481 protein-coding genes and 14 pseudogenes (2 of these 495 only partly in view) are annotated in these 461,373 nt (G+C 40.1%); 401 read left to right on the top strand and 94 right to left on the bottom strand.

Features of this window, described 5'->3' with window-relative positions:
• The 25 genes from ABE28_RS08135 to ABE28_RS08255 all read left to right on the top strand — a co-directional run.
• On the top strand, nucleotides 1–506 hold the 3' end of the coding sequence (locus ABE28_RS08135; RefSeq protein WP_064461887.1) for a proline--tRNA ligase. 1,195 nt of this gene lie to the left of the window's left edge; the window shows 506 of its 1,701 coding nt (coding positions 1,196–1,701); its start codon lies off the left edge, out of view; its stop codon occupies nucleotides 504–506.
• 159 nt (nucleotides 507–665) lie between these two features.
• A complete protein-coding gene (locus ABE28_RS08140; protein ID WP_064461888.1) occupies nucleotides 666–4,988 on the top strand; it encodes a PolC-type DNA polymerase III in 4,323 nt (1,440 codons plus the stop codon).
• 192 nt (nucleotides 4,989–5,180) lie between these two features.
• Entirely contained in the window at nucleotides 5,181–5,654 is a 474-nt protein-coding gene (rimP, locus tag ABE28_RS08145) for a ribosome maturation factor RimP (RefSeq protein WP_064461889.1), read from the top strand.
• A 43-nt stretch (nucleotides 5,655–5,697) separates the two neighbouring features.
• Nucleotides 5,698–6,828, top strand: a complete 1,131-nt coding sequence (gene nusA / locus ABE28_RS08150) for a transcription termination factor NusA (RefSeq protein WP_064461890.1) — start codon at nucleotides 5,698–5,700, stop codon at nucleotides 6,826–6,828.
• 16 nt (nucleotides 6,829–6,844) lie between these two features.
• A complete protein-coding gene (rnpM, locus tag ABE28_RS08155) occupies nucleotides 6,845–7,120 on the top strand; it encodes an RNase P modulator RnpM (protein WP_064461891.1) in 276 nt (91 codons plus the stop codon).
• A gap of 5 nt (nucleotides 7,121–7,125) precedes the next feature.
• Nucleotides 7,126–7,431: a YlxQ family RNA-binding protein gene (locus tag ABE28_RS08160; protein WP_061144653.1), complete on the top strand. Its 306-nt coding sequence runs from the start codon at nucleotides 7,126–7,128 to the stop codon at nucleotides 7,429–7,431.
• A 19-nt stretch (nucleotides 7,432–7,450) separates the two neighbouring features.
• Nucleotides 7,451–9,607, top strand: a complete 2,157-nt coding sequence (infB, locus tag ABE28_RS08165; RefSeq protein ID WP_064461892.1) for a translation initiation factor IF-2 — start codon at nucleotides 7,451–7,453, stop codon at nucleotides 9,605–9,607.
• Nucleotides 9,604–9,885 carry a DUF503 domain-containing protein gene (locus ABE28_RS08170; RefSeq protein WP_064461893.1) on the top strand — a complete coding sequence of 94 codons (282 nt, stop codon included), beginning with the start codon at nucleotides 9,604–9,606 and terminating at the stop codon, nucleotides 9,883–9,885. Before infB ends, ABE28_RS08170 begins: the two co-directional genes overlap by 4 nt.
• Before the next feature lie 17 nt (nucleotides 9,886–9,902).
• Nucleotides 9,903–10,271 (top strand): 30S ribosome-binding factor RbfA, encoded by a 369-nt coding sequence (gene rbfA / locus ABE28_RS08175; RefSeq protein WP_064461894.1) that lies wholly within the window; start codon nucleotides 9,903–9,905, stop codon nucleotides 10,269–10,271.
• Nucleotides 10,272–10,363: 92 nt separating this feature from the next.
• Nucleotides 10,364–11,284, top strand: a complete 921-nt coding sequence (truB, locus tag ABE28_RS08180) for a tRNA pseudouridine(55) synthase TruB (RefSeq protein WP_064461895.1) — start codon at nucleotides 10,364–10,366, stop codon at nucleotides 11,282–11,284.
• 36 nt (nucleotides 11,285–11,320) lie between these two features.
• Nucleotides 11,321–12,271: a bifunctional riboflavin kinase/FAD synthetase gene (gene ribF / locus ABE28_RS08185; RefSeq protein WP_064461896.1), complete on the top strand. Its 951-nt coding sequence runs from the start codon at nucleotides 11,321–11,323 to the stop codon at nucleotides 12,269–12,271.
• Between the two features lie 146 nt (nucleotides 12,272–12,417).
• A complete protein-coding gene (gene rpsO / locus ABE28_RS08190; RefSeq protein WP_053345367.1) occupies nucleotides 12,418–12,687 on the top strand; it encodes a 30S ribosomal protein S15 in 270 nt (89 codons plus the stop codon).
• A 320-nt stretch (nucleotides 12,688–13,007) separates the two neighbouring features.
• On the top strand, nucleotides 13,008–15,125 hold the full coding sequence (gene pnp, locus ABE28_RS08195) for a polyribonucleotide nucleotidyltransferase (protein ID WP_064461897.1): 2,118 nt from the start codon (nucleotides 13,008–13,010) through the stop codon (nucleotides 15,123–15,125).
• A gap of 155 nt (nucleotides 15,126–15,280) precedes the next feature.
• Nucleotides 15,281–16,240 carry a polysaccharide deacetylase family protein gene (locus ABE28_RS08200; RefSeq protein ID WP_064461898.1) on the top strand — a complete coding sequence of 320 codons (960 nt, stop codon included), beginning with the start codon at nucleotides 15,281–15,283 and terminating at the stop codon, nucleotides 16,238–16,240.
• A gap of 45 nt (nucleotides 16,241–16,285) precedes the next feature.
• Nucleotides 16,286–17,512, top strand: coding sequence for a M16 family metallopeptidase (locus tag ABE28_RS08205; RefSeq protein WP_064461899.1), 1,227 nt, complete (start codon nucleotides 16,286–16,288; stop codon nucleotides 17,510–17,512).
• A gap of 172 nt (nucleotides 17,513–17,684) precedes the next feature.
• Nucleotides 17,685–17,951 (top strand): YlmC/YmxH family sporulation protein, encoded by a 267-nt coding sequence (locus ABE28_RS08210; protein WP_064461900.1) that lies wholly within the window; start codon nucleotides 17,685–17,687, stop codon nucleotides 17,949–17,951.
• 233 nt (nucleotides 17,952–18,184) lie between these two features.
• Nucleotides 18,185–19,087, top strand: a complete 903-nt coding sequence (gene dpaA, locus ABE28_RS08215; protein ID WP_064461901.1) for a dipicolinic acid synthetase subunit A — start codon at nucleotides 18,185–18,187, stop codon at nucleotides 19,085–19,087.
• Complete coding sequence (locus tag ABE28_RS08220) at nucleotides 19,084–19,686, top strand: dipicolinate synthase subunit B (protein ID WP_061144661.1); 603 nt, start codon at nucleotides 19,084–19,086, stop codon at nucleotides 19,684–19,686. Before dpaA ends, ABE28_RS08220 begins: the two co-directional genes overlap by 4 nt.
• A 215-nt stretch (nucleotides 19,687–19,901) precedes the next feature.
• Nucleotides 19,902–20,957, top strand: a complete 1,056-nt coding sequence (asd, locus tag ABE28_RS08225) for an aspartate-semialdehyde dehydrogenase (protein ID WP_064461902.1) — start codon at nucleotides 19,902–19,904, stop codon at nucleotides 20,955–20,957.
• A 101-nt stretch (nucleotides 20,958–21,058) separates the two neighbouring features.
• Nucleotides 21,059–22,285 carry an aspartate kinase gene (dapG, locus tag ABE28_RS08230; protein WP_064461903.1) on the top strand — a complete coding sequence of 409 codons (1,227 nt, stop codon included), beginning with the start codon at nucleotides 21,059–21,061 and terminating at the stop codon, nucleotides 22,283–22,285.
• A gap of 37 nt (nucleotides 22,286–22,322) precedes the next feature.
• Nucleotides 22,323–23,195 carry a 4-hydroxy-tetrahydrodipicolinate synthase gene (dapA, locus tag ABE28_RS08235; RefSeq protein WP_064461904.1) on the top strand — a complete coding sequence of 291 codons (873 nt, stop codon included), beginning with the start codon at nucleotides 22,323–22,325 and terminating at the stop codon, nucleotides 23,193–23,195.
• A 257-nt stretch (nucleotides 23,196–23,452) separates the two neighbouring features.
• The gene (locus ABE28_RS08240) at nucleotides 23,453–25,153 is read left to right on the top strand and encodes a ribonuclease J (protein WP_218971333.1); all 1,701 of its coding nucleotides are present in this window, start codon (nucleotides 23,453–23,455) and stop codon (nucleotides 25,151–25,153) included.
• Nucleotides 25,154–25,277: 124 nt separating this feature from the next.
• Nucleotides 25,278–26,027, top strand: a complete 750-nt coding sequence (locus tag ABE28_RS08245) for a ClpP family protease (protein WP_373921337.1) — start codon at nucleotides 25,278–25,280, stop codon at nucleotides 26,025–26,027.
• The gene (locus ABE28_RS08250; RefSeq protein ID WP_064461907.1) at nucleotides 26,024–26,254 is read left to right on the top strand and encodes a YlzJ-like family protein; all 231 of its coding nucleotides are present in this window, start codon (nucleotides 26,024–26,026) and stop codon (nucleotides 26,252–26,254) included. The genes ABE28_RS08245 and ABE28_RS08250 overlap by 4 nt, the downstream gene beginning before the upstream one ends.
• Before the next feature lie 230 nt (nucleotides 26,255–26,484).
• The gene (locus tag ABE28_RS08255) at nucleotides 26,485–28,818 is read left to right on the top strand and encodes a DNA translocase FtsK (RefSeq protein ID WP_373921322.1); all 2,334 of its coding nucleotides are present in this window, start codon (nucleotides 26,485–26,487) and stop codon (nucleotides 28,816–28,818) included.
• A 27-nt stretch (nucleotides 28,819–28,845) separates the two neighbouring features.
• Here ABE28_RS08255 and ABE28_RS08260 read toward each other — a convergent pair whose 3' ends face one another.
• Nucleotides 28,846–29,148 (bottom strand): DUF6509 family protein, encoded by a 303-nt coding sequence (locus ABE28_RS08260; RefSeq protein ID WP_306807332.1) that lies wholly within the window; start codon nucleotides 29,146–29,148, stop codon nucleotides 28,846–28,848.
• Nucleotides 29,149–29,457: 309 nt separating this feature from the next.
• On the opposite strand from ABE28_RS08260, the gene ABE28_RS08265 reads away from it, so the two are divergent.
• From ABE28_RS08265 to ABE28_RS08360, 20 genes are all read left to right on the top strand, one after another.
• Entirely contained in the window at nucleotides 29,458–30,183 is a 726-nt protein-coding gene (locus ABE28_RS08265) for a GntR family transcriptional regulator (RefSeq protein ID WP_064461910.1), read from the top strand.
• Nucleotides 30,184–30,331: 148 nt separating this feature from the next.
• Nucleotides 30,332–31,423, top strand: a complete 1,092-nt coding sequence (locus ABE28_RS08270; protein WP_064461911.1) for a BMP family lipoprotein — start codon at nucleotides 30,332–30,334, stop codon at nucleotides 31,421–31,423.
• Nucleotides 31,424–31,625: 202 nt separating this feature from the next.
• Nucleotides 31,626–33,161, top strand: a complete 1,536-nt coding sequence (locus tag ABE28_RS08275; RefSeq protein ID WP_064461912.1) for an ABC transporter ATP-binding protein — start codon at nucleotides 31,626–31,628, stop codon at nucleotides 33,159–33,161.
• Entirely contained in the window at nucleotides 33,154–34,197 is a 1,044-nt protein-coding gene (locus tag ABE28_RS08280) for an ABC transporter permease (protein WP_064461913.1), read from the top strand. The genes ABE28_RS08275 and ABE28_RS08280 overlap by 8 nt, the downstream gene beginning before the upstream one ends.
• Nucleotides 34,198–35,157 carry an ABC transporter permease gene (locus tag ABE28_RS08285; protein ID WP_156775707.1) on the top strand — a complete coding sequence of 320 codons (960 nt, stop codon included), beginning with the start codon at nucleotides 34,198–34,200 and terminating at the stop codon, nucleotides 35,155–35,157.
• A gap of 221 nt (nucleotides 35,158–35,378) precedes the next feature.
• On the top strand, nucleotides 35,379–36,659 hold the full coding sequence (yfmF, locus tag ABE28_RS08290) for an EF-P 5-aminopentanol modification-associated protein YfmF (protein ID WP_064461914.1): 1,281 nt from the start codon (nucleotides 35,379–35,381) through the stop codon (nucleotides 36,657–36,659).
• On the top strand, nucleotides 36,659–37,945 hold the full coding sequence (gene yfmH / locus ABE28_RS08295; RefSeq protein ID WP_064461915.1) for an EF-P 5-aminopentanol modification-associated protein YfmH: 1,287 nt from the start codon (nucleotides 36,659–36,661) through the stop codon (nucleotides 37,943–37,945). The genes yfmF and yfmH overlap by 1 nt, the downstream gene beginning before the upstream one ends.
• Before the next feature lie 23 nt (nucleotides 37,946–37,968).
• On the top strand, nucleotides 37,969–38,694 hold the full coding sequence (ymfI, locus tag ABE28_RS08300; RefSeq protein WP_064461916.1) for an elongation factor P 5-aminopentanone reductase: 726 nt from the start codon (nucleotides 37,969–37,971) through the stop codon (nucleotides 38,692–38,694).
• Nucleotides 38,695–38,773: 79 nt separating this feature from the next.
• Nucleotides 38,774–39,031, top strand: a complete 258-nt coding sequence (locus ABE28_RS08305) for a DUF3243 domain-containing protein (RefSeq protein ID WP_064461917.1) — start codon at nucleotides 38,774–38,776, stop codon at nucleotides 39,029–39,031.
• 236 nt (nucleotides 39,032–39,267) lie between these two features.
• Nucleotides 39,268–40,059, top strand: a complete 792-nt coding sequence (locus ABE28_RS08310; RefSeq protein WP_064461918.1) for a DUF3388 domain-containing protein — start codon at nucleotides 39,268–39,270, stop codon at nucleotides 40,057–40,059.
• Between the two features lie 8 nt (nucleotides 40,060–40,067).
• Nucleotides 40,068–40,985: a helix-turn-helix domain-containing protein gene (locus tag ABE28_RS08315; RefSeq protein WP_306807333.1), complete on the top strand. Its 918-nt coding sequence runs from the start codon at nucleotides 40,068–40,070 to the stop codon at nucleotides 40,983–40,985.
• A 188-nt stretch (nucleotides 40,986–41,173) separates the two neighbouring features.
• The gene (pgsA, locus tag ABE28_RS08320; protein WP_064461920.1) at nucleotides 41,174–41,758 is read left to right on the top strand and encodes a CDP-diacylglycerol--glycerol-3-phosphate 3-phosphatidyltransferase; all 585 of its coding nucleotides are present in this window, start codon (nucleotides 41,174–41,176) and stop codon (nucleotides 41,756–41,758) included.
• Nucleotides 41,759–41,781: 23 nt separating this feature from the next.
• Nucleotides 41,782–43,014 (top strand): competence/damage-inducible protein A, encoded by a 1,233-nt coding sequence (locus ABE28_RS08325; protein ID WP_064461921.1) that lies wholly within the window; start codon nucleotides 41,782–41,784, stop codon nucleotides 43,012–43,014.
• A 555-nt stretch (nucleotides 43,015–43,569) separates the two neighbouring features.
• The gene (recA, locus tag ABE28_RS08330) at nucleotides 43,570–44,613 is read left to right on the top strand and encodes a recombinase RecA (protein ID WP_064461922.1); all 1,044 of its coding nucleotides are present in this window, start codon (nucleotides 43,570–43,572) and stop codon (nucleotides 44,611–44,613) included.
• A 354-nt stretch (nucleotides 44,614–44,967) separates the two neighbouring features.
• A complete protein-coding gene (gene rny, locus ABE28_RS08335; protein WP_061144685.1) occupies nucleotides 44,968–46,527 on the top strand; it encodes a ribonuclease Y in 1,560 nt (519 codons plus the stop codon).
• A gap of 150 nt (nucleotides 46,528–46,677) precedes the next feature.
• Nucleotides 46,678–47,475, top strand: coding sequence for a TIGR00282 family metallophosphoesterase (locus ABE28_RS08340; RefSeq protein ID WP_064461923.1), 798 nt, complete (start codon nucleotides 46,678–46,680; stop codon nucleotides 47,473–47,475).
• 184 nt (nucleotides 47,476–47,659) lie between these two features.
• The gene (gene spoVS, locus ABE28_RS08345) at nucleotides 47,660–47,920 is read left to right on the top strand and encodes a stage V sporulation protein SpoVS (protein WP_029281188.1); all 261 of its coding nucleotides are present in this window, start codon (nucleotides 47,660–47,662) and stop codon (nucleotides 47,918–47,920) included.
• 95 nt (nucleotides 47,921–48,015) lie between these two features.
• Nucleotides 48,016–48,978, top strand: coding sequence for a dipeptidase (locus tag ABE28_RS08350; protein ID WP_064461924.1), 963 nt, complete (start codon nucleotides 48,016–48,018; stop codon nucleotides 48,976–48,978).
• A gap of 217 nt (nucleotides 48,979–49,195) precedes the next feature.
• Nucleotides 49,196–50,953, top strand: a complete 1,758-nt coding sequence (locus ABE28_RS08355; RefSeq protein WP_064461925.1) for a 2-oxoacid:acceptor oxidoreductase subunit alpha — start codon at nucleotides 49,196–49,198, stop codon at nucleotides 50,951–50,953.
• Nucleotides 50,940–51,806, top strand: coding sequence for a 2-oxoacid:ferredoxin oxidoreductase subunit beta (locus tag ABE28_RS08360; RefSeq protein ID WP_064461926.1), 867 nt, complete (start codon nucleotides 50,940–50,942; stop codon nucleotides 51,804–51,806). Before ABE28_RS08355 ends, ABE28_RS08360 begins: the two co-directional genes overlap by 14 nt.
• A 63-nt stretch (nucleotides 51,807–51,869) precedes the next feature.
• Here ABE28_RS08360 and ABE28_RS24905 read toward each other — a convergent pair whose 3' ends face one another.
• On the bottom strand, nucleotides 51,870–52,049 hold the full coding sequence (locus ABE28_RS24905; RefSeq protein WP_156775708.1) for a hypothetical protein: 180 nt from the start codon (nucleotides 52,047–52,049) through the stop codon (nucleotides 51,870–51,872).
• Nucleotides 52,050–52,394: 345 nt separating this feature from the next.
• On the opposite strand from ABE28_RS24905, the gene tdh reads away from it, so the two are divergent.
• The 16 genes from tdh to ABE28_RS08440 all read left to right on the top strand — a co-directional run bounded on the left by tdh (nucleotide 52,395) and on the right by ABE28_RS08440 (nucleotide 73,913).
• Nucleotides 52,395–53,438: an L-threonine 3-dehydrogenase gene (gene tdh / locus ABE28_RS08365; RefSeq protein WP_064461927.1), complete on the top strand. Its 1,044-nt coding sequence runs from the start codon at nucleotides 52,395–52,397 to the stop codon at nucleotides 53,436–53,438.
• A gap of 440 nt (nucleotides 53,439–53,878) precedes the next feature.
• Nucleotides 53,879–55,423, top strand: coding sequence for a tRNA (N6-isopentenyl adenosine(37)-C2)-methylthiotransferase MiaB (gene miaB / locus ABE28_RS08370; RefSeq protein WP_064461928.1), 1,545 nt, complete (start codon nucleotides 53,879–53,881; stop codon nucleotides 55,421–55,423).
• A gap of 1 nt (nucleotide 55,424) precedes the next feature.
• Nucleotides 55,425–55,853, top strand: coding sequence for a YlbF/YmcA family competence regulator (locus ABE28_RS08375; RefSeq protein ID WP_064461929.1), 429 nt, complete (start codon nucleotides 55,425–55,427; stop codon nucleotides 55,851–55,853).
• 213 nt (nucleotides 55,854–56,066) lie between these two features.
• Nucleotides 56,067–56,606 (top strand): outer spore coat protein CotE, encoded by a 540-nt coding sequence (locus ABE28_RS08380; RefSeq protein WP_061144692.1) that lies wholly within the window; start codon nucleotides 56,067–56,069, stop codon nucleotides 56,604–56,606.
• A gap of 211 nt (nucleotides 56,607–56,817) precedes the next feature.
• Nucleotides 56,818–59,439 carry a DNA mismatch repair protein MutS gene (gene mutS / locus ABE28_RS08385; protein WP_064461930.1) on the top strand — a complete coding sequence of 874 codons (2,622 nt, stop codon included), beginning with the start codon at nucleotides 56,818–56,820 and terminating at the stop codon, nucleotides 59,437–59,439.
• A 23-nt stretch (nucleotides 59,440–59,462) separates the two neighbouring features.
• Complete coding sequence (gene mutL, locus ABE28_RS08390) at nucleotides 59,463–61,415, top strand: DNA mismatch repair endonuclease MutL (RefSeq protein ID WP_064461931.1); 1,953 nt, start codon at nucleotides 59,463–59,465, stop codon at nucleotides 61,413–61,415.
• 444 nt (nucleotides 61,416–61,859) lie between these two features.
• A complete protein-coding gene (gene coaA, locus ABE28_RS08395) occupies nucleotides 61,860–62,783 on the top strand; it encodes a type I pantothenate kinase (RefSeq protein WP_064461953.1) in 924 nt (307 codons plus the stop codon).
• Between the two features lie 164 nt (nucleotides 62,784–62,947).
• The gene (locus ABE28_RS08400; protein WP_257390743.1) at nucleotides 62,948–63,700 is read left to right on the top strand and encodes a GyrI-like domain-containing protein; all 753 of its coding nucleotides are present in this window, start codon (nucleotides 62,948–62,950) and stop codon (nucleotides 63,698–63,700) included.
• A 364-nt stretch (nucleotides 63,701–64,064) separates the two neighbouring features.
• A complete protein-coding gene (locus tag ABE28_RS08405; protein ID WP_064461933.1) occupies nucleotides 64,065–65,252 on the top strand; it encodes a hypothetical protein in 1,188 nt (395 codons plus the stop codon).
• A 17-nt stretch (nucleotides 65,253–65,269) separates the two neighbouring features.
• Nucleotides 65,270–66,496, top strand: a complete 1,227-nt coding sequence (locus ABE28_RS08410) for a Zn-dependent hydrolase (protein ID WP_180319983.1) — start codon at nucleotides 65,270–65,272, stop codon at nucleotides 66,494–66,496.
• Nucleotides 66,497–66,498: 2 nt separating this feature from the next.
• Nucleotides 66,499–67,692 carry an amidohydrolase gene (locus ABE28_RS08415; RefSeq protein ID WP_064461935.1) on the top strand — a complete coding sequence of 398 codons (1,194 nt, stop codon included), beginning with the start codon at nucleotides 66,499–66,501 and terminating at the stop codon, nucleotides 67,690–67,692.
• Between the two features lie 645 nt (nucleotides 67,693–68,337).
• On the top strand, nucleotides 68,338–68,997 hold the full coding sequence (locus ABE28_RS08420) for a GntR family transcriptional regulator (RefSeq protein ID WP_064461936.1): 660 nt from the start codon (nucleotides 68,338–68,340) through the stop codon (nucleotides 68,995–68,997).
• A 489-nt stretch (nucleotides 68,998–69,486) separates the two neighbouring features.
• Nucleotides 69,487–70,773 carry a mandelate racemase/muconate lactonizing enzyme family protein gene (locus tag ABE28_RS08425; protein ID WP_083231993.1) on the top strand — a complete coding sequence of 429 codons (1,287 nt, stop codon included), beginning with the start codon at nucleotides 69,487–69,489 and terminating at the stop codon, nucleotides 70,771–70,773.
• Nucleotides 70,774–71,243: 470 nt separating this feature from the next.
• Nucleotides 71,244–72,608: an MFS transporter gene (locus tag ABE28_RS08430; protein WP_257390744.1), complete on the top strand. Its 1,365-nt coding sequence runs from the start codon at nucleotides 71,244–71,246 to the stop codon at nucleotides 72,606–72,608.
• A 102-nt stretch (nucleotides 72,609–72,710) separates the two neighbouring features.
• Nucleotides 72,711–73,367, top strand: coding sequence for an RraA family protein (locus ABE28_RS08435; protein ID WP_064461939.1), 657 nt, complete (start codon nucleotides 72,711–72,713; stop codon nucleotides 73,365–73,367).
• A 51-nt stretch (nucleotides 73,368–73,418) separates the two neighbouring features.
• On the top strand, nucleotides 73,419–73,913 hold the full coding sequence (locus ABE28_RS08440; protein WP_083232237.1) for an MFS transporter: 495 nt from the start codon (nucleotides 73,419–73,421) through the stop codon (nucleotides 73,911–73,913).
• Between the two features lie 184 nt (nucleotides 73,914–74,097).
• On the opposite strand, the gene ABE28_RS08445 is transcribed toward ABE28_RS08440, so the two are convergent.
• A complete protein-coding gene (locus ABE28_RS08445) occupies nucleotides 74,098–74,739 on the bottom strand; it encodes an FMN-dependent NADH-azoreductase (RefSeq protein WP_064461940.1) in 642 nt (213 codons plus the stop codon).
• Between the two features lie 207 nt (nucleotides 74,740–74,946).
• Between ABE28_RS08445 and ABE28_RS08450 the strand changes: the two genes are divergently transcribed.
• Complete coding sequence (locus tag ABE28_RS08450) at nucleotides 74,947–75,462, top strand: RrF2 family transcriptional regulator (protein WP_064461941.1); 516 nt, start codon at nucleotides 74,947–74,949, stop codon at nucleotides 75,460–75,462.
• A gap of 282 nt (nucleotides 75,463–75,744) precedes the next feature.
• Nucleotides 75,745–76,518, top strand: coding sequence for an SDR family oxidoreductase (locus ABE28_RS08455; protein ID WP_180319984.1), 774 nt, complete (start codon nucleotides 75,745–75,747; stop codon nucleotides 76,516–76,518).
• Nucleotides 76,519–76,698: 180 nt separating this feature from the next.
• On the opposite strand, the pseudogene ABE28_RS08460 reads toward ABE28_RS08455, so the two are convergent.
• From ABE28_RS08460 to ABE28_RS08465, 3 genes and pseudogenes are all read right to left on the bottom strand, one after another.
• A pseudogene (locus ABE28_RS08460) lies at nucleotides 76,699–78,037 on the bottom strand (IS1182 family transposase).
• A gap of 377 nt (nucleotides 78,038–78,414) precedes the next feature.
• Nucleotides 78,415–78,540 (bottom strand): annotated as a pseudogene (locus tag ABE28_RS26065) (butanediol dehydrogenase); the annotation flags it as partial.
• Between the two features lie 884 nt (nucleotides 78,541–79,424).
• Nucleotides 79,425–80,183 (bottom strand): IclR family transcriptional regulator, encoded by a 759-nt coding sequence (locus tag ABE28_RS08465; protein ID WP_064464547.1) that lies wholly within the window; start codon nucleotides 80,181–80,183, stop codon nucleotides 79,425–79,427.
• A gap of 276 nt (nucleotides 80,184–80,459) precedes the next feature.
• Here ABE28_RS08465 and ABE28_RS08470 point away from each other — a divergent pair, with 276 nt between their 5' ends.
• The 25 genes from ABE28_RS08470 (at nucleotide 80,460) to ABE28_RS08590 (ending at nucleotide 107,437) form a co-directional block, all read left to right on the top strand.
• Nucleotides 80,460–81,407: a fumarylacetoacetate hydrolase family protein gene (locus tag ABE28_RS08470; RefSeq protein ID WP_064464545.1), complete on the top strand. Its 948-nt coding sequence runs from the start codon at nucleotides 80,460–80,462 to the stop codon at nucleotides 81,405–81,407.
• A gap of 2 nt (nucleotides 81,408–81,409) precedes the next feature.
• On the top strand, nucleotides 81,410–81,901 hold the full coding sequence (locus ABE28_RS08475; RefSeq protein WP_064464563.1) for a DinB family protein: 492 nt from the start codon (nucleotides 81,410–81,412) through the stop codon (nucleotides 81,899–81,901).
• A 31-nt stretch (nucleotides 81,902–81,932) separates the two neighbouring features.
• Nucleotides 81,933–83,045, top strand: coding sequence for a cupin domain-containing protein (locus ABE28_RS08480; RefSeq protein ID WP_373921324.1), 1,113 nt, complete (start codon nucleotides 81,933–81,935; stop codon nucleotides 83,043–83,045).
• 126 nt (nucleotides 83,046–83,171) lie between these two features.
• Complete coding sequence (locus tag ABE28_RS08485) at nucleotides 83,172–84,380, top strand: FAD-dependent monooxygenase (protein ID WP_064464543.1); 1,209 nt, start codon at nucleotides 83,172–83,174, stop codon at nucleotides 84,378–84,380.
• Between the two features lie 743 nt (nucleotides 84,381–85,123).
• Nucleotides 85,124–86,164 carry a phosphotriesterase family protein gene (locus tag ABE28_RS08490; RefSeq protein ID WP_064464541.1) on the top strand — a complete coding sequence of 347 codons (1,041 nt, stop codon included), beginning with the start codon at nucleotides 85,124–85,126 and terminating at the stop codon, nucleotides 86,162–86,164.
• Nucleotides 86,165–86,184: 20 nt separating this feature from the next.
• Nucleotides 86,185–87,213: a phosphotriesterase family protein gene (locus ABE28_RS08495; RefSeq protein ID WP_083231995.1), complete on the top strand. Its 1,029-nt coding sequence runs from the start codon at nucleotides 86,185–86,187 to the stop codon at nucleotides 87,211–87,213.
• Nucleotides 87,214–87,290: 77 nt separating this feature from the next.
• Nucleotides 87,291–88,454: a thiolase domain-containing protein gene (locus ABE28_RS08500; RefSeq protein WP_064464539.1), complete on the top strand. Its 1,164-nt coding sequence runs from the start codon at nucleotides 87,291–87,293 to the stop codon at nucleotides 88,452–88,454.
• A gap of 3 nt (nucleotides 88,455–88,457) precedes the next feature.
• The gene (locus tag ABE28_RS08505; protein WP_064464537.1) at nucleotides 88,458–88,865 is read left to right on the top strand and encodes a Zn-ribbon domain-containing OB-fold protein; all 408 of its coding nucleotides are present in this window, start codon (nucleotides 88,458–88,460) and stop codon (nucleotides 88,863–88,865) included.
• A gap of 109 nt (nucleotides 88,866–88,974) precedes the next feature.
• Entirely contained in the window at nucleotides 88,975–90,705 is a 1,731-nt protein-coding gene (locus tag ABE28_RS08510) for a CocE/NonD family hydrolase (RefSeq protein WP_064464535.1), read from the top strand.
• A 79-nt stretch (nucleotides 90,706–90,784) separates the two neighbouring features.
• Nucleotides 90,785–91,735: an MBL fold metallo-hydrolase gene (locus tag ABE28_RS08515; RefSeq protein WP_064464533.1), complete on the top strand. Its 951-nt coding sequence runs from the start codon at nucleotides 90,785–90,787 to the stop codon at nucleotides 91,733–91,735.
• A 16-nt stretch (nucleotides 91,736–91,751) separates the two neighbouring features.
• On the top strand, nucleotides 91,752–92,447 hold the full coding sequence (locus tag ABE28_RS08520) for a 3-oxoacid CoA-transferase subunit A (RefSeq protein ID WP_064464531.1): 696 nt from the start codon (nucleotides 91,752–91,754) through the stop codon (nucleotides 92,445–92,447).
• On the top strand, nucleotides 92,440–93,129 hold the full coding sequence (locus ABE28_RS08525; RefSeq protein WP_064464529.1) for a 3-oxoacid CoA-transferase subunit B: 690 nt from the start codon (nucleotides 92,440–92,442) through the stop codon (nucleotides 93,127–93,129). The genes ABE28_RS08520 and ABE28_RS08525 overlap by 8 nt, the downstream gene beginning before the upstream one ends.
• Entirely contained in the window at nucleotides 93,129–93,875 is a 747-nt protein-coding gene (locus ABE28_RS08530) for a GntR family transcriptional regulator (RefSeq protein WP_064464527.1), read from the top strand. Before ABE28_RS08525 ends, ABE28_RS08530 begins: the two co-directional genes overlap by 1 nt.
• Before the next feature lie 170 nt (nucleotides 93,876–94,045).
• Nucleotides 94,046–95,440 (top strand): MFS transporter, encoded by a 1,395-nt coding sequence (locus ABE28_RS08535; RefSeq protein WP_156775709.1) that lies wholly within the window; start codon nucleotides 94,046–94,048, stop codon nucleotides 95,438–95,440.
• Complete coding sequence (locus ABE28_RS08540; RefSeq protein ID WP_064464523.1) at nucleotides 95,437–96,534, top strand: FAD-dependent oxidoreductase; 1,098 nt, start codon at nucleotides 95,437–95,439, stop codon at nucleotides 96,532–96,534. Before ABE28_RS08535 ends, ABE28_RS08540 begins: the two co-directional genes overlap by 4 nt.
• 126 nt (nucleotides 96,535–96,660) lie before the next feature.
• Nucleotides 96,661–97,557, top strand: a complete 897-nt coding sequence (locus ABE28_RS08545; protein WP_257390745.1) for an alpha/beta hydrolase — start codon at nucleotides 96,661–96,663, stop codon at nucleotides 97,555–97,557.
• 297 nt (nucleotides 97,558–97,854) lie between these two features.
• A complete protein-coding gene (locus ABE28_RS08550) occupies nucleotides 97,855–99,096 on the top strand; it encodes an MFS transporter (protein ID WP_083231997.1) in 1,242 nt (413 codons plus the stop codon).
• Nucleotides 99,097–99,315: 219 nt separating this feature from the next.
• On the top strand, nucleotides 99,316–100,272 hold the full coding sequence (locus ABE28_RS08555; RefSeq protein ID WP_083231998.1) for an MBL fold metallo-hydrolase: 957 nt from the start codon (nucleotides 99,316–99,318) through the stop codon (nucleotides 100,270–100,272).
• 639 nt (nucleotides 100,273–100,911) lie between these two features.
• Complete coding sequence (locus tag ABE28_RS08560) at nucleotides 100,912–101,865, top strand: DMT family transporter (protein WP_064464518.1); 954 nt, start codon at nucleotides 100,912–100,914, stop codon at nucleotides 101,863–101,865.
• Between the two features lie 455 nt (nucleotides 101,866–102,320).
• Nucleotides 102,321–103,508 (top strand): amidohydrolase, encoded by a 1,188-nt coding sequence (locus tag ABE28_RS08565; RefSeq protein WP_064464516.1) that lies wholly within the window; start codon nucleotides 102,321–102,323, stop codon nucleotides 103,506–103,508.
• 167 nt (nucleotides 103,509–103,675) lie between these two features.
• Nucleotides 103,676–104,275 carry a trimeric intracellular cation channel family protein gene (locus tag ABE28_RS08570; protein ID WP_064464557.1) on the top strand — a complete coding sequence of 200 codons (600 nt, stop codon included), beginning with the start codon at nucleotides 103,676–103,678 and terminating at the stop codon, nucleotides 104,273–104,275.
• Nucleotides 104,276–104,442: 167 nt separating this feature from the next.
• On the top strand, nucleotides 104,443–104,841 hold the full coding sequence (locus ABE28_RS08575; RefSeq protein WP_064464514.1) for a cytidine deaminase: 399 nt from the start codon (nucleotides 104,443–104,445) through the stop codon (nucleotides 104,839–104,841).
• 881 nt (nucleotides 104,842–105,722) lie between these two features.
• Nucleotides 105,723–106,121 carry a hypothetical protein gene (locus ABE28_RS08580; protein ID WP_064464512.1) on the top strand — a complete coding sequence of 133 codons (399 nt, stop codon included), beginning with the start codon at nucleotides 105,723–105,725 and terminating at the stop codon, nucleotides 106,119–106,121.
• 48 nt (nucleotides 106,122–106,169) lie between these two features.
• Nucleotides 106,170–106,628 (top strand): flavodoxin, encoded by a 459-nt coding sequence (locus ABE28_RS08585; RefSeq protein ID WP_064464510.1) that lies wholly within the window; start codon nucleotides 106,170–106,172, stop codon nucleotides 106,626–106,628.
• Nucleotides 106,629–106,666: 38 nt separating this feature from the next.
• On the top strand, nucleotides 106,667–107,437 hold the full coding sequence (locus ABE28_RS08590) for a hypothetical protein (RefSeq protein WP_064464508.1): 771 nt from the start codon (nucleotides 106,667–106,669) through the stop codon (nucleotides 107,435–107,437).
• 240 nt (nucleotides 107,438–107,677) lie between these two features.
• Here ABE28_RS08590 and vanY read toward each other — a convergent pair whose 3' ends face one another.
• The 5 genes from vanY to ABE28_RS08610 all read right to left on the bottom strand — a co-directional run bounded on the left by vanY (nucleotide 107,678) and on the right by ABE28_RS08610 (nucleotide 111,622).
• A complete protein-coding gene (gene vanY / locus ABE28_RS08595) occupies nucleotides 107,678–108,556 on the bottom strand; it encodes a VanY-A/VanY-F/VanY-M family D-Ala-D-Ala carboxypeptidase (protein WP_064464506.1) in 879 nt (292 codons plus the stop codon).
• An 83-nt stretch (nucleotides 108,557–108,639) separates the two neighbouring features.
• Nucleotides 108,640–109,764, bottom strand: coding sequence for a sensor histidine kinase (locus tag ABE28_RS08600; protein ID WP_064464555.1), 1,125 nt, complete (start codon nucleotides 109,762–109,764; stop codon nucleotides 108,640–108,642).
• Complete coding sequence (gene vanR, locus ABE28_RS08605; RefSeq protein WP_064464504.1) at nucleotides 109,757–110,452, bottom strand: vancomycin resistance response regulator transcription factor, VanR-F/VanR-M family; 696 nt, start codon at nucleotides 110,450–110,452, stop codon at nucleotides 109,757–109,759. Before vanR ends, ABE28_RS08600 begins: the two co-directional genes overlap by 8 nt.
• A 73-nt stretch (nucleotides 110,453–110,525) precedes the next feature.
• A complete protein-coding gene (locus ABE28_RS24910) occupies nucleotides 110,526–110,666 on the bottom strand; it encodes a hypothetical protein (protein ID WP_156775710.1) in 141 nt (46 codons plus the stop codon).
• 245 nt (nucleotides 110,667–110,911) lie between these two features.
• Nucleotides 110,912–111,622 carry a cupin domain-containing protein gene (locus tag ABE28_RS08610; protein WP_083231999.1) on the bottom strand — a complete coding sequence of 237 codons (711 nt, stop codon included), beginning with the start codon at nucleotides 111,620–111,622 and terminating at the stop codon, nucleotides 110,912–110,914.
• A 305-nt stretch (nucleotides 111,623–111,927) separates the two neighbouring features.
• On the opposite strand from ABE28_RS08610, the gene ABE28_RS08615 reads away from it, so the two are divergent.
• The gene (locus ABE28_RS08615) at nucleotides 111,928–113,820 is read left to right on the top strand and encodes an OPT family oligopeptide transporter (protein ID WP_064464501.1); all 1,893 of its coding nucleotides are present in this window, start codon (nucleotides 111,928–111,930) and stop codon (nucleotides 113,818–113,820) included.
• Nucleotides 113,810–114,178 (top strand): PqqD family protein, encoded by a 369-nt coding sequence (locus ABE28_RS08620; protein WP_083232000.1) that lies wholly within the window; start codon nucleotides 113,810–113,812, stop codon nucleotides 114,176–114,178. The genes ABE28_RS08615 and ABE28_RS08620 overlap by 11 nt, the downstream gene beginning before the upstream one ends.
• Before the next feature lie 485 nt (nucleotides 114,179–114,663).
• Here ABE28_RS08620 and ABE28_RS08625 read toward each other — a convergent pair whose 3' ends face one another.
• The gene (locus ABE28_RS08625; RefSeq protein WP_064464499.1) at nucleotides 114,664–116,685 is read right to left on the bottom strand and encodes a sigma 54-interacting transcriptional regulator; all 2,022 of its coding nucleotides are present in this window, start codon (nucleotides 116,683–116,685) and stop codon (nucleotides 114,664–114,666) included.
• 377 nt (nucleotides 116,686–117,062) lie between these two features.
• On the opposite strand from ABE28_RS08625, the gene ABE28_RS08630 reads away from it, so the two are divergent.
• The 6 genes and pseudogenes from ABE28_RS08630 (at nucleotide 117,063) to ABE28_RS08655 (ending at nucleotide 125,394) form a co-directional block, all read left to right on the top strand.
• Nucleotides 117,063–118,481: a YfcC family protein gene (locus tag ABE28_RS08630; RefSeq protein ID WP_064464497.1), complete on the top strand. Its 1,419-nt coding sequence runs from the start codon at nucleotides 117,063–117,065 to the stop codon at nucleotides 118,479–118,481.
• Nucleotides 118,482–118,521: 40 nt separating this feature from the next.
• Nucleotides 118,522–119,697, top strand: coding sequence for a beta-aspartyl-peptidase (iadA, locus tag ABE28_RS08635; protein WP_064464496.1), 1,176 nt, complete (start codon nucleotides 118,522–118,524; stop codon nucleotides 119,695–119,697).
• A gap of 23 nt (nucleotides 119,698–119,720) precedes the next feature.
• Nucleotides 119,721–120,746, top strand: a complete 1,026-nt coding sequence (locus ABE28_RS08640) for a cyanophycinase (protein WP_064464494.1) — start codon at nucleotides 119,721–119,723, stop codon at nucleotides 120,744–120,746.
• A gap of 16 nt (nucleotides 120,747–120,762) precedes the next feature.
• A complete protein-coding gene (locus ABE28_RS08645) occupies nucleotides 120,763–123,285 on the top strand; it encodes a cyanophycinase (protein WP_257390746.1) in 2,523 nt (840 codons plus the stop codon).
• A gap of 642 nt (nucleotides 123,286–123,927) precedes the next feature.
• Nucleotides 123,928–124,734 carry an SDR family NAD(P)-dependent oxidoreductase gene (locus ABE28_RS08650; protein WP_064464490.1) on the top strand — a complete coding sequence of 269 codons (807 nt, stop codon included), beginning with the start codon at nucleotides 123,928–123,930 and terminating at the stop codon, nucleotides 124,732–124,734.
• A 94-nt stretch (nucleotides 124,735–124,828) separates the two neighbouring features.
• Nucleotides 124,829–125,394: pseudogene (locus ABE28_RS08655) on the top strand (SAM-dependent methyltransferase).
• Nucleotides 125,395–125,487: 93 nt separating this feature from the next.
• Here ABE28_RS08655 and asnB read toward each other — a convergent pair.
• Together asnB and ABE28_RS08665 are read right to left on the bottom strand one after the other, a co-directional pair.
• A complete protein-coding gene (asnB, locus tag ABE28_RS08660) occupies nucleotides 125,488–127,377 on the bottom strand; it encodes an asparagine synthase (glutamine-hydrolyzing) (RefSeq protein ID WP_064464488.1) in 1,890 nt (629 codons plus the stop codon).
• 496 nt (nucleotides 127,378–127,873) lie between these two features.
• Nucleotides 127,874–128,590 carry a GntR family transcriptional regulator gene (locus ABE28_RS08665; protein ID WP_064464551.1) on the bottom strand — a complete coding sequence of 239 codons (717 nt, stop codon included), beginning with the start codon at nucleotides 128,588–128,590 and terminating at the stop codon, nucleotides 127,874–127,876.
• 286 nt (nucleotides 128,591–128,876) lie between these two features.
• Here ABE28_RS08665 and ABE28_RS08670 point away from each other — a divergent pair, with 286 nt between their 5' ends.
• The 5 genes from ABE28_RS08670 to chbG are packed head-to-tail and all read left to right on the top strand — an operon-like array spanning nucleotide 128,877 to nucleotide 132,971.
• A complete protein-coding gene (locus ABE28_RS08670; RefSeq protein WP_064464486.1) occupies nucleotides 128,877–129,185 on the top strand; it encodes a PTS sugar transporter subunit IIB in 309 nt (102 codons plus the stop codon).
• 4 nt (nucleotides 129,186–129,189) lie between these two features.
• Nucleotides 129,190–130,539 carry a PTS sugar transporter subunit IIC gene (locus ABE28_RS08675; RefSeq protein ID WP_064464484.1) on the top strand — a complete coding sequence of 450 codons (1,350 nt, stop codon included), beginning with the start codon at nucleotides 129,190–129,192 and terminating at the stop codon, nucleotides 130,537–130,539.
• Nucleotides 130,540–130,555: 16 nt separating this feature from the next.
• Nucleotides 130,556–130,903 (top strand): PTS sugar transporter subunit IIA, encoded by a 348-nt coding sequence (locus ABE28_RS08680; protein ID WP_064464549.1) that lies wholly within the window; start codon nucleotides 130,556–130,558, stop codon nucleotides 130,901–130,903.
• The gene (locus ABE28_RS08685) at nucleotides 130,900–132,243 is read left to right on the top strand and encodes a 6-phospho-beta-glucosidase (protein WP_064464482.1); all 1,344 of its coding nucleotides are present in this window, start codon (nucleotides 130,900–130,902) and stop codon (nucleotides 132,241–132,243) included. Before ABE28_RS08680 ends, ABE28_RS08685 begins: the two co-directional genes overlap by 4 nt.
• Nucleotides 132,240–132,971: a chitin disaccharide deacetylase gene (chbG, locus tag ABE28_RS08690; RefSeq protein ID WP_064464480.1), complete on the top strand. Its 732-nt coding sequence runs from the start codon at nucleotides 132,240–132,242 to the stop codon at nucleotides 132,969–132,971. The genes ABE28_RS08685 and chbG overlap by 4 nt, the downstream gene beginning before the upstream one ends.
• 78 nt (nucleotides 132,972–133,049) lie before the next feature.
• Here chbG and ABE28_RS08695 read toward each other — a convergent pair whose 3' ends face one another.
• Together ABE28_RS08695 and ABE28_RS08700 are read right to left on the bottom strand one after the other, a co-directional pair.
• Nucleotides 133,050–134,231 (bottom strand): NAD(P)/FAD-dependent oxidoreductase, encoded by a 1,182-nt coding sequence (locus ABE28_RS08695; protein ID WP_064462789.1) that lies wholly within the window; start codon nucleotides 134,229–134,231, stop codon nucleotides 133,050–133,052.
• A gap of 31 nt (nucleotides 134,232–134,262) precedes the next feature.
• A complete protein-coding gene (locus ABE28_RS08700) occupies nucleotides 134,263–134,706 on the bottom strand; it encodes a DUF1641 domain-containing protein (protein ID WP_069191705.1) in 444 nt (147 codons plus the stop codon).
• Between the two features lie 1,097 nt (nucleotides 134,707–135,803).
• Here ABE28_RS08700 and ABE28_RS08710 point away from each other — a divergent pair.
• The 6 genes from ABE28_RS08710 to spoVK all read left to right on the top strand — a co-directional run bounded on the left by ABE28_RS08710 (nucleotide 135,804) and on the right by spoVK (nucleotide 141,325).
• The gene (locus tag ABE28_RS08710) at nucleotides 135,804–136,259 is read left to right on the top strand and encodes an SMI1/KNR4 family protein (RefSeq protein ID WP_083232001.1); all 456 of its coding nucleotides are present in this window, start codon (nucleotides 135,804–135,806) and stop codon (nucleotides 136,257–136,259) included.
• Nucleotides 136,260–136,376: 117 nt separating this feature from the next.
• Nucleotides 136,377–136,520 (top strand): hypothetical protein, encoded by a 144-nt coding sequence (locus ABE28_RS24915; RefSeq protein WP_156775711.1) that lies wholly within the window; start codon nucleotides 136,377–136,379, stop codon nucleotides 136,518–136,520.
• 450 nt (nucleotides 136,521–136,970) lie between these two features.
• Nucleotides 136,971–138,293 carry a GHKL domain-containing protein gene (locus ABE28_RS08715; RefSeq protein ID WP_064465857.1) on the top strand — a complete coding sequence of 441 codons (1,323 nt, stop codon included), beginning with the start codon at nucleotides 136,971–136,973 and terminating at the stop codon, nucleotides 138,291–138,293.
• Nucleotides 138,294–138,754: 461 nt separating this feature from the next.
• Nucleotides 138,755–139,738, top strand: a complete 984-nt coding sequence (gene miaA, locus ABE28_RS08720) for a tRNA (adenosine(37)-N6)-dimethylallyltransferase MiaA (protein WP_083232002.1) — start codon at nucleotides 138,755–138,757, stop codon at nucleotides 139,736–139,738.
• A 3-nt stretch (nucleotides 139,739–139,741) separates the two neighbouring features.
• Entirely contained in the window at nucleotides 139,742–139,975 is a 234-nt protein-coding gene (gene hfq / locus ABE28_RS08725; protein WP_034313436.1) for an RNA chaperone Hfq, read from the top strand.
• A gap of 393 nt (nucleotides 139,976–140,368) precedes the next feature.
• The gene (gene spoVK / locus ABE28_RS08730) at nucleotides 140,369–141,325 is read left to right on the top strand and encodes a stage V sporulation protein K (protein WP_064465866.1); all 957 of its coding nucleotides are present in this window, start codon (nucleotides 140,369–140,371) and stop codon (nucleotides 141,323–141,325) included.
• 42 nt (nucleotides 141,326–141,367) lie between these two features.
• Here the strand turns inward: spoVK and ABE28_RS08735 are convergent, their stop codons facing one another.
• Nucleotides 141,368–141,976 carry a trimeric intracellular cation channel family protein gene (locus ABE28_RS08735; protein ID WP_064465856.1) on the bottom strand — a complete coding sequence of 203 codons (609 nt, stop codon included), beginning with the start codon at nucleotides 141,974–141,976 and terminating at the stop codon, nucleotides 141,368–141,370.
• A 167-nt stretch (nucleotides 141,977–142,143) separates the two neighbouring features.
• Between ABE28_RS08735 and hflX the strand changes: the two genes are divergently transcribed.
• From hflX to glnA, 4 genes are all read left to right on the top strand, one after another.
• Entirely contained in the window at nucleotides 142,144–143,397 is a 1,254-nt protein-coding gene (gene hflX, locus ABE28_RS08740; RefSeq protein ID WP_064465855.1) for a GTPase HflX, read from the top strand.
• A gap of 16 nt (nucleotides 143,398–143,413) precedes the next feature.
• A complete protein-coding gene (locus ABE28_RS08745) occupies nucleotides 143,414–144,682 on the top strand; it encodes a methionine gamma-lyase family protein (RefSeq protein ID WP_064465854.1) in 1,269 nt (422 codons plus the stop codon).
• Between the two features lie 183 nt (nucleotides 144,683–144,865).
• A complete protein-coding gene (locus ABE28_RS08750; RefSeq protein WP_064465853.1) occupies nucleotides 144,866–145,270 on the top strand; it encodes a MerR family transcriptional regulator in 405 nt (134 codons plus the stop codon).
• Between the two features lie 37 nt (nucleotides 145,271–145,307).
• The gene (gene glnA, locus ABE28_RS08755) at nucleotides 145,308–146,642 is read left to right on the top strand and encodes a type I glutamate--ammonia ligase (protein WP_064465852.1); all 1,335 of its coding nucleotides are present in this window, start codon (nucleotides 145,308–145,310) and stop codon (nucleotides 146,640–146,642) included.
• Nucleotides 146,643–146,746: 104 nt separating this feature from the next.
• On the opposite strand, the gene ABE28_RS08760 is transcribed toward glnA, so the two are convergent.
• The 3 genes from ABE28_RS08760 to ABE28_RS08770 all read right to left on the bottom strand — a co-directional run bounded on the left by ABE28_RS08760 (nucleotide 146,747) and on the right by ABE28_RS08770 (nucleotide 148,801).
• Nucleotides 146,747–147,898 carry a tyrosine-type recombinase/integrase gene (locus ABE28_RS08760; RefSeq protein WP_064465851.1) on the bottom strand — a complete coding sequence of 384 codons (1,152 nt, stop codon included), beginning with the start codon at nucleotides 147,896–147,898 and terminating at the stop codon, nucleotides 146,747–146,749.
• A 201-nt stretch (nucleotides 147,899–148,099) separates the two neighbouring features.
• A complete protein-coding gene (locus ABE28_RS08765; RefSeq protein WP_306807334.1) occupies nucleotides 148,100–148,321 on the bottom strand; it encodes a helix-turn-helix domain-containing protein in 222 nt (73 codons plus the stop codon).
• A 99-nt stretch (nucleotides 148,322–148,420) separates the two neighbouring features.
• Nucleotides 148,421–148,801, bottom strand: a complete 381-nt coding sequence (locus ABE28_RS08770; protein ID WP_064465849.1) for a helix-turn-helix domain-containing protein — start codon at nucleotides 148,799–148,801, stop codon at nucleotides 148,421–148,423.
• A 236-nt stretch (nucleotides 148,802–149,037) separates the two neighbouring features.
• Here ABE28_RS08770 and ABE28_RS08775 point away from each other — a divergent pair, with 236 nt between their 5' ends.
• The 11 genes from ABE28_RS08775 to ABE28_RS08820 all read left to right on the top strand — a co-directional run bounded on the left by ABE28_RS08775 (nucleotide 149,038) and on the right by ABE28_RS08820 (nucleotide 153,238).
• Complete coding sequence (locus tag ABE28_RS08775) at nucleotides 149,038–149,232, top strand: helix-turn-helix domain-containing protein (protein WP_064465848.1); 195 nt, start codon at nucleotides 149,038–149,040, stop codon at nucleotides 149,230–149,232.
• 1 nt (nucleotide 149,233) lies between these two features.
• Nucleotides 149,234–149,494, top strand: a complete 261-nt coding sequence (locus ABE28_RS08780) for a hypothetical protein (RefSeq protein ID WP_064465847.1) — start codon at nucleotides 149,234–149,236, stop codon at nucleotides 149,492–149,494.
• Between the two features lie 29 nt (nucleotides 149,495–149,523).
• On the top strand, nucleotides 149,524–149,895 hold the full coding sequence (locus tag ABE28_RS08785; protein WP_064465846.1) for a hypothetical protein: 372 nt from the start codon (nucleotides 149,524–149,526) through the stop codon (nucleotides 149,893–149,895).
• Between the two features lie 78 nt (nucleotides 149,896–149,973).
• A complete protein-coding gene (locus ABE28_RS08790; RefSeq protein WP_064465845.1) occupies nucleotides 149,974–150,174 on the top strand; it encodes a hypothetical protein in 201 nt (66 codons plus the stop codon).
• A gap of 45 nt (nucleotides 150,175–150,219) precedes the next feature.
• On the top strand, nucleotides 150,220–150,534 hold the full coding sequence (locus ABE28_RS08795; RefSeq protein WP_064465844.1) for a hypothetical protein: 315 nt from the start codon (nucleotides 150,220–150,222) through the stop codon (nucleotides 150,532–150,534).
• The gene (locus ABE28_RS08800; protein ID WP_064465843.1) at nucleotides 150,515–150,727 is read left to right on the top strand and encodes a hypothetical protein; all 213 of its coding nucleotides are present in this window, start codon (nucleotides 150,515–150,517) and stop codon (nucleotides 150,725–150,727) included. Before ABE28_RS08795 ends, ABE28_RS08800 begins: the two co-directional genes overlap by 20 nt.
• Before the next feature lie 77 nt (nucleotides 150,728–150,804).
• Nucleotides 150,805–151,638, top strand: a complete 834-nt coding sequence (locus tag ABE28_RS08805; RefSeq protein WP_064465842.1) for a hypothetical protein — start codon at nucleotides 150,805–150,807, stop codon at nucleotides 151,636–151,638.
• The gene (locus tag ABE28_RS08810; protein WP_257390748.1) at nucleotides 151,619–152,410 is read left to right on the top strand and encodes a PD-(D/E)XK nuclease-like domain-containing protein; all 792 of its coding nucleotides are present in this window, start codon (nucleotides 151,619–151,621) and stop codon (nucleotides 152,408–152,410) included. The genes ABE28_RS08805 and ABE28_RS08810 overlap by 20 nt, the downstream gene beginning before the upstream one ends.
• A 131-nt stretch (nucleotides 152,411–152,541) precedes the next feature.
• Nucleotides 152,542–152,736, top strand: coding sequence for a hypothetical protein (locus ABE28_RS08815; protein ID WP_064465841.1), 195 nt, complete (start codon nucleotides 152,542–152,544; stop codon nucleotides 152,734–152,736).
• Nucleotides 152,737–152,767: 31 nt separating this feature from the next.
• Nucleotides 152,768–152,944, top strand: coding sequence for a hypothetical protein (locus tag ABE28_RS24920; RefSeq protein WP_156775712.1), 177 nt, complete (start codon nucleotides 152,768–152,770; stop codon nucleotides 152,942–152,944).
• 66 nt (nucleotides 152,945–153,010) lie between these two features.
• Entirely contained in the window at nucleotides 153,011–153,238 is a 228-nt protein-coding gene (locus ABE28_RS08820; RefSeq protein ID WP_064465840.1) for a hypothetical protein, read from the top strand.
• Between the two features lie 41 nt (nucleotides 153,239–153,279).
• On the opposite strand, the gene ABE28_RS08825 is transcribed toward ABE28_RS08820, so the two are convergent.
• Complete coding sequence (locus tag ABE28_RS08825; RefSeq protein ID WP_064465839.1) at nucleotides 153,280–153,480, bottom strand: hypothetical protein; 201 nt, start codon at nucleotides 153,478–153,480, stop codon at nucleotides 153,280–153,282.
• 56 nt (nucleotides 153,481–153,536) lie between these two features.
• Nucleotides 153,537–153,749 (bottom strand): helix-turn-helix domain-containing protein, encoded by a 213-nt coding sequence (locus tag ABE28_RS08830; protein WP_064465838.1) that lies wholly within the window; start codon nucleotides 153,747–153,749, stop codon nucleotides 153,537–153,539.
• Between the two features lie 172 nt (nucleotides 153,750–153,921).
• Here ABE28_RS08830 and ABE28_RS08835 point away from each other — a divergent pair, with 172 nt between their 5' ends.
• The 21 genes from ABE28_RS08835 (at nucleotide 153,922) to ABE28_RS08915 (ending at nucleotide 163,994) form a co-directional block, all read left to right on the top strand.
• Nucleotides 153,922–154,143, top strand: a complete 222-nt coding sequence (locus tag ABE28_RS08835; protein WP_064465837.1) for a helix-turn-helix domain-containing protein — start codon at nucleotides 153,922–153,924, stop codon at nucleotides 154,141–154,143.
• A gap of 4 nt (nucleotides 154,144–154,147) precedes the next feature.
• Complete coding sequence (locus tag ABE28_RS08840) at nucleotides 154,148–155,200, top strand: phage antirepressor KilAC domain-containing protein (protein WP_064465836.1); 1,053 nt, start codon at nucleotides 154,148–154,150, stop codon at nucleotides 155,198–155,200.
• A gap of 126 nt (nucleotides 155,201–155,326) precedes the next feature.
• Nucleotides 155,327–156,142 (top strand): phage replisome organizer N-terminal domain-containing protein, encoded by an 816-nt coding sequence (locus ABE28_RS08845; RefSeq protein WP_064465835.1) that lies wholly within the window; start codon nucleotides 155,327–155,329, stop codon nucleotides 156,140–156,142.
• On the top strand, nucleotides 156,048–156,920 hold the full coding sequence (locus ABE28_RS08850) for a DnaA ATPase domain-containing protein (RefSeq protein ID WP_167353390.1): 873 nt from the start codon (nucleotides 156,048–156,050) through the stop codon (nucleotides 156,918–156,920). The genes ABE28_RS08845 and ABE28_RS08850 overlap by 95 nt, the downstream gene beginning before the upstream one ends.
• Before the next feature lie 13 nt (nucleotides 156,921–156,933).
• Nucleotides 156,934–157,092 carry an IDEAL domain-containing protein gene (locus ABE28_RS24420; protein WP_083232005.1) on the top strand — a complete coding sequence of 53 codons (159 nt, stop codon included), beginning with the start codon at nucleotides 156,934–156,936 and terminating at the stop codon, nucleotides 157,090–157,092.
• A gap of 8 nt (nucleotides 157,093–157,100) precedes the next feature.
• Entirely contained in the window at nucleotides 157,101–157,571 is a 471-nt protein-coding gene (locus ABE28_RS08855; RefSeq protein WP_064465834.1) for a YopX family protein, read from the top strand.
• Between the two features lie 137 nt (nucleotides 157,572–157,708).
• The gene (locus ABE28_RS08860) at nucleotides 157,709–157,978 is read left to right on the top strand and encodes a hypothetical protein (RefSeq protein WP_064465833.1); all 270 of its coding nucleotides are present in this window, start codon (nucleotides 157,709–157,711) and stop codon (nucleotides 157,976–157,978) included.
• Nucleotides 157,968–158,468, top strand: coding sequence for an HNH endonuclease signature motif containing protein (locus ABE28_RS08865; RefSeq protein ID WP_064465832.1), 501 nt, complete (start codon nucleotides 157,968–157,970; stop codon nucleotides 158,466–158,468). The genes ABE28_RS08860 and ABE28_RS08865 overlap by 11 nt, the downstream gene beginning before the upstream one ends.
• A 146-nt stretch (nucleotides 158,469–158,614) precedes the next feature.
• Complete coding sequence (locus tag ABE28_RS08870; RefSeq protein WP_083232006.1) at nucleotides 158,615–159,088, top strand: HNH endonuclease signature motif containing protein; 474 nt, start codon at nucleotides 158,615–158,617, stop codon at nucleotides 159,086–159,088.
• Entirely contained in the window at nucleotides 159,085–159,570 is a 486-nt protein-coding gene (ssb, locus tag ABE28_RS08875; RefSeq protein ID WP_064465831.1) for a single-stranded DNA-binding protein, read from the top strand. The genes ABE28_RS08870 and ssb overlap by 4 nt, the downstream gene beginning before the upstream one ends.
• Before the next feature lie 2 nt (nucleotides 159,571–159,572).
• Nucleotides 159,573–160,352, top strand: coding sequence for a hypothetical protein (locus ABE28_RS08880; RefSeq protein WP_064465830.1), 780 nt, complete (start codon nucleotides 159,573–159,575; stop codon nucleotides 160,350–160,352).
• 119 nt (nucleotides 160,353–160,471) lie between these two features.
• Nucleotides 160,472–160,972 carry a sigma-70 family RNA polymerase sigma factor gene (locus ABE28_RS08885; RefSeq protein ID WP_257390802.1) on the top strand — a complete coding sequence of 167 codons (501 nt, stop codon included), beginning with the start codon at nucleotides 160,472–160,474 and terminating at the stop codon, nucleotides 160,970–160,972.
• 2 nt (nucleotides 160,973–160,974) lie between these two features.
• The gene (locus tag ABE28_RS08890; RefSeq protein ID WP_064465828.1) at nucleotides 160,975–161,301 is read left to right on the top strand and encodes a nucleoside triphosphate pyrophosphohydrolase family protein; all 327 of its coding nucleotides are present in this window, start codon (nucleotides 160,975–160,977) and stop codon (nucleotides 161,299–161,301) included.
• Nucleotides 161,298–161,444: a BH0509 family protein gene (locus tag ABE28_RS24925; protein WP_156775713.1), complete on the top strand. Its 147-nt coding sequence runs from the start codon at nucleotides 161,298–161,300 to the stop codon at nucleotides 161,442–161,444. The genes ABE28_RS08890 and ABE28_RS24925 overlap by 4 nt, the downstream gene beginning before the upstream one ends.
• Nucleotides 161,425–161,856, top strand: coding sequence for a DUF1064 domain-containing protein (locus ABE28_RS08895; protein WP_064465827.1), 432 nt, complete (start codon nucleotides 161,425–161,427; stop codon nucleotides 161,854–161,856). The genes ABE28_RS24925 and ABE28_RS08895 overlap by 20 nt, the downstream gene beginning before the upstream one ends.
• A 2-nt stretch (nucleotides 161,857–161,858) precedes the next feature.
• Nucleotides 161,859–162,194 carry a hypothetical protein gene (locus tag ABE28_RS08900; protein WP_083232007.1) on the top strand — a complete coding sequence of 112 codons (336 nt, stop codon included), beginning with the start codon at nucleotides 161,859–161,861 and terminating at the stop codon, nucleotides 162,192–162,194.
• 218 nt (nucleotides 162,195–162,412) lie between these two features.
• Nucleotides 162,413–162,574: a hypothetical protein gene (locus tag ABE28_RS24930; RefSeq protein WP_156775714.1), complete on the top strand. Its 162-nt coding sequence runs from the start codon at nucleotides 162,413–162,415 to the stop codon at nucleotides 162,572–162,574.
• 46 nt (nucleotides 162,575–162,620) lie between these two features.
• Nucleotides 162,621–162,773 (top strand): hypothetical protein, encoded by a 153-nt coding sequence (locus tag ABE28_RS24935; protein ID WP_156775715.1) that lies wholly within the window; start codon nucleotides 162,621–162,623, stop codon nucleotides 162,771–162,773.
• A gap of 54 nt (nucleotides 162,774–162,827) precedes the next feature.
• Complete coding sequence (locus ABE28_RS08905; RefSeq protein ID WP_064465825.1) at nucleotides 162,828–163,064, top strand: hypothetical protein; 237 nt, start codon at nucleotides 162,828–162,830, stop codon at nucleotides 163,062–163,064.
• 35 nt (nucleotides 163,065–163,099) lie between these two features.
• Nucleotides 163,100–163,546, top strand: coding sequence for a DUF1492 domain-containing protein (locus ABE28_RS08910; protein ID WP_064465824.1), 447 nt, complete (start codon nucleotides 163,100–163,102; stop codon nucleotides 163,544–163,546).
• A 250-nt stretch (nucleotides 163,547–163,796) separates the two neighbouring features.
• Nucleotides 163,797–163,994: a hypothetical protein gene (locus ABE28_RS08915; protein WP_156775716.1), complete on the top strand. Its 198-nt coding sequence runs from the start codon at nucleotides 163,797–163,799 to the stop codon at nucleotides 163,992–163,994.
• A 215-nt stretch (nucleotides 163,995–164,209) separates the two neighbouring features.
• On the opposite strand, the gene ABE28_RS25685 is transcribed toward ABE28_RS08915, so the two are convergent.
• Nucleotides 164,210–164,401 carry a DUF8096 family protein gene (locus ABE28_RS25685; protein WP_257390750.1) on the bottom strand — a complete coding sequence of 64 codons (192 nt, stop codon included), beginning with the start codon at nucleotides 164,399–164,401 and terminating at the stop codon, nucleotides 164,210–164,212.
• Between the two features lie 60 nt (nucleotides 164,402–164,461).
• Between ABE28_RS25685 and ABE28_RS08920 the strand changes: the two genes are divergently transcribed.
• The 35 genes from ABE28_RS08920 to ABE28_RS09075 all read left to right on the top strand — a co-directional run bounded on the left by ABE28_RS08920 (nucleotide 164,462) and on the right by ABE28_RS09075 (nucleotide 188,131).
• Entirely contained in the window at nucleotides 164,462–164,896 is a 435-nt protein-coding gene (locus ABE28_RS08920; protein ID WP_064465822.1) for a terminase small subunit, read from the top strand.
• Nucleotides 164,880–166,154, top strand: coding sequence for a PBSX family phage terminase large subunit (locus ABE28_RS08925; RefSeq protein ID WP_064465821.1), 1,275 nt, complete (start codon nucleotides 164,880–164,882; stop codon nucleotides 166,152–166,154). The genes ABE28_RS08920 and ABE28_RS08925 overlap by 17 nt, the downstream gene beginning before the upstream one ends.
• An 11-nt stretch (nucleotides 166,155–166,165) precedes the next feature.
• Nucleotides 166,166–166,360, top strand: coding sequence for a hypothetical protein (locus tag ABE28_RS08930; RefSeq protein ID WP_064465820.1), 195 nt, complete (start codon nucleotides 166,166–166,168; stop codon nucleotides 166,358–166,360).
• 72 nt (nucleotides 166,361–166,432) lie between these two features.
• Complete coding sequence (locus tag ABE28_RS08935; protein WP_257390803.1) at nucleotides 166,433–167,776, top strand: phage portal protein; 1,344 nt, start codon at nucleotides 166,433–166,435, stop codon at nucleotides 167,774–167,776.
• Nucleotides 167,697–168,629: a phage minor head protein gene (locus tag ABE28_RS08940; protein WP_064465818.1), complete on the top strand. Its 933-nt coding sequence runs from the start codon at nucleotides 167,697–167,699 to the stop codon at nucleotides 168,627–168,629. Before ABE28_RS08935 ends, ABE28_RS08940 begins: the two co-directional genes overlap by 80 nt.
• A 240-nt stretch (nucleotides 168,630–168,869) precedes the next feature.
• Nucleotides 168,870–169,076, top strand: a complete 207-nt coding sequence (locus ABE28_RS08945) for a hypothetical protein (protein ID WP_064465817.1) — start codon at nucleotides 168,870–168,872, stop codon at nucleotides 169,074–169,076.
• Between the two features lie 104 nt (nucleotides 169,077–169,180).
• A complete protein-coding gene (locus tag ABE28_RS08950; protein ID WP_064465816.1) occupies nucleotides 169,181–169,780 on the top strand; it encodes a DUF4355 domain-containing protein in 600 nt (199 codons plus the stop codon).
• Between the two features lie 16 nt (nucleotides 169,781–169,796).
• Nucleotides 169,797–170,111 carry a hypothetical protein gene (locus ABE28_RS08955; protein WP_064465815.1) on the top strand — a complete coding sequence of 105 codons (315 nt, stop codon included), beginning with the start codon at nucleotides 169,797–169,799 and terminating at the stop codon, nucleotides 170,109–170,111.
• A gap of 25 nt (nucleotides 170,112–170,136) precedes the next feature.
• Nucleotides 170,137–171,159, top strand: a complete 1,023-nt coding sequence (locus tag ABE28_RS08960; protein ID WP_064465814.1) for a major capsid protein — start codon at nucleotides 170,137–170,139, stop codon at nucleotides 171,157–171,159.
• Nucleotides 171,160–171,183: 24 nt separating this feature from the next.
• Nucleotides 171,184–171,336: a hypothetical protein gene (locus tag ABE28_RS24940; protein WP_156775717.1), complete on the top strand. Its 153-nt coding sequence runs from the start codon at nucleotides 171,184–171,186 to the stop codon at nucleotides 171,334–171,336.
• Nucleotides 171,337–171,344: 8 nt separating this feature from the next.
• Nucleotides 171,345–171,722: a phage head-tail connector protein gene (locus ABE28_RS08965; RefSeq protein WP_064465813.1), complete on the top strand. Its 378-nt coding sequence runs from the start codon at nucleotides 171,345–171,347 to the stop codon at nucleotides 171,720–171,722.
• Entirely contained in the window at nucleotides 171,719–172,219 is a 501-nt protein-coding gene (locus ABE28_RS08970) for a hypothetical protein (protein ID WP_064465812.1), read from the top strand. Before ABE28_RS08965 ends, ABE28_RS08970 begins: the two co-directional genes overlap by 4 nt.
• The gene (locus ABE28_RS08975) at nucleotides 172,206–172,580 is read left to right on the top strand and encodes a hypothetical protein (protein WP_064465811.1); all 375 of its coding nucleotides are present in this window, start codon (nucleotides 172,206–172,208) and stop codon (nucleotides 172,578–172,580) included. The genes ABE28_RS08970 and ABE28_RS08975 overlap by 14 nt, the downstream gene beginning before the upstream one ends.
• On the top strand, nucleotides 172,573–173,031 hold the full coding sequence (locus ABE28_RS08980) for a phage neck terminator protein (RefSeq protein ID WP_083232010.1): 459 nt from the start codon (nucleotides 172,573–172,575) through the stop codon (nucleotides 173,029–173,031). The genes ABE28_RS08975 and ABE28_RS08980 overlap by 8 nt, the downstream gene beginning before the upstream one ends.
• A 3-nt stretch (nucleotides 173,032–173,034) precedes the next feature.
• Nucleotides 173,035–174,018, top strand: a complete 984-nt coding sequence (locus tag ABE28_RS08985; protein WP_064465810.1) for a DUF3383 family protein — start codon at nucleotides 173,035–173,037, stop codon at nucleotides 174,016–174,018.
• A gap of 17 nt (nucleotides 174,019–174,035) precedes the next feature.
• A complete protein-coding gene (locus ABE28_RS08990; RefSeq protein WP_064465809.1) occupies nucleotides 174,036–174,461 on the top strand; it encodes a phage structural protein in 426 nt (141 codons plus the stop codon).
• A gap of 39 nt (nucleotides 174,462–174,500) precedes the next feature.
• Nucleotides 174,501–174,818, top strand: a complete 318-nt coding sequence (locus tag ABE28_RS08995) for a hypothetical protein (RefSeq protein WP_257390752.1) — start codon at nucleotides 174,501–174,503, stop codon at nucleotides 174,816–174,818.
• A 49-nt stretch (nucleotides 174,819–174,867) separates the two neighbouring features.
• The gene (locus tag ABE28_RS24945) at nucleotides 174,868–175,023 is read left to right on the top strand and encodes a hypothetical protein (RefSeq protein ID WP_156775718.1); all 156 of its coding nucleotides are present in this window, start codon (nucleotides 174,868–174,870) and stop codon (nucleotides 175,021–175,023) included.
• Between the two features lie 4 nt (nucleotides 175,024–175,027).
• Entirely contained in the window at nucleotides 175,028–177,520 is a 2,493-nt protein-coding gene (locus ABE28_RS09000) for a phage tail protein (RefSeq protein ID WP_064465808.1), read from the top strand.
• A complete protein-coding gene (locus tag ABE28_RS09005; protein ID WP_064465807.1) occupies nucleotides 177,520–178,074 on the top strand; it encodes a LysM peptidoglycan-binding domain-containing protein in 555 nt (184 codons plus the stop codon). Before ABE28_RS09000 ends, ABE28_RS09005 begins: the two co-directional genes overlap by 1 nt.
• 8 nt (nucleotides 178,075–178,082) lie before the next feature.
• Nucleotides 178,083–178,430, top strand: a complete 348-nt coding sequence (locus ABE28_RS09010; protein ID WP_064465806.1) for a phage baseplate plug family protein — start codon at nucleotides 178,083–178,085, stop codon at nucleotides 178,428–178,430.
• On the top strand, nucleotides 178,408–179,238 hold the full coding sequence (locus ABE28_RS09015; protein WP_064465805.1) for a phage protein: 831 nt from the start codon (nucleotides 178,408–178,410) through the stop codon (nucleotides 179,236–179,238). Before ABE28_RS09010 ends, ABE28_RS09015 begins: the two co-directional genes overlap by 23 nt.
• 12 nt (nucleotides 179,239–179,250) lie before the next feature.
• Nucleotides 179,251–179,601 (top strand): hypothetical protein, encoded by a 351-nt coding sequence (locus ABE28_RS09020; RefSeq protein ID WP_064465804.1) that lies wholly within the window; start codon nucleotides 179,251–179,253, stop codon nucleotides 179,599–179,601.
• Complete coding sequence (locus ABE28_RS09025; protein WP_064465803.1) at nucleotides 179,598–179,954, top strand: contractile injection system sheath initiator; 357 nt, start codon at nucleotides 179,598–179,600, stop codon at nucleotides 179,952–179,954. The genes ABE28_RS09020 and ABE28_RS09025 overlap by 4 nt, the downstream gene beginning before the upstream one ends.
• Nucleotides 179,954–181,138, top strand: a complete 1,185-nt coding sequence (locus tag ABE28_RS09030; protein WP_064465802.1) for a baseplate J/gp47 family protein — start codon at nucleotides 179,954–179,956, stop codon at nucleotides 181,136–181,138. Before ABE28_RS09025 ends, ABE28_RS09030 begins: the two co-directional genes overlap by 1 nt.
• The gene (locus ABE28_RS09035) at nucleotides 181,135–181,776 is read left to right on the top strand and encodes a hypothetical protein (protein ID WP_064465801.1); all 642 of its coding nucleotides are present in this window, start codon (nucleotides 181,135–181,137) and stop codon (nucleotides 181,774–181,776) included. The genes ABE28_RS09030 and ABE28_RS09035 overlap by 4 nt, the downstream gene beginning before the upstream one ends.
• A 12-nt stretch (nucleotides 181,777–181,788) precedes the next feature.
• Nucleotides 181,789–182,565, top strand: a complete 777-nt coding sequence (locus tag ABE28_RS09040; protein WP_064465800.1) for a hypothetical protein — start codon at nucleotides 181,789–181,791, stop codon at nucleotides 182,563–182,565.
• A gap of 19 nt (nucleotides 182,566–182,584) precedes the next feature.
• Complete coding sequence (locus ABE28_RS09045) at nucleotides 182,585–182,938, top strand: hypothetical protein (protein WP_064465799.1); 354 nt, start codon at nucleotides 182,585–182,587, stop codon at nucleotides 182,936–182,938.
• Between the two features lie 2 nt (nucleotides 182,939–182,940).
• Nucleotides 182,941–183,048, top strand: a complete 108-nt coding sequence (locus ABE28_RS26070; protein WP_373921325.1) for a CD1375 family protein — start codon at nucleotides 182,941–182,943, stop codon at nucleotides 183,046–183,048.
• Between the two features lie 65 nt (nucleotides 183,049–183,113).
• Complete coding sequence (locus ABE28_RS09050) at nucleotides 183,114–185,474, top strand: SGNH/GDSL hydrolase family protein (RefSeq protein WP_064465798.1); 2,361 nt, start codon at nucleotides 183,114–183,116, stop codon at nucleotides 185,472–185,474.
• A 112-nt stretch (nucleotides 185,475–185,586) separates the two neighbouring features.
• Nucleotides 185,587–185,823, top strand: coding sequence for a hypothetical protein (locus tag ABE28_RS09055; protein WP_064465797.1), 237 nt, complete (start codon nucleotides 185,587–185,589; stop codon nucleotides 185,821–185,823).
• Between the two features lie 123 nt (nucleotides 185,824–185,946).
• Nucleotides 185,947–186,354 (top strand): hypothetical protein, encoded by a 408-nt coding sequence (locus ABE28_RS09060; protein WP_156775719.1) that lies wholly within the window; start codon nucleotides 185,947–185,949, stop codon nucleotides 186,352–186,354.
• Nucleotides 186,323–186,817, top strand: coding sequence for a hypothetical protein (locus tag ABE28_RS09065; protein ID WP_064465795.1), 495 nt, complete (start codon nucleotides 186,323–186,325; stop codon nucleotides 186,815–186,817). Before ABE28_RS09060 ends, ABE28_RS09065 begins: the two co-directional genes overlap by 32 nt.
• 14 nt (nucleotides 186,818–186,831) lie before the next feature.
• A complete protein-coding gene (locus tag ABE28_RS09070; RefSeq protein ID WP_064465794.1) occupies nucleotides 186,832–187,098 on the top strand; it encodes a phage holin in 267 nt (88 codons plus the stop codon).
• A gap of 55 nt (nucleotides 187,099–187,153) precedes the next feature.
• Nucleotides 187,154–188,131 (top strand): peptidoglycan-binding protein, encoded by a 978-nt coding sequence (locus ABE28_RS09075; RefSeq protein WP_064465793.1) that lies wholly within the window; start codon nucleotides 187,154–187,156, stop codon nucleotides 188,129–188,131.
• A 199-nt stretch (nucleotides 188,132–188,330) separates the two neighbouring features.
• Here ABE28_RS09075 and ABE28_RS24950 read toward each other — a convergent pair whose 3' ends face one another.
• From ABE28_RS24950 to ABE28_RS09095, 5 genes are all read right to left on the bottom strand, one after another.
• Nucleotides 188,331–188,498, bottom strand: a complete 168-nt coding sequence (locus tag ABE28_RS24950; RefSeq protein WP_156775720.1) for a hypothetical protein — start codon at nucleotides 188,496–188,498, stop codon at nucleotides 188,331–188,333.
• 11 nt (nucleotides 188,499–188,509) lie between these two features.
• Nucleotides 188,510–189,079 (bottom strand): hypothetical protein, encoded by a 570-nt coding sequence (locus ABE28_RS09080; protein ID WP_064465792.1) that lies wholly within the window; start codon nucleotides 189,077–189,079, stop codon nucleotides 188,510–188,512.
• Nucleotides 189,080–189,100: 21 nt separating this feature from the next.
• The gene (locus tag ABE28_RS25455; RefSeq protein ID WP_167353392.1) at nucleotides 189,101–189,277 is read right to left on the bottom strand and encodes a hypothetical protein; all 177 of its coding nucleotides are present in this window, start codon (nucleotides 189,275–189,277) and stop codon (nucleotides 189,101–189,103) included.
• Between the two features lie 71 nt (nucleotides 189,278–189,348).
• Nucleotides 189,349–189,987: a DUF4352 domain-containing protein gene (locus ABE28_RS09090; protein ID WP_064465790.1), complete on the bottom strand. Its 639-nt coding sequence runs from the start codon at nucleotides 189,985–189,987 to the stop codon at nucleotides 189,349–189,351.
• 61 nt (nucleotides 189,988–190,048) lie between these two features.
• Nucleotides 190,049–190,243: a helix-turn-helix transcriptional regulator gene (locus tag ABE28_RS09095; protein WP_064465789.1), complete on the bottom strand. Its 195-nt coding sequence runs from the start codon at nucleotides 190,241–190,243 to the stop codon at nucleotides 190,049–190,051.
• 144 nt (nucleotides 190,244–190,387) lie between these two features.
• Between ABE28_RS09095 and ABE28_RS09100 the strand changes: the two genes are divergently transcribed.
• From ABE28_RS09100 to ABE28_RS09115, 4 genes are all read left to right on the top strand, one after another.
• On the top strand, nucleotides 190,388–190,570 hold the full coding sequence (locus ABE28_RS09100; RefSeq protein WP_064465788.1) for a hypothetical protein: 183 nt from the start codon (nucleotides 190,388–190,390) through the stop codon (nucleotides 190,568–190,570).
• Between the two features lie 178 nt (nucleotides 190,571–190,748).
• Complete coding sequence (locus tag ABE28_RS09105; RefSeq protein ID WP_156775721.1) at nucleotides 190,749–190,988, top strand: hypothetical protein; 240 nt, start codon at nucleotides 190,749–190,751, stop codon at nucleotides 190,986–190,988.
• The gene (locus tag ABE28_RS09110; protein WP_064465786.1) at nucleotides 190,981–192,174 is read left to right on the top strand and encodes an FtsK/SpoIIIE domain-containing protein; all 1,194 of its coding nucleotides are present in this window, start codon (nucleotides 190,981–190,983) and stop codon (nucleotides 192,172–192,174) included. The genes ABE28_RS09105 and ABE28_RS09110 overlap by 8 nt, the downstream gene beginning before the upstream one ends.
• A gap of 145 nt (nucleotides 192,175–192,319) precedes the next feature.
• Nucleotides 192,320–192,730, top strand: coding sequence for a hypothetical protein (locus ABE28_RS09115; protein WP_156775722.1), 411 nt, complete (start codon nucleotides 192,320–192,322; stop codon nucleotides 192,728–192,730).
• Between the two features lie 313 nt (nucleotides 192,731–193,043).
• On the opposite strand, the gene ABE28_RS24425 is transcribed toward ABE28_RS09115, so the two are convergent.
• The gene (locus ABE28_RS24425) at nucleotides 193,044–193,373 is read right to left on the bottom strand and encodes a tyrosine-type recombinase/integrase (protein ID WP_167353393.1); all 330 of its coding nucleotides are present in this window, start codon (nucleotides 193,371–193,373) and stop codon (nucleotides 193,044–193,046) included.
• Nucleotides 193,374–193,438: 65 nt separating this feature from the next.
• Nucleotides 193,439–194,086 (bottom strand): tyrosine-type recombinase/integrase, encoded by a 648-nt coding sequence (locus ABE28_RS24430; RefSeq protein WP_083232013.1) that lies wholly within the window; start codon nucleotides 194,084–194,086, stop codon nucleotides 193,439–193,441.
• 42 nt (nucleotides 194,087–194,128) lie between these two features.
• On the opposite strand from ABE28_RS24430, the gene ABE28_RS09125 reads away from it, so the two are divergent.
• The 11 genes from ABE28_RS09125 to ABE28_RS09160 all read left to right on the top strand — a co-directional run bounded on the left by ABE28_RS09125 (nucleotide 194,129) and on the right by ABE28_RS09160 (nucleotide 199,015).
• The gene (locus tag ABE28_RS09125; protein ID WP_156775723.1) at nucleotides 194,129–194,641 is read left to right on the top strand and encodes a DnaD domain-containing protein; all 513 of its coding nucleotides are present in this window, start codon (nucleotides 194,129–194,131) and stop codon (nucleotides 194,639–194,641) included.
• A gap of 25 nt (nucleotides 194,642–194,666) precedes the next feature.
• On the top strand, nucleotides 194,667–195,395 hold the full coding sequence (locus ABE28_RS09130; RefSeq protein ID WP_064465783.1) for an ATP-binding protein: 729 nt from the start codon (nucleotides 194,667–194,669) through the stop codon (nucleotides 195,393–195,395).
• Entirely contained in the window at nucleotides 195,392–195,628 is a 237-nt protein-coding gene (locus ABE28_RS09135) for a hypothetical protein (protein WP_064465782.1), read from the top strand. Before ABE28_RS09130 ends, ABE28_RS09135 begins: the two co-directional genes overlap by 4 nt.
• Nucleotides 195,629–195,630: 2 nt before the next feature.
• Nucleotides 195,631–195,774: a DUF6011 domain-containing protein gene (locus ABE28_RS24955; RefSeq protein ID WP_156775724.1), complete on the top strand. Its 144-nt coding sequence runs from the start codon at nucleotides 195,631–195,633 to the stop codon at nucleotides 195,772–195,774.
• Nucleotides 195,774–196,115 carry a DUF1064 domain-containing protein gene (locus tag ABE28_RS09140; RefSeq protein WP_156775725.1) on the top strand — a complete coding sequence of 114 codons (342 nt, stop codon included), beginning with the start codon at nucleotides 195,774–195,776 and terminating at the stop codon, nucleotides 196,113–196,115. The genes ABE28_RS24955 and ABE28_RS09140 overlap by 1 nt, the downstream gene beginning before the upstream one ends.
• A gap of 595 nt (nucleotides 196,116–196,710) precedes the next feature.
• Complete coding sequence (locus tag ABE28_RS24960; RefSeq protein ID WP_156775726.1) at nucleotides 196,711–196,875, top strand: hypothetical protein; 165 nt, start codon at nucleotides 196,711–196,713, stop codon at nucleotides 196,873–196,875.
• A 79-nt stretch (nucleotides 196,876–196,954) separates the two neighbouring features.
• Nucleotides 196,955–197,191 (top strand): XtrA/YqaO family protein, encoded by a 237-nt coding sequence (locus ABE28_RS09145; RefSeq protein WP_064465781.1) that lies wholly within the window; start codon nucleotides 196,955–196,957, stop codon nucleotides 197,189–197,191.
• The gene (locus ABE28_RS09150) at nucleotides 197,172–197,951 is read left to right on the top strand and encodes a hypothetical protein (RefSeq protein WP_064465780.1); all 780 of its coding nucleotides are present in this window, start codon (nucleotides 197,172–197,174) and stop codon (nucleotides 197,949–197,951) included. The genes ABE28_RS09145 and ABE28_RS09150 overlap by 20 nt, the downstream gene beginning before the upstream one ends.
• 53 nt (nucleotides 197,952–198,004) lie before the next feature.
• Complete coding sequence (locus ABE28_RS25460) at nucleotides 198,005–198,145, top strand: hypothetical protein (protein ID WP_167353394.1); 141 nt, start codon at nucleotides 198,005–198,007, stop codon at nucleotides 198,143–198,145.
• A 15-nt stretch (nucleotides 198,146–198,160) separates the two neighbouring features.
• The gene (locus tag ABE28_RS09155) at nucleotides 198,161–198,655 is read left to right on the top strand and encodes a sigma-70 family RNA polymerase sigma factor (RefSeq protein ID WP_064465779.1); all 495 of its coding nucleotides are present in this window, start codon (nucleotides 198,161–198,163) and stop codon (nucleotides 198,653–198,655) included.
• Nucleotides 198,656–198,790: 135 nt separating this feature from the next.
• On the top strand, nucleotides 198,791–199,015 hold the full coding sequence (locus ABE28_RS09160) for a hypothetical protein (RefSeq protein WP_064465778.1): 225 nt from the start codon (nucleotides 198,791–198,793) through the stop codon (nucleotides 199,013–199,015).
• A 67-nt stretch (nucleotides 199,016–199,082) separates the two neighbouring features.
• Here ABE28_RS09160 and ABE28_RS09165 read toward each other — a convergent pair whose 3' ends face one another.
• On the bottom strand, nucleotides 199,083–199,325 hold the full coding sequence (locus ABE28_RS09165; RefSeq protein ID WP_064465777.1) for a hypothetical protein: 243 nt from the start codon (nucleotides 199,323–199,325) through the stop codon (nucleotides 199,083–199,085).
• A 145-nt stretch (nucleotides 199,326–199,470) separates the two neighbouring features.
• Between ABE28_RS09165 and ABE28_RS09170 the strand changes: the two genes are divergently transcribed.
• The 3 genes from ABE28_RS09170 to ABE28_RS09180 all read left to right on the top strand — a co-directional run bounded on the left by ABE28_RS09170 (nucleotide 199,471) and on the right by ABE28_RS09180 (nucleotide 201,331).
• Nucleotides 199,471–199,716, top strand: coding sequence for a YjcQ family protein (locus tag ABE28_RS09170; protein WP_064465776.1), 246 nt, complete (start codon nucleotides 199,471–199,473; stop codon nucleotides 199,714–199,716).
• A gap of 422 nt (nucleotides 199,717–200,138) precedes the next feature.
• On the top strand, nucleotides 200,139–200,705 hold the full coding sequence (locus ABE28_RS09175) for a hypothetical protein (protein ID WP_064465775.1): 567 nt from the start codon (nucleotides 200,139–200,141) through the stop codon (nucleotides 200,703–200,705).
• A 404-nt stretch (nucleotides 200,706–201,109) separates the two neighbouring features.
• A complete protein-coding gene (locus ABE28_RS09180) occupies nucleotides 201,110–201,331 on the top strand; it encodes a hypothetical protein (protein WP_064465774.1) in 222 nt (73 codons plus the stop codon).
• Between the two features lie 98 nt (nucleotides 201,332–201,429).
• Here the strand turns inward: ABE28_RS09180 and ABE28_RS24435 are convergent.
• Nucleotides 201,430–202,763, bottom strand: a protein-coding gene (locus ABE28_RS24435) for an IS3 family transposase (protein ID WP_156775727.1) whose coding sequence is annotated in 2 segments (ribosomal slippage) — nucleotides 201,430–202,391 and nucleotides 202,391–202,763 — 1,335 coding nt in all. Because the reading frame shifts where the segments join, the coding sequence is not laid out codon by codon here.
• 458 nt (nucleotides 202,764–203,221) lie between these two features.
• Here ABE28_RS24435 and ABE28_RS24965 point away from each other — a divergent pair.
• The 19 genes and pseudogenes from ABE28_RS24965 to ABE28_RS09280 all read left to right on the top strand — a co-directional run bounded on the left by ABE28_RS24965 (nucleotide 203,222) and on the right by ABE28_RS09280 (nucleotide 215,607).
• Nucleotides 203,222–203,509 carry a hypothetical protein gene (locus tag ABE28_RS24965; protein WP_064466351.1) on the top strand — a complete coding sequence of 96 codons (288 nt, stop codon included), beginning with the start codon at nucleotides 203,222–203,224 and terminating at the stop codon, nucleotides 203,507–203,509.
• A gap of 108 nt (nucleotides 203,510–203,617) precedes the next feature.
• The gene (locus ABE28_RS09200; RefSeq protein ID WP_064466350.1) at nucleotides 203,618–203,848 is read left to right on the top strand and encodes a hypothetical protein; all 231 of its coding nucleotides are present in this window, start codon (nucleotides 203,618–203,620) and stop codon (nucleotides 203,846–203,848) included.
• Between the two features lie 94 nt (nucleotides 203,849–203,942).
• Nucleotides 203,943–204,848 carry a DUF6731 family protein gene (locus tag ABE28_RS09205; RefSeq protein ID WP_064466349.1) on the top strand — a complete coding sequence of 302 codons (906 nt, stop codon included), beginning with the start codon at nucleotides 203,943–203,945 and terminating at the stop codon, nucleotides 204,846–204,848.
• A 1-nt stretch (nucleotide 204,849) separates the two neighbouring features.
• Entirely contained in the window at nucleotides 204,850–205,353 is a 504-nt protein-coding gene (locus tag ABE28_RS09210) for a hypothetical protein (protein WP_064466348.1), read from the top strand.
• Nucleotides 205,354–205,589: 236 nt separating this feature from the next.
• Entirely contained in the window at nucleotides 205,590–205,955 is a 366-nt protein-coding gene (locus tag ABE28_RS09215) for a hypothetical protein (RefSeq protein WP_064466347.1), read from the top strand.
• Nucleotides 205,952–206,368 carry an HNH endonuclease gene (locus ABE28_RS09220; RefSeq protein ID WP_069191707.1) on the top strand — a complete coding sequence of 139 codons (417 nt, stop codon included), beginning with the start codon at nucleotides 205,952–205,954 and terminating at the stop codon, nucleotides 206,366–206,368. The genes ABE28_RS09215 and ABE28_RS09220 overlap by 4 nt, the downstream gene beginning before the upstream one ends.
• Before the next feature lie 72 nt (nucleotides 206,369–206,440).
• The gene (locus ABE28_RS09225) at nucleotides 206,441–206,881 is read left to right on the top strand and encodes a P27 family phage terminase small subunit (RefSeq protein WP_064466346.1); all 441 of its coding nucleotides are present in this window, start codon (nucleotides 206,441–206,443) and stop codon (nucleotides 206,879–206,881) included.
• Nucleotides 206,878–208,608 (top strand): annotated as a pseudogene (locus ABE28_RS09230) (terminase large subunit). The gene ABE28_RS09225 and the pseudogene ABE28_RS09230 overlap by 4 nt, the downstream one beginning before the upstream one ends.
• A pseudogene (locus ABE28_RS09235) lies at nucleotides 208,605–209,813 on the top strand (phage portal protein). The pseudogenes ABE28_RS09230 and ABE28_RS09235 overlap by 4 nt, the downstream one beginning before the upstream one ends.
• Nucleotides 209,800–210,276: pseudogene (locus ABE28_RS09240) on the top strand (HK97 family phage prohead protease); the annotation flags it as partial. The pseudogenes ABE28_RS09235 and ABE28_RS09240, both read left to right, overlap by 14 nt.
• A gap of 368 nt (nucleotides 210,277–210,644) precedes the next feature.
• Nucleotides 210,645–211,001 (top strand): annotated as a pseudogene (locus ABE28_RS25940) (phage major capsid protein); the annotation flags it as partial.
• A gap of 98 nt (nucleotides 211,002–211,099) precedes the next feature.
• The gene (locus ABE28_RS25945) at nucleotides 211,100–212,080 is read left to right on the top strand and encodes a tail fiber domain-containing protein (protein ID WP_064466345.1); all 981 of its coding nucleotides are present in this window, start codon (nucleotides 211,100–211,102) and stop codon (nucleotides 212,078–212,080) included.
• 12 nt (nucleotides 212,081–212,092) lie between these two features.
• Entirely contained in the window at nucleotides 212,093–212,527 is a 435-nt protein-coding gene (locus tag ABE28_RS09250; RefSeq protein ID WP_064466344.1) for a hypothetical protein, read from the top strand.
• Nucleotides 212,521–212,742: a hypothetical protein gene (locus ABE28_RS09255; protein WP_064466343.1), complete on the top strand. Its 222-nt coding sequence runs from the start codon at nucleotides 212,521–212,523 to the stop codon at nucleotides 212,740–212,742. The genes ABE28_RS09250 and ABE28_RS09255 overlap by 7 nt, the downstream gene beginning before the upstream one ends.
• A gap of 12 nt (nucleotides 212,743–212,754) precedes the next feature.
• Nucleotides 212,755–213,069 carry a hypothetical protein gene (locus ABE28_RS25465; protein ID WP_167353372.1) on the top strand — a complete coding sequence of 105 codons (315 nt, stop codon included), beginning with the start codon at nucleotides 212,755–212,757 and terminating at the stop codon, nucleotides 213,067–213,069.
• On the top strand, nucleotides 213,062–213,307 hold the full coding sequence (locus ABE28_RS09265; protein WP_257390755.1) for an SPP1 phage holin family protein: 246 nt from the start codon (nucleotides 213,062–213,064) through the stop codon (nucleotides 213,305–213,307). The genes ABE28_RS25465 and ABE28_RS09265 overlap by 8 nt, the downstream gene beginning before the upstream one ends.
• Nucleotides 213,308–213,363: 56 nt before the next feature.
• Nucleotides 213,364–214,338: a peptidoglycan-binding protein gene (locus ABE28_RS09270; protein ID WP_064466342.1), complete on the top strand. Its 975-nt coding sequence runs from the start codon at nucleotides 213,364–213,366 to the stop codon at nucleotides 214,336–214,338.
• 298 nt (nucleotides 214,339–214,636) lie between these two features.
• Complete coding sequence (locus tag ABE28_RS09275) at nucleotides 214,637–215,350, top strand: hypothetical protein (protein ID WP_064466341.1); 714 nt, start codon at nucleotides 214,637–214,639, stop codon at nucleotides 215,348–215,350.
• Nucleotides 215,351–215,364: 14 nt separating this feature from the next.
• Nucleotides 215,365–215,607, top strand: coding sequence for a hypothetical protein (locus ABE28_RS09280; protein WP_064466340.1), 243 nt, complete (start codon nucleotides 215,365–215,367; stop codon nucleotides 215,605–215,607).
• A gap of 251 nt (nucleotides 215,608–215,858) precedes the next feature.
• On the opposite strand, the gene ABE28_RS09285 is transcribed toward ABE28_RS09280, so the two are convergent.
• Both ABE28_RS09285 and ABE28_RS09290 read right to left on the bottom strand, forming a co-directional pair.
• The gene (locus ABE28_RS09285; RefSeq protein ID WP_064466339.1) at nucleotides 215,859–216,077 is read right to left on the bottom strand and encodes a DUF3006 domain-containing protein; all 219 of its coding nucleotides are present in this window, start codon (nucleotides 216,075–216,077) and stop codon (nucleotides 215,859–215,861) included.
• Nucleotides 216,078–216,917, bottom strand: a complete 840-nt coding sequence (locus ABE28_RS09290; protein WP_064466338.1) for a ComEC/Rec2 family competence protein — start codon at nucleotides 216,915–216,917, stop codon at nucleotides 216,078–216,080.
• Nucleotides 216,918–217,193: 276 nt separating this feature from the next.
• Here ABE28_RS09290 and ABE28_RS09295 point away from each other — a divergent pair, with 276 nt between their 5' ends.
• Together ABE28_RS09295 and ABE28_RS09300 are read left to right on the top strand one after the other, a co-directional pair.
• Complete coding sequence (locus ABE28_RS09295) at nucleotides 217,194–217,652, top strand: hypothetical protein (protein ID WP_064466337.1); 459 nt, start codon at nucleotides 217,194–217,196, stop codon at nucleotides 217,650–217,652.
• Between the two features lie 62 nt (nucleotides 217,653–217,714).
• Complete coding sequence (locus ABE28_RS09300) at nucleotides 217,715–218,638, top strand: hypothetical protein (RefSeq protein WP_064466336.1); 924 nt, start codon at nucleotides 217,715–217,717, stop codon at nucleotides 218,636–218,638.
• 217 nt (nucleotides 218,639–218,855) lie between these two features.
• Here ABE28_RS09300 and ABE28_RS09305 read toward each other — a convergent pair whose 3' ends face one another.
• Complete coding sequence (locus ABE28_RS09305) at nucleotides 218,856–219,104, bottom strand: hypothetical protein (protein ID WP_064466335.1); 249 nt, start codon at nucleotides 219,102–219,104, stop codon at nucleotides 218,856–218,858.
• Nucleotides 219,105–220,040: 936 nt separating this feature from the next.
• On the opposite strand from ABE28_RS09305, the gene ABE28_RS09310 reads away from it, so the two are divergent.
• Together ABE28_RS09310 and ABE28_RS26075 are read left to right on the top strand one after the other, a co-directional pair.
• On the top strand, nucleotides 220,041–220,265 hold the full coding sequence (locus tag ABE28_RS09310; RefSeq protein WP_083232014.1) for a DnaB-like helicase C-terminal domain-containing protein: 225 nt from the start codon (nucleotides 220,041–220,043) through the stop codon (nucleotides 220,263–220,265).
• Nucleotides 220,266–220,603: 338 nt separating this feature from the next.
• A complete protein-coding gene (locus ABE28_RS26075; RefSeq protein ID WP_064466333.1) occupies nucleotides 220,604–220,816 on the top strand; it encodes a DnaB-like helicase C-terminal domain-containing protein in 213 nt (70 codons plus the stop codon).
• Between the two features lie 361 nt (nucleotides 220,817–221,177).
• Here the strand turns inward: ABE28_RS26075 and ABE28_RS09320 are convergent, their stop codons facing one another.
• The gene (locus ABE28_RS09320; RefSeq protein ID WP_064466332.1) at nucleotides 221,178–221,420 is read right to left on the bottom strand and encodes a hypothetical protein; all 243 of its coding nucleotides are present in this window, start codon (nucleotides 221,418–221,420) and stop codon (nucleotides 221,178–221,180) included.
• 85 nt (nucleotides 221,421–221,505) lie between these two features.
• Nucleotides 221,506–222,138: an HNH endonuclease family protein gene (locus ABE28_RS09325; protein WP_064466331.1), complete on the bottom strand. Its 633-nt coding sequence runs from the start codon at nucleotides 222,136–222,138 to the stop codon at nucleotides 221,506–221,508.
• 402 nt (nucleotides 222,139–222,540) lie between these two features.
• Between ABE28_RS09325 and ABE28_RS09330 the strand changes: the two genes are divergently transcribed.
• From ABE28_RS09330 to ABE28_RS09350, 3 genes are all read left to right on the top strand, one after another.
• Nucleotides 222,541–222,741 carry a hypothetical protein gene (locus tag ABE28_RS09330; protein ID WP_064466330.1) on the top strand — a complete coding sequence of 67 codons (201 nt, stop codon included), beginning with the start codon at nucleotides 222,541–222,543 and terminating at the stop codon, nucleotides 222,739–222,741.
• A gap of 741 nt (nucleotides 222,742–223,482) precedes the next feature.
• Nucleotides 223,483–223,713 (top strand): DNA-binding protein, encoded by a 231-nt coding sequence (locus tag ABE28_RS09345; protein ID WP_064466327.1) that lies wholly within the window; start codon nucleotides 223,483–223,485, stop codon nucleotides 223,711–223,713.
• Nucleotides 223,714–224,721: 1,008 nt separating this feature from the next.
• Nucleotides 224,722–224,961 (top strand): helix-turn-helix transcriptional regulator, encoded by a 240-nt coding sequence (locus tag ABE28_RS09350; protein WP_064466326.1) that lies wholly within the window; start codon nucleotides 224,722–224,724, stop codon nucleotides 224,959–224,961.
• Nucleotides 224,962–225,012: 51 nt separating this feature from the next.
• Here the strand turns inward: ABE28_RS09350 and ABE28_RS24445 are convergent.
• The 3 genes from ABE28_RS24445 to ABE28_RS24450 form a co-directional block, all read right to left on the bottom strand.
• A protein-coding gene (locus ABE28_RS24445; protein ID WP_156775728.1) for an IS3 family transposase occupies nucleotides 225,013–226,358 on the bottom strand; the annotation gives its coding sequence in 2 pieces (ribosomal slippage) (nucleotides 225,013–225,902 and nucleotides 225,902–226,358; 1,347 coding nt in all).
• 386 nt (nucleotides 226,359–226,744) lie between these two features.
• Nucleotides 226,745–227,158, bottom strand: coding sequence for a type II toxin-antitoxin system HicB family antitoxin (locus ABE28_RS09365; RefSeq protein ID WP_064466324.1), 414 nt, complete (start codon nucleotides 227,156–227,158; stop codon nucleotides 226,745–226,747).
• A gap of 32 nt (nucleotides 227,159–227,190) precedes the next feature.
• On the bottom strand, nucleotides 227,191–227,376 hold the full coding sequence (locus tag ABE28_RS24450; RefSeq protein ID WP_218971338.1) for a type II toxin-antitoxin system HicA family toxin: 186 nt from the start codon (nucleotides 227,374–227,376) through the stop codon (nucleotides 227,191–227,193).
• A gap of 178 nt (nucleotides 227,377–227,554) precedes the next feature.
• On the opposite strand from ABE28_RS24450, the gene ABE28_RS09370 reads away from it, so the two are divergent.
• Nucleotides 227,555–227,977: a hypothetical protein gene (locus ABE28_RS09370; RefSeq protein WP_064466323.1), complete on the top strand. Its 423-nt coding sequence runs from the start codon at nucleotides 227,555–227,557 to the stop codon at nucleotides 227,975–227,977.
• A gap of 583 nt (nucleotides 227,978–228,560) precedes the next feature.
• Here ABE28_RS09370 and ABE28_RS09375 read toward each other — a convergent pair.
• Nucleotides 228,561–229,022 (bottom strand): DUF5412 family protein, encoded by a 462-nt coding sequence (locus ABE28_RS09375; RefSeq protein WP_064466322.1) that lies wholly within the window; start codon nucleotides 229,020–229,022, stop codon nucleotides 228,561–228,563.
• Between the two features lie 672 nt (nucleotides 229,023–229,694).
• Between ABE28_RS09375 and ABE28_RS09385 the strand changes: the two genes are divergently transcribed.
• The 3 genes from ABE28_RS09385 (at nucleotide 229,695) to ABE28_RS09400 (ending at nucleotide 231,642) form a co-directional block, all read left to right on the top strand.
• On the top strand, nucleotides 229,695–230,003 hold the full coding sequence (locus ABE28_RS09385) for a hypothetical protein (protein ID WP_180319986.1): 309 nt from the start codon (nucleotides 229,695–229,697) through the stop codon (nucleotides 230,001–230,003).
• 520 nt (nucleotides 230,004–230,523) lie between these two features.
• A complete protein-coding gene (locus ABE28_RS09395) occupies nucleotides 230,524–230,838 on the top strand; it encodes an MTH1187 family thiamine-binding protein (RefSeq protein ID WP_064466319.1) in 315 nt (104 codons plus the stop codon).
• A 423-nt stretch (nucleotides 230,839–231,261) separates the two neighbouring features.
• Nucleotides 231,262–231,642: a hypothetical protein gene (locus tag ABE28_RS09400; protein ID WP_064466318.1), complete on the top strand. Its 381-nt coding sequence runs from the start codon at nucleotides 231,262–231,264 to the stop codon at nucleotides 231,640–231,642.
• 377 nt (nucleotides 231,643–232,019) lie between these two features.
• On the opposite strand, the gene ABE28_RS09405 is transcribed toward ABE28_RS09400, so the two are convergent.
• Nucleotides 232,020–232,328, bottom strand: coding sequence for a hypothetical protein (locus ABE28_RS09405; protein WP_064466317.1), 309 nt, complete (start codon nucleotides 232,326–232,328; stop codon nucleotides 232,020–232,022).
• Between the two features lie 317 nt (nucleotides 232,329–232,645).
• On the opposite strand from ABE28_RS09405, the gene ABE28_RS09410 reads away from it, so the two are divergent.
• The 7 genes from ABE28_RS09410 (at nucleotide 232,646) to ABE28_RS09440 (ending at nucleotide 238,122) form a co-directional block, all read left to right on the top strand.
• A complete protein-coding gene (locus ABE28_RS09410; RefSeq protein WP_064466316.1) occupies nucleotides 232,646–233,128 on the top strand; it encodes a DUF2975 domain-containing protein in 483 nt (160 codons plus the stop codon).
• A 10-nt stretch (nucleotides 233,129–233,138) separates the two neighbouring features.
• Entirely contained in the window at nucleotides 233,139–233,357 is a 219-nt protein-coding gene (locus tag ABE28_RS09415; protein ID WP_064466315.1) for a helix-turn-helix domain-containing protein, read from the top strand.
• A gap of 52 nt (nucleotides 233,358–233,409) precedes the next feature.
• Complete coding sequence (locus tag ABE28_RS09420; RefSeq protein WP_083232244.1) at nucleotides 233,410–234,198, top strand: DUF817 domain-containing protein; 789 nt, start codon at nucleotides 233,410–233,412, stop codon at nucleotides 234,196–234,198.
• Nucleotides 234,199–234,376: 178 nt separating this feature from the next.
• Nucleotides 234,377–235,252 (top strand): R2-like ligand-binding oxidase, encoded by an 876-nt coding sequence (locus tag ABE28_RS09425; protein ID WP_083232015.1) that lies wholly within the window; start codon nucleotides 234,377–234,379, stop codon nucleotides 235,250–235,252.
• Nucleotides 235,253–235,788: 536 nt separating this feature from the next.
• Entirely contained in the window at nucleotides 235,789–236,394 is a 606-nt protein-coding gene (locus ABE28_RS09430) for a class I SAM-dependent methyltransferase (protein WP_064466313.1), read from the top strand.
• Nucleotides 236,369–237,055, top strand: a complete 687-nt coding sequence (locus ABE28_RS09435; RefSeq protein ID WP_064466312.1) for a response regulator transcription factor — start codon at nucleotides 236,369–236,371, stop codon at nucleotides 237,053–237,055. Before ABE28_RS09430 ends, ABE28_RS09435 begins: the two co-directional genes overlap by 26 nt.
• Nucleotides 237,052–238,122 (top strand): HAMP domain-containing sensor histidine kinase, encoded by a 1,071-nt coding sequence (locus ABE28_RS09440; protein WP_064466311.1) that lies wholly within the window; start codon nucleotides 237,052–237,054, stop codon nucleotides 238,120–238,122. The genes ABE28_RS09435 and ABE28_RS09440 overlap by 4 nt, the downstream gene beginning before the upstream one ends.
• Before the next feature lie 170 nt (nucleotides 238,123–238,292).
• Here ABE28_RS09440 and ABE28_RS09450 read toward each other — a convergent pair whose 3' ends face one another.
• The 4 genes from ABE28_RS09450 to ABE28_RS09465 form a co-directional block, all read right to left on the bottom strand.
• Nucleotides 238,293–238,604: a hypothetical protein gene (locus ABE28_RS09450; RefSeq protein WP_064466309.1), complete on the bottom strand. Its 312-nt coding sequence runs from the start codon at nucleotides 238,602–238,604 to the stop codon at nucleotides 238,293–238,295.
• Between the two features lie 250 nt (nucleotides 238,605–238,854).
• The gene (locus ABE28_RS09455) at nucleotides 238,855–240,261 is read right to left on the bottom strand and encodes a M20 family metallopeptidase (protein WP_064466308.1); all 1,407 of its coding nucleotides are present in this window, start codon (nucleotides 240,259–240,261) and stop codon (nucleotides 238,855–238,857) included.
• 45 nt (nucleotides 240,262–240,306) lie between these two features.
• The gene (locus ABE28_RS09460; RefSeq protein WP_064466307.1) at nucleotides 240,307–241,566 is read right to left on the bottom strand and encodes an amidohydrolase; all 1,260 of its coding nucleotides are present in this window, start codon (nucleotides 241,564–241,566) and stop codon (nucleotides 240,307–240,309) included.
• A gap of 125 nt (nucleotides 241,567–241,691) precedes the next feature.
• A complete protein-coding gene (locus tag ABE28_RS09465; RefSeq protein WP_218971334.1) occupies nucleotides 241,692–243,236 on the bottom strand; it encodes an AbgT family transporter in 1,545 nt (514 codons plus the stop codon).
• A gap of 454 nt (nucleotides 243,237–243,690) precedes the next feature.
• Between ABE28_RS09465 and ABE28_RS09470 the strand changes: the two genes are divergently transcribed.
• Nucleotides 243,691–244,995, top strand: coding sequence for a helix-turn-helix domain-containing protein (locus ABE28_RS09470; protein WP_064466306.1), 1,305 nt, complete (start codon nucleotides 243,691–243,693; stop codon nucleotides 244,993–244,995).
• 365 nt (nucleotides 244,996–245,360) lie between these two features.
• Entirely contained in the window at nucleotides 245,361–245,708 is a 348-nt protein-coding gene (locus ABE28_RS09475; protein WP_064466305.1) for a hypothetical protein, read from the top strand.
• A gap of 147 nt (nucleotides 245,709–245,855) precedes the next feature.
• On the opposite strand, the gene ABE28_RS09480 is transcribed toward ABE28_RS09475, so the two are convergent.
• A complete protein-coding gene (locus ABE28_RS09480) occupies nucleotides 245,856–246,965 on the bottom strand; it encodes a GerAB/ArcD/ProY family transporter (RefSeq protein ID WP_064466304.1) in 1,110 nt (369 codons plus the stop codon).
• A gap of 342 nt (nucleotides 246,966–247,307) precedes the next feature.
• Entirely contained in the window at nucleotides 247,308–247,940 is a 633-nt protein-coding gene (locus ABE28_RS09485; protein ID WP_064466303.1) for a YczE/YyaS/YitT family protein, read from the bottom strand.
• Between the two features lie 339 nt (nucleotides 247,941–248,279).
• Here ABE28_RS09485 and ABE28_RS09490 point away from each other — a divergent pair, with 339 nt between their 5' ends.
• The 4 genes from ABE28_RS09490 (at nucleotide 248,280) to ABE28_RS09505 (ending at nucleotide 251,101) form a co-directional block, all read left to right on the top strand.
• Nucleotides 248,280–248,915 (top strand): GNAT family N-acetyltransferase, encoded by a 636-nt coding sequence (locus ABE28_RS09490; RefSeq protein ID WP_064466364.1) that lies wholly within the window; start codon nucleotides 248,280–248,282, stop codon nucleotides 248,913–248,915.
• A gap of 482 nt (nucleotides 248,916–249,397) precedes the next feature.
• A complete protein-coding gene (locus tag ABE28_RS09495) occupies nucleotides 249,398–250,072 on the top strand; it encodes an AzlC family ABC transporter permease (RefSeq protein ID WP_156775929.1) in 675 nt (224 codons plus the stop codon).
• Nucleotides 250,063–250,398, top strand: coding sequence for an AzlD domain-containing protein (locus ABE28_RS09500; protein ID WP_064466301.1), 336 nt, complete (start codon nucleotides 250,063–250,065; stop codon nucleotides 250,396–250,398). The genes ABE28_RS09495 and ABE28_RS09500 overlap by 10 nt, the downstream gene beginning before the upstream one ends.
• Nucleotides 250,399–250,657: 259 nt before the next feature.
• Nucleotides 250,658–251,101 (top strand): AEC family transporter, encoded by a 444-nt coding sequence (locus ABE28_RS09505; protein WP_064466300.1) that lies wholly within the window; start codon nucleotides 250,658–250,660, stop codon nucleotides 251,099–251,101.
• 172 nt (nucleotides 251,102–251,273) lie between these two features.
• On the opposite strand, the gene ABE28_RS25950 is transcribed toward ABE28_RS09505, so the two are convergent.
• Nucleotides 251,274–252,194, bottom strand: a complete 921-nt coding sequence (locus ABE28_RS25950; protein ID WP_064466363.1) for a methyl-accepting chemotaxis protein — start codon at nucleotides 252,192–252,194, stop codon at nucleotides 251,274–251,276.
• Nucleotides 252,195–252,597: 403 nt separating this feature from the next.
• On the opposite strand from ABE28_RS25950, the gene ABE28_RS09515 reads away from it, so the two are divergent.
• Together ABE28_RS09515 and ABE28_RS09520 are read left to right on the top strand one after the other, a co-directional pair.
• Nucleotides 252,598–253,077, top strand: a complete 480-nt coding sequence (locus ABE28_RS09515) for an RrF2 family transcriptional regulator (RefSeq protein ID WP_064466299.1) — start codon at nucleotides 252,598–252,600, stop codon at nucleotides 253,075–253,077.
• Nucleotides 253,078–253,119: 42 nt separating this feature from the next.
• On the top strand, nucleotides 253,120–253,503 hold the full coding sequence (locus ABE28_RS09520) for a nuclear transport factor 2 family protein (RefSeq protein ID WP_064466298.1): 384 nt from the start codon (nucleotides 253,120–253,122) through the stop codon (nucleotides 253,501–253,503).
• Nucleotides 253,504–253,652: 149 nt separating this feature from the next.
• Here the strand turns inward: ABE28_RS09520 and ABE28_RS09525 are convergent, their stop codons facing one another.
• Together ABE28_RS09525 and ABE28_RS09530 are read right to left on the bottom strand one after the other, a co-directional pair.
• A complete protein-coding gene (locus ABE28_RS09525; RefSeq protein WP_083232016.1) occupies nucleotides 253,653–254,090 on the bottom strand; it encodes a DUF2383 domain-containing protein in 438 nt (145 codons plus the stop codon).
• 328 nt (nucleotides 254,091–254,418) lie between these two features.
• Nucleotides 254,419–254,880, bottom strand: coding sequence for a general stress protein (locus ABE28_RS09530; RefSeq protein ID WP_064466297.1), 462 nt, complete (start codon nucleotides 254,878–254,880; stop codon nucleotides 254,419–254,421).
• A gap of 233 nt (nucleotides 254,881–255,113) precedes the next feature.
• Between ABE28_RS09530 and ABE28_RS09535 the strand changes: the two genes are divergently transcribed.
• The 6 genes from ABE28_RS09535 (at nucleotide 255,114) to ABE28_RS09565 (ending at nucleotide 262,603) form a co-directional block, all read left to right on the top strand.
• On the top strand, nucleotides 255,114–255,872 hold the full coding sequence (locus tag ABE28_RS09535; RefSeq protein WP_064466296.1) for a GH25 family lysozyme: 759 nt from the start codon (nucleotides 255,114–255,116) through the stop codon (nucleotides 255,870–255,872).
• 238 nt (nucleotides 255,873–256,110) lie between these two features.
• Nucleotides 256,111–256,860, top strand: coding sequence for a TerC family protein (locus ABE28_RS09540; protein ID WP_064466295.1), 750 nt, complete (start codon nucleotides 256,111–256,113; stop codon nucleotides 256,858–256,860).
• 552 nt (nucleotides 256,861–257,412) lie between these two features.
• Nucleotides 257,413–257,982: a hypothetical protein gene (locus ABE28_RS09550; protein WP_064466293.1), complete on the top strand. Its 570-nt coding sequence runs from the start codon at nucleotides 257,413–257,415 to the stop codon at nucleotides 257,980–257,982.
• A gap of 471 nt (nucleotides 257,983–258,453) precedes the next feature.
• On the top strand, nucleotides 258,454–259,851 hold the full coding sequence (locus tag ABE28_RS09555) for a phosphatidylinositol-specific phospholipase C (protein WP_064466292.1): 1,398 nt from the start codon (nucleotides 258,454–258,456) through the stop codon (nucleotides 259,849–259,851).
• Between the two features lie 611 nt (nucleotides 259,852–260,462).
• Nucleotides 260,463–261,899: an ABC transporter permease gene (locus tag ABE28_RS09560; RefSeq protein WP_064466291.1), complete on the top strand. Its 1,437-nt coding sequence runs from the start codon at nucleotides 260,463–260,465 to the stop codon at nucleotides 261,897–261,899.
• 11 nt (nucleotides 261,900–261,910) lie between these two features.
• Nucleotides 261,911–262,603, top strand: a complete 693-nt coding sequence (locus tag ABE28_RS09565) for an ABC transporter ATP-binding protein (RefSeq protein WP_064466290.1) — start codon at nucleotides 261,911–261,913, stop codon at nucleotides 262,601–262,603.
• Between the two features lie 205 nt (nucleotides 262,604–262,808).
• Here ABE28_RS09565 and ABE28_RS09570 read toward each other — a convergent pair whose 3' ends face one another.
• Nucleotides 262,809–264,248 (bottom strand): sensor histidine kinase, encoded by a 1,440-nt coding sequence (locus tag ABE28_RS09570; protein ID WP_218971339.1) that lies wholly within the window; start codon nucleotides 264,246–264,248, stop codon nucleotides 262,809–262,811.
• Between the two features lie 13 nt (nucleotides 264,249–264,261).
• The gene (locus ABE28_RS09575; protein WP_064466289.1) at nucleotides 264,262–264,927 is read right to left on the bottom strand and encodes a response regulator transcription factor; all 666 of its coding nucleotides are present in this window, start codon (nucleotides 264,925–264,927) and stop codon (nucleotides 264,262–264,264) included.
• A 405-nt stretch (nucleotides 264,928–265,332) separates the two neighbouring features.
• Between ABE28_RS09575 and ABE28_RS09580 the strand changes: the two genes are divergently transcribed.
• Genes ABE28_RS09580 through ABE28_RS09590 form a run of 3 tightly spaced genes read left to right on the top strand, consistent with a single transcriptional unit; the run spans nucleotide 265,333 to nucleotide 269,055 of the window.
• Complete coding sequence (locus ABE28_RS09580; RefSeq protein ID WP_064466288.1) at nucleotides 265,333–266,424, top strand: endospore germination permease; 1,092 nt, start codon at nucleotides 265,333–265,335, stop codon at nucleotides 266,422–266,424.
• A complete protein-coding gene (locus ABE28_RS09585) occupies nucleotides 266,408–267,916 on the top strand; it encodes a spore germination protein (RefSeq protein ID WP_064466287.1) in 1,509 nt (502 codons plus the stop codon). Before ABE28_RS09580 ends, ABE28_RS09585 begins: the two co-directional genes overlap by 17 nt.
• On the top strand, nucleotides 267,913–269,055 hold the full coding sequence (locus tag ABE28_RS09590) for a Ger(x)C family spore germination protein (RefSeq protein ID WP_083232018.1): 1,143 nt from the start codon (nucleotides 267,913–267,915) through the stop codon (nucleotides 269,053–269,055). The genes ABE28_RS09585 and ABE28_RS09590 overlap by 4 nt, the downstream gene beginning before the upstream one ends.
• Before the next feature lie 115 nt (nucleotides 269,056–269,170).
• Here the strand turns inward: ABE28_RS09590 and ABE28_RS09595 are convergent, their stop codons facing one another.
• Nucleotides 269,171–270,310 carry a LuxR C-terminal-related transcriptional regulator gene (locus tag ABE28_RS09595; protein ID WP_064466285.1) on the bottom strand — a complete coding sequence of 380 codons (1,140 nt, stop codon included), beginning with the start codon at nucleotides 270,308–270,310 and terminating at the stop codon, nucleotides 269,171–269,173.
• Between the two features lie 277 nt (nucleotides 270,311–270,587).
• Here ABE28_RS09595 and ABE28_RS09600 point away from each other — a divergent pair, with 277 nt between their 5' ends.
• The 6 genes from ABE28_RS09600 to ABE28_RS09625 all read left to right on the top strand — a co-directional run bounded on the left by ABE28_RS09600 (nucleotide 270,588) and on the right by ABE28_RS09625 (nucleotide 274,856).
• Nucleotides 270,588–271,343 carry an SDR family NAD(P)-dependent oxidoreductase gene (locus ABE28_RS09600; RefSeq protein ID WP_064466284.1) on the top strand — a complete coding sequence of 252 codons (756 nt, stop codon included), beginning with the start codon at nucleotides 270,588–270,590 and terminating at the stop codon, nucleotides 271,341–271,343.
• A 49-nt stretch (nucleotides 271,344–271,392) separates the two neighbouring features.
• Nucleotides 271,393–272,136, top strand: coding sequence for an SDR family NAD(P)-dependent oxidoreductase (locus ABE28_RS09605; protein ID WP_064466360.1), 744 nt, complete (start codon nucleotides 271,393–271,395; stop codon nucleotides 272,134–272,136).
• Between the two features lie 360 nt (nucleotides 272,137–272,496).
• The gene (locus ABE28_RS09610; protein ID WP_064466283.1) at nucleotides 272,497–272,991 is read left to right on the top strand and encodes a DinB family protein; all 495 of its coding nucleotides are present in this window, start codon (nucleotides 272,497–272,499) and stop codon (nucleotides 272,989–272,991) included.
• Between the two features lie 255 nt (nucleotides 272,992–273,246).
• Nucleotides 273,247–273,672, top strand: a complete 426-nt coding sequence (locus ABE28_RS09615) for a DMT family transporter (RefSeq protein WP_064466282.1) — start codon at nucleotides 273,247–273,249, stop codon at nucleotides 273,670–273,672.
• 66 nt (nucleotides 273,673–273,738) lie between these two features.
• Entirely contained in the window at nucleotides 273,739–274,383 is a 645-nt protein-coding gene (locus ABE28_RS09620; protein WP_257390806.1) for a Crp/Fnr family transcriptional regulator, read from the top strand.
• A gap of 17 nt (nucleotides 274,384–274,400) precedes the next feature.
• Nucleotides 274,401–274,856, top strand: coding sequence for a DMT family transporter (locus ABE28_RS09625; protein ID WP_064466280.1), 456 nt, complete (start codon nucleotides 274,401–274,403; stop codon nucleotides 274,854–274,856).
• A 75-nt stretch (nucleotides 274,857–274,931) separates the two neighbouring features.
• Here ABE28_RS09625 and ABE28_RS09630 read toward each other — a convergent pair whose 3' ends face one another.
• Nucleotides 274,932–275,699, bottom strand: coding sequence for an SDR family NAD(P)-dependent oxidoreductase (locus ABE28_RS09630; RefSeq protein ID WP_064466279.1), 768 nt, complete (start codon nucleotides 275,697–275,699; stop codon nucleotides 274,932–274,934).
• Between the two features lie 92 nt (nucleotides 275,700–275,791).
• On the opposite strand from ABE28_RS09630, the gene ABE28_RS09635 reads away from it, so the two are divergent.
• Nucleotides 275,792–276,166 (top strand): MerR family transcriptional regulator, encoded by a 375-nt coding sequence (locus ABE28_RS09635; RefSeq protein WP_064466278.1) that lies wholly within the window; start codon nucleotides 275,792–275,794, stop codon nucleotides 276,164–276,166.
• Between the two features lie 97 nt (nucleotides 276,167–276,263).
• Nucleotides 276,264–276,455: pseudogene (locus ABE28_RS24970) on the top strand (hypothetical protein); the annotation flags it as partial.
• A 45-nt stretch (nucleotides 276,456–276,500) separates the two neighbouring features.
• On the opposite strand, the gene ABE28_RS09640 reads toward ABE28_RS24970, so the two are convergent.
• Nucleotides 276,501–276,860: a DUF3888 domain-containing protein gene (locus tag ABE28_RS09640; protein ID WP_064466277.1), complete on the bottom strand. Its 360-nt coding sequence runs from the start codon at nucleotides 276,858–276,860 to the stop codon at nucleotides 276,501–276,503.
• 325 nt (nucleotides 276,861–277,185) lie between these two features.
• Nucleotides 277,186–277,665: a hypothetical protein gene (locus tag ABE28_RS09645; RefSeq protein WP_064466276.1), complete on the bottom strand. Its 480-nt coding sequence runs from the start codon at nucleotides 277,663–277,665 to the stop codon at nucleotides 277,186–277,188.
• 368 nt (nucleotides 277,666–278,033) lie between these two features.
• On the opposite strand from ABE28_RS09645, the gene gloA2 reads away from it, so the two are divergent.
• Together gloA2 and ABE28_RS25705 are read left to right on the top strand one after the other, a co-directional pair.
• Nucleotides 278,034–278,420: an SMU1112c/YaeR family gloxylase I-like metalloprotein gene (gene gloA2, locus ABE28_RS09650; RefSeq protein WP_064466275.1), complete on the top strand. Its 387-nt coding sequence runs from the start codon at nucleotides 278,034–278,036 to the stop codon at nucleotides 278,418–278,420.
• A 411-nt stretch (nucleotides 278,421–278,831) separates the two neighbouring features.
• Nucleotides 278,832–279,014, top strand: a complete 183-nt coding sequence (locus tag ABE28_RS25705) for a papain-like cysteine peptidase (protein ID WP_257390756.1) — start codon at nucleotides 278,832–278,834, stop codon at nucleotides 279,012–279,014.
• Nucleotides 279,015–279,498: 484 nt separating this feature from the next.
• Here ABE28_RS25705 and ABE28_RS09655 read toward each other — a convergent pair whose 3' ends face one another.
• Nucleotides 279,499–281,298, bottom strand: a complete 1,800-nt coding sequence (locus ABE28_RS09655) for a LamG-like jellyroll fold domain-containing protein (protein WP_083232020.1) — start codon at nucleotides 281,296–281,298, stop codon at nucleotides 279,499–279,501.
• Nucleotides 281,299–281,700: 402 nt separating this feature from the next.
• On the opposite strand from ABE28_RS09655, the gene ABE28_RS09660 reads away from it, so the two are divergent.
• Nucleotides 281,701–282,261, top strand: a complete 561-nt coding sequence (locus ABE28_RS09660) for a GNAT family N-acetyltransferase (RefSeq protein ID WP_064466274.1) — start codon at nucleotides 281,701–281,703, stop codon at nucleotides 282,259–282,261.
• A 70-nt stretch (nucleotides 282,262–282,331) separates the two neighbouring features.
• Here the strand turns inward: ABE28_RS09660 and ABE28_RS09665 are convergent, their stop codons facing one another.
• Entirely contained in the window at nucleotides 282,332–282,658 is a 327-nt protein-coding gene (locus tag ABE28_RS09665; RefSeq protein WP_064466273.1) for an antibiotic biosynthesis monooxygenase family protein, read from the bottom strand.
• A 245-nt stretch (nucleotides 282,659–282,903) separates the two neighbouring features.
• Between ABE28_RS09665 and ABE28_RS09670 the strand changes: the two genes are divergently transcribed.
• From ABE28_RS09670 to ABE28_RS24460, 4 genes are all read left to right on the top strand, one after another.
• Complete coding sequence (locus ABE28_RS09670; RefSeq protein WP_257390757.1) at nucleotides 282,904–283,704, top strand: nucleotidyltransferase domain-containing protein; 801 nt, start codon at nucleotides 282,904–282,906, stop codon at nucleotides 283,702–283,704.
• 82 nt (nucleotides 283,705–283,786) lie between these two features.
• Nucleotides 283,787–284,335 carry a dihydrofolate reductase family protein gene (locus tag ABE28_RS09675; RefSeq protein WP_064466271.1) on the top strand — a complete coding sequence of 183 codons (549 nt, stop codon included), beginning with the start codon at nucleotides 283,787–283,789 and terminating at the stop codon, nucleotides 284,333–284,335.
• A gap of 211 nt (nucleotides 284,336–284,546) precedes the next feature.
• Nucleotides 284,547–285,416, top strand: coding sequence for a cation diffusion facilitator family transporter (locus tag ABE28_RS09680; RefSeq protein ID WP_064466270.1), 870 nt, complete (start codon nucleotides 284,547–284,549; stop codon nucleotides 285,414–285,416).
• A gap of 210 nt (nucleotides 285,417–285,626) precedes the next feature.
• The gene (locus ABE28_RS24460; RefSeq protein ID WP_083232021.1) at nucleotides 285,627–285,893 is read left to right on the top strand and encodes a CotD family spore coat protein; all 267 of its coding nucleotides are present in this window, start codon (nucleotides 285,627–285,629) and stop codon (nucleotides 285,891–285,893) included.
• Between the two features lie 271 nt (nucleotides 285,894–286,164).
• On the opposite strand, the gene ABE28_RS09685 is transcribed toward ABE28_RS24460, so the two are convergent.
• Entirely contained in the window at nucleotides 286,165–286,500 is a 336-nt protein-coding gene (locus tag ABE28_RS09685; protein ID WP_064466269.1) for a potassium channel family protein, read from the bottom strand.
• A gap of 678 nt (nucleotides 286,501–287,178) precedes the next feature.
• Complete coding sequence (locus tag ABE28_RS09690) at nucleotides 287,179–287,721, bottom strand: TetR/AcrR family transcriptional regulator (RefSeq protein WP_064466268.1); 543 nt, start codon at nucleotides 287,719–287,721, stop codon at nucleotides 287,179–287,181.
• A 762-nt stretch (nucleotides 287,722–288,483) separates the two neighbouring features.
• On the opposite strand from ABE28_RS09690, the gene ABE28_RS09695 reads away from it, so the two are divergent.
• The 21 genes from ABE28_RS09695 (at nucleotide 288,484) to trxB (ending at nucleotide 311,443) form a co-directional block, all read left to right on the top strand.
• The gene (locus ABE28_RS09695; RefSeq protein WP_064466267.1) at nucleotides 288,484–289,995 is read left to right on the top strand and encodes an aldehyde dehydrogenase family protein; all 1,512 of its coding nucleotides are present in this window, start codon (nucleotides 288,484–288,486) and stop codon (nucleotides 289,993–289,995) included.
• Nucleotides 289,996–290,060: 65 nt separating this feature from the next.
• Nucleotides 290,061–291,296 carry a M24 family metallopeptidase gene (locus ABE28_RS09700; RefSeq protein WP_064466266.1) on the top strand — a complete coding sequence of 412 codons (1,236 nt, stop codon included), beginning with the start codon at nucleotides 290,061–290,063 and terminating at the stop codon, nucleotides 291,294–291,296.
• Nucleotides 291,293–293,362 (top strand): hydantoinase/oxoprolinase family protein, encoded by a 2,070-nt coding sequence (locus ABE28_RS09705; protein ID WP_064466265.1) that lies wholly within the window; start codon nucleotides 291,293–291,295, stop codon nucleotides 293,360–293,362. Before ABE28_RS09700 ends, ABE28_RS09705 begins: the two co-directional genes overlap by 4 nt.
• A complete protein-coding gene (locus ABE28_RS09710; RefSeq protein WP_083232022.1) occupies nucleotides 293,359–295,107 on the top strand; it encodes a hydantoinase B/oxoprolinase family protein in 1,749 nt (582 codons plus the stop codon). The genes ABE28_RS09705 and ABE28_RS09710 overlap by 4 nt, the downstream gene beginning before the upstream one ends.
• Before the next feature lie 126 nt (nucleotides 295,108–295,233).
• Entirely contained in the window at nucleotides 295,234–296,901 is a 1,668-nt protein-coding gene (locus ABE28_RS09715; protein WP_064466264.1) for an amino acid permease, read from the top strand.
• Between the two features lie 183 nt (nucleotides 296,902–297,084).
• Nucleotides 297,085–298,227 (top strand): saccharopine dehydrogenase family protein, encoded by a 1,143-nt coding sequence (locus ABE28_RS09720; protein WP_064466263.1) that lies wholly within the window; start codon nucleotides 297,085–297,087, stop codon nucleotides 298,225–298,227.
• Between the two features lie 86 nt (nucleotides 298,228–298,313).
• Nucleotides 298,314–298,472 (top strand): hypothetical protein, encoded by a 159-nt coding sequence (locus tag ABE28_RS25710; RefSeq protein WP_257390758.1) that lies wholly within the window; start codon nucleotides 298,314–298,316, stop codon nucleotides 298,470–298,472.
• Nucleotides 298,473–298,478: 6 nt separating this feature from the next.
• Nucleotides 298,479–298,853 carry a hypothetical protein gene (locus ABE28_RS24975; RefSeq protein ID WP_257390759.1) on the top strand — a complete coding sequence of 125 codons (375 nt, stop codon included), beginning with the start codon at nucleotides 298,479–298,481 and terminating at the stop codon, nucleotides 298,851–298,853.
• Nucleotides 298,854–299,097: 244 nt separating this feature from the next.
• The gene (locus ABE28_RS24980; protein ID WP_156775730.1) at nucleotides 299,098–299,451 is read left to right on the top strand and encodes an amino acid permease; all 354 of its coding nucleotides are present in this window, start codon (nucleotides 299,098–299,100) and stop codon (nucleotides 299,449–299,451) included.
• Nucleotides 299,452–300,032: 581 nt separating this feature from the next.
• Nucleotides 300,033–301,361 (top strand): PTS sugar transporter subunit IIC, encoded by a 1,329-nt coding sequence (locus ABE28_RS09730; RefSeq protein ID WP_064466262.1) that lies wholly within the window; start codon nucleotides 300,033–300,035, stop codon nucleotides 301,359–301,361.
• The gene (locus ABE28_RS09735) at nucleotides 301,354–301,632 is read left to right on the top strand and encodes a hypothetical protein (protein WP_064466261.1); all 279 of its coding nucleotides are present in this window, start codon (nucleotides 301,354–301,356) and stop codon (nucleotides 301,630–301,632) included. Before ABE28_RS09730 ends, ABE28_RS09735 begins: the two co-directional genes overlap by 8 nt.
• 8 nt (nucleotides 301,633–301,640) lie before the next feature.
• The gene (locus tag ABE28_RS09740; protein ID WP_064466260.1) at nucleotides 301,641–302,729 is read left to right on the top strand and encodes a DUF871 domain-containing protein; all 1,089 of its coding nucleotides are present in this window, start codon (nucleotides 301,641–301,643) and stop codon (nucleotides 302,727–302,729) included.
• Between the two features lie 12 nt (nucleotides 302,730–302,741).
• Nucleotides 302,742–303,047 carry a PTS sugar transporter subunit IIB gene (locus tag ABE28_RS09745; protein ID WP_064466259.1) on the top strand — a complete coding sequence of 102 codons (306 nt, stop codon included), beginning with the start codon at nucleotides 302,742–302,744 and terminating at the stop codon, nucleotides 303,045–303,047.
• A 29-nt stretch (nucleotides 303,048–303,076) separates the two neighbouring features.
• Nucleotides 303,077–303,406, top strand: a complete 330-nt coding sequence (locus ABE28_RS09750; RefSeq protein WP_064466258.1) for a PTS lactose/cellobiose transporter subunit IIA — start codon at nucleotides 303,077–303,079, stop codon at nucleotides 303,404–303,406.
• Nucleotides 303,407–304,048: 642 nt separating this feature from the next.
• Nucleotides 304,049–304,681, top strand: coding sequence for an FMN-dependent NADH-azoreductase (locus tag ABE28_RS09755; RefSeq protein ID WP_064466257.1), 633 nt, complete (start codon nucleotides 304,049–304,051; stop codon nucleotides 304,679–304,681).
• 138 nt (nucleotides 304,682–304,819) lie between these two features.
• Complete coding sequence (locus ABE28_RS09760) at nucleotides 304,820–305,446, top strand: YktB family protein (protein WP_064466256.1); 627 nt, start codon at nucleotides 304,820–304,822, stop codon at nucleotides 305,444–305,446.
• 525 nt (nucleotides 305,447–305,971) lie between these two features.
• Nucleotides 305,972–306,475, top strand: coding sequence for an RrF2 family transcriptional regulator (locus tag ABE28_RS09765; RefSeq protein WP_064466255.1), 504 nt, complete (start codon nucleotides 305,972–305,974; stop codon nucleotides 306,473–306,475).
• A gap of 558 nt (nucleotides 306,476–307,033) precedes the next feature.
• Nucleotides 307,034–308,146: a pyruvate dehydrogenase (acetyl-transferring) E1 component subunit alpha gene (gene pdhA / locus ABE28_RS09770; protein ID WP_064466254.1), complete on the top strand. Its 1,113-nt coding sequence runs from the start codon at nucleotides 307,034–307,036 to the stop codon at nucleotides 308,144–308,146.
• 3 nt (nucleotides 308,147–308,149) lie between these two features.
• Nucleotides 308,150–309,127 carry an alpha-ketoacid dehydrogenase subunit beta gene (locus tag ABE28_RS09775; protein WP_064466253.1) on the top strand — a complete coding sequence of 326 codons (978 nt, stop codon included), beginning with the start codon at nucleotides 308,150–308,152 and terminating at the stop codon, nucleotides 309,125–309,127.
• Between the two features lie 83 nt (nucleotides 309,128–309,210).
• Entirely contained in the window at nucleotides 309,211–310,389 is a 1,179-nt protein-coding gene (locus tag ABE28_RS09780) for an NAD(P)/FAD-dependent oxidoreductase (protein WP_064466252.1), read from the top strand.
• A gap of 100 nt (nucleotides 310,390–310,489) precedes the next feature.
• On the top strand, nucleotides 310,490–311,443 hold the full coding sequence (gene trxB, locus ABE28_RS09785; protein WP_064466251.1) for a thioredoxin-disulfide reductase: 954 nt from the start codon (nucleotides 310,490–310,492) through the stop codon (nucleotides 311,441–311,443).
• A 392-nt stretch (nucleotides 311,444–311,835) separates the two neighbouring features.
• Here the strand turns inward: trxB and ABE28_RS09790 are convergent, their stop codons facing one another.
• Complete coding sequence (locus ABE28_RS09790; RefSeq protein WP_064466250.1) at nucleotides 311,836–312,474, bottom strand: FMN-dependent NADH-azoreductase; 639 nt, start codon at nucleotides 312,472–312,474, stop codon at nucleotides 311,836–311,838.
• A gap of 64 nt (nucleotides 312,475–312,538) precedes the next feature.
• The gene (locus ABE28_RS09795) at nucleotides 312,539–313,180 is read right to left on the bottom strand and encodes an NAD(P)-dependent oxidoreductase (RefSeq protein ID WP_064466249.1); all 642 of its coding nucleotides are present in this window, start codon (nucleotides 313,178–313,180) and stop codon (nucleotides 312,539–312,541) included.
• 135 nt (nucleotides 313,181–313,315) lie between these two features.
• Here ABE28_RS09795 and ABE28_RS09800 point away from each other — a divergent pair, with 135 nt between their 5' ends.
• The 5 genes from ABE28_RS09800 (at nucleotide 313,316) to ABE28_RS09825 (ending at nucleotide 318,561) form a co-directional block, all read left to right on the top strand.
• Nucleotides 313,316–313,669 (top strand): winged helix-turn-helix transcriptional regulator, encoded by a 354-nt coding sequence (locus tag ABE28_RS09800; RefSeq protein ID WP_064466248.1) that lies wholly within the window; start codon nucleotides 313,316–313,318, stop codon nucleotides 313,667–313,669.
• A gap of 291 nt (nucleotides 313,670–313,960) precedes the next feature.
• Entirely contained in the window at nucleotides 313,961–315,301 is a 1,341-nt protein-coding gene (gene sftI / locus ABE28_RS09810) for a sulfoquinovose isomerase (RefSeq protein ID WP_064466246.1), read from the top strand.
• An 84-nt stretch (nucleotides 315,302–315,385) separates the two neighbouring features.
• Nucleotides 315,386–316,120 (top strand): GntR family transcriptional regulator, encoded by a 735-nt coding sequence (locus tag ABE28_RS09815; protein WP_064466245.1) that lies wholly within the window; start codon nucleotides 315,386–315,388, stop codon nucleotides 316,118–316,120.
• A gap of 27 nt (nucleotides 316,121–316,147) precedes the next feature.
• Nucleotides 316,148–317,581 (top strand): aldehyde dehydrogenase family protein, encoded by a 1,434-nt coding sequence (locus ABE28_RS09820; RefSeq protein ID WP_064466244.1) that lies wholly within the window; start codon nucleotides 316,148–316,150, stop codon nucleotides 317,579–317,581.
• Between the two features lie 77 nt (nucleotides 317,582–317,658).
• The gene (locus ABE28_RS09825; protein ID WP_064466243.1) at nucleotides 317,659–318,561 is read left to right on the top strand and encodes an AEC family transporter; all 903 of its coding nucleotides are present in this window, start codon (nucleotides 317,659–317,661) and stop codon (nucleotides 318,559–318,561) included.
• 559 nt (nucleotides 318,562–319,120) lie between these two features.
• Here ABE28_RS09825 and ABE28_RS09830 read toward each other — a convergent pair.
• Complete coding sequence (locus tag ABE28_RS09830) at nucleotides 319,121–320,353, bottom strand: Gfo/Idh/MocA family protein (protein WP_064466242.1); 1,233 nt, start codon at nucleotides 320,351–320,353, stop codon at nucleotides 319,121–319,123.
• A 523-nt stretch (nucleotides 320,354–320,876) separates the two neighbouring features.
• Here ABE28_RS09830 and ABE28_RS09835 point away from each other — a divergent pair.
• The 7 genes from ABE28_RS09835 to treR all read left to right on the top strand — a co-directional run bounded on the left by ABE28_RS09835 (nucleotide 320,877) and on the right by treR (nucleotide 329,619).
• Nucleotides 320,877–322,274, top strand: coding sequence for an MFS transporter (locus ABE28_RS09835; protein ID WP_064466241.1), 1,398 nt, complete (start codon nucleotides 320,877–320,879; stop codon nucleotides 322,272–322,274).
• Between the two features lie 224 nt (nucleotides 322,275–322,498).
• Nucleotides 322,499–323,179 (top strand): transaldolase family protein, encoded by a 681-nt coding sequence (locus tag ABE28_RS09840; protein ID WP_064466240.1) that lies wholly within the window; start codon nucleotides 322,499–322,501, stop codon nucleotides 323,177–323,179.
• A gap of 50 nt (nucleotides 323,180–323,229) precedes the next feature.
• Complete coding sequence (locus tag ABE28_RS09845; RefSeq protein WP_064466239.1) at nucleotides 323,230–323,928, top strand: DUF4867 family protein; 699 nt, start codon at nucleotides 323,230–323,232, stop codon at nucleotides 323,926–323,928.
• A gap of 411 nt (nucleotides 323,929–324,339) precedes the next feature.
• A complete protein-coding gene (locus ABE28_RS09855; RefSeq protein WP_064466237.1) occupies nucleotides 324,340–325,449 on the top strand; it encodes a DNA alkylation repair protein in 1,110 nt (369 codons plus the stop codon).
• 230 nt (nucleotides 325,450–325,679) lie between these two features.
• Nucleotides 325,680–327,131, top strand: a complete 1,452-nt coding sequence (treP, locus tag ABE28_RS09860) for a PTS system trehalose-specific EIIBC component (protein WP_064466236.1) — start codon at nucleotides 325,680–325,682, stop codon at nucleotides 327,129–327,131.
• Between the two features lie 79 nt (nucleotides 327,132–327,210).
• The gene (gene treC, locus ABE28_RS09865) at nucleotides 327,211–328,890 is read left to right on the top strand and encodes an alpha,alpha-phosphotrehalase (RefSeq protein ID WP_064466235.1); all 1,680 of its coding nucleotides are present in this window, start codon (nucleotides 327,211–327,213) and stop codon (nucleotides 328,888–328,890) included.
• A gap of 15 nt (nucleotides 328,891–328,905) precedes the next feature.
• The gene (gene treR, locus ABE28_RS09870) at nucleotides 328,906–329,619 is read left to right on the top strand and encodes a trehalose operon repressor (RefSeq protein ID WP_064466234.1); all 714 of its coding nucleotides are present in this window, start codon (nucleotides 328,906–328,908) and stop codon (nucleotides 329,617–329,619) included.
• A gap of 109 nt (nucleotides 329,620–329,728) precedes the next feature.
• Here the strand turns inward: treR and ABE28_RS09875 are convergent, their stop codons facing one another.
• Entirely contained in the window at nucleotides 329,729–330,076 is a 348-nt protein-coding gene (locus ABE28_RS09875) for a DMT family transporter (RefSeq protein ID WP_064466233.1), read from the bottom strand.
• Nucleotides 330,077–330,100: 24 nt separating this feature from the next.
• Nucleotides 330,101–330,430 carry a DMT family transporter gene (locus tag ABE28_RS09880; protein ID WP_083232024.1) on the bottom strand — a complete coding sequence of 110 codons (330 nt, stop codon included), beginning with the start codon at nucleotides 330,428–330,430 and terminating at the stop codon, nucleotides 330,101–330,103.
• A gap of 504 nt (nucleotides 330,431–330,934) precedes the next feature.
• Here ABE28_RS09880 and dnaN point away from each other — a divergent pair.
• A complete protein-coding gene (gene dnaN, locus ABE28_RS09885) occupies nucleotides 330,935–332,068 on the top strand; it encodes a DNA polymerase III subunit beta (RefSeq protein ID WP_064466356.1) in 1,134 nt (377 codons plus the stop codon).
• A 205-nt stretch (nucleotides 332,069–332,273) separates the two neighbouring features.
• On the opposite strand, the gene ABE28_RS09890 is transcribed toward dnaN, so the two are convergent.
• The 4 genes from ABE28_RS09890 to ABE28_RS09900 all read right to left on the bottom strand — a co-directional run bounded on the left by ABE28_RS09890 (nucleotide 332,274) and on the right by ABE28_RS09900 (nucleotide 335,479).
• On the bottom strand, nucleotides 332,274–332,780 hold the full coding sequence (locus ABE28_RS09890; RefSeq protein WP_064466232.1) for an AAA family ATPase: 507 nt from the start codon (nucleotides 332,778–332,780) through the stop codon (nucleotides 332,274–332,276).
• Nucleotides 332,781–332,998: 218 nt separating this feature from the next.
• Nucleotides 332,999–333,319, bottom strand: coding sequence for a CotD family spore coat protein (locus ABE28_RS24465; RefSeq protein ID WP_083232025.1), 321 nt, complete (start codon nucleotides 333,317–333,319; stop codon nucleotides 332,999–333,001).
• A 102-nt stretch (nucleotides 333,320–333,421) separates the two neighbouring features.
• Nucleotides 333,422–334,354, bottom strand: a complete 933-nt coding sequence (locus tag ABE28_RS09895) for a phosphotransferase family protein (RefSeq protein WP_064466231.1) — start codon at nucleotides 334,352–334,354, stop codon at nucleotides 333,422–333,424.
• 57 nt (nucleotides 334,355–334,411) lie between these two features.
• A complete protein-coding gene (locus ABE28_RS09900; protein ID WP_064466230.1) occupies nucleotides 334,412–335,479 on the bottom strand; it encodes an ATP-binding protein in 1,068 nt (355 codons plus the stop codon).
• 288 nt (nucleotides 335,480–335,767) lie between these two features.
• Between ABE28_RS09900 and ABE28_RS09905 the strand changes: the two genes are divergently transcribed.
• Complete coding sequence (locus ABE28_RS09905) at nucleotides 335,768–336,457, top strand: N-acetylmuramoyl-L-alanine amidase (RefSeq protein WP_064466229.1); 690 nt, start codon at nucleotides 335,768–335,770, stop codon at nucleotides 336,455–336,457.
• Between the two features lie 1,046 nt (nucleotides 336,458–337,503).
• Here ABE28_RS09905 and ABE28_RS09915 read toward each other — a convergent pair.
• Nucleotides 337,504–338,142: a LexA family protein gene (locus ABE28_RS09915; RefSeq protein ID WP_064466227.1), complete on the bottom strand. Its 639-nt coding sequence runs from the start codon at nucleotides 338,140–338,142 to the stop codon at nucleotides 337,504–337,506.
• 134 nt (nucleotides 338,143–338,276) lie between these two features.
• On the opposite strand from ABE28_RS09915, the gene ABE28_RS09920 reads away from it, so the two are divergent.
• The 3 genes from ABE28_RS09920 to ABE28_RS09930 all read left to right on the top strand — a co-directional run bounded on the left by ABE28_RS09920 (nucleotide 338,277) and on the right by ABE28_RS09930 (nucleotide 340,966).
• Nucleotides 338,277–338,501, top strand: a complete 225-nt coding sequence (locus ABE28_RS09920) for a helix-turn-helix transcriptional regulator (protein ID WP_064466226.1) — start codon at nucleotides 338,277–338,279, stop codon at nucleotides 338,499–338,501.
• Between the two features lie 135 nt (nucleotides 338,502–338,636).
• Entirely contained in the window at nucleotides 338,637–338,834 is a 198-nt protein-coding gene (locus tag ABE28_RS09925; RefSeq protein ID WP_064466225.1) for a hypothetical protein, read from the top strand.
• Nucleotides 338,835–339,430: 596 nt separating this feature from the next.
• Nucleotides 339,431–340,966, top strand: coding sequence for an esterase/lipase family protein (locus ABE28_RS09930; protein WP_373921338.1), 1,536 nt, complete (start codon nucleotides 339,431–339,433; stop codon nucleotides 340,964–340,966).
• A 161-nt stretch (nucleotides 340,967–341,127) separates the two neighbouring features.
• Here ABE28_RS09930 and ABE28_RS09935 read toward each other — a convergent pair whose 3' ends face one another.
• A complete protein-coding gene (locus ABE28_RS09935) occupies nucleotides 341,128–341,415 on the bottom strand; it encodes a hypothetical protein (RefSeq protein ID WP_064466223.1) in 288 nt (95 codons plus the stop codon).
• Between the two features lie 249 nt (nucleotides 341,416–341,664).
• On the opposite strand from ABE28_RS09935, the gene ABE28_RS09940 reads away from it, so the two are divergent.
• Nucleotides 341,665–342,279, top strand: coding sequence for a glucosaminidase domain-containing protein (locus ABE28_RS09940; RefSeq protein WP_064466222.1), 615 nt, complete (start codon nucleotides 341,665–341,667; stop codon nucleotides 342,277–342,279).
• A 182-nt stretch (nucleotides 342,280–342,461) separates the two neighbouring features.
• Here the strand turns inward: ABE28_RS09940 and lexA are convergent, their stop codons facing one another.
• Nucleotides 342,462–343,085 carry a transcriptional repressor LexA gene (lexA, locus tag ABE28_RS09945; RefSeq protein ID WP_061141706.1) on the bottom strand — a complete coding sequence of 208 codons (624 nt, stop codon included), beginning with the start codon at nucleotides 343,083–343,085 and terminating at the stop codon, nucleotides 342,462–342,464.
• 157 nt (nucleotides 343,086–343,242) lie between these two features.
• Here lexA and yneA point away from each other — a divergent pair, with 157 nt between their 5' ends.
• The 11 genes from yneA to ABE28_RS10000 all read left to right on the top strand — a co-directional run bounded on the left by yneA (nucleotide 343,243) and on the right by ABE28_RS10000 (nucleotide 351,678).
• Nucleotides 343,243–343,554, top strand: a complete 312-nt coding sequence (gene yneA, locus ABE28_RS09950; protein WP_064466221.1) for a cell division suppressor protein YneA — start codon at nucleotides 343,243–343,245, stop codon at nucleotides 343,552–343,554.
• A 12-nt stretch (nucleotides 343,555–343,566) separates the two neighbouring features.
• On the top strand, nucleotides 343,567–344,223 hold the full coding sequence (locus ABE28_RS09955; RefSeq protein ID WP_064466220.1) for a YneB family resolvase-like protein: 657 nt from the start codon (nucleotides 343,567–343,569) through the stop codon (nucleotides 344,221–344,223).
• Nucleotides 344,224–344,287: 64 nt separating this feature from the next.
• Complete coding sequence (locus ABE28_RS09960) at nucleotides 344,288–344,521, top strand: DUF896 domain-containing protein (protein WP_064466219.1); 234 nt, start codon at nucleotides 344,288–344,290, stop codon at nucleotides 344,519–344,521.
• Nucleotides 344,522–344,754: 233 nt separating this feature from the next.
• Entirely contained in the window at nucleotides 344,755–346,758 is a 2,004-nt protein-coding gene (gene tkt / locus ABE28_RS09965; RefSeq protein ID WP_064466218.1) for a transketolase, read from the top strand.
• A 264-nt stretch (nucleotides 346,759–347,022) separates the two neighbouring features.
• A complete protein-coding gene (sirA, locus tag ABE28_RS09970; RefSeq protein WP_064466217.1) occupies nucleotides 347,023–347,463 on the top strand; it encodes a sporulation inhibitor of replication protein SirA in 441 nt (146 codons plus the stop codon).
• 84 nt (nucleotides 347,464–347,547) lie between these two features.
• Complete coding sequence (locus ABE28_RS09975) at nucleotides 347,548–347,763, top strand: YneF family protein (RefSeq protein ID WP_034312934.1); 216 nt, start codon at nucleotides 347,548–347,550, stop codon at nucleotides 347,761–347,763.
• Nucleotides 347,764–348,117: 354 nt separating this feature from the next.
• Nucleotides 348,118–348,519 carry an RDD family protein gene (locus ABE28_RS09980; RefSeq protein WP_064466216.1) on the top strand — a complete coding sequence of 134 codons (402 nt, stop codon included), beginning with the start codon at nucleotides 348,118–348,120 and terminating at the stop codon, nucleotides 348,517–348,519.
• A 756-nt stretch (nucleotides 348,520–349,275) separates the two neighbouring features.
• Nucleotides 349,276–349,695, top strand: coding sequence for an RrF2 family transcriptional regulator (locus tag ABE28_RS09985; protein ID WP_064466215.1), 420 nt, complete (start codon nucleotides 349,276–349,278; stop codon nucleotides 349,693–349,695).
• An 86-nt stretch (nucleotides 349,696–349,781) separates the two neighbouring features.
• Nucleotides 349,782–350,168, top strand: a complete 387-nt coding sequence (locus ABE28_RS09990) for an IDEAL domain-containing protein (protein ID WP_064466214.1) — start codon at nucleotides 349,782–349,784, stop codon at nucleotides 350,166–350,168.
• Nucleotides 350,169–350,198: 30 nt separating this feature from the next.
• On the top strand, nucleotides 350,199–350,513 hold the full coding sequence (gene trxA, locus ABE28_RS09995; RefSeq protein ID WP_064466213.1) for a thioredoxin: 315 nt from the start codon (nucleotides 350,199–350,201) through the stop codon (nucleotides 350,511–350,513).
• Nucleotides 350,514–350,553: 40 nt separating this feature from the next.
• The gene (locus ABE28_RS10000; RefSeq protein WP_064466212.1) at nucleotides 350,554–351,678 is read left to right on the top strand and encodes an NADH-dependent flavin oxidoreductase; all 1,125 of its coding nucleotides are present in this window, start codon (nucleotides 350,554–350,556) and stop codon (nucleotides 351,676–351,678) included.
• 705 nt (nucleotides 351,679–352,383) lie between these two features.
• On the opposite strand, the gene ABE28_RS10005 is transcribed toward ABE28_RS10000, so the two are convergent.
• The 3 genes from ABE28_RS10005 to ABE28_RS10015 all read right to left on the bottom strand — a co-directional run bounded on the left by ABE28_RS10005 (nucleotide 352,384) and on the right by ABE28_RS10015 (nucleotide 354,256).
• Nucleotides 352,384–352,782 carry a DoxX family protein gene (locus ABE28_RS10005; protein WP_064466211.1) on the bottom strand — a complete coding sequence of 133 codons (399 nt, stop codon included), beginning with the start codon at nucleotides 352,780–352,782 and terminating at the stop codon, nucleotides 352,384–352,386.
• 261 nt (nucleotides 352,783–353,043) lie between these two features.
• Nucleotides 353,044–353,784 carry a polysaccharide deacetylase family protein gene (locus tag ABE28_RS10010; protein WP_064466355.1) on the bottom strand — a complete coding sequence of 247 codons (741 nt, stop codon included), beginning with the start codon at nucleotides 353,782–353,784 and terminating at the stop codon, nucleotides 353,044–353,046.
• 112 nt (nucleotides 353,785–353,896) lie between these two features.
• Nucleotides 353,897–354,256, bottom strand: coding sequence for a DUF4183 domain-containing protein (locus ABE28_RS10015; protein WP_083232027.1), 360 nt, complete (start codon nucleotides 354,254–354,256; stop codon nucleotides 353,897–353,899).
• Between the two features lie 128 nt (nucleotides 354,257–354,384).
• Between ABE28_RS10015 and ABE28_RS10020 the strand changes: the two genes are divergently transcribed.
• A complete protein-coding gene (locus tag ABE28_RS10020; protein ID WP_257390760.1) occupies nucleotides 354,385–354,774 on the top strand; it encodes a DUF4183 domain-containing protein in 390 nt (129 codons plus the stop codon).
• A gap of 156 nt (nucleotides 354,775–354,930) precedes the next feature.
• Here the strand turns inward: ABE28_RS10020 and ABE28_RS24470 are convergent, their stop codons facing one another.
• On the bottom strand, nucleotides 354,931–355,104 hold the full coding sequence (locus tag ABE28_RS24470; protein WP_083232028.1) for an aspartyl-phosphate phosphatase Spo0E family protein: 174 nt from the start codon (nucleotides 355,102–355,104) through the stop codon (nucleotides 354,931–354,933).
• Between the two features lie 253 nt (nucleotides 355,105–355,357).
• Between ABE28_RS24470 and ABE28_RS10025 the strand changes: the two genes are divergently transcribed.
• From ABE28_RS10025 to ABE28_RS10065, 9 genes are all read left to right on the top strand, one after another.
• A complete protein-coding gene (locus ABE28_RS10025) occupies nucleotides 355,358–356,065 on the top strand; it encodes a cytochrome c biogenesis CcdA family protein (RefSeq protein WP_064466209.1) in 708 nt (235 codons plus the stop codon).
• A 187-nt stretch (nucleotides 356,066–356,252) separates the two neighbouring features.
• Nucleotides 356,253–356,612, top strand: coding sequence for a response regulator (locus ABE28_RS10030; protein ID WP_064466208.1), 360 nt, complete (start codon nucleotides 356,253–356,255; stop codon nucleotides 356,610–356,612).
• A gap of 114 nt (nucleotides 356,613–356,726) precedes the next feature.
• Entirely contained in the window at nucleotides 356,727–357,188 is a 462-nt protein-coding gene (locus ABE28_RS10035; RefSeq protein ID WP_064466207.1) for a CcdC family protein, read from the top strand.
• A 237-nt stretch (nucleotides 357,189–357,425) separates the two neighbouring features.
• Nucleotides 357,426–358,481 (top strand): YeeE/YedE family protein, encoded by a 1,056-nt coding sequence (locus ABE28_RS10040; RefSeq protein WP_180319987.1) that lies wholly within the window; start codon nucleotides 357,426–357,428, stop codon nucleotides 358,479–358,481.
• Nucleotides 358,482–358,517: 36 nt separating this feature from the next.
• Nucleotides 358,518–358,745 carry a sulfurtransferase TusA family protein gene (locus ABE28_RS10045; protein WP_064466206.1) on the top strand — a complete coding sequence of 76 codons (228 nt, stop codon included), beginning with the start codon at nucleotides 358,518–358,520 and terminating at the stop codon, nucleotides 358,743–358,745.
• A 125-nt stretch (nucleotides 358,746–358,870) separates the two neighbouring features.
• The gene (locus ABE28_RS10050) at nucleotides 358,871–359,176 is read left to right on the top strand and encodes a DUF3219 family protein (RefSeq protein WP_064466205.1); all 306 of its coding nucleotides are present in this window, start codon (nucleotides 358,871–358,873) and stop codon (nucleotides 359,174–359,176) included.
• Between the two features lie 77 nt (nucleotides 359,177–359,253).
• Complete coding sequence (locus ABE28_RS10055; protein WP_064466204.1) at nucleotides 359,254–359,682, top strand: DUF2621 domain-containing protein; 429 nt, start codon at nucleotides 359,254–359,256, stop codon at nucleotides 359,680–359,682.
• A gap of 478 nt (nucleotides 359,683–360,160) precedes the next feature.
• Nucleotides 360,161–361,306, top strand: coding sequence for an exonuclease SbcCD subunit D (locus tag ABE28_RS10060; RefSeq protein ID WP_064466203.1), 1,146 nt, complete (start codon nucleotides 360,161–360,163; stop codon nucleotides 361,304–361,306).
• Nucleotides 361,303–364,434 carry an AAA family ATPase gene (locus ABE28_RS10065; RefSeq protein WP_064466202.1) on the top strand — a complete coding sequence of 1,044 codons (3,132 nt, stop codon included), beginning with the start codon at nucleotides 361,303–361,305 and terminating at the stop codon, nucleotides 364,432–364,434. Before ABE28_RS10060 ends, ABE28_RS10065 begins: the two co-directional genes overlap by 4 nt.
• A 73-nt stretch (nucleotides 364,435–364,507) precedes the next feature.
• Here the strand turns inward: ABE28_RS10065 and ABE28_RS10070 are convergent, their stop codons facing one another.
• Nucleotides 364,508–364,915 (bottom strand): Hsp20/alpha crystallin family protein, encoded by a 408-nt coding sequence (locus ABE28_RS10070; protein WP_064466201.1) that lies wholly within the window; start codon nucleotides 364,913–364,915, stop codon nucleotides 364,508–364,510.
• Between the two features lie 325 nt (nucleotides 364,916–365,240).
• Nucleotides 365,241–365,789: a GNAT family N-acetyltransferase gene (locus ABE28_RS10075; RefSeq protein WP_064466200.1), complete on the bottom strand. Its 549-nt coding sequence runs from the start codon at nucleotides 365,787–365,789 to the stop codon at nucleotides 365,241–365,243.
• A 343-nt stretch (nucleotides 365,790–366,132) separates the two neighbouring features.
• Between ABE28_RS10075 and ABE28_RS10080 the strand changes: the two genes are divergently transcribed.
• The 9 genes and pseudogenes from ABE28_RS10080 to ABE28_RS10110 all read left to right on the top strand — a co-directional run bounded on the left by ABE28_RS10080 (nucleotide 366,133) and on the right by ABE28_RS10110 (nucleotide 374,860).
• On the top strand, nucleotides 366,133–367,686 hold the full coding sequence (locus ABE28_RS10080; RefSeq protein ID WP_257390761.1) for a long-chain-fatty-acid--CoA ligase: 1,554 nt from the start codon (nucleotides 366,133–366,135) through the stop codon (nucleotides 367,684–367,686).
• A gap of 91 nt (nucleotides 367,687–367,777) precedes the next feature.
• Nucleotides 367,778–369,052, top strand: coding sequence for an MFS transporter (locus ABE28_RS10085; protein WP_064466198.1), 1,275 nt, complete (start codon nucleotides 367,778–367,780; stop codon nucleotides 369,050–369,052).
• A gap of 65 nt (nucleotides 369,053–369,117) precedes the next feature.
• Complete coding sequence (locus ABE28_RS10090; RefSeq protein WP_064466197.1) at nucleotides 369,118–370,290, top strand: thiolase family protein; 1,173 nt, start codon at nucleotides 369,118–369,120, stop codon at nucleotides 370,288–370,290.
• Between the two features lie 90 nt (nucleotides 370,291–370,380).
• Nucleotides 370,381–370,587 (top strand): acyl-CoA dehydrogenase family protein, encoded by a 207-nt coding sequence (locus ABE28_RS24985; RefSeq protein WP_167353396.1) that lies wholly within the window; start codon nucleotides 370,381–370,383, stop codon nucleotides 370,585–370,587.
• Nucleotides 370,584–370,958 carry an acyl-CoA dehydrogenase family protein gene (locus ABE28_RS24990; protein ID WP_156775734.1) on the top strand — a complete coding sequence of 125 codons (375 nt, stop codon included), beginning with the start codon at nucleotides 370,584–370,586 and terminating at the stop codon, nucleotides 370,956–370,958. Before ABE28_RS24985 ends, ABE28_RS24990 begins: the two co-directional genes overlap by 4 nt.
• 5 nt (nucleotides 370,959–370,963) lie before the next feature.
• Nucleotides 370,964–371,440: pseudogene (locus ABE28_RS24995) on the top strand (acyl-CoA dehydrogenase family protein).
• Between the two features lie 87 nt (nucleotides 371,441–371,527).
• Nucleotides 371,528–372,712, top strand: coding sequence for a thiolase family protein (locus ABE28_RS10100; RefSeq protein WP_064466196.1), 1,185 nt, complete (start codon nucleotides 371,528–371,530; stop codon nucleotides 372,710–372,712).
• A gap of 74 nt (nucleotides 372,713–372,786) precedes the next feature.
• A complete protein-coding gene (locus ABE28_RS10105; RefSeq protein ID WP_064466195.1) occupies nucleotides 372,787–373,191 on the top strand; it encodes a PaaI family thioesterase in 405 nt (134 codons plus the stop codon).
• A 73-nt stretch (nucleotides 373,192–373,264) separates the two neighbouring features.
• Nucleotides 373,265–374,860: a long-chain-fatty-acid--CoA ligase gene (locus ABE28_RS10110; RefSeq protein ID WP_064466194.1), complete on the top strand. Its 1,596-nt coding sequence runs from the start codon at nucleotides 373,265–373,267 to the stop codon at nucleotides 374,858–374,860.
• Between the two features lie 88 nt (nucleotides 374,861–374,948).
• Here the strand turns inward: ABE28_RS10110 and ABE28_RS10115 are convergent, their stop codons facing one another.
• Nucleotides 374,949–375,716, bottom strand: coding sequence for a hypothetical protein (locus ABE28_RS10115; RefSeq protein WP_064466193.1), 768 nt, complete (start codon nucleotides 375,714–375,716; stop codon nucleotides 374,949–374,951).
• Nucleotides 375,717–376,043: 327 nt separating this feature from the next.
• Here ABE28_RS10115 and ABE28_RS10120 point away from each other — a divergent pair, with 327 nt between their 5' ends.
• The 12 genes from ABE28_RS10120 (at nucleotide 376,044) to ABE28_RS10175 (ending at nucleotide 386,305) form a co-directional block, all read left to right on the top strand.
• Nucleotides 376,044–377,066 (top strand): LacI family DNA-binding transcriptional regulator, encoded by a 1,023-nt coding sequence (locus ABE28_RS10120; protein WP_064466192.1) that lies wholly within the window; start codon nucleotides 376,044–376,046, stop codon nucleotides 377,064–377,066.
• A 103-nt stretch (nucleotides 377,067–377,169) separates the two neighbouring features.
• Complete coding sequence (gene deoC, locus ABE28_RS10125) at nucleotides 377,170–377,835, top strand: deoxyribose-phosphate aldolase (RefSeq protein WP_064466191.1); 666 nt, start codon at nucleotides 377,170–377,172, stop codon at nucleotides 377,833–377,835.
• 54 nt (nucleotides 377,836–377,889) lie between these two features.
• On the top strand, nucleotides 377,890–379,236 hold the full coding sequence (fucP, locus tag ABE28_RS10130) for an L-fucose:H+ symporter permease (protein WP_064466190.1): 1,347 nt from the start codon (nucleotides 377,890–377,892) through the stop codon (nucleotides 379,234–379,236).
• 75 nt (nucleotides 379,237–379,311) lie between these two features.
• Complete coding sequence (locus ABE28_RS10135) at nucleotides 379,312–380,325, top strand: aldose 1-epimerase family protein (RefSeq protein ID WP_064466189.1); 1,014 nt, start codon at nucleotides 379,312–379,314, stop codon at nucleotides 380,323–380,325.
• 13 nt (nucleotides 380,326–380,338) lie between these two features.
• Entirely contained in the window at nucleotides 380,339–381,259 is a 921-nt protein-coding gene (gene rbsK, locus ABE28_RS10140; RefSeq protein WP_064466188.1) for a ribokinase, read from the top strand.
• 245 nt (nucleotides 381,260–381,504) lie between these two features.
• Nucleotides 381,505–382,077, top strand: coding sequence for a hypothetical protein (locus tag ABE28_RS10145; RefSeq protein ID WP_064466187.1), 573 nt, complete (start codon nucleotides 381,505–381,507; stop codon nucleotides 382,075–382,077).
• A 312-nt stretch (nucleotides 382,078–382,389) separates the two neighbouring features.
• Complete coding sequence (locus ABE28_RS10150; RefSeq protein WP_064466186.1) at nucleotides 382,390–382,869, top strand: DsrE/DsrF/DrsH-like family protein; 480 nt, start codon at nucleotides 382,390–382,392, stop codon at nucleotides 382,867–382,869.
• A gap of 138 nt (nucleotides 382,870–383,007) precedes the next feature.
• Nucleotides 383,008–383,304: a rhodanese-like domain-containing protein gene (locus tag ABE28_RS10155; protein WP_064466185.1), complete on the top strand. Its 297-nt coding sequence runs from the start codon at nucleotides 383,008–383,010 to the stop codon at nucleotides 383,302–383,304.
• A gap of 52 nt (nucleotides 383,305–383,356) precedes the next feature.
• Nucleotides 383,357–383,932 (top strand): sulfurtransferase TusA family protein, encoded by a 576-nt coding sequence (locus ABE28_RS10160; protein ID WP_064466184.1) that lies wholly within the window; start codon nucleotides 383,357–383,359, stop codon nucleotides 383,930–383,932.
• Between the two features lie 152 nt (nucleotides 383,933–384,084).
• Nucleotides 384,085–385,212, top strand: a complete 1,128-nt coding sequence (locus ABE28_RS10165) for an MBL fold metallo-hydrolase (RefSeq protein ID WP_064466183.1) — start codon at nucleotides 384,085–384,087, stop codon at nucleotides 385,210–385,212.
• Between the two features lie 33 nt (nucleotides 385,213–385,245).
• Nucleotides 385,246–385,473 (top strand): sulfurtransferase TusA family protein, encoded by a 228-nt coding sequence (locus ABE28_RS10170; RefSeq protein ID WP_064466182.1) that lies wholly within the window; start codon nucleotides 385,246–385,248, stop codon nucleotides 385,471–385,473.
• Between the two features lie 52 nt (nucleotides 385,474–385,525).
• Nucleotides 385,526–386,305 carry a sulfite exporter TauE/SafE family protein gene (locus ABE28_RS10175; protein ID WP_064466181.1) on the top strand — a complete coding sequence of 260 codons (780 nt, stop codon included), beginning with the start codon at nucleotides 385,526–385,528 and terminating at the stop codon, nucleotides 386,303–386,305.
• A gap of 156 nt (nucleotides 386,306–386,461) precedes the next feature.
• Here ABE28_RS10175 and ABE28_RS10180 read toward each other — a convergent pair whose 3' ends face one another.
• Nucleotides 386,462–387,016, bottom strand: a complete 555-nt coding sequence (locus tag ABE28_RS10180; RefSeq protein ID WP_064466180.1) for a helix-turn-helix domain-containing protein — start codon at nucleotides 387,014–387,016, stop codon at nucleotides 386,462–386,464.
• A gap of 110 nt (nucleotides 387,017–387,126) precedes the next feature.
• Here ABE28_RS10180 and ABE28_RS10185 point away from each other — a divergent pair, with 110 nt between their 5' ends.
• Nucleotides 387,127–387,711 carry a LysE family transporter gene (locus tag ABE28_RS10185; RefSeq protein ID WP_064466179.1) on the top strand — a complete coding sequence of 195 codons (585 nt, stop codon included), beginning with the start codon at nucleotides 387,127–387,129 and terminating at the stop codon, nucleotides 387,709–387,711.
• 83 nt (nucleotides 387,712–387,794) lie between these two features.
• Here ABE28_RS10185 and ABE28_RS10190 read toward each other — a convergent pair whose 3' ends face one another.
• From ABE28_RS10190 to ABE28_RS10210, 5 genes are all read right to left on the bottom strand, one after another.
• Nucleotides 387,795–388,469 (bottom strand): hypothetical protein, encoded by a 675-nt coding sequence (locus tag ABE28_RS10190; RefSeq protein WP_064466178.1) that lies wholly within the window; start codon nucleotides 388,467–388,469, stop codon nucleotides 387,795–387,797.
• A 273-nt stretch (nucleotides 388,470–388,742) separates the two neighbouring features.
• On the bottom strand, nucleotides 388,743–389,036 hold the full coding sequence (locus ABE28_RS10195; protein WP_064466177.1) for a putative quinol monooxygenase: 294 nt from the start codon (nucleotides 389,034–389,036) through the stop codon (nucleotides 388,743–388,745).
• Nucleotides 389,037–389,087: 51 nt separating this feature from the next.
• Nucleotides 389,088–389,726 (bottom strand): nitroreductase family protein, encoded by a 639-nt coding sequence (locus ABE28_RS10200; RefSeq protein ID WP_064466176.1) that lies wholly within the window; start codon nucleotides 389,724–389,726, stop codon nucleotides 389,088–389,090.
• Between the two features lie 49 nt (nucleotides 389,727–389,775).
• Nucleotides 389,776–390,162 carry a MarR family winged helix-turn-helix transcriptional regulator gene (locus tag ABE28_RS10205; RefSeq protein ID WP_064466352.1) on the bottom strand — a complete coding sequence of 129 codons (387 nt, stop codon included), beginning with the start codon at nucleotides 390,160–390,162 and terminating at the stop codon, nucleotides 389,776–389,778.
• Nucleotides 390,163–390,419: 257 nt separating this feature from the next.
• Complete coding sequence (locus tag ABE28_RS10210; RefSeq protein ID WP_064466175.1) at nucleotides 390,420–392,156, bottom strand: methyl-accepting chemotaxis protein; 1,737 nt, start codon at nucleotides 392,154–392,156, stop codon at nucleotides 390,420–390,422.
• Between the two features lie 561 nt (nucleotides 392,157–392,717).
• Here ABE28_RS10210 and ABE28_RS10215 point away from each other — a divergent pair.
• The 7 genes and pseudogenes from ABE28_RS10215 to ABE28_RS25715 all read left to right on the top strand — a co-directional run.
• Complete coding sequence (locus tag ABE28_RS10215) at nucleotides 392,718–393,617, top strand: ABC transporter ATP-binding protein (protein ID WP_064466174.1); 900 nt, start codon at nucleotides 392,718–392,720, stop codon at nucleotides 393,615–393,617.
• On the top strand, nucleotides 393,610–394,860 hold the full coding sequence (locus ABE28_RS10220) for an ABC transporter permease (protein WP_064466173.1): 1,251 nt from the start codon (nucleotides 393,610–393,612) through the stop codon (nucleotides 394,858–394,860). Before ABE28_RS10215 ends, ABE28_RS10220 begins: the two co-directional genes overlap by 8 nt.
• A 147-nt stretch (nucleotides 394,861–395,007) precedes the next feature.
• A complete protein-coding gene (locus tag ABE28_RS10225; protein WP_064466172.1) occupies nucleotides 395,008–395,313 on the top strand; it encodes a hypothetical protein in 306 nt (101 codons plus the stop codon).
• Between the two features lie 592 nt (nucleotides 395,314–395,905).
• Nucleotides 395,906–397,303, top strand: coding sequence for a right-handed parallel beta-helix repeat-containing protein (locus ABE28_RS10235; protein WP_064466170.1), 1,398 nt, complete (start codon nucleotides 395,906–395,908; stop codon nucleotides 397,301–397,303).
• A 265-nt stretch (nucleotides 397,304–397,568) separates the two neighbouring features.
• Entirely contained in the window at nucleotides 397,569–398,969 is a 1,401-nt protein-coding gene (locus ABE28_RS10240; RefSeq protein WP_064466169.1) for an MFS transporter, read from the top strand.
• Between the two features lie 307 nt (nucleotides 398,970–399,276).
• The gene (locus tag ABE28_RS10245; RefSeq protein WP_064466168.1) at nucleotides 399,277–399,738 is read left to right on the top strand and encodes a GNAT family N-acetyltransferase; all 462 of its coding nucleotides are present in this window, start codon (nucleotides 399,277–399,279) and stop codon (nucleotides 399,736–399,738) included.
• Nucleotides 399,739–399,838: 100 nt separating this feature from the next.
• A pseudogene (locus ABE28_RS25715) lies at nucleotides 399,839–399,983 on the top strand (PEP-utilizing enzyme); the annotation flags it as partial.
• A gap of 259 nt (nucleotides 399,984–400,242) precedes the next feature.
• On the opposite strand, the gene ABE28_RS25000 reads toward ABE28_RS25715, so the two are convergent.
• The gene (locus ABE28_RS25000) at nucleotides 400,243–400,524 is read right to left on the bottom strand and encodes a hypothetical protein (protein ID WP_156775735.1); all 282 of its coding nucleotides are present in this window, start codon (nucleotides 400,522–400,524) and stop codon (nucleotides 400,243–400,245) included.
• A gap of 341 nt (nucleotides 400,525–400,865) precedes the next feature.
• Between ABE28_RS25000 and ABE28_RS10255 the strand changes: the two genes are divergently transcribed.
• Both ABE28_RS10255 and ABE28_RS10260 read left to right on the top strand, forming a co-directional pair.
• Nucleotides 400,866–401,336: a MarR family winged helix-turn-helix transcriptional regulator gene (locus ABE28_RS10255; protein WP_064466166.1), complete on the top strand. Its 471-nt coding sequence runs from the start codon at nucleotides 400,866–400,868 to the stop codon at nucleotides 401,334–401,336.
• Nucleotides 401,337–401,489: 153 nt separating this feature from the next.
• A complete protein-coding gene (locus ABE28_RS10260) occupies nucleotides 401,490–402,725 on the top strand; it encodes an MFS transporter (RefSeq protein ID WP_064466165.1) in 1,236 nt (411 codons plus the stop codon).
• A gap of 543 nt (nucleotides 402,726–403,268) precedes the next feature.
• Here the strand turns inward: ABE28_RS10260 and ABE28_RS10265 are convergent.
• The 3 genes and pseudogenes from ABE28_RS10265 to ABE28_RS10275 all read right to left on the bottom strand — a co-directional run bounded on the left by ABE28_RS10265 (nucleotide 403,269) and on the right by ABE28_RS10275 (nucleotide 406,509).
• Nucleotides 403,269–403,457 (bottom strand): hypothetical protein, encoded by a 189-nt coding sequence (locus ABE28_RS10265; protein WP_156775736.1) that lies wholly within the window; start codon nucleotides 403,455–403,457, stop codon nucleotides 403,269–403,271.
• Between the two features lie 348 nt (nucleotides 403,458–403,805).
• Nucleotides 403,806–405,383 (bottom strand): histidine kinase N-terminal 7TM domain-containing diguanylate cyclase, encoded by a 1,578-nt coding sequence (locus ABE28_RS10270; RefSeq protein WP_064466163.1) that lies wholly within the window; start codon nucleotides 405,381–405,383, stop codon nucleotides 403,806–403,808.
• A 4-nt stretch (nucleotides 405,384–405,387) separates the two neighbouring features.
• Nucleotides 405,388–406,509: pseudogene (locus ABE28_RS10275) on the bottom strand (IS3 family transposase).
• 650 nt (nucleotides 406,510–407,159) lie between these two features.
• Here ABE28_RS10275 and ABE28_RS10285 point away from each other — a divergent pair.
• The 7 genes from ABE28_RS10285 (at nucleotide 407,160) to ABE28_RS10315 (ending at nucleotide 415,063) form a co-directional block, all read left to right on the top strand.
• Complete coding sequence (locus tag ABE28_RS10285; RefSeq protein ID WP_373921339.1) at nucleotides 407,160–408,434, top strand: glycoside hydrolase family 5 protein; 1,275 nt, start codon at nucleotides 407,160–407,162, stop codon at nucleotides 408,432–408,434.
• A gap of 84 nt (nucleotides 408,435–408,518) precedes the next feature.
• Nucleotides 408,519–409,166: a response regulator transcription factor gene (locus ABE28_RS10290; RefSeq protein WP_064465293.1), complete on the top strand. Its 648-nt coding sequence runs from the start codon at nucleotides 408,519–408,521 to the stop codon at nucleotides 409,164–409,166.
• Complete coding sequence (locus ABE28_RS10295) at nucleotides 409,150–410,541, top strand: sensor histidine kinase (RefSeq protein ID WP_064465292.1); 1,392 nt, start codon at nucleotides 409,150–409,152, stop codon at nucleotides 410,539–410,541. The genes ABE28_RS10290 and ABE28_RS10295 overlap by 17 nt, the downstream gene beginning before the upstream one ends.
• A 419-nt stretch (nucleotides 410,542–410,960) precedes the next feature.
• A complete protein-coding gene (locus ABE28_RS10300) occupies nucleotides 410,961–411,848 on the top strand; it encodes a glycoside hydrolase family 73 protein (RefSeq protein WP_167353397.1) in 888 nt (295 codons plus the stop codon).
• A gap of 182 nt (nucleotides 411,849–412,030) precedes the next feature.
• Nucleotides 412,031–412,348: a metal-sensitive transcriptional regulator gene (locus tag ABE28_RS10305; protein WP_257390809.1), complete on the top strand. Its 318-nt coding sequence runs from the start codon at nucleotides 412,031–412,033 to the stop codon at nucleotides 412,346–412,348.
• A gap of 16 nt (nucleotides 412,349–412,364) precedes the next feature.
• Nucleotides 412,365–412,571, top strand: a complete 207-nt coding sequence (gene copZ, locus ABE28_RS10310; RefSeq protein ID WP_064465290.1) for a copper chaperone CopZ — start codon at nucleotides 412,365–412,367, stop codon at nucleotides 412,569–412,571.
• A 77-nt stretch (nucleotides 412,572–412,648) separates the two neighbouring features.
• The gene (locus ABE28_RS10315; RefSeq protein WP_064465289.1) at nucleotides 412,649–415,063 is read left to right on the top strand and encodes a heavy metal translocating P-type ATPase; all 2,415 of its coding nucleotides are present in this window, start codon (nucleotides 412,649–412,651) and stop codon (nucleotides 415,061–415,063) included.
• A gap of 64 nt (nucleotides 415,064–415,127) precedes the next feature.
• Here the strand turns inward: ABE28_RS10315 and ABE28_RS10320 are convergent, their stop codons facing one another.
• The gene (locus ABE28_RS10320) at nucleotides 415,128–415,667 is read right to left on the bottom strand and encodes a helix-turn-helix domain-containing protein (protein WP_064465288.1); all 540 of its coding nucleotides are present in this window, start codon (nucleotides 415,665–415,667) and stop codon (nucleotides 415,128–415,130) included.
• 133 nt (nucleotides 415,668–415,800) lie between these two features.
• Here ABE28_RS10320 and ABE28_RS10325 point away from each other — a divergent pair, with 133 nt between their 5' ends.
• From ABE28_RS10325 to ABE28_RS26080, 9 genes and pseudogenes are all read left to right on the top strand, one after another.
• Nucleotides 415,801–416,040: a PLD nuclease N-terminal domain-containing protein gene (locus tag ABE28_RS10325; protein WP_064465287.1), complete on the top strand. Its 240-nt coding sequence runs from the start codon at nucleotides 415,801–415,803 to the stop codon at nucleotides 416,038–416,040.
• Complete coding sequence (locus tag ABE28_RS10330; protein WP_064465346.1) at nucleotides 416,037–416,942, top strand: ABC transporter ATP-binding protein; 906 nt, start codon at nucleotides 416,037–416,039, stop codon at nucleotides 416,940–416,942. Before ABE28_RS10325 ends, ABE28_RS10330 begins: the two co-directional genes overlap by 4 nt.
• Entirely contained in the window at nucleotides 416,939–417,727 is a 789-nt protein-coding gene (locus ABE28_RS10335; RefSeq protein ID WP_064465286.1) for an ABC transporter permease, read from the top strand. The genes ABE28_RS10330 and ABE28_RS10335 overlap by 4 nt, the downstream gene beginning before the upstream one ends.
• Before the next feature lie 324 nt (nucleotides 417,728–418,051).
• Complete coding sequence (locus ABE28_RS10340) at nucleotides 418,052–419,203, top strand: FtsW/RodA/SpoVE family cell cycle protein (protein ID WP_064465285.1); 1,152 nt, start codon at nucleotides 418,052–418,054, stop codon at nucleotides 419,201–419,203.
• 237 nt (nucleotides 419,204–419,440) lie between these two features.
• On the top strand, nucleotides 419,441–420,037 hold the full coding sequence (locus tag ABE28_RS10345; RefSeq protein ID WP_064465284.1) for a TetR/AcrR family transcriptional regulator: 597 nt from the start codon (nucleotides 419,441–419,443) through the stop codon (nucleotides 420,035–420,037).
• Nucleotides 420,038–420,173: 136 nt separating this feature from the next.
• On the top strand, nucleotides 420,174–421,178 hold the full coding sequence (locus ABE28_RS10350; RefSeq protein ID WP_373921326.1) for a DJ-1/PfpI family protein: 1,005 nt from the start codon (nucleotides 420,174–420,176) through the stop codon (nucleotides 421,176–421,178).
• Nucleotides 421,179–421,219: 41 nt separating this feature from the next.
• On the top strand, nucleotides 421,220–421,657 hold the full coding sequence (locus ABE28_RS10355) for a hypothetical protein (RefSeq protein WP_064465282.1): 438 nt from the start codon (nucleotides 421,220–421,222) through the stop codon (nucleotides 421,655–421,657).
• A gap of 17 nt (nucleotides 421,658–421,674) precedes the next feature.
• Complete coding sequence (locus ABE28_RS10360) at nucleotides 421,675–422,295, top strand: DUF2306 domain-containing protein (RefSeq protein ID WP_257390762.1); 621 nt, start codon at nucleotides 421,675–421,677, stop codon at nucleotides 422,293–422,295.
• A 191-nt stretch (nucleotides 422,296–422,486) separates the two neighbouring features.
• Nucleotides 422,487–422,567 (top strand): annotated as a pseudogene (locus ABE28_RS26080) (helix-turn-helix domain-containing protein); the annotation flags it as partial.
• Nucleotides 422,568–422,995: 428 nt separating this feature from the next.
• Here ABE28_RS26080 and ABE28_RS24475 read toward each other — a convergent pair.
• The gene (locus tag ABE28_RS24475) at nucleotides 422,996–423,163 is read right to left on the bottom strand and encodes an aspartyl-phosphate phosphatase Spo0E family protein (RefSeq protein ID WP_156775931.1); all 168 of its coding nucleotides are present in this window, start codon (nucleotides 423,161–423,163) and stop codon (nucleotides 422,996–422,998) included.
• Nucleotides 423,164–423,673: 510 nt separating this feature from the next.
• On the opposite strand from ABE28_RS24475, the gene ABE28_RS10365 reads away from it, so the two are divergent.
• The 29 genes and pseudogenes from ABE28_RS10365 (at nucleotide 423,674) to ABE28_RS10505 (ending at nucleotide 459,258) form a co-directional block, all read left to right on the top strand.
• Entirely contained in the window at nucleotides 423,674–425,398 is a 1,725-nt protein-coding gene (locus ABE28_RS10365; protein ID WP_156775932.1) for an alkaline phosphatase D family protein, read from the top strand.
• Between the two features lie 61 nt (nucleotides 425,399–425,459).
• A complete protein-coding gene (locus ABE28_RS10370; RefSeq protein ID WP_064465280.1) occupies nucleotides 425,460–425,660 on the top strand; it encodes a twin-arginine translocase TatA/TatE family subunit in 201 nt (66 codons plus the stop codon).
• Nucleotides 425,661–425,802: 142 nt separating this feature from the next.
• Nucleotides 425,803–426,513 (top strand): twin-arginine translocase subunit TatC, encoded by a 711-nt coding sequence (gene tatC / locus ABE28_RS10375; protein ID WP_373921340.1) that lies wholly within the window; start codon nucleotides 425,803–425,805, stop codon nucleotides 426,511–426,513.
• Nucleotides 426,514–426,916: 403 nt separating this feature from the next.
• Nucleotides 426,917–427,546, top strand: coding sequence for a YitT family protein (locus ABE28_RS10380; RefSeq protein WP_064465278.1), 630 nt, complete (start codon nucleotides 426,917–426,919; stop codon nucleotides 427,544–427,546).
• 354 nt (nucleotides 427,547–427,900) lie between these two features.
• Entirely contained in the window at nucleotides 427,901–429,313 is a 1,413-nt protein-coding gene (locus ABE28_RS10385; protein WP_064465277.1) for an amino acid permease, read from the top strand.
• Nucleotides 429,314–429,664: 351 nt separating this feature from the next.
• Nucleotides 429,665–430,483, top strand: a complete 819-nt coding sequence (gene phnX / locus ABE28_RS10390; protein ID WP_064465276.1) for a phosphonoacetaldehyde hydrolase — start codon at nucleotides 429,665–429,667, stop codon at nucleotides 430,481–430,483.
• Between the two features lie 149 nt (nucleotides 430,484–430,632).
• Nucleotides 430,633–432,396: a sulfoacetaldehyde acetyltransferase gene (gene xsc / locus ABE28_RS10395; protein ID WP_064465275.1), complete on the top strand. Its 1,764-nt coding sequence runs from the start codon at nucleotides 430,633–430,635 to the stop codon at nucleotides 432,394–432,396.
• 110 nt (nucleotides 432,397–432,506) lie between these two features.
• Nucleotides 432,507–433,865, top strand: coding sequence for an aminotransferase (locus tag ABE28_RS10400; protein ID WP_064465274.1), 1,359 nt, complete (start codon nucleotides 432,507–432,509; stop codon nucleotides 433,863–433,865).
• A 36-nt stretch (nucleotides 433,866–433,901) separates the two neighbouring features.
• Entirely contained in the window at nucleotides 433,902–434,753 is an 852-nt protein-coding gene (locus ABE28_RS10405) for a PIG-L family deacetylase (protein ID WP_083232032.1), read from the top strand.
• Between the two features lie 40 nt (nucleotides 434,754–434,793).
• Nucleotides 434,794–435,855, top strand: coding sequence for a YeiH family protein (locus tag ABE28_RS10410; protein ID WP_064465272.1), 1,062 nt, complete (start codon nucleotides 434,794–434,796; stop codon nucleotides 435,853–435,855).
• A gap of 253 nt (nucleotides 435,856–436,108) precedes the next feature.
• On the top strand, nucleotides 436,109–436,819 hold the full coding sequence (locus ABE28_RS10415) for a GntR family transcriptional regulator (protein WP_064465271.1): 711 nt from the start codon (nucleotides 436,109–436,111) through the stop codon (nucleotides 436,817–436,819).
• A gap of 181 nt (nucleotides 436,820–437,000) precedes the next feature.
• Nucleotides 437,001–437,756, top strand: a complete 756-nt coding sequence (locus ABE28_RS10420; RefSeq protein WP_064465344.1) for an SDR family NAD(P)-dependent oxidoreductase — start codon at nucleotides 437,001–437,003, stop codon at nucleotides 437,754–437,756.
• Between the two features lie 17 nt (nucleotides 437,757–437,773).
• Entirely contained in the window at nucleotides 437,774–438,199 is a 426-nt protein-coding gene (locus tag ABE28_RS10425) for a MarR family winged helix-turn-helix transcriptional regulator (protein WP_064465270.1), read from the top strand.
• A gap of 495 nt (nucleotides 438,200–438,694) precedes the next feature.
• Nucleotides 438,695–439,690: a thiamine pyrophosphate-dependent dehydrogenase E1 component subunit alpha gene (locus tag ABE28_RS10430; RefSeq protein WP_064465269.1), complete on the top strand. Its 996-nt coding sequence runs from the start codon at nucleotides 438,695–438,697 to the stop codon at nucleotides 439,688–439,690.
• 12 nt (nucleotides 439,691–439,702) lie between these two features.
• The gene (locus ABE28_RS10435) at nucleotides 439,703–440,686 is read left to right on the top strand and encodes an alpha-ketoacid dehydrogenase subunit beta (protein ID WP_064465268.1); all 984 of its coding nucleotides are present in this window, start codon (nucleotides 439,703–439,705) and stop codon (nucleotides 440,684–440,686) included.
• A 47-nt stretch (nucleotides 440,687–440,733) separates the two neighbouring features.
• Nucleotides 440,734–441,591: an aminoglycoside 6-adenylyltransferase gene (locus tag ABE28_RS10440; protein WP_064465343.1), complete on the top strand. Its 858-nt coding sequence runs from the start codon at nucleotides 440,734–440,736 to the stop codon at nucleotides 441,589–441,591.
• A 264-nt stretch (nucleotides 441,592–441,855) separates the two neighbouring features.
• A complete protein-coding gene (locus ABE28_RS10445; RefSeq protein WP_064465267.1) occupies nucleotides 441,856–442,833 on the top strand; it encodes a ring-cleaving dioxygenase in 978 nt (325 codons plus the stop codon).
• Between the two features lie 74 nt (nucleotides 442,834–442,907).
• A complete protein-coding gene (locus ABE28_RS10450; protein WP_064465266.1) occupies nucleotides 442,908–443,507 on the top strand; it encodes a nitroreductase family protein in 600 nt (199 codons plus the stop codon).
• 971 nt (nucleotides 443,508–444,478) lie between these two features.
• A complete protein-coding gene (locus ABE28_RS10455) occupies nucleotides 444,479–450,469 on the top strand; it encodes a DNRLRE domain-containing protein (protein WP_064465265.1) in 5,991 nt (1,996 codons plus the stop codon).
• Between the two features lie 68 nt (nucleotides 450,470–450,537).
• Nucleotides 450,538–451,116: an Imm64 family immunity protein gene (locus tag ABE28_RS10460; RefSeq protein ID WP_064465264.1), complete on the top strand. Its 579-nt coding sequence runs from the start codon at nucleotides 450,538–450,540 to the stop codon at nucleotides 451,114–451,116.
• 739 nt (nucleotides 451,117–451,855) lie between these two features.
• Nucleotides 451,856–451,987: pseudogene (locus ABE28_RS26085) on the top strand (group II intron reverse transcriptase/maturase); the annotation flags it as partial.
• A 30-nt stretch (nucleotides 451,988–452,017) separates the two neighbouring features.
• On the top strand, nucleotides 452,018–452,725 hold the full coding sequence (locus ABE28_RS10465; RefSeq protein ID WP_064465263.1) for a CPCC family cysteine-rich protein: 708 nt from the start codon (nucleotides 452,018–452,020) through the stop codon (nucleotides 452,723–452,725).
• 1,039 nt (nucleotides 452,726–453,764) lie between these two features.
• Nucleotides 453,765–454,175: pseudogene (locus ABE28_RS25955) on the top strand (barstar family protein).
• 330 nt (nucleotides 454,176–454,505) lie between these two features.
• Nucleotides 454,506–455,297 (top strand): PhzF family phenazine biosynthesis protein, encoded by a 792-nt coding sequence (locus ABE28_RS10480; protein WP_064465260.1) that lies wholly within the window; start codon nucleotides 454,506–454,508, stop codon nucleotides 455,295–455,297.
• A gap of 210 nt (nucleotides 455,298–455,507) precedes the next feature.
• Entirely contained in the window at nucleotides 455,508–456,101 is a 594-nt protein-coding gene (locus ABE28_RS10485; RefSeq protein ID WP_064465259.1) for a YdeI/OmpD-associated family protein, read from the top strand.
• A 109-nt stretch (nucleotides 456,102–456,210) separates the two neighbouring features.
• Complete coding sequence (locus ABE28_RS10490; protein WP_064465258.1) at nucleotides 456,211–456,690, top strand: GNAT family N-acetyltransferase; 480 nt, start codon at nucleotides 456,211–456,213, stop codon at nucleotides 456,688–456,690.
• Between the two features lie 451 nt (nucleotides 456,691–457,141).
• Nucleotides 457,142–457,684, top strand: a complete 543-nt coding sequence (locus ABE28_RS10495; protein WP_064465257.1) for a ribonuclease FAU-1 family protein — start codon at nucleotides 457,142–457,144, stop codon at nucleotides 457,682–457,684.
• Nucleotides 457,685–457,751: 67 nt separating this feature from the next.
• The gene (locus tag ABE28_RS10500) at nucleotides 457,752–458,378 is read left to right on the top strand and encodes an NUDIX hydrolase (protein WP_064465256.1); all 627 of its coding nucleotides are present in this window, start codon (nucleotides 457,752–457,754) and stop codon (nucleotides 458,376–458,378) included.
• 268 nt (nucleotides 458,379–458,646) lie between these two features.
• Nucleotides 458,647–459,258, top strand: a complete 612-nt coding sequence (locus ABE28_RS10505) for a Type 1 glutamine amidotransferase-like domain-containing protein (RefSeq protein WP_064465255.1) — start codon at nucleotides 458,647–458,649, stop codon at nucleotides 459,256–459,258.
• Nucleotides 459,259–459,514: 256 nt separating this feature from the next.
• Here the strand turns inward: ABE28_RS10505 and ABE28_RS10510 are convergent, their stop codons facing one another.
• On the bottom strand, nucleotides 459,515–460,072 hold the full coding sequence (locus tag ABE28_RS10510) for an MFS transporter (RefSeq protein WP_064465253.1): 558 nt from the start codon (nucleotides 460,070–460,072) through the stop codon (nucleotides 459,515–459,517).
• Nucleotides 460,069–461,373 carry the 3' portion of an FAD-binding oxidoreductase gene (locus ABE28_RS10515; RefSeq protein ID WP_064465252.1) on the bottom strand. Its footprint extends 126 nt past the window's final position, so only the last 1,305 of its 1,431 coding nucleotides appear in the window; its start codon lies beyond the right edge, outside the window; the stop codon is at nucleotides 460,069–460,071. Before ABE28_RS10515 ends, ABE28_RS10510 begins: the two co-directional genes overlap by 4 nt.

Below are 461,373 nucleotides of genomic sequence, written 5' to 3' on the forward strand. Positions count from 1 at the left end.
AAATTAAATTTGCCAAAGGGATCGAGGTAGGTCACGTATTCAAACTCGGAACTAAATATTCCGAAGCAATGAATGCAACATTCTTAGATGAGAACGGGCGGTCACAACCAATGATCATGGGTTGTTACGGAATTGGCGTTTCCCGCACACTTGCAGCCGCAGCTGAGCAATTCAACGATGAAAAAGGATTACTATGGCCAACGAATTTAGCGCCATACCAAGTTCATTTGATTCCAATTAATGTGAAGGATGAGGCACAGACTGCCCTTGCTGAGGATTTGTATTCCGATCTTAAAGCAAAAGGTATGGATGTTCTGATGGACGATCGTCAAGAGCGTGCAGGTGTGAAGTTTGCAGATTCTGACTTGATTGGTCTTCCTGTGAGGGTGACGGTCGGTAAAAAAGCATCCGAAGGAATCGTCGAAGTGAAAATCCGTAAAACGGGTGATGTTTTTGAAGTTGAAAAAACTGAACTGTCCCAAAAGCTTCAAGAAATATTGGGATGAATTTAAAAAGGGAAATCGGGCATCATTCAATTGGATGATGCCTTTCCTTTTCATGCATTTAGATAGTAGTGAATGCGCTGTGATATGATATAATAGCCTCTGACATCAGAGTGGAAAATGAATAATATCTTAAGAGATAGTAGATAGGGGAGAGAGGAAATGGATCAAAATCCAAATAGCGGTAGAGAGAGATTTCAACTCTTGCTCCAGCAAATGGACTTGATTGAGGATGCCTTTGTGAATTTTTTCATCGGGGCCGAAATCGATAAGCTCTCGATTGAGAGGGAGTCCAAAACATGGCATTTCGCCTTTAATATACCTGCATTGATACCATGCAGTGTTCATACAAGATTCGCTACACATCTAGCGACTACGTTTTCCCATATTGCCAAGGTGACATTCACCTTTAATGTGGCCAATCCGCAAGTGACGGAACAATTGATCAAAGAGTATTGGAAAAACTGCATTGGTGAGCTCGAAGGCATGTCTCCGGCTCTTTTGTCGCTTCTGAATGAACAAGTGCCTGCAGTCAATGGATATAAACTTATCGTGAGTGCCCGAAATGATACAGAGGCCAGTCAGCTGAAACGGAAATATGCCGGCATCATTTCGAATATATACCAAACATTTGGTTTTCCTCCGCTGACTCTTGAGGCGGAAGTGAAGGAAGCGGTAACGAATCCTGATTACCAGAAGTTTTTAGAGGATAAACAAAAAGAAGACGCGGAAAAAGGACTTGCTGCATTAGTGGAAATGCAGAAGAAGGAATCTGAAAAAGGAAGCGACGATGGCGCCTACGAAGGTCCTGTTAAAATTGGTTATACAATTAAAGAAGATGCAGACTTCCGCAGAATTGAACAAATTATCGATGAAGAGCGCAGGATTGCGATTGAAGGCTTCGTTTTTGATGCAGAGGTGCGTGAGCTTCGCAGCGGACGCAGTCTGTTGACATTTAAAGTTACCGATTATACGAGCTCGATATTGGTGAAAATGTTTTCGCGTGATAAAGAGGACGCTGCCATACTTGCCCGTGTGAAAAAGGGGATGTGGGTACGGGCACAAGGAAGCATCCAAAACGATACATTCGTCCGTGACCTGGTGATGATCGCAAATGATATCAATGAAATCTCCAAGCAAGGTCGCCAAGATAAGGCACCTGAAGGGGAAAAACGTGTGGAACTGCATATGCACACGCCGATGAGCCAGATGGATGCAGTGACACCTACCTCCGCACTTGTTGCACAAGCTGCAAAATGGGGGCATAAGGCTGTTGCCATTACGGATCATGCGGGTGCACAATCATTTCCTGAAGCTTATAGTGCTGGCAAAAAGAATGATATCAAAATTTTATATGGTGTTGAAGTGAATCTTGTGAATGATGGGGTGCCAATCGTTTATAATGAGGCGCATATATCTCTTACAGATGCCACATATGTTGTGTTTGACGTCGAGACGACAGGACTGTCGGCCGTATATGATACGATCATTGAATTTGCTGCAGTGAAAATTCATGACGGAGATATCATCGACCGATTTGAATCTTTTGCGAATCCGCACCACCCGTTATCAAATACGACGATAGAGTTGACGGGGATCACCGATGACCTTGTAGAAAATGCTCCAGAAGTCGGGGAAGTATTGCAAAAGTTCAAGGAGTGGGCAGGGGATGCGATCCTAGTTGCCCATAACGCAGCCTTTGATATGGGCTTTTTGAATATAGGCTATAAAAACATTGGGTATCCCAAGGCTTCCAACCCTGTACTGGATACGCTGGAGCTTGCCCGATTTCTATACCCGGAATTTAAGAATCACAGGTTAAATACATTGTGTAAAAAGTTCGATATCGATTTGACTCAACATCACAGGGCCATTTATGATGCCGAAGCAACAGGTTACCTTATGCTGAAGATGCTGAAGGACGCATTGGCAAAAGAGATTACCCATCATGATCAGCTAAATGACAACATGGGTAAAGGAAATGCTTATCAGCGTTCCCGTCCGTCGCATTGTACACTGATCGCGCAAACGCAGGCTGGACTTAAAAACCTATTTAAACTAATATCGATATCTCATATCGATTATTTTTATCGTGTGCCCCGGTTGCCGCGTTCACAACTTAAAAAGTATCGAGAAGGAATCCTGGTCGGTTCAGGATGCGATAAAGGGGAAGTTTTTGAAGGGATGATGCAGAAGGGTTTTGAGGAAGTCGTAGATATCGCCGAGTTTTACGACTATCTTGAAATTCATCCGAAAGAAGTTTATCAGCATTTGATTGAGCTGGAATTTGTCCGCGATGATAAATCATTAGAAACAATCATCTCGAATATCGTCAAGCTGGGTGAAAAATTGGATAAGCCTGTCGTGGCCACAGGGAACGTTCATTATTTGGAACCTAATGATAAAATTTACCGCAAAATCCTTGTGAATTCTCAAGGGGGAGCAAATCCTCTCAATCGTCATAAGCTGCCTGACGTGCATTTCCGCACAACCGATGAGATGCTGCGGGAATTCTCATTCCTAGGCTCCGAGAAGGCCAAAGAGGTCGTGGTGACGAATACGAATAAAATCGCTGACATGATTGAAGATATCAAGCCGATCAAGGACGAGCTGTATACACCTAAAATTGAAGGTGCAGAAGAAGAAATGCGTGAGATGAGTTATGGCATGGCGAAGAAGATTTATGGCGAAAACCTGCCGGAAATCGTGGAAGCCCGTCTTGAGAAAGAATTAAAAAGCATCATTGGCCATGGATTTGCCGTCATTTATTTAATTTCTCATAAACTAGTTAAAAAATCGTTGAATGACGGGTATCTCGTTGGTTCCAGGGGTTCTGTCGGCTCGTCCTTCGTTGCCACGATGACCGAAATTACAGAGGTAAACCCGCTTCCACCTCATTATGTCTGTCCGAAGTGCAAGAAATCCGAATTCTTCAATGACGGATCAGTAGGTTCCGGGTTTGACCTTAAAGATAAAGACTGTCCTGATTGCGGCATTCCTTATACGAAAGACGGGCATGACATCCCGTTTGAAACCTTCCTTGGATTCAAGGGGGATAAGGTTCCCGATATCGATTTGAATTTCTCCGGTGAATATCAGCCTAAGGCCCATAACTATACGAAGGTCTTATTCGGTGAGGAGTATGTATATCGTGCAGGAACGATTGGAACGGTAGCTGAAAAAACGGCTTATGGGTATGTAAAAGGATATTCCGCTGATAATAACATCCACATGCGCGGGGCTGAAACGGACCGCCTGGTTGCTGGGTGCACGGGTGTGAAACGGACAACGGGACAGCATCCAGGGGGAATCATCGTCGTTCCCGATTACATGGATATTTATGATTTCACACCAATCCAATTCCCTGCTGATGACAGGAATTCCGAATGGAAAACGACGCACTTCGATTTCCATTCCATCCATGATAATATTTTGAAACTCGATATACTCGGACATGATGATCCAACAGTAATCCGTATGCTCCAAGATTTGAGCGGAATCGATCCAAAGACCGTCCCGACGGATGATCCTGAAGTGATGAAAATTTTCAGCAGTACGGAATCTTTAGGAGTGACCGAAGACCAGATCATGTGTAAAACGGGTACACTTGGCATCCCCGAATTTGGGACGCGATTCGTGCGGCAGATGCTTGAAGATACAAAGCCTACAACGTTCTCCGAATTAGTCCAGATTTCGGGACTGTCACACGGTACGGATGTATGGTTGAGCAATGCACAGGAGCTGATTCACAACCGGATATGCACACTGAGTGAGGTTATTGGCTGCCGGGATGATATTATGGTTTATCTCATTTATCAAGGACTAGAACCTTCCCTTGCGTTCAAGATCATGGAATCGGTACGGAAAGGGAAAGGGCTATCTGAGGAATTCGAAGAGGAGATGCGCAAGAATGAAGTGCCGGAATGGTATATCGATTCATGTAAGAAAATAAAATACATGTTCCCGAAAGCCCATGCTGCTGCCTATGTGTTGATGGCTGTCCGGATAGCTTACTTTAAGGTGCATCTGCCATTATTATATTATGCAGCATACTTCACGGTGCGTGCCGACGACTTTGAAATAGATGCCATGACTAGAGGATCGCAAGCGATCAAAGGGAAAATGGAAGAAATCACCGTAAAGGGATTGGACGCTTCCACAAAGGAAAAGAATACATTGACCGTTCTTGAATTGGCTTTGGAAATGTGTGAACGCGGATATGCATTCGCGAAGGTGGATTTGTATAAGTCCAGTGCAGACCAATTCATAATTGAAGGAAACACTTTGATACCTCCTTTCAATTCGATACCTGGTCTAGGGACGAATGCTGCCATCAATATCGTCAACGCACGTCAGAATGGTGAATTCCTCTCGAAGGAAGATCTGCAGCAACGGGGGAAAGTCTCCAAGACCATTCTGGAATACCTTGATAAACAGGGTTGCCTCGAGTCGTTGCCTGAACAAAATCAATTATCCTTATTCTAAAGTGGGAATGAGTGCCAAAAAGGAAGAAACAGTCATGATATTTGCATAAATATCTTGATTATGGTATATTTTTATTGGAAATACTAAGAGGAACCAATGGCAAGAGTGGGGAAACCCACTCTTTCGTGTTGTATTGACCATTTATTTTGAATCCGAAACCAAGCGCATACAACGCACGTATGGAGGAAACAAATGAGTAAAAAGGTAACGGAAGTCGTAGAGGAATTAGCATTACCAATTCTTGAGGAATTGCAGCTTGAATTAGTTGAAGTGGAGTATGTGAAGGAAGGTAAAAGCTGGTTCCTTCGAGTTTACATTGATAAAGAAACAGGCGTAGATATTGATGATTGCGGAAATGTGAGTGAAAAACTCAGTGAAAAGCTTGATGAGGTTGATCCGATTCCCCAAAATTATTTTCTCGAAGTTTCATCACCCGGTGCTGAAAGGCCTCTGAAAAAAGAGAAGGATTTCCTTAATGCCATCGGTAAAAATGTTTACATAAAAACATACGAGCCCATTTTAGATGAAAAAGAATTCGAAGGAATCCTAACCAGTTACGATGGCAATGAAGTGACGCTGGAAGTCAGGATCAAGACACGTAAGAAAACAATTGTCATACCATTCGAAAAGGTTGCCAAAGCAAGATTGGCGATTACCTTCTCTTAAAGTCAAGTAAATCATTAATTAAATATCCGTAAGGGGGATCACCATGGGCAATGAGTTATTGGATGCTCTCTATATTTTAGAAAACGAAAAAGGAATTTCCAGGGAAGTTTTGATCGACGCGATTGAAGCTGCTCTTATATCGGCATATCGCCGTAACTTTAACCAAGCGCAAAATGTACGTATCGATTTGAATCTTGGTAAAGGAACGATGCGTGTATTTGCGAGAAAAGACGTTGTTGATGAAGTTTTCGATTCACGTCTGGAAATTTCTGTTGAAGAAGCAAGAGCGATCGATCCCAACTATCAGTTAGAGGATATTGTCGAAATGGAAGTTACGCCTAAGGATTTCGGCCGTATTGCTGCCCAAACTGCGAAACAAGTCGTCACTCAAAGGGTGCGTGAAGCAGAGCGAGGCATCATTTATGCCGAATTCATCGACCGCGAAGAAGATATCATGACTGGCATCGTACAGCGCCAGGATTCCCGCTTCATCTATGTAAGCTTAGGGAAAATCGAAGCATTGCTTCCCGTGAATGAGCAAATGCCGAACGAACAGTATAAACCACATGATCGGATTAAAGTTTTCATCACGAAAGTTGAGAAGACGTCGAAGGGCCCGCAAATTTTTGTATCCCGGTCACATCCTGGACTTTTAAAACGTTTATTCGAAATTGAAGTGCCTGAAATTTTTGATGGAACGGTGGAAATTAAATCAGTTGCCCGCGAAGCAGGCGACCGCTCGAAAATCTCCGTTCACTCCGATAATGAAGAGGTGGATCCTGTCGGTTCATGTGTCGGCCAAAAAGGACAGCGAGTTCAAGCCATCGTCAATGAATTAAAAGGTGAAAAGATCGATATCGTCAAATGGTCGGAAAATCCGGTCATTTTCGTTGCGAATGCTTTAAGTCCTTCAAAAGTGCTTGAAGTCATCGTAAAAGAAGAAGAAAAAGCGACGACTGTCATCGTTCCTGATTATCAACTATCCCTGGCAATTGGCAAGCGCGGACAAAATGCCCGTTTGGCTGCCAAACTTACTGGTTGGAAAATTGATATCAAGAGTGAAACGGAAGCTCGCGAAGCTGGGATCTATCCAGTGGAAGAACAGGAATTCCTTTTGAGCAGAGATAGTTATGTTAATGAAGAGGATGCAGATTTCGAAGAGGATAACGAGTAATCCAGAGGTGAAAAAGATGAATAGCCGAAAAAAAATCCCGATGCGTAAATGTGTGGCGACGGGCGAAATGAAGCCGAAGAAGGATCTCATCCGCATCGTTCGATCTAAAGAAGGGGAAGTCAGCCTTGATCCGACAGGAAAGAAGTCGGGAAGGGGAGCTTATTTGACTCTTGATCGGGATGTTATCGAGCTGGCCAAAAAGAAAAATGTGCTGGCTAATCACCTTAGTACCCAAATCGATTCTTCCCTTTATGAACAATTGCTTGAATTAGTGAATAAGGAGAAAAACTAAACATCATGACCCAACAACAACAATGGATGTCTCTATTAGGATTGGCCAATCGAGCACGCAAGCTAATTTCGGGTGAAGAATTAGTGGTTAAAGAGATTAGAAGCGGTAATGCCAAAGTTGTTATTTTATCCGCGGACGCTTCAAAAAACACTGAAAAAAAAATATCTGATAAGTGCGCATTTTATCAGGTTCCTTTAAAAAGAGTCGAAAGCAGGTCCATGCTCGGCCATGCGATAGGCAAGGATGCTAGAGTTGCCGTCGCAGTTCTGGATGAAGGTTTTGCACAAAAACTCCGAACGCTGCTCGATTAAATTTTACGGGGGTGAACGTATGACAAAATTGCGTGTATATGAATATGCAAAACAAAAGAACGTTTCAAGCAAGGATGTAATAAATAAACTTAAAGAAATGAATATAGAGGTAACAAACCATATGACAGCATTAGACGATTCAACTGTAAATAAATTAAACGATTCAATTAAACCTAAAAACGAAGATAAAAATCAAGCTGCTGAACCGAAAGCTAACGCTACCGTTGCAAAATACGAAGCGGAAGCGGATGAGAAAAGCACAGTAAATAAAGAAAAGCTTAAGAAAAAGCCACCAGTTAAACCAGTAGGTACGAAAAAACCGACAAGCCAGTTTAACCGCGGCAGAAATAACAAGAATAAAAATAACAAACAAAGACAACAAGCGCCTGCAGCCCCTGTTACAAAACGTAAAGAAAGGGAACTGCCAGAGAAAATTACGTTTTATGAATCTTTGACTGTTATGGAACTTGGTAAAAAGCTTCACCGTGAACCTTCTGAAATCATTAAAAAGCTCTTTATGCTTGGTGTGATGGCTACAATTAACCAAACATTGGATAAAGACGCAATTGAATTGATTTGTGCTGAGTATGGTGTAGTGGCTGAAGAGGAAATACGTGTCGACTTAACCGATCTTGAATCATTAGTGACTGAAGATGCTTCAGAAGATTTGATTGAACGTCCGGCTGTCGTAACGATCATGGGACACGTTGACCATGGTAAAACGACATTGCTTGATTCAATTCGCAACACTAAAGTTACAGAAGGCGAAGCAGGTGGAATCACGCAGCATATCGGTGCATATCAAGTCAAAGTAAACGACAAGAAAATCACGTTCCTTGATACTCCAGGACATGCTGCGTTTACAACAATGCGTGCCCGCGGTGCTCAGGTTACGGATATCACGATACTTGTCGTTGCAGCGGATGATGGGGTTATGCCTCAAACGGTTGAAGCGATCAACCATGCCAAAGCGGCTGAAGTTCCAATCATCGTCGCTGTCAATAAAATGGATAAGGAAGCGGCCAATCCAGACCGCGTTATGCAAGAATTGACTGAGCATGGCCTAGTTTCTGAAGCATGGGGCGGAGATACAATTTTCGTACCTATTTCAGCGAAAAAAGGCGAAGGCATCGATAGCTTGCTTGAAATGATTCTGCTTGTAAGTGAAGTGGAGGAGTATAAAGCGAATCCAACTCGTAAAGCAAATGGAACGGTCATCGAGGCACGTTTGGATAAAGGACGCGGATCTGTTGCGACATTACTTGTTCAAAACGGTACGTTGAAAGTCGGAGATCCAATCGTTATCGGTAATACGTTCGGACGTGTCCGTGCAATGGTTAATGATCTTGGCCGCCGTGTGAAGGATGCAGGTCCGTCCACACCGGTTGAAATCACCGGACTGAACGAAGTTCCACAAGCTGGCGATCGTTTCATCGTCTTTGAAGATGAGAAAACGGCACGTCAAGTCGGGGAAGTTCGTGCGCAAAGACAATTGGCTTCACAACGTAATGAAAAATCGCGTGTGACGCTTGATACATTGTTCGAGCAAATGAAAGAAGGGGAAATCAAAGAATTGAACATCATCTTGAAAGCGGATGTTCAAGGTTCTGCGGAAGCAGTTGCAGCCTCCCTGAATAAAATAGAAGTGGAAGGCGCTAAAGTGAAAATCATTCACACTGGCGTCGGGGCCATTACTGAATCGGATATTATCCTTGCCACAGCTTCCAACGCAATCGTCATCGGATTTAACGTTCGTCCTGACGTGAATGCGAAGCGTGCAGCTGAATCGGAAAATGTTGATGTTCGCCTACACCGCATCATCTATAAGGCGATCGAAGAGATCGAGTCAGCCATGAAAGGGATGCTTGACCCTGAATTCGAAGAAAAAATCATCGGTCAGGCTGAAGTCCGCACGACGTTCAAAGTATCTAAGGTCGGCACCATTGCCGGTTCATATGTTACTGAAGGAAAAATCACACGTGATAGCGGAATTCGCTTAATTCGTCAAGGTGTCGTCATTTTCGAAGGTGAAATCGATGCGCTGAAGCGTTTTAAAGATGACGTTAAAGAAGTGGCAACGAACTATGAGTGCGGGATCACCATTAAAAATTACAATGACCTTAAAGAAGGCGATGTAATTGAAGCATATGTAATGGAAGAGATCGAGCGTAAATGATCGTTGGCTCTGTCCAATGTGAATGCATCATCCATGACACCCATTCGTTGAAAGAAAAACGAGCCGTGTTGCAGCGAGTCATCACACGGCTTAAACAAAAGTTCAACATATCGGTAGCCGAAACAGACTTTCAGGATTTATGGCAGCGGACAAAGATTACGATCGTAACCGTAACATCCTCAAGGAAGGCTACTGAGAAGGAACTTCAGAATGCCCTTAAATTTCTAGATTCTTTTCCGGAACTAGAGCGAACAATAACAGATATAGACTGGCTTTAGGCTATCGAGGTGATATTATGAGCCTTCGTTCAAATCGTGTTGGCGAACAAATGAAAAAAGAGCTGAGTGAAATTATCGGCCGCAAAATAAAAGACCCGAGGATCGGATTTGTGACAGTGACGGATGTTGCTGTTACAGGAGATCTACAACAGGCAACAGTTTACATTTCCGTTCTGGGTGACCAGGAACAACGGGAAAAAACATTGCAAGGGCTAGCAAAGGCCAAAGGATTCATGCGTTCAGAAATTGGGCAAAGAATCCGCCTTCGTAAAACCCCTGAACTATTTTTCGAATTCGATGAATCGGTCGATTATGGCAATCGCATCGAGTCATTGATTTCCCAAATTAATTCAGAGGATAAACCGGCTGATAAAAACGAAGAATAAGCAAGCAGTAAAAAGGAGGCTGACTCAAAAAGTGCTTTGCACTTCTTGAAGTCGGCCTCTTTTTTTTGAAAATGAATGATGAGGTGACGGCCATGAACGGCATTCTTCCATTGTGGAAACCAAAGGGAATGACATCCCATGATTGTGTTTTTAAATTGAGAAAGATATTGAAAACAAAAAAGGTTGGGCATACAGGGACACTGGATCCTGATGTGACAGGGGTTTTACCCATTTGTATAGGCAGGGCAACGAAAATTGCCGAGTATTTAACAGAAGCAGGCAAGGCATACGAAGGAGAAGTGACTCTCGGTTTTTCCACGACAACCGAGGATGCAAGCGGTGAAAGAGTCGAGGAGCAAACGATTGGTGAAGTGATTCCTCGTGAACGGATACTGGAAGTGCTGGAATCACTGACAGGGAAAATCGAACAAACGCCGCCGATGTTTTCAGCTGTTAAGGTGAACGGGAAGAAATTATATGAATATGCCCGTGCTGGTATCGAGGTGGAGAGACCGACAAGAGAGGTTACCATTTACGAAATTACCCTTCTCGATGATCGCACCGAATTCATGGGAGAAACGATTTCTTTTCGCTTTCGGGTCAAGTGCAGCAAGGGTACGTATATCAGGACGCTTGCCGTCATGATGGGTGATAAGCTTGGCATACCTGCCCATATGTCAGACTTGACCAGGATTGAATCGGCAGGCTTCAAGCTAGATGACTGCTTTACGTTTGCTGAGGTGGAAGCATTCATGGAAACGGGACAAACGGATGTTTTTCTTTTGCCATTAGAGCGGGGATTATTTCATTTGCCCAAATTTAAGATTAATGATAAAGTAGCAAGGAAAGTACTTAACGGTGCGGTATTGGAGCAAACAGGGGATGTGACTGCCGAAAAAGGGGTGCCTTTTGTGATGGTAGATCCATCTGATAAGGCAATTGCCATTTATCAAGTACATCCGACAAAAGAAGGATTAATTAAACCTGTAAAAGTATTGGCACAAGAATCATAGACCGTTTTGCCGCCGTCGGAAAGAGGAGATTGAAAGGTGAAAGTGATTGCAATAGAGCATCCTCATCAGTTTAATTCGGATGATTTTCCTGAGCTTGTTATGGCGCTTGGTTTTTTTGATGGCATACATAAAGGCCATCAGATCGTTATACAAACCGCCAAGCGAAAAGCAGATGAAATGAACCTGAAGTCAGCCGTCATGACATTTGATCCGCATCCTTCTGCAGTGTTGGGAAAGAAAACGGAAAATATCCGCTATATAACCCCACTTGAAGATAAAGTGGCTATCATAGAGTCGATGGAGATAGATTATTTATTCATTATCCATTTCAGTAAGGAGTTCGCTTCGGTTTTGCCGGAACGGTTCGTTGATGACTACATTGCAGGGTTGAATGTCCGCCATGTAGTCGCAGGCTTTGATTATTCATACGGCCGCTATGGTCAAGGCTCGATGCAAGACCTGCCCGCTTACGCACAAGGAAGATTTTCACAGACGGTCGTTGCCAAGCAAACGCTCGAGGATGAAAAGGTTAGCTCCACGAGAATTAGAGAAACCCTCAGTAATGGTGATTTTACCGATTTTCATCATCTTGCAGGACGACGCTTCATAACGAAGGGGCATGTCGTTCATGGTGAGAAACGGGGCAGGAAGCTAGGATTTCCCACCGCTAATATCGAAGTTAGTGATGATTACATCTTCCCTGCTGCGGGCGTATATGCCGTCAGGATACAAATAAGCGACCAATGGTATCATGGAGTCTGCAATGTAGGTTATAAACCTACCTTTCATGAGGAAAAGCCTAAATATCCTACTGTGGAGGTCCATGCCTTGGATTTCTCAGGTGATATTTATGGAAGCCAGGTTTCAGTTGAATGGCATATTAGACTTCGAAGTGAGCAGAAGTTTTCCGGACTTGAAGCCTTGGTTGCCCAGATTGAAGCGGATAAGCGAAATGCAATCGCTTATTTTGCGGAGTTGGAAGCATAAAAGGTTATCAATAGACAGGACTTGCAATTTTATTGAAATGCATGTATTCTATTAAAGGTATGAAAATAACCATTGCTTGGCTAGTCGAGACTCCGACGCTGGCTCGGTAATAGGTGATTTTACAGAATTTTAGGAGGAATATTATTATGGCAATTACACAAGTACGCAAAAACGAACTAATCGCTGAGTTCAGAACTCACGATACTGACACTGGATCTCCAGAAGTGCAAATCGCAGTATTAACAGAAGAAATCAACAACTTGAATGGTCACTTACGCACTCATAAAAAAGACCACCATTCACGTCGCGGCCTTCTTAAAATGGTAGGTAAACGTCGTAATCTTTTAACTTACCTACGTAACAAAGACGTTACTCGTTACCGTACACTAATTAACAAATTAGGTCTACGTAGATAATTTTTTCAGGAAGGCGGGAAATTTCCCGCTTTTTTGATGTTAATCAAATGATTTGGACGTGTTCTACTTTAAGGCTGAGCCTTCGTCCTTGGGACTCGGCGTGAGCCGGGTCTTTTCCCATTTATAAATGATCAGGATATACATAATCAAATGAATGAAATTTTTATTCATTTTGCTGTTAATGCTTGTTTTTTTCGTGCATAATAGGAATAGTTTGGTTTTTACTTGAGTTCAGTTACTTTCACATATAAATGATTTAATCCAATAAAGGTTTAGGTAAACTAAGCCTCTAAGTGAAGATTCAGAGAGGGGTTTAATTAATGGGACAGGAAAAACATACGTATTCATTTGACTGGGCCGGCCGTAATGTTACGGTGGAAATAGGACAATTGGCCAAACAAGCCAACGGAGCAGTAATGGTCCGTTATGGAGAAACGGCTGTATTAAGTACAGCAACGGCTTCAAAGGAACCTAGAAATGTCGACTTCTTCCCTTTGACAGTCAACTATGAAGAAAGACTATATGCAGTCGGTAAAATCCCAGGAGGCTTCATCAAGCGTGAAGGCCGGCCGAGTGAGAGGGCGATCTTGGCAAGCCGGTTAATAGACCGTCCAATACGTCCGCTATTCGCTGATGGCTTCAGGAATGATGTTCAGATCATCAGCATGGTCATGAGTGTCGATCAAGATTGCTCTACGGAAATGGCAGCGATGCTTGGTTCATCCCTGGCGCTTTCCGTTTCCGATATTCCGTTCGAAGGTCCAATTGCAGGCGTGGTTGTGGGAAGGATCAATAATGAATTCATCATTAATCCCACTGTTGACCAATTGGCTAAAAGTGATATCAACTTAACGGTTGCCGGTACTAAAGATGCCATCAACATGGTTGAGGCCGGAGCGAATGAAGTACCTGAAGAAACGATGCTGGAAGCCATCATGTTTGGACATGATGAAATCAAGAAGGTCATTGCATTCCAAGAGAAAATCGTTGCTGAAATCGGCAAAGAGAAATTGCAGATCGCATTATATAAAGTGGATGCCGACTTAGAAGCGGAAGTGAAGGGCCATTGTGAAGCAGACTTGAACAAAGCAGTCCAAGTTCAGGAGAAACATGCTCGTGAAGATGCGATCAAAGAGGTAAAAGATCGTGTGTTGGCCAATTATGAAGAAGAAACAGATGAAGCTAAGCTAAAACAAATTAAAGAAATCCTGAATAAATTGGTTAAATCAGAAGTTCGCCGTTTAATCACGGAAGAAAAAGTACGTCCGGATGGCCGAAACCCTGATGAAATCAGACCATTATCTTCGGAAGTTACCATTTTGCCTCGTACACATGGTTCTGGATTGTTCACTCGTGGGCAAACCCAAGCGCTATCGATTTGTACATTGGGTGCACTAGGGGACGTGCAGATTTTGGACGGACTTGGTACAGAAGAGTCAAAACGTTTTATGCATCACTATAACTTCCCGCATTTCAGTGTCGGTGAAACGGGTCCGATCCGTGGGGCAGGCCGTCGGGAAATTGGACATGGTGCGCTTGGTGAAAGAGCGTTGGAACCAGTCATCCCTAATGACAAGGATTTCCCTTATACAATCAGGCTTGTGTCTGAAGTCCTTGAATCAAACGGGTCAACCTCACAGGCAAGTATCTGTGCAAGCACTTTGGCCATGATGGATGCTGGCGTACCATTGAAAGCTCCTGTCGCCGGTATAGCAATGGGACTTGTCAAAACTGGCGAGCACTATACGATTCTAACTGACATTCAAGGCATGGAAGATCATCTTGGAGATATGGACTTTAAAGTCGCTGGAACTTCAAAAGGTGTTACGGCATTGCAAATGGATATCAAGATCGAGGGCCTTTCAAAGGAAATCCTTGAAGAAGCATTGCTACAAGCGAAACATGGTCGGATGCATATTTTGGAATCCATGATGTCGACGATCAATCAACCGCGTGAGCAGTTGTCCAAATATGCTCCAAAAATCGTTACAATGTCCATTAATCCGGATAAAATCCGTGATGTCATTGGACCGAGCGGTAAACATATCAATAAAATCATTGAAGAAACTGGCGTGAAAATCGACATCGAGCAGGATGGAACGGTATTCATCTCATCAACAGATGAACCAATGATTCAAAAAGCGAAGAAAATCATTGAGGACATCGTACGTGAAGTCGTAGTGGGAGAACTTTATTTAGGTAAAGTGAAGCGGATTGAAAAATTCGGTGCTTTCGTTGAAATCTTCAATGGAAAAGACGGTTTAGTACATATTTCTGAACTGGCTGAAGAAAGAGTCGGAAAAGTGGAAGATGTCGTTTCACTCGGAGATGAGCTATTGGTGAAAGTAACGGAGATTGACAAGCAAGGAAGGGTCAACCTTTCCCGTAAAGCAGTCCTGAAAGAGCAAAAAGAGGCAGCCAATCCTTCTCAATCGTAATAGAAATAAATGATCCGGCATGCGATTCCCTGTGAATCTGCATGCTTTTTTAATGTAAGCAATGGTTCGATTACGCCGAAAATAGGATTAAAAGGATGACATGTTCTACCTTGTCCGTTTTCTTCATACATTTTGGTATGAAGGGGGCGTAAAAAATGAATAATAAATGGAAGCAGATAGTTGCGATAAGTGCCATTGCAGGTATATCATGGTTATTAGTGCAAAATCCATATACACAGCTTTATCTGACCCAATTAACGGATGATTCTGTTGCTTCAATGAAGCAAGAAGATGAACTTCTTTTGCAAATAAAGGATTCAACAAAAAAATATGAGGTGGCGCCTCAGGATGCACGAATCGATTCGGTTTGGAAAACCGTTCCTGCCTATAATGGTCTTAAGGTCAACATCAATGACTCATATAAAGCCATGAAGAAGGCGGGCGAGTTCAATGAGGATAAACTGGTGTTCGAGCAGGTTCCTGCGAATGTACATTTAAAGGATCTTGATCCCGCTCCGATTTACCGTGCCCATCCTGAAAAACCAGTGGTTTCATTTTTAATCAATGTCGCTTGGGGAAATGAGTACCTACAGGACATGCTGGCTGTATTGAAAAAAAATAACGTCAAGGCAACTTTCTTCCTTGAAGGTAATTGGACGAAGAAAAATCCGGAATTGGCCAAGATGATTAAGGATGGAGGTCATGAAATTGGCAATCACTCCTATTCACATCCCAATATGCAGAATATATCAGCACAGGCTACACGTGAAGAACTTCGAAAAACGAATGAAGTCATTGAAGCGGTGACAGGCTTGAAAATGAAATGGTTCGCCCCGCCTAGCGGCAGCTACCGGGACGAAACGGTGCAAATCGCGGATTCCTTTGGTATGGAGACCGTCATGTGGAGTGTCGATACGATCGACTGGCAAAAGCCAAGTCCTGAAGTACTTCAACAACGAGTGCTTTCCAAGATCCACCCGGGGGCATTCATCTTGATGCATCCTACGGAATCTACCGCAAAATCATTGGAAGCGCTAATTATAGAAATTAAAAAGAAAGACTTAGACGTCGTTACCGTTTCAGAAGCGGTGGATGAAAAGCGTATGACCCCATAATATTTGGGTTCGTTAGCAGCATAGAATGATTGGGAGGAATGTTAGTTGATTAAGAAATACACGTGTCAAAATGGAGTAAGAATCGTATTGGAAAATATTCCAACAGTACGCTCGGCAGCCATCGGAGTATGGATTAAAACCGGATCCCGAAACGAAACACCTGAGTTGAATGGAGTTTCACATTTTTTGGAGCACATGTTTTTCAAAGGGACAACAAAAAGGAATGCGCGTGAAATAGCCGAGTCGTTTGACAGTGTCGGCGGTCAGGTGAATGCGTTCACTTCAAAGGAATATACATGCTATTATGCAAAAGTAATGGATAACCATGCTAGCTATGCGCTAGAAATCCTTGCTGATATGTTCTTTAATTCAACCTTTGATGAGGAAGAGCTGAAAAAAGAAAAAAATGTCGTCTACGAAGAGATTAAAATGTATGAAGATACACCGGATGATATCGTCCATGACCTATTAAGCCAGGCCGTATATGAAAAACACCCGCTTGGATACCCAATCCTAGGTACGGAAGAGACGCTTGAAACATTCAATAGTGAGACATTAAAGAAATACGTCCATGATATGTATACACCTGATAAAGTGGTGATCTCGATTGCTGGGAATGTCGATGAAAAATTGATTTCTGAAGTGGAAAGCTACTTTGGTTCGTATCAAGGAGGGGAACACCGTCTCGAGTTGGTCAAGCCAGCTTTTCATGAAAATAAGATCACTCGTAAAAAAGAAACGGAACAAGCTCACCTTTGCCTGGGATACAAAGGATTGGAAATCGGCAATGAAAAAACATACAGCTTGATTACCTTGAACAATATTCTTTGGGGAAGCATGAGCAGCCGTCTATTCCAGGACGTAAGGGAGCAACGCGGCCTTGCTTATTCAGTCTACTCCTACCACTCCAGCTATCAAGATAGCGGTTTGGTGACAGTCTATGGGGGAACAGGCACAAGCCAACTAGAGAGCCTGTATGATACCATTCAGGAAACATTAGATACCTTAAAAAGGGATGGCATTACCGAAAAGGAATTGCGCAATAGTAAGGAGCAACTTAAAGGCAGCCTGATGCTTAGCCTTGAAAGCACGAATAGCCGCATGAGCCGCAACGGGAAAAATGAGCTCATGTTAGGGGAGCATCGTTCCCTAGATGATATCATCGTCAAGATTGATGAGGTGACTGAGGGGACCGTCAATGAATTGGCAAACCAAATTTTCACCGAGCACTCCTTGTCATTAGTGAGCCCACTGGAAAACTGGGACAAATAAATACCAAAAAAACCTGATCTTCCCCGAAAAGTGGAAGGTCAGGCTTTTTTTTGTACAAAACTATCCATATTTTAATGATGCAAGAGATATGAGCAATATTTGAGGAAAAGCCTTCTAAGTTTACCTTTTTCCGATATAGATTGATTATAAGGTGAAAAAGGGGGAGCTATAAGTGAGATTGAGTGAAATGAGCGGTAAGGAAATAGTCGATGTGAACAGGGCCGAACGATTAGGGATACTCGGACAAACGGACTTGGAAATAGACGAAACCGGCCAAATTACCACATTAATCATTCCGTCGGTCAAATGGTTCGGCCTTTTAAGGAATGGCAGTGAAATTCGCGTGCCGTGGGACCATATAAAAAAAATCGGGGCCGATATGGTCATCATTGATTTTCAGGAAGGAATTTCGAAGAATGGGGAGCATATGGACGGGTAATACATGGTTACGATTGATGCCCTCTTAGGCATGCTACTCATGAGTAAAAATCAAAAAACGCCTCAGCTGCCAATAGCTAAGGCGTTTTTTCTTTTCTTATCACCGTTTTTTAACCGAAAACATAAGATGGCAGGGTAACTAGGGAATGTCGCATAAACAAAAATTGCCTCTTGAGGGGCAAGTAACGGCGAGTAATGTTTAGGATCTTTTATATAAAGAAGGTGACGGTTTTAATGCTCACAGGTATGCAAATCGCTGTAATTGGTGGAGATGCGCGTCAGCTTGAAGTTGTCCGTAAACTGACGGAGCTTGATGCGAAGCTATTGTTAGTTGGTTTTGAACAGCTCGACCATGCTTTTACCGGAGCGGTTAAGGAGAAAATGGAAGATATAAATTTCAAGGAAATAGATTCAGTAATTCTGCCAGTCCGGGGCACGGATTCTGATGGAAAAGTGGAAACGATTTTTTCAAGTGAAGAGGTTGTCTTAACTGAAGAAATGATAAAGGATACCCCGGCACACTGCATTTTTTATGCAGGGATCAGCAATAATTATCTAGATGAAATATTTCAGAAGGCGGATCGTAAGCTTGTTCTTTTATTCGAACGTGATGATGTAGCCATTTATAATTCAATCCCGACTGTGGAGGGTGCAATCATGATGGCCATCCAGCATACCGATTTTACTATCCATGGGTCGAATGTAGCCGTTCTTGGTTTGGGGAGGGTCGGCATGAGTGTAGCCAGATCTTTTCATGCTCTAGGAGCAAAAGTGAAGGTAGGAGCAAGAAAAAGCGAAGATATCGCAAGAATCAGCGAAATGGCATTAACTCCTTTTCATTTAAATGATCTAGCTGCAGAGATGAAAAAAGTTGATATTTGTATCAATACGATTCCTTTTCCAATCATTACAGCGAACGTAATTGCAAATATGCCCGGTCATACATTAATCATCGACCTTGCTTCAAAACCAGGGGGGACGGATTTTCGTTATGCTGAAAAAAGGGGAATTAAGGCGCTGTTGGCACCGAGCTTACCGGGCATAGTAGCCCCGAAAACAGCTGGTCAGATATTGGCGAACGCTTTGGGAGTATTGATTTCTGATGAGTACATGAAAAGGAAGGGGAAAAAGATATGAGTCTCCAAGGGAAACGGATTGGTTTCGGACTGACAGGATCACATTGCACCTATGATGAAGTGTTTCCTGAAATAGAAAAGCTTGTGAATGAAGGGGCAGAGGTCATTCCAATCGTAACATCGACCGTGCAAAACACGGAAACACGTTTTGGTAAGGGTGATGATTGGGTTGAAAGAATTGAAAAATTGACGGGGAATCGTGTCGTTGATACAATCGTCAAAGCGGAGCCATTAGGGCCTAAATTGCCCCTTGATTGTATGGTTATCGCTCCTTTGACAGGTAACTCAATGAGCAAAATGGCTAATGCCCTTACCGATTCGCCCGTACTTATGGCTGCAAAAGCGACGATGAGGAACCACCGTCCGGTTGTAGTCGCGATATCAACGAACGATGCACTGGGGTTAAATGGTGTCAATCTCATGAGGCTGATGGCAGCAAAAGATATTTATTTCGTTCCGTATGGTCAGGATAATCCTATAGGGAAGCCTAGCTCGATGGTTGCCAGGATGAGCATGATAAGGGATACGATCATATCGGCACTGGAAAGGGAACAAATTCAACCAGTCATCGTCGAAAAGTTCAAGGATAGTTTGGACTGATTTAATGTTCTGATACGCTCCCGCTTGATATAATGACTGATTTTATGCATGACTTTTCCGTGTGGAAGGCCACGATGACACTACACTACCAGAATATTTTGTTAAAGTCCGACCCTTCGGAATGTTAATATGTTAAAATAAATGATATTCTGAGCAAGTAGAAGTAAACCCAACAAATAAACTAATTTTTAGAGATAGAAAAGGAGTCTGGACAAATGACTGAGACACAGGGATTGCATATTGCAGTTGTGGGAGCAACTGGAGCAGTGGGACAACAAATGATTTCAACACTCGAACAACGGAATTTACCGATCAAGAAAATCATCTTTTTATCATCGGCTCGTTCCGCAGGAACCAAACTTACGTTTAAGGGCGAAGAAATAGAAGTGCAGGAAGCAAAACCTGAAAGCTTTGAAGGCATCGATATCGCTTTATTCAGTGCTGGAGGCAGCGTGTCTAAGGAATTGGCTCCAGAGGCAGTGAAACGCGGAGCGATAGTGGTGGATAATACGAGCGCATTTCGCATGGATGAAAATGTCCCTCTAGTCGTGCCTGAAGTGAATGAAGCTGACTTGAAACAGCATAATGGAATCATTGCTAATCCAAATTGTTCAACGATCCAAATGGTCGTGGCATTAGAACCTATCCGCGAGACATATGGTTTATCGAAAATAGTGGTTTCCACCTATCAGGCCGTTTCGGGTGCTGGAGCTGCTGCAATTAATGAATTAAAAGAACAAGCACGCGACTTGCTTGATGATAAAGAAATAGAACCGAAAATTCTACCGGTTAAGGGTGACGAAAAGCATTATCAAATCGCATTTAATGTCATTCCTCAAATCGATAAATTCCAAGATAATGGGTACACATTTGAAGAAATGAAGATGATCAATGAAACAAAGAAAATCATGCATATGAATGACCTTCCGGTAGCGGCGACGTGTGTAAGGCTCCCTGTTGTAACAGGTCATTCGGAATCCGTTTATATTGAAGTGGAAAAAGAAGGGGTGTCAGCTCATCAAATCAAGGACTTGATGAAGACGGCTCCTGGAGTAGTGCTGGAGGATGAACCGAAACAACAAATCTATCCAACGCCCGCTTCTTCCGTTGGCAAGAATGACGTTTTCGTAGGTCGAATTCGCAAGGATTTGGATGAAGATAGAGGGTTCCATTTATGGGTGGTTTCCGATAATCTATTAAAGGGAGCAGCTTGGAATTCCGTTCAGATTGCTGAAAGCCTTTTGAAATTAGGTTTAGTCACCGTCAAGTAATAATTCATTCTTAAACATTAAAAAAAGTGATATCCAACAGAATAGAGAGTTTTTGTCAGCTTCCTGAAGCGGGAGGCTGGCTTATATTTGGGGTGTATATTATGAAAATCATAGTTCAGAAATACGGTGGGACTTCCGTTCGTGATGAGGAAAGCCGTTCATTTGCCAAAGGGCATATTGAAAAGGCAATCAAAGAAGGCTTTAAAGTCGTGGTTGTGGTTTCGGCGATGGGGAGAAAGGGCGATCCCTATGCAACGGACACTTTACTTTCCTTAGTTAATGGCTCAAAGGCAATCCTTTCGAAACGTGAACAGGATCTTCTTATGTCGGTGGGGGAAACGATTTCTTCCGTCGTATTTACCAACATGCTTTTAGAACACGGGATGGATGCCGTCGCATATACTGGAGCGCAGGCGGGATTCTTGACGAATACCGACTATTCAAGTGCGAAAATCATGGAAATGAAATGCGACCGTCTCATGAAAGAACTTGAAACGAAGGATGTTGTCGTCGTGGCAGGATTCCAGGGGGCGGCAAAAAATGGGGACATCACGACTATCGGCCGTGGTGGAAGTGATACTTCAGCTGCAGCATTAGGGGCGGCTTTGCAGGCGGAACGGGTAGATATATTCACGGATGTGGAAGGTATCATGACGGCTGACCCGCGCATTGCAGATCTTGCCCGTCCATTGTCAATCGTGTCTTATACGGAAGTTTGCAACATGGCCTATCAAGGCGCGAAGGTCATTCATCCGCGCGCTGTTGAAATCGCCATGCAGGCCAAGGTGCCGATCAGGATCAGGTCCACATACAGTGAAGGGTTGGGCACACTTGTTACAAGTGTGAATAAAGGAAGCCAGGGCAGTGATATTCGTGAGAGGCTCGTCACAGGAATTGCCCATGTGCCGAAAATCACGCAAATCAAGGTGCGCGCGAAAAAGGATCAATATAACTTACAAGCCGAGGTTTTCAAGGCAATGGCCAATGCCTCCATTTCCGTCGACTTCATTAATATTTATCCGAGCGGTGTCGTATATACCGTTTCAGAAGACATGACGGAACTTGCTCTTTCAATTTTGGCCGAGCTTGGTCATGAACCGGTCATTGAACGGAATTGCGCCAAAGTTTCCGTCGTGGGAGCGGGCATCAATGGAGTGCCAGGTGTTGCTGCGAAAATCGTCACGGCTCTTTCGGAAAAGGAAATTGCCATTCTTCAGTCGGCTGACAGCCATACGACCATATGGGTATTGGTCAAAGAAGAAGATTTGATAGAAGCTGTTAATTCACTTCACTACGCATTTCAACTGCATGAAAGCGAACACCAATAGCCCGAAATCCAAAAAAAGTTTTATAAAGAGGTGTTAGATGATGATATTTGGTAGAGTATCAACCGCAATGGTCACCCCTTTCGATAGTAAGGGAAATATCGATTTGCAAAAAACGACCAAATTGGTCAATTACTTAATAGCAAATGGAACCGATTCGCTTGTACTTTCGGGAACGACCGGGGAATCCCCGACTTTATCTTCGGAAGAGAAAATCGCTCTATTGCGACATGTTTCCAAGGTTGTGGAAAGAAGAGTGCCCGTCATCATGGGTACAGGTAGCAACAATACGTATGCTTCCATTGAATTGACAAAAAAAGCAGAACAAAATGGTGCCGACGCGATCATGCTTGTGGCTCCTTATTATAGTAGAACGAATCAAGAAGGTCTTTACCAACATTTCAAGGCAATCGCGGAGAGTACCACCCTGCCTGTAATGATCTATAATATTCCGGGGCGAGCATCAGTCAATATTGAACCGGAAACGATCATCCGCCTTTCATACATTCCTAACATATTAGCCGTGAAAGAAGCGAGTGGGGATTTGAACGCAATGACTGAGATCATCGCTGGAACGGATGATGATTTTGCGTTGTACAGCGGGGACGATGCATTAACTCTCCCTGTACTTGCGATAGGCGGCGTAGGTGTCGTTTCCGTTGCATCCCATATTGCTGGTAATGAGCTGCAGAAAATAGTCGCAGCATTCATCAGCGGGAACTTGAAAGAGGCAGCCAGGCTTCATCAGGAACTGTTGCCGCTTATTAAAGGCTTGTTTGCCGCACCAAGTCCGGCACCTATCAAAACAGCACTTCAGTTAAATGGAATTGATGTAGGATCCGTCAGGCTGCCGATCGTGCCTTTGACAGAGCAGGAACGACTTGCCTTAACTTCTGTATTGAATAATAAATAGTCATGAAACAAGCTGATCGTTGAAGATTGGCTTGTTTTTACATAAACATGCATCTGAATGGCAAATCACTTACCATAGAAGGATAAAGAATTGGCTGACTTACCCAGTTCAATTAAAACGAAATAGTATAATGGTGAATATATATTACATATCTGTATCGATTTTATAATTAAGAAACGGGAGAGAAAATAGCGCTGAAAATGGTAAGTGTTGTCATGTTTTTTGAACTTCGGTTATAATGAAAGCATTGGGAAATTATGAACGGGATTTTTAAGGAGGATATTCGATTGGGTAAAGATAAACATAATGGCATTAAAGTCATTTCTCTTGGAGGACAAGGGGAGCTAGGTAAAAACATGTACGTTATTGAAGTGAACGAGGACATCTATCTGCTTGATGCAGGTTTGATGCTTCCAGAAGAAGAAATGCTGGGAATCGATGCAGTTATTCCAGATATTTCTTATTTGATGGAAAATAAGGAAAGGGTGCAAGGGATATTCATTACCCACGGTCATGAAGACCATATGGGGGCGCTTGCATATGTATTGAAATATTTACCTGTTCCCGTTTATGGAACGAAGCTTACCCTGGCACTAATTAAAACGAAATTAAAAGAAGATGGCTTTAACGGAAGGGCGACGTTTACCGAAATCGATTCCGACTCCCTGTTAAGCTTCCCGCAAGCAGCCGTTTCTTTTTTCCGTACTAACCATAGTATTCCCGACTCTGTCGGAGTGGTGATCCACACGCGTGATGGAGCCATCGTATATACAGGGGATTTTAAATTCGATCAAGCGGCAACCGAGCTGTATAAACCGGAAATCGGGAAAATGGCTAGCATTGGGGAAGAAGGGGTCCTATGCTTGCTATCGGATAGCACGGGTGCCGAGAGGCCTGGTTATACGCCTTCAGAAGCGGTCGTTGCCAGGGATATAGCAGAAGCTTTCCTTGCGGCTTCGGGCAGGATCATCGTTGCTTGCTTCGCTTCGAATATCAATCGGATTCAACATGTTTTCAATGCAGCAGCGGCAAGTCGCAGGAAAGTGGCCGTTGTAGGGAAAAGCCTTCAGCGTGTATATGAAACAGCTTTGAATCTTGGTTACTTAAAGGTTGAAGAAGAACTGATCATCCCAATAAATGAAATTAGCCAGTATGACGACCGGGAAATTGTCGTATTATCTACAGGCCATCAAGGCGAACCGATCGCGGCGCTTCAAAAAATGGCGAAACAAACTCATAAGCAAGTAACGATTAAAAAAGGTGATACCGTATTAATCAGTGCTTCACCGCTGCAGGGTGGAGAACTGATCTTATCCAAAACAGTGGATTTGCTCTATAGGGTAGGCGCTGAAGTGGTATCCTCCAATAAATATAAGGTGCACGTAACGGGGCATGGAAGCCAGGAAGAATTGAAAATGATGATCAACCTGATGAACCCTAAATTCTTTATTCCGGTGCATGGAGAATACCGCCATTTATATGCTCATCAAAAAGTCGGAATTGCGGCGGGTATAAAACGGGAAAATATCGTCATTGCCGAAAAAGGTGATGTCATCGAACTTAAGGGCAATAAAATAGCCCTATCAGGCAAGGTCACTGCAGGAAATATCCTGATAGATGGCAGCGGTGTCGGCGATGTCGGCAATATCGTTCTCCGTGATCGCCGCTTGTTATCCCAAGATGGCATTTTGATTGTGGTCGTAAGCTTGAACCGTCAAGACAAAAGTATTGCTGCGGGGCCTGAAATCATTTCTAGGGGATTCGTATATGTTCGTGAATCAGAAAAAATGATGGCGGAAGCAACTGAAATCGTAAGTGAAATCGTCAAGAAAAATGGATCGCGCCAACCATTCGATTGGTCTACGCTGAAACAGGAGATGCGTGATGCCTTAAACCAATTCTTCTACGAAAAAACGAAACGTCGACCAATGATTTTGCCGATCATCATGGAATATTAAGTAAGTACCCCCTGATATAATGTCAGGGTTTTTTTTACTTTTATCCAACCTCTTATATCTTGGAGAATGAAGTCGAAGACTCGAGACATAATAAAGCTATAGGCTAAAAGAGAAAGGGGTTGGCATCGTGGATAATGCACCATTACCAAATGAAAATGAAGGCCGGCAGGAAGGAAAGAATTCAACTTTGATTGAAAAGATCCAGCAGCTGGGGGCAACGAATGTCCCGCAACTATCACAGGACTCGAAAATCCATTGTTTGACGATCATCGGGCAAATTGAAGGACATATGCAGCTGCCGCCTCAAAATAAAACGACTAAATATGAGCATGTTATCCCACAAATCGTGGCGATTGAACAAAACCCGAATATTGAGGGACTGCTTGTCATTTTAAATACTGTAGGAGGGGATGTTGAAGCAGGGCTGGCGATTGCGGAGATGCTTGCTTCCCTGTCCAAGCCTTCCGTTTCGATTGTACTTGGAGGGGGGCATTCGATCGGTGTGCCGATTGCCGTTTCCTGTGATCATTCCTATATAGCTGAAACTGCGACGATGACGATTCACCCGATTCGTTTGACAGGCCTTGTCATAGGCGTTCCGCAAACCTTTGAATATTTGGATAAAATGCAGGAAAGAGTCATCAAGTTCGTTACAAGGCACTCCAACGTTACGGAGGAAAGTTTCAGGGACTTAATGTTTGCCAAGGGAAATCTGACCCGTGATATCGGAACGAATGTCATTGGTGCAGAGGCTGTAGAAATCGGCATGATTGACGATGTCGGGGGAGTGGGTCAGGCCATGAAGAAACTGTATGGCTTCATGGAAGAAAGAAGACCAAGGATATCCGGTGATGAGGAGGGGCTTCTTCAATGACACTGTATACGATCGTCCCTGAAGATATCATTTTCCCCCATCACCATGAAAGGACGGCGAATTTGATTGAAATGATCTATAATGGTGTGCATGTCATGGTTGAACACGATGGCGGACGTTCATTCCGCATCGATCGAATCATGAGTACCGATCCTGCGGATTTTATGAACGCTAACATTCATCCGGGAGCTGTCATTAATGTGTTTGAGCAGATCAATGGCCAGTGAAAACGACTAACGGAAGCAATTATGATATACTTGATTGAAATCGGCAGCCATTTGGCTGCTTTATTCAATATCTGCACAAATGGAGCCTCTGAGTGAAAATGATACATATAACAAAGACAGGACCACCTTTTTTTGGTATAATTTATGAACGAACATTTGTTTTGTGAAGGGAATTCAAGATGTTATGTTGAATAGGAAAGTTAGAATAGTTTCATGAAGAATCAGGTGATATGATGGCAAAGAAGAAAAAAAGAAAAAACAAAAACACGGATAAATTAAAACTAACGCTTAAATATGAATTGAGTGGCTTGACATTGATAGGGTTGGCCGTCATTGCCATCGCCAAGCTTGGAGCTGTGGGGAATGGGATCGTTCTTTTAATTCGCTTCTTTATGGGGGAATGGTACATCCTTTTGTTGTTGGCAGCGATTGCAGCAGGGTTTTACTTGATGGTCAAGAGGGAGGTCCCGTTCCTGTTAAAACGGCAGTTCATCGGAATGTACTTTCTTGCTGCGAGCATGCTTCTTCTCAGTCATGTTACGCTGTTTAGCATGTTGGCAGATGGAGGGCCGTTCACGAAGCCCAGCGTCATTTCGAATACATGGGAATTATTCTGGAATGAAGTGACCGGAAAGACGAGTACGAGGGATTTGGGAGGCGGCATGATCGGAGCGATATTATTTGCGGCTTCTTATTTTTTATTTGATGAAGCCGGCTCGAAAATCGTATCCTTCCTTTTTATCGTCACTGGCATTGTCCTATTGACAGGGAAAACCTTGGGTGAAACACTGGGAAGGTTTTTCATCGGTCTCGGTGGATTTATCGCCAATCAATGGTCGGCATTCAGAGATGACATGAAAACGTGGAATGAAGAGAAAAAGGAAAAGAAAAAAAATCCGCAAAAAAGAAAGAAAAGTGAAAAGGATCCCGTGGCCGAAACCGATCAGCCCGTTCATCAAGAAGAAGAAACACCCCAGATGGCAACGGAGCGGATCATCTCCAGCTTTGCCGATAAAGCTTATAGCGAAGCCGAAACTGAACCATCATTCGTAGCGGAAGCTGCACCCCAAGCCTCCGAGGAGCAGGATGATGCCGTTTTGCCAATGAATTTCACTGAAGTGGAAAATAAAGAATATTTGCTGCCGCCGCTTTCGCTGTTATTGCAGCCTAAAAAAACGGATCAAAGCGGAGAATACCAATTGATTCATGAAAATGCAGCAAAACTTGAACGCACCTTCCATAGCTTTGGGGTGAAAGCCAGGGTCACGCAAGTCCATTTGGGACCAGCAGTGACCAAATATGAGGTTCATCCCGATGTAGGGGTGAAGGTAAGCAAAATCGTCAGCCTATCCGATGACTTAGCCTTAGCACTAGCTGCGAAGGACATACGTATCGAGGCTCCGATACCCGGTAAATCAGCTATTGGGATCGAGGTACCTAATTCGGAAGTGGCGATGGTATCTTTAAGGGAAGTTTTGGAGGCGAAAGAAGTTGATAAGCCTGACGCAAAATTGCAAATAGGTTTGGGGCGGAATATTTCTGGAGAAGCGGTGAAGGCTGAGCTCAATAAAATGCCCCATTTACTAGTGGCTGGGGCGACAGGTAGCGGTAAATCAGTCTGTATCAACGGCATAATCACGAGTATCCTGATGCGGGCAAAGCCCCATGAAGTGAAAATGATGATGATCGATCCAAAAATGGTGGAGCTTAATGTCTATAATGGCATTCCCCATTTACTTGCGCCAGTTGTGACGAATCCAAAGAAAGCGGCACAGGCCTTACAAAAGGTCGTCAGCGAAATGGAACGCCGTTATGAGCTATTTTCACATTCAGGTACACGTAATATTGAAGGCTATAACGACTATATTAATCGGTATAATATTGAAGAAGATGCCAAGCAGCCACTTTTGCCTTATATCGTGGTCATAGTCGATGAGCTGGCTGATCTAATGATGGTCGCCTCAAACGATGTAGAGGATGCCATCACACGACTTGCACAAATGGCACGGGCTGCAGGCATCCATTTAATCATTGCCACTCAGCGCCCTTCCGTCGATGTCATAACAGGGGTCATAAAAGCGAACATTCCATCTAGGATTGCTTTTAGCGTCTCTTCGATGACGGATTCAAGAACGATCCTGGACATGGGAGGGGCCGAAAAGCTTTTAGGCAGGGGAGATATGCTATTCTTGCCTGCGGGAGCTTCAAAGCCTGTACGGGTGCAAGGTGCGTTTCTGTCCGATCAAGAAGTGGAGGAAGTCGTCACATATGTCATTTCACAGCAAAAAGCCCAGTATAATGAAGAAATGATCCCGGATGAAATTACAGAGACCTCAACCGGTGAAGTCGACGACAATTTATACGATGATGCCGTGGCATTGATCATGGAAATGCAGACCGCATCGGTCTCCATGCTGCAGCGCCGCTTTAGAATTGGCTACACGCGGGCAGCAAGGCTGATCGATGAAATGGAAGCAAGGGGAATCGTCGGTCCATATGAAGGCAGTAAACCACGGAATGTATTGGTATCCAAAGATGAACAGGATGAAGCGCATTTATCATAAAAAAAAACCGGGCAGCTGCCCGGTTTTTTAATTATTCATTGCTTCGTCCAAATGCTTAAGACAGAAATCGGTAATCATCGCTTCCTCATCGTCCTCTAATTCGAATTCGAGTGCGCCCTCATTCCCTTTTTCAAAAATATCATATTTAATCAGTTTGCCTACTTGTTCTTCAACTACAAATAGCGCCCGGATATATAAACCATTTTCTGAAAAGAGTTCGTCTTCTTCCGGCACTTCGATATCCAAGAACAATTCGTACCTCTCACCGGATAAAATGCCGAATGGATCATTCAATTTTTCGATACTGTATTCCGTTATATTTAACATCATGTGTACATCCCTTCAAAGAAGATAATCCTATTATACAGGAAATCAACAACTTGAAAAGAAAGCTTGGTGCGTTCTGTTTGCATTTCAAAAATTTTTTTTAATCTGATTTAGGAGAATAATCGTGCAATTTCCGTTGAGTTTACTAGATTAAAAGACACAGAGGAGGGTAATTCCTCCTAAATTCTTTCTGCTAAATAGTAAAACACTATTTATTTATGTCAAAAAAAATGTTATATTATTTTCGATTAGTAGGAATGATTCAACATCAGAGGTCTGATGTCTTAAGAGAAATTAGCTGGGGGAAACTGTATGTCAATAAAATCAGATAGTCGACATCTATACTTGCAGGTCATTGATTACCTGAAGCAGGATATTGAAGCAGGAGTCTATCAGGAAAATGAAAAATTCCCTTCTGAATTCGATCTTGCCAAAAAACTGGGCGTTAGTAGGGCGACACTTCGAGAAGCGCTGCGAATTTTAGAAGAAGAAAACATCATCATTCGCCGTCATGGAGTTGGTACTTTTGTCAATCCAAAACCTCGTTTCACTTCAGGTATCGAGCAATTAAAAAGTGTCACTTCCATGATTGAAGAGGCAGGCATGAAACCTGGTACGATTTTTTTAAGCTTGACGGCCCAAGAACCGACGGAAGAGGATATACGCAGGTTTTCTTGCTCACCAAATGAGCGCATCATGATCATCGAACGTGTAAGGACAGCGAATGGAGAGCCAGTAATTTATTGTGTCGATAAAATCCCTGAATCAATACTATCAGAAAATTTCGACCGTAACGATGAGTCACTTTTCGATATATTGGAAAGGGATGCAAACCGTAAAATTACGTATGCCGTAGCAGAGATCGAGCCTATTGGATATCACGAGAAAGTTTCTCCTATCCTAAAATGCTCTCCAGAAGCAGCGCTACTCGTTTTAAAGCAGATGCATCTCGATGATTGGGACCAGCCTATCCTGTATTCCGTTAACTACTTTAAAGCCAATATGTTCAGTTTTCATGTTCTCCGTAAACGAGTGTAATCTTTACCCTTTACATGCGGAGGAATGCAAGCGCTTGTACAATAATACAAAGCATGTAAAAAAAATTAACGAGAAGTGAAAACGCAAACATAAATGACTTTTCAGAACATTCCTGCTCTACAAACTATGTACATTAGGGGGATAAAAATTGAAAAAGCGCAAATTAGGTCTAGCTCTATCACTTGTTCTTGCAGCTGGTACGCTATTGGGAGCATGTGGTAATTCAGAGAATGATGATAAAGAGTCTTCAAATGGAAAAGACAAGAAAGATAACTTCACAGTGGCGATGGTTACGGATACTGGCGGTGTGGACGATGAGTCATTCAACCAGTCAGCTTGGAAGGGAATTCAGGAATTCGGTAAGGAAAATGATTTAAAAAAAGGCAAGGAAGGGTTTAACTATCTTCAATCTAAATCCGATGCGGACTACGCCAAAAACTTGAATACGCTTGTTCGTGAAGATTACAAACTTATATATGGTATCGGTTTTCTTTTAGCAGAAGCTGTAGGGGAAGTGGCTGACCAACGTCCGGATTCACAATTTGCCATAGTTGATACAGTAGTAGATAAAAAGAATGTTGCCAGTATTAATTTCAAAGAGCAGCAAGGATCATTCCTTGTAGGTGTAATAGCTGGATTACAAACGAAAACGAATAAGGTTGGGTTTATCGGCGGAGTTGAATCCGAATTAATCAAGAAATTCGAAGTAGGCTTTAAGGCAGGGGTTTTATCTGTAAACCCGGATGCTAAAGTGGAAGTTAAATATGCCGGTGATTTCAATAAAGCAGACATCGGTAAATCAACTGCAGGCTCCATGTATGCTTCTGGCATTGATATCATTTATCACGCTGCTGGCGGAACTGGAAAAGGAGTATTTACTGAAGCTGTTGAGCAAAAACAGAAAGATCCTAAACGAGAAATCTATGTAATCGGTGTAGATAGCGACCAAGCTAAATTAGGAGCAGTTCCAGGAACTGATGATAACATCACGTTAACGTCTATGTTAAAACGTGTTGATGTTGCAGTTAAAGACCTTTCCGAGAAAGCAAAAGCAGGAAAATTCCCAGGTGGCGAAGTAATTGAGTACGGAATCGAGGAAAATGGTGTTGGTATTTCTGATACGAAAGATAACGTAACTGACGAATCTCTAAAAGCAGTCGAAGAATGGACAGAAAAAATTAAGTCAGGTGATTTCGTAGTTCCAGGTACGGATAAAGAATTCGAAAAACTTGGTTTATAAATCGTAATGCTTAACAAAGAATAGGGTGGCAGAATTGCACTCTATTCTTTCTTTTCTTCAAAAGTTTGGACCCTGTAAAAATATTGAATGAAAAACTATGATGAAATCGTAGTTTTTCATTTGGTTTTTTTAAAAAATCAATAGAGTAAGATCAGCTATTTATCAATAAAAAATTTACACTCATTTTAGGAGTTGATAATACGTGGAATATGTAATTGAGATGCTTAATATCCGTAAGGAATTTCCAGGCATCGTCGCAAATGATAACGTTACCCTTCAGGTGAAAAAAGGGGAGATTCACGCATTATTAGGTGAAAATGGCGCGGGTAAATCGACTTTGATGAATGTATTATTCGGTTTATATCAGCCAGAGCAGGGAGAAATTCGTGTGAATGGTAGCCCAGTCAAGATTACCAGCCCAAACATTGCCAATGATTTAGGGATTGGAATGGTTCATCAGCATTTTATGCTTGTTGACCCATTTACTGTTACGGAAAATATTATTTTAGGTAAAGAACCGTCGAAAGCGGGGAAAATCGATTTAAAAGAAGCGAGTGAGGAAGTTAGGAAACTATCAGAACAATATCAGCTTAGCGTCGATCCTTATGCGAAAATTGCTGATATCTCAATAGGGATGCAGCAGCGTGTCGAAATTTTGAAAACGCTATACCGCGGTGCCGAGATATTGATTTTCGACGAGCCAACCGCTGTATTGACTCCTCAAGAAATAAAGGAACTAATTTATATAATGAAGGCTCTCATCAAAGAAGGTAAATCCATCATTTTAATTACTCACAAGCTTAAGGAAATTATGGAGGTTTGTGATCGGGTAACGGTAATACGAAAAGGTCAAGGGATTGGTACAGTGAATGTTAATGAAACCAACCCTAATGAATTGGCAAGCTTAATGGTTGGCAGGGAGGTCCTTTTTAAAACGGAAAAATCGAAAGCATCTCCAACTGATGTTGTTCTGGAAGTTAGGGAACTGGAAGTTAAAGATTCTCGGGGAGTTTCCGCTGTTAGGAATTTGGATTTAACTGTCCGTGCTGGAGAAATTGTTGGAATTGCTGGTGTGGATGGCAATGGACAATCCGAATTAATTGAAGCATTGGCTGGTTTAAGGAAATCAACTACTGGTTCTATTAAGCTTAATGGAAAAGAAATCAGAAACCTTAAACCTAGGAAAATAACGGAAGCGGGCGTGGGACATATACCTGAGGACAGACATAAGCATGGATTGGTCCTTGATTACAGTGTTGGGGAAAATATTGTCTTGCAAACGTATTATCAAAAGCCTTTCTCTAAAGCTGGTATCTTGAATTCAAAGAAAATATTTGAAAAAGCTCGGACATTAATTAAAAGCTATGATGTCCGTACTCCAAGTGAATATACTCCAGCACGAGCGCTTTCTGGTGGTAATCAGCAAAAAGCAATCATAGGACGTGAGGTTGATAGGAATCCGGATTTATTGATCGCCGCGCAGCCAACACGAGGACTTGATGTGGGGGCAATAGAATTTATCCATAAACGCCTAATTGAACAGCGTGATGCAGGAAAAGCGGTACTGCTCATATCGTTTGAATTAGAAGAAATCATGAATGTCAGCGATAAAATTGCTGTTATATACGAAGGGGAAATTGTCGCCATCGTCGATCCGAAAGAAACTACGGAACAGGAACTTGGTCTTCTTATGGCTGGCAGTAAACGGACGGAAGCAGGTGGAAAACAACATGTCTAAGTATTTATCTAAATTAACCAGTCCGTTAATAGCAGTTATTCTTGGACTAGTGGTAGGGGCTATAATCATGTTAGCAAGTGGTTATGACCCTATTGCAGGCTATGGCTCCATGATTGGGGGCATTATTGGGGATTCATATTATGTAGGAGAATCGGTCAGGACAATCATTCCGTATATCCTTGCAGGTTTGGCGGTGGCCTTTGCTTTTCGTACCGGATTATTCAATATCGGTGTTGAGGGGCAATTAATTGTGGGCTGGTTGGCGGCAGTCTGGGTAGGAATTGCTTTTGATCTTCCAAGGATCGTCCATTTGCCATTAGCGATTTTAGCTGGGGCCGTTGCGGGCGCCTTATGGGCTTTTATTCCAGGTTATTTAAAAGCCAAATTCCGTGTACATGAAGTTATCGTATCCATCATGTTGAATTATACAGCTTTGTATGTAACGAATTATTTGATTCGAAATGTAATGACTGACAAGTTGGATAAAACGGAAAGAATCGCCGATACAGCATCACTGCGTTCTCCTTTCTTTGAAAGCATCACGGATTTTTCCCGGATGCATTGGGGAATAGTGGTAGCTATTATTTGCGTAATCATCATGTGGTTCATTCTTGAAAGAACGAAAACGGGCTTTGAACTTAAAGCGGTAGGTTTCAACCAGCATGCGTCCGAATATGCAGGTATGAGTGTTAATAAGAACATCATCCTTTCAATGGTGATTTCCGGTGCATTTGCAGGCCTTGCAGGTGCCATGGAAGGACTTGGGACATTTGGGTATGCTGCTGTCAAAGGTGGATTCACAGGTATGGGATTTGACGGAATTGCAGTAGCTCTACTTGGTGCGAATACAGCTATTGGAGTTGTTCTTGCTGCCTTATTATTTGGTGGATTGAAAGCAGGAGCCTTAAATATGCCACTGGAAACAGGGATACCGAGTGAAATCGTAGATATAGTCATCGCTTTGATTATTTTCTTCGTCGCTTCAAGTTATTTTATACGTTGGATTGCCGCTCGTTTTAAGAAAGGGGTGAAATAAGTGGATTTTTACCAAGTATTACAAATTATTATTCCATCAATGATTGCTCTAGCTGCTCCACTTATATTTACTTCACTTGGAGGGGTATTTTCTGAACGCGCAGGTGTCATAAATATTGGTTTGGAAGGATTAATGGTAATTGGTGCCTTTACCGGAATTGTTTTTAACTTGATGCTGGCAGATGTCTTTGGAGAATGGACTCCATGGCTGGCTGTCTTGGCAGCAATGATAGCCGGTTTATTATTTTCCATCCTCCATGCAGTGGCTTGCATTACCTTCAGGGCGGATCAAACGGTAAGTGGTGTCGCCATAAACCTTCTGGCAGTAGGTTTAACCATGTTTTTAGTGAAGTTGATTTTCGACAAAGGACAAACGGATAGAATCACTGAAACATTTCCTAGGATTGATGTTCCGCTTTTAAGTGACATTCCATTCATAGGCCCAATCTTTTTCGCAAATGGATATTATATCGTCTACATCGCCATTCTGATATCTTTTGTCGTTTGGTATGTCCTATACAAAACTCCATTTGGATTAAGAATTCGGGCAGTTGGAGAGCATCCTATGGCTGCTGATACAATGGGTGTCAATGTAACGAAAATCCGTTATGCAGCCGTCTTGTTATCAGGTGCTTTCGGCGGTATCGGCGGAGCGATTTATGCAACTATTTTTTCAAATGAATTCAATCACGCGACCATCAACGGTCAAGGGTTCATGGCCATTGCGGCGATGATTTTCGGTAAGTGGCATCCAATCGGTGCAATGGGGGCCGCGTTATTCTTTGGTTTGGCTCAAAGTTTGAGTATCGTAGGTTCGAGCCTTCCTTTTTTCAAGGATATACCATCAGTTTACCTTTTGATTGCTCCTTATGTTTTGACAATCATTGCCCTAACCGGATTCATTGGACGTGCAGATGCTCCAAAGGCATCCGGACAGCCATACATCAAAGGAAAAAGATAATTTATGCAACCGGTCAGTCATATGTGCTGACCGGTTTTTACGTAGGATAAAAGCAACCGGTCAGGACATGGCTGTTAAGACTAAGTGAAAACCGAAAAAAAGTAGCTGTTACTTGCATGATTTTTCCTTTCACATGTATATTTTAAGTAGATGTTTAAAAGGGTTCCTATCTACAAACAATAAGCTACTAAAGGTGATTTATATAATGAGGAGGATTATTCATGTCTATCGCTTCCGATACAATAATGGAAAAAAGCGGATACAGGCTTCATGTGGTCCGTACGGATAAATATAAAACGAATACGCTCGTGCTGAAGATGAAAGCGCCATTGACGAAAGAAAAAGTTACATATCGCGCGTTGGTGCCATATGTGTTACAGAGCAATACGAGTAAATATCCTACGACTCCTGAGCTTAGATCTTATCTTGATGAATTATACGGCGCGGGTTTTTATGTCGATGTCGCAAAAAAAGGAGAATATCAAATCGTTAGTTTCACCATCGATATCGTCAATGAAAAATTCCTTAGTGATTCAACGCCGCTTCTAGAAAAAGCTTTTGGGTTATTATCTGAGGTGATCTTTCATCCGAAAAAGAATGGCGAGGCCTTTGATCCTAAAACGGTGACCAATGAAATCCGTTCCTTGAAACAGCGACTTCAATCCATTTCCGATGATAAAATGCGCTATTCGGCTACAAGGCTTGTCGAGGAAATGTGCAAAACCGAACCATATGCCCTTGAAGCAAGCGGAAACCTAGAGGACTTGAAAACGATAACGCCGGAGTCCCTTTTCACTTATTATCAAAAAATGCTGGCTGAAGATGAGATCGATTTGTATGTGATCGGCGACATCAATGAATCGGAGGTCGAGGCTTTAGCTGACAAATATGTGACCTTAAAGGCTCGGGTACCGGTACGTCTGCCAAGGAATACGGACAAGGAAGTGGAGAAGGAAAAGGAAGTCATCGAAAACTCGGATGTAAAACAAGGGAAATTGAATATCGGCTACCGTACCCATATTGCCTATGGTGATCCGGATTATTATGCGCTGCAGCTGTTCAATGGGATTTTTGGCGGTTTTTCACATTCGAAACTATTCATTAATGTCAGGGAGAAAGCCAGCCTAGCGTATTATGCAGCTTCTAGGCTCGAAAGTCATAAAGGGCTATTGATGGTGATGGCGGGCATCGAAAATGCGAACTACAAGCAAGCACTTGAAATCATTCATGCGCAAATGAATGAAATGAAACAAGGAAACTTTTCCGAGGCAGAACTGGAACAGACGAAGGCCGTCGTAAGGAATCAGCTTCTGGAAACGATCGACGTTAGCAGGGGCCTCGTTGAAATTTTATACCATAATGTAATTTCCGGGCAGAATATTTCACTGGACGATTGGTTTGCTGAAACGGAACGGACGACGAAGGAAGAAATTGTTGCCGTTGGTCAGAAGATTCAGCTTGATACAATTTATTTCCTAACAGAAGCGGGGGTGCAAGAGTAATGGAGAAGATAGCGTTCACTCAATTGAAAGAAGAACTTTTTCATGAAAAAATGGACAATGGACTTGAAGTTTATATCCTTCCGAAAGCTGGTTTCAATAAATCCTTTGCGACGTTTACGACGAATTACGGTTCAGTGGATAATCATTTCAAGCCTTTGAATGAAACGGAATTTTCTAAGGTGCCTGATGGGATTGCCCATTTCCTTGAACATAAGCTTTTTGAAAAGGAAGATGGTGATGTTTTTCAGCAGTTCTCGAAGCAAGGGGCATCAGCAAATGCCTTCACTTCTTTTACCCGTACAGCTTATCTGTTTTCCAGTACGTCTGATTTCAATAAAAATCTGACCACCTTAATCGATTTTGTCCAAGATCCTTACTTTTCGGAGAAGACGGTAGAGAAGGAAAAAGGAATCATTGGCCAGGAAATCAATATGTATGATGATAATTCTGACTGGCGTCTATACTTCGGGACGATAGCCAACATGTATCATCATCATCCAGTTAAAATCGATATTGCCGGTACCGTGGCTTCGATTGCTGATATAACGAAAGATATGCTTTATGAATGCTATAACACGTTTTATCATCCGAGCAATATGCTTCTGTTTGTTGTAGGACCAGTTGACGTCGAGGGGACAATGAAGTTAATCCGCGATAATCAGGCTGACAAGGGTTACAGTGAACAGCCTGAGGTGGAGCGTAAATTTGCTGATGAGCCACACACGGTTTCCAAGAAAAAGGAAATCCTGAAAATGAATGTCCAAACTCCGAAGGTCATGCTTGGAATCAAGGCTATCGATGTTCATCAATCAGGTTTACAGCTTTTAAAAAGGGAGCTATCAACCAATATTTATTTGGAGATGCTCTTTGGCAAGAGTTCACCGTTGCATGAAGAACTGTATGGGGAGGGACTGATCGATCAAAGTTTCTCTTATGATTATACACAGGAGCAAGGCTTTGGGTTTGCTTTAATCGGCGGGGACAGTGCCAAGCCTGAAGAGTTGACGGAGTCATTATTTTCGATCCTGCAAAAATCCAAAACTGGATTCGGCTTGAATGAAGAAGGCCTGCAAAGGACAATAAAGAAAAAAATCGGATCGTTCCTTCGTTCGCTGAATTCACCGGAGTATATCGCTAATCAGTTCACCCGGTATGCATTCAATGATATGAACTTGTTCGATGTGGTATCGGTATTGGAACAACTAACGATTGAAGATATCAGGAAGGTCGCCGGGGATTTAATCGTCGATGAACGGATGACTGTCTGTCAGGTACTTCCTAAATAAATAATATTAAAGGGGGCTGGAATGTGGGGAAACGTTTTGCCCTTATAACTGGTGCCAGTGGAGGGATCGGCAGGGAAATCGCCATTAAGCTTGCCGAGGAGAATTACTCGCTTTATTTACATTATAACAGCAATGAAGATGCGATTATGGAACTGATTGAAGAACTGAAGCCTCATCAGGTAGAGCTCATTCCGATACAAGCGGATTTATCGACACCGGACGGGTACAAGATATTGGCTGAGAACATCTTTGCCCTTCATGCTATTGTCCTCAATAGCGGCAATAGCTATTATGGACTCATTTCTGACATGGATGATAAGGTTGTTAATGAAATGATTCAATTGCATGTAACGAGTCCTTTCCAATTAACGAAGGAATTGCTTCCAAAGTTGATGTACCAAGAACAGGCTGCCATTGTTGCTGTCACATCCATATGGGGGCAGACGGGGGCTTCTTGTGAAGTATTGTATTCCATGGTCAAGGGTGGTCAAAATGCTTTTATCAAAGCGTTGAGCAAGGAAGTGTCCCTTAATGGAATCCGGGTGAATGCGGTTGCCCCCGGCGCGATATCTACATCCATGCTTGAATCCTTCAGTGCTGATGATTTGGAAATCATCAAAGGCGATATCCCGATGGGCAGGATGGGGAACGCGAAAGAAGTAGCCGAGGCAGTGTTTTATTTACTATCCGACAAGTCATCTTATATCACTGGACAAATCCTAGGCGTAAATGGTGGATGGTACACATGATTTTTTTATCGCATGTATAATTTCCTCTGTTCCTTCACAAAATATCTATGTACTATTTTGAAGGAAAGGGTGACCATTCATGTCTGTACTGGACAATTGGGATCAATGGAAAAATTTTTTAGGCGACAGATTAAATCAAGGTGAGCAACAAGGGCTATCAGATGGTGCTGTTAATAACTTGGCTTTCGAAATCGGAGATTATCTAGCTAAGCAGGTTGAGCCCCAGAATGATCAAGAGAAAGTCCTTGCTGATCTTTGGTCAGTCGCTAGCGAACAAGAAAAACATGCCATGGCAAGCGTTATGGTCAAGTTAGTCGAGAACAACGGAACAAAGTAAACTATTCAAGCCAAAGGCCCTGTTATTATTAACAGGGCCTTTGGCTTGAGTATGACCGATAATTATCCTCGAATATAAAAATGAAGATTTTTATGGGGTTTTTCCTTTTAACTTCTCATGAAATGCTATATTATAGAAGCTAGACAATAATTAATGCGTACAGACCTTGAAATTTACGATGGTTAAGTTTTGCTCGAATGTCAGGGGAAAAGCTTCTAGGCTTAAGGAGTGTTATCGTGGAGAAAAAAGAATGGTATTTTGAATATGAAATTCAAGTCAACCGTCCGGGTTTATTAGGGGATATTTCATCCCTGCTGGGAATGCTGTCCATTAACATCATCACTATAAATGGTGTAGATGAAGGCAGACGCGGTTTACTTTTAAAAGCGGAAGATAGCCGTAATATAGAAAGATTCGAATCAATCCTCCATACGATGGATACGATAAAGGTCATTAAGCTTAGGGAACCTAAATTACGTGACCGATTAGCTGTCAGGCATGGCCGTTATATCCAGCGCGATGCGGATGAAAAGAACACCTTTAGGTTCGTTCGTGATGAGCTTGGCCTGCTTGTCGATTTCCTGGCCGAGCTATTTAAACAGGAAGGCCATAAACTAATCGGGATACGAGGCATGCCGCGTGTCGGAAAAACCGAATCGATCGTAGCCTCGAGTGTATGTGCAAACAAAAGATGGTTATTCGTGTCGTCAACCCTTTTAAAGCAGACTATTCGCAGTCAGCTTATCGAGGATGAATATAATAATGATAATTTGTTCATTTTAGACGGAATTGTTTCCACTCGCCGTGCAAATGAGCGGCATTGGCAGTTGATTCGTGAAATCATGAGGCTCGATGCGGTCAAAGTCATTGAACATCCGGATGTATTTGTCCAAAATACGGAATATACTCTCGAAGACTTTGATTATATTATTGAGTTGCGAAACAATCCAGACGAAGAAATAACATATGAAGTTGTCGACCAAAAAGACCAGTTTGCTGGGTCCGATTTTGGTTCCTTTGACTTTTAAAATGGCAGGTGTTTTATTTGACTGAGTTAGGTAATCGATTAAAGGAAGCTAGGGAAGCCAAAGGCCTTAGCCTCGAAGATTTACAGGAATTAACGAAGATTCAAAAGCGTTACCTTGTTGGCATTGAAGAAGGAAATTACAGTATGATGCCTGGGAAGTTCTATGTACGGGCATTCATCAAGCAATACTGTGAAGCGGTCGGTCTCGACTCAGAAGAGATTTTGGAACAATACAAGAGTGAGGTCCCTTCCGTCTATAGCGAGGAAATACCTGAACAGCTTTCCAGGGTCCAATCCCGGAAAACGATACCGGCAGGAGACTCCAAGGTTGTTGAAATGTTACCGAAGATATTGGCTGTCGTTTTGGTCATTGGTGCCGCCATCTTAATATACGTGCTGGTATCCAATTATATGAGTAAACCTGATAGTGCCGATAAAAAGGACGACAAACAGAGCGAATCGGTGGGCTACGGCAAGAGTGAAGAGTTCGACAAGGAAGAAAAGGATGCAAGCAAGAAACAGAATGAAGAAAAACAGCCAGCATCTTCCGATGAGAAGAAGGAAGATAACGATGATGCTAAAAAAGACGAAGACAAGAAAAAACAAAGCCTTGCCGTCATCAGTTCCAGCGGTAAAAATAGCACGTATGAATTGAAAGATACGGATACCTTTAAATTAATGGTGACATCCAAAGGCTCCCCTTGGGTTGGCATTAAAAATGGCGAAGGTAAACTACTTTACCAGGGCACCATCGACAAGGACAAGAGTGAGGAAATTGATTTCTCCAATGAAAAAGAAGCCGTCATAAATATAGGCAGGGCATATGAAACAGAAATTTTTGTGAATGATGAGAAGCTGGAGTATTCCATTTCACCGACTGAAGTGAATACGCAATTGGTTACGATACAATTTACGAAAGCCGAATAGTCATCTTATAGATGACTATTTTTTCTCTATATAATATTAAACCGGGTTTCGGCATATCCGGCATATAAGATTGGGTTTTGAGTTAAATTATACATATATGCATGAGATGGCCTTCGCCATTATCCTATTAGATCTATAACGCATTGCCTTGCCCCGAGGGGCTGGCGAAAACTTTGGAGGTAAATGTTTTGAATCTGCCTAATAAGATTACAGTAGCAAGAATTTGCTTAATACCAGTTTTTTTAATCATCATGCTCGTACCTTTTTCGTGGGGGACGCTGACATGGGGAGAACATAGCTTGCCGGTTGCACACCTAGCTGGAGCCATCCTCTTTATAATCGCTTCCACCACGGATTGGATCGATGGACATTTTGCAAGAAAATATAACATGATTACTGACCTAGGAAAATTTCTAGATCCTTTGGCTGATAAGCTTTTGGTTTCGGCTGCACTGATTGTTTTGGTTGATTTGGATTTGATGTACGGTCAATCTTGGATTGCCATCGTTATCATAAGCCGTGAGTTTGCCGTGACGGGATTGCGTTTAGTATTGGCCGGCACTGGGGAAGTCGTAGCAGCGAACCAGCTTGGGAAAATTAAAACGTGGGCGCAAATTGTCGCGATTTCGGCATTATTGCTGCATAACCTGCCATTTGCCCTCATTTCGCTTCCGTTTGCAAATATCGCTTTATGGATTGCATTAATTTTTACGATTTGGTCAGGATTGGATTATTTTGTGAAAAACAAACAAGTATTTGTTAATTCTAAGTAAAACGAATGGGTGGTCATGAAAAGATGGATGCAGAAATCATTGCAGTAGGCTCCGAGCTTCTTTTAGGACAAATCAATAACACTAATGGGAGATTCTTATCACAGCAGTTTGCCCAAATGGGAATCAATGTGTTTTACCATACTGTGGTTGGGGATAACGACCGTCGTTTGCAGCAAGCTATAGAGATTGCGGAATCAAGGGCGAACCTGATTGTCTTTACTGGTGGACTGGGTCCTACCAAGGATGATTTGACGAAGGAAACGATTGCTCGCCATATTGGCAAAAAGCTTGTATTTAACGATGAAGCTCTGCAATCCATCGAAGCTTACTTTCAAAAACGGGATCGGGCGATGACGGAAAATAACAAAAAGCAGGCCCTTGTTTTAGAAGGCAGTGAAGTGCTGGCAAACGATCATGGCATGGCACCGGGAATGGTTCTGTCCAAATCCGGGATTACATATATGCTTCTGCCCGGCCCGCCTAGTGAAATGGAGCCGATGTTTATAAGTTATGGCTATGAATCGATCATGAATAAACTGGATAAGCATGAACGGATCGAATCCAAAGTACTCCGATTCTTTGGTATTGGTGAAGCGGAATTGGAAACGGTGATAGATGATCTTCTGGTCAATCAAACGAACCCGACGATTGCCCCTCTTGCGGCCGAAGGAGAAGTGACGTTAAGGATCACTGCGAAGGACTCGTCCAAACAAAAATGCGAAGAGCTAATTTTAACCGCTGAAAAAGAAATTATGGACCGGGTCGGCAAGTTTTACTATGGAAATGATAATACTTCACTTATAAAGGAACTTGTAAAAGAATTGACGGTCCGCAAGCTTTCGATTGCTGTTGCGGAAAGCCTGACCGGCGGGATGTTTCAGGAACAGCTGACAACCATCCCGGGTGCCGGTAAGGTCTTTAAAGGCGGCATCGTCAGTTATACGAATGATGCGAAGTCGAATGTTCTCGGCGTGAGCGGCGGAATCATTTCCGAGCACGGTGTGGTGAGTGGTGAGTGTGCAAAGGAAATGGCTTCCAATGTCAGGGGAATGCACGATGCCGACGTAGGCATAAGCTTCACGGGTGTTGCAGGTCCGGATGAACAAGAAGATAAGCCTGTAGGCACTATATTCATTGGCATCTCGTATCGCGATGGAAACACGCACTTTAAAGAACTGAATCTATCAGGCAGCAGGGAGCAGAACCGCATTAGAAGTGTGAAATACGGCTGTCATTACTTGCTGAATGATTTGTGAATGTGGAAGCAGAGCTATTATAGTCCTGCTCAGTTTGTAGACAAAGGGGGTCCGGAATGAGAATTCGGGACCCCCTTTTGAATAGTCTAACCTTCTGTCGAAGATGAGAACGGGTTTGTATCTTTAATGCGTCGCTAAACCTTGAGTGGATCGGGTGTTCGAGATTCTTGCGGTAAATGCGGTGGTCACCAGATCGGATCCCTGCTGGCAGTCCACAACCGAGGAGACTACCGGATCCGTTACAATAAATTTGAGGAGTTTGCTTTCTAAAATAAAGGGAAAAAGAAAATAGTTAATTTCATGATTTTGCATTACTACGGATGAAGTGGAATGAAAATGAAGTTTCACTTAAGGTAAAACGCTTTTTTAAGAACAATATCCGAAAAGAAAAAAACGAATGAATGTTCGACTTTTTGCTTGGCAAAATAGAAAAAAGAGTATATAGTAAAGATAGGTTTTGAGACAGGATACAAAGATTTGTCTCGAAGATATTTGCTAACGTAAGAGCATCATTAATCGGACAGCCGATTATTTGAATATAGAGGAGGAAATTGAGTGAGTGATCGTCAAGCGGCTTTAGACATGGCTTTAAAACAAATTGAAAAGCAATTTGGTAAAGGTTCCATCATGAAACTTGGAGAACAGTCAGATCGTAGGATTTCAACGATTTCAAGTGGTTCATTGGCATTGGATGTAGCATTGGGAGTTGGCGGGTATCCAAGGGGACGGGTCATTGAGATATATGGACCTGAAAGCTCAGGTAAAACGACCGTTGCATTGCATGCCATTGCAGAAGTGCAAAAAACTGGCGGTACTGCAGCATTCATTGACGCCGAGCATGCTTTAGATCCTGCATATTCTCAAAAACTAGGTGTGAATATTGATGAATTGCTTCTTTCACAGCCCGATACAGGTGAACAAGCCTTGGAAATCGCTGAAGCGCTAGTTCGCAGTGGAGCGGTTGACATCATTGTCATTGACTCGGTTGCAGCTCTTGTTCCTAAAGCTGAAATCGAAGGAGAAATGGGAGATTCCCATATGGGTCTGCAAGCCCGGATGATGTCCCAGGCTCTAAGGAAGCTATCTGGTGCCATTAATAAATCAAATACCATCGCCATTTTCATTAACCAAGTTCGTGAAAAAATCGGTGTAATGTTCGGGAATCCGGAAACGACTCCAGGAGGCCGGGCATTGAAGTTCTATTCGACTGTGCGTCTGGAAGTGCGTCGTGCGGAACAATTAAAACAAGGCAATGAAATCGTCGGTAATAAAACTAAAATCAAAGTCGTGAAAAACAAGGTTGCACCGCCATTCCGTCAAGCGGAAGTTGATATTATGTATGGTCAAGGTATTTCGCAGGAAGGTGAAATCATTGATATGGGTGCAGAACTGGATATCGTCCTGAAAAGTGGTTCTTGGTATTCATACAATGAAGAACGTGTTGGACAAGGACGGGAAAACGCGAAGATGTTCTTGAAAGAAAATCAAGATATCGCTCTGGAGATTTCTCAGAAAATCAGGGATCATTATAATCTTGATGGAGAGCATGAGCTACCACCAGAGGAAGCGGAAGAGGAACATTTTGAATTGCTTGATTAATGGTAGGAAAAGGCCTAAGCTATTTGCTTAGGCCTTTTCCATAAATATTATGAAGTGGAAAGTGCGGAATTTTCAGCGAATTGAAAGGGTTGAAAACGGAATTGCCGTCTCCTTCCATGAAGAATGTAGCACTTTCCGGCGGTGAATATTTAAGAAAACTTGAATAATCATTGATACATAAGGGACAAACGCTTGACAATAAAAATTCTCAACTATACAATTAATATGTATATTTTACAATTTTTCAAACTAAAATTTTGAAAATTAAGTGCTGTATATTGAATTTATGTGCAATGTACTTGCCGACAGTTCAACATTTTATGTAAAAAGTTCATAGCAAGGGGAGGTGAAACGATGGAACCCATGACAATCATCTTCACTTTGCTTGGCCTAATCGTCGGTGCAGTTGTTGGCTATTTTATTCACAAATCAAAATTTGAGAGTAAAATAGCAGGGGCAAAGGGCTCTGCAGAACACATCCTTGAGGATGCAAAACGTGAAGCGGATGCACTTAAGAAAGAAGCCTTGTTGGAAGCAAAAGATGAAATTCATAAAATTCGTTCAGATTCTGATCGGGAATCCCGTGAAAGAAGGAATGAATTACAAAAACAAGAAAATCGGTTATTGCAAAGAGAAGAGAATCTGGACCGTAAGGACGATACGTTAGATAAACGTGAAAACCTTTTGGAGAAAAAAGAAGATTCTCTAAACCAAAGACAACAGCATATTGAAGAGATGGAAAGCAAAGTGGACGAAACGGTTCGTAAGCAGCAAACGGAGCTAGAACGAGTTTCAGGTTTAACTCGTGAAGAAGCTAAAGCAATCATCATAGACCGAATGGAAAACGAGCTTGCTCACGATGTAGCGCTTATGATTAAAGAAAGTGATACCCGTGCCAAAGAAGAAGCTGATAAAAAGGCAAAAGAAGTTCTTTCTCTTGCAATTCAGCGTTGTGCGGCTGATCATGTTGCAGAAACCACCGTTTCTGTAGTGAATCTTCCAAACGATGAAATGAAAGGACGGATAATTGGACGTGAAGGACGAAATATCCGGACGCTAGAAACGCTAACAGGTATAGACCTAATAATTGATGATACTCCTGAAGCTGTCATTTTATCTGGATTTGATCCGATTAGACGCGAAACGGCACGCTTGGCTCTTGAAAAACTTGTTCAGGACGGACGGATACATCCGGCTCGAATTGAAGAAATGGTTGACAAAGCAAGACGTGAGGTAGATGAACATATTCGTGAAATTGGTGAACAAACGACTTTCGAGGTTGGTGTTCACGGTCTCCATCCAGACCTTATCAAAATACTGGGTCGTTTGAAATTCCGTACAAGTTACGGACAAAACGTGCTTAAGCATTCAATTGAAGTGGCCCAGCTTTCAGGGTTGCTGGCCGCTGAGCTTGGAGAGGATGAAGTACTTGCCCGCCGTGCCGGTTTATTGCATGATATCGGGAAAGCGATCGATCATGAAGTGGAAGGCAGCCACGTTGAAATTGGCGTGGAATTGGCAACCAAGTATAAAGAGCATCCTACTGTCATTAACAGCATCGCTTCACATCATGGCGATACAGAGCCAACTTCCATCATTTCAGTGCTTGTTGCAGCCGCTGATGCATTATCAGCTGCAAGGCCTGGTGCCAGAAGTGAAACACTTGAAAATTACATTAGAAGACTTGAAAAGCTTGAGGAGATTTCCGAATCCTATGATGGAGTGGAAAAATCATTCGCGATTCAAGCCGGACGTGAAGTGCGGATTCTAGTGAAACCAGAGCAAATAGATGATCTTTCGGCCCATCGACTCGCACGTGATATCCGGAAACGGATTGAAGAAGAGCTTGATTACCCAGGTCATATAAAAGTCACGGTTATCCGTGAAACAAGAGCAGTCGAATACGCTAAATAAAGTGGGTTAAAGAAAGAGCGAAGAGGTGCAAACCTCTTCGTTTTTTCTTGTTTCTAACAGTATACGGCTCCGATATTCATCAGATATTATGTTACAATACAGACTTGATATTCTTATCATGAGAAATGTGAATGTAGAAAGGGTTTTACAATGAAACTTCTATTTATTGGAGATGTCGTAGGGGCTCTAGGTCGTGACATGGTCCAAGAATACCTTCCGAAATTAAAGGAGAAGCATAGGCCGCATATCACGGTCATCAATGGGGAAAATGCGGCAAGTGGTCGAGGGATTACGGAGAAGATTTACAGGAACTTTTTAGAGTGGGGCGCGCAGGCGGTGACGATGGGAAACCATACATGGGATAATCGCGATATTTTCAATTTCATTGAGGAAGCGAAATATCTCGTCCGTCCGGCAAACTTTCCAGAGGGTGCACCTGGAGAAGGAATGAAATTTTTAAAATTGAACCAGCTGGAAATTGCGGTCATCAATTTACAAGCTAGAACATTCATGTCGGATTTGGATTGTCCGTTCAAAAAAGCGGAGGAGCTTGTGACGATGGCGCAAAAAAGGACGCCGATCATCTTTGTTGATTTTCATGGTGAAGCAACAAGCGAAAAGCAGGCTATGGGCTGGTTCCTTGACGGCAAAGTTACAGCCGTTGTAGGTACGCATACACACGTTCAGACTGCCGATAACCGCATATTGCCTGCGGGCACTGCTTACATATCGGATGTGGGCATGACAGGGCCGTATGATGGTGTTCTTGGCATGGAAAGAGGCGCAGTGCTCCAGCGGTTCCTGACAAGCCTACCTGTTCGTTTCGAAGTGCCTAAGGAAGGCAGGACCCTATTAAGCGCGATCCTTCTGGAAATCGATGACAAATCGGGTGAGGCAAAGAAAATAGAGAGAATCCTCATCAACGAGGATCATCCCTTTTATCATTGATTAAATGAGATGGATGGTCAGTCAAATGCTGTCCATCCATTTTTTCATTCAATATCAATCTTGTCGGACAATCCCGGTTTTCTTTGTCATACAAGTTTTACTTGATGAATATAGTAGCAGTGGAAAGTGTTATAACCATTGAGCCTATGATCATAATCGGCAGGGAAGACAAGGAGGACTAGGAATGGAAATATTAAAGGTTTCAGCAAAATCTAATCCTAATTCTGTAGCAGGCGCACTAGCGGGAGTGCTCAGGGAAAGAGGGGCAGCCGAAATTCAAGCTATCGGTGCAGGTGCGTTAAATCAAGCCGTCAAGGCAGTAGCAATCGCAAGAGGATTCGTCGCACCTAGTGGAGTTGACTTGATTTGTATTCCTGCCTTTACAGATATACTTATTGATGGCGAAGAGAGAACGGCTATAAAATTAATCATTGAACCAAGATAACTTCATGAAGGAGTGTCCTGTTTGTCCATGGGCGAGCAGGCTCTTTTTTGTCCTGAAATGATGGTTCGCATTATAATGGAACATGTAAACATTAAATGAATGGGACAGGAAGGGGAATCACGTTGGCAATTTTTGACGCACATTGTGATGTGTTAATGAAGATGTTCATCGATCCGGAACTATCTTTTTTAAATAGTGATAAATTACATATAACCAAGCGGGGGTTATTGGATGAAGGGGGAAAAGTCCAATGTTTTGCGATATACATCCCTGAAAAAGTCCATCCGGATATGAGGTTCCAGGCAGCATTGGCGATGGTTGATATTTTTCATGAAAAGATTTTGGCCGAGCCGGAAATGAAATTCATAAAGTCGAAGTCTGACATTGAATCTCTTACAGAATCGGAAATCGGGGCAATGCTGTCTCTGGAGGGGTGCGATTGCATCGGGAACGATCTGCTGAAGCTGAAAACGCTCCTTCACCTTGGCGTTTCCTCTGTAGGGCTAACATGGAATCACGCGAACCTAGTAGCTGATGGGGCACTCGAAGCGAGAGGGGCGGGTTTGACGGAATTTGGAGAAGAGGTGGTGACCCTGCTAAATGAGAGAGCAATTTGGTGCGACGTATCTCATTTATCGGAAGCGGGGTTTTGGGACACCATAAAAAGGGCTGAATACCCCATCGCCTCCCATTCGAATGTCCATTCACTTTGTTCCCATCCGCGAAATTTAAAAGACAGTCAAATTAGAGCCCTTTTGCAAAAGAAGGGAGTGATAGGAATAACCTTTGTCCCGCAATTTTTATCTAATGGTGACTCCGCTTCGATAAAGGATATTTTGAAGCATATAGACCATGTATGCAGTCTAGGCGGTGAGAAGCAAATTGGTTTCGGTTCGGACTTTGATGGAATCGATCATATGGTCGACAATTTAACCTCATTTAAGGATTATCATATTTTGATCAATGAGTTGAATAAGTTTTATTCCAGTGAGTTTGTAAAAGGGCTTCTATTTGGTAATTTTGCACGTCACTTTCCTGTTAAAAAAGAAGGGTTTTAGAAGATTTTTAATTCGTACTATATAGATATGAATAAATATTCTGAAAATATAAACAATAGAATCAAAAAGGTTGCAATTTAATGGTTTAACCGATAGAATTGAAAGCGTTTAGTACACCTTTCCTAAATTAGAACGATTAATTATACATAATCGAATGTTCTGACGAGAGGTGCATTTAAATGCATTTATATACGAACGTTCTAAAGGAGTGTAAGACATGATCAATCAACTTTCATGGAAAGTTGGCGGACAACAAGGTGAAGGTATTGAAAGTACAGGAGAGATTTTCTGTATTGCCCTCAATCGCTTAGGATATTACTTGTATGGCTACCGTCATTTCTCGTCCCGAATAAAGGGTGGACACACGAATAACAAAATTCGTGTAAGTACTACGGAAACTCGTGCTATCTCTGATGATTTAGACATCTTAGTCGCTTTTGACCAAGAAACGATTGACGTCAATTATAAAGAATTACATGAGGGTGGCATCATAATCGCGGATGCAAAATTCAAACCTGTCTGCCCAGAAGATACAAAGGCAGAATTATATATTGTTCCATTTACGGAAATTGCAGCAGAACTAGGCACATCATTAATGAAAAACATGGTCGCCATCGGTGCGACATGTGCTGTCCTTGGAATGGAAATATCCGTATTCAATGATGTGGTAGATGAAATCTTCGGCCGTAAAGGCGAAGAAATCGTCAAGAAGAATATGGATGCCATTACTGCTGGGTACAAGGCAATGGAAGTCATGCTTGGAGAAAAACTGGGTGCAATGGAGCTGGAGAAGGCAGATGGACAAAAACGCTTGTTCATGATCGGTAACGATGCCATCGCTTTAGGCGCAGTTGCAGGGGGCTGCCGCTTCATGGCAGCCTATCCAATCACTCCGGCTTCGGAAATCATGGAGTACCTGATTAAAAAACTTCCGCAATTAGGCGGGACGGTCATTCAGACTGAAGATGAAATCGCGGCGGCTACAATGGCGATTGGAGCAAACTACGGCGGTGTTCGGGCCATTACGGCTTCGGCCGGTCCTGGCCTATCCTTGAAAATGGAAGCGATCGGTTTGGCGGGTATTACCGAAACACCGATTGTCATTGTCGATACGCAACGTGGAGGTCCATCTACAGGGCTTCCTACGAAACAGGAGCAATCCGATTTAATGGCCATGATTTATGGCACGCACGGTGAAATTCCTAAAATCGTCATGGCTCCAAGTACAGTTGAGGAAGCTTTTTATGATACGGCAGAAGCGTTCAACCTTGCCGAGGAATATCAATGCCCAGTCATCGTTTTATCGGATCTACAGCTTTCATTAGGTAAACAGACGGTACAGCCGCTTGATTACGGGAAAGTGGAGATAAGACGCGGGAAGTTGGTGGACACTGAAATTGAAGAGTCTGAAAACAAGGCATACTTCAAACGATATGAAGTTACGCAAGACGGCGTCTCACCTCGCGTCGTACCTGGCATGAAAAACGGTATCCACCATGTAACAGGTGTTGAGCATGATGAAACCGGAAGACCATCCGAGACCGCTTTGAATCGTAAGGCGCAAATGGATAAACGGATGCGCAAGCTGGATAACTTGACGACTACCTTCCAAACACCCGTTTACAAAAACACACCGCATGAAGAGGCGGATTTATTAATACTTGGGTTTAATTCCACACGCGGGACGATCGATGAAGCAATCGGCCGCTTGGAAACGGATGGCATGAAAGTCAACCATGCTCAAATTCGTTTGATTCACCCATTCCCTGCTGATGAAGTTCTTGCTTTAGTTCAATCGGCTAAGAAGGTAGTGGTTATCGAAAACAATGCGACTGGACAATTGGCTAATATCATCAAGATGAATGTCGGACATGTCAATAAAATTAAAAGTATCCTAAAATATGATGGCAATCCATTCCTCCCGCATGAAATTCACACACAATGCAAGGAGATGTTCGAATATGGCAACATTTAAAGAATTTCGTAATGATGTAAAACCTAACTGGTGTCCTGGCTGCGGGGATTTCTCCGTTCAGGCTGCCATGCAGCGTGCGGCGGCTAATGTAGGGTTGGAGCCAGAGAATTTGGCTGTCGTTTCCGGTATTGGCTGCTCAGGCCGTATATCCGGTTACATCAAGTCATATGGCTTCCATGGCATCCATGGCCGCTCGCTTCCAATCGCACAAGGAGTGAAAATGGCCAACCGTGAATTGACCGTAATCGCTTCTGGCGGTGACGGAGATGGCTTTGCCATTGGGATGGGCCATACCATCCATGCGATCCGCCGTAATATCGACATAACGTATATCGTCATGGATAACCAAATATATGGATTGACAAAGGGTCAAACTTCTCCGCGTTCAGCCGCTGGGTTCAAAACGAAGTCCACGCCGGAAGGATCGATTGAGCAGGCCGTTTCACCAATGGAATTGGCATTATCAGCCGGTGCCACCTTTGTTGCCCAAAGCTTTTCCACTGACCTGAAGGACTTGACGGCAATCATTGAAGCGGGAATCAAACATAAAGGTTTTTCCTTCATCAATGTGTTCTCTCCATGCGTGACATATAACAAGATCAATACGTATGATTGGTTTAAGCAGAACTTAACGAAATTGAATACGATTGAAGGATATGATTCTTCAAATAAAGAACAAGCCATGCAGACTTTGATGAAGCATGACAGTTTAGTGACAGGAATCATTTATCAAGATTCTTCACGGCCTTCGTACCAGGAATTAATTCCGGGATATGCTGAAGAAGCGCTGAATAAATCAGACCTGACACTGGATCAAGCACATTTCGATAAGCTTGTTACAGAATTCATGTAAAATATGAAAAGGGCTCACCCCTCAAGTTGGGGTGAGCCCTTTTTGTGTTCTATTGGAAAGCTGTTACAAGAAGGATTCATCATCCTCTAGGTTAAGCTTACCAAAAGTTACGATTACAGCCGCAGCCGAATGAGAAGAAATTGCAACGATTTCTTCTACAACAACAGTTGTTATTGTTATTGTTGTTGTTATTATTGTGATGGTGATGATGGTGGTGCTGCTCGCGGTTACAATCACGGTCATTATCGCGGTCCCGATCACGATCGTTGTCGCGTTTTTGACAACCTTTCACCGCACGACAAAAATCTTCTGCGATCCGATCGTTATTGTTGTTGTTATTATTATGGTGATTATTGTTACATGACATATAAGTCACTCCTTAGTTTTGTTTTTTGTTGTACAAGATATCTTATTCAAGAGCGGACAAGATGCTATAGAAACATGACCCATTTATTAAAAATGTACGTATGTCCCCAAAATCCAATAAAGGCAGGTGCAAAGGAGAGTATGGTATTTTTTAGTTTGGGATTTCATATATTTACTTATTAAGGACGGTGAAAGAGCAGCCCTACTTCAGGGGGAATGTACATGTTTAAAGGGAAAATGAAAGCGATTGTCAAACATCACCGCGGGTATGGGGCGGAAATGCAGGATGTGAACATTCCGGAATTTCGTGAGGACGAGGTTTTGATAAAAGTAAACATGGCTTCTATCTGCGGAACGGATATTCATATATACACTTGGGATAAATGGTCACAAGGAAGAGTGAAGCCGCCATATGTTTTCGGACATGAATTTTCTGGGGAAGTAGTGGAAATAGGATCAAATGTGGCCAATGTGTCAATTGGTGATTTTGTATCTGCAGAAACACATATCGTTTGCGGTGGATGCAGGCAATGTTTAACGGGACAGTTTCATGTTTGTAAACATACAACCATAATCGGTGTCGATACACACGGATGCTTTTCGGAGTACGTGGCGCTGCCGGCCAAAAATCTATGGAAAAATCCAATCGATATGCCCCCCGATATTGCTACAATCCAAGAGCCGATGGGGAATGCGGTCCATTCCGTGCTTGCTGGGGACGTACTTGGCAAAACGGTAGCCATCATTGGCTGTGGTCCGATTGGGCTTATGGCAGTTGCCGTGGCAAAGGCCGCGGGAGCAGACAAAGTGATCGCTCTCGATATAAATGATTATCGCCTACAGCTTGCAAAAAAGATGGGGGCTACACACCTCATCCAATCAAATAAGGAGGATCCTTTGGGAATCATCCAACGCCTTACAAATACGGACGGGGTGGATGTGGTTTGTGAAATGAGCGGCAATCCAGCAGCGATCGATCAAGGATTTAAGATGGCGACGAATGGCGGAAGGGTATCCATCCTAAGTTTGCCAGCGCAGCCCGTCACACTTAATATAACAGAGGATATTGTATTCAAGGGCCTTACTGTGCAAGGGATTACCGGCAGGAAAATGTTTTCAACCTGGCAGCAGGTGTCAAGCTTGCTTGGAAGCGGAAAGGTGGACTTAAGGCCGATGATTACGCACCGCTTCTCATTAAGCGACTTCGAGATGGGGTTCGATTTGATGATCAAAGGTCAAAGTGGCAAGGTACTCCTGATTCCTTAAAGAGATAATTGACTTGAACTCGCGAGTAAAAAGGCCAAATTGGCGAGAAAAGCGCTCAAACTCGCGAGTAAAAGGCCCGAATTGGCGAGAAAAGCGTAAACTCAAGAGTTCGATAGAGACAGCTTTGAAGGAATAGCGCGTTTTCCTCTAATATAATAAGAATTGGCTAAATTCGATGGGGAAGCTAAGGATCAATGGTGTACTTAAATGTTCCAAATATGTAAATGTGAAAAATTCCTTACAATTGCGTAGGACATGACAGAATGATTGTTTCTTGTTCTTAAAAGCTTTATACTAAGGTAATGTGGATATTTCACACTAAAAAACGAATCATTACTGGTAATTACCAAAAATGAAAGCTGCATAAAGCGTTAGTCACAAGATAGGTGTTTTAATAGTTGGTGATAGAATAAACTAACTATTTTGAAAGGAGAATGACCATGAACGAGAAACAACGATTAGAATCACAGCAAGTGAATGCTGAAAATCCAGCGGACAAAAAATCCGAAAAGGATTACAGTAAATACTTTCAAGCGGTTTATATTCCGCCTTCCTTAAAAGATGCGAAAAAACGCGGGAAGGAAGAAGTGGAATACCATGATGATTTTGCGATTCCAGAAGCATTCCGTGGAATGGGAGAAGGCAAAAAATTCTACATTCGTACATATGGCTGCCAAATGAATGAACATGACACGGAGGTTATGGCGGGTATCTTTACGGCACTTGGCTATCAGCCGACTGACACGGTGGATGATGCTAATGTCATTTTACTTAACACATGTGCGATCAGGGAAGGCGCAGAGAATAAAGTGTTTGGTGAATTGGGACATTTGAAATCATTGAAGCTGGAAAAGCCGGATTTATTGCTTGGCGTTTGCGGCTGTATGTCCCAGGAAGAATCAGTCGTAAAGCGAATTCTTGAAAAGCACCATTTTGTGGATATGATTTTCGGAACGCACAATATCCACCGCCTGCCGCAAATTCTTAATGAAGCTTATCTTTCCAAGGAAATGGTCATTGAGGTTTGGTCCAAAGAAGGGGATGTAATTGAAAACCTTCCGAAGATTCGGAAAGGTAAAACGAAGGCATGGGTCAATATCATGTATGGCTGTGACAAGTTTTGTACATATTGCATTGTGCCTTACACGAGAGGGAAGGAAAGAAGCCGCAGACCGGAAGATATCATCCAGGAAGTGCGTCATCTAGCCGCTCAGGGCTACAAAGAAATTACTTTACTAGGACAGAACGTCAATGCATATGGGAAAGATTTTACGGATATCGAATTTCGTTTCGGTGATTTAATGGATGAAATTCGCAAAATCGACATTCCGCGAATTCGGTTTACGACAAGTCATCCTCGTGACTTTGATGATCACTTGATTGAAGTTCTTGCTAAAGGCGGTAATCTTGTTGATCATATTCACCTTCCAGTTCAATCGGGAAGTACGGACACCTTAAAAATCATGGCTCGCAAATATACGCGAGAACAGTATTTTGAGCTAGTAAGGAAGATCAAGGAAGCCATCCCAAGTGCATCGTTAACGACTGATATCATTGTCGGCTATCCAAACGAAACGGAAGAGCACTTTGAAGAAACGATGTCTTTATACCGTGAAGTCGGTTTTGATGCAGCATATACTTACATTTATTCGCCACGTGAAGGGACACCGGCAGCTAAAATGCAGGATAACGTACCGATGGAAGTGAAAAAGGAGCGCCTGCAGCGCTTGAATGCCCTCGTTAATGAAACGTGCGCTTTGAAAATGAAAGAGTATGACGGGCAAGTTGTTGAAGTGCTAGTAGAGGGTGAAAGCAAGAAGAATGCGGAAGTATTAGCAGGTTATACAACGAAAAATAAGCTCGTGAACTTCAAAGGACCAAAATCTGCCATCGGTCAAATCGTGAAAGTGAAAATCACTGGAACGAAAACATGGTCACTAAATGGAGATATGGTTGAAGAAGCAGCGGCAATTGAGGTGGAATAAGATGACGAAATATACTAAAGATGACATTTTGACAAAAGCGGCGGAGCTTGCAGAAATGATCGCCAGCACGGAAGAAGTGGATTTCTTTAAACGGGCAGAAGCTCACATCAATGAAAACCAAAAAATCCGCGAAATGATTGCCAGTATAAAAAGCTTGCAAAAACAGGCGGTCAATTTCCAGCATTATGGCAAGGACAAGGCGTATAACCAAGTACAAGCCAAGATCGAAGCACTTGAAAATCAATTGGATGAGCTTCCGATCGTTCAGCAATTCAAACAATCACAAGTTGACGTGAATGATCTATTGCAAATGGTTTCGTCACAAGTATCGAATAAGGTGACGGACTTGATCATTGAAGCTACCGAAGGCGACATCCTTCGCGGCGAAACAGGTTCACAGGTACAAGCTGGCGGCGGAAGCTGTTCATGAATATCAAGAAGCCCTTCTGAAAAATAGAAGGGCTTTTTTAACACCCGGAAATCCTTATACAGCGCCCATTCGTGACACATATCCCAAAACATGCGCATAAAATAACCTAGGTTTAAAACATTACAGCAGTTTTCAAACAAAAAAAATTCTACGCACACTAGACTTTTACCACGCATAGGATGAATGGAAACTGTATGAGGAGGGTTCGCTAGCATGTCACAATATAGAGAGATAATCACTAAAGCGGTGGTGGCAAAGGGACGAAAATTCACAAAGTCCTCTCACACCATTTGCCCGGCTCATCATCCTTCTAGCATTCTAGGTTGTTGGATCATCAACCATAAATACGATGCAAAGAAAGTCGGCAAAAAGGTAGAAATTCACGGCAGCTACGAAATCAACGTTTGGTATTCCTATAACCATAATTCAAAAACGGAAGTTGTTACTGAAAAGGTGCAATATACCGACGTGATTTCGCTGAAATACCGTGATCCCGATTGCCTTGATGACCATGAAATCGTTGCAAAAGCTGTCCAACAGCCGAATTGTTTAGAAGCTTGCATCTCACCATGCGGACAAAAAATCATTGTCCATGTGGAAAGGGAATTCTTTGTGGAGGTCGTCGGCGAAACGAAAATCTGTGTCGCCGTTAGTCCAGATGGCCGATGTGAGGATGACTGGGGCTGTGATTTCGATGATGAGGAATTCGAAGATTTAGATCCGGATTTCCTAGATGAATTCGAAGACGAATAAAATATAGGCAGTAACTACCGGATGACACATTTCATCCGGTTTTATTTATTTTGAATGGGGTTGTGCTTTCCCTTGTTTGCTGGCAGGCGATTTTTTACTGGCTGACTGATTTTCCATGCAATTTCGAATACAGGCAATGTTGCTTTCTCGTATGTTATAATGGAGGATATGAATCAGAAAATAGATTATAGTTTGGAAAGGTTTTGAAGGAATGGCTGGATATACTCCGATGATACAGCAATATTTAAAAATTAAGGCAGAGTATCAAGATGCCTTTTTATTTTTTCGTTTAGGCGATTTTTATGAGATGTTTTTTGATGATGCACTGAATGCCTCGCAGGAGCTTGAAATCACATTGACGAGCCGGGAAGGTGGAAGTGAAGATAGGATTCCGATGTGTGGCATCCCATATCACTCGGCTGCTAACTATATTGATATTTTGATAGAAAAAGGGTTTAAGGTAGCCATATGTGAACAGACGGAAGACCCAAAACAAGCAAAGGGTGTAGTGCGCAGGGAAGTGGTCCAGCTGATTACACCGGGAACGAAAATGGATAGCAAAGGCCTTCGTGAAAAGGAAAACAATTATATTGCCACCATCACTTCATTTGCTGATGGTCAATTCGGATTCGGATACAATGATCTTTCAACAGGGGAAAATAAGGTAACTTTGATTGAGAGTTTCGAAGAAGTTCTCAATGAATTTGCGATCCTTGGTGCAAGCGAAGTGGTCATTGCAGATGATTTCGATGAAGAATGGAAAAAAAAGCTCCAAGAACGGGGAGCTGCGGCCTTATCTATCGAGAATAACCAAATCGAAAGCGAGTCGTTTCTTTCCCTACTGCAGCAATTGAAAGACCAAAAACAAGCTGTAACCTCCTCACGTTTATTGAATTATTTATATCGTACACAAAAGCGCAGTCTGGATCATTTACAGCCAGTGCTGGCTTATGAAACGTCACAATATATGAAAATTGATTATTATAGTAAACGGAACTTGGAATTGACCGAAACCATTCGTTCCAAAGGAAAGAAAGGTTCATTATTATGGCTGCTTGATGAGACGAAAACGGCGATGGGCGGAAGGATGCTGAAACAATGGATTGATAGGCCGCTCATTAACAAAAAACAGATCGAGCGGAGACAGAGCCTTGTTGAAACCTTGAAAAATCAATACTTCGAACGGCAGGATTTACGTGAACGCCTGAAGGAAGTCTACGACTTGGAGCGACTTGCCGGAAGGGTCGCCTTTGGTAATGTTAATGCAAGGGACCTGATTCAGTTGAAACGCTCCTTGCAGCAGGTTCCGATCATCCGTGAAATCGTCAAGTCGATGGCCTCCAATCACGACATATCGGTTCTTGCCGAGAAATTGGATCCGTGTGAAGAAGTGACCGATCTGCTGGAAACTGCATTGGTTGAGAATCCGCCATTGTCCGTCAAGGAAGGGAATATCATTCAGGATGGTTTCCATAAGGAGCTGGATACATACAGGGATGCCAGCCGTAACGGAAAAACGTGGATTGCTCAGCTTGAACGCCAAGAGCGCGAACGCACAGGAATCAAATCATTGAAAATTGGTTATAATCGTGTGTTTGGCTATTATATCGAAGTCACACGTGCCAACTTGCATTTGCTTGAAGAAGGGCGTTACGAACGGAAGCAAACGTTAACGAATGCTGAACGCTATATTACGCCTGAATTAAAAGAAAAGGAAGCTTTGATTTTACAAGCAGAAGAAAAAAGCATTGGTTTGGAATATGACTTATTTCTTAATCTGCGTGAAGAGGTCAAGAGCTATATCCCTCGTTTACAGGATCTAGCCAAAGGCGTCAGTGAACTGGATGTCTTGCAATGCTTTGCGACGATTAGTGAAGAACGTCATTATGTGAAGCCTGTCTTTTCGGATAGCCGGAGAATCGTTTTGAAGGAAGGACGTCATCCGGTAGTGGAAAAAGTGCTCCAATCACAGGAATATGTCCCCAATGACTGCATGATGGATGCTGAGCGGGAGCTGCTTCTGATAACAGGACCCAATATGTCAGGGAAAAGCACATATATGCGCCAGGTTGCACTGACATCAATATTGGCGCAAATTGGCTGCTTCGTGTCGGCAAGCATAGCGGAATTGCCTATTTTTGATAAAGTATTCACCCGGATTGGCGCGGCAGATGATTTGATTTCAGGTCAGAGCACATTCATGGTCGAGATGCTTGAAGCAAGAAATGCGATCATGAATGCAACAGAAAATAGCTTGATATTATTCGATGAGATCGGACGGGGTACATCCACATATGATGGGATGGCACTTGCTCAGGCCATCATTGAATATATACATGAAGAAATTGGGGCAAAGACCCTTTTTTCAACGCATTATCACGAATTGACTGTCCTGGCATCGGAATTGCCTAAGTTAAGTAATATACATGTCAGTGCAATTGAGCAAAACGGAAATGTCGTTTTCCTTCATAAAATTAAAGAAGGCCCGGCGGATAAAAGCTACGGAATCCATGTAGCCAAGCTAGCTGACTTACCAAAGCCTTTAATTGAGCGTGCGGCAGCGATTTTAACACATTTGGAAAAGGAAAATGGACAAGCAAAGGCCACGCCGGAACAGCCGGTTGAGCAGGTAAGAGCTGCTGCCGAAGAGGTTCCGGAATCGGCAGATGAGGCACAGCTTTCCTTCTTTGGCGAAGAAGCTCCTAAAGGAAAAGCGACTTCCTCACCTAAGGAAAAAAAGGTGTTGGATGATATTAAATCTCTTGATATTCTTGAAATGACGCCGCTAGAGGCGATGAATATCCTGTACAAACTACAGAAGAAGCTGAAATGAGAAAATAAAGCGAGGCGATGGAAATGGGAAAAATCATCCAGCTGGACGAGTCTTTATCAAATAAAATCGCAGCCGGCGAAGTTGTAGAACGCCCTGCCTCAGTCGTAAAGGAACTTGTTGAAAACGCCATTGATGCAAACAGCACCATCATTGAAATTGAATTGGTCGAGGCGGGACTTGGCTCGATTAGGATTGTGGACAATGGCGATGGGATATTGGCTGATGATGTAGAGGCAGCATTCAAACGTCACGCCACAAGTAAAATAAAAGATGAAAATGACTTATTCAGAATTCGAACCCTAGGTTTCCGCGGTGAAGCGATGCCTAGTATCGCTTCCGTTTCACGCTTCGAGATGAAGACGAGCACAGGAGATGGGGCAGGGACGCGCATCCTTCTCGAAGGGGGCTTGATTAGTGAACTTGAGGCTTCGTCGAGCCGTAAAGGAACGGATATCCTGGTTTCCGATTTATTTTACAATACACCTGCAAGATTGAAGTATATGAAAACCATTCATACGGAGCTTGGAAATATTACCGATGTCGCCAATAGGCTCGCCCTTTCGCACCCGGATGTTTCCATCCGCTTATCACACAATGAGAAGCGTATCCTGCATACGAATGGTAACGGTGATGTCAGGCAGGTGCTAGCGGCCATTTATGGTACGAATATCGCCAAAAAGATGATTCCGGTGCAAGCAAGCTCCCTGGACTTCACACTTTCCGGCTATATCGTGATGCCTGAGATCACCAGGGCTTCAAGGAATTATATTTCAACCATGATAAACGGCCGTTTCATCAAAAACTATGCACTTGTGAAGGCGATCCTCGATGGGTATCATACGCTGCTTCCTATTGGCCGCTTTCCGATTGCGTTATTGAATATTGAAATGGATCCGATCCTTGTCGACGTCAACGTCCATCCATCAAAAATGGAGGTAAGGCTCAGCAAGGAACAAGAATTGTACAGCTTAGTATCAGAAACGATTAAATCTGCTTTTAAAAAGCTTTCGCTCATCCCAAGCGGATATGCACCGCCTGCCCCTAAGCCGGAACAGGTTAAAAGTGAGCAAACTACGTTGGATTTGGACCATGTCGTGGAGAGCGGCAAGCGTGTTCTTGAAGAAGCGAAAAAAGAAGCGTCACTTTTGAAGGATACATTGATCCGTGAAAAGCAGGAACAAAAAAATCATGAGAATTTTATTGCAGGGTTTAATCTCGAACCAATCAAGGAACTGATCTATAGCAATGAGGATCAGCAGCAAATGGCGGACGTCTACATCCCGGTCTTGCCTGAGGGAGAAAGTAAACCATATTACGAATCGGCTGAAAAATATACCACCTACACAGTGGAGCAAGAGGCAGAAGAAGAAGAAGAAGAGGATGTACCGGCAAGCCGAGTCCCGCCGATGTATCCAATCGGGCAAATGCATGGAACGTATATTTTCGCCCAAAACGAAAATGGTTTATATATCATCGATCAGCATGCAGCCCAGGAACGGATCAAATACGAATATTTTAAAGAAAAAGTCGGACAAGTTGAAAATGAGCTCCAAGATATGCTCGTCCCGATCACACTTGAATTTTCAACAGACCAATGCATCCGGATCAATGAATATCGCCATGAGCTGGAAAAAGTCGGGGTCTATTTAGAAGAGTTTGGCTACAACGCCTATATTGTCAGGTCCCATCCGCAATGGTTCCCAAAAGGAATCGAACAGGAAATCCTGGAGGAAATGATCGAACAATTGCTGATGATGAAAAAGGTGGACATTAAAAAACTGCGCGAAGAAGCTGCCATCATGATGAGCTGCAAAGCCTCCATCAAGGCAAACCGCCACCTCCGCAATGATGAAATACAAGCACTGCTGGATGAACTAAGGCGGACGACCGATCCCTTCACATGCCCGCACGGAAGACCGATCATCATCTCCTATTCCATTTATGAAATGGAGAAAATGTTCAAAAGGGTCATGTAATTAAAAGCAATGGAAAACCGTTATGTAATGGGGTTTTCCATTGCTTTTTTTCGTTGTTTCTGGAGCTTTTATCTTTTGCGATTTATCTTTTTTTTCACCTGAATGGCTTATTAGGATTTTATCTCGGAGTTTCGCCGCCGAAGGTTGCCATATGAAAAATGTTCCTCATTACTACTGTTCTCCGCTCATAATGAGATTGAATAGCTTCATCAAGCGACCTTTGAGAAATCAGCATGAGGATGATTTCAATAAGTGAAGTATTTGAATCAAACTGGATATCCTTTCACTTATACCACTACTTTTTCATGGGTATATTTATGTAAGGCAAGCAAAAATGTAATAGTAAAGGAGAAGTCATTACTAAAAAAGTCGTGTTGTTTGGATATGGACATGGTAAATTTATATTACAAGAAATCAGGAAAGACCAATGAGGTAAATTCAGATATGAATATATTACAATCCCATACAGCATTAAATAGAGAAGAATGGGCTAAATTACGTAACAAAACACCGTTGTTGTTATCAAAAAATGAATTGGAGAATGTTAAAGGAACAAATGATATAATTTCTCTTCAAGAAGTGGAGGAGATTTACCTACCCTTATCACGTTTAATTAATCTAAAAGTGGAAGCATCTAGACAATGGAAGGCGGTAACCTGCTCATTTTTAGATGAAAAACCTAAAAAAGTCCCTTTTGTTATTGGTGTTGCAGGAAGTGTTGCAGTTGGGAAAAGCACCACTGCTAGAGTGTTGAGAACCCTTTTATCAAGGTGGGAAAGCCATAAAAAAGTGGATCTGGTTACAACAGACGGTTTCTTATACTCTACGGATACTTTAGAAAAAAAGGGACTGATGAGTAGAAAAGGTTTTCCAGAAAGCTATGACACCCAAAAATTAATCGATTTCATGGTTAGAGTGAAATCAGGAGTAGATAAAGTGGAAGCACCAGTATACTCTCATCTAACATATGACATAGTGCCCGACAAAGCTGAAATTATAAGAAATCCAGATATCCTTATTGTAGAGGGAATTAATGTTCTTCAAGTTAAAAATTCCAATCCTTTATTTGTAAGTGACTTTTTTGACTTTTCAATCTATCTTGACGCCGAAGAAAGTGATATAAAGCAATGGTATATCGAAAGGTTCTTTCTCCTTCAAAAGACAGCATTCGAGGATAAACAATCTTATTTTCATCGGTATAAAGATTTTTCTCAGAAAGAAGCAATGGAAAAAGCTACTGAAATATGGGCAGACATTAATGCTAAAAATTTAAAAGAAAATATACTGCCTACGATGAGAAGGGCTGATTTAATACTTAGAAAAAATCACGATCATGAAATTGAAAAAGTATATTTAAAGAAGTTCTAGCTGCCATTTGGCAGCTTTTTATGGTTTTTTTCAAATCCCGATTGGAGGTTGGTTTATCCTAAGCATATTCAATCCAATATTTTCAACCCTGTGACAGATAAGGCTTATGCTGTCCAAAAAAAGCAAAAAAACCACTTGTATTTTACCAACTCCTTCAGCTGCATTTGCGTTGCTTTCATGACGAATGTTACGTTAAAAAGTACTTAAAAGCATTAACTACGTACACTGCCGAGGAGGTTATAATAGTAGGAGATAACAAAAATATCAAACAGTGGAAGGGAAAGAAATTAATGAAATACGAGTGGAGAAAAAAAGAGAAGGAATTATATATTCCAAAGAGAAAGCCTGAACTTGTCACGATTCCGGAGCAATATTTTTTCTCGATAGGAGGAAAAGGAAATCCAAATGAGCAGGAATTCGCTGAAAAGATCGGTGTTCTTTATTCATTAGCTTATGCGGTGAGAATGATGCCGAAGCAGGGGGAAACTCCCGATGGGTATTTCGAATATACTGTATATCCATTAGAAGGTGTATGGGACCTAACAGAAGCGGGCAGGAAATTAAATACATTGGATAAGGAAGAATTATTATATACGATCATGATTAGACAGCCGGACTTTGTAACAAAAGAAGTAGTAGAGAGAGCGTTTGAACATGTAGAAAAAAAGAAACCTCATCCCTTTCTAAATGAAGCGAAGTTCGGTACATATGAAGATGGTTTAACTGTCCAGATGCTTCATGTCGGTCCATATGATGACGAACCCCAAAGCTTCCAACTCATGAAAGAATTCACCGAAAATAATAATCTGGAACGAATTTCATTACAACATAGAGAAATATATCTTTCTGATTTCAGGAAAGTTGAACCTGCAAAATTAAAAACTGTGTTGCGATATAAGGTTAAGGCGATTGAATGATTTGTTAACTACCCACATGTCATTGCTATCGAATTTATCGATGGAGGCGTGAGCTCTGAGTACCGGATATGTCATGTTTATAGACTGCAATAAAGGAGGCCAGATAAAATGGGTCTTTTTTTATTTGTTTAAATACACATTTTCATTCAGTCCCAAAATGATAAAAGAATAAAACTATTTTAATATTCCGTTTGTTTCAATTCATGTTAATGTATTGGATTGCATTTCTGTGATAAAACACTTACATTTCCTTTTATCTATGTATAATTACCTGAATATATAGAATTAACTTTTAATTTGTGTGATTCAGTGATATTATTTTATGAGAATTTTCAAACTATTCAACAGGAGGCGAAGCACTCATATGTCACAGATGTTGGCTTTGGTTATTGTAATTTTGATTTTATTTGTTGGAGACATAGTGGCGGTTCGAACTAAAGCCTGGATACCTTCCGTTTTTATTTCCGCGGTCCTATTTCTAGCTGGTTATTGGACATTTTTTCCACAGGATATCGTTTCGATCGCTGGTGTTCCGCCGGTAGTGGCAACCATGATGATGTACCTTTTGATCACGAATATGGGAACATTGCTTTCGATACGGGAATTGATGAATCAATGGAAAACGATTGTCATCTCCCTATCCGGGATTCTTGGTATTGTGGCGCTATTATTCGGAGTCGGCATATTTATCTTTGATTTGCAAACGGTGCTTGTCGCGATTCCTCCTTTAGTCGGCGGCATGGTATCTTCAATAATCATGTCGGAAGGAGCTGCAGATGCAGGTCTTACGAGTTTGTCCGTCTTTGCCATCGTTATTTATGTGATGCAAGGCTTTGCTGGCTATCCTTTGACATCCATTGTTTTGAAGAAAGAAGGCAAGAAGCTTCTTGGACAATATCGGAATGGGCAATTAACGGTAAAAAAGGGTGATCCGGCATCTGATGCGGGAGGCATGGCGGAACTCAAGCTGTTTAAAAAACTCCCTGAAAAATATAATACGGAATATTTCAAATTTTTCAGACTCGCGGTTGTGGCTTTTTTCGCTTATCTTGTTTCGGCTGGATTGGCTCCGATCGTATCCATTAATGCTTTTGTTCTTTGCTTGCTTTTTGGGGTTATCGCAAAAAGCATCGGTTTCCTGGAAAAACAGCCTTTGCAAAAAGCAAATGGGTTTGGATTTGCCATCATGGCCCTTATGCTTTTCGTTTTTGACGGATTGAAAAGTGCAACGCCAAGCATGATGATGGAAATCCTTTATCCACTTGTTGTTTGCATTACCTTAGCCGTGATTGGAATGTATATATTCTCTTTCGTTGCAGGGAAGTTATTAAAGGTCAGCAAAGAAATGGCCTTTGCAGTATCTTTAACGGCATTATATGGATTTCCAGCAGATTACATCATCACTAATGAAGTGGTCAATTCATTGACAAAAGATGAAAAAGAAAAAGAAGCATTGCTAAGCCATATGCTCCCGCCGATGCTTGTCGGTGGATTCATATCAGTCACTATTGTATCGGTCATTCTAGCAGGAATATTCGTGCAATTTTTGTAAGAAAGGAGGAGTTTCAGGTGAGACTTGTTGAACGTATAGAAAAGCAAATAAATGATTTGAGCAGATTTACAGCAACACCAGGAAAAGGGACTACCCGGCTAACGTATAGCAAGGAAGACTTGCTTACCCGGAATTATATTAAAGATAAAATGATGGAGTATGAATTAACGGTTCGGGAAGATGGCCTTGGGAATATTTTTGGAAAGCTTGCCGACACTGTGAAAGATGCTCCGAGCGTTCTGATCGGTTCACATTTTGATTCCGTCCCAAATGGCGGTGCGTATGACGGGCCAGCTGGCGTAATAGTCGCTCTTGAAGTGGCAGCCCTTTTTGCCGAAAATCGATTGAGACCTATATATCCATTGGAAATCGTTGCTCTCATTGAAGAAGAAGGTTCTCGTTTTGGCGGTGGGCTAATGGGGTCGAGAGGAATGGCTGGCTCGCTTAGTGAGGAAGATTTTAAAAGCTTGAAGGACGAAGATGGTATCACAACCATAGAAGCGATGTCGAAGATTGGACTGGATAGTTCGCTTCCGAAAAAGAGAGCAGCCAGGACTATAAAAACATTTCTCGAATTGCATATCGAGCAGGGCCCCATTCTTGAAGAGAAGAATATTCCCATTGGGGTCGTAGAAGCCATCGTTGGCATAACGCAACTGGAAGTAACGGTGGAAGGGAAGGCAGGACATGCAGGCACTACCCCGATGGATCGCCGTACAGATGCATTGGTTACGACCGCCAACATCATTTCCCGCTTACCGGACTTAGCAATTGAAGAGGGAGAAGGGACGGTCATCACGACGGGCCGCCTTCATGTTTTTCCAAATGGAGCCAACGTGATTCCCGATAAAGTGGTATTTTCAGTGGACATTCGATCTGGCAAGGAAGAACATATTTCCCGTGTCATCAAAAAAGTACATGAATTAATTGATTCCTATCAAGATCAGGGCTTCCAAACAAAAGCTGAACAGCTTTTATATATGCCGCCTAAAATCTTGAATGAAGAGATTGGAGCTTTGCTAAAAGAGAAATGTGCCGATTTAGGAATTCCATACTGCTCGATTAACAGCGGAGCAGGCCATGATGCGATGGTTTTTTCCGATGTGACTGATGTCGGCATGCTCTTTGTTCCAAGTAAAGCAGGATTAAGTCATTGTCCTGAGGAATATTCTGATGCACGTCATTTGGCAAATGGTGTGCAAATATTTTACGAAGTGGCCAAACGATTAACGGAGGTAGAATGAGGATGATCAATCAAGCAATAAAAGCAGCTATTCAAGAATACGGTGCAGAATTAACGGAAATACGCAGAAAACTTCATAGCGAACCGGAGTTATCTTGGGAGGAAGTAAAAACAACTGCATATGTTTGCGAATACCTTGAAAAATTAGGAATCACTTACCGTAAAACGGAACCAACAGGCGTTATTGCGGAAATTAAAGGTGGAAAATCAGGAAATACGGTAGCTTTAAGAGCGGATATGGATGCACTTTCCGTTGAACAGTTAAATAAAGCTTTGCCGTATGCTTCAAAAGAAGCGGGGAAAATGCATGCATGCGGCCATGATGCACACACAGCCATGCTGTTGGTTGCTGCGAAGGCCCTGAATGCAGTTAAAGAGGATTTACCTGGAAATGTCCGATTGATCTTTCAGCCAGCCGAAGAAGTGGCAGCAGGAGCAAAGGAATTGGTCAAACAAGGGGCAGTCGAAGGTGTCGATAATGTATTTGGCATTCATATTTGGTCGCAAATGCCAACAAGCAAGGTCGCCTGCACTCAAGGTCCTTCATTCGCTTCAGCAGACATCTTTACAGTAAAGTTTAAAGGCAGAGGTGGGCATGGAGCAATGCCGCAGGAATGTATCGATGCAACCATCGTTGCTTCTTCATTCGTCATGAATGTTCAGTCTGTCGTATCAAGGACGGTAGACCCACAACTTCCCGCTGTTTTGACTGTCGGTAAAATGGACGTTGGCACCCGATTCAATGTCATCGCAGAAAATGCCGTTATCGAAGGGACTGTCCGTTGCTTTGATCCGCAGATACGTGATCATATTGAAAAACAGCTTCAAATTTATGCTGAAAATGTTGCTAATATTTATGGGGCGGATGCGGAGGTTGAGTACTATCGAGGCACGCAAGCTGTCATCAATGATGAATCCAGTGCAAAGCTAGTGCAAAAAGTGGCAGGCGCTGCGTTCGGAGAAGACGTCTTATATAATGAAAAGCCCACAATGGGCGGGGAAGACTTTAGCTTCTATTTAGATGAAGTACCTGGAAGCTTCGCATTGGTTGGCGCAGGGAATGCCGAAAAAGATACGCAATGGGCCCACCATCACGGGAATTTCAATATCGATGAGGATGCGCTGGCTACAGGTGCAGAGCTTTATGCACAATATGCATGGGCATATCTGACTGAAGGAACTGAAAATATAGGCTAACGTGATGAATAGGATGAAAGAAAGAGGGCAGTTGATTGGCTGCCCTCTTTCTTTGTAGACAATCTCGATGAAAATTGAGTTTGTCTAAAATTTTTTTGTTTATGTGTTTTGGTTCTTAAAGATAGTGAAAGCGGCTCGACTGTAAAATCCCTCGATGCTTCAGTAAGAGAGGAAGAACACGTGGGATATCTTACACGGTAAAAAAACATACAGAAAAGATAAATCAACCCCTAACACAAAGCCCAAAAACTAGAAAAATAATAAAGGTAAAATATGTATTTAAAATTACACCTCGATAGAATATATTTAACATTGGTTTTCCTGAATATAGCTAAAAATTTGATTTTTAAATTTAAATTTCGCTATACTGATTTATAGTAGTTTTTTCATCATCATAAATTGAACGCTAAATGCTTTGCTTATTACGGGAGTACTTGCTGTATGTTATTATTGGTAAATATAAACTTAATATAGGAAAAAATTTAATTGTATGTGTAATTGTAACGGCCTTTTATAAAAGTACCGCTCTATTACCCTTTTGTGTTTCCGGTTACTAGAGCAATTGGCATCACTTTTCAATAAGAATGGAAACCAATGTGGAATTGAGGTATTAAACGTATAACGAAGGAGGAAAATTGAACAGAAATGGCAAAAGGATCATTAAAGGACGACGTAAGGCATGTATTGAGAGAAGACATAATTTCCAATAAACTCAAGCCAGGTCAAAGAATAGTAGAAACGGAAATAGCAAAGAACATGGGTATCAGTCAAGTTCCCGTCCGAGAAGCTTTAAGAGGCTTAGAGGAAGAAGGTCTTGTTAAGTCAATAAAATACAGAGGACCATTCGTAACCGAGATTAATGTGTCGGAGATGTATCATATATTTTTGCTGCGTTCAGAAGTTGAAGAAAATGCTTTATCGCATATATTACCGAACATAACCAAACGAAATATAGGCGAACTATACGATATTATAGATAAAATGGCATTAATAAATAAAATGGATAACTACTCTGCCCAGTCGGCTTTAGATTTAGAATTTCATTATACAATTATTAAATGGTCAAATATCGATATTTATAGGAGAATATGGAAAACTCTTGATGGACATATCCGGAGATTTATTATGTTCATGCATCCCATGATTGAAAATAAACAGAAAGAAGTTTATAATGATCACCTTAATCTTGTAAAAGTTTTAGAGTCTAAAAACATAGAGAAGGCAAGAACTGCCTTTAAAAATCATATCATGGAATATTTTCTTGAAAACAAGGAACTGATAGAACAAATATCTAATGATAAATGAAGGGGTGTCCCAAAGTAATCTTTGAGGACACCCCTTTTAATATTGCGCATAATAAATATTTTATTTCGGCAGAAGTGTACCTTCCCTTTAGGACTATGAAAATAGTAAATAAGTGAAATGAAGCCAGAGTTGTAAACCGATATTTAGTAAAATAGGCTTTTTTTTCGTCAAGGTTGATTGAAGCAACGCCCCCCTCCCCTTCCCAGGGAACATGAGTAATAACTAATTAAACAATATAAGTATGTACCCTAAAATTATATATAATTTTATATATTATATATAATTTGTTGACGAAAGTGTCCTTATTAAATATAATACTGTTAATAAAGTATAATATTGTTAATTATATATAACTTTATTGTCTTTCAAATATTGAAAAAGTGGAGGGGGGTATCCTTGAAGCTTCCATACGAGTAAAAAGCCCATCAACAAATGCCATCAGCTTATATTACCAATTTTCACGAATGAGTGTAGTTAAAAAGGAGAGATATGATGAAGATTATTGATGTTCGTACAGCTGTAGTAGAAGCTAACTTTGATTGGACTTATGTACGCGTTTACACTGATAAAGGTACATTTGGTACTGGCGAGTGTTTTTTTGCTCCTGGACTAACCAATATCATTGAAGATCTTAAACAAGTTATTATCGGGAAAGACCCACGCAATATCGAGCGCTTGTTCGTAGAGTTACAACATGCTACTTCTGGAGCAGGATCTATTGCCGGATTTGCCATTAATGCTATCACTGGTATTGAATCCGCGTTATGGGATTTGAAAGGAAAAGAGTTAGGTGTACCTATTTATCAATTATTAGGCGGAAAATACCGTGATAAAATCCGGATCTATTGCGACGCTCATGGTGGAGATGACCTTGAATCTTTGAATAATGTGTTACGACCGAGACAAACAAAATGGATGACAGAACTAGGAGTTCGAATGGAACATGAAAACCCTGATAACGCTATTCGTTTCTTTGGAAGTGATAATTTGGACAACTATACCCCGGAAGCCTATGCGAAACAAGCTCGTGAAACCGTTGCTAAAGGATTTAATGTAATGAAATTCGACGTTGATGTCCCATCAAAATTTACAATGGATGATTACAACCGTGCACTTCATAATATGGAGATTAAACAAATGGTTGGCTTTGTAGAAGCAATCCGCAAAGAAGTAGGTTGGGACATTGATATTGCAATCGACTGCCATTGGCGTTATAACCCAAATGATGCGTTGCGTTTAGCATGGGAATTAGAACCATACGGCTTATTGTGGCTAGAAGATCCAACTCCTCCAGAAAATTTAAAGGCACTGTGTCAAGTTACTAAAAATACGAAAACGCCTATAGCTAGTGGTGAAAACCTATATTTACGCCATGCTTTCCGTGAAGTGCTGGAATCCGGGGCAATGAACATCATAGCTCCTGATTTTCAAAAAGTCGGTGGAATTTGGGAAGCCAAAAGAATTTCAGATATGGCAGAAAATTACTTTGTCGGTGTTGTGCCACATAACATTGCCAGTCCCATCGGTACATTGGCCTCTGTTCACGTAGCTGCTGCAAGTTTAGGATTCATCGCCTTGGAGTATCATGCTGATAGTGTGCCATTCTGGAACGATTTACTTATGCATGAAGGAGAACCCCTTATTCAAAATGGTTATATCAAGGTTCCGGAAGGTCCGGGGCTTGGGTACGAATTAAATGAAATCGCTGCAAAGAAATACGCAAAAGAAGGAGAACTTTTCTTTGGCGAGGTCTTAGAGAAAGTTAAGAACAAATAAAAGAAAGGGGCTCAGAGTGAGTGGTTAAAAATACAAATTAGGTATTTTATCAAGAAATCCAATTTGTATCTACTTATGGAGGAAGAAGCATGTTTACATCAGATTGGCTGTGCGTATAAGTGGTGCTTTATCTCATTTGGGCTATTCTTTATCCATGTAACCAACTTATACTGTGCTACAGGTAGATAGGCATATGTTCTTAAAAGGTGAATTTACATTTATCAGAAGTGCTCACAAGGCAATTCCTGCATGACGTTGAGAAATTCAAATGTTTTTTTTTAGTACTTTTCTTTTTTCTTTTTCAGAAGCTTTTAACTGGATTCATGGTCATTTTATTTACTGCTGATGGAGTTTGGCTTGGGAACTGAGTTTACTTGAAGACGTTTCTGAAAGGGTGAGTTTGTTATGAATCGAGTGAATGGTAAAACGATATGGGAAATTAACTGTAAGTCAGATCAAAGGGTGAGATCATGATGGAGCCATTAAAAGATCAGAATCCAGATCAAAGTCAAAATCCTACTAGATTTAGATTTTTTATCCTGATATTACTTTTCTTGGCGACTGCCATCAACTATATGGATAGAGCTAATTTGTCAGTAGCAGGCTCAACCCTTCAAGAGGAACTTGGACTTACTTCATCACAATTGGGCTTTTTATTTTCTGCTTTCACTTGGGCATATGTATTTGCTCAAATCCCTGTCGGATGGTTGCTGGATCGTATAGGTCCACGGCGCCTTTATGGATGGGCAATCATTTTATGGAGCTTTTTCACATTGATGATGGGATTCAGTACCCATCAAATATTCACAACCACCACTGCTTCCTTCATGATGCTACTAATCTGTAGAATGCTGATTGGAATTGCGGAAGCACCTGGATATCCAAGTAACGCAAAAATAGCTACGCTATGGTTCCCTAATAATGAACGTGCACGAGCAACCAGTATATATTCTTCTGGACAATATATCGGATTGGCAATTTTCACACCTTTACTTAGTCTGATGGTAGCAAAAATAAACTGGGAATCTGTATTTTTTGTAACGGGTGCTGTAGGAATTATGTTCGGAGTTATTTGGCTCATGTTTTATAGAAACCCCCAAGAAAGCAAGCTTGTGAACAAAAGCGAACTAGACTATATTAAGGCGAATGGGGGGTACGACTCTGGGCATCAGCTAAATATTAGCCAAAAAATCACATTACAAGAGGTCATTTATGTTGTCAAGCAGAGAAGAGTATGGGGAATCTTCTTTGCTCAGTTTGCTGCTGCCTCCACGCTATATTTCTTTTTGACATGGTTTATTGTTTATCTAGAACAAGGGCTCCATCTACCGATAGCTAAAGCAGGATTCATTGCTTCATTGCCTTATTTAATGGCGATGGCGGGGGTATTATTTGGTGGTTTCCTAAGCGATAGCCTATTAAAAAAAGGGTTTTCTCTTACTGCTGCACGTAAAATACCAATTGTTTCAGGTTTAATCATATCATCGACCATTTGCTTGGCAAACTTTTTTGAAGGGACACCCATAATAGCGGTTATCATTCTGTCGATTGCCTTCTTTGCAAACGCTTACGCTAATATGGGCTGGGTCGCATTGGGGGATGTATTACCCAAAAAGATGGTGGGTACGGTGGGAGGGATTCTTAATGTCGCAGGAAATCTAGCAGGTATCATCAGTCCTATCATTTTTGGTACTTTACTAGATAAAACTCAAAGTTTTCATTGGGCAATGTATTACACTAGTGCAGTCGCGTTATTAGGTGGAATAAGTTTCCTTCTCATTATTGATAAACTAGAAGTGATTGATTTAAGTAAGGTGGAGCAAATTCGTAAATAAACAATGATAAATTTTTATGGAATCACTCCTACCGCTAACCAATATCTTGCGTTTTGTTTATAATGCAGCAAAAAAGATAATTAAAGGAGAGGTTGAATAAAAATGAACATTCAAGCGTATTTAAATGAACTACAGGAAAATCTATATACAGCAGTCATATCGGATATTTTAGATAGCCTTGGTTGGAAAAACCAAGCGCTTCCCCTCCATATTCGTCCTCTAGATCCGGATATGGTTATCTGCGGTTATGCTAAAACGGTTCAAGTGGCAGATGTATCACGTGAACCTGAAAAACCATATAAAAAACAAATCGAAGTACTTGACAGTATTCGACCAGGGGAAGTTTTCGTTGGTGATGTTGGCGGTTCAGAGCGTTCAGCATTTTTTGGTGAACTAATGTCGACAGCTACTAAAGTCGCTGGTGGTCGTGGAGCAGTCATTGATGGATTATGTCGTGATATAAAAAAAATTAAAGAGCTAGGATTTCCTGTATTCGCAAAAGGTATGAGACCAACGGATTCATATGCTCGTAATGAAGTAATCGATTATGACGTAACAATTAAAGTGGGAAACGTCATGATTGAGCCTGGAGATTTAATTTTTGGTGATATTGATGGCATTGTAGTAGTACCAAAGGCAATTGAAGAAGAGGTTGTTAATAAAGCTTTTGAAAAAGTTAAGGGCGAGAATATGGTTCGCGATCATATCTTGAAAGGTATGAAAGTATCTGAAGTTTTCGCAAAATTCGGTATTTTGTAAGTGGATCCTTTATAAACATTGAACAAGAATTATGAATTACTTATGATCGTCATGATAACATGCGTAATAGCATTTCCTATGCATGGGGTCTTCGGCGCATTGTCGGATAAAGTTGGCCGCCGTCCAATTTATATTTTTGGCGCTGTTTTCGCAGCAGTTTGTATCTTCCCTTTCTTTTACTTATTGGAAAGTGGCTCGTTCTATCTTATATTGTTGGGATATATTTTACTAATTAATATTGGACATAACTCCATAAATGCAGTGCAGCCATCTTTCTTTACCGAGTTATTTGGACCTAATGTCCGTTACAGTGGAGCTTCTATTGGTAGCCAGCTTGGAGCAATCGTTGCAGGAGGTTTTACACCATTCATCGCGAAAGCGCTTACCGCATATAACGGAGGTGATTGGAAGTTAGTTTCCATTTATGTTGTGATTGTTTCATTAGCATCGGCAGCAGCTGCTTACTTTGGGCCTGAAACATCACGCCATGATTTAAATGAAAACGTCAATCCTGGAAGTACAGTAGAAGATCGAGACATTTCTTAAATATTTAAGATGGCGCCTATCTATAAAAATTAACGACATTAATGAACAGAGCTTTAAAACAGGAAGAGAATTATTTAAACACAAGTTCAGTCATAATCAGAAGACTTCTTAAACGGAGCGCTATATTGTAACAAAGAAATGCCAACTCTGGATAAGCTGGCATTTCCTTTTTTCATAGTGATTCTTATTTAGCAGCCAGTCTAGAAGCAGCTTCTTCAGCTTCTTTATATGCTTCTTGCAATACTTCATGTGGTTCCAGTAAAGCAGTGCCTTGTGCCCTGATCATTTGATAATCTTCAATGCCAAGGAAATTGAACATGGACTTCAGATATTTATGGGAATATTCGATTTCTGTATACCAATCATCATTCGTATAGATGGATCCGCTTGCTTGGATAACAAGCATTCTTCGGCCGTCTTTTAACAGGCCAACCGAGCCGTTTTCCGTGTATTTAAACGTTTCACGTGCGATTAAAATATTATCCATATAATCTTTTAACTTTGATGGAATATTAAAGTTATGCAAAGGTAAAACGATGACATACGTATTTGCCCGTTTAAATTGTTGCAAGATTTCGGACATACGCTCTGTTACTTTTTGTTCTTGGCTGGTTAGCTCTTGTTCTTTTTGTTGTTTTTCCCATGCACTTAAAACCGTTTGATCTATCATAGGCACCACATCTTGGTAAAGATTGATCTGTTCGATTGTTTCGCTATCAGGAATTAATTGTTTGTATGCTTTTAAAAAATGATTAAAAACTTGAACACTATATGAAGAAGTGTCATCTACCTTCGGATGTGCATTTATAATAAGGGTTGTGTTCATTTGTATTTCTCCTTTGTGGTGTATTTCCATTTCGATTAAAGACAAAATTAATCGTCGATCGAATCGATCTTTAATATAAACGCAATAAAGATGTTTGTCAAATTTATTAATTTATCCACGTTAGGCATTTCGCCTATTTGACAAACACCCTGAATACTCCTAAGATACTAACTGATAACTCTTAAAACCAAAAGCAGGTGAGCGTTTATGAAATATAGTGTCGGGGTTGAATATGCTTTACATTGTCTTGTTTATTTGATCGATATTCCCTCAAAGGATAGTGTTGGAATTAAAGACTTGGCAGAATTCCAAGGTCTTTCGGAGACGTTCCTTTCAAAAGTTTTCGGTAAATTATCCAAAGCTGGAATCGTAAGTTCGATCTCTGGTGTAAAGGGAGGATATAGATTAGCTAAGTCACCTGAATATATTTCCTTTTGGGATGTGATAGAAGCTGTTGAAGGGGTAAAACCCATCTTTCAATGTAAAAATATAGTGAAGGATGGTCTGCTATATCGAGACAAGGACTGTCATTCCTGTGAATTCAGCAATTCTTCTTGTACAATTAACTTAGTGATGCTTGAGGCAGAAGAAAACATGCGTAATACTCTTCGTGATAAGACCATTGCCTGGTTAGATAAGGAGCTCGACCTTGTTTTACCTAAGAAAATAAGAACCGATACCCGGGAGTATTTCAAAAATAGAGCTCTAACTAAATTGCCTTGATATAATAGTTAGGGCTTTTTTTTGATTCCATATCTTATAAGTTCTCTGGAAGCTCTCCATGTAAAGGATATGTTATAATGAATTTCGTTTCCACCATGTATCAGGTAATATGAGACGTTCAACCAGGTTGCTTTTGCAGTAGAATCAAAGAAAAATAATTTGCCCGAGCTGATGGTGGGCAATACCGTTAATTGAATTTTAATGACGGAATATTCCGTTTAATGCAAGGGGAGATTTAAGGAACTCTGCGAATAAACTCACTTTTATCATGGAGGAAGAATCATGGGCCACTTAAAAGGGAAAATTGCGATCATTACGGGTGTAAGTCGACTGAAAGGGATAGGAGCTGCCATTTGTCAGGAGTTAGCTGAATCGGGGTATCATATATTTTTCACTTATTGGACGGAATATGATAAGGAAATGCCCTGGAGCATTGAAATGGATGAACCAATGAAATTAAAAGAAGAATTGCTCAAAAAGGGTATAAAGGTGTCATGTATGGAGTTGGATTTAACTCAATTTGATGCACCAAAACAGCTTATAGACCAAGTTTCCGAACGACTTGGTTATCCGGATATCTTGATTAATAACGCAGCATACTCGACTAACAACGATTTTTCCAATTTAACCGCCGAAGAATTGGATAAACATTATATGGTGAATGTACGTGCAACAACATTATTAAGCAGTAAATTCGCTCAAGGGTTTGATAAGAAATCGGGTGGAAGGATAGTCAACCTTACTTCTGGGCAGTTTCAAGGACCAATGCCAGGAGAATTGGCCTATGCAACAACAAAAGGGGCAGTAGACGCATTAACCATTACCTTGTCGGCTGAACTAGCCTCCCTGGGTATAACGGTTAATGCAGTAAATCCCGGACCAACCGATACGGGGTGGATGACAGAGGAAGTGAAAAATGAATTAAAACCGATGTTTCCTTTCGGGAGAATAGGAAAGCCAAGCGATATTGCAAAAACGATTAAATTTCTTGTAAGCGAGGAAGCAGACTGGATCACAGGTCAAATCATTCATTCAGAGGGCGGTTTCAGAAGGTGAGTTAAACTGTATTTTTTTCGATAAGTATAAAACCAGCCGCCATATGGCGGCCGCAGTTTGTAGACAAAAGGGGTTCGGAATTATAAATTCCGAACCCCTTTTTGAGATTCTCTTTGAATTGTGCCTATAGTGAAGAGATTCGGGCTCTACGAGCCTCCTATGTTAAACCATTTTTGGGATTTACCATGCCCAATTGGCCATCTTCTTTACATTCATGGCAGCGAAAGTAAGCATCGCTTGCATCGACAATTTTTTAAGTCCCCTTAAAGTAGTCCAACGCATTCCATGCTTTTCTTTTGCATCTGCGAATACACGCTCAATCGTTTCCTTGCGTTTCGCATAGATAGGTTTTACATCTTGATGATGACGCAGATGATCTGCTTCTTCCATATTTTCTTGCCAGATATGGCGTGTCACCACTTTTTGATGGTCTTTGCTTTCCGTACACTGTGATAAAAATGAGCATGTCTTACACTTGTGTTTGGGAGATTTATACTCGCGATATCCCTCTTTATTTGTTGTTGAGTACGTTAAAACCTCGCCCGATGGGCAAAGGTAACAGTCAAAATGTTCATCGTAAACATACTCATGTTTGCGGAAGAATCTTTCTTTTGTCCGTGGTCGTGTATAGGGTAAAGCTGGCGTGATTTCTTTGTTATAGGTAGCTTGTAATGGCCGGTGTTTCATAAGCGGCATCTGCCGCAACGGCTTCCGGTTTTCCAATATTCTCAATCACTTGATCAACAAGTGGCTCTAAAACTTGACTATCATGTGTATTTCCAGGCGATACAATCGTTCCTAATACGAACCCGTTGCGGTCTGCAGCTGCGTGGAATGAATAGGCAAACTGTTTTGTTCGTTCATCTTTCACATAGTAGCCACTCTCGGAATCCGTTGTACTTTCTTTTATTTCTTTCGTTTCGTTCTTATCAAATTTATCCGGTGGAAAAGGCTTCTTTCCATGGTTTTCACGGTCTTGATTGATTTCATCTTGAAGTCGTTTTTGATACGCACGTGTTTCTTTGCGAACGATTTTCTTTTCAAATTTCTTCTTATTCGCACTGGCTTTCACATGGGTGGAATCCACGAAAACATGTTCAGCACGTATTAACTTTTTATTGGCAGCTGTCATTAAGATGTGATAGAAAATCTGTTCAAACAGGTCTGTATCTTTAAAGCGCCGCTCATAATTTTTGCCAAAGGTAGAGAAGTGAGGGACTTTATCATGGAAACCATAGCCTAAGAACCAACGGTAAGCCATATTGGTTTCGACCTCTTCAATCGTTTTACGCATGGAACGAATACCGAAGGTATATTGAATGAATGCCAGCTTGACTAAAACAACGGGATCAATACTAGGGCGTCCTATCTCAGAATACATCTCTTTCACCAAGTCATAAATGAAAGTGAAGTCAATGGCAGCCTCCATTTTACGTACCAAATGGTTCGGTGGCACCAATTGATCTAACGTAATCATTTCAAGTTGATCTCGCTGAATAGAATCATGTTTAGAAAGCATCCTCATCACCTCACGTTTTGATCCTTCTATTTTAAAACAAAAATCCTTCTCGGTAAAAGGGTTCTATCTAAAGGGACAAACAAAGTTGATTGGAACGGAAGGTACGAGACTCCTGCGGGAAGTGCGAGTCACGGGAGACCCCACAGGCTGTAAAGCCGAGGAGACTCCCGGACCGCCCGCGGAAAGCGAGTGCCTGGAGAGGAAATCAACGGCCACATTGTTCAACTCATAAAAATAGACAAACTCGATTTTCATCGAGTTTGTCTACAGTCTGCAGCCGCCATATGGCGGCCGTTTTATGGTCCAGATAAAGCTTTTCACTAGAACCGTTCAGATTTCACTAGGATTTTCACCTGGTGTTTTCCTTGATTGAACGCTCAAATCCTTACATTGTCCAAAGCTATCTTTTTCGTTACTAATTTTTCGGCAGAAAAGTACCTTTTTTGAATTAAGGACAATACGGCCTGGAACACATTGCTATAGCCAATGATGCCCTTTACCGTTTATCTAACTCTACATAAAACGGTTGTAAGCTTAGAAAACTAGCGATCTTGATTTAGTTGGGGCATCCCTGTCTCCCTTGCTCAAGTTTTCTAGCTGCCGACTAAATACTTACCTCTCATTTTTAAAATGGTTTATAAAGTCTCCTTACTTACTGCATCTGTAAATAAACTGCATATTTTTCCTGTTTAGGTAAATGGCTTACAGCGGCCTGGCCACACTTTTGGGAATTATAGGAACGGCAGTAGCCATTTCTCTCACAATATGGTATATGAATTCTAGGTTAAAGAAAAGTATGGCAAAAGGAGAAACATTTGCTGATTTTGATGTTTCCGGTTTGGATGGGCCAGTGAAAAAAGATTTTCAAACCGATTTAATCAGGGCACTTTCCATATTATTGTAATTTTCCATTATTTTGATTGGCGGTTTTTTTAAAGTGGGTAATATTTTTATTATAGGAATGACCTGAGCGAATTTACTTGCACTAATAGCGGTAATTTTAGCAGCAGTCATCCTTTATTGATTTTAAGTGAGAACGTAACTGAAATGCTCAAGCAACACAAACCGAAATGAACATCCTTACGTTATGAATGATAGACTGCTGGTGGGAACGTCGCAAAACCTTTGGTGAAGAATGCCAAAGATTTTTTTATGTATAATCCACATGGATATGAATGAATAGTATACTTGAGCCGGGAAAATTGGTGGCTTCAGGTGACGAACTGTCTTTTAAGCTGAATATAAAAAAACAACTCTTACATGAAAATGATTGTATTCCTATAAAACTGAAATAAGGATGTCCAACATTCCTAATGGACATCCTATTATTTTCTTGGTAACGAACGGCAGGAAAAAAGAAAGCGTGTTTTTCTTTTTCCTGCTTTTTTTATTCTTCGGTATATCCGAAAACTTTTGAGATTTCCAAACAGCTTTTTCTTAAATATTGGCTCAAAGGATCTTCGCAATGATCAGGAATGCTTTCGGTGAATCCGACGGCAGTGATCGCTCCCAATAATTCCGAATTATAATTGAAAACCGGTATGGATATGGAGGAAACGGAAGGAACAAGAGGCTCCTTGGCAAACGCGATTTTGTTTCTGCGAATTACATGATACTCCTCCGTTTCTCTAAGAAGATCCCCCGTAACATTACGATCCTTTTCAATCCAATCCGCAGTCAATGAAGGATCCTGGAAAACAGTGAATACTTTCCCGGAAGAAGAGGATGGAGGCAAACGCGTACCTAGTTGGGCACCGATGTTCAAGTTTTGATTGGAATTCCATATTTTTGCCGTTGTGGGTCCATCGTAAGTCCAAACGGAGAAAAGGACCGTGCAGGAGGTATGGTGACTGATTTCCTGTAAGTATGGAGTGATTCGGCTTGTGATGTCCTCATTTCCTATGGCTGCCATTCCGTATTGAATCAGCTTGCTGCCAAGATGATACATACCAGTTGTCTTATCACGGTATAGCAGGTCAAGTTGCGTCAAAGTATTCAAATACTTATAGAGGTTACTTTTCGTTATTTCCGTCAATTCTTGAATATCCGAGAATCGTAAAGGCTTTCTTTGGGAAGCAAGTAAATCTATTATGCTCATTCCTATTTGTAATGATTGAATCGTCGAACCAGATTTTACGATTTCCATGAGTTAATCTCCTACCCAGTTTTGATTTTAAGACTAGTATATCAGAATCCTTGAAATTTTAATGAATGTAGCTAGCAAAAGGTATTAAGGTGTCGTATTCCGTTAATTCCCCAGCTGGGACAAAGGGATCCAATATGGGGTAGATGATATCATTTTTTTAATGATGACGATAATTCTTGACAATTTTCTGAAAAATAAGTTATTGTTTATATAAATAGTGAACTAAGTTATCTATTTATATAATAAACAAAATTTAGATTTAAAGGAGAAGTCAAAATGAAATTAGTAACTTTCAGTAATGAAGGATTTAAACGTATTGGGGCAATTTATCCGAATAATGAAATAGTGGACTTGAACTATGCATATCAAGCCTTGCTCGAGAGCGAGGGGAAACTTCGCGGTGAACAAATTGCCGAGGCGTATGTTCCAGCCACAATGGAAGCGTTCTTACAGGGAGGGAATGAAAGCCTTTCCATCGCCGTAAAGGCTGCAGATTATGCATTCCATAATCGAGACTCTTTCAAACATAAGTTGATCCATCAGGTTGAAGAAATTAAACTTGAGGCTCCTGTCCAAAAGCCAGGTAAGATCATTTGCGTCGGTCATAACTACCGTGAACACATTGCAGAAATGGGCCGCGAATTACCGCCATTCCCAGTAGTGTTCGCAAAGTTCGCCAATACTGTAATCGGTCCCCAGGATGACATTCCCTTCTTCCCCATTTCTGAACAGCTGGATTATGAAGCGGAATTCGCTTTTGTCGTCGGACAAAGGGCACGAAATGTTACACAAGAGGAGGCACTTGATTATGTAGCGGGATATACGATTGCCAATGATGTTACATATCGTGATATCCAACGCCGCACGCTTGAATGGCTACAAGGAAAAACGGTTGAAGGAAGTGCTCCGATGGGGCCTTGGCTAGTCACTTCCGATGAGCTGCCCGATCCATCGGGTCTAAATGTTCGATTGACTGTTAATGGGGAAGAACGACAAAAGACGAATACTGCCAACTTCGTATTCGACGTTAAATATTTAGTCGAATTCCTATCGAGCTTGATGACTCTTGAACCTGGCGATATCGTTCTCACAGGAACACCGGGCGGGGTAGGAGTTGCACGTGATCCTCAAGCATTCTTAAAAGACGGTGACGTAGTTAAAATCGAAATCGACAAAATAGGTTATCTTGAAAACCGCGTGAGTCGTGTTGAGGAGGGGAAATGATCATGACTTTTCAGAACATTGAAAAATCAATTGAATCAATTCAGCTATCAATAGACCATATTCTTGAGACAACCAAAAACCTTCCGGAAGAAACGGTCCGCTGCAACCCGACAGAAGATGAATGGTCCATCTTGCAGATACTTTCCCATTTAGCAGAAGCCATTCCATATTGGTTAGGTGAAGTGAAAACGGTCGTGTCGATGCCTGGTTCCAAATGGGGACGCGGATTGCAGGATCCGGCCCGATTGGCAGCCGTCACTGATACGGAACGGCTTTCTGTGGATGAGGTTAAAAAACAAGTGGAGGAGCTTAAAGGTAAAGTGGAGAGCGTGCTCGGGAAATTAGATCAAGAAACCCTATCTAAGGAATCGCCACACCGGAATTTCGCTAAATTCGGAAATAAACCCGTTTCATATATTGTGGACCATTTCATCGATGAACATGTTTCAGGACACTATGGGCAGATCCAGAGAAATCTTTCAAAAATCAAATGAAGATAGATAAAAAAAGAAAGCAGGGATTATTGTGGTTGAAAAACTAGAATACATGAATAGTGCAATCGTAAAAGATTTTACAAAGGATATCCAGCAGTATAATCTTGGTCCACTGTGGGAAGCGATTCCCGCTCTGATGGACCATGAACCTAAACCTCATGCCCATGCCTATTTATGGAAAGAAGAGCTTTTGACAAAAAAATTGTTGGAGGCTGCTGAAATCTTTACTCCCGATCGAGGGGGGGAGCGAAGGGCGATTTATTTTCAAAACCCAGGCTTAACTTATCGCAAACCATGGGGATGGGCTTCGACAACACAAACGCTTTATGCAGCGGTGCAATTATTGTTGCCAGGTGAAGTGGCTCCTTCCCACCGCCACTCACAAAGTGCCCTGCGATTCATAACGAACGGAGAGGGTGCCTACACCATCGTTCAAGGAGAAAGGATTTTCATGGAAGAAGGAGATTTCTTGATCACGCCTAAAAATTTATGGCATGGTCATGGCCATATCGGAGAAAAACCAATGATTTGGATGGATGCCCTAGATATTCCAACGATTTATTCCATAGGCGGCACATTTTTTGAACCATACCCCGATCGAATCGAAACGCCTAAACGTCCGGATAATTTTTCGGAACTGCGTTATCATGGCGGAATGGTACGTCCCGTATCCGATCGTTATTCACAAGTGGCTCCGCTTGCCAACTACAAGTGGGAAGGCACCAAAGCAGCAATTGAAGGATTGATGAATTTCGACCCTGATCCATATGAAGGTTTTGCCGTTGAATATATCAATCCTTCAAATGGGCAAACGGCCAATCCCACAATGGGGGCATGGATGCAAAAACTGCCAAAAGGATTTCATACTAAAGCACATCGCCATACCCATTCCACGATCTATCAGGTACATCAAGGTACAGGTTATACGGTCATTAATGGCGTCCGCTTCGATTGGTCTAAGGGAGATTATTTCGTCGTTCCGAATTGGGCTTGGCATGAACACGTTGCAGAAGTGGATTCTTATCTATTCTCGGTAAATGACCTTCCAATAATGGAGAGATTCGATTTGGAACAGGAGCAGGCATTTGATGCAAACAATGGATACCAAAAGGTTGAAAGTGAATTTAAGCCTGTATTGGTATAAAAGTGCTTCAAGATGATTGAAGGCATCCAGCTCAAGATGATTACGAGAGAATACTGATCAAAAGAAAGCGTTTACTACGTTCCAGTGTATAACTTTGCTATAGGCAACTATATTCGGGGGGAATAGATGATGAACAGAGAAAACAAACCATTCATCGTTATCGGTGGTGGAATAGGTGGATTGGCAACGGCTCTAGGTATAGCGGAAACAAAACAATATGTGAAAGTTTTGGAACAGGCACCTGAATTTGGGGAAATCGGTGCGGGGATTCAGCTGGCTGCAAACGCAACCAATGTTTTACAGCGTCTAGGTGTGATGGATAAAATCAACGAAATTGCAGTCTTTCCAAAAAGGCTGGTACTTATGGATGCCTTTTCAGGCAAGGAGCTTTCCGCTTTGGATTTAGGTGATGTTTATAAAGAAAGATATGGTGCGCCATACGTTGTTTTGCATCGTTCCGATTTGCATAAAGTACTAGCAGAAGCTTGTGAAAGCAACCCATTTATCGAGCTGGTAACTAACCAAACCATCATCGAAGCAGAGGAAAGTGATGGCGAGGTTACCGTTATTGCTTCAGATGGATCCCACCATTCAGGTACGGCCATCATCGGAGCGGATGGTTTATGGTCCAATGCACGTAAACTGTTTGTGGAAGATCAACCGGTCTGCTCGCAATATGTGGCCTATAGAGGAGCTATCCCGATGGAGGAGGTAACAAGCCATGGAGATCTGGATGATGTATATATGTGGATTGGGCCCAATCTTCATCTTGTTCAATATCCGGTTAGAAGGGGTGAACTGTACAACCAAGTAGTGGTCTTCAAAAGCTCCGAATACACAAAAGAAAACGAACATACAATCCACTGGGGTACACCTGAAGAAATGGATCGTATTTTTGCAGGAACTTGCGAGCTTGTTCAAAATGCAATTTCATTCATCCAACGTCAGCGTCGCTGGCCGATGTATGACCGACTACCGATTGATAATTGGACAAAAGGCAGGATTACGCTTATGGGTGATGCTGCACATCCGATGCTTCAATACTTGGCACAGGGTGCCTGCCAGGCTTTAGAGGATGCAGCCTATTTGACGGATATGCTGCACAAGCATGGGCAAGACATAGAACAAGCATTTGTGGAATATCAAAAAGAACGCATTCCTCGCACCGCGAATGTTCAGAACAGTGCAAGAATGTGGGGGGAAATCATCCACAATACGACCGATGCAGGCATTCTGCTTCGTGATACGATCCTATTAAGCCGCACGGATAAGGATTTCCAATTCATTGATGAATTCCATGGTTACAATAAAAAGGCACGTGAAAGCATCATCTGATTTGTTTCATTTCATATCTTGTTTGAAACCTTTGTACAAAACAATTTTGCCTATTTTCCTTATGGAAGATAGGCTTTTGGCCGTTAATCGTTCCATCCTTCCTGTATGGTACGACAAAAGAACAGGCCCGAAATTGTCCTTGATTTCGCTGCAAAAGAAAAAAGGTATATAGTAGATCTTTTATTGATAAAAAGAAGGTAGGATTAATATAACGATATTTAAGTATAGTAAAAGCATTAAGTAGACTATAAGGGATTAATTACCATTTAAGAAAAAAAGGTATGTTTAAAGAAAGGGGGATTCATTTATTAACCTCCATTTGATACACCTTTGTTAATAGCCAAATAATCATTGAAGTATAAAATTGAATTTAAATAGTGTATATCCCATTCTCTAAAACTAGAATTTTATTACTATAATATTAATTTAAAAATTATGTCTATACACTAATATCCATCAGCTTCACTATTTTTTCTTTTTATTCAGAAAAGTAAGATTGTTATTTGACTTTGGTATAACAATATTATAATATGTTTTTTAAGGAGTTAGAGGCTGCCATCTCACTGTTAAAGAAAGCGATTGCAATAAGAGCTTGCATGGAAAGACAAGCCTCTCCATCAATGTTTGTTGGAAGCGATAATCTTTGCTTCTATGAAATTATTGAACCAATCAGATCTAAATTTATTTCAAGATTGTCTTCTCCAGTTACACAGCACCTTTTATAAAATGAAGGAGGTTTAACAATGGCAGAAAATAGAGAACAAAAAAGTACAGGCATAGTTCGTACGGTACTTGGACCTGTTCCGGCTCAGGAACTAGGTGTTGTACTCATTCATGAATCACTTCTTTCTGTAACGCCCGGGGCAGAATATGCACCTGAAATTGATATGGATAAGAGTAAGATTTTTGATATTTTACAGCGTAAACTAATAGATTTCCGTCGTAATGGCGGAAGAACGATTGTAGATCATAGCGGTATGTTCCATGGCCGTGACGTGAAACTTTATGAAACACTTTCTAAGACGACAGGGGTACATATTGTAGCCTCAACAGGGTTAGGGCCAGAGGGAATGCTAAGTGGGTATTTTACTACTCCGCAAACTCATCCACCAACACCTTGGCCAGCAGAACAATTTGCTGGTTTGTTCATTAAAGAGGTAATTGAAGGTATTGTGGTACCACGTGTTGAACGGTCAGGTCCAGCAGGCATAGTAACGTCAATTGCAACTCAAAGCGGGATTGTGGAAATTGAAGAGAACCTTTTCCGCGGTTGTGCACAAACAGCTTTGGCAACAGGAGTACCTGTATCCTTGCAATATGGTGCAAATGCTCTAAATGACTTGGAAGTTGCATTAAGCGAAGGCATTGAAACGCACCGTGTCATAATCGGGGGACTAGACCGTCTAGATGCAGTGAAACGTAAAGAAGCATTCGCTATTGCTGAACGTGGCGCGTATGTTGCATTAGATCATGTTGGCTGGTCTACACCCGAAGGCTATATTAATGATATGGAGCGTGCTCGGTTAATTGCAGAACTATTCGAAAAAGGACTTGGTGAACGCGTCCTGATTTCTACGAACGCCGTTGGCTGTGCTAAAGGTCATGAAACAAAGGATATTGACTACAATTACCTACTGACAAAATTCGTGCCATTTCTGCATGAAGCAGGCATGTTGAATGAAGAAATTCGTATATTGTTAGAGGATAATCCACAACGCGTACTGGCTGGTGATGCCACCGCAGTTGTCAAAAAGGAAACTGCTGTGGGAGCAAAACAAAAATAAATGCGAGGAGTGAATAAATTATGGGTAAGGTAAATACGGTTCTAGGTCCGATAGCTTCAGAGGATTTAGGAATCACTGCAATGCATGAACATATTGGTTTTGGTCTTCCGGGATGTGACTTGGATACTCAGTGGTGGAAAAAACCTGAAGGAGCATTTGATGTTACCATTCGAAAGTTGCGACGCTTTCGTGAACACGGCGGTAAAACATTCGTTGATTGTACGGGGATCGGAAATGGGCGTGATGTTGAATATTTCCAAGTGCTTTCTCGCAGAACTGGTGTCAATATCGTTGCTGTTACAGGTTTTGTAGCAGGAGATTCAGCGTTGCCCTATTTCCGTAATAAAACAGTTGAGTATCTTGCCGATTTATTCATACATGAAATTACGGTAGGTATTGATGGAACAAGAGCAAAAGCTGGTGCAGTTAAAGTAGGTGTCAGCAGGGAAGGTCTAAGTGAACTGGATCAACGCATTTATCGGGCAGCTGCACGTGCTGCTGTGAAAACTGGTGTTCCTATCATTACACACTTATCAACAGAACCGGAGCTAGCCATTGACATTTTTGAATCGGAAGGATTACCTCTAAATCGTGTACTTATGGGACATGCAGATGTTGGTCAAGATGCCGATGAAGAGCGTGATAAAATGATTGCAAGCCGAGGCGGATATGTAGGTTTCGATACGATTGGTTATGACAAGGAGATGGAAGACGCGCCGTATTGGTCACGTCCTCGTCAAGAACGTGTTAATCATTTTCTTTCTTTCCTGGAAAAAGGTTTTCTGGAAAGGGCCGTCATTTCAGCCGATGCTAACTGCTGTGCTCTAGGCTGGCCAGGATTAAAGGGGCATTCTGTAAACTACCTATTTGAAGAATTCATCCCCGACCTTCGAAAAGCGGGCGTAGCTGAAGATGTATTTGACCAACTGTTAGTTCGTACTCCTGCAATTTTCCTTACGATGCAAGAACCTAATGGATCTTTTGGCAGTCCGATGGCCAATACGTCAGCAAACAACAATATAATAAACGTGCCTGTTATCGGAAAATGACCTTTTAGAAATAATGGCCGAACATAGTGTTTAAGTTAAAGTTTCTATTCAACAAGTCCAACAGGAGGTTAAGAAAGATGACCATTAAAGGAAGGGCCTATATTGCAGGCGCATTTGAACATCCAATACGCAAAGCTCCTGACATGTCTGTTTCTACCATACATGCTGAATGTGCTAGAGGCGCATTGGCTGACGCTGGACTTTCATTTGCAGATGTCGATGGCTATTTTTGTGCGGGTGACGCACCTGGAGGCGTTCAATCTATGGTTGATTATCTAGGTCTCGACGTCCGGCATGTAGATGGGACAGATACAGGTGGTTCTTCTTATATTGCTCACGTTTCACATGCCGCACAGGCAATAATATCAGGTGCATGTAATGTTGCCTTGATCACCATGGGAGGTCGACCCCGCTCAGAAGGCAGAAGCGGCGTTAAACAAAAGATGGTTGGAGCGAATGTTCCTGATTCACCTTTTGAATTTCCTTATGGTCCAACAGCTGTAAATGAGTATGCAATGGCCACAATGCGCCACATGTACGAATATGGTACAACGAGTGAACAGCTTGCATGGGTAAAAGTTGCGGCTTCACATCATGCCAGTTTCAACCCAGATGCACTGCTGCGTGATGTAGTAACGGTAGATGATGTGCTTTCTTCTCCGATGATTGCCGATCCATTGCATCGTTTGGATTGCTGTGTAGTTAGTGATGGTGGCGGTGCTATCGTAGTGGTGAGTCCTGAAATCGCCAAAAGTCTCAAACGCCCACTTATCCGAGTGATGGGAGCTGGAGAATCAATCAAGGGACTTTTGGGGGGCAAAGCAGACATAACTTATAGTGGTGGTGTTTGGTCTGGGGCAGCAGCTTTTGCGGAGGCTGGAGTAAAGCCACAAGATATTAAGTATGCCTCAATCTATGATAGCTTTACCATCACGGTGTTGATGCAGCTTGAGGATTTAGGTTTCTGCAATAAGGGCGAAGGCGGTAAGTTTGTTGCCGATGGGAACCTAATTTCTGGGGTTGGCAAACTCCCAATCAATACAGATGGTGGGGGGCTGAATAACAATCACCCATCGAGTCGGGGCGGTATGGTTAAACTGATAGAAGCTGTACGCCAACTCCGTGGAGAAGCACATCCAAAGGTCCAAGTAAGCAATTGTGATCTTGCATTGGTTCATGGTACTGGTGGCGGTCTCGCAAGTCGACATGGCAGTGCAACATTGATTTTGGAAAGGGTGTAGTTAATGGGGGCTTATGAATCAAGAAAGTTGGCAATCCCAGAAACTCATCCAGAACACGAAGAGTATTGGGAGGCAGCTGCAGAAGGAAATTTAATTCTTAAACACTGTGATTCTTGCGGTGAATATCATTATTATCCACGTGAGCTGTGCCCGTTTTGCAAAAGCGATAAAACGACATGGAAAGGAGCGAAAGGAACGGGAACCATTTACACATATAGTGTAATGCGAAAAGGGGGCCAATATGCGATCGCCTTTGTCACACTTGATGAAGGTCCAAGGATGATGACGAATATCGTCGACTGTGATCTGAATGGACTTCACATTGACCAACGGGTGAAAGTGGTATTCAAGCAAAGCGGCAATCAAGATAACCCTGGTCCGTTTGTACCGTGCTTCACTCCTATCCTCTAAGACTACAAAACGATAACTGGACCTTCATACTTAATTTAATTGCCTATAATTAACATGTTTAACGATTCAAAACATACTCGGAAGGACTTAGAAGAGGAGAGAAATTAAGATGATTATCACTAAGGATGCACGCATGCAAATGCGTGACGGAGTGCACATCTCTGCAGATATATACCGTCCAGAAAGCATAGGAAAAGTACCGGCTTTGCTGGCGCTTAGTCCATACGGAAAAGAATTGCAAGCGCAGGCGTTAACTTTACCTCCACAAGCGCGCCCAAGCCATCTTTGGAACGGAGCAATTGAAGCAGGGGATATTCGTGAAGTGGTATCACGAGGGTATGCCCATATTATTGCAGACGTTCGTGGTACAGGTGCCTCGGAAGGTCAGATGTGCGGTAACTATAACTCTGGCGGTCATGGTGATGGCAAAGACATTTATGACATCGTGGAATGGTTGGCAGAACAAGATTGGTGCGATGGCAACATTGGAATGATTGGAATTTCATACTTTGCATCTGTTCAAATTCTAGGTGCAGCAGAGCAACCGCCGCACTTAAAGGCGATCTTTGCAAACGGTGGTCACTTCGATCTTTATGAACTTTGTTATCATGGCGGAATCATGTGGCTAATGCCGCGTGCTTCTCGTGAAGGACGCGGGGGCGATAGCGGAAACGCATTCACTAACGTAGCGAGTAAGAGTTCAAAAGTATTCACTCAGGATGAGCTAGAACGAATGACGCAAGACCGCTTACGTGATCCGGATATTTCGCATTGGTCGGATTTCGTTCACCTGCTTCATTATCAAGACCGTCATGAATTATGGATGGATTATTTATTAAATCCACTAGATGGCGAGTTTTGGAAAGCTAATTCTGCTATAGAAGTAGCACATAAAATAACAATTCCAACTTACTTTCAAGCGAAATGGGGCCGTGGCTGGAACGTTGAAGGTACACTCGAATGCTTCGAAAAAGTATCTGGAATAAAGAAGCTTGATATTCAAGCGCTGCCTCCAATGCTGGAGCGTCCGTTCCACGAATGCCATGACGATATGTTCCGGTGGTATGATTACTGGTTAAAAGGAATTGATACAGGTATTATGGAGGAGCCGGCTGTACAGTTTTCAGTAGAAGGTTCTTACAAATGGCGCGGTGAAAACGAATGGCCATTGCCATTTGAAGAAAAGAAGCAGTTCTACTTACGTCCTCGTCATAAAATTAGCGACAAACCAGAGCCATTGACTTCTGAATATGCACATCCTGATGGCTTCTACCAAGCGCCATTAACAGTAACAACAATATCTGAAAAAATTAAATGGACTAGTGATAGATTCCAAGAACCAGTTGAAATGACAGGGACAGGTGCTTTATACGTACATGTGGAAATCGATACGGATGATACGAACTTTATCGCAAAGCTTTACGATGTAAGCCCAAGCGGAAAACGCACCATGATGACATCAGGCTATTTAAAAGCATCCCATCGGGAATTGGACGTGGCAAAATCGAAATTTGGCGAGCCATGGCACCCTCATGACCGAACGGTCCCAGTAGAACCTGGTGAAATTATCGAGTACGCGATTCGTTTATATCCATTCTCCTTCTTAATCAAGCCAGGTCATCGCATTGAATTGGAACTTGCCTGTAACGAACCGCTAGATGGGGAAGATGCAAAATTGTTGCCGCCGGATAGCTATCACTTACCCAGTGGTCGTGCAACAACGCATAAAATCTATCGAGATAATGACCACCATTCTCGTCTAGTATTGCCAGTCATTCCAAATGAGTTAAATGTTTTGAACAAGCCTAACAACGTACTGTATGGGAAAGCAAATAAGTAAAATAAGTGAAGCATTTGGCTGCTCCCCATTCCTAGCAAGAAGGGGGTGTGGTCACAATATGATTAGAGGAGTGAACAGCATGACTTCAGTACGCATTATTCCGATTGAATGCAAATTTGGTTCAACCTCTGCGTATGTCTATTATATCGACGCGCCTGAGCCAGCTCTTATCGATACTGGAATTGCCTCATCGGCTTCTTGTGAAATCGAAACAGTTCTTGCCGAGCATGGTTTACGGATCGAAGATATACGCTGGATTCTCCTTACCCACGGACATGTTGATCATTTAGGCGGTGCCAGCAAGATTTGGGAGAAAACCGGTGGCCGTGCAGAAGTTGTGATTTCAAAGAAGGAAGCCTATTTACTTCGTGATCGCGCAAAACACCTTACTGATTATACTGGGCTGCAAGGTAAATATTTGGACCATGAAATCCAGAAGAAGCATGCGGCGATTTTGATGAATGATATCGGAGGAGATTTGGAACCAACCTTAGAAGTCGTTGATGGCGATAAGATTTCACTAGGCGGTGAAGTTTCGATAACGGTAGTGGAAACGCCAGGACACTCTATCGGATCTGTGACTTTTGTCCTTGATGGATTGGAATGGGCGTTTGCAGCTGACGCTGTACAAATATACGGAGGGGCGCAGAGCGGCATTCCTACAATTGAACACCCTGCTTTATATCGAAAAAGTTTACAGCATCTTCTTGAGAATGTGCGTCCGAACCGCTTGTACTTAGGACATAAATTCCGGGACGGTAAAGGAAAGGTACTTAGTCCGCAAATTGACGAAGATGAGGTTACGGCTGTTCTTCAAGCGAGTCTTGAAATGGATGCGAAGTTAGCTCTTGTTGTCAGTCGGCATATGACAGAAAATGAAGCGTCCTATGACAATGTTGGCATATATGGACCATTCCGATCGATTGCGGCTGAATTGAACTATACAGGCAATCCAAATCATCTGCCTTGTGCTTTCTTTGTAACGCTTAATGGATATCAAGAAGAACTGATTGGTACTCATAATAAATGAAAGGAGGAATACCGAGATGATTCAAAAGAAGTACGAAAGTGCAGCTAAAGCTGTTGCTGATATGAAAGATGGAGCAACATTACTCGTTGGCGGGTTTGGCGGAAGCGGGCTGCCATCGCACCTTGTTAGTGCCCTTACGGAGCGAGGGGCGAATGACTTGACAGTCGTATCCAATAATATCGGCGCAGTCAGTGACGGTGTTGCTGCACTTATCAGCAATAACCAAGTGCGAAAGATAATTTGCTCTTTTCCTGTTGGGCCGCATGCCCACGAACTGATCCAGCGTATAGAAGAAGGGCGGATTGAATTAGAAATAGTTCCTCAAGGAACATTAGCGGAGCGTATCCGTGCCGGGGGAGCAGGTGTACCAGCTTTTTATACCCCAACGGCTGCTCACACAGAACTAGGAGAAGGCAAGGAAACGCGTATATTCAATGAGAGGTTACATCTCTTAGAGCATGCAATAAAAGGTGATTACGCTTTTATCAAGGCACAGCGGGCAGACCGCTGGGGTAATCTTGTTTATAATAAGACGCAGCGTAACTTCAATCCGGTAATGGCAACCGCTGCACGGATTACAATCGCTGAGGTAGATGAAATCGTGGAAGTTGGAGAAATAGATCCTGAAACAATCGTAACACCGAGCGTATACGTACATCGGTTAGTAAAACTAAAGGCGCAAAGTGAAGGGAGAGTTTTAGTGAATGAGTAATGAACAACTGGGGGTAGGATGGACAAAGATGGAGCTAGCTTCTCGAGTGGCGCTTGACCTGGAAGATGGATGGTTCGTTAATCTTGGCATCGGACTCCCGACTCTTGTCGCTGAAGTGATCCCTAAAGATCGGGAAATCATCCTTCATAGTGAAAATGGACTGCTGGGGCTAGGTCCAAAGCCAGAACCAGGTGAAGAGGATATGGACCTTGTGAATGCTGGTAAGGAACCTATTACATTAAAGCCTGGTGGCAGCTTCTTTTCACAATCAGAATCTTTTGCGATGATTCGCGGCGGACATCTTGATGCAGCGGTGCTTGGTGCATTCCAAGTTTCGATGTACGGTGATCTTGCCAGTTGGAAATTGCCTGATGCTACCCTTGGCCGTGTTGGCGGCGCCATGGATTTGACCGTTGGCAGTAAGCGTGTCTTTCTTTGTATGCAGCATACGAGTAAGGGAGTGCCGAAGATAGTGGAGGAATGTACTTACCCACTGACTGCATCACGATGTGTAAATCGTATCTATACAAACCTTGCGGTGATATACGTGACTGACGATGGCCTTGTCGTTCATGAACTCGCCCCAGGCGTTACGTTCGAATATCTACAGGCATGTACTGCTGCTCCGCTTAAGATTCGTGCGTCAAATAATGTGAAAGCTAATACTCTGGAGGTGCAGTAATGATAAAAAAATACACCATTGATCGCAGTTCATCGGTGCCCATTTATAAACAAATCAAGGAAATCCTCATTAAGGAACTTCAGGCAGCCGAAGGGGCAACTGGGCGACCGTTCAGTACAGAGCAGGAGCTGGTTCAACGTTTTCATGTAAGCCGTGCTCCTGTTCGTCAAGCATTGAAGGAACTTGCCAATGAGGGGTACGTTTACCGGGAGCGGGCGAAAGGAACCTTTCCTGTTCAGGCACTTCCCGTTCGTCCTCCAGGTCTCGAGTTAGGAGGATTGGTCGGCTTCCTTCGCGATCAAGGATTAGATTGTACTTCAAAAATATTAAGTGTGGATCATGTGTTACCCACAGAGAAGTTGTGCGTAATCCTTAATCTTGAGCCGAGTGATAAAGTCTTGAGGACTTCTCGTTTAATCTTGCTCAAAGGGAAACCGCTAGTATGGACACAGACGTATCTTGTAGTCGCGGAGGATTTCCTGCCAGATGCACTGGAACTCGAGGAGGCTGAAAGTGTTTTCGTGCTTCTTGAGAGAGAACAGGGCATTTACATCTCCCGGGGTGACCACCTGATTTGTGCGTCAGGAGCGAGTGGTATGGAAGCAGAGATATTAGGCATTAACAATGGCGACCCGACTCTTATAATCGAGACGAAGCTGTACTCAAGAAATGATCGCCTCATAGGCTGGAGAAGGGCAGTCCATATAGCTGACGATTATAAGTTTTCTTTCACAGTGAACCGGTAAGATATTTGGTGGGAACCACGAAAAAGTCAGGATGGCAGGAACAATCAATGAACCAATTTGTTTGAAAACGTGGGTAGGAAAGGGTGAGAATAAGCTTTCAGGCTGCGGACAAACTCCATGATTTAAAGGAGAGTTTTGGAGTTTGTCGATCTTTCTTGAAAAGGGAAGGCATGTTGTTATATGAATTGTTTGTACTTTATACGGCAGGGGGGGTTAGGGTGTCTCAAATAAACATTACCGACGTTGTGAATGAAGGAGAATTTAACCGCTTTCATTTAGGGATATTGATTTGCTGCTGCTTGATCATTACTTTTGATATGTTCGATCTTGTTATATATAGCTCTGTCTTACCTGTCCTGATGGAGGAATGGGCCATATCACCTGTACAAGCAGGTGCCATTGGAAGTTATGGCTTTCTTGGGATGATGTTGGGTGCTATATTCTTTGGAATTTTGGCTGACAGATTGGGAAGGAAAAATATCCTAATTCTATGCGTGTTTATATTTAGCATCTTTACGTTTTTATGTGCGTTTGCACATGGTCCATCCATATTTTCTGTTTTCCGGTTTGTTGCAGGAGTGGGGATAGGCGGTGTTTTACCGAATGTGATTGCTTTATTAACAGAATATGCACCGAAAAACAAGCAAAACATGATGGTCTCAATGGTGATGTGCTGCTTTTCCGTAGGCGGTATTTTGGCCGCCCTGATAGGGATCTACGTTATGCCTGTAATAGGTTGGCAAAGGGTATTTTGGGTAGGTGTGATACCTCTTATGCTTATTCCTTACATGGTCAAGCATTTTCATGATTCTCCCTCAATTCTTTTGATGAAAGGGAGAGTGGACGAACTTCGTTTAGTTCTTTCAAAGGTGAATAATAAGTTCTTGCTTTCCCAGGACATCGAGTTTGAAGCTATAATAAATGAAAAATCATCTGGCTCTCCTGTCTTGGGTTTGTTTAAAAACGATCGGGCATTAGGTACAGTGATGATATGGATTGCCTTTTTCATGTGTTTGTTAATGATCAATGGGTTAACTATTTGGCTCCCTAATTTGATGTTCAGTGCCGGCTATGCCCTTGGTTCCTCTTTAAGTTTTGTAATTGTGTTAAATATTGGGGCCATTATTGGAACGTTAATACTTGGTAGTCTTGCAGATAAATATGGGGTTAAAAATGTGCTCGTTCCGGTGTTTCTAATGGCGTCCATATGCTTGATGCTTCTTGGTCTTAAAAATAACATGTTCATATTATATGTGCTGGTTGCCATTACTGGCGCATGCACAATGGGGGCTCAAAACATTTCATATTCCTTTGTTTCTCACTATTATCCTCCATTAATGCGCTCGACTGCCGTTGGTCTTGCTTCTGGAATTGGAAGGATTGGCGGGATCATTGGTCCAACTTTCGGGGGAATCCTTGTATCTCTTAATTTATCAGTACAAATGAATTTCATTTCGTTTGCGATTCCAGGCATTGTTGCGGCCATTGCATTTTCATTTGTTCCTTTAAAATTTTCAACTCACAGAAAAAATAAAAGAAATGGCATAGGAGGGAAATATTTATGAAATCAAAATCGGGATTAAGGATTGCAATTATCGGAGCCGGCATAGGTGGTTCGTCAGCTGCAGTGGCACTAAAAGCGAAAGGAATTCGTGCAGACGTGTATGAGCAGGCACCTGCCTTAGGAGAGGTTGGTGCAGGTATCGGTATCCGTCCTCCAACCGTAAACTGCTTCAAAAAATGGGGTTTGTATGAGGATATTGAAAAATTAACTTCACGCAGTGACTTCATGGAAATCATAATGGGAGATGACCAAGTATTCATTAAAGAAGCATGGCCGGTGTTGACGGATGATAAATCCGAAGCGTACGCTCGTTTGATTCACCGGGCTGATTTACTGGATACATTAATCGCTCATATTCCAGCAGATCAACTTCATTTAAACCATTGTTTAACGGAAATGATTGATCACGGTGACCACGCGGAAGTGAAATTTGCCAATGGCAAAACAATTGAAGCGGATATCGTGGTAGCAGCGGATGGGATCCGTTCACCAATTCGGGCACAAGTTTTGGGTCAACATGATCCAGTATATTCTGGTTACCTAGCCCACCGTGTACTGGTTTCTAATGATGAAGTGCTTGGCATGTCTTCAGAAGAAAACATCTTACGTATTTTTGTAGACGGTAAGAATTCAGTTTATTTGTTGCCATTAGAACACCGTCAGCAAGTTTCTGTTGATATTACTGTTCCTGGAAAGTTCTCCTGGCGTCCAGAAATGACGAAAGAAGAAATCATGAAGAGTATTGAGGGCTTTGGACCTACCATTCAAAAAATCATTGAAAATATTAAATTGGAAGATATCGTAACACGTCCGTTATGTGATATTGAACCAATGACAACATGGAGCACTAAGTGTGTAACATTAATTGGGGATGCTGCTCACGCAATGCTTCACAACCAGGGCCAAGGGGCGAATATGGCCATCCAAGATGCGGATGTTTTAGCAGAAGAGATTGCTAAAGCGGAAACACCAGCAGAAGCATTGCAAAATTACGAAGAACAACGTAAACCGATTACGAAGCTCTATCAGAATTTGTCCCGACTGTTCCCAACTGATGAAGCGGAAACCGCATTCCCGGAAAAGGCGCATTTCTAAAAAATCGAAGGATAGAGTTAGTTGCTGAATTTACAGAATATTAAAATTATTTTTGGTTTTCATTAGTTATTGAAAAGGAATAAGGAGGTATCACAATTGCCTGTACATCCCGAAATAAAAAAGGTATTGAATTACATTCAGAAATCCGTTTCTAACCATAAAATCATTCCGGAAGAACATAGAACAGCGTTCAATGCACCTAGTTTACCTGTTGAAAAACGTGTCCAAGTCTATTGTATCGAAGAAAATTCGATTCCGAGTCCAGAAACAAATATACCGGTAAGAATTTATACACCCCATGAAAGCGATTCTTATCCGTTGATAATTTATTTCCACGGGGGCGCATTTTTCTCTGGGAATTTAGAAAGCCATGATGAGATCGTTCGCCAAATTTGTCAGGAATCCGGATGTAAAGTAATTTCTGTTGATTACCGGCTAGCTCCGGAGTACCCGTTTCCTGCTGCCTTAAATGATTGTTATCATGTCACAAAATGGGCCGCGGAACACAGGGATGAATTAAAATGGGACGGGCAGAATCTAGCCCTTGCAGGGGATAGTTCTGGTGGAAACCTAGTTGCTGCCGTATCTCTAATGGCCCGTGACAATCGCAATTTCACCATTACGAAACAAGTGTTGTATTATCCATCATTAGATCTTGACTTCAGTGAATTCCGTTATAAATCCTTAGTTGAAAATGGAAAGGGATATTTCGTAGAAAGCAATAAATTAGCAGAACTTAATTCCTTTTATCTAATGGGAAATGCAGATACGGATCATCCTTATGTTTCACCAATTCGAGAAGATAATTTAGATAATCTCCCTGCTGCACTTGTAATCACTGCAGAATATGATCCTTTCCGTGATGAAGGAGAACTATTTGCTGAGAAATTAAAAAAATGCGGTGTACATGTCGAAACAAAAAGGTATGAAGGTGCCACTCATGGTTTCTTAGGCAAATTTACGCACTTAGATGAATACAGCGACGTGTATAAACGTACAGCTGAATTTTTAAGATCGAAATAAGAAGCCTAAAACCTGTCACACCTTGAGATTGTCCCGTTCGCTACGATAGATTAACAGATTTTAATAGGAAGTGATTTCGCAACCTTATCCAAAAGTGTTGCGCTTGATCACTTCCGTTCTATGTAAACATTACAAATCACACATTATGACAACGATGTATTTGGTCAATTTATGGACCGCGCGTTTATGTCCAAAAGAATGGACAGCCTCGTTTAGCTTCGAAATTCAGATGGAACGCTAGCACCTTATATTAATAGCTTTAATAAAACATGTTTTTCAGGAAGGATGTTTTTATTAGTGGAAAAAAGAAAGTGTTGGAGCTATGAGAATAAATTAACCGCAATTTTCTTCTTCTCTATCGGGTTTGTCTTCTTTGATCGACTAGCTATTAATTATCTTATTCCATTCATGCAAGAAGATTTTAGCCTGACAAATACCCAAATCGGGATGCTTTCTTCAGCATTAGCGATTACATGGGCACTTTCCGGGCCGATCGTAGGTTATATCTCCGACAGGGTGAAAAGTAAGGTAGGTGTCTTAGCTTTTATGGTTCTGTTATTTTCATTTTTATCTTTAGCTCATGGATTGGCAGCAACCTTTGGAATTTTGATTATTTTACGCTTGCTTATGGGTATCGCCGAAGGACCGATTATCCCAATTTCTTCGTCCATATTATCAGTAGAATCTTCGCCAAAACGTCGAGGGTTCAACTTAGGTTTTACTGCGGGCACTTCATACGGAGTTTTCGGAGGTTTCTTGGCACCTCTGGTTATTGTTGCCTTGGCAAATGCAACTGATTGGCGAACCGCATTTTATTTAACGGTCATTCCAGGCATATTTATAGCATTTTTCATTTGGAAGGTTGTCAAGAATCCCCCAAAATATTCGGATACAGACATTACTACCGCGATTCCAAATGAAAAAATAAATATTAGACTAATATTGAAAAATCGGAATATCTGGCTTTGTGTTATTGTATCGTGCAGTTTTTGGATATTTCTTCTGCCTTTCTCCATTTATGCACCTCTTTACTTAATTCATGTGAAGCAGTTGTCGTTAAGTACAATGAGTATGGTAATGGCAGCCTTTGGTGCCGGAAATGCAATCTGGGGGTTTATCGTTCCAGCCATTTCAGATCGTATTGGTAGAAAACCGACATCTCTTATATTTGGGGTCCTAACCTTATTCGTTCCGCTTACACTAATGTACGTTGACAACGTAGTAGTAATATCCGTGTTGATCTTTGTTTTTGTTTCAGGGATTGGAACTTTAACCATGTTTACGACTACAATTCCGGCAGAAACGGTTCCAATCCAATATGCTGCAGCTACTATAGGATTTATTCTTGCAGCTACGGAAATCGTTGGCGGCGTTCTTAGTCCATTGTATAGCGGCATGGCTGGTGATGCTTGGGGTCTTACAGCTCCGCTTTGGATAAGCGCTGGAGGCGGACTCCTTGCTTTTGTTTTCTCACTATTCCTTAAAGAATCGGCACCTGTAAAGGTTAGGAGCAACAAGGAGATTGAAAGTGCTATATAAAACCCATCGTGAACTTAGATTTTCGTTTCAAGATCTCAACCGAATGGGAAATTCTTAATTATTTTTATCGAGTGAATGTGTTGAACATCGGAGGCGGTAAATCCAGCTTAAGACAATCTTCTTTTCCTCTTTACATTTGATTGTGATTGGAAATTCCGCAAAGCTTGCGTATGTGTATAAAGGCTGCTTTCAGGAAAACGGTATATTGGAGGGAGAGTATTGTTGAAAAAAAACAATATGGATGTATTTCCAATAATTGTTCCATTTTGCAATAAGCTGAAGAGCATCAACTTTTACTTAGTTAGATATCAAGATTCCTTAATATTAATTGATGCAGGGATGGACACTGAAGACTGCTGGCATTCCCTGCAAGAAATTCTGAAGGAAAATCATTATACATTGACTGATATTTCAGCGATATTATTAACCCATCATCATACAGACCATATTGGACTGGTCAATCGGATTGTGTCTGCCAATCCCATTCCCGTATATGCACATCCTCGCGCCATCCCTATACTGCAAAGAGACAGTGAATACATAAAAATGAGGGAAGAATTTTTCAGAAATCTGTACCGCCGAATGGGGTGCGGTAAATTCGGTGATCGACAAGTAATCGATTTACACAATCCAATTCTATTAACAGAAGATAAAAAAATCGAATGTGAAATTCAAGTGGCTCAAGACCTGCTGTTTGACTTTGATATATTGGATATCCCCGGACATGCTCCTGACCAGATTGCCTTTTATAATAGGAAGTGTAAATGGTTATTTTCAGGGGATTTATTAATTGCACATATGGACATCAATGCCTTCATTGAACCATATTTAGATGGAGTGCGTACAAATTCCTTGATCCAGCAAAAGCATTCATTGGAAAAGTGCATATCATTGAATGTGGAGTTCATCTTTTCAGGTCACGGTGATATCTTGCAAAATCCTGTAAATATATTAAAAGAAAGAATAATAGGGTTGGATGAAAAAGCTAAAATATACTTGAACATCATCAAATCGGGGATTTCAACTGGAAATGACATTGCCCGACTCCGTTTTAATGAAAGGTACGAAAAGCAGTTTTTCAATATTATGTCTGAAATTATTGGTTATCTCGATTATCTTGAAATACAAGGGGAAATTAATAAAGAAATGGAAAATGGAATTTGGCAGTATTATTAATGAGGATCAAATCCGTGTTGATAATGCGGTGCTTCTGATAAAAACGATCATCTTTCCTTAAAGATAATAACTGAACCCTATCTATTCTCTTTTATTAGATTGGAAACATACTTGATAGTAACTCCATAAGGATATTTATGCACATAATAATCGCGAATTGTTGAAAAGGTGATGGTTTGTTTCTTTATGGAATAAGCTGTCGTCTTTTTTATTTTTTTAAAAAGCAAATGACTTTAATTGTTGAAAGTTATTTGTAAGGGGGCAATAAATTCGCTGAGGTTCATTTTCAGAGCCATCCCAAGCAGTTCGTTCAATATGAGACTTCGATATGCAGAAATCCAACATTTCTCTCGTTGACTTTATGAATCTTTATTTGCAGTTTTCGAGTTTTATTTGCGCTACATGAAGACGAATAAACTCTTTTCCTGATGGTCACATTAACTATACATGAATAGGCGAGCATTATAAGGCGTAGAAGCGATAATTAACAAAAATATAGTCAGTTGGTCTGCTTAAGCTTTAGTAAACCAAAATGCAATCCGGTCGATAATTGAATGAAATCCTTCATCATAGAACAAAGCTGATTCCTCATTTTGCTTGCTTCAGGTGAAATGAATTTTTGAAAAAGAGGTTGAGCAAATGAATGTAAAAAGTATGAAAAAAGCTAGAATGGGTATCGGCCTAGGGGCAGGTTCAGCTGTTGCTTGGGGGATAGATACGGTGTTAATAGGCATTATTATTGCAAGCACACCATTTAAACAGTCGATCGTTCTTGCGCCAATAATAGCGGCATTCATGCATGACTTCTTCTCTGCGTTATGGATTTCCTTATTGATGATCATAAAAGGTGAATTCATTAGTGTATTGAAGTTACTTAAAACAAAAAGCGGTGCCATTTTAGTTATGGGAGCATTGTCTGGCGGACCTTTGGCCATGACCTTTTATTTTTTAGGTATTCAATATGTAGGAGTAACATATGCGGCGAGCATTTCTTCCATATTTCCCGGTATTGGTGCGGTGCTTGCTTTCACTTTTCTGAAGGAAAAAATGAACAGGAGAACCTGGTTTGGCATAATTTTAAGTATCATCGGAGTAATTATATTGGCCTATAGTCCGACGGAGTTGAACGTCGATAGTCATTTTTACATTGGAATATTGTTTTCATTGGGAGCTGCCATATTTTGGGGACTTGAAGGGGTGATCGGTGCTTGGGGGATGAAGGGAAAAGATGTCGTGCCTCTATATGCCATTAATATAAGGCAGATGACCTCTGCATTATGTTATGGGCTATTTATTGTGTCATTAATAGATGGTTATCCTTTAGTGTTTGAAGCTGCTTCATCTAAGATAGTATGGCTAATAGTGATAGCAGGCTTATTGGGAGCTGCTAATTATTCGTTATACTACATGTCAATTAACATAATCGGTGCTGCCAGAGGTCAATCTCTCAACAATACATATGTTTTTTGGGCAATTGTAACCGAAATTATATTTATAGGTGCCCCTATTAGCTTGCAATTCATTATAGGTGCATTAATAGTACTTATGGGTTCACTTATGGTTTCTGGAAGTGCAAAAGAGTCCAATCATTGATGTTTCAGGCAACTGGGTACAGATGGAGAACCTCCTTTCAACCAAAAAATATCAGGAAGAAACCACTTATAGAGCTAGGAAGCAGAAATCTTTATATAATATTGATGATACATAGTCCAATGAAGTGTTCAACCAACCTGATCGACCATACCCCTGACTGCCAGCAAACACCTATTTAATTGCGGGGCGGATTTAGGTGGACAATCCCGTTTTACCATTTAAATTACTGGCTGTCACAATCATAGTGCTGATTGTTTTCATTAAAATTGGAAAGGGTAAAGTTATCCCATGGATTGATTTTGCCGTATTTAATCAAAACATTTATCTTTATGGTGCCAGGAGATACCGTTAAAGAAACTATTGTTTCAAAAAAATCACCGGTAGGCACCAAGCGGTATCCAATTACAGAAGGTTTTCTCACATTAGTGAAGTTCAGTTGAAGGGAAGAAGAAATGATGAGAAATATATTAATGGAAATGTTAGAATCCCGTAAGGAAGAAATGATTGAAATTCGTAGATACCTGCACGAAAATCCTGAGCTATCATTTAAAGAAAAAAAGACAGCTCAATATATTAGTGATTTTTATAAAGGAAAAGACGTAGAAGTTCAATCGAATGTAGGGAATGGATACGGGATTGTCGTGACGATCAAGGGGGGAAAGCCCGGAAAAAAAATCGGACTACGAGCTGATTTTGATGCACTTCCAATCGTCGAAGAAACGGATGTACCCTTTAAGTCAAAAAATGAAGGAGTTATGCACGCGTGTGGCCATGATGCTCATACAGCCTATCTGTTAGTCTTAGCCGATTGCCTCATCCAATTAAAAGCTGATATTCCTGGTACAATAAAAATCATTCATCAGCATGCCGAAGAAGTTCCACCAGGTGGTGCAAAGAGTATTATAGAATCTGGCGTGCTTGACGATTTGGATAATATATTCGGCATCCATCTGCTGCCAATTGATTCGGCAGGAGTTGTTGGCTATCACGCAGGATATTCTTTTAACGGCAGAGCGTATATGAAACTAAAAGTGCAAGGTAGAGGTGGACATGGTTCCTCGCCACATCTAGCAAATGACGCCATTGTAGCTGGCGCTCATTTCGTAACAGCTGCCCAGACGATTATTAGCCGTCGATTAAGCCCTTTTGATATTGGTGTAATAACGATTGGCTCTTTTGACGGAAAAGGGACCTTCAATGTCATTAAAGATAGCGTGGAGCTTGAAGGGGATATCCGATATATGACGGTCGAAACGAAAGCGACGATTGAAAAAGAGGTAAAGCGCCTCGTAAAAGGACTTGAAGAAGAATTTGGGGTTACATGTGAGCTAACTTATACCAATGATTATCCACCTTTATATAATGATCCTGAAATGACAGAAAAGGTTGCTGGGTTTCTCAAGAATGCAAATGATAAAGATATTAAAGAAGTGAAGGAATTTCCAGCAATGCCGCCTTCTGAAGACTTTGCTTACTATGCAGAAAAATTCCCATCGTGCTTCTTTTACATTGCTTGTACACCTAAAGGAGTAACGAAACCTTATTTTAACCATCACCCTAAATTTGATATCGATGAGGATGCCTTGCTCGTGGCAGCAAAGGCAGTAGGATATGTTGTTTGCGGTTATTTTAAGTTAGATTAAGAGGAATATGGTACAGATATACAGAAGCTTCGGTTCGAAGGGGAGGCTGACTGCTTTGCACTAAAGGAAAGGAATTTCCTCGAGATTTTCCAGTGAATTCCCTCCGTTAGTCCGGTCATCATAGTGGAATAAGATTAACCGGTTAGCTATGGAAAGGAGGGGGAATGTTGACCTGGGACATTCTTAACATCATTGGTACAATCGCTTTCGCCATTAGTGGTGCTTTTATTGCAAGGGAAGAAGATTATGATCTGTTAGGAGTGTACGTTTTAGGGTTCACCACAGCATTTGGAGGTGGACTTGTTCGTAATCTACTGATAGGACTGCCCATTGAAAACATTTGGAAGCAAGAAAATATATTTGAAATTGCCTTTTTGGGGATTACCATCGTATTTTTCTTACCGAATATTTGGATCGGCCGTTTGAAAAAATGGGTGGTGTTTTTTGATGCCATAGGTTTAGCGGCATTCGCCATTCAAGGTGCAAACTATGCAGTATCGATTGAAGCTCCATTAATTGTGGTAATCATGGCGGCTACCATGACAGGAGCAGGTGGTGGGATGATACGAGATATATTTGCAGGGCGAAAACCCATGATTTTTCATTCCGAAATTTATGCATTATGGGCAGCTTTTGCTGGCATCGCCATTGGTCTGGGGGCAATTCGTGGACCGTATGCTACATTTTTCCTCTTGATCGTAATCGTTTTCTTAAGAATGATATCGGTCTATTTCAATTGGAATCTACCGCACAAACATACTAAATGATAATGAAAATCCCTTATAGGAAGGTCAACTGCGAAAAAAAAGAATATATCAATTTTGACTGTTGACAAACAATTCGCAAAAATATTATATTAGAAGTCCTGCCAACTAAATGTTGGTGTAAAGGGGACTGTGAAAGGTTCATTCTTATTTGAAAGAGGATGGATAAAATGAATAAAGAACGATTAATGGAAAGTGCACGGAACATGAAAGCTAAAGCATATGCACCTTATTCCAAATTTCCAGTAGGAGTAGCGTTATTACTAAAAGATGGTACTGTCATTAATGGAGTCAATGTGGAAAATGTTTCATTAGGTGCTACTAATTGTGCAGAGAGAACAGCCATTTTTACTGCAATAGCAAATGGGTATAAAAAAGGTGATTTCCAGGCTATAGCTGTTGCAGGTGATACGGTGGATTTTCTTCCACCTTGCAGTATTTGCAGACAAGTTTTAGCGGAATTTTGTTTACCTGAAATGCCTGTTTATTTAACTAATGAAAAGAGAGATATTTTAGAATTAACATTAAGGGAATTATTACCTTACGCATTCACGGACTTAGAGATGTAAATGCCTAAGGAATATAAATGTTATTAAAATGTAAGAGCCTGTTATGACAATTCTTTGTTCATTTCAGGCTCTTTTGGTTCGTTGACTTAACTTACGATAGAGAAGAAGCACTCCATAAAAAAACGTGCAATGCACTTCAAGCATGAACATACTCATTCTGCAGGAGCTGAGTATAGTTATGCAAAGACAGCATATGAATGGTACCCCAGGAACTTATTCCTTGCTCGGTAAAAAGCAGCAAGAGCGAAGAATGATATCATTCCTCCGTAACAAGCATGGATGCCTAACAATATGAATCCTGTAAAGCAACCTCTCCCCACAAGTAATCGATCCTTAACGAGTTTCTTCTATATAAAATGACAAATTCCAATATCCTAACATTCAAGGTAATCAATTATTTACTAATTCCATTTATGGACGCCAGATATATCCTTTCCATTAAGGTTTCCAATTCCACGAAGCTTTTCAGCCATTAATATTTGTAGCCCTTCAACTGTTTAATTTGATAAAACGCTCCCTTTAACTAAACTGCGACTGATGGATTTTTTTCAGAATTGAATAATGGGCATTTTCATTCAAACAAAATTGAAACGCCTAAAGTGAATACTTCGTAAGCAGCAGTTAGCGGCTATTTTTTCTTGAGAACGAATCGCGGACTGTAAAAGTTGGAAAAAGTATATTGACAATGATAATCATTATCATATAAAATGATAAATGAAATTGATAATCATTTTCAATTGTGTTTCTTGCCGAAAAAGAAATTTGAAATCAAAGGGAAGACAATATGGTTGGTTGAACAGTAATGGATCAGGAAGAAAAATTTTAAAAATAAAACAAAGAAAAATATCTAAAAAATGAATGTGAGTGGGGGAGTCATACCAATGGATAAAAATCATGTAATTTTAGAGCTATTCCAACATCAAGTAACCTGTTGCTGCCCGGGAGAAAAGCATCAGCATATGATAGAGTTCTTTCCAGGTGATGTATGGACAATTACGGATGAGCGGAAATATGTGGATTGCCTGGGATGGCACTTTTTAATTGTGGTGAACGAAGAGTATCAGTTTTTTATGCAAGTGGGGGAAATCGAGGAACTTTATTCCGAGGGCACTATTTGCTCCATCTTGGATTTGGATCTGAGAATTAACCATTTGGGCTATAAAATAAATGAAGCGCTTGATGCACATGATAGGGAGTCATTTCTTTCGTTTGCTGATGAATTGAGCAACATACAGGAAATAAAGAATAAAATGAACACGGAAGATGTGCATGCTTTTTAGATAGTTTACTACTTTTTGATAATAGCGTCGTTGGAAGGGGATCATAACATGTCTAAAATCATTATGATTTTTGCAAGTATGAGTGGAAATACAGAAGAAATGGCGGACTCCATTGCAGCAGGAATTAAGGAAAGCGGTGTGGACGTTGAAATGATAGATATAATGGATAGTCCTGAAGCTTCCATACTTGGAGAGTACGATGGAATCTTATTAGGTGCATATACGTGGGGAGATGGCGATTTACCGGATGATTTTTTAGACTTTTATGATGAAATGGAAGATGTAGATCTAACCGGAAAGAAAGCTGCAGTGTTTGGTTCTGGTGATACTTACTATACACATTATTGTGCAGCTGTAGATATTCTGGACGAAAAATTGCGGGAACGGGGTGCTGATATCGTCCTCGAGGGGTTAAAAGTGGAATTAACCCCAGAAGATGATGATATCAAAAAGTGCCAAGACTTCGGGAGGGAGTTCATTAAGAAAAGCTTCGTTTCTTCCCTATAGTATTAGACATCATATGAATAGAGGAGTGAAGGGGATTGATGGGGAAGGAATATCAGGTTTCGATTGCCACTTTGACGGATTACCATTTACAAGATTTTATAAGATGCCCTTATCAATTTTACTTTCATCATATAGAAGGAAAAAACACCACTCAACAAAATTGGAGAAAGATGGTTCAATTAGTGATTAATCAGGTTGTAAGTCGATATTATAAACTTCCCCCTGCAAACCAGACGGCCAAGAAGGTTATGGAGTTAATAGATGAGCATTCGAGAGTCATGGATGTACGTCAGTTTGATTCGAAAATTCATTATTATAGGGCTCTTGCCAAAATAACTGATTACTTAATCAAATTTTTAACATCTGGGAAAAACGAATATCCTCCTTTATTTTTATATGAAAAATTCAACATGGTTATTAGTGAGCTAGGAACCGACCTTTCCTTGATTCTTGACGTGGCAGAATGGTCAAGCAACTCATTCATCATCAAGAAATTTTTAGTCGATACTAATGAAGAAATGACCGTTTTGTTCATTCATATGATTTCGGTATTTTGTCAGAAGGCATTTGGTCGACTACCGGAAAGAATGGAGATAATCTCGCTTATGGACGGTAAAATGAAAACGTATATTCCAACCATGAATGATGTTTCTGACGGATTGGAGTACCTCAACATAATCAAGAGTCTTTTACAAAATCCCAAAGAATATTCGAAAACAGATTGCTTAACGGTTTGTAACAGCTGTTCTTATCGAGAAAGATGTAATGAAGGTATTCATATTAATCTTGAAAGTATTACTATTCAGTAATGGTTTTCAAGGTTGCGGCAAAGTTGTATCTTCCTTCTCATATCCGATATAAGCATGTAAGTTGAGTTTTTTTAAGCCCCAGTGATGAAAGGGGAGATAACTGACTTGAAACTAGGAAATTACATAATTTAGTAATGCGGATTATACCATTCAGGGATAATCCGCATTTTACGTTAAATAACGTAAAATATGACCGGAGCAATGAATATGGAAAAGGCTCTTTGCTGTATTTTTCATGGGTCATTCATATCCGGTTACAATTACTCCATCTATATTGTTGCCCGAGATATCATAATTGTTATTCTTTGGAACCTTAATAGTCATGTTTTCAGAAACGAAATAATAAGAAATCGTATATTTTATCCCATTAACAATTGCAGATGCCATCTTTTCTTTTTTTAGGTACTTTAAATATTCTTCCAACGCGAAATTTTTCTTATGCATTATCGCGCTGTGTGGTAAACCTACATAGCGAATATGCCATGGTTCATATTGAATTCCAGTAATATCGATCTTGTCTCTAGGATAGCGTAGAATAAAGCCATATTTCCAAGCATTTTTTTCTATCCATTTTCCTTCAGGTGCTTCACTCATCTTCATTTGGGAAGAGCCTACATCAAGTGATAAACCCAGATTGTGTTCACTATAGCCTGCTGGCAAGGCATAGTCAGGTCCCGCTTTCTGGTAGATTTCTCGTTGTTCATTAAGGTCCCGGTATCCACTATTAATCAAGAAATGGTGAACCCCGTCTTTTTCAGCAGCAGAAATCATCTTCAAAAATTCTTGGGCTACATTCTCTGATAACTTCATTTCGCTATCAAGGATTCCGTATCCCTTCGTTAATTCCTTGTGTCCAAATAAATCCAAGATATCGGACTTTACACTCTTTTGGTGAACGGGATATTCACTGTTGACCAAGAGTAGATTTCCCTGATAAATCTGTTCTTTGGAAATCTTTTTCTGTTGAGTGTTTTTAGGTATCCCTATATCAGCCAATTTGATTTTTTCATATTGATTATATTCTTGAATCTCAACTTTCCCTTGAAAAGTCGGTGCTATATAAGCTACCGCCAAACCTATACACAATGCAAAAAATAATAAAAACCCCATCTTCTTCAATTTAAGTTTCCTCCTTGATCTTACCTTCTTATAAGATAGGACAAACTTTTTAAAGAAAGAATGGGGTAATTCTTAAATTTTTCTTAAATTGTTTTTTTGTTTAGATCATTCAATACCATTTTTTGAGGCAAACGAACTTCGAATACTGTACGCTTAAAACTGCTTTCGGCAGTAATTGTCCCATCATGCTGCTCCACGATATTTTTGGCAATGAATAAGCCTAGACCAGTGCTATCCCCATGATGAGTTCGAGCTTTGTCACCTGTATAAAACATATCAAAGAGATGTGGCAGCTCATTTTGGGGGATGAGATCACCGTAATTCACAACTTGAACAACTAAATTCCCTGAATGTATGAAGCCATTAATATCCACAAACTGACCATCGCTTCCATAACGATTCGCATTGGTTAGAAGATTTTCAAACAAACGAGCTAAAAGCTCACCGTCGGCCACAATAAATAATTGATCGGGAATATTCATACGTGCAGTCAAATGATTTTTCTCAAAAACGGGAAATAATTCTTCCGTTAATTGATTGAGCAAATCAGTTAAATTAATTTGCTTCTTATTAACAGGAAGCATACCATAGTTCATTCTCGTTATTTCGAATAATTCATCTATAAGCCGTTCTAAACGCTGTGATTTGGTAAAGGCAATCGTTAAAAAATGTCTGATCTGCTCTTTAGTCAAGTTTTCATCTTTAAGCATTAAATCAATATAACCCAAAATAGATGTAAGTGGTGTACGCAGATCGTGTGCTAAATTTACGACCAGCTGATCCTTGCTGCTTTCAGAAAAATCTCCTCTTTCTATTGCTTCTTTCAACGTTTCACTTGCCAAGTTGATATCTTGGGCAATATCTTTGAATTCGTCATTTGATTTAATTTGAACTGTGTATGAGAAGTCTCCCCGAGCGAGAAAATGTATTCCGGTTGAAATTTCGTTGAAATAGGTCGAATAGCGCCGAGTAAGTAAATAAAAAAACAAAATCGATAGCGGGAGGAATAGTAGTAAAAAGAAGTTAATGTCGCCCATTCCATTCATCATTTGACGATAATAAGTCAGTCTGTCCCCAAACTGGACATAGGTATGATAATAAATTTGAAGTCCTTTAAAAATTAAATAGGTGATGATACCAGACAGAAGCATACTTAAACCAAATAACAACACCATCTTTGAACGAAAGCTGCGTACTACTTTAGCCATTGAATGCATATCCAACACCCCATACAGTTTTAATCCACTTATTCTGTTGTTTATTTTCTTCAAGTTTTTTTCGTAACGTACGGATATGGACCATAACGGTATTTCCACTTTCAAAATAAGCTTCGCCCCACACATTCTGGAAGATATTTTCCACGCTATACACCTTCTTCGGATGACTGGCTAATAAATATAAAATATCGAACTCTTTAGGGGTAAGTTCAATATTTTCACCATATAAATGAACTGTGCGCTGATCAGCAGAAATAATGAGACCACCAAATTCCAAGGTCTTTTTATGATTGGTTATAGGCTGATTTAACTTCGTGAAACGCCTCAACTGAGCATTTACACGAGCAACCAATTCCATGGGGATGAATGGTTTGGTCATATAATCATCTGCTCCAATAACAAGTCCGTGTACCTTATCGAAATCAGAGGTTTTAGCGCTCAAAAATATGATAGGCATATTATGCCCCTCGCGGATGTGACGGATTACTTCATATCCATCCATTTTCGGCATCATGATATCCAGTATCAGCAAATCAATCGTTTTTGTCTCGGTAACATGAAGGGCTTCTTGTCCATCAGACACTTTAATTACATGGTACCCCTCTTTTTCTAAAAGGATGGCAATTAAATCTGCAATTTCCTTCTCATCATCAGCCACTAAAATTGATATTCGTTTCATCCATTCCCACTCCTATAAAAAATTACAAACTAATTGATTCTTGTCATACGAAACGCTATAGCTCTGGGCCTCATTATGACTGATAATTTATGTAGGCTATATTATTATTATTTTCCATTATAGCTCCACCTACTTCAAGAACCTGGCCATTTTTCTCAACTGTTTCTAATACTATTGCTATCCAGCCGTTTAAGCAACCTTCAATTGCTCTCATTATTTCTCGCTTAACTGGTTATGGTGATTCTCGTTTTAGCAACGGAAGCTAGTTAAAAAGAAAAAAAGTACGCCGGTATGATTATATGAGCGTATAGGGAAAGAGTGGAAGGGGATTACGGAATGTGCGACTAAACGGAACATGTCCGAAGCAAGAGAGGGCGTTAATTATTCAGCCATGATTGCAACAAAAGTGATATGTAATGATAAGCGATGGAATGAAGTGACTCCATCGCTTTTTTGTTTTCAATAATAATAATATTGGGGGTTAGCTGGAATTTGATGGTTATATGCAGCAGGATAGACCTGGTTATCATATTGATTGATATATTGCGGATATTGCTGCTGCGGAAATTGCGATTGTTGTTGCTGGTGATGTTGTGGCTGTTGCTGTTGATGCTGCTGTGTTTCTTCTTCAGTACTTCTTTGGCAGTTGGCTGGTGGTCCGATGAATGTTGCCGGCTGTACGGGGGCAACTGCTTTTTTCCATTGGTTTTCATCCATGCAATAAGTGTGCGCCATAATATTTGCTGGTGTCAATTTCAAAATATCGGAACCAAGCACGACTTCAGGAGTTGGCGCATCAAAAATGGCCAGCAGATGTGTATTATCGGAATTAGCTACTTCATAATGCCACCAGCCTTGTGGAACGTTTGCGACTTGACCTTGCTTAAGCGGATAGTTTTGAATTTGTTTCGTGAAAGGATTTAGTAGCGAAACCGTTGCGGCACCAGAGATACAGTAAACGAGTTCAGCGGCATTTTGGTGATAATGCGGTTCTACGACATTGTTCCTGCTGAGGTAGATATCTAGTAAAGAAACATTTTCAAGCGTGTTTAGTTGTTTGATACCTACTACATTAATATAGTTTTGATCATCTTTTTTAAAGAGATTGCTATTATTGGCATCGAAAAAAAATTGCGTGGAGGGGGATGTATAATCCATATATGAAACCATGAAAGTATCATTCCTTTTCTAAAGACTTGATTCTGCAGGATATGTTCGTTGTCAATTAAATGTGCAAATGCCTAATCATTTTTTGTACCATTAACAAGAGTGATCATTTTAATGGGGATCGATCGTTTAAAAATATGGATGGAATTAAATAGTTTTATGTTGGATTTCTATAAACTGAAACTGTTAATCTGAATGTTTTGCATAATCGAAATTTTAATAAGCAGAATTTTCCCATTGCGTGTGTTTAAATTAGAGTGATATAATGTTTTTTATGATTTTAAAGTTAAACATAGGAAGTGGCTAAATTGTCGAACAATTCAAAAGAGAGTAAATTTGTCCCGTACGTTTCTGCATCTAAATCTTTACCGGAGTTGACTGTAACGGCAATAATCCTAGGGATTATTCTTGCAATCGTCTTCGGGGCAGCGAATGCGTACTTAGGACTGCTAATTGGTTTAACTGTCTCTGCTTCAATACCCGCGGCGGTAATCTCAATGGCTATTTTAAGAGGTGTTTTTCGCAGGGATTCCATATTAGAGAACAATATAGTGCAAACGATGACCACGGCTGGTGAGGCAATTGGTGCCGGTGCAGTATTTACCATACCGGCATTATTCATGTGGGATATGGACGTGAGTCAAGCATTCATCATTTTCGTTGTTTTAACCGGGGGATTCTTGGGGGTCTTCATGATGGTGCCCCTTCGTCAGCTCCTTATTGTAAGGGAACATGAAACATTACCTTATCCTGAAGGTACGGCATGTGCCGAAGTACTGAAATCGGGAGAAAAAGGCGGGACCAGCGCCAAGCTGATCGGCGCCGGTTTAATCATCGGCGGTGTGGTGAAAGGGCTTGGTGATGGATTTAAGCTTTTTAAAACGGAAGTTGAAACAGGAATCACAAATTTTAAAAATGCAGTCGTTGGTCTGGATGCCTTTCCTTCCCTTTTGGGTGTCGGGTATATCATTGGACCGCGTGTCGCAGGTCAAATGCTAGGTGGAGGACTGTTGGCCTGGGTCGTTCTTATTCCGGCAATCAGCTTTTTTGGCAGCAGTAATGGAACAGCCATTTTCCCTTCCGAGGTACCGATTGGTGAATTGGATGCATGGGGAATTTGGGATAATTATATTCGTTATATAGGAGCTGGTGCGGTTGCAACTGGCGGATTGATTACATTGATCAAAACCTTACCGATCCTTTTCAGTTCGGTGATTGATACCTTAAAAGGTGTTAAAGCCAATAAAGGACAGCTTAAGGCTGGTTCAATCCGAACCGAAAAAGACATTCCGGCTAAATACGTTTGGTTGGGTATAATCATCGTCATTATAATCATTGCATTCGCACCTATTACGGATGTCGGAATCATTGGAGCGGTTGCCATTGCCATTTTTGGATTCTTATTCGTGACCGTGGCTTCAAGGGTTGTCGGGATCGTCGGAAGTTCTTCTTCCCCTGTTTCTGGAATGACGATCGCTACACTATTGATTGTAGCGATTGTCTATAAAGCTACTGGTTTTACTGGTACCCAAGGAATGGTTGCCGCTTTAACTGTCGCTGCAATCATCTGTACCGCTCTTGCTGTTTCAGGTGATGTATCGCAAGATTTAAAAACAGGTTACATCGTGGGCGGAACTCCTTGGAAGCAACAAGTTGCGATGATGATCGGTGTTGTGGCGTCCGCTTCAGTCATCGGTTTTATCTTGGTGCTGATGGATAACGCCTATACGATGGGATCTGCAGAACTGCCTGCACCTAAAGCGGCTCTAATGAAAATTCTTGCTGAAGGAGTTCTTGGTGGAGACTTACCTTGGACGCTTATCTTTATCGGTGCAGCGATTGCCATCACATTGGAGTTTTTCGGTTTGAATTCATTAGTAGTGGCCGTAGGCATCTACTTGCCGGTTCATACTAGTGCGCCAATCATGATTGGTGGATTTATACGCTTCTTCATTGAATTCTTCTCGAAAACGAAAGAAGCACTTAAAGCACGCGTCGATAGAGGTGTATTGTTTGCATCTGGCTTGATAGCAGGTGAGTCATTGATAGGTGTGCTTATTGCCATCCTGATCGCTGCCGGTGTCCAAGTTCCGGCTGCAGCTAAATTGGCCAGCAATCTGCTGCCATTCCTACTATTCCTTGCTTTAGCTGGCTTGCTTTGGTACGTTTCCAGCAAAGGGAAAAAAGAAGATGCTTCGTAAACGCCAAAGAGAAAAGAGGAACCTGTTAACCATGGTTCCTCTTTTGGAAGGACGGGTCACCTTGGAGCAAGGATCTTCGGAAGCGACTTTTTTAGTCATCCAAAGAACCAACTTTGTGGAACGAATGACAATTCGTTTTTTAAAACAGCCTTCAGTTCGTAAAATCAAGCTCGATAAGTTTGGCGCATTTGCCGTTAATCAAATGGAGTATAAATGCAATGTCAATCAGATTTCTGAAGCGATGAGTGAACATTTCGGTGAGGAAGCGGAACCATCTTTGCCACGGTTGGTGAAATTCCTGGAAATCCTTGAGGTCCATGAATGGATTGTCTGGGATGAGGAAGAAGATAAAAGCTAAAGATTTTTTTGTTTGATATGATCTCCTTAAGGTAGACCGTGTAAAAAGGCCACAATCATTCGTGGATGCTACATACCTGCTTTAAGGGGATTTTTTATTATGTCTAAAAATCGGTGATGATTCCCATTATGACTGAAAGCCTTATACTGTGTATGACTGACATGCTTTGCACTGACAGGATATCAACAATCCTTCGCGGACAGTGAATCTCCTTTCCCGCAATATTTAGTTTAGATGAATACTTCACATTCTGAAAGTAATGAATGACTATAAGTAACCTCTTCATAATCGTTAATTGAATTCAACACTTTTTCGCTTTCATGCTAGAAACCGCAATCAAGGGGACGCTATGCAAGCTGTATTTTCTCCTGAAGCAATAGCAAGAGTCCATTTAATTAATAAAGTATGTTGGTGATGGTTCACGTCGCGTTTAATCATATATAGTCTAAGCAGACTCAAATAGATCGAGTCTGCTTTTCCACCTTCTAAAGTAAGGATTCTAAGTAGGATATTCCGACTTCCGTCATTCTTGTTCCGCCCCGGCCTTTACGTTTTATGATCAGTCCTTTTTGCTCAAGGTCTTCAAGTCTTCTTCTCACCTGCTGTGGGGACAAGAAGAGGCTTGCATGATGTTCTTTCGTTTTTGCTGAAATATATTCCCTGCTGGCTGCTTTTCCCGTTTCATTGCATTGCATAACGATCTCTAGAATCATTCGATGTTCGGATTGCTGCAGGGGATTTTGTGGCGGGGATTCTATATCTGCCGCTTGTTGAGCTTTCTGATACTGCGGCAAATCATCTTTGGTCAATACCGTTCCATTACACACTGTCAGCATATAATCCAGTGTGTTTTTAAGCTCGCGAATATTGCCGTCCCACTCAGCTCGGATTAACCTATCCATCAGTGATTGCTCCACTTTTATCCATTTTCCGTTCTTTGTTATGTAATGATGGATCAAAAGGGGAATGTCTTCTCTTCTCTGCCTAAGTGGTGGAATGAAGAGGTGAAGCACATTTAAACGGTAAAATAAATCGTTTCTGAACGTTTGTGCTTTCATTTGTTCCTCGATTTTTTTATTCGTTGCAGTAATGATGCGAATGTTAATTGGGATTATCTTCGAGCCGCCGATTCGTCTGATTTCCTTTTCCTGGATAACCCTTAATAATCGGGATTGCATCGATAAACTGATATCTCCTATTTCATCCAGGAAGATGGTGCCGTTATCGGCAAGCTCAAACAGCCCTTTTTTACCTCCGCGCTGACCTCCAGTAAATGATCCATCCTCATACCCGAATAATTCGCTCTCAAGCAGGCTTTCAGATAAGGCGCTGCAGTTTACGGGCAGAAAAGGTCCGTTTTTTCTATAGGAGTGCTTGTGAATGGCATGAGCAAACAATTCTTTGCCCGTTCCTGACTCACCTTGAATGAGGATGGGGTGTTCTGCTAATGCAAGCTTTTTTGCGATCTGTTTAAGTTCAATCATTTTAGGATTTTCACAGAAAATGTCATCAAAGCTATACTTCGCGTAAAAACCTGTCTCGCGATATTTGCGCTGTGCTGTTTTTTCGATTTCGGATGCCTGATGGACACTTTTAAAAACAGTAACGATAGATTGCTCCCCGATCATTGAATGACGGTATACGACGACCTCAACACCATGAATGCTAAAAAATTGACTCTCTTCCACACCATCCCGGATAAAATGAACCACTTCGTTTTGAAGGATTACCGTATCGATCGGACGGTTGATGATTACATCCGCCTGAACTTGAAATAGTGCTTCAAGTTTTTGATTAAACACGGTTACTTCACTCGTTTCATTGATGACCAGTATTCCGTCATCAATGGTATTAACGACATTTTGGATATGGTGATAGACTTCTTTTGTCTCTTGTTGGGATAAAAGCAATTTTTGCTGCAATTCAATAATGCTTCTAATGTATCTTTCTGAAATTTGCAGAGCCACATTTCCATCCAGCCTGCAATGATCAACAATTCTTAAAATTGTGGTCATATCCAAAAGCCTGACACCGATATCCAAAACCATTGGCAAATAGGTGGGGGCAAGTTCTACTTCACCTGGAGATACAGCCACATCAATATCATCATAATAAGCATGGTTTTTCTTGTAAGCTACGAAGCGAACATGATTGATGCCAAGTTGGTTAAGAGATTGTATGAGTTCCAATGTGACATTGTATTCATCATTAACAACAAGTACGTTAGCTCCAGCTGGAATTGTGAGAAGTTTATCCAAATGTTCATGATGGACGGTGCGTTGTCCCGTTATAAAGGTCACGGCATTCATATTCTTTAAATGACCGACTTCTTTTTTAAGAGATTCGGAGGAGAAGAGGATGACATCAGCTTCAAGACCGGCTGGAAGGCCCTCATCCACTGCATAGCTATCAATGTCCAGATAATCACCTAAAAGCTGTTGAAGTTGCTGATGCAGTGTGTGCCTTGTCTTCATTCCGCCTGTCAAAAGGATAAGTGAAGGTTTCATATGGGCCCTTACCTTTCTTTGGTTAAATTGGTTCTATTATAGCACAATATTTGAACCAATTTAGACCATTGAACCGTTAATATCGGCTATACTATCAGCTTATAGATTGGTATTTCTAAATTTTCTTATTTCTTACCTTGCTCCAAATGCAGTAATCATGAAAGTATACAAACGAGTATAATTCTGCACCTTTCCATCTCCATTACCCATTCCATTTATACGTCATTTAGATCCCCGTCCAGCAGTCGCCTTATTAGTTGGCATGTATTTTGCATTATTAGTATACAAATGTTTATTTCTCAAAAAAAGAAAAGGAGAACCATGGAAGAAGAGGGAAGTATCATTTACTAGTTGAATGAAAAAAGGGGAGAAGCTTTATGGCTCAAGTCGAAACAACCTATCAACCGGAAGGAAATAGGAAAAAAGAGCGTAAAATTAATGTATTCGCATTACTGCTGGGTGTTTTGGTCATCGCAACTTTATTAACGTATGTGTTGCCTGCAGGGGATTATGGGCGCGTGGAAGTTGACGGAAGGACCGAAATAGACCCAGGTACTTACAAAACTTCCGAACAAACACCGGTTAGCCCATTTGGAGCGGTTAAAGCACTTCATACTGGTATGGTTGAAGCAGCTAATATTATCTTTTTTGTTTTGATCATTGGGGGGTTCTTTGGTGTATTAACCGCCACTGGGACGATAAATGTATTGATTACGACGCTTGCAAAAAGACTTGCAACCCGAGAGAAGCTGCTCATTCCGGCCATGATGTTATTTTTCGCAATTGGCGGATCACTTATGGGGATGGCCGAGGAAACACTCGCTTATATCCCATTATTGATTCCATTGGCGCTTGCACTTGGTTTTGACGTTCTTACAGGGACAGCCATTGTTATTCTTGGGGCTTCCGCAGGCTTTACGACAGCGGTAATGAATCCGTTTACAGTCGGAATCGCTCAAGGTATCTCCGAATTGCCGATGTTTTCTGGCATGTCGTATCGTCTAGTACTTTTCGTGATTGTTTATGCAGTATCTGTAACATTCGTCTATCGTCATGCCATGAAAGTGAAAAAGGATCCATCAAGTGGATTTTATGGAAAGTACAGCAAAAAAGAAGCTGATGTGCTTCATAATTCAAAAGAGAAGCTTGAAACCAAACATAAGCTCATTCTAGGTGCGTTTTTACTGAATTATGTGGTCCTTGCTTTTGGAGTGATCAAATACCAATGGTATATTACTGAAATTGCAGCTCTTTTTGTAGTTTTGACAATTGTCATAGGAGTCATTGGCAGATTATCTACGGATAAGATTGCGAAATCGTTTGTAGACGGATCTTCGTTATTGATTGGTGGAGCCTTAATTATTGGTGTTTCCCGGGCAACTCTTGTTGTATTAAATGAAGGGCATATTATTGACCCGATGCTTCATGGGGTTTCCGATACGCTAAAGCATATTCCGGCCTTCTGGAGTGTAATCGGGATGTATAACTTCCAAGCTATTATCCATTTTATCCTTGCTTCGGGCAGTGGACATGCGATGCTGACGATGCCAATCATGACGCCGCTTGCGGATTTGCTTGATATTACTCGACAGACGGCAGTTCTTTCGTTTTCATTTGCTGATGGAATCGGGAATATTATTTTTCCGACTGCAGGCACGCTCATGGCAGGCCTCGCAATTGCCGGTATTCCATGGACAAAGTGGGCCAAATGGGTGCTTCCGCTTGTATTCATTCAATACCTCATTGGTTTAGCCGCCGTTGTCATCGCTCATTTAATGAATTACGGACCATTCTGATCGTGTTAAGAAACAGCTTAGAGCAATTGGAGGAAAAAAATTGATAACTTTAATTAAAAATGCAGAAGTGTATGAACCTCAATATCTTGGCCGGATGGATGTGCTGCTTGCGGGTGGCAAAATAGTCCATATCCAAGATGAAATTGATCTGGATAACGTATCCATTGATGTGAAAATAGTAGATGGATCGGGGAAAATCCTCGTGCCTGGTTTCATTGATGCCCATGTGCATTTAATCGGTGGCGGCGGCGAAGGTGGCTTTAGGACACGGACTCCGGAATTGAACTTAACGGATGCTACGATGGCAGGCATTACAACCGTGGTTGGAGTGCTGGGTACGGATGGAACAACAAGACGGATCGAAAGTCTGCTGGCAAAGGCCCATGCATTGGGAGAAGAGGGAATTACGGCGTACATTCACTCAGGCTCTTATCAGATTCCGGTGAAAACCTTAACGGGCAAAGTAGAAGAAGATTTGATATTCATTGAGAAAGTAATCGGTGTAGGCGAAATCGCCATATCCGACCATCGCTCTTCTGAACCGACGCTTAATGAGCTTGTGAAGATAGCGGCTTCAGCTCGTAATGGCAGTTTAATTACGGGAAAGGCAGGGATATTGGAAATACATGTAGGCGATGGTGATCGCAGGCTCCAGCTCCTTTTTGAGATTCTAGAAAAGACGGATATACCGATTCATCATTTTCACCCGACTCACATTAACCGAAATCAAGATTTATTCGCAGAGGGGATCCGTTATGCAGAAAAAGGGGGATATGTAGACTTAACGACAAGCACCACTCCTCAATTCCTGGAGGAAGGGGAAGTGAAATGCAGTAGCGGATTGAGACAGATGCTTGAGAGTGGGGTGCCCGTTACTCAGATTACTTTCTCCTCGGATGGACAGGCAAGTCTTCCTTATTTTAATCAAGACGGTGAGTTCGCAGGTCTGCAAGTTGGCAATGTTTCTTCTCTTTACAACGAGGTCCGTGACTCCGTATTGGATGAGGGCGTTCCGCTTGAATCAGCACTCCAGGTTATCACATCTAATCCGGCTCGTATATTGAAGCTGAAAAGCAAAGGTAAAATAGGGGTGGAAATGGATGCTGATCTCGTGATGCTTAATGAAGGAACGTTGACCATCGATACGGTCATCTCAAGAGGAAAAGTGATGGTAGAACAGGGTGTCCCTATTATTAAAGGGACATTTGAAAAATAAAAGAATGATAGGGAGCTGAAGGAATGAAACAGTTAATGAAGGTGTGTATGATGTTAGGTTTGTTTGCTTTTTATTGCCAAGGGAATTTTGCACATGCTGCGAGCGGTGACTATCAGTATAGCAGCTCAGGAAACACGGGAAATGTAACGACTGCCACATCTTATGGCATTAACTTAATGGGAGGAGGCACGGACGTCGATGAAGCGATGCTATGGATGGCCAAAAAAGCAAATTCAGGTGACTTTGTCGTCCTCCGGACTTCAGGATCCGACGGATATAACCAGTATCTTTACGATTTGGCACAGAGTAATAACGCAAAGCTTGATTCAGTCGAAACGATCGTGCTGAACAACAAATATGCTTCAAGTGACTCGTTTGTGTTAGATAAGGTGCGTAAGGCGGAAGCAGTCTTTTTTGCCGGAGGAGATCAATTCAATTATGTCGATTTCATAAAAAATACGGCACTTGAGGATGTACTTAATCAGCTTATTCAAAATAATGTTCCAATAGGTGGAACAAGTGCAGGGCTCGCAATTATGGGGCAATTTGTCTATGATGCAAAAAATGGTTCCGTCTATTCAGATGAAGCACTGGCAAATCCAAATAACCGCTATATGACGTTTTCAAGAGATTTCCTGAATAATCGCTATGTATCAAGTGCGATTACAGACACTCATTTCGAACAGAGGGACAGAATGGGAAGATTCATAGGGTTTATGGCGAGAAATGTATCAGACGGATGGACGAATCAGGCTAAAGGCATTGCTGTTAATGAACAAACAGCTCTGCTCATCGAACAGGACGGAACGGCTAAGGTTGTTGCCCAGCCAGGTGGCAGCAACCAATCCGTATATATGGCGAAAACAACGGCCGCCCCTACAAGCAGCTCAGGCAAGCCATTGACTATAAAAGATGTTCAGCTCGTCAAGTTGAAACCCGGAAATACGTTCAATCTTCAGACATGGACGAGCAGTAATGGCTATTCCTATAAACTATCTGCCCTGTCTGGTGTCTTAAGTTCAACAAGTGGTTCAATATATGGAAATTAAAATAGGAGGAGTAAAAGTGAAGAAGATCATTAATATGGCATTTATGGCCTTATTGCTTGCATCGGCCTGCTTTTTGCCTCCAGGAAAGGTCAGCGCTCACCATGATGACGAATTTAGAGGAAGTCTCGTTATTGCAGGAGGCTCATTAGGCAGCAGCAACAAGGATATCTATGAATCTTTTATTAAACTCGCCGGCGGAGCCGAAAAAGCGAAAATCGGCATTATTCCCGCTGCGAGCGGAAGTCTGAAATCCTCCAAGGAGTTTAGAGCAGATCTTGTGAAATATGGGGTGAACGAGAAGGAAATCGTGATTCTTCCGCTATCGGACCATGATTTCAGTGATACTGATTTTGATGAGAAATCGTGGAAGAACAATGTCCACAGTAAAGCGGTTGTAAGTCAGATCGAGGATCTTTCGGGTATCTGGTTTGTTGGAGGCGACCAACTTCGAATAACAAATACATTATATGATGCCAAGGGAAAGAGTACGTTGGCGCTTGATGCGATTTGGAACGTGTATAAAAAAGGAGCTGTCGTGGGCGGAACAAGTGCAGGCGCGGCAATTATGAGTGATGTCATGATTACCGGCGGTGATAGCTTAGGAGGGCTAAAAGGTAAATTCACCGGAAATTCCGAGTCTCCAAAAAACAAAGAGTATGAGCCCGTCCGTATTGACCGGGGGCTCGGGTTCTTTAAATATGGGATCATCGACCAGCATTTCGATGAAAGAGGGAGACTCGGGCGTTTGGTAGCAACGGCCATTAAATACGAAAAGCAAAAAAAGAAATATAATTCTTATGGAATTGATGAAGATACAGCGTTGATTGTCAACAATCAAGAAAAAACAGCTGAAATTGCAGGCAGGGGCGGAGTGACGGTTGTTGATTTAAGTAAAGCAAAAGAACACAAGGGGAAGATCAGTAATGTCTCCATCAGCCTCTTATCTCCTGGCGATAAGATGGATTTGACTGCTAAATCATTTACGATCCATTCAAATAAGAGTGCCACTAAAGGAAATGAGTACTATCAATTTAAACCTTTGGAAGCAACGGGTGTCCTGACTTCATATGGAAAACTCAAATCATATTTGTCATATTCGCTTGTTGATAATGCTTCAACTGAATCGGTAAAAAGCTATTTATATGATAGCAAGGGATCAGGCTATGCCTTAACCTTTAGTAAAACGGGAAACACAAATGGGTATTGGGGCTATCAAGATGGACAGAAAGATGATTATTCCATCACGAATGTGAAAATGGATGTTGCCCCTGCTTCTCTCCAATTTAAAAGAGACAAGCATGCTTTTAAAGACTATCAAGAAGCCAATTTTGAACTTCCTGAAAAAAAGGAGCGCGGTCGCATAGAAGGAAATTTGGTCATTGCAGGTGGAGCACTTGGTTCAAGCAACGAAGATGTGTACAAAAAGTTTATTGAGTTGGCCAAGGAAGGTTCTGATGCCAAAGTAGGCATCATTTCGGCTGCAAGCGGAAGCCTGAGCTCCTCATACGCCTTCAAAAACGATCTATTGAGGTATGGCTTGAAAGATGAAAATATCAAGATCCTACCGATTTCAACTCATGACTTTAAAGGAACTTCCGTGGATGAATCAAGTTGGAAGGAAAACAGAAATAGTGATCCTGTCGCTGCCGAAATAAAAAACCTTGATGCCATTTGGTTTGTGGGCGGAGATCAGACGTATATTACAGAAGCATTATTCAATCCAGATCAAACGGAATCAAAAGCATTAAAGGCGATTTGGGATATGTATAAAAATGGTGGTGTGTTAGGCGGAACAAGTGCAGGAGCAGCGATCATGAGCGATGTCATGCTTGCCGGCGGCGGCAGCTTGGAGACACTAACAAAAGGATTTACGAACACGTATAACGGAATGGAACAGCAAGAAGGTGGGCCGGGTTATTTGGAACGTGGGCTTGGCTTTTTCCAGTATGGGATAATTGACCAGCATTTCGATAATAAAGCAAGGCTCGGCAGACTTATAGCAACTGCACATGAAAAAGGCAATCATGGTCAGCTGTCATATGGAATTGATGAAGACACAGCAATGGTTGTCAATAATCTCAAGCAGAAGATCGAAGTAGTCGGGCGCGGAGGAGTAACCGTTATTGATTTATCCAAAGTTAGCACCAATCCTAAGATAAAAAGCGAATATAAAAATATTTTACTATCTACAATCGCACCAGGGGATAGTGTTGATTTCAAAACGAAAGAGATTCAAATAGATGAACATAAAACCCGTACAAAAGGAAATGAGTATAGTGATTTTGACGCCGCTCCTCATTCTGGTGTATTAACGGCTCATGGCACATTAAGTAAATTCCTTTCTTATCAACTTGTTGATAACAGCAGAGAGAAAGAAGTGAAAGCCTATTCTTTTGATAAAGGAAAAGGAGTGGAGCTTACATTCAGAAAGACAAAAGAAACGGATGGATTTTGGGGGTACAAAGACGGCAGCAAAGATGATTATTCAGTCGTTAATGTTGTTGTGGATATCACACCCATTACAGTAAAGAATGAATAAAGCATTTTGAACCGATTCAAACTTGCAGACACACCTCATCATGATTGGGTGTGTCTTTATCGTTTGTGAATATGGACGTGGGCAACCTTTTCCTGCTATATCCATTTTTCTGAAAAGGAGTCACCCATTTACAATTGGTCTACTCCTTTGCCCTCTGTGTATTTTCTTTAAGTATAAAAGATTAGCTCTTCAACCAACTATCTTAGTTCATTTTGAGAGCTCGTCATGTCCATTTGGTTCAGGGTTTTATGTATGTAACAAGTTTGCTTATTGAAGAATGGCTTCAAGCGGATGCTTATTTCACATCAATACTAAATGGTCGTACCCGTTTTTCTTTGCTAAAAAACCTTATTATTTCATATGAAAATCATAACTTGTACATGATTTTATTTAATCTTAGGTTGAATGAATTTCGCTAGTTTCGTAGTGCTGTTCGACAGAGAAAGCATATGGGAAAGCATGCACTGTAAAGGGACCTCACTGTATTTACTATAACCGCCGAATAACTCATTTTTAGGTATCTTTTCTATACGAAAGCTATTTATGCATGGTGTTTATACTATCGGTATAATATTTTGGACTTAAGTTATTTTTCCGTTATACTAATATTGCAGGATATACTAAAAAAAGCAGGTGGTTAGTATGGGAAGAGTACAAGGTAAAGTGGCATTAGTGACAGGTGGAGCTTCAGGCATCGGGTTATCGATATCCACATTAATGGCTAAAGAAGGCGCAAAAGTCGTAATTGCTGATTATAACGAAGCGGGAGCAAAAGAAGCGGCCGAAAATATTACAAGCCAAGGCGGAGAAGCCGTTGGGCTATTCTTGGATGCAGGGCAGGCTGATTCGATCCAAGCGGCTGTCGATTTTACGGTTGAAAAATATGGAACGATTACAGTACTGGTTAATAATGTAGGGTTGTCTAATTTGCAAAAAGATCTTGATGTTGTGAATCTGGATTTGGAAGAATGGGACAGGCTTATGGATGTGAATTTAAAAAGCGTGTTATTGGGAAGCAGATTTGCGATTCCCCATATGATCAAAGCCGGGGGAGGGTCCATAATCAATACGGCATCCATGGCTGGCTTTGCAGGTGACTCTGTGCGATCGGCATATGGGGCCTCCAAAGCCGGGGTGGTGAATTTGACGCGGTATATAGCTGCCCAGTACGGGAAAAATCATATACGTTGTAACGGAGTGGCACCTGGCCTTATTTTGACACCTGCGGCCAAAAATAATATGCCTCCGGCCGTGCTCGACATATTTGCCAAGTTCAACGCTTTGCCATACCATGGTGAAGCGGATGATATCGGTTATACCGTTCTATTCCTTGCATCCGATGAGTCCAAATTCATTACCGGACAAACCATACAAGTGGAGGGCGGTCACTACATGGCCAATCCAAGCATTTCGGATTTCGACGATTATGTGGCGAATCAGTCGAAATGAGCAAAATCATCAAACCCTGGATAAGCTTTTGCCTTATCCGGGGTTTTTAGGTAGAATGCCATTATCATAACAACTGTAAAGAAGGTGTATATCCTTGAAAGAAGCCGATCATGATGCATTGCTTAATATTAAAACAAAAGGCGAACAAGTAAAATTCAATGATTCCATGCATTATCACCGCTATGAGCCAACGCCATATAAAGCCCTAGAGCTTTTGTTCCGAGAATATGAACTCAATAGTCGTGATCGCCTTGTTGATTTTGGGTGTGGGAAAGGGCGAGCGTGGAGATGAACGAGCATTTTCACAAAGAAGCGATCGGGAATCTGAAAAGTTATCGGAAGAAGTGGAAGAATCACAATGGCAGCATAGAATTCAACTGCTGCTTGGCAGAGGAATATGCTATTGATTCAAGGGACAATCGATTTTATTTCTTTAATCCGTTTTCCATCCAGATTTTTATGAAGGTGATCAATAACATCCTGATTTCCTACGAAAATGAACCGCGCCAAATTGAACTTATTCTATATTATGGTTCACAGGATTATATTTTTTTCCTGGAAAATCAAACCTCCTTCGAGTTGAAACAAGAGGTGCCGTTACCGGGCATGACTGAAGCGAATCCATATGAGAAATTTGTCATTTATCAATTATCGAATTGATTCCTTGCTTTTTTACAAGAATATAAAAACACCCAAGCAAGTGGAATGCTTGGGTGCAAAAACGAGTAAACATGGCATTCGTACAGTGAATGCTTAATTTACAGCATATTGTAAGGACCTTTGTGGTTGAAGCTCATCTTGCTTTTCTACATATATTTGATGCCAAATCATGAAAGTTAAAATCGTCCATAGTTTTCGACTGTTATCCATTTTACCATTCACATGATTTTCAAGTAATTTCAAGATTTGCTGTTTGTTAAAAAGATAGTCTGTTTGGCTCTCATGGATCAGCTTCACTGACCAATCATATAATTCGTCCTTTAACCAATGTCTTATCGGAACTGGGAAGCCAAGCTTCTTTCTGCTCCATACATGTTCGGGTACGATTCCACGGGCAGCTTTTCGGAGCATGTATTTCGTCGTTCCATTTCTGACCTTTTGATCCATGCTCAGTTTTGATGCCGTGTCGAAAACACATGTATCCAGGAATGGAACTCTTACCTCTAAAGAATTTGCCATCGACATTTTATCAGCTTTCAGTAAAATATCACCTTTGAGCCATGTCTGAATATCAATGTTTTGCATTTGTGTAATCGGATCATAATCTAAAGAGTTTGAATAAATGGGACTGGTCACTTTTTCATTCTCTAAACCATTCAGATAATTCACCAGTAATCCTTTCTTCTCTTTCTCATCGAAGATATTTGCATTTCCGATATATCGATCCTCTAGTGCCGTAACACCGCGCTCAATGAAACTCTTTCCTTTTACGCCTTCCGGCAAAATGGAAGAAAGGGTCTTTAACACATTGTTAAGCGGCGATGGAATATAGGAAAACATACGCAGGGAATGCGGTTCCCGGTATATATTGTATCCGCCGAATAATTCATCTGCTCCTTCCCCGGACAAGGCGACCTTGACGTGCTTTTTAGCTTCCCGTGCGACGAAATATAGCGGGACGGCAGCAGGGTCGGCTAGAGGGTCATCCAGATGCCAAATAATCTTGGGAAGTTCGGCCAAAAATTCCTCTGGACTTATGATATAACTAATATTCTCTACATTTAAAGCGGCAGCCGTTTCCTGTGCAACGTTTATTTCACTATAACCATCTCTTTCAAAGCCCACTGAAAAAGTTTTTATTTTTGGATTAATCTGTTTGGCGATGGAGCAGATAAAAGATGAGTCAATGCCTCCTGAAAGGAATGATCCAACTGGAACATCACTTCTCATATGTACGTTCACCGAATCTATTAAAGTCTCCTGGATTTCTTTGGATACTTTTGAATCTTCCATATTGGAAGGATGAAATGTAGGCTGCCAAAACTTGGTGATATCCATTTTCTTACCAGGCTCTTTAGTGAAATAATGACCAGGCAATAGCTTTTTAATATTTTTGGATAAGGTGGATGGTTCGGGAACATATTGAAAACTGAGATAATGCTGTAGTGAATTCACATCCAGCTTCTCATCCATTGTCGTCAAGATGCTTTTTTTCTCCGAAGCAAAATATGTAACCTCATCTTGCTCACAGTAGAAAAACGGCTTGATTCCAAAGTGGTCTCTTGCTCCAAACAGCTTTTCCTCAATTTTATCCCATATGACAAAAGCGAACATCCCCCGCAGCTTTTGAACGGCATGCTCTTTTTGACTGCAATAAAGTGCCAGGATTACTTCCGTATCCGATTGCGTAGTGAACTCATATCCACTTTCAATCAGCTCTTTCCTCAATTCAATATGATTATAGATTTCACCATTGAAAATGATCCAATACCTTTCATTTTCATATGAAAGAGGTTGGTTGCCATTCTCTAAATCGATGATACTTAATCTTCTAAATCCAAAATTCACGAAATCATCAAAAAAATAACCTTCATCATCCGGACCTCTATGGGTGATGATCGTATTCATTTTTTTGATCGCGTCTTTCATATTTGAATTTATGGCTTTTGGATATTCTTGAATACATCCAACAAAACCGCACATAAAATCCACCTGCCTAAATAATTATAATAAAAAATGATTTCGTAGTGACTTTTCTCGAGAGTGAAATGAAATTAGGATAATCGAATCAGTCAACTAGCGTTAAATAGATAAAAGGTATCTAGATTACAAGGTTAGATTATTATTATAAATTTGTCAATTTTATTCATAAAATGAATTAAAATGTAATATGATGAATGGTTCAAGACCTTGTTGATGATGCAAAACATATAAATTGAAGGGGATCTGAGTGAATAGTCCTATGAAAAAACAAATTGTTGAGAAGAAGAATAAATCTTGGATAGCTAACAATGGAATGGTGTGAAGGAAAAGTTAGAGAGTTTTGTCCGTGGCTCTTTTAAATGGATATGGAACTTGAATGATAGGGGAAATTAGTAAAAGGGACGTCCAATAAGTCGTTATTCCGACTATTGGACGCCTTCTTGTTTTTTACTTATCCTTGGAACCAGTGTTTTGGAACAGCCCTTATATTTTTAATTCAATAGTTCCGTTCTATGATAAAGTGCGCACGATCGCCCCTGAAGAAGGTTTTGGAAAATTCAATGACTGAACCATCACTTTCGTATGTGTAGGTTTCCAAGGAAAAACAAGGTGATCCGTTTGGTACTTCCAATTTACCGGAAATGGAGTCGTCGGCAAGTGAAAATTCCAAATGCTCGACCGTTTTTTTCACTTTTAAATTGAATTGTTTTTCAAGTACTTCAAAGAGCGATTTCTCACATGCTTCAATATTCAACCCTGGAGTTTTATACCAAGGAAGATAGGCGATTTCATATTGAAGGGGGACATCGTTTACGTAGCGTATCCGCTCCAGTTTATTCACGGGATCTCCAATATTTTGCTTGAAAAGCTTGGCAAGGGTAGCGTTTGCTTCGATGACCTTTAGGCTGATGACCTTTGTGGAAGGATTTTTTCCTTGCATCGTGATTTGCTCGGAGAACTTTTCAACTGTACTTGATAGGAATTGCTTCACTTTATTTTCCGAAACGAAGGTTCCTTTCCCCTGAACACGATAGATGTAGCCCTCGACGGTCAATTGCTGTAAGGCCGTCCGTACTGTCGTCCTGCTTACACCGTATATTTTACAAAACTCTGCTTCAGTCGGTAATTTAGTATTCGTTTCATATTCGCCTTTCTTTATAAGATCGATGATCGATTCCTTAACTATGGAATGCAATGCCGCATCTTTATTCATGGTCTCCACAGTGATTCCTCCCATACTCATTCCAATATATACATATAGATTATCTCGGATAAGTTCAATAATCAACTGATAATCAAAAATTTGTTATAACAAATAAAAAATTGTGTTGATATTTTTTAAAATTGTAATTACAATGTATGTATGGAGGTAATAATACCCATTTCAAAAATACCGGTAGAGGAGAGGATAAAGCGAAAGGCTATCATTCATTAATAAATACAGTTTCATCCATGTTTAAAAAAACTGAATAATCAATCATTATAAAGGGGGTATATCAATGAATATCTTATTATGCTGTTCTGCGGGGATGTCTACTAGTTTATTAGTTACAAAGATGGAGGAAAGTGCGAGGAATCAAGGAGTCGATTGTCATATTTGGGCGGTTGGATCGACCGAAGTGAACAATGAAATGGATAAGGCCGATGTGATTCTTTTAGGACCACAAGTTAGATATCTCCTTTCCAAGTTACAGGAAGCTGTAAAAGAAAAAGGTATTCCTGTCGCAACCATCAATCCGATGTTCTATGGACTGTGTAATGGTGAAGAAGTGCTAAAACAAGCCACTACTTTAATTAAGGGAGAATAAGGATATGATGACTTTTATTGATAAGTATATTATGCCAGGAGCTGTAAAGGTAGGAAATAACCGGCATCTGCTTGCGATTCGTGACGCATTGATTGGAATGATAGCGATTACAATGATCGGATCATTTGCGGTCCTGTTCAATAATCTTGGGCAAGTCATCAAGCCTTATGGAAGAATGATGGAGGCCATTTTCGGTCCCGCATGGAATACGCTCGGCGGTGATATTTGGTTCGGGACCTTTGCATTCATGACGGTATTCGCCGTATTTGGCATTTCTTATAAACTAGCAAGATCTTACGGCGATGATGGCTTTGAAGCGATGTTGGTATCAGCGGCATGTTTCTTCTTGCTATTGCCTCAAATCGGTAATGTCACATTGACCATCGATGATAAGGCCGTTTCAGGCGGGGCTTGGGGATTCGTCAGCGTGAATTATTTTAATGCCACCGCCCTATTTACAGGTATAGTCGTTGCCTTAATTGCGACTGAAATATTCGTGAGGCTTTCACGGGTGAAATATTTAGTCATTAAGCTGCCGGATGGAGTTCCTCCAGCTGTAGCCAGGTCGTTTGCCAAGTTAATTCCTGGGATGGCCACAATCTTTGCCGCTGGCTTGTTCGGACTGCTATTTCGCAAAGCTACGGATGGGCAGGTGTTGAATGATTGGCTGAGCAAGGTAATCGTATCTCCCTTACAAAGTGCGGTAGACTCATTGCCATTCGCAATTTTATTAGTATTTCTTGTTCATTTATTATGGATGATTGGTTTGCACGGACCAAATATCCTTGGCGGAATAACGACTCCGCTTTTTGAAAGTTCGGGAGTGAAGAATATCGATTTGTATGCTAAAGGTGTCAAAGATCTGGACCAGTATGGTGTGTTGGCAGGCTCTTTCCTTGATGCATTCGTTTATTTAGGAGGGTCTGGGGCAACATTGGGGCTTATCATTGCCATGATCATTGCAGGACGAAAACGCTATAAACAGATGATTGCGCTCGGAGGGGCACCCGGGGTGTTCCAAATTAACGAACCGATTCTTTTCGGATTGCCAATCGTTTTGAATCCAATGTGGTTCATTCCTTTTGTTCTCGGTCCGGTAATTACAACCGTGATTTCTTATATTGCCGTAAGCAGCGGAATGGTTTTTCCAATCGTAGCCAAGATACCTTGGGTTACACCTCCGATCGTGGGAGGATTCCTGGCAACTGGAGGTCACGTATCTGGAGCTATATTGGCAGCAATCAATTTAGTCATTTCAACTGCGATTTATTTACCGTTTGTTTATGCCCAGGTGAAGATTGATACAAAAAATAAAACAGAGCTAACGAAAGATTCAGAAACGTTAAGCGTATAAGAAAGCAGTGATGAAAATGGAAAAAGAAGAATTATACCAGTTATCGTTTCAATTGATTTTATATAGCGGCAATGCGAGAAGCTTTGCAATGGAAGCGATGCAGGAAGCGAAAAAAAGAAACTTTGAATCTGCCCGTTCAAAAATTGCCGAGTCGGAATCCGAACTACTGCAAGCCCATAAATATCAAACGCAATTAATCCATGCTGAGGCAGGCGGGGACCACTTTGAACTTCCCATTCTCCTGGTCCATGCACAGGATCATCTCATGACAGCGATGACATTGAAGGATCTTGCGATTGAAATGATCGATCTACGCGAAGAATTCTCACATGCAGGTACTGTGAAGGAGGGAACTGCGGAATGAGCAAGGGATTGAAGATTGTTACAATAGGCGGAGGATCAAGCTATACTCCAGAGCTGATCGAAGGCTTCATTAAGTATCATGAGGAGCTTCCTGTAAGTGAAATTTGGCTAGTGGATATCGAAGCGGGTAAGGAAAAACTTGAAATCGTCGGGGATTTGGCAAGAAGGATGATAGAAAAGGCTGGGGTCAATATAGAAGTGCACCTGACATTAGATAGAAAGAAAGCGCTTAAAAATGCGGATTACGTCACGACACAGCTCCGGGTCGGCCAGCTTGCTGCTAGAGCTCTTGATGAGAAGATTCCTTTGAAGCACGGAGTCATCGGACAGGAGACAAACGGACCTGGCGGGCTTTTCAAAGCTTTTAGAACGATTCCCGTCATACTTGATATAGCGCGTGAGATGGAAGAGGTTTGTCCGGATGCTTGGCTGATCAACTTCACCAACCCTGCCGGAATGGTAACGGAAGCCGTTCTTCGTCACAGTAATATTACCAAAATCATTGGACTATGCAATGTCCCGATTGGCATGGAGCGAGGAGTGGCGGATTTAATGGGCGTGGAGCCATCAAGAGTCCGGATCGACTTTGCGGGGTTGAACCATATGGTTTACGGATTGGATGTATTCGTTGATGGGGAAAGTGTCAAGGATCAAATCATCAAACTGATTACAGATCCTGCAAAAGCCGTCACGATGAAGAATATCCATGCAATGGGATGGGAGCCGGAATTCCTAAAGGCGTTGAATCTGTTTCCATGTCCATACCATAATTACTATTATAAAACGGGAGATGTGCTTGCCCAGGAATTGAAGGATGCAGAAAATGGGGAAACGCGTGCTGAGGTTGTCCAAAGGCTTGAAGCAGAATTATTCGAGCTATATAAAGACAAGGACCTGGCGATCAAGCCGCCGCAGCTGGAAGAGCGTGGCGGAGCATACTACAGTGATGCTGCCGTAAGGTTAATTCGCTCGATGCATACCGATAAATGCGATATTCAAGCTGTCAATACCATCAACCAAGGTTCCATCGAAGGCATCCCGTATGAATCGGCCATTGAAACCAGCTGTGTAATAACGAAAGACGGTCCGAAGCCGATCAATGTCGGAAAGCTTCCAGTGGCTGTCAGGGGATTGATCCAGCAGATTAAATCATTCGAAAGAGTGGCCATCGAAGCTGCAGTCACAGGGAACTATGATACTGCATTGCTTGCCTTGACGATTAATCCGTTAGTTCCAAGTGATCGTGTTGCGAAACTTATTCTTGACGAAATGCTTGAAGCGCACAAAGACTATTTGCCTCAGTTTTTCGAGGAAAAGGAGTTGCAGGATAATTTATCATGAATGAAGTTCTAATAAATGCAGATGACTTCGGGTTAACTAAAGCGGTGAATTATGGAATTTTGGATAGCCACAAGTATGGAATTGTCAATTCGACGACGATTATGATGAATGCAAAAGCGACGGAGCATGCGATAGAAATCGCCAAGAAAACACCATCCTTGAGAGTGGGCATACACTTAGTGCTGACATGGGGGAAACCTTTGTTGAGCGACGTACCGAGCTTGGTTGATGAAACTGGAAACTTCAAGAAACAAGGAGTGGTATATGGCAATCCCGGTGATATCTCCTTGGCTGAGTTGGAGCGGGAGTGGTCGGCACAGATCGAAAGGTTCCTGGAATTCGGGCTCTTTCCAACTCATTTTGACAGTCATCATCATGTACATGGGATAAAAGCTTTTCTGCCGGTTATTCGAAGGCTGTCGGAGAAATACCGATTGCCGGTTCGTAATGCCGGGGAGCACTTTGCCGGGATTCAAACCGTTACAGATATCTTCCTGGATGACTTTTATGGAGATATGGTTGTTGAAGATTATTTTGAAAACTTAAAGGGAAGGGTAATCGATGGAGCAAGTGTGGAAATAATGACTCATCCGGCCTATCTGGATGAAGAATTATTTGCTGTTTCCTCTTATAACGATAAACGCTTAAGAGAAACGAGCATTTTGGTTAATGCTAAATTGCCAGAAGGATTTTTCCTTAGATTCAGCATCAATCAAGTTAAGATCTGAATGTATAAACGGTAATCCATTCCAAAAAGGACCATTCATTTAATGAATGGTCCTTTTCAATATCAAAGATTCTTTATTTTAATACGCCAAGCTATATAGTGCTTTGATGTGTGATAGGTAGCGGATATTACTTGCTTCCTTCATCAAAGTGGCTGGCAGGCCTTTCAGGGCTGTGTTGTTAGCTCCGACGGTTGCCACGGCATCCTTACGGCCAAGGCTCGCAAGTGTGCCTGAGTTTACAGGCGTGAATACTTCAAGCTTTTTGCCTTCGAACGCTGCATATAGGTTATAGCCGACAAGCTCACCCATTTGCCATGCGTTTTGTGCCGTTGGCGCGTATGGACGTCCGCCTTCTGGAGGGAAAGCAAGGGCGCTGTCACCGACAACGAATACGTCGTTATGTGATGTCGATTGCAGGTATTCATTAACCGCTGCTTTGCCGCGATCCACTTCAAGGCCTGATTCGCCTACGATAGGAAGAGCCGCAACCCCGCCTGTCCAAACAAGCGTATTGGCTGTGATCGTTTGGCCGTCCTTCAATTCGATTTGGTTGCCTTTTACACCCGTAACAGGAAGGCTTGTCAAGAATTCGACGCCTCGCGCTTGCAAGCTTGTCATGGCCCGGTCGATTAGGTGATCAGGCAATACAGGAAGGATTTTTGGACCAGCTTCGACAAGCTTGATTTTCAAATCCTTGTAGTCGACGCCGAATTTTTTGGCGATTTTAGGGAAATGATCGACGATTTCACCAATCAGTTCGACGCCAGTCAAGCCGCCGCCCCCGATGACGATGGTGGCATCGGCTTCATTTTTCGTTTGGGCATATTCACGAATGCGATCTTCGATATGCTTGTAAATTTGGTTCGCATCTTTCACCGATTTCAAGACCATGCTGTTTTCTTCCAGTCCTGGAATGCCGAAGAATCCAGTTTGGCTTCCTAAAGCGACAACAAGGGCATCGTAAGATAAAGTGGAACCGTTGGAAAGCTTCACTTCTTTTTTATCGACGGAGAAAGACTCCACTTTGGCAATGGCAAGGTCGATATCTTTTCCTTTGAAAAGCTTTTCCAAAGGAATCGAAACAGCTTGCTCGGAAATGGAACCGCCGGCAAGACGGTGCAATTCCGTGATGATTTGGTGTGTTGGAAATTGGTTCACCACGGTAACCTGCACTTGATCTTTCGTGTAATATTCACGTACGGACAACGCAGATAGCAACCCAGCGTATCCTGCACCTAAGATGACGATTTGTTTTGACATAGATAATCCCCGTCCTTACTGATTGAAAGTTTTATTTTAGGTTTTTACGTTCTGATGAAACTTCAAGGAATGCTTGTGCAAAACGGAAAAGCTTTTGTGCCTCCGGGTCCTTCATCATTCTTAACAGTCCAAAAAGACCGATTACATCATGATTCGCTTCTGCACGATCCTTCGCTTCGATTGCAGTAGCCGCAAGACCTTTCACGGAATCGACCACAGGTGTCGCGATTTCCGAAATGGCACTGACGGTATCGTTTTTCAGGACATCATCCGTTGCCACCGATTGGGCGAAATCATACGACTTTGTTAAAATATTCACTAACTCAGTCAGTTTTGGAAGCTGATCGACTAACGTAGTGAGGGATTCCTGAACCTCAGGCTTTAATAACTGATCAAGGATATCCAATTTTTCTTGATTTGCAGAAATATTAAGTGTTTCTTGTTCAGGTTTGGATTTTGTAATTACATCTACCATATCTGATTCCCCTTTTAGCTGAATTTATTTTTATTTATATAGTTTCCGTCGATACTACAATCATACGACTCTAATCTCTTAATTTCAAATGAATTTTACTTGATGTGGATATAATTTTAGCAAGGTAATTAGGTATGTGAGGATATATATGGAATTTACTTTCCTTTCTAAAGGAATTTGGAAGATATTCTCGTTACTATCCTTTTAGAAAGGGATTTCATAGGGGGTATTTTCAGAACATGATTAATACTGGATGTGGAATTTACAAATAATGGAGATGAAATAAATCTACTATTTATTATATTCATAGTGTACGCGCCTCAAGTACATTCATATCATGCGCTTGCACAGCTCTTTTGCAAAATGGAGCGTTAAAATTTGCCAATACGTTATTGGCTTATTTTTTTCTCAAATAGCATAAATAAAGGTAGCGGAATTGGAGATGATGCCCTTGGTAGAACACAGGATATTAAAGATTCGTGGGGGAATAATCGAAGTTTCTTCTAGCTATGGTGAAAAATATAGTAAGTGGAGTTGTACTGCAAAACTACTCAATAGTTCTATTGTATGGACAAGAATAAGGTTCGTGCAGAGACCGTTTCAATGAGCGGATTGTTAATTGCTTATGATGGCAATGAATTTTTATGAGATGGCGAGAATTCAAACAAATGGTTTGGAGCCCTCCATTGTTTATTTGCATGAATACGGAAGAAGGGAGATCGCACTTCAGGGGGAATGGTTATTCGTATTTTACAAGACTTGGATTGCATTCGCTTATTTTCATGCTTGTTTTTTATATCTTTATTGATGAAATGCTTATTCATTTCTCTTTTAATGGAAAGAAATCGCAACAAAATTGTAAAAAAATATCAGAAAAAAACTGAAAAAAATGGTAAAATTATGTTAGTATATTTTAAAAAAGTGGTATGTTTTAAATTCAAATGAATAATTTATTCTTCAAGGATCTCCAACGGAATAAGATCATTAGTTCTCCAGATAATGCGGGAACCACGTTCCAATGGTTTCGTTGAAAATGAATGAGGGAATCAGTCTGTCAGGTTGGAAGTTATGAAAATAAATGAAATGGAGATGGTAGAATGGTGAATATTACTGGATATGGAAAAGCGACACAAGCAGCAGTGAAGGGTTTTCAGGAATTTGTAGGTTTTGAAATTCCTGAAGATTACAAACAATTTCTCCTACAGTATAATGGCGGCACGACAGAGGTACAAAACAGCAAGTTTTATGTAGATACACTGGATACCCTCGTTTGCTTAAATATTCTCTATGGATTGGATCTTCAGGATAAAGGACTGGATTTACGGAAGTGGCATGAAGAAAAGAAAGAAGACTTACATAAGAATTGCATCATCATTGGTAATGATACGTGTGCAGGGAAGATCTTGCTGATAAATAACGAAGAGGAAAAGGGAGTTTACTTCTGGGATCAAGGTTGGTATTCGGATCCATCAAGCCAGGATGAAAATATATATAAAGTTGCAGAGAGTTTTCAATCTTTTATCGAGGGATTGAAAATCCCGGAAGAAATCTAAATTTATATGAATCCCCTTGATTGGCTCAGACCTTTCAAGGTTTTTTATTGTCATTTATAAGTAAAGTGAGTTTGATGCTATTTAAATGGATAGGATGGCAGGAGTCTTTGGCAACTCATGGGGGTGGAGAAGATGTGTGTGCAAGCAAGCAGTGATCATGGCTTGTTGAATGTTAATCTGCAGCATCAGGAGCGTGCTTGGGAAACAGACGGGCAGCAGTGGCGATTTATGTTCATTTTCGGGAAATATGAAATTGGTTAAAAGGTCCTATTGCCTTCCAATGATTAAATTTTTGGGGGAAGTATGCAGCCAAGAGGAGTAAAAAGGGCATATAATTAGCTGGAACGAAAAAATATTGTAATATTTTCATGTAAAGGGTAAAATTATATATTTGAAACGTAAGAAATGAAAATGACTTCTCTTCATTTTTTCCCTTTATATATAAAAATATAGTAAAATAATAATCATTTGGAAATAAAAAGTTTTATTGGGGATTTTTAATGAATCCGCGCAGCTTAGATTAGCAGATAAAAAGATATATAATCAAAAAAAGATATGGGTATATTGTTATTTATTTCATTAATTTTAGTGCGGTTTACCTGCTGTTAACGTGAGATGTGGATGTTCTTCTATTTGTTTTTCCCTTTATATAGTAAACTCAGAATAAGTTCGTTAACTTTTAACTGCTAGAGACGAGGTAAGTTTAATCCTATGAAAAATAAAAAGTTAAGGGCATTTCTTTATTTGACCATCCTTTTATTAATTGCTTTCATTCTTCTGAATATGTTTTCTACCTATTTAAGTATTAAAAATTCCGTTCAAAAATCGATTGCAAATCAAAACTTGGTAGCAGCCCGATCCATTGCCGATTCAATGGATGTAAAGGCTTATGAGCGCTTTCTTAATAACCAAGTAAAGAGCCCGGAATATAAGGATATTAAAGCTTACTTAGAGGATGCAAGAGAAAAAATCGGAGCTTTGTATGTTTATACCATCATGGTGGATAATCCGAAGGTGTCAAGAGCCATGATTACAGGCTTTTCTAAAGATCATAAAGGGGATTTTCCGATTGGAGGAGTGTGTACAGTGCCTCCAAAGCAGGTCCAACAGGCCTATCAAGGTAAGAGTTTTATTACCGGGATACTGGATGATCCGGAGTATGGGGATTATTTGACTGTCGGAGTGCCGATCGAAAATCAAGATGGCTCGATTATAGGCTTTTTAGGAATCGATGTAAGTGCTGATAATATAAACTCCATTAATGGAAAGGTATTAAGAAGCAGTATTGCCATCCTCGTTTATAATGGAGGATTTGTTATTATGCTGCTGGTCACCTTTTTTGTCGTTCAAAAATGGTATCAAAAAGAATTGACGCGTGAAGTTGGGGATACAGAGGATACTTATCAATCAGAATTCCAATCACTCATAGCTTCAGTCCGATCATTAAGGCATGATTTTTCCAATCATATTCAGGTGATACATGGTCTTCTTAAGTTGGAGGAGAATGATAAAGCACTCGATTATTTAACAGGTTTATCAAAAGAGGTACATTCAATCGGTTCGATGAAGCTGGATGTAACCCATCCGGGCTTATCCGTCCTGTTAGAGACAAAAAAGCTCTCGGCCCAGAATTATAACATCGATATTGAAATAGATGTTTCACCTAACTCGTTTAACAGGGTGAAAACGATCGATTTGATTAAGCTATTATCAAATGTCATTGATAATGCCATTGAAGCGACGGTTGAATTGCCTGAGCAGGAACGACGGATGAATATTGCCTGCAAAGCTGATGATGAAAAATATAGCTTTAGGGTCACGAACACCGGACCAATGATATCAGCATTCGATCAGGAAAATATTTTCATCAGCGGATTTTCAACCAAAAAGCCTCAAAAGGGCAAGGTGCGCGGTCAAGGATTATTCATCGTTAAAGACTTAATCAACAGATATGATGGAGAGATTCAGGTGCAATCCAATGAGAAGGAAACTTCAGTAACGATGATGATACCTGTTAATGGAAGACCGGTCTGATTGGGATAGAGTGCGGCGAAAACATTAAGCTGTAAAACCCGACTGGGCTTAAAAAGGATGATTTCGATTATCGCGGAATCATTCCTTTTATGTACTTCCTAATACAAAAACAAGCTATCCATCGAGAGTTCACCTTACAAGTACAATGGATGTTCACTGTACTGATGTAGTGTAATAGTTTATCTTTTTCATTATTTTAAATGGCCCTCCCTCAATTCCGCTTCGATAAAACCTTCTAAAATAAGTTGTATATATATTGCCATCGACATTTGGCTCCACCCTAATGGAACACTCCTCTTATCAAGCAACAACTTAAGATTGAGCGTGAGCAGATCTTTACATGATTTTCAGGTAAATGGGCTGAATAAAAAGGTCGTAAATGGAGATAATGGATGGATGTTTAGCTGCTTTCAACGAGATTATGTTAAGATAGGGAAAAAATCATATAAGGCAGTGAGAATGTGAAACAACAAAAAGGAAAGCTTCTCGTTATCATTGGACCGACTGCTGTTGGCAAGACAAAAATGAGCATTGAGATGGCAAAGTTATTTAATGGTGAAATTATCAGCGGTGATTCCATGCAGGTATACAAAGGCATGGATATAGGGACTGCAAAGATCAAGAGGGAAGAAATGGAGGGGATTCCCCATTATTTACTTGATATTAAGGAACCGGATGAACCTTTTAGCGCGGCTGAATTTCAGGAGCGTGCAAATGCTTGTATCGAGGATATCCAAAGCAGGGGGAAGCTGCCGATTATCGTTGGTGGAACAGGATTATACATACAATCGGTGATTCATGATTATCAGTTTTCAGAAGCCCCATCCGACCTTGAATATAGAGAGGGGTTGGAAATGCAAATAAGAGAGTCAGGAATCGATCCGGTTTTTGACCAATTACGCAAGGTTGACCCTGAAAGTGCGAATCGAATTCACCCTAATAATGTAAGGCGGGTGATCAGGGCACTTGAGATATTTCATTGCACAGGTAAAACGATGAGTGAGCAGCTGGATGACCAGCCTACTGAATTGAAATACGAGACGTGCATCATCGGCTTGTCGATGGAACGTGAGAAATTATATCAGCGGATCGATCAACGAGTTGAAGGAATGGTGGAAGAAGGGCTGATTCAAGAGGTGCAGTCATTTTATGATCAAGGTTTGAAGGATTGCCAATCCATCCAAGCTATAGGCTATAAAGAAATCTATGATTATTTTGATGGAAGGGTTTCAGTGGATGAAGCGGTCGAGACCCTAAAGCAAAACTCCCGTCGATATGCAAAAAGGCAATTGACTTGGTTTCGGAATAAAATGGATGTCATCTGGTTTAATATGACCGAACTCGATGGTTTTCCAAAAAAAATACATGAAATATCTGGATTTATAGCAGGAAAGCTTTTCAACGAAGGCGAATACATAAATTTAGAGAGAAAAGAGGAGGACTAATACATGAAACAATCAGTAAATATTCAAGATCAATTCCTTAACCAATTACGTAAAGACGGTACGTATGTAACGGTATTTCTATTGAATGGGTTCCAAATCAGGGGGCAAGTTAAAGGATTTGATAATTTTACCGTATTATTTGAATCGGAAGGCAAGCAGCAATTGGTTTATAAACATGCCATTTCTACATTCGCTCCACAACGTAATGTTCAGATTGATTACGAAGTGAAGGAATAATCATATATGAATGTGAAAAACAGGTTTCGCTTTAAGCGGCCTGTTTTTTTGTGCACTGCTCGTTTTTTCTAAGAATCGATAATTTTACGTGTTTGAATTGAATATATATCAAGGGACGGATTATTTTCCGGGAAACCGCAGGAATTGACAATTCCCTTATTTAATCGGTGGATTGAAAGGAAATTTGTCGAAATATAGTTGCGATGGAAGAATTCTGTCGTGATAAGGCGCCGTTGGGAAGACATGATGGCATTTTACACTGGAATATTCTCGATTCCCAAAGAAATAAGGGGATTTCCCGATGGGGGAAATTTGGGCATATGTCACATTGCCCGTTCCGATAAATTGGATGAAGTTGTGGCGTAAAGGGTCCAAGATGGAGAGGTGATTGCATTGGAACAACCGATCCGTATGAAAAATAACGGGCAAATCAATATCGTGTTTAATGCGGAAAATAGAAAAGCACTGCAAAAAGATCTGCCGATAAAAGAAATGTTGGAACAGGAAATACCCCACCAGCATGCCGCCTTGAGGGAAATCGAAGAGGAGCTGAAATCGCTGGTCGGGATGGAAGAAATGAAACGAATGATTAAAGAAATATATGCGTGGATCTACATCAACAAACAGCGAGAGTCGAAAGGGCTGAAAATTGGCCGTCAAGCGCTGCATATGATGTTCAAAGGAAATCCCGGGACAGGGAAAACAACGGTTGCACGTTTAATCGGGAAGTTATTTCAAAAGATGAATGTACTTTCAAAAGGGCACTTGATCGAAGCGGAGAGGGCGGATCTAGTTGGAGAATATATCGGTCATACTGCCCAAAAAACAAGGGATTTGATCAAGAAAGCGATTGGTGGGATCTTATTCATCGACGAGGCTTATTCCTTGGGCAGAGGCGGTGAAAAGGATTTTGGGAAAGAGGCCATCGATACGCTTGTTAAACATATGGAGGATCGCCAGCATGAATTCATTTTGATCCTTGCTGGGTATTCCCGGGAAATGGATTATTTCCTTAGTCTGAACCCAGGCCTTCATTCAAGGTTTCCGCTAGTTGTTGATTTTCCGGACTATACGATTGATCAGCTGATGGAAATAGCGGGTCGGATGCTGCAGGAACGTGAATATATCATGAATCGCGAGGCTGAAAGGAAATTAAAGGAACATTTAATCGTTTTGAGGTCATATCGCGGATCTATTTCATTTTCAAACGGCCGCTATATACGTAACGTGATTGAAAAGTCGATCAGGGCACAGGCGATGAGGCTTCTGCTTGAGGATTCCTTTGAAAAAACGGATTTATTGACCCTTACCTTCCAAGACTTGATTTTTGAAGATGACGAGAAGGATTGAATGACATAGGAAAGCCCGCGAAAAAAGGCGGGCTTTCCAAATTTATGTTTTCGGCACCCATTTTTTATTCGGAAGGTGCCAATTGTAGGTGTAAGAAAGGACTCGTAAAATGGTGATGATCGCAAAGAGCGTATATAGCTGCCATGCTTGCGATAATACACCGCTGCCTAAGGCCATGCCTGCAATGATGGCCCACACTGCGTAAATTTCTTTTCTGAAGACCAATGGTTTCCTGCCTGCCAATACGTCACGGACGATTCCTCCGCCGCAACCTGTTAATGCTGCTGATACAATGACGGCGCTTATTGGATGGTTTAATTCAACCGCATACATGGCCCCTTGGATTGCGAAGGCTGATAGTCCAATGGCGTCACTGAAATTCCCCCATCTGTCCCAGTGTTTGGATAGGATGGTAGGAAAAACAAAAACGATGGTGATGGAAAGTAAAGCAGTGATGAAATAAGAGCTTTGATCCCATAAGGTTGAAACGGGAACTCCTATCAGCAGGTTCCTGATTGCACCTCCGCCAAACGCGGTTATGATTCCTAAAATGTACACTCCTAAAATATCATACTCTTCTTCCATGGCAATGATGGTGCCGCTAATGGCAAATGCAACCGTACCTATGAAACTTAATACTTCCCATGTCATATGAATGTTCCCTCTATGTCTTTTCAATTTTGATGTTAAAGTCAAACTTGATTTTAGCATGTTATCGGAATTTTTAAAACGGGTAAAAGCTTTGTTCTCAGGAAAGTTTTATCTGTTGATTTTTTTTGTTATGATTAACTGAAATCTTATAGGAAGGTGGAGATGTTTTGGGAGAAACCATAAAGGAAAAGGCCGTATTGATAGGATGTCAAACAACAGAGGAAAATGAACGTTTCGAATATTCACTAGATGAATTGGCTTCATTGGCAAAGACGGCGAATGGTGAGGTATTGATTACCGTCACCCAAAAAAGGGTAAGCGTAGATCCGGCTACATATATAGGGAAAGGAAAAGTGGCGGAGCTCCGGAATCTCGAAGAAGAGCTGGAGCCGGATTTGTTCATTTTCAACGATGAACTATCCCCTAGTCAAATCCGAAACCTTTCCAAACAGCTAGAGGCAAGAATCATTGACCGGACACAGCTTATTCTCGATATATTTGCTCAACGGGCACGTTCAAGGGAAGGAAAGCTTCAAGTTGAACTGGCTCAGCTTCAATACCTGTTACCGCGTTTGGTTGGTCAGGGGACTGCGTTGTCCAGGCTTGGAGGCGGAATTGGCACGAGGGGGCCAGGAGAAACGAAACTGGAAAGCGACCGTCGCCATATCCGTGGAAAGATTGATGAGATCAAGCAACAATTAAGCGGAATTGTGAAGCATCGTGAACGTTATCGCGATAGAAGGAAAAAGAATAAAACCTTTCAGATTGCTCTTGTCGGCTATACGAATGCAGGTAAATCCACTTTGTTCAACCGTTTGACGGAAGCTGATTCCTACGAAGAGAACCAGTTATTCGCCACTCTTGATCCCATGACCAGGAAAGTGATCCTTCCGAGCGGCTTTACCGTGCTATTGACTGATACGGTTGGCTTTATCCAAGATTTGCCTACCTCTTTGATTGCTGCGTTCCGTTCGACGTTGGAGGAGGTGAAGGAAGCGGATCTATTGCTGCATGTGGTTGATTCCTCAAGCTCAGATTATTTTAACCATCAGAAAACGGTGCAGGATTTGCTAAATGACTTAGAAGTCCCTTCCATTCCACAGTTAACATTGTATAATAAGAAGGACATGACCCACGCTGATTTTGTAAGAACATCCAGCCGTGCTTCATTATTGGTCAGTGCCTTCGAACAATCGGATTTGAATCAAATCATGGAAGAAATTGAAAAGTACGTAATTGAAGAAATGGTCCCGTATAATGTTTTTCTCCCTTCGAGTGAGGGTAAACTATTATCACAGCTGAAAAATGAAACCATTTTGCGCACTCTCTCCTTTAATGAAGAATCGGAAAGATATGAATGCAAAGGTTTTTGTCTGGCTGATCATCCGTTGACCGGGCAGCTAGAGAAATATTCGTTTTAATAAAGGGGAATTATTGATGTATCAGCAGTTAACGAATGGAGAAATGTTGAAAAGCATTGCCAAAGAAGTGGAAGCGATGATTTCTCCATTGCATAAGCAAGTGGACGAACGAATTGAAGAGAATCAATTTCGTGTATTACAAAGTTATCAAGCACATAATGTAAGTGATTCGCATTTCATCCCTACGACTGGTTATGGATACGATGATATGGGACGCGATACGCTGGAATTGATATATGCAGAAGTATTTGGAGCTGAAGCGGGGCTGGTTCGTTCTCAAATCATTTCTGGCACACATGCCATTTCCACTGCCCTGTTCGGCATCCTGCGTCCAGGTGATGAATTATTATACATAACTGGAAAACCGTATGACACGTTGGAAGAGATTGTCGGCATTAGGGGAACCGGAATCGGTTCATTGCGCGACTTTCAAATAAGCTACAACTCCGTTCCCTTAGCGGAATCCGGACACGTTGATTTTGAAGCCGTCAAACAAGCCATTCAGCCGAATACGAAGATGATCGGAATCCAACGCTCCAAGGGATATGCGACACGCCCTTCGTTTACGATTGCTGAAATCAAGGAAATGATTTCGTTTGTAAAAGACATCAATCCAGGAATCGTTGTATTCGTGGACAATTGCTACGGTGAGTTTGTGGAAACACAGGAGCCTTGTCATGTAGGAGCGGATTTGATGGCGGGATCGCTGATCAAAAACCCTGGTGGGGGTATTGTGAAAACCGGTGGTTACATTGTTGGGAAAAAAGACTTGGTCGAGGCTTGCTCCTATCGATTGACATCCCCTGGGATAGGGGCTGAAGCAGGTGCATCGCTTTATAGCCTGCAGGAAATGTATCAAGGGTTCTTCCTGGCGCCGCACGTCGTTGGACAAGCTCTGAAAGGGGCCATGTTCACAGCCGCATTTTTAGAAAAAATCGGGATGAATACCTATCCGAAATGGGATGCAAAGCGCACCGATTTGATTCAATCCGTCCAATTTGATGATCGCGATAAAATGGTTGCTTTCTGTCAGGCAATCCAATATGCCTCACCAATCAATTCCCATGTGACGCCATATCCTGCTTATATGCCAGGTTACGAAGATGATGTCATCATGGCTGCGGGGACGTTTATCCAGGGTGCCAGCATCGAGCTTACCGCCGATGGTCCGACAAGGTCTCCATACGTTGCCTACGTACAAGGCGGATTGACTTATGCCCATGTGAAAATCGCTGTATTGACTGCAGTGAATGCATTAATGGATAAAAAACTAATTCAATTATAAATAGGGTTATCAGGAATCCAATAAGTTGGATTCCTATAAAAAGCAATAGTCATAATATTTGTGCAGTTTTAAAAATTGATTCAATTTTTGTTTAAATCATGTCATGAAATGTAACATCATCTTGACATGTTTAATAACATGGTATAAAATGAGATTAAGATAACCAAAAGGAGGATGCTGAGAATGAGCGGCAACAACATTCGGCGTTCGATGCCTCTTTTTTCCATCGGAATCGTCATGCAGCTAACTGAGTTGTCTGCACGCCAAATTCGGTATTATGAAGAGCATCAATTAATTACTCCTATGAGAACAGATGGAAATCGTCGCGTTTTCTCTTTGAATGACATCGATCGGCTGCTTGAAATCAAGGACTTGATCGAACAAGGAGTCAATCTGGCCGGCATCAAAAAGATTTTCACTGTAAAGGAACAGAATGTACCTAAGACACAAGATTTAGAACAAGCGGAAAAAATAAGACATGACCTTAGTGACGAGGAGCTTCGCAAGCTTCTGCGTGCCGAGCTTTTACAAGGAAGCAAGCACCGAACATCTCTTCGGCAAGGTGATATGTCCCGTTTTTTTCAATAAAAATATGAATATGAATGATTATTAGGGGGAATAAAAATTGGCAAAGTTCACACGTGAAGACATCACTCGTTTAGCGAAAGAAGAAAATGTTAAGTACATTCGATTACAGTTTACTGACATTTTAGGGACAATCAAAAATGTTGAAATCCCAGTCAGTCAATTGGAAAAAGCACTTGATAATAAAATGATGTTTGACGGATCTTCCATTGAAGGATTCGTACGTATCGAAGAATCGGATATGTATTTGTATCCTGACTTGAATACATGGGTCATCTTCCCTTGGACTTCCGAAAAAGGTAAAGTGGCACGCTTGATTTGTGACATTTACAATACCGATGGAACACCTTTCGATGGGGACCCGCGTGCCAACTTGAAACGTGTCCTTGCGGAAGCAAGGGAAATGGGCTTCACGGATTTCAACTTAGGGCCGGAACCGGAATTCTTCTTATTCAAACTGGACGCAAACGGAGAGCCTACTCTAGAGTTGAATGATAAAGGCGGATACTTTGACCTTGCTCCTACTGACTTAGGGGAAAACTGCCGTCGTGATATCGTGCTTGAGCTTGAAGAAATGGGATTTGAAATCGAAGCATCCCACCATGAAGTAGCTCCAGGACAACATGAAATCGATTTTAAATATGCCGATGCCATTTCAGCTTGTGATAACATCCAAACATTTAAATTGGTTGTTAAAACGATTGCCCGCAAACACGGCTTGCACGCAACATTCATGCCAAAACCATTATTCGGCGTTAACGGATCTGGAATGCACTGTAACGTATCCCTATTCAAAGGCAATGAAAACGCGTTTTACGATAAAACAGGCAAATTGGAGTTAAGCAAAACGGCTGAGCAATTTATCGCAGGAATCATCAAACATGCTCCAAGCTTTACAGCAGTTACGAACCCAACTGTTAACTCGTACAAACGTCTAGTGCCAGGCTACGAAGCACCTTGCTATGTTGCATGGTCTGCAAAAAACCGCAGCCCATTAATCCGTATCCCGGCTTCACGCGGAGTGAGCACTCGCGTTGAGGTACGCAGTGTCGATCCTGCAGCAAACCCATACTTGGCACTTGCCGTCCTGCTAAAAGCTGGTCTTGACGGAATCAAGAACGACCTGACTCCGCCAGCTCCAGTTGACCGCAATATCTATGTCATGAACAAAGAAGAACGTGAAGAAGTAGGTATCGTTGACCTGCCAGCCACTTTATATGCTGCATTGGAAACATTGAAAGCCGATCCAGTCATCAAAGATGCGTTAGGCGAACACTTGCTTGAACACTTCATCGAAGCAAAAGAAATCGAATGGGATATGTTCCGCACGCAAGTCCACCCATGGGAACGCGAACAATATATGTCCATGTATTAATATCTCAAACCCTTGGCACCTCTGGTGTCAGGGGTTTTTTGTTGTGGGGTAAAAAAGCAATAAATAGTATCAAGATGGGTTTCACCCCTTTTTTACCCCACAATTCATTTTAAAATGTCTTTTGTATAGTTTTCGAAATTATCCATAGTATCCTTTTCGATCTTCTTAGAAATATGAGCATATACATCGGCTGTGATTTGAGCGCTGCCGTGACCTAACCGTTCCTGAATATATTTCATTGTTGCTCCTGATTCGAGTAGTAAGACGGCGTGTGTATGTCTTAGACAATGTATGGGTATCTCAGGGATGTCTGTTCGTTTTAGTATTCTGGAAAATGCATTAAATAAAGAAGACTTAGGCATGAAATTCCCGTCGTTTCTGCAAAGTACTAAATTTAAATCATGGTTATATATATCGGCCAGAGCCAATTTGTTTTGGTTCTGGTATTTTTTATGGAAATGTAGATCATTTGCTAAAGTATTGCTGATAGTTATTGTCCTTCTTGAATGGTCTGTCTTAGGATCACCTAAAAGCTCGTCCTTGTTTTTGGCTGTGAAATCAAGAGTTTTTGTTATTGTCATCGTTTTCGCTTTAAGGTCAATATCGGTCCATTGAAGGGCGGCAGCTTCTCCTTTGCGTAATCCAGTCTCAATCAAGACTTTAAAGAAGATCCAATAGATGTATCCATATTTATAAGCTTCGGTTAAAAAAATCGGTATATCATCGGAATTCATGAACTTTATTTCATCTTTTTTTTCTTCCCCACGAATTATCGCTCCCTCGCAAGGGTTTTTTAGTATTTTCCCTAATTTAATGGCTCTTTCGAGTGCGCCATACATTGTTCCGTTAACAATTTCTATTGTTCTTTTACTATAATTTTCTTTAGCCATTTGATTTAAAAATTTCTGATACATAATTGGCTTTACGTCTTGTAAGGAAATGTTTTTGAAATAAGGGAGGATGTGTTTATTGATACTATATTTATGAAGATCTAGAGTGTTTTTTCTAATCGTTCCTTCCTTATATTCCTCTAACCACATTTCTAGAAAAGATCTTAAGGAAATAGGACCTTGCTCAATCCCTTCTGATAATCTTTGTTCCTCAGCTACAGCAGCTATTAAAGCTTCCTTAGAGGATGTAAAACCTCTCTTTGATTTTTCTTTCTTTTCTTGGGTAATTGGATCTCTATAGCGAATCCGGTATTCGTAGAAATACTTTTTATCAGCTTTGTTCTTATATTTTCTAATATGAGCCATGGAAATATCCTCCTATCTGCACTTGTAATAAACCGAACATAAGTTCCTATATTCCTATTATTATGATACAATAAAAGACATTATAAGACAAAATATACTTTATGGCACTAATTGGGAAGTGAAAATTGTTGTTAAATGTGTTAATAATTAACTACAATGATGACTTTTGGGTAGCGAGCAGACAATTTGTCCACCCTTTGCCTACTCCGTAAAAATCTCGTACAGATCTTCCATTTGACAGTTTAATTTTTTCGCAATATTCAGAGCAGCTTGATAAGACATAACGTGTGAATTGTTAGCATATCTAGAAATAGTTTGTTTTGTCATTCCAGTCTGTTCTGCAAGCTCTTGTTGTGTCATTTTGTTTACGGTCAAATGATATCGGAGTAGGCACTTACCTACTCTGTAAGTCACCATTACCATTCCTTTAGGAGTTGATGAAAATGTGCAAAGTTGAAATTAACATCTCCGCAATTATTTTAATTTTTCTCAATGAAACTAAAAAGGATGAAAAGAGAAAACCTAATGATCCATTGAACGGAGCGAACGTAAATAAGCAATAATTCCTTTCAATTCGCTTTCTGTTAATTCTTCGCCGTCTAATGTAATGTTATATTTTTCGCGAAGTTCATTTACAGGAAGCAAGTCCATTTCTTTTATGAAGTCTTTGTTTTGTTGTGTGTATAAACTATTAATGTTAATTTCATCATGCTTTTGAAAAAAGTATCCCTCTTGTACGCCGTAGTAATCTGCGGCTTTTAATATTAATTCTATGCTGGGTTTAGTTTTATCCTTTTCAACTCTTGAAAGATAACCTGGAGTAATATTAAGTGCTGCAGCAGCATCTTTTTGATCGACACCCTTCCGATTTCGAGCATCTAAAAAATTCTTTCCGAATTCCACCTGTATACACCACCTTCCATTGTTAATTTACTATATATATAAAGGTTGTTCAATTGTGTGTTATTTACCCATGAGTAAATTAAAGGCAAAAAATCCAAAAAAAATTTGATAATCAATTGACTAAATGGAAATTTAGTTATATTATTTACTCATAGGTAAATGATTGGTAAGAAAAAACAAAGCATTTGGTAAATTTCTTCTGATTTACCTATAAGTAAATTGAAAGGGTGAATTGATTGGAAAAAAATTTAGAATTACCTCCAGTACTTACTGCTAAAGATATTCAAATCTTCCTGAGTGTTAGTAAAGGTAAGGCTTATGAAATTTTTAAACTGAAGGATTTTCCTACTTTGGTTATTGGTGGTTCAAAGAGAGTTCTCAAGGATGATTTCTTGAATTGGATCGAGCAACAAAAAGGAAGGGTGAATTAATTTGTTAAATATCCAAGTCGACCAACAGGAAGTTAAGAAACTTTACCTTCAGAAGATAGAAGAGCGTATCAAAGAATTGGATAACGAATTAGTTTTTTGGGATGCAAATGAATTGAAGAGAAGGACTTGTATGTCTTGGAACACTATTCAGGAAAAATTCTTCTTTGACCTTAGATTTCCAAAACATAAAGTTGGAGGGAAATGGATTTTCCCAGCTGCAAAGACACAGAAATTCTTGCTTGAATGGTTGGATGAACAATAGAAAAAGTGTAATGAACTGGTGGTGGATAAATGCAAAACCGACTTTTTATCAGTGGTGATGTAGCTGTTATAGAAGTTTACCACAGATCCTCTAATAGAAATTTCTATGTGCTAATTGATTCTGAAGATATTGAATTAATTCACGAAAATGTTAAAAGCCTTTCTATCTATATTGATTTCCGTACTAACTATTGTTTGTATCGATCAATGGACAAAAAGACGAAAGGTTTACATCGATTAATTATGAACACTCCTTCTGATTTGGTTGTGGATCATATTGAACATAACGGATTAGATAATCGGAAGAGAAAATTGAGAAATGTTACTCGTAAAGCAAACAGCAATAACCGAATAACCGAACAAAGAAATCCATTGTTTGAAACGAAATTCAGATTTCTTTAACTGGTTAGAAAACAAAAAAGATGTGAGCTGACTTTTGCTGCATCAGTGTAGACACAAACTGTGAAGGAGGAGATGGGTATGAGAACAAAGGAAGAATGCCAAGAAATGCTTAAAGAGTGTATAGAAAAACGAGAGTTCTGGAGGGATAAGGTATGGGAGTGGGAGAAAAAGCAGTTAGAGTATCCCCACCAATTAGATGACTATGAGGGGCAACGAAATTCTTGGTCCCAACGTGTCAAGACATTGGAATACGTTTTGGGAATAAAGGATTACATTTAATTCTTAGTACGATTAAACTGCGAGATAAATAGGAGGAGAACAGATATGGATCCAAAAACAAAAGCAAAATTAATGGAAATGGTTTCAGAAGCCTTGGATAAACAAGCGTATGTAAGTATCCATTTTACTCAGTTTGAAAAAGCGAATGATTTTAAACCAGTGTTTAAAGAAGATGTCGAGGAAAAAGCGAAAAAAATCGCTGATATGTTGTCTGTGAGTGTAGGTGAATCTGTCTCAAATAGTTTCATGATTGATGCTGGTTATGATTGCGTCAACCTTTGCTTTAGTTACTTGCCAGAAGAAAAGAAATCCGAATACATGGAAGAGGATGTGTGGATGGATGAGTCTAAACTCGGATGACCAAATCTTCTACTTCCTGTGCTCCTGCCACGACGAAGGTTTTATCCCAGACTTCGATACATTATCCGATAAGTTTCCTGAAACCGATTGGGATGTGTTGCAGCAAGAGGTCAGAAGTTTTGCCAATATTCATGAAATGGATGGAATCAATGTTTTATGGAAAGGTGATTTACGCCTACCACAATATAAATAGGACAGCTCGGGACGGCCATCCCTTACTGCCCTGGTAAAAAACAATTTGAAATCAGTATACCACAAGGAGGAAAACGAATGAATAGCTTAACTAACCAATTTCAAGGCGGTCAAGACATGAGCCTTAATTCTCAAGCTGCACAAAGTCGTGAAATGGCTGAGGTTCAATCACAAATTTTCTTAGCTAAACAATTCCCGAGAAATGAATATCAAGCGGAAATTAAGATCTTGAATGCTTGTAAACGTAAGTCTTTAGCGGAAACAGCTCTTTACCAGTACCCAAGAGGGAGCATGACAGTTACGGGTCCATCTATCCGATTGGCTGAAACTATCGCTCAATATTGGGGGAATATCAATTTCGGCATAAAAGAGCTCGAACAAAAAAATGGTGAATCCACTGTTGTTGCTTATGCCTGGGATATGGAAACAAATACTCGCCAAGAAAAGGTGTTTCAAGTTAAACATGAGCGTTATGCAAAAGGGAAAATGACTAAACTTACTGATCCTAGAGATATCTATGAACTGGCTGCTAATAACGGGGCCAGGAGGCTGCGCGCTTGTATCCTAGGGGTTATTCCAGGGGACATCATTGATAACGCTGTTGCTCAGTGTAATCAAACCTTACAGAGCAGTTATGAAGAACCACTAAAAGATCGGGTAGTATCTGTGCTCAGGTACTTCCAAAAGGAATATGGAATCAATCAGGAAATGGTTGAAGCGAAATTGGGGCACAGCATGGAGTCCTTTACAGAACAGGATTATATAACGTTGAAAAGCATTAACCAATCCTTAAAAGACGGAATGGCCAAACGGGAAGATTTCTTTAAAATCATTCAGTCAAAAGAAGCTCCCAAAACTTCTTTAGAAGCACAATTCAAGGAGGGTGAAAAAGATGTTGCTAACCAAGGATAATTACTACTCTGTGGAGGCGGACCGTCACTATATGTCCGTTTCCCAATACAAAAAATTCATTCAATGTGAAGCTGCAGCAATGGCGAAGCTCACTGAGGAATATACAGAGCCAAAAAGTGAAGCGTTGTTATTCGGATCTTACGTTCATTCTTGGCTGGATGATTCACTTGAAGAATTCAAAGAGTCGAATCCAGATATTTTCAGTACCCGTGGAGCTTCCAAAGGGCAGTTAAAAGCCAATTACCAACTGGGTGATGAAATGATTCGGGTCCTAAAATCTGACCCATTCGTGATGATGGCCTTAGAAGGTGAAAAAGAGGTGATCATGACCGGTGAATTATTTGGGGCACCATGGAAAATCAGGATGGATGTTTATAATCCGCAGTATGGCCGTTTCGCTGATTTAAAGACCGTTAAAGGCATCTATGAGAAGTATTGGCACCAAGAGTATGGGTACTGCTCTTTCGTTGAAGCATACGGCTATATAACGCAAATGGCAGTATACACAGAGATTGAAAGCCAAAACCGAGAAGGTGACTGGTTAGAAAACTTCATTGTAGCTATTTCCAAACAAGATCCACCAGATAAAGCGGTTATCACTGTAGATCATGTCAGTTTGAATCTCGAACTAGAAGAAATACAAGCGAAAATGGAACGAATCAAGTCCGTTAAATACGACGGAGAACAGCCGGAAAGCTGCGGAAAGTGTGAGTATTGCCGTAAAAAGAAAATGGTAACCACTGTATTGGATTATAGAGAATTAATCGGATAGGGGGCCTAAGAGCCCTCTGAAAGGGAGGAAAACACATGCCAATAGTCGAGGCTTTCTTATTAGGAGCAGTTCTTTTCTTTGGTGGTTTATTTACCAGAACGGTATTGAAAGATAAAAGTGAGGTGTAATGAATGTCCAGAACGAATCCCTTGGAGTACGCAGTGTACAAAGGCGATGAATTCCTTTGCTTAGGGACTGCTAAAGAGTGTGCTACTTACTTAGGTGTAACCGTCCAAACCATTAGATTTATGGTGTCTCCCACCTATAGAAAGAGGACACAAAACTCAAAGGATCCATTGATAGCCATTAAAGTGGATGATGAATAGTAGACACAAACTGTGAAGGAGTGAAAATACGGTGAATAAGCAAAAATTCATAATAATCGATGTAACGGGTAGAACCCCAAAAGAAATCGAAGAACATATGAATAGACTTAATTCTATTGGATATAAGAGGGTCTTTCAAAGTGACATTCAATGGTATCAAGGTAAAGGAGATTGCGGTGTTATAACATTTGAATTAAAAGAAGACTAACGCACAGTACGAATAAACTGTCCGGAAACGAATTCTCGCGCGACATATTAGATAAGGGGGATAAAATTGGAAGCTATAAAAGCAATTGAAAAGCTGAATTGGATGAAGCAGGAACAAATAAATTTGGATCTTTGGTTAAGTGATTTGGAAATTAACAATAAGCCTGTAAATGGTGTTCATTGGAGAAGATTAAAAAAGACTATTGAGGTTTTTGAAGAAGATCTAATTGGGGAGATTCGTTCTTTAGAGTATAAGATTCACCAAAAACTTGGTGATATTGAAATAGACGTCTAATGTTCACCCCAACGTAATACGGCAACAAAAAAAGAGGATGCTCAGCATTCACTAAGCAACCTCTTTGCTTTCTTTTTCTCAAGTAATTCTTTGTACTTTAAACCGAAAAGGATAAGTTCTTCAAACGCTTGGGATCGATTATCTTTACGTTCATTAAAACGATAGTCTTCAACTTTTGAAAGAGTACTTTGATGAAGCGAAACAGTAGTGGTTGGTTTAGATGAATCTTTACGGATATGCATGTTATTTAGCTCCTTTATTTTTGGATGTACGTAATACGTTATTGCAATGGTTTTGCTTAATCGGATTCTTTTTCAAGGGTAAGCAGGTCGTCCACTTCGCAATTGAAGTAAGTACATAATCGAGCAATTACATCGAACGTGATTTGGATTGAAGTTTCATTATATAGTTTAGAAATTGATTTTCGGCTAAGGCCAGTGGCATCGGATACGTCTTGAATATTGACTCCTTTTTTCGCCATTAGGACTCTTAGGTTGTTTTTTACTACCATTTGGTATCACCTCATGTTTTATTATATCCAAAAGGTTTCAAAATACAACCTCTGGGACTCATTTTGTTAAAAATAATTTGAAATACCTAAAGAAAATTCAAAATAATTAATACCCATGGGTTGTAGTTAACACCCTTGGGTGGTATAATAAAAACAGAGAGGGGGGTTGAATATGTCGCAAGCTCCGTACATCGAGATAGACTTACATCGTGTAATGAGAGATCGGGAAATCAAGACGATTGAACAGCTCAAGGATATGACTGGTCTTTCACGTAAGGCGATATCACATGCCTTAAACAAAAAACAACATAGAATGCACACTGATACCATAGCTAAGCTTTGTGCAGCATTAGATTGTAGTGTAGGCGATTTATTAATTTTAAGGAAAGGGTGATTGAATGAATCAATTAGTTTTCAACGAGAATGGACAGGCCGTAACGGATAGCTTAACTATTGCGGAAGTATTTGGGAAAGAACACAAAAACATACTTAGAGATATAAGAGATTTAGAAATGAAGAGTACATCAGATTTTTTCATTAAAAACTTTAGAGAAGATTATTACATTAGTTATAGGAACAAAAAGTATCCAAAATTCGTATTAACTGAAGACGGATTGACATTTTTGACGCTTGGTTATAACAAAGAAAAATACATTGAAATTAAGGAAAATTATATCAAGACTTTGAAGAGGTCAATCTCGGAAAATGAGATAAGGACTAATATTGAAAAAAACGTTGAGCATATTAAAAGTGCTGAGGATATTTCTATAAAAGAGTATAAGAATCAAAGAGTAGTAACTTTCAAGGATGTCGATGAAGTTCACAGAAGGCCTTATGGAACAGCTAGTAGAAACTTCAAACAAAATAAAAAACACTTTATTGAAGGAAAGCACTTTTACAAAATAACTCGAGACGAAATTCGTCCAGAGTTCGGATTTGGAATAAATGCGCCTAATGGGATATTAATCACAGAATTCGGTTATCTCAAATTAGTGAAATCATTTACCGACGACCTGTCTTGGGAAGTTCAAGAAAAAATAGTTGAAGTCTATTTTAGAGAAAATCAAAAACAATTAGAACAAATAGTTAGTCTACCAACAAATTTCGCTGAAGCCCTACGTTTAGCGGCGGATCTCGAAGAAGAAAATGAGCGAAATAGACCTAAAGTTGAAGCTCACGACAAGTTCATCAGTGGGGAGAATTATCAGAAGGTTGGACAGGTTGCGAAGGTTTTGAATATCGGGAGGAACAAACTGTTTGTCTTCCTAAGAGAGAACAAAATATTAATGAGTGACAATACGCCTTACCAGCAATACATTGATCGTGGATATTTCGTAGTTAAAGAGAAACCTATAGAGATGGGCTCACAGGTAATAAATAAACCACAAACCTATGTAACAGCTAAGGGTGTTGATTATATATCTAAGCTTTTGGACAAAAAAATAGCCTGATGCGCCAACATCAGACCTGGTTTTAAATGTTTTTATAAGTTTATGCTCTTGTGGTCAATTATATACCATCTTTCAAAAGTTGGCTACAGGAGCGTACGTTCGAAATACACAGCAAGGAGTGTTTACATGGATGTTAAATGGATTAGGTTAAGCACTCATATGTTTGAAGATGAAAAGATAAAATTGATTGAATCGCTGCCAGAAGCAGACACGATCTTAATTATATGGGTGAAGCTCTTATCTCAAGCAGGTAAGACAAATGCGTCAGGATTTATTTATCTCAATGAGAACATTCCGTTCACAGATGAGATGATTGCGACTATCTTTAATCGTCCACTTGCGACAGTGAGATTAGCGTTAAATACTCTCAAACAGTTCGGAATGATTGAGATTTTAGACAATAATTTCATCAGTATTTGCAATTGGGAAAAGCATCAAAACGTTGCTGGGCTTGAGAAAATCAGAGAACAGACAAGGCAACGTGTGGCTAAACACCGAGAAGCAAAAAGTATCTCATCTTGTAACGTTACAGTAACAGAAAGTAACGCTCTAGAACTAGAACTAGAATTAGATATAGAACTAGATAAAGAAAAAGATAAAAAGAATAACCCTTACTCAAACGAGTTTGAGCAATTCTGGAATATCTATCCGAGGAAAGTGGATAAGAAGAAAGCCTTGAAATCGTTCAAGACAGCTTCCAAGATCCACTCTCTAGAAACTATATTGTCTGGTACACAAAAATATGCAAAGCAAGTCCAGAAAACGGACAAACAATATATCAAGCACCCAACGACTTTCTTAAACAACGATTCATTCATAGATGGATTTGAAGAAAGGAGCGAGCAGTTTGGACAAGATACAAGAAGTTTTAAGCAAGCTCCAAGAACGAACGGCAGGCAATACGACATCGAACCACCAGAATTCAACTACGAACAAAGATGAGTGTTCTGAATGTAACGGTATGGGCTTCGTAATGTACCTTAAAAACGGTTATGAGTTCGCAAGAGAGTGTAAGTGCCAAGAAGCTATTAAAATGCGAATACGGTACCAAAACGCGACAATTCCAGATGAGTACGAGGAATACACTTTCAAGAACTTTGAGAAGAGGGAAGATGTACACGATCTGATGGTAACTAAGATTGTGGAGTATTTAAAAAACTTCCCTAATCAACGACCGGAACCTACATGGAAAGATGGCAAACAAGAAAGATTTAAAGGCCCATCATTTGGATTCATTGCAACCTTTGGAGAACAGCGGATTAAAAATATAGGTGATCCTAACGCCAGGAACGATTTAAAACGGAAGCACAATAATTACGGGATTGGCAAAAGTCATTTAACGATAAGTGCAGCCAAGTTTTTACTAAAGAGTGGTTACAGAGTCCAGGTAGTGAGTGACCCGGTATTCATCCAAGATTTAATGACAGCTAAGTTTAACAACGATAAAGGGGAATCGTTCAATAACATCCTATCGAGTGTTACAGCTTATGCGGACTTCGTAATCTGGGACGATCTTGGGAAACTGAAATGGACGGAGCCAAGAGAAGATTTATATTATCAGATTTTCAATGAGTTATATAAACAGGGTAAGCCGGTTATTTTCAGCAGTAACGAAGATATTGAAACGTTATCGGATAAAATCGGACAAGCTGCAGCAAGCAGGCTAAAAGGTATGTGCAAAGGATTTCTATATCCGGTCGAAGGTAAGGACCAACGATAAGGGGGGAAGTAATATGCCATATTACAACGGATTCGGATTATATGATGAATCCCCATTAACCCCACCTAAGACAGACAAAGCAGATATTTTACACATGATTGACATGGCGATGGACACGAAAGATGAACAGTGGTTCGCGGAGCTAACGGAACGACTTAAAAATATGGAGTGAGGTGCGGTATGAGAGAAGTTAAATATCGGGCGTGGGATAACGTCGAGAACAAAATGTATTATCCAGGGGAAGAGGAAAACATTCACTTTTACTTCGATAGTTCGGGGATTGTAGCGGAAAGGTTTATTGAAGAAGAGGTATGCACGCCTGAAGGGGAACGTGGGATGTATGGGGGAACTGAAAAGCTTGAGCATCATAAATACATGCAATACACAGGATTAAAGGATAATGCGTCAGAAGAAGAACATCCAATGGAGATTTTCGAAAGTGACATCCTATTCGATCCTGTAAACGATGAATATTACATTGTTACTTGGGATGAAAGTTATGCAAATTTCTTTTTGAAAAACATTGATGACTCGCTTGGTAAACCAGATTATGATTTTGCTGAGTATGACACGGATGTATGCGACGGCTTGTATGTAGTAGGTAACATTCACGAAAATCCGGAATTGTTGTGTGATTCGAATGTGCGCTAATTGTAACGACCTAAAACACACCCATACAGAGGTAATAGCAGGGGTTTGGCAAGTAACCCCTTGCTCCTGCCTCCCTGATTGGGAAACGACGAGAAAACCGCAGCTGGAAAAAATCTTGAAGGAAGCGAGGGAGCGTTATGAGAGATACACAAAACAGAAGGATCAAGGATACGGAAGAGAAGTACATGTATCACAAGCGACATAACCTTTACATCATGCTTGAGGATGAAGATGTGGACTGGTATTGGGACGAAACAGAGGTACTTGAATTCGATCGGATGTTCAATGAGGGAGCAACGGTCCTGGAACTATCTCAGCACTTTTGCCGCCCTACCATTGAAATCGCTTTGATTACCATTGACCGAGATTTAAAAGGGCTGCTGGGAGTTGATCGGTATGCCAATTGAATTCCGTCCCGTGCCGAAGCCAGTTTCTAAGCCAAAGGAAAAGCCGCGGTATAAGGAGCGCAAGCCAAAGAAACGGAAGAAGCTTGAAACATTCAAAGGTCGAACAATTCCGCCAGCTAAGGTAAGGGGATCAATTAGCAAGAAGGAATATGGAAAAGTCATTGAGATATATGGTCATAATTGCGCTTATTGCTTTAGTTCTTATATTGAAATGCATCATATTCGGTTCCGATCGCAGCAAGGCAGAGGGACATACAGAAATTTAATTCCATTGTGCAAGGAGCACCACGGACTAGCACATAGAAATCGAGTATTCGCGGATCAACTTAGGAGAGAGCGGATACAAGCTTACGGAGAATGGTACTGGGCAGATAAATTTGACCTATGGAAACAAAACTTAATTCCTAACACCACTGATAAGGCATTTGAGGATTTCATGCTGAAAGAAGAGGTGAAGGCCCGTGAAGCGGTATGTACTAATCAAGACTGAAAAAGATATAGATGGAGCTCCGTTACAGGTGGTTCAGGTGCTGGATAGTAAACCAAACAGGGTGGACTTTATTATCTTCGATAGAAAATAGCATATAAAATCCCATTATCTATATTAGTCAATTCATGAGGGAGTGACAAGAGAACATGAGTTTCAAAAGGAAATTAATAGAGTTCGAGGTTGATGATAACGGATGTTTTATATGCACTTCTCACGCAAGGAGTAAAGGATACCCCTTAAGTTGGGTCGGCGGAAAGAAAGTCAGGTTATTGCGTTTCATATACGAACAAATGCATGGAGAAATCCCGGAAGGACATGTAATAAGACATAAATGTGATGTGCGTCCTTGCATAAATCCTGAACATCTTGAGACGGGAACTCCAAAACAAAATATGAACGATGCTATTGAAAGAGGTCGTATGAGACCACTTCTAGGAGAAAAAAATCTTAATTCAAAATTAACCACTGATCAAGTCAGAGAAATAAAGTTTTCTATAAAAAATAAATCCGATTCCAATTATGGATTAGCTAGAAAATATGGAGTAAGCGAAATGGCTATTAGGAAAATAAAAAAAGGCACTATGTGGGCACATGTGAAATTAGAGGAGGAAATTATATGATGAATCGCACAGTTTTAGTCGGAAGACTTACAAAAGATCCGGAATTACGCTATACACCAAATGGAGTACCAGTGGCTACTTTTACATTAGCTGTTAATCGTCCATTCAAAAATGCAGCCGGGGAACAAGAAGCTGATTTCATAAACGTGGTTGTGTGGAGAAAGCCGGCAGAGAACGCAGCCAACTATCTAAAGAAGGGCTCACTTGCTGGAGTAGATGGACGAGTTCAAACACGTAATTATGAGGGGCAAGACGGGAAAAGAATTTACGTGACGGAAGTTCTAGCTGAATCAGTACAGTTTTTAGAGCCTAGGAGCCAGAATACAGGCGGTAACAGCCAAGGTAATACAAATACATCCAGTAGTAACCAAAACCGCACACAGAGCAATTACACAAGGGTTGATGATGATCCATTTTCAGGTAGTGGCTCGATATCAATTAACGACGATGATCTTCCCTTCGCACCATGGACGGAGGCGTAAATATGAAATGGACAGACGAATCCATAACAATAGCTGTTTTTGAATTAAAGGACAAACTCGGAGTAGCTCGTATGCCAAGTAGTACAGAAATGAGAAATAATAAACAAACCGGATTAATGAGAGCCATTACTGTATCAGGTGGGATGGCACGTTGGTCTAATATTCTAGGTCTACCGATGAAAGAAAAAGAAAAGTTTTGGACGGATGAACGGATCGAAAAAGAAATAAGAAAAGCCATGGAATTGTTTGTGATAAATAGGATGCCTACAGCTAGTGAACTGACATCTATAGGCAGAAACGATTTGCACTGCGCTTTGAGTAAATCAGAATTGAAATACTCAGGTTGGGCTAAAAAACTTGGATTGGAAATGAAATATTCCGAAACGGTCAAAGGGAACAAGTACGAATTAATGATTAAAAATAGAATTGAGCAAATTTCAAATGATTTATTCGTTAAAGAAATGACCACAAGACATCCATATGACTTATTAATCAATGATTGTGTAAAGGTTGATGTAAAGGTAGCCTCACCTTACTTACTTAGAGGCGAAAGTATAGTTCACACATTTGGTATAAACAAAAAGTATGGAACTTGTGACATTTATATCTGTATAGCGCTGGATGAAAACGAAGAGATTGAAAGAACCTTTATTATCCCAGCATCACACTTACAGATCGTTACATTGTGTGTAGGTAAAGATAGTAAGTACAACAAGTACTTAGACAACTGGAATTTCCTTTATCAGTTTGTTCGTCAATATGAAAGGGCCATAAGCATATGAAAATACACTTGGCTACTGATACACAATTAGAAGAAATCACTAAACATGATCATGACTGCCCTCCCTCTCTTTTGGGAGAGGTAGTTGAGGAGATGTTAAATAGAAATCTATTCGACAGGATGATTACTCATTGTTGCAAAATGGTGTTCGGAAGTTTTAACCGAATGAAGGAATTACACAGCATGGAGTTAGAAGATTTTTTACAGATAGGGCGCACAGCTGTATTTAAGGCGGTCAAGATGTTCGAACCCGGGAAAGGGAAATCATTTTCTAGTTTTGTTCACATGTTTATTAAACAAAGAATTGTTGAGTGTATCAAGTTCTTGGAAAGAGATAGGCGAGATCAGCGTAATGAATTCAGGGATATTGAGACAGAGGATGGCTTAAATATGTTTTATTTCATGCCAAGCCAGACAAATGTCGAGAAGTTCGTCATTAACAAAATCATGATAGAGGATTTCCTGAATCAATTGACCGAACGGCAAAGGCAAGTGATGGAGTTATATCTTAAGGACCACAACTTCGAGGAAATCGCAGAAATGTTAGGGAGAAAAGGCAAAGGGCGATCTTTAAATAAGACCTATAACGATGCAATGAAAAAATTGAGAAAAGGGGCGTAAGTATGAATTTTAATGAATACCAACAATTATCTAAAAGGACAATGCCAGGGACACATGATGGGAAAGCATTAGCAAATTATGCATTAGGTCTTACGGGGGAAGCCGGGGAGTGTGCGGACATCATCAAGAAAGAAGTATTCCATGGCCACAGAAGGGATGCTCAAGCGATTAAAAAGGAACTGGGTGACGTATTACATTATTTGACTGGTTTAGCCACCATGTACGGATACACGCTGGAAGAAGTAGCGAATGCAAATATTGAAAAGCTGATGAAGCGTTATCCAAGTGGTTTTTCAAAAGAGGCAAGCATCAAGAGGATTGATGTATGAGTGATCAAGAACGTGCAACCATGATTGAATGGTTAGCCATGACAGGATATAGCAAACAGTATTACGAAAAAATGAGTGATAAAGAATTAGAGTTTTATTACCGTGAAATGCTGGAGGAAAACAATGGGGAAAATCAACAGTAAGAAAACAATCGTGGGCGGCATCGTATTTGACAGCCAAACAGAAGGACAATACTATCAGTACCTTACCAATGATCCTAATGTGAAACATATAGAGTTACAGCCTAAATACACCTTGTTAGAAGCTTTCAAGATAAGCTGCAGCAAATGCATCGGGGAGGGCAAAACGCCTTCTCCAAAGACTAACAGGATGATTAAATGCAGGACATGTGAAGGGACAGGCAAGAAAAGCCGGCAACCCTGGACCTATAAAGCTGATTTTAAAGTAACCTACATGAATGGTAATGAGGAAGTAATCGATGTGAAAGGCTTTGCTAACGAACGATTTCCACTGGTTAAGAAGATGTGGGAAAGAAAATACGGACAAGAGCTGATCGTGGTGAAGAAAGTAAAAGGTGGATGGAAAAGAGGTTGAGCGTGAAAACAATTGAGATGTCAGAAGTCGTTCAAGAAATGATGAACGTAAAAACCCGTATGGATGGATCAATTAAAGAAGCATACAAACAAGCAAAAGTTAAGGATGCAGCTGAACGAGAATATAGAAAGCAGTTAGCGAAAGAGATACTGAAGCTAAAATCAGAAGGGTATCAAGCCACATTGATTGGAGACATCGCAAGGGGGAATTGTGCAGACTTGAAATTCGAAAGAGATATAGCTAAAACACTTTACGATTGTGCAAAGGATTCAAAGGATGTATTGAAAGCTGAAGCAAGTATGCTGCAAACGATAGCGAAATTCCAAACTGATTTATAGGGTGCGTATCAATACGAGCTAAATAAAAAACCCCTAGGTGAGATATTTCAGTTCCTGGTAGACCGTCACCTAAGGGTTAATGCGAGCAGGCGTATACCTGACTAACCACAGTATAAAATGAATTTTTTTATAAATAAAGAGTTAACGAGTGAAACGGTTAAGTGAAGATATGGTGTTACTGAGTGGGCAAAAACTGTTCATTAAAAAGGGGTGGTTGAGTGAAGCAAACAAACGACATAGTGGATTTATGGATGAAGTTTTGTGAAGCAAACAATGCAACATTTATCGAAGGAGGACAAGGGATATACACCTTTAGAGATAAGGTAGGTAGAAAATGGTGGTACTTGTCGGAAAAACAGTTGAGAGAACTTTTTGATTAATATTATGTCGCAGTACGATTAAACAGTGAAGGAGGATGATGACATTATGAGTAAAAATTGCGGTATTAGATTTTGTCCACATTGCGGGATTACAACAGATAATGAGTTTTTAAATACTCCATTAGGAAATGGTGCTGAATGGGTGTGTAGCGGTTGTGAAAATCACGTGGAAGCTTACATTTTAGACGATGGAGAATAACAAACTGTCCGAACAAACAAGCACACACAAATAGTGCGGAATGGAGGGATATAATTGAATATAAAAACTTTTGAAGAGGCGAGTAATCTTAAAGTTTTGATTGAAGCAGAAGAAAGAAATATTAAAGGGTGGATGGAATTATTCAATTCCAATGAAGTGGCTCTTTCATCTGCTACAAAACCACAAAAAATGTTTTTAACGGGAGATAAAAAGGAGAAAGTTAAAGAGATTATCATTAGTGAAAACAAGAAAAGACTGGAGGAACACAGACAAAGATTCGAAAGCCTTTAATACGCCGTTTGAATAAACAGTGAAGGAGGAAACACATGAATCAACTATCCTTTTTAAACACATCCATCAGCAAAGAAGCCAAACGTCAGGCAGAGAAGCTAATGAGCCGGTATAAAGTACTGGATGCCCTTATCGAGAGTAGAAAGTTAGACTTGGAACCAAGGATGACACAAAACCCGGAACCAAGCGAGATCCAAAGAGGTAACCAGTTTTATAGCTCAGTAGAGAATACAGTAATGACTGAATTTGAGATTGAGGAATATGTAAGAACCAAAAGGAAACTAAGTTTAATTTATGACTCACTGAAACCAGAACAGCAAAAAATATGGGATCATCGGTATATCAATGGCAAATATGATACGGATGTACACTATGACTTAGATATTAGACGAAGGACGTATTACAGATTAAAAAGGGAAATGGTCGCGATAGTGGCTGAATCATTTGGATTTAATGAGAATAAAATTAGTGGCACTAAATAGCTACAAAAACGCACAACATTTCCAATATTGATGTAGTAAGATGATAGTATGGAAAATTAAACATACCCTAACGAAAGGGTCATGTTGGTGATAGTAAAGACGGCTGTTCCTTGCCAGGCAGCCGTTTTCTTATGTTCTTTGTAAACTAGGCATGCAGAATGGTTGGTAAGTCTTGTGCTTAGTTTAGAGTGAATATGCAGCAGGAGAATAGTCCCTTTTGTCGAAATTAGTAGACGAGGGGAGTGATAAAATGGATAATAACCAGGAATTAATTAAACTTATGCAAGTAATAACACAAATTGATGAAAACTTGATGGAAACAGTTAATTCTAGAAAAAAAGATGTTATTTCGCTTTATGCTATAGTAGATTTGCTTGTTGAAAAAGGGATATTAACTGAGGATGAAATCAATAAGAAAAGAAATGAACTAAGAAGAGAATTTGAATAAATTTGAGGGCATCCATTAATTTGGGTGCTTTTTTTATTGGGGTGAGAACAATGAATCCTGTTGAGAAGAAGAAACCAGTTAAGAAGGCAATACAGAAGAAATCTGAAAAGATGAGCCGGCGTGATTGGGAAGAGATTATGGGGATGAACAGAGATACCTTCTCAAGGAAACGTGGAGGATCAATCACAAGGAAATAAAAAAGACCCATCACAGGGTCAGATACTTTTCTTCATGCCGCAATGACGACATTCGCGTATATAAAGAAAGTCTTTAACGGAACTTTTGAATTGGGCATTATTGCAGTTATCGCATCGCCCACTCTTTATATCAGGGTAGTCATTATAATCATAAACGATGGATGTATCGTAGCTTTTGTTTTCTTCTTCAGACAAATTGTTCACCTTCATTATTGGATTTAACTTTATATATGATATCAGATAATCATTGAGGGAGGTAGGTGTGATGACATGAAACTAACAGAGAAGCAGAAACGATTCGCTGATTTTTATATTGAGACAGGGAACGGCGTGGATTCAGCAAGAAGAGCAGGATATAAAGGGAACAACTTAAACAAGATAGCGAGCGAGAACTTGACGAAACTAGACATACGTAAATATGTAGATGAACGGATTGCAGAGAAAGAAAGCAAACAGATAGCCAAACAGGATGAAGTCTTGACGTTCCTCACAAGTATTATGAGAGGCGAACAGAAAGAAGAAGTTTTGCGAGGCATTGGTGAAGGTGCTCAGACCATAGATGATATGGATGTAGGGGCGAAGGATAGGATTAAGGCTGCTGAACTTCTTGGTAAGCGTTACGCCATGTGGACTGACAAACAAGATATCGATGTAAAAGGTGTTGTGACATTTGTTGATGATATAGGTGATGAGGATGGAGCGTAAGCTATCTGAGTTTCTCCCGAAACACTTCTTTCCTGTATGGAGAGCAGCAAACAATCCTGATATTTTAAATATTGTCTGTAAGGGAGGCAGGGGTTCCGGTAAGTCATCGGATATTGCACATATAATCGTCCAATTACTTATGAGGCATGCCATTAACGGTGTGGGGATCAGGAAGATTGATAACACGATTGAGCTGTCTATATTTGAACAGATGAAATGGGCCATTAGTGAGCAGGGTGTAAGCCATCTATTTAAGGTCAATAAGTCACCAATGCGTATCACCTATATCCCAAGAGGGAATTACATGGTGTTTCGTGGTGCCCAGGAGCCGGAACGGATTAAGTCCTTAAAATCAGCCAACTTCCCATTTGCTTTAGCTTGGCTGGAAGAACTGGCGGAATTCAAAACTGAAGATGAAGTTACGGTCATCACCAACTCCCTTTTGCGTGGAGAATTGGAGGATGGTCTTTTTTATAAATTCTTTTACTCGTACAATCCTCCGAAGAGAAAACAATCTTGGGTGAATAAGAAGTATGAGACGCAATTTGTATCCAATAATACATTCGTGCATCATTCAACTTATATGGATAACCCGTTCATCTCGAAACAATTCATCGCGGAGGCTGAAGCTGCCAAAGAACGAAGTGAATTGAGGTATCGATGGGAGTATCTTGGTCATGCGATTGGTTCCGGTGTTGTTCCGTTTGATAACTTAGTGTTCCGTACCATTACTGACGAAGAATACAACTCTTTCGATAATATCAGGCAGGGTAATGACTTCGGTTATGGTCCAGATCCTTTATCTTTTGTACGTTGGCACTATGATAAGACACGTAATCGGATATACGCCATGGATGAGATATATGGACACAAAATCAGCAATAGGGACTTAGCATCAAGAATTAAGGAAAGAGGCTATGTGCGCCATAGAGTCATTGCTGACAGCGCGGAGCCTAAGAGTATTGATGAGTTGAGGGATTATGGCATAAAGATCATTGGAGCCAAGAAGGGGCCTGACTCTGTACAGTACGGTGAAGAATGGCTGGATGATTTAGAGGAGATTATCATTGATGTAAACAGAACCCCTAACACCGCAAGGGAATTTGAATCAGCAGATTATGCTACTGATAAGAATGGTGATCCTCTTCCGAGGTTGGAGGATAAGAACAATCATACGATCGATGCCACACGATATGCCTTTGAAGATGACATGAAGAAGACAGCTAAATTGGTTACTGGTAGAAGATTAACACGTTAAGGGGGAATGAGATGGAATTAGGGCAGAACTTCCTCTTGGTAGCTGACGGGCTGGAAATATCGGCTGATCATACAAGTGATGGATGGTATTGTTTGGAGTTAGTGAATGAAGATGATTTATTTTTTAAGGATTTAGGGGTCATAAAATTCGATGACCTAATCAATGAGGTATCTGAAGGTAAATATAAATTAATTAAAACGGTATAGAGATTGAGGTGAAAACACTTGGATTTTTCTTATGAGTTAGAACAGCTCGAACAAGGAATCAGGACTCCTGAATTGATACAGAAAATTATTAGCAAACACAAAGAACGTGCTGAGAAGATGAAACTGCTATATGAGAGATACAAAACAACCTCAGTCCCTATTTTCGATAGGACTCTGGATGACCCAATGGAAGTAAATAATCAAGTGAACAATGATTTTTTCTCGGAAATTATTGATACAAAGGTGGGTTACTTCGCTGGCTCGCCAGTAAGTTATCTAACAGAGAATGATGATTCAGGGGACGGAATCATAAAGGAATTTGGGGACAGGAACAGGCTGGCGGATTTAGATGCTGAGGCCACTAAGTTTGCTGCAATATGCGGGTATGGTGCCAGGTTCATTTACATTGATACTGATGGCAAGGAAAGAGCTGCTAATGTGAATCCTTGGGAAGCAATCTTGCTTGGTGAAAAGGGAATGGATGAGCCTGACTATGGACTCCGATATTACAAATCCTTTAATGAACAAGGCAAGGAGCAACTAAGGGTTGAACTATGTGAATCAGGATTAATCACTGAATATAGGGGATCAATCAGCGAACTAAAGGAATTCAAGAAAACCAATCAGCCTTTTTCCGTTTGTCAGATGTACGGAATCATGAATAACGAGGAGCTGCAGGGTGATGGTGAAAAGGTGCTTGCTCTTATCGATGCGTATGACCGTGCTATTTCAGATGTTAACAGTGAGATTGAAGCGTTTAGGTTGGCTTATATGGCCTTCTATGGGGTGGAGGCTCCGTCGCCAGAGGACGAACAATCATTTGCGAAGACTGGAACCTTTTACTTTAGGAATGATGGGCAAGGGGGCGGGCAGAAAGCCGAGTTCATCTCTAAAAGCCTTCAGGATACTGCCATAGAGAACCACTTAAATAGGCTTCACAATAACATTTACCGATTCTCTCAGACGCCTGATATGGCTGACGAGGCGTTTGCTGGTAATTCAAGTGGTGTTGCCATGAAGTTTAAAATACTTGCTCTGGAAAACAAGACAGCGGGCTTTGAACGTAAGTTTAAATCATCTGCCATCCGGATGTTCGAGATTCTGCAAAGTTCTTGGGCGAAGAGAAGTATTCAGATTGATCCATATACGATTGAGATGAAGTTCACTCGTACTTTCCCACTTGATTTGTTGTATGAGGCTCAGGCTAGTGCTCAGTTGAAAGGTTTGGTGAGTGAGGAAACGCGCTTAAGCCAATTATCATTTGTTGCCAATCCTGCGGAGGAAGTGACAGCCATGGAAGCAGAATCAGAACTGTACGACTTAGGCGGTGATGATGATGGACAAATGGGATCAACATCTTCAAGATCTACAGAAAAGGTTAAACAAGAAGGAAAAAAAGTTACTCAGGCAGATTAACAAAGAATACAAGGAAGTTTCTAAAGAACTAATCATGGCATTAACTGAAATGTACATGCGTTTAGAAAAGAATGGTGAGTTATCTTACTCGGATGCTGTCCGTTTCAATGACATCACCAGACTGAAACAGAATGTGGTGTATGAAATCACCGCATTAGTTGAGGTGAACAAGGAAAGAGTTCTAACTATTTTGGATGAAACATATTTTCTTTCCTATGCTTACATGAGCTATGTCATCGAAAAAGAGAGCTCAGCTATTTTGAAAGCTGTAACGCCTGATATGCCGAGGCTTCAACAACAATTATTTGATAATCCTATCCGCGGGTTAAAGCTGGAGCCGGCATTGGAACGTGATCGCAGGATGATTGTATCGGATATCAATAGAGCTATTGAAAGAGGCTTGATTGATGGGAAAACCTACGGTTCTATCGCGAAGAACATCCAAGAAGTATTTGAAAGCAGTTTTAAACGTGCTGTTAATATTGCGCATACAGAAACACATCGTGTTAGGGAACAGGCTACTCATGAGAGTGCTATGAATGCAGACAGGCAGGGCGTTAAGATGGTGAAGATATGGCGTAACATGGCTGATGAAAGGGTTAGGAAAAAGAAACAGGCCAACCATCGTTCTATGGAAGGTCAGACAAAGCCGGTGAGTGAGCCATATGAGTTAAAACCATCTGGTCAAACCGATTCCCCCGGTAACAGTAGGATAGCCTCACAGGACATACGCTGTCGGTGTTATTCCTCGCATAGGGTCAGTCATCTTGAAGGGGCAATACCTAAAAAACCTGTCATATCTGATTTTGACGGTTGGTTGATGGAAAGAACACCTGAATTAGTACCAATTTAAAAGGGGTGAAAGTGTGAAAACTTGACATGAATATACAAGATTTTATGCAAAGAAATAAATCGTGAAATCCAGTAAAATCAACAGAAAAATTTCTGTATATTTACTGTAAATTTTCACCATGAAAAAAGGTAGGTGTAACAAGGGTTTATAAAAGTATAAACTTCCTATTATGTCTATTATGTTAACTAGAATGTATAGGAAATGAATGCGATATACACATTTAAAAGGAGGTCAAAGAGCATGAAACTAACGCGAACCATGGGCCAATTATCCGAAGTTTTAGAAGGTCCCCCGGAGGAATTGGATGAATATCTTAAATTGGAGGATAAAAGAAATGAATTTCCGAAAGAAGTTTCGAAGGATGAAGTGGCATTAGGGTTAAGAAAAGAAATTGATAAAGTGTTTAAGCATTTAGATGATTCATTCAATAAACAAACGTTCTCTTAAATTTAATAATGTAATTGATAGGAGCCATTGGGGGTCCTTTTTTTATTTAATAAAACATTGCACTTGCTGGGCTTAGGAACTGTAAGGGCGATAGGAGGATACAAATGAATTTAGAGGATATCAGGTCATATTTAGTACAAAACAAAGACAATCAAGACGTTCGTGAGTTTGTGAATGGACTTAACCCGGTCACTATTGACAGAGTAAAGGACTTTGCAACTGTGAATGATGATGGTCGTAATTGGTTACAGAGTCAGAAGGATTCTTTTTTCAGTTCTAGTTTAGATACATGGAAGAAGAATAATCTGGATGAAGTTGTAATGGGCAAAGTGAAAGAATTATACCCAGAGGAAACAGAGGAACAAAAACGGATTCGTTTGCTCGAGCAAAAGCTTGAGGAAGCTGAAAAGAAAGAACAACGCGAGACATTGCGCAACAAAGCTTTGTCATTAGCTACCGAAAAGGAATTGCCTACCTCATTGGTTGATTTCTTCTTAGGTGAAGATGAGGAAAAGACAATCGCTAACCTTGCTAAGTTGGAAGATACGTTTAATCCATATATTGAATCTAAAGTTGAACAACGCTTTAAGGATACAGGACGTAAGTTCCAAAAAGGTTCTAATGGGGATAACAGCATCGCCACAGATATTGCTAAACAAAGAAATGAGCAACAACAAACATCACAAAATAATGCTTGGGGTTAAGAAAGGGGAATTTTAAATGCCGTATTATAAAAATCTAGGTCCATTTACTGAAATTAACTTTTTGGCATCAGCTAAATATCAAACATTCACTACACAAGTTAGTGATACGGGTGTGGTAGCAGATGCAAATGGAAGAAAAATCGTGAAGGCTGGTACAATCCTTCCTGCCAACGATGCAACAGCAGCGGGTATCTTGTTTAATGAAGTTGATGTAACGAACGGACCACAACCAGGATCTTTAATGGTCGAAGGATATGTCCATGAAGCACGTTTACCGGTTGCTCCAGCAGCTGCAGCAAAAACAGCACTTAAAGAAATCAAGTTCCGTTAAGGGATAAAGAAAAGGGGATAAAAATATGCCAACTATTGCAGAGCTTTTTAGTAAAAAGGAATTAATCACATACATGATGAACCGCCAGTATCCAACATTACTTGGGGAACAACTTTTCCCAGAAGTAAAAAGAGATACATTGGAATTTGACCAAATTAAAGGTGCGAGCCGTGTTCCTGTAATCGCAAGCGTTCATGCTTTCGATACTGAAGCAGAAATCGGCAGCCGCGAAGCAAGCAGACAAGCGCTAGAACTTGCTTACGTTAAAAGGAAGATGCAACTAAAGGAGAAGGATCTATACGCTCTACAACGTCCGCGTGACGCTAAAGAACAGCAGTATCTAACATCCCTTGTTTACAACGATATCGACCAAATGGCTGCAAGCTTACGGGCTAGAGCGGAAGCGATGAGGATGGAAGCCTTAGCTAAAGGTATTGTTACTCTTGAAGGAGAAAAGGGGAATCTTGGAATTGTTGATTACCAAGTGCCTTCAGCTAACAAGCAAGCGTTGTCAGGTACTTCGTTGTGGACTGATCCAACATCAGATCCTCTTAATGATATTCTGCGGTGGGGAACAACATTAAATGGTATGGGTACTCGCGCTTTAACATCGACTGCAGTGCTGCAAACATTGCTTCGTCATCCTAAAGTGCTGGGCGCAATCTATGGACAAAATTCCGGACGCGTCCTTTCCGTATCTGAATTTAATGCATGGATGCAACAACAAAACCTTCCTACGATTGCAACTTACGACCAAGTTTATCGTAAACAGCAAGCTAATGGGACTTATGTACAAAACCGTTATTTCCCTCTAAATTCATTCGTTATGTTTGGCAATGAAGCACTTGGAGAAACAATCTATGGACCGACTCCGGAGGAATTACGCTTAATCAATGATCCTAGCGTTGATACATCCAATATCGGGAATCTATACGCGATGGTTTATGAATCTGGCCTTGATCCTGTTGGAACTTGGAAAAAGGTTTCTGGCGTTTACCTGCCATCATTCCCTGCAGCTGATGAAGTGTTCCAAGCAACAGTTATTTAATTAATAAAGAGGAGGAATCGGTATATGGCAGCAGAAAAGAAAGATAAAATAATCAAAGTAAAGGTGAAAGAAATCCCTGTTCTCCATAATGGAGATGACTTTCAGCCAGGAAAAACATATGAGATCGAGGAAAAGCATTTTAATGAGAGCCTGTTTGAGAAAATAGAAAAAGAGTAGGTGTTGTTATGACACTATCAGAATTAAAACAACTCATGGGGATAGCGGCTGAGGATACAACTCAGGATGCTATCCTTTCTCTTTATCTGGAGTCAGCCCTAGATGATGCGAAAACATATGCAGATAAATTGGATTGGACGACTGGATCATTACCTGGTGCGATCAAGTTAGGGATAGTGAGATGGGCGGAATTAGCTCAAGTCCGAAAGGAACGTTCCGGCATACAAAGCGAAAGCATTGGCGGAATGAGTCAAACATTCTTAAATGGTTCCGGTGATGAGTATTTTTCGGAAGTTTATGATTTTTGGAAGCCATACCATACAGTTAACAATGGCTTGGTATTTCGTACTGCTAAACATCCAAAACCGAGAGTTGGCTATATATGAGGATTCGCATAAAGGATAAAAACCGTATACCTCAAGCCATTAAAAAGGTGGAAGATCTAAACGGCAGCAAGATAAACGCTGGTGTCCTTGGAGAGGGCGAACAGCAGATGATTGCTGGTGTGCATGAGTATGGTATTCAAATTAATGTAACGCCTAAAATGAGGGGCTTCTTGGCTTCTAAAGGGCTCCATCTTAAAAAGAGCACAACTCACATTACAATCCCTGAGCGTTCTTTTATTCGATCTGGTTGGGATGCTCACGAAAAGGAAGTTCTGGATAAATCCGATCAGATGATTCCGGACTTGATTGCCAAAGGATTATCTGTTGAAACCTTCTTAGAGGCATTAGGTCAAGAGTCTCGGGATTTGCTTAGAGACTATGCTAGGGATCTAAGGAATCCAGCAAACCACCCTTTCACCATTGATCAAAAAGGCTCGAGTAATCCATTAGTGGATAGTGGCGGTATGATTGGAGCGATTACGTATGAAATCCTTTAGGTTTCAATCACTAATCAAAAAATATACTGTCTTTTTCACCATTGAATATCCCGAAAATCAGAATGTCTCTATGAATCCTGAAGATTATGACAATCTAGGGAAATACATTGGCCCTGAAATTCCAGAAGGTCCACAGTCATCTAGTGGAGCTCTGATGCCTCCTAACGATAGACAGGTGTATAACAGTGGTGGAAGGATTACAACGTCTGACAGGATGCTATATTCATTAAATACGAACATCCCGGAAGGGAGTTTAATTCGTTACAAGGGCAAGAGTTATCAAGTGATGCCTCGTTCTAATTTCGAGGACTTTGCTGACTTCTCCCTATACGAATGCAAGGCGGTGGATACCATTGATTGATTATGAATCTATCGTAAAATCTGTTAATGCAGAGATCCGGAAGGAAACAAATTGCATACCTCGAGAACAAGAGGCTGTTACCAAACAACCTAAATATCCATTCTTCACATATTCCATCATCAGTCCGTATCTGAATGCCAAGGTGTTTAGGGATGGCAACTCACATATTGAGGAGGTAGAAATAGTCATTTCCATAACCTTTTACTCCTTAAAATCATTTGAGGTTATGTCATTGGCTCAGCGGTCAGCAACCATGCTGAAATCAACAGCAACCAGACAAATCCTTTATGATAAAGGGATAACCGTTGTGAGGATTGATGATTTAAATAAACGAGACAATTTCATAAGCATTGAAACAGAACGGAGAGCGGGCTTTGATTTGCGTATCCGTATTAGACATTCAGAAACAAAATCGTTTGATCACATTGAAACGATAACTATAGGGGGTTAGGATATGCCATTAACTGACGTTAAAGTAACGATTAATGTCGCAAGTCCCGCGCCTAAAATAGGGCTGGGGCGTCCTGTTATTTTTGTTCAAAAGACAGGGGCAGCAGATTACAAAGAATATTCAACTTTGTCTGCCTTGCAAGCGGATTACGCAGTAGGAACAGCGGTGGAAGCGAAAGCAGGAGCCATCTTTAAACAAGATAACCGGCCGGATAAAGTGGCGGTTGCTACGTATGCCACAGATATTAAAACATCTATGGCTCTTTTTTATGGCCGTGAATGGCATTTTGCACTTGTGGCAAATGACCTGGCAGCGGATCAACTTGCAGCGGCAACGTTCATGAATGATAAGGATTTTAAATTCTTGGCGGTTCAAGTTAATACGGATGCAAACCGTAAAGCGCTAAAAACCAAAAAACGTACTATTATTTTTGATCATACCATTGCTGGAGAACATTTAGATGCGGCAGCAGTTGGTGATTTAGGTTCACAAACAGTTGGATCGGTTACCTGGAAGTTTAAGAGCCTTAAAGGTATTACCGGTAGATACTTAAATGAAACAGAAATTAATACCATTGATGGAGATTTCGCCATTGCATATGTGGTTAAAGGCGGGCGCGGCCAATTATCAGAAGGCTGGTTTGCTGACGGATCTTACATCGATGATTTACATGGGCAGGATTGGATTAAGGCAGATATGGAAAATGAAATTTCCTACACGCTGGGGAATACTCCGAAAACTCCTTTTGACGCCAGAGGAATTGGTGCTATCGAGGCGGCCATGACTACTACATTGCAAAGAGGATTCAACAACGGAATCGTTGCCGTGTTAGAAGGCGGTCTACCTGATTATTCAGTCACTACCCTTCCGAGAGATCAAGTTGATATACAAGATCGGGCGTTACGTGTATATCGGGGAGGCTCCTTCGAATATGGCAGAAGCGGAGGCATCCATGAAGCAAGAGTTACAGGGGTTGTAAATATTTAATGACAGGAGGTAAAGGGATGTTAAAACTAGATTTGCAGTTTTTTGCTAATTCATACACGTTTGATGCTTCGCAGTCAAGCTGTGTAGTGGATGGAAGATTCATAAATGATTTCGCAGAAGGAGACGCGGTTAAATGGGAGAGGGAAGAGGATAACTTCGAGCCTAAAGTTGGTGTTACCGGGGCAGTTGGTATTACAAAGAAAAATAACAATATCGGGAGAATCACCCTTCTCATTATGCAAGGCTCGCCGGAGGTTACTTTCTTGAAGAGTTTGGCGAATTCTGGTAAACAGTTTCCGATATGGGTTAATACAGGTGGTGCTAATAGTGAGAAAATCGGCGGTTCGAATGCAATGGTGTTAAAAACCCCAGAAGGCTCCATTGCGGATGAAACGGGTGAAAGAGAATTTGAAGTAATGGTATTTGATTATACAGACGTTTAAGGGGACAGTTCGCTGTCCTTTTTTTAGGAGGTTTCTTAATTGAAAAAAGCAAGGCACAACTCAAATAAAAGGGAGATGTTATATATGGCAACAAAAGCAGGAAGTCAAAAAGAATTTATTGTTACTAATGAACAAGGGGAAGAAACAAAATACTTATTCCAACATCCAGGTGTTAAAGGCGGCGTGCAGCTTAGAGGACGCGCAAAAGATATGAATGGAAATTTAGACGAGGAAAAATACTACGGTGAATTAATGTCTAAGGTCATTGTTCAGCCTAAAGTGAATTGGGATTACTGGGAAGAAAATGAGGGGTTCCAAGAGGTGATGAAAGAAGCAAGTACATTTCTTATGGGCTAACTTTCCTAAAAACCCCTGGAAGGTCATTGTGGAGGAACCAGGGGAATGGATGCGTTGGCGATTAGTAATGGCTGAAGATTGCAATGTGAGTGTGACGGAAGCATTGGCAATGGATGATATCACGTTATCAATTGCCAATGCAGCACTCGACAAGATGATAAAGATAAAAAATGACGCGATGAAGACGAAAGGGAAAGGACGGTGAAAAGATGTCGGTACGTGAAACCCACATCCTGATTGATGTTATAGCAAATGCAGATCCATTGAAGGATATGAACAATGCGATCAATGACACAATCAGGCAAACAAAACAAATTGACGCCGATCCTTTCAGAGATTTAAACGATGAAATGCGTAGAGGGACGAAATATTCTCATAAGATGCGTGAAAGTTACTACGGTTTAACGGATGAATCCCGGCGAATGTTGCACGAAATGAAATACGGTTGGCAGAAAAACAATAAAGAATTCCTAAAACACAAAAATGACTTGATAAAGGCTAAGTATGGATATTTCGAACTTGCGAAAGCAAGCGGTGATTATAAAGGAACCACACAAGATTTAATGCGGGACGTACAGAGATTAGGAAAAATTCATAAAGATGCAACAGACAATATGATCAACAATAATAAAAGGGTTCTTCAAGGTATGTATCAACAAGCTGGAACCTTTATGAATATGACAACACAAGCAAAACGGATTAGTGAAAATTACGATAGAATGAACAATCCGTTACTTTTGGTAAATAAAAATTCATTAAGAGCGGCAGACGGTTTGAATCGGTTAGCTAACCGAGGAAACGCTGCCGTTTTAGCTTTATCCATGTTAGGACCAAACGCTGGGATTAAGAAGCTTAGAGATATGACCATGATGATTAATCAAGGGATGATCCGTATGACGCACGTTGCCATTGGTGCGGCTATATCTACCGGACTTTTAGCTTATGCATTAACCAAACTAGCATTTGGGGCCAAGCCTTCGGAGGTATTTCAAGAGCAAGCGGCAGCGTTGGCAGAATACCGGGATGCCGTTAAAAGTAGAACAACAGAAATTGCCGAAGCTTGGGGGATATTCGAAAACATCCAATTGACGAAGACAAGCGGCGGGCAACTTACCAAGAATTTGCAAGAACAAGTAAATGCAATGACTCAATGGAAGGACAACCTAGGGAAGATAACACAAGTGGCGGGCAAAGAATTTGCGGATTACTTATCTTCGCTAGGACCTACAGCAGCGGGTGAGGTAGCTGCTATTTCTAAAATGTCCGAACCAGAATTGACAAAATACGTTGATTTGTGGCGACAAAAAATGGGCCTATCTAAACAAGTGGCTGTTACAGAACTTGAAGGTTTAAAACTAGAGACGGATAAGAAAATAAAAGAACTTCAAAGCACATTAAAGCCTTTTGGATTAGCGTGGGAGCAATTAAAACAAACAGCTATTCAAGCCATTCAACCAATGGTTACAGCTTTCACAATGGTTATGGTCCCCATTATGAATTTCCTTAATGCGGTAGGACAATTAGTGATTAAGTTTAACGAATTGCATCCGGCGGCTGCGTTAGTTATTCAGGCAATATTGATGTTAATTCCAGTTCTAACCTTGCTGTTATCTCCGTTAGCGGCAGGTATTGGGTTGATTGCAGGATTTAAGGCGGCCCTAGCTTTTGTAGCACCTTTCATTATGCCGTTAATAACTGGATTGGCAGCAATGAGTTCGACCGTTTGGTTAGTCGCAGCTGCGTTAGTTGCAGCTACCGCCGGTATCATTTGGCTATGGAATAACGTTCAATGGTTCCGAGATGGGGTGACAGCAGCTTGGGAGTGGATTAAAACCAATACAATAGCAGCTTGGGCTATCATTTCCGCGTCTTTGCAACAGGCAATTTCAGCAATCTCTATATTTGTCTCTGCAAAACTAGCAGAGATTAAGGCGTTTTGGTCGGCGCATGGTACCGAAATTATGGCTGTAGTCAATGTATACATGAACATGGTGAGAGGTTATATTTCCGTTGGGATGGCCTTAATTAAAACGGTTTTCTCTGTTGGGTGGACGTTGATCACAAGTGTTATCCGTGTTGCCTGGGAACTTATTAAGTTAGTAATAAATAATTCAATTGCTGTTATTACCGGGCTTTTATCTGCAGCGATGGCAATTATCCAAGGTGATTGGGAAGGTGCATGGACAGCAATTAAGGGAACAGCAGAATCTATATGGCATAACATTGAAGCCTTTTTTGCCGCAATCGATTTAACATCCATCGGTAAAAATATTATTCAAGGTCTAATTAATGGTATTAGTTCAATGGCTGGAGCAGCATTGAGCGCCGCCAAAGGGGTAGCCGAAAGTATCAAGGGAGCTGTAACGGGAGCCTTAAATATCCATTCTCCTTCAAGAGTTATGTTTGAATACGGTGGATTCGTTACAGAAGGTTTAGGTCTTGGTATTGAAGACGGAAATGATTACGTTAAGAAAATGGCGTTAGAAATGACTGGAGGAGTAATTCCTAACGAAAATTATTCACCGGGAACGGCGTCAGGTAGCACTGTAAGCAATTCCAGGAGTTCTGTAACTCTAAGCCCTACCATTTACATTTCAGGAACTGGTGAAGACGGTAAGGGCATTAAAGATCAAGTGAAAGAGGTATTTGAAGAAATGTTCGACCACCTCAACTTTCTTTATGAACCAGAGGGGGAATATTGATGGCTAAGCTTGATAATGTTTCCTTGTTTATAGAAACTGAAAATGAAAATTACAAGGTAGATGTTACAGAATATGCCGTTGAGAAAGGGGAGCCGTTTACTGATCATGTTTCTAAACGGTCCCCAGAGTTTACTATAAGCGGATATATTCTTTCTTCTGACTATGAAACAAGTAAGAAGAAATTAATTTCCATAATGGAAAGCGGGAAAATCATAAAATATGTTGGGAAATTGAGTGCATCGAATGTAGTCATCACAAACATTAGTGGCAAGCGGACTTCCAATGTTCAAAATGGAATGGGAATCGATATTTCACTAAGGCGAATTCGAATCTCCACAACCTCTTGGAAAAAGAAGCCCACAAATAATAGCGGCAAGAAAAAGCCGGTAAGTAAGAAAAAGCCAGCTAACAAAAACAAATACCATGTAACAAGAAAAGGAGATACGTATTGGGGATTAAGTAGAAAATACGGATCATCCATCCCACAACTTAGAAAATGGAATAAGTACCCTGACCGCCGAATCCCCATTGGGGTGAAATTAAGAGTGAAGTAGGTGAATAGATGGATTATATTCCTATTGATAAAGAAAACCTTCCAGAAATGTTTGACATAGATTTAGCGGATGAGACGTTCAAGCTCAAATTTGCTTATAACGAAACCGGAGACTTTTTCACCGTAGATCTATTCCGCCCTACAGGAGAAGAAGAGGACGAAGAAATGATTATAGGTGAAAAAATGGTCCTGAATAAGCCTTTGTGGAGTGATATCACAGACTTATCTTTGCCTGCCCCTCAGTTAGTACCCATGGATTTATCAGGCATAGAAACACGCCTTACCTGGGACAATTTTGAGAAAACCGTATTTTTATATATTAATGATCAGGCAGATGATGAAGATGACCCTCTATAACTTTAAGCGCGTGATGAAAGTTAGCATCGGAAGAGCTACTTTCACGAATGAAGATCTCCATATCCGATTCGAAATTATTTTCGATGACGATATGAAACCGAATAAAAACAAAGTACAGTTGTTCAACTTATCCAAAAGTACCATCTCAACATTCAAGCAAGGCGATACATTAACTGTACAGGCTGGATATTCCAATGATGTGGGAGTATTGAGTGAGGGCAAAGTATACAGCATCAAAACAAGCTTCGATGGAGTAGACAAGATAACCACCATCTATTCCTCAGAGGGTGATGATTACACCAAAAAGAAGATAGACAGTAAGACAGCAGACAAAGGGAAAAAGGACTCCATAACCTTTAAGAAGAACAGCAAAGGCTCAACCATGATCAGAAGGATGCTGGATTTATTAGATATCAAATTAGGCGCCCCCATGAAGCTTAAGAACGATAAAGTTTACAAGAAGGGCTATACCATATCTAAACTGATTTACAACGACTTAGAGGATATTGTGAGGGATTGCGGCAGCATCATTTACCATCGCCGTGGAAAATTGGTCATTAGGCCATTGAAAGAAGGTACTGACGAGCGCTTTGTGTTAGAAGAAGCAAGCGGATTAATTGGAAGCCCATCAGTCTTTACAGAAAATAATAAAACCGGGTATTCGGTTAAATGTTTAATGCAACACAGAATTACCACATGCAGCATCATCGAGCTTAAATCCAAAACAGCTAATGGGAAGTATCGAGCTTTCAAAGGAAAACATGTAGCGGATAAAAATGACTTCTATACGGAGTTTTCATGTGAATAAGTGGGTGAATATATGAGCTCAGAATCTCTTTTTATAGAAAACTTAATCAAAAATATCATGCTTCAAATTCACACGAATTTACCTGCACGTGTAATTTCTTATGATGGTAGCACCAAGCCACCCGAAGCAGATATCGAAATATTATTTATGTCCAAAAGTAAAAGCGGTGAATTAAGCAAATATCCATTAGTTCAGTCGGTACCTTGTTTGCGTCATGTGGGGCCTTTAATTAAAGGAGATGTGATCCAGGTAGCGGTAGCAGAAAGGGCAATGGATGAATTGCAAAATGTTCCCTTTGATCCTGGCATGCGGCGGATGTTTAACCTAAATGACGCAGTTGTGATTGGGGTGTTTGATTTATGAAGTCATTCAAATTAGATGAAAAAGGAGATCTGATTTTACAAAATGGATCATTCATCATGATAGAAGGGGATGAAGAACTTGCACAACAAGCCCGCATCTCCATAAAAACAGAAAAAGGCGAATGGTTTTTAGATCCGGAAGAAGGGATGGATCGGGGCCCTCTTTTTTCAAAGTTTTTTAATGAAGCTGAAGCGAAAGATAATATTTTGGAATCTACGATGGGTACCAGTGAACCATTAAATTTTGAAAGTATTATTTTTAATCGGGATACAAGAAATAGAAAATTGACGGTTGATATCATTATGCGAAAGGAAGATGATGAAACGTTAGCGCTGGAAGGAGTTGAGTTTTAATGGCATGGGGCCTTTCCGAAAAAGGATTTAATCGTCCAAACCAAGCGGATTTAAAAGAGGAAATTGATCAAAGGCAAAAAGAATTGTTTGGCGAGGATGTAAACTTGTCTTACAAAAGCCCAAATGGTATTATCAGTGGTCTTTTATCTTGGGTGCTGGCAAAAGTGTGGGAACTTGGGGAGGCGATTTATCATAGCGGACATCCTTCCGAAGCGACGGATAAGAACCTGGATTATTTAACGAGCTACTTTTTAACTTCTCGGAATCCTGAACTTTCTGCAGAAGGTCAGGTAGACATAGTTGGAACACCAAATTTTGTTGTGGTTGCTGGAACAAGATACGAAAAAGAATCAGGTATTGAATATGCCGTTAAAGAAAATGTGACATTAAGTTCAATCGGAACCGGCACAGCAGAGGTTGTAAGTCTTACACCAGGGATAATTGGAAACGCATTACCTGGAGAAATTACCATTCAAAGCGAACCAAGTTCAAGTGTGGAATCGGTAACGAATTCGCAAGCCATTACAGGCGGACGAGAAAAAGAAACGGATGTTGAGTTAAGAAAAAGATTGTTAGATACGAACGGGATTAAAGGATACGCAACGCCTAACAGTATTGTTTCGGCCGTTCAGAACGTTTTAGGTGTTCGCGCTGCAAACGTTCATAATAACAACACAAATGCCACAGTTAACGGAACACCTCCTAACAGTTATCAAGTCTATGTATTAGGTGGAAATGGACAAGAAATTGCAGAAGCTATATTCGATAAGGGGCCAGCCGGTATTGAGCCTTATGGAACCTCATCTTTTCAAGTTAAGGATATAAGCGGCATTCCCCATAAAGTTTCCTATACACCCGCCAATACGGTTAACATATTTGCTAGCGTAGACTTGACAACTGATAATACTTTCCAAAGTACAAGTATTACAGAGGTTAAAGATACCATCGTTCGATTCGTTGGTGGGACGGCAAGTGACGGATCTATTTATACTGGGTTGAACATGGGGGATAAGGTTATTGTCCAACAACTAAACTTCGAAGTGATGCAAATTCAAGGGGTTAAAGATGTTGGAATAAAGATTGGTAAAACGGCTGGATCCTTAGCAACAAGTAATATCAATATTGCTACAAATGAAGTGGCTCAAACAAATGCAGCTAATATCTCGGTTGCGGTGACCATATGATTTCATTCATTGATACTTTTCGGAAATTAACGGATGTCTTTACCAAGAACCCTGATTCGTTGATTGGGAAATTTATATTGCTGATTACCGAGAAAACAAATGAGGTACGCTTAACTTTTGAAAAAATTGAATCTTGGCGTGATATTCAGCAAGCTAAAGGGACAACGCTTGATTTAATCGGTAAAGGCTGGGGGCAGGAGCGCGGAAACGTAAGTGACGAAGTGCTAAGGCTGCTCATAATGGCAAGAATCGCCCGTAATAACAGCAACGGAACATTTAATAACATGATAGAGGTATTAGCAAGAACGTTGAATACGAACCCCTCTACAATCAAAATGAGGGCTTTGTATGAGGTTGCGGAAGGAAAAAAGGCTGCAGCACTTAGGATAGAAGGTTTGCCAATCAAGGCATTAAATGATGCGGGCCTATCCACCCAACAATTTGCTTTTTTGGTGCAAAGGGTCGCACCAGCTGGTGTTAAAGTAGAAAGCATTAGTTTACAAGGGACGTTCAGAATGTCCCGCATTAAAAATCAAGTAGAGACGAGCGCTCAAGGTTTTGCACCTGTAGACCAAAGCAGAGGTGGCACACTAAGCGCTATTTACGAGCCTTCTGAGGAAAATGACTTACCAATTTAAGGAGGTATCTGAATGCCGTTTAATCAAGTATTACTTCCGGTATGGACCGCCGTTGGTTCAGCGCCACCGGAATCAAAGAAAAATATTGGATATCTTCCTGATGAGCACCCACCTGCGGACTGGTGGAATTGGCAAATGAATTTAACGTACCGCGCTTTGAAGGACTTACAAGATAACGCTGCGGACAAAACGCCCGTTACTACAACAACAAATGGTTTAATGAGTAAGGAAGATAAGATTAAGTTAAATGGAGTTTCGACAGGGGCGAATAATTATGTTCATCCTTCTACACATCCAGCAACTATGATTATTCAGGATATGAATAACAGGATGTTGACCGATGTTCAGATTCAGTATTTAAGCGAAAAAGCGGATACGACAACAGCAACGACAGCCAAAAACGGTTTAATGAGTAAAGAAGACAAAAAGTACTTAGAGGATTTAAAGAGTACACCATGGATCAATTTGACATTACAAAATGGGGTTAAGTCATACCAATCGAACCGAACACCACAATACAAAAAGATTGGGAACATTGTATATTTACGTGGCGCAGTCACAAATGTATTAGCGAATGGTACGATAATGGCAACTTTACCAATTGGATATAGACCTCTTGATATGACGCATAACTACGCACAAAACGGGAGTAATATATCTGGGCGATCAACAAATACAAGGATTTCCGTTACGACTGTTGGTGAAATTATTATGGATGGAGCGTCCGAGCTTTCCCAATACGAAGATGGTAAGTGGTTCCCTATTAACACAAGCTTTCCGGTTGATTAAATAGAAAAGGAGGATGGAAATGAAGTTAGCCTATAAGTATGATAAGAACACTTTGCAATATGTACCAGGCGGAGACATTCTATTGAATGACAATGACCCAATACCTAAATGGTACACAGACAACCCGCCAGTGACAACAGGTGGCCAGGGAATGTATAAACCCAAGTTCGTCAACGGGCTTTGGGAAGAAGCATCAGAAAACACAATCCCCATTCCTCCAGTCTTGCCGAAAACTGAAATGGAGATTTTGCAAGAAGATAACTTGGCATTGAAGATGGCAATTGCTGAAATGGCTGAAAAAATAGAAAGTGAGAAAATTGAAATGATGCTTGCGGTTGCTGAGTTAGCAGAATTAATCAAAGGCGGTGCTTGATTGTGGCAAAAATTTATTATGATTTAATCAAACTAAAATTAAGGAAAATAGAAAACGTCCCTTTAGCTTGGAAGCAGGCCACACAAGATATGTTGGACGCTGATAAATAGGCGAGGTTTTCAAGTCATCCTGTTATGGAGGCTTTTTTATTTTGTCTAAAAAAAGGAGTGAAAACATGAAGGATGTAAATGTTAATTTCCCGCCAACTGCTTCACCGAGTAGATCGGTAACTGCTGGTGATGTTGAATCACTGGTAACGCAAGTTAAGGCAGATGTCGAAGGCCAACTTAGTGCAGTTTCGGAACAATTGACTGGTGCGGTTAAAAAAGTTAATGGAGTTGCACCTGTAAACGGTAATGTATCTATTCCTATTCCAGAAGTGGATACAAGTAAATTGGCAACAAAAACTGAACTAGGTGATATAGCAACAATCCCTCAGGCAAACGTGGTGGCTGCCTTGAAGGATAAAGACGATAAAATCGCTGGAGTTACCGCACAGTTGGCCGATACTGCGACAAAAACAGAACTGTCTACATCTGTTGCTCCTAAAGCTGATAAAACTTACGTAGATACCGAGGTAGGAAAGAAATTAGACAAAACAGGTACTATTGCAATTAATCAAATTGATAAAAACAAAGGATTGATAGATGAAACGTATTTATCCGATACCTTAAAAGCGCAGATGGCAGGTACAACAGCAATTGGTCCAACTCCACCCAATAGAAGTATCACTCTTGCAAAGACTACATTCGCTAAGACAGGGAAAAACTTATTCAATAAAAATAAAGTTACCCCAGGATCTAGAGTTTCTAATACAACGGGCGAACTTGTTGCTGATGCTGCATTCGATTCGAGTGAACATATCCCAATATCCCCCAATACACAGTATGTAAAAGTAGGGGGTTACGCTTATGCGACATATACTTCAAATGGTGTTTTTATAAGTGGTGGATTGACTACCTCGTTTACAACTCCTGCCAATGCAGCAACAGTAAGATTTTCTACAACGCCAGCACTAGCGAATACTCAACAACTAGAATTAGGCACTGTACCCACAGCCTACGAAGCGTTTAAAGAAATGATTGAATCGAAGTATGTTGAGAAAACGCCAATAATGCTCTCGGATATACCACCATTGTCAGTAGGATCTCTTTCTTTTAGTAAATCAGGTAGCAATCTATTTAATAAAGATGATGTTGTTGCTAATAGTTATATTAGTGGAACAACAGGTGCAGTAACGGCTACTTCTGGATTTACTGCAGGTGGTTTTTTACCAATTTCACCAAATACATCATATATTATTAAGGTGCTTCGGCATATCGCTTATTATGATACGAATAAAACGTATATAAGTGGGGTATCAGGATCGCCTATATCAAATTATCAAGCAACAACTCCTGCAAATGCTGCTTATATGCGTTTTAGTTGGTATACCGGTGATGGCGCAACTGTTGATACTCAACAAGTGAATAAGGGAACTGAATTATTACCCTATGAGAATTTTGGGTTAAAGATAGCAAAGGAATATCTAGAATTACCTGGTCTTTCAGGTGAACCAGACCGCAAATCGATTTTACCTCCAAATATTTACGGAGTTGTAGGGAAGGAAGTTAATATTTATTTTCAAAACACTTTAACAGTTCCGCAAAACGATGTACAAATAGATGTTACGTGTTCAGTAGGTAGACAAGATGAACGTAAGTGGACTTGTACGCCTACTATAGCTGGAACATATCCCTTAACAATCACTGTATACCGAAACTTTAACCTGGTTAAGCAAGTAACAACTAACTTCATCGTAAAGGCTGCTACAGTTGGTGCAGGGAATAAAAAAGTACTTATTATCGGTGACAGTACTGTTAATGATGGAAGAATGACACAACGGCTATTAGATTTAACAGCAAGTGACCCTATGAAAGTTTCATTACTAGGCACCAGAGGGGCAACTTCTAATAAACATGAGGGGCGCGGTGGATGGACAGCCGCACAGTATAGGACGGGTGATTTGTATCTGGGGGTGGCTAACCCATTCTATAATTCTGCAGTTAGTGACTTTGATTTTAGTTACTACATGACGAACCAAGGATATGCTTCTTTAGATTATGTGGGAATTTGTTTAGGTATTAACGATACTTTTACGTACAATAATGATACTGATCTTCTAAATGCAATCCCAACAATTTTGGGTCATTTTGATGCAATGATTAACAAAATTAAAGTATATAGCTCTACAATTAAAGTGGGGATATTCGTCACGATACCACCAAATGAAAATCAAGATTCTTTTGGGTTGGCATACGGAAATGGTCAAACGCAATGGAGATATAAACGTAATAATGCATTGTGGATTGATGAAGTAATCAAGTACTTCAAAGGTAAAGAAGCGCAAGGAATTTATCTTATTCCTGATAATACTAATATTGATGCCAAAAATGGCTTTGACATTGACGCTAATGGCGGTGTGCATCCTAATGCCACGGGTTATAATCAACGTGGTGATACTTTGTATTACTGGCTTAAATCGTTTGAATCTTAATAATTAGTAGGAACAAACTGTGCGGTAACAAAATACTCTGAAGGTTAAAAATTTTTGATATCAGATATTAATGTATCAGTTATAATGATGGTAAACCATTGGAGGTGTTTAGGTGATTGAAGTATTTGTAGATCATTCTTATGAAGATGATTACCATTGTATATCTCAAATAAATGTTAATTTAGCAGAAGACGAAAACAAAAGGATTAATAAAATATTGTCCGAAAATAACGATTTTGGCGGTGCTATTTTTAACTCAGGTTTAGATGTAGAGTTATTTTTAAGCAATGCCCTAAACGTTGACCAAAATTGCATCAACATTGAGATCTTAGAAATTGATCTATTATAGTGAACAGCATATTTAAGTCGTCCCAAAGGGCGGCTTTTTTTTATGGATAAACATTATAGACAGAGATAAATAATTTCAAAGGGGGCCATGAATGTGCTAAAGCAGAGAGGGGAACCACCACTTATGAAAACGATGATCTGGCCATTCGAAATAGTAATGTCTTTTGTATCACTTGGTTGGGCATATGTCATGTTCAGACAAATCAATTTGTTTGAGGAGCAGTCTTCACGTTGGTTAGTATTAAATGCCACATTAGATGAGTGGGCCGTTGGGGTCATTACTCTTACACTAGCCTTGATTAAAATTTATGGTTTTGTTTTAAAAAGTAACAAATGGAGAAAAGTCGGACTAACGCTATCAGGTGTTTGGTGGAGTTTGATTTGCGTTGCGATTACTATGGGGGATGGATCCTTCAGTATTGGTACAGGTAGTGTAGCTTATGCTGGCTATGCTTTTTTGTGCTTCCTGACCAGTTCGTCAATTAAGGAGGGGGAGAAGGTTGACGATTCCCACGAACGAAGCGTTAGCTGAACAAAATAAGAATCAACAGTATCAGTTAAACGACATTAAAGACGATGTTAAAGACATCAAGGGTATATTGAGAAACTATGAGGATAGGATGCGGAAAACTGAAGAGTCAGCTTTATTAGGAAAAGAAACCATGGTTGGATTTAAAGAAGCCATAACTGAAATGAAGTCGTTTTTCCAAAACCTTACCACCAAGCTCGATAAACAAAATGAAGATATGAATTCCAAAATTGATGAACAAAATAAACACTTGAATACAAAGATTGACGATCAAAACAAAAATGTAAATACAAAGATAGATGAGCAAAACCAAAAGATTGATGTATTTATTACACAAAAAGAAATAGAAAAGAGCAAAGGAACTGGTGCTTTTAAGATTGCTCTAGTCAATGCTGCCACCTCGATATGCGTCGGGGTAATTGGTTTAGTTACAGCTATATGGTCAGGGTGGATAAAATTACCCTAAAGGAGAGGGATTAGATGATTAATTGGAAAGTGAGATTTAAAAATCCATTGTTTATAACACAATTATTTTTAGCTGTTTTTGTACCGATTCTCGGTTATTTTGGATTAACTGCACAGGATTTAACTACATGGGGTTCTGTTTATAATTTGTTGGTTGATTCACTTTCTAATCCATATGTAGTTGTGATCATGGTAATTAGTTTGTGGAATGCAATTAATGACCCGACAACAAAGGGTGTTAAGGATAGCCCAAGTGCGATGAACTATAACGAACCAAAATAAGCTGCCTTCGGGTGGCTTTTTATTATGACTTTAAATTAAAAGGAGACGATGGGAAATGACAGTAGCATTGCAAACTTTATTAGATCGTTCAATTAAAAACATGGGTTCTGGAATGAATTCAGTAGTGAAAGCCTCTGCTTTAGAAATGATTAAACGGGCTTACAAAGAAGGTATCTATGCTCAAATCAGTGCTGGCTTTAGGTCGATGGAAGAACAGGCAGCTCTTTACGGCCAGGGGCGACTTTTTTATAGTTACCGCGGCAAAAACTACGCTGATTTATCTAAACCTCAGGTTACCAAAGCGAAGCCTGGTCAATCCTTTCATAACTTTGGCGTAGCAATCGATTTCTTCATTGTAAGCGATGATGGAAAGAATGCAATCTGGACCATTAATACAAAGTGGACACGAGTGGCCTCCATTGGTAAAGAATTAGGCTTTAAATGGGGTGGAGATTGGACAGGCTTTAAGGATTATCCTCACTTGGAAATGACGGGTGGATTGTCTTATGCACAAATGCAATTAGGGAAAAAGCCAAGTCTATCATTGAAATTTAAGGATGATGATGATATTGCTGTCATTGAGCCACCTAAGAAAGATGTAGACTCGGAAGTCACCAAGGAGCCTTCCAAGGATAATGGTGACAGAACGATCGTATCCATTCAGAAAACATTAAATAGCCGTTATGATGCCGGTCTTGTTGTGGATGGTATTAATGGACCTAAAACTCAAACAGCTCTGATCAAAGCGTTGCAAACCGAGCTTAACAAGCAGTTTAATAAAAAGCTTATTGTGGACGGAAAATGGGGAGCTAAGACAAAGGCGGCCATTGTTACCCTTGAAAAAGGAGCGAAAGGAAATTTGACTTGGATTCTCCAAGCCGCGCTTTACACAGAAGGATATAAGCCGGGAACACTGGATTCTATCTTTGGACAAGCTACAGAAACGGCATTGGCAAAATTCCAAAAGGCTAAAATGATTGCTGCAGATAAGAAGGCCGGAAAAGCTACTTTCGCTGAATTATTTGCTGCATAAACAATAAATAATTGGAGAATGTACTACTATGGTACAAACTCCACCAGGTACCCCACTTAAAAAGCCCTTACTCATTGAGTAGGGGCAATTTTTTATGAAGATGATAAATTAGAGGTGAGATGGAGAAAAAAATCATTAACGTAATTTCCCCGGTAAAACCTCAAATTTTTTAGTACTTTAGGAAGTGGTTAAATGAAACTTACTTTTTTCTTTCTTCAAAGTATACATGTCTTGGTTTAAACACACCTTTTGGGTCTAAACGTAAAGCATCACTTTGAACATCTCTAGGAGTAAAAGGATTTTTTTTCGGAATTGGTTTTAAGCTGCCCTTACTTTTATCCTTCCACCAGCTATCTTTATCTGCCATGCGATATCCTCCTATAAAATTAATTTTAGTAACTCTTTAAGCAGGTAAGTAACTACAATACCTATAATTGCTATTGTTAATTTATCAATACCTTCTTTAAAATCATCGACTTTTTCATCGTTCGATATAGCATTTGATTTGACCACAGCAGTGTATGATTCCATTAAATCGAATGAAAGCTCATTTTGATTCCTTTTTGCTGTCTCTATGTCAAAACCATCAAGCCCGATTCTCTGATAAGATTTGGTTTTAAGTACGTTAATGAATTTATTAAATGACAATAACAACATGACAACTGGGAATAAATAAATTAATGATATTAAGATAAAACATAAAACCTCGACTTTGGAGTTAGCTGTTTTAAAAGAAGAAAAATTAATCTCCGTTAAATAGAAAACCACGACTGCTCCAAGTAATGCTATTAGTATACCAGCACGAGTTTCTAAGTCTCTTTTTCTCCCCACTTCAATATCATATTCACTTTGAATAATGCTTAAAAGTAATTCACTACTAGGATATTCTTCGTTCGACTCTGTAGTGGGTTCTACTTCATCTTGTGTAGGCGTATTTTCTGTACTCAACCTTGACTCTCCTTATTTAACCTAAATATTAGGTTTAACCTTCTTAACTAACTCCGTAATGTCATGTTCCCCGTTATAAATTACCTGATCGATTCGAAAATCTTCACTTACGTAAAAACTCATTTTAATTTGTTGGATCCATTCGTAAGCGGCAATGGCTGCTGTCCAATCAGGATCTTTCTTGAAATCTGAATTCATTACTGGAAAGCTGCCACTTTTTAAGAATTTAGTTCCATTAGAATGTAGGTTAACCCTGAGATTTATGTTCATTATTTTAAGGTAATGGATTCGGTTTCAGTACCGAAGACGCCAGTTTGTACTTGAACCTTCAAATCAGAAGCATCTGCAACTTCTGGAGCTACATCGAATACCACTTTTCCTGATGCTTCAGAATCAGGGTTAACTTCTTGGAAGAAGAAACTGTTTTCAATTTGACCGTCTTCTCCTTGGTTAGCCGATATGCTTGCTGCTGAATCTGCTTCATAAACTTTTTCTCCGCGTTTCAATTTGAAGAAACTCGCGTCTGCAGTAACAGCTTTGTTTCCGTTGTTCTTTAATGTAACTTCTAAGACAACAAATTTCCCACTTGCCTTGTCAGGTAAAGCAGAAGGTCCTACTTGGTCAGCTGCTTTTCTCTCTTTGATTGTATACTCCATATTACCTACTTTAACAAGATCGCCAATTCCATAAGTTTTTTCTTTTTTCTTTTCCTTTTTAGGAGCTTCTTTCTTCTCCTTAACAACTTCTTCTTTAGCGACTTCTTCCTTAGTTTCTGTGCTTGCTGGAGCCGTTTTTTCATTATCTGTATCTTCCCCGCCGCCTGCAATTGCACCGATAATAATAATTGCTAAAACCCAAACCCACCATTTTTTATAAAACGGTTTATTAACTTTTTCTTTTTTTGCCATAATAGTATGATCCCCCTAAAATTGTAGTCCAAAAGTAATAGTAGCACATATTACCAAAATATCAATCCTCTTCTTCATATAAATCATCAACTTTTACTTCTAACAACCTAGCCAGCTTAAATAATTGATCTGCCGATGGATTCGTCTTTCCTTGGCTCCAATTCGAAATTGTGTTTCTCGATACACCCATTTCCTTTTGAATATAATCCCGTTTGAATTTGGAATCTTTGATTAATTTTCCAATATTAGACTTCATCTACATCACCACTATATAACATTCTCCATGTATTTATGTATTCCTGCTTAGAAAATTTTGCACAAATATTTGTGCAAAGTACAGGCAAGTAATTGGGCAGATGACCATACAATGCATAATACAACGTAGAGGAGAGTGGAATATATGGATCCGTTTACTTTTGGAATGGTCTTTACTGGTCTTACTGGTGGATCACTTATGGGCATTGCTTTATTGGATAAGGGCGGAGTTAAAATCAATGAAGATTTGTTAATACTCGTTTTAGAAATTGCGAAGTACGGCAGCATCCTTTATTTGCTGAAGAAATTATCAATGCTATTCTTGTAAACACACTTTATTACATGTTCCAATTGGTTGATTGTGGATTATAGTGTGTAATTTTATTGCCCATCTATTGTTCGGCTTGTCTAATTTTGTGTTTTGATTGTACGACAGATATGTTTCACATATCTCTTTTCTGTCTGTTTCATCCAGAAAAGATTGATTTCAAAACAAGGGAGTGTGGATGATGGATTTTGAAATACACCATATTAAAAAGAAAGCATTTAAGCCATTACAGGAGTTTTTAGCCGATTGGAGCAACGATAAAGAAGATATCGAAAATACTTTAAGCCAATACATGTACATGTGCCATGATGAAGAAAAAACCTATTACAAACACTTTGGGAATCGAGAGTACTTTAACATCTTAAATAATGGTACAACTGAGGGAGAACTAGAGGATTGGAGGAATTGGTATGATTGAATGGTTAGCTATTCCTGCCATTGCTTTAGTGGCTGCCTTTATTCCGGGTAAGAAAATGACGGACGAAAAGAAGATTCAACAAATATTTGAAAACAGGAAGGTCGGTATTAATCAGAATGATAATTTCCTTTACCCCAAATTGATCCGTAAATATAACCACCACACATACACCACTTATATCTACTCCTTGCCATTAGGCGTACCTTCAGAAGCGTTCGAATCCTTTATCCCTGTACTGAAAGATGGACTCAATAAAGATGTTGAAGTTGATTTTGATGAGGTTTTAAAAATTAATGTATTTGAACATGGCCTGCCTGAAAGCTGGAATTATGACGATTCCCTCCTTAGGTCTGCAACATGGGAGATACCTATCGGAAACAATCATAAAGGAACTTTGTATCACGATTTCGAAAAGTATCCTCATATGCTCGTTGGAGGAGTTACACGTTTTGGCAAAACAGTCTTTATAAAAGAAGCCTTTTATACATTGCTCATGGATCAGTTAGAGAATGTTGAATTTTATTTCTTGGACTTGAAAGGCGGCTTGGAGTTTGGGAAATATCTTTCATTGCCACAAGTAAAGGCAGTGGCTAGTGATGTTTTTGAAGCAGCGGAAGTGTTGTCCGAAATTGTGGATGACTTAAAAAATCGTGAAAAGATGTTTCGTGCAAAGGGATTTACAAACATTGTGGATACTCCTATTAAGAAAAGGACCTTTGTGGTAGTGGATGAGGGAGCCGAGTTATCTCCCAATATCATTGCTGGGGAGGGAAAGAAATACGCTAAATTCTGTCAGGCTGCCCTTTCTGAAATATCTCGAATAGGCGGAGGTTTAGGATTAAGACTGCTTTACTGTACGCAATACCCCACTAAAGAAGCGGTCCCGATGCAAGTAAAAATGAATATAGTTTCTTGGATTTCATTCATAGCTGCAGCGCAAATTGGCAGCATGGTTATTTTAGATGAAAAGGGAGCAGAGGATTTACCTAGCACTCCAGGAAGAGCTATTTACAAAATTGAAAAGAAAAAAGTTGTTCAAGTTCCCTATATTGACGATAAATATATGTTCAAAAAAATGGAGGAAAGAGAACATGAAATCATTCACGCAGCAACGAATAGAAAGTCTGTTAACGACAATAGACCAGCTGAGTATGACGAAAATACGCCACCTGCAGCAAATACATGATCTAAAAAGTTACAGCAATGCTTGTCGAGTGATTAAACAACTTAGTCCGTATATCCATGAAACCATGTTCAATAAGGAAAAAGTAATATATCTCAATAAAGAAGGAAGGGAATTAATCGGATCTAAAAAAGAGGTGAAAAAGAATATGTTAATCGAGCATACTCTTTTGTGTAACGAGGCTTATTTATACTTTAATTGTCCGTTGGATTGGAAAACGGAGTATGTTATTGAAACAAAAGAATCAGTTCAGTCATCGTTTGGAATACAATTCAAAGGACTGGCACTAGCGGATAAGAAGAAGGTCGTCAGTGACGCCAGTTTTAGCCGTAATGGATACCTTCACTTAATTGAAGTTGATAACATTCGAGGCATGGCAGATAATAAAAGTAAAATTGAATCCTATGCAGATGTGCTTCCGAAATTGAAGGAAAGACTAGGGTTAGTTCCAACACTTTATGTATTTACTTCAACAGAAGATAGGAAGCGTAAATTCGAAGGTTATATGAAGAAAAATAATTTAAGAGGGGAAGTAAAAACCTTTGATGAAATAAAATGAGAGGGGTGAAATATTTCACCCCTCCGTTTACCCCTCTTTCACCCCTCTATGATTAAAACGATTTGAAAAGGTTTGAAAAGCATCCCGAAACAAAATGGACTATATCAACAGATTAATGGAATTGGAAGGTATAAAAAAGGTAATATTTATAGTTGGATATGTTCCGCACGCAAGTCCACCCATGGGAACGCGAACAATATATGTCCATGTATTAATAGCTTCAAAGCCTTGGTATTACTGAGTTTCTCAGTTGCCAAGGCTTTTTTTATTTTTATAAATTGAAGGAGAAAGGGCTGGCTGACCACATTTCAAACTATTTCATATTCAACTGCGTATAATCCATGTAATTTGAATATCCGTCTACACTTTTTTCTTCGAGTATTTTTGACACGTGAGCATAGACATCTGCTGTTGTTTGAATGGATTTATGTCCTAAACGTTCCTGCACATCTTTTAAACTGGATCCAGATTCAAGAAGTAAAACGGCGTGGGTATGTCGTAAACCGTGGATGGTTATATGTTTAGTAATTCCTGCTTTTCTACAGATGCGATTAAAAGCTCTGTGTAAGGTGGATTTTGAATAGGGGAGGCCATTCCCTCTTTCGAAAACAAGAGTTGTTTCTCTATGATATCTATCTGCCAATTTCAACCTTATTTCCTTTTGCTTAATGACATGACGTGTTAACAGAGCGGCAAGGCTTTCTGCGATTAAAATTTTCTATACGATGTTTCAGTTTTAGGTGGTCCAAACATTTTATCAATATCCAATGCATCATACTTTATAGTTTTGTATACTTTAATTTTATTTTCGGTAAAGTCTAAATCGTGAAACTGGAGAGCTAAAGCTTCGCCTTTTCTTAAACCAGTATAAATCAGTGTTTTAAATAAAATAAAATAGTTCCAATCTTCTGCTTGAGCAGCATCTAAAAATCTAAATACTTCATCTTTGCTTAGATATTCTAAATCTTCATCTTCTTTTATCTGGTTTATTGCCTTATTAGGGATTGTCACTCCAGAACAAGGGTTTTTAGATATCATTTCAAGAGAAACGGCTTTATTCATCGCATTGTAAAGAGTAGTGTGGATGATTTCTACAGTTCTTTTACTTTTTTCTTGATCAGCGAGTTTATTAATGATTTTTTGATAATGTGTTGGGGTTAAATCTTTTATCTTCATATGACCTATTAACGGAAGGAGTTTTTTTTGAACATTTCGTTCATGAAGCTTAAATGTATTTTCTTTCACTGCATTCTTTTTATAGGTGACTAACCAATCAGGTAAGTAATCTTTAAAAAGAATATCTTTGTTATAAGCCTGTCCGTTATTTATAATAATGTCTTTAAGTGCTTCCTCCACCTTAAAAGCAGCTTCTTTTTTAGTATCTGCACGTCGTGTAATTTGAGTTCTTTTACCAGTTGCGGGATTGCGAGGACCTTCTTCAGTACAATTCCATTTGTAGCCCTGTTTATTTTTAGCAGGAACTTTTTTGATATTAAGACAAAATGGACACAGTCTTTAATTTTTTGTTTTTTGTCAGCAATGATTGCTCACAATTCTTCCGACAATCCTTCCGACAGTTCTTCCGGCAAACCGGTTCCAGGTAAAGAAGAAGGAAAAAAGGAATTAAATGCTTTTCAATTTTATGAACAAGAAGGTTTTGGGACCATCAGTGGATTTATGGCAGAAAGAATAGGCTTCTTGATTGATGATTTTGGTGAAGCATCATTAATAGCAGCCATGCAGGAATCAGTATTGCAAGGAGCTCGAAACTTAAAATATGTAGAAGCTATCTTGCTAAATCCTAAGAAAAATTCAGGTGATAAAAAAGGGGGAAAGTTCAAAATGCTAAGAAAAATGAGTCTACAGGAGCCTTACTTGAAAAATACGACTTCGGTACCCCGTTTCGGATAAAAGGTGCGGTGATTGCCAAAAGTTAATGTTCTTAGATGGTTTCCGAAATTCATTCTGTTGGTACTGCGAAGAGATTAAAGGACAAGATTGGCAATTAGCTAAAGAAACTGAACTTATTCACCAAAGGAATCAGATAAGGGGGCTCTATGAGGAGTTTGCTGAGAATAGTTTAATCAACGAAAAGTTGAAGAAAGCTACATTTGCCAATTATGTTCCTCCTTCACCTGATCTTGATAGTGCAAAACATGCTTATATAGACTTCGTGAAGAACTATGATCCTGATAATCCTCAGAGTCTCCTGGTCATTGGAAATTATGGTACTGGGAAAAGCCATTTAGCAGTGGCGGCTACAAAAGAATTTATGAAGCAGGAGAAATCGGCATTGTTCATCCAAGTAAACAAGTTATTTACCAAAATTACTTCTACCTGGAATAAAAACAGCGAGTTAACAGAAGGGAAACTGATGGAAATCATTGCTTCTGTAGAACTGTTAGTTATTGATGATTTTGGTGCGGAATTTACGGAAAAGGACAAATCCCAAATAACTTGGAAAGTAACAAAAATGAACGAAATTATAGATTCACGTTGTGGTAAATCTACTATTTTCACGACAAACTTCACTATTTCAGAGCTATCTGCCATGTACGGTGAAAGAGATTTTTCCCGGATGATTCAGGATGCCGATCCGATTGAGATGTACGGAGACAATTATAGATTGCGAAAATTCCAGAAAGAAAAGGGAGAATTCAAATGACCCAAATTAATTTATTAGGCTTTAATGGCCCCGCGCCACACTCGATTATTTACTGGCAGCAAGGCGGGGAGGATCAATCAAAAACGGTCTGCTATACGCCGGATGAAGAAAAATGGGCGCTAGATCGTTTTCATACAGCTGGTGATTATTATTATAAAACTTATGATAAAGCTGTTGTGGATTATGGAGATGAGGTTGTTGATTATCCTCACTCGTTAAGAAAGGGGGCATAAGCATGTATTGTCCCGTGTGTAATCGTCCATTAAAAAGCAAAGAAAGTATTGCCAAGGGTATCGTTCCTGTTTGCGAAGCAAAGCTAAAAAAGATGAAGAATGAAGCTCCTGAGAATCAAATTATGATGGAATTGAAGGTGAAGTAATGCCAGTCAGTAAATACGGCAACAAGAAGGTGACCTTGGATGGCCATACATTTGATAGTAAAGCTGAGGCGAAATACTACGAGCAGCTTAAGTGGTCTCAACTTCACAACCAAATTTTATTTTTCCGAATACAGCCTCGGTATCTTCTTCAGGCGGCTTTCATGAAGAACGGTAAAACTTTTCGGAAAATTGAATATGTTGCGGATTTTGAAATCCATAACCTCGACGGATCCATTGAGATAATCGATGTGAAAGGCGTGGAAACGGAGGCATTTAAGATTAAGAGAAAGCTATTTGAAAAGATTTACCCGCATAAGCTTTCTTCTCCTCAACTTAGATGATACATACGGCTGGATTGAGCTGGATGACCCAAGAAGCGTGAGAAAAAAGCAGGGAAGGTGAAAGCCAATGCAAAGGCGCGTAAGCCGAGAATGGGTACTCCTGTTTCGAAGAGAAGGCGTGCATAAGGTATTCGTTTATGAGCTATTGCGAAAGAAGGAGCTGGCCAACCGGCTCAGGAGAGGTTGGAAAGTATTAAATTAAATCGCGCGGTCGACACAAACAGTGCCGACTGAAAATTTGTCATATCTACTTATTCAGCATTTTTCTTTTCATAAAAAATCATTGCTATATGGATAATTAAACTTATTGAAAGGGCAATAACAATACTAATATCTAGTGTTCCTGCGTCTTCGGGTTTATTAAAGAATCCGTTAATTGTAGTGAATATTAGAAGAACTAAATAAATATAGATTACATTTTTCGGGAAAAATGAAATTGGGAATACCCCCTTTAAGAATTGATGTTATCAATTTCCTGTCAGTAACTATTGTATCTAAAAAGAGAGTACCTTGATAGAGGCCTAATGTATTTTTAAGAAAAGTACAGCATAGTTCGAATAAACACTGACATTAGGAAGGAAGGAAGGAGCCAGTAATGGAGGCCAATGAGATACCAAGGGAAGAATTACTGTTGCGGGATGTCAACATTCAGTTTTGGGAGCTGCGCAGGGTTAGAGAGGAGAATCTTCAATTAAAGGAAGAAAACAAGCAGTTGAGGATCATCAAACAAGCTTATGAAGCGTTGAAGACAGCATTATAAAAAACTCCCCGTCTGCAAAAGGGGAATCCGAGATTTCTCTAAACATCCTATTTTTATTTTACCACAGGGAGGAATCTCAATGAAAGAAGCTGCCAAGCTAAATAGTGGATATATTACAAGGTTACAAAACATTGAAATTGATCCTAGTACAATGAGACTAGAAATTGATATAATGAAACAAAAGGGAAGCTTTTCCATAGTAGTATGTGATGGTAAGGCAAAATTTATTCAGTTGCCGAATCATGGGGAGACAAGGATTGTTACTCATCAAGGAAAAGTCAAGAGGGTGAAGTTTGATGAAGGGGAAGAATTTTAGTTCTATGAAAGAAAATATTAAAAGGTGGAGATTTTCACTAAATACATTGTTTTTTGTACTGATTATGCTTATTTGCTGTATATTTTCGTTATCTTTTGAATTACTGGTGCAAATACTTTCGGAAGTTATTTCTTTACTATTAATATCCTTTTGCATATATAATTTTATGAAAATATCTAACAAGGTACTGGATAAGCTTGAATTAAAAAGTATAAAAAAATCTGTTGAAAATAAAAATCAAACACTTTATGGTTGGACCGGCAATGTAAATGCAGATTTTATCTTTGAATTATTAGGAGATGAAAAGGAAAAAGGGAATACTCTTGAAAATCTTAGGTATATAAAGGGGGAAATTGAATTAAAAGTAGGTTCAAATAAAGGTGATTATATTCTGCTTAAAAATTATATAGAAAGCTACGATAAAAATAGTATTTTTAGTAAATTTAATACAATCGTTTTCGGATTGTTAGTTGCAGTATTAACTTCCGGGCTTACATTGTTTATTAAATCGGAAAAAGTTAAATCTTTTACAAATAGTTTTTTCTTTAGCCCACAACCTATTAAACCTCTCGAATACATTCAATTTATTGTTGATGTGGGATATATAGTTATGATAGGTTGTGCTTTCCTTATATTTATTATTAATCATTTAATGCGAGAAAAGCGTAAGCTAGAAGGTCTTAAAGCTATTATAGAAACAATTATATATGAAAAAGATAATAATATTAGTTCTACCAGCTCACTGGAGGACACTGAATGAACGGTTAACGCCGTCGTTTGGTGTCCTCTTTTTTTGTATAGGGGGGCAATGGGATGAATTCAGAAGCAAAAATAAAATCGAAGCAACCTGTACAAACGAACGAGCAAAAGCTTTCTGAAAGAGAATGGAAAGAACTTATGGGTATTGGCAGGCCGGTTTATCGCAGGCATAGAGGATCGCTTAGACAAAAATAATGAAGGAGTGGTCATGTGAGACAATTACTTATCGAATATAAACGGTCACTACGAGAAGCCAGGAAGATGTTGAAAACGATTGATAGCAAATTAGATCCTTCTTTAATAGATAAAGAGGATAAAGGTTTGATAAATAACATAATCAGCGACCTAGAATACGCTATTGAATGGTTAAAATCCGGAAGAAATCCAGATGCCAGAAGAGGAATCGATAAAAATGGGGTATATCTTACTGATCCTGGTGTGCTTGACATTTTGCCTGTTCAGGTAGTGTATAAGGAACTCTCTAAAGAATTACCATCTTTCGAAAGGGAGTTAATCGAAGATGCCCTTTGTACCCTTAGCGATAGAGAAAAGGATGTATTTATGATGATTAAAGTTGAAGGTCTCACCTTTGACAACACTGCAGATTTATTAGGGGTAAAAAAAAGTACTGTTCAAACGCATCTTGAAAGAGCAGAAAAGAAAATCAATGAAAGAAAAATCGGGAGCCTTTTTCTAGTTTCATGAAAAAGGTTTTTTTTTGTCGTACAAATGATGTATATATATAGATATATATTTAAATGTAAATAATTCACCCTTTCTCTAATTTGAGGTAACAGATACTAAATGTGGTATTATAGAGTTAAGGGGAGGTAGTTTCTTATGCCGAAAAATGTTCTGAGCGAAGAAAGTAGAATTGCTATAAAATCCACCTTAAATATTAATATAACAAAATCTAAAAACAATTGCAGAAATTGTCACTATCGCCCAGTTGATTATATCTGTAATAAACATTTTATTAAAACAGAGAATAATGAGACGTGCCAGCAATTTAAAAAAGATATTAAATTTACTTTTGTAAACGGCGGAAGAATGTCGCCTAGATAAGATATAATCATGCATCCTCCGGGATGTTTTTTCTTTTTTAGATATCCACTTCGGAAGTACTTGTTTATCAGTTTGATCCTTTCAATTTACGAATCATTAATCTAACAGCGTTATCCAATTCTCTTTCTGATCTAGTTGATTCGATTTCAGTGCGGACTTCTTCAAACTTTATTTTTTTTCCTGTTTCAACTTCTTCTACTAAAACAGGAATTACAGATCCTACAAGCGTGTAATAAACTAGATAAGAATTATCTTCTGCATTTACTAATGAAACTTGTAGTTTATTGTTGTGTAGCCAAGGACTAGTCATTGTAACACCTCCTTTTCAACAATATTCGGCAAGAAGAAGTAAAAACCTCTAAATCTCTTATCCACTCGTATGAATGTTGGAGGAATAAACCTTTTTTTTTTGAAATAAAATAATAAGAGGGAGATGGTAGTATTAATAAAAACAAATTGATCAGGGAAATAAAGTATTGTCAGAGGCGGATTTTGGATTAGAACAAGAAATGTTCGATGATGCAGTTAACTATCTTAGAAGAGATGGATATTTAAAAGGGTTACACTATGGAGATAACAGATCGCAATTTTTTGAAGGAACTGCATATTTAACGAAAAAAGGGGAAACTTACCTTTCTAAAAATAGCACCCTGTCAAAGACATACAAAGGGCTCAAAGAGATAAGAAGCTGGCTACCTTGAAAAGCACTAAATGGGGTGCTTTTTTTCTTTGCTCATGTACAAATAAAATACTTGGAGGTGGTGGTGAACGGAACATGGCTAGGGCGTCACCTTTCGGTGGCGTTTTTTTATATAATTTTACTTGTACCCCATCCCTATAAAAGAGACGGGGCACTTTGTATTTTTTTGTTTTATTTTTTATCTGAAGTAAAATCCTATAGCTATCGACGCGATTAACAAGAGTTTTTTAAAGAACCCTTTTTCAAAATCTACCCAAATATATATTGATTTACCTGTACACATAAAGAAAAACTTCATTTAGCTCCTAACCGTGCCCAGTCATATAATATTATGTGTTAGAAGAAAAAAATTTATTCATTTTCTCCTATTAACTAAAAGAAACTTTAAGATATACTTTATATTAAAAACGGTGGGGGACAAAAATGAATTATTTTGAATTAACTCAAGCTATAGGTTCAGTAGCAACTGCAGGTGCTTTTATTTGGGCGTTTATTTCACATCGACTTGATAGCAAACGTTATGATAACCAATTGGAAGAAGAAAGACGTAAACATCTTCAAGATAGAAGTGATATTGAAATTAGTCAAATCGAAAGCAAAATAACTAACCTTAACGAAACAATGAATAATTACGCAGGAATATTATTAACAAGTGAAAAACTTAAATGGTCATTAAAGAGAATGTCTGAAAATATAGAACAAAATAAAAACTCTTTTGTTATATCGGATTATGAACCTCATTTAGAGGAAATGAGACAGTTGCTTAATCATTTATTACCTTGGCAGCAGTCAATTATAGGAGATCTACCAATAGACCCTTTAATCAATAACTTTTACGCATACTATAAATATAGTTCTAAGGAAGAGTTATTGGAATGGGTAGAAAACTTCGAATTGCAAGTAGAACAAGCAGCAGAGATTTGTGGAGACACTATAGAAAGAATATCTAATATTATTGAGAATTTACAAAATAAATTAATGTCATTTTAATACAAGGACTCTATAGTCCTTTTTATTTTGCTCCAAAACAATTCAATACTAGGAGGTGCAGGTGATGTAAAGTGGCTTAGGCAAAGCCTTCCGGTGGCGTATCAAATATTATATAATTTTATTAATTATTTTTTGCATTTGTGGATATATTAATCCTATAAAGCGATATAGCGATATCGATATATCGTGATGCCCTAGGTTGCACCCTAGAACATCACTTGTTGTTTAGATCAGATATCTGAATAACCAAACAACTATCAACAACAATAACGGATCGCTTATAATAATAGTCATGTTTGCCTTCTTTCTGATGGATACGATTTAGTATCTTTCAATTGAAAGGGGGCTATACATGTACCTTGAAATAATCCACTATTCGCCGATAAACTTTTTGGAGGTGGGTTATGGAAAAAATTAATTGGACTCCTTTAAAATCTGATTTTGATAATATTATTACTTTTCCATTCATTAGATTATTAATTTCACTTGCAATTGTTTATGTAGTTGTTTTTATTGTTCTAATTAAGATTAGATTACCAAAACAATTAGCTAATTACATAGCTACAGCAGCTCTGTTAGCAGTATTGTACTATTCATTTACACATGGTTATTTACCAGGAACTTAAGGCACTCAGTGATGGGTGTTTTAAATTTTCCATAATGAAAAGATATCTATATCCTTTAATGAACTGTACCCCATTTTACGGACAGTATAAAAAAGTGCCTAAATGGCTAATAAGTGGTCCCGGTATTGTACCGGGGCCATTTTCTTTAACCCCCGTTGGTATCGATGTTCATTATATTCTTCAATAACTCGATCAATTTCTTCCTTCACATCCGTTAAATTAGTACATGTTTTATATTCTGCCAAATCCTTAAAGTGGCCAAAAAAACTTTCCATTGGCGCATTATCCCAACAGTTTCCCTTACGGGACATGGATTGGGTTATCCCAAGTTCCTTCACTTTGCGTTGAAATAGAGGATTGGTGTAATGGAACCCCTGGTCAGAATGAAGGATTACACTCGGATGGAATTCGTGACACACAGCCTGCTTTAGCTTATGTAAGGTCTCGTAAACAATATCCATTTCTAATGAAGTAGATAAATGGTACGTAACGATTTCTTTTGTGGCGGCATCCTTCACGCATGATAAATAAGCTTTTTGGCCTTTCCCATAATAAAGATAGGTAATGTCAGTAAGCAGGACCTTCCCTGGCACCTCCTGATTGAATTTACGTTTAAGAAGGTTTGGACAAGTAAGGTGCTCCTTGGTTGCCTTGGCCATCTTCCTATAGGGGTTCGCCCTTCTGATTTTCGCTAGGAGATTATATTTTGTCATCAACCGTCTGATTTTCTTATGATTCATTACAGCAGAGTAGTCATTCTCCATAATCATTTTGATTTGGAGAGCGCCTACTTTTTCCTTTTTGCTGATGAAAATATTTCTGATCAATTCTATATCCAATCCATCCTGTTCTTCACGTAGCTCCCGGTAAGGAGCTGCCTTTACCCAATCATAGTAACCACTTCGACTTACACCAGCCAATTTGCATAGATAAGAAACAGCCTTCTTTAATTGGTGTATTCTAATCGTCCTTTCAATCAGATAGAACTTCTCGGCAGAAGTTAGAATTATTTCTTTTTCAAAGCCTGCCTTTCTAGCTCTTCCAGCTTTTTTAGGAAGTCATTTTCTGCTTCAAGGAATTTAATTCTCGCCTCGGCCTTCCTAAGTTGTTCCTCTACAGACTGTGGCTTGGAAGTGGGACGTCCTGTACTTCCTTTTCCACGCCGTTCCGTAAGGAAGCCTTCCTCACCAAACCTTTCAAAGGTACTACGCCAGCGCTGTAGACAACGTATGGGTTGTTTCTTTCCAACTATTTCGAGATTAATTCCCTGGTCCATGAAAATTTGAGAGGGGGCTTTCCCCTTTTTATATTCTTTAACAGATTTTTTCTTGAATTCAGGACTATAGGAAATAGATCGCTCGGAAGCACTAATGATATTTGGATTCTTTTCAAGTTCTTTAATTTGAAATTCAGTATATATATTCTTACTCATAGAAACCCTCCGTCCATACTCATTACATCCATTGAAACATAAAAAAACCCGGATAAGGAACACTTTTTTATGTGTGTCCGTTATCCGGGGTATAGTTCATAAATGAGTTTTGAGACATTTAGTTTGGTTTTCCTTTAAAACAAACATTGGATGGAATGGCGTTAAAATTAGCAATCATTTTAGTTATCCCTTTATTAGTTGGATTAATCGTTAAGTTTACCCTTGGTCGAATAATAAAGTTACCTGATACAATTTCAAATTTTATATCCACAATAGTTTTTCTGGTTATTTTTTATAAGATTATAATTTGGGTTTTGGGTTAAACAGGAGATAGCATCCATTGAATTGGATGCTTTTTCTTTTCAGGAAAAACGAAAAATATATAAAATATTCCAAATATTATTGACGTGAGTAAATATAAATGATATAATTAATATATAGAAAGGGGGGACAAGCAAGTGGCAAAAACGGCAATCGTGCTAGGGTTGGTACTAACATCGCTGATGATAGTAGAAAAAACCTTAGACATAATTACAAAAATAAAAAGCCCAAAAATGACGCTACCGGGAAGTAAGCAATCAAAATTTGAGCCGAGGGAGAGAAGTTCGCAGCTTCTCTTCCTTAATAAGAATTATAACAGGATGCCACTTGTTAAACAATATGATGAAAAGGGTAATAGATTACGACAGCTTTTTAGTACTGGTGATTTTAGCTTATCTCTTGTTTTTCCAAGACAAGGTACATGAAGGATTATTAAAGAGCACTTTGGAAATCTTACTTATTATCTTGATGGTACTCATGATAATCGATAAAGTATTGTCTCTTTATCATCGTTACCAGGAAAGGAAATCGTAATGTATACATTTAATTCAAGAGAAGAACTTGCTGCATTCGTACAGGATGAAATAATTAACACCACTGAAGCATTAGATATTTTACAATGCTCTAGGCAAAACTTAAATAACTTAGTCAAAAGAGAAGTTTTAACTCCAATTAAAGATCTGCCTCGGGACCGACTGTTTTTTAAAGAGGATATCGTAAAGCGTAAGGATTATATGGATAAGAAAAGAGAAGCATCATCCTAGCCGATGGTGCTTTTTTGTTTGTCATTATTTGTCGAAGGTTACCTGTTGTTAAAATAGTTCCTTTTACTCATAATAATGGGTGGAGGAGATTAATATGTCTAGAGTGAAAAGAATTGGTTTTAATTTTTTTAAAAGTATGACACAGAATGCAGATGGTAGATATGTAAGGTTAAACTTAAGTCCTATTTTTAACCATATTATTGATCAATACCAAAGGGCAAGAACTAGCGGAGACCCAGAATATAAAAGAGTTTATTCTTATAATAATGAACCTGCAAGACTTTCAGAAATTAATGTTGATTTTAATACACAGTATTTTCATCTCACTTTCGAAAGATTGAACTATGCTTTACCGAATAAAACTACTCTTCATGGGGAGTCAGAGATATTAGATCTAGACTCTGATGAATTTATAGGTCACGAAGCTACGGTGCTTTATGATTCGCAAAATCATATATTAATGATACAAAGAAATAGGGATTCATTGGGACCAACTGCTATTGCAGCGTTTATAGAATCTCTTGTTGTACAAGCAAATGTATCAAGTAATTTTTCTTGCGCGATGGTCACTGATAAAACAGCTAAAAGAAGAGCTTTTAATCAAACTTCCTATAGAAAAATTACGACAAAGGTTGTGGGCACAAAAGCTAATGGTCTTCTTGAACGTTTATTTGATACCAATCCAGGAGTCGCTTCAATTGAGATATCTTTCAATTCAAAGGCGGTAAAAGATGCAGAAATTGATCAGGACTTCACTCTACAGTTACTGGAGGACTTTATTGATGATCCAGAAGTTGAAAGATTGAGAATAAGAGCTAGAGAAAATGAAGAATCGCCTGTTGAACCAATTGACTTAATAAACCATAAACTTGAAGCTTCACAAACAGTTGATTTAAGGACTGACAGGCAATTAAACACCTATAGGGTTTTTGAGTATATGGTTGAACTTTATAATACGACAGATGGTGGGTATAAAAATAAAATACTAAGGATGGATTGAGATGCGGTTTAGCTATTTATTCGTTACCATAGCTATAGTGTTATCGTTAATCATTAGCACCATTATATATATATATTTACCGATTTTTAAATTTGAAGGATTTGAAAAAGCTCTTGATGGAATCTTATTGCTTTCAAGTATTTCTCTAGGGTTTTACGGTGCTTGTTTGAGTGTGTTAGCCTCAATATTTAACACAAAGATGGTTAAAGAAATAATGAATGATAAAAATTATAGAGCTGAATTTATATTTGTTTCAGTTTCTGCTTTAATCATTGGCTTTGTTTTAGTTATCACAACTATTGTATATCAGGTTCTTTTTGCCAATGGTAGGGTTAGTTTTGCTATTATGAACTGTGTAAATTCAGTTTGGATATTTTTGTTAATGATATTCCTTAGTTTTAGCTTTCTTTTTGTTTTAACTGCATTTTTTATATTCTTTAAAAATAAAGATAAGCAAGAAGATGAACAAGTTAATTCAGGTGAGATCAGAAACCCTGAATTTTAATTAAGGATCCGTTAGGATGTTTTTGTATATTGAATATTGTGAGTGTATTCCTAGCTATGTTTGAAGAATTCTTCAAGACGCTCTTAAGGACTTACTAGGGTAATGTATAAATAATTAAACTAATGAGCTATCTCAATCATGGGATGGCTTTTTCTTTTGGAGAAAGAAGGTGGATTATAAAAGGGTTATGGCTGAGTACAAGACAGAAGCACAGAAGAAGAAGGGAGAAATAAACCATGATAGTTGAAACAAGAAAAACAGCATCTGGTACGGAGTATTGGGATGCAAAAGAAAAGAAAGTTTTATTTGTACCTAAAGGACAGAAGCCTAACTTTGAAATGACAGAGAATCCAAAGTCTATGATATATGGAATGGATTTAGCAAAAGGTAAAGATAAGACGTTGATTAACGATGAATTTGTGGATACAACTCCATATGGTGTAAATGATGGAGAAACAAGTTACCAGCTTAATGAAATGACGATTAAAGAGCTTAGGTCACTTGCAGAACAACAGGAGATTAAGATTCCTAAGGATGTAACAAAGCGTGATGATATGGCTCAGTGCATCTTCGAGAACTGGTCAACTGATGATGAAGAATGAAATACTGTGATTTTAACGGTTGTACAAACAAGATAAATCGTGGGGCCTATTGTGACGAACATAAGAAATCTAAGGAAACCGTTAAGCGAAAGCAAAATAAGAAAACCATTTACCACAACCAAAATAAATCTTTCTATAATTCAAAGGAATGGAAACATAGGAGGTCTTTCATATATGAGCGAGAAAGTGGTTGCTGTCAGAAATGCGGAAGGTTTGTCTTTGGAAAGCAAGCGCAAGTTCATCACATTGTCACCAATAAAAAAAATCCATTATTGAAACTCGATCCCACTAACTTAATGCTTCTTTGTCCTTCATGCCACATGGAAGAAGAAAATAAGGACAAGGGGAAAATGGCAAAAGTTTATCCAAGTTATTTTAAAGTCCCCCTACCAAAAAATAATTTATTTGCTTAAGGAAGACCGGTGAGATGGTAGGCACACGTATCGTTATACAAAATTCCAAAAAAATAAAGGGGGGTGTGAATATTGGCTACCAAAAAAGAGCGAGAAAAGATCGTTGCAACTAAAACAGAAGGTGAAAAAAATCGTATTTTAAAGATCATGAGGGATGCAGATATTTACACCCTCACGTTGGATCCATTATTAGAATCTTATCTTGATATCTATGAAATTTATACAACCATGCATTTGCAGTGGAAGGAAAAAGGCTTCCCTCCAACTCAACGTCACACCAACAAAGCAGGAGACACAAATAATTCAAAACATCCATTAGCGCAGCAAGTTGAAACTTGGTCTGAAAAGAAAACGAAAGCTTTGGATATGCTTGGTCTAACCAACAAATCGAAATCATCAAAGATTGTTACGGGTGGTTCTTCTGTAGGGAAGAACGAAAAGATGGAAAAACCTGTTGAGAAACCAAAAGATGCATTAGCGGAACATAGGGGAAAATGGCGGAATTCTACATGATTGAACGTGGAGTTAATTATGCCGATATATTCGCCAAGAAGGTAAGAAAAAATTCGAAAAAATACCATAATACGATTAAGTTGATGGTAGATCGTTGGTACAAGTGGAAAAAGCGTAAAGATATTTGGTTTGATGTAGACCGGGCAAATGAAATGATGGATTGGGTAGAAACTTTTGTCCGCCACACGAAAGGTAGTCTTGCGGGTCAAACATTTATTCTGGAAGATTGGGAGAAGTTTGCGTACTCGTGGATTTATGGATGGGTACACTATAACGAAGCTGGTAAGGTGATACGCGTTACGAGGGAATCTTACATTCAAATTCCTTAAAAGAACGGGAAGACTTTACTTGCGGTTGGTGCTCTTGGGTATTCAATGTATGGCGAGGGAGTACTTGGTGCAGATTGTTATTGTTGGGCTAGTGATTTTAACCAAGCTCAATTTGCAGCTAAACCATTTGCTGCCACCATCCTTAATCATGATGCACTATTGAATGTTTCGAAAATTTATAAAGGCCCAAAAGGAACAGTAACAAGTGTCACATACGATTACATTCATAACGATTTAGCGTACACAAATACTTTTATTGTTATGAGTAAAAATATAGATTCTATAGAAGGTTCCAATCCTCACTTTGTATTAAATGACGAGCTGCACAAACAGGAAAACATGGAGCAATACGATAACTTTAAATCGGCTCAGATTTCTCGGGATGAACCGATTATGTTTAATATCTCGACAGCTGGAAAAGGCTCGTCCAGTGTGGGGATGCGCGTTTATCGTGAAGCAAAAGAAGTCTTAAAAAATGACGATAATGATGCTAGTTTTGTCATGGTTTACGAACCAAATAAGAATTATGATTGGACAGACCGTAAAGTGTGGGAAATGGTCAATCCAAACATTCGTGTTTCTGTTACAATGAGTGCCGTCGAAACGGAATTCATTTCTGCAGCACGTTCTGCTCATAAGAAAGCTGAATTTCTTTCCAAGCACTTGAATGTTTTTGTAAATGGAGCAAATAATTTCTTTGAACAAGATCAGGTTGCTCATGTCCTGGTGAATGACCTAGGGGATTTTACTGGGGAAACTTGTTATATTGGATTGGACTTATCAAAGACGACCGACTTAACGTGTGTAAATTTGAATTTTCCAACCTATGATGAGGAAGGAAAAGCTATTTTGAAAGTAAAACAAATGTATTTTATTCCTAATGCTGATATTGAATTCAGAGAAAAAGAGGACAATGTACCCTACACGGAAATGGTAGAGCAGGGTTACGTTCAGTTCTGTGATGGGAAAATGATAGATCAAGACCAGGTGCTGGATTATATAAAAGAGTGTATGGATTTATATAATATACGACAATTAAATTATGATCCTGCCATGTCTCAAAAACTCATTGAGAAATGTGAAAATCTTGGTTTGGAATGTATTGTAGTTAACCAGTATCCCAATGTCATGATTGATGATGCAGAGCGATTAATTTATGAAAAGAGATTGTTTACGGACAATCCTTTATTTATTTACTGTGCTTTGAATCTAGTAGTTATTACGAATATGAATGGAATGAAAGGTCCGTCTAAGAGCCAATCCAAAAAGAAAATTGATGGATATGTCGCTTTTTTAGTTGCTCATAAAGAAACCATGATGGTCATGGATGATATAGCTGAGAATGGAATGGACGAATTGATTAGCGATATTTACAGGGGAGGGGGTGATAAGATTTGAGATTAAGAGATGGGTTCTCAAACTTTTTATATAGACTAGCTGAAAAACGTGGCTGGACAGAAGATGTATATTCAAGCTCTATTCGTTTTGGTGGTCGCTATGTAAATGACGAGAGCATTTTAGAGTCGAGTGATGTTTACGAATTGATGCAGGATATTAGTAATCAAATTATGCTGGCTGAGTTTGTTGTGGAAGACGAGAACGGCCAGGGATTTAAAAAACATAAGGCATTAAAAACTCTAGAGAATCCAAATAATTATTTAACAGGTTCCGAATTCAAGAAACTTATGACCAATACGTATTTATTGCAAGGAGAAGTTTTTCCGATATTGGACGGTAATCAAATGCATCTTGCTACCAATGTTTATACGGAGTTAGACGATAGACTCATAGAGCATTTTAAGATTGGTGGAGCAGAAATTCCTAACTTTATGATTAGGCATATTAAAAATATCGGAACTAATCATCTTAACGGTGTCGGTTTAATGCAATTAGGTAAAGAAACGCTCGAAGGCGTCTTGAGTGCAGAAAAGGTCCTTACAGACAAATATAAGAAAGGCGGACTTCTTAGCCTTCCTTTTGGAATTAGATGCCCATATCAACCCACAGAATGGGGCCCAATCGAAATTAATTAAAGCGATACTGGATCAGTTGGAACAAATAGACGAATCTCGGTCTGTAAAAATGATTTAGGAAAAGGGTACAAGATAGACACTCTTAAAAGCCCTATAGAGGACGAAAAGACCCTTTCCTATCTTAAATTAAATGTCTATAAGAAGGATTTAGGGAAGTTCTTGGGTATAAACGTGGACACGTACACGTCGTTATTAAAGTCTGATTTAGAAAAGGCCATGATGTATTTGCACAATAAAGCAGTTAAACCCATAATGAAGAATTTCGAGGACCATTTGAGTCTTCTTTTTTTTGGTTGTGATTCCAAATTAAGAATCAAACTAAAAATGAACATTCTGGATTTTGTCAGCTACAGCACTAAAACCAACATCGGCTATAACATTGTTCGTACTGGAATTACATCACCAGATAACATTGCTGAAATGCTTGGTTTCCCTAAGCAAAATACACCAGAAGCACAAGCAATCTATATATCTAATGATCTATCAAAATTAGGAGAGAAAAAAGCTACAGATGATAGCTTGAAGGGAGGTGACGGAAGTGGCAAAGCAAAAGGCAATGAGGACATTTGACATCACCCAATTGACAACTCGTGATGCTACTGAGGATACTCCATCGGTGATAACCGGTAATGCAGCTGTGTTTAATTCACCGACAATAATCGGGGATTGGTTTACTGAAATGATTGCTCCAGGAGCTTTCTCCCGTTCTCTTTTTGAAAACGGAGATATTAGAGCATTATTCAACCATAACTGGGATAACGTGTTGGGACGTACCAAAAGCGGCACATTGAAACTCGAAGAGGATGAACGAGGATTAAAATTTGAAATTGAATTGCCGAATACGACAATTGCTCGTGATTTAGCTGAGAGTATGTCCCGAGGTGATATTAATCAATGTTCATTTGGTTTTTGGGTAACTAAGGAGACTTGGGATTATTCGGTGGAACCGTATGTTAGAACGGTGAATGAAGTGGAATTGTTTGAAATATCGGTAGTTTCTATTCCGGCTTACGATGGTACCGAGGCATCACTGGTAAGAAGTAAAGAGGAAGATAATTCACTTGAACAAAGGATGTCCATAATCAAAACAATAAATAATACTTTGGAGGGAAAATTAAATGAAAAAAAACTATTACTAGCTTTGCAAAAACGAAATAACCAACGCTTAACAGAATTGCGTAGTAAATTAGAAAAGAATGAAGTTCGCGCTGATGATTTAGAAGCTGTTCAAACAGAAGTACAGGATCTTGCGGATGAAGCGCAAGAAATTGCTGATGCATTAGCAAATCTCGATGAAAGCGAAGAACGTGAAGATTTCCCGAAGGTGATGGTGCTGGATCTAAGGGAGAAGAAAGTCGTGATGGAGAAGAAGACTCTAAGGGTTCAGAAGGAGAAGGTCCATCAAAAGACGATCAAGAAGATGAACAAACGGATGAGAGGGAAGGTCAGCGTTCATCTGTTATTTCACAAGAGCACCGTAATGCGGCCATGTCACAAATCGGGAAAGCACTTTCCACTCGCGGTTCTAAGTCTACTAAGAAAAAAGAAAAAGAAATTCGTTCCGCATTTGCTAATTTTGTAGTAGGTAAAATCACAGAAGGCCAAGCACGTTCACTTGGTATTGAAGTAGGTAATGGGTCCGTCACTATTCCGGAATTAATTGCTACTGAAATTATTACTTATGCTCAAGAAGAAAATTTATTACGTAAATATGGCTCTGTCCATAGAACAAAAGGTAATGTGAAGTATCTAATGTAAATAAGAAAGAACGCACTCAGGAAATTGCTGAAACTGATATTGAATTTGATGAAATTCTTCTTGATCCAGCAGAATTTGATGCTTTAGCAACAGTAACAATGAAATTGATGAAAATGTCTGGTGTAAACATTGAAGAAAATACGGCCGTGTATACAGCCTTCATTGATTCCTATGATGGAGCACTAAGAGCGCGAATTACCGAGAAGAGAGTCAACGGCTCAAAGAAAAACACGCAAGAAAGTTGGCTGACATTTACAGATAAAACCGTTACGTCCCAGCGTGAAGTACACTCAGGATCCGTTGATTATAAGGACGCTAGATTCATTGATTTCTTCGCGGATGAAACGCTTAATGGCGATGTTGCGGGGCTGGGTATGCATATTTACTCTGGTCAAAACACCTTGATTGAAGCGGCCTACAATATGGATATCAAAACCGGGTCAGGCCAATATTTAACGATTAATTCTGGTGGAGGAGCCGCCATAGAATCCACCAATAATATTTTGTCATTAAGACGAACATCAGCGTATACAGCCACCTCAGGAACCATCCTGACTTTCCAAAGTTCCGATAAGAATTGGCAGGGGGCTGTCGGGATCTGGAATAGTGAGAGGAACATGCACCTGGTTATGTATTTTGGGGACTATATCATGCTGAGATCAAGAGTGGAAGTTCGATCCATGGATGTGAACGGCGATAATTACAGAGCGATGAGAGCCAGTGCATTCAATACATCCTCTTCAAGGATATATAAAACGAATATAAAGAACCTGACGTTTGATGCCCTTAAACAGGTTAATCAATTAAAAGTCGTAGAATATGACCTGAAAGCAGACTTGGCAGAAGGAATTTTTACTAATCGACAAGTGGGGTTCATTAGTGAAGAGAACATGATGATAGCCACGACAGACATGAGTGCCATCAATATCTATAAGGTGACATCACTCAACACAGCGGCCATTCAGATACTTGATTCAAAGGTTGATACTCATACTGATCGCATTAATCTGTTAGAAATTGAAAACCAATATTTAAAACAAAAAATAAAACAGTTAGAAGACCGCCTTGACGCGGCCTAAGGAGGAAATGACATGCAAGTAAACATTCAATATTCCTATTTAGTGGATTCCATTCATTTTTTGTCATCCATGAATTTAAAAGGAAAGCAATCCATTCACCGCACACGTTTTATCAAACTGCTATCTGAAAAACTGAAACAGGTATCAGAAGAGGAGTTGCAGTTGATTAAAGAATTTGCCGGTATAGATGCGAATGGGGACCCTAATAAAAAGGACGACGGTAGTTTTGCCATTGAGGATGTCCCCGAGTTTAAGAAGCAGCAAGGAGAATACTTGTCCGAGTACTATGTCATTGAAGGAGGCGATGCCCATGGTATGTTGAAAACCTTGAAGGGAATTATCGAGAATTTTGATAAAGAGGTTTCAGGTAAAGAGGCAGACGCGTTTGAACATTTGTTCACGGCATTTGAAAACTCACAGGAAAAAGGAGGGGAAGAATCATGCTAAATATTCAAATCACATCTACCACCATCCGTTATGCAGAAGGGGTCGTTTCTACGGTTCATGTGCAGTTCCAAAGTCAAGATCCGGAGGGGACCATTACTCTCAATGGGTATATTCCTCTTAGTGCGGAAGAGTATGAACAAAACGAAGCTCTTCCAGCCTTAACGGAAGTGGTGAGAACCAAGTTAATTAATCGATTGCAGCCAGAAGTCGGATAGGAGGGGGCATTCTTGGAGATAGGAATAGGGTATTTAATTACATGCATAGGGCTTTTTTGTACCGTGGCCGGATTGGTCATCGGCTTTTTTACGTTTCATCGAAATCGGGATAAGGACGTGAAAAGTGAAGCTGCAGAAGCAGCAAGCATCACTACAAAGTTAGACCATATTGGCCAATCAGTGGATTCCATTCGGATTGATCTTAAAGCAAGTGATCAACGTTGGACTACTTTGTCAGGAACGGTTATTCGAATTGATGAAAGTACCATACAGGCGCATAAGCGCATCGATCAAATCGAAAAGAAAGGAGAGAGCCGAGTTGGATAAAACCAAACAATATATAGCGATGATAGGCGGTGCACTGGGTGCGCTGCTTTTATTTTTTCAATCAATCGGGTTTCAGATAGAATGGTTCAATGAAAATACCATTAATTCGTTCATCAATTTCCTTACAGCGATAGTTCCTCTGGGTTTTGCTTTATATGGCGTTTACAAGAATCAATACCTCCTAACCAATAAAGCCAAGGAACAAGAAGAATTTTTAAAAGAACAAGGATTTAAATGAGCTGCCCATCGGGTGGCTTTTTATTATGAACATACATGAAAAGGAGACGATGGAAAATGACAGTAGCATTGCAAACTTTATTAGATCGTTCAAATAAAAATATGGGTTCTTATATGAATTCAGTGGTGAAGGCCTCGGCATTGGAAATGATAAAACGAGCATATAAGGAAGGGATATACGTCCAAATAAGTTCAGGTTATCGGTCAATGGAAGAACAGGCTACCCTATACGGTCAAAGCCGTCTTTATAGCTACAAGGGTAAAAATTATAGCAATTTAGCCAAGCCAAAAGTGACGCAAGCGAAACCTGGACAATCCATTCACAATTATGGATATGCCATTGATTATTTCCTTGTGAGTGATGATGGAAAAACAGCTTTGTGGACGGTAAATGCAAAATGGAGACGTGTAGCTGACATTAGGAAAGAACTTGGCTTCAAATGGGGGGTAGATTGGACAGGCTTTAAGGATTATCCACATTTAGAAATGACAGGTGGCTTGTCCTTTGCACAGCTGCAGGCCGGAAAAAGACCGAATCTAACCTTGAAGTTTAAGACAGGTACAGAAGTTGTTGATGCTGGTTCACCTAAAAAAGAAGTAGCTCCTGAGGTAAGTAAGAAGCCTTCGAAAGGCAAAGGAGATATCACTGTTATCTCTATTCAAAAAACACTAAATAGCAGGTATCGGTGTAACCTCATTGAGGACGGTATTCCAGGTCCAAAAACGAAGTCCGCGCTTATCAAAGCATTACAAACAGAACTTAACAAGCAGTTCAATAAAAAGTTGGTTGTGGACGGAAAATGGGGAGCCAAGACTAAGGCAGCCATTGTCACTGTTCAAAAGGGTGCAAAAGGCAATTTAACTTGGATTCTGCAGGCTACACTTTACATTGAAGGATATAACCCGGGATCACTCGATTCCATCTTTGGGGAAGGTACTGAAACGGCATTGGAAAAGTACCAGAAAGCCAAAAAGATTACTGCTGATAAAAAGGCCGGCAAAGCTTCTTTCGCTGAATTATTTGCTGCATAAATAAAAAACATTTGAGAAAGAATGATTATGGTACTAACTCCACAGGTAACTCCATTAAAAATGCCCTTACTCGCTTTGAGTTGGGGCTTTTTAATTAGAGGTAATAATATGAAGTTCAATATAAAATATTATTCTACCACACTGAAAGAACTCAAAGATTATTCGTTTAACTCTTTCCTTTTTTTTATATTTAGTATAGTATTACATTTGAACCATAAAAAGTTAATAATATAGTACATATGCACTTTTAATAGTTAGATATGCATTGCATATGTACTATAAAAAAAGGGAGAGCAAAATGTTTAAGAAATTACCAAGGATTATGATAGTAGTTTTATCAGTGGTTATGTTAGTTGGAGGAATCTTACCGAGCGTGGGATATGCACAAGATGGATCAATTAATAATGAAATTGATTCAGAGAGTACAAAAAGTACAGTATTGACTCTAGATGATTCCATGACAGTTAGTGAACAAAACTCCATGATTAATGATTATCTAAGTGATCCAAATGTAGAAGAGTTAATTGTTCTTGATGAGTCATTATTAATAGAGAATAATGATACCGAAAATGAAACTACCCCCACCCCACGTGCTATAATTAATCAGTATAAAGTTAATAATGTACGAGGAGGCTCTGATGTAACAGGATCTAGCGGAATTGCCACTGCTATTGGTGAGGTAGGAATATTATTAAATATTGGTCAGACAAAATCAGTGGCCACTACAGTTAGTGCAGATTTTGGTGCTAGTAATGCTGCACTATCAGGGGCTCTAGGGTATAGTGTTACGGGTTCAACATCTATAACGATTTCTGGTCAATATAGAGTACCGAGTAAAGTGAATGGAAAAAAAGTTAAAACATGTAAAATGACGGCGTATCCTGTATACAAAACTAAACTATATGATGTACATAAAATGCCGTGGAATGCCTTTAGTTGGACTAAAATGGGAACAGGAAAAGCAAAAAAAGCTTATGGAGTATCATATAAAAAAGTATATACCTATAAATAAAGGATGAAGTTTAAATGAAAAAAAAATATATAGCTATAATTTTTATGCTAATTATAATTATTGGAAGTCTGCAGATTCCTAGTCTACTAGAATCAATATATCCATTGGCTAAAGAAGATAGAACTGAAGCTTTTTATAATATTAGATATTTCTTGCAAGGGATTTTTTCTTTGGTAGGCATAATATTTGTTAATATTATACTGTTAACATATTTCAAGAATAGTGATGTTGATAAAAAAAACTATTCAAATAAGTAATTCAAGCCCTCTTCGATGAGGGCTTTTCTTTTATACAGCCATGTATGATTTTTTTTGCATTTTCCTGTCGATACCTTAATAGTTGTCTTCTTTTTTTAAGCCTTGACTTTTATGTATCATACGAACACTTTTCAAAAAAAGTTTCTTATCCAATTTACCTCTAATCAGTACTTCGTTTTGTCAAAACACTCCTTTCCATATAGATTTGTCTACATTCTAAAAGCCCTTCTCGTGTGAGAAGGGCTTTATTGTTAATCTTCAAATAACTCGTCCATTAGGTCATCGATTTCTTTTCTTAATTTTTCAGTGCCTTCTTTGGAAATAGTGATCTTATCATTATCAATAATCAACATATCTCCGACTTTGGCTCCTTTAGGAAGAGAATGCTTAGGTATATCCTTCATTTCCCCACCATCGATTTCAACGACAGCAATATTTCCCTCAAAGCGATCAATAACTCCTTGTTGCATTTATTTCACCGTCTTTACGTTAATATTCTTACCTGTAGAAGTAAAGATAATGTTGCCTGATTTGTCTGTGCGGTATGTTTTGGCTTTAATTGAGTTTAATCTTTTTACTACTGTAGAAGTAGGGTGGCCATAACCATTTTTGCCGACACTAATTACAGCGTATTTAGGTTTTGCCTTATTAATAAAAGCAGAACTTGAAGATGTTTTTGCTCCGTGATGGCCAACTTTAAGTACATCTACACTAGGTACTAGCTTTTTAGCTAGCATATCTTTTTCGGATTTTTCTTCTGCGTCACCAGTGAATAAGAATGTCTTTTTATCATGTTTTAGTAACAGTACAGCACTCCAATTATTTAAGTCCGTCTTAGTGTAATCTTTAACTGGAGCAATGAATTTTAATGACGTATACTTTGCTTTCGTTGTAATTTCTATTCCAGTCTTCGCAGTTTTTATTTTAAGTTTCTTATTCTTAACAGATGTCAAAAAATCTTTGTAGGCTTGTGTAGTGTGAGAAACTTTAGGAGCATACACAGATTTTACATTAAGTGATTTAATCACATAAGCTAATCCCCCCACATGATCAGCATCCGGATGAGTAGATACTACTGCATTAAGAGTTTTTACCTTCAGTTTTTTTAGGTAGGAAACAATCTCATCGCCTTTTCCTTTGCCGCCACCATCAATTAAAATGTTTTCATTGCCAGTTTGAATTAGAATGGAATCACCTTGACCAACATTAATAAAGTGTACCTTTACATCGTTTGCTGCTTCAGCTGTTTTGATTCCTGTAAATAAAGATAAAATCAGAACTGCTACAAAAAGAATTTTTAAATTTCTCATTACTTTCCCCCTCAAATAATTAGGTAATTTGAACCCTTTACCAACTTTAGAGTAGTTTCCCATATTTAGCTAGACTTAAATTTATTTTAAAAACCGAGTCAGCATTATCTAAATTCCAGAAAGCTAAAAATAATGTTATTAATGTTGAATAGTGATCTGTTGAAATAGCAAAAGTTGTATTTTTTTGTAAAAAAATTGTAATTTAATAGAAATATATGTTATAATCTTCTTGTGTAAAAATTTGGTTATTGAGTATTGAAGGAGATGGAATATTTAATGTTGAAGAAATTATGTGTTGTGGGTACAATTTTTGCAGGTCTAACCATGGGGAATAGCGCTCTGGCAGCTGAAATAGAAACGGAAACAACTATTACTAACATATCGGTTCTATCTGAAGTTAGCAGTGTAACTCCTGGTATTGCAACAGCTACAGCTGGTAAAACGATTAAAGTTACCTCCAAAGTTAATGCAAAGAACCCACTTGTGGGATCTCCAAATGCAACTGCTACTTCATCAGCAAGTGCAATCGAGGACTCTATCAGTGCAAAAGTTAGGGTATATAACAGTAAGGGAGGTTTACAAGGGTCAAAAGAAGATAAACAGTCTTACTCGAAGTATGCTGGGGCAACATATACTAGTAAATCTGGTTCAATCCCTTCTAAAGCTTTTGGCAATCATAATTATATTAAGAAAAGTTATAAGACTATCAGGCATGAAACTGTGGATACATATTAATTAAAAGAAGAAGTTAAGGCTGACATTAGTTAGCCTTAACTTCTTTTCTGGGAGCGGGTTATATGAAAAAACAAATTATTGTAATAACGGTCATTTTATTAATTGGGATTTCAGGTTGGTTATTATATGATATTAACCAACCTGAAAAAACAAATGGAAATACAAAAGGAGTTCAACCAGGATTTGAGGAAGGTTCTAACACCATATCCTTCGGCCTATTAGATGAAAACGATAAAATAGTAAATAACGGAAGTATACTAGAACCAAAGGGAAATAAGCTCGAGTATACCTTATCTCTATCTAATTTTATCGAAGTGGAAAGGGACTATGCATTAATCGTCCTTGATAACTTTAAACAAATTCCTTTTACAGTACAAGGAAAGCAGTACAATGTGTATCCTTTTAATGCGAAGGCAAATAAAACCGTTGATTTCAAGACAAGTATTTCCGTTAAAAAAGATACAAGTGAAATTGATTATCTTATTATTAAAAAACCTAATTATTTTACAGAGAAATTAGATATTCCAAAGATGCATTCATTACAAGAAATTTTACCTATGCGCTTTCAGGTTAAGAACAACAGTCAGAAACAAAAAACAGCTACCTTTACTCCTGAAGAAATGTTTAACGAAGGACCAAACGATACCATATTTATAAGTAAACAAAAAGAGGAACTAACGATTCTTCCAACAGAAAAAAGTGGGGAAGATATTTATATATCCGTCGGAAATATTAATGAGGAAAAAGAAAACTACAATATTATTGCTTTAAGTAATTGGAAGCAAGTTCCTTTTGGGAATAATGAAGTAGTAGGTAATGTATTAGTTAATCCAGGTGAAAGAAAAGTTTTTAAATTTAAACTGCCATTTGTAAAGGCTAATTCGAATTTTCAAGTTATTGCTTTACCAAGACCCTATGAAGTTAGCGAAAAAGATTATGAGAGCACAAGAGCAGAGGGGTCAATGCGAACAGTTATAAAACCCTAAATAGTATAATAAATAGGACCGAACAGCTCATTAACCTTAGATATAAAAACAAATCAAATTCTCTGACAGTTTTTATCAAGTTGATAAAAATATTTATGTTTGTGAGTTAGTCTGATTTTTTGATGCTAGGTCTAGTAATTCAGAGTAATGTCTATACAGGTAGAGAAAAATTTCCTTAGCTTATTTGAAACCCTTCTCTAAATTGAGAAGGGCTTTTCTAAAGTATAGGTTTAACCTTTTTAACTAACTCCGTAATATCAATATCTCCCATATAAATCACCTGATCAATCCGAAAATCCTTACTAACTGAAAAACTCATTTTAATCTGCTGGATCCATTCGTAAGCGGTAATGGCTGCTGTCCAATCAGGATCTTTCTTATAATCCGAATTAGGAACAGTGAAGCTGCCACTTTGTAAAAAGTTAATCCCCTTTAAATGTAAGTAAACCTTTATATTTATGTTCAATGTAGCACCTCACTGTTCGCTTAGATTATTCAGTACCTATCTTCCTTGTATAAATTATCTACTTTTACATCCGGTGAATTGAGTAGTTTGTGCTCTTTGTTAATTTTAGGTTAGGTATTAAAATTTATCCAGTGAAAATTTTATAGTAATGAAACACCTATTTGTGTAGAGCCTAATTCCACAAAAAATAAATATAGCAAGTGTTTGCCAATCCTGAGTAGGCAGGCGGTTTAAGAGTGTTGGTAGATCTACTTATACACGCTGTACTTTTTTGAATTTTTTTAAAAAAAAGTGAAGGCTATACTAAAACTGCCCGAAAATCACCCGAGTAATGCCCGATAATGATTGAGTTGAAATGATTTATTGTGATAAAAAAATTTCAAAGAACCCTTATAAAAAGGTGTTTTGGTGAGAGATTGATAGACTATTAAAGGTTAGAGCATGTTCCGCACACAAGTCCACCCATGGGAACGCGAACAATATATGTCTATGTATTAATCATTCAAACCCTTGGCACCTCTGGTGTCAAGGGTTTTTTGTTGTGGGGTGAAAAGCTAAAGAGAGTAGAGCTTAGGGTTTTACCCCTTTTTTCCCTCCTATTCATCTTAATATGTCTTTTGTATAGTTTTCGAAGTTATCCATAGTATCCTTTTCGATCATCAGATAATCATGAGGCATGAAGAAAATATCGGTGATATTTAGTATTTATTTGAATTAACAGCATCCTGCCCAACCACAGCAAATGTTAAATACTATGCTGAAATGATTCGTTCAAAGATAATGAAAGTCAGGTTAAAAATACAGCTCAAATCATTGGAGTTATATCCCGGGATGATTATGAACCGGACGAAGAATTTTCTTCAAATGTGGAGCGGCTGGTGACCGAATTAAGACCTATGGATAACCCCAAGATGCTGCGTTTTTCAGAATCAAGGGATGAGAGTATTACACACACCTTTACACACCCGCAGGTTCTTTAAGACGGGATTTACCGAATATGACAAGTGTGCACAAGGATTATGGAGAGGGTGGCTTTTTATCAGGGCTGGCAGATCTTCAGTTGGAAAAACGGCTTTGGCTTTGCAAAGAATTAATGGGGGTGCTATGCAAAAAGAGGGTGTCGTCCTGGTATGGAGTCAAGAATCAAAAGGAATCCTTTAAAAAATCGGATGGTATCTAAGAAAACAGGTATCCCTTTCCAAAGAATCAAAAAGAGCAAAAGCTTGTTGATATGGCTTATGACAACTTTGAATACCTGCCAATCTTCATGCAGGATAGCTCCGGTGTCACCTCGATGAAATCAAGGCCACAATCAAGCAAATCAATAGGAAGCATTAGTAGTCGATTACCTACAAATCATGAGCATTCCTCAAATGAATGGTGCTACAAGAGCCCTTGCTATTGGTCGTGTAACTGGCCAAGCAAATTGCGATGGAGATGAATTGTTGCTTTATAATGCTTTTTCAAATGACAAGGGAGTCAGATAAAAGGGACGGCCATTGCTTTCTGAATTGAATGAATCAAGTTCCATAGAGCAGGATGCAGATGTGGTCGAGTTCCTTTGGAGTGATGGAGAAACTACATCTCAGGGGGAAATTATCAATCAAACCTTCGCAAAAGGTCGAGGTATTGGTGTGAATGAATTCAAATTACTTTTCTTGAATTGGAAGCAAAAATTTACTGAGGTTCCAAGGGAGGTAAAACAGACATGAACTTATCGGGAGTCATCAACAATCAACTCTCGAATAGCTAGGGAAAATTATAGATTAAGAGATCGTTACGTAGGCATTGGAGCATTCATAACGCACTTTACAAACGAAGATTTACATACTACGAAGCTGCGCCTAATGGTGTCAAAACTAGAATGGTATGAGTGATTGAATGAGGACGGCGACTGGAAGTGATCATTAATTTATATTACAAACTAAAAATAAGCGTCCATTTGGAAGCTTATTTTTTTAGAAAGTGTTTAGTTTTTATTAATATAAAATTATTACATTGGATTTGTTGCGAATAAGTAATCTTTTTTACAATTATAGGGTTTCCTAGACTGGAGCACTAAGATTCGTAATCTCAAGAGCGTTCTAGCACAGTTGCAAGCATGCGATGGACGACCTCGTGGTCACGCGGATCGTGCAGGCGATAGTCTTGGCCAGGAAGAGTATACCACTCCTCGGCGCCGACATACGTAACTGCGAGCGTAAGGATCCCCTCGTCATCGCAGGTGGTAAGCAGTTCAAGTTCTCCGCTAATAACGCCGACCTCAACAGTCATTACACCATGAGTTGCGGTAAAAATTGACGTTTTCTTTTCCATATGAATGAAGTTCCTTTCTGGGTTTGAATGATTGCAAAGTGTGTATTACGGACTTTAGTTGGTGTGTGCATACGCAATAAATGACTCAGTTGGAACAACTATTGAGCATGCTCTGCAATTCGGTCTTCTCAGATGACTGTAGGTTTAGGTTCCAACGGTGCTTTGTGTTGATCCACCACTTAGCATACCCACAATGAGCTCCAGAACGTGGAGGTTGCCACGTTGAAGGATCTTGGTCACCCTTAGACCGATTTGTACTAGCTGTAACCGCGATCAACTGCGGCCCATCGAGATCGTTGGCAAAATCCTTGCGTTTTTCAGCAGTCCAGTTGCTAGCGCCGGATCGCCACGCTTCGGCTAGTGGAACGACGTGATCAATGTCCATTTCGGACGGTAAGTAAACACTGACCCCATCGTAATAACTGTACCACTTACCCGAAGTGACAGGACAAGTTCCGGAAAAATAGTCAGCGTCACGTTGGAGCACTTTCTGCCGGGTGTCGCAGCCACCACCTTGGCTAATCCAATGTGTGAACTGCTCGCGTGAGTATCCGGTCATGGAGCCTTCAGACTTCACGGTTAGCGAATTCAATTGGGACTGTGCGGTAGACTTTGAAGGTGTGCCAGGGGGGGTAGCCATGGCCATCGGCAGGTCAAATTGAAAAACAGCGAACCAGAGTAACAACGCAAGAACAACAAACATCGATTTCTTTAGCATAGAAATGTCTCCCTTAAGCAATTTTTTTATATTATCACCTATGTTCATCACTAGTAAATTAACATAGGCGTTAATAGTGGGATAAAGTGTGCAACCAAAAATCATAATTGGTCATGGCATTAACTCATTACCTGTCTATTGCTTAAAAGATATGGAATTAGTAATCTGTATCGTTCTTGTGTAGTTTTCCATAAGAAAAGGAAAAAAATTGAACCTCACTCGTAATGATAGTGTATGTCCTAATTGTTTTACAAGTTAAAAAAATGTAAATTATCTATTTTTTCTAAAAGGATTCTAATGTTCACAATTTATTAATCTCTGGTCATTCGGGAAACATGAGTTTAACACTGGTTCATATCTCTTTTTGTCGAATTTATAGAGCAAAAAGAGAGGATAAATTAAATGAACAAAGAGGAATTGTTAATTATAGTCCTAAATTTTTTAAAAGATAATATATACACTTCAATTAATTCTATAAGACTTATAGTTGAAAAGAAGTTGGAAAGTCAAGGGATCATTGGAGAAATTACTACCGGAAATAGATATTACTCAGCAACACAATTAGTAAAGATTTCTCACGATAATGCACGACTAATAAATTAAGTAATTTATGATCTTATTTACGAAAGAATTCTTACTCCAAGAAGTAATAGGAATCAGTTAGATTTACCTTAAGTTCATGTAAGTGATAGTAAGAAACTAGCTGAAAAGCTAAAAACACTGAAATGAATTTTTTTAAGCACTCATTCAATTGGGTGCTTTTAATTTTAGGTAATAATCCGATAATATCCTTGAGGTGAGTTATGGAAAATGTAAATTGGTACCCTTTAAAACAAACATTGGATGTAATGTCATTAGAACTAGCTTTAATTTTATTTATACCTTTAATAGTGGGTTTAATCGTGAAATTTACACTTGCTAGGGTAATAAGGTTACCTAATAATATTTCAAATTTTGTATCTACAGTAGTTGTGTTATTGATTATTTATAAGGTGGTAATTATAGTTTTGGGTTAGATATGATAAATGTTTATCCTTTAATCGGATGCTTTTATTCTTTTAGAAATACTACTTTATAAATTATGTGTGAACTGAATATGGCAATACAAATAGTTGTCACAAGGACCTGTCTCTTATAAGTAGAACCTTTCAAGAAAGACTAGAAAGGTGGTTTTTATTTTGAAATATTGTATTGCAACTTTTATTTTTCCTCGTGGTTACAAGACTGAACTTCTATTAAAAGGCAGGTCTATTAGTTTTATTGAAGAGCAAATAAAAAGATACGTCAGTGGTTGGATAAGTACATCCAATCTCTTTATCATCGTTACCAGGAAAGGAAATCGTAATGTATACATTTAATTCAAGAGAAGAACTTACTGCATTCGTACAGGATGAAATAATCAACACCACTGAAGCATTAGAAATTCTACAATGTTCAAGACAAAACCTAAATAACTTAGTTAAAAGAGAAGTTATTACTCCAATTAAGGATTTGCCTAGAGACCGGCTTTTTCTTAAAGAAGATATCGTAAAGCGTAAAGAGTATATGGATAAGAAAAGAGTAGCATCATCCTAGTCGATGGTGCCTTTCTTTTGAGCACTTAAAAGCTATTTTTCGTACTCCAATTGTAGTACGGGGTCAGCGTACTACAGCTGAATGAATGAGTGAAACTATAAAATATGTCGTAATTTTCCGTAATAATCCGATATACATCCTGTCGATGAAATGGCGTTAAAAATATCATTCGTTTTAGGAATCCCTTTATTAGTTGGTTTAATCGTGAAGTTTACCCTTTCTCGAAAAATAAAGTTGCCTGATACTATTTCAAATTTTGTATCTACAATAGTTTTTCTGCTTATTTTTTTAAGATGATAATTTGGATTTTGGGCTAAGTTTTTATTGCTAAATATCTATTTAATTATATGATTTTTTATTTGTTTTTCCCGTTTTACTTAATTTAGAATAAATGAAAATTTAAAATATATCTTCTTTTTTTATATATATCCTATTTATATATGTAAATAGGTATGTTGTAATTAATATATAGAAAGGAGGTGGAAAGAATGGCTAGGGAACTTGGACATCAAGGATAAACCGACTATCATAATCGCTTTTGCTGGCATCACGACAATAACGAAAAATGTGCTAGACATCAAAGACAGAAGCGAAAAAAAAGAAAAAAGAAAAACAGATACAGAAAAAAAGAAGCGTAAGTAAAAAACAAATAAGAAGAAAAGGAGGTGATAACCTCACTTCCTTTTCTTCAAAAATAAAATTAGCCATTCTTTCATTCAAATATGAAAAAATTCTTAAGGTATTTTGATTGGTCCATCATCGCTTTAATGGGGTTTGTAATTATCTATTGGCTGGATTTTAACAAAAATCCATTCTTGTCTTATTCCTTTGTTGTTATATTTGTCCTTGTAGTAATCTCCAGTATTATCAAGTATATGGTGGTGGATAAAAAGGCATAAAAAAACACCTCTTTAAAAAAGAGGCGTAAGTAAAAAACAAATAAGAAGATAATACTTCTTATGAGTAAGTATAACTTTCAATAATTGAATACACAAGGGGCATTTATCAATGGAATTAACACCAGAAATTAAAGCTTTAATTGTTGATGAGGTATTAACAAAACCTGAAGTCCTTGCCCTATTGGGATTAACAAGGCAATCAATGCACAGTCATTTAAAAAGAGGGCACATACAACCGTTTAAAGAAAGTGGAAATACACAGTTATTCTTTAAAGAGGATGTTATGAAATTCAAAGATTCCCTTGAAGAGAAACGGAAACTTTTTAGACCATATGACGAAAAAGAATAATCAGAGCATCCATTAATGAAGTGAACCCAAAAAGTTAGACATTGTATTTAGTTAGGCAGCCTTGAGGGCATGAATCCGGAAATCAACCGGGCTCATGCCCTTTAATTTCACTTTAATTCGTTGATGATTGTAATAATAGATATACTCTTCTAATTCTTGTTTGAAATGCTCCATACTGTCAAATTCATGTAAATAAAGTAATTCAGATTTTAATAAACCAAAGAAGTTTTCCATGACAGCGTTGTCGAGACAATTTCCCTTCCGGGACATACTTTGTGTAATCCCATGTGTCTTCAGGGCATGTGAATATGTTTTCATCTGGTAATGCCAGCCTTGATCTGAATGAAGGACGGGTGAATCCTCCGATTCCAATTTTTTAAGGGCTTGGTCTAACATTTTGGAGACTAAAGGATAAACAGGACGTGATTCGATATTGTAGGCGATGATTTCTCCATTAAATAAATCAAGAATAGGTGATAAGTACAGCTTCTCACCGTATAGGTGAAATTCTGTCACATCCGTGACCCATTTTTCATTAGGCTTCGTTGCTTTAAAATCACGTTTGAGTAGATTAGGGGCGATCTTTCCCACCTTGCCTTTATAAGAACGGTATTTCTTCATACGCACCAGACACTTTAATCCCATCTTATTCATTAACCGAAGCACCGTTTTATGGTTCACCTTAAAACCCCGATTACGCAATTCTAAAGTGATACGCCGATAGCCATATCTTCCTCTGTTTAAATGAAAGATCTCTTCGATGACAGACTTTATCTCCACGTATTTATCTTGACGCCCGAAGGCCTTTTTCCAATAATAATAGGTGCTCCGTGCGATATTCGCCACAGATAGAAGTAGCTTTAAATTAAATTCTCTCCTTGGTTCGTGCACTCCTTTCGCTTTTTCTTGCGTTCTGACGCTTCTCTTTCCTGAACTAAGGCGTTTAACTTTTTTAAATAGGCATTCTCCGCACGCAACCGCTCATTTTCAGCCTTTACTGCTTCTAATGATCCTTCTGCTAATATTATCTTCGTTTCTTTTTTCATGGATGGACGCCCCTTTTTCTTTGATTTAAGGGTGTCTACTCCTTCCGTTTCACATTGTTTTTGCCAAAGTAATAGGGTAGAAGGTGCCGGAATATTGAAAATCGCAGCGGTTTCGCGGATGGACGTCCCTTGTTCGTTCATATATTCAAGTACCTTCAGTTTATCTTCTACCGTATAAGTTGTATAGCGTTTTTCAAATGCACGTTCTCCATGATATTCATACTGGCGAAGCCAAGTTTGGAATACTTCAGAGGATACTCCAACGGATTTGGCTATGCTTTTATATCCCTCTGTACCTTCAAGATACCTTTTTACAGCTTGTATTTTTTGTTGTTTTTTAAATTTAGCCATATAAAAAACTGCACCTCCAATTGTTAGATGTGTCTAACAATCGGGGTGCAGTTCATTAACTTGGGTGCTTTTTATTTGGGAGGAAGACAATAATTTACAAAAAAAAAGAATTACAATAAAAGTTGTGATTTACAACTAGTGGGGTGTGACCAACCCTTTCGGGTGATCAGCAGACCCCAATGTTATTCCTTATTATTTCTTTTGAAGCCAGTGATTAAAAAGACTGACTGTTATTCCAATTACAACACCAACAAATATATTAGCCATTATAAGCGTCATTTGGCATTCCCCATTTCAACTGAAAATGGGGGTCTGCGTAATTATATTATTAATAAAAGTGAATTTGGTTAACGTTTTTGAAGAAAAAAACCAAGCATCCGCCTGGTTCAAATTTTTCGTTTTATACCTAAACGGTCTTTAATAGCAAACTGTAGTAACTGTGAGAAATTAATCCCTTCAGATTCAGCAGCATCGTTTAGCCATTTTGGAATGGTTAAAGTTTTTTTTATTGCTTTGTTTTCCATTTCTTCACGAATATAGTCAGTCCATGCTTCAATGATGGTTACAAATCCACCTAAGGGCACATCGATATTACTCGGCGTTGAAGGAGAAGGAATAGTTTCACCATCTTCTTCCATGCCGTAAAGGAAACCTTCCAATACGTCTTTTGCCATACGAATGGATTCTGATAAGTCAGAGCCTTCAGTAATACAGCCTGGAAGGTCTGGGAAGGTAATGGTATATCCTTCACTTCCATCTGTACCAGGGTCAAATATTGCAGGAAAATAATACTTAGCCATATATATATAAACCTCCTTTGCAGGAGGGCTATTTACTTTAGCCCTGCCTGCTTGAGTATTGAATTTAGTGTTCCGAGTTTCATATCTTTTCTAGGGTGAGGAACTGTTACAGTTCCTTTCTTAGTTGGGTGTTTAAAATGGTGATGGCTTCCAACAACTCTGTGTAAGTACCAACCGTCTTTCTTAAGGACTTTTATTAATTCCCTAGAAGATATTATTTTCTCCCCCTTTCTATATATATTGTAACACGTGTTAATAATACGTGCAATTAAATTATCGAAAAAGATACGTGTTTTTTATAAGTGTTTTGAGTGAGCATCCATTAACTTGGGTGCTTTTTATTTGCAGGAAAATAGTCCCTTTTGTCAAATTTCTTTTAAAAGGGAGATGATAGACATGGGTTTTAGATATGATATGAAAGATAAAACTGGTCAACAACAAGCAATTGTAAGAGCAAGAGATGAAGCAGAAAAACGAAGAGAACAGGAAGATTCAAATGAAATTAAATGTTCACCAAGTCCTAGAACAGCGGACTTTGAAGGTGTTTATTTTACTAAAAATAATATACCTTTGTTAGAGCTGAGGGTATCTGGTACCGCAATGGTAAATGGTCCATGTAATTTGAAAAAAGTAAAAATTCACGACTGGTTATGTAAAACAGGTAGAAGCTTTATTGGACAGGTTAAGGAATTTGAAGTATTAACGATTACTTCCTATGATGTACTAGATAAAAAATTAATAACTGATTGGAAAAATCTAAGAAGAGAAGCTTTAACGCCAGAGAACTCAAGTGGTCATGGTGGTACGATACGTCCTTAGAAATAAAAAGATTAGAAAGCAACCATTCATTGGGTGTTTATATTGACGATTGTAAACATAAATGACACTATTTACTTCTGCTATAGACGTCTACAATTACAGAAATGCTAATAATTACACATACACTTTGGAGGAACGGACTTACCAAATAGCATATGACTATAATGGAAAAAAACAAAAGATGGAAACTTTGAATATGAAGGTTTTGTGGGAGATATTGATGCTGTGAATCTAGCCGACAAATTATTATCCGATAGAACTAAATCTATTGTTTCAGCTTTTTAAGAATATCACGATAGCGACCAATCAAATACTAGGTATACGAGATAATACCAGAATTAATTCGGTGGACAAGAAAAAGCATTAAGAGATGGTGTGAGAGATATCATGATTGGAAATGATCCAGACATTAAGACTGTTAGAAAACTTATTCGGGGAAGTGTGTGGCAATAGGTGTTCCTTATTATACCGATGAAGAAGGAGAAATTATTGCGACAACTTTTGCAGGCAAAATCTTAGACCTTTCTGGAAAGTAAAAAAGATAGAATGCCATACAATCTTTGGAGTGTATGGCATTCTCCTGTTAAAATTGATTTGATTGATCAGATTTATTTTCAATGAGAACATCCGTTGAAAAATTGTAAGATATTGTTTTAGTTGATTTTTCAAATCTCATTGTTATTGTAACATTTTCTTTGTTTTTCCAAGTTGCATTATATCTTTCTTTATGGTTAGACTCTTTTAAGTTATCTACTCTTATCTTTTTAGTTTTTATGGTTTTTCCATCAGATGAAAAATACACTTTTACTGCCTCAGAGCCTCGAAGCAAACCATTTCCGTATTCATAAATTTCAACCTCAGCATTTCCATCTGGTGAATTACTTCCAGTAAGGAAAGTTTGTTCAAAGTATATCCAATAAATTCCGTAAGAGAGAGAAACTAAAAGAACTGCTAATAGACTAAAAATTAAGGTTTTGAATGTTTTTCTTTTAGTAACTCTAATTTCTTCTTTAATTATGTTATCTTCTGATGACCATTTTTCCATAAAGCACCACCTTGATGATATAATAACATTTACCATCGATAATTAAAAAAGAGTAGAACAAAGTATTATCAATTTACTAGAGAATATTATTGGATACTTGTGTGGGTATCTTTGAGAATCCAATAAAAAGAAATTAAAATATAGATAAAATAATTTAATTATTTTAAAGTCATAAACTTTGAACGAGAGCGTCCTAAATAGGATGCTTTTATTTGGGTAATAAAATATTCCATTTTTCATTGATGATTGTAAATATAAATGGTGTAATTAATATATAGTAAGGAGGGGAAAACAAGTGAACATGGATGATGTAGAGAGAGGTTTTAGTCTAGTAGTGATGACGGTCACAACAGTCACCGCAATCATAGCAACTAAAAAAAATCTTAGCGACCTAAAGGATAAAGCGACACTCCCAGTCAAAGAAACGTCGCAAGTAAGGTCTAAGGGGAAGGGGAATTTTCTTCCTCTTCTAATCATTTTACCATGTTCGCTTTAAAATTATGAAAAAAAATGATTGGTTTTTCATTGCGATTTTGGGATTGTGTGTGTTTAATCTCTTTACCATCAATTTTAAGAACCCTCACTGGATAGAGATTGTGACTATCGTTTTAACTGTCCTTGCACTATTGATTACGATATTTAACCTATTCTTAAAGTGGAGGATGAGGAAAGGTGAATGAGCAAGAGTTTCACTTTAAAAATATAGAAGAGCTTAAACAATTTATTGAAAATGATATTGTGACCACTAAAGAAGCAACAGATCTAATAGGTTGTTCAAGACAAAACATTAAACAGTTGGTGGATTATGGCACATTGAATCCTATTAAAGTAACATCACGTGAGCGTTTGTTTTTTGAAAGTGGATATCTTAAATTACAAAATGAAAAGAAAATAAACTTTGGAAAGTCTTCTCATTTATGGGGCGGCTTTTTGAATTGGAGAAGGAGTGGAGGAATATGCCAAAGACAACTCAAGAATTAGCAAAGGAAAAAGTTATTGCATTGCTTACGAGCTATGATGGCGTACATCGACTACGATACTAAGGAAGATTAGTACAGTATTCGACTTGATAAGGAAAAAATTGATACCAATACTTGTGATTGACGAGGCCTACATTTTCGTTTATGGAGTTAAGCTAATTGATGGTTTTCTTAAAGGCCTTCAGCCTGATCATCGATTGAATCTCTTCAAGAACATCATCATTTTCTTGTACATTTACATCCGAACTAGCAAAAACGCTTTCTATACAGATGGAGAATGATATTTTAAGGCAAGCAACACTGATACTAGGACGAAATTAAATGTTAATGAGCGGCTTTTTAAAAAATCAAAATGATAAAATGAATTCAAGGATCTGGTACAAATACGTTACTATTTTGAAAAGTGGAGAGTTATGTTTGCTTACCGTAGGTGTGAAATGGAGCTTTAATGCGTTATTATAGGATAGTAAGAGAAAGTGAATTGCTAAATTGAAATACATAAAAAGGATGGGTGAATACGAATGGCAATAGTTGATGTAACGGTTATTCCTGTCGGTACACAAACCCCAAGTGTGAGCAGTTATGTGGCAGATATCCAAAGGGTATTAAAGCAATATGAAAATAAGGGAGAGATTCAATTTCAACTGACTCCCATGAATACAATCATTGAAGGCGACTTGCCAAAGTTGTTTGAAGTGATCCAAGCGATGCACGAAATACCTTTTGAAAAAGGTCTTGCTAGAGTTTGTACGAATATCCGAATTGATGATCGTCGTGATAAAGAACGCAAGATGGAAGACAAAGTAAAGCGAGTGGAGAGTTTACTTGAAGAATAAAAGTTGCTATAAGTATTAGTTCTAGCAATGAAATGTTATAAACTAAGCATTATATTAGGATAAGTAGTCCATTAGAAGAGCTGATTTTCAGAAGTATCTTGGAACCGAAAGAAAGGTTCTCGAATCCTCCTGTAATCATTTTGCAAATAAAAAGCGGTGGAAGCTTGATTCTAAACTTTCACCGTTTTTTTAAATTTTAACGGTTGTTTTCTAAAAGATTGTTGCTTTCTAGATGAAAAATTAATGTTGCGGTATCAGTGCATAATAAAGCAGATAGGTGAAAGAAATCACCTATCACAGCATCAATTTCTTCAGCCTTAACCGGCATTCATTAATGATTAATTAGTTAAATATTAAGACTATTTAGTTTACTTGGGTTGATAGGTAATATATACTAGAAGAAAATCATTAGGAGTTGACTTTATGCTTGATAAGATCCGGAATAAATTTATTCCTGCACTAGAAACGGGAGAAGAAGTGGGTAATATCTATTCTATTTTACCCCGGCCTGGAACCATTATTGCCGAGGCCACTGATGAAGAAATGGAAAAGGCAGCAGAGCTTGAAATCAAACATTATGCTCTGATGCGGCTGCAGGATATGAATATACAATTTGATGGATCGTCTTATAAGGAACTATTGAAAGATTTTCAAGACTTTGAAGCCGATTCGTGTAAATTTTGGAGAGGTGTAGCTAGCCGCATATCAGTTCCATATGAATGGCCAATAAGAATTGATCATGCAAACGGCCCTATTTATCTTGGGGGCGATTTATACGAAGAAGAAGAAGAGACAGAAGATTGATAGAAGCATATATAGCGGAATAGGAAGTGAACGAAGAGCGTTAGCCAATGAAGGTAACGCTCTTTGTGTTTGCAATTTTAGACTGATTAATGAGAAAGATTGATTTTCCTTCAAGATTGAACGAAATGGTTTCGTTCAATAAGACCTAGATCATAAAAAAGAGCCTCTTTTATTTGTTGGTGATTCCAACAATCCATCAATCATTTAAACGAGTGGGATTCATTAGACTCCCCATTATAGATAAGGTAGCCAAGTACAGGATGAATAAGAAAGGTTCCCACAAACTGTTCTATCAGATTGTAAGGTTTTTTTAGATGGAATGAAAAGAGGTTTTTGAAATGTGCATACAGAGATGACTTTAAGAGTACAAACACTATTTAAAACAAATGGATCGTATATGCATCTATTTTTAGGGGGTCATTTAATAATTCCATTGGTTTTGTTTTCATTCCAAGTTCATGGCACGTTTGGGGAATTAATTCAAGGATTTCATCATTGGCAAATTCATAATGAAACGTTGATTTTAATGAATGTTCCAGTTCTATTGTACTTATTTTATTAAACTTTTCACCTACTATGATCAAATCGTATTTTTTCATGACCTCTTTCCAAGATTCTTTGGAATCGATTGTTAAAGCGGATTTTCTCAGTTCAATTAATACCTCGGTTAATTTTTGCCGTTTCACCGTATTAACACCCCCAATCTAATTAGGTATATTATATCGAAAATAAGATGGGAAATCGGTATAAATGCTCAAAAACCCCATTTTTCTAGATGATTTTGATTCATAAGTGGCGTGTTAAATGATTTGATGGAAAAAAGAAGGTACCGACGAGTTTATGCATGGATAGATATCAAATAAGATGAAGGCTTCCTCGTAATAAAGGGTTAAGTATTTAATATAACAATAATAATGTGATAAAAAACAACATTTTTTTATTGTAAAACAATAAAAAATGTATTAAAATCAATTTGACAATAAATTAGTGAGGTGTTTTTTTCATGAATCGAGTGTCGACGCAGTTTTTAAAGATAGCCGTTATTCTTATAGGACTGCCGGTTCTTGCTTTATGCATCTTTTTGGTGCCTGAAATAGCAAAGTTTGCCGTAGAGTCATTTCCAAACATACCCTATTTGAATTATTTTGTTTTTGTTTATATGTATGTAACGGCGATGCCTTTTTACATTGCCTTATATCAAGCTTTTAAGCTTTTAAGCTATATTGACAAGAATAAGGCATTCTCGGAATTGTCTGTAAGGGCGTTAAAGAATATAAAAAATTGTGCGCTTACGATCAGTATTTTGTATGTATTAGGCATGCCATTCTTTTATTTCATGGCAGAGCTTGACGATGCCCCAGGTATCATAGTAATTGGGTTGATCATTATTTTTGCTTCTATGGTAATAGCGGTTTTTGCTGCTGTTCTTCAACGGCTCTTAAAAAATGCCATAGATATAAAATCAGAAAATGATTTAACGGTCTGAGGTGAATGACATGGCAATTGTAATCAATATTGATGTGATGCTCGCAAAAAGGAAAATGAGTGTTACGGAACTTTCCGAAAGGGTGGGGATCACTATGGCTAACCTTTCGATCTTGAAAAATGGAAAGGCAAAAGCGATTCGGTTATCAACGTTAGAGGCAATTTGTAAGGCTTTAGAATGTCAGCCTGGAGATATATTGGAATACCGAAATGATGAAGTTTCGCAGTGAAAGAGGGGAACTGAACATGCATGTAACCGTAAAAAAAATGGAGTCGCAAATCATGAGGGCAACAAAACAGCTCGTCCGCTTTGGCTGGGAACAGGCTTTATCTTGTTTGTTTCCGGCCGTCATCTTTGCCTCCTTGGCTTTAACGAAATTCCTGCCGCTTCCCTTTCTCCAGCGGTATGACTGGCTGCTGATCATCTGCCTTCTGATGCAGTGGTTAATGTTTCGTTCCGGCCTGGAAACGCGGGATGAACTAAAGGTGATCACGTTGTTCCACCTTATTGGACTTGCGCTTGAGCTTTTTAAAGTACATATGGGTTCCTGGTCTTATCCAGAGGAAGGTTATTCCAAGTTTTTTGGTGTACCTTTATATAGCGGTTTTATGTATGCCAGTGTAGCGAGTTATCTTTGCCAGGCGTGGAGAAGGTTAAACGTTGAACTGGTTAACTGGCCACCGTTTTGGGTGGTTGTAGCTCTTGCGGCTGCTATTTATTTGAATTTCTTCATCCATCATTTTTGGCTGGATGTTCGTTGGGTGCTATCTGGGCTTGTCATTATCGTTTTTTGGCAATCATGGGTCATATATGAAATTGGGGGAACCCGTTATCGAATGCCACTCGCGCTTTCTTTTGTACTCATCGGTTTTTTTATCTGGATAGCGGAAAATATCGCAACATTCTTTGGAGCGTGGGAATACCCAAACCAAACAGATGCGTGGAGTCTCGTTCATCTAGGAAAGGTGAGTTCCTGGCTCTTACTGGTGATCGTCAGCTTTCTTATAGTCGCGACGTTAAAGCAGGTTAAAGGTAAAACCACTTCCACCAATAGAAATTCCGTTTTATAACGGTTGACCTTTCATTTTGTACAAAAAGCAATGTTGTCATGTACCACTATATCAAGGAAGCTTGATGCTCATGCAAACCATTTGCTTGTTTGTTATTTTTTCACCGCAAACATTCATTGTCCAAACGGATGTTTTCCCCTTTGCATAAAATGATACATGATCATAAGGAGGAATATACGTGAGAAAGAAACTGTTGACGACGAGCTCGAAAGGTTTGATGGAAGATTCATTTCCGTTCCAGCTGTATCAAAAAGCAAAAAAATATGGAATTTGGAATCCTCAGCATATTAATTTTTCACAAGATCAAGAAGACTGGAAAACGTTATCAGTTAAAGAAAAGAATTGGATGTTAAGACTCCTCGCTCAATTCCAGGGAGGGGAAGAGGCGGTTACTCTTGATTTACTTCCATTGCTTCGGGTGGTTGCGGAAGAAGGCAGGCTGGAGGAAGAGATGTTCCTTACTACCTTTTTATGTGATGAAGCCAAACATACTGAATTCTTTCGGCTGGTTTTGAATGCCATTGGTGAAAAAGGAGATCTTTCGCACTTGCATTCCAATAGCTATCGTAAAATATTTTATGATATTCTCCCAGAAACAATGGAGCGTCTTTGGCATGAACAAACCCCCGAGGCAATAGCTGACGCAGCTACGGTGTATAATATGTTTGTAGAAGGAGTACTGGCTGAAACTGGATATAAATCATTTTACGATGGTCTGAAAACGATCGGTAAAATGCCAGGACTTATAGAGGGTATCGATCACTTGAAGAAAGATGAATCAAGACATATCGCTTACGGGACATTTTTACTTCAGCGCTTGATTTGTGAGCATCCCCATCTTTTTGATCGGGTGGTTAAGAAGCTCGAAGAATTGGCCCCTCTATCCATTTCCTTAAATGCCGAGGGAGTGATCGGTGATGGGGAAAAATTAAAGCAATACAAGTCTGAAATCAGGAAATACTCTGAGAAACAGCTGATGGTAAGAATTGAAATCCTTGCACGGGCGAAGGGACAGAAAATCGAAGAGATTTATCGATCTACAGGAGCGAACTGACAAATGATATATAACTAAGAGCATAAAAAATGCTTTTTAGTTATATATCTTCTTAAAGTAATGAACATACATTATTTCACCGTAATCCCGACAATAGCATTCATGATTACATAGATCATATTTGTTTCATGCAATGAATCATAATGGGCAAATGAGATAATATATGGATTCAACGATAGTGGGAAGTACGGTCCATAAGTTTTGTACGACCAGTGAATTCAATAAAGTCCACTTTAGTTCATCCATTGAGGGCATGAATCCGGAATAAAGGGTTCGTGCCATTTTATTGATTTCCCAACCTTGATTGAATGAGATGCTTAGGAAATCCTTTTGTAAAGGACTGGCACGTCCGCTTCACCTCCGTTATGTTTGGTCATTTCTTGAAGGGATGTGAGCGAGAATGGTCTAATAGTAGGGGGGCAAACTGTTTTAAGTGTTTAATCAAAACTTAATAATTCTTAAGAAATTACGCCACCATTTCTTCAGGTTTGGATTGTAAAGTAAAAGATAAATTCAAACAGATGGGGTGAAGGTATATGAAGCAGTCCTCTTTCTTATTTCAATTTATGAAAAATCCAAAAACGGTTGGCGCAGTCCTTCCAAGTTCCGGATTTCTTGGAGATAAAATGATAGAAGGAATTGATTTCAACGAAGCGAAATATATTGTTGAATATGGACCGGGAACAGGTATATTTACAGAAAAATTGGTGAAAAAAAGAAATGATCGAACAGTTATTTTATTAGTGGAAAATAATAAGGAATTTTATCTGGCATTAAAAGAAAAATTCAAAGAAGAAAGCAATTTATTCATTGTATATGGATCTGCTCTGAATATTGAACAGTACATAAAAAAGTTCAATATCCCTTATGTGGATTATGTGATTTCCGGGCTGCCTTTTGCAAGTTTACCCAAAAAAATTTCTAGTGAAATTCTATCGAATACCACCAAAATTTTAAAAAAGGATGGACAATTCATTACCTTCCAATACACTAAATATAAAAAGGCTTTCATTGAAAAGTTCTTTAACAAAATAGATATAAAAAAAGAATATCGTAATTTGCCGCCAGCATATGTTTTTAACTGTACGATCCAAGGCCAACATGTGGAGGGTTTTTATGGAGTCCGAAATTTTAATTGTTGATGATGATAAAGAAATCAGAAATCTCATATCCGTTTTTTTGGAAAATGAAGGTTTTCAAACAAAGCAGGCGGAGGATGGTTTTGAAGCTTTGGAATTATTGGATGCCATCAATTTTGATCTCATTATCTTAGATATAATGATGCCAAAAATGGATGGAATGGAAGTATGCATGAAAATCAGGCAAGAACGGAGTATGCCGATACTTATGCTTTCTGCAAAATCAGAAGATATGGATAAAATCCAGGGGCTTGCAATGGGTGCTGATGATTATCTCACCAAACCGTTTAACGCCTTGGAGTTAATAGCAAGAGTGAAGTCACAGCTTAGAAGATATAAAAAATACAACCCAGATGCCAATCAGGGCAAACATATCATTGTAATTGGCGATTTGACCATCAATACTGATACCCGGCAAACCATGGTCGGGGATAAGGAGGTAAGATTAACGCCAAAGGAATTCGATATACTTGAATTGCTAGCTCGCAACAAAGGGATTGTATTGAGTGTCAGTAAAATTTATGAAGCTGTCTGGAAGGAGGGCTTTTTTAAATCTGACAATAATGTAATGGTTCATATCACCAAAATTAGGGACAAGATTGAAGAAGATTCCAAACACCCCATTTATATTAAAACGGTTTGGGGAGTCGGTTATAAAATATGAAAAATATAAAAATTAATGATAAGCTGGTCATAAAATTTTATGTCGTTATAGCGATTAGCTTCCTTTTAGCATTAGGTATGATGATGCTCATAAGTTATTTTACTTTACCTTTATACCTGGATCACCCAACCGAAATCAATTTGAAAAAATATAATTTGATGTTGATTTCTTTAGGTATCCTAACGTTCATCGCAAGCTCATTATTTCTGGTGCGAAAAAAACTGATTTATTTAAAGCATATCACTGAAAATATTGAACAAATCGCCAATGGAGATCTCGGCTTGACGATTGCGGTTCAAGGAGGGGATGAAATAGCACAACTTGCCATGAATATCAATTCCATGTCAGAAGAGTTGAAAAGTAAATTTGAAAATGAAAGACGTTTAGAAAGTTCAAAGAATGAGCTGATAACAAATGTGTCTCATGATTTGCGTACACCGTTAACTTCCATCATTGGGTATTTGGAATTGTTAAGAAAAGGTCAATATGCAAACAAAGAACAATTTCAGGGTTATGTTGATACCATTTATGGAAAATCACAAAGGCTCAAAAACTTAATAAATGAACTTTTTGAATATACCCGTTTATCGAGTCCCGATGTTAGGCTGAACCTTAGGATTGTCGATTTGGCGTGGTTAATAAGGCAAATGTTCGGAGAGTATATTCCGCTGCTGGAAGAAAAGCAATTGACTATCGAGGAATCTATAACGGAAGAAGACATACCTGTTTTAATAGATGTTGAAAAAATGGTTCGTGTTTATGAAAATCTCATTATGAATGCCATTAAATACAGCTTGAAACCATCTCCTTTTCGAATAGTTTTGATTTCAGATGATTCAAAAGCGGTTTTGATCGTATCAAACCAAATCGCCGCTCCCCCTGTAGACGATGCAAATAAATTGTTTGATCGCTTATTCATTGATGATGAGGAAAGGACTGGGAATAGGGGAACAGGTCTTGGGCTCGCCATTTCAAAAAGGATCGTCCATCTTCATGAGGGGGATATTCGTGCGGAGTATAATGACAATTGGATTAGTTTTATCGTGGAACTCCCTATACAAAAATGATGGCTTATGAAGCTTATCCGCTTCATAAGCCATCATTTTTGGTTCCCACTTTCAGGGATGCTGAAGTATACGAGAATCTCGTGGAAAGGAGGGTGAGTGAAGGGGATCGGGAAAATCGTGTAAGAGGCATTATACTTTGCAATTTCAATTGCGGCAAACGGCGGATGTTTTTAAAATAATTCAATATAGTAACCAGCTAATTTGCTAGTATCTTCACCAAAAAACGCGGGTTCATTTTTCATATTAAGGGAATCGCATAAGGTGGGAATGATTTGAAGTAAATCTCCATAGGAGATATCGATATTATGTATTTCTTTCAAGCTATGACAAAATTCTATGCTGTCAATTTTATTGAAATTCTCTCCAATTAAAATCAAATCGTGTTTTTCAATGGCTTTTCCCCATGAAGCATCAGAATCGATTGTTTGAACTTCAGTTTTTAGTTGAACTAAAACTTCTTTTATTTTTTGTGAATTAGTCATTTCTACACTTCCTTTATTTTTATGCAGGTCCATTATACCATAATTTTCAAGAGTTGGGACAATAATAGTGAAAAGTCCCTTAGAAAATCACCGGAGGCTTCCTGAATGTGAAGGCAAGCCGATATTAGAGAAATAAAATGAAGAAAAGCGGGTGACGAAGAATCGTCCTAGCAAATCCGAAAAAGCCGACTCCTGACATACAGGAATCGACTTTTTGAAAGTACTATGAAATTGAACATCCTTTCGTTCATCATCTTTTTACGGATGGCCTTACATCTTCCGGAATAGGGGAGACATAGACCTTCCCTTGCAATCGTTCTTTTAGCTCAGACTTTGCCTGGTCGATCAATTCAGGATTCTCCAATACTTCCACTGCAGTTGCGGCGATAACCTTACCGGCATGAAGCATGCCTTTATGGGCGATGGAGGTTGATCCGAGTGTAACCCACTGCCAGCTATGCAAAGGGGACCCGAGAACAAAACAAGCCGTTGTGCATTGTGCGGTAGGCACGATCCAGCTAACATCTCCTACATCTGAAGAACCCGTCAATGGAGCTTGGGGGCTTTCGAACGGTTCTAACCAATTCGCCATCGCCTCATCTTGGTCATTTTTGAACGGATTGATGGTACTATTCCTCTCTTGCTCCGATAACGTGGCACGCACTGAGCTTGCAAGGCTCTTTTCGCTGTCGTCGTGTTGAGGGATGCCTAATTCTTGAAAATTCTTATACATGACCGATTCCAACACATTATTCGGAATGACATTCGAGCAGGCCTTATCGAATACGATTTCCACTTCGGTTCCTGTCATGAGCGCCGCTCCTCTAGCAATATTACAAACTCTTAAGTAAATATCCTGTACTTGCGCAACTTCTGGAGCTCGAACTAAATAAAGAACCTCTGCATCTTGCTGGACGACATTTGGAGATACTCCACCTGAATTCGTTATGGCATAATGAACTCTGGCTTCTTGGATAATATGCTCTCTTAGATAGTTCACGCCAACATTCATGAGCTCTACGGCATCCAATGCACTTCGACCCAAATGTGGGGAAGCTGCCGCATGTGAGCTTTTTCCTTTGAATTTGAAGTATACTTGGAAATTTGATAGGGAGTCCATGGTCATAATTCCGTTAACATCCAAAGGATGCCAGCAAAAGGCAAAATCGACATCTTCGAATAAACCTTCTCTGACCATGAATGCTTTTCCAGAACCGCCTTCTTCTCCAGGACAGCCATAATAACGGACCGTTCCTTCAATGGAATTCTCTTCCATAAATTCCTTCACGGCGACAGCAGCAGCTAAAGATCCGGTACCAAGTAAATTGTGGCCACATCCATGGCCATTTTCACCTTGTAAGATAGGTTCTTGCCTAGCTGTCGCCTTTTTTTGGCTCATCCCTGACAGCGCATCGAATTCTCCCATGATCGCCACAACAGGTTTACCGCTACCAAAGCTGCCTATAAATGCAGTTTCTATGTTTCCGACACCTCTTTCAACGGTAAAACCTTCGTTTTCTAAAGTCGTGCATAGTAATTCAGCCGATTGGTATTCTTCAAAACGGGTTTCTGCAAAATTCCATATTCGGTCACTAACGTCAATGAATGTTTCCTTTTTTTGTTCAATGATTTCAGATAGTCTATTTATATGTTTCATTACGCCAACATTCCTTTCTGGAAATAGTAAACGGTAAATGCCGAATTATCCTAAAATTCTTCTTGCGATAAGATTCAAAAGTTCAACGCTACGTGGTAGAACCTCTTCCTGGATATCGAATTTAGGGTGGTGATGAGGTGCAGGAATATCGGTCCCGATAATCATATATGTGCCTTTGCCGCCATTATCCTGTACTCTTCGAATCATGAAGCTTGCATCCTCGCTTCCGGCAGAACCGGATTCCCTGCATGCTTTAATTGTTGAAAAGCCATCTACCTGTCTGGCTTCTTCCATGGCTAGATCGACAAGTTCTTGATCACAGCGAATCGTGATGGCTTGTCCGATAATTTCAATCTCGTGATCAAGCTCATGCATTGCAGCGCTATGAGCCACGATATTTCGTACACGTTTTTCCAATTCTTCATTTGTTTCTTCGGCAATGGAACGGGTTTCGATGATCATTTTTGCGTGAGCCGGGATGATATTTGCGGCAGTCCCGCCAGTTAGAACACCTACGTTTATACGTGTGGATCCTGAACTGAACCTAGGTATGGCGTGAATATTCAATAATGCAGTGGCTGCCCCCAATAATGCATTTTTTCCTTTTTCAGGTGAAGCGCCTGCATGAGAAGCTACCCCATGAAAATGGGCAGCCATTTTCGTGCTTGCCAAAAAGCCGGAAGACCCGCCATGAAATTCACCTAGAGGGACATCGGTGCCTAGGTGGAGGCAAAATAAATGATCGATATCATCCAACATTCCTTTTTTCACGATTGAATAGGCACCACGTACACCTTCTTCAGCTGGCTGAAAAATTAGCTTGACCGTCCCAGCGAAGTTTCGATCAGCGAGTTTTTCAGCAAGTCCTAAGCCAATTACTGTATGTCCATCGTGTGCACAGGCATGCATATTTCCTTCATATTTAGATCGAAAACCGTTTGTATGGGGAAAGTGATCGGGATCACTGCTTTCGGTTACGGGCAATGCATCCATATCAAACCGGAAAGCTACAGTGGGTCCATCCGTTTTTCCTTCTAATATACCGATGACAGCAGTATATCCACCCTCCATTTCTTGGAGGAATTCTGGATTGGCGCCATCTTGGAGGGCACGATTATATGCTTCTTGTAATACTTCTGCAGGAGGTACTCCGCGGCGAGAATCTCCATCTAAAGCATCTTTTCCAAATATCACATGATAATTCAAGGAAGTTAGTGCCTCTACCACCTTTGAAGCAGTTCTGAATTCTGTAAAGCCAATCTCTGGATGTTGATGAAGGTCACGTCTTAAATCAATGATATTCAATTCGTTTCACTCCTAATTCATTTTTGGGAAGTCCAATTAGGTCAAGTTTATAAAAGTCGTATTTAAATAACCCAGTCGCTAGAGGAAAAGGAGGGGTTATTCACAACGAGTTAGTTTTTTAAAAATTAAGGCAATTTCGGATATACTCCAGGTCCTATAGGGAGGCCGAGGAAATACCAAACGACTACCAATAGCGTCCAAATGATAAAGATGATAATCGGGTACGGTAAGATAAGAGAATAATAAGTGCCTAGTTTGGCATCTTTCTTATACTCTTGTAAGAAACTTAAGAATAGTGGGACAAATGGTGATACAGGTGCCAATGGCAGGACAGAAGAATCCGCTACCCTAAACAACATTTGAGCAAAGGCGGGATGATAGCCCAATACCATGAACATTGGGACAAAGACCGGTGCCAATATCGACCAAATCGCAGAGCCGCTGGCGATGAACATGGATAGAAGTCCAGATAGGAACATCAAACCAATAAGGACCGGCGCACCTTCTATATTTAGTTGTTCCAAGAGATCCGTGATTGATAAAGCCAAAAATTTACCCATATTACTCCAGTTAAAACATGCGACAAATTGGGAAAGAGGAAAAACCATGATGATGAATCCGGCCATTCCTTTTATTGGATCGACCAATAATTCAGGAATATCATTTTGTTTCTTAATTGCGCCCACTTTTACACCATAGGTAATGGAGACTGTAAAAAAGAAAAGTAGGATGATTGCAACAATTCCAGACATGAATGGCGAGGGAAGGATCGCCCCTGTTTCTGGATTTCGTAATAGTGCTCCTTCAGGGACGACTAGAACGACCATAACAGCTATGAAAACCAATGCTGAAATACCTGTCGCGAGGAGTGCTTTGTTTTGTTGCTTCGTCAATTGCTCCAGTTTTTTGTGTTGACCGCCGCCTTCATATTTTCCTAAGCGGGGCTCGACAAATTTATCCGTGATCAAGGCAATGACTACGGTAAGAACGAGAACGGAAGTCGCCATAAAGAACCAGTTATCCGTAACGTTAACCGTCAAATTTGCTTTCATTCCATTAGCCACTTCCGAGCTGATCCCTGAAAGCAGGACATCTGTTGTCACGATCAAAAGATTAGCCGTGAAACCTGATCCAACCCCGGCTATCGCAGCGAGCAATCCAGCAACAGGGTGGCGGCCGACTGCAAGGAAAATCAAAGCTCCAAGAGGGGGCATGATCACAAGTGCAGCATCGGAAGAAACATGACTAAAAAAAGCGACGAAAACGACTAAATAACTAGCGTATTTTCCTGAAACCTTTAATGACATTTTTCGAATCAAAACTTCAAGCAATCCAACCTTTTCTGCCAATCCGACACCAAGCATAAGAGCTAAAATGGAACCGAGCGGCAAAAAGCCGGAAAAGTTTTTAATCATATTCGGCAAAATCCATTGAATACCTTCGCGGCTTAACAGGTTTTGAACTTCAACTTTTTCTCCGCTGATTGGATCAGAGGCCGAAACATGAAAAATGGATAATAGGGCGGTCACGATAAATAGAAAAGCAATCATATAAATAAATAAAATGAAGGGGTGGGGAATTTTGTTGCCTATTCGCTCTACTTGATTGAAAAACCCACCCCTATTATGCTTTTGCTGAATATTGGTATCTTTCATTACTTTTTGTTCCATTACATTCTCCTCCTAAACCTTCTTTCGTTTTAGTTTGTGCATTTTTGCAGCATTGCTTTTATGAATTTCTTTCACTACACCGATGAAAAGCTAAATTTGGCTTTCACCAATTTGTATTTGCTTGCCTTTCCCAATTGTTGTTTTCTATTTAACGAATGTTTAGCGCTATTTTCGTTAAATGTATTATATAATCAAGAATATTCTATTTCAATAAAATTTTCAGAAAAATATTCATTTTTTTTTGCTACATATTCATTCTGAACAAATAAAACACTGAGAATCCATGATTACGGCCATTTTGGGAAGTTAGCTAGGATAATAGACATCCTTCATTCGATATAATCGCTTTTTTATTTCGTTAATGGTGACGGAAGCGATAATAATTCTCATGTTGGGGTTAATTGGTTATTTTGATATAATTAATCAAGGAAGAAGTTCGAGGGGGGGAACGAAGGTGTATAAAATTGGTGTTGTAGGTCCGCTTTCGTCAATAAAGAAAGTTCGAGATGTTACTGATGAATTCGAGCACGAAATAGATTTCGTTGATTTTCCATATGAAGATGCACGAGAGGTTACGGACATTATTAAAAAACATCAAAATGCAGTAAATGGTTGGTTTTTCTCAGGGCCGGTCCCCTATAGGATTGCAAAGGAAATGTTGGATTCAGAAGCGAATTTTACATATTGCCCTCCAGTCGGATCCAGTTTATATAGATGTTTTTTACAAATGTCCAGGGATCAACAACATTTCTTCGATAAGATATCGATTGACATGATTCGTTTTGAGGATTTTTTTTTACAGGAGTCGCTGCAAGAGCTAGGGATATCGACCGAACATATTCATGTGAAAACATTTGATGAAAAATATAATTTTCAAGACATTGTTGAATTTCACCTTGATTTGTGGAGGAAAGGGGAGGTACAAGGTGTCCTTACCGTGCTTCAATCCGTCTATGATGCATTGAAGCAGGAGAATGTTTCTGTCTATAAAATAAATATGACAAAGATGGAAATTCGGCAAGCGGTCAAGATATTGATTGAAAAGGCAAAAAGTACATATTTCAAGGATAGTCAAATTGGTGTAGAGATAATTGAAATCGATCAGTTTGATCAATTTGTGGATGAGGTTAATATTCGTTACCATCTGCAGCATTTAGAGTTGAAAATCAAACAAACATTGCTTTCATTTTGCGAAAAACTGGATGGTTCCCTCATTGAAAATGGAAACGGCCGTTATCAAATATTTAGTTCGCGTAAGGAGATAGAGCGTGAAATCGGCAGCTTGCGCAGTACTGTTCAGCAGTTATCATTAGAGATGGATGTCTCTGTTGCAGTTGGAATTGGTTTTGGTGAGACGGCGGCATCTGCAGAAATCAATGCACGGAAGGCGATTCGTCATTCGAAAAAGCAAGAAAGCTCCGGCATTGTCGTTATCCAGGAAGATGGTGTAATCATTGAATCCGCAGGTCAAGAAGAACAATTGGCTTATACCTTCCGTTCCGATGATAAAGAGCTGCTGGATAAATTAAATCAAGCTAATATAAGCGTGAAAACGTTCAAAAAGATAGAAGCATTGATCGATCGGATGAATTGGGATGGTTTCACTTCTTCAGACTTGGCTTCGCATCTATCGATGACCGTACGTAATGCTCAGAGAATTATGAGTGGTTTAAACGAATGCGGCTTAGTGGAGTACAAAGGAGAGGAGCTCCAATCTCCCCGAGGCAGACCTCGTAAAATTTATATGTTAAAGAAATGATACCTCGTCGTTCTGAATCGTCCTAACAGAAATAGGTTTACAATGAAAGTATCGAGAAAACATCTCCGTCAAGGAAAGCTTTAGCCCCTTAATTATCGTGTTAGGGGCTAACCTCAATTTTTATGTTCGACCGTACTTTATAAGAACACTCACCACATCATCCTCAAACCTTGACTATTGCACTGATCACAACACATCCGACAAAAAACATTACCTCAATGAATCAGGTTCCCGAGGGCATTGATTTGGATGTTAACCACTCATTTAAATACTGCATTTTTTAATCTGTTGCTATCTTTCTTTTTGGATAAAGAAGGTAAAGACCTTTTGTATGGAGAATATTTTGTCAAAAGGGGGTTGTTGGAATGCAGCATCATAATGAAATCGATTTATCTAAAGAGGATATCTTAAAAATGATCGTTCGACATTTGAGTGTATTCCCTTTGACTAGTTTAGGTGCCATTAGAGAAGTGATCGGTAGTTCTTTAAAACAGCGAGGATTGATAACCGGTGTAACCGAGGATTTAGGCAGATCTGCGGCAGCCTATAATAGAAATATATCAGAAGAAGATATTCGTTTAATAAATGATTGCATTTATGACCTATTGGATAGCCGTATAATCATGCCTGGCAATAATGGTGATCATTCGGATCTCCCTTGGATTCATGTATTCGATCAAGATAAGCTGAAACATATGTCCAATCTACCATGATCTTCGATTTGGCTGGAGTTGGATTATCCCCCAAAAAAGCTTGTTGAAATGGTGAAAGTCCCCGTGATTAGGATGAATGAACTCGCTAAAGAAAGCATGCCAGTGAGTGAAAGGGGCATCGAATCTTAAGCTGCCGTGAACATTCAATCAGGGGACCTTCACTTTACCCGAACGTTTCTTCGACTTTTTAATTTGCAAGCAAATGTAAAGAAGGGGTAAGTATATGATGAGAAAAGACACACAGTAAGGGTTGATGATTTTATTCAATATATATAGGGAATCAATATCAAAAAAGAAAATATTGACCAGGAGAATAAGTGAAAACATCACCCATAGCGGATACTTTTGCTGGATATCGAACATTCGTTTCAAACCCCTGCTGGCACTCCATAACGGAATGACCATGTTGGGTATGATGATGATGGTCCACCAAGAAATGATGATGTATTCAAACCGTTGGATGAAAGGAAATTCAATAATACTTGTGATGGTGAGCGTCGGCCAAAGGGTAAGTTCCAACTGCCTCTCTGAATAAAAGACTATCGAAACCATGTAAATCAATAAGGCCAATAAGGTTGAGAGCAAGGCTCCTCCATGGGCAAATTTTTGTGATGTTCCTGCATCTTTAAGGAATGGGTAATACATGAGGATCATCTCAAAACCAATCAGGGATAATGAAGTGCTTCTAGTCCCTTTCAATATTTCCAATAAAGTATGATCGAAAATGGGAAGGATGTTAGTGAATTCAGAGTATTTTAAGCCATAGAAAGGAACAAAAATAAGCCAGTAGGACACTGCGACCGTTAAAAAGGCGATACCGGTTATGGTACGGAATCCTCCAGTGATAATGTAATAAATCAAGGTCATGAAAACAAATGCAAATGCCCAGGAAGGCACCTCTGAGAACATCCAGACATGTATGACATTTATATAGCTGTTTATAATTGTCATTCCAAGTAAAAAGCAGTAAAGGATGAATAACAGACTGAAAAAGTTCCCAGCCCATTTTCCAAATGCATGATTACTAGCGGAAATGATATCACCAGGGACAATACTGAAAATCTTGTATATGATCCAAATGAATGTATGGACGATAAGTCCGGCCAGCAGGATCGAGATCCAGCCATCCGTTCCCGCCGACTTCGCCAACACCCTTTGAAAACTAAGCACTCCTATCCCTGTTTGCATGGAATGCACTAAAAAAAATACATAAAAAGGTGAAACCTTAAACTTTTCATTAACGCCAGCTTGGTTCATGTGTGCCCCTCATTTATTTCATTAATATTTTTTCGTGTTACATGCATGCTAATATAATCTGGCTTTTTCCATGGGAATTTATTCAGAATGATCGTATGAAGGAAGGTTACCTATACGTCAAATATCGAGTGGATGGAAAACTGGGAATGAACGTGGGAAAGATATGATCATTTTAAATGGGAAAACAGAATGAAGATGAACCATTACGCGTAAATGAATGACGTATCCTAAGTTGGCAAATTCAGAATAACGCAAAAGAGCGACGATTCAAGTATACGGATGATACCCCAATTGTTTGTGAACAATTAGGGTGCATTTGATTAAATGGTGGTACATCATTTTCTATGCAACAAATCCGGAATCTTTGTTTTTCCGTGCCGCCACATGAAGCAACTTTCGAAAAAAAGCTAAAGAATACTGAAATACCGGGCTTTGGATAAAAGTATAAACAAAGGTCATAACAAAAATAGGACCTCCCAAGAGGAAGCCGATCAAGAGCACTAAGCTTTCCACGATTACACGCGCCTGGCTAACCGATAGACGTGTCTTATCCGCGAGTGAAAGCATGAAACCATCTCTGGGACCGGCTCCGATACCTGCTGCTACATATAAACCTCCCCCAACCCCGGTTATGACAATACCAGCTAACAAAATCATATAATCCTTCCAATCGTGAGAGGCTTCGGGAAGGATATCAGCCCACAAGAAAAAATCGATAATGGGGCCAATCAATAAAGCGTTCAAAAATGTGCCAATATTAATATAGCTTCGATCCACCACAAAAGAAATGGAAACCAGTATGAGACCGCATATAATGCCCCAGCTTCCTATCGTTAAACCATGTCTAGCATACAATGCAACATTCAAAACATCCCATGGGTGCAAGCCGAGATAACTTACCTGGATAGCCAGCGCTGTGCCCAAACCAAAGAGGATGAAGCCGGAAAATAAAAAAAAGTAACGCAGGAATGCCATCGTGGTTATCCTCCTTCAAAATTTGGATTGGCAAGCAAAGATTGTCGATAATCATTATCTTATAATATATGGATACCAATTTAAACGAAAAAAAAATTATTTACAAAAATCAGAAATTTATCTATATTTATTTGTATTTGGTAAAGAAAGACACTCATTTTGAATACGTAAGCAAAAAATAAAATGAGAGAAGTAAAGAAGGAATCACAAGATCAAAGTGGAATTTAGTTTTTATCCATCCTTTCAATAATTTAGATTATGCAAATTGGTGCATTCCCGTGGAAAGGGGTGTGCTGGTATATGGATTTTGAACGAACACAATATGAAGGCGGTGCTAATATGTTAAAGCCAGTAACACTTCGTGGCCATTTGGTCTGTCTAGAGCCGATGACGGTTGAACACGTCCATGACCTTTGCGCCGCAGCTTCGGAAGATAGGTCCACCTATGGCTATACCAATGTGCCAGTCGGACTGGATGAAACCCGCCGATATATTGAAAGTGCCTTGAAGGCCCACTTGGAAGGGAGCGTACTGCCTTTCGTTGTCCGGCACAACGGTACGGGCAAAATTGTCGGAACGACCAGATTTCTTGACCTTGAAGTGTTTAATTTGCCACAGGGAACATCCAATGGTGCCATACCTACCGATGACAACCCACCGAGCGTTGCTGAGATAGGCAGCACTTGGTATGCAGCCTCTGCCCAGCGGACTGGTGTGAACACGGAGTGCAAGCTATTGATGCTTGCCCATGCATTTGAATCGTGGCAAACGATCAGGGTTACCTTGAAGACCGATGCTCGAAACGAACGTTCCCGTTCTGGCATACAACGTCTTGGCGCCACTTTTGAAGGTGTACGCAGGGCACACATCCCAGCCAGTGATGGTGGCATAAGGGACACAGCGTATTATTCAATTATCGCTAAAGAATGGCCTGAGGTCCGGAAGAATCTTCTTCAGAAGCAGCAAAGAAGCTAGTCTGGAGTGTTGAACGAGTGTATAGAGATTTGTCACTTAGCTCTCAATCTATCTGAACAAATACGAATATATTGAAATTAACACAATATGATTTCGTGGGCATAGCGTATTTGCTGAGGACGCATGTTTGAATAATCATGAAGGTTTTTATGAAAACGCGATTCTTTCCATTTATATAGGGAAGAATCGTATTTTTTATTGAAGGTAGATGATTCGGAAAGGTTTGAATGTTGGATAAGTTAGTATTATACTAACTACTAATATAATGAATTACCCATAAAATTATTCATTTTGCTGTTGCGAGGGCAATATCCAAAGTTTAAAGAAGTGGTCACAAAGAAAATGAAATCTGATAAAATTTTCATACGGATAGTTGATGTACATAACTCGAGTTGAAAAATGTAGAATTAGGAGGGAATAAGGTGAGTTTAGAGGACGTCCATGTGGAGACAACTGCATCACCACGCGATCAAGATGGCTTTATGAAAGGGGTAAAAGATTGTGTCCCAACGTTACTCGGTTATTTAAGTATCGGGTTAGCTGCCGGAGTTGTTCAAAAGACAGCAGGATTAAGCATAGCTGAGATTGCCCTGATGAGTTTGATTCTATATGCTGGGTCAGCTCAATTCATTGCGGCAGGAATGATAGCGGCAAGCAGTTCCCCCACAGCAATCATTATTACCATATTATTTGTCAATATGCGCCACCTTTTACTTAGTGCGGCGCTATCCCCGTATTTTCGTCATCTTTCCCCACTGAGGAACATCCTTGTAGGTTCACTGCTCACGGATGAGACATTTGGTGTCGCCATTAACCAAACAGCGAAAAAGAACCAAATCAATGAAACTTGGATGCACGGACTCAATGTGACGGCTTATTTAAATTGGTTTCTTGCCAATATTGCAGGCGCTCTATTGGCCCAATGGATTTCAGATCCGGAAAAATTCGGTCTTGAATTTGCCTTGCCAGCGATGTTCATCGGCATTCTCGTCCTGTCCATAATAGGCAGAGGGAAAATTAAAAGAGATGTAGCTGTGGCAGTCATTGCGGTTGTCATTGCTGTAGCGAGCTCTTTCGTCCTGTCCAGCAGTATGGGGATCATTGTGGCTACGATCATTGCCTCCACAATAGGGATGGTGGTGGAAAAATGGAGATAAGATGGGATGTTTTTTTGATCATTGTAGGAGCGGCTATTGTAACTTTCATTCCAAGGGTGGTTCCACTAATGGTTCTTAGTCGTATTGAATTACCAGAGTGGGGGATGCGTTGGTTGAATTATGTTCCCATATCGGTCATGGCTGCATTGATAAGCCAGGAAATATTGGTTCATGATGGGAAGCTTTCTTCTTTAACCGATAATATTCAGCTAGTAGCGGCCATTCCGACTTTTTTAATTGCGATAAAAACACGTAGTTTATTAGTAACTGTACTCTCTGGGGTCATTTTTTTCATGTTTTTACGTTGGGTTTTTACCTGGGTTTGATCGGAGCCGATTCCCTGCATAGGGAGTCGGTTTTTTGGAGGGTGGAGTTTTCTGGATTGGAATGGGCAGTTCAGCAGTGAGAATGATAATTTTTTATAAGGATGAAAGGAAAAGTGTAATTATTTAAATATTTAATATTGACAGAATATTTACGTCCTATTAAGATAATGAATGGAACGTAATGCGTATTCAGGAGCTTGGTTTCATTTCAAAACTAGGATGATGTAATAAGAAAGAAGTATTTTTCATAACATTTTGAATGCGTATTCATACCATTGTTTTCTTAAAGAAATTCAGCTTGAAAAGTGGTGGGCAAAAGCAAAAAAAAAGACCAGTATTTTTAAGACGTATTCTTGGGTTGATCTTTGCATGTGCAAGATATAATCCGCCCCATATTTTTGTCAGCTTAGCCAAACAGTTGGCTTTACTTGCATCACCGTTAGCGATGTTTTACATTGGGATGTTGATCATGTCCATAACTAAGTCGCAGCTCCTGACTGCCAAAAGAAAAATCATCATTCCGACCATCATTAAATTGGTGTCATTGCCCCTTGTTGTATTTGGGATAATAAAAATGATGAATTTGGACAGAATCATTTCGCAAACCTTGCTGATCCAAGCCATGATGCCTGTTCTTACTATAGCTTCCATTCTGTTCAGCAAATATGGTGCAAACGAAAATTGGGTGCAATTACAACGATAATGACGACAATCCTCTCCATGATATCCATTCCGTTATCTATAGGTAGGATTTATATGAAAGCTGAATTTGCGGCATTATCATCCAGACAGCAAATGAAAGCAAGCCTTTTTGAACAATGAAAGGGCTCCCAGTATATTCTGACTGGGAGTGGGGCATATATTGAAAAATGTGTTCAGAATATCTCTTTAAAGGATTTAACTTCCATATCAAGCTGGGTGGAGGCGTTTTCCACTTCTTTAAACGCCATTACGACCTGTTCATTGTAAGTTTGGTTATTTGTAATCCCCTCTACTGATTGCGCGGTTACTTTACTGATTTTAGCAATTTCAGCTGTAATGCCTTCTACATGGGCATTGACTTCCTGAATCGAGTCTTGAACCCGGTTTGAAAGCTTTCTGACTTCCCCTGCCACTACATTGAACCCTCTTCCATGTTCTCCGGCGCGAGCTGCCTCTATTGCAGCATTCAATGCCAGTAGATTGGTTTGGTTGGCAATTTCACGGACCGTCTTGACAATGCTCCTAATCGATTGGGCTTGGGTTTTAAGAGATTCGAGGATTTCCATATTCTCTTTTGATCCAGCCACAAGTTTACTGGTTGCAATGGACGCATCCCGACTTCTTATTATGCCAAGTTCAGCTTTTTCATGCAGTTCCTCTGACATACCCTGCAATCGTAATGCCACATCCCTCGCATTCGTTTCTCTTTCTGTAATATCCGTAGCTATTTTGACAACGGCAGAAACCTTTCCGTTATGATCAAGGACGGGCGTATAGGTAGCCTCCAACCATATTTCCTTACCGGATTTTGTGATGCGTTTTATTTTTTCCTGAAAGCTTTTTCCATTGCGTAAGTTTCTCCAAAATTGTTCATAAGCGATACTTGTTACAAAGTCCTCTGTGCAAAATATTTTATGATGGAGACCTGGCATTTCATCCACTCTGTATCCCATCGTTTCAGCAAAATTTTCATTGGCCCAAATCACCTGCCCGTGTTTATCGAATTCAATCATGGAGAGTGATCTTTCGATGGCGGCCAATACAGCGTTTTCTTCCAAAAGTTGTGTACTTTTGAGGTTTTTCATTTTTAACATGGTCGGAAACCTGCCTTTATAAGTATGTTTTGTGTCATTGTCAAACAATTGAAATGCAATGGGGGCTAGTGCTTGAAAAGAGTGTGTAGGCGTAAGTAAAACAAAGCTCCCTATATCCTTTGCCATTCGAAAAGTGACCTTTCGTTAGTTTATCGTACTGATTAAAAGGAATATTAACAATTTTAGATGTTCTGCAGGCTTTGAAATTTTTTTTCATGCAGCCAATGCCTCAACGAGACGATAGGTTGAGAAGTCATTCCCTTGCAAAGCAAATAGAGGGACAAAACGGATTTACTTTATTAAAATAATAATGTATTATCTGTATAAAGCGGATAATGTTTATCCACTTTATACAGGAGCGCAAATTGGATTTTTTACAAAAATGTGGAGGAGTTGATGTTGATTGCATATGAAGACAGGGGTCGAGCAGTCCGTTTATGCCATGTTACTACTTAATTTTCTACCGGAAAAAGCAGTATTGCCTGGAGACGTCATTAGTCAGCAATTAGGGGGATCAGCAACTTATTTCCAAAAAATATTAAGGAAATTAGTTAGTGCAGATCTGCTGACCTCAGTACCCGGTATAAAAGGAGGGTTTAAATTAAAAAAACGTCCTGAAGATATACGTATTTATGACGTTTACCTTGCAGTGGAAGGGAAGCAGTCCCTTTATTCCTCAAGTGGCATTTTTCATGACATGCTTAAATTGAAGGAAAAGGATATTTGCTTGCTGTCAAATTTGATGGAAGAAGCGGAGACATCGTGGAAAAACATTCTCAAACGTGAAACCATTGCATCTCTAAATGAAGAAATAAACAAGAAATGTCCAAAAGAAAATTTGCAAATGTTAAAAAAGGTTGTCAACGAAAAAATGGTTTTGTAAAGGTTAAGAATTATATTACATCATGAGAAGGGGATTATTAAAATGAAAAATCTAGAGAAATATTTTGATTTATTTGATCAATCAAGAACGAGTGAACAAGCGATGGAAGAATTAGTATCATTATTTTCCGACGATATCGTCTTCATCCTAAATGGCCATGAAAAAAAGGGGATTGAAAATTGGAAGCTGTTTGTAAAGATGATATTCCAAGAAAATAGTGATCTTAAACATATGTTTGAAGGATGGAAAAAAGTAGAAGGAACCGATCTTTTTGAAACACCATGGGCGGTGTGCGGCAAACGGTCATCGGGAACGGTATATACGCAAACTGGCAAAGATATTGCTCGATTGAATGATGATGGTAAAATCAGTTATTTAGAAAATGTTCCTGACAACGCGAACATGTTTGCCAATTATAAAAATTGACAATCACGACATTCATGCATCAATAATGTATGTAGCTACTGACATGAATCAGTAGCTTACATAATAAATAAAAGAAGCGGGTCATAAATGATGCCCATGAACAGGTAATATGTTCTTGGAGAGAGCTAGAATCAGCTCTCTTCAACAAACTAGGAATGTAAAAGGGATTTTAAAAAATCCACGTGTTCCCGGTCTTTATCAAGAATTTTTTGGACCTTACCAAGACTTTCTTCATCAAGCTTATCCCTAACTAGGTCCTCGGACATCCGAATCCCATATATATTTTCACCTTTGATGGCATGTTTAATAATTTCCTGATCTGAATCATACTTTTTGAATAAATTTCCGATTGCTCCTTCAACCTTTCCTATCATTCCCTCACTCGTTACAGGTGTTCCGCCTAGATGTTGAATTCGCTCAGAAATGATGGCTGCATGGTTTTTTTGATCTTTCTGAATGGAAATGAATGAATCTTTTAATGTAGGATGTTGCAGTTTTTTTATAAAGTGTTCATAGCTATGTACGCCCATGTATATTCCTTGCAAGAATGTATTCAGCGTCTCGATCGTTTGGTTTTGTTTTTCCACTTTATCACTCTCCTTCACATAATAATCTTATTATTCCATTCCCGGGCTTAATTATTTCTGTAGTTCAGGCATGTTTTTTTGATGGTTGCTTCTAACTATATAACCATATTTTTTTGGAGTGAGTTCTGAAGATTCATAAGGTGAACCCTGACTGTAATCAAGCCTCCCAGGTCAAATCTTTCTGTAACGATGGTCTACCTGCATCCAACACGGAATAAATTTATGTATAAAAAAAAGCCCTGAATAAGGGCAAAAAATCTTGAGCATGAAGTCATCAATATGTTAAATTTGCACTTCAATCATTAAACGTGCTTTGTTGAAAATATTTTCATCTCCTATAAGTAGGGGGGCCTTCTTTAATATCATTATCCACTAATATTAAAACCTTACCGGCCTTTATACCGGTTTCGTACCTTTCCGCCGCTTTTTCTGAAATACCCAATCCTATCAGGGTACCAGCCAATCCGCCTGTTCCTGCCCCGACGGCCACTCCAGCTAACGCAGAAACGATCGGTCCAGCGGCAAGCAGCGGCCCGATTCCTGGAATGGCCAGTGCTCCAGCTCCGGCAAGAAGTCCCGCAGCTCCGCCAATAACTCCCCCTGTTGCAGCACCAGTGGCTAATCCTTCTTCTGCTTTCGTACCCGTTTTTCTTTCAATCACTTTTGTTTCCTTGCGATCTTTCGCAACAATGGATATTTCATCACGTTTATACCCTTGTATCAAAAGCTCTTCAACCACTTTTACTGCTTCTTCACCGTTTTCATATATTCCAACCACTTGCTTACTCATCACACGTCCTCCTTTAATTTCCATCCTTTGTTCACATCATCTTATGAAGCTTGGATGAGATATATTCGTTACGGTAAAATGACAGATAAAAGGGAGGGTCGTAGGAGGTGCGTATCAAACTCCTTTTGTCTAGATGATGGGAAAACGGGTATGGATAGTCAAGTGAGCTCCTAAAATAGATAAGCGTTTGATAGCTTCAAGCAAGACCATCGAAAAAAGAGGAGCGTGAACACATGACACATATCAAGGGCATCGATGTCTCACATTGGCAAGGTTCAATAAATTGGGGGAGGGTAGCAAAGGATGGTGTGCAGTTTGTCTTCATTAAAGCAACAGAGGGGACGAAATATTCCAAGCTTTCTTATTTTAAGGAAAATGCTCCCGAAGCTTTAGCGGCGGGATTGAAGGTTGGGGCATATCACTATGCCAAATTTTCCACTGCAGCGGAAGCAAGGGCCGAGGCCGCCTATTTCTTAATTGCTGTAAGTTCTTTTGCTTTAAACTATCCTCTTGTGCTTGATCTTGAAGAAAATAAAAAAGCAGCAGGAAAACATGCTCTAACCGATGCAGCCTTAGCTTTTCTGGAAGCAGTTGAGGAAGCTGGGCACACTGCCATGCTTTATACGGGGAAATCCTTTCTGGAAAATGCGTTGGATGAATCAAGATTGACGAAGTATCCCTTGTGGATTGCCCGATACAACAGCAAACTAGGACGCAGCACGGATATTTGGCAGCATTCTGATTCAGGAAATGTGGATGGTATCAGGACGAAGGTCGATTTAAATATTGCCTATCGCGATTTTTCAAAGATTAAGACGCCCATTCAGTCGAGTATAGCGGAAGAAGCATCCTTCCTATATACCGTAAAGGGAGGAGATACGCTTAGCATGATCGCAAAAAAATATAAAACGACCGTAACCTCACTAGTCGTTCTTAACGGGATTCAGGATCCAAACAAAATTTATATCGGTCAAAAATTATTTGTTAAGTGAAATCACATCAATATTAAAGGCCATGCATTTTCGTGAAAGGAACTAAGAGTAAGCATTTAGGAATATATTATAGAGTTGTCGAGTATCGTGGCAGGAGAGCTTGAATAAGAAATCGGCTTCATTGGGACAATATGTAATGAAGAAAAAGCCGGAATGACTTTTATCCTTTGATTAAAATGGATTTAAGCCAGGGGAAGCTTTCTTATAGGTTTTTGCAGGGATAACTTAGGGGGCTAATATGGAACTGACCTTATTGTTGGAGTATGGCTGGGTGTTAATCATTTTAATATGTTTAGAAGGTTTATTGTCTGCTGATAATGCCTTGGTTTTAGCCATCATGTCTAAGCATTTACCGAAGGAGCAGCAAAAAAAAGCGATCAATATCGGATTGCTTCTAGCTTTTATATTCAGGATTGGTGCAATCTTCATCATTTCGTACCTTTTCCACGTTTGGCAAGTTCAAGCGGTCGGAGCAGCGTATTTGATTTTCATTTCTTTAAAACATTTATTGAAAAAGGATCATGGGGAAAATGATAAAAAGGGGAAAAGCTATCGCATGACGGTTGCCCAAATAGCATTGGCCGATATCGCCTTTGCCGTCGATTCGATTTTAGCGGCAGTCGCTCTTGTTCTGGCATTGCCGGACACGCCAATGGGTAATATCGGAGGCATGGATGGAGCTAAATTCATCGTTATCTTGTTAGGAGCGATAGCGGGCTTGATTGTAATTCGCTTTGCGGCAGGGTACTTCGTTAAGGTATTGACTGAGCGTCCAAACCTTGAGACTGCAGCCATGTTACTTGTCGGATGGGTCGGGGTCAAGCTGCTCATGCATACCCTCGCGCATCCAGCCGTGCACATCATTTCTCACGAATTTGTTGAAGGACCGATTTGGAATACCATCTTCTGGTCGGTCATGCTTCTTATCGCCTTAGGTGGCTGGTTTTTATCCAAAGGTAAAACGGAAAAAAATGATGAAGCAAACTGAATGCAGTTGGTCTATAAAGAAATGACTGAAGTAGGGAAAATGGCCTTTATTCAAAATTTAACTGCACTGCACCTCAATTGTTTGATATTTCAACCAATTGAAGGTGTTTTTTTATGGAAAAGATTTCTGTTGATTAAAAATCATATGTTTTCTTTGATTAACTATAAGAATGAAGCCGTGAAAATTCGTCGTAATTGGATTGAAGAGTTTTCCATTTAGGATCAAATGACAATACTTACGAAATAAGTATGCGCAGTCATGAAGAATCTTAAGACAAATGAAAGGAACTAGAATGGAAAAAATATTGTCGCACTATGTTCATACACAAAGACAACTGTTAGGTACAAAACTTATAATTATGTCGAAATAAGTCAAATATTTCAGAAATCGTTCCATTTTACTCTTGTCACCCAATTATATTGATGTTAATATCTGTAACGTAAACCAATAAAAGGGATTTAAATATGGATTTACACGGTAAACGAGGTGGGAAATATTCCGTGTAAGGATAAAAAAGGTTTATATCATAGCTTAACAAGGAGGAATAAAAAAATGAAAATCAAAAGTAAAATTGTAACGGCAACCTTTCTTGCAGCAACGCTAGCTACAGGTGCATTACCATCTGCACCAGTGCATGCAGCTGAAAAAGAAGCTCCTATTCAGCAAAGGGAAGCAACGAACCCTGTTCAACCGCTTGGACAGAATAATCTGGAAACAGCCATCCATGCGGCCTTGAATGGTCCTGAAGTAAAAAAAATAAAAGTATTTGAGCATGAGTTTAATGTAAAAGAAATAGAAGTGGTAGATCGAGGTATTACAGGGAAAGATGTTTATGGGCAGATTTCCCATCATCTAAGTCTTCGCCCTGATGATCAATTTTATTATAAATTCACAAAGAAAGATGGAGAGGTAACCGGTTTTGAATTTCATATTGATAGGGGTGGCTGGACACCGGTTATGGCTCCGCTTTTATCGATTGTTGCTGCGTATAATGGGATTCTTGTCAATCCCGCTGATTTGAATAAACTTGGACAAGAGCTCGGAGCACTTGTTGATGGAAGATGGGAATATGCAGCACAATCCATCGCCACTGCAGTTAGTTTAAGTTTTAATGAGGAGTAAATGTGCGAAGATTATATATTGCATATTGAGAGTTTAAGTGCCGCAAAGAGGTTTTGTTAAGTTTTGCAGATAAACAATGTTCATAGGACAAATAGATTATGAATTCTGTTTTTAATACATAAAGCATGAATCGTTTAGATTCCTTATAAGGTACGTGAAGCATGACAAAGAGACTTCTGAAATCTTATAGATACCAATCTATGATCCTGTTCTATTGGTTTGTACATGTTTATTATTCCTTGTTGCATCTGGAGAATTAAATTCCATTTTCTTGTGCGGCCGTTACGAAATATCAATCACCGAGTTCTTTAAAGAACTTAGAGACGTCAAAACCATTTAAAGGAAAACAACCAAACAGGATTCTGTTTGAATGTTTTCCTTTAATTTTTTCTAAAGCCGAGCCTATTAAGCAGCAAAGTCCAATGTCTTTTGAGTGGAATGATCGTATATGGTAAGAATAGGAGAGATATCATGAAGAAAATGAAAAAAATCATAAAAGGTGGCCTCCTTATTTGTTTTACATGGGCAAGTCTAAGTATGACTTCTGCCGTGTTTGCCGAGAGCCATCCAGGTTATTCCTATGAATCCGATATAGGCTATCAAAATCCAACGTGGATGTCAAAATTAGAAGATTCAAAAAGAATAAGCGAAGTATCCATTCCAGGTACACATGGTTCAATGGCACTGCATGGAGCTAGTTTACTTGATGAAAACTTGACAAGAAATCAAACAATGGACCTGTCTCGGCAATTGAATGCGGGCATTCGCTATGTAGACATGCGTGTTAGAAGTGTGAATGATTCTTTTGTGATGCACCATGGAATGATAAATCAGAAAGCAAAGTTTGAGGATGTATTAGAAGATACCATTCAATTTTTGAGAGATAATCCTGATGAAACCATCTTAATGCGCCTAAAAGAAGAATATGATGCTGAAAGTGGTTCACTATCTTTTGAAGAAATATTTAAACGTTATAAAAATAGTAATTATTCCTTTTTCTGGGATCCGGATTCTGTAACACTTTCAGAAAGAAATAACCCAAAGCTAGGAGATATCCGAGGGAAAATTGTCCTATTGCAGAACTTTACAGCCTCTAAACAATACGGTATCAATTATGAATATTTGAATACGCAAGATAAGTTTGAAGTTGGCAGTGGACCAAGCGGAATGTATGAAAAATGGAAAGCGGTGAAAACCCATCTGCTTAATGCTGATAACAACTATAAAAATGGTGTCATCTATCTCAACCATTTTAGTGGCACTGGTGGTGTGACAGCATTAATTAATAATTGTTACCCCTGGTTTGTTGCAAGCGGAAAAGATAGCAGGGAAACTGGTAGTAATTCAAAGCTGATCCAATCAAATGCAACAAATGATTGGGAGGATTTTCCCCGCGGAAATGGGCAAATTTTTTATGGAGGAATGAATACACTCGGGACTGAGATACTGCAGCGTGGCGGCATTAAACATTCTGGTATCATTGCTGCTGATTTTCCTGGACCAGGATTGATAGATAGTATAATCAGCTTAAATGGCATTAAATCGAATGAAAAAGAAATACTGATTTCGCAAATTTCATCTGAATCCAAGCCATTATCTGGACAAAAAAATCGATCAAGTCAAAACTTTAAGATTCATGATTTGCCAACAGGAACAAAGGGCTTAAAATGGATCATCGAAAAAGATAATTCCTCTGTTATTTCCTTCCATGTCATGGCCGATGTTTCCCTAGGGAAGGATACGGTTCGCTGGGAAAACATCACGAATGGATCCAGGACTGAGGCATATGTCAATTCCAATTATTATATTGCAAACCCAAGTGGCGCAACCAACGATTTCACAGTGAAAGTATACGCCATTACCCATTAACGACCCTTTGTATTATTTCTCACCTGGTTTTGACATATAAGTTGAAGATGTATATGACTGTCAAACGTTCAAACTAAAATCATGCGTGAAAGAGAAGCCCTGTCAGCCTCATCAAAATAAAAAAGACTTTAGGATAAAGGAAACTATCTAAACGTTATAACGAATAGTTGAATGAAACGGGTGTACGACTCCTGAGGGAAATATTTGTTTGGAAGACACATAAACACTAGAGGCGCCTCCCCGATCGCCTGCCTTGAGGCAACGGTCAAATTGTACACCGCCTAAAAAATAGTAGACCGATTCGATTTTCATCGAGTTTGTCTCCTGACTGAGTCGATCCCTTAACATAGAGGAGATCGACTTCTTTAGATTGAGATTCAAAAAATTGGAGGTAAGGAAGTGTCACGACTTCCTGAGCCGCGAATGAAAGTGATTGATCAGAAGGATGACAACAAAAAGCATAAAGCTTGTGCCTGAAGCTTTATCCCTTTTTTTGAATCTCACACTCCCCCCTTGAATGACATCGGAAATCTCCAGACAAACTCCTCTATATCTCCATTTAAACTCCAGATTGGTGCTATATATTAAAGGTATCAAGGGAGGGTATCAACATGAATTTTATCAAACGAGCATTTTTAAGTGTACAAGCAAGAAAGGGAAGATCGCTTATTTTATTTGCGGTATTTTTAGTGGTGACTAATCTGGTGTTGGCAGGTTTCGCGATGCAAAATGTCTCGGAAACAGCGAGTGATTTCGCTAGAAAAAAGTTGGGCGTTGACGTAACGCTAGGGTTAGATTCAGAAAAGTTCCAAAAACAAGCGGAAAAACAGCTAGAAGAAAATCCAAATGAAAGAATAAAGATACCAGAAATTTCTACAGAGGCGGCAGATAAGTTAGCTAAATCAACCTATGTAAAAAATTTCAACTATGTAAAAAGTGCGTTTGGTTTAGCTGAGGGCTTTACTCCCATTGAGGTTGATGAAAATGCAGGCTCGGTTGCCATGGCTGGAGGCCAAGATCAAGATGATAGGGAAATGCCCAATATATCATTGGTCGGCGCAAGAACCACTGATTTATTGCAAGGATTTACAGAAGGAACGGAGGAGATCATTAAAGGGCGTGGCATAACAGCAGAAGACAAAGGCAAGAAAGTAGCCTTGATTGAAAAACAGTTAGCTGAAGAAAACAAGCTAAAGGTTGGTGATAAGGTAAAAATCAAAAAAGACGATGGGAAATCGACAATAAAGGTAGAAATAATCGGGATTTTTGAAGCATCTGAGACAGTTGGCCCAAAACCACCAATAGCATTCTTGGATCCATCTAACAAAATATATGTTTCGCTCGAATCATTAAAAGAATTCTCGGACAATAAGGATATGAAGGGCACCCCCATTGATAAAGCCATTTATTACTTAAATGATCCAGAGCAAATCGATGCTTTTAAAGCAGCGGGAAAGAAAACAGACATTGATTTTGACCTATTTAAACTGGATGCTCATGATGAATTATATAAGAAAATGGTAGGCCCTATTGAGAACATGGCAGCCACTTCAAAATGGATCATCTACCTGGTTTCCATTACAGGGTCCATTATCTTAGGTCTTATCATTATGTTGACCATAAAAGAACGACGGAAGGAATTAGGGATTTTACTGTCGATTGGCGAGAAAAAAGGGAAATTAATAGGACAACTTTTAGTAGAAGTATTATGTGTTGCTGTTTTAGCCTTTAGCCTCTCCATATTTACAGGTGGGGCAGTGTCTCAAAAAATGGGAGACAGTTTATTACAGAAAGAAATTACGGCCTCTGAAGAGCAAGAAAATAATCCTGGACAACGATCAGGGTTTGTGACTACAAGCGACGCGCTTATGGGGAGTGACCTAAATCAAGATGTGGATCCTATCGATAATATTGATGTAAGTGTAACATCCAAAGAGGTGATGAAATTAGGGGGATTAGGCCTATTAATCGCAATCTTATCAACCATCATTCCAGCATTATCGATTCTTCGATTGAAACCAAAAGAAATATTATTAAAAGATGAGTAGGAGGAACACTCATGGATACGATTTTACAATTCAAAGATTTGAATTACCATTATCAAAGCAATAACAAAAAAATCACGATATTAGATAATGTGAATTTTGCATTTCAAGCCGGACATTTTTATACCATTTTAGGACCATCGGGATCAGGAAAAACTACGACCCTCAGTTTGGCAAGTGGATTGGATATCCCTAGCAGTGGGAATGTAGTGTACAAAGGAACCGATTTACGAAAGATCGGTCTCGATTCCTATCGAAACCAATATGTCTCGATCATCTTTCAATCTTATAATCTCATTACTTATATGACGGCTCTTCAAAATGTAGTGACAGCCATGGAGATTACTGGCGTTGATGTGAAAGACAAAAAAGCAAGGGCATTAGAGTTGTTGGAAAAGGTAGGGTTGACAGAGGTAGAAGCAAAAAGAAAGGTGTTACAGCTTAGCGGTGGACAGCAACAGCGGGTGGCGATTGCTCGGGCATTATCCTGTAATGTTGATTTATTAATTGCTGATGAACCTACCGGGAACCTAGATCAAGAAACGTCCAGGGGTATTATCGAGTTATTTAAAGAACTAGCCCATAAAGAAAATAAATGTATCATTGTCGTCACCCATTCCCAAGAGGTGGCGCAACAATCGGATAAAGCGGTGTATCTCGAGAAAAGAAAGCTAGTAATCAAAGAGTTGAAGGCAAATGATCAGTAAAAACTGAGGGGGGAGATAAATGAATGGAAGGAAAAGCCTCACGATTGCTCCAGAAGGTAAAATGAATAAAGTCTTCCATAAAGACCGTGTGCTCTAAATAATCGAGCTTTTCTCTTTGGCTAGGTAATCTGCTCTACATCTCAAAGTCAAAAACATCGCAATCTCATTACATCTTTTAGAAATGAGATTGTGATGTTTTATTTGTTTACTTGATGGACAATGGAAGGATAACTAAAAATTCAACACCTTGTTCTGTATTATTTATGGAATACGTAATAAAAAGAGCTTCGGAAATTTGCTTTACAATAAATAACCCTAAGCCGCTTCCGCCGGTATTTCGATTTCTTGATTTTTCGATCCGATAAAATGGTTTGAAAATATGTTGGATATCCTCTTCGTTAATTTTTACTCCTGTATTGATGACTCGAAAATTTATTTGATGCAGCAATGAATTCTGTTTTACTTCTATATATATTTTCTCACCATTAGGTGAATACATAATCGCATTATGAATAATGTTTTTACAGGCTTTTTCTAACAGAAAACGATCAGTATGAACAGAAAGCTGAGAATCAATCTTTTTTATCAGGTGAATATCTTTTTGTGATGCAAAAAAACCGAGGTCTTTAGTGATTGTATCAATCAATTCTGCGAGGTTCACTTCTTCTAATTGTAGTTTGAAGGTATGCTGTTCCAATTTGGATATACCGATAATCTCGCGAACCAATTGTTCCATATCTTGAACGGTTTGAAAATTTTTTTGTAAATAAGTGTCGCGTTCTTTATATGGACCGATATTATAGATCATTCCTTCCAAATGCCCTTTCATAATCGTGAGAGGAGTTTTTAATTCATGTGCAACTATGGCAAAAAAATCCCTGCGTTTTTTTTCTACTTCCCGCTCTTTTTCCATTTCACTTTTTAGTTTTTGATTAGCATCCTGTAAATCAAGCATGGATTGCTGGAGGTTACGTGACAAATCATTTAAGCTATTGGATAATTCACCCATTTCATCATTGGCGCGAACTTCTATTCTTTCGGAAAAATCCAGGTTCGCCATTTTCTGTGCCGCTTTATTAATATAAATGAGTGGTCTTGTAATGAACCTCGAATATAAATAAGCGCTTCCTATACCAATAATAACTACAATAATACTAATATAGGGAAGGAAAAGAGCCAAGACCTGTGAGGCTTCATTAATGGGCTGATAGGTTGCGGATACAACAAGCGTTAAGTTTGCATCCTGAAAATGAATGGGCATAGTAACATCAAATGAATTTGGAAGGTCATTTGAGTTTCTTAAGGGCATTGTAATATCATACATGCCATTAGGCGAAGGGTGGGCATTCCCTTGTATAACGGATAAAAAAGAAGCGTAAATGATTATTCCTTGTTCATTATGAAGGTAAATCATTGCGTTATTTTTTTGTGCGTATTCATCAAAAAGCGGTAATGCATTCTGGATGGGGAGGTCCTTGGATTCATCAATCATTTCCACTATCCCTGTTTGAAGCTGATCTGTTTTGTACTGCTCATAAAAAGTAGGGAGAAAAAAGTACAAGGTTAAATAAATCAGGCATGCAAAGGCCAATAAAATAAAGGAAGTAATCAAAAAAAGTTTGTAAGTAATCCGTTTCATCCTCAAAGCTAATAAGATACTATTCATCAATTTTGTAACCAATTCCTTTTATGGTTTTAATGTATGGAATATCCATTTTTTTTCGTATGTTTTTAATATGTGTATCGATTATTCGTGTTTCCCCGCAATATTCGAATCCCCAAACTTTTTCTACGATGGATTCCCTTGTGAGCACTTTCTTTTCATGCTGAAGCAGCAGTTGAAGCATTTCGAATTCTTTAGTCGTTAGGGATATTTCAGCCTTATTTACGTATACCTTGTATGCGTCACAATCCACATGTATTTCTTTAAAAACCAAGTGGTTTTTAGCACTTTGGTCATAGCTTCTTCTCAGTACTGCTTCAACTCGTCTAATCAAAACATGAAAAGAAAAAGGTTTCGTCATATAGTCATCGATTCCAAGATCAAAGCCTTTCATTTGATCTTGCTCTTCTTCTAATGCGGTCAATATGATAATGGGGATATTTGACTGTCGTCGGATCATTTTGGCAACTTCAAACCCGTTAAGGTTTGGCAGCATTACATCCAAAAGAATTAAATCAAAGGATTGTTTATTAAATTGCTTCATTCCCTCTAAACCATCTGATGCCACTATAACCGTGTACTGCTGTGTCATTAAAAATTGTTTAATCAATTCCTGAATCTCTTCGTCATCCTCTATCACGAGAATTCGATAATTACTCATTTCATCACCTCTACTAGCGTTATTATAACCGGCCTATCTGGAGTTCATGTGGAGATGCAGACGGTGTTACGCTTAAATGTTAAGAGATTTAAAAGAATAAAATAAAATTGTAGAGTATGCTTCGTTACTTGATCATTCCTCATTTCAATTCAAATACGCACTAATGGAAAGAAAAAAAGTGAAAAGTTGAAAATTGAGCCACTTTTGCACTAAAAATATAAAGGGGATTGTGGGATAGCGGATAATCTTTGCCATTTGACCCTAATGGAAATTAATTTGCGGCCCATCCCTTCAAATACCAGTAAGTTAATATTCCTCAATATATAACTCGCTAAATCCAAAATATCCATTTTTTGAATAAATCTAAAAGCAGAGCCTCATATTATAATCGAAAGGATGTGGCACATGACAAAAAATATATCCACATTCCAAGCGACGATGGTATTGATCCTCACCATCGGCTTGATGAACCATGTCATCGTTTTGCCCTCACTGCTTAGTGCTTCTGGAAGGGATTCATGGATAAGTGCTTTGGTAACAGGGGTGCTTTTCCTTTTGTGGCTACCCATGATTTATTGGATCATTAAAAAGACTGGGCAGCAGCATCTAATTGGCTGGCTCCATGCCCACAGCCACCCTATGGTCGCCTGGTTCATCAAAATCCTGCTATCCTTGTTATTGCTGCTAAATGTATATGTCACCTTATACAGCACCTTCTCATGGGTAAACAGTACATATATGATTCAAACACCAGAATACATTTTATTCATCCCTTTCATCATTCTCTGCTTTTTTGCTGCAGAGGCAGGAATCCGAACGATAGCCATAGCTGGAGGGCTCGTTTTACCGGTTGTCGTGGCCCTCGGATTTATGATCATGACGGCAAATATACAATTCAAGGAATATTCCTTGCTTTTCCCCATTTTGGAGCATGGGTTTACCCCGGTATGGGATGGTGCCGTAATCCTTGGTGGTGGGTTTACAGAGATTTTTCTTTTCATATTGATACAACAGTATGTGAAGTCGGATATAAAGTTCAGGCATTTATTTTTTCTGGGTTTATTTATTTTAATGATTAACGTAGGTCCGATAATCGGCTCGATTACGGAATTCGGTCCGACCCAGGCCGCCAAAAGCAGCAATCCCGCTTATGCACAATGGAGGTTGCTCACGATGGGGAAATATTTGAACCGATTGGATTTTTTATCGATTTATCAATGGCTATCGGGTGCATTCATCCGTGTATCATTGTCGATTTTCCTAATAGGTGAGCTGTATCAAATTAACTCAAAAAAAATAAAAAATATATTTTTGGTGGCCGTATCACTTATCCTCGTCATCTCGCTTTGGGTCCCGATCGATATTCCGGCTTTCAGAAATTTCACTGACCGCTATTATTTCAAGATAAGTGTGCTGAGCATTTTATTTATAACCATATTCATCAACATAATCATTTTATTAAAAGGGAGGGTGAGAAGAAATGGAGCCGCTGTTTGACAAACATAATGACGGGAGTGCTTCTGGAATTCAGCTGAAATCCGAATATTTCACTGAACTATTCAATATGAGCTCAGATATTAAATTCAAAAAACACATTATAGAATCTGATGGTATATCCGATGCACCTCTTTCCTGTATGTTGATATTTTCAGAAGTTATGATCGACGTTAAAAAAATGTGGGAATCAGTGGCAAGACTTGAAGGGAGTTTATTGTCCCAAATTTCACTGATGGAGGAGGAAGGTGCCGAGCATGGGCAAGTTGAATTTAAATTTAGTCGAATAAACCCATTAACCACTACTTCAGAAGAGATAGGGGAAAACGTATTTTCCGGCATGGTATTGATGTTATTCGAGGAATTGGGATTGCTTTATATGTTTGCTCTTCCGAACATCCCCAATCGAAGCCCTGAGGAAACCAGCACGGAAATTTCAATTCGCGGGCCGCGGGATGGCTTCATTGAAGATATCTCCGTTAATTTAGCTTTGATTAGAAAAAGGTATAAGTCTGCTTCACTCGTAAATCAATCGTTCATCATTGGTAAAAGGAGTAAGACCAAAATCAATTTATTGTATGTGAAAGATATTGCAGATCAAAACATCATAAAACAAGTAACGGAAAAGATTTCTTCAATAGAGACAGATATCTTGTTAGGCACCACAGAACTTGAACAGTTCTTGTCGGGCAGCAGGTTCAAGTTCGTTCCATTATTTGATTATACAGGAAGGCCGGATTATGCTGTAGCCAGTTTGAACAATGGTCGCTTTGCCATATTGGTTGATAGCGCCCCAACCGCCTTAATAGGCCCAGGTAACATAACGTTCATGTTAAAAGCGGCTGAAGATCGCCATACAGCTTCATACTATACTAATTTCGAGTATTTTTTTCGGATCATAGGTCTAATAATATCAGTATTTCTCCCAGGTTTTTATATTGCCATTATATCCTTTCAATTAGATCAGCTTCCCTTTTCCTTTTTGGCGACCATAACGGTATCGAGGTTTGGTTTACCTATCTCACCGCAGCAAGAGGCATTCCTGATAATGGGATTATTCGAGCTTTTTAGAGAGGCGGGTGTCACACTGCCTAGAGCGATTGGGCAATCTCTGGCGGTGGTTGGAGGATTGATCATTGGTGATGCGGCAATCAGAGGTGGGATAACGTCCCCAACGATGTTGGTAGTGGCTGGCACGACTGCCGTGGCTACTTATACATTAATCAATCAATCCGTTGGCGGAATAGTGAGCATTGCAAGATTCTTCGTATTATTTCTTTCCTCCATCTTGGGATTATTCGGATTCTTTCTTGGCGTTTTTTCCATAGTCCTTTATTTATCAAGGCTGCAGATTTACGGGTTACCGTATTTAGCACCCATATCTCCCTTATCTTTTAAAGATATACTAGGAGGAGTCTTCGTGAAGCCATATCTATTTAAAAAGAAACGAGCGGCAATGCTGAAAACCAAGGACAAATCAAAAGGAAATGGATGATGAAAAGAATCCTTGTGAGTTTGTTTATCGGAATGAGCCTGCTTACATTAACGGGGTGCTGGGATACTAAGGATATTCAGGATATTCAATATATAAGTGCAGTGGGGATTGATTATCGGAATGGACAATATGACATCTATGTACAGGTGACATCCTTTGCCGGTGTGGCCAAACAGGAAAGCCTTGAACCGAAACCTACCCCTGTTTGGGTTGCAAAGGGGAGCGGGAAAACGATTAATGCGGCTTTGAATGATATTTATAAAAGGTCAAACCAATATGTATATTGGGCTCATGTCCAATTGATCATTTTTTCTGAAAACTTATTGAAGCATGGACTGGATCAGGTGAACGATCCCATTTTAAGATTCCAGCAAATAAGGGAAACCACGTGGTTATATGGAACGGACGATTCGTTGGAAGACATCCTCATTGTCAATAGTTTATTCGGATCTTCCGTGCAAACGAGCATTTTTAATCCGGAAGATATTTATAAATTAAGATCTTATGTCGCTCCCATCAGGATCCAAAGTTTTTATACACAAAATTATGAGTCAGGAATGACCGTTAAGCTGCCCAAAATCTCACTTTTACCCGAGGTGTGGAAAAAACAGGGGGGATCGAAGAATACAGTAAAGCTAACTGGTTCGTATTTGATCAAAAACAACCAATTAAAAGCCAAAATAGCTAACAAGCATCTTAGCGGGCTCAGGTGGTTAACAAAATCAACAATCAGGTCACCGGTTGCTGTAAAGATCAATGAGGACACTTCCGTTGAAATGTCCTTAATCAGGCCCAAGTTCGACATAAAGCCAATTTTCATGAATGATAAAGTGGCATTCGATATTTCAATTAAAGTAAATGGTGTCGTTAGGGATATGGAAGGCAACATCCCTTTGCCCATCTTAAAGGATAAAGTGGAGCATGTATTAGCGAAAGAAATTAGGTCCACATACACGTTTGCCCTTGAAAAAGGGACGGATATTTATAACCTGGAAGAAACAGTCTATAGGAAAGATGTTAAGAAATGGAAGGCGATTTTCGGGAATGACTTTACACTTGCGGAAGATTCGATTCGCAATATAAATGTGGATGTCACCATTGAACAAACAGGCGATTATAAATATGAGTTCTTGAATTGAAACTCCACTCACTCAAAGTATTGGATTGGAACATTTAGTAAGGGGACTGCCGTGACTAAAAGAGTCAGGAGCGTGGCAGTCCCCTTCCATGGGGGCATCAAACTAAACCGCTTCTTTACTTCAGTAGACCGACGCGAAATCCGTGGACGACGACTTGTGTCCGATTTTTGGCTTTGAACTTGGTCATTAAACTACTTACATAGTCCCTTATCGTATGCTCGCTTAATTGCAATAAATCGGCCATTTTTTTATTGTTATGTCCTTCTGCCAGCAAACTCAAAATCGTCGACTCCCGTTCCGTCAATTGGAGTCCAGTATCTATTGGCACCTCATCATCCTTTCTGGATAAATATAAGCCCAACCTTTTTCCAACCAGTTCAAGCAATAGGAGATCTTCTTTCACATAATCGAATTCAACCCCCAATTGGTCGAAGGTTAGCCAACCGAACACCTGCTGATCGTGAACGATCGGTATAAAAATAACGGATGATAGGTTAAATAACTTTATATGCTCTTCTTTAATGTAATGGTGTGGATCTTTTAAGAATACAGGCTTTTTCGAATTGAAAACCAATGACTGCTTTGCGCTTAGCTGGCCTTTCATACTTTGTACCTTTGGAAGATCCGCTCCAATCGTCCCATATAATTGATTGGACCAAGGGATATAAGCATAAAAAACACATCTTTTAAAATGAAAGAACTCTTCACATTTTTTTAAGATATGGGCAAAATCCTTGATGCCAGCTGAATGGATTAGAAGTTCATCCAATTGATCCAGTAATTGCAGCCTGGTCAGCTCCGCATTTTCCTTATCGCTTTTTGAATATTGGTTTCGCTCATCACCATCCCATTTGTTATAGCTATGGATAAGATGAGAAAATATCGATAATAGAAACATCAAGATGGAAATGATATGGGGATGTTTCAGATTGACCATTAAGGTAACGATGGCTTTTTCAAAGATTAGCCGAAACATGCTGAAAAGCTTTTCATCAATCAGGGATAATTGTGATTGGAGCCAGGTGTCCATATACCTTTCATGTGTATCTTCGATGTCTTCAATGCTTTGGGAGGAGATGAATAGTAAAAAAGATTCCAGTAATGTTTCTAACGTTCTTCGCTCGGATTCTCCTATGAATGGCTCCAGGTTCAGATATATGTTTATATTTTCTTCAATCTGCTTGTTATGGCTTTTTATGAATAAAATGAATTGTTTAAACGTTATCTCTTCATATGGATGAATGGGCTGGGTCATGGGGGATTTTTCTCCTCAATAACAAAATACCCCTATAAAAAGGGGGGGATATCTTATTATTATACAGCATTTTATAGGATAGTATTTGAAAACAAGAGGAGTAAAATATAGGTATAAGCCCACAAGAAAGCTTTTGCCATTCCCATTCATTGAAGTAATCATGGCTGCTTTCAGTGCTTGCATATGATTCGATGACATAGGAAAACCTCTAGGGATGAGGATTCTTGATTTTGAAGGAATCTGGAACATGAAAAATAAATAAGGGGGATCTGATGAAATGAAACGACTCGAAAACAAGGTAGCCATCATTACTGGCGGAGGAACAGGCATCGGGAAAGAAACCGCTTTATTATTCGCTAGTGAAGGAGCAAAAATCGTCATTACTGACATAAACCAAGATTCCGGAGCTCAAGCTGTAGAGGACATTCAAGCAATCGGGGGGGAAGCGTTATTCATTCGTCACGATGTCAGCAGTGAAGAAGATTGGAAGAAGGTTGCGAAGGAAACGATTGCTGCTTTTGCGAAAGTGGATGTTCTATTCAATAATGCGGGTATTTATATCATTAAACCCGTTACGGAGATTGAACTGGAGGAATGGAACCGGCTGATGTCGATCAACGTGACCGGCGTGTTCCTGGGAATGAAACATATCATGCCATTGATGGCGAAGCAAAATAAAGGATCGGTCATCAATGCATCATCCATTGCAGGCTTGATCGGGGCGCCGGGCCATGTTCTTTACGGTGCAAGCAAAGGAGCAGTCCGGGTCATGACAAAAGACGCTGCCATCGAGTATGCATCAACGGGAGTCCGGGTGAATTCGATTCACCCAGGATACATCGATACCGGGATGGCAGACTATGCATCAGAGCAAACGGGCAGTTCAAAGGATGAATTGGGTAAAGAATTTCCTTTAGGACATTTGGGAACTGTCAAAAACGTGGCGAATACGGTGCTTTTCATTGCTTCTGATGAATCGTCCTATACGACCGGTACGGAATTTGTGATTGATGGCGGAGCGACAGCCCGCTGAAACCTGCAAAGCAGCGGGGGAAGAAATGAAAACCGAAGGAGTGTTTGGAATGAGACTACAAGATAAAGTGGCAATCGTAACAGGTGGAGCAAGTGGGATCGGGGCAAGCACGGCGCAATTATTTGCAGAAGAGGGAGCAAAGGTTGTCATTGCGGACTTTGCTGATCATGGACAAGCTGTATCTGATGAGTTAAATGGAAAAGGGTACGATACTCTTTTTGTTAAAACCGATGTGACGAATGAACAGGACATAAAGAATATGATTGAAAAAACGGTCGATCAATTCGGGAAACTGGATATCATGTTTGCGAATGCCGGAATTGCAAGGGATGGAAACATTCATGAGTTAAGCTATGAGCAATGGCAAAAAACGATTGATATTAATTTATCAGGCGTCTTCCTTTCAGATAAATATGCGATACAGCAAATGCAAAAACAAGGTACAGGCGGCGCCGTCGTCAATACTGGCTCCATTCACAGTCATGCCGGGAAGCCAGGGGTAACGGCGTATTCCGCTGCGAAGGGCGGGGTCAAGCTATTAACCCAAACATTAGGTACCACTTATGCAAAAGAGGGGATACGCGTCAATGCCGTTTGCCCAGGTTATATTGATACACCGCTCATTGCGGCAGCACAGGGTGATGTAAGGCAAGGTTTGATCGATTTACATCCAATCGGCCGGTTGGGCAAAGCAGAAGAAGTGGCTAAAGCCGTTCTTTTTCTTGCAAGTGATGATGCCTCATTCGTGACAGGCACAAGCCTTATTGTCGATGGCGGTTATACGGCAGTATAAACCCTTTTTCTAAAGAGTGGCAAAAAAACGAAGAATCGGAGCTTCTTCCGTATGGGAGGCGGTGTAAATCGCTTATCCTTCGGAAGGGCTCTTTTTTAGATGTTTTTAGTTGTTTTATGCGAATAAGCAGCCTAATGAATGACATTACCGAGAGCGAATGTCCTATCTATGCTAATGCAACTTATGATAAACTAAGGTTGTTCTGTATTTCCAAATAACGGAACTTTCATTGTTCCGTCAAAGAGACAGAATAATTGAATAATTAATGGGAATGAACCCTTATCTAGTGCCATCTACAATACCTTGCAAATTTTAATGTTGACCAAATGAAGCAAAAGGGATGAAATTGGAGGGGATACAATGGATGTAAAGACACTTCTATTACAACAATGGGCAAGCTGCTTAGATGAAGAAGACTGGTTTCCACCGCTTGAAAAAGTGCTGGAGGATATCACGTTTGAACAGGCAATTTGGAAACCAGCTGATGGGACAATGAATTCCATTTGGGAATTAGTTTGTCATTTACTATTCTATGAAAAGAGATTTATGATGCGATTTCTAGGGCAAACAGCAAATGAACCACAGGCAGAAAATAATGATTCCACCTTTCGATTACCAACCGAGACGTTAGAAAATTGGAAGGAAACAAAACAAGAATATTTTGAAGTTCATCGTGAACTTGAGAAAATACTGGAGAAATCAGGACATGAAGATTTGTATAGGCAGATCCCAGGAGAAGATCATTCATTAGTGCTTGAACTGAAGAGTTTAGCGATGCATGACGCATATCATATTGGGCAAATTGTATATCTCAGTAAAATGCAAGGAGCTTGGGCCAGTAAACGCAGCTTTTAGCTCTTAGCTTTACAGTTATTCCATTAAAAGGCCATTTTAAAAAATAGGGGAACTTCCAAATCGGATGTTCCCCTATTTTTTTCTGAATAAACAACCATATCACGAACTCGACAGGCTGTACTAGTCGTGCGGTTAGGCTATGTTTAGTATGTATATAAAGGGAACAATAAATTATCACAAGGGACATATGTCCTTTCGTCAATTTCCACTTCTGTATTTTAATGAGTACAAGTCATCCAGAAAGGAGGAGAAAAGGTGAAAGGGATATTCTCTTCAATTATTGCAGGCATATTCATTTCGTTGCAAGGCGTGTTCAATTCAAGAATGAGTGAGGAAATTAGTGGGTGGCACACCACTGCGATTGTGCATCTTGTCGGATTTACCTTGTCGATCATCATTTATTTGATTGCCCGTGATGGAAGAGCGGAGGGCTTTCGTGAGGTTCCTTATTTTTATTTGCTGGGTGGCATGCTAGGGGTCGTGATCGTGTTCGGGGAGATGACAGCGATAAATTTGCTGGGCATGTCCTTTGCAATCGCAACGATTTTAATTGCACAGCTTCTTTGTGCATTCGTTATTGATACAAAGGGACTATTTGGTATGTTCAAGCACAAGATGTCATTTCAAAAGGTATTTGGAGTGGCCATGATGTTAGTGGGTGTCATCATATTTAAATGGTAAAGGTGATGGATATTGAAAAAAATAAATGATAGCTCAGCTATTCCTGGATATCTTGATCAATTTCAGTTGAATAGAGTTTTTTCGGAAGAAACGAAGAGGAAATTATCTCTTTACCAATTCGAGAAGGGGGAAGTGTTATGTTCTAGGGGGGAGGATATTCAGCACATGTACTTTTTAGTTAAAGGCAAGATGAAGATTTTTACAACTTCCCCCGAAGGAAAATCATTGATCGTACGGTTTAAGACGCCCCTTGCCGTTTTTGGCGATGTGGAATATATAAAGGAGATGCATGTCCTCCATACAGTTGAAGCAGTCAGTGAAGGGAGAGTCGTTTGCGTTCATTTTGATGATTTAAGGTCGATGGAAACGAAGCGAGCTGAGTTTCTGCATTTTTTGTTGGAAATCATTACCCAAAAGTTTTTTACGGAATCACATGCCACAAGTTTGAACAGGCTCCATCCTGTCGAGACACGTCTTGCAAGCTATCTTTTGTCTCTTTCATCCGAAGGAGACGGCTCCATGTTTCATAAGGAAATGGGCACTTCCAATCTGACGGAAGTCGCTGATCTCATCGGTACAAGCTATCGGCATTTAAATCGGGTCATACAAAAATTGTGTGAAGAGGGAATCATCAAACGTAAACAAGGAGCTCTATATATTGTGGATTTGTCGAAGCTGCGGCAACGGACAGATGGAAATATTTACGAATGAAATAGGAGGGCAGGAGTATGCAAGGAATTTTGTTTGGAATCATTGCAGGGGTTTTCATTAGTATACAAACGGTCTTTAATGCCCAATTGAGTGAAAAGATCGGGTCTTGGGCGACAACCGCTATCGTCCTGGGACTTGGTTTCATTTCGTCTTTCACGATGTTTAAAATCATGGATGATACGAGCCTGTTGGCGATTGGCCGTGTAAATAAGTTGTATCTATTAAGTGGAGTCATGGGTGTTGTGCTAGTCTATTGCATCATGCAGGCAATCCGCATCTTAGGGCCGGCATATGCCATTTCCATTGTACTTGTCTCCCAGCTTACAATGGCCGTTCTTATCGATTCGTTTGGATGGTTCAGTTTTGGGAAGGTTCCTTTTACGATGAATAAATTGATCGGGCTCGGGATTATGATAGCAGGAATCCTTGTTTTTAAGATGAAAAAGCATGCATACAAAAAAATACGGTTATAATTCAGTCGATTAAGCTGAATAACCCCCCTAATTAACGCAACAAAGCGAATGATTAGGGGGGAGTCTATTCATGTTTTACGAATTCGTTGTCCTGGAAGCATAAGGGAAAAGGGGATCTTTAAGTTCGAATTCATAGCTTTGTGCATTTACAATTCCGACTACTTTTTCATGTTCATATAGCTGGATCAAAAATTGAGCCATCTCTTTTGCTGTATGATACTTGGGCAAAGTGGCATCATATTGGAATTCCTCAACATCAAACGATCGTTTGGCAAATTCGGTTTCAGTTGCGGCTGGAGCCAATACCTTAGCTTGCATTTTAGCACCTTGGCTTTTAAGCTCATGTGCAAGACCTTCTGTAAAGGCACTGACATAAAACTTGGTGGCACAATAAGTGATGGCATCTGCAACAAGAGTGTATCCACCGCCTGATGAGATATTGATAAGCTGAGTGCCCTCAACATTTGAATAGTCACGAACGTAGAGAGAGGACAATATGGTTAATGCCTCAATATTCAAGTGGAGCATTTTCTCGATTTTCGGCAGCCTTTGCTCTCCGATTTTATCGAAATTGCCGAAGCCTGCATTGTTGATCCACGTTTCGATCTGAAGGTTTTTAAGACTTTCATACAGCCCATAAACATTGTCTGTAACAGATAAATCTGCAGCATGAACGACGATATCCAATTGTTTATCCATTTGCTCAATTTTCGTTTTTAGTTCGTCCAAATTTTGTTTTCTCCTGGCAACGAGAACTAAATTTTTTCCTCGGGATGCAAATGCTAAAGCAGTTTCATATCCAATACCGGAGCTAGCCCCCGTGATGACCGTATAATTTTTCATGTGTACCCCTCCATTAATTTATGATAGGATGTCATTGTATTACTTAGAGTGCACTCTAAGTCAACTATTTAGAGATACTGAGGTGTTTTATTATGTATTCCATAAGTGAAGTTGGGCAAATGCTTGGAATAAGCCCACATGCCTTACGCTATTATGAAAAAGAAGAAATCATAACGCCGGAAAGAAATGCTCAAGGAGTTAGGCAATATACGGATTCTCAGCTTAAATGGATGGAATTTGTGAAAAAATTGAGGGAAACACAAATGCCTATCGAACAAATTAAAAAATATACCCAGCTGTTCAAAGAAGGAGACCATACATCGATGGACCGCTTGAATCTGTTAGAGAAACATCGCCGAACCATCGAAAGTCAAATTGAAACACTGAAAACCACTGAAGCCATGCTTGATAAGAAAATCACGGCATATAAACAACACTTATCCACAATGAATTTGTCAAACAGCTAGTCCTTCAAAAAAATCACCGAAGTTAAGTGTCTCTTCCGCATATCACAGTATTAACGATGCTGTTTTTTATTATCGTTAATACTGTTCAATCTTAAAAAAAGGACTTTACCATATTCAAAATGTAAATAATTATCACGCTAAATTAAAGAAGTGGTTGGCTCGATTTAACGGTTTAGCTTCAAAATATCTACAGAATTATTTAATATGGTTTTTATTTCTTGATAATAAGGAAATGGAAGCAATGGTATCCTGGAAAAAGGAGATGTTATTCCTTTCTTGTATGTTTTAGAACCATAGAAACAAATAAAACCTTGAGAGAATCACACTTTTAAAATTACTTATATTCTTCGTGTATGTAATTTGTAACATTAACGCCAGAGGGTTCAACACTTAAAGTTAATGTATCAACTCCAATATAGTTATGTGCTTTTTCAAAAGGAAATATTTTTACAACTACATTGAAGTCAAAGCTTCTTCCACTTTGAGTTCGCTTAATACTGATGATTTTTACATCATAAAGTGCATATTGAGTAAGTTCACCATAATACCCTGTTACTGCATTACCTATATGTGGAGATAAAGTTGTAATAAATGCATCTGAAAGTAAATTATCGTCATTTTTTGCTTTTGAATCAACAGGTGAAGTTACTGCTAATAATATCGCCATAAGAGAAATAAACAATGATTTTTTCATACATTGGCACCGCCTTTATTTGTTTATTCCTAATATGACAATAACAAATTCAAGGTATACATAATTTTTGTTTTTAAAAACAACCATTGTTTATAACATAGGCTTTTTTTAAAATAATTTTAAGAATATGTAACAGAATTTCGTTTCCCAATTCTTCCTCAAAACGACTTGCAGAAGAAAAGGGTGGAAAATGTATCGGCGATGGTATCTTTTGGCATCAAATCAAGGCAGCCATAGTGATCCGGATGAAGCTTGGATCTCTATGGCGCGTCACATTTTTTTAACGAGTTACATCGGATTAATTGAAGAAGGCTCTCTTCAATGATTAGTTGCAATACCATTGTCCATTATAAAAAATACACTTTTGTCCGCCTTGCTGTCCGCCCTGCTGTCCCCCAGGAAAACCAGGGAAAGGCTGCCCTTGCTGTCCACCTTGCTGACCGCCCTGCTGTCCACCCTGTTGTCCGCCTTGCTGCCCTGGCTGTTGTACTGGTGGGCACTGTAATCCTAGATATTGTAATCCAACAATATCATTGTGATGAACCTCGTTTGGCAATCCATCCTCCAGGATTTGAACCATGCCAGTTGTGTTGTTGATTCCCATCAAAATGAATGTGTGTGTCGAATTGCCCCAAAAACCCCTGAAACAATGCCCTTGGCGGCCTGCTTTTAATTGACTTTGAATCGTTGCAGTAGGAACTAAAGATTGCACTCGTTCTGCGTATTGATAAGGCATATTAGCATAATAATTATCGTAATAATATGGTACATTGTTTTGATGAAAGGCGTAGTTATAGTTATACATTCCGAAATCCTCCCTTTTAGGTACACTATAAAATATGTGAAAAGAAAGATTATGTCCGACATGGACAAAGATGGACAATGAAATTGGGCGGCCTAATTTATTGGATGGCTACGGAGTGGGGAGCTGCCTTATGAAGCGGGACCAAAAGGACTGGGTCCCGTTCGGTACAGCTGACATTTATATTTCATCTGTCAACAGGTTTTTTTTATAAAAAAGATAAGCATGGATGGGAAGTAGCACGCTTTGCTTTCGTGACGTCGTCATATGCTAGGAAGGGTTTTAAGTGAGCGGTATAGAAGAAGATATTAATAAATGATAGGATCATCTAAAAAGCAGATTCTTAAAACGAAACTTATTGGAGGAAGTCAATGAAGGTAAATAAAATTCATCATGTAGCGATCATTTGTTCTGACTATGAAAAATCAAAAAAATTCTATGTGAATACAATCGGATGCGAAATAATCAATGAAACATATCGGGCAGAAAAGAAATCGTACAAACTGGATTTACTGGTGGGCGGGGCTTATCAGTTGGAATTGTTCTCTTTTCCGAAAAGTCCCTTAAGACAAAGTTATCCCGAAGCAAGGGGGTTAAGGCATCTGGCCTTTGAAGTGGATGATATTGATCAAGCAATTGAAGAGTTAAGCAACGATAATATCTTTGTCGAACCCATCCGTGTTGATGAAATAACCGGAAAAAGGTTTACTTTTTTTTGTGACCCGGATGATTTGCCTCTGGAAATATACGAAAAGTAATGTAAAAAAGCATCCTCAGCACCTCTTGTTATAAATTTTAACTAAAAAGGGTTCATTTAATAGGGAAAGCAAAGTGGATGGTAGCAAGTGCCTGGCGGCCTCGTTCAAAGTGTAAAAATCCTGCAACAAACCCGATTTTCTAAGAGTTTGTTCGCCACAGTCTGAAGCTGCATAGTGAATGGGGCTTCTTTTTTTGTCATGGGTATAAAATATGCTGTCAAGCACTAAGAGGGACTATACAGGATTTCATACAGATTCAAAAGATAAACAAGGAGAGACAAGTAAATGAAGGGAAAATAAATGAGAGGATGGCTGACTTGAAGCTGAAAGATATTAAAGAAAAGTATGATGTCATACTAAGTTTGGGCAGTTCGTTGGTGTGGACCTTCACTTAATTTAAGACGGCATAATTTGGGGAGGTTTTCATTCCCGCTTGTTTGGGATGTTTCTAATTCACTAAACGATATATGCAGATTATTGGAAAATAGATTCGTTGGATTCATGGACATTGGGAATATGCAGCAAATTAGATGGAATTGCCGTCTTTGCAGGGAAGGGCAGGAAGCAGCAAAACGCGCATTTTATCCAGGATAGCCTACATAAAATTATCTCGGTTCACGATTTCCCGATCATTAAAGAGCAGGATTGGCCCCTTCATTACCCTCCTACAAAGAAATGCTTAATTACTGAATAAGTAAAATTAACGATATCCTTGCAAATAATCAATCCGTGCTATTTATTAGATGGGGCACAGTAAGCATTTTAGTAGCAGTTAATTTGCACTCTATCTTAGCAGGTATAGCACCGCGAGAATATAAGATCCTTTACCTTGATCCAAAAGCCGATAAAACGGATGTTAAGGAGCTCGATTGGAATGTACAGTTCAAGTGCCTAGCCGAAGCCCTAATGATGATTCCAAGTGGGATTATGTTTATGATCGACTAGCTTTAACAGATTACTGGGACCATTAGGTTTTCCGTAATTTTTTTGACAGGATTAAGATATCGGATGGGAAGTTTCAGTGATATCATATGGGAAAGCATGTTTTGACAACATGCTCACCTTCATTTTTATTGCTTTATTTAAAGAAAAATCGCCTTTTGAAATCCCAATCCAATATAAAGGAATTATTTGCATCTGTTAAGAACTTATAATCGATATAAGTTCTTTCCTTTTTTGTCATGTCATCGACATATGGCGAGTAGGTACGGAAAAACAATTGATTTTTCTTTTCATTGAATTCGACAAGTCTTAGCCAGCCGTTTCCGCCGCGATAATCCGATTGGTAGTTGACGACCATCTGGATGACGTCATTTCCCGATGTGTTTTGTTTGACCTGATGAGCTATGCCAAAATAATGTCCATTGACCGTCATGAACACTTGGTTATGATCCTTTACAAGTTCATTCCATATCAGCCGGCCATTTGCCGATTCAGCTGCAATTGTTTCATTCTTTTTCACATGAGGGAAAATGATGTCATGTGAGACGAGGATCGTCGGCTTATCTTGATTCCGATCTAGTACATCTTTTGCCCATTGTAAGTCTTTATGAAGGTTTTGCATATCGACGATCAAGACCAAATAATGATAACTTCCTGCCTTTGCGATGGCATAAGAGCTATACCCGGATCGAGATGAGCCCTTATAGTATTCTTTATGTTGGAAACGTTTCGGTCCATAGTGTGTCAGGAACGGGTTCCCTGGAGCGTAGTCATGATTACCAGCCGCCATCATATATGGGATGTGCTGCTTATCCAATATGGAAATGGCTGCAAGTGAATTTTGCCATTGTTTTTCTGTATCACCATCGACAATGTCACCTACAAATGTATTCATGATGATATGGTTCTTCTTCGTGTTATTGGCAATCCAATTCATTTGGCTATTGAAGATTTCTGGATTTTGACTGGAATATTTTTGAGTATCGGGAATGAAAACGAAGTTATAGTTTTTTTTATTCGTCAAAATGGGCAGTGCAATATTGGTTCCTTCAAACGGTTTATCGTCACGGGAATCCTTCACAAGCCATTCTTTTTTAGTCAATGCTTTATTGGCTATCCGTATTTCCTCGATATTCCCCTCAAATAATTTATCCAGCTTATTGCCCCACTCAGAAGCACCGATGTTCCAGCCTTTGCCCGTCAATCCCGCAATGCCCACAACCTTTTCTGATTCTCCGTAATCACTTATATTATTTAAAGTCAACGTGGTCTCGCTGCCATCATTTACAACTGCCAGGTGGTACCATTCATCAGCATTTAACGCTCTCGACCAATTGCTTACATTATAATTTAAATTGTTAGGATGGCTTGTCCAATGTATTTTTTGATCGCTCGAGACAGTTAGAGCAGAAAGAAGTTTTGTGTCCCCGTCCATTTTTTTAAGGTCGGCGGCTTTTCCTTGTCTGGAAAAAAGTCCTAACCCATTATTGGTGTTCATTTTACTTGGCAATTTAAAAATAGCTTCTATTGTAAATCCATTATCGAATTTTTCCGAATTGATCGGTGCGTCTTTTTTTGTTTTGAAGTATCGTCCTGAAAGAGCGTTTTTTTTATTATCGAATTTCAGGCTTTCCGCACCGTCATGATCATGATAATCTTCTTCGGACCATTGAATCACGTTTTTTATTTCAGGTGAGCTGGGATCCCCAATCGTCACCATTTCTAGATCGTTGCCGTGTTTGCTTACATCCTCGATCATTAAGCTTCCTTCATCAATTGACCCCTTTATTACATGCTGTCTCGTGAATTTCCAATCTGCCAGGATAGTGCCTCGATCATTTTTAGCAAAGGGATGTATGTAGTTTGCCGATTTGGCAATGCCAGGAACAATCATGAATAATAGTGTTAAGCCAATAAATGCTTTTTTCATTTTCATAAAACATGCACCCCATTACATTTTGATAAAGCACTATTTCTAATAGCGGTATTTTTCTATTCCTTATGACACGCTGAAGTAAAGAACTGAATTATGTGTGAAAGTTGGTTCAACGGCAATATCGTATAGTTTGCTTATCTTCTTGTTAACTTATTAAGGATAGTTAAAAAAGACCTATTCTTCTCTTTTATCTCACAATAAAACGCCACTCATGTTCTATTTAGCCTGTTAAGCGACCAGGAACTGATGGTAAAAGCGAAAGCGATAGAGGAATAAAAGCAGTGCGAGGAAAAAATCAAATCTATAAGAAAAATACAATGATGTGTTAATATATGGATAATGAAAGGGGCGTTCAGAGTGGTGGATGGAATGCTTCACGTACGGTAACAGAGGGGGAGAAATGTGAAAAAAGAATTTCCGGTTATTGAGACAAAAAGACTGATTTTACGTGAGGCAACAAAGGCCGACGCTGGTGATATGTATGAATATCTATCTGATGTCGACGTTGTAAAGCCTATGGGCTTGGAGCCTTGCCAAGCAGTTAATGAAGTGTATGATGAAATCGAATGGTATCAGTCCATTTACAAAGGGGGTAGAGGAATTAGATGGCTCATTACATTGAAGGATAACGGGAAGGCAATCGGAACCTGTGGTTTTTTGAATATGGCCCAAAAACATTTCCGAGCAGAAGTTGGCTATGAATTAAGTCAAGCTCATTGGGGGAAAGGGTTTGCAGGAGAAGCCTTGGAAGCCGTCGTCATGTATGGATATCAACACTTTCGATTGGAGAGGGTCGAGGCTTTGATTGAACCGGCCAATATTCCTTCACAAAAACTGGTGGAAAAACAAGGTTTCAAAAGAGAGGGCTTGCTAAGGCATTATGAATATACATGTGGGAAATTCGATGATTTGTTGATGTACTCCCTCTTAAAAAATGATTTGGATATCCACTCCGGCCCTTGATTTTATCAAGATCGAGAAAAATGGTCTTTTTGTTTGAACCTTCATGCTCGAACAAGCGACCTAAGTTGTCTTACTTATTGTGATAATCTCTTTCCACTTTACAAATACGGGTGAAGTATGATGAGTACCAATCTTTCTTCCCTTTTTCTTGAGCTTTTTTGTGTAAGGAATTTTCCTTCCAACGCTTTATTGAATCGAGGGATTTCCAATAGGATACGGTAATGCCTATACCGTCTTGATCTCTTACGCTCTCGACTCCTAAAAAACCTTCTTGCTGAGCGGCAAGCTCAACCATGAAATCAGCGGTTGAGTTGTAGCCCGCTGCATCTGCTTCATTTCTATCGGACGTGAAAATACAAGCGTAATATGGCGGTTCGGGTGTATTTGCAAAAAACATGAAAAGATGCCCCCTTTTCTTATCTTACTATTCAAAATAATATCACATCGGGATAGGCAAGGATAGAATCACTCCGAAACCGCCTTCCGGAGGACCTTGTATTTCAGGCCATGGTCTGATTGTCATTCAGGAGGAAGAAGGGAATTATTTATTTTTGGACGAATATAGTACTTTAATGGTTTGTAAAAAAGGAGATGGTTTTATGTGCGGGATTCTTCCGTGAACATTCAGAAAGAGATTTCCTTTTGCCGAGGCATCGCGATATTCTGTTGCATAATGCGGTAAAGGACCTATCGGCCGAACGTGATGTTTTGGCCATATACCTTGCAGGATCATTAGCGAAAGGGAATTTTGATGATTACTCGGATATAGATTTGCATACGGTTGTCATTCCAGAACGGAAGGCAGATTATTTGAAGGGAAAAATGAAACGAGCCACTGGCTGGGGAAATGCTTTTTTTCATGAGGATCACCATCCTTCTTCAGCCTATATCGTCACGCATTATGATACTTTCGTAAAGGTGGATAGCTGGTATCACTCACCTGAGGAGGTTGTTCCCTCCATCTGGATAAAAGGGATTGAAATCCTTTATGATCCCTTTACCATCATGAGTCAGGTTGTTGAGGCATCGGCGGACTATGTTTACCAGCCGTCCGCGGAGGAAGTGGAACGTTGGAGAGGGAAACTGCTTGCTTTTATTCATGAAACCTATCGATCTGTCATGAGGGAAGAAAGATTATATGCACGAGCTAACCTCGATAAAATCCGCTGGCTCATCGTGTTAGGCTGGTATATGGAAATGGGGGAGCATTTAGATGGACCCTATGGAGCATGGACGAAAATTGAAGGAAAAAGAAGTAAATTAGAGCAAAAGAAATTAAACCTTTTAAACAAATGGGGCAGTGATCGCAATTGTCATGAAATCATGAAAACGATGAGAGTCATGATTCCCGAAATCATTAGGTTAAATGCATGTCTTAGTAGTCTGATGGACATCGAACCGAATGAAGATCAGATGAAAAAGATTATAAAAATGGCTACTTGATCTCATTTTTCATAACGGGACCTTAAATGAATTGATTTGAGTTTAGATCACGATTATAGAACAGTATGGAGGGATGTCTAAATTGGCAGAATTGATTTATCATGTGGCAGTATCGCTGGACCATTTCATCGCGGACCAAGGCATAGTGGATGGGGATATCAGTAATTCCCTATTTTTATTCGAAGGAGAGCATGTCCCGGATTTTTTAACGGAAATTCAGCAATATGACGCTGTATTAATGGGCCGAAAAACATATGAGTTTGGATTTCAATTCGGATCGAAACCGGGTGAACCTGGCTATAAGGGGCTGAAGCATTATATATTCTCAAATTCCCTTCAGTTTGAATCGAACGAGGAAGTAGAGCTCATCCAGGGAAATGCCGTGGAATTCATAGGAAATCTCAAAAAGGAAGGGGAAGGTGAGCTATGGCTATGCGGCGGAGGTGAACTTGCCGGCGATTTAATTAAGCATAAACTCATCGATCGATTGGTACTGAAAGTGAACCCCATCATCATCGGAAAAGGCATCCCGCTTTTCGGCAGCGTCAAGCCATTGCTGAAGCTGGAGTTAATTGAAATGAAACAGTATCCAAATGGTGTGATCAAACCCACATATAAGATTATCTATTAGTGCGGATTGAGAGATCGGGTTGCGGCAGCGACCCTTTTTTTGTTGGTAAAATCTATTAACCCGCTATTCATTTATTTTTTCAGATAGTTTGCTTCATGCAACATAGTTACCTCGCGCTTACATATATAAAACAGTACAAAAAGGTTGCTATAGACCCACCCAATTTTAAGTTGGTATGATAATTGAGTACTTAATTGTGGGGGGAAGAAGAATGGAAGAACAGAAATATAATGACCTCAAATTAGGCGAACGTGGTGCAATCATCAGTATAATTGCTTATATTTGTCTATCTTTTATAAAATTGGTTATTGGATACATAAGTGACTCAGCTGCATTAAAAGCGGATGGCTTGAACAATACGACTGATATCATCGCATCCATTGCCGTATTGATTGGTTTAAGGCTAGCACAAAGGCCCCCCGATAAAGACCATGGATATGGTCATTGGAAAAGTGAAACGATCGCCTCCATGGTTGCTTCGTTCATCATGTTTGCCGTTGGTATACAGGTATTAATCGATGCCATTTCTTCCATGCTTCAAGGCGGTAAGGAATCACCTGACATACTGGCAGGATATGTGGGCATTTTATCAGCAATCGCCATGTATTTTGTATATCGGTATAATAAAAAGTTGGCAACCAAAATTAATAGTAAAGCCGTAATGGCCGCTTCGAAGGATAACATATCAGATGCTTGGGTAAGTATTGGAACGGCAATAGGAATTTTCGGCTCTCAGCTAAATATGCCCTGGCTCGATCCGCTGACCGCGATCGTTGTTGGGCTTTTAATATGCAAAACAGCTTGGGATATATTCAGCCAATCCTCCCATGAACTTTCTGATGGATTCGATGAAAATAAAATCCATCTCTATAAAGATGTCATTACAAATGTAAATGGGGTCAAGGGCATAAAAGAAATTAAAGGGAGAAATTATGGCAATAATGAAGTGATCGATGTCGTGATCCTTGTTAACTCCACGTTGGATATTAAAGAAGCTCATGATATAGCGACACATGTAGAAAAAGTGATGATGAGTGAACATGGGGTATATGATGTTCATGTCCATGTTGAGCCGAATTAAAGGGCTTATGGGAAACGATGATACTCCAAACTTAAAATATATTATAAATATTTAGCTTTTGCATATCCATGCAGAAGCAGGCGGTCTCCCTCTATATTCTTAGAGGGGGATTTTTTGCATTCAAACAAATGAAAATTAGTGTTATCGCTTAGTACAAGTTTCCACCTGATTTCATATGCTACAAAGAAGTAAAAGAAAGGTGGTTTTTTTATGAGTTGTAATTGCAGAAGATGTCGTGAACAAAGGGAAGAAGTGATTACCGATCCTACAAGGACAGTGGTGAATACTAGAACCAATCGGCGTGTTGTGAAGCATATTCATCCAACGGAGGTTATTAACGTAAATAGGACTGTGGTTAGAAATGAGCATTATTATCCAGTATATGAAAGAGATGTTTATGAAACGGTTGAAGAAAACTTTAATTGCGGCAGTAACCCGAATAATAATAATAGATGCAGACCCTTCTGGAACAGATGAAATATATATATAATGGAGCGCCCATTCATGGGTGCTTTTTTTCTGATAGGGAATCATGAAAGAGGTCGAAATGGGCATCTACCCAAGGGGGCGGAGGAATTAACAAAACTAGGGGCTGATCTGTACTGCTGAACACTTGAAACATTCATGCTAGAATCATCAAACATAAGAATCAGAACACTAGCAGATTGTTATTTGTAAATAATGAACTTGATTGACAAAAATGGAATGCCTATTATATTAAGCATTCCTCTTTTTTTCACTTCTTGCTTTATTCGTCCTCGTTTTCACGCTTTTTAATGACGGCATAGGCAAGATAGCCAATCAAGCCCATGAATAACCCGGTGCCGCCGACAATGTAAATCATCGTGAACACCTTTCCGAACGATGTCTGCGGTTCAAAAGTGGGGTGGCCAACGGTGCTGAGAGTTACAACACAAAAGTAAAGAGATTCAATTACGGTCAGCCCTTCCTGCTTAACATAGAAGACGGTTCCGGAAAGTAACATAACCAGGACCAAGGCGAAAAGAACTTGGAAATTCTTCAACTTGAAAGCGGACCATAGCGCCTTCAAGAAACGTTTTAAGGTTAGGATAAATGATATCATCGGGAGTCGAAATTCCTTTCTGTTTCATTGCAAACTAGGTGAATAGCTGTTCAATATGGACTAATTCTTTAACTATACAGGAAATTAGATTGGAATGACAAAAAAAAGTAAGTTTGATTGTAGTGGTTACATAGGAATCATATAGGAGGAAAATATGCCGAAACCGAGTATTACTGTACTTCCGATTGGTGGTTGACTGGCGAGTATGGCGCCGCTGTCTTTTTCGACTTGCGAGCAGGCCTAAAGCTTGCCCTCTGAAAGCGTAGCGATATAGTGCACGTGGCCAAGATTTCTTCATCATAGCCAAGTTCCGTGCAGTTTATGTTCGGTCATAATGCAGGAAGAAGTGAATCGTGTGTTGACGCAGGCGAACAAAGCGGGACCTGAAGGAATAATGAATGCCTTTTGAGCATAGCCAATGTGCTTAACCGAAATAACCTGACATATGAGTATCGAACCGAAGGAAGCACATAACCTGGAAGGGGGTGCTTCCTTTTTTATTTATATCATTTCCATACTTTTCATTCGTTTCGAAATACGGAATTTATTTATATGACTTTCATGTTTTCCATGTACTTTAAAAGCCAGACGACCATCCGCTTTTTCCTCCTTCTAGCTGGATTTGTTTAGGAAAGTGCTTGTTCAGGTGTGTGTTTAGTACATCCAAACGGAAATCCACTATTTTGTCATTGCAATCAATTGTTGCAGCACTTTTTCTCGCAGGTTCTCATCCAGCGGAGCTAAATTGAAAAGCTCTGAGTAATAAAGGCCATCAATGGCCAATCGGATAATGGTGGCTGTAACCGGATCGATATTATCCTGTTCCACTTTGTTTTGAACATACTGATAACTTTGCGAAATGCTTTCGGATACATCTGCATTTAGCATGGATGCAGCAATCAGTCCTATATTCAACTCCGCGTTATGTTCCAAATCCCATTTGGTAACTTCGATCAATGCACGACACCATGTACCTTTTTCAATAGGGTTTTCTTTGTTGGCTTGTTCATTGAATTGCATATTGAATTTTTCGAAAATATATTGTGCTAGCCCAATCATTAAAGCTTCTTTACTTGGAAAATGATAGAGTAACCCACCTTTGCTGATTCCTGCTTGTTTTGCAACAGAATCCAAAGTCAATGAATTAAAATCATTTTGAAGGATGAAATCTGTTGCAGATTTTAAGATATGTTGACGTTTTAAACTCGCTTTTGATTCCATATGTATCTCTCCTCATTAACAACTGACCAGACGGTTGGTCTTTCAATTTTATACTTATCGTTGCTTTTTCGTCAATCAAGTGATTTCGTTTTTTCCTGTAATTCCCTGAAATGAATGGAAAAAAAGATAAGAAAAGGAGTTTGACATGGGAAACCAGCTAGCTTGAATCGATATAAAAAGCAGGTCATAATCCCTTTTTTGTAAATATTTTTTTTATTCAGAAAACTAATTGACAAAAATACCGTCCGGACGGTACTATAAAATCACTCGATAAACAAGACATCACGAATGTAAAAGTGAGAGGGTTCATATGCAACAAAAATGATTTAGTTAGTGGGTGATAAATTCATATACTAATTTGTGTTATCACATATGTATTAATTTTTTCGAATTCATATAGGAGACATTCTTTTAGGTAGATTCATCGCTAGATAGCATGGAGGGGGTTTCCTAGCTGACTTTGATAACCGTGCTCGGAAGTCGGGATTCCCCTTCAATATGTTCCCGCCAAAGAGGCGCTAATTACGGGAATAATCAAGTATCATGACACGTTTTCATGTCTTTATTAGAGTGCTGTGTACAGAAGCGGAGTTTAACTTACACAATCCACGATCTTGAAGTTTGCATCCTATGGGCTGCGGTTTATTACTTGGAATCGCTCTGCCAACCATGAGCTCGTTCAGTCAGGTTTTAGGGTTTTTGCTCACCAAGGATGGAGTAATAACGATTTCACTTAGGTGAGAAAAAGGGGGTAGGCTAACAATGAGTACCAAGAATATAAATACATTTCATACGCAACGGATGTTCATTGACGGATGTTGGGTACATAGTTCCAGTGGAGATACCCGCCGAATTGTCAACCCTGCTACAGAGGATATCATTGCTGTAGTGACGGAAGGGAATGAAGAAGATTCCAAACGGGCAATCGAGGCAGCCAGAAGAGCATTTTATGAAGATGGATGGATGGAGAGCACGGCTAGGGAGCGTGCGGATTTTCTTGTTCGGGTTGCTGATAAACTTGAGGAACATGCTGAGGAGATTGCCGTTTTGGAGACACTGAATAATGGCAAGACGATGAGGGATTCACGTAATGATGTAAGCGATTCGGTGGATCAATTCCGCTATTACGCTGGATTGGCGACTAAGCCTCATGGCCAGGTTTACGATGTACCGGAGCGAATGCAGGCATTGGTAATTGCAGAGCCCATTGGAGTGGTAGGCCAAATTATCCCTTGGAATTACCCTTTGGTCATGGCAACACAAAAAATGGCGCCTGCCCTTGCGGCTGGATGTACGGTAGTAATCAAGCCTGCTGAGCAGACACCGCTTACTATCCTTAAACTGTTTGAAATCATTGAGGAGGTTGGGTTTCCACCTGGTGTCGTCAATCTAGTACTTGGCAAAGGAGCGACAGTAGGCGCCGAGCTGGCCAGCAATGCATCAATCGACAAAATTTCTTTTACTGGCGGAACAAAAACAGGCAAATCAATCATGAAATCTGCGGCAGATTCGATAAAAAAGGTAGGTCTGGAATTGGGCGGGAAATCTCCCAATATCGTATTTGCAGACGCAGATTTTGAATCGGCGCTAGATCACGCACTTTATGCCATATTCGCTAATCAAGGGCAAGTATGTTCTGCAGGCTCCCGTTTATTACTTGAGGAATCAATCTATGAAGCATTCATTCCAGCCTTAGTGGAAAAGGCCGAAAAGATTAGGGTTGGACCAGGAATTGAACCGGATACGAATATGGGGCCGCTCATCTCGGAACAACAACTGTATCGTGTCCTGGATTATATCGAGATTGGCAAAAATGAGGGCGCGACAATACTGACTGGAGGGAAACGGATCAATCGGAAAGGGTATTTTCTAGAGCCTACCATTTTTACGGATACGAATCCTAAGATGAGAATCGTGAACGAGGAGATATTTGGTCCAGTGTTAGTTATCCAAACATTTAAAACGGAAGAAGAAGCAATAAAACTTGCAAACGGGACACCTTATGGTCTCGCAGCAGCCGTTTTCACATCGGATGCTGCCAGATCCATGAGGGTGATCCGGAAGCTGCGTGCCGGAATTACGTGGATTAATACGTATCATGCCACTTTTAATGAAGCACCATGGGGAGGATACAAACAGAGCGGAATCGGCAGAGAGCTAGGAACGAACGGTTTCACTGAATACCTGGAATTGAAACAGATTAACATCAATCTTGATGTCAAGCCAAGTGGCTGGATTGAAACCACCGGCTATTCACACGTCATGACTCACTAATGAGGTAAAAGGATCTACCATTTAATTATTTGTATAATTCAGAAAAAATACGAGGAGGAAGCATAATGAAATTGATTGATGAGCTGTTAAATAACCCCATTAAACAAGAACTGGCTTTTCCAGAGGCGGAATATCACAGAAGATTGGCCGAAGTCCGTTCGAATATGGAAAAAGAAGAAATCGATGTTCTGCTTGTTTCAAATACCTCCAATATAGGTTATCTGACTGGATATGACACCACGATGCCTTCAGGGTACACCGTGCTGATCGTTCCTAGCAGCGGAGAATTAATTTTACACTGCTCTGAACTGGAAGCTCCGTGCATGCTACTTAATGGCTGGACAAGAAATATTCAAGTATTTTACTGGTATGAAGCGCAAGATACAGGCAGTGACCTCGCCAGAATTTTACTTGAGAACGGCTTTGACGGTAAGACGATCGGTCTGGAAATGGGCTATGCTGAAACGTTTGCAAGCGGTGCATTCGATACGAAAAGCTATTTGACACTTAAGGGGAAATTGTCTAATGCCACCTTTACGGATGCTACAACCATGGTTATGGAAGTGCGATTGATTAAAACGGACAAAGAGCTTACCTATATGAAGCAAGCGGGCGAATATTCGTGGCTTGGACTTCAAGCAAGCCTTCAGGCGATTCGTGAAGGTGTAAGTGAAAATGAAGTCGTGGCAAAAGCCTATGAAGCTATCATTGGAGCGGGCAGCGAGTTAATGTCGATTGATCCGATGATGATGTCAGGCTATCGGACAGGTTATATGCCACATATCGCTTATCGCCGAAAAAAATTAGAGAAGGGTGACTCCGTCTACTTCGAGTTCACCGGTACGCATAACCGGTACAACGCACCGTCCATGCGAAGCGCGGTCGTAGGGGAACCGTCCAATGATGTTCAGAAACTTGCTGATGCAAGCATCGAAACTGTCAATCTGCTACTTGAAAATATTAAGCCTGGACGTACGGGGCATGAAGTAGCGCAATTCGCCAAAAAAGGATTGAAAAGTGTACCGGAAGCATTCTTTCATGGTGCGTTTGGGTATTCGATCGGGATGAGCTTTCAACCGACATGGACTGAGAATCCGATGTATATTGCAGATGGAAACGATAGGGAATTGAAGCCAGGAATGACGTTCCACCTACCGATTTGCATTTGGGTTCCAGGTGAATACGGGATCGGGTTTAGTGAAAGCATCGTAGTCACGGAAAAGGGTTGTGAATGTTTGACTCCAAATAAGAATTTATCTCTTACAATAGCTCCTGCACTTGCAGGAGGTGGTCGTGCATGAGCACGGCTGCAACGGTCCGGATCGGAATTGACACTGGCGGAACTTTTACGGATTGCGTATTACTGCATGATGGGCATCCTGCTGTTGTCTTCAAGGTACCCTCCACACCTGAAAATCCAGCAAAAGCCATACTTCAAGGGCTGGAACGCCTTTGTATTGGAGCAGGCATCCCGCTAGAAGAAATAGATTTCATTGCACATGGAACAACTGTTGCTACTAATGCGATGCTGCAGGAACAATGGGCTAAAGTAGGCCTAATCACCACTAAGGGGTTCCGGGATATCCTTGAAATCGGTACACAAATGCGGCCGGAGTTGTACGGGCTTCATCAAAAAAAACCCGCTCCGTTGGTAACTCGTGACTTAAGGGAGGAAGTTACGGAAAGAATCGATGCGGACGGCCAGGTTGTTGATTCATTGGACGAAGATGAAGTACGGGATATAGTACGAAAATTGCTTAGTTCGGATATTGATAGTCTGGCAATCACATTGCTATTCTCATTCGCAAACCCGAAGCATGAAGCGGCCATTAGGGCCATAGTCAAAGAGATGGCGCCAGAGTTGTACGTTTGCATATCGTCCGAGGTCAGTCCGGAATTCCGAGAATATCCAAGGACCTCCACTACGGTAATAAACGGAGCTCTTGCCCCGATCATAAGGCGCTATCTTCGACATTTGCGAGAGGCGTTAAACGAACGGGGAGCGGGACAGAGGCTTCATATCATGCAATCGAACGGAGGGAACGTTTCAGCGGAAGAAGCGGAAGGATCGGCGCACAACCTCATACTTAGCGGACCTGCCGGTGGAATCGTTGCTGCAGCTGAAATTGCCCGAAAGGCAGGATATCCCAATGCCTTGACTTTCGATATGGGTGGCACTAGCTCCGACGTAGGCTTGATCGTCAATGGCAGGGCGCAAATTATCCAGAATACAACGGTCAATGGTGCTTATCCGCTACAGGTGCCAACGGTGGACGTGCATACGATTGGAGCAGGAGGCGGCAGCATCGGGTGGTGTGACCAAGGAGGAGCACTTAAAGTTGGGCCGAAAAGTGCCGGCGCGGTTCCAGGACCTGCGTGCTATGGAAAAGGGGGAACGGAACCTACCGTCACGGATGCTAATCTCTTCCTCGGCAGGCTGAATGCCGATTATTACCTTGGTGGAGAATTCGATGTCTATCCAGAGCGTTCAGATGCAGTGCTTGAAGAATTGGCGAATGACATGGAGCTGGAATTGGAACGATTGGCATGGGGAATTATTGAAGTGGCAAATGCAAGCATGGTCGGTGCCCTTCGTGTAGTATCCAGCCGCAGGGGACATGATCCAAGAGATTTCGCTTTAATAGCTTTTGGAGGCGCCGGACCGTTACATGCGACAGCGCTGGCTAAAGAATTGGGTGTCCGTAAGGTTATCGTCCCGGCAACTCCTGGAGTTCTTTGTGCACTTGGTTTGCTATTGAGTGATATTCGCCATGATTTCTCCCAGACGGAAGTATCGGCCATGGCTAACGTTGATGAGCATACTACTGAACAAAGCTTTCGGGAAATGGAAGGTCGGGGGATTTCCAGACTGGTGAACGACGGCGTTACGCCAAATCATATGAGGCTGGAGCGGTCATTGGATATTCGTTATTTAGGACAAGAACATTATCTCAACGTTCCCATAGAAGGTGAAATCACTTCAGAACTTCTCGAAGAATCAGGTAAGCGGTTTCATTCGGAACATGAAAACACATATGGTCATGCTGCTGAAGATGAACCGATCGAAATCGTCAATTTACGTTTGTCCGCCGTTGGCAAATTGAAACATTCCGAGCAGGGAAGCATGTACCATGAAGAGTCGACAACCGGTCAACCTCTGCCAAGTGATAAAAGGTCCGTTTACTTCAGCGGGCAAGGTTGGTGTGATACGCCAATATATCGACGGAAGAGTCTCGTACAGGGTTATACGATTGTAGGACCAGCCATCATCGAGCAAATGGATACAACTCTAATCGTCGAACCTGGACAATGGGTTGAATCTGATCAACACGGAAATATGATCGTGACATTGGGGGACTTTGTATGAAGCGAAAAACGGAAATGAAAGCACCAACCTTGGAGACAGGTTCCAAACTGGCAATTCATGAGATGGACGCCATTACGGTGGAAGTCGTGTATAGTGCACTCCTTGCTGCAGCGGATGAAATGAGCGGAGCGTTAGGGAGAAGTGCATATTCACCAATCATCAGGGAAATGATCGATTATTCATGCGCCATTTTTGATCCTGAAGGGAATCTTGTGGCACAAGCAGAAAACATTCCAGCTCACCTTGGGTCGATGGGTGCTGCTTTAAACGAGTTGTTCAAGGATTTTCCTTCCAGCGAATTTCAGCCAGGAGATGCCTTCCTTGTCAACGACCCTTATCGTGGCGGACAGCATACCCCCGATCTGCATGTGTTTACCCCTTCTTTTGCTGAGGGGTGTTTGATAGGCATTTGCGGTACGATTGCCCACCATGCAGATATGGGAGGGAAAAATCCTGGGACCGAAGGATTCGATAACCGCTCGATTTTTGAAGAGGGTCTGCGGATCCCTCCTGTCAGACTGGCAACTGCGGAAGTGATAAATGAAGCGGTGACAACGATCATTGCTGGTAACGTAAGGGAGCCAAAGGCGACGATGGGCGATTTGCGGGCGCAACTTGCCGCTTGCCGTTATGGGGAACGCCGTCTGCGTGAACTGGCAGAAAGATATGGCTCTAATACCCTGTTGAACGTAATGGGCAGGGCAATGGATTATTCGGAGACCCGGATGAAAGTTGAATTGTCACAAATGGAGGATGCAAAAACAACGGTCAGCGGGTGGCTTGACGATGATGGCATTGGTGGAGGACCGGTCGAAATCCGCATAACCGTTTGTAAATCCGGAAATGAGATAGAGGTGGATTTTTCAGGGACAGCGGCTCAAATGCCAGGCGGAATGAATGTACCTCCAGCAGCTGCAGCTTCGGCAGTGTTATATGCAGTTAAATGTGTCGTGGACCCAAGCACTCCGCAAAATCAAGGCTGCTTTCGCCCCATCCATATGCATTTTCCTGAAGGAAGTCTTGTAAATCCAGCCTTTCCCGCAGCTGTCAGTCTGCGTCACCTTGCTGTTCAGCGAATAGCGGATACCATCATTCGGGCGTTGTCTGAGCTATATCCTGAAAGAACGGCAGCCGGTTCGTTCGTTGGTTTTTCCAGCCTGGCAATCGATAGCTGGCACCCAGTCAATGGAGAACCTAGGGTGATTCAGGATGATTTAGGAGGAGGAATGGGAGCACATCAGTATGGTGATGGCATCGATGCTGTTGATACACATTGTGGAAATGTGGCCATCCTGCCGGCAGAAGTTTGTGAGCTTAGTTATCTGATACGGATCCGTTCCACCGAACTGATTCCCGATTCTGGAGGTGCTGGGGAGAAGAGAGGTGGCTTGGGCATACGAAGGGAATATGAAATTCTTGAACGGGAGCACTCCGGTTTGGTATATACAGAACAGGCTGAACCTGATTTCTCCCCTTGGGCAATGGCAGGGGGAAGAGCTGGCATACCTGCCAGGATACGGCATGTCCGATTGGATGGCACGGAGCAGTCTTTACGAAAAGGATATTTCCAGGCTCTGCCTGGAGAAAGACTGATTATCGAAACATCAGGCGGAGGAGGCTATGGCAAACCATCTAAGCGTGATCCGGAGCTAATAGGCGAAGATATCCGACAAGGAAAGGCAAGTGTGGAAGCAGTAACAGCCGTATACGGTGCTGATGTGAAAAATGGTTTTGTAGGTATCTGAAATTTTCTATTGCCCCATTAAAGAATTTGAAGGGATTTTAATGGAAAGCCCTTTTTCAAGGGCTTTCCAATACGATGAAAAAGCTTCTTATGGGTATGAAAAACTAATGAAGAGGGAAGGAACAAGATGATGAATCTTAACTCAGATGAGGTAACGAGTCAGGCGGGGAGTACCGTCTCAGCTTCCGAGGATCTTCCTCGAAAGTCGTCCGGCCTCGTACGGGAGCTTTCTTTATTTGACACCGCAGCATATGGTGTACTTGCTGCAGGGGCTCTCTTTGGTACATTGTATATTTTCCCGTTGCCGCAGTCCATTCTGCCTGGCTTGAATATTCCCTTATCAGTCCTGATCGCTATGGCGTTGATGATTCCGGTTTTTGCTTTATATGCAGGCCTTGGATCGGCCATGCCAAGGGCAGGCGGTGATTATCTATATCAAACGCGTGCCATCCATCCAGCCATTGGTTTTTCATTTACATTTGCCTGGGAAGTATTCATTTGGGTCACCTTTACGACAACTGGAGGACTGGTTGTATCCACCCTTGGTTTGCAGCCTTTGTTTTATAATTTAGGACTGAAATATGATTCGGCAGGATTGCTTAACGCAGCTAGTTGGATAGGCAGTGACACCGGATTGTTCGTGACTATTCTCGTTTTGTCATTTTTATCATTCCTCCTAACGCTCAAGGGGATTGGGAGCGGCCGTAATATCCAAAGATACGTCATCCTGCCTGCCGTTGTTTTATCAAACATCGTCTTGATCATATTGCTTCTAATGGCTCATGATTCTTTCATCACGGACTTTAACGCTTGGCATGAAAAAGCCCTCGGGGTCCCGAATTATTCACAATCGGTAATTGATGCCGCTGCCAATGAGGGATTTGTACAGCAAAAGTTCTCTTTGCGGAATACCTTTCTTTTCCTTTCCGTTACCGGAGTCATTTGGTATGTAGCATTCGGGGCTCAGGGACTATTGGGTGAGACGAAGCAAGCCAACAATTTTAAAAAGTTGTTCAACGCCTTCACGATGGGCGGTATCTATGTTGGACTTGTGTCTTGGGCGCTTCCAACATGGTTATTCCAGCGCATGGTCGGCAGTGATTTTTTAAATGCCTACTCGCATGCTTTCTATAGCGGAGGGATTGAGGCTCCAGCTGGAGTGACCGTCACTAGTTTCGTCATGATGACGACTACGAACCCGATCGTATTAATTTTATTATCTCTCGGCTTCATCGCGGTCGGCTTTTATTTCGCGACATCCGTTTTCCTTAACATGACCCGTGTACTGAGCGGGATGGGCGTGGACCGCACGCTTCCAAGATGGTTTGCGAAAATTAGTGAAAAAACACATGCCCCAATAAATGCTGCCATTTTTTATTTGGCTTTGGCTACCATTCTTAATTTCCTATATTGGATTAGTCCAAGCTTGAGGAACACGATGATGTTAGCAGGAGCTTTTACAGGTGTTGGTATCGTGGCAATTACTGGGCTGGCAGGTGTTTTATTTCCTTACAGGGCCAAAACGATATTTGATGCATCACCGGTCGCAAAGTATAAACTGTTCGGCCTGCCGCTCATTACGGTTGTCGGTGCCATCGTTTTCCTGTCAGGCGGAGGGGTTACCTTAATGAATCTCATCTATCCAGAGCTTGGTTTTACGACTCCTGAAGCACGCGGCCTGGTCGTCTTCAGTTTGGTTGCATCTTTTATCTGGTATTACTTGTATCGTGCATACCTGAAGAGCTTTCACGGGTTGAACACAGACCTTGCCTTTAAACAAGCCCCACCTGAATGATTTCCGTGTTGCAAGCAAGCAAAATAGAACGAGAAGGGGGAACCTGAATGAATGTAAGGATAGTCAGGCGAAGTTCTATATTGCTTATCCCAAAATCTATCATCATCAGTACCTTATTTAGCCGATAAAAAATGGCTGAATATAAAAAAAGAAAATAGACATCTAGTATAGGAGGAGAATGTTTTGAGTAAAATCGCAGTAATCGGTGCAACAGGAACAATCGGAAAAATTATTGTAAGAGACCTTGTAACGAGCGGGTTCGAAGTGATCGCGGCGGATATGAACGAGGAAAATCTAAATTACTTGGCCCGTCAATTGGGTTCCAGCGTACAAATCGCAAAATTGGATGTTACCGATCTGAAGCAAACGAAGGAAGTATTAAGTGAAGCGAAGGTCTGTGTTAATGCGACAAACTTTAAGTTTAACGTGAATGTTATGAACGCGGCTGCGGCTGCAGGTGTTAGTGTATTGGATCTGGGAGGGCTATTTACATTCACGAAAAAGCAATTGGCCATGGATGCGGAGATGAAAAAAGCGGGAATTCTTTCGATTGTCGGAATGGGCTCCGATCCAGGAACATCCAACATCTTTTGCCGATACGGGATTGACCAGTTGGATGTTGCTGAAGAAATCCATATTCGTTACGGATCCACCACTTCTGGCGTTACGTTTGCTTTTGCACCCGATACGTATATTGATGAAGCTGTGAAGAACGCACTTGCTGTAAAAGATGGAAAATTGGTGGAAATCCAACCGTTGGCCGATGAAGAATATACCCATTTTCATGAGGATTTGGGCATTCAGAAAACCTATTCAATCATACATTCGGAGTTGGCTACATTACCCACCAGCTTTCCAAATGTAAAAAAAATCACCTACAAAGATACGTGGGATCCAGACACCATCGAGAAAATTAACGTCCTGAATGAACTAGGTTTAATCGATACTAAAGCAATGGAGGATGGCACAGTCCCAAGGAGGCAGCTTGTTTCCTTGCTATCCAAAGTGCTAGCAGCAAAAGAGAAACCGATATGGGGGAAAGATTCCTTATTGGTGGAAGTGAAAGGAATCAAGAACGGTAATCCTACGACAATAAGGATGGAATTATTGTCAGGGTATCAGGAAGAGTGGGATGCAAGCCCCACTCAATACGCTACAGCCATTCCTGCCTCCATCGTTGCGCAAATGCTGTTGAAAGGCGAAATTACCGAAATTGGTGTCAAACCGCCTGAATTATGTGTAGATCCAGAAACGTATATCTCTTATCTCAAGCAAAAAAACGTAGAATTGTATACGACGTTTAGTGAAACCAGGAAATTAAAATAGATTCATAGGAATGACCGACCATACACGTAAAGCGCCAATATCGCGCTTTACGTGTATGGATTGAAATATCATGCGAGGTGGACGGAATGCCTCAGATTGAACCAACCGGGCATTCAATAGAGAAGTTCGGTTATAAACAGGAATTGAAGAGGACACTGTCATTGGGGGATTTATTCGTATATGGGCTGGCTCTCATGGTACCGATCGCTCCATTTGGCATTTATGGTTATGTTGTCAAGGCTTAAAATGGGATGGTGGCACTGACGTATTTGATAGGTATGCTTGCAATGCTCTTTACAGCGTTCAGCTATATGAGAATGTCGGAAGCCTTTCCGATTTCCGGTTCCGTCTATTCGTATGCCCAGCGGGGGATAAACGATTTTTACGGTTTTCTCGCCGGATGGATCATTTTGTTGGATTTACCTTGTCTCGGCAGCAATACACTTTTGAATTATTTTGGAATGAAAATCAGTTCTTATTTTAATAAAATCATTTTGATCCTCATACCTATCGTACTTGCCATCTATATCTTCTTCGGATTCATGGCTGTTTCAAAGGAAATCAATGGAGCCGAATTTCGTTTAAACCGTTGTATGACCCTGGCCAGTTCAGCATTACATCATTGATGGGGGCGGTCTCCATTGCCGCTTTGAGCTTTTGGGATTTCATTCTATTTCAACACTTACCGAGGAGAAGAAGGATCCAAGAAGGATATAGGCAAAGACATGCTTTGGGCATTGGTAGCGATTGGTTTCATTTTTATGACAAACCTGGATATCCGCTCTCATCTGGCCAGAGTACACAAGTTTTAGGAATACCGATACAGCGTTTTATGATATTGCAGAGGCTGCAGGAGGGCCATGGCTGAAAATGCTTGCCGCTTTACCCATGTCATTAGCTTTTGGTTTCGCCAATGCCATGGTTTTCCAAGCAGCGATTTCCCGATTGCTGTTCAGCATGGCGAGAGATAAGAAGCTTCCAGAATTTTTGGCAAAGGTACATCCAAAACATCAGACACCATATATGAGTACAATCGTAGTTGCCATTCTTTCGTTATTGATAGCCTCTTTTTTTGCCGAACATCTGGGTGAGCTCCCGTTATCGGTTAACTTTGGAGCTTTGACGGGCTTCATCCTGCTCCATCTTTCAGTCATCTCCCATTTTTTTATCAACCAAAAAAGCGGAGATTATTTCAAACACCCTTTATGCCTGCCTTTGGGTTAATGTTCATCATCTATGTATGGTGCAGTTTATCGTGGTTTGCCCTCCTGTTAGGAGCTTGTTGGATACTGATTGGATCGATGTATTATTATTTTTTCTTATTTAAATCTAAAAAATACGAGTGATGTATATTACAGACTGTAGACAAACTTCGATCAAAATGGAGGATGTCAACAGTTTTTTTGTATTTATATTATATTTGATTGTTAACTCAAAGATCGAATTCGTTTATCTTCAATTTGCAGAAAAATATCATTCAAAGAATCCCTTGAAAACTTCAATACCATTTCCTCTGAATGAAGCTCATGGCACGGCTATCAGTAATTAGTTCTGGAGTTTCACAAGAGTTTTGTATCAAGAAAAGGTCAGATAGCCTTTTTCAATGGGTGGATTCTTCCATCATCCAATAATTTTTCACTTCACCCTTTCATTGCTTAAAAAAGCTTCTACAATGGCAACAATTGTTTGTGTGAAACCAACTGACCGGATATAAAAAAAGGATTGACATAATGAATATAACGTTATAATGTTTATTTATTGTAATTATTTGTTTTTTCAGTCTTTATTTTTAGGGGGGGAAGGTATTGAATAGTTTTATGAGTGTACTCGAATCAAAGGTGCTTCCTGTGGCAAACAAAATTGGGTCACAGAGACATCTGCTAGCAATTCGTCATGGTGTCCTTGCAACGCTTCCTTTGACGATTATCGGTTCGTTTTTTGTTATTTTATTGAATTTCCCAATTGATGGGTATGATGAATGGATTGCGCCATACCGAGCTGCGTTGGATGTGCCTTTCCGATTTACTGTGGGTGCGATGGCTCTCTATGCTGCATTCGGGGTGGGTTCGGCTCTTGCTGGTCATTATAAATTAGATCAGCTTAGTGCAGGCTTTCTATCAGTATTGGCATTCTTGATCACTTGTGTCGTACCAACACAAGTAATGGAAACCGTCCCGGGAGTCATCGAAGCGGGAAGGTGGCTGCCAATTAGCTCTTTAAGTGCTGCTTCTTTGTTCGGAGCGATCGTTACCTCATTGATATCCGTGGAAATCTTTCATTTTCTCATAAAACGGGACATCAAAATCAAATTACCGGAAAGTGTTCCGCCGATGGTGTCCAACTCCTTTGCTGCACTGATTCCAACATTGGTCGTGGTCCTTTTATTTTGGGGCATTCGTTACGGATTGGGCTTTGATATAAATTCCATCATCACGACATTGGTATCACCGCTCAAAAATTTATTGGTAGGAAATAGTTTACTGGGTGGTCTGCTTACTGTCTTCCTCATCGTTTTCTTTTGGTCATTGGGTATTCATGGACCGGCCATATTGGGTCCGATCATACGGCCGATGTGGGATTCCGCCATTCTCGAGAATATGGATACGTTTGCAAGAACAGGCAATGCAGCGAATTTGCCCAACTTGTTCACGGAACAATTCATTCAATGGTTCGTTTGGATTGGCGGGGCAGGTTCAACCTTGTCGCTGGTTGTATTGTTTTTATTTTCAAAATCGAAGTATTTAAAAGAACTAGGAAAACTTTCGTTTGTACCGGGGATTTTCAATATTAACGAACCTGTCATATTTGGGGCACCTATCGTCATGAATCCGATATTGATGGTCCCGTTCATTGTTGCTCCTTTGGTGAATGTCGTCATTTCTTACACGTTCTTTCAATTGGGGTTGATTCCCATGATCATGGCCAAGCTTCCGTTTACGGTCTTCAGCCCGATTGCGGCTGTAATCAGCACGGATTGGACAATCATGGCAGGAGTTCTCGTTATATTGAATTTTTTCATATCATTAATGATTTATTTTCCGTTTTTCAAGATGTTCGAAAAGCAGCATCTGCGTGATGAAAATAAAATCGAAGATGGACCGGTAGAAAAAAAGGCAGGCATAAAATATGCTTGAAATCTTAGGAGCAGTTCTTTCCTTTGTCGGTGCCCAAATCCTTTTTTCGCGAACGAAGCTGGCTGAATGGTTAACACCTTGGAAAGCAGTAGGCTTTACGATTTTAATCATTAGCTTTTCCATCATTTTATTCAGCGCATTAGGTTCAAGTTATTATTTGATAGTCATCATGCCGACGATTGTTTGTTCTGTAATGGTATCCACCCGCTACCGTGATTATTTAATGAGGTTACAATCAAGGCGGGTTCAATGGAAAGAAAATAAGGAGTGAATCAAGCTATGAGAAGATTGGGAATATCAATTTATCCGGAACATTCTACACCGGATCTTGACAAGCGATATATAAAACTTGCCCATCGCTATGGATTTGAACGAATATTCACGTGCTTATTATCGGTTTCAAAACCTTATGAAGTCGTCATGGAAGAATATAAGGATATCATTTCTTATGCGAAAACGCTGGATATGGAAGTGATCCTTGATGTTGCACCTGCTGTTTTTGACAGCTTTGATATAAGTTATGATGATTTAGGATTTTTCGCAGAAATGGGAGCGGATGGCGTTCGTCTGGATTTGGGCTTTGATGGCTTGAAGGAAGCCAAAATGACGTATAACCCTTATGGATTGAAAATAGAATTGAATATGAGCAATGATGTCGAATATTTAACGAATATTTTGACGCATCAAGCCAATAAGAATCAATTGATTGGGTGTCATAATTTCTATCCGCAAAAATTCACCGGACTGCCTTATGATTTCTTCATTTCCTGCAGTAAGCGATTTAAAAAGCATGGCATCCGGACAGCGGCATTTGTTACTTCACAAACGGGGGAGATAGGACCGTGGAACATCAACGATGGATTGTGCACATTGGAACAGCATCGTGAACTTTCCATTGATGTACAAGCCAAGCATCTATGGGCCACAGACTTAATTGATGATGTAATCATTGGAAACGCTTATGCCAATGAAGCGGAATTGAAATTGCTTGGAGATTTAAAGCGGGACATGATCGAATTGAAAGTGGAGCTCCATTCGGATGCAACTCCCATCGAGCATCAAATAACTTTGGATGAAATACATATTCGCCGCGGTGATATTAGTGAGTATATGGTCCGGTCAGTTGAAGTCAGGAAAAAGTACGGAAATGACAATTTTCCGATTCGGGAAAGTGTACCACAACAAAAAGGGTCCGTTTTCATCGGCAATGATTCCTTTGGAAAATATAAAGGCGAACTTCAAGTCATTTTACGGGACATGCCTTTGGATGAACGGAAGAACCTCGTTGCAGAGGTTGTGGAGGAAGAACGGTTTTTACTGGAATATATTAAGCCCTGGAGCTCATTTAGATTGATCAAGAAATTATGAGGAGGAAAGTGAATGAATATTCTATTATGCTGTTCTGCAGGAATGTCTACCAGTCTATTGGTTAATAAGATGGAGAAAGCCGCATCGGAAGAAGGAGTGAATGCGAAAATCCAGGCAGTAGCCACTACCGAAGTAAGAAATCATATTAACGATGTGGATGTGGTTTTGTTGGGACCACAGGTTCGTTATTTACTTAATGATATAAGGAAAATCGGAGATGAAAAGGGTGTACCGGTAGATACGATAAATCCGATGCACTATGGATCATGCAATGGCAAGGAAGTGCTGAAAGCGGCCATTCAATTAATAGGTAAATAAACTACCTTTAAAAGATAAGAGGGTGCAAAATGACGAAAACGAAAGAGGCTTTAGCTGAATTATCCTTTCAATTGATTCTTCATAGCGGAAATGCCCGCAGTTGTGCAATGGAAGCAATCGCTTTGCAAAAGCAAGGTAAATCCGGCGTTGCTCAAGATATGTTAAAGGAGGCGGAGCAAGAGTTTGTCGCGGCACATAAAATCCAAACCGCCTTGATCCAAGCAGAAGTGAATGGTGAGAATTTCGATATACCCATGCTTTTGATCCATGCTCAAGATCACCTGATGACTTCCATGACAACAAAAGACTTAGCGATAGAAATCGTGGAATTACATGAGAAAACACAAAAGGTTCATTAAGTGATGGTTGGCGCTTGATCGTTCAAAAAGTCACCGACATATGATCTGACCCAAAAATGATAAACATATAGCTTAAGCAGCTTCTAAGACCTGAGTTCCGGCATTCTATCGGACTCAGGTCGTTTAATTTTTCCTTGATTGGAGGAATCGTGAAGGTGAAACACCTTTGCTTTCAATAGTAGCAGGTGTAATGGATCCTGATACTGAGCAAGAAACAATCGGATAGTTAGCAAGTAAACGAAACGATCAAGGATAAGTGGTGGGCAACGGACCCGATGCAAAATTAGCTGCAGCCTTGAAAACTAGTGCGATGTGTTAATCGGTGGTCTATCTAGATCTAGCTGATAAAGGCGATCAAAGGCAACTCTTTACCAAAATATGTATGTGGTTCGTCTTCATTGACATGAATCGAAACAATAATATATAATACAGATAAGTGATATCTCTAATTATGATTTAGCTTGAAAATCATAAATAATCTAAAGAATGGGAAAGACATAAGGAGAGTGACATAAAAAACAAAATTCATTGAATATATAGTGCCAACGTTTTTTTATAATCAATTATAGATAATGTAGATATTTAATATACTTTTTTTGCATTTACGAATTTATCAAGAGTAAATGACCAACAACAATATAAATGCTGGGAAATAAAAAACAAATGAGGGAACAAACAATGTCAAACGTTTTATTTGTAAAAATTAACGATCGTCCTGAGGATCAGGCAATTAGTGTACAAATGTATAATAAATTTTTAAACACGTTTAAAGAAACTACTCCAAATGAAGAAATTATTGAATTAGATTTATTTAATGCCAACCTTCCGTATTATGGAAATTCAGCTATTGCAGGAGGATTCAAGCGGAGCAAAGGGTTAGAGTTAACCGCTGAAGAGGCAAAAGCTACAGATATTGTTGAACACTACTTAAAGCAGTTCTTGGATGCCGAAAAAATAGTTTTCGCTTTTCCATTATGGTATTACACAGTTCCCGCGCCATTGATAACCTATGTTTCTTACCTTTCCCAAGCAAGGAAAACACAGGTTAGTAACAAAAAAGTTGCCATTTTATGTGCTCGTGGTTCGGATTACTCTTCTGAACATATGGCATCAAAAGAGATGGGCGTTAATTTTGTAACTAATTGGCTTCATTACCGCGGCATTACTGAACTTGAAACGGTTGTGATTGAAGGCCATACACAATATCCTGGTCTTTCACAAGGAATCATAGAAGATGGTTTGGAAATGGTAGTAAAGGTTGCATCTCATTTCTAATAACTAAAGTATTTGAAACCGGTAATTTGAAGCGGATGTTTTATAAGAAAACGTAGTTGAATTCATTAACACCTAACTGGCTCAAAAAAATAGAAGAGATGCTACCAAAAGTATATAAATTAAAGGAGTGTTTGGTTCATGCGGTTTAATGGTTTTAATCAAACTGATTTTGATACGTTTACATTAGAAGGACTCGAAACTAGAATGGAAGCAATAAAAGATCGTATTCAGCCGAAGTTTCAAGCAATGGGTGACACACTGACGGATGAACTTTCAATATTAGCCGGAAATGAAATGTTTTTGCATATTGCAAAACACGCACGACGAACCGTTAATGCTCCTAAAGACACTTGGTTAGCGATATCAGCAAATAAACAAGGATATAAAATGCTTCCGCACTTTCAAGTGGGCTTATTTGATGACCATGTTTTCATATGGCTTGCATTCATTTATGAATTGCCTAACAAGAAGGATATTGCGCGTAATTTTCTTGGGGAGATTGATAATATTCGTAAGCTGATTCCGAGTGATTATGTCATATCACTTGACCATATGAAAAAAGAATCTGAATCCATTTTTAATTTAGGTGAAGAAGGATTGGAAAAATCGTTAGAGCGCTTCCGAGACGTGAAAAAGGCAGAGTTCCTTGTTGGTCGCCATGTTCAATCAAATGATCCAATTTTGAAGAATGGTGATAAGTTCATTTCATTAGTTGGTGATACATTCAAGACATTATTTCCACTTTATGAAATGTTGCATCAATGAAAAATGCTTACGACTCGTGTCGGAAGGCTGGAACCAGCCTGAATTTCGCTACACAAAAAAGCTTTAATTCCGTATCCTTTGATAGCGGAATATTACCAAAAAAGTGTACTACAGACCAATGCGTTCATTATACACACCATGAATGTCTGTAAAATGTAAAAGCATTACGGTTAAAAATTCAATGTTAATGGGAAACTTTAAAGACATTGCTTCTAAGGAACTTTTAACTTTTTGAAAAGTTTCTAGGACATATAGCCAAAAGACCATATAGGTCAATGACAGGGTCCGGCATTAGAAATGCATGACCATTATAGATATAACGAGCAATCTGTCTAAGTTATGTTTCATAAATGAACTGAAACTAGCGAATGGTTTAACTCCTATATTAAGAACTTCAGTTGTGAAAATTAGGGTTTTTTGAAATCCAAAACGTGGGTTAAACTTTTTCATTTCTTGATAGTATTCAAACTAGGACAATGAACATTCATTTTTTGACTCTAATTCTTTTAGTCGGAGGTTAGTCGCATGCAATTCAGTAAAGGAGTTGAATACGCTCTTCATTGCCTATCTTATTTTGTGGATCTACCTACCGGGAAGTCCGTCGGCGTTAAGGAATTAGCGACATTTCAAGGGGTTTCTGAAACGTATTTATCAAAGATTTTCACTAAATTAAAGAAGTCGGGCATCGTACGTTCCATGCCTGGCGTTAAAGGTGGGTATGAATTAGCTAAACACCCAAGTAAGATTGATTTTTGGGATGTTATAGAAGCAATCGAAGGAAAGCAGCCTTTTTTTCAGTGCGCAAACATCAGGCAAAGGTGCATCTTGTCTGAAGGACAAGAAGTCCAAGACTCCATTCAGTGTGGACCTTGTACAATTAACGTCATAATGTTAGAAGCTGAGGAGAAGATGAGAGTTTATCTCAAGAGCAAAAACATCTCAGAGCTAAATGATACATTAAAAATGAAGTTGAAGGACAGACATTCTGAGGGAGTAGATTGGTTCCGAAAAGCCCTAGAACTTAGATAAGGGGTCCTCTTCACATTTTAGTGAGTGCCTATACGATGGGAGTATAATAATAGCACTACTGACTTAAATGAATTTTGTTACGAAGGTTGAGTGTGGGGGAAGCGAGAAACCCCTGTGGGAACAACGGGACAGGCGAGATCCCACAGGCGCGCCAAGGTGGCCCAGTGCCCGCCCTCTGCAAAGCAGGTCATGGGAGGCAGAAATCAACAACATCTCATACAGCCTCAATTAAAAGAGCTAAGCTATTTGATACCTTGAGCCCATAACAGGTAAAAGAAAATACGATCCTTTCAATGGAGCTTATACAGTCAGCATTTCAGGATAGGCGGTGATTGGTTAACATACTTGCAGAACGACGTGTAGAATTATAGGTGGATTTGTAGACCTATAGAATCCTTCGTCGGTACATTGTGGATGATCGTATCGAAAACATTCTCGGTAAAAATCAAACGTTTATGATTATTTTGTAAAAAATTTTTTACGCATAATTACAGATAAATAGTATCTGTAATGTATGCTTTGCAGCACTATTTATTAAAGAAAAGGAAGGGATAAAAAATGAAGAGTGAATCAGTAACCGTTGTAAACGCGAAAAAACAATTTGATGAGATTGCTTTGCAATTCGAAACATTCAGGATTCTTAATGAAGAAGGAGTAGTCATCAATGAGGATGCCATGCCAGATCTTACAGTAGAGCAATTAAAAGAATTAATGAGGCGAATGGTTTACACACGTATTTTGGATGAGCGATCAATCTCTTTAAACCGTCAAGGCCGATTAGGATTCTACGCACCAACAGCCGGTCAAGAGGCTTCACAGATAGCTTCTCAGTTTGCTCTTGAAAAAGAAGATTTCATTTTACCTGGATACCGTGATGTTCCACAGATTATTTGGCATGGTTTACCGCTATATCAAGCCTTTTTATTCTCTCGTGGACATTACCATGGAAATCAAATGCCCGAAGGTGTTAATTGTCTAGCGCCACAAATTATTATTGGTGCTCAGTATATTCAAGCTACCGGTGTAGCTTTAGGTTTCAAGAAACGCGGGAAAAATTCAGTCGCGATTGCTTATACGGGTGATGGTGGTGCATCACAGGGCGATTTTTATGAAGGAATGAACTTTGCAGGAGCGTTCAAAGCACCAGTGATTTTCGTTGTTCAAAACAACGGTTATGCAATTTCGACTCCAGTTGAAAAGCAATCTGCTGCAGCTACCATTGCACAAAAAGCGGTAGCAGTTGGCATTGCCGGTGTTCAAGTTGATGGAATGGATCCACTTGCGGTGTATGCAGCGGTTCGGGATGCGCGTGAACGGGCGATAAAGGGTAAAGGACCTACGCTAATCGAAACGTTAACATACCGTTATGGACCACATACCATGTCTGGGGATGATCCGACGCGGTATCGGACAAAAGAAATAGATAATGAATGGCACGATGTAGATCCTTTAGTACGCTTCCGTAAATTTTTAGAAGCAAAAGGCCTTTGGAATGAAGAAGAAGAAAAAAAAGTAATCGAACAAGCAAAAGAAGATATAAAAGCTGCCATACAAAAAGCCGACCAATACCCAAAACAAAAAGTTACTGATTTGATCGAGAATATGTACGAAAAAATGCCCGTTAATCTACAAGAACAATATGAAATTTATAAAGAAAAGGAGTCGAAATAGACCATGGCTCAAATAACGATGATTAAAGCAATCACCGATGCAATCCGTACAGAGTTAAAGAATAATGAAAATGTTTTAGTTTTTGGTGAAGATGTTGGTGTAAATGGGGGAGTGTTCCGCGCAACTGAAGGCTTACAAAATGAATTTGGTGAAGAGCGCGTTTTCGATACACCTCTTGCAGAATCAGGTATAGGCGGCCTTGCGATAGGCTTGGGTCTAACTGGTTTCCGACCAGTCATTGAGATCCAATTCTTCGGTTTCGTATACGAAGCAATGGATTCCCTAAATGGACAGCTTGCCCGCATGCGATATCGTTATGCTGGTCGTTGGACGGCCCCAGTCACCATTCGTGCTCCTTTTGGTGGGGGAGTTCATACACCCGAGTTTCATTCTGATAGTTTAGAAGGGCTCCTTGCTCAACAGCCTGGATTAAAAGTCGTTATTCCATCAACCCCATATGACGCGAAAGGCCTGTTGATTTCGGCGATCCGGGATAACGATCCAGTTGTATTTTTAGAGCATATGAAATTGTATCGTTCTTTCCGTCAAGAGGTTCCGGAAGAAGAGTATACAATAGAAATTGGTAAAGCGGATGTGAAACGGGAAGGAACAGACCTTTCGATCATTACCTACGGTGCGATGGTACACGAGTCAATAAAAGCAGCTGATGAACTCTCAAAAGAAGGGATATCGGCAGAAGTTGTGGACTTAAGAACGATTAGTCCGTTGGATATGGATACGATTATAGCATCCGTTGAAAAGACGGGTCGTTGTATAGTCGTTCAAGAAGCTCAGAAACAAGCTGGTATTGGAGCGCATTTGGTCGCTGAAATAAACGAGCGTGCAATCCTAAGTTTAGAATCTCCAGTATTACGTGTCTCAGCACCTGATACTGTGTATGCATTTACTGAGGCGGAAAACAGTTGGTTACCGAATGATAAAGCTGTAATCGAGACAGCTAAAAAAGGAATGAACTTTTAATTGAAACGCAGCCACCTTGTATCGTAAAAACCATTCCGCGTTGCGCTAGCGTATATAAAAAAATTGTAGACGGAGGATTGAATATGTCAAAACATATTTTAATTTTAGGCGCCGGGTACGGTGGTTTATTATCAGCCATGGCAGCCCGTCAACACCTAAGCGTGGATGAAGCAAGGATTACAGTAGTGAATCGTTTCGCTACACATCAAATCATTACAGAACTGCACCGTCTCGCCGTAGGGGGACTTAGTGAACAAGCAGTTGCCCTGCCGCTTGATAAATTGCTTAAAGACTACAATGTTGATTTAAAAATAGCTGCAGTAAAAGAAATTAGACCAGACCACCGTGAAGTATCTCTTGATGACGGAGCGATATTAAGTTACGACTATTTAGTGACTGCTCTAGGAAGCGAAACAGCTTACTTCGGTATCCCTCGTTTAGAAAAGCACAGTTTCGTACTAAAATCAGTAAATGATTCAAATCGATTACGTGCCCACGTAGAAGGTTGTATCGCTGCCTATAGCAAAACAAAAAATAAAGCGGACGGTACGATTGTGGTTGGCGGAGGGGGATTGACTGGTATTGAACTTGTTGGTGAATATGCTGACAAAATACCAAGTTTATGCTTGAAACACGGCATTGATCCGAAAGATATTTCTCTTTACTGTGTGGAAGCTGGTCCTTCCATTCTTAAAGGCTTCCCTTCAGAATTAATTGAACGCGCTTATTCAAGTTTATCAAAACGTGGGGTTAAAATCGTTACGGGTATACCAATTGTAAAAATGGATGGTACATCCGTTGAACTTAAAGACGGCAGAAAAATCGAGACAAAAACAATGATATGGGCTGGAGGAGTCCAAAGGATCTCCGTGGTAGCCAACTCTGGTATGGAAGTGAATCGTGGACGCGTACTTGTAAACGAGTATTTACAATCTACATCTCACCAAAATGTATTTGTTGCTGGTGATAGTGCCATCGTTTTAGGTACAGACGGAAAGTCATATCCACCAACTGCTCAATTAGCTTGGCAAATGGGCGAAGTTGTGGGTGTGAACTTGGCCAGGTCCATACGCGGTGGTGCTATGGAACCGTTCATGCCTGTATTCTCTGGCACATTAGCAAGCCTTGGACGTAAAGATGCAGTTGGTACAATCGGGGGAAATAAAACGCAATTAAAAGGATTGCCGGCAACACTTATGAAAGAAGCTAGTGATGTTCGGTACTTAACTCATATCAAAGGATTATTTAGCAAAGCCTATTAATTCTACATTCTCAAATTTCAATTCAACCGATTTTTTATTATAGGCTGATATATTTTAAAGGAAAAAAGTTTCAAAAAAGTAAGTTTCGGAGGGATGAATTATGCGAAAAGTGGTTATTTTAGGAACGGGTCCAGCGGGATTGACAGCAGCCATTTATTTGGCACGTGCCGATATGAAGCCTCTTGTCATTGAGGGGAGTCAACCAGGTGGCCAACTGACAATGACTACGGAAGTGGATAATTATCCAGGTTTTGTAGAGGGTGTAATGGGACCCGAACTCATGGAAAACATGAGAAAGCAAGCGGAGCGCTTTGGTGCCGAATTTAAGACAGGATGGGTGAATGGTGTAGACCTTTCTAGTGGGCCCCCATATAGATTACGTGTAGAAGGATTAGGCGATATTTTAACACAATCCCTAATTATATCTACAGGCGCTTCTGCAAAGTTCTTAAACATTCCTGGGGAAAAGGAGAATATTGGACGAGGTGTTAGTACATGCGCCACCTGTGACGGATTTTTCTTTAAGGATAAAAAGATCGTTGTGATAGGCGGTGGAGATACAGCGATGGAAGAAGCCCATTTTCTTACAAAATTCGGTTCGGAAGTACGTATTGTGCACCGGAGAAATGAGCTAAGAGCTTCAAAAATCATGCAAAATCGAGCACAGCAAAATAAAAAGATCACATGGAGTTTAAATAAAACACCCATTGAAATAATGGCGAACAACAAGAATGAAGTAACAGGCTTGAAAATAAAAGACAATGGAACTGGCGAAGAAGAGATAATTGAAACAGACGGTATTTTCATTGCCATTGGCCATTTACCTAGCACTGGCTTTCTAAAAGGACAGTTGAATACAGATGAGACTGGGTATATTATTGTAAAACCTGGTTCCACTCAAACAAGTGTTCCAGGCGTTTTTGCTTGTGGGGATGTCCAAGATAGCAAATACCGTCAAGCCATTACAGCAGCTGGAACCGGATGCATGGCCGCTTTAGATGCAGAACGTTATGTCGAAGGAAGTGCAGTCCATGATTGGAGTAAAGGAAAATAAAAATACGACGATTGAGCAGCGAAGGTAATGATCGTTTTCAGCAAAGTGTCTTATTGTCCTATATTGAACATATGATCCTTGACCTTAAATCTTTTAAATTAGAAGCTATACTCAGAACATGACAGGTATTTAATTACAAGAATTCACTTTCATTATTATATGATCGATTTTCCATACCTGTAATGAATGAATTTTCAGATTGAAATTAAAAAAAATGACAGTTTATTGTACAATAAACTGTCATTTTTTTTGTTTAAAGTTTACCGCCTAAAGGAATGTGACGATAGCGATATTTTTTTACTCCCACGGCTAAAGCCGCAAGCCCTACACCTTGTTGTGTGACGGATGGGAGTCTTGAATGACTAAACGGTCACATTTTGATGCCGTTTCCTTTAAAATCTTTTAGCTAATTCTTTTGCTTCCTGAATCCCTTTTTCTTTAATATCCTGTGCACGATCAGGATATTGATTGTGCCCTTCGATAAATATCCCTTCCAAAGAAGGAACCCCAAAGAATCCTGCGACCAGGTTGTTAATATAACGGTGACCCATTTCCAAATCGGCCATCGGACCTTCAGAATAAATGCCGCCACGCGCTTGAATGTGCAATGCTTTTTTATCCGTCAATAAACCGACTGGTCCGTTTGCCGTATATTTGAAGGTCTTCCCGGCCACTGCTACTGAATCAAGATACGCTTTCATAACCGGAGGGAAGGAGAAATTCCACATTGGTGTAACAAATACATACTTATTAGCGGAGACAAATTGTTCACTCAATTCTCCTAGACGGTTGACCTTTTCTTTTTCGTGTTCGGAAAGTTCTTCAAATCCTTTACCTGTTTGAAGTTTTCCCCATCCACTGAATATATCGGCATCTAGTGCAGGAATATGCTCCTTGTATAAGTCGATGTGAACCACTTCGTCGTTAGGGTTGCTCTGTTTATATGTTTCAACGAAGGCGCTCCCCGCCGCCATGCTGAATGATTGTGAATCATCAAGTGGATGTGCTGTAATATAAAGGACTTTTGCCATGATTAATACCCGCTTTCCAAAGTTTATAAAGTAGCTTCGATCTATAATATCAAAGCTCTAGCATTTATTCTGCTTCACCAACAAGGGTGAAGCGTTCATTCACATGTTGTGGATTTTCGATTTCATCGACTACGGCTATGGCATAGTCAGCATAGCTAATGTAGCTTTGCCCTTTGTCATTTAAAATGACATGATTTTTGCCTGTCCGATAGGAACCTGTTCTTTTGCCTTCCGGGTCGAAAAATCCGGCAGGGCTGATGTAAGTCCATGCAATCGAATCTGTTTTTTGCAGCTCCTCAAGCTGCTTCGCGGCATTGGATGCAGTCGGATAGACAAAATCCGGGAAATCAGGTGTATCCATTAGCCTTATTGTATTGGTTTCATCAACAAAGAGACTTCCGGCACCGCCCACGACAATCAGTTTTGTTTGTGGGGCTTCTGTAAAGGCATTGATCAAGACTCTCCCAGCATCAACATACAAATGTTCTTCGCCTTCTGGTGCTTTATAAGTATTGACCACTACATCAAAGGATGTAAGATCTGGACCAGTTAGCGCAAATATATCTTTTTCAAGAACATGTACGTCTGTTTCGGTAATTCTTGAAGCATTTCTCACGATCGCCGTTACGTCCATTCCCCTATCTTTCGCTTCGTTCATGATAAGACTTCCAACCTTGCCGCTTGCTCCTATGATTCCAATTCTCATCCTTTATTCCTCCCGATAACATTGTGTGATGAAGCATAGTCATATAATATTACGTTAGACAAGATTTTGTAAGTAGTGACTTTTTTATAACATAGTCACAAAAACAAGACCAATAGGAAAGGGGAAGGATTATATATGGCTCGAACTTCATTTCAAGGTGAAATTCCCAAGGAACAAATAGAAGTATGTCCTGTCACGGATGCACAAAATGTAATAGCAGGCAAATGGAAAATAATCATATTATGGCATTTGAAAGAGACAAGACGGTTTGGCGAGCTTCAAAGATTGGTGCCCGGAATTTCAAAAGGAATATTGACAAGTCAATTAAGGGAATTGGAAAAAGACCGGATGGTCATAAGGAAAGTATATCCAGAAGTACCCCCAAAAGTAGAATATTCACTAACTGAGGCAGGAAAAGGTTTCATGCCCATACTAGAAAGTATGGGTGAATGGAGTAAGAAATATGCCTTCAATAGGAAAAAATCATAATAAATGAAAGGCTCTCGAGGTGTCTCAATCCCGAGAGCCTTTCATTTTGTCAGCATGTAGAACTTCCCGGTTAAAATATATATCAAGCTGTAGACAAACTTGAACTGCCCTGTAAATGGAAGCCACCTAACATACATTTTTTGAGGGGTGTTTTTATTGCCGCTTTTATACACCTTTACCTCAAAGGCCACTCTTTCCATTTGAATATGTATATTTCCATTGATAAAGATAGGTATGTATTTTATAATGGTTATAATCAATTGTTTGCAATAGATAAGAGGGGGTTCGTACATGCTTAATACGGTCGTTTTATATGTACCTATAGGTCGAAAAACGTTTGATATTGAAGCCGCTGAAACATATCGTAAACAAAGTATGAAGTGGTTAGAAGAAAGTTGCAGCCATCTTGTAGCACCAGATCAAACCGTGACATCCGTTGAGGAACTTCAAGATTTTTTAGATTCTATAAAAGATGTGAAAATTGATTCAATTTTATATCAAAGTGTTACTTTTGCAGATGGAGAGTTCATGGTCAAGATATTGGAATATTTCAAACAGCCTGTCATCGTTTGGTCAGTTCGTGAACCTAGTGTTGGAGGGCGTTTGCGCCTTAACTCATTAACGGGTGGGAACAGTACTAGCAATGTGCTGCGTAATCATAAACATCCTTTTGCTTTTGCATTCGGAAATCCTGATGAAGAAGATTTAAGAAAGCGTTTACTAAGGCAATTTAATGTTATGCGTGTATATAAAGCATTAAGTGAACTGAAAATAGGCGTTGTAGGGGATTACCCACCAGGTTTCTTCTTCTCACAAGCAAATGAAGGAGAACTGCAAACAGCACTTGGGGTTTCACTTCATAAGATCGATTTACAAGAGGCGTTTGCCCAATGCGTGGAGCTTCCAGAGCAGGAATGGATAGGTGAAGTTCTTCGTGCAGAGAGACAGGTCATCGGGTTGAACCGAGACGATGAAACTGTAACGAAATTCGCTCAGTTTTCAACGTACATAAAAAAACATATCCAGCAACACGAGCTGGATGCTTTAGCGATGCGGTGTTGGCCGGACTTTTTTAACGAGTTGGGGGCAGCTCCATGTTCAACCCTTTCCCAATTTACGGAAGACGGAATGGTGACATCTTGTGAGTCGGATATTCATGGGTCGGTTTCCATGTTTATTTTACGTGAATTGGCTGGTGGGAATGCACCGTATTTAGGAGATTTGGTCCATGTGGATGAAGCGAAAAATTCGGTTGTATTTTGGCATTGCGGTGCCGGGGCTTATTCCCTTGCCAATCCTTCTACAGGAGCAACAGTCGGAGTACATCCGAATCGGAAAATAGGCTTCGCAATGGATTTTGGTTTGAAAGCAGGAGTCGTGACGGTCTTTAGAGTAAGTCATACACCTGAAGGCTACCGTCTTTTAGTCATGAAAGGAAATGCATTGGATGTAGAGCAGCCTTTTTCAGGGACCTCTGTGGAAGTTGAATTAAAGACAGATGTGACGGATACTCTTTACAAACTTATGCATGCAGGATACGAACCCCACTTCGCTTTAGTTTATGGAGATGTAACGGAACACCTAATTGAATTGGGACGTATGCTTCAATTGGAAACCGAAGTATACGCATAAGAGATAAAGTATCTCACCCTTTTAGCAATAGCTGGTTTATGATATATACTTTATCGTAAAGACTGGCTTAAGGAGTTGGACAAGATGAAAAATATGATAGATGCCAATAAAAATGTGGCTCTTTATTTACAGGTGAAAGACATTTTAGTTAAGCGCATCCAAGAAAAAGTGTGGAAGGCAAACGCTTTAATACCAACTGAACAAGAGTTGATGCAAGAGTTCGATGTTAGCCGCACTACATTAAGGCAAGCCATTTCGATACTTGTCCAAGATGGATTGTTGGAGAAGAAACAAGGAAGAGGGACAATTGTAAAGCCCCAACCCCTTATCGGCGGGAGTCTCGGAAAATTAAAGGGATTAGCTGAAGAAGTGACCGAGAGAGGGTTAACACCGAATTCAAAATTGCTGCGTGCAGATTTTAAAAAAGACCTCTATTATGAAACATCAATGCTCCAGCTGGCAGAGGGAGAAGAGGTTTTCGTAATTGAAAGGATTCGTTTCGCAGATGATGTCCCTATTGCCATTGAACGCTCATGCTGGCCCGTACATATAGGGGAAATGTTCAAAAATCATGACCTGGATCGAGCTAAATTTTATGAAATTTTGGAAGAAAATGGAATTTCATTGAAACGGGCAAAAGAAAAAATCTGTGCAATCAACGCAACGATATATGAAGCGGATTTACTGGGCATCCGCGGCGGTGAAGCTTTGCTTGAAATGACGAGGCTAAGCTTTGGATTTGATGATAAACCACTTGAGTTTACAATAACGAAATATCGAAGTGATAAATATCATTATGATATTGACCTTTTTAGATGAATGTAATACGACAGGGGAGTGGAGAGTATGACAAATTCAATGCAAGTGAAGCAACATGGTTTATTAGTGGCAGGCCGTTGGGAGAAAACAACAGAAACGATGAAGGTATTCAACAAATATACGCAAGAACCAGCTGCTGAAATATCGGTCGCAACAAAAAAACATGTGGATCTAGCTGTACAGAGTGCGAAAGCTGTGCTAAAACATGATTTTTCACCATATGAACGGTATGAGGTATTAATGAAGGCCGCTCAGTTGTTATTAGAGCGTCGCGAAGAATTTGCCAGGATACTTGCGATTGAAGTTGGAAAGTCCATTCGTGAATCACGAGGAGAAGTGGAGCGTTCAGCTCAGACATTACAGATATCTGCAGAGGAAGCAAAGCGTATCCACGGAGAAGGAGTACCTGTTGAATCAGCTCAAGGCTCAGAGAATCGCATGGCCTTCACCATCCGTGTTCCTGTTGGCGTCATTGCAGCTATCACTCCCTTCAATGCACCGATCAATCTGGTCTGTCATAAAATCGGACCGGCAATTGCGGCTGGTAATAGTGTGGTCCTAAAACCAGCTGAAGTAACTCCGATCTGTGCCATTATGCTGGCAAGCTTAATGGAAGAGGCTGGGCTGCCAAAGGGACGTCTTCAAGTACTGACTGGAGATGGTGCAAAAATAGGTGAATGGCTACTGGAAAATCAAGATGTCAACATGTTTACTTTTACAGGAAGTCCTCGAGTGGGGGAATTAATCCGTTCAAAGGCTGGGTTACGTAAAGTGTCCCTTGAATTAGGGAATAATTCAGCGACCATCGTTCATAAAGATTCAGATATTGAAAGAGCTGCAACCTTGGTTTCACAAAAAAGCTTTAATAATGCGGGGCAAGTTTGTATATCCGTCCAACGAATCTATGTTCATAAAGATATCCATGAAACTTTTGTTGCTAGGTTAATAGAAAAAACGGCACGGTTTGTAGTCGGCAACCCATTGGATGAAAAAACAGATATTGGACCCATGATTCGTCTTACTGAAGCGGAGAGGGTAGATGCATGGGTGAAGGAAGCTGTGGAACAAGGTGCCCAAGTCGAGGTTGGTGGCAAACGTGAAGGCGCCTTTTATGTACCTACCATTTTAACGAATGTAAAGGATGACATGAAAGTTTGCCGTCAAGAAGTGTTTGGTCCGGTTGTATCGATTGCCACATATGAAGAAATAGACGAAGTGATCGCTAAAGTGAACGATTCCGATTACGGATTGCAGGCTGGACTTTTCACGAACGATTTACAATTAGCGATGAAAGCAGCTCGTGAAATCGAAGTGGGTGGACTTATCGTCAATGATGCGTCGGCATACCGGGTCGACCATATGCCTTATGGGGGCGTGAAGAAAAGCGGGAACGGAAAAGAAGGTCCCAAGTATGCCATTGAGGAAATGACGGAAGAACGTATCATTGTCTTGAATTTATAATCATGGTAACCACCTGGAATGGTAAGGATCTAGGTCTATTATTACATGACAAATAAATGGTGATGAAGGTGACAACCATGGAGTTTTTAACTATCCTCCTGCCTGTTTTCGGTATTTTTGCGATTGGATTTATTGGACAAAAGAAAATTGGTTTTGATACAAGGTCAATCTCAACAATGGCGCTTTACATAATGTCACCAATTCTTGTATTTCGAACTTTTTACACGACTTCATTTAATATAGACTATTTATATCTTGCATTTTACACATTTGCTCTATGTTTTTCCTTAATTGCAGTGGTGTATGTCATTTCTTATTTTCAAGGCTATTCCACTCCCGAAACATGCGGGATGATTTTGGCCTCGTCGTTTATGAACAACGGAAATTATGGTACCCCTGTTGTTCTATTGCTCTTTGGGGCTACTGGTCTGAAATCTGCCATTATTTTAATGGTGATACAACAAGTTGTTATGTGTACTGTGGGCGTGTATTATGCTGCAAAAGGAAGTCCGGATGGTAATGGTATACGCTCAGCTCTTCAGGCAGTTCAACGTATGCCCATCGTATATGGCGGACTTGTAGGAGCTCTTTTTCAATTACTGCATATTCCATTAAGCAATTCCGTACAAGAAGCCGTCAACTTAGTAGCTGATGCTGCAATTCCTACTGTCATGATTGTACTGGGAATGCAACTAGCCAATATATCAATTAAACATTTAGCAAAAGCCAAGATCTCTTGGTCTCTCCTTATCAAGCTTGCAATATCACCTGCAATAGCGTATGCGCTAACTCTGTTCATGCCTGTAGATGAGATGGTTAAACAAATCATGATCATCATGGCTGCGATGCCAACTGCCGCCAATACGACGATGTATGCCCTTCAGTTCAATACAGAGTCAGAGTTCGTTTCGGGCACGACCCTTATTAGTACCTCATTAAGTCTTGCAACATTGCCGATTATATTTATGATTGTTTTATAAAGTGATAGTGGTCCTATCGTTAGATGAAGGCAAACTTGATAAAGTAGAGTTTGCCTTCATCTTTTTAAGTGTGTATATGGAACGTTGCTTTGCACTGCAGGCGATCGGCTTATCAAGAGTCGTCCCGTTTGTCTCTAAAAAAGCACCATGCGCCAGCGGGGTCTCACGTTAAGTCTCATGTCCCGCCGGAGTCTCTCGCCATTCAGTGTGAAAATAAAGGGTGAAATTGCGATGGCCCAGAGTTTTGAAGGATTTGAACATTGGCCGTTTCAAACCACTACTTTCTTTTAGAAAGACTTTAAAATCTTAAAAAAGAATCATATAAATCTGAGGTGATGAGGATGCTTTCCAAACATGCTTCTCATTTATGGTGCTTGTCAGAACCTGCAACATAGTGATGGAGCTGCTGGAGAGTGAGCCACCCCTAAAGCTCAGAGATTTGGAAATAAAAAATGCGACACGCCCCCGTTATAAAGGGCTGTGCCGCATTACTCATGCTCCTGTGTACTACACGGTTCTTGCGAACTGCAGAAACGAAAGGGGTGGATGCGCCGATACGTTAATTAGAGACAGTCTCTTTTTCTTCGTAGATGCTTTTTAACAACTCATTGATGTATACTACTTTTCCAGTTTTTATCGATTCTTCTGCTGCAATACCGACGACAATGGACCAAAAGCCTTCTTCTACAGTCGCGGTGGTAGTTGTTATGCCTTCAATATTATCAATAAAGTATTTGTGTTCATAATACGTTCCGCCATTATGTCCACTGCTCTGGATAACAGATGGATAACAAGGAGTGGAGATTCTTGTAGGTTTACTTTCCCCACTTAATACCTCAAGATGCGTATTTGGCCGATTCACCGGTAAAAAATCATCGTTTTCATATGCTCTAAGTCTTCCTTCATCACCGCAAATCGTAATTTCTTCATAAAACATAGGAGAAAACATGCACAAATTAAAATTCGTGTTAACACCATTTTCATAGACGATATTGACATTAGCATGATCGATTATATCGGATTTTTGATCTTTATATTCAAAATCCTTAAAATTGACAGCGCTTCCTCCAGTTGCATAAACGAAAGAAGGCTTCGATTGAGCGAATAAATTGAGAAGGTCAAAATAATGACAACATTTTTCAACGAGAGTCCCGCCTGAATACTTAGAAAATTTGTTCCATTGGTTTACCTTATCCAGGAATGGCACTCGATGTTCTACAATGCTGATGGTTTTAATATCACCAATGGATTTTCGTTCGATCGCTTCGTGAATCGATTCGTTGTAAATCGCTTTGTAACGATATTGCAGGCCGATTTGAAAGATTCCTTCATATCCATCAGCAAGTTCTTTAATTTCCAATGCATCTTTTAAATTTGTGGCCATTGGTTTTTCCAGTAAAATATGTTTACCTGATTTGACAGCTTCCCGCACGATTTCAAGATGGGTATAATTTGGCGTACAAATAATCAGTCCATCTACTTTTGGGTCATGACAAGCATCCGCTAGAGTCTGATAATCGACCAATTCATGTTCAGGGAAGTTTTTCGAGAACATCCTTTTCGTATTATCAATACTTTTCTTATCCAAATCATAAATACCATGGATCGTCGCTCTTCCTTCTAGCATGGTTACTTTAATATGCTCATGACCTATCATTCCAGCACCAATCACGTTGAATTTATATTTATGCTGTTCCTTTTTATAAATGTATTTATCTTCTTCTGATAAGTAATCAACATTTAAAAACCCTGAGAAAAAATTACTGTTTATTTCTTTTCTTTTTCTACTCATATCAATAACCTCCAAGTAATGTAAGAACATTTTGTTCACCATTTAAATAGTTTCCACATGTCTTTGTCATGTTCCTTCGAAATCTCTCGTGCATGAATATGGGGCTAACACATAAACGTAGTTACCTTTAAATAAAAATAAGTATCTTTGTTCATTATAAGAATCCGTTTACAAAATTACAAGAGGAGATTATAAAAAATTCTGAAAACAAAAAAACCGAAGATGATTGCACTAAAAGACCAAGTGTTGATGAACGAAAAATTTTATGGAGGAAGGAGTCACGTCTAAGAAAATTGAATTTTTAAAACAATTAAAAAAATGCAAGGAAAAAGCTTGCTATTTTGTATGCGTTTTCATAATATAGTTAAAACATAATAACTTTTGCAAAAAAGATAGTAATGTTAAAAGGGTGTTTCCAAAACGTTGGAAGGGGAACATGCCATGATACTTTATCACCTGTAAGAATGATAGGAGTGTGTCAATTTCTTAAATTTTAAAATTGCTATTTAAAAGGAGAGAACTTATGGAACAATCAGTCAATCAAAACATGGAACGCCCGGTTGAAACTTCTGAGAAATTAAAGCTTAAGGAAAAAATCGCCTACGGAATGGGGGATGTTGGAAATAACTTTTTATTTGACTTAGGTCAAATCTATTTGCTTAAGTTTTATACGGATGCTCTTGGATTGCCGTCAGCAACTGCAGGGTTGATCTTTTTGATTACGAAGATATGGGACGCTTTTGCCGACATTACTGTAGGCACCTGGGTGGATAATCGAAAAAAGATTGGACCTAAAGGAAAGTTCAGGCCCTTTATCCTTTATACGGCAGTGCCGTTAGCTCTTATTACAATCGTTAGCTTTACCAATCCGAATTTTTCACTCACCGGGAAAATGATTTGGGCTTATGCAACCTATATGGCATTTGGGACTATTTATAGCATTTCAAATATTCCTTATGGCTCAATGGTTCCCGCCATGACCAAAGATCCTGTGGAAAGAGCTGAACTAGCTGCTTTTAGGCAAGCAGGATCAAATATGGGCCTACTTATAACTACAGTCGGGTTCATGCCTATCGTGTTGTTATTTAATAGTGAATCCACTGGATACATAGTGGCTGTATCTGTTTTTGCTTTTTTAGGGATATTATTCCAACTATATTGTTATAAGAATGTTAAAGAAAGATATGTATATGAAAAACCAAAAGAAAACAAGGTAAAACTAAGTGAGAGTTATAAAGGGTTGCTAAAAAACACCCCTCTTTTGATACTTTGTTTAGTTAATTTATTTACTTTTTCAGCGTTCAATGTAAAGCTCGCAGTCCAAGTTTATTATTGCCAATATGTTTTGAAAAATGTTTCAATCGTTCCTTACATGGGTTTTTTCAGCATTGGCTGTGTATTTATTGGTGTAGCACTAGTTCCGTTCATGGTCAAAAAAATCGGAAAGAAATACACGTATATACTTGGTTGCGCAATTTGGGCAGTTGGCGATTTATTAGCATATATTTTTGCGGATAACGCCATAATATTTATCATTTTAGCTTGTTTTGCCTTCTTTGGAAGCGCATTCGTCAATAGCTTGAACTGGGCTTTCGTTTCTGATGCCGTTGAATACGGGGAATGGAAAACAGGCAATAGATCCGAAGGTGTTGTTTATTCATTCTTCACTTTCTGTCGCAAGCTATCTCAGGCTCTCGCTGGATTCATTCCGGGAATTGTTTTAGGTCTGGTTGGCTATGTTCCCAATGCCGTGCAAAGTGCTAGTGTAGTAGAAGGGATTAGAGGACTCATGTTCATATATCCAAGTACTTTAGCCATGGCTACGATTATTGTAATGGCATTCTTTTATAAGCTATCAGATGATAAATACAATACTATCGTAAAAGATCTTAATGACCGTAAATCAGGTATACCTATGTAAGAATTAACAGTAACGATTTTGAAAGTGAAGAGCCCGTGAAGTTTGTGTGTTGCAGTTAATACACTTAAAATACTGGCGGGCATCTTGCTCAAAAAACAACATTTCTAGTATTTGTAAAGAAAAAGCTTGAAATATATCAATCTTTTTTTTATCATGGAGTTAAAGGTAGGTATCTTTATATTAAAAGTTATTATGTTTTATAAATTACAGAGGAGGAAAAATTGATGAAATATTTTTTGGACAGTGCCATTATTAAGGAAGTACGTTATGCATATGAAAATTGGGCCATTGATGGGGTGACAACCAATCCTCGTCATATCATGACTAGTGGTAAACCATTCCTTGCCGTTTTAGATGAATTGGGAAGTGAGTTTAAGGGCGTTGAGAACTTTCCTATTTCAGTCGAGATCAATCCTCATTTGGACGATGCTAAAGAAATGGTTGTGGTTGGAACGGAGATCGCAAAATTATCATCCAATTTCGTCATAAAAATCCCGTGTACGGAACCAGGGTTAATTGCGGCGAGGGAATTTGAAAAAGAAGGCATTCCTACGAATGTCACGCTAGTATTCTCGCCTTCTCAAGCCTTGCAGGCAGCCCGAATTAAGGCTAGTTTCGTATCGCCTTTCGTGGGATGGAAGGAAAACAGCGGGGATGACACAACCCAATACATCCAAGATATTGCAAATATTTATAAAACATATAAATTTGAAACCGAGATCATCGTGGCTGCTTTGCGAAATGGCAAACAAATCGTGGATGCCGCGAAAGCAGGGGCCCATATTGTGACTTGTGGATTCGATGTATACAAGGAAAGCTTCCACCATGCATTTACTGATTATGGCTTGGACAAATTCCGCAACGCTTGGGATAACACGATTACCGAAGCTCCCGTATTGAAATGATGGTTTATTCAGGAATCAATCCTATCATGTAAGGAATGAGGTGAGTGACATTGTCAAAATACGAAAAATTAAGAGATTTAAATAAACATATTTCTTTTTTTCATATTGATGATCGTACGTTTACACCATACGGTAACATAATCAGCGGATATGATTTCCAAGAACTACAAACATATATGGAAGAAATGGAGATTCCACAAGATCAAAATATCTATATTCCCTCTGTTGCGGAGATGGAAAATACGACCGTGAAAGAACGAATCCAAACGGCCTTTTATGGAGAAATGCCCGTTCAAATTGGATATTGTAATGGTCCAAACTCAACGTTGAATGGTTTAGAATATCATAAAGGCAGTGAAATCAACATTGCGATGACGGATTTTGTTCTCCTATTGGGAAAGGTACAGGACATTCACGACAATAGCTATGATTCTACCAATATAGAGGCATTTTTTATCCCAAAAGGGACGGCCATAGAATTATATAGTACAACCTTGCATTTTGCCCCGTGCAAAGTAAACGATGAGGGCTTCAAGACTATTGTGATCTTGCCAGCCGGCACAAATGAGCCATTAAAACAGGACATGGAAAAAAGGACACAAGAAGATAAACTATTATTCATGAAAAATAAATGGCTTCTTGCTCATCCGAAAAGAAAACAATTGGTAAACAAAGGAGCATGCGCAGGAATAAGGGGAGACAATATCTCGATTTTCCATGAAAAAAAGCCACAAAGATCAAATAACTAACTTCATAGCTGCAAATGAGGCGGGAGCTTTATGCCCCGCCTTGTTTATGTTCCCTAAAGTTTTCTATAAGGAAAATCCGGAAGAAGGCCGAATTAATCCCAATTGGGTCGAAAAAAAGGAGAAGAAGGCCGAATTAATTCCAGTTGGGTCGGAAAAAAGGAGAAGAAGGCCGAATTAATTTCAGTTGGGTCGGAAAAAAGGAGAAGAAGGCCGAATTAATTCCAGTTGGGTCGAATAAATGGCGAATACGGACAAAGTTATTCGATGCAATGCCGAAATATCGGAGAAGACGACCCGAATATTCCAGAACAGGATCAAGTCTTGCGATGGCAGCAGGGTTGTTACTCAATGGGGAAAAATGCTATGGTGGATGGATGAAGTAAGAAAACATGAGGAAGAGAAGTGAAATAAGTGGCTGAACCATTAAAGGATTTGTATAGTGCTGCTTTCATTCGTGATTTCAGTGAAAAAGTGAGGAACGTCCATCCGTCCTTTTCCGCTCAATCTTTTCAGGACGAAGTGATGAACGAGGTCTGGGATGAGATGAAATTGAAAGAGCGGATCAGGCATATTTCGCTTACATTGGGAACGCACCTCCCGAGTGATTATTCTGAGGCCTTGAACATTCTGTATCGATTGGAAAAGGATTGTGAAGGCTTCAGATATTTATTTTTCCCGGATTTTGTAGAGGTGCATGGGTTGAATAAGGAGGATTGGGCACTGTCTCTAGAAGCCTTGGAGCGTTTTACCGTAAGGTCTTCCGCTGAATTTGCCGTACGTGCGTTCATCCTGCTTGAGCCCATGTTAATGATTGCGAAGATGAAGGAATGGGCACAAAATGAGAATGAGCATGTCCGCAGGCTCGCAAGTGAAGGATGCCGGCCGAGGTTGCCTTGGGGGCAATCTTTACCGATGTTCAAGGCAGATCCGAAGCCGGTGCTGGAGCTGCTTGAAAGCCTTAAAAACGATCCCTCGCTCTATGTGCGCAAAAGTGTGGCCAATAACTTAAATGATATTGCCAAGGACCATCCGGATGCCGTCATTCAAATTGCCAAGCGCTGGCATGGGTTTGGCGATCCCTATACGGATTGGATCATCCGGCGAGGGTGCAGGTCACTCGTCAAACGGGCGGATCCCGAGGTGCTGGCGATGTTTGGGTACGCGGATGTATTGAATGACCCGACGATGGTAGCTGCAGCTTTTATTGAAAATGAGCCGGCTTCCATTAAAATCGGGGAAACGAGTGAACTTCATTTTGGCTTCCAAGTGGAAGCCCGCAGTTCAGTGAAGCTTCGGATTGAGTACGCCATCGATTTCGTGAAAGCGAAGCAAAAAACGTCTCGTAAACTGTTCCTGCTGGCAGATAGGAATTTTGCAGCTGGAGAGCGCGTTGATAGAGTGAAAATTCACAATTGGAAGGATTTAACCACACGCCGTCATTATGAAGGCTTCCACAAGATCTCGCTTCTTGTGAATGGAGTGGAAGTTGCGGAAACGAATCTCACGCTTACATGGTCATGAGCAAAACTGCTGTATGGCCCGTAATGCGAAAGAAAACCGTATGATTTTCAGACCTTTTCCCGGCGGAATTCGGGGAAAGGATTTTTTATTTTTTCAAAGGTTAAAGGATGGTTGAAAAAAAATGTTGACACACCTGTACGTACAGGATAAGATGAAAGCGTAACCAAATCTTGTACGTACAGGTTTGGGGGACTAATAAATTTTACTTTCTAAGGAAGGGAAGTACTCAAATGGGTAAATACACAGAACCAGCAGGGGATTTGCTCCAATATGTCGGAGGGAAAGAGAATATCGCCACGGTTACGCATTGTGCGACAAGAATGCGATTCGTACTGAAAGATACAGCAAAGGCGGATGTAACGAATATTGAATCGATTAAACTAGTAAAAGGAACCTTTACACAAGCCGGCCAGTTCCAGGTCATCATCGGCAATGAAGTATCATCCTTTTATAATGAATTCGTTTCGTTAGCTGGCCTGCAGGAAGCATCAAAAGAAGATGTGAAAGAAGCAGCTAAACAGAATATGAGCTGGCTGCAGCGCTTGGTTGCCCATCTTGCGGATATTTTCACACCGCTGATTCCAGCCATAGTCGTCGGGGGACTCATTCTTGGTTTCCGCAATATCATCGGCGATATTAAAATGTTCGATGATGGCACGAAAACGCTTGTGGAGATTTCCCAATTTTGGTCAGGGGTCCATGCATTCCTTTGGCTGATTGGCGAAGCTATTTTTCATTTTCTGCCGGTTGGGATTACGTGGTCCATTTCGAAGAAAATGGGCACCACGCAAATTCTCGGCATCGTCCTTGGTTTGACGCTCGTTTCTCCACAGCTTCTTAATGCATATGCCGTGGCTGAGACAAAGGCAAGTGACATCCCGTTTTGGGATTTTGGTTTCGCCCAAGTCGATATGATCGGCTATCAAGCCCAGGTCATTCCGGCAATACTGGCAGGCTTCGTTTTAGCTTATTTAGAACGGTTCCTGAGAGATCGAGTGCATAACTCCATTTCCATGATCGTCGTTCCATTTTTTGCTTTAATTCCAACCGTTATCATTGCACATACCATTTTAGGGCCAATAGGCTGGAAAATCGGCACAGTCATTTCTACGGTTGTTTACTCTGGTCTGACTTCATCTTTAGGCTGGCTATTCGCTGCCGTTTTCGGCTTTGCTTATGCACCGCTAGTCATCACAGGTTTGCATCACATGACAAATGCCATCGATCTTCAGCTTATGAGTGAAATACATGGAACGAACCTCTGGCCGATGATCGCTTTATCGAACATTGCCCAAGGTACGGCTGTACTTGCGATGATTTACATCAACAGGAAAGACGAGGAGGAGAGACAAGTGTCGATCCCAGCCACGATTTCATGCTATCTCGGTGTAACCGAGCCAGCCATGTTCGGCATTAACTTGAAATATGGCTTTCCGTTCCTGGCCGGTATGATCGGTTCGATGTTTGCAGGCATCGTATCCGTAGGATCTGGTGTGATGGCCAACTCCATCGGTGTTGGTGGGATACCCGGTATCCTTTCCATCCAGCCAAAGCATATGGGAATGTTTGCAGTGGCGATGCTGGTTGCCTTCATCGTGCCGTTCGTTTTGACCATCGTCTTTTCCAAGCGGCCTCAAATGAATTTGAAAACGAGAACGAAACCAACGAAATTAAATGCGTAACCATGCAAAGGGGGAGAAGTCTCCCTCTTTTTTTTAGCATACTGGTAAAAGCACGATCGAAACAGAGGAGGATATTACAATGAAGGATTTTAAAAAAAGCACCGTGTATCAAATTTATCCGAAATCATTTAAGGATTCCAACGGCGATGGCATCGGAGACATCAATGGTGTGATTGAAAAAATGGATTATCTCGAATTACTGGGAGTCGATTATATTTGGCTGACCCCATTCTATCGCTCACCGCAAAACGATAATGGCTATGATGTTGCTGATTATATGGCCATCGATCCAGCGTTTGGGACCATGGATGATTTCGAGAGATTGGTGAAGGCGGCCCAATCAAGGAAAATGGAAATCATGCTGGATATGGTATTCAACCATACATCAACAGAGCATGAATGGTTCCAAAAAGCATTGGCAGGCGATAAGGAGTATAAGGATTATTATATTTTCAAGAAATCGCGCGACGGCGAGATGCCTACGAACTGGTTTTCGAAATTCGGCGGCCCGGCATGGGAATATGTTGAAGAACTTGATGAATACTATCTTCACTTGTTCGACCGTACACAAGCTGACCTAAACTGGGAAAATCCTAAAGTGAGGCAAGAAATCTTCGATGTTGTAAACTTTTGGATGGAAAAAGGTGTGAAAGGGTTTCGCTTGGATGTCATCAATCTCATATCCAAACCCGACTTGTTCGAGAATGATTTGGAAGGGGACGGACGCTCCTTTTATACGGATGGCCACAAAATCCATCAATATCTTAAAGAAATGAATGAAAAAACGTTCGGAAAAGAAAATGTGGTGACAGTCGGTGAAATGTCATCGACGACAATCGACCATTGCATCAAATATTCCGCTCCCGATGAGAAGGAGCTTTCAATGGTATTCAACTTCCATCATCTTAAGGTGGATTACATGGATGGTGAAAAGTGGTCTCTTGCCGATTTTGACTTCAGGATGTTAAAGGAAATCCTGAGCAGCTGGCAATACGGCATGCAAGAAGGTAACGGGTGGAATGCCCTCTTCTGGTGCAACCATGACCAGCCGCGAATAGTGTCCAGGTTTGGGAATGATGGTGAATATCAAAAGCAATCGGCCAAGATGCTGGCAACAGCGATTCATATGCTCAGGGGAACGCCTTACATTTATCAAGGCGAGGAAATTGGGATGACCAATCCGAAGTTCACGGAAATCGCACAATATCGTGATGTCGAATCGATTAACTATTTCAATATTTTAAAAGAAGAAGGAAAAGATGAAGAAGAAATAATGGAAATACTTCAAGCTAAATCCCGTGACAACTCCAGAACCCCGATGCAGTGGGCAAATGCGGAGCATGCAGGCTTTACGATGGGGACGCCTTGGATTCAAGTACCAGATCATGCAAAGGCGATCAACGTTGAGCAATCGCTGAGCGATCAAGATTCGGTTTTCCATCATTACCAAAAACTTATATGTTTACGAAAGAAACATGATATCATTGCATATGGGGAATACCAGGAAATCCTTGGCGAACATCCCGAATTATTCGCTTATATTCGCAGTCATGAAGATGAGAAGCTTTTGGTCATCAATAATTTTTATGCAAAAGAAGCGTTTTTCGAAATGCCAAAGGAAGCAAACCTGTCAGGCTTCAAGTCAGAGCTTCTACTCTCCAACTACGCTGATTCAAAAGAGCTTACAGATCAATGTGTGCTGCGTCCCTATGAATCTGTGGTCTATTTGTTGCGGAGGGGGAAGCAGACTAACAAATAATGTTGTGGTGATGAAATGAACAGCAAATACATATCGCTATATGGTGATATCATTGCAAAAATTGAAGAAGGTACGTTTCCCGTCAATGCAAAGCTGCCTTCCGAGAGCAGTTTCATGTCAGAGTATGGTATATCAAGAGATACTGTCAGGAAGGCTTTGAATTTGCTCGAACAAAATGGGTATATTCACAAAATCAAAGGCAAGGGATCTTTTGTGCTCGATATCAACAAATTCAATTTTCCTGTTGCAGGCCTGATTTCCTTTAAGGAAATGGCGGAGAAGCTGAATTTGCATTCCAAAACGATCATTCATACGCTGGAGCTTGAGTCTCCGGGCTCAAACATGATGAAGCATCTTGACCTAACGAATGATAAGGAAATATGGAAGGTTTTTCGTATTCGGCAAATCAATGGCAAAAAAATCATCCTCGATAAAGATTATTTCAACAGTGAGCTCGTACCCAAGCTGACAAAGGAAATCTGTGAGGATTCGATTTATCGATATATCGAAGGTGAGCTGGGGCTCCAGATTGGATTTTCGAATAAGGAAATCACCGTGGAGCCATGCAGTGAAGAAGATGAACAGCTCTTGGATATGGAAGACTATGATATGGTCGCGGTTGTAAGAAGTACGGTCCATTTAATGGATGGAAGTTTGTTTCAGTATAGCGAATCCAGGCATAGGCCGGATAAATTCAAGTTCACCGACTTTGCACGGCGCACTTGGTAAAGCCCTGGGCAGCATCTATCCATGACGAATATGGGCAAAAAGGGGGGTTCGGAAATTAAGATTTCCGAACCCTCTTTTTGCCTAAAGTAAACCCGGGCACGAATCACATTCAGTTAGTTGATTTCCTTGCTTCCTTCGAAGAATGGGAAGCGTTCAATAAAGTGACCCCGCCAATGATCAAGATTAACCCGCCTAACGTAAGTGTACTGAATGGTTCATCCCAGAGCAGAACGCCGATCAATGCAGTTAAAGCGGTGCCGATTCCGGACCATATGGCATAGGCCAAGCTCAACGGAATCGTTTTAAGACATAAGGAGAGGCAATAAAACGCCGTACCAAATCCTATGATAACCCCTAACGTGGGGATTAAATTATTGAACCCATCAGATAACTTAAGCATGGTCGTACCAAATACTTCGGTTATGATGGATATTCCCAGAGCAATGTAACCTTTCATTCTTTTTCCTCCCATTTATCGATGTTAAGGAGAGACATCAGCTGAAAGCTTCAAAATGACGACTCCGCCAATGATTAGGACTAAACCTATGAATTTTTTCAAATTGAAGCTTTCCTTATAAACGAATACCCCCACTAAAGCAGTCAATGCAGTTCCGATTCCAGACCAAATCGCATACGCCGTACCAAGCGGAATGGTTATGAGGGATATGGAAAGGCAGTAAAAGGCTAGACCCATTCCGATTAACACACCTATGGAAGGGAAAAACCGTTTAAAGCCATTCGATACTTTTAACATGGAGCTGCCAAACACTTCACTTACAATAGCAATTGCCAAAAATGCATATGGATTCAAAATGAACTCCCCCTATATTGCTTTTCATGAATTCCTAAATTACTTCCATAAGCATTTTAACACGGAGCCATGTGAAACGCCTCTCAATGATCTTTTATGGTATCCAATCATTGTTTGGGATACCATCCAAATGTGATTACTATCATATCCTGCGCCCTTTTCTGCGTGATACCACTAATCATCCGTCTTTTCCAGACCTTGGAAAAAAATTTCTATTTCATCAGCTTCGTCTAGTTGAACTTAACTAATGCTCAATATATCACAATGAAGGAGCAGGTGAATGAAACAAGAGCCTTTGGATCCTGTCCATATCGATAGGTTTCCTGTCATGAGTTTCATTTCCTATCTTCTTCAATGGAAGAAGTGTACGTCACCAAGTTTTTGAAAAATTGAATGTTCATAAAAGAGCGTGTCATCCAGCTATCGCTTCGTGATAAAAGGTCAAAAAGGATTCTTGGGGAATTTGTCGAATTGAGTTTTATAAACGAATTCAAGGGGGACCTTATGGAATTTAGAGTAAATAAAAACTGTTTTCATCAAGCTCTTTCAGCTGTCGGGCATGCGATTTCCTTAAAAACAACTGCATCCATTTTATCAGGAATTAAAATAGTCGCAAATGACAATCACTTACTCATCATTGGCAGCAATTCAGATATTATCATCGAAAAAGCCATTCCCGGTATGATTGATGGAGTAAGGGTATTAGAGGTGAATGATAAGGGAAGTGTCGTATTGCCTGCAAAATATTTAAGGGATATCATTTATAAGTTATCCGATGATATCCATGTTAAGCTTAACGCAAACCATTCAGTAACGATAAAATCCGCTGAAATTGTCACGGATCTTAATGGACTCAATTCCGGGGAATACCCTGATCTCCCGCTGCTTGATGATGCCGTTACGATTGAAGTACGCAGTGAAGAATTTCTGGAAATCGTTAAACAGACAGCTTTTGCCGTATCCAATAGCGAGTCCAGGCCTGTCCTGGCAGGAGTCAACATGACATTCCGGGACAACGTGCTATCATGCGTGGCAACGAATTCGCATCGCTTGGCATCAAGTGAGCTATCGCTGGAAACGAAGGTTACTGGTTCGTTTATCGTCCCTAGTAAAAGCCTTAATGAGTGGACAAAACTAATGAATGAGGGGGAGGATATTGTACATATTATTATTTCGAAAAGCTACATCGGATTTAAATCAAACCATATTTCACTTTTTTCCAGGTTGATAGAAGGCAGTTACCCCAATGTAATGGGATTGCTGCCAAAGGATCCGAAAACGGTCATCGCTGTGGACACTGATCAACTAATAAAAGGAATCGATAGAGCTTGCCTTTTTGCAAGGGGTGGGAGAAATAACAATGTTCACTTAGAAATTGTGGATTGTACCAAATTACGAATTTCTTCAAATTCTACGGAATGCGGGAAAATAGAAGAATACCAAACCATCAAGTCAATCAAAGGAGAAGGGGAGGTTAGCATAACACTTAATGGATATTTTTTGATGGACGCCTTGAAAGTGATAAAGGAGAAGGAGGTTAAACTAAGTATTAGCGGAGCAGTGAAACCAGTTCTAATTGAACCTGGCAATGGTGCTGCTTCCCATTTTCATCTCATTTCACCAGTTAGATCTTCGTGAACTTCCATCGGAAGGAAAGATGGATACCATTGATCTTCGTCAGCGATATCCATTCAATAAATAATAAACGGTCATGTATAAGAAAAACTTGTCCTTTATTGCCCTCGAGGAAAGACATTTCCTTTTTTCTTGGAAAGGCAAAAAATAATATGGAATATCTTCAATGAAAGATTCCGTGTGCTTATATGGTTGCTACATCGCACCTTTATTTAGGGAAATTTTTCAATATCCATGTTTTAATTAGCTTGGCCACTTGGGACGGAGAGGTAAAGGATGTATCTATTGCAGGGATAGGTGGCGATGAGGTTTGTGCTTCAAGAACCAATTTCTCTGATAGTGCATTCATATATTCAATGCTTTTTTCCGTCCATTTTCCACGTGCCGTTAATCGCTCCGTGCGTGCTTCGTCGTTGCAATAGAGATGTAGGTAATGTACCGGGGAAAAAAAAGGGAAATGGTCACAAATTTCTATATTATATGGATCAGGTACATGGCCAAATAAAACGGTATATCGTCCGGAATATGCACTATAATAGGCAATTTTTAACCAATTATCACAAGCTTGTTGATAATTTTCATCATTTACAATTAAATCCATATCAAAAACATTAACATTTAAATCAACCATGATTTTCTGTAGTTCCAATGAGGTTGCTGATTTACCTGAACCACTAATGCCAGTCACAATAAAAAGAGGGTAAGTTATGATCATCACCTTCCAATGTGTTAAGGGATAGGATTACTGATATCCCTAGGATTTTTTCACCTTATGTATCATATGTTTGCTTTTTGGAATCGCATCTTCCATTTACCTAGAGGGAAAAAGAAACTTGCGTGCTTTTTACGAGATAGTTGGACAAAAGACAGCACGTACTGGAAAATGGCGGTTGGTTCATAATAAAAACCCCATATTGGGGTTTTGGGCAATTATTATCTGAATCTGCTCCTTGAATAACTGTGACCTGGAGGAGCATAACCAAAGCCTTGGGGGTAATACTCGTTCACGCCGTTGCACCTATATGGGAAATAATGTTGGTATGTGATGACGTGTTTATTTACGGTAGTGGTATGTGCGGGGTGAAAAACCGGAATGACTGTATTAATGATATTCGTTTTAACATAGTGCCTTGTTGGGGAAGTTTGGGACGGGTCGTGCTGTACAGGCATGTTCTGCGGTGGGTAACATTGCGCTGGCCGTTGATTGCCGGGAGGGAGCCCCCATGATTTATTATACATTTCAACACCTCCCATAATTATTTTTAGTCATTAATAGCTTATGAAAAGAAATGGCAAAGGGACTAGTATAAATGCCTTTTTTAAAAAAACATCCCCTTGGTTCTCATTTTCCTTAGCTTATGGGGCCTGCCTTTTACCAATTAAGTTTAATGCTTGATGAACAAATGAGGTGTGTCGTTCCCGCATGATGTTTTCCTTGCTTTTTTCCAAGCCCCATTCAGGAAATGAAGATAACCGTAATGCAGCATATAATTGCCAGAATGGTAGATTGGACATATTTAAGCCTGGCATCATGGATTCATAATGATCGCTGAAGTCATCCATAGCCTTCACACCAAAATGAAATAGTATTTCAAGCTGACAATTGGCAAAGTCAGCCAAAGGATCGCCTAAGGCTGCGTCTTCCCAATCGATTACTGCAGTAAGTTGATCGTTGATGAATAATATATTTCCTGGCCAATAATCTCCATGAAGGATCACGTCCTTATTCAGGGCGGGTAATGGCTGGGTTGATTTCAACACATTGCGGATCAAGCTCAGGTTTAATGTTTCGTCCGTATTTTCCTTTCCTGCCTGCACCATTTTTACATAGGATTCATTCTGGTCAGGCAGAAAAGAGAGATCAAGATGGTCATATTCGAGACGATGGATTTTAACTAGATGAACTGCCAGCTGGAAGATATAAAGCGTTGGATTGGCGGGTGAAAAATCTGGCTTGCCCTCCATATATTCAATAAGTAAACATGATTTAGTAAAAATTCCCCCTGCTTGTTGGAAATAATATGGTGTTGGTACGGACAACCCTTCATTTGCCAGTAATTTTAAAAGCCTGTATTCATCCGCAGCGATATTCGGATTCCGCTTCAAGTCATTTTCGCCATGCTGACGAACGATCATCCGCATGATTCTTCCTGTAGGCTGTAATATTTTCAAACCTGTAACTTGCGCAGACATTCCGCCTTTTAATTCCCATGAATGAATAAGCTTGTTTGCTTGATCCAACTTCTGAACCAATAGTTCAAGGTATGTAGCTTCTTGTGCCCTGTACATTACTATGACACTCCTTTTTCAATGAACTGCAGTTTCTTGGAGTGTTGATCCCGCTGTCTACTCGCAGCTTTCTATTTTTATGGGCAACCTGATCGCAGCTTCAGTTCCGGCCCCTAGAGCACTTTTGAATTCAATCGTGCCTTGATGCAGTTCGATGATCCTTCTGCAAATCATCAGTCCCAATCCGGTTCCTTTTTCCTTAGTTGTGTAAAAGGGTTCGAACAACCTTTGTTGCCTATCGCTAGTCATTCCGGTACCTTTATCCCTAATATGAATGGCATATTGATCAGCGGATACCCGTTCCAAGGTTATTTTGATTTCTTCACCGTTTTCATCAGTAGCTTCAATGGAATTCTGGATAAGATTTATTAAGACCTGCTTCAGTAGGTTATGATCGCATATGGCTGTAATCGCCTCCGCTTGAGATTCAAAAATGATCCTGATACCTTTCAAATTTGACTGTGGTTCCATGAATTTAATGACATGTATAATAAGCTCATTGATATGGTTTGTACTGACTTTCATCGTTTCATCAGGCTTTGCGATAAACATGAATTCATTCACAATGCTGTTGATCCTGTCCAATTCCCTCATCATGATTCCAAGATATTCATGAATGGTCGCGTCGTCAATCTTTTCGCTTATGATTTGGGTAAAACCGATTATTGAAGTTAGCGGGTTCCGGATTTCATGAGCTATACCTGCAGCTAATTCGCCCACTACAGCTAATTTTTCCAGCTCCCTAATCTTGTTTTCATTTCTTTTTTTATCGGTGATATCGATTGCCGTTCCGATGACCTCCGTTACTTCACCATCCACCATCAAAGGGTTCAGTGACGCTACGTAATGAATACCACCAACTTCCCCTTCATAATTCACTGTTTCCCCATGCCAGGCTATCTCATAAAACCTTCGTTTCCTATTGGCTTGTTCCATTGGTAAAAAGTCAGTCAATTTTTTGCCGATGACCATTGCGGTTGGCGTGATGGAATTAGTAATGAAATCCCCCTCAACGAAAGTGTGTATAAAGTCGTTATCTTTTTTTATGAATTTAAATAAAAATCCATTTCTTGGGATAAGGTCTCGATAGTGATTATCCAAAGTCCTTTTATCATACTTTTCCATATTTCAGCTCCAATAAAAGAATATGTATCGTGAAACGAATATGACATTACGACCACTATTGATGGAAGTTCTTGTTAAGATTTTACCAAAGTAAAATAATAGAAGGAAGCTTTTTAAGAATGTATCAAATGCATCCTTTATGGGAGGTACGTACATAAAGGAGGAATCATCATTTGAACAAATGAACAAAGTCAAAAAAAATTCATAAACCAAAGATTTTTTTGACCGCTAGTGTACGTGTACAAGCATTTATCATTTTATTACATATGATTGATAGAGGTGATTAAAATGGTAAAAATATTTATTGATCCCGGACACGGCGGTACAGACCCAGGCTCGGTAGGAAATGGCTTGAAGGAAAAAGACTTAACTTTATCCATCGCGACTCGAATCAAGGATATCTTGTTGATCGAATATACGAACGTTTTTGTAAAGATGAGCAGAACATCAGATACATTCCCTTCTTTAAGCGATCGGACCAATCAAGCGAACGGGTGGGGCGCCGACTTCTATCTCGCCATTCATATTAATGCTGGCGGCGGTACTGGATATGAGGATTATATTTATACATCTACGAGCCAGGAGACGAAAACATATCAGGATAATATTCATGCTGAGGTCATGAAATTGATCAATATTCCGGATAGGGGCCAAAAAACGGGGGATTTACATGTACTCCGTGAAACGGACATGCCTGCACTTTTAACTGAAAGTGGCTTTGTCGACAATGCCAATGATGCAGCCAAGTTAAAAACGGCATCCTTTATCGAAGCCCTGGCTCGCGGACATGTAAACGGTTTGGTCAAATGCTTCAACCTTAAAAAGAAAAATACAGCGGTATATCATACCGTTGTAAGTGGGGATACCGTATACTCTTTAAGCCTGGCATATGGCACTACAGTTCAACAGATTAAAGATTGGAACGATCTTGATAGCCAGTACACCATTGTTGTAAACCAGAAAGTACGAGTGAAATAAAATCGTCCTTATGCTGACAGGGTGAGCGGAGTGTTAACTGCAAGTGAATGACTCTAAAGCAAGCTCAGACTGCGAACAAACTCAGAGGTTAGGGAGTTTGTCCGCAGTTTTCTTTAGGTACCCGTTCCTTTTCACTGCAGTTATCCAAAGGTTAGTCAGAGCTCGCTTGGCGCCTGCGGCCTCTCTCACGTAGACGCCATTTCCAAAGCGACAGTCTAGCTCTTCCAACTCTGTGCAATAAAGTGAAGATGAAATCTCCATTGCCTTCAGCTTTGGATGTTTTGGCATAAGGAGCTTTATATATTGGCAAGGATAGTAATTCATATGTAACTGGAGGTGGGAGAAGTAATTGGGAAGAGCCATTCTCATATTAGAGAATGGCTCGGGCCGTGAATGCCTGCTTTTGAAAATGCCTCTGACGGGATTCGAACCCGCACTCCTTTCGTAAGCATAGGTTAGGGCGGAACACGCTTCCCTACGGATTTTCACCGACAGGAATTACACCTGTCTCAGCTGATTTGCTTTTCGGTGCTTCTGAAACCCTTTACATTAAGACCCGGTGGCTACAATGTTTTCCGGCGCTCTTCCCTTCTAGAGCTACAGAGTCATCTATCCATCTTTCGATTATACGATCCTTTAAAAACACTGTGAAGTGAATAATGGAAGATTGCTTGATTTATGGAAAGAAATTGATGGCCATTAGTATATAGTCATTTGGTTATATGGAAACTATGCTTCGCCGATAAACAAAAGCAGGGAAAATAAAAAAAGTGGATATGATAGTTGGGATGGTTTATGTTGGTAATAAATCCTTCATCAGTTCAGGAAATTGACTTGAATAAACACAATGTCCTGGCGGCAATTCGAGTTGTTGAATCATAATAGGTAGGGATTGTTTTTCACTCCTTTACTCCTGTAAGAAATGCTTCGTTGAATGACATAAACACTTATCTGAACTGATTTTTCCTATTTGGAATGAAAAAAGTACAAACCCGGCAAAGGTCTGTACTTAGGTTAATCGTATAAGAGATAAGAACAAAATGAAATCAATCATATATTTTAATGGCTTGAACCACTTTTCCTAATATTTTGACGCGATCATTTTTGATATGGTAGGTTTTTTCCTCATAGAAAGGATCAGTGCTGCAAGGGATGAGGGTGATCGTATCTTCTGCCATCTTCACCTGCTTGACTGTAGCTTCATATCCATTTACCAAAACTACGCCAATATTTCCGTTCTTCAGGTAGCTGGTCTTTTCAACAAGGATCAAAGCGCCGTCGCTAAACTCCTTATTCATGCTGTTTCCTTTTACTCGCAGATAAAAATAGTCTTTATTGTTTTTAAGCATCGAATTCAATGTCGGCATATAGGCTTCTATATATTCGTTCGTAAAATTAGGCTCTCCAGCAGGGATGTTTCCATAAACACCAATTAATCTAACATTCTTTTCGTTTAGAAATTCCATGGAAGGATCATTTTTGACGACTGATGTTCCATCAACGAGGTGAGAAAGCGGTACATCAAAGCAAGTGGACATTATGCTCAACTTATCCATTAAAGGTTTATTTCGGCCGGATTCCCAGGCGGATACCGCAGTCGGGGCCACCTTTAATACCTTTGCCAAATCTTCTTGTGTCATTTTTCTTTCTTTTCTTAGAATTTTTATCCGTTCACCAATGTGCATATTTCTTCACCTCTCATTTGAATATACACCATGAGAGAAAGTGAGTAAACTCATAGTGCGTGAATTTTACAAAAAATTGTTGGTAACTATACTTGAGGTGTGATATTATTTTTTTATACAGGAGGTGACAAGATATGACAAAGGTTAAATTCACGCTTAAGCAAGCTAGGAAGTATAAAGGTTTAACCCAGGATGAAATGGCTAAAGTGCTAAGAATGGCCAAGAGGACTTACATTGATTATGAACAATATAAGATTCCGCTAAGGGTTGATAAAGCGTATATGTTTGCTGAATGTGTAGGTTTTTCTATTGACGATATCATTTTTTTTGATCCTGATATACACTTTAAATGTAGTTGAGGACTCGAATGAAATCTGTGCAGTGACGAAAGAGAGGGCAAGCCGGAGATGGACAATATGATGATGAGCACCACTAACGTACCGATGGAATACAAAAATCCATAGTTATCCAAATCTGCTGGGGATGGGAAGTAGGTGAACAGAGTGGAAAGAGAAATTGAATCTATTGAGGTTATGGCTGGAGCTGATGTTAGCACTATTTCGATTGGAAATGAAGTTGGCGGGGAAGTTATCGCGGATATAATCCAACATGATGGAGTATACAAATTATACAATCGTAGGGACGAGCTTATCATTGAAATCAATTTACCTGTCGTTAGTGTAAAATATTGACATCGTATGGAGAGCGTCGTGAAAATAATAGTCAAGCCTTTCATCATTGCATTAAAAGTGCTTCCATCCTTAATAAAAGGTAAAAAAAACTGTAGGTGTAATCCATTCGATGATAGCCAATTCATAGCCAAAACCTATTACTGCCGGCTTTTTTCATGGAAACTGGATTTTCGAACACCAAGATGAGGGTATATGGACAATGGCACATTCGAAGAAATGGGCAGTCAGCAAGCTTAATAGTAGTTAAGTCCTCTATCCTATTCAGGAGAGGGCTTTTTCTTATTTTATGAGCCACGCTCCGAGCTGAGAAAGAGCTCGGAAATCGACTGCCTTTGTTTTGAGAGGCAGCAAAAGCGTCCGACTTTTTCACCATATGAATGAACTTTACCTAGTTTCTTTCTCCCATCTTTAATGGAAATGGCAGGTAATGGGTGACAAACGTACAAATAGTAATGAATGAATACTTAAGAAGAATCAAGTAGAGGGCTTGTCAGTAGACCTCTCAAAAAAGCAAAGGATATTGGAGGAGAAAACAAGTGAAAAGCAATGTAATCAATTATGTCTTTTTTCTAATTCTCATCGTAACATTATTGATAATGGTTAAGCCAGGCATGACCTCTGCTGGGAAACTCAAACCACCCGCCGAAACATTCAGCCCTGGTGATTGGTTTTTGGGGAGTACTCCTCCCAACCATGACGTAAATAAGCCTCCGCTCGTATTTGTTCAAGGAAAAAATGGCAATGCTAGCAGCTGGTATGGTGAAACGGGTTATCATGGAATCAATGATATGTATACCAAAGCATATGAAGCGGGCTATCAAACCGTTTTCGTTCAGCTTCATGATTCTGCCGGAAACGGATCCGCTAGTCAATATGCCAACGGGAGACTGTTAGCGTCCATGCTAGAGGATATCAGCAACCATTTCAATGGTGAAAAAGTAAATATCATTGCACATAGCAAGGGGGGGCCAGATACTCAAGCTGCTCTAGTACACTATGGAGCATACCAATATGTAGGCAGAGTCATCACGTTAGCCTCCCCACACCATGGGTCGAATCTCGCTGATTTGGCATATAGCTGGTATGCAGGCTGGCTAGGATCACTGCTGGGCCAAAAAGATGAAGGAACCTATTCTTTGCAGGTAGGGAAGATGGCTGAGTTTCGTTCTGCCATAGATAACCATATGAACTCCCGGAAAAACATGTATTTCACCGTTGCTGGAATGAATAAAGGCCCGGCGTTGACTGCTTTATCACTAGGTGGAGAATATTTATCCGCCTATGGAGATAACGATGGGCTAGTGAATGTTTGGAGTAGCAAAATACCTTACGGAAAACATTTATTTACCGATCCAAGCTTGGATCACGATAACATTCGCATGGGATCTTCCGTATTTTCAAGAATTGAGCCCTATTTAAGAAGTGCTACCGTCGCGCTTGTTCCTAATATGGATATCCAAAGCAAACTGCAAGCGGAGGATAATATCATCACTTCTGCGCTCTCGCAAACCGTTCACGGGGGCTACCTGCAACAAAATGTGTGGAATGAACAAAGTTTTCGTGTGGATGATGAAGCGGTACCAGGCACTATAGCCATATATACAGCCTCAAAGGATGTACAAATCGAAGTGGTATCTCCCTCCAATAAAAGGTATTCACTTTCACCTGTCACATATGCTGAACAAAATGAAACGTCCTTCTTTAATGGAGCGACCATCCAAACATTATATAAAAGTAAGATGGAAATTGGTACATGGAAAGTGCGGATGAAAACGAAGGCCCTTAATGACGCATACTTGCTATTGGCACAATTTGACGAACTGGACCCGGTTACATTAAGCATGCCTGGAAGGGTTAAACAAAAGGATGCTGGATTTTCCATCAAGAAACCGCTCAAAGGTAAAAAAGAACCAGCACTCACAACCTTTAAGGTTCATTTAATGGATGAATCCGGTAAGGAAATCAGCGCAGCAACCCCCATTCATATAAAGGATAATGAAAATTTTTCAGGAACACTTCCACAAGTACCCAGAACTGGCGTTTATAATGTAACGATCGATGTTAAGGAAAAAAACGCAAATGGTACAGAACGAATACGTACCCTCATCCGGTCAGTCTATATTGAAAAATAGCAGGTTAGCTTTAAAGATGCCTTTTATTTTAAAAGGCATCTTTTGTTTGAAATGAGGGAGCTAGAGGGGGAATGGACGTCCCGAATCGATGAATATAAAGCATTGACGGATGATATGGAGTGAGGGAGGAATAGGCAGTCCATTCTAGGTTCCATGTATATTCAATCCGGCTTTTGGTTGGATAATCGGTAAGATAAAATGCCAGTTTTAAGGGCAGCGTAATTGCCGATGCTTGCATATCCGTAAAACCAGCCCATGAATATGCCCGCAACCAAATGATGTCGATGGCTGATGAAAATGGAAATGAATAAACCAAGTCCCAAAGCAATGGTAGGGATGAATTTAGGCGGGATATGAAACATGATCTTCACAAGCTGTGTCACAATCATGATGATAGGTATTGCGATTACAGCATCCCAAAAGTTTGTATGGATGGTAGGGAAATCCATAGGTGCACCACCTTATGTAAGAAGTCGTTCAAAATTAATTTTCACCATTTGAAAGCAATTTATACTCTCATTAAATGGAAGGTGCCAATCATGAAGCATTTTGTTCGTATGTTACCTCTGAATTTTAAAAATCTTATCATTCCAGAAGTCAAAAGAATGGACAACCTGTAACCTTTCTCAAGATTATGAATACGATATGAATGAAGGCTGTGCATGAGTATGTTAAGGAATTCTTTTCGGGAGGTTGAAATGAGCAAGGAAACATTCATCGATGAAATTGCACCCTATGCCCTGAATATTTATGGAGAGTTTAAAATTTTACCTTCAGTCATCATTGCCCAAGCTTGTTTAGAGAGTGGCTATGGGACAAGTCCTTTAGCTAAGCAAGGAAAAAATATATTCGGTACGAAAGGTGAATATAAAGGGCAATCCATCATTATACAAACGATTGAATATGTCAATGGAGCACCTGTTCAAGTAAGGAACAAATTCAGAAAGTACCCGACATGGGACGAAAGTCTTCGCGACCTTGCCACTCTGTATGCATTTGGTACTTCGTGGAATAGAAACCTATATACGGCGGTCATAGGTGAAAAAGATTATAAAAAGGCTATCAAGGCAATATTCGACGCGGGCTTTGCCACAGATCCGAAATATATTGAAAAACTGGTGAACCTGATAGAAATGAGTGAATTGACCAAGTATGACTTAACGGTCGAAGAAGTCTATCATATCGTGAAAAAAGGGGATACCGTCTCTGCGATTGCCAAGGCATATGGTTCAACCCAAGTTCAGATTCAGCAATGGAACGGGCTGGCCGATCTTAACTTAATCAAAGTAAACCAAAGATTAAGAGTGAAATGAGCGTTAATGGGAGGGAGTGCCAAGCACTTGCTTTCTTTTTTTTGTATGCCGCTCGCATAGTAGCGGGTATATGCGGACTTATCCAGTAAAAAGATCTTATCCAAAAAACTAGTTTTCCTGAGCATAATGAGAGAGTTCTATACATAGATTAAGAAACAACAAAAAAAGCGCAATCAGCGCTTTTAATGTATTTGCCTATATAAACCTATCACTTTTCCGAGTATCGATACATCCCGCAAAATGATAGGCTCCATATTTGAGTTCTCAGGCTGCAGCCTTATGTAATCCGGTTCCTTGAAGAATCGTTTTACAGTGGCTTCATCATCTTCAGTCATGGCCACGACGATATCTCCATTATTGGCACTGCTTTGCTGCTTCACGATGACATAATCGCCGTCATGAATTCCTGCCTCTATCATACTTTCCCCCATGATTTCGAGCATGAATACATGATCATCGTGCGGTACCATGCTTTCGGGAAGTGGAAAGTACTCTTCTATGTTCTCTATTGCCGTTATCGGCATGCCGGCTGTCACTTTACCAAGTAATGGAACGTTTACGACATTGGCTTTCGGTATATTGTTGGCATCCTCTAAATTGAGGATTTCAATGGCCCTCGGCTTGGTTGGATCACGTCTGATCAGTCCTTTGCTTTCCAGGCGGGATAAATGTCCGTGTACGGTTGAGCTTGATGCAAGCCCAACTGCCTCACCGATTTCCCTTACGGATGGTGGATACCCTTTCAGGCGGACTTCTTCTTTAATGAAATCAAGAATATCTTGCTGCCGTTTTGATAGTTTAGTCATATGTGCACCTCTTCCCCAATTTTTCTTTGCTTCATTATAGCATGGAGCCGTATTCTATACAAACATAAGTTCGAATTTTGTTGTTGACTGAAACAGGTGTTCGTATTATAATTTAAATATATCATACGAACGAACATTCGCGTTGGAGGGATTATTTATGAAAAAATTATACAAAAATTATATTTATACGATTCTATTAGCAGGATCGGTATTCATCTTTTCAATTTTATTCTCTTGCACATTAAACGGTGATCCAAAAAAGGATTTTCTATCTATAGAGGTAGGTGAAGGCGACACTTTATGGGGAATCGCCGAAGAATATGAAGAAGCTAATTTGACAAAAAAAGAATTCATTGGTTGGATAGAGGAGCATAATGGTATCAGTGCGGATTCGATTAAACCAGGACAAGTAATCGTGATACCGGTTAAAGGAGAAAAGCTTGTTCAGAATCTGGCCAGTCAGCAGTGAAGGTAGGGTATTATGAAGGCAGTAATCTATTGTAGGGTCAGCACGGAAAAACAGACACAGGAAACATCATTGGCAAGGCAGGAAGACGAACTAGTCAAGTTGGCACGGAAGATGGATGTGGAAGTTGTCGAGATTATAAAAGAGCAGGCTAGCGGATATGAGCTAAACCGTGATGGGATTTTTGACATGCTTGATCTTTTTAAAGCCAAGGAAGCTGGAGTTCTGTTAATCCAGGACGAGACGAGACTTGGAAGAGGAAACGCGAAAATTGCCCTTTTCCACGTCATCCTTAAAGAAGATGTCAAAATTTATACGCTTTCACACGATGGGGAACTTGAATTATCGGATTCGGATGCCATGGTCATCCAAATAGTCGGCATCGTGGAGGAATATCAAAGGAAGCTACATAATTTGAAAATAAAACGCGGGATGTTAAGAGCCGTCGAAAAAGGGTATCGTCCTCAAAAAAATCTACATAACCAAAGGAATGCCACTGGAAGGGACCGCAAGGAGATTCCAGTAGAAGAAATCATTAAACTCCGTGAAAACGGATTGACGTTTGCAGAAATAGCAGCCACCTTAAGGGGGTTTGGCTACAAAGTATCAAAAGCTACCGTGAACCGCCGTTTTCTTGAGCACCAGCAAAATACAGAGGAAAGTCAATCATAGAACTTGTAATTTCGCTTCTTTTTTAATACCATGACAATATCAGCACATATGAAGGAGCGAAATTATGCTATCAAAAGAAAAACTGTCCCGAATTAATGAACTTTCCAAAAAAGCTAAAGGAGTTGGCTTGACGGAAACGGAGGCAAAAGAGCAAACACAATTAAGAAGCGAGTATCTTGAGACTTTCAGGCGATCCATGTCCGATACGTTAGAACACGTTAAAGTGATCGATACTGAAGGTAACGACGTCACTCCACAAAAAATAAAAGATATTAAAGAAAAAAGAAACTTACATTAATGTTGGGACTTTCTTGATGGGAAACTCTCCATTGGAAGTTTCTTTTGGCCTTTAATTCTAAAAGAGATTGCTTTCATGTATGTATTCTCCTATTTAGTTTAATCTAAATAGGGGAATTCTTTAATTTTGGGAAAGTATGTATAATATTGGTATCGAATAGTGATTTTAGTTGTGATATTCAGCGGGTCACTATAATATAAAGAGGTACATTACAGGAAGGGATGTTTTACTATATGTTAGATAAATTAGATGCACTCTCAATCAATACCATTCGTACTTTATCGATCGATGCAATTGAAAAGGCTAATTCTGGCCATCCAGGGATGCCGATGGGTGCAGCGCCGATGGCGTATAAACTATGGACTGAATATATGAATCATAACCCAAAAAATCCGGATTGGTTCAATAGGGATCGCTTTGTTCTTTCAGCAGGACATGGATCGATGCTGTTATATAGCCTTCTTCACCTGTCGGGCTATGGCTTAACCATTGATGACTTAAAAGGATTCCGTCAATGGGGCAGTAAAACTCCAGGTCATCCTGAATTTGGGCATACTGCCGGTGTAGATGCAACGACTGGACCGCTAGGACAAGGGATTGCGATGGCAGTTGGGATGGCAATGGCCGAACGCCACCTGGCAGAAAGCTATAACCGTGATTCTTATAATGTTGTCGATCATTATACATATAGCATTTGCGGAGATGGAGATTTAATGGAGGGCGTTTCTGCTGAAGCGGCATCATTAGCTGGGCATCTTCAACTTGGCAGACTTGTTGTTTTATATGACTCCAATGATATCTCCCTTGACGGTGACTTAAGTCAGTCATTCAGTGAAAGCGTAGCAGAACGTTTCAAATCCTATAACTGGCAATATATCCGTGTTGAGGATGGAAATGATCTTCAGGAAATTGCGAAAGCGATTGAAGAAGCGAAAACTGATGATGCTCGTCCGACCTTAATAGAAGTGAAAACAGTTATCGGTTATGGTTCTCCAAACCGTTCAGGTAAGTCGGCAGTTCATGGCGCTCCGCTTGGTTCAGATGAGCTGAAGCTGACTAAAGAAGCTTACAAATGGACGTTCGAGGAAGATTTCCATGTTCCAGAGGAAGTGTATTCTCACTTCAAACAAGCCTGTGTAGAAGCTGGATCGAAAAAAGAAGAAGCTTGGAACGAATTGTTCAAGAATTACAAAGAAGCACATCCTGAATTAGCCGGACAATTGGAACTGGCAATCAAAGGTGAGCTGCCTGCTGAATGGGATCAAGACATTCCGGTTTATGAAGAAGGAAAAACTTTGGCTTCCCGTGCGTCCAGTGGAGAAGTATTAAACGCGATTGCCAAAAGGATGCCTAGCTTCATCGGTGGATCAGCAGATTTAGCTGGATCGAACAACACTGCCATTAAAGGTGAGACAGATTTATTACCGGGTAATTACAGTGGCCGAAATATATGGTTTGGTGTTCGTGAATTTGCAATGGGAGCGGCTTTGAACGGGATGACGCTTCATGGTGGACTTAAAGTGTACGGGGGAACTTTCTTTGTATTCTCTGACTACTTGCGTCCAGCCATAAGGATGGCAGCGCTGATGGGGCTACCTGTAACGTATGTTTTCACTCATGACAGCATTGCAGTAGGGGAAGACGGTCCGACACATGAGCCTATCGAACAATTGGCTTCATTACGGGCGATGCCGAACTTGGGCGTAATTCGTCCAGCTGACGGTAATGAAACGGCAGCGGCGTGGAAAGTGGCCATGGAGTCCACAAATAAGCCAACTGCCCTTGTACTTACTCGTCAAGGATTGCCAACAATTAAAGACACTGCGAAAAATGCTTATGACGGTGTTTCTAAAGGGGCTTATATCATCTCCGCTTCCAAGAAAGCAGAAGCCGATGCTTTACTTCTTGCGACAGGTAGTGAAGTGAACTTGGCTGTGGAAGCTCAGCAAGCATTAGCAGCAGAAGGAATCGATGTCTCTGTTGTCAGCATGCCTTCATGGGATCGTTTTGAAACGCAATCCAAAGAATATAAACAAAGTGTCATCAATCCAGCCGTGAAAAAACGTCTGGCCATTGAAGTGGCTTCACCGTTTGGCTGGGATCGCTATACAGGTGATGAGGGTGAAATTTTGGCCATCAATCACTTTGGAGCATCTGCACCAGGCAACAAGATCATGGAAGAGTTCGGGTTCACTGTTGACAATGTAGTGGCTCGTGTTAAAGGATTGCTAAAATAATCGTAAACGGAGCTGACGCCAACTAGTTTGGTGTCAGTTTTTTTTATCTTTTAATTAAGAGAAATCTTCGATTCGACAAAAAAAGAAGAAAATTTCTCCAACAAACAACATATCCTGTCCGTTTGTCAATATATAATGAGAATAATTAATTTTCGTTTAAATATGTCATTTATAGGGGAAAGTCATCATGAGTAGGAAATATTGGAAAGTTTCGTTGTTAAGTTGCCAAGGTTAACAAAATAGGAGGCTAGGAGGCATTGGCTGATGAGAACCTATCAAATTTTTTTAATCGAAGATGAATTTGCCCATCATTATTACGGTCGCGAAAAGCTATTTTTCAATTTGTTTTTGGAGTATATTCATGCAAGGGGCAGACTGAAGAGTATTTTGCAAAAACAAATCGAATTTGTCACCAAAACAGTCCCGACTATCCCATTGCAGTTGGCTATCGAGCACCGTTTACAGCGGAAGATGAATTTTTGGACTCAAAATGGTAAATACTATCTAGAAAAAACAAATGGATCAAGTAAAGCCGTTTTAATTATTGAGAATGAATCCATTACGCTAAAAGCTGATGGAGACTATGAAGCGGAGACCGCCTTTTTTGAATGTATTCGAAAGTATGAGGCGAGTTTTCTTGCCATAGATTTTGAACACGAAAAATACGGCTGGTTAAAACCGATAAAAGAAAGAAAATTTGTCTAAATGGGGGACTTTTCGGCAGCGGGTATTGTATAATAACCTTTGGTCTAGTACACTGATGTTAGACAACACGAAGGAGGAAATAGTATGTGGGTTTACATTCTAGTTGGCGTACTGGCATTGATTGCTGGAGTAGTGCTGGGATTTTTCATCGCTCGTAAATACATGATGGATTACTTAAAGAAAAATCCGCCAATTAACGAACAAATGCTGAAAATGATGATGATGCAAATGGGCATGAAACCATCCCAAAAGAAAATTAATCAAATGATGAGCGCCATGAATAAACAACAAACAAAATAAACTCAAGGGTTCATCCATTGATTAATGGCAATTATAAGATAAGCAAATCATAAACTACTTTGAAGAGTGAATCTTTCATCATAAATTTCCATTGTTTTTGCTTTATCTTTCAATTTCTGATCCGAAACCTCTCTCTCTGTTTAATTCAAACAGAGAGAGGGGTTTTTTGTATGAGGGGAAGCCCCCACAGAGCTAGAAAAAGGGAGGAGGTTGGAAATGCGAGCAGAATTAGTAATTTTATTGCTGATTTAAGTACTGGCCGTTAATTACGAAAAAAGTCTCGTTACAATAGCGCATATCTGGTAAAATAGTTAATTGTAACTACTATTACTACTAACAGGAGGTTCATCATTAATGAACGATTCAGTAGGTTTTTGGAAACGATTTTTTGCAGGGTTTCTCGACGTACTAATAATTTCTTTACCATTATCATTGATTTTCAGTTGGATAACAGGTGATTGGGAAAATGAAGATTTTTCAACTATATTGAACCTGCTTTACATGCTGATCGTCCCGATAGTATGGTATGGCTATACAGTAGGTAAAAGGATCATGGGCATACGGATCGTACGGGTTGATGGCAGGAAATTAGGCATAGGCACGATGCTGTTAAGAACATTCGTTGCAGGTATAGTCTATGTTCTAACACTAGGGATAGGATATATTGTCAGTGCATTCATGGTCGGTATGAGAAAGGATCATCGGTCGATTCATGATTTCATTGCTGGCACATATGTGACATCGGAGAAACCTTAATAAAAGATGAGCGGTATTAGCTACATAAAATTAAAAGACCTGAGTTCGGTATGCTACCCTGCTCAGGTCTTTTAAATTTAGCGGCATCCGTTTGTGTGTATAGTCTAGATTCTTTTGGGAATAGGATTATTCCTGGAAACATATGATAGTATTCAAAAGTATATAGTATAGAAACCTTATTTCATTCGTCAATAATATCTTGGGAATTAGACTTATCCTCTGTGGCTGAGTCGTTTTGGAATCGTTTCCTGGTTTGCGATAGTGGATTGATCCGTATAGGTGGACCTGATTAGAAATATATCATCTCCATATCCTTTTCATACATGTATCAAAAGGCGTGGGTCCTCTGGCAACTTAAACCACGTCTTTTTTCGCTTCTTCATCCAGTTAACATGAATCATTTCTCAGGATAACAACTTATTGTAATCATATATATTTATTACTGAAGGTTTCAGTAAACCGTTCAGTAACTGTCCTGTTGGCTTGTCAATCGTCTAGTTAGACGGTAGCCATCCCTTTAAAACTATACTCCACTTTCTTTGTTATCTGGTTTTTTAAGACTCGACTTGTCTACATATGGGATGATCTTTACTCACGGCGTGATCTAAACAATCTTCCTTACGTGATATGCATTTTTTTCATATCCATTACGTTTAGTGTGGCAAAAAGGTTGAAACAATCATAAAGTGGTGAGAGTTGACTTTAGTATCTGTAACGTTTAAGATTACAGTAATCTCCTTGAGGAGGATGCCAAAAGTGAATAGTGATTTTACAATAGCTGTGCATAGTTTGGTGTATTTGGCTTATTTGCCAGATCATATGGCAAGCAGCGAGTCAATCGCAGAAAACGTTTGTACGAACTCGGCAAGGATCAGGAAAATGATGAGTTGCTTACGGAATAAAGGATATGTGAAGACTAAAGAAGGCGTTGGCGGAGGCTATATCCTTGCTTGCAATCCTGAAGAGGTAAGTTTGGCGGACATTTATATAACGGTCTCACACGGGACACTGAAGCCGAAGTGGTGTACAGGAGATCCAGAGAAAAAGTGTGTCATATCTTCCAATACCCAGTTGGTTATGGATCAAATACTCGATGAAGCCGAACTATATTATGAAAAATATTTAGAGAATATTACCCTGAGCGCATTTTTGGAGAAAATTAAGCGATGTCCTTGATATTGATTTAGTTTTTTCTTTTATACTTACTGTATATTTAATTTTTACAGTTATATTTGATGATTATAATAAAAGGGGTGTTATATATGGCAGGAAATAAGCAGTTTGAAAATGGTGATTGGGTACAAGGAAGATCAAGAGAGGGGGAACTCATTCATGGATTCATTGAAACCTTAAGCAGAAATGAAGACCTCATTAAAGTGAATGTTGTGGAAAGTGATAATGAAAAGGCGATTGGTAAGGCGATTTGGATTCCAAGTAAATGGACCGAAAAGCTGCCGGACATAGAAATTAGTAACGAAAGTGATGTATTGGCATTAATTGATTTAGCGTTGATTTCCAAAGATGAGACTTGGTTTATGGAGCTATCGGGTAAATTGGAATCAATAAAGATCCATCCTAAATTAATTACGGAAAAATCCGATTTCATTTCGGATGGAAATAGAATGGCCAAACTTGATTTAAATAAATGAGCTGGTGGATAAAACGAGGAGGATATGATCATGACTATTGAGCATGTAACGGATGATAATTTTGCGGCTGAAATTAAAGATGGTCTTGTGCTAGTTGATTTTTGGGCACCATGGTGCGGTCCGTGTAAAATGATTGCACCGGTCCTTAATGAATTGGACGCTGAAATGGGTGAGCAGGTTAAAATCGTTAAACTTAATGTTGATGAAAATACAGCGACGACCCAACAATACGGGATTATGGGAATTCCAGCACTTATCCTTTTCAAGGATGGAGAAAAAATCGATCAGGCAGTTGGGCTGCAGCCTAAAGAAGCAATTTCTTCCTTGATTGCTAAGCATGCGTGATAATTTCATGACAATTTACTTATAAATGGAGGACTGGCAAATGAATTCAACCTATTCACCGTTATTTGAAACATTCAATTTAGCAAAAGGGGTGGAATTGAAAAATCGTCTGGTGATGGCACCAATGACCAATTTTTCTTCGAATCCAGACGGGACAGTAACGGATGAAGAAATAAACTATTATGAGCGCCGATCAAGCGGGGTTGGCATGGTGATAACCGCCTGTACGTATGTGACGGCAAATGGCAAAGGATTTCATGGGGAGTTTGGCGGTGATACGGACGTCATGATTCCTAGCCTAAGTCGTTTAGCTTCGGCGATAAAAGCGAAAGGTGCAAAAGCAATCCTGCAGATTTTCCATGGCGGACGCGAGGTACCACCGGAATTAGTGCCTAATGGCGATGTTGTAAGTGCAGGCGATATCCCATCGGCAGGAGAAGGCAAACCGGTTCCTCGTCCACTTACAGAAAAGGAAATTGAATCGATTGTTCGCGATTTTGGTGAAACCACTCGACGTGCGATTGAAGCTGGATATGATGGTGTCGAAATTCACGGTGCAAATGGTTACCTGATTCAGCAATTTTTTTCCCCACACTCGAACCGACGCGAAGACAAGTGGGGCGGATCACTTGAGAAGCGCCTGAGTTTTCCGTTAGCAGTGGTGGATGAAGTGCAAAAAGCAATTGCAAAACATGCCAAAGCTCCGTTCATCGTAGGCTATCGCTTTTCACCAGAAGAGCCTGAAACACCAGGAATCACGATGGATGATACACTGGCATTAATCGATGGACTTGCGAGTAAGAAACTGGATTACCTTCATGTTTCATTAATGGAATTCTGGTCAAAAGCAAGAAGGGGGGCAGAGGCTGATCGGGCTCGGATAGAAATCATAAAAGAGCGTGTCGGTGACCAAGTTCCTGTCATCGGGGTTGGTTCGATTTATACTGCAGACGATGCAATCAAAGCAATGCAATCTGGCATTCCGCTACTTGCATTAGGCCGTGAACTGATCATCGATCCTGAATGGGTACAAAAAGTGGAACAAGGAAGAGAAACTGAAATCGTCACAAAAATAAACAGAAATCATCAACAGCAATTAGATATTCCTGATCCATTATGGCAAGCCATCATCCATTCTCCAGGATGGTTTCCGGGCATTGAATAGGGATCGTACAAACACCTTTTAACTCCTACCTTAAGTTGGTTACGATAGAACAGGGCAGGGCAGCCAATGAAGGCTGCCCTGCCCTGTTATTCCCTTTTTAGCAGAATGGATAAAATTAAATGATATTTGCAAGGAAATGATCATTTAAAAAACAGCATATAATCACTATCCAACGATGCATCATAGCTAAGGTTAAAAAATAACACGAAGGCTATTACTAGATTGAAAAAGAAGTTAATGATGGTTTTAATCATGGTTCCTCCCTTACTAGTTACATTCATAGTGCCGATGGACTGTCGTTCTAGTGATTGATATCGAATGCAATATGTTTACTAAACAGCAAATCACTAGGAATTCATGGGGGGGGGGCGGAGATGAATAAACCAGTTTTTGAGCAGGAGCATTCTAGTATAACTTTTCTTTTTATTGTTTTTTGTTTTTAGATACGATATTCCATATGTAAAACCCATATAATTATTTGGCCAAGTAGCTAGTTATTCAATTGACTTGTTTGAAGACATTCGCAATTTTAAGAATCGTTCCCATTTGTATAGGAAACAAAACGGAAATAGTGAATGGAAAATTAATCGATTTGTGTTTAAATACGCAAAATTTCATTTCATTATTGAAACGGACCATTTCATCTTTGGAACAGAAAAAACACGAAGTGGTTTAATCCAACTTCGTGTTTATGATAACGGTGACCTAAAAAAGAATGGAATCAAGGGAGAAGGGGCCAGCTCCGATTAATGCTACACCAATCGCCACTGCAAGAATGGCAAGGTTGTATTCGTAACCATTTTGAGTCGCCCAGTAGCCATTCGCTCCATGGACTTTAAAATTCGCTACGAGCATCGTAAGTGCAATCAATGTTCCAGCGAGAGGTGTAAGAAACCCTAACGCGAATAAAGCACCGCCAATAAGTTCTGATAAACCAGCAAATAAGGCCATCGTAACTCCAGGCTTCATGCCGATTGAGTCAAACCAGCCTCCAGTTCCTTTTAAACCGTGACCTCCAAACCAACCAAACAATTTTTGAGCGCCATGACCAACGAACGATAAACCGATAACTGCACGTATAACTAATAAACCTAAACCGATCATTTATAATTCCTCCTGAATTTTGTATTGAATTTAGATATCTCTATTTCGAGGTAATATATCTCGAAAGTATTTATCTTTAATTAAAGACAATTTATTTTACGTGTTATGTCAATAGAATTAATCAGTTTCATTTTATATTATTGCGGTAACATTCGTAACAGGAGGGCCATGCTCCGTACGTGTAAAAGAAGAGTTGTTGCTTATAACACTTCTTTTACTCGAACGGCAATATACTTCATAATAAATTCCTCCTTAAGAGGCTCACTCAACAGGAAAGGTTCGGAAAAAACCGGGTGAACTTTGGTTGGATCTAAATAATAAATCAGAAACCGTCACGCACTTATATCCATTTTTATATAGATATTCCAAGGTCGGTTCCAAAGCCATAACCGTTTGCGGTCGGTCGCTCCAATCGTGGAGAAGGATGATATCACCCGCCCGTAACGAATTAATGATATGTGAGGAGATCTTATTAGGTGCCGGCCGTTTCCAGTCTTGCGGGTCTTGATGCCACGACCATAAAACGACCTTAAACCCCTTGTTTACTGCTGTATTAATGATGGTATCGTTATGGAGTCCACCTACAGGGCGATATAATGTCGGTTTGTATTTGGCAATATCCCAAATCACTTTGTCGGTTTTATCCAATTCGGAAGATAATAACTCAGCTGTCATATTTCTGTCATAATAATGATGATACGTGTGGTTCGCGATTTCATGGCCTTCTTTAATTTCTCTTATGAGGATGTCTGGATTGCTTTTCACTTTATTACCTGAAACAAAGAACGTGGCTTTAGCATTATACTTAGCCAATATATCGAGAATTTGGGGTGTATAGGAAGGATGTGGTCCGTCATCAAAGGTGATCGCAACAATTTTTTCATTAGTTTTTCCATCCCAAATAACGTTTCCTGTTTTTTCATATACCGCTCTGCTGGAAGTTATGGCGTCAATATGGTTAGCTTCACAGAAGAAAAGAAAAAAGAAAACGGTGAAAGTCATCAATATGGTTTTCAAAATAGTCCCCCCTGTACTTGTGTTTATAAGAGTTAGTATATGGAGTTCCATTTTATTTATTATGCCGGTAACCATGTTGAGGATTTGTTACTGCTCTTTAGATAATGATTGTTTGTAAAATGATGGGAGTTCCTGTTATTGGGGCATCAACGGTATTCAAGGTAAGCTTCCCAGCTTCAACGGTGTAATTATCATGGGGCTGCAAGACACCATTTATGAATAAATTCATATAAGATACCTTTGCTGGATCGGGTATGACCTGTTTCTCAATGTCTGTTATCCCATCTTCTTCAACAAAAACCCGTTGACAGCCATTTGCGACCGCATAAAATTCATATGCAACGACACGTTTCGGAATTTTCGTACGAACTTCCGTGAAAGAGCAAGCAGGGAAAAGCAACAAAGGTTTAGGGATTTCTTCTTCCTCTTTGATAAAACGGCAATATTTATTGTCCATTTTCTTAAATTCTCCCCTTTTTCTTATCTCCTACATATTTTATATAAAATACGAATTATCGTGAGGACCATTTTTGGAATTTGTCTATACACTTCGGTCAATGAAGTCATAGTTTATAGAGAAGAGAGGTGAATATTTTGCCGTTAAAGATAATGAAATTAGCCATTGAGGCTACCTCGCTGATTAGTGTTAATCCATTGATCACTCGTTTATTTTATGAAGTGCCTGCAGCATTGGAAGGTCCAACGGAACTGTCAATCGATCCTGCAAGCTTTTGGACGGACACTGGTGGTCCCGCAACGGTACTGCCTGTATTAAGTGCAGAAAACAGCTCATATGAAGTGTTTATTAATGGTGTGCTGCAAATGGAGGATATATCGACATACACTGCAGGTGCAACTGGTGTCGGCAGCCTGGTGCTGACAATTCCTGATGGCTCATCCGTTTTGGCAGGGTCACCTGTCGTTCTTGTCGTGACGAACTACGCACCTACCTCGGATGTCGATATTGTAACGTAAATCCATTTGACCTTCAAATCAAGAAAACAGGCAGCGCCGAAAGTGCTGCCTGTTTTTCTGGTAGGGGAACGTATATAAAAGGGGTTCAATCGGTAAAGAAAGCATATGATGTCAGGAGAAAATACCTATGGAGGTAAAGTAGGTTAAAATCCGCGATCAAAAACCTGAACCGGTTTTATAAAAAAGTTCATCATATTTATTCAATAATTGATCAAGCTGCTGGCTGTACTCCACGGCAATATTTGAGTTCAAACCATCTTCAGCGACGACTTTTATAAGTTCATTCCGCTTTAATTCGATTTGTTCGAGAAATTCATCCTTTTTAGCCATCTTATTTCCTTTCTGGCCCCAGCATTTTATAAGGTACCTGTTAATGTGTGTTAGTTGTAAAAACTGTATGAATATAACAATTATATCGGCTTGGACCAGTGAATTCAAATATGTATGATACGGACATTGAAACAGTGCCGTCATTGGTGGGCTGTGTGTAGCTTGTCCACAAAATCTTCACAGCCCATAAATGTGTATTTTCATCTTATTTGTTACAATGTTTATAGGATGACATACATAGGAGTGAAGGTAATTGAATGACATAAATCTATTTTTTGCCTTTGGCGCCGGTTTTTTAAGTTTTATTTCTCCGTGCTGTTTACCGCTATATCCAGCCTTTTTATCCTATATTACGGGTATGAGCGTCGGTGAAATAAAATCGGAGAACGCAATGCTTCAAAGAAGGAGTATGCTGCATACTTTGTTCTTCCTGCTAGGCTTCTCCTTGGTTTTCATTGCAATCGGGTTCAGTACTACCTATCTAGCCTCATTTTTCACCAATTTTAAAGAATTGATTCGTCAGATCGGTGCCATTCTGATCATCGTTTTTGGATTATTCATTGTAGGGATCTTTAAACCGAAATCCTTAATGAAGGATAGCCGCTTTGAATTTAAAAACCGTCCGAGTGGATATATTGGTTCCATTCTAATCGGCTTGGCCTTTGCGGCTGGATGGACACCGTGTGCAGGTCCATTATTAGGGGCCGTCATTTCTTTGGCTGCAACGGAACCCACTGCTGCCATGAGCTATATAGCAGCTTATATATTAGGTTTTGCCATCCCATTTTTCATCTTATCCTTCTTTGTCGGAAAGCTGAAATGGATCAAAAAGTATAGCCAGTACATAATGAAGCTTGGCGGTTACCTCATGATTGTAATGGGTGTTATCTTGTTTTTTAATTGGATGACCCAAATAATTGCAGTCCTGTCTAGACTATTCGGAGGCTTTACGGGGTTTTAGTCCATTAAAAGCTATTTTTTCAAAAATATTCAAACGAATATGACGAAAGTGGGACTTAGTACCCTTATATATTCGCTTTTAGACTAATTTATGAGGTTAATATTCTTGATTTTAGGCCTAAAGTTTTATATTCTATATATAAATCATTACATTTCTTTTGCAAGGAGGAAATGAGGGGGGAACGATCATGGCCAGAATATTAATTGTTGATGATGCTAAGTTTATGAGGATGACGCTTTCGAATATTTTATCAAAAGCTGGACATGAAGTAATTGGCGAGGGTGAGAACGGCAAAGAAGCGATTGAATTGTACCGTAACCTTAAACCTGATTTAGTGACAATGGATATAACGATGCCACTCATGAGCGGGGTAGATGCAGTTAAAGAAATCAAGAAGGAATTTCAGGCTGCAAAGGTGATAATGTGCTCTGCGATGGGTCAGCAAAAAATGGTAGTTGAAGCCATCGAAGCCGGTGCAAAGGATTTTATCGTCAAGCCCTTTGACGAGAGCAGAGTAGTGGATGCCATCAATAGGGGGCTTAATTAAGTACCCACTCCTTGTTTATCTTTAATAGGTAATATATACTTTGTTTATTAATTGAAGTCATATATAATTTTTTATGGTGCTTACCTATTTTTAGTTAAAAGGGATGGTTAAGAGATGATATATATTTCAACAGGTATAGCGATCGTGATGGCTATGGGTGTTTTCATGTTACGGATGAAGGAAACGAAAAAACCGGTGAATGAAAAGAAAATCATCTTGCCGCCGTTATTCATGAGTACAGGCGCCTTGATGTTCATTTTTCCTATGTTCCGGGTTTCTCGATACGAATTATTGGAGGCTATTGTCGCAGGGATGTTATTTTCCATCTTGTTAATTAAAACATCCAAATTCGAAGTGAGAAACGAAAAAATTTACATTTTGCGTTCAAAAGCGTTTATATTCATACTGATCGGCCTTATGGTGGTCCGGCTCGTCGCGAAATTAATGCTCGGAAGCACAATTGAAATTGGCGTCTTGAGCGGAATGTTTTTCTTGCTTGCTTTTGCTATGATCGTCCCATGGAGGATTGCGATGCTATATCAATACAAAAAAGTTAAGGCAGCCAGTTTCATCTGATTGACTGTGTAATTTTGATGGTGCAACTTAACTAATAATAGTCAAAGGACCTGTGTCTACCTTCAAGGGGACCCAGGTTTTTTATTATTTTTGGAACAAAACGGAGCTTCAAAAAAAGAAATGTTGAAGATGGAAAAACGATGTTATAAAAGCCCTTAAAAACCGTAACCCTAGTAATTTCATCTGAATTATATTATATTAATATTATTAGAATTTTACTAGAGGAGGGAACGGTTGATGTTACAAATGATTGTATTAGGGATTATTTGTGGGCTAATGCTTGGATTTGTTCTTCAACGGGGCCGTTTCTGTGTTGTTGGTGCATATCGTGATTTGATTTTAGCTAAAGATGGACGGATGTTTTTGGCTACGTTCGTTGTTATAGCGATACAAAGTATTGGTGTTTATGCATTGAATGGCACAGGCGTCATTCAGTTTGGGAATGATGGGTTCCCATGGCTGGGGACAATTGTTGGAGGCTTTATATTTGGTATCGGTATGGTTTTCGCGGGAGGTTGCGCTACAGGGACATGGTATCGTGCCGGAGAAGGGATGATTGGGAGTTGGATTGCCCTTTTTGGTTATATGCTTGGAGCGGCCATGACGAAGTACGGCGTATGGAAAGTGGCGGGGGACCAACTGCTATCCTATCGTACAAGCGACACTTATATTCACGAGACATTGAATGTTTCGCCATGGTTGCTGGTGATCGTTGTAGCCGTTTTGGTCGGCATCTTGGTGATGCGTGAATTAAGGAAGCCTAAACTGCCGATTTTTCAAATGAAACCAAAGAAAAAAGGTATCGCTCACCTTTTATTTGAAAAAAGGTGGCATCCATTCGTTACGGCATTATTGGTTGGACTGATTGCCATCATCGCCTGGCCGTTAAGTGCGATGACAGGCAGGATGTTTGGTCTTGGAATTACAGCTCCTTCCGCGAACATCTTGACTTTCCTTATAACCGGCGATGATGCGTTAATTGATTGGGGAATGTTTTTAGTATTGGGGATTTTCCTCGGAGCTTTCATTGCGGCAAAAGGAAGCGGGGAATTCCGTTGGCGCTTGCCCGATATGAAAACGATACGTAACAATGCCTTTGGCGGTATAGTCATGGGATTCGGGGCGAGTGTTGCAGGAGGATGTACAATAGGGAATGGCTTGGTGAATTCGGCATTATTTGCTTGGCAAGGCTGGATTGCCATAATCTTTTTCCTGCTAGGAACTTGGGTGGCAACTTATTTTACGATTATCCGTAAGCAAAGGCAGACAGTGGGTACTTCCAAAGCTGCTTAAGGTTCTTCTAACATAATTAATCAAGGAGTGGATTACATGGCAAAAGTATTGGAGACGACTGGAATGGTTTGTCCGTTCCCTTTAGTGGAAGCGAAAGAAGCAATTGTGGATATGGCAAAAGGTGAGGAACTGATCATTAATTTCGATTGCACCCAAGCAACGGAGAGCATTCCGCGTTGGGCTGCTACTGAAGGTCACGAAATTACGGAATTCGAACAGATTGATGATGCTAAATGGCGTATAATCGTCAAGAAAGGAAATTGATAGATGAAGAAACGTGCAGGGACATCCTTTGCACGTTTTTTTTATTTTTTCAAGGCTGAATCGTTGGCTAGGCCAGTTTCAAGTGATAACATGATTGAAAGAACATTTAAGGAGATGTGGATAAAATGGTAGATGAGGTCATTTTAAATGATGTTCCGCTGCATGTTACTGATTTTCTAACTGAAACTGTAGGAGATTCTGAAGGTATAGAAATCAGAAAAGTCAGTTTTAATTTCAAGGTTACGAATGAGGAATATCATGATATCACCACACTGCTTTATCAAATGGTATTCGATTTGAAAATTCCTCAGCTGAACGAGGAATTCCGAGCTGAAATCCATAATTATGCAACTTCCGTCACCAATTTGTATGAAGAAAATGCAGTGGGAGATTTTTCACTAGTTTTATTGGAAGTGAACGAGCCGGAATGATTACTTTGCCAGTCTTGTAAAGATATGGGTTACTGTCTATAATAATAGTGACGATTCTATACTTATGAGGTGATACTTTGCTTAGTGGCTGGTTTTTATGGTTTATTCTATTTTGGGTTATCCTTTTAATTATATTGATGAGTATTGGCGGCTTTTTCATGTTCCGGAAGTTCCTGAAAAGATTTCCTAAAGAGGACGGGAAGTCGGATATGGATTGGGAAGAATACTATTTGGAGCAAACTAGGCACTTATGGTCAAAGCAGCAAAAGGAATTACTTGAAGATTTAGTTAGCCCTGTACCAGAACTTTTCCGGGATGTTGCTCGGCATAAAATTGCCGGAAAAATCGGTGAATTGGCCATAAAGGAAAAAGCGGGGGATATTTCGGAGGATCTTGTGATACGTGGCTATATCATCGCGACACCAAAGCGTGATCATAAATTCTTACAAAAAAAGTTGGCTGAACGAGAAGTGAATATGGGGCCCTATGAACATTTATTCAGTTAATGGCAAGGTGAACCGCTGCAGACAACCTCGATAGTTTGAGCTTGTCTGCAGTTTTTTTGCATCAGCCTGACTTTAGCATTGGCAGCAGTTGGATCCACTTGGAACGCTAGTCCAAGGGAGACCTTGCACTGCCAGTGGAAAGCCAATATTTTTAGTGGAATGAACCGTAAAACGATAAACCCTTTAAACACTGGAGTTGTGTAACAGTTTCAATTAAAGTGGATGGGAACGGGGGGCGAGACTTCTGTAGGAATTCAAGAAATTACAGTGGAAAAGAACGGCTCTAACGGAAGGCTCCATGACTGCTACCAATCCAGCATAAATGAAAGAAGGGGTTCGGAGTAGTCCGAACCCCTTCTTTCATTTATGCCGCAGATTAGGAAGAGTGGTAAAAATTAGAACGTTTGTGCCCAATCGATGCTATTCTATGAAATTTTGCTATAATAATAGTAAGTAAAAATGAGGACGGAGTGAAACTATGAAATTTATCCATACGGCGGATTGGCATTTAGGGAAAATCGTTCACGGTGTACATATGACTGAGGATCAAAGGTATGCTCTGCTGCAATTCATAAATATAGTGGAGGAAGAAAAACCGGATGCGGTCGTGATTGCTGGGGACTTATATGATCGTTCGGTTCCGCCTATTGAAGCGGTGGAGCTACTCGATGAAATCCTTTATACGATTAATGTGAAAATGAACATACCGATCGTTGCTATATCGGGAAACCATGATTCGGCACAACGGCTTTCCTTCGGTTCATCATGGTATCGCCATAGTCAATTATACATTCAGGGGAAATTAACAAAAACCTGTGAGCCGGTTCGCATCAAGGGCGTGAATTTTTATTGCGTTCCATATGCTGAACCTGGGACGGTTCGCCATCTATTTGAAGATGATAGCATCCATTCGCATCAAGACGCCATGAAAAGGATAACCGGAAAGATAGCGGAGAATCTCAATAAGGATGAACCGAATGTCTTTGTAGGGCATGCCTTTGTTTTAGGCGGCAAAACGAGTGATTCGGAGCGTGTTTTGTCAGTAGGCGGATCAGGCTGCGTTACCTCGGACCTATTCGATGCGTTCGATTATACGGCACTCGGTCATTTGCATAGTCCAGATGCAATTCGTCATCCCAAAGTTTTTTACTCCGGGTCTCTGCTGAAATATTCATTCTCTGAGGCCAAGCAAAAAAAATCGCTTTCCATCGTCGACATGAATGAGGATGGTAGCTTTGAACTAAGCTATCGATCCTTGGCACCTAAGCTGGATATGAGGGAAATAGCAGGAACGATGGAGGAACTGCTTGACCCTGCCTTTTATCAATTGCAACAACAGGATGACTACTTGAAAATAACCCTGAATGATGAGGGCTCGCTCATCGATCCGATTAATCGGTTACGCCAAATATACCCGAATGTACTTCACCTTGAGAGAAAATGGGATTTGACCGATCTGAGAAGAAAAAAAGCCTTCTCCTCTATCAAGGATGAACAGAAATCGGAGCTTGATCTGTTTGAATCGTTTTACCAGGAAATGACCGATCGCAATTTCGATTCCCAAAAACAAGATTTGATGGTTTCGGTAATCGAAGCCGTTAAGAAAGAGGAGGCCTTGAAATGAGACCACATATTTTAACGATGCAGGCATTCGGGCCTTATGCTGGAAGGGAAACCATTGATTTCAATTCCCTTGGGGAGCGGACGATGTTTGTCATCTCTGGTAAGACAGGTGCAGGAAAAACAACCATATTTGATGGAATAAGCTTTGCGATATATGGAAAGGCAAGCGGAGAAGACCGTAGCGGTCAAGATTTGCGGAGCCAATTTGCCGAAGATGATATGTTGACGGAAGTCTCGCTGCAATTCACCTTGCGCGGGAAAACCTACTTAGTGATCCGGTCACCACAGCAGGAACGGAAGAAAAAGGCTGGCGAAGGAACGACAACTGTCGGGGCGAAGGCTGAATTATATGAAATTTTGGCTGATGGGAATAAATTGCTTGGTGCAAATGTCCGTGAGGTTGAAGAGAAAATCAAATCACTCATTGGGCTTGATGCAAATCAATTTCGACAAATCCTGATGATTCCGCAGAATGAATTCCGAAAACTGCTAACTTCAGATAGCAAAGATAAGGAACAGATTCTTCAGAAGTTATTTCATACAGAGCTTTATAAACGGATAGAAGAAAAATTAAAAGAAGAAGCGTCCGTCCTTAAGCGGAAAAGCGAAAAAAGCGCGCAGCGGCGAATCGAATTGATGAAGGGAATCAAAGCGGGCATTCATGAAGAATTGCAGGCGCAGCTGCAAGGGGAAGAGCCTAACGAACAGCAAGTCCTTCCCCTTTTACAGGATGTCATAACGGACGCGAGTGAAAGAGGCAAACAATTAAAAGAACAAATCGAAGAAAAACAGAAGGCCCGTGATCAAGTAAATCAAGAGCTTTCAAAAGCGGCAGATTTGCTGAACAGTTTTTCGGACAAAGAGAAATTACGAAAAGAGAAGGAGGATCTTGAAGCTAGGCAGCCGGAAATGGAATTAGTGAAGCAGCGAATCAAAATGGCACAAAAAGCGGCGTCGCTTGAAAAGCAGGAACAATATTATTTGCGGATCGGCAAGCAAGTGCATGATGCGAATGAAGAGCTGCAAAAGCTAGGCGAGCAGGCGGAGGGGCTGCAAGCAGAGCGCAAGGAGAAGCAGGATACCTATGACAAGGAAATGCTGAAGGAAAATGAAAGGGAGCAGGCCATACGTAATGTGCACCAGCTTGAGCAGGTAAAAGGGGCCGTCATGACGTTTGCCAGTTTAACAGCCCAAGTCACTTTGGATGAAAAAGAATGGAAGTATAGTAAAGAGCTCCGTGAAAAAAATACGGCCGATTATCAGCAAGTTGAAGCGGACGCAGAGAAGGTGGCAGTTGAAAAAAACGAAGCGGAAAAAGCGGCGGTCCTCCATCGGGAGAAGGAAATGGAATCAGAAAAAGTGAATCGATCGTTAATGAAAATGAAAAAGCTTCAAGAGGTATTCACCGAGATTCAAAATACGAAGCGGATTATGGATGATAAGAATAAAAGGTTCCAGGAGGTTCAACGAATCCTGGGTTTAGAGAAAGAGAAGCTGGAAGGACTCAATCATAGGTGGCGTTCAGGTCAGGCGGGCATGCTTGCTTCGATGTTGCATTCTGGGGAAAATTGTCCTGTTTGCGGCTCGGAAAGCCATCCAAAACCAGCACGGATGCATGAGGATATGCCGACGGATATGGAACTGAAAGAGCAGGAAAATAAGCTTAAAATGGCAGAACGACAAAAAAGCCAAGCGGAAAGCGATTATTATCAGTCTGTATCCAAATATGATGCACTAGTCGCCTCCTCTCAGGAAAAATCACGGGACCTACAGGCTGACATGCCCCAATTCAAACGTGAAGATATCGATCATCTTTTGAGTCAATTCATTAAAATAGGAGAAGCGCTCCATTCGCAACTAACGGTGTTGACGCAAAAAAAATCCGGGGTGTCAGAGATGGAAACAAGGCTGCTTGCTTTAAAAGAAAAGGCAGCCAAGCTAAAAGATAATCTGGTCACCTTGGAAAGAAACGAAGACCAAGCTAAAACAAGATACATTGAAAACTCAACGAAATTAGCAGGCTTAACCGATTCGCTTCCAGATGGAATCCGGACTGAGGATGAATATGTTGCCAGCTATCGAATCGCCGTGAAAACACAGAAACAATTACAGACTGCCTTGGAAGATGCACAGAAAAACCTTCAATTGGTGAAGGAAAAAGAATCGGTCATCCAGGCAAAGAAAGAGTCCAGAAGCGGAAATATAGAGGCACTAAACGAAGAGTTGAAAGCCGAGCGGGAAAAGTTCATTGCGGATATGACTCATCAAGGCTTTTCCAATTATAAAGAATATACCGCAGCGAAAAAATCGGAAGCGGCCCTCGGAAACCTGGAAGAGCAAGTACAGCAGTATAATCAAAATTGGCAAAGCATTTTAAGTTTATTCCATGATCTGGAGATGAAATTAAAAGATGTCGTCAAACCGGATATGGAAGGATTGAGGAAGACCTTTGAATTCATAAATGAAGAACTGGAGTCATTGCGCCAAAATTTCAATCAATTACTTGCAGAAAAACAGACGAACGAAGAAATCGAGAGTAAATTGGCTCAAATCAGGGAAGATCAGAAAAGTCTCGATGAAAGGTATAGTATCGTCGGTCATTTATCAGAAATCTCCAAAGGTCAAAATTCCTTCAGGATCACGTTTGAACGATATGTTTTGGCAGCCTTTTTAGATGACATTCTAAAAGAAGCCAATTCAAGATTGCTGAAAATGACCAGCGGCCGTTACCAGCTGCTGCGTAAGCTGGATCCTACACGCAGGAATATTCAGAGCGGGCTGGAATTATCTGTGTATGACCAATATACAGGGCAGGAGAGGCATGTCAAAACTCTATCTGGAGGAGAGAGCTTTAAGGCGTCGCTTGCGCTCGCTCTAGGTCTTGCGGATGTTGTCCAGCAGAATGCGGGCGGAATATCGCTTGAGACGATGTTCATCGATGAAGGATTTGGCACGCTCGATCCCGAATCACTGGAGCAGGCGATTGAAGCATTAATGGAGATACAAAGCACAGGGAGGTTAGTCGGAATCATATCGCACGTTCCTGAATTGAAGGAAAGGATCGATGCCCAGCTCCAAGTCATTTCGACGCAAAAGGGCAGCCGCACGGCCTTTCACTTTGCTGGATAGTTCAAGATAAAAAGAATGGCCATGGAGCAAAAATACGCTCATGGCCATTCTTTTTTTTGTTATGATGAACGAACTACTCAATATTAATATCCTCTGCTTTTTTTCCGGGGGAAAACTTATGGATGCGAATCACCAAAATGGGATTCGAGAATTCAGCGGTAATCCTGCGTGTGCAAATCGAAAAGGGGAAGGGGATGTTTCTCTGTGAGGGAGTTGTATCCGCTTTATTATCAATAAAAGGCTTATGAGCTTCGTCCACGATGATCGATAGTTCATTATCACTTAAGCACACCTTAATATCCTCGACATCATGATTTTCCAAAACCGCCTCCACCATATACTCATCGTCATTTTCGTATATATCAATTGAAAAAAGCTGATGATCCAACGCACAAGTTTCCGGATCCAGAAAAAATTTTTTCACCCATTCATCAAACTTTTCAACCTCATTCATTTGCGATCCATGTTGATAGTCTTGCATTTTTTGATACCCCCGGTTTTCCTTTGTTTGTATTATATGTCCGCAGGATGGTGATTGGTGATTGGAAAAGTGAAAATGAGTACATAAAAGAACCGAGCCCAAACTGTACTGCTTCTTGAAATTGTTCAAAGTGATGCATTAGGAAAGCATCTGCCATGCACCTCACTTTATAATGCGCCGAGCTTTATATTTTGTAAGGCGGGTAGGACCTATATATACAAATGAGTTAGACCTTTCTTTAGTCATTTAATGGAAGGCTACAGTATGTATTCTTTAATAGCTTCGGACATCAGACAAAAGGGAAATGAAATGAAGCTGATCAATTTCAATTCTTATGTTTCAAAATTCCATAATGAACAAGGTCTTCATATTGTTTTTCTTTCATGATATGTTCTCTTAAAACACCTTCTTTTCTCATTCCTATTTTCTCTAAAACTCTTCCTGAAGCCGGATTTGAGCTAAAGTGACGAGCAAATACTTTATGATATTGCTTATTGGTAAAGGCAAATTCGAGTATGGCTAATCCAGCCTCGGTAGCATAACCTTTTCCCCAAAATTCTTCTCCAAGCCAATAAGCGATTTCACCATTGTTAAAGTTTTGATTGTAAGATAATGCTATTGCTCCAAATAGTTTTCCTGTAACTTTATCTGTAATAGCAAATTCATAGGAACTATTATCATTAAAATTATGAAGGTGATTTTCTATCCAGGATAAAGCGTCCTCCATGGAATAGGGATAGGGCAGATATAAAGTATTTTTGTAAATATTATAATTATTACATAGATTGGTAACCTCCATTGCATCTGATGTTTGAAACAGTCTTAACAATAATCTTTTAGTAGTAATCGTTTTATTTAGGCTATCATAAATCAAATTAATCCCCCCTGTGTTTACTTTAACATAAATATCCAAATTGGTTAGTTATTTAATATACATTCACTTTCTTCTATGAAAATCCATCAACTATATTAATTCAATAATGAATTATATGATTATCAATGAATCCCTTGCAGTGTTGCTTTTATAGGTAATTAAAGTCAATAATGAATTCTTATTATAGGCTACAAATGCCTGGCTCTAGCTTGGCATGCAAGTTGCATGATAAATACGTAATGAAGATGCTTGACAGGAGAATCGTTTATATATGGAGGGATGAATGGTGCGAAATACGATAAGTCGACCGTGGGAGCGATGGTATGTAGGGAGAATGAAATCTATGAAGCTACCGGAAGTATCCGTGTATTCCTTACTTGAAAGGACTGCAAGGGAATTTCCTCACCATACAGCCATCATTTATGAAGATCAAACGTTGGATTATCGCAATCTTAAAATGCAGGTCGACAAGCTAGCGGGTAAATGGAGGGAAATGGGTTTTACAAAAGGAGAGAGAATTGGCCTGATGATGGCCAACCATCCTTATTTCATCATCAGCTATTATGCCGCCCAGGCGCTTGGCCTGATCGTCGTGCAGACGAATCCCCTGTATACTCCAAGGGAGCTATTGCAAATCCTGCTGGACTCTGGTGCTCAATATATTGTATTTGATGAAACTGCAGCCAATACAGTAGATGAAACGAAAGCGATATATGAGTTTGCCGTCTGCATGAAGGCAGGAGCTGATCAAAATGGGACATGCTCGCTTCAAGCCATGATTCAATCCGGGGATGCCATTCAGGCGGCTGAAAGCATCAGCCCATTTGAAGATATTGCGGTCATTCAATATACAGGGGGTACCACCGGGAAGATGAAGGGAGCCATGCTGACCCACCATAATTTGACCTCCAACGTCATTCAGAGCTATGAAATGTATGGCGATTCCATGATACCAGGAAAAGAGATCGTTTTGGCCGCGACACCCCTCTATCACGTTTATGCCATGACAAGTGCGATGAATCTCGGAATCTTTCTCGGGGCAACGATTCTACTAATTCCGAAATTCGATCTCCAGCAGGTTCTAGCCAACATTAAAAAATATCGCCCAACCTTTTTTCCAGGAGTGCCGAAGATGTATAATGCGTTCGTTAACCATCCTGAAATCGAAACATATGGACTGGATTGTTTAAAAAGCTGCTCTTGCGGCTCTGCGCCCCTTCCGGTTGAAGTGATTAAGCGCTTTGAGATGTTGACCGGTGCCCAGATAGGAGAGGGGTTCGGTTTATCGGAAGCATCGCCCTCCACCCACCGTAATCCTCCTTTCGGGAAAAGGAAAGTCGGCAGCATCGGCATTCCATTTCCAGGTACGGATTGCCTGATCATTGATGATGATAATAACGAAGTTCCCAACACAAGTGTCGGTGAATTGCTGATTAAAGGTCCCCAAATCATGAAGGGATACTGGAATAACGAGGGTGAAACAAAAAAAGCCCTACAGAATGGCTGGCTATACACCGGCGACCTAGCCGTCATGGATGATGAAGGGTATTTCTATATAGTCGGCAGGAAAAAGGAAATGATAATCGTTGGTGGATTCAACATTTACCCGCAAGAGTTGGAAGGGGTCCTGTATGAACATCCAGCGATTAAGGAAGCTGCCGTCGTGGGCATCCCCCATAAAGAAAAAGGCGAAGTCGTAAAAGCTTTCATCGTCCCGAAAGAAAACGCTTCCATTGACATTGAAGAAATAGAAGGATATTGCTATTCCCAGCTTACGCCATACAAGGTGCCGAAAGTGTTTGAAATAAGAAATGAACTGCCGCGAAACACCGTCGGTAAGCTATTGAAAAGATTATTAGTAAAAGAAGAGCTTGAAAGGGAGGGGAAAAATGATTGAGGAAAGAAACGGATGCCATATACCTGTCACCTCGATCCTTTCGAGAGGGAATGCGGGCTTGTGAAGGTAGATACAAAAAGGAGGGTTTGATATGCGTTGGGTTGTTCTCATTCTATTATTCTTTGGTGCTGTCATTAATTTTGCGGATAAATCGATAGTAGGGCTGGCAGCTGTTCCCATCATGAAGGAATTCAATCTTTCCTACGCGGAGTGGGGTCTTGTCGGAAGCAGTTATTATTGGCTCTATCCCGTAACGGGGGTTTTTGGAGCAGCATGGGCTGACAGACTTGGGGCAAAAAAAGTGCTTGGATTCATCATGTTGACATGGACTGTACTGCAATTCGGTGTTTTGGCCATAGCCGCGCTGCCATTTCTCATTCTTTACAGGATTTTACTGGGTGCATTCGAAGGGCCTTACAGTCCAATCGCATACAGCCATGCCGATAAGTGGTTTCCCCCGAAGCTAAAAGGGTTTGCCAATTCAGTGGTCGTTGGCGGGGGGACGGTCGGTGCGATGATCGTGGCGCCCATCCTCGTTTCCTTAATTACGATATTCGGATGGAAGGTTGCCTTTGCCGTACTTGGGGCAGCAAGCCTTGTTTGGTTCTTCCTTTTTCAATTTTTAACAAAGGAAAACCCAGTCGAAGTGCATGAACAGCAAAAGAAAAAGAAAGCAAAGCTGGAAAAAATCAAATGGAAGGACTTCTTGGTGCTACTGGGATCACCTACCGCTTTATTCACTACTCTCGCTTACTTTTCCACTTATATTTTAGTCGTCTGGTTTTCGGTTTGGCTCCCGATTTATTTAGTGGAAGCCGTCAAAATGACTCCAGGGCAAATGGGGACGAGCGTAGCAGTAATCGGCGTCATTTCCGTATGTATTTATATGGGGGTTTCGATGATATCCGATCATCTATTCAAGAAGAATCAAAACTGGCGATCGTCAAGGGTATTCGTCGTTGCGGGATCCATGATCCTAGGGGCCTTGTTTTTTTCATCGATCATGATTTTTCAAAATCCGATCTGGGTGATCGGTGCCATGTGTTTAGCGAAAGGACTGACCTATGCCATTTTGCCGATCGGGCCAACGATCATGATCAATGAAATGCAAGAGCGAGGTGGATTGATGACGAGCATCCTCACCTCATCAGGCAACATAGCAGGCATCATTGCCCCTCTTGTAACAGGGTATATCATAAGCTTGGCTGGAGGTAACCAGCTATTGGGCTATAATCTATCGATTTTGTTCATGGCGACGCTTGTCTTGGTCTTTGGCATCTTATTTGCCTTATTCGTAAAACCTGTCAAGTCAACCAGGGATCGAACAAATGAACATACAGGGGACATGGACCTTAAGTCCTCATAAGCAACGGAAAAGTGAGCAAGTTCCATAAGTTCGGTTGTGAGTTAAAAAAAGGGAGTGGATGAAAAATGAAGAGAGATGCTGTCATTGTTTCAGCAGTACGTACAGCAATTGGCAAACAGGGCGGTGCACTTGCTTCTGTCCCGGCTCACGTATTTGGGGCGGAAGTGATGAAGGAAGCGATAAAAAGGGCGAAGGTAAACCCCGAAATGATTGATGATGTCATCATGGGGAATGTTTTGAGCGGTGGCGGCAACATAGCCAGATTGACGGCATTGGAAACAGGTCTGTCGATACAGCTTCCTGGTTTGACGGTAGACCGTCAGTGCGGTTCAGGAATCAATGCTGTCAATTTAGCGGCACAAGCGATTTATGCCAGTGAAGGGGAGATCTATATCGCCGGTGGCGTGGAGAGCATGAGCAGGGCCCCTTACTTGATGGATCGTCCGGAAAAAGCATATAACGCAAAGCTTCCGCAGTTCAGGAAGTCACAGTTGTCCCCGAAAGAAATGGGCGATCCGCCAATGGGAATCACTGCTGAAAACTTAGCTGGAAAATATGAGGTCAGCAGGGAGGAACAAGATGAATTTGCGCTCCAAAGTCAAAAAAAGATGGCCAAAGCCATGGAAGAGGGCCGTTTTGATGAACAAATCATGCCAATGAGCATACTAGGCAGAAAGGGTGAAACACGCGAATTTAAGGTGGATGAACATCCTCGCCCGCAAATAACGAAAGAAGGGCTAGCCAACTTATCACCAGCGTTTTTGGAAGATGGGTCCGTGACGGCAGGCAATTGTTCAGGATTGAATGATGCCGCTTCTGCATTGGTCATCATGTCGAGGGAAAAAGCGGAAGAGTGGGGGATCAAGCCTCTAGCAACGATTAAAGCACAGGCTGTTGCCGGTGTCGATCCAAATTATATGGGCATCGGACCTGTTCCCGCGATTAAAAAAGTAATGGAAAAATTGAAGCTCACCCTGGCTGACATGGACATCGTTGAAATTAATGAAGCCTTTGCGGCACAAGTGATTGCCTGCAATAGGGAGCTTAATATGGATGCAGCCAAAATCAATGTGAATGGGGGAGCCATCGCCCACGGACACCCGCTTGGTGCGACAGGGGCCATCCTCATGACAAAGGCGGTTTACGAATTAAAGCGTATATCAGGAAGGTTCGCTCTTATAACGGCATGCATCGGCGGCGGTCAGGGAATTGCAACGATCATTGAGCGCGAAGCCTGATATCAAAACCAGGAAGCGAAACGTAATTCCAGGAAAAAATCAAAGGAAGAAATAATCATGACAATTACGTTAACCTAGGAAATGCAGCAGATGAAGGACATGATCGGTCATTTCGTCGAAAGGGAAGTGGCGTCATTCGCGATACAGATTGAAGAAGAAGATGCCATTCCCGAGCATTTAGTGGAACAAGCAAAAAACCTTGGTTTATTCGGAATCAGCATTCCCGAACAATACGGCGGAATTGGCTTGAATACAGTGGGCAAGGCTACCGGACGCATAATGGCTTTGTTTCATTGATCAGCGCACATACCGGGATAGGCAGTACGGGGCTGGTCAAGCTTGCATCCGAACATTTGAAAGCGAAATCCTTGCCTGATATGGCAGCAGGCACAAAGATAGCAGCCTTTGCATTATCTGAGCCCGGAGCAGGTTCGGATGCCACCAATTTGGCTACAAGTGCAGAAAAGAAGGGTAATTGCTGGGTGATGAACGGCACGAAGCATTTCATCACCAACGGGCCGATAGCCGATGTTTTTACCGTATTCGCCTTAACGGATAAGAGTAAAGGTGCCAAAGGCGGGATTACTGCTTTTTTAGTAGAAAGAGATTTTCCTGGATTGACTGTCGGCAAAAAGGACAAAAAAAAGGGGCTGAGAGGATCGTATTGAAGAAAATGTTATTGGTGAGTTGGAATGGGATATATTTCAGCATTGACCATCTTGGGCGAGGGTCGTGTCGGCTTGGCGGCAAGGGCAGTGGGTTCATGCGGGAAGTTAATAGAAATATCAGTCAGTATGCAAAGGAGCGCATTCAATTCGGCAAACCGATTGCCGACAACCAGGCGATTCAATGGATGCTGGCTGATATGGCGACGGAAACGGAAGCGGCAAGGGCCTTGACGATGATGGCGGCACAAAAAATCGATTAAGGCAAAAAGGAGATCAAGGAAGCGTCGATGGCAAAGCTATTCGCTTCTGACGTGTTCAACCGGGTGGCGGATAAAGCGGTCCAAATTCATGGCGGGATGGGCTATATGGCGGAATATCCAGTTGAACGTTTTTACCGTGATGCCCGCATTACGAAAATATATGAAGGAACGAATGATATCCAACGTTTAATCATTGCAAGGAATGTGTTGGAAGAGTGTTGACCGTTTAAGCATTGATGAGCGGTATGCCGATGCATGAAATGGCGTGAAGGCAAAAATAGTATCTGAACTTTGAGGGGGAGATGTGAAGTGAGCGAAGAAATTGTAATCGTGAGTGCTGTTCGAACACCGATCGGCCGCTATGGAGGGGCATTAAAGAATATAAGTTCGGGACATTTGGCAAGCATCGTCATCAACGAGGCGATTAAACGGGCCAATATTGCTGCTGAACAAGTGGATGAAGTCATTTTCGGGGAGGTAAGGCAAACGACCGAATCCTCGAATGTCGCTAGAGTGGCAGCTCTGCGTTCAGGGATTCCCGATTCTGCACCAGCTTTTACGGTAAACCGTTTATGTGCCTCAGGCATGCAGGCTATCGCTTCTGCCGCCCAGCAACTAAGCTCGGGACAAGCCAATATCGTCGTTGCCGGCGGTACGGAAAGCATGAGTCGTGCTCCACTTTATTTAAGAAGTGCCCGATTTGGCGGAGATCGGACCGAACTTGTAGACTCGAATACCGAAGCAGGGCAACAGCCTCAGGAGAAGTATGGAAGCAGATTAGGAATGGGAATAACGGCTGAAAATGTCGCCCAGCGATACAACATTTCCAGGGAAGAGCAAGATGCCTTTTCGATTGAAAGCCAACGAAGAGCGGCACAGGCGATCGAAACAGGGATATTCAAGGAAGAGATCGTTCCTGTCCAGGTAAGTGAGAAAAAAGGGACAGTTACGATAGAAGTGGATGAATATCCTCGTCCGGATACCACACTGGAAAGGCTTGCAGCTTTAAGACCGGCATTCAAGGAAAATGGAACCGTGACGGCAGGAAATGCTTGTGGCCGTAATGACGGGGCTTCGGCATTGGTATTAATGAAAGCCAGTGAGGCAAAACGGTTGCATCTGAAGCCAATCGCGAAAATTGTAGATTGGGCGGTGGCTGGCGTTTCTCCTGATGTGATGGGGATTGGTCCTGTACCAGCCGTCGGAAAGCTTTTGGAGCGTACCGGTAAAAAGATTGAAGAAATCGGTCTTATTGAATTGAATGAAGCATTCGCTTCACAAGCATTGGCGGTCATCAGGGAGCTAGCGCTTGATGAAAGCAAAGTGAATGTAAACGGCGGGGCGATTGCGCTCGGGCATCCAGTTGGATCAACGGGTGCGCGGATCGTTACAACACTCATTCACGAATTGAATCGCCGGAAAGAGAGATACGGAATCGCTACACTTTGTGTCGGCGGGGGACAGGGAATGGCGATCATGGTTGAAACCATATAAGGAGTGGAGATCTGACGTGGTTCTGATCCAATTAAGATAGTATTCGAGTAGTTGGAAAAGGAAGGGGGGATAGTGTGTCTGTTGAAGTGGAGGATATTCGCAACCAATTCGAAAGCAGTGCGTTCTTTTCACATATCGGGTTTGAAATCACTCGCTTTGAGGAAGGAAATGTTATGATCAAGTTAAACATTGAAGAGCATTTACTGAATGTTAATGGGACATTGCACGGAGGGATTCACGCTACCATGCTGGATACAATCTTGGGAATGGTGACCCGTTCCGTGACCAGATCAAAAGTGGTGACGACAAGTTTGACCGTACATTACTTGGCGAGCATATCGAGCGGTGAATTATTTGCAGAAGCGAAAGTCCTGCAAAAAGGCCACAAAATCGCCTTTACTGAAGGAGAGATAAAAGATGCCAACGGTAATATCATTGCAAAGGGAACGGGGATATTCAAGATCATTCGAGAGAAATGATGCGAGGATGAACGAGCGGTAAGCAAAACTTAAAGTTACGAGCATTTTAACGACAAGGAAGTGGGAGAGATTGATGAAAACTTGGCAAAGATTTTATCCAGAAGAAACCCCTCCTGAAATTGAGATTCCCTTATTGTCCCTATACGGACTATTAGAGCGCTCTGCCAACCTTTATCCATCAACGAAAGCCGTCATCGACAGCGGGCGTGAGCTTACTTATTTGGAATTGAAGCTTGCCGCGGATCGATTTGCCGTGTATTTATTCAATAGTGGTTTTCAAATGAATGACCGGATAGCCATCATGCTGCCAAATTGTCTGGAATATATCATTGCTTACTATGCGATCCATCGTTTGGGAGGTGTGGTCGTTCAAGTGAATCCCTTGTATCAGTCCAATGAATTAGATGAGATATTACGTGACTCCGAGGCAACGTGGTTCATTGGACGTGAGGAACAACAGGAGATATTGCGAGTGACAGGTTTTTCTGAATTGGTAACGTTCATTCCTGCCGATATATCACGGAAGGGGGGGCCCATTTCATCAACGATGGATAAGGAACTTCCTGAATTGGTTCTCGATCCGAAGAAAGCGGTGGCCTTGCTGCAATATACGGGTGGAACGACCGGGAAATCCAAGGGGGTCATGCTCACCCACTTCAATTTGATTGCCAACGTTTTTCAAGACTTTTCCTTTACGGCGGAAGCTCTCGAACTCCAGAGTCCTGGCGAACGAATGCTTGGATTGACGCCATTATTTCATGTGTTTGGCAATGGACGATTGAATAGTGCCGTTTATGCAGGGGCGACATATATCACATTAGAAAAATTTGAGATCGCTAAAGTGGTCGATTTGATCCGAAAACATCGACCAACCATATTTCCAGGTGTTCCGACGATGTATATCGCCTTACTGAACCACCCGGGTTTAACGGCAGACGATTTAAGCTGCTTTAAATACTGCAGCTGCGGTTCAGCCCCGCTCCCGATAGAAATCATTCGCCAATTCCAAACAAATTTCAGCCTTTCGATATCGGAGGGTTTCGGCATGTCTGAAACGTCACCCACCACACACAGAAACCCTGTTAATGGACAAAAGAAGCCAGGAAGCATTGGGATACCATATCCTAATACCGACGCCAGAATCGTAGATATGAAAACAGGGACAAAAGTTATGCCAACAGGCGATGCCGGTGAATTGATCATTAAAGGCCCGCAAGTCATGAAGGGATATTGGAAAAATCCAATGGATACGGCAACAGCTTTGCGGGAGGGCTGGCTATACACCGGGGATATCGCGACGATGGACGAAGAAGGGTATTTTTATATTGTGGGCAGGAAGAAGGATATGATCATTGCAAGCGGCTATAATATCTATCCAACCGAAGTGGAGGACATTATTTACCAGCATCCTGCCGTGAAAGAAACGTGTGTATATGGCGTGCCGGATACATATCGCGGGGAAACGGTTAAAGCGGCGGTAGTCATCAAGGAAGGACGATCCGTCTCGGAAGCGGAAATCCGGGAGTTTTGCCTTCAGCGCTTGGCGCGTTATAAAGTACCACGAAAATTTGAGTTCACGAATCAACTCCCAAAATCAGCGGTAGGGAAAATATTGCGCCGTATCTTATTGGAAGAAGAAATGCAGCGCCATACAGCAGGTGAAATATGAGTTGCTGCATGGCAGCTGACACGAAAATCAAACAACCGCCAAATAAGAGAACATTCCCTTGTCTGGCGGTTTTATCATAACTACTAAACTATTCTCCTCTTAAGGGAACTTCAAACGAAGTGCCCCTCATCAATAATTCATGTGATTCGCCATCTGATATATCGTCTGTCGTGAATGAAAAGGAATCGAGCTCCCCCATGTGTTCCTCTGGATCGATCAATAAGCCAATTGTGCCCTCCCTCTTTTCGCCTGGTTGGTAATCCGAGCGGCTGACTTTTTTTGTCCCGATGAACGTATCACCGGAGTGGATGAAATTTTTAGTGGGCACATCATATGTAAGGTTACCATTGAAGGTGACATGTTCCATGGCGAAGAACTGGAGCTCCTTCGAATCTTTATTTTCCACGGAATAAGTAATTTCCAGATAAGAAACCTGTTCGCCGATATCCGCTTTGGACCAGGCGGCTTTTTGGTCGATTTCCTCCATGCTTAAGTTGTCTTTATAGTAAATGGAGTAGGCCTCTTCAAAACTCAAACCGGTATAAGACTCAAGCTCTGTCTCTGCTTCTTTTGATAGCGAGGATAATAGAATCCTGCGAATATCCTTGATCGTGATCTCCATGTGAGCTAATTCAAACGACTTATTAATTGGCATTGTCTCAAGCAAGGTAAGTGTTCCCCAACCTTTTTGACGGACCTTATCCCCGACTTTTTCAAGGTGGATCCCGCCAAATTCCTCTACTTCAGGAATATTGGCCTTCTCGATTTTTTTGCTTTCGTTTTTTTGTGGTTCGTTATCGCTGCCCAAATTATTGAAGGCCCAAACACCTAATGAAACGAGCAATAATCCAGCCATTGTTGATAGAATCCATCTATTCCGGATACTTCATCACTCCTTGTCTTAAACCATTATAGCTACAAACTATCATATACCATTTTTTCGCTAAGGGAAGTATGGATACCTGGAATATTCCCAAAACTTAATTGGAATCTATAAAAATGTGTAAGCATTTCATGTAACCGCATACAAAAAAGCTTGCCATTATAAAATAATCCTGTTAATCTATTTTCAACAATAATCTAAACGTTTACATTTTATTTTCCGTAATGTAATGATTATATCGTTGTTAATCAGGTGATTTGATTAAAAAATCTAAACGTTTACATTTTGAGGTGTGAAAAAATGGAATCCAAACCGAATATTCAGGATGTTGCAAATCTAGCAAACGTTTCTATTGCCACGGTATCCCGGGTCATCAATAACCAAGGGGGAGTTCGTAAAGTAACGGAGGAAAGGATTCTTAAGGCAATTAAGGAACTGGGCTATATCCGCAGTGCAGCTGCAAGGACCATGAAGCTAAAAGAAACGAATACGATCGGCGTCATTGTACCTGATATCAAGAATCCGTTCTTTCCGCTAGTAATGGCAGGAATCGAACAAAAAGCACGTGAAAAAGAGTATTTCACCATTTTAAGCAGTACGAATGAATCTCCCAAGATTGAAGAAGAAATCGTGAAAAATTTCATTGAGCGTGGTGTGGATGGCGTGATCATCACAACGGCAAATGAAAACGGCGATCACCTAAAGCTTCTTGAAGAACAGGGAATTCCCGTAGTGGCGGTTGACCGAAGCATAAAAAAATTGGAAGTGGATACGGTTCTTGTAGATAACAAAAAGGGTGCGTATCAGGCAGTTCAGCAATTGATCCTGCAGGGTCATGAAAAGATTTCGATCATATGCGGCCCATTGAATACGACTCCTGGGCTGGAGCGGTACTTGGGCTATCAACAAGCCTTGGCAGATTACAAAATCGATCTGGATGACCGCTATGTCATTCAAGGTGATTTCGGGGAACAAAGTGGCTATCAGTGTACAGAGAAGCTTTTTGGGCTTGATGAGAAGCCGACTGCCATCTTTTCTTCCAATAATATGATGACCATCGGCTGTATGAAGGCGCTCGAGGATTTAAACTGGAGGCTTGGCAGTGAGGTATCGTTCATCGGCTTTGATGATGTCGATATCGCAACATTTTTGAACCCAAAGCTTAGTGTAGTGGCAAGGCCAATGAATTCCATTGGAGAGATTGCCTTTTTACTGTTGCATGAGCGGATCGGTTTAAAGGGGAATCTTCCAAAACGTGAGTATTCATTGGCTCCTGAGCTTAAAATCAGGCAGTCTTGCCGGTTGGTGAACCAAACATTTTGATTATATGAAAAGGGCACTGGACAATTGAAACCATCTAGTAGCCCGGCTTCTTTTTATATATTGAAAGCGCTTTATAACAACAAAAGAAAGAGGAGAGTATAAAATGAACTTGGCAAAAATGATCGACCATACCTCACTAAAGGCGGAAGCAACAAAAGAACAAATCATGGCTCTTTGTGATGAAGCAAAAGAATATGGATTTGCCTCTGTATGTGTAAACCCAGTTTGGGTGAAAACGGCAGCAGAAAAAATTAAAGGAAGTGATGTGAAGGTTTGCACGGTAATCGGCTTTCCGCTCGGTACCTCGACGACTGTTATAAAAGCGATGGAAACAGAGAATGCCATTCAAAATGGAGCGCAAGAAGTGGATATGGTTTTAGCGATTGGGTTATTGAAATCTGGTGAACATGAGGAGGTGGAGGCTGACATACAGGCTGTTGTTGAGGCTGCTGGCACCAAGGCGCTTGTGAAAGTGATCATTGAAACTTCTTTGCTTACGGAGGAAGAAAAGATATCCGCCTGCGAACTGTCCCTTCGTGCAGGTGCCGACTTCGTGAAAACATCGACTGGATTCTCGACAGGTGGAGCAACGGTTGGGGATGTAGCATTAATGCGCAAGGTTGTAGGTGATAAGGCTGGCATAAAAGCATCCGGTGGAATTCGTGACTTGAAAGATTTGAAAGCGATGGCTGGGGCTGGCGCCACTCGTATAGGGGCAAGCTCCGGGGTGGCGATCATGAAGGGAGAAGCAGTCGAAGGCGAATACTGAAATGGCTTGTAAGGGGTTTTTCTAAACTAATGGACACAAGGGGATGTTAGAAAAATGAATAAACAAAACTTAATTCAGCTGTCAGATGGTTATTTGAATCGTACGCCTATTTTTCAGTTTATCCTGTTGTCTCTGCTATTCCCATTATGGGCGGTTGCCGCCAGTTTGAACGATATCCTGATTGCACAGTTCAAACATGTATTTGAGCTGACTGATTTTGCGAGTGCTTTAGTGCAGAGCGCATTTTATGGCGGGTATTTCCTGATTGCGATACCAGCTTCAATGGTCATTAAGAAAACGAATTATAAGTTTGCCATCATTACCGGATTGCTTTTTTATATTATAGGATGCTCGTTGTTTTACCCAGCTTCGCATATGGCTACGTATACGATGTTTTTATTCGCGATTTTCTCCATCGCGATCGGACTGGGTTTTCTTGAGACAGCGGCAAATACATATAGTTCGATGATTGGGCCGCGCAAGTATGCAATCCTTCGCTTGAATATAAGCCAAACCTTCTATCCTATCGGTGCGATTTCAGGGATTTTATTAGGGAAATACCTTGTATTCCAGGAAGGTGCAAGCCTTGAGGCAAGGATGGCGACCATGTCCCCAGCGGAGGCACAGGCCTTTGGGCTGAAAATGCTTGAAAACACGCTGGAACCATACAGATATATGATTTTCGTCTTGATTGGGATCCTGATATTGTTCATTTTGACCAAGTTTCCATCATGTAAGCCGGAAATGAAGATCAACAATGCTTCAGGGAAGTCGCCCAGTATCATGAAAACGCTTAAATACCTCGGTGGACACAAACGATTCCGCAAAGGAGTGGCCGCACAATTTTTATACGTGGGGATGCAGGTAACGGTTTGGTCCTTTACGATTCGCCTTGCGCTCGATTTAAATCCCGACATTAACGAGCGTACCGCTTCTACTTTTATGGTATATAGCTTCAGTGCATTTTTTGCAGGAAAGTTCATTGCCAATTTCTTGATGACCCGCTTTTCACCAGCTAAAGTATTGGTTAGTTACTCCATCATTGGTTCAGTTCTTCTTGCCTATGTGGCATTCGTGCCGAATATGTCAGCCGTTTACGCAGCCGTTGCGGTCAGTATGCTGTTCGGGCCGTGCTGGGCAACGATTTATGCAGAAACGCTTGACGTCATTCAAGATAAGAAATATACCGAAACGGCAGGAGCGATCCTCGTCATGGCCATTGTCGGAGGTGCATTTATCCCTGCGCTACAAGGGTTTGCATCTGATTACTTAGGTTCGATGCAACTGGCATTCCTTGTATCGATGGCATGCTTTATCTACGTTGGACTCTATTTCTTCGGTGAGATGAAAACGGAAAAGGTTACGATCGACCCTGCAGAAAAGTCGGCATCATCGCTGTGAGAAACGGAACTTCGGCACGGTGCACATTTCAAATGCTGCACCCTTGTGCGAAAATCATGAGAAAGGGTGGAAGGAATGAAGGGAATAATCGGGCTGCAACGGAATTATTTTAAAGAAAGCCGTACAGCATTTTTTACTAACGAAGAATTCAGTGTTACCTTATTCCGCTATCAATCAGGAATTGAAGCGATTGAGGTAACCAATTCAAGGGGCAGGATGGTGGTTCTTCCATACATGGGCCAGATGATTTGGGATTTGGAGTTTGACGGTGTAGATCTTAAAATGAAGAGTATGTTTGACCAGCCCAAAAAAGCTGATAGCGTCATAGATACATATGGTTGCTTTGCTTTCCATTCAGGGCTAATCAGCAATGGCTGTCCGGGAGCTGATGATGACCATGAAATGCATGGAGAAATGCCCTGTGCAGAGATGGACAGTGCTTGGCTGGAAATAACCGATACGTCCGTGAAAATTTGTGGACGGACCGAATATATAAAAGGTTTCGGCCACCATTATCTAGCTTCTCCGAGTGTTGAAATGTTCAAAGCGAAAGGGTCGATTCAAATGACCATGGCTGTGAAAAATCTATCGGGCGAAGTGATGCCTCTACAGTATATGTGCCATACAAACTATGCTTACTTGGATAATGCCGAAATGAAGCAGAATATCCCGAACAGCGCTTTCAAGCTAAGGGGGTCGATTCCGAAGCATGTTAAACCGACCGATAAATGGCTGGATTACAATAAGAAACTATTAAATGGACAGGAATCAATTAACGCATTAAACGATCCTGGAATGTATGATCCCGAAATCGTGTTTTTTGCAGATGAGCTGAATCTTTATCAGGAAGTAGCGGTATTCGAGATGGCTTCTCCTGAGGGAATCACGTTTTTCACCAGCTTTTCGACAGCGGAATTGAACTACGCCACAAGGTGGTTATTGCATAACGCCAATCAGCATGTTGCTTCATTCGTGCTGCCTGCGACATGCCGTCCAGAAGGTTTCAGCGCCGCAGAAAACGCAGGAACGTTGATGATGTTAAGCGCTGGGGAAGAGAGGAATTTCACGATTGTAACCGGAAAGAAATAAGGAGGAATAATAAATGGACATAGCGGTAATTGGATCAAATATGGTGGATTTGATCGCCTACATCGATGACATGCCGAAAGAAGGGGAAACACTTGAGGCACCGGATTTCAAGATAGGCTGCGGAGGCAAAGGTGCGAACCAAGCGGTTGCCGCTGCCAAAATGGGCTCAAAGGTGATGATGATAACGAAGGTCGGGGATGATCTTTTTGCGGATAACACCATTCAAAATCTTGAAAGCCATGGAATCGATACGGAATTCACCAGTAAAGTGACTGGCACATCAAGCGGTGTGGCACCGATTTTTGTCGATCAAGAATCAAAAAACCGCATCCTGATTATTAAAGGAGCAAACCAGCACTTGCTGCCGGCGGATGTCGACCGTGCCGCTGAAAAGCTTAAGAAAGCTTCCTTGATCGTTCTTCAACTTGAAATTCCGCTTCCGACCGTTTACCGTGCGATTGATTTTGGGTGCGAACATAATATTCCTGTCATCTTAAATCCTGCCCCTGCATCAAAAGAGCTTGATTTTGATTATGTATGCAAAAGTGACTTTTTTATTCCGAATGAGAGCGAACTGGAGATTTTAACGGGCATGCCTATTGCTACAGATGAACAAATTAAGGAAGCGGCGTCCATTCTACTGAATAAGGGCGTTAAAAATGTAATCGTAACGATGGGAAACCGTGGCGTCATGTGGGTAACGAAGGAGAAAAACGTAAAGGTTCGGTCAGAAAAAGTGGCAGCGGTCGATACAACCGGAGCGGGAGATGCCTTCATAGGCTGCTTTGCCCACTTCATTGTGAAAAATGGTGACGTGCTCATGTCCATAAAAAAGGCTGCAGCCTTTGCCGGATTAAGTGTCACAAAAAGGGGAACACAGTCGTCTTATCCAACGAGAGAGGAATTAGAGGTGTTCATAACCTCGCGAACATGAAACAATAGATTGGGAGTACAGGTGGCATGGTTTTTGCCACCTGTCTTATTTTTTATATGATTAATCAACTACATGAAGGAGCACTTCTAGGATTTTTTTATGATTGTACAAGCCATTTTCACTTAAATCCATAGCATGTTAGTAAAGAAATACTTGATGAAAGGTTTCATTCACTTTCTGGGTTATATGAATTTCTTCATTACGACCTTCACCCACATATACAGTAAAAAGGAGACGTTTACATTATGTTGCTAAATAACAATGGAAATGAAAAAGGCCAACAGCTGAATAACGGTTCCATGCTGCTACGGGAAGAGATGCAAGCCATTGACTCTTGGATAGCAAAAATGGGGAAACACCATTTTTTTGACACGACAGCACAAAGGATGATTTCCGTTACAACCACACTGAACCTCCAGTATGAAATAGTGGGGCATGGCTTAAATCGAATCGTTTATGACCTGAATAATGGCTTTATATTGAAAGTTGCCCTGTCCGAAGTGGGACTGATGGCCAACGCAAATGAAGCTTATATCTATAACCATTGCAGGGAGGAAGTTAGAAAGTATATATGTCCAGTTAGTGAATTCGGTTCTGGCTGGATCATCATGAAGAAAATGGACACGAGCGTGCGGCATGCAGTCATTGATTATACGAAGCTGATCAAACTCGAGTTTATATTCCTGAAATACGGCATGCTCCCCATAGATTTGCGAATCGCAAATGTCGCCTTTTCCGAAGAAAATAAAATGGTGGTCATCGATTATGGCCTATTCACGATGGATCTCAAAAGCCCTGTGCTGCGCTGGTTCGTGTGAAGGTTTTGAAGGTTCACATCCTTCTGATTGAATGATGACCTTTGCGAGCTGTATGCATCTGGTCTTTTTATGAGCTTTCCCGCCTTACTTATAATTGGCCCGATAGCTGATGATTATTAGAAAGGAAAATCTTTCTTAATAATGGGGAAATGTACAAGGTAAAATACTTACCACAAGCCGAATTCACGAGTAAATAGCTTTTACTTACGAGTAAAGTTATGGCACTTACTCTTTTGAGTGTTGACGTCCTATTTTTTTTAGCATAAAATATACCCGCAGGGGTATAAAATCAAGAGAGGAGACAAAACATATATGACTGAGCAGAAAAAAACGACAATCATCTTATTTAGTGGTGATTATGATAAGACAATGGCAGCTTACATTATTGCAAATGGTGCCGCAGCCTACGATCATGAAGTGACCATCTTCCATACATTCTGGGGATTGAATGCATTGAGGAAGGAAGAGCCGTTGAAGGTGAAAAAAGGGCGGCTTGAGAAAATGTTTGCCAAAATGATGCCGCGTGGTGCGGATAAGATGGGTTTATCCCAATTGAATTTTGCTGGGATGGGACCTAAAATGATCAAACATGTGATGAAAAAACATAATGCGATGTCACTGCCGCATTTAATCGAGCTGGCTCAAGAACAAGAGGTGAAACTAATTGCCTGTACGATGACAATGGATTTGCTCGGGTTGCAACAAGAGGAATTATTGGATGGAATCGAGTATGCAGGTGTGGCAGCTTATTTAGCTGAAGCTGAGGATGGGAATGTAAACTTATTCATTTAAGGGTTTCCATACGCGTATAAAAAAGGGAGCAATCCGTTGATGTCCGTACTACGGATGAATATGAGCATAACAAAAGGGAAGAGCTATCGATGTAATAGCGCCAAGAGTTCCTGTCGTTAATTAGAGGAGGTATAAAAAATGAGAGAAATATTGACCAATGAAGTGAATGATCTAATGAATGAGAACAAGCCAGTACATGTCATCGATGTGCGTGAAGTGGATGAGGTGAAGGCAGGGAAGATTCCCGGTGCGATGAACATCCCATTGGCTTTAGTGGAATTTACCATGCAAGACCTGGATAAATCAAAAGAGTACATCTTAGTCTGTCGTTCGGGGGGCAGAAGTTCAAGGGCAGCACTGCTACTAGAGGAACGTGGATATAAAGTGCTGAACATGGTGGGGGGCATGGATGAATGGAAGGGTGCAACGGAATGAATTTTTTGACCTTTTATATACCCCGACCCCTATTAACTGAACGAGGAGGAAAATGATGATTACAACTAATTCCGTATGTGATGCAAAAGGTTTGGCCTGTCCTATGCCCATCGTAAAAACGAAAAAAGCGATGAACAATCTGGAAGCTGGAGGCGTCCTTGAGGTTCAAGCGACTGATAAAGGATCAACGGCCGATTTGAAGGCATGGGCCGAAAGTACAGGTCATCAATATTTGGGAACGGTGGAAGAAGGGATGGTTTTGAAACATTATCTTCGCAAAGCTAGTGTTGAAGATCAACAAGAACAAATCCATGAAAAGATCATTACAAATGAAATGCTTCTGAAAAAAATCGAAGCAAAGAAAAACACGATCATCCTTGATGTAAGAGAAAGGGCAGAGTATGCTTTCAATCATATCCCAACGGCTATATCCTTTCCAATAGGTGAGTTGGAACAACGTTTGGAGGAACTGGATAAAGAAGCTGAGCTTTTTGTCATTTGCCGTACTGGCAGCCGTAGTGACCTTGCTGCCCAAAAACTAACGGCAGCAGGATTTAAAGAAGTCATCAATGTTTTACCTGGCATGAACCAGTGGAGTGGTCCTTCACAAGAATCAATTCAAAAGTAATCGGACATTTAGTTGTGGAATGGCCTACTTCTTTACGATTGAGTGCATTTGTGTCAATCGTTTTCATGGAAAAAAGAACATTCGTCAACTCCCCGGACGCTAATGGAGGATAAAAAAATTTAATGTAAAATATACTATAGGGGGTATTTTAAATGACCTTTAAATCGATGACTGCAGCGGAGGTTGCAAGGAAGGTAATCAATGAAGATGAATTATTCATTTTGGATGTTAGAAATGGAACGGACTTTTTCGATTGGAAAATTGAAGGGGAAAAGTTTGAACTCCTTAATATTCCATACTTTGATTTATTGGAAGGTGTGGAAGGAATAATCGAACGAATTCCGGAAAACAAGGACATTCTGGTGGTTTGTGCTAAGGAAGGCTCATCAATAATGGTGGCTGAGATGCTGTCTGAGGCTGGGCTTCATGTTGCTTATTTAAAGGGGGGCATGAAAGCGTGGAGTGAGCACTTGGAACCGGTGAAGATCGGAACATTGACTGATGGCGGAGAAATTTATCAATTTGTTCGTCACGGCAAAGGGTGTTTATCTTACCTGGTCGTATCCAATGGCGAAGCTGCCGTAATTGATTCCACAAGAATGATCGATGTTTATCTCGATTTTGCCGAAAGCATAGGCGCAAAAATCAAGCATGTGTTTGATACACATCTACATGCTGACCATATTTCTGGGGGACGAAATATAGCAAAAAAGACAAATGCAACTTACTGGCTGCCAACAAAAGATGCAACGGAAGTAACGTTTGATTACGAGCCATTGGAGAGCGGAACAGTGATTACGATCGGTCATACCGCGATTGATATCCATGCCTTATATTCTCCAGGCCACACGATAGGCTCGACATCATTCGTCATCGATGAAAAATACCTGCTTTCGGGAGACATCCTATTCATTGGCTCCATCGGCAGACCGGACTTAGCAGGCTTGGGTGATGATTGGGTAGTCGATTTGAGAGAAACGCTATATATACGTTATAGAGAACTATCAGAAGAGTTAATTGTATTACCCTCACATTTCATGATTCATGAAGAATTGAATGATGATGGTAGTGTCGCCAAAAAGCTAGGCTATTTATTTGCTGAGAATCATGGATTGAACATAACAGATGAGTCAGAGTTCAGAGCATTGGTAACGGGTAATTTACCGCCTCAACCAAATGCTTATCAAGAAATTCGAGAAACTAATATGGGCAAAATCCAACCGAATGATGAAAAACAGCGCGAAATGGAAATTGGACCAAATCGCTGTGCCGTTCGTTAAGTAAAAATGATACTTGATAAGGAGAGATATGGGATGATATCAGATAAAGTATTGGATGCCACAGGGCTTGCTTGCCCAATGCCGATCATTAAAACGAAAAAAGCGATGAATGAAATGGTGCAGGGGCACGTGCTGGAGATACATGTAACTGATAAAGGAGCTAAAGCCGACTTGGCCGCTTGGTCAAAATCAGGCGGTCATGAATTAATCGATACAGCGATGGATAATGATATACTGAAAGTTTGGATCAAAAAAGGTTAAAGAAGTGGAGGGGACCTTGTAGGTTCCCTTATTTTTAAGGGAGGCAAGTAATATGGATATCGCTTTTATCATGACCATCTTTCTGATTGGATTCATAGGTTCATACATGTCCGGTATGCTCGGTATTGGCGGTGCGATCATTAATTACCCATTGCTTCTATTCGTTCCTCCCATTTTCGGTTTTGGGGCATTTAGTGCACATGATGTAACAGGTATAAGTGCTGTGCAAGTTTTGTTTGCTTCCATTGGAGGGGTTTGGAGCTATCGGAAAAGCGGACATGTAAATAAAACGCTCATTCTTTATATGGGAAGCAGCGTGTTGATCGGAAGCATGTTCGGAAGTTTCGGATCACGAGCGATGTCGGAAAACGGAGTGAATATTGTCTATGGTGTTTTGGCGGTGGTCGCTGCCTTCATGATGGTCATTCCGAGAAAAAGTATGGATGTTGTTACTGAGGAACATGTGAGCTTTAACAAATGGCTTGCGGCCGTCCTTGCTTTTGTCGTTGGTTTAGGGGCAGGAATAGTCGGGGCAGGAGGCGGTTTTTTATTAGTCCCGATCATGCTCATCGTGTTAAGGATCCCGACCAGGGTCACCATCGCGTCTTCACTGGCAATCACGCTCATCTCATCCATCGGTGCGACGGCAGGGAAAATCACGACTGGACAAGTTGCTTTCTATCCCGCCCTGATCATCATTGCAGCTAGTTTAATAGCAGCACCACTTGGGGCGATGGCTGGCAAAAAAATGAATGTAAAAGTCCTGCAAGCCATACTGGCTCTCTTGATCTTAGCGACGGCTGTGAAAACCTGGCTGCAAATCATGTCATGAGATGACTTGGGGATATGGAAGGTGTCGAAAGAAAGTATGGGGGAATTGTACAACAGCTGCTGTTCATATTAAACGAACCTGAAATATTGGAGACACCCCCCATTAAAATGGAGGTTGTCTCCAGTCTGAAACCCCGTTTTCGTAAAACGGGGTTTTTTATTTTGGATAATATAAAATCATGCTTAACCGAGTCAACGTTCCGCCGCTATTAAGGTAGGCATGTGGCTTATCGGCCTTGAATCTGATGGAATCGCCATTTTTCAATATGTATTCATCATCATTTAAGCGGACAGTCAGCTCACCTTCAAAAATAGTCAGAAATTCCTCGGTTCCTTCTTGATGTGAATCGGCACGATGATATCCACCTGCTTCGATCTCGATCGAATAGACCTCAAAACGTTTATCAGCTTCGAAGGGAAAGTGAGGAAAAACGAGATATTTGCCGTCGTCTTCAGTTAAGGTTCGAATGTCACTTTTAAGAACGACCGTTGTATCTGGCCGGGGATGATCGATTAGCGAAGAAAAGGAGATCTTTAAACCATTGGCAATTTTCCAGATCGTTGTGATGGTGGGACTCGATTCTCCTCGTTCAATTTGGCCTATCATGGTTTTGCTAACGCCCGTCAGCTCTGCAACCTTCTCAAGGCTTAACTTTTTACCTTCTCTAAAGGCTTTTAAGTTTTTCGCAAGTATAAAATTTATTTCTTCCATGAGTGAACTCCTTTATATACAATATAACGATCGTATTGTACAATAAAAAGTAAGTCGTTATATCGTTCGTTTTAAACATTATAGCATACATTCAAAAGGGAGGCGCACCAATGCCATTATTATCATTTTTACTTTATGTTTTTGTCACAAGTTTCACCCCAGGCCCCAACAATATCATGGCCATGTTATTTGCTAACAAATACGGGTTTAAACGGACGCTGAAATTCTGTTTGGGAGTAGGAGCAGGTTTCTTTGTGATCATGATATTGTCTAGTTATTTTAATCTGCTGCTGAAAAATTTCATTCCAAAAATCGAATTTTTCATGACGATCCTCGCTGCCGTCTATATGCTGTATCTGGCAACGAAAATAATCAAAAGTAAAAATAAAAATGAGGATGACGATGGAGATAAAAATAACCGTTTCGTTTCAGGCATGCTGCTGCAATTCATTAATCCGAAAGGGATCTTATATGGCATAACGGCCGTTTCAACCTTTATCATTCCCTATCATTCTTCAAATGCCAGTCTGCTTTGTTTCTCCTTATTTCTAGCATTTATCGGTTTCCTGAGTACGATGAGCTGGAGTGTGTTTGGATCTCTGTTTCAAAAGTTCCTAACGAAATATAGCAGTCAGTTCAATATCGTCATGGCTTTGTTATTGGTCTATAGCGCCATATCCATTCTTGTAAGATGAAAAGAACACTTTATATAGGAAAGAAATACGTAGAAAAGAAGCCTTTGAAAAATTCTAAAGGCTTCTTATTCGTTCGTCCTCTGTTAAATTCGCGACAAAGGCATGTGTTTTTGTGGTGTCAGTTTGTAATGGGTAAGCCATAATAAACATATGAAAATCATTTCAAATGCATTCGTGATTGCCGAACTCTTTATCGGTATGGGGATGGCGCTGCCGCCAATCATGATCATCACGGCCAAAAGCATCCAAATCCAACGGGTTCGCAGGAAGATGTTGACGCTTATCACCAATAGTACAAAGGTAACAATAAGCACCATGAGAGGTGGTCCAGAAGATCCCTCACTAACATATCTTAAAACGCCATACTCATCCACAGGTACAAAAGTTTTATGCATATTCTCTATACATTCATAGATGATAAGTCCTGATGTAAGGCAAAGGATAAAATAGAAAGCACCGATTTTATCCGTAAAGGGAATATGGATTCTTTTTGCCATTCCCCAACCGAACAGTATCAATGTAGGCGTGATAAATCCGTGAATCCAGAAACGAGATATATTCAACATTTCGAGTAAAGGTCCATCACCGATGAATTTTCCGGAGGCAATGATTATATTATCCAAAAACAGTGCAAACGTAACGAAGAGGAGAGTGCTTGAAAGGGAAAAAAGGTTATCATCCCTTCGAATGAGCGTAATGCCCGTTAGAAAAAGAATCATGTAAATGAGTGAGTAACAAAAATACAGAATGGTATCCAACTATATGTCTCCTTTACTGTTTTAGTCATTACATGCATTATAGCGAAATCCGCTTTCAGGAAAAAGGAAAATACCCTGTCTTGAAAATGATGATGAAGATGGGCCACTTAGTGAAATGAAACAACTTCGCTCCTGATCGTATTAAAACGTTCAGGGATTTTTCACTCCTTCACGTTGCAGGAGAAGGATTAGAGGGATTCAAGCAAAAGTATAAAAAAAGACTGATGAGCCAGCCATAGCTAGTTCATCAGTCGGTCTTTGGATAGGGTAAGTTTATTTTAAAGGTTGTCCTTCAAAAGCTTTAACATCTAAAGGAGCAGTGAGGAAATCTTTAGCTTTACCGACAAATGAAGTGAAGTGCTCACTTGAATTATGGCTAGCAACAGCTTGCTTATCCTCCCAGATTTCAACCATTGTAAATTGATTGTCCTTCTCCGTGTCTTTATGAAGGTTGTAAGAAACATTACCGCTTTCCGCTCTTGACGAATCGATAAGCGGTTGAATCTCTGCTAGAAATGCATCTTGTTTGGCTGGGTTGATATTGAATACGGCATGAATGATAATCATGTAAGTTCATCCTCTCTTTTGTTAAGCATCTAGTTGAAAAAATTCAATCCATCACTTCCATTGAGCGACTTTATCAATCGGAAGGCGAACGGATGCGTGCCCGCCATCAGCTGCTTTTCCGATTGAGATAAGCATCACAGGAACATAACGGTCTTTATCCATTCCAAAGGCTTCCGCGATTTTGTCTTTTTCATATCCGCCAATTGGATTCGTATCGTATCCAAAGGCTCTTGCCGCTAGCATCAGTTGCATGGAAACAAGACCGCCATCAATCAATACGACATCTTTCATTTCTTCAGTCGTAGTTCTTTCATAATATCCAGCAAATGACGCCAATATATTTTCTTTTACTTCCATAGGCATATGTCCCATTTCAACAGCTTTACCGTAAATTTCCTCGGCATTTTCAAAATTGTTCAAATCACCAAAAACAGCAATGACTGCGGAAGATGTTTCGACCTGAGTTTGGTTAAAGCGAGCAAGGGGAGCGAGTGTTGCTTTCCCCTCAGGGCTGTCTATAACCAACAAGCGCCACGGCTGCATATTTACTGAAGAAGGGGCAAGTGTCGCTATTGTCAGGATTTCCTCCATTTCAGCCCGGGTTATTTTGACGGTCGGATCGTATTTTTTTATCGAGCGGCGACCCGTCAGGATTTCCTTGAAGTCATTCGTAATTTGTGCAGTAGTCATGGATGAAAATCTCCTTTTATTCGGTATATTTTTCATAGGGAAGCAGGCATTATACTTCACTTATATTTTTTTGAATCCGTATGAGCATCTCCGTTAACGCTTTCCGTTCCGTTTCATTGAAATCCTTAAGCATTAACGTGACGAAACGAGCCTTCTCAGCTTGGGAGGCAATGATTTGCTCACGACCGGGAGCTGAAAGGGAAACGAGCGTAAATCGATTATCATCCGGATCTTTACGTCTTATGATCATCCCATTCGCTTCAAGTTGCTTTAAATGCCGGGTAATCGCAGCACCGTCAATCTTAACCTCTTTTTGAAGAGCTGTTTGACTCATTTCATCCACTTGATAAAGCTGGTATAAAATATCATGTCTTGATTGACTGATGCCCATACAGCTCTCGAATTTTGAGCTTATCTGTTTGTTAAGGCAGTTCATTTTATATAAAATAAGCGATTCATTGGAGCATGATGAATTCGTCAATAAACATCCTCTTTTCTTAATTGATAGGTCAATGATTGATGCATCAACTAATATACTATAGGCAATAAAATAAAGCAAGTATTTGTGTTGTTACTATTTTTGCCTACAACGGCATCTTCTTATGTATCACCTGAAGAAGCGATGAAAAAGAGATTCTGCTTCAAAAGCAAAATCCCTTTTTCATCGCTATAGGAGCATGCTGTTTCAATATATTATGCGTTAAACTGTTCCACTGATTTTTCCAGCCCATTAGCGAGTTTTACCATCGAAGTCGTTGAGAATGAGATATCTTCCATGGACTTCGCTTGCTGATCGGTTGAATGTGCCACCTGCTGTGATGCCTCTGCCGTTTCCTTAGTTAAAGCAGCAAAATTTTCTATTGAAGCATTGATTTCCTGAGACCCTGCTGCCATTTGCTCTGTAATGGAGGATATTTCCTGTATTTGGTCACTAACATGCTCATAAGATTTTATCGTCTCATTAAAAGTTTCCCTCGTGTTCAGGACAACCTTCGTTCCTTCCTCAACCTCTTTCGTACCGGTTTCCATCATGGCCACTGATTTATTGATGATCGATTTAAAATTAAGCAACGATTCTTGGATATTGGTTGCAGATTCCTTTGTGCCCTCTGCCAATTTTCGCACCTCATTCGATACGACGGCAAAACCTTTCCCATGTTCACCCGCCCGAGCACTTTCAATGGCTGCATTTAGTGCCAGCAGGTTTGTTTGCTCTGCTATGCCTGTAATCAAATGGACGATATTTACAATTTCGTTTGCTTGTACGTCCAGTTTCTTGATTTCTGAACTTGTTTGCAGCATCACATCTTTTACTTGTAAGATTTGTTCGGAGAGTTCATTTAAATCTTTATTTCCATTGGACATTTGAATGGAGACATGATTTGTTTGTTCGCTGACCTCTGACGATGCTTCGGCAATTTTTTGAATTCCAATGGTCATTTCCTCAATAACTCTTGAAGATTCTTCACTTCGGTGCAATTGCACTTCCGTGGCTCCTGCAACTTGTTGAATGCCTTTCACGATATATTGTGTGGATATGTCCATTTCATTAATTTTGTGTTCAATATCACTTGACGCTTCCAATAACTGTAGTGATGAGCTTTTCATCGAATGGACAATCGATATCGTGTTGTTGGTCATTTCTGCGAATGCTTTCACTAAAACGTTGATTTCGTCGTTCCCCTTAACCTTCGTATTGCTAATCAGTTCATTGGCTGCAATTAAATCACCATTGGCGATTTCCTTTGCAGCCATGCTGACCTCACGGAGGGGTTTTAACTTTTTGGTCAAGTACCATATTAAAGCGCCGACTACAATTGCTATCAGAATTACATTGATGATGATCGTTAGAGGAAGGATGCCGCCCAGAACCTTGCTGGCGGTAGAATCGACTTTGCTGGCATCTATATCCACCCCTAATATCCCAATGACCTCATTTCCTTGTTTTATTGGAACAAAAACGGATAAATAGTCGCCATATTCTGGATCATGAACAATGGAAGTGGTAGAAACCTTCCCCTTCATAACATCTTTTACATCCGAATATGTCGTTGCTGTTGTAGTACTTAAAATGGAAACTGCTTTTTTCTCTTCCTTACTCATTCCATCTATTAGTATATGAACCTTTTCACTTTTAGCGTCAATCCCTAACGTATATACATATAACGCGCCGGTCTTTTGTTTATAATCGCTTAACTGTTCACGTATTTCCCAATATGTTGACGTTTCGGATTGGTTATTTAGAAACTCCGCATAAGCAGTTGGATTTATACCTTGAGCGATATGGCCTGCTAAGTCCAAACTGCTCATGGCTATTGTCTTCTCGACCGTATCATTTGTACTCTTATACATTAAAAGTAAACTTCCAATTAATGTAATGACCATTCCTGCTAACAGAACGAAACCTATTTTCGTACTAAGTTTATTCATTTTTGTTACTCCTTCTCGAAGTGATAAGTTATCCATGTATATATCGGAAACAATGAAAGTGATTTAAAGAGAGGTTTGGAAAACAATTATACATTTTCCCAGTCGATTAACTTTAATTTAAATAGATGGGAGGGAGTGATGCCAATTGGAACGGGGGAAGATTTCTTACGTCCCATGAACGACAATCTTCATTATCGTTCAGGCAGCAAAACAGGAAAAGGAAAAATGAGCAAGCTCTAGGACCACCTCTAGATAAGTGAGTGACTGAAGAGGAAAATATTGCTTAAAGGACGTACACTCATAAAACGGTAAAACAAACTTCATATGATGAATTTTCTATGGGTGAAAGGAACATTTTAAACCCTAAACAGCTTCGTAAGCGTGGTTTTCATATACTTGAATGCTGATAAGCCTTAAAGCATTCATAGAATGGACATTGTTTGTATCTGCTTGCATATAATCAAAGGGGAAAAGAAGGGATCTGCATTTTAAGATAGTTGAACTTGGAAAACATTTCCGTTAACATGTAATTGTGAGAGTCATATTATAGGAGGTTGCCCATTGAGTCTGCAAATCAATGAAGTTACAAAAAAATTCGGGGAGTTCACGGCTGTCAATCAGCTTGATTTGACGATTCCCGAGAAAGAAATGTTTGGTTTTTTAGGAGGTAACGGGGCCGGTAAAACGACCACGTTCCGGATGGTATTGGGATTGCTTGACCCCACCGAAGGAGAAGTGACCTGGAAGGGTAAGAACATTGATTATACGACCAGTTCATTGATTGGATACCTGCCAGAGGAACGCGGCTTATATCCAAAACTGAAGGTGCGCGATCAAATCGTCTATCTGGCAAGGTTAAGAGGAATGAACAAACGGGATGCAGTGAAAGAGTTGGAGTATTGGTTAGACCGCTTCATGGTTCCCGAGTACATCGATAAGCGGGTCGAGGAGCTTTCGAAGGGAAATCAGCAAAAAATCCAGCTGATTGCATCCATGATCCATAAGCCCGAGTTGCTTATCCTTGACGAACCGTTTAGCGGACTGGACCCGGTGAATGTGGAAATATTGAAGAAGGCAGTCATCGATCTGAGGGATAATGGGACGACGATCGTATTCTCAAGCCATCGGATGGAGCATGTTGAAGAGATGTGTGAGCATCTTTGCATCATGCATAAAGGATCTCCGGTCGTTGCCGGGAAACTAAAAGAAATCAAACGTTCTTTTGGTAAAAAGAATGTGTCAATCAAAGCTGATTTTGATTTATCTTTCCTTGATACGTACGCTGGCGTAACGAAAGTTAAAAACACGATGGAAGGAAAGGTCCTTCAGGTCACAGGGGAAGATATTGCTGAGAACATGATTCGTGACCTTGTTCCAAAAGGATTCGTTCGAAAGTTCGAATTGGAGGAACCATCGCTGACGGATATTTTCATTGAAAAAGTAGGTGCAGTCTATGAATAAATTTTGGATTGTTCTTTCCCATACATATTTATCAAAATTAAAAACGAAATCATTTATCATTTCCACAATCATCATGATGGCCCTGATTCTTGTCCTGTCGAATATTTCCAACCTTATTGATACATTCGGCGATGATGAAACGCAAAAGGTGGCCGTCATCGACCAGACTGAAGATCGCTTATTCGATCCTTATAAAAATGCTGTAAAAGGCGTGAACGAAGACCTTTCGATCATTTCCGCCCAAAGTGAGAAGGAAGCGGAGAAGCTGGTGAATGCAGATGAAATTGTAGGGTTTCTTTTAGTTGAAAAGGATGATCGCCTCGGCTTCAGGGGGACATATAAAGCGAATCAAATTTCAGATTCAAAGGTAAGCAATGATTTGCTTCTGGCACTTACCCAACTGAAAGGCCAAATAACTGCGGATGATTTGAAATTGACAGATCAGCAAATCAGCCAATTGAATACACCGCCTGCTTTCGAAACGATTGCGCTTCAGGAAAATGCAAAAACCGAAGAAGACCTAGATCAAGCCCGCGGTCTGGTTTATGTGCTCTTGTTCGTCATTTATTTCGGTGTACTGATGTATGCAACGATGATAGCAATGGAAGTGGCCACTGAAAAAACATCACGAGTCATGGAAATCCTGATTTCAAGTGTCCCGCCAGTGACCCAGATGTTTGCCAAAATCATGGGCATCGCATTGCTTAGCCTTACCCAAATGATTTTATTTTTTGGCGTCGGTTATTTATCGATCAAACAAAACTTGGCAAGTATGGATGAAGGATACTTTTCCTTTTTTGGTTTTGGTAACACGAAAATCTCAACCATCATTTATGCAATCATCTTTGCTTTGCTCGGCTACCTTCTATACGCGACGCTTGCGGCATGTCTAGGATCGGTCGTCAGCAAAATAGAAGATGTTCAACAAATGATTTCACCAATGACCATGTTAGTCGTCATTGCCTTTTTGATTGCGATGTTCGGGCTCGGAAATCCATCGGCAAGTTATATCACAGTTACATCATTCATTCCATTTTTCACGCCGATGATCATGTTCCTGCGTGTAGGCATGCTTGATGTACCATTCTGGGAAATTGCTCTAAGCATTGCCATGATGATCATCACCATTGTTCTGCTAGGTATCATCGGGGCAAAAATCTATCGTGGAGGCGTCTTGATGTACGGAAGCTCAAAATCTCTGAAAAGCATCAAAAATGCCCTGCAATTATCAAAGAAAAATTAACGGCAAGCCTGGATTTTTTGTTTTCTTCGCTTTAAATATAAGTGGCATAAGGAAAAAACTGTATATTTTATCGAAGCGTACTGACCACTATTTTTCGTATATATTAGGTAACGCCTGTAAATGCAACCATGATGGGGAGTGTATTCTATGAGTAATCTGATACCAATGGCAATCGTTTCAGAAGCCTTTCTTTTGCTATCCTTCTTCATCCTGTATTTATCAATCGGTAAATCCAGAAAGAATATCTTCTTGGCAGCCTTAGTCATCATTGGAGGAGGACCGCTTCTATATTTTGTCATAGACGATATGAACAGCAATTATGCGGATGCAAATATAGGGCTCGGTCTTGCTTTCATGTTTACATGGGTGTATAGCGTCGTGACGTTTATCATTGCGATCATTCTACTCTTAGTAAAAATGAAAAGGGATCATGATAGCTCGAAAGAACCGTGATCAACGTTTATGGGAATTATACGTGTAATAAAAATGCAGGGCTACTTGAAAGAAGTAGCCCTGCATTTTTTCATGCTTTAAGGAAGCAATAATATAAGGGAGATTGGCCATCGGAAGTGTAGACTTTCTGAACAAGCGACATTACGCTATTTAAGCTGATAAAATCGTTGCATTGTTAAATGATGAACATGGTGTAAAGGTTTAAAAACCAATATCACATATGGAAGGTATGAAACCATTGTAAATAGCTATTTACTTAGGGCCCTTTAATTTCGAGTATACAGGCAGAAAAACCTATGAGGTTATTTCCTCCCAGTTTCTCGTTTTGCTGAATGTCATAAAAATAGCTTTCTCTCCCGTAATATAGGTAATTTAATTTCATCCAACGAGCTGGCATGTTCCACATAAAATATTTTTCAGTCACTTTTAATGTAAATTGCATTGCATTTTCCATTAGGAATATGAAGCTCTCGAATAGCTGCCGCAATCTTTTAATGGTTTTTAAATGATTGCTAATGATAATTAAATTGCCTTTTCGATAATTTCAAGTCAATATTATGTAAGCATGATTCGATGGATAAGGAATGATTAAATGAAAAAAATGACATTAATTGCCCTTGCTGCAGCTGCTATCATGATTGGATTGTTCTTATATGATGTGATTGCCAAGAAGGATAAGGCCATATATGTTGCTGTCAATGGAGATGATCGAGGTGCTGGCACAAAAACAAAGCCGTTTCGCACATTGAACAAAGCCGCTGCTGAAGCGAAAGCAGGTACGACTGTCTACATACGAAAAGGAACTTACCATGAACAGCTTGTCGTAAAACATAGCGGAACGAAACTAAAACCAATCACTTTTACAGCTTACAAAAAGGATAAAGTGATCATTAGTGGAAAAAACCAAAGAGATGTCGAAGGTGATAGATCCTTAATTACGATTAACGATAAAAATTACCTTACCATAAGAGGTTTGAAGGTACAGGATTTAACGACCGGTTTATCGGCTGCAACTGTCATGGGGATTTATGTATCTGGATCAAGCAGTCATATCACGTTGGAACATAACCATGTGCATCGGATAAAAACACTAGCAGATGATGGCAATGGTCATGGGATCGCACTATACGGAACAGGTAAAATGAAGGATATGAATATCTTGAACAATACGGTGGAAGATTTAAAGCTTGGTTACAGTGAGTCTATTGTTCTTAATGGGAATATTGACGGCTTTAAAGTGGAAAACAACCTGGTCCGCCGGAATGACAATATCGGAATTGATTTGATTGGTTATGAAGGGACGTCCAATGATAAAAAAGTGGATTTTGTACGTAATGGAGTTGTGAAAAAAAATCGGGTTTATGAAATATCCTCTTTCGGAAATCCAGCATATGGGGAAGAGTATTCCGCGGCAGGAATTTATGTGGATGGCGGAAAAAATATAGCGATTGAAAAAAATACCGTTCATCAAAGCGATATTGGAATAGAATCGACTTCAGAGCATCCTAAAAAATATGCTGAAAATATAATCATCACAAATAATATTATTTATCATAACTTTTTCACTGGAATATCAATTGGAGGGTATGATGAAAAACGGGGCGGAACTAAAAACTCCTTTATCTCCCAAAATATCATGTATCGTAATGATACAAAGGGTATCGAAGGGGGACAGCTATTATTGCAGCATGATATAAGTAACAATGTGATCGAAAAAAATATTTTGACTGCCGGACCATCCCGAATATTCATTGCTAACTATTTTTCGACCAATAAAGCAAATAAATTACTGAAGAATGTATTTCATGAAGAAAAAGGGAAAAAAGGGATATGGGTTTGGAAGGAAGAAGAATATACTTCTTTTTCAAAATTTAAAAAAGCTTCAAAAAGTGATGAGAAATCCAGTTATGTAGATCCCGAATATCAAAATCCAAACAAAGCTGATTTTAGGCTAAAAAGGGATTCACCTGCAAAAACAATTGCAAACTGACTTTCGATTAAAGAAATGGTGTACCTCCAAACTCACAATTGGCTCTTGTTGAATCATCAACATCGAAAATTGCACCTACCAACCTGCGGGGGATCGTAAGCAAAAAAATGAATACATAATTTGTCCTAGTGGCAAAATATAGAATGTCCAAAGGCTTTCGTGATTCCTGGTGGAATTGGAGAGGTTTCCTGAACTCTGCTTGTAGTCCGGATATTCTCCATTTTCATTCTTGCATAATCTCATCCCGTGGAGGTGACATGATCAAATGAAGTTTAACAAGAAAAAAATCAACGTTGTAGACATTCAAACGGCAAAGAAAAGTGTGTTTGCTACAGGGATAGGAAATGCGATGGAGTGGTTTGATTTTGGTTTGTATTCCTATTTAGCCGTTATTATTAGCGAGAACTTTTTTAGTGCTGTCAAGAATGATGAGCTAAAGTTAGTGTTTACCTTTGCAACCTTTGCGATCGCCTTTTTAATGCGCCCGATAGGCGGTATTATATTTGGTAAAATTGGCGATAAATTAGGAAGGAAAGTCGTTTTGACGACCACGATCATTTTGATGGCTTTTTCAACTTTACTGATTGGGCTATTACCTACATATGATCAAATTGGTATATGGGCACCTATCCTCTTGTTGATAGCGAGAATCATTCAAGGTTTTTCAACTGGCGGGGAATACGCTGGCGCAATGGTTTATATTGCAGAATCCTCACCAGACAATAAACGCATCATGCTTGGCAGTGGGTTGGAAATTGGTACGCTCACTGGTTATATTTTGGCTTCGCTGCTTGCAAGTGCACTCTTTATCGTTCTATCTGATCAACAGATGGCCTCCTGGGGATGGAGAATCCCGTTTCTGCTTGGCTTGCCCTTAGGGCTTGTTGGGTTGTATTTAAGAAAAAGTTTAGAAGAATCACCGATTTTTGAAAATGAACTTTCTGGTGATGAGGTCCAAGAGGAAGGATTCCTATCCATTCTGAAAAATCACAAAAAAGATATTTTTGTATGCTTTGTAGCAGTTGCCTTCTTTAATATTACAAGCTATATGCTCTTATCGTACATGCCTTCTTATTTAGATACGATCATTGGATTGTCCAGTACTGTAGGAACCGTACTCATAACGATTATTATGGTGATCATGGTGCCGCTGACTTTAATGTTTGGAAAACTCAGTGACAATATAGGAAACAAGACGGTTTTATTGATTGGGTTAGGCGGCTTGACACTGTTATCTGCCCTTGCCTTTTATTTGATAAACTTGAATGCTTTAGTATTTATTTCTTTAGGTATCCTGATTCTTGGTGTACTCCTGTCAACCTATGAAGGCACGATACCTGGTTCGTTGCCAACCATGTTTTATACTGACATTCGTTATCGGACACTGTCAGTAACCTTCAATGTCTCGGTGTCAATATTTGGCGGAACCACCCCATTGCTTTGTACCTGGCTAGTACACCGAACTGGTAATAACTTGGCACCCGGATTTTATTTAACGGCCGTAAGCATTATCGGGTTTTTAGTGATTTTATTCTTGTTCAATAGTACTTCAGGAAAATCCCTAAAAGGTTCTTACCCAACGGTTGCATCTAAATCCGATTTTCAAGAAGCTGTTGAAAATCCGAAAGATTCACTATGGTGGCAAAACGAACAAAGAGACAAATAATTGTAGCATCCAAACAGTGGAATGCCTGCCCGAAATACAGACACTCAAACATGGGCGTCTGTATTTGGGTTTTTTGTTTTATATTTGAGGAATTTGGAACCAGCATCCAGCTTGTATTTGGCTCTTTTTCATAATTAAGTATTTTTTACATTAAATAAAATCCGCCCAAAATGATCCCTATCTAAGCGATGATATGCGGCGAGACTTGTATCCCAAGTATTGACGGAAGTAGTGAAAAAAGGTTTTTCCATATCAGTCTTGAATTAAATGAATAAGGAATGACAAATCATGATCAGAGGTGATATTTATGAAAGTACGCTTGAAATATGTTACGAGAGAAAATTGGGAAGAGGCCCTGGCACTGAAAGTGAAGGAACGGCAAAGTAACTTTGTACCGCCAGTAGCCGTATCACTTGCTAAAATTCATATAAAACCAGACGGGGATAATATCGTTTATTTGCCATTTGCCATCTATGACGAAGAGATGATGGTCGGGTTTATCATGCATGCATACGATGAAAATACGGCGAATATGTATTGGATAAATGGATTCATGATTGATGAGAGTCATCAAGGTAGAGGATATGGCAGGGCGGCACTGTCTGAGATGGTTCATTGGATAACAAATAGGTTCACTGGCTGTAAAGAAATCCGTCTGACGGTATTCAAAGATAACGAAAAGGCCCAACAACTATATAAACGTTTTGGCTTCGTTCCTACAGGAGATGTATATGGAGAAGAAGATGTGTGGTTTTTTCCTATAAAATAACGAGTTTTCCATTTAACTGCAAGTCCCATTCTTAAAATTAGGAGAGCTGCTGTTAGTCACATCCTTTACATAACTTAGTAGGACAACATAGTTTGTGGGTATCACCGAAGTTGGCAAAACCATGACCCATTTAGCAGTAATTGAAAGTGAAAATGACTTGCCAACAGTTGAGGGGGGAGAATGCCACCAACCTGATAAGAGACGGGCAACTAATTCGTATCCATGGAATAGAAGGGGATAACTAAATATCGAAATTGCTTAAATATTTAGGTTTTATTCAACAAATGGATGCTGTAGCTGAAGATTAGAGCTGTATCTAAAATAAACAGCTTTTTATTAGGCATTTAGAGAAGATGGTACCATAATAAAAAAAATTCGGTAAAAGGAGTTAAGGGTGAAAGGGGGAAGATGTATTGCGGGAAATTCTATTTAAATTCATGAGGAAGAATTTGGAGGACGGAACTTATTGGTCAGATGGAGAATAATATTCAAAAGAGGGTAAAATCAGGAGGGGAAAATGGGGGTAAATGAACTTGAGAAACAACAGCTGAAGAAGCTTAGGACTTTTATTAATAATACACTAGCATTATTTTTTTTCATGGTATTTATTTTTGTTAGCATGTTAATTTTATACTTTCCGATGATAAACATTCTAGATTTTTCATATTTTCCACCAAAGCTCGCAATTTTATCATTCTTGATTTCTCTTGTATTTTCTATTTTGGCGATAAAAAATCTCATTGGTAAAATATTGTTAGCAGTAAACATAGTTCTTATGCTATTCATGATTATTTATGCATCCTGAATAATACAAAAAAATGAACTTTAATGATCACAATGTAAGTTGGAAAAAACCTTTTTTCACCTCATTTTTTAACCAAAATTGTGTTAGTTCCATAGAGCCTGAGGAGAGACGGCAATAAGTAGCTTCATGCGGCAAGCGGGGGAAGTGTTAATACACTTGCCTTGCTTGCCGTTCAGTGATTGGTCCATCTAACTAGCGTTAAACGCTGCCCTCTTTTTTATAATATAGTTCAATTACTGAAATAATTATTTCAGTATTGTTGAAATGACAACAAAAACTACATATAATATTGTTAATGCACTAACGGGCGGGAGGACAAGCCATGACCAAAGAGGAACAGTTCTTGATGGGTTTCAGGAATTTATATAACAAGATGGTTCGTCTTAATAAGGATAAGATGGAAGATAGTCTTAAAGGCTATAAGGCTTCAGAGGTACATTGCATAGAATACATTGAAAAGAATTTGGATTCCAACGTGACAATACTTGCGGAGTTTTTTTATATGACTCGCGGTGCCATAAGTAGATTAACTAAGAAGCTTATAAAAAAAGGCCTTATTGAAAGCTACCAGAAGTGGGATAATAAGAAAGAAATCTATTTTAGGCTTACTGAGCAAGGGAAGGAAATTTATAAAATTCATGAGGACCTGCACAAGGAATTTCAAGAGCGGGACAAAGCCGTATTTGAACAGGTAACCGACGAACAATTTGACAGTATGCTTAGCTTTTTGGAAACGTATAACAGTCATTTGGATGCAGAAATGAAGAAACAGGAAATTGGTATTAAGTCTTGATGATTTCGAATGATGACATGAAATCTAAGGCAGCCCCACTCTAATGAGAACGGGCTGCCTTTTTTTACAATATTTTTGTTGACAAGGAAACAAAATAACGATAATGTTTTGTTGACGAGGAAACAAAACAATATCGTTTGAGGAGAAAATTCAATGTCAAAATTTAGATCACACAATGAACAGAACACAAAACATTCCATAGATAAACATGCTTTAATATTCGGTCTTATCTCTGTGTTTCTTTGCGGAATAGGCTTCAGTATCATAATGCCCGTCGTCCCATTTTTAGTGCAGCCTTATACAAGCAATCCGGGAGAACAGGCTATAGTCGTTACGCTGCTGACCTCTGTTTATGCAGTTTGCGTGTTTTTCGCGGCCCCGGTACTTGGAGCCTTAAGTGACAAATATGGTCGTCGTCCATTGCTATTGCTTTGCCTTTTGGGTTCTGCAATCGGGTATATCGTTTTTGGCTTAGGTGGAGCTTTATGGGTACTATTTGCTGGGCGCATAATAGAAGGCATAACGGGCGGGAGCATAAGCACGATCTTCGCCTATTTTGCAGACATCATTCCTGCAGAACAGAGAACCAAATATTTTGGCTGGGTAAGTGCCGTTGTAGGTGTCGGCACTGTCATTGGTCCGACTCTAGGCGGATTGCTTGCCGAGTTCGGTAATTCTGTACCTCTGTATTTCGGTGCAGCAATAACATTATTGAATGTTGTTTATGGAACCCTATATATGCCTGAGAGCCTCGACAAAAATGATAGACTGAAAGAGATGACCTTTGTTAGACTGAATCCTTTTACACAGCTTGCAAACGTACTTTCCATGAAAAACTTGAAAAGGCTGCTTGTCTCAGCGTTCTTACTTTGGATACCCAACGGATCTTTACAGGCAGTTTTTTCACAATTTACAATGGATACCTTCAGCTGGAAGCCTGCACTAATCGGACTAATGTTTTCGATCATGGGCTTCCAAGACATCATTTCACAAGGTTTCATCATGCCTAAGCTTTTAATGAAACTTAGTGATAAACAGATAGCGATACTTGGAATGGTTTCAGAGATTATAGGCTACAGTCTTATAGCACTATCTGCTTTGTTTTCATTTTATCCTCTTTTTATCGCGGGGATGTTTATATTTGGATTTGGGGATTCGATCTTTGGGCCTTCATTCAATGGGATGCTCTCCAAGTCTGTCGATTCTAGTGAACAAGGAAGGATCCAAGGAGGTAGCCAATCCATTCAGGCTTTAGCAAGAATGATTGGACCCCTCATTGGTGGGCAATTGTATGTAACAATTGGGCATGCAGCACCCGCTTTTATGGGAATGATCCTTATAACAGCGGCAATCGTGGTTTTGCATAAGGGTTTCTATATTAGTGGGTAAATGCCTACTATCAACTATCAAAGTGTCTGAGCGAAATTGGGCAACCAAATAAAGAGCAAGGAGATACATCTCCATGCTCTTATTATGTAAATGAATTGATGAATACGGGTGATTTCATATTAGAGATATCTGTAATTTTAGAAGGGGCGTTAAAAGTCTCAATGGATCTATCCTTCATTTTTAACTGATAAGTACAGCATGAAATTTGATACCACAATCGGAGAAAAAGAAAATGTGATGAGCTTTGAAAAAAACAGAAGATACATTAGAGGAATTAACAGGGCATGGCACTTAATTTCACTGCCATATCAAGATCAGGTCAGTACATATCGACCAATACAAAGATTAATGTACACTGGTGTCAAAAGAGGCTGGATAGATCTTGTTAAGGTAATCAATGAATAGTGGCAAAATCTTATTGTTTTTGATAAAAATACAATCGTGAGAAACAATAACATTTTCTGGACTTTTTGAGAAGGATCATGCTAATGGCAAAGTAAAGTGAAAAAGAAGTTGAAAGGCAAAAAAAAAACAATTCACGCTTTAGTGTTGTGAATTGTTTCTGACTGGTTCAGAAAGATCGAATGGTACAAATTCACCGAATTCTTCCATTTTGTAAACTAAGGAAAGTAAAAGATTTTTCATAATATCGCCTCCCGTAGATATGTTTCCTTTATTATTAACTAATGGATCATTTTGAGCAACACCAATGAAAACGATAACAACCTTCATGAAACCGTACATCATTCCTAAATTACGCTATTATACTTCATTATTCTTTCTCTTTCATAATGGATTGTTTGCACTTATCTGAAAATATATTTTAAGGTTCGATATCAATAAAATAGTGCAGGGAAGCTTAGCTGACCAAAAGAGTGCCGCCCATTACCTCGGAATACAAAAAAACGGTTTATTTTTACGAGTAAGACAACCACTTAAGACCACCCAATCCAGGGCTTACAATCAGGTCGAATGCTTGAAAACTTCCTTTCTTCTCCGCACTACACTCCCATAGAAAAACACCCCAAAATCATATCGTAATCATACGATATGATTTTGGGGTGTTTTTTCTTGTCTCATTTAGATAGGTCTCTCCAGAATGGTGGGGGCACTTTCTTTATATACATGTACTTGGTTGCGACCAGCTCGTTTTGCAGAGTATAAAGCTTCATCCGCTTTATGTAAAAGCTGATATAATGTTTCCCCTATCCCAATTATTGCCTCGGATACCCCGCAGCTTATTGTAACGGAAATGACTTCTGCAGCCGTACTTAAAGCCTGTGTCTCGATATACCTGCATAACTGATTTGCTAAGCTTTCAGCCTCGGATACCGTGCCCTTCAGTGCGAGGACAAACTCTTCACCGCCATAACGAGCAAATAGAGTACCTTCCTTCAGTTGCGTTTGACAAGCACGTACCACATGCTTTAGTAATTGATCGCCAATATGATGACCATAAGTATCATTCACTCTTTTAAAATGGTCTATATCCATTAAAATGATCGTAAATGGCAGCGAACCCTCTTTTGCTAGAGGAAACTCTTTTTCGCATTTTTCAAAAAATGCTCGGCGATTATAAATTTGTGTGAGCTCATCATGATAAGCTAGATGCTCCAACTTCACCTGTAGTCTTTTTAGCTCCGTGATATCAGTGAAAATGATCAACACACCTTTAATATTTGCATGATGCAATGAAGAAGCGCGAACTTGATAAATATGCTTTGAATGATCGATCGCTAATTCAATTTCACAAGTGGACTCACTATTATCTAATTTTAAAGGAAAGGTATCTCCTGATGTAAGTATGAACCAAATCTTTTCAAAGTCCATGCCAAACAAGAGTTTATTCATTTTTGGAAACATGCTTTTACATGCTTGGTTAAACTCTATTAATCGATAAGATTCATCCAATACGATTACACCATCTTTGATACTATTGAAAATCGTATCTTTAGCGATGGGCATAAGAGTGAACATACGTGATGAGCTAATGGACCATAAATATAAAAGTGAAGAAAGCCATAAAACCATTGGCACTGGATCGAATCCTGGGGGAGTATATCCAAGTAAGTATATAAAGGCTGTTAGCATAGGGAAAAATTGCCCGCAAATTAACGAGAATATTTGCAGTCGATAAATCTTGGCTGTCTCTTTCCAGTGAGAGAGTAATAGTAAAAAAGCTACAAACATGCAAGCAAATGTGAAAACACCATGGAACATATACCAAATGCCTATTTCTTGGTGAATATATGGAGCCCCTAAAGCAGGGTCAATTTCAAATACTCTGTAATGTAAATGATGTAAATCATTTGTAGCCACCATTAGTAAACTAATGGAAGGGATAGTGATAAGAAAAATACCTAATTTTCTTGTGATTTTCATTCCAAGATAATGCATGATAAACATTAAACCTAAAGGTGGAGAAAAGGGCATGCCAATATATTCAATGATTGTCCAAAACTTAATTTGTTCAAGCGTTGTTGCCATTAAGCAAAAGGCAGAAGCGAAACAATAAATGGTAATGAAAGCAGAGTAAAGAACAAAAAAATTAGCAATATTGGTATAGTTATAGCGCTTGACAAAAACGTATAGGCATAAATACAAATTAAGTACTCCTGAGGTACAGATTACAGTTATAAAAGCATGGACTGTCAACACTAAACTAGACAACTTTTTTAAGGTGTTCAAGTTTGTAATTAATCGGACTTACATAACCAAGTGTCCCATGAATTCGTATATGATTAAACCAGTGGACATAGTCATGTAATTCCCTTGTTAATTCTTCTAAGCTATCAAAATGTTGACCTTTCACAAACTCTGTTTTGATGATTTTGAACGTTGCTTCAGCTACTGCATTATCATAGGGGCAGCCCTTCGTGCTTAAAGACCGCTGAATATGAAAAGTCTCTAATGCATCGTCAATCAGTTTATTCTTAAACTCATTTCCACGATCCGTATGGAACAACTGTATTTTACGTAGGTCGACCTTGATGGAGGCAAATGCACGATAAACGAGGAAGGCATCTTTGTTTGGGCCTGTACTGAAGCCTACGATTTCTCGATTAAAGAGATCGACAAATACACATACGTAATGCCATTGTTGATTGACTCTTACGTACGTCAAATCGCTTACAATCACCGTCATTTCTTCCTCCTGGTCAAACGCACGGTTTAGTTCATTTTTCTGTTTTGATTCATTACATGATTTCATATGTGGCTTAAATTGAGCTACGGTGTAAGTAGAGACAAGACCCTGCTCTTGCATAATACGTCCAATTCTTCGCCGCGAGGCGATGAGTCCGCGCTTTTTTAATTCTACTTTGATTTTACGTGTCCCATAATTTTGACGGCTTGCCAAAAATATGTCGATCACATCGGATGTAATGTCATCCTCTTTTTCTCTTTCCTTCGCTTCATAATAATAGGTGCTTCTCGGTAGTTGAAGGACTTTGCACATTGCTGATATCGAGTATTTATGTTGATTATTCTGAATCACATTTACTTTCGTCCTAGTATCAGCGCAGCTTGCTTTAAAATGTCATTTTCCATTTCAAGTTGTTTATTTCGTTTTCGGAGTTCGATCAGTTCCTTTTGTTCATCTGTTAGATTCTCTTTTTCCTTAAAGGAACCAGAGTTCTGACTTTGACTCACCCACTTATCCAAAGACGAAGGCGTAAGGTCATACTCACGAATAATCTCTTTTCTTGGTTTCCCGTTTTGGTACAGCTGTACCATCTGTTGTTTGAAATCTTCCCGTAAATGTTCTGCGTTCTCTTTTGGTCATGTAGATTCTCCTCGAATATATTATCTGTAGTCTACTTGACCTTAAAAATTCTGTCCAACTAAGTGTAGCCTATCCAAGCAGTTAATTGCGAATTCACGATATTAAACCCCATTTTGAAAAAACTTTATCATTAATGTAGCATACATGAAAATAAATGGGGAGATTTTGTAGAACAACTTTTTTAGGGTTTAACTATTAAAAAAGAGGTATTGAAAGACTTAGCCAACACTTAATGGATAGCTTTATAAACCTTTTTAATAGGGCTCCATACTTCTTGTAATAATCCGGGTATTGAATCATCAAGAGACTGCCAATCAAATTGGAATCAGATGGATGCGATGATCAAACTTTCAATAAAAAGAATGGAGGTCATGATATTTCAAAAGAACCGTGACTTTTTTTGGGGGGATTTGCACTAAACATTCAAACGGTATTTAAAGCTGCAGGGGGTACATGACAAAATGTATCCCCTGCAGCTTTATATTTGGAAAGTGAAAATTGGCTTTCTATAAAATATTCCTTGCAAGCCACTAAAATCATGATTGTTGGTTCAATGGTGATTGTGATATTCCTGTAACAATCATTCTCTACAATACATGTGAAGTGAAAGGCTTCAAAAAACATGTTTAGGAGCGAACTAAATGAAAACCATGAAAATTTTGCTAGCCATTATATTGACATTGATGGTACTATTCGTCTCGGGCTGCAGTGGGATGCATAAGGAGAAAGACGATGAAGCACAATTAATTGCTGACAACTCAAGTGAAAAGATTGGGTTTTGGAATAAACAGAAAAGAGGTGCGAATTTCATGAATTCCAAATCTTTACCGGAAAACTATAAAGCGGCAAAGCAATATAATATAGAATTTATTCGTTTGGCTCCGGATAAATGGGCAAAGGATCATGATTTCCTGTTTAATGACAAACCTGATGTTCAACCTGAAAGAGATTTTCTGATAGGCAGTGCAAATGATTACAAAGGCATCGATGAGGAGGATTTTGCAGAGTTAAAGGCAGATCTCGATGCTGCGTATGAACGGGGATCAAAAGTTGTCCTGACAGTTCTTAGTCTGCCCGGCAACCGATGGCGACAGTTCAATCATTATGAAAATGATGATCGGATTTGGAAGGATACTAAATATCATGAACAATCCGCAGCATTTTGGAGAGATTTAGCGCAAAGGTTGAAGAATCACCCGGCTGTGATCGGGTATAATTTGATTAATGAGCCACATCCCGAAACAGCTTCTGGATTCAAGGATTTCTGGACGGAAGATTACCGTGAATGGTATAACAAAGTGGAAAATACAGCAGCCGATTTAAATGCATTATATAAAACCATTGTCAATTCCGTTCGTACGGTGGATAAAGAAACACCCATAATCCTAAATTCAGGACTATATGCCACACCATGGGCATTTGAATATTTAAAACCAATTAACGATGATAAGGTTCTTTATGCATTCCATATGTATGAACCATATGAAATGACAAGTCAAAATAAGAGAAAAGGATTTACCTATAAATATCCAGGTACGGTGGTAGTTGGAGAACGGAAAACGGAGAAATTGTTTAATAAAAATGCATTAGAGGAGTTCTTAGAACCTGTATTGAAATGGTCAAAACAAAACAACATACCAGCTAATCGAATCATCGTTGAAGAATTTGGCATAAATCGTTTAGTGGAAGGCTCAGATAGATATATGGCTGACCTAATCTCCATTTTCAATAAACATGGATGGCATTGGGCCTTTTATGCATTCCGTGAAGATACTTGGGAGGGAATGGATTATCAACTCGGGAATAAGGCACCAAAATGGGAATATTGGGAAGCTCTGGAGAATGGAGAAAAGCAAAACCGAGAAGAAATAGAAGTGAAAAATCCGATTTGGGATGTGTTGGAAAAAGAACTGAGGCGGGAATAAGACTATATTGTTATAAAACATGAATAAGAAGTGAAGTCTTATATTTAGGTTTCACTTTTTAGGATATTTAAGGAGAGTTTATCCATGAAAATTTTGATAGCTGATGATGAGAAGGGATTGACAGCCATATTGAAGACTTATTTTGAGAAGGAAGGATTCAATGTGTATGTTGCATACGATGGTGAACAGGCTTTGAATCTCTTCTTCTCCAATAAAATCGATTTGGTTGTGTTGGATTGGATGATGCCAAAATTAAACGGTATGGAAGTCTGCGCCGAAATAAAGAAAATGAGTTTAGTGAAGGTTGTGATGCTTACAGCAAGATCATCCAATGATGATGAATTCCGTGCACTGGATATTGGTGCCGATGAGTATATACGGAAACCATTTGACCCAAGAATTTTGATGATTAGAGTTAAAAAAATGCTTGGTCTGGAAAAAACAGTCGCGATCAGGGATTTAAAAATGGATTTCCCAAGAATGAAAGTATACAGAAATGGTAATGAGGTCAAGCTTTACAAAAAAGAGTTTGAATTGCTGACATTTTTGTATAAGAATAAAGGTCGGATTTTGTCCCGTGATACGCTGTTAACGATGGTATGGGGAATGAGCTATATAGGGGAAGAGAGAACGGTCGACACACACATTAATAGATTGCGTGACAAGATTGGTGCTGATAATATCCTCACGCATAGGGGATTGGGGTATAGCTTTCATGATAAAGAGCAATAAAATAAGCATGAAGCTATTATCAATGGTCACCATCATCATGGTTATCGTTTTCGGTGCATCCTATTTATTGAACAACTATTTCCTTTCTGATTATTATTTGTATAAGATGAAACAAAAAATCACATCGACTTATGATGAAATAAATGAACGGAGTATCAGTGAAATAAAGGAGAGTAAAAGTTCCACTGAAAATACTAACAATGTCACGATTGTCATCATCGAAAACAAAGGGAATATCGATGATTTGAATGAGCGTATGCAATTTAGTCTATATAAAGAGAAAATTCCATTGAACAAGTTTTGGATGACCGAAGATACTTTGAAAAAAGTAAGCGAGGGCATTCCAGTCAAACAGCTTTATAACCAAGGGAAAATTAAATCCAGTTTACTTACCCTATTATATGAGCAGGAAGGGCATCTGGTTTTAATCGGGTCAGTGATTGCCCATAATTCCGATGCCATGAAAATTATCAATCAATTGTATTTTTACTCCATCGTTTTCGGGACCATCATAACTTTATTGTTGGTTGCTTATTATTCCAAAAAAATCATTACTCCATTGGAAAAGCTGAAAAGCGTGGCAAAAGATATTGCCAATTTGGACTTTAAACAAGTAAATATAAGGTCAGGTGATGAAATAGAGGATTTATCTCACAGTATCAATGAAATGAGCTCTCGCTTAAAAAATGCTCATCTGCAATTGGAACAGAAAAATCAACAGTTAAATTCATTGGTATCTAACATATCCCATGAAGTGAAAACTCCTTTATCCTTAATACAAGCCTATACAGTCGGTATAAAGGATGGGCTTGATGATGGTACATATACGAATGTAATTCTAGAGCAGGTGAAGAATACTTCTGATATGGTAGATCACTTAATAATGCTTGCTAAAGTGCAGGCACTGGATATTAACACGGAAACTTTTGATCTAAGAGCGTTTATTCAGCAGCTAATTGTTCATTATAAAATCTTATTGAGTAATAAAGGCATGGAAGTACGCGATGATTTGGCCTCAGCCGAGAAATGCATGGTAAAAGCGGATAAAAGCCAAATGGACATCGTGTTCAACAACCTCATTGGTAATGCGATCAAGTATGGGGAAGGAGCCTTTTTTTTCTTAACACTGAACAATGAAACAGACGGCAGCTTGAGGTTTGAAATTATCAATAAAACGACGGTAGTAAAAGCTGAACATTTACATAATATTTGGGATTCTTTTTATGTGATAGAAGAATCGAGGAATAAGGAAATGTCCGGAACGGGTCTGGGCCTGGCAATCGTCGCCAATATATTGGATAAAAATGATTTAAGATACGAAGCAACTTTAAAAGGGGAGAATATTCACTTTACGATCTGGTTTGAAACACAGTAAAGCATTACCGTGTTTTTTTGGTGTTCATTATTTGAAAGTTGTGTTTCACTTTGCATTAAGCTCAAAAACACCGCCTTCCTATAGGGATGGAGGGGGGATTGGCCGTTACATTCCAGTCTGCATGACTCGGCTTTCCGTTGGTCCGTCCGTGAGATTCTTCGACGCTCTTTCTGTGGATGCGTATCTCCTAAGCGGGAGAGGCTCACACACTTGATTTCCCTCTAAACAAATAGATGTTGCCGCAGATGATGCAGTTTACAAAGCATACAGCTTTTACAAACTACCCGTTGTCTACAAATTGAGGCGTCACCACATTGGTGATGCCTTTTTTGTCATACTGCTGTGACTTTCGGAAGATATGATATGAATTAAGGATGGCTTCAGTTGACTACTAAAAAGACATGAAAAGGGGAAGAACAATGACGCGAGCAAATATGGGTAAGATGATTTTGGCTACATTGATATTGGTAACTGCACTAAAATTAATGGAATTCTTTGATACCACCTACATTTCCACAGAAAAAATGGAAGAAATCCAACAGCTGGTTGATGAATCGAGTGTCGGGAAAATTCAGGTGAACTGGAAAGACGTAACTGCAATAGCAAGTGTCGAATATACATTGGACACAGTGACGACAGAAGAATTAGTAAAAACGACAAGTCTTTTCATGGAGAAGAAAGGAGAGCGATATCGCTTGAAAGAAATGGCTGAAGTCACAGAAGCATTAGCTTATGATGAAAAACAAGTTAAAGAAGTAAAAGCTTTTAGAAAATATTTAAATGAGGGTGGTATTTTCTCGAAAATGGAAAGAGGCGATAGTGTGCAAAGAAGTTTTATTTCTAGCCTAAAGGGGGAGGCCATTGAAAATTATAAAATTTATGGCATCCTTCCCTCTATAACAATAGCCCAAGCCATATTGGAATCGGGTTGGGGGAAGTCGGAGCTCTCAAGGAAGTATAATAATTTATTTGGCATAAAAAGCTATAATTGGGATGGTGAGTCGGCCCATATTCGTACGAGTGAATTTCATGATGAGCATGTCCAAGCTGATTTTAGAGTATATGAAACGGTTTCCGATTCACTTCGTGACCACTCCGTGTTTTTAACTGAAAACCCGAGGTACGAGAGACATGGTTTATTTGCTGCCAAAACTTATATGGAGCAGGCTGCCGCATTACAGGAAGCCGGGTATAGTACGAAGGAAAATGAAGCCGGTGAGAAAATTTATAGTGAGCTATTAATGGAATTAATCAGGCAATATCAATTACAATTGATTGATAGTGAAGCTCATCTTGAATATGGGTAAGGTTCTGATTAAGATACATTCCAAAAATAAATTTCAATAACTTTTGAATCAGAAAAAGGTGAAAAGTGAATAGTAAGTGCTAAGAACAGAAATCATTTCCTTTGCATAGGGTAGGAGGGTATGGTATATTAAAGTGCGAGGAGGGATGAGCAATGGATGAATTGGTAAATGGCCCGGATTCAATGATTGAAGAAGAATGCTGCACGACCTCTTCCAATGGCCGTAAAAGTCATCACTCAGATGCAGTAAAAAAGAATTTAACGACCCGGTTAAATCGGATTGAAGGTCAAATTCGAGGTATTAAGGGTCTGATCGAAAAAGATACGTACTGTGATGATGTAATTACCCAGATAGCTGCCACTCAAAGCGCAATGAATAGTGTTGCCAAGATATTATTGGAGGGGCATTTAAGGAATTGCGTCGTGGAGCGGCTGAATGAAGGCGATACAGAGGTCATAGATGAAGTGCTTGTTACGATACAAAAATTAATGAAGAAATAAGGAGTGTCGATCTGTCATGGAAAAAGTAACATTGAATGTAAGTGGAATGTCTTGTGGTCATTGTGTCAACGCTGTTGAAGGGAATGTAGGAAAACTGGATGGTGTGGAAAGTGTGAACGTGCATTTGGATTCGGGTAAAGTGGATATAGCGTTTGATCTTGATAAAGTATCACTTGGAAAAATTAAAGAAACGATTGATGATCAGGGTTATGATGTCGAGTAAGTCATGAGAGTGCTTTTAGGGCACTTCTTTTTTACAAAAAAATATACCCCTTAGCGGTATAGGGAGGCGAGGCTGGTATGAGCGATTCCATGAAGGAAACGAGTATGCAAATTTCAGGGATGACTTGCGCTGCTTGTGCTAACCGAATTGAAAAAGGGTTAAACAGGCTGGAAGGCGTTAAGGAAGCTACCGTTAATTTGGCTTTGGAGAAGTCAGTCGTTAAATACGACGCTGAAATGATAAGCGATACCGATATTGAAATGAAAATCCAAGATCTTGGCTACGATGTCGTAAAAGAGAAAAGGGAATTCACGATTACAGGCATGACCTGTGCTGCCTGTGCAACGCGAATAGAAAAAGGGTTGAATAAATTGGACGGCGTGAGCAAGGCCAATGTGAACTTGGCGCTCGAACATGCCACCGTTGAATATGCTCCTTCAGAAATCACTCCGGCTGATATCATACAAAGAGTCGAAAAGCTTGGGTATGGAGCGATCATAAAGGAAGATTATAGGGAATCAGCTGATTTCCGCCAAAAGGAAATTCAAAGGCAAAAGAAAAGGTTCATCTTTTCGATCATGTTATCGTTTCCGTTGTTATGGGCAATGGTGAGTCATTTCAGGCTTACTTCGTTTATCTATATGCCTGATTTCCTCATGAATCCATGGGTGCAAATGGCATTCGCCACACCTGTACAATTCATCATAGGAAAGCAGTTTTATGTAGGGGCGTATAAGGCATTGAAAAATAAAAGTGCCAATATGGATGTTTTAGTCGCAATGGGTACATCGGCAGCTTATTTTTTTAGTGTCTATCAGGCCATCATTTCAGTTGGGTCCCATCACCATGCGGCACAGCTTTATTTTGAAACAAGTTCCATTCTGATTACCCTCATTCTATTAGGGAAGCTTTTCGAAGCAAAAGCAAAAGGCCGTTCCTCCGAGGCTATCAAAAAGCTGATGGGTCTCCAGGCAAAGACGGCTTTGGTGCTAAGGAATGGAGAGGAGCGGGAAATTCCCCTTGAAGAAGTGCTCGTAGGTGATCTCGTTTTGGTGAAGCCAGGTGAAAAAATCCCTGTGGATGGGGAAGTCGTCGAAGGGAACTCAGCCGTCGATGAATCCATGTTAACGGGAGAAAGCATTCCAGTCGATAAAACGATCGGTGCTATAGTGATTGGTTCTACCTTGAATAAAAATGGTTATTTGAAAATGAAAGCAACAAAGATCGGCAAGGATACAGCTCTTTCCCAAATCATTAAAGTCGTTGAAGATGCTCAAGGTTCGAAAGCTCCCATTCAGAGGCTTGCTGACAGAATTTCCGGAGTGTTTGTTCCTATCGTTGTCGGGATAGCCCTTATAACTTTCCTCGTATGGATCATTTGGGTGAATCCTGGCGTCTTTACATCAGCTTTTGAAGCGATGATTGCGGTGCTCGTCATAGCCTGTCCCTGTGCTTTAGGTTTGGCAACGCCAACTTCCATCATGGCTGGATCAGGGCGGGCTGCAGAATTCGGAATCCTCTTTAAAGCAGGGGAGCATCTGGAAACGACGCATCGTATCGATACGGTCATTTTGGATAAGACGGGTACGGTAACGAATGGAACCCCGGTGCTGACTAATGTCATCGTCGGGAATGGCATGGAGGAAGAAGAATTCCTCTCACTTATCGGTGCAGCTGAAAAGCAATCTGAACATCCACTTGCCGAAGCAATCGTCCAAGGAGTTCAAGCAAGAAAGATAGCACTTTCCGACGTTAGGGAGTTTGAAGCAATACCTGGTTATGGGGTAAAAGCGGTCGTGAAGCAAAATATGCTATTGGTTGGAACGCGTAAACTGATGAAGCGAAATAATGTGGATATCGCTTCGGCGGAAGCGGTTATGGAAGAACTTGAAGCGCAAGGAAAAACAGCCATGATCGCCAGCATCGAAGGAGAATATGCTGGAATCATAGCTGTTGCGGATACAATTAAGGAAACTTCCTTAGATGCGATCGCCAGGTTAAAAGCGATGGATATCGAGGTCATCATGATAACCGGAGATAATCAACGGACGGCTAATGCCATCGGCAATCAAGTGGGCATTGACCAAGTAATTGCCGAGGTCCTTCCTGAAGGGAAGGCGGAAGAAGTGAAAAAACTCCAGAATTCCGGTAAAAAAGTCGCGATGGTCGGTGATGGCATAAATGATGCACCTGCACTTGCCCTGGCTGATATCGGCATGGCTATCGGAACCGGCACGGATATAGCGATGGAAGCAGCGGACATCACCCTGATCCGCGGTGATTTAAACAGTATTGCCGACGCAATTCTCATGAGCAGGAAAACGATGCGGAATATTAAACAAAACCTGTTTTGGGCCTTTGCTTATAACGTAATCGGAATACCGATCGCGGCAATCGGGCTGCTTGCCCCTTGGTTAGCTGGAGCTGCAATGGCCTTCAGTTCTGTTTCAGTCGTATTGAATGCGCTCCGCCTTCAAAGGGTGAAGCTCTAAAGGCTCGTTTTTTACAATGAAGGCATTGGTACTCGTACCAATGCCTTTTTTCCTATTTGCTCAATTAACTTTCTGGAATAATGGTAACGGCAATCGTCCTTACAGGTGCATCTTTTTCTTTTCCAGAGGAGTGGTAGTATTTAGTCATCAAATCATTTAATTCATTTTGAAATTGCATAAATCGATCCTCAGCAAGCTTTAATTCCACTATAGAGAAGGTTGCACCATCTTCCTTACCGTTTCGTTCTTCCATTTTCGTCAAATAACTTTGGTATTGGGTCATAAGTGATAATTGATAAAGGGAAACATAATCCAGCTTCTTCTCAGCGGAAGCTTTTTTCCAATCTTCCACATTGATTGTAGCTTCCATTTCATTTAATGCGTAATATTTTTCCGAAACGGATTTGACCTTTTTTTCTTTAATGATGCGGATAATGCCAGCATCCAGCATAGCTTGTATATGTCTATATAGAGTTGCTTGAGGCACTCCTTCAATGGTTTTTACCATTTCCAATGGAGTCATGCCATGTTCTTTATTCCTCATCAGGACCTGTGAAATTTTCATTCGTACCGGATGCATTAAAACTTCAGCTTTATTGGCCATACGTTTCTCCTCGTTAGTAGTTTAATCGTATTCTTATTATAAATAATGAGAATGGGTATTGCAATATTTCGTACCGGCAGTTATTATTATCATTATCGATAATGATAATAAACTTCGGGGGGAAGTGTAAGAAATGCAGGTGCATTATGGAATAGAAGATATAGGAAGTATGGATGTAATGGCTTATCTTCCTTTGATTTTGCCGTTTATGGCTGTGGCTTTCCTATTGGTTTTAATTGCTTTGATTGATTTGTACAGACATAGAAAATCGAGGGATAATCTCCTTATATGGACCGTTGTCATCTTGTTTGTCAGCACGATCGGTCCAATTTTGTACCTTGTTATCGGCAGAAAGGATCGCTGGAGATGCTGAAACTTGAAATCAGAAATGTGACAAAAGCATTTGATGGAAAAGTCGCTGTGGATAATTTCTCGATGGATGTGAGGGCGGGGGTATGTGTCGGCTTGATTGGACCGAATGGTGCGGGGAAATCCAGCTTAATAAAAGTGATTTCAAATGTCATCGATCCGGACGGAGGCGAAGTTTTGCTCGATGGACAAAACATATCGAAAATGAAAAGCCAAATTGGTTATCTGCCGCAGTATCCTAATTTTTATAATTGGATGACGGCAACCGAAACACTTACGTTTATGGGGCGCCTTTCAGGATTGCTAAAACGGGACTTAACAAGCGCCATCCCGGAAATCTTAGCAAAAGTGGGTCTGTATGGTGAAGAGGATTCCAAGGTTGGCACATTTTCCGGCGGCATGAAACAGAGACTTGGCATTGCTCAAGCTTTGCTGCATAGTCCTTCGCTTATTGTTTTGGATGAACCCGTTTCCGCATTAGATCCTATTGGTCGAAGGGAGGTGTTGAACCTGATTGGAGAAATGAAAAAAGAAACGACGATTTTATTATCAACTCACATTTTAGGCGATGCGGAAGAAGTATGCGATAGGTTTGCCATTGTGAAAAAAGGAAGAAAAATAGAGGATGCCACAATCGCTAATCTATTAAACCGTAATGGGAAAAATAAGCTTTGCGTAAAAATCGCAGCGAAGGATCAAAAATGGATAGGCATCGTAAAAAACCTCCCTTGTGTGAAAGGTGTGGAGGTCATTGGGACAGAAGTCAATATACATGTGGACAACATCGATGAAAATAAAACACTAGTCCTTAAAAATGCACTCGAGCATGAAGTGGACATTATAAAATTCGAAATGAAAAACGATACTCTAGAAGATATTTTCCTGAAATTGGTGGTCATGAAATGAATGCCTTTAATGTACTAATGAAAAAAGAATTCATGCAAATGTTGAGGGACAATAAAGTTATTTGGCTGCCACTCGTTTTTATTTTATTAGGCATGACACAGCCGATAGTAACCCATTTAATGCCTTCCATCGTCAAAGCATTGGCCGGGGGGCAAGGAATCATGATCGATCCGAATATGATGGCATTAAAAGGAGGAGAGGTGTTAGCCAGTACATTAGCTTCGCAATTTGACCAGCTCGGTCTTATGATCCTTGTCATCTCCATGATGGGGATGATACAGACGGATAAAGCAGATGGCATGTTGGCCTTCATCTTAACGCGGCCTGTTACCGTAAGTTCCTATATTGCAGGTAAAATCGCCTCCCATTTTATAATCTCAGCTATTAGTGTAGTACTTGGATATGTTGCTTCCACTATATTTGTAAATTACCTTTTCACTAATGTACCATTTTCACGTATGATACCTGCACTTTCATTATATCTTGTATGGGTTCTCTTTATTGTCACTTTTACAGCGATGATCAGTACTATCATTACTGGTCAAGGAGTAATCGCTTTAATTTCGATAGTCTTCCTAATAGGCTGCAGAATCTTCGTCGGTTTAAGTCCTTTACTCGATATAATCAATTCAGCCAGTATGAGCAAACATGCCATGACGTTACTCATCACAGGCAGAATAAGTTCACAGGCAGTAATCAACCTGCTTGTGACGTCATTTTGGATCATACTCATGCTAAATGTAACCCATTATTGGATTGTAAATAAAAAATTCAATCATGAATAAGGACGTGTATTCTATCTAAATGGAAGCCGATGACAAGCGAGCATTGGCTTTTTTTATAGGAAAAAGCCTTGAGAGGTTCTCCTCATGAATTGGCACGATTCAGCTCTCAATTCAGCAACAATTAGAAAATTTTCACAAGATTAATTAATCGTGTAAATAATAGAAAAAAATGAAACAAACGAATGAAAAAATGGTAACATTTAGATGGTGATTGTTTTGGATAGGAGTTGATATGTGAAGAGAGGCATAACCAATATGTAAAATTATTAGAATGCTATGTAAAAGTAATGGTACAAAAAAATTGAAAAAAGATTCGGTGATTATGTGAACAAACGAAAAAGTTATTTTGATTCCAATCTGGCTCTGTTAATTATCATGTTGATGATTTTCAGCAGCGTTAGTTTATACAGCGCGCAAAAATATGCACAGTTAAATGTGGATTATTCCCAACAGCAAATTGTATGGTTTGTCATAAGTGGTTTGATTGTGCTGGTCATTTTTTATTTTGATTTTGAATCGATCATGAAACTGACTCCGTATATATATACATTCGGCATACTGCTGCTATTGTTCGTCTTATTAGGACCAGAATCGATTGCCCCGGTCAGGAAGGGGGCGAAATCGTGGATTGAAATTCGAGGATTAGGCTCGATACAACCCTCCGAGTTCATGAAAATCTTTTTAATATTGATGCTGTCCTATATCCTGACTAAACATATTGATAAGTTTCCAGTAGGCGATATAAGGTTTGATATCAGGCTATTATGTAAGATGGGGCTGCTGGCAGCTTTGCCAATTGGTCTAACCCTGTTGCAAAACGATTTTGGAACTTCATTGGTAATGGCCGTCATCACCATGGGGATTATTCTCGTATCGGGAATCAATTGGAAGATGATCGCATCTGTGGTTACGGTAGTGGTCGGGTTTATATGTTCCCTAGTTATTACTTATTTGTATGATCCCAACCTATTATTGGGCTTATTGGATGGGTATCAATTGGATAGGATCAATTCTTGGCTCGATCCATTTGGCCATGGGCAGGGAATCGGGTACCAATTGAAGCAATCCATATTGGCAATCGGTTCCGGGATGACGGAAGGGAAAGGCTTCAACCAAAGCGATGTCTACATTCCTGAGGCGCATACCGATTTCATATTTACGATAGTTGCCGAGGAGTTTGGGTTCATTGGGGCGAGTTTGTTAATATCCCTTTATTTCTTCATTATTTATAAAATCGTTGCGACAGCTATGAATTCCTCTTTTTTCGAATCCTTTATTTGTGTAGGTGTCATCTCCTTCTTGACCTTTCACATCTTTCAAAATATCGGAATGGTCATCGGACTCATTCCCATCACGGGCATTCCGCTGCCTTTGATGAGCTACGGAGGGAGCTCGGTAATGGCTACGATGATGGGGCTTGGATTGGTATTGAATGTTTCATTGAAGAAAAAGGATTACATGTTTTCTAATGAGTGACAAATTATATCCTCATGTTAGCTTCTAGATCAAGCGATGCTTGGTCTTTTTGTAGCTAAAAAAGCAGATAAATCGAGTGATATTGAAGCCATGTCACCGATCAGCTGATGTATTAAACGCACGCAAGTGGTGTTGAGCCAGGGCGACCACTAAGTGCATGATTGATACATTCCTTTATAGTTAGGGCGATTATCGATATAATAAATGTAAATCACTTATATAAAGGAGCAACAAATAATGACGAAGATTGATGAAACAAGGGATCTTATTATTAAGACATCCTTGGCTTTGTTTAATAAAAAAGGTTATAGTCAAACATCTATTCAGGATATCATGAGTGAATCGGGCTTACCTAAAGGGGCAATCTACAGAAGGTTTGAAAACAAAAACGAAATCGCTCTTGCAGCTTTTGATTACGCAGGAGGTATTATTTGGAGTCATTTCTTTGAGGCTACTAAGTCTATGGGAACAGCAACAGAGAAATTAATCGCAATGTGCCATGTTTATCAGGATGCGGTATATAATCCGCCAATTGAGGGAGGTTGCCCTTTACTCAATACAGCAATTGAGAGCGATTTTGGTTTCCAGGAGCTTCATGAGAAAGCTTCGGAAGCTTATAATCAAACATTACTTTTTATTCAATCTGTCATTGAAGAAGGGATTAGAAATCAAGAATTTCGTCAAGACGTTAATTCTTATTCACTTGCTTCCTTTCTGTTTTCAACTATTGAAGGTGCAGTGATGGCAAGCCGTTTATCACTCAATAATGATCACATGTTCCACAGTATTGAACAAGTTGAAGTATTGTTGCAGCATTACAAGAATGGAAGGTAGGAGGTACTTTTGCCTTCCGTTCAATAAGTTTTCACATTTTCACAGGTTGCATAAATATGTTTCCTAAGATAGAATACAATTATCGGACCGGACGGTTCGGTCCTAGATTATTCGATGAAAAGCGAGGGATTTATTGATGCATATTCAAGTTGTGTTATTTGATGGTTTTGATTTACTGGATGCAATTGCTCCTTATGAAGTTTTTACTGCTGCGGCGATGTATACCAATCAAGAGTTAACGGTGGAATTAGTAACAGCAGAAGGAAAACGTATGGTGAAAAGTGGTATTAATGACTTGATGATTCCAGCGAGCGGTAAGCTTGACGTAACTCGCGGAGGAATCATCCTTGTGCCTGGCGCATCCGGGTCAGTCAATGGGGATGGACCCGATTCAGTGCCAACAAAGCTAAAGCGCGCGATGGAGACGGATTTAAGTAACATGTTAAAAAATGCTTTTGATAATTCAGACATACTCGTGTCGACAGTTTGTGGAGGTTCTCTCATTCTTGCAATGAAAGGTTTATTAGTCGGTCGCCATGCCGTAACGCATCATATGGGAATGGAATTATTAGCTGCGACGGATGCAATTCCTATTAATGCACGAATTGTTGATGACGGAAATTTAGTAACCGGCGGTGGTGTTACTTCGGGAATTGATGTGGCCCTATATTTAATTGACCGAGAATTAGGTCCTCGTATTGCGCACGCAGTTGAACAATTATTCGAATATGAACGGAGAGGGACAGTGTGGAGAGCAGTAGGAGATGCACCAAAAGAAGAAAAAGAAATTGAAGTAACAACGGCCTCTCCTCCCCTCCCATCTATGAAAGGCGGATTGGATAATACCTTCGTTGGGGAATGGGACACGACTCTTTCAACACCGATTGGTAAGCTAACAGTTCTTTTGAATCTATTTTCTGAAGACGGACGATTCTACGGGACCGCTAAGCAAGGAGACGATATCGCTACATTAGAGAATCTTATAATTGAAGGCGATCGATTAAAATGGTCTATGTTGTCAACGAAGCCAATGCGTTTAAATTTGAAATTCTCTGTTTCGGTAAATGGAGACAGTATGTCTGGTGAAGCGAAAGCGGGAATGCTGCCTTCATCAAAACTAGTTGGGCACCGTGTGCTATAGGGAGTCACAAAGGATATTACTTACTGGATAAGGAGTTAAATATGTATCAGTTATTGGTGTTCATTCATGTAATAAGCGCGATATTTCTTGGAAGCTTTCTTGTGCTTCCATGGATGATTAAGACAATATTTTCTCGTACGGGTGATGAGTTTATTGGATTTCTTCGAATGGCTTTAAGCTTTCTCCGTTCTGGTCACTATGCGCTTATCTTTCTAATGGTAAGTGGGGGGTGGATGGTAACAGGATATTCAGCGTTTCCATCAATCCTGTGGGTGAGTATAGCTGTTGTTCTGCTTTTGTTGATAGGTGCACTTATGGGAATGATTCTCAAAACCTTAAAGAAAATCATTAAGGAAGATTATCCTAGTAATCACTTCGCGGAAAATCTTACAAAGTTAAGAACGATGAGTTGGGTGATGTTTTTAACGATTTTAATTGCTGTTTTAATAATGACGAATCCAAATTTACTTAATGTTTAGGAGGAAGGATAGACACATTGAAAGATAATGCTAAAGTAATAAGGACTATCATGTTAATTATTCCGTTTATGTGGGTACTTCATACCCTTTCGAAAAACTTTATGGTCGATCCCGATTTTCAAGGGTTTCTATCAAAAAAAGACGAGCTATTAGCACATGAATCGTTGTGGGTGGTTATTATTCGTATTCACATTATATTAGCCACCACCTCACTCATAACCGGTCCTCTTGGAATGATTAAGTCAATTAGGGTCAAGTTTTTAAAATTTCATCGGTGGAATGGCCGTATTTATGTTTTATCAATCGCTTTGAATTACATTCCTGGATTGTACGTGTCATTCTTTGCAACGGGAGGTTGGCTAAGTACTGTAGGCTTTCTTATCTTAAACACCCTTTGGATAACCACAACACTACTTGGCTATTCGTATATTAAAAAGAGACAAGTACTTGCACACAGCAAGTGGATGATCAGAAGCTTTTTTCTTTCCTTTGCCAACATGATCATTTATATAATTGTCGCGATTTTTCACAATGCACTAAGTTTTTCTTACGACACTTCATACACGATGGCAGTTTGGCTTTGCTGGATTCTTAATATTTCGTTAGCAGAGTTGTTAATCAGAAAGAAGATAGTCTAGGCGGATTTTGTAAAACGAAAAAAATTGACGATTCGAATTTCTTTGTTTTACATTTTAATTTTCATAGTAGAGCTTCCTCCTTAAGATGAGTTTTGGTTTGGGTATACTCTCATCATACTGAGGGGCTCTATTTTTTTTGAAGAAGAAATTTAGTGCTCTACAGGTATATAACGAAGCAGGATAGTTGATTAGGAAAGATCTGCGAAGTTGTAGAGTGTCAACCTGGTGATATTCTACAGTATCAAAAAAATTCATTCACATTAGTTGAATAAAGGAGAGTATCCGATCTCGCGACTAGATGAAATGTGGGCTTTTTAAGTGCAAAAAAACAGCCTGTTAGCTGCCTGTAATTTCAATCGGGAAATTATTACAACGAAGGGAGTCTTGATGGCGTTTCTTATCTTTTATTTGCGGTATATCGCAAAGAACCGGATCTCGTAATTTTTGCTGCCGATATCCTTAAGTAAGGATTTTATTGGTCGCCGTATCGCTCTTCTAATCAATCTCGGTCGAATTCTTTAGGTGCAGCTATCATTCGGTCATTTTCATCCGAAGATGTGTTCACATCTCTTCACACCATGCTTCGTAACTTGGCCAACTCTTTAGGTGATCAATTATCTGTCAAAAAGATCATCCAAGGATGTATACGGCAAGTGTTGAGCGAACAAGTAGTCAACTTGTGAAAGAACATTTTTAGTTTTTACATTCGTTGAAAACCAATCGTTTCCTTTTCTTGCCCTAGTAAATTCAATAGTTTGTCTAATTCCTGACTAATATGTAATGTGTTTGGGGCAGTGAATCCATACTTTAATGCGGTGGTTATTAACTCTTTTCTCAATATCTCGATTTTCTCATGTAATGCTTCCATACTATCCAATGCAAAATCCCTCGAGTACTATTTTTTTGGTATAAATTCTATTATTACATAAATTGGGATGTTTTTAAATAAAAAGTAAGTATTTACTTATGAATTTTTATTCAAGCGTTCGTAAGTCCTAAATGATGGGGTCTTTTTCGACCAGCAACATGCTTTTGGTCCGATCCATCTTTTACAATGACTACGAAGCTGCCGGATATCATGGCGGCAGATCCGTTCGATGCTACTTACGCTTGTTATTTGTAATGATTGAATGAATGATTCATGAAGAAAAATAGGAGGAAGGACTGTGTGGTTTTTAATGGTTTATAGGTCGGTGGAAATGTAAAAGTCAACATGTGTACTGCCTTGGCTTCATAAGTAACTAAAGTCTTGAATGCATCTCCCTAAAATATGCAATCTTTGATTTACACTTCTTCATACAACATTAAAAATGCCCTTCTATACTTGAAGCAGATTCAAACATTAGGAGGGGAAAGACCTGTGAATAATGAAAGAGCAATGGACGACTTGATTAAGAATTGGAGCGAATTAGGCAAGAATATGGACAGGCGGAATTTTATCCAGGGAGCAAGCAAGCTTGCCGGGCTTTCATTAGGTCTTGCCCTAGCCCAGTCAATGGGAGGGATCGAAGTGAATGCCGCCCCGAAATTCAGTGATTACCCCTTTACTCTCGGTGTAGCTTCAGGTGATCCGCTCTCGGATGGTGTGGTTTTGTGGACAAGGCTGGCACCTGATCCATTAAGTGGTGGAGGGATGCCCCATGAAGCCATTGCCGTTAAATGGGAAGTGGCTAAGGATGAACATTTCAGAAAAATCGTTCAGCATGGTAAGGAGATCGCCAGGCCTGAGCTTGGTCATTCGGTGCATGTGGAAGTAAGCGGGCTAAAACCGGATAAAGTGTATTATTACCGGTTTAAAAGCGGCGGGGAAGTAAGTAAGATCGGGAGGACGAAAACACTTCCCTCCATGAATTCAACCGTTTCGAGTCTGTCCTTCGCTTTTGTTTCGTGCCAGCAATTCGAGCATGGATATTATACGGCCTATAAGCATTTGGCAAAAGAAGATTTGGATCTTGTCTTTCACCTAGGAGATTACATATATGAATACGGGCCGAATGAATATGTTTCCTCTACAGGTAATGTACGTGTACATAATAGTCCTGAAATCATCACACTTGAGGATTATCGCAATAGATATGCTCAGTACCGCTCAGATACTCATTTAAAAGCGGCACACGCAGCATTTCCATGGGTCGTTACTTGGGACGATCATGAAGTTGAAAATAATTATGCAAATGTGATCCCGGAAAAAGGACAATCCGTAGAGGCGTTCATCAAGAGAAGGGCAGCTGCCTATCAAGCTTATTATGAGCATATGCCTCTCCGTAAATCGTCGTTGCCAAAAGGAGCGGATATGCGGTTATACCGGAATTTCTCATATGGTGACCTTGCTTCATTCTTTGTACTTGATTCACGTCAGTACAGGGACGATCAGGCAAACGGAGACGTCAGCTCACCACAAACCGCTGAATCTCTTGATCCGAAGCGTACATTGCTCGGATCAGAGCAGGAACGTTGGCTGACGGAAGGTCTTTCGAATTCAAAAACGAGGTGGAATGTGCTGCCACAGCAAATTTTCTTTGCCCAGCGTAATTATGGAACGCCTACCGCTCCAAAATTCAGCATGGATTCATGGGATGGGTACCCGGCAGCACGTGATCGTTTGATTGATGTCATAAAAAGCAGCAACATCGAAAACCTGGTTGTATTGACTGGTGATGTCCATGCAAGCTGGGCCGCCAATCTGAAGCAGGACTTCAATGATCCAAATTCGCGGATTTTCGGTGTGGAGTTTGTCGGTACGTCCGTCACATCCGGTGGCAATGGGGCAGACGTGCGCGCCGATACGGAGAAAATACTAAATCAGAATTCACATATTAAGTTCTTTAATGATTACCGCGGATATGTCCGGTGCAAAGTAACACCTGAACAGTGGAAGGCAGACTATCGAGTAGTTCCTTTCGTCACGGAACCTGGAGCCGATATTTCGACAAGGGCCTCCTTCGTTTTCGATAAAGACCAAACAGGCCTACGGAAGGTAGCATCAGCCTCGGTTACGGAAGGTGTCCAAAAAACGAGTGAAGTCGAGGAGGACCGCACGCGCGCACATGGTCGCGCACATGAAAAGCAAAAACTGAAGCAGCGAGGCAAGGTAACGAATTGAGTAAGCGACCAGGGACTTTTGTATGCAAAATAATATTGGAAAAGGATTGGAGTGAAATTGGATGCTTTCTAATATCGGGATACCAGGGCTAGTCATCGTTCTCGTGATTGCATTGATCATTTTTGGACCTTCGAAGCTACCGGAAATCGGGCGTGCCTTCGGCCGTACTTTGACCGAGTTCAAAAGTGCAACCAAAGGATTGGTGAATGATTCAGATAAAGAGGATGAAAATGAGAAAAAGTCAGCATTAAAAAAAGGTTGATTATGAAGATAGAGCGGGTGGAAGGGGTCGCCCGTTCCTTTTTGCTTATTGTGATTGGGGAAGGGAAGCCGCTGATGAAGCTTTCGACCAATAAAGATTTTAAAAAGGAGTGATGAAGGTGGGGAGTGAGGAAGTGCATGTTATGGAGCATATGGAAGAGCTCCGAAGCAGAATCATTAAGACGTTGATAGGATTTGTCGCCGCCTTCATAGTGAGTTTTATTTTTGTCCAGGATATTTATGAGGTGCTCATAAAAGATATGGACGGGAAGCTTGCCGTGCTCGGTCCAAGTGATATCCTCTGGGTATATATGATGATCGCTGCGGTTTGCGCGATTACCGCAACGATACCGCTGGCAGCCTATCAGTTATGGCGCTTTGTAGCGCCTGCGTTGAAACCGGAGGAGAGAAAAGTGACATTCCGATTCATTCCTGGGTTGTTCATATTATTCATCACTGGCATCGCGTTCGGTTATTTTGTGTTATTTCCGATAGTGCTAGGTTTCCTCACCTCCCTATCTGCCGGGCAATTCGAGATGGTTTTTACAGCGGAAAAATATTTTCGGTTCATGATTAATTTGATCTTGCCGTTCGGGATCTTATTCGAAATGCCGCTTGTGGTCATGTTCCTCACCAGATTAGGAATCATCAATCCTGCAGTGCTGAAAAAGTCGCGCAAGATTTCTTATTTCGCCCTTGTTATCATCTCAATATTGATCACGCCACCTGACATCATTTCGGATATTATGGTCATCATCCCTTTGCTCATGCTTTATGAAATGAGTGTCCAGCTTTCCACCATCGTTTATCGAAAGAGGCTTATGAAAGAAGAGACAGCTTTACATGTAGCATGAAACATAACTTTTACAGGGGTAATTCAATGGTACACAACAGAACGCTGAGCTTAATGACCCAATATCTTTACCGTAAAATAATAGTTGGTGTGATGATGATTATGGCGGTGTGCGTTTCGTTTTTGGTGAAATTATAATGAAGTCGTGCGTGCAGGGCTTAAATGACTATATGGTAACGAGTAACATGCTCAGGATTATAGGGGCATGTTTATTTTTATCAATTTGAAGGAGAGTGGTTTCTTTTTAGCGAATAATTGTCAAATTGAGACCGTGAACTAAATTTGACTTAGAGCCTCTTCATACTCAGATGGAAAGAAAAGAGTGAGTTATTTAAATGTATTTGACCAAGATTTTTAAATAAGCATATATAGTCAGCTTGTAAAATGGAAAGGGGAGGTGTGTAATGAAGGATTTGTTGAAAATTCTTATCGGAAATGTGTCCATGACCTTTGCTTATGCATATTTGATCGTGCCTAATGAGATCATTAACGGGGGCGTAACCAGCTCCGCCTTGTTATTGCATGCATTATCGGGTTATAACATCGCCATGCTGGCCAATGCTGTTACAGGATTCTTGTTAATCATATGTTTAGTTTTCCTCGGAAAAGAGTACTTTGTTAAGTCGATTGTAAGTTCTCTTAGCTATATGCTGTTTTTTAATTTTTTTTATTCACTGAATATACGTTTGGATTTAAATATCGTTTTAGTGGTAGTAATATCGTCGATTTTAATAGCGATAGGTTACTATTTATGTATAACGGCACATGCCTCCACGGTTGGTTTTGATGTCATTGCATTAATTTTACATCATAAAAATGAAAAAATGGACATTGCAGCGACAATAAGGATCATTAATTTGATCGTGCTGGTCCTTGGGTTTCTTGTTTACGGATACACCTCGATCATTAAGGGAGTAGCATATACCTTGATCTTTTCATATCTGTTAAAGAAAATGCTGAATAGAAAACAACATTCGGTAAAGTCAGATAAAGATCTTAAGGAAGATGATAGCTACAGAGTGAAGGAACTATGAAAGCTTTTTTTACATCTTTTTTGTAATTAAATATATCACATTTCGTTATCTAAATATTCTGATTTTTATTGACTTTGGAAAATGGTGAGTGTATTATACACATAGAAAGTGGTACTAACGTCATGACGTAATGATGTTAGTTCTTTCTAATATGGATACCGGAAAGGAGGAATATGGACATAGAAACCTTGTATGTAAGATGATGGCATTTTCCTGTGTAGGATAAGAAAACCGGCGCTTAAAGAACCACTATCCTTATGAAAATGAATGGGCAGAAAGTGTAAAAAGCTTAGTTTTTACATTCAAGTGAATATCTTTAGTTGATTTCCAAAATATTGAAAGTTGGTGGAGAGTATGAAACATCAACAGGAAGAGCTGAAGCCAGGTCTGAAACAAAGGCATTTGACAATGATATCATTGAGTGGGGTCATTGGAGCTGGTTTATTCGTTGGAAGTGGTATCATTATCGGTCAAACGGGCCCAGGAGCAGTGCTCTCATATGTTTTGGCTGGCCTGATTGTTGTCTTAGTGATGAGGATGCTTGGGGAAATGGCTACAGTAAATCCTGACACAGGATCTTTTGCCGTGTATGCAAGAGAAGGAATCGGTGAATGGGCCGGTTTCACCACAGGCTGGTTATATTGGTTTTTTTGGGTGATCGTCATTGCTTTGGAAGCTACAGCAGGGGCTGCGATCATACATGGCTGGATTCCCTCGATTCCTGTCTGGGTCATAAGTCTGTCATTGATTATCCTTTTGAAACTGACGAATATTTTTTCCGTTAAATCGTTTGGTGAGTTTGAATACTGGTTTTCCATTACAAAAATAATCAGTATCATCCTATTTTTGTGTCTCGGCCTGGCAGTGATTTTTGGCATTATGCCAACGATAAAAGCACCTGGTGCCTCCAATCTCTTGAACTTTGGCGGCTTTATTCCAAACGGGATAAGCTCAGTACTTGTAGGCGTCGCGATTGTTTTCCATGCTTTTGTAGGCGTGGAGATTCCTGCGATTGCAGCTGGTGAGACCAGTGATCCAGTCAAATCCGTTAAAAATGCATTGAACAGCGTGGTTTGGAGAATCCTGATTTTCTATATCGGGTCCATTGCTGTAATAGTGACCATTTTGCCTTGGAATTCAGCATCCTTGCTGAAAAGTCCATTTGTTGCCGTCCTGGAGCTGATGGGCATTCCTTCAGCTGCTTTAATCATGAATATCGTGATTCTGATTGCCTTGCTTTCCTGTTTGAATTCAGGTTTATATACGAGTTCCCGTATGTTATTTTCTCTTGCACAAAAGGGGGATGCCCCAAAGCTTTTCGCAAGCGTTAGTAAGAATGGTGTTCCTATTCTTGCAGTATTCGGTTCTACTTTATTTGCCTTCATCAGCACCATTTTCAGTTATATCTCTCCTGATAAGATTTTTTTCTTTCTGGTGAATTCCTCGGGAGGAGTCGGAATACTGGTCTATTTATCGATTGCCGTTTCCCATCTCCGATTAAGGAAGCGAATGGAGAAAGAAAATCCAGGAATATTCAAGATCAAGATGTGGCTATTCCCGTATTTAACTTATGCCACTATTTTTTCCATGCTTTCCGTATTGATTTTAATGGCATTCATCGATTCCCAGCGTCCACAGTTCATCTTCACCATGTTATTTAGCTTGATTGTTATCTGTTCATTCTTTTTCTTTCGAAGAAGAAAAGCGAAATATATGGAGAATGAATTAAATGTTGTGTCTGGTTCCCCTAATTCTGAAAAACTGTAGTCCATAACTGTATTTTTTCGGTTACTTCCATGAAACCCCTCAGAGCATCTTCCATCAATCATCATCTAGAATCACTGAAAATAGTTTCATCTGAACCAATCCGTCAGAGATGGTCTTCAATTTTATAAACGTAGATTTTTGTTATAAGTTGATACGGTAAAATCGGACGAGATGAATGGAAGATCCTGCTTAAATCAGGCCAGAAAAGTGCCGCAATCGGTAAATGCACCAGAGGGAAGCAGATCAATTGCCCCATTATCGGGGACTGCTGTAAAAATGAAGAATTATAGTGTTTATATGAAAATATGACCTTTGAAATCTACGATCGCGGGCATATGGAGGGGGTAGGAGATGGATCGGGGAGAGGTTGAAGCAGTAATATTCGATTGGGCAGGAACGACAGTTGATTATGGTTGTTTCGCACCTGTGCAAGCATTTGTCGAGACATTCAGGATAAGGGGGATTGATATTACCACTGAGGAAGCAAGGGAACCGATGGGATTAGCGAAATTGGAGCATATTAGGATAATTCTCGGAATGAACCGGATCCACAATTTATGGAATGCGGCATTTGGAAAGGAACCGGATGAAAAAGATGTACACGCTCTTTATCGTGACTTTGAGGGTATGCTCTTTAAGGTTTTAAAAAATCATGCCAAGCCAGTACCTGGTGCAGTGGAACTAGTCAGCCGTTTAAGGCGGCAAGGAATAAAAATCGGTTCGACCACGGGATATACCCGCGAAATGATCGATCTCGTAGCAGCTGAGGCGAAAAAGTGGGGCTACAAGCCCGATTCGATCGTTACGTCTGCCGAAGTACCTTCTGGAAGGCCTGCTCCATGGATGTGTTTACAGACGGCGATGAATCTCCAGGTATATCCACTCAGTAAAATGGTTAAAGTCGGCGATACCGTAAGTGACATAGAGGAGGGGATTTTTGCGGGAATGTGGACGGTCGGTGTGCTAAAAGGCAGCAGCGAAATCGGTCTTTCAGAACAAGAAATCAAAGAGATGGATCCTTATCGACTGCAAGCCAGGATGAAACGGGCCGAAAACCGATTCCTGAATGCGGGTGCAGATTTCGTGATCGATGAAATCGGCGATTTATGGGACATCATCGATCGAATCAACCATAGATTGGTAGAAAGAAAGGATTTCTTTATTGGGTAGTGGTAAATGGACAGTATCGCCGGTTTAAATTCTAAATATTCAAATTATTAATTGACTATCGAGTTAAATGATAGTAATATACATCTTATAACTGGTACGGACGTCGCAACGTCATTATCAGAATCTTACTAGATTGAGGAGAATGTGCTATGGTCGAAACAAAAGTGGTAAGAGGAACGAAAGTTAAAATGACTCCAAGTGAAGCAATCGTTGAGACTCTGGTGGCAGAGGGGGTCAAACATATTTCTGGAATTTTGGGGTCTGCATTCATGGATATGCTTGATTTATTGCCAACAGCAGGCATCCGTTTCATTGGAGTCCGTCATGAACAAAGTGCTGCACATATGGAAGATGCTTATTGTCGCGTTTCTGGTGTTGCTGGTGTTGTCATCGGGCAAAATGGACCAGGGATGACCAATATGGTTACCTCGGTTGCTGCGGCAAACCAAGCCCATACACCGATGGTCGTGATTTCTCCTTCTGCAGGTACTCCAACGGTTGGTTGGGATGGTTTTCAGGAATGCGATCAGGTTTCCATCTTCAAGGCTATCACGAAAGAAACGGTGAGGGTGACACATCCAGGACGAGTGGCGGATTGCTTAAGAACCGCATTCCGGATTGCTTACGCAGAAAGAGGACCGGTATTATTCGATATCCCCCGTGATTACTTCTATGGTGAAGTGGAAGACCAAATCCTCCAACCTCATCAATACCGCGTAAATGAAAGAGGATGTGGATCATCCGTTTCGCTGGATAGGGCTGCTGAAATCTTAGCTGAAGCCGAGTATCCAGTGATTATTTCCGGGAGGGGGACCGTCGATTCCGATGGGATTGAGGAAATCAAGAATATTGCAGAATATTTAACGGCTCCGGTAGCTGTCTCTTATATGCATAATGATGCATTCCCTGCAGATCATCCATTGTCTGTGGGCTCAATTGGATACATGGGATCAAAAGCAGCGATGAATACGCTTAAGAAAGCGGATGTCATCTTAGCGGTCGGTACGCGATTATCGGTATTCGGGACACTGCCATGCTATGACATTGATTATTTCCCTAAGGCAGCGAGAATCATCCAAATCGATATTAATCCAAGGCAAATAGCGAGGACACATCCTGTGGAAGTGGGAATCATCGGGGATGCCCGTGAAGCGAGCAGGGAAATCCTGTCAAGATTAAAGGCAATTAACCCAACCATCAAACAAGAGAAAGGCCGAATGGTTGAAGTGGCGAATGAAAAACAAAAATGGGACGAAGAATTGGTGAAACTTGCGATGATTGATGGAACCCCAATCAATCCGCGGCGAGCTCTGTTGGAATTAACGAAGGTGTTACCAGAGAATGCCATCGTGACCACGGATATCGGCAACGTATCTTCAACTGCAAACGCTTACTTGAAATTCAACCGGAGCCGCAGACACATTGCTGCGTTAACATTTGGAAACACCGGCTTTGCCTATCCGTCTGCACTCGGTGCCAAGCTGGCTGAGCCGAATTCGCCCGTCATCGCCATCGTTGGGGATGGGGCGTGGGGGATGAGCTTGCATGAAGTCAGTACGGCCGTTGAAGAGAATATCCCAGTCATCGCGTGCGTCTTCAATAATAACGCTTGGTGTGCAGAGAAAAAGAATCAAGTGGATTTTTATAATAATCGATTTGTTGGTGCGGATATCCAAAATCCCGACTTTGCTGAAGTTGCCCGTTCAATGGGGGCTGTCGGGATTAGGGTGGAAAAGCCGGAGGAGTTAGGCGCAGTCATTAAAAATGCCATTAGTTCAAACAAACCGACCGTCATTGATATACAGGTGGATGGTACACAGTTAGCACCTCCATTTAGAAAGGATGCTTTAAAAATGCCGACTAGATTACTAGAAAAGTATGCTCATTTAGACTACAAAAACTGGGATAAATAATAAAGACTTAACGTGTAAAGGCAGTTGCGATGGCTGAACGGAATATGTCGGCCATCGCATCATTGTCCTGATCATCAAAATCCGGATTGAGTGATAAGGGGGTTTCTATGATGAAATTGGAAGCAGAAAAGAAAGATCTCGTTCAAATGGATAAGGAACATTTATGGCATGCGATGCATCGCCATAAGGACAGTGATACTCCCATGATGGCTACGGAGGGAACAGGTTCATGGTTTACGGATACTAAAGGAAATAAGTATTTAGATGGGGTTTCAGGATTATGGTGCTTGAACCTCGGTCATGGACGAAAAGAAATCGCGCAGGCCGCCTATGAACAAATGCTTCAGCTGTCATACTTTCCGTTGACATTAAGCCATAAGCCGGCAATCGAACTATCTTCGAAAATCAGTGAACATTTAAAAGGTTCCTATACAACATTTTTCAGCAATAGCGGATCCGAAGCGAATGAAGCCGCTTTCAAAATTGCCCGTCAATATCATAATCAAAATGGAAATCCTGGTAAATACAAATTCATCTCAAGATATAGAGCCTATCATGGCAATACTTTCGGTGCGCTTAGCGCAACGGCACAGGCCAATCGGAGGGTGAAATATGATCCGGCGGTTCCAGGCTTCCTCCATGTCCCCCCTCCTTACAGTTATCGAAGTCCTTTTGGGGAACAAGTTGAAAACACCGATCTCCTGGCAGCTGAATATATCGATCAGGTCATTAACTTTGAGGGAGCCGAAACGGTAGCCGGCGTGATCCTTGAGCCATTCATTTCCGGAGGGGGTGTCCTTATACCATCAAAGGCGTATTTAACAAAGGTTTCGGAAATCTGTAAGAAGCATGATGTACTATTAATTGTGGATGAGGTGGTATCCGGTTTTGGCAGGACGGGTAAAATGTTTGGTTTCATGCACTCCGATGGCGTTCAGCCAGATATTGTGACAATGGCAAAGGGATTGACCAGTGGCTACCTTCCACTTGGGGCAACAGCAGTGAACTCCAGGATTTATGAGAAATTCAAGGAGGACGGTGATCTAAATCATTTCAGGCATGTGTCAACATACGGGGGTCATCCGGCATCATGTGCAGTTGCCCTGAAGAATATTGAAATCATCGAAAAAGAACAAATCGTCCAGCGGGTAGCAGAACTCAGTGAATCGACACTTAGTGAATTGTTTGAGTTGACCGCCCTGGATAAAGTAGGGGAAGTGCGCGGTGTTGGATTCTTATTCGGGATTGAATTGGTGGAGGATAAAAAGACAAAAACGCCTGTTTCCGACGTGTTCATGGGAAAAGTGATAGGGGTATGTAAAGAGAAAGGTCTTATTATTGGACGTAACGGTGATACAGTACCTGGCTACGGAAATGTATTGATCATTGCTCCACCTTTATCTTCAACCGTAGAGGATTTACAGTTTGTCATCGAAACGGTTAAATCGGTTTTATATGAATTATGCTAACCGATAGAAGAGTTATAAGAAGCTAGATGATCATTGATGAATGTTGATGGGCATGATATGTCTTGCCGTTTTGGTAGTCATGCCCATTGCTTCATGCAGACTGTCTATAGGAAAATACGATTAGAAGAAGGTGGAAATATGCTCTCTCCTAAGAAGGTATTGGTAGTTCTTGCACATCCCGATGATGAGACGTTCCTGTGTGGTGGAACCATTGCCGCATTGTCTGAACGAAATGTTCATATAACATTACTTTGTGCGACAAAGGGTGAGATGGGCAGGCGGATGGGGAATCCGATTTTTGCAACGCGGGAGTCTTTGCCTGAATTGCGTGTAAGTGAGTTGAAAAACGCGTGTGAGGAATTAGGCATCAACGACCTTAAGTTTTTACATCTTAGAGATAAGATGGTTGAATTTGAATCAGACAATTCATTGGCGGTCAGGATCGTGAAGGTGATTCGTGAAATTCAACCGGATGCATTAATAACCTTCCATGAGAGATTTGGCGGTCATCCAGATCATTGTGCGATTGGGCGTGCTGCCGAAATGGCTTTTTTAAATTCCGGTGATGCAGGATTTTATCCAGATGCTGTTTTTTCCGCATTTAAGGTTCAGAGTCTATACTTTGTGCTATGGCATGCTTTTTATGATCAGTGGGTCATGGAAAATGGGCTGAGCCGCATCATTCGTGTGAATATAGCAGGAACTTTACGGAGGAAGGTCCGAGCATTAAGGTGCCATCGCTCCCAGACGTTAGCATTTCCTGAACTATGGGGGAACCAACTGCAAAGTCTTCCATTCCTCAGTGGATATGAATATTTCATTAACACAACGTCTCCTATTAATATGGAAGAAACAGATCTTTTTCGAACGATTTCCAAGCTGGGCTAAAAACGGTGTATATGTTTATCTGGAAAGGGGGAGGACGGGTATGGAGTTAGAAAAATATGAGCCCCTGGAAGAATCAGGTGTAAAGCAGTACGATTCGGGATCAATTTCAAAAAATAGAGGGCTAGTATGGCTGGGCGGTATCGCCTTCACCTTTTTTATTGCACTTTTAGGTCTTGGACTATCCAAGATCGTCGGGTTCAATCGAATCGGTCCGCTTGCGTGTTCAATCATCATTGCCGTCATTTATCGCCAAATTGCTGGCTATCCAGAAAAATTCAGGACTGGAATTGAGTTTTCCGCAAAAAAACTTTTGCGTTTTGCCATTATTTTATACGGATTGAAATTGAATATCGATGTGATTTTCAATCAGGGTTTGCCATTATTGGTCCGTGACATAGGGACCGTGACCTTTGCCATCGTCGCCATGGTCCTGATTGCAAAGTGGCTTAAGGCAGACGCCTCCATTTCCCTTCTTCTTGCGGTAGGAACGGGGGTATGCGGTGCAGCGGCAGTCGCAGCCATATCACCGATCGTGAAGGCAAAGGAAGAAGATACCGCCATAAGTGTTGGAATAATCGCCTTGATGGGAACTCTTTTTTCAATAATTTATACGCTGTTGCGCCCGGTTCTCCCGCTATCAGCATTGGATTATGGAATATGGTCTGGCATCAGTCTGCATGAAATCGCCCATGTTGCATTGGCAGGAGCCCCGGCAGGTGAAGATGCGCTTGCGGTTGCACTTCTCGCTAAATTAGGCCGTGTCTTTTTACTAATCCCTTTATGCTTCCTGTTTATGTATTGGATGAAAAGGCGGTCGTCAGATAACGCGGTACAAGAAACGAAAATAGATTTTCCATGGTTCCTCGTGGGCTTTATCATGATGAGTTTAATTGGGAGCTATGTGTTTGGTGCTTATATTACCGTGTCACCAGTCATAATGGATGGCATATCTAAAACGACTACGTTCATTTTGACTATGGCAATGATCGGTCTTGGGCTGAATGTCAGCCTTCAGGCGCTTCGCACAAAAGCCATGCGTCCGCTATTAGCCATGGCCATTACCTCGCTTATCCTTTCCATCATCTCTTACTTTATCGTTTAATTTAGATTGCTGTTTTCCTAGTTTCGGTCGTGAAATCGATTAGAATGCATAGAAGGTATACCCTGGATGGTTCGTATCATTCAGGTTTTTTGGCAGGAAACGATCTGTTTGAATGGATGTAAAGGCATGCGGGGATTTACCTGTTTTCAGGGAGTTTCAAACGAGCGCATGTTTGAATATTATAACTATTTGGTTTACAATATAAGAACTGATACGAACATTACAATGTCTTTATCTGTTTGGAGGAAATAGTATGGAGTTAGACTTTAAAAATCCAATCCCTTTACATGCACAACTAAAAACGATATTGGAAGATCAAATTTTGGAAGGGTATTATAAGGACAAAATTCCGAGCGAAAGGGAACTCATGGACATGTACTCTGTCAGCAGGAGCACTGTGAGGGAAGCGGTGTCGATCCTCGTCCGTGAGGGGATATTGGAAAAGAGGCACGGAAAGGGAACGTTCGTTTCGCTTAAACCTGTACAGGAATGGCTAAAAATGATAAGTTTCACCGAGACGACTAAAAGCATGGGGATCAAATTGATTGATCATGGCCGCGTGATGACCCCTGAAAATATCGCCGATGCTAACGGGTTTGAGGATGAATCCTATCATATTAAAAGGCTGCGGTTACAGGGGGAAGTACCCATCGCCATCGAATTGCACTATTATTCTCTGAATCTAGGAAAAAAATTGACGGATTTCGATTTAAGTACCACCGTTTTGTATGATGCGCTAGAAGGCGATCTGAACATTAACTTTTGTGAAGCGGAGCAAATCATTACTTGTGGCTACCCAACCAAGGAAGATGCGGAACACTTAGGGGTGGATGAGTCGATGTGCTTGCTGATTACAGAGCGTATGATTTTTGATTCCGAAGGGAACCTGGTTGAGTACTATAAAGGGTTATTCCGATCTGATATGTATTCCTTTGCCATGAAAATGTCGCGAAAGAACAACTGATTCATTTCCGTCAGCCAAAAAACCCTAAACCTTTCCACCACCTGGGAAGGTTTAGGGTTTTTTGGTTCTCAATAATACAGTTTCGTTGAAATAAGAAGACATTATCGATGAATTTTAATGATAAATATTTTAATAATAAATAGTTTAATGTTAAAATAAATGCAGAAGGAGAGGATGAATGATGAATAAACTACAAGATAAAATAGCATTAATAACGGGAGGAGCTTCAGGTATCGGCAAGGGAATTGCAACGGCTTTCGTGAAGGAAGGCGCGAAGGTTGTCATCGTCGATTTAAACGAAGAGTTGGGAAATCAAACAATTAAAGAATTGCAGGCCCACCAAGCCGAATCCATTTTCATTCAGGCAAATTTAGTTGAATATGATAAACTTAAAGGGATTGTGAAGCAGGTTATCGATACATTCGGCAAGTTGGATATCTTGGTTAATAATGCTCATGCCTCCAAAATGAATTCAATAGAAAAAACGACACAGGAGGATTTGGATTTATCTTTTAATACTGGTTTTTATCCAACGTTTTATCTCATGCAGGCAGCATTGCCACATTTGAAAGAAACGAAAGGGAAAATCATCAATTTTGCTTCAGGGGCAGGATTGAACGGAGATGTCAATCAAGGGTCTTATGCTGCTGCAAAAGAGGCCATTCGGGGCATTTCCAGGGTAGCGGCAAATGAATTTGGTCCGTTTGGCATCAATGTGAACATCATTTCACCGATTGCCGACTCGCCAGGTGTTCAGAAATGGGCCAAAGAAGAACCTGAATATTATCAGGCCATGTTATCGAAGATTCCACTGAGGAGACTTGGTGAATTAGAAAGTGATATCGGGAGAACAGCTGTGTTCCTGGCCAGCGAAGATTCGGATTATATTACTGGACAAACACTCATGGTGGATGGCGGATCGATTAAACTGAGATAATCATACAGGAGGAAATTTTGAGGGAAACGGATATTTTTAAATTGATACACGCTGTGGAATTATTTACGAACGAAGCTATAATCAGGTGGACTAAATCATTTCCATACAGCATTGGGATCTCCCCAATTCTCGTTTTAGCAGAATTGAAGCAAAATGGACCGCAGAAGCAGTCGGTCTTGGCTAATAAGCTGGGATATACGCCAGCTTCCATGACGAATATTTCCAATCGGCTGATAAAGCAAGGCTTCGCGACCCGTGAATATAATGAAAGTGATCGCCGAAATGTATTTTTATCCATTACCAAAACAGGCATTGATGTCCTTACCGAAGCACAACAAAAGGGCCAGGAATTGCGATTGGAGCTTTTCAAGGTACTCAGTGAAGAAGAAGTGAAGCAATATTTAGCACTTCATGAAAAATTGCTTAAGAACTTGAAGAAATAAAGAAGCTTGGACTTTTGCTAAGTTCAACCAGCTAAAAAGGGTTCGGGATTTGAAATTTCCGAACCCTTTTTGACATTCCCTTTGAATATTCGTGTTAAGAGATTAACTCAACTAGCTTATTAGGATTAACGATTAGCGGACCGCCTCCAAGTGACTGCAGTGAAGAAGAGGAGTCAAATGGTACACATCCATGAGAATACTGTACCGCTATCCTTTTTCTGTTTTTTTGATGAACATTAATTCATTACATGCCACGGTATTTATTAATGAATGTTCAGATTATTTCATCTTTTTTTGGTGTTCCAGTTCATTTTTCCCTTACTGGAGAGTTGGAGGTCACATATTTTACGGTGAAAATTAGTTGAAAAAATGAGTGTAAAAGTGGTAGGATATTAATGAATAGAATTAGTACCAGGTAATAACAGTAGATAATATCTTGTGGTGATATTTATTTTGAAATTTAATATTACATATTGTTTAGGAAGGTGATGACGAATGGTAGAAAACCGTCATCTGCAAGCGGGACTCAGTGATGAGAAAGTGCTTGAGATGTTTAAAGTGATGTTGCTGGCAAGACGTATAGATGAACGGATGTGGCTGTTGAACCGTTCTGGAAAGATTCCATTTGTCGTTTCCTGTCAGGGGCAGGAAGCCTCTCAAGTGGGGGCGGCTTTTGCATTGAATCGTGAAAAGGACTACGTTCTTCCTTATTATCGGGATCTTGGGGTCGTTTTAGCGTTTGGGATGACAGCGAGGGACTTAATGTTATCCAGTTTTGCTAAAGCGGAGGATCCAAATTCAGGAGGCAGGCAAATGCCAGGCCATTTCGGACAAAAGAAAAACCGGATCGTGACGGGTTCCTCACCAGTGACGACTCAAGTGCCGCATGCTGTGGGAATAGCCCTTGCTGCAAAAATGGAAGGAAAAGATATCGTTTCCTTCGTCACATTTGGAGAGGGCTCATCAAACCAGGGAGACTTCCATGAAGGTGCGAATTTTGCTGGCGTACACAAGCTTCCGGTTATTTTGATGTGCGAAAATAATCAGTATGCGATTTCCATACCTATGGAAAGGCAATTGGCTTGCGGTAAGGTATCAGACCGCGCCATTGGTTATGGCATGCCAGGAGTGACGGTCGATGGAAACGATCCGATCGAGGTATACCTGGCAGTGAAGGAAGCGGCCGATAGAGGCAGGCGAGGTGAGGGACCAAGCTTGATCGAGGCGGTTTCCTACAGGCTTACACCTCACTCGAGTGATGATGATGATAGTCAATACAGGTCAGCCGATGAAGTAACGGAGGCAAAAAAAATAGATTCAATCATTACATTTGGTGCTTATTTAAAGGCCACTGGGGTCTTGGATGACGAAATGGAAAAACAAATCAATGATGAAATCATGAAAGTTGTTAACGAAGCGACTGATTACGCAGAAGAAGCTCCTTTTGCAGCGGAAGATACGCTCTCACAATACGTTTATGCTAATGAGTAAGGAGGAAAGAAGATGGCAGTGATATCATATATAGATGCCGTGATAATGGCGATGCGTGAAGAAATGGAACGTGATTCCCGTGTCTTTGTACTTGGAGAGGATGTTGGAAGGAAAGGCGGCGTGTTTAAGGCGACATCTGGTTTGTATGAACAATTCGGGGAACAGCGTGTCATTGATACCCCGCTTGCTGAATCGGCCATCGCAGGAGTTGGCATTGGAGCGGCGATGTATGGGATGAGGCCCATTGCTGAAATGCAATTTGCCGATTTCATCATGCCCGCAATCAACCAAATCATTTCCGAAGCGGCAAAAATCCGTTACCGGTCAAATAACGACTGGCAATGTCCTATCGTCATCAGGGCCCCTTACGGCGGAGGGGTTCATGGGGCACTATATCATTCGCAATCCGTCGAAGCGATTTTTGCCAACCAACCGGGGCTGAAAATCGTCATGCCCTCCACTCCGTATGATGTGAAGGGATTATTGAAGGCAGCCATCCGTGATGATGACCCCGTCCTGTTCTTTGAACATAAACGTGCGTACCGTTTAATTAAAGAGGAAGTCCCTGACGATGATTATGTTTTACCGATTGGTAAAGCAGATATAAAGCGCGATGGTGATGATGTAACCGTGATTACATACGGTCTATGTGTTCACTTTGCTCTTCAAGCAGCTGAAAAACTGGCCAGTGATGGAATATCCGTTCATATACTTGACTTGCGAACCGTCTACCCTCTGGACCAAGAAGCGATCATTGAAGCTGCCGCGAAAACTGGAAAAGTGCTTTTAATCACTGAAGATAATAAAGAAGGAAGCATCATAAGTGAAGTGTCAGCGATTATTGCGGAAAATTGCCTTTTTGATCTGGATGCCCCAATCATGAGACTGGCGGGCCCGGACGTACCTGCCATGCCGTATTCACCGTCACTGGAAAAATCCTTCATGGTCAATCCAGAAAAAGTGGAAAAGGCACTTCGTGATCTGGCAGCTTATTAATTGCCCGTTATGACGGGTAAGATTCTTTTACGGGAGGTGCATGCTTGTTGCGGACGGAAGAAGAGATGATATCATTGATCATCCATATCGCTGAACATGATGATCGCGTTCGAGCCGTTTGTATGAATGGGTCACGTACGAATGCCAATGTCCCTAAAGATGTGCTGCAAGATTATGATATCGTCTATCTCGTAACGGATGTGGAGTCATACAGACAGAATCCGGGCTGGATTGATGGTTTTGGTGAAAGGATCATCTTGCAGACCCCGGAGGATATGTCTTTGTTTCCGCCAAGCTTAGGCGATCGTTTTTCTTATTTGATGCTGTTCCTGGATGGAAACCGAATTGATTTACAATTGGTCCCACTGGAGCAGAAAGAAAGATATATCAGGGAAGATAAGCTAACGGCCATTTTAATGGATAAAGATGGCTGCCTTCCTGTGCTTCCTCCTCCCACTGATGAGGATTATTGGGTGAAAAAACCTACTGTTGAATTTTATGATGATTGCTGCAATGAGTTTTGGTGGGTTTCGACATATGTAGCTAAAGGATTATGGAGAAAGGAAATCCTTTTTGCTCAAGAACATCTTGGCCAAGTAAGGAAGATGCTCATTCAAATGCTGGAATGGCGGGTGGGCATTGAAACCGACTTTTCCGTTAGTATCGGTAAATGCGGAAAATACTTGGAGAAATTTTTATCCGAAGAGAACTGGGCGCACCTTCTGTCCACATATGCAGATGGAAGGTATGAAAGTGTATGGCAGGCGCTGTTCTCAATGTGCCGTTTCTTTGATGAAACGGCATTATATGTGGGGGAACGATTGAAATATGAATATCCTTACCAGTATGGTCGAAAAGTTTATTCATACTTGGAACATCTTCACGTCATGCAGGTTAAAGATTAATCGATCTCACAACTTAGACATAATTACTGAGAAAGAAAGCATATGCACCTTTTCAAGTTCCAGTAGCCAAACAGGGATGTTGACAAAGGTGTTTTTTTTATATAGAATTACCTTTAAGTTGAGATATATTAATTCGAGATAGTGCTTGTTAAACAATACTTTCTGAGTAACTTGATGAATAGTCGGGGCAGCTTGAAGGGAAAATGTAGGGAATTGATGAAAAGCTGAAATCCATAAGATATTTTTTATTAGGAGGAAAAGAAGATGAATGGATTAAAAGGAATACACCACGTTACGGCCATCACAAGCAGTGCGGAGAAAAATTATGAGTTTTTCACTTATATACTAGGGATGCGTTTAGTCAAGAAAACGGTCAATCAAGATGATATTCAAACCTATCACCTGTTTTTTGCCGATGATGTTGGCGGTCCGGGAACGGATATGACCTTCTTCGACTTTCCTGGTATTCCAAAGGGGGTTCATGGAACCAATGAAATTTCCAAAACATCATTCCGCGTACCGAATGATGCCGCATTACAGTATTGGGAGAAGCGTTTTGACAAGTTTGAAGTGAGACATACTGGGATTCAAATTCAATTTGGCAAAAAGACGTTATCCTTCGTTGATTTCGATGATCAACACTATCAATTGATCTCGGATGAAAACAATGAAGGAGTTGCAGCAGGAATTCCGTGGCAAAAAGGGCCGATTCCTCTTGAATACGCGATTACCGGATTAGGTCCCATATTCATTCGTATTGCCAACTTTGATTACTTTAAGGAAATGATGGAGAAAGTACTTTTATTCAAAGAAGTGGAACAAGAAGGATCATTTCATCTTTTTGAAGTAGGAGAAGGCGGAAATGGAGCACAAGTCATTGTCGAACATGACTCAAATCTGCCCCAAGCACGGCAAGGTTTCGGAACGGTTCACCATACAGCCTTCCGCGTTGAGGATCGATCTGTATTGGAGGAATGGATTGAACGGATGGAAAGCTTCCAATTTCAAACATCCGGTCATGTTGACCGTCACTTTTTTGAATCGCTCTACGTACGAGTGGCACCACAAATCTTATTCGAGTTTGCCACCGACGGTCCTGGATTCATGGGAGATGAGCCATATGAAACACTTGGAGAAAAGCTATCATTGCCTCCTTTCCTAGAACCGAAAAGGGAGCATATCGAAAAATTGGTTCGTCCCATCGATACTGTAAGAAGCACCAAGGCGTTCACAAAAGAATGATGACCAGGCTTCCGCTCATACTAAAGCAGGCAGAAATATCATCAACTATAGAAAAAACTTAGGAGGAAAGAATGATGGCTAAAGACTTTTACACAACGATTAAAGAGAGACGTTCTTATTATGGAATCAATAAAGAGATACAAGTATCGGACGAGAAGATCAAGGAGATTGTCGAGTTTGCCGTTAAACATACACCATCGGCTTTTAATTCCCAAACTACCCGCCTTGTCGTGCTGACTGGGGCCGCTCATGATAAATTATGGGATATCACCACACAGGAGTTGAAAAATGCAGTTGGAGAGAGGGATTTCACAAGCACCCAGCAAAAAATGGATTCCTTTAAAGCTGGCTATGGAACGGTTTTATTCTTTGAAGATGAATCCATCGTAAAATCCCTGCAAGAGCAATTCGCTCTATATGCCGATAATTTCCCGATTTGGTCACAGCAAACATCAGGCATGCATCAATTGGTCGTTTGGGCTGCTTTGGAAGGAGAAGGATTAGGTGCAACGCTACAGCATTATAATCCGCTTATCGATGATGAAGTGAAAAAAGAATATGATGTCCCAACCGATTGGAAATTGATTGCCCAAATGCCTTTTGGACATCCAACGGCCCCAGCGGGTGAAAAAGAATTCAAACCGCTTGACGAGCGCATTAAGTTTTACAAGTAAAAGTGAATGAGCTTTCTCAAACTGCAGCTAAACTTCGATTGTATGGGAGTTTGGCTGCAGTTTTTTTGCGGTTGTTATGAGTGGAAGGTTACTTTCACTTAACACTGCAAGGGAACGAACGATGATAGGACTCAGCTGGTTTTTTCAGTGCCCTCGCTTGTGCCTTCTGGGTCTCACGTAGACGCGCATTTCCCGCAGGAGTCTTCATCCTCCGTTCCATTCCACTCTGCGTGAAGACGAAGATGGATTCTCCGTTGCCCATAGTTTTGGAGGCTGGAATGGGAAATATCAATCACCTTGGGGGTAACCTCATCTGTTTAAGGGGGTTCCTTCATAGGTTTGCTATAGCCTGTCATTCTCCATTTCTACCTGTTTCTCTTCATTACCTGTGCAACTTCACTTGATCAGGAGTTACATTGTCTTTTCTTTATATGAACCTGAGTTGCGTTATTGATTGATCATCGAGAGAGGAGGGACGTACTCTTATAGTTTGCTTGGGTAGCTTCTCATTTAAATATAGAGGTACCATCTGTTTTGAATTCTCGGATGAATGTTCGGCGCTCGCATTTAGTAATATTGAAAAATTGCCTAACTTAGTGTATCCGGTTCATTTTTTTGAGATTGCTAGTATAAGAAATTCGAGCATCCACAAGTAATTCCCATCGAATCAAACATAGATACACCTTTAATTGGAAAACGTTCTTTGGAAATCACCGTTCTGAAAATATATTTTTTAATAATTCTTGCCGCCTTATACGTATATTATTGTCTTTTCTTTGAAATTTCGGGCATTTTAACTTAAACACTTATGATTAGTTATTATTGATTACATGTTAATGGTTCTTTTGTTGTGGTAATAAAGAATCTTTATTTCGTTATTTTTTGTAAATTTTCATTTTTTTTGCTGATTTGCTAGGAAATATTAACTGTTGTACAATCTGCTGGAGTAGATTGTTATAGGAGGGAATATTTTGTTTAAACTCAGAAAGTACATTGCTTCGATCTTGGTTTTTACTTTGTTATGCAGCATCTTGCCAGCGTATACAGGGGCCAGTGACAAACCTGAGGTTACTCAGGTCTATCAAGCCGAAAAGGAACTAGTGGCCACTGACAATTTGGATGAAGTAATAAAAGAAAGAACCGAAAGTGCAAAAACCTTCACGGATGGGGAAGGAAACTTTGTTAAAGAGATTTATCCTGAAGATATACATAACAAAGTGGACGGGAAGTATAAACCCATTTCAGAAGAGTTAGTGGAAAAAGAACATAAAGGCTACATTGAAACGGAAACAACAAACTTGGAATCTATGTTTCCTGAAAAATTAGGGGAAGATAAACCTGTAATTTATCAGTCAGGAGAACATAAGCTATCCTTTGAGGTAACACATGCCTCAGATGGAGAGAAACAGACGAAACCAACTTATAGTTCGGGGTCAGTCATAGAAGAAAATTCAATCACGCATAAATCTTTATACCCGAATATCGATCTTCGCCATGTTGCCTTAAATAATGAGGTAAAAGAAGATTGGATCATGAATGAATATGATGGAATCAATGAATTTCACTATACGATTCAAACGGATTTATACGGTCAAGTTGAAAGAGACGGATCAATAGGATTCTATGAAAACGAATCGAAAGAGAAACCGATTTTCACCTTACCAAAGCCGGTGATGGTCGATTCAAACTATAACGAGACGTTAGGCGATGGTGTCCGATCAACGGAAATCCATTACGAACTCAAAAAGTCGGACGATAGGTATGAATTAGTTTTACATGCCAGTAAAGAATGGCTCGCTTCGCCTAAGCGGGTTTTCCCTATTTATATTGATCCTTCTGTCTCAATTGAGGCATTGGGAGACACATTCGTGATGAGTGCTTATCCTAATAACAATTACAATAAAGAGTGGGATCCATCACAAGGGGAATATGTATTAAAAACAGGATATTATGATAACACAACAGGAACGAATTACCCGTTCATAAAATTCAGTGTAATCGGGGATTTAAAGGGTGCGACCATTGATTCTGCTGAATTAGCCGCCTATGTGACGCATTCCTATTATGTCGATAAAAAAACCGATATATGGGTAGATGAGGTAAAAGCACAATGGTATGTAGATCAATTGACTTGGAACAATAAACCATCTTCCAATAAAATAACGAGTACGTCCGTTGCTAGAGATCAATGGGCTTATTTTGATGTTAAAAATACTATCCAGGCTTGGGTTAACGGCACTAGACCCAACTATGGCTTTAAGTTCCATACGAATGGAAATGGCAAAACGCATTGGAAAAAAATCACGGCAGCAGAAAGTGCCAAAAAAGCTAAACTGGTCATAAGTTACCACTACGAAAAAATGAAGGAACCGACAGTCAGTTCCTATTCCTATGGTGAAGGGAAGGCTGACGGCTATATCGATGTTAAGTGGGCTTCTGTTTATGGAGCAAATTCTTATGATTTACAAATGTATGATGGAAAGAGTTATCAGACCATTTATTCTGGGACAGGAACTAGTTGGTCCTCCAAGGGTAAAAAAATATTTCCTAAATCACCATACACAACTAGTTCCACTTACCGGACAGATGGAACTGGAATCGAGTTGCCCGTAAATCCAAGTGAATTTTATAGTGAAAAAAGCGGAACGCCGACTACAAAAAAAGACTATGGATTCCGTGTAGTAGCCAAGTTTACTAATGGCAATAGTCCCGTTTCAACGGCCATTTTCAAAACAATTCCCGTTATTCAAGTGGGAATTCCGGATCTTCCAACAGTAAAACCATATGCGTACCCGGAAACGGATTCAGTGAATAAAGGACGTGGCTGGTTAGATATATCCTGGAAACCGGTGGCGAATGCCACGGGATATAAAGTCATGATATGGAACGGTACAAAATATAAAGAATTTACGGTAGGAAAAATAACCAGTGTCAGTACGAAGGGGAAAAAGCTCTGGCCTACGGATACGGATTTGAAAAATGGGTTGAAGGAACTTTATCCAGTCGAATTAGACAAATCGACAAGCGTGGGCAAAGGAACAGAATTGCCGATGGATCCTAGCCAGACTTATGGAAACGGATCAAACCGCTATAGTATCAGAGTCAAAGCCATATCAGCAGCAGGAGACTCGGCTTCATCCGATGTGAACTATGGATACATCCCACTCTATGCCCCTAAAAATGCAAAGCTAACGAGTAACTTAGCGGATATGGTCAATAACAAAAGCAGCTTGACCGTGAAGTGGGATGCGACTCCTTCTGCCAAGTATTACGAGATTAAGATTTCTGATGATAAAACAACGAAAACACATCAAATAAAAGGCGTAACTTCTTTCACAACTGAACCGACTTATGGAGCTGCTTCAAATTATTCGGCAACGGTTAAAGCCTATTTTGTGGACGACGATAATGCTTCAGAAACAGAGCAAGGTAAAATTACGGGAAATCGTGGTTTAAGCCCTGCTTCGAATAAAGCAACCGCATCAGTTGATCCTAGAGAAGATTTAAACGGGTTAGAAGATTATTTCACTTATGAAGATCACTCCTTCGGACATGCAACAGCGAGTGTCAATGTAACGACGGGGAATATGGCATTGGCGTTCACCGATCAATCCCTTTTCACACGAGGGCCTTTAGGGTTTAATTTTACCCGTTACTATAATACACGCTCAACTCGTACTTCTGCTCTTGGAAAGAGCTGGACATTTGCCGGAAATGAAAACCTTGTAGAAGTGGATGCGACGAGCACGGAACCAGCAAAAGTCCTTTATTATGATGAAGACGGAACCAAACATGAATTTAGCTATGATTCTAGCAATAAAAAATATATCTCTCCAAAAGGGAAATATTTAACACTAACAAAGGAAACAGTTAATGGTGCACAAGGATTTAGCTTGAAAGAAAAAGATGGATTTGCCAAGATGTTCGAGGCAACTCCAGGTAAAACGAAAGAATATCGCTTATCTGCTTACAAGGATAAGAATCAAAATACGATCCGCTTCTTTTACAATCAAGACAAGTTATCCGAAATTTCAGAAGTCAATCAAACAGGCGAAAAGATACGGACTAGTATTCAATTAACCTATAACAATGATGGCTTAATCAATAAAGTAGCTTACGGAAGTAATTGGAAGGAACTAGGATATCAGAATAAGCAGTTAACGTCTATCGTAACGAAAGACTCGCGCACAACGGAAAGTATCACCGAAAAGCTTACTTATCATTCTCTCGGCCAACTAGCAGCTTATCTAGATGGCAAGGGAAATGAAACGAAATTTCTTTATGATGAAAACGAATTGAAAGTATTCGACAAACAAGAAAAAGATGCATCCATATCCGTCTCTACCACGTACCGTTATGATCAGGCAAAAAATGAATTTACGGTGACAGATACAGACGACAATGAGACGGTTTATAAACGTGATACGAAAAATGGAACGTATGCCGTTAGCGAGATTAAGAATAGTGATGAAACGACTTCCAGCTTCCAATATGATGATCAATATAATTTGTTACATTCTATCGATGAAAAAGGTACAACCAGAACGTTTAGTTACGATGCTAACGGAAATTTAAAAAGCAGTACAGACTCTAATGGTACGACCTTATATGAATATGATGAAAAAAACAGAATTACCAAAATTACTGATCCATCAGGAAGTTCAACAATAAACACCTATAGAGGTGAAAACTTGTCAAAAAGGAAGATTGGTGAGGAAATAACTTCCTTTGATTATGATTTATTTGGTCGTGAAATAAAAGTAATATATCCTAACAATACATTTGAGGAAGTAATTTATGACGATTTAACGGATACAGTTAAAGTAAGGGACGCTAATGGTCAGGTTTCAAGCACCTCTTATGATCAATTTGGGAATGTGAAAATAAAAAAAGATGCTGGTGAAAGAAGATTATCTTACGAATACCACCCATTAATGATTGATATAATAACCGCTGTTATAGATGGGAAAGGTAAAACTACTAAATACCAATATGATAAAAGTGGGAAGTTGACTAAACTAACTGATGCTTTAGGCCGAAATAAAATCTACGAATATAATGACAATAATCAGGTTACTAAAGCAAGCTTACCAGGTATGTTATATACCTATCACTACAACTCGAATGGTAATTTAGATAGGGAAGTAACTCCTTCTGGAAATATTTTAACCTATTCATACGATGAAATGGATCAAGCAGAGAGTGTGACAGTCTCTAATCCATCTAATGGGGAAGTTTTAAAGTGGGATCAAACATATAATGAATGGGGATTATTATCAAAGGTAACTTTTCAAGATTTAAAATCCAAACAAAACATTCTACAAAAATCTTTGGATTATAATAGCCTTTCCTTATTAGAATCTTATACACGAGGAAACTTTAGAATTAATTATAAGTATAATGAGAACGAACAACCATTAAGTGTGATGCTTAACTATACTCAAGGAGTAAATCCTTGGAAGGTTGAGAAATCATTAACTTATACAGATGAAGGAAATAAGGATGTTCAGACAGTTCGAGTTGGCGCTCAAAAATATATGATTTTTGAGAAAGTTGATGATTTAACTAACAATCAAGAAAAAGTTATTGTTAATGAAAATCTCTATCAGCAAACAAATATATTTAATAAAAGTAACCTTCTAGAGGGGGTTTTTTATAATAAAGGCACTGGTACGCTTCTTGAATATTCTTATACTTATGATGGTTCTGGAAATATTTTAAAAGAAAAGAGTACTAATGGTGATACACGTTTTACTTATGATGAGAATAGTCAATTAATTCAAGAGGTATTACCGGATGGAAGCATAAATAAATATAACTACGATGATGTTGGTAACCGTAAAGAAAGTATTCGAGGTAAACATACTGATACCTTTAAGTATAATGCATCTAATCAAATTGAAACAAAAAATGGAAAAGGATATCTGTATGATAAAGATGGAAACTTACTACAAGATGATCAATACAAATTTGAATATAATGTTCTTGGATATCAAACTAGAATTTCTGATTTACAGGGTAATGAAATAGCCCGTTACGAGTATGACGAAACCGGATTGCGAACTAAGAAGTATTTAGGTTTAAATATTCATGAATATTATTATGATGATACTCAATTATCCTTCGAAGTTATAAGTAAGGGAGATACTATCGTACAATATAGAAATTACCAATGGGATGAAGACACGCCTCTAGGGATGATTATTCGTGAAAAAGATGAAAGTGGTAACTGGGAGGATCATGTGTTTCACTATTGGACGAATATTCGTGGCGATGTTTTAACGATACGTGATAACGAAGGAAAAGAAGTAGGATCTTATATTTATGATTCTTATGGGAATTTATTAGGGGAAAAAGGGAGTCTTGCACAAGAAAATCCGATTCGATATGCAGGGTATTATTATGATTCAGAAAGCAAGAACTACTATCTTAAAGCTCGTTACTATAATCCAGCGAATGGTAGCTTTTTATCATTAGATCCATATTCTGGAGATGATAATTCAATTTCACAGAATGGATATAATTATGCAGGAAATAACCCTGTTAAATATGTAGATCCGGAAGGACATTTTTGGACGTACCTCGTTAGAGGAGGTATGTGGGTTTGGAAGGGAGGAAAATGGGCTTGGAAAAAGGGGAAAAATTTATATAAAAAAGTCACAATCCCTACTACCAAATTTTCAGCCAAAAAGTTACAGAAGAAGTTTAAACATGCAGATGATTTTGGTGTGAAGGGGAATTATTCCAAAAAAAATGCTGCTAAATTTGAAGATGCTCTAAAAAAGCATATAAAGAATGCTGACGAAATTATTGAATCAAAATACCATGGTGATAAGGTTTATGTTTTTCTCAAGGGTAAAAAAGGAGTCTTAGTTGATCCCAAAGGCAATTTTGTGAGTGGATGGAAGTTTTCTTCTGATCAATTAAATTATCATAGGAAAAATGGATATAGACTAAAATAATTACCAATGCTACTCTTGTCCTGTAAGTATTAAAGATTTTTTTATGAAACGAAGTAGGTAGGTGAAAAATGACTAATATCTTATCTTTGGGTATTGTATATGAAAATTCATTTGATAAATCTGAAGAATTACAAAGTATAATACAATATTTTTTGAATTTAAAGAGCGATATAGTTGGTATAAAGATAAGTATGGATGAAGACGGTGAGAATTGGTTAGAGAGTGAACGAAATGGAAAGAATTTTATTCTAGACTATACCTTATTAACAGAAAAATATTTTGGAGAAATACTAATTCAACTAAATGACTTTTGGAGTCTGAATGGTTTATCTTTGACGCTTCGCATTGTTAAAGAAAATGATTTCTTTGGGTATTTATTAGATTTTGAAATGGAGCAACTTCTAAATCGATATAGTCTGGATTTAATTAATGAACTAATTATTGATTTAGTAAAAGATATCTATAGCGTAACAAAATTTAATTACGCTTTTTGCGATCATGATTCAGAAATTGAGTACTCTCCTTCACAATATAAGGATATAGTGGAAGCCTATTCAATATTAATTTTACCAAGGGCAAAAAATGGCTTTGATGTAATAAAAAATAACTGGCAAATAGACGGTATTACAAGTAGAAATAAAATATAATATTTCCAAATTAGTTTTAAAATAGATGGTCATGAAGACATCTTCCGAGTTAAAACAGATGGGACAGGAGATACCTTATTTTCAAAGCGTAAATAAAGTGAAGCGCCTGTTACTCCTGTTGTTTTGTAAAATACTAATAGATTTGAAGAAAGCTTTGTGGAATGGGATTTTCTACAGAGCTTTTCTTTGTGCGCCCGGCTGGGGTGCAATCTATAGGGTGTGAGTCCCGAACCATGAAGGCAGTAGTAATGGTTAACTTAAGGCAAGGGTGCCCACGGTGACGTGGAATCTGAAGGAAGCAAGCGGCAAACCTCCGGTCTGAGGAACACGAACTTCATATAAGGCTAGGTATCATTGGATGAGTTTGCAAAACAAAACAAAGTCTATACTGCCGAAGGTGGTACAAAGCAAATGAAGCAGATAGGTGGAGGGAAAGATTGCACTCTTACCCAGGGAGATCTGATGACAGCCAAGTAAACTTGGCAACCTGTCCAGTGATGGTCAGCTGAATCATCAGAAGTCAGCAGAGGTCATAGTACTTATCTACTCGAGAAGATAAGGAAGGACCGAACAGATTAAGGAGGATGAATACTAGGCGTTCGTTATACTGCGAAGAAGCAAACAATTCCTAACGGAACTTATTTGAAGGAAGAAGTGGTGTATTCACGGGGAACTTCAAAAGGGCAGAGCAGATAAAGGCACAAATAGACTATTTGTCCACGTAGAAAGGATATCAACGATGTTAATGGAACAGATACTAGAGAGGGAAAACTTAATACAGGCACTGAAGCGTGTAGAGAGAAATAAGGGAAGCCACGGTGTAGATGGAATGCCCGTCCAAAACCTGAGACCGCACCTTATGACAGCATGGCACAAATAGACTTATTAAGGTGGGATTTATGTGCAACGTGAAAAATGCCCTTGTTGCGGCTTTCCGACATTAGACGAGCGTGAGGCTAATTATATTTGTGAACTTTGTAACTGGGAGGATGATGGACAAGACGATCCCAATTCAGAAGAAGTTTGGGGTGGTCCAAATGCAGATTATTCTCTTGCAGAAGCAAGAAGGAATTTTAAGAAAAATAGCACTATGTATCGAGATAATAGAAGTATATTTAGACAATGCGATAAAGAATTTGAAACCAAGAAATCATTAATTCTTGCGTTTACTGAATTAGCCAGTTGTGAAGCGGATTCATTGGAATATTTGTCACTTTGGCGCAAAAAAACGTCTTACGAGAAGGTCTTAAAAGAAATTGTTCATGATGAGAATGAAAGATATAGTAAAAATATAGAAAAAAATGAAGAATCCATCAACCTTATAAATTCCGAGGTTATAGAAGAAGTTATTACTGGCTTATTGAGGTTGATTGAGAATTCTGATGACCTAGATTTTGTTCAGGCTATTATGATTGATTTCACTGAACACCAGGATGCTAATATTCGTGGAACGGCTATACTTTGTCTTGGTCATATTGCAAGTAAATACGAAAAGATAAACAAACATCTGGTTTTTCCAATAATTAACCAAGGGTTACAAGATGAAAGTACTTTTGTAAGGAAACAGTCTCAATCTGCATTAATGAATATAAATTTATACATAAAATAATGGAATTTGAAAACAAAAGACTTGCTCTTAAAACTCCAAATATGGCCCATAAGGCTATGGCCAGTCTTTCAAAAGGGAGATAGGAACGTAGGAACCGAAGAACAAAGAATATGTTACATTGTATTAAATTGAGGTTAAAATTCATATGAATACATTCTTATTTTACAGCGTTCTGGGACTATTTGGGGTTCTATTGATTACCAATTCAAGTGATCGGTTTATTAAGAATCACATTTTTTTTAAAATTTCATTTAGTGTTATTGTCTTATTAAGCAGTTGTATAATTTTATATGCAATTTTAGGACAAGATGAAGACCCTATTGATAATGCGATACAATATTCTTTCGCCATGGCTGCTTACGAGAAAATGGGAAGATGAACCTGATAGTAAAAAGAAAACGGGGGTTTATGTAGGTTTTGTAATATTTATGCTATTAACAGTAATGACGAGTTAATTCCCGTGAATATAAAAGCATTTTAATTCCAGCGTTATAACTGCTTATCAATAATAAAAGTATCTTAGACATTTGAACAGTACCCCGGATAACGGACAACATAAAAAAGTGTCCCTAATCCGGTTTTTATGTTTCGATAGGTGCAATGAGTCTTGGCGGAAGTTTTGATGAGTAAGAAGATATACGAATGATACAACATTTCCCGAGTAGTAAGCAAAATGGAGAGTAGATAATGCGGTTGCTCTTAAAACTCCAATCATTTCAAATAAGCGGGTTGATAAAATGAAAAAACGAAAGGAATTGAAGGGTCTGATATGCCTAATGTAACCGGGAATTCATATGGAAATATGATCAATCATGGTTTCGTAGCTAAACACGACAACCTGCCCGTTTACATGAAATTGAATGCTTCCACAATTCCGGTTACCAATTGTGAAATGATCGCTAAGACTGAGAATTAATACTTGCTAATATTATTTTTTATGGGGTGAAATATGGAAAAAAGCTGTTTTAATAAATTGGGAAAACCATTTTTTCATTTGAGTAATGACCAATATATTTTTAATGAATTATATGAATCTACAATGAAAGACTTTGAAACTAACTCGAAAAAGTTTGTAGCTTTAATTGAAGGATGTAAATGTCAAAATAAAAAAGGCTTTTTTAAAGAATTTGCAATAAAAATGAAGTTTCCTGATTATTTTGGTGATAATTGAGATGCTTTTAATGAATGTATAAATGATTTAGAATGGTTAAATTGCGAACAATATGTAGTATTTATCAAAGATTTCAATTTTTTATTTAAAAATGACGAAAAAAATTTAACACTATTCTTAAAAATATTAGTAGATACAGTAGAAGAATGGAACATGGGGCGAGAGTATGGTGTGCTTCAAACTCTACCAGCTCCATTTCATATCGTTATCTATAGCGACAAAGAGATTATAAGTGACCTACTAATTAAAACACATAATGAACAAATAAACTTATTTTAAATAATTGTAATAAGTTTTCTTTGATTCAACGAAGGTACATTAACAGGTTAGTCGTGTAAAAAACCATGGACAAATATGGATGTTACACTTTTTTTTCGGATTGTTATGTCCCTGAGTGTTAACGAAGAGGAAATTTCGATAGCCTTCGGTTTTGGAGGGTTTTGACTTTGACTGTTACATATCATTACAGATGCTTAGCTTTCCAGAGGCTACCTGGGAGCTTGATCTGAGGTGCAATAAGGGTATGTTAGTTTGATGTTTTGTTGTATAATAATGGATATTATTGCCGGGGTTCTATGTATTTGACTCATCTAGAATGGGGGAAAGTATATGAACAATCAATTTTATTTCATTAATGCTTTTTCTAAGGAGAAATTCAAGGGGAATCCGGCCGCGATCGTTTTCATGAACGAGAATAGATCTGAAAAGTGGATGATCTCATTAGCAGCCGAACTCAATCAACCTATTACCACTTTTATTACACCAAATGGTGAAAATAACTATGAGCTGAGATGGTTCACACCGGTTAGTGAGATTGATTTATGTGGGCATGGTACATTAGGCGCGGCTCATATTTTGTGGAGTGAGGGTTTTTCTTCGTCAAAGTCAGCCATTAATTTTCATACTCAGTCAGGACTTCTTCGCTCCGAGTTGTCGGGACAACAAATAATCCTGAATTTCAATATAAAAAATTCATCTGAAACAAAGGTGACAGAGACATTAAAACGGGTCATTCAGCTTCCTATAAAAAGTGCTGCTTGGGCGGAAGATCGATTCATTTTAGAACTGGAAAATCAGGATATGGTTCATGAAGCGGAGCCGAATTTGAAAGCAATTAATGAACTGGACGGACCAGGGTTAATCATCACGAGTAGTGGCTCAGGTAGGTATGATTTTGTATCAAGGGTTTTTGCTCCAAAGATAGGAATTGATGAGGATTATGTTACGGGGTCTGCACACTGTGCGTTAGCCTCATTTTGGGGTTATCGTTTAAATAAAAAAGAATTTATGGCATACCAAGATTCTAAGCGCGGCGGTGAATTAAAACTGAAGATAGTAGGAGATAAGGTCGAGGTGATTGGAGATTGTATAACTTTACTGAAGGGAGAACTATATAATTAGGTGATTTGTCCTTGAAAGTAGATTGTACGACGTAGCCTGGCTAACGGCAAAAGCTCTCCAACTTCATGTCTATTGTGAATCGGAAATCGACCGGAGTTCTGGTACTATTAAAATGAAGGTTTGATTACCTGGCAGTGGTCTGATTTTTCTGTTGGCAAACGTGAATGAACAAAAAGATCATGAGAATAAAATGAAGAAGGGTGTTCTTTGATGACAAACAGTAAAACAAATGCTAAGGTTGATGAGTTTTTAAGTAAAGCTAAAAAGTGGCACGACGAATATGAGGTTTTGAGAAGGATTGTTCTTGATTGTGAGCTGACTGAAGAATATAAATGGATGCATCCTTGTTACACATTTGAGAAAAAAAACATCGTTTTAATTCACGGATTCAAAGAGTATTGTGCGCTTCTGTTCCACAAGGGCGCCTTATTAAAGGATACCCATGGGATTCTCATTCAACAAACGGAAAATGTTCAAGGGGCACGCCAGATTCGGTTCACGAATGTCCAGGAAATCGTTGCAATCGAACCCATCTTGAAAGCTTATATTCAAGAAGCCATTGAAGTTGAAAAAGCTGGTTTGGAAGTGGAGTATAAAAAGAATACTGAAATCATGATACCTGAAGAGCTTCAAAACAAATTCAATGAACTACCTGCCTTGAAAACGGCTTTTGAAGCATTGACACCTGGACGGCAAAGAGCATATTTCCTTCATTTTTCTCAACCGAAGCAATCTAAAACCCGAGTTTCTAGGGTTGAAAAATGTACGCAGCAAATTCTTGATGGAAAAGGATTAAAGGATTAGCCTGTAGTGATCTTTAAAAAAGGAAAAATCAGCATGCAAACAAAAGAGTACTTTTTGGCTTTTTGCTGAGTCGTGCGCTTTTCTTTAACTTTTAAAATAGGAGGCCTTGATGAATACATTGGATGAGGTAGTTTTACAGAAATATAAACCAGAACACTTGCAGTGGTTAAGAGCATTTGAATTACCAAAAGAACAAGAAAAATTCACCGCATTACCAATCAAGATGTTGGAAATAACGAAAGAACGACATCCGATAGTGATCTTACATAATAATGAACCTGTGGGTTTTTTCGTATTACATTCGAGTGATAAGGTAAAAGAATATACAAATAACCCGAGAGCCATGTTATTAACTGCCCTTTCCATAAATCATTCCAAACAAGGCAGAGGATTTGCCAATAAAGGGATGAAAAAAATCCAGAGCTTTGTCACTCAACAATTCCCAGCGTGCAATGAAATCATTTTAGCTGTAAACCATAAAAATGTTCCTGCCCAGAAGTTATATGAAAAAGTTGGTTTTAAAGATACCGGTACAAGGAAGATAGGCAGGATCGGAGAGCAATACATATATAACTTCATTATTAAATGAAGAAGGGAATTTCGTTACCGAAGGTTGCAGAAGCAGCCTTTTTCTTGTGACACTAAACCGAGGAGTTCTAGTAAATTCAATTACCTTTATAGGAATGTGATATAGAAAAAATATGTTAGAATATGGGTGTAATTACAGACGTTTCTAGTTATTTATTAGCATGTTTATTCATGAAAAGATTTGAAAGAGCGGTGCCCTATCTTTTTTTAGAAAGATTTGCAAAGTATAATGGTATTTGAACAAGAGGAACAACCAAGAGTTGAAGATCGGCAAACAAGTACTACTTATGGAAGAAATCAAATCAGAGTTGTATCAAGTGAAGAGCGAAACAAGGTAAAAAATGATGTCTGCCTAAGGGATTTGAAATCAAGATGGCGGGACAGCGGTCTTTTAAAGAGAGAAATGGTGAGAAAACTCACATAATTAATGCTTTTCGGTTTGGGAGATGAAGATGCTTAAACGAAAATATGGAAATCGATTAGAATGGAAACGTGTCTTGGAGAGAAAGTATGCACAGGCTTATATTGATACTAAAGAAATGAAGGGCTATATAACTTTATTGCATACAATAAAAGTGGCTGAACCATTATCCGCCATGTACGAAGGAAAGAAGGTTTGTATTGTTGATGATGGTTACATGTGGCTTCAACAATTTCCTTTAGAAAAAAAACATTCGGTAACAACAATGTTTGATGATAAAGGAGATATCGTGCAGTGGTATATTGATATTTGCCAAGAAAACGGAGTAGAGCATGGTATTCCCTATATGGATGATTTGTATTTAGATATCATTGTACTGCCTTCTGGTGAAGTCATTCAAAAAGACGCAGATGAGCTAGATGAGGCTTTATTAAGTGGCATGATTGATAAATCTCTATACGATTCTGCTTGGAATGAAGTGAAGGTCCTTACTACTTTAATAAAGAATGGCAGCTTTGAAGGGCTTGAGCTATCCTGCTATCATAAGGCGTTATTAGTTAATGAATTAAAGTGAATTTTAAGCTATGGCTTACGTGTTTGGAATAATTTAAGAAGGCGTAAAGGAAACAGGGGGAAGGCTTATGGGAGAACAAGAGATGCTAAAGATATTTAATGAAAATAAACAACCAATCGGCGTGGCTTCACGGAGTGATGTACATAGACTTGGGTATTGGCATGAAGTGTTTCATTGCTGGTTTATCATTAATGAGCATGGAATGGATTATATATATTTACAGCTTCGCAGCGAAAATAAAAAAGACTACCCTAATCTTTTGGATATTACGGCTGCCGGACATTTATTGGCTGATGAGTCAGTTGAGGATGGAGTAAGGGAAATAAAAGAAGAGATAGGAATTGAAATAGCTTTTGAGGAATTAGTTCAATTAGGTGTTATTGAATATTGTGTTGTTAAAGACAATTTTATTGATAAAGAATTAGCAAACGCTTTTTTATACAAGAGTCGGAATACTTTGGATGACTTTACGCTTCAAGTAGAAGAAGTTTCAGGAATTGTAAAAGCCAAATTCAATGATTTTTCTCAACTTTGGTTTTATGAAAAAAATGAGCTTGAAATTAATGGTTTTGAAGTAAATAAGGATGGAAAAACGCTTAAGGTAAAAAAATATGTAAACAGAAATAACTTTGTCCCACATCAAATTTCTTTTTATCAAGAAGTTATTCAAAAGATAAAAGAACGGATATGCTGAATCAATCATTACTTCGGTAACGGCTATGGATGCTTATCATGTAAGGATATGTAAATAATGAAAGTAAACAAGATTAAAAAAAATAATGGTCATGATTGGTTTGCTTAAAACTTGGAAGACTCTTGCTTGGAACCTTCCGATTGTATATCTCATGGGATTTATAAAAATGAAGCTAACAGTGGGATCACACTTTCTTTTAAGTATCAGTGCTTGTGCTATTTCGTTGTTTTTCCAAATTATACAAGATAAAAAATGAGGTTGGTTTTGTATGTCTAAGATAGTTTTAACGTCTAATGGTTTTTTTACGGATAGGATTAAACAACAATTCCTGCAAAGTATTGATAATCATGTTATGAAAGCAAAGGCCACAATCATAACGACAGGTTCTCATCAAAAGCAATACAATATGTTTGCAATGAAGGCAAAAGAAGACTTAGTGAAGATGGGAATAAACCAAGTTGATTTTATGGATGTTGAATTTGATTTTCCTGAACGACTTAAACAATATAACGTGATTTACTTGAACGGCGGGAACCCGTTTCATTTGCTGTATCATATGAAAAAAAGTGGTGCTGACTTGATAGTAAAGGATCTAGCGGAACAAAACACTGTATTTGTAGGGGTAAGTGCTGGAGCAATCATTCTAGGGCCGAACATCGATGTGGTGAATCATTTTACACCTCAATTAAATTCGGTAGATATGAAGAATTTAGCTGGATTGGGTTTAACCGATATAGCCGTTTTTCCACATTATGATCGAGAAGATCTGTTTCCAAATACCGCAGGCAAGTCAATAGAAGATAGGTTGAAAGAGTTCGAACATATAAATGAATGTTCTGTTGTAAGACTGAAGGATGACGAATCCATTTTTATCCAGTAAGAGTGGAAAGGATACGTTTGAGAGCCACTTATGAAATTTTGAAAGTGAAAAAAGCCCTCTTGAATGATAGGTCAATGGCCATTCATCCATCACTAAACAAGAGGGCTCCTTTATGCATATATATGTTAATATCTAATTGCGAGAGTGGCGCAGCCTGTGCTGTCAATGATTTTGCTGGCTACGATGAAAAGCAGTCTGATCATCTTACATGCGCATGTTTTTCACCGGACGATGCAGTTGGAAATTAGTTTGCCAATCATTCCTCCACGGATAGAGGGGCTGGCTCTCCCAACTTCATGATCAGAAAGCCGCTCCAGGCAAACAGGAGGGATGCAAGGTAGAAAATGCTGCCGATCGTTAGGAAGTCGACTAAATATCCGGTGGCGATGACAGCAGCTGCCGCACCAATGGATGTCCAGACATGGTAGTTGCCGATTTCCTTGCCTGCCGTCGCTTTCGTAACATAGCGGGCAAGGACAGTTTTTTCCGTGTTTTTTTGCACGGCTCCAAGGATCCCCATGATGATTTGCAATAAATACACATGCCAGATTTCATAGGCAAGAGGAAAGACCAGGAGGATCAGGGCCATTCCCCATGAATAAATGAGGAGGAATGCTTTGTCACCGGCTTTGTCCGCTATTTTTCCAATTAACGGATAGCATAGTGCAGCAGTCAGCGAGAATATTCCATATGCCCAGCCGAATTGGGAATAGCTTGTTCCAACATTTTTGATCAGCAAAATATAAAAAGGGAAAATCATGCTTGCTGCCATTCCTACAGTGCCTTGGTAGACAATAAATCGTTTATAATTCATGGATGATACTCCTTATAGAATAGATTCAGGAAGCGATTATCGCGATCGTATTTCTTTTTTAAGTGAAAGAATTCCGCTGCATGAGGATAGGCTTCATATAATTGGGCTTTAGTCGGGTACCCGTAATAAGGTAAATAATAGCTGCCATTATGGGCCAGTGTCACATCGATCATGCTGCGAATGACCCTTCCCGTGTGTTGCTTACTTGCGTCATCGGTTCCTTGGTTGATGAGCATGACAAGGGCGAACATATCATCTTTGGCATACGACATAAGTGATTCATCGTTTTTTTCGACATAACGAATGGTAATATTCAATAAATTAAAATCTTTTTCATTGGACAAAACATTTCTTAAATCATCGATATAATCCGTAAAATGATCTACTGGCACGAAGTATTCCTGCAGTACTTCCGTTTTAGTCGGGTTGCTGTAATCCATGAAGGCCGAGTCGGACCGCATCACATTATTTCTGGAAATAAAGGTCCCATCCTGCTTAGCGGTGTAGGTCTCCTGAATGTTCCAAAAACGCTCTTTTCCCCAATCGCTGTAACGCGATAGGCCAAGGAAGAATTTCGGTAGGGCCACGATCGTTTCCCGTTTCAGGACATCATATTTTGGGAGCTTCGTTTGATCGTTCGCCCTATAATAATCGGTTACATACATTTCATCCAGAAAGGAACCAGGAGCGACGGATATTCTAGCCAGGTGCATTTTCACCTCATCCTTTTGCAAAACCTCTTGTTTAAAATACGACGTATATTCATCATAATGCAGTGATCTTGTTTTGATTTGATAAAGCTCATCATCAGTGAGGTGAAGGGTCACATCCAGAATGATGCCAAACAAACCATATCCGCCGATGACCGCAGAAAACAAATCCGGATTTTCTTCACGGCTCACGGTGAGGATCTGTCCTTTCGCATCAAGCAATCGAAACGACTCAACAGTTTCAATCAATGCATGATGCCGGATATCGCGGCCATGGACATTGACGCTCAAGGAACCGCCGATTGTGAATATATTTTGAGATTGGCTGACCTTTAATGATAGTCCGTAAGGGTTGATATACTCTTGCACATCGGACCATGTAGCTCCGCTCTGGACCCTCATTCGTTTCTCAGTTACATTCAAATCAAGGACTTCATCATAATCCTTCATGTCGACCAGGATCCCATTCGGATATAAGGTTTGTCCCCCTTGGCTATGCTGCATACCGGCAATGGATATTGGATCATCGTCCTTCTTCGCTTTCAACACGATTTTTTTAAGTGACCTTTCATCATCTTCCGCTTTAATCGC

Origin of the sequence: Peribacillus muralis (assembly GCF_001645685.2) — a bacterium.
Taxonomy (GTDB): domain Bacteria; phylum Bacillota; class Bacilli; order Bacillales; family DSM-1321; genus Peribacillus; species Peribacillus muralis_A.

Coding starts and splice junctions, on each gene's coding strand:
- ABE28_RS08140 (WP_064461888.1), top strand. CDS start 666: ATGGATCAAAATCCAAATAGCGGTAGAGAGAGATTTCAACTCTTGCTC.
- rimP (WP_064461889.1), top strand. CDS start 5,181: ATGAGTAAAAAGGTAACGGAAGTCGTAGAGGAATTAGCATTACCAATT.
- nusA (WP_064461890.1), top strand. CDS start 5,698: ATGGGCAATGAGTTATTGGATGCTCTCTATATTTTAGAAAACGAAAAA.
- rnpM (WP_064461891.1), top strand. CDS start 6,845: ATGAATAGCCGAAAAAAAATCCCGATGCGTAAATGTGTGGCGACGGGC.
- ABE28_RS08160 (WP_061144653.1), top strand. CDS start 7,126: ATGACCCAACAACAACAATGGATGTCTCTATTAGGATTGGCCAATCGA.
- infB (WP_064461892.1), top strand. CDS start 7,451: ATGACAAAATTGCGTGTATATGAATATGCAAAACAAAAGAACGTTTCA.
- ABE28_RS08170 (WP_064461893.1), top strand. CDS start 9,604: ATGATCGTTGGCTCTGTCCAATGTGAATGCATCATCCATGACACCCAT.
- rbfA (WP_064461894.1), top strand. CDS start 9,903: ATGAGCCTTCGTTCAAATCGTGTTGGCGAACAAATGAAAAAAGAGCTG.
- truB (WP_064461895.1), top strand. CDS start 10,364: ATGAACGGCATTCTTCCATTGTGGAAACCAAAGGGAATGACATCCCAT.
- rpsO (WP_053345367.1), top strand. CDS start 12,418: ATGGCAATTACACAAGTACGCAAAAACGAACTAATCGCTGAGTTCAGA.
- pnp (WP_064461897.1), top strand. CDS start 13,008: ATGGGACAGGAAAAACATACGTATTCATTTGACTGGGCCGGCCGTAAT.
- ABE28_RS08200 (WP_064461898.1), top strand. CDS start 15,281: ATGAATAATAAATGGAAGCAGATAGTTGCGATAAGTGCCATTGCAGGT.
- dpaA (WP_064461901.1), top strand. CDS start 18,185: ATGCTCACAGGTATGCAAATCGCTGTAATTGGTGGAGATGCGCGTCAG.
- ABE28_RS08220 (WP_061144661.1), top strand. CDS start 19,084: ATGAGTCTCCAAGGGAAACGGATTGGTTTCGGACTGACAGGATCACAT.
- asd (WP_064461902.1), top strand. CDS start 19,902: ATGACTGAGACACAGGGATTGCATATTGCAGTTGTGGGAGCAACTGGA.
- dapG (WP_064461903.1), top strand. CDS start 21,059: ATGAAAATCATAGTTCAGAAATACGGTGGGACTTCCGTTCGTGATGAG.
- dapA (WP_064461904.1), top strand. CDS start 22,323: ATGATGATATTTGGTAGAGTATCAACCGCAATGGTCACCCCTTTCGAT.
- ABE28_RS08240 (WP_218971333.1), top strand. CDS start 23,453: ATGAACGGGATTTTTAAGGAGGATATTCGATTGGGTAAAGATAAACAT.
- ABE28_RS08250 (WP_064461907.1), top strand. CDS start 26,024: ATGACACTGTATACGATCGTCCCTGAAGATATCATTTTCCCCCATCAC.
- ABE28_RS08255 (WP_373921322.1), top strand. CDS start 26,485: ATGATGGCAAAGAAGAAAAAAAGAAAAAACAAAAACACGGATAAATTA.
- ABE28_RS08260 (WP_306807332.1), bottom strand. CDS start 29,148: ATGATGTTAAATATAACGGAATACAGTATCGAAAAATTGAATGATCCA.
- ABE28_RS08265 (WP_064461910.1), top strand. CDS start 29,458: ATGTCAATAAAATCAGATAGTCGACATCTATACTTGCAGGTCATTGAT.
- ABE28_RS08280 (WP_064461913.1), top strand. CDS start 33,154: ATGTCTAAGTATTTATCTAAATTAACCAGTCCGTTAATAGCAGTTATT.
- yfmF (WP_064461914.1), top strand. CDS start 35,379: ATGTCTATCGCTTCCGATACAATAATGGAAAAAAGCGGATACAGGCTT.
- yfmH (WP_064461915.1), top strand. CDS start 36,659: ATGGAGAAGATAGCGTTCACTCAATTGAAAGAAGAACTTTTTCATGAA.
- ABE28_RS08305 (WP_064461917.1), top strand. CDS start 38,774: ATGTCTGTACTGGACAATTGGGATCAATGGAAAAATTTTTTAGGCGAC.
- ABE28_RS08325 (WP_064461921.1), top strand. CDS start 41,782: ATGGATGCAGAAATCATTGCAGTAGGCTCCGAGCTTCTTTTAGGACAA.
- rny (WP_061144685.1), top strand. CDS start 44,968: ATGGAACCCATGACAATCATCTTCACTTTGCTTGGCCTAATCGTCGGT.
- ABE28_RS08340 (WP_064461923.1), top strand. CDS start 46,678: ATGAAACTTCTATTTATTGGAGATGTCGTAGGGGCTCTAGGTCGTGAC.
- spoVS (WP_029281188.1), top strand. CDS start 47,660: ATGGAAATATTAAAGGTTTCAGCAAAATCTAATCCTAATTCTGTAGCA.
- ABE28_RS08350 (WP_064461924.1), top strand. CDS start 48,016: ATGAATGGGACAGGAAGGGGAATCACGTTGGCAATTTTTGACGCACAT.
- ABE28_RS08355 (WP_064461925.1), top strand. CDS start 49,196: ATGATCAATCAACTTTCATGGAAAGTTGGCGGACAACAAGGTGAAGGT.
- ABE28_RS08360 (WP_064461926.1), top strand. CDS start 50,940: ATGGCAACATTTAAAGAATTTCGTAATGATGTAAAACCTAACTGGTGT.
- ABE28_RS24905 (WP_156775708.1), bottom strand. CDS start 52,049: ATGACCGTGATTGTAACCGCGAGCAGCACCACCATCATCACCATCACA.
- tdh (WP_064461927.1), top strand. CDS start 52,395: ATGTTTAAAGGGAAAATGAAAGCGATTGTCAAACATCACCGCGGGTAT.
- miaB (WP_064461928.1), top strand. CDS start 53,879: ATGAACGAGAAACAACGATTAGAATCACAGCAAGTGAATGCTGAAAAT.
- ABE28_RS08375 (WP_064461929.1), top strand. CDS start 55,425: ATGACGAAATATACTAAAGATGACATTTTGACAAAAGCGGCGGAGCTT.
- ABE28_RS08380 (WP_061144692.1), top strand. CDS start 56,067: ATGTCACAATATAGAGAGATAATCACTAAAGCGGTGGTGGCAAAGGGA.
- mutS (WP_064461930.1), top strand. CDS start 56,818: ATGGCTGGATATACTCCGATGATACAGCAATATTTAAAAATTAAGGCA.
- mutL (WP_064461931.1), top strand. CDS start 59,463: ATGGGAAAAATCATCCAGCTGGACGAGTCTTTATCAAATAAAATCGCA.
- coaA (WP_064461953.1), top strand. CDS start 61,860: ATGAATATATTACAATCCCATACAGCATTAAATAGAGAAGAATGGGCT.
- ABE28_RS08405 (WP_064461933.1), top strand. CDS start 64,065: ATGTCACAGATGTTGGCTTTGGTTATTGTAATTTTGATTTTATTTGTT.
- ABE28_RS08415 (WP_064461935.1), top strand. CDS start 66,499: ATGATCAATCAAGCAATAAAAGCAGCTATTCAAGAATACGGTGCAGAA.
- ABE28_RS08420 (WP_064461936.1), top strand. CDS start 68,338: ATGGCAAAAGGATCATTAAAGGACGACGTAAGGCATGTATTGAGAGAA.
- ABE28_RS08425 (WP_083231993.1), top strand. CDS start 69,487: ATGATGAAGATTATTGATGTTCGTACAGCTGTAGTAGAAGCTAACTTT.
- ABE28_RS08430 (WP_257390744.1), top strand. CDS start 71,244: ATGATGGAGCCATTAAAAGATCAGAATCCAGATCAAAGTCAAAATCCT.
- ABE28_RS08435 (WP_064461939.1), top strand. CDS start 72,711: ATGAACATTCAAGCGTATTTAAATGAACTACAGGAAAATCTATATACA.
- ABE28_RS08440 (WP_083232237.1), top strand. CDS start 73,419: ATGATAACATGCGTAATAGCATTTCCTATGCATGGGGTCTTCGGCGCA.
- ABE28_RS08445 (WP_064461940.1), bottom strand. CDS start 74,739: ATGAACACAACCCTTATTATAAATGCACATCCGAAGGTAGATGACACT.
- ABE28_RS08450 (WP_064461941.1), top strand. CDS start 74,947: ATGAAATATAGTGTCGGGGTTGAATATGCTTTACATTGTCTTGTTTAT.
- ABE28_RS08455 (WP_180319984.1), top strand. CDS start 75,745: ATGGGCCACTTAAAAGGGAAAATTGCGATCATTACGGGTGTAAGTCGA.
- ABE28_RS08465 (WP_064464547.1), bottom strand. CDS start 80,183: ATGGAAATCGTAAAATCTGGTTCGACGATTCAATCATTACAAATAGGA.
- ABE28_RS08470 (WP_064464545.1), top strand. CDS start 80,460: ATGAAATTAGTAACTTTCAGTAATGAAGGATTTAAACGTATTGGGGCA.
- ABE28_RS08475 (WP_064464563.1), top strand. CDS start 81,410: ATGACTTTTCAGAACATTGAAAAATCAATTGAATCAATTCAGCTATCA.
- ABE28_RS08485 (WP_064464543.1), top strand. CDS start 83,172: ATGATGAACAGAGAAAACAAACCATTCATCGTTATCGGTGGTGGAATA.
- ABE28_RS08490 (WP_064464541.1), top strand. CDS start 85,124: ATGGCAGAAAATAGAGAACAAAAAAGTACAGGCATAGTTCGTACGGTA.
- ABE28_RS08495 (WP_083231995.1), top strand. CDS start 86,185: ATGGGTAAGGTAAATACGGTTCTAGGTCCGATAGCTTCAGAGGATTTA.
- ABE28_RS08500 (WP_064464539.1), top strand. CDS start 87,291: ATGACCATTAAAGGAAGGGCCTATATTGCAGGCGCATTTGAACATCCA.
- ABE28_RS08505 (WP_064464537.1), top strand. CDS start 88,458: ATGGGGGCTTATGAATCAAGAAAGTTGGCAATCCCAGAAACTCATCCA.
- ABE28_RS08510 (WP_064464535.1), top strand. CDS start 88,975: ATGATTATCACTAAGGATGCACGCATGCAAATGCGTGACGGAGTGCAC.
- ABE28_RS08515 (WP_064464533.1), top strand. CDS start 90,785: ATGACTTCAGTACGCATTATTCCGATTGAATGCAAATTTGGTTCAACC.
- ABE28_RS08520 (WP_064464531.1), top strand. CDS start 91,752: ATGATTCAAAAGAAGTACGAAAGTGCAGCTAAAGCTGTTGCTGATATG.
- ABE28_RS08525 (WP_064464529.1), top strand. CDS start 92,440: ATGAGTAATGAACAACTGGGGGTAGGATGGACAAAGATGGAGCTAGCT.
- ABE28_RS08530 (WP_064464527.1), top strand. CDS start 93,129: ATGATAAAAAAATACACCATTGATCGCAGTTCATCGGTGCCCATTTAT.
- ABE28_RS08535 (WP_156775709.1), top strand. CDS start 94,046: ATGTTGTTATATGAATTGTTTGTACTTTATACGGCAGGGGGGGTTAGG.
- ABE28_RS08540 (WP_064464523.1), top strand. CDS start 95,437: ATGAAATCAAAATCGGGATTAAGGATTGCAATTATCGGAGCCGGCATA.
- ABE28_RS08560 (WP_064464518.1), top strand. CDS start 100,912: ATGAATGTAAAAAGTATGAAAAAAGCTAGAATGGGTATCGGCCTAGGG.
- ABE28_RS08565 (WP_064464516.1), top strand. CDS start 102,321: ATGAGAAATATATTAATGGAAATGTTAGAATCCCGTAAGGAAGAAATG.
- ABE28_RS08575 (WP_064464514.1), top strand. CDS start 104,443: ATGAATAAAGAACGATTAATGGAAAGTGCACGGAACATGAAAGCTAAA.
- ABE28_RS08580 (WP_064464512.1), top strand. CDS start 105,723: ATGGATAAAAATCATGTAATTTTAGAGCTATTCCAACATCAAGTAACC.
- ABE28_RS08585 (WP_064464510.1), top strand. CDS start 106,170: ATGTCTAAAATCATTATGATTTTTGCAAGTATGAGTGGAAATACAGAA.
- ABE28_RS08590 (WP_064464508.1), top strand. CDS start 106,667: ATGGGGAAGGAATATCAGGTTTCGATTGCCACTTTGACGGATTACCAT.
- ABE28_RS08600 (WP_064464555.1), bottom strand. CDS start 109,764: ATGGCTAAAGTAGTACGCAGCTTTCGTTCAAAGATGGTGTTGTTATTT.
- vanR (WP_064464504.1), bottom strand. CDS start 110,452: ATGAAACGAATATCAATTTTAGTGGCTGATGATGAGAAGGAAATTGCA.
- ABE28_RS24910 (WP_156775710.1), bottom strand. CDS start 110,666: ATGAGAGCAATTGAAGGTTGCTTAAACGGCTGGATAGCAATAGTATTA.
- ABE28_RS08610 (WP_083231999.1), bottom strand. CDS start 111,622: ATGGTTTCATATATGGATTATACATCCCCCTCCACGCAATTTTTTTTC.
- ABE28_RS08620 (WP_083232000.1), top strand. CDS start 113,810: ATGCTTCGTAAACGCCAAAGAGAAAAGAGGAACCTGTTAACCATGGTT.
- ABE28_RS08625 (WP_064464499.1), bottom strand. CDS start 116,685: ATGAAACCTTCACTTATCCTTTTGACAGGCGGAATGAAGACAAGGCAC.
- ABE28_RS08630 (WP_064464497.1), top strand. CDS start 117,063: ATGGCTCAAGTCGAAACAACCTATCAACCGGAAGGAAATAGGAAAAAA.
- ABE28_RS08640 (WP_064464494.1), top strand. CDS start 119,721: ATGAAACAGTTAATGAAGGTGTGTATGATGTTAGGTTTGTTTGCTTTT.
- ABE28_RS08650 (WP_064464490.1), top strand. CDS start 123,928: ATGGGAAGAGTACAAGGTAAAGTGGCATTAGTGACAGGTGGAGCTTCA.
- asnB (WP_064464488.1), bottom strand. CDS start 127,377: ATGTGCGGTTTTGTTGGATGTATTCAAGAATATCCAAAAGCCATAAAT.
- ABE28_RS08665 (WP_064464551.1), bottom strand. CDS start 128,590: ATGAATAAAGATGCGGCATTGCATTCCATAGTTAAGGAATCGATCATC.
- ABE28_RS08670 (WP_064464486.1), top strand. CDS start 128,877: ATGAATATCTTATTATGCTGTTCTGCGGGGATGTCTACTAGTTTATTA.
- ABE28_RS08675 (WP_064464484.1), top strand. CDS start 129,190: ATGATGACTTTTATTGATAAGTATATTATGCCAGGAGCTGTAAAGGTA.
- ABE28_RS08680 (WP_064464549.1), top strand. CDS start 130,556: ATGGAAAAAGAAGAATTATACCAGTTATCGTTTCAATTGATTTTATAT.
- ABE28_RS08685 (WP_064464482.1), top strand. CDS start 130,900: ATGAGCAAGGGATTGAAGATTGTTACAATAGGCGGAGGATCAAGCTAT.
- chbG (WP_064464480.1), top strand. CDS start 132,240: ATGAATGAAGTTCTAATAAATGCAGATGACTTCGGGTTAACTAAAGCG.
- ABE28_RS08695 (WP_064462789.1), bottom strand. CDS start 134,231: ATGTCAAAACAAATCGTCATCTTAGGTGCAGGATACGCTGGGTTGCTA.
- ABE28_RS08700 (WP_069191705.1), bottom strand. CDS start 134,706: ATGGTAGATGTAATTACAAAATCCAAACCTGAACAAGAAACACTTAAT.
- ABE28_RS08710 (WP_083232001.1), top strand. CDS start 135,804: ATGGTGAATATTACTGGATATGGAAAAGCGACACAAGCAGCAGTGAAG.
- ABE28_RS24915 (WP_156775711.1), top strand. CDS start 136,377: ATGGGGGTGGAGAAGATGTGTGTGCAAGCAAGCAGTGATCATGGCTTG.
- ABE28_RS08715 (WP_064465857.1), top strand. CDS start 136,971: ATGAAAAATAAAAAGTTAAGGGCATTTCTTTATTTGACCATCCTTTTA.
- hfq (WP_034313436.1), top strand. CDS start 139,742: ATGAAACAATCAGTAAATATTCAAGATCAATTCCTTAACCAATTACGT.
- ABE28_RS08735 (WP_064465856.1), bottom strand. CDS start 141,976: ATGACATGGGAAGTATTAAGTTTCATAGGTACGGTTGCATTTGCCATT.
- ABE28_RS08745 (WP_064465854.1), top strand. CDS start 143,414: ATGTATCAGCAGTTAACGAATGGAGAAATGTTGAAAAGCATTGCCAAA.
- ABE28_RS08750 (WP_064465853.1), top strand. CDS start 144,866: ATGAGCGGCAACAACATTCGGCGTTCGATGCCTCTTTTTTCCATCGGA.
- ABE28_RS08760 (WP_064465851.1), bottom strand. CDS start 147,898: ATGGCTCATATTAGAAAATATAAGAACAAAGCTGATAAAAAGTATTTC.
- ABE28_RS08765 (WP_306807334.1), bottom strand. CDS start 148,321: ATGGTAATGGTGACTTACAGAGTAGGTAAGTGCCTACTCCGATATCAT.
- ABE28_RS08785 (WP_064465846.1), top strand. CDS start 149,524: ATGCAAAACCGACTTTTTATCAGTGGTGATGTAGCTGTTATAGAAGTT.
- ABE28_RS08790 (WP_064465845.1), top strand. CDS start 149,974: ATGAGAACAAAGGAAGAATGCCAAGAAATGCTTAAAGAGTGTATAGAA.
- ABE28_RS08795 (WP_064465844.1), top strand. CDS start 150,220: ATGGATCCAAAAACAAAAGCAAAATTAATGGAAATGGTTTCAGAAGCC.
- ABE28_RS08800 (WP_064465843.1), top strand. CDS start 150,515: ATGAGTCTAAACTCGGATGACCAAATCTTCTACTTCCTGTGCTCCTGC.
- ABE28_RS08805 (WP_064465842.1), top strand. CDS start 150,805: ATGAATAGCTTAACTAACCAATTTCAAGGCGGTCAAGACATGAGCCTT.
- ABE28_RS08810 (WP_257390748.1), top strand. CDS start 151,619: ATGTTGCTAACCAAGGATAATTACTACTCTGTGGAGGCGGACCGTCAC.
- ABE28_RS08815 (WP_064465841.1), top strand. CDS start 152,542: ATGTCCAGAACGAATCCCTTGGAGTACGCAGTGTACAAAGGCGATGAA.
- ABE28_RS08825 (WP_064465839.1), bottom strand. CDS start 153,480: ATGCATATCCGTAAAGATTCATCTAAACCAACCACTACTGTTTCGCTT.
- ABE28_RS08830 (WP_064465838.1), bottom strand. CDS start 153,749: ATGGTAGTAAAAAACAACCTAAGAGTCCTAATGGCGAAAAAAGGAGTC.
- ABE28_RS08835 (WP_064465837.1), top strand. CDS start 153,922: ATGTCGCAAGCTCCGTACATCGAGATAGACTTACATCGTGTAATGAGA.
- ABE28_RS08840 (WP_064465836.1), top strand. CDS start 154,148: ATGAATCAATTAGTTTTCAACGAGAATGGACAGGCCGTAACGGATAGC.
- ABE28_RS08845 (WP_064465835.1), top strand. CDS start 155,327: ATGGATGTTAAATGGATTAGGTTAAGCACTCATATGTTTGAAGATGAA.
- ABE28_RS24420 (WP_083232005.1), top strand. CDS start 156,934: ATGCCATATTACAACGGATTCGGATTATATGATGAATCCCCATTAACC.
- ABE28_RS08855 (WP_064465834.1), top strand. CDS start 157,101: ATGAGAGAAGTTAAATATCGGGCGTGGGATAACGTCGAGAACAAAATG.
- ABE28_RS08860 (WP_064465833.1), top strand. CDS start 157,709: ATGAGAGATACACAAAACAGAAGGATCAAGGATACGGAAGAGAAGTAC.
- ABE28_RS08865 (WP_064465832.1), top strand. CDS start 157,968: ATGCCAATTGAATTCCGTCCCGTGCCGAAGCCAGTTTCTAAGCCAAAG.
- ABE28_RS08870 (WP_083232006.1), top strand. CDS start 158,615: ATGAGTTTCAAAAGGAAATTAATAGAGTTCGAGGTTGATGATAACGGA.
- ssb (WP_064465831.1), top strand. CDS start 159,085: ATGATGAATCGCACAGTTTTAGTCGGAAGACTTACAAAAGATCCGGAA.
- ABE28_RS08880 (WP_064465830.1), top strand. CDS start 159,573: ATGAAATGGACAGACGAATCCATAACAATAGCTGTTTTTGAATTAAAG.
- ABE28_RS08885 (WP_257390802.1), top strand. CDS start 160,472: ATGATTACTCATTGTTGCAAAATGGTGTTCGGAAGTTTTAACCGAATG.
- ABE28_RS08890 (WP_064465828.1), top strand. CDS start 160,975: ATGAATTTTAATGAATACCAACAATTATCTAAAAGGACAATGCCAGGG.
- ABE28_RS24925 (WP_156775713.1), top strand. CDS start 161,298: ATGAGTGATCAAGAACGTGCAACCATGATTGAATGGTTAGCCATGACA.
- ABE28_RS08895 (WP_064465827.1), top strand. CDS start 161,425: ATGGGGAAAATCAACAGTAAGAAAACAATCGTGGGCGGCATCGTATTT.
- ABE28_RS24935 (WP_156775715.1), top strand. CDS start 162,621: ATGAGTAAAAATTGCGGTATTAGATTTTGTCCACATTGCGGGATTACA.
- ABE28_RS08910 (WP_064465824.1), top strand. CDS start 163,100: ATGAATCAACTATCCTTTTTAAACACATCCATCAGCAAAGAAGCCAAA.
- ABE28_RS08915 (WP_156775716.1), top strand. CDS start 163,797: ATGGATAATAACCAGGAATTAATTAAACTTATGCAAGTAATAACACAA.
- ABE28_RS25685 (WP_257390750.1), bottom strand. CDS start 164,401: ATGAAGGTGAACAATTTGTCTGAAGAAGAAAACAAAAGCTACGATACA.
- ABE28_RS08920 (WP_064465822.1), top strand. CDS start 164,462: ATGAAACTAACAGAGAAGCAGAAACGATTCGCTGATTTTTATATTGAG.
- ABE28_RS08925 (WP_064465821.1), top strand. CDS start 164,880: ATGAGGATGGAGCGTAAGCTATCTGAGTTTCTCCCGAAACACTTCTTT.
- ABE28_RS08930 (WP_064465820.1), top strand. CDS start 166,166: ATGGAATTAGGGCAGAACTTCCTCTTGGTAGCTGACGGGCTGGAAATA.
- ABE28_RS08940 (WP_064465818.1), top strand. CDS start 167,697: ATGGACAAATGGGATCAACATCTTCAAGATCTACAGAAAAGGTTAAAC.
- ABE28_RS08945 (WP_064465817.1), top strand. CDS start 168,870: ATGAAACTAACGCGAACCATGGGCCAATTATCCGAAGTTTTAGAAGGT.
- ABE28_RS08950 (WP_064465816.1), top strand. CDS start 169,181: ATGAATTTAGAGGATATCAGGTCATATTTAGTACAAAACAAAGACAAT.
- ABE28_RS08955 (WP_064465815.1), top strand. CDS start 169,797: ATGCCGTATTATAAAAATCTAGGTCCATTTACTGAAATTAACTTTTTG.
- ABE28_RS08960 (WP_064465814.1), top strand. CDS start 170,137: ATGCCAACTATTGCAGAGCTTTTTAGTAAAAAGGAATTAATCACATAC.
- ABE28_RS24940 (WP_156775717.1), top strand. CDS start 171,184: ATGGCAGCAGAAAAGAAAGATAAAATAATCAAAGTAAAGGTGAAAGAA.
- ABE28_RS08965 (WP_064465813.1), top strand. CDS start 171,345: ATGACACTATCAGAATTAAAACAACTCATGGGGATAGCGGCTGAGGAT.
- ABE28_RS08970 (WP_064465812.1), top strand. CDS start 171,719: ATGAGGATTCGCATAAAGGATAAAAACCGTATACCTCAAGCCATTAAA.
- ABE28_RS08975 (WP_064465811.1), top strand. CDS start 172,206: ATGAAATCCTTTAGGTTTCAATCACTAATCAAAAAATATACTGTCTTT.
- ABE28_RS08985 (WP_064465810.1), top strand. CDS start 173,035: ATGCCATTAACTGACGTTAAAGTAACGATTAATGTCGCAAGTCCCGCG.
- ABE28_RS08990 (WP_064465809.1), top strand. CDS start 174,036: ATGTTAAAACTAGATTTGCAGTTTTTTGCTAATTCATACACGTTTGAT.
- ABE28_RS24945 (WP_156775718.1), top strand. CDS start 174,868: ATGCGTTGGCGATTAGTAATGGCTGAAGATTGCAATGTGAGTGTGACG.
- ABE28_RS09000 (WP_064465808.1), top strand. CDS start 175,028: ATGTCGGTACGTGAAACCCACATCCTGATTGATGTTATAGCAAATGCA.
- ABE28_RS09005 (WP_064465807.1), top strand. CDS start 177,520: ATGGCTAAGCTTGATAATGTTTCCTTGTTTATAGAAACTGAAAATGAA.
- ABE28_RS09010 (WP_064465806.1), top strand. CDS start 178,083: ATGGATTATATTCCTATTGATAAAGAAAACCTTCCAGAAATGTTTGAC.
- ABE28_RS09015 (WP_064465805.1), top strand. CDS start 178,408: ATGATGAAGATGACCCTCTATAACTTTAAGCGCGTGATGAAAGTTAGC.
- ABE28_RS09020 (WP_064465804.1), top strand. CDS start 179,251: ATGAGCTCAGAATCTCTTTTTATAGAAAACTTAATCAAAAATATCATG.
- ABE28_RS09025 (WP_064465803.1), top strand. CDS start 179,598: ATGAAGTCATTCAAATTAGATGAAAAAGGAGATCTGATTTTACAAAAT.
- ABE28_RS09030 (WP_064465802.1), top strand. CDS start 179,954: ATGGCATGGGGCCTTTCCGAAAAAGGATTTAATCGTCCAAACCAAGCG.
- ABE28_RS09035 (WP_064465801.1), top strand. CDS start 181,135: ATGATTTCATTCATTGATACTTTTCGGAAATTAACGGATGTCTTTACC.
- ABE28_RS09040 (WP_064465800.1), top strand. CDS start 181,789: ATGCCGTTTAATCAAGTATTACTTCCGGTATGGACCGCCGTTGGTTCA.
- ABE28_RS09045 (WP_064465799.1), top strand. CDS start 182,585: ATGAAGTTAGCCTATAAGTATGATAAGAACACTTTGCAATATGTACCA.
- ABE28_RS09050 (WP_064465798.1), top strand. CDS start 183,114: ATGAAGGATGTAAATGTTAATTTCCCGCCAACTGCTTCACCGAGTAGA.
- ABE28_RS09060 (WP_156775719.1), top strand. CDS start 185,947: ATGAAAACGATGATCTGGCCATTCGAAATAGTAATGTCTTTTGTATCA.
- ABE28_RS09070 (WP_064465794.1), top strand. CDS start 186,832: ATGATTAATTGGAAAGTGAGATTTAAAAATCCATTGTTTATAACACAA.
- ABE28_RS09075 (WP_064465793.1), top strand. CDS start 187,154: ATGACAGTAGCATTGCAAACTTTATTAGATCGTTCAATTAAAAACATG.
- ABE28_RS24950 (WP_156775720.1), bottom strand. CDS start 188,498: ATGGCAGATAAAGATAGCTGGTGGAAGGATAAAAGTAAGGGCAGCTTA.
- ABE28_RS25455 (WP_167353392.1), bottom strand. CDS start 189,277: ATGAATTCAGATTTCAAGAAAGATCCTGATTGGACAGCAGCCATTGCC.
- ABE28_RS09090 (WP_064465790.1), bottom strand. CDS start 189,987: ATGGCAAAAAAAGAAAAAGTTAATAAACCGTTTTATAAAAAATGGTGG.
- ABE28_RS09095 (WP_064465789.1), bottom strand. CDS start 190,243: ATGAAGTCTAATATTGGAAAATTAATCAAAGATTCCAAATTCAAACGG.
- ABE28_RS09100 (WP_064465788.1), top strand. CDS start 190,388: ATGGATCCGTTTACTTTTGGAATGGTCTTTACTGGTCTTACTGGTGGA.
- ABE28_RS09105 (WP_156775721.1), top strand. CDS start 190,749: ATGATGGATTTTGAAATACACCATATTAAAAAGAAAGCATTTAAGCCA.
- ABE28_RS09110 (WP_064465786.1), top strand. CDS start 190,981: ATGATTGAATGGTTAGCTATTCCTGCCATTGCTTTAGTGGCTGCCTTT.
- ABE28_RS09115 (WP_156775722.1), top strand. CDS start 192,320: ATGTTAATCGAGCATACTCTTTTGTGTAACGAGGCTTATTTATACTTT.
- ABE28_RS09130 (WP_064465783.1), top strand. CDS start 194,667: ATGTTCTTAGATGGTTTCCGAAATTCATTCTGTTGGTACTGCGAAGAG.
- ABE28_RS09135 (WP_064465782.1), top strand. CDS start 195,392: ATGACCCAAATTAATTTATTAGGCTTTAATGGCCCCGCGCCACACTCG.
- ABE28_RS24955 (WP_156775724.1), top strand. CDS start 195,631: ATGTATTGTCCCGTGTGTAATCGTCCATTAAAAAGCAAAGAAAGTATT.
- ABE28_RS09140 (WP_156775725.1), top strand. CDS start 195,774: ATGCCAGTCAGTAAATACGGCAACAAGAAGGTGACCTTGGATGGCCAT.
- ABE28_RS24960 (WP_156775726.1), top strand. CDS start 196,711: ATGGAGGCCAATGAGATACCAAGGGAAGAATTACTGTTGCGGGATGTC.
- ABE28_RS09145 (WP_064465781.1), top strand. CDS start 196,955: ATGAAAGAAGCTGCCAAGCTAAATAGTGGATATATTACAAGGTTACAA.
- ABE28_RS09150 (WP_064465780.1), top strand. CDS start 197,172: ATGAAGGGGAAGAATTTTAGTTCTATGAAAGAAAATATTAAAAGGTGG.
- ABE28_RS25460 (WP_167353394.1), top strand. CDS start 198,005: ATGAATTCAGAAGCAAAAATAAAATCGAAGCAACCTGTACAAACGAAC.
- ABE28_RS09160 (WP_064465778.1), top strand. CDS start 198,791: ATGCCGAAAAATGTTCTGAGCGAAGAAAGTAGAATTGCTATAAAATCC.
- ABE28_RS09165 (WP_064465777.1), bottom strand. CDS start 199,325: ATGACTAGTCCTTGGCTACACAACAATAAACTACAAGTTTCATTAGTA.
- ABE28_RS09175 (WP_064465775.1), top strand. CDS start 200,139: ATGAATTATTTTGAATTAACTCAAGCTATAGGTTCAGTAGCAACTGCA.
- ABE28_RS09180 (WP_064465774.1), top strand. CDS start 201,110: ATGGAAAAAATTAATTGGACTCCTTTAAAATCTGATTTTGATAATATT.
- ABE28_RS09200 (WP_064466350.1), top strand. CDS start 203,618: ATGTATACATTTAATTCAAGAGAAGAACTTGCTGCATTCGTACAGGAT.
- ABE28_RS09205 (WP_064466349.1), top strand. CDS start 203,943: ATGTCTAGAGTGAAAAGAATTGGTTTTAATTTTTTTAAAAGTATGACA.
- ABE28_RS09210 (WP_064466348.1), top strand. CDS start 204,850: ATGCGGTTTAGCTATTTATTCGTTACCATAGCTATAGTGTTATCGTTA.
- ABE28_RS09215 (WP_064466347.1), top strand. CDS start 205,590: ATGATAGTTGAAACAAGAAAAACAGCATCTGGTACGGAGTATTGGGAT.
- ABE28_RS09220 (WP_069191707.1), top strand. CDS start 205,952: ATGAAATACTGTGATTTTAACGGTTGTACAAACAAGATAAATCGTGGG.
- ABE28_RS25945 (WP_064466345.1), top strand. CDS start 211,100: ATGAAATTGATGAAAATGTCTGGTGTAAACATTGAAGAAAATACGGCC.
- ABE28_RS09250 (WP_064466344.1), top strand. CDS start 212,093: ATGCAAGTAAACATTCAATATTCCTATTTAGTGGATTCCATTCATTTT.
- ABE28_RS09255 (WP_064466343.1), top strand. CDS start 212,521: ATGCTAAATATTCAAATCACATCTACCACCATCCGTTATGCAGAAGGG.
- ABE28_RS09270 (WP_064466342.1), top strand. CDS start 213,364: ATGACAGTAGCATTGCAAACTTTATTAGATCGTTCAAATAAAAATATG.
- ABE28_RS09275 (WP_064466341.1), top strand. CDS start 214,637: ATGTTTAAGAAATTACCAAGGATTATGATAGTAGTTTTATCAGTGGTT.
- ABE28_RS09280 (WP_064466340.1), top strand. CDS start 215,365: ATGAAAAAAAAATATATAGCTATAATTTTTATGCTAATTATAATTATT.
- ABE28_RS09285 (WP_064466339.1), bottom strand. CDS start 216,077: ATGCAACAAGGAGTTATTGATCGCTTTGAGGGAAATATTGCTGTCGTT.
- ABE28_RS09290 (WP_064466338.1), bottom strand. CDS start 216,917: ATGAGAAATTTAAAAATTCTTTTTGTAGCAGTTCTGATTTTATCTTTA.
- ABE28_RS09295 (WP_064466337.1), top strand. CDS start 217,194: ATGTTGAAGAAATTATGTGTTGTGGGTACAATTTTTGCAGGTCTAACC.
- ABE28_RS09300 (WP_064466336.1), top strand. CDS start 217,715: ATGAAAAAACAAATTATTGTAATAACGGTCATTTTATTAATTGGGATT.
- ABE28_RS09310 (WP_083232014.1), top strand. CDS start 220,041: ATGAGAGTATTACACACACCTTTACACACCCGCAGGTTCTTTAAGACG.
- ABE28_RS09320 (WP_064466332.1), bottom strand. CDS start 221,420: ATGGAAAAGAAAACGTCAATTTTTACCGCAACTCATGGTGTAATGACT.
- ABE28_RS09325 (WP_064466331.1), bottom strand. CDS start 222,138: ATGCTAAAGAAATCGATGTTTGTTGTTCTTGCGTTGTTACTCTGGTTC.
- ABE28_RS09330 (WP_064466330.1), top strand. CDS start 222,541: ATGAACAAAGAGGAATTGTTAATTATAGTCCTAAATTTTTTAAAAGAT.
- ABE28_RS09345 (WP_064466327.1), top strand. CDS start 223,483: ATGTATACATTTAATTCAAGAGAAGAACTTACTGCATTCGTACAGGAT.
- ABE28_RS09350 (WP_064466326.1), top strand. CDS start 224,722: ATGGAATTAACACCAGAAATTAAAGCTTTAATTGTTGATGAGGTATTA.
- ABE28_RS09365 (WP_064466324.1), bottom strand. CDS start 227,158: ATGGCTAAGTATTATTTTCCTGCAATATTTGACCCTGGTACAGATGGA.
- ABE28_RS09370 (WP_064466323.1), top strand. CDS start 227,555: ATGGGTTTTAGATATGATATGAAAGATAAAACTGGTCAACAACAAGCA.
- ABE28_RS09375 (WP_064466322.1), bottom strand. CDS start 229,022: ATGGAAAAATGGTCATCAGAAGATAACATAATTAAAGAAGAAATTAGA.
- ABE28_RS09395 (WP_064466319.1), top strand. CDS start 230,524: ATGGCAATAGTTGATGTAACGGTTATTCCTGTCGGTACACAAACCCCA.
- ABE28_RS09400 (WP_064466318.1), top strand. CDS start 231,262: ATGCTTGATAAGATCCGGAATAAATTTATTCCTGCACTAGAAACGGGA.
- ABE28_RS09410 (WP_064466316.1), top strand. CDS start 232,646: ATGAATCGAGTGTCGACGCAGTTTTTAAAGATAGCCGTTATTCTTATA.
- ABE28_RS09415 (WP_064466315.1), top strand. CDS start 233,139: ATGGCAATTGTAATCAATATTGATGTGATGCTCGCAAAAAGGAAAATG.
- ABE28_RS09420 (WP_083232244.1), top strand. CDS start 233,410: ATGAGGGCAACAAAACAGCTCGTCCGCTTTGGCTGGGAACAGGCTTTA.
- ABE28_RS09430 (WP_064466313.1), top strand. CDS start 235,789: ATGAAGCAGTCCTCTTTCTTATTTCAATTTATGAAAAATCCAAAAACG.
- ABE28_RS09435 (WP_064466312.1), top strand. CDS start 236,369: ATGGAGTCCGAAATTTTAATTGTTGATGATGATAAAGAAATCAGAAAT.
- ABE28_RS09440 (WP_064466311.1), top strand. CDS start 237,052: ATGAAAAATATAAAAATTAATGATAAGCTGGTCATAAAATTTTATGTC.
- ABE28_RS09450 (WP_064466309.1), bottom strand. CDS start 238,604: ATGACTAATTCACAAAAAATAAAAGAAGTTTTAGTTCAACTAAAAACT.
- ABE28_RS09455 (WP_064466308.1), bottom strand. CDS start 240,261: ATGAAACATATAAATAGACTATCTGAAATCATTGAACAAAAAAAGGAA.
- ABE28_RS09465 (WP_218971334.1), bottom strand. CDS start 243,236: ATGGAACAAAAAGTAATGAAAGATACCAATATTCAGCAAAAGCATAAT.
- ABE28_RS09475 (WP_064466305.1), top strand. CDS start 245,361: ATGCAGCATCATAATGAAATCGATTTATCTAAAGAGGATATCTTAAAA.
- ABE28_RS09480 (WP_064466304.1), bottom strand. CDS start 246,965: ATGAACCAAGCTGGCGTTAATGAAAAGTTTAAGGTTTCACCTTTTTAT.
- ABE28_RS09485 (WP_064466303.1), bottom strand. CDS start 247,940: ATGGCATTCCTGCGTTACTTTTTTTTATTTTCCGGCTTCATCCTCTTT.
- ABE28_RS09490 (WP_064466364.1), top strand. CDS start 248,280: ATGTTAAAGCCAGTAACACTTCGTGGCCATTTGGTCTGTCTAGAGCCG.
- ABE28_RS09495 (WP_156775929.1), top strand. CDS start 249,398: ATGAAAGGGGTAAAAGATTGTGTCCCAACGTTACTCGGTTATTTAAGT.
- ABE28_RS09500 (WP_064466301.1), top strand. CDS start 250,063: ATGGAGATAAGATGGGATGTTTTTTTGATCATTGTAGGAGCGGCTATT.
- ABE28_RS09505 (WP_064466300.1), top strand. CDS start 250,658: ATGCGTATTCATACCATTGTTTTCTTAAAGAAATTCAGCTTGAAAAGT.
- ABE28_RS25950 (WP_064466363.1), bottom strand. CDS start 252,194: ATGTTAAAAATGAAAAACCTCAAAAGTACACAACTTTTGGAAGAAAAC.
- ABE28_RS09520 (WP_064466298.1), top strand. CDS start 253,120: ATGAAAAATCTAGAGAAATATTTTGATTTATTTGATCAATCAAGAACG.
- ABE28_RS09530 (WP_064466297.1), bottom strand. CDS start 254,880: ATGAGTAAGCAAGTGGTTGGAATATATGAAAACGGTGAAGAAGCAGTA.
- ABE28_RS09535 (WP_064466296.1), top strand. CDS start 255,114: ATGACACATATCAAGGGCATCGATGTCTCACATTGGCAAGGTTCAATA.
- ABE28_RS09540 (WP_064466295.1), top strand. CDS start 256,111: ATGGAACTGACCTTATTGTTGGAGTATGGCTGGGTGTTAATCATTTTA.
- ABE28_RS09550 (WP_064466293.1), top strand. CDS start 257,413: ATGAAAATCAAAAGTAAAATTGTAACGGCAACCTTTCTTGCAGCAACG.
- ABE28_RS09555 (WP_064466292.1), top strand. CDS start 258,454: ATGAAGAAAATGAAAAAAATCATAAAAGGTGGCCTCCTTATTTGTTTT.
- ABE28_RS09560 (WP_064466291.1), top strand. CDS start 260,463: ATGAATTTTATCAAACGAGCATTTTTAAGTGTACAAGCAAGAAAGGGA.
- ABE28_RS09565 (WP_064466290.1), top strand. CDS start 261,911: ATGGATACGATTTTACAATTCAAAGATTTGAATTACCATTATCAAAGC.
- ABE28_RS09575 (WP_064466289.1), bottom strand. CDS start 264,927: ATGAGTAATTATCGAATTCTCGTGATAGAGGATGACGAAGAGATTCAG.
- ABE28_RS09580 (WP_064466288.1), top strand. CDS start 265,333: ATGACAAAAAATATATCCACATTCCAAGCGACGATGGTATTGATCCTC.
- ABE28_RS09585 (WP_064466287.1), top strand. CDS start 266,408: ATGGAGCCGCTGTTTGACAAACATAATGACGGGAGTGCTTCTGGAATT.
- ABE28_RS09590 (WP_083232018.1), top strand. CDS start 267,913: ATGATGAAAAGAATCCTTGTGAGTTTGTTTATCGGAATGAGCCTGCTT.
- ABE28_RS09595 (WP_064466285.1), bottom strand. CDS start 270,310: ATGACCCAGCCCATTCATCCATATGAAGAGATAACGTTTAAACAATTC.
- ABE28_RS09600 (WP_064466284.1), top strand. CDS start 270,588: ATGAAACGACTCGAAAACAAGGTAGCCATCATTACTGGCGGAGGAACA.
- ABE28_RS09605 (WP_064466360.1), top strand. CDS start 271,393: ATGAGACTACAAGATAAAGTGGCAATCGTAACAGGTGGAGCAAGTGGG.
- ABE28_RS09610 (WP_064466283.1), top strand. CDS start 272,497: ATGGATGTAAAGACACTTCTATTACAACAATGGGCAAGCTGCTTAGAT.
- ABE28_RS09625 (WP_064466280.1), top strand. CDS start 274,401: ATGCAAGGAATTTTGTTTGGAATCATTGCAGGGGTTTTCATTAGTATA.
- ABE28_RS09630 (WP_064466279.1), bottom strand. CDS start 275,699: ATGAAAAATTATACGGTCATCACGGGGGCTAGCTCCGGTATTGGATAT.
- ABE28_RS09635 (WP_064466278.1), top strand. CDS start 275,792: ATGTATTCCATAAGTGAAGTTGGGCAAATGCTTGGAATAAGCCCACAT.
- ABE28_RS09640 (WP_064466277.1), bottom strand. CDS start 276,860: ATGAAAAAATCATTGTTTATTTCTCTTATGGCGATATTATTAGCAGTA.
- ABE28_RS09645 (WP_064466276.1), bottom strand. CDS start 277,665: ATGTATAACTATAACTACGCCTTTCATCAAAACAATGTACCATATTAT.
- gloA2 (WP_064466275.1), top strand. CDS start 278,034: ATGAAGGTAAATAAAATTCATCATGTAGCGATCATTTGTTCTGACTAT.
- ABE28_RS09655 (WP_083232020.1), bottom strand. CDS start 281,298: ATGAAAATGAAAAAAGCATTTATTGGCTTAACACTATTATTCATGATT.
- ABE28_RS09665 (WP_064466273.1), bottom strand. CDS start 282,658: ATGTTTTTTGCAAATACACCCGAACCGCCATATTACGCTTGTATTTTC.
- ABE28_RS09680 (WP_064466270.1), top strand. CDS start 284,547: ATGGAAGAACAGAAATATAATGACCTCAAATTAGGCGAACGTGGTGCA.
- ABE28_RS24460 (WP_083232021.1), top strand. CDS start 285,627: ATGAGTTGTAATTGCAGAAGATGTCGTGAACAAAGGGAAGAAGTGATT.
- ABE28_RS09685 (WP_064466269.1), bottom strand. CDS start 286,500: ATGATATCATTTATCCTAACCTTAAAACGTTTCTTGAAGGCGCTATGG.
- ABE28_RS09690 (WP_064466268.1), bottom strand. CDS start 287,721: ATGGAATCAAAAGCGAGTTTAAAACGTCAACATATCTTAAAATCTGCA.
- ABE28_RS09695 (WP_064466267.1), top strand. CDS start 288,484: ATGAGTACCAAGAATATAAATACATTTCATACGCAACGGATGTTCATT.
- ABE28_RS09700 (WP_064466266.1), top strand. CDS start 290,061: ATGAAATTGATTGATGAGCTGTTAAATAACCCCATTAAACAAGAACTG.
- ABE28_RS09705 (WP_064466265.1), top strand. CDS start 291,293: ATGAGCACGGCTGCAACGGTCCGGATCGGAATTGACACTGGCGGAACT.
- ABE28_RS09710 (WP_083232022.1), top strand. CDS start 293,359: ATGAAGCGAAAAACGGAAATGAAAGCACCAACCTTGGAGACAGGTTCC.
- ABE28_RS09715 (WP_064466264.1), top strand. CDS start 295,234: ATGATGAATCTTAACTCAGATGAGGTAACGAGTCAGGCGGGGAGTACC.
- ABE28_RS25710 (WP_257390758.1), top strand. CDS start 298,314: ATGCCTCAGATTGAACCAACCGGGCATTCAATAGAGAAGTTCGGTTAT.
- ABE28_RS24975 (WP_257390759.1), top strand. CDS start 298,479: ATGGTGGCACTGACGTATTTGATAGGTATGCTTGCAATGCTCTTTACA.
- ABE28_RS24980 (WP_156775730.1), top strand. CDS start 299,098: ATGCTTGCCGCTTTACCCATGTCATTAGCTTTTGGTTTCGCCAATGCC.
- ABE28_RS09735 (WP_064466261.1), top strand. CDS start 301,354: ATGCTTGAAATCTTAGGAGCAGTTCTTTCCTTTGTCGGTGCCCAAATC.
- ABE28_RS09740 (WP_064466260.1), top strand. CDS start 301,641: ATGAGAAGATTGGGAATATCAATTTATCCGGAACATTCTACACCGGAT.
- ABE28_RS09745 (WP_064466259.1), top strand. CDS start 302,742: ATGAATATTCTATTATGCTGTTCTGCAGGAATGTCTACCAGTCTATTG.
- ABE28_RS09750 (WP_064466258.1), top strand. CDS start 303,077: ATGACGAAAACGAAAGAGGCTTTAGCTGAATTATCCTTTCAATTGATT.
- ABE28_RS09755 (WP_064466257.1), top strand. CDS start 304,049: ATGCTGGGAAATAAAAAACAAATGAGGGAACAAACAATGTCAAACGTT.
- ABE28_RS09760 (WP_064466256.1), top strand. CDS start 304,820: ATGCGGTTTAATGGTTTTAATCAAACTGATTTTGATACGTTTACATTA.
- ABE28_RS09765 (WP_064466255.1), top strand. CDS start 305,972: ATGCAATTCAGTAAAGGAGTTGAATACGCTCTTCATTGCCTATCTTAT.
- pdhA (WP_064466254.1), top strand. CDS start 307,034: ATGAAGAGTGAATCAGTAACCGTTGTAAACGCGAAAAAACAATTTGAT.
- ABE28_RS09775 (WP_064466253.1), top strand. CDS start 308,150: ATGGCTCAAATAACGATGATTAAAGCAATCACCGATGCAATCCGTACA.
- ABE28_RS09780 (WP_064466252.1), top strand. CDS start 309,211: ATGTCAAAACATATTTTAATTTTAGGCGCCGGGTACGGTGGTTTATTA.
- trxB (WP_064466251.1), top strand. CDS start 310,490: ATGCGAAAAGTGGTTATTTTAGGAACGGGTCCAGCGGGATTGACAGCA.
- ABE28_RS09790 (WP_064466250.1), bottom strand. CDS start 312,474: ATGGCAAAAGTCCTTTATATTACAGCACATCCACTTGATGATTCACAA.
- ABE28_RS09795 (WP_064466249.1), bottom strand. CDS start 313,180: ATGAGAATTGGAATCATAGGAGCAAGCGGCAAGGTTGGAAGTCTTATC.
- ABE28_RS09800 (WP_064466248.1), top strand. CDS start 313,316: ATGGCTCGAACTTCATTTCAAGGTGAAATTCCCAAGGAACAAATAGAA.
- sftI (WP_064466246.1), top strand. CDS start 313,961: ATGCTTAATACGGTCGTTTTATATGTACCTATAGGTCGAAAAACGTTT.
- ABE28_RS09815 (WP_064466245.1), top strand. CDS start 315,386: ATGAAAAATATGATAGATGCCAATAAAAATGTGGCTCTTTATTTACAG.
- ABE28_RS09820 (WP_064466244.1), top strand. CDS start 316,148: ATGACAAATTCAATGCAAGTGAAGCAACATGGTTTATTAGTGGCAGGC.
- ABE28_RS09825 (WP_064466243.1), top strand. CDS start 317,659: ATGGAGTTTTTAACTATCCTCCTGCCTGTTTTCGGTATTTTTGCGATT.
- ABE28_RS09830 (WP_064466242.1), bottom strand. CDS start 320,353: ATGAGTAGAAAAAGAAAAGAAATAAACAGTAATTTTTTCTCAGGGTTT.
- ABE28_RS09835 (WP_064466241.1), top strand. CDS start 320,877: ATGGAACAATCAGTCAATCAAAACATGGAACGCCCGGTTGAAACTTCT.
- ABE28_RS09840 (WP_064466240.1), top strand. CDS start 322,499: ATGAAATATTTTTTGGACAGTGCCATTATTAAGGAAGTACGTTATGCA.
- treP (WP_064466236.1), top strand. CDS start 325,680: ATGGGTAAATACACAGAACCAGCAGGGGATTTGCTCCAATATGTCGGA.
- treC (WP_064466235.1), top strand. CDS start 327,211: ATGAAGGATTTTAAAAAAAGCACCGTGTATCAAATTTATCCGAAATCA.
- treR (WP_064466234.1), top strand. CDS start 328,906: ATGAACAGCAAATACATATCGCTATATGGTGATATCATTGCAAAAATT.
- ABE28_RS09875 (WP_064466233.1), bottom strand. CDS start 330,076: ATGAAAGGTTACATTGCTCTGGGAATATCCATCATAACCGAAGTATTT.
- dnaN (WP_064466356.1), top strand. CDS start 330,935: ATGGAATTTAGAGTAAATAAAAACTGTTTTCATCAAGCTCTTTCAGCT.
- ABE28_RS09890 (WP_064466232.1), bottom strand. CDS start 332,780: ATGATCATAACTTACCCTCTTTTTATTGTGACTGGCATTAGTGGTTCA.
- ABE28_RS24465 (WP_083232025.1), bottom strand. CDS start 333,319: ATGGGAGGTGTTGAAATGTATAATAAATCATGGGGGCTCCCTCCCGGC.
- ABE28_RS09895 (WP_064466231.1), bottom strand. CDS start 334,354: ATGTACAGGGCACAAGAAGCTACATACCTTGAACTATTGGTTCAGAAG.
- ABE28_RS09900 (WP_064466230.1), bottom strand. CDS start 335,479: ATGGAAAAGTATGATAAAAGGACTTTGGATAATCACTATCGAGACCTT.
- ABE28_RS09905 (WP_064466229.1), top strand. CDS start 335,768: ATGGTAAAAATATTTATTGATCCCGGACACGGCGGTACAGACCCAGGC.
- ABE28_RS09915 (WP_064466227.1), bottom strand. CDS start 338,142: ATGCACATTGGTGAACGGATAAAAATTCTAAGAAAAGAAAGAAAAATG.
- ABE28_RS09920 (WP_064466226.1), top strand. CDS start 338,277: ATGACAAAGGTTAAATTCACGCTTAAGCAAGCTAGGAAGTATAAAGGT.
- ABE28_RS09930 (WP_373921338.1), top strand. CDS start 339,431: ATGGTTAAGCCAGGCATGACCTCTGCTGGGAAACTCAAACCACCCGCC.
- ABE28_RS09935 (WP_064466223.1), bottom strand. CDS start 341,415: ATGGATTTCCCTACCATCCATACAAACTTTTGGGATGCTGTAATCGCA.
- ABE28_RS09940 (WP_064466222.1), top strand. CDS start 341,665: ATGAGCAAGGAAACATTCATCGATGAAATTGCACCCTATGCCCTGAAT.
- lexA (WP_061141706.1), bottom strand. CDS start 343,085: ATGACTAAACTATCAAAACGGCAGCAAGATATTCTTGATTTCATTAAA.
- yneA (WP_064466221.1), top strand. CDS start 343,243: ATGAAAAAATTATACAAAAATTATATTTATACGATTCTATTAGCAGGA.
- ABE28_RS09955 (WP_064466220.1), top strand. CDS start 343,567: ATGAAGGCAGTAATCTATTGTAGGGTCAGCACGGAAAAACAGACACAG.
- ABE28_RS09960 (WP_064466219.1), top strand. CDS start 344,288: ATGCTATCAAAAGAAAAACTGTCCCGAATTAATGAACTTTCCAAAAAA.
- tkt (WP_064466218.1), top strand. CDS start 344,755: ATGTTAGATAAATTAGATGCACTCTCAATCAATACCATTCGTACTTTA.
- sirA (WP_064466217.1), top strand. CDS start 347,023: ATGAGAACCTATCAAATTTTTTTAATCGAAGATGAATTTGCCCATCAT.
- ABE28_RS09975 (WP_034312934.1), top strand. CDS start 347,548: ATGTGGGTTTACATTCTAGTTGGCGTACTGGCATTGATTGCTGGAGTA.
- ABE28_RS09980 (WP_064466216.1), top strand. CDS start 348,118: ATGAACGATTCAGTAGGTTTTTGGAAACGATTTTTTGCAGGGTTTCTC.
- ABE28_RS09990 (WP_064466214.1), top strand. CDS start 349,782: ATGGCAGGAAATAAGCAGTTTGAAAATGGTGATTGGGTACAAGGAAGA.
- trxA (WP_064466213.1), top strand. CDS start 350,199: ATGACTATTGAGCATGTAACGGATGATAATTTTGCGGCTGAAATTAAA.
- ABE28_RS10000 (WP_064466212.1), top strand. CDS start 350,554: ATGAATTCAACCTATTCACCGTTATTTGAAACATTCAATTTAGCAAAA.
- ABE28_RS10005 (WP_064466211.1), bottom strand. CDS start 352,782: ATGATCGGTTTAGGTTTATTAGTTATACGTGCAGTTATCGGTTTATCG.
- ABE28_RS10010 (WP_064466355.1), bottom strand. CDS start 353,784: ATGACTTTCACCGTTTTCTTTTTTCTTTTCTTCTGTGAAGCTAACCAT.
- ABE28_RS10015 (WP_083232027.1), bottom strand. CDS start 354,256: ATGGACAATAAATATTGCCGTTTTATCAAAGAGGAAGAAGAAATCCCT.
- ABE28_RS24470 (WP_083232028.1), bottom strand. CDS start 355,104: ATGGCTAAAAAGGATGAATTTCTCGAACAAATCGAATTAAAGCGGAAT.
- ABE28_RS10030 (WP_064466208.1), top strand. CDS start 356,253: ATGGCCAGAATATTAATTGTTGATGATGCTAAGTTTATGAGGATGACG.
- ABE28_RS10035 (WP_064466207.1), top strand. CDS start 356,727: ATGATATATATTTCAACAGGTATAGCGATCGTGATGGCTATGGGTGTT.
- ABE28_RS10040 (WP_180319987.1), top strand. CDS start 357,426: ATGTTACAAATGATTGTATTAGGGATTATTTGTGGGCTAATGCTTGGA.
- ABE28_RS10045 (WP_064466206.1), top strand. CDS start 358,518: ATGGCAAAAGTATTGGAGACGACTGGAATGGTTTGTCCGTTCCCTTTA.
- ABE28_RS10050 (WP_064466205.1), top strand. CDS start 358,871: ATGGTAGATGAGGTCATTTTAAATGATGTTCCGCTGCATGTTACTGAT.
- ABE28_RS10060 (WP_064466203.1), top strand. CDS start 360,161: ATGAAATTTATCCATACGGCGGATTGGCATTTAGGGAAAATCGTTCAC.
- ABE28_RS10065 (WP_064466202.1), top strand. CDS start 361,303: ATGAGACCACATATTTTAACGATGCAGGCATTCGGGCCTTATGCTGGA.
- ABE28_RS10070 (WP_064466201.1), bottom strand. CDS start 364,915: ATGCAAGACTATCAACATGGATCGCAAATGAATGAGGTTGAAAAGTTT.
- ABE28_RS10080 (WP_257390761.1), top strand. CDS start 366,133: ATGAAGCTACCGGAAGTATCCGTGTATTCCTTACTTGAAAGGACTGCA.
- ABE28_RS10085 (WP_064466198.1), top strand. CDS start 367,778: ATGCGTTGGGTTGTTCTCATTCTATTATTCTTTGGTGCTGTCATTAAT.
- ABE28_RS10090 (WP_064466197.1), top strand. CDS start 369,118: ATGAAGAGAGATGCTGTCATTGTTTCAGCAGTACGTACAGCAATTGGC.
- ABE28_RS24985 (WP_167353396.1), top strand. CDS start 370,381: ATGAAGGACATGATCGGTCATTTCGTCGAAAGGGAAGTGGCGTCATTC.
- ABE28_RS10110 (WP_064466194.1), top strand. CDS start 373,265: ATGAAAACTTGGCAAAGATTTTATCCAGAAGAAACCCCTCCTGAAATT.
- ABE28_RS10115 (WP_064466193.1), bottom strand. CDS start 375,716: ATGGCTGGATTATTGCTCGTTTCATTAGGTGTTTGGGCCTTCAATAAT.
- ABE28_RS10120 (WP_064466192.1), top strand. CDS start 376,044: ATGGAATCCAAACCGAATATTCAGGATGTTGCAAATCTAGCAAACGTT.
- deoC (WP_064466191.1), top strand. CDS start 377,170: ATGAACTTGGCAAAAATGATCGACCATACCTCACTAAAGGCGGAAGCA.
- fucP (WP_064466190.1), top strand. CDS start 377,890: ATGAATAAACAAAACTTAATTCAGCTGTCAGATGGTTATTTGAATCGT.
- ABE28_RS10135 (WP_064466189.1), top strand. CDS start 379,312: ATGAAGGGAATAATCGGGCTGCAACGGAATTATTTTAAAGAAAGCCGT.
- rbsK (WP_064466188.1), top strand. CDS start 380,339: ATGGACATAGCGGTAATTGGATCAAATATGGTGGATTTGATCGCCTAC.
- ABE28_RS10145 (WP_064466187.1), top strand. CDS start 381,505: ATGTTGCTAAATAACAATGGAAATGAAAAAGGCCAACAGCTGAATAAC.
- ABE28_RS10150 (WP_064466186.1), top strand. CDS start 382,390: ATGACTGAGCAGAAAAAAACGACAATCATCTTATTTAGTGGTGATTAT.
- ABE28_RS10155 (WP_064466185.1), top strand. CDS start 383,008: ATGAGAGAAATATTGACCAATGAAGTGAATGATCTAATGAATGAGAAC.
- ABE28_RS10160 (WP_064466184.1), top strand. CDS start 383,357: ATGATGATTACAACTAATTCCGTATGTGATGCAAAAGGTTTGGCCTGT.
- ABE28_RS10165 (WP_064466183.1), top strand. CDS start 384,085: ATGACCTTTAAATCGATGACTGCAGCGGAGGTTGCAAGGAAGGTAATC.
- ABE28_RS10170 (WP_064466182.1), top strand. CDS start 385,246: ATGATATCAGATAAAGTATTGGATGCCACAGGGCTTGCTTGCCCAATG.
- ABE28_RS10175 (WP_064466181.1), top strand. CDS start 385,526: ATGGATATCGCTTTTATCATGACCATCTTTCTGATTGGATTCATAGGT.
- ABE28_RS10180 (WP_064466180.1), bottom strand. CDS start 387,016: ATGGAAGAAATAAATTTTATACTTGCGAAAAACTTAAAAGCCTTTAGA.
- ABE28_RS10185 (WP_064466179.1), top strand. CDS start 387,127: ATGCCATTATTATCATTTTTACTTTATGTTTTTGTCACAAGTTTCACC.
- ABE28_RS10195 (WP_064466177.1), bottom strand. CDS start 389,036: ATGATTATCATTCATGCCGTATTCAATATCAACCCAGCCAAACAAGAT.
- ABE28_RS10200 (WP_064466176.1), bottom strand. CDS start 389,726: ATGACTACTGCACAAATTACGAATGACTTCAAGGAAATCCTGACGGGT.
- ABE28_RS10205 (WP_064466352.1), bottom strand. CDS start 390,162: ATGAACTGCCTTAACAAACAGATAAGCTCAAAATTCGAGAGCTGTATG.
- ABE28_RS10210 (WP_064466175.1), bottom strand. CDS start 392,156: ATGAATAAACTTAGTACGAAAATAGGTTTCGTTCTGTTAGCAGGAATG.
- ABE28_RS10220 (WP_064466173.1), top strand. CDS start 393,610: ATGAATAAATTTTGGATTGTTCTTTCCCATACATATTTATCAAAATTA.
- ABE28_RS10225 (WP_064466172.1), top strand. CDS start 395,008: ATGAGTAATCTGATACCAATGGCAATCGTTTCAGAAGCCTTTCTTTTG.
- ABE28_RS10235 (WP_064466170.1), top strand. CDS start 395,906: ATGAAAAAAATGACATTAATTGCCCTTGCTGCAGCTGCTATCATGATT.
- ABE28_RS10240 (WP_064466169.1), top strand. CDS start 397,569: ATGAAGTTTAACAAGAAAAAAATCAACGTTGTAGACATTCAAACGGCA.
- ABE28_RS10245 (WP_064466168.1), top strand. CDS start 399,277: ATGAAAGTACGCTTGAAATATGTTACGAGAGAAAATTGGGAAGAGGCC.
- ABE28_RS25000 (WP_156775735.1), bottom strand. CDS start 400,524: ATGAATAGCATAAGAACTATGTTTACTGCTAACAATATTTTACCAATG.
- ABE28_RS10255 (WP_064466166.1), top strand. CDS start 400,866: ATGACCAAAGAGGAACAGTTCTTGATGGGTTTCAGGAATTTATATAAC.
- ABE28_RS10260 (WP_064466165.1), top strand. CDS start 401,490: ATGTCAAAATTTAGATCACACAATGAACAGAACACAAAACATTCCATA.
- ABE28_RS10265 (WP_156775736.1), bottom strand. CDS start 403,457: ATGAAGGTTGTTATCGTTTTCATTGGTGTTGCTCAAAATGATCCATTA.
- ABE28_RS10285 (WP_373921339.1), top strand. CDS start 407,160: ATGAAAATTTTGCTAGCCATTATATTGACATTGATGGTACTATTCGTC.
- ABE28_RS10290 (WP_064465293.1), top strand. CDS start 408,519: ATGAAAATTTTGATAGCTGATGATGAGAAGGGATTGACAGCCATATTG.
- ABE28_RS10295 (WP_064465292.1), top strand. CDS start 409,150: ATGATAAAGAGCAATAAAATAAGCATGAAGCTATTATCAATGGTCACC.
- ABE28_RS10300 (WP_167353397.1), top strand. CDS start 410,961: ATGACGCGAGCAAATATGGGTAAGATGATTTTGGCTACATTGATATTG.
- ABE28_RS10305 (WP_257390809.1), top strand. CDS start 412,031: ATGATTGAAGAAGAATGCTGCACGACCTCTTCCAATGGCCGTAAAAGT.
- copZ (WP_064465290.1), top strand. CDS start 412,365: ATGGAAAAAGTAACATTGAATGTAAGTGGAATGTCTTGTGGTCATTGT.
- ABE28_RS10315 (WP_064465289.1), top strand. CDS start 412,649: ATGAGCGATTCCATGAAGGAAACGAGTATGCAAATTTCAGGGATGACT.
- ABE28_RS10320 (WP_064465288.1), bottom strand. CDS start 415,667: ATGGCCAATAAAGCTGAAGTTTTAATGCATCCGGTACGAATGAAAATT.
- ABE28_RS10325 (WP_064465287.1), top strand. CDS start 415,801: ATGCAGGTGCATTATGGAATAGAAGATATAGGAAGTATGGATGTAATG.
- ABE28_RS10335 (WP_064465286.1), top strand. CDS start 416,939: ATGAATGCCTTTAATGTACTAATGAAAAAAGAATTCATGCAAATGTTG.
- ABE28_RS10345 (WP_064465284.1), top strand. CDS start 419,441: ATGACGAAGATTGATGAAACAAGGGATCTTATTATTAAGACATCCTTG.
- ABE28_RS10350 (WP_373921326.1), top strand. CDS start 420,174: ATGCATATTCAAGTTGTGTTATTTGATGGTTTTGATTTACTGGATGCA.
- ABE28_RS10355 (WP_064465282.1), top strand. CDS start 421,220: ATGTATCAGTTATTGGTGTTCATTCATGTAATAAGCGCGATATTTCTT.
- ABE28_RS24475 (WP_156775931.1), bottom strand. CDS start 423,163: ATGGAAGCATTACATGAGAAAATCGAGATATTGAGAAAAGAGTTAATA.
- ABE28_RS10365 (WP_156775932.1), top strand. CDS start 423,674: ATGGACGACTTGATTAAGAATTGGAGCGAATTAGGCAAGAATATGGAC.
- ABE28_RS10370 (WP_064465280.1), top strand. CDS start 425,460: ATGCTTTCTAATATCGGGATACCAGGGCTAGTCATCGTTCTCGTGATT.
- tatC (WP_373921340.1), top strand. CDS start 425,803: ATGGAGCATATGGAAGAGCTCCGAAGCAGAATCATTAAGACGTTGATA.
- ABE28_RS10380 (WP_064465278.1), top strand. CDS start 426,917: ATGAAGGATTTGTTGAAAATTCTTATCGGAAATGTGTCCATGACCTTT.
- ABE28_RS10385 (WP_064465277.1), top strand. CDS start 427,901: ATGAAACATCAACAGGAAGAGCTGAAGCCAGGTCTGAAACAAAGGCAT.
- phnX (WP_064465276.1), top strand. CDS start 429,665: ATGGATCGGGGAGAGGTTGAAGCAGTAATATTCGATTGGGCAGGAACG.
- xsc (WP_064465275.1), top strand. CDS start 430,633: ATGGTCGAAACAAAAGTGGTAAGAGGAACGAAAGTTAAAATGACTCCA.
- ABE28_RS10400 (WP_064465274.1), top strand. CDS start 432,507: ATGAAATTGGAAGCAGAAAAGAAAGATCTCGTTCAAATGGATAAGGAA.
- ABE28_RS10405 (WP_083232032.1), top strand. CDS start 433,902: ATGAATGTTGATGGGCATGATATGTCTTGCCGTTTTGGTAGTCATGCC.
- ABE28_RS10410 (WP_064465272.1), top strand. CDS start 434,794: ATGGAGTTAGAAAAATATGAGCCCCTGGAAGAATCAGGTGTAAAGCAG.
- ABE28_RS10415 (WP_064465271.1), top strand. CDS start 436,109: ATGGAGTTAGACTTTAAAAATCCAATCCCTTTACATGCACAACTAAAA.
- ABE28_RS10420 (WP_064465344.1), top strand. CDS start 437,001: ATGAATAAACTACAAGATAAAATAGCATTAATAACGGGAGGAGCTTCA.
- ABE28_RS10430 (WP_064465269.1), top strand. CDS start 438,695: ATGGTAGAAAACCGTCATCTGCAAGCGGGACTCAGTGATGAGAAAGTG.
- ABE28_RS10435 (WP_064465268.1), top strand. CDS start 439,703: ATGGCAGTGATATCATATATAGATGCCGTGATAATGGCGATGCGTGAA.
- ABE28_RS10445 (WP_064465267.1), top strand. CDS start 441,856: ATGAATGGATTAAAAGGAATACACCACGTTACGGCCATCACAAGCAGT.
- ABE28_RS10450 (WP_064465266.1), top strand. CDS start 442,908: ATGGCTAAAGACTTTTACACAACGATTAAAGAGAGACGTTCTTATTAT.
- ABE28_RS10460 (WP_064465264.1), top strand. CDS start 450,538: ATGACTAATATCTTATCTTTGGGTATTGTATATGAAAATTCATTTGAT.
- ABE28_RS10480 (WP_064465260.1), top strand. CDS start 454,506: ATGAACAATCAATTTTATTTCATTAATGCTTTTTCTAAGGAGAAATTC.
- ABE28_RS10485 (WP_064465259.1), top strand. CDS start 455,508: ATGACAAACAGTAAAACAAATGCTAAGGTTGATGAGTTTTTAAGTAAA.
- ABE28_RS10490 (WP_064465258.1), top strand. CDS start 456,211: ATGAATACATTGGATGAGGTAGTTTTACAGAAATATAAACCAGAACAC.
- ABE28_RS10495 (WP_064465257.1), top strand. CDS start 457,142: ATGCTTAAACGAAAATATGGAAATCGATTAGAATGGAAACGTGTCTTG.
- ABE28_RS10500 (WP_064465256.1), top strand. CDS start 457,752: ATGGGAGAACAAGAGATGCTAAAGATATTTAATGAAAATAAACAACCA.
- ABE28_RS10505 (WP_064465255.1), top strand. CDS start 458,647: ATGTCTAAGATAGTTTTAACGTCTAATGGTTTTTTTACGGATAGGATT.
- ABE28_RS10510 (WP_064465253.1), bottom strand. CDS start 460,072: ATGAATTATAAACGATTTATTGTCTACCAAGGCACTGTAGGAATGGCA.